Genomic DNA, 461373 nt, shown 5'->3' on the forward strand with positions numbered 1-461373 from the left:
GAAGGTGGCACCTCCATCGGGCGAGGTGACGACGCCTGCGAGGCCAATCCCCACGCGAGCCCTGCGAAGCCAGGTGGGCCATCCTCCCGTGGAGCAGACAGCACCTGCGTTGTCGCTACCCATCGCAGTGAGGGTTGTGGATGCGGAGTCCGTCGCGCCGCGGCCCGGTACGGAGCGTGTCGCCACGCCCGCGGCCCCGGCCCTGCTGGACGGACCTCGTCTTGCTCTCCACGGTGTTTCGCCTGAAGCAAAGGAAGTGCATTCCGCAGCGCGCCCGGTTTCTCTGCCGGGGACTGGTCTGCGCGTCGCGGTGAGGCGCTCTACGACGGAAGGGCGTGGAACGGACAAGGACGCGGAGATTGCGGCGCTCGCGGCGCTCCTTCCAAAAGGCGTGGGCACCTCGGCACCTGTCCCCATCGTGGATGAGGATGTGGAAGATGCCATCCATACGCGAAGTGCGGAGTACCTCGCGCCGGGGCGAGCGAAGAAGTGGGCTGTCCCGGTTGTAGGCGTGGGGGGAATGCTCCTGGCGCTGGGTGTAGGCCTCGTCCTGGTTGGTGGTGAGGAGAAGAAAGCCGAACTCGTGGATACGCCGCAGGTTTCCGAGGCCCCTGTGGAGTCCGTGCCTCAGGAAGAAGCCAAGGTTGCTGAGCGGGTTGAGCGCGAGGTGGTGCCTGAGCCATCGCCAGTCGACGCGCCGGAAGACGCTGGGGTCGAAATGAAGCAGGAGGGCATTGCCGATGCGGCTGGCCCTTCAAAGGACGCTGCAGTCCCCGAGGAAATGCGGGCCGAGCCAGTTGTTCTGAGAGCGCCGCCATTGGCGACTCCCAAACCCAAAGAGCGGAACGCTCCTCGAAAGGTCGCGGTCGTCGCGAAGGGCCGGCTGGAGTTACGTGTACGGCCCTATGCGGTTGTCTATCTCAATGGGGGAATGCTGGGTGAAACGCCCCTCAACTCCGTTGAGGTGCCGGCGGGCCGACATACCCTCCGGCTTGTCAATCAAGAGCTGGGGAAAGACGTCACTCGGGCCGTTGACGTGAAGGCAGGCCAGTCCACGGTGTTCAAGTTGAATCTCGATGCGGAGTGACGGAGGCCGAGCGGGTCGAGTGGGCGTGGGGCAGGGCCTCGTCCATCTGCTTTGAAGGGATTGACGTCACTCGTCAGTGTCTAGGATGTGGGTGATGGCTGCGCCTGTGAGAGCCGCGAGCGCCGCAGTGTACATGACGATGGCTCCTTTGTTCTGCGCCCGAGCTGTTTCTTGCAAGGTCATTCTCTGGCTCTGTCCAGTGGCGTCGTGGGCCTTGTCGAAGTTGTTCTGTGAACGCGAGGTCAAATAGGCGCCAACGCTGCCGGTCAGTATGCCCGCTCCTACCAGTGCAAGAGGGACTTGTTTGAGGCCAGAACGTTTTTGTTGGGGCGTTGGCTTTTCGACGAGAGGGATTGTTGGTGACTCTGGGGCCGACAAGGCTGTTGCGGTCGTTAGAGAAGGCGTCGGGCTGTCAGTCGGGGGAAGCGTGGGAGTGTCTGTGATGACTGGACTTGGCTGGGGGCTCGCGCTCGCCTGGGCAGGTGCTTGCTCCGCAAGGGCTTGTCCTTGGATGGTCTCAAAGTCTTTCACGACCTTGGGGGAGACACGGACAGGAAGCTTGGCATCTGGATTCAGTCGGAGCGCTTCCGCGAAGGCCTTGATTGCCTCATGTCGACGCCCTAAATCCGCGAGGACGATGGCTTCATAGATCGCCGTCTCAGCCAGTTCGCCTTCAGAAGCAGCCTGTGTCCTCGCCACGGTCAGTACATTCAATGCCGCTTCGTATTCGAGTTCCTCGTACAGTTGTGCGGCTGCTCTGATGTATGCCCGGAATGTGGCGCTGGACGTCGAGGTCTCTTTGGGCGGCGCTGCTGATGGCTGACTAAGCGCCAAGTCAGGCGCGAGGAGCGTCAGTCCTAGAAACCAAGCCCACGGTTGGTGCTTCCTGATAGATCTGCTTTTCATGGGCTGGCGTTGTTAGCATACGTGGCGCGGGGAGGACGTGGGCGAAGTTGCCCTTCTCGAGCGTTGAAGTGATGTGGTTTGGGACCGTTCATTTCGAGGTTGCGGTCAGGAAGCGGTTTCAGGCTCAGTCAAAGGAACAAGAAGCGAAGCGCTGGGTTTGTGGCGAAGTCTGTTGTGACACCCCGTGCTGTCATGAATGACTGAATTGCCTGTAGCTGGACGCGGCGTGCCCATGCACGCACGCCTCGTCCAGCGTTTCAGTTTCCTTTCAGGTCCATTTCATGGTTGGTGCTCGCGGAGATGCCGCTGGGCCCCTATGCAACCGTGATGGGCGAGGGCTCAATCTCTCTCCCAGGGCCTCGAAAGCGGTGCCGGTCCAGTGGGCCGATGCGGCGCGCCGGGATCTCGCCCGCGCGGGTGAAGTCCGCCGCGACGACGCAGGCGAGGCGGCCTGGGTCGTCGTTCTCGGGACGCAGCGCCAATGCGAGCACGTGCCCGTCGATGCCGTCCGCGACCAACTCCGCACGAGGCCGGTGAAACGGCCAATGACTTGAATGCCGTTGGACGACGAAGTTCAGACCTCGCTGCTGCGCTCGCCGGACACGTCGTTGGTCGCTAGCGCCAGCATGGTGTCGTTCTTCACTGCGACGGCGGAGAAACCTGCTCCGCCAGGAGTCTCCTGTGCCCAGGTCCTGGGTTCAGGTTTCCACTGTCCGATCTGGCGACGGATGAGCGGCGTCGACGCCTGCGTGCCGAACCAGCGGATGTACCCCGTGGCCAGCAGGCCGCCCGACGGCGTCTTGTCGAGGTCGTAGATGTGCGGGACGTGGCCATCCATGCTGGATACGCCCGCGATGGAGAAGTGCGGGTCCCACTCGCCGTTGTCGAGAAGTTCTGTCGCCGACGGTTCACAGGAAGTGCCCGCGTCCGATTCCGGTTCCCCTGCGCCCGGCTCGCCGCCGTCTTCAGGGCCCGCGTCGGGCTCGTTGCCGCCTGCGGCGGGCACACCCGCGTCATCCGAGCCCGCATCCTTTTCAGTGCCCGTATCTGGCACGGGCCCTTGGCTCCGGCCCGTCATCACCACAAACGGTGAAGACGAGTCCTACGACCAGGAACGCTGCGATGTGACAAGTCCAGGAGTCTCTGAGGGGTGTGTGCATAGGGGCGGCACACGACTGCAATCGATGAACCTGTTGAGAGACGAAGCGATGTCGAATGCTTGGAGTGTCATCGATGCGCAGGTGGGGCCTCGACGTCCTTTGAACCCGATGATGCTCTCAGGGGTCTGATGGGCGCTGTTCGCGTGCGCGGGTGTGCCGCCCGGACTCACTCCTCGGTGCGACGCCTTCATGTGAAGCGAGGATTCTCGTCGCCAGCTTCAAAAGCTTCGTTCGTAGTGCTTCCGGAGCGAGCACCTCGAAACCCGTGCCGACGTCGCAGAGCTGTCCGAACGCAATCGACTCCCGCTCGAAGTCCACGACCACAATCTTCCGTCCATCGGCTGCGAGCGGCGCGGCATCCAGCCGTGCACCCTCCGCTCGCGGCCGAATTTTCCGCAGCGCCTCCAGCGCCTCCGACGTCAATCGCAGCGTGACTTCGTACTGCGCGCGCTTCTCCGCGAAGCGTGAGCACCACGCCTTCCAGAACGCGGGCAGGTCGAAGCGCGCCGGCCGGATGAAGGTCTCCGGGCGTATCCGTGCGCCGTCGACGCGCGAGCCTCGATACACACGCGGTTCATCCTCGCCCGTGCTCGCGACGAGGTACCAACGGTCCGCCTTGATGACGAGCGCATACGGGTCCACCACCTTGCGGCTCGGCTTGCCTTCGAAGTCCCGGTACGTCAGCGACACACGCCGGTCCTGCCAGACAGCGTCGCGCAGCGTCGCCAGATGAGGCACGACTTCGCGTTCTGGAAACCACGAGGACGCATCCACGTGAAGTCGCTGGCGTGCGTACTCCAGCGCGGGTTGCTGGAGTGCGGGCAGGGAGGCCGCCATCTTCACCAGGCCCGAACGCAGCGCCGACGTCAGGCCCAAGTCATCCAGGGCCCCCGGTGCTGCCACGGCCGCCAGTGCATGCAGCTCCGCCCGGGTGAAGCCCGTGAGTTGGGTACGCCAGCCTTCCATCAACGCCACGCCTCCCGCGGCGCCTCGGGTGGCATACACGGGCACGCCCGCGCCGGAGAGCGCGTCGAGGTCCCGGTGGATGGTTCGTTCGGAGACATCGAGCTCCCTTGCCAGCTCGCCCGCCGTCATCTTCGGGCGTGTCTGGAGGAGCAGCGTCAAACTGACGAGTCGGTCGGCGCGCATGGGCAGGTTCCAAAACGAAGTCTAGGCGAGGAATCATGACAGTGGATGTCAGGATTCCCTGCCTAGGGTGCGAACACGAACCCACTGCGGCCCACGGTCGCCCGTGGGCTTGGAGGAGTGCCCACCATGAAGCCACTCGAAGGGCGAGTCGCCCTGGTCGCTGGAGCCACCCGAGGCGCGGGGCGCGGCATCGCCACCATGCTGGGGGAGGCCGGCGCCACCGTGTACTGCACCGGGCGCAGCGTGCGAGGACGGCCCGCGACGGGCTCGCGTCCGGAGACCATCGAGGAGACCGCCGAAATCGTCGACGCCAAGGGTGGCCGGGGCATCGCCGTCCGCGTGGACCATTCCGTCGAATCGGAGGTCGAGGCCCTTTGCGCGCGCATCCAGCGGGAGCAGGGGCGGCTCGACATCCTGGTGAACGACATCTGGGGTGGCGACGGACTCACCGAGTTCGGCCCGGCGTTCTGGAAACAGTCCGCCGCGAAGGGGCAGCAGATGTTCGAGCGCGCCGTCTTCACGCACCTGCTCACCAGCCGCCACGCCGTGCCGCTCCTACTGGGCGGTGAGCGGGGGCTCATCGTCGAAATCACGGATGGGGACACGTTCGGCTACCGCGGCAACCTCTGGTACGACCTGGTGAAGATGTCCGTCATCCGGCTCGCCTTCGGGATGTCCCGGGAGCTGCGCCGCACGAAGGTCACCGCGCTCGCGCTGACGCCCGGCTTCCTCCGCTCCGAGGAGATGCTGGAGAACTTCGGCGTCACGGAAGCGAACTGGCGCGAGGGCGCGGCGAAGGATCCGCACTTCATCGCCTCGGAGAGCCCTGCCTACGTGGGCCGGGCAGTGGCGGCGCTCGCGGCGGATCCGAACGTGGGCGCCAAGGCCGGTCGCGTCTTCAGCTCCTGGGCCCTGGCCCGCGAGTACGGCTTCACGGACGCCGACGGCTCCCAGCCGCATTGGGGCGACTACTTCGCGCGCGCCTTCGGCAGGCCGTACCGGGTCGCGGACGAGGACGCCTACATGTCCTGGCGTGACGGCCCCATGGAGTTGGCGAGCCCGGATTGGCCGCTGGGCTGAAAGGCCACCGAGCGAACGGTTGCCTACTTTTGTCTACATGATGCATGCCCTCTGTCGGGGCGCGCCACCCACCGCCACCGGGCGACCGTTCAAGGGCCGACCGTGACGGTTGGGGCACGCGCCCGTGGACGGCGCGCGGCGGCATCGCTAGGGTGCGCGGCTTCATGGACCGCCCCTTAGTGATTTCCACCCTGGAACAAGCCGTCAAGGCCCGGCCGATGCCGCGCCACGTGGGCATCATCATGGACGGCAACGGGCGATGGGCGGAGTCCCGAGGGCTGCCCCGGCTGGAAGGGCACCGGGAGGCGACGTCGAGTGTGCGTGAAGTGACGCGCACCGCGCGCCGTCTGGGCATCCAGGCGCTGACGCTCTACGCGTTCTCGTCGCAGAACTGGGCACGTCCGGCGGAAGAGGTCGCCGGATTGATGGACCTGCTCCGGGAGTATCTGGAGCGCGAGCGCTCCGAAATCATGGACAACGGCATCCGCCTCAACGCCATTGGAGACGTGGACCGGCTGCCGCGCTACGTGCGTGATCCGCTGGACCGGCTCCGGGCTGACTCCGCGCACAACACCGGCATGGTGCTGTCGCTGGCGTTGTCCTACGGCGGGCGGGAGGAAATTCTCCACGCGGCGCGGCGGCTGGCCGAGGCCGTGGAGCGTGGGGAACTGGCGGCGGGACGGTTGGAGGAGAGCGACTTCGAGCAGTTCCTCTGGACGCAGGGACTGCCCCCGTTGGACCTGATGGTGAGGACCAGTGGGGAGCTGCGCGTGTCCAACTTCCTGCTCTGGCAGATGGCGTACGCGGAGATGTGCTTCACCGACGCCTTGTGGCCGGACTTCCGTACTGACGAGTTCCTCCGCTGCGTGTCGCAGTACCAGCAGCGTGAGCGCCGCTTCGGCCTCACGTCCGCACAGGTGCAGCGGGAGGACGCTCCTCAGCAGGCCAAGGCGTGAACGACAAGAACCGAAACCTCGTCATCCGCGTCGTTTCCGCGGTGACACTGCTGCCGCTGGTCCTCCTGCTGCTGATCCTCGGTGGTTACTGGAGCGCGGCCCTGCTGGGCGCCGCCGCCGCCGCGTGCGTGGGTGAGTACTACCTCATCGTCCAGAAGCGCCTGACGGTGGCCTCCTGGGTCGGAATGGCCTTCGCCGCGGTGTTGCCCTTCCTGCCGTTGCGGGACGCGGAGCGCACGGGCGAGACGGCCTTCTGGCTCACCATCGTCTTCGCGTTCTTCGCGTGGATCTACCACCTCTTCAAGGGGCCACTGGCGGAGGCGCCCACCCGCACGGCGCACCTGGTCAACGGCTTCCTCTACGGCGCGGTGGGCCTCACGGCCGTGTCCGCGCTGCGCCTGTTGCCCGACCACGGCATGGCCTGGGTCATCTGCGCGCTGGTCATCACCTGGGCCAATGACACCGCCGCCTACTTCTTCGGGCGGTTCCTGGGGAAGCACAAGCTCTACCCGGAGGTGAGCCCCAACAAGACGTGGGAGGGCTTCTTCGGGGGCATGCTGGGCTCGGTGGGCGGTATGTTCATTGCCCGGCAGTTCTTCTTCCCCGTGTTCACGGTGTGGGACTGCGTGCTGCTGGGCATCGCCGGCGGCATCCTGGGGCCGGTGGGCGACCTGTGTGAGTCCATGCTGAAGCGGGCTTACGGGGTGAAGGACTCGGGCTTCCTCATCCCCGGGCACGGTGGCGTGTTGGATCGCATCGACGCGCTCCTGTTCAACGCGCCCCTGGTGTTCGTCTACGTGCAGTTCGTCCGGGGCCTGCTGCCCTAGGGACCGCCCCTTCCGGCTGCCCGTCTGCTCGGCGGGCCCGGTTGCGCGTTGTCCGCCTGGGCGCCCACGATTACTGTTGCGCCCATGCTCCAAAACATCGGGTTCTTCGTCATTCTGCTCGGCGTGCTCGTCACGGTGCACGAGCTTGGCCACTTCCTGGTGGCGAAGGCCTGTGGTGTGAAGGTCCTGAAGTTCTCCATCGGCTTCGGACCCAAGTTGATCGGCTTCACCAAGGGCGAGACGGAGTACCAGATTGCCCTGCTGCCGCTGGGCGGCTACGTGAAGATGGCGGGGGACATGCCCCACGAGGAGCTCAGCCCGGAGGAGGCCAGCCGGGGCTTCCTGGCGCAGCCCCCATGGAAGCGCGGCCTCATCGTGCTGGCGGGGCCGGCCTTCAACCTCATCTTCCCCATCCTCGTCTATTTCTTCGTCTTCCTGGGCCCGCACCAGGCCACCTCCACCTACGTGGGAACGGTGAGCGATGGCATGCCCGCGCAGGCCGCCGGCATCCGCCCTGGAGACCGCATCCTGTCCGTGGATGGCGAGCCGGTGCGCACGTTCAACGACATGCGGGAGGCGTTCGTCGGCCGCTTCGAGCGGCCCGTCTCCATCGTCCTGGAGCGCAACGGTCAGAAGCTGACGCTGGACGTGACGCCCACGAAGAACGTGGAGACGTCCCCCATCGACACGGTGGAGCGCGGCTCCATTGGCGTGGAGGCCGTGTCGAAGCCGCCCATCGTCGGCGTGCCGCCGGGCTCGGTGGCAGAGCAGGCCGGGCTGCGGACCTTCGACCGCATCCTGGCCGTCAACGGCGTGAGCGTGGAGACGGAAGCGCGCTTCCAGCAGGAGATGGACAAGCACGCGGAGGGCACGCCCCTGGAGCTCACCCTCCGGCGCATGGACTCCGTGGCGGCGGGCGTCGTGACGGGGCGGGTGCCCTCCGTGCTGAAGCTCACCGTGCCGAAGCAGCCGGGCGTGGGGCTGGCGACAGTGGGCGCGGAGACGTCCGACCTGTACCTGGCCACCGTGGCGCCGGGGAGCGCGGCCGAGAAGGGCGGCCTGCGGCCCGGAGACCGCATCATCGCCCTGGATGGCGAGAAGCCGGAGTCCTTCGTCAAGTTCTCCTCGAAGCTGAACGCCCTGAAGGAACGTTCCTTCCAGCTGACGTGGCGGGGCGCGGACGGCGAGCGCACGGAGACGCTGGCGCAAGCGCCGCTGAAGACGGAGGACGAGATGGGCACGGCGAGCTCGCCCATCGTCCTGGGCGTGCGCAACTGGGTGCTCTCCGCGGCGGACATGCCGGTGCTGGACGAGGTGACGGTGCACCTGGGGCCGGGCGCCGCGCTGAAGCAGGCCGCGCTCATCGTCCCGAAGATTGTCGGGCAGATGGTGCGAGTCCTCGGCGGGCTGCTGGTGGGCTCGGTGCCGATGAACACCGTGGGCGGCCCCATCATGATGTACCAGCTGGCGTCGAAGAGCGCCGAGCAGGGCCTGGACAGCTTCCTCCACTTGATGGCGCTCATCTCCATCAACCTGGGGGTGATGAACCTGTTGCCCATCCCCGTGCTGGACGGCTTCCACCTGCTTTCCGCCGCCTGGGAGGGAATTCGCCGCCGCCCCATCCCTGTTCGCGTCCGCGAGGTGGCCAACATGGTGGGGCTCGCGCTGCTCGTCCTGCTGATGCTGTTGGCAGTGACCAACGACATCACCCGCTAGAGGACGCATGCGAGGAATCGCCGTTTCCGGACTGCTCTGCTTGGGTTTCACCTCCGCGTGCGCCTCGCGCGCGGCCAGGCCCGACCCGGTGGAGGAACCCGTCCGCCCGTCGAAGTCGCCGAAGTCCCGCGGTGGCTCGCCCGGCGTGGCGCGGCGCGAACAGATGCCGCGCTCGTACCTGGGCGAAGGGTTGGCCTCGTTCTATGGCCCCGGCCTGCACGGGCGGCCCACCGCGAGCGGGGAGCGTTTCGACCAGGAGGCGATGACGGCCGCGCACCGCAAGCTGCGCTTCGGCTCGTGCCTGCGCGTGGTGAACATGGAGAACGGCCGCGCGGTGAAGGTGCGCGTGAATGACCGGGGGCCCTTCATCGACGGGCGCATCGTGGACCTGTCCAAGGGCGCCGCCCGGAAGCTGGACATGCTGGACAAGGGCGTGGTGCGCGTCCGGCTGTACCGCTGCGAGGACCGGGTGTCGGAGATTCCGCAGGCAATGTGGGCCGCGCCGGTGTAGTGAGCCGTCCCATGTTTCTCTCGCTGGACACCTCGACGTTGACGTTGTCGCTGGCCCTGGTGGAGCGAGCGCCGGATGGCGCGCTGCGCACGCTGGAGCACGTGGTGGTGGGGCCGCCGCGGAAGCAGAGCGAGCTGCTGCCCGGCATCGTCGGGGAACTGCTTGAACGCCATGGCGCCACGCTGCCCGCCCTGGAGGGGTTGGTGGTGGGCCTGGGGCCGGGCTCCTTCACGGGGCTGCGCATCGGCCTGGCGACGGCGAAGTCGCTGGCCTATGCGACGAAGCTGAAGGTTGCCGGGGCCTCGTCGCTGGCGGCGGTGGCGCTGGAGGGGCCCGAGGGCGTGCCGCTGTACTGCCTGGCGGTGGCGCGCAAGGACGACCTGTACCTGGGGGCCTACGTGCGTCAGGGCGGGACGGTGGAGCCGCTGGAGCCGGAGACGGCCATGTCACCCGCGGAGGTGGCCGCGCGCATGGCCGCCGAGCCCCGGGCCGTGGCGCTGGGGCCCGCGCTGGTGGACTACCGTGCCGCCCTGGAGTCGCAGGGCGTGGCGCCGCACCGGCTGCTGGCGGCGCCGACCTTCCCGTCGGCGGTGGCGCTGGCGCAACTGGCGCGCTTCCCCGAAGAGCAGTCGCTGGAGGCGCTCTTCGCCATGGAGCCGCACTACGTGCGGGCCTCGGAGCCGGAGCGCAACCCGAAGTTCCCGCCGCTGCCCGGGCCGGCCCCCACCGCACGGTTGAAGGAAGACTGAGCCGCCTCGTGGTGCTCGCGCTCCCGGCCTCCAGTGGCGTAAAGGACGCGCCATGAGAGACGACTTGACGATTGGCGTGGTGGGCGCGACGGGCGTGGTGGGCCGCGAGGTGCTCGCCGCGCTGTACGCGCAGGACGTGCCCGCCGAACAGGTGCGCGTCTTCGGCTCCGAGCGCTCCAAGGGCATGGAGGTGGAGTACGGCGAGGACTCGCTCGAGGTGGAGCAGGCGACGCCGGACGCCTTCCGGGGCGTGAAGCTGGTGCTGCTGGCCACGCCCGCCGAGGCCTCTCGCAAGCTGGCTCCGGCGGCGCAGGCTGCGGGCGCGTGGGTGGTGGACGCCAGCAATGCCTTCCGGGGGGACGGCAATGTCCCCATGGTGCTGCCGGGCTTCAACACGGACGTGCTGGGCGCGGGCTTCACCATCAAGGGCCGCATCGTGTGTCTGCCGGGCGCCGTGACGACCGCCGCGGTGCACGTGGTGGAGCCACTGCGGAAGGCCTTCGGCGTAACGCGCGCGCAGGTGACGGCGCTGATGGCGGCGTCCAGCGCGGGTGTGCGCGGTGTGGCGGAGCTGGAGAAGCAGACCGCGGACCTGTTGTCGGGCCGCGAGCCGGAGCCGCACGCCTTTCCCCACCGCGTGGGGTTCAACCTGGTGCCCCAGGTGGGCGGCTTCATGGTGAATTCACCCTGGACGGAGGAGGAGGGCGGCTGGACGCTGGAGGCGGCCCGGCTCTTCTCGTCCAAGGGGGATGTGCCCGTCATCGCCGGGACGGCGGTGCAGGTGCCGACCTTCTACGGCCATGGCCTCACCCTCAACGTGCAGCTCAAGAAGGCGGGCCCGGTGGAGCAGGTGCGCGCGGCCCTCAAGACGTCCGGGGCCTTGAAGGTGTTGGATGTGCCCGGTGAGCGTGTGTACCCCATGCCCATGCTCGTCACGTCCGACCCGGCGGTCCATGTGGGCCGGGTGCGCGCATTCCCCCAGGCGCCGGAGTGGGTGACGCTCTTCGCCTCGGTGGACAACGCCAGCCGGGGCGCCGCCCTCAACCTGGTGGAGGCCGGACTCCGCCTGGCCGAGCGCCCCGCCTGACAATTTGGCAAAGCCTCCGTGGCCGTCCTGCCTGTTTGGCGCGGCGAGACGGCCCTCCCGGAGTGACGCCCAGCGGACGGGAATACGTTTCATGTGGCCTCCCGCTTGCTAGCCTGGGCGTACCCATGCGCCTCACTCTCGTTGGCCTCTTGCTCTTCGCGTCGACTGCCCTGGGGCAGACCGTGACGTTTTCAGCCACGGGCGACATCATCCAGAACGACCAGATTGTCGTCTCCCAGGCGAACTGCGGCTTGGACCGCACGGTCAACTGGACGCGTGTCGCCGGCAATTGCGACGTGCTCCACCTCTGGCTCTCGAACGAATCGAGTTGCACGGGGGCGCCAGGGGCGGGCGACCTGTCGCTCGAAGAGATCGCGGTAACGGATACTCGGCTGACGGGGACGGTGACCTTCAACGCATCCGAGGCATTGGCGGCGGACGGCGCTACTTGCGACTCGCAGACGGCAACCAAGACGTTCCGCCTCTGTGCCACCACCAAGCGACTGGGAAACCTCGGCGGTTGCGACGAATCGTTCGTTTCGATTGGGACGCCCTCCATCAGCTTCATCTATGACCCGGAGCCTCCCGCGGTGCCGGAGGCTCCGAGCGTCACGGGGCTGGATGCCGCGCTGAGTGTCTCCGTCAAGGTGCCGAGCGATGCGGTGTTCATGGAGGTGCAGGTTCTTCAGTTAGTCCCGGGCGGGGACGGTGGTGTGGGCGCGGGTGAAGTGATTACGACGAAGCGTCAGGTTTCGTCGAACACGGTCTTCCGCATGGCTGACGGGATCGAGAACGGCATCGAGTATGCCGTCCAGGCGATTGCCATCGACAGGGCGGGTAACCAAAGCGAACCTTCGCCCACGGCGACAGGGACGCCCGTTGCGAGCAGCGGATTCTATCAGGGGTACCTTGATGCTGGCGGCGCCGAGACGGGTGGCTGCGCTGCGGCGGGTGGTGGCATCACGGGATGCGCGGTGCTGGCGTCCCTCGGAATCTGGCTGTCGTCGAGGAGGAAGCGGTCATGAGTCGGGCATCGGCCCTGGGAGTCGTGGCGCTGCTCGCCACACTGCCCGCCTGGGGACAGGAAGCGGTAGTGATGGAGGAGGAAGTCTCGCTGCGTTCGCCGCGCACGGGCGGCATCCAGTTTCGCATGGGGGGCTACAAGCCCCTCATTGACGAAGAGCCTGGGCTCACTGGCACGCCATACGAGGACTACTTTGGTGGCGAGTCGCTGCTGACGTTCGAGGTGGAACTCCAGCGGTACTTCTACCAAGGCGTGGGTACGGCGGGAGTGGGCTTCTCCGCAGGCTACGGCGAGAAGTACGGCTCGGCAAAGCTGGCCTCGGGAGTAGCCGCGGCGGAGCGCACGGCGCTGCGCCTGATTCCCCTGAGCTTCAACGCCTTCTACAAGTTCGACTACGCCGCATTCGAATGGGGCATCCCGCTGGTGCCCTACGGCAAGCTGGGGCTTATCTACACGCCCTGGTGGATTACCAAGGGCACGGGGACCGAAACCGCGGGCGGGAATCGGGGCTCGGGCGGACGCTGGGGCTGGGGCGCGACGGGTGGCGTGGCCTTCATGCTGGACGTGCTGGAGCCGCGCTTCGCGCGCGACTTCGACTCCGACCTGGGCGTCAACCACAGCTACATCTTCGCCGAGTACACCTATGCGGATGTGGACAACTTCGGCGGTCCGGGGCTGAACCTGTCGAACCGGCGCTGGATGTTCGGACTGGCGCTGGACTACTAAGCGGCTCATGCCGCTCATTCCGCGCCGCCCTGGGTCCATTGTCGCGCTTCTCCTGATGATGGTCGCCGTGGGCCCCTGGGCCTCCGGCTGCCGTCGCGCGGTGCGGCCGGACCTGGGGCAGGACCGGACGGTGGAAGCGGGTGTGCCGGTCGACCTCGGCTCGCAGCGCGAGGACGCCACCGCCGTCACCTGGGACTTCGGTGATGGCAGCGACGCCCAGACGGCGCCGTGGGTGTCCCACGCCTTCTCCCGAGCAGGCGCGTATACCGTGCGCGCCCTGCACGAAGGAGGAGAGGTCGGCCGCGTCCAGTTGACGGTGGTGCCTCGGCCAGTGCTTCGCGCGGTGCCCTCCAGCGCACGCACCGTCATGTGGCTGCCCGAGCTGCGGGGCCATGTGGACCCGTTGATGGACTTCTACGCGCGGCTCGTGGGGCCGGAGAACGCGCGGCGGGCCGTGGAGTCATCCCCGCTGCTGCCGCTGCTCTTCGCGGACCTGGAGAACGGCACCGGGTCGGTGGTGGACCCCGACGAGGGCTTCGGCTTCTTCCTGCTCCCGGAGTTCGACGGCGTCGTGACGCTGCTGGGCATCACGGAGCCGGAGGCGGCACTGAACGCTGTCGCCGGCGAACTGGAGCGGGCGGGGCACGGCGTGATGCCGCAGCCGGACGGCTCCGTCACCGTGGAGCCCGCGTCGGGTGGGCCTCCGATGTTGCTCTTCGAGGACCGGGGCTACCTCTATCTCGCCGTGCCGGAGGGGCTGGAAGAACCCGACGAAAGCGAGCCTCAGCAGGCGCAGGTGTTGGCCATCCCCGACGCGGAGGTGGCGCGCCAGGCGGTGCGAAGCCTCACGGGGCCAGGCATCTCCGAGGATGTGCTGCTGACCGAGTTGCGAGGGAAGGTGGCGAACGGCAGCGTGTACCTCTTCTCCGGGCAGCATCCCGGCGTGGCGCCTGATGAAGACGACGCTCACCCGATTCGGGGCTTTGCCGCGTCGCTCGCGGTGAAGCCGGAGCAGTTGGACCTGGATGGCTTCCTGTCCTCCTCGACACCGCTGTTCCAGGGTGCCCTCGCGCCCGCGTCGGCGTTGCTGAAGGACGCGGAGCTGGGGCCCATCGCCGCGGCGCAGATCTCCGTGCCGCCCGAGGAGCTGGCTCGGCTGGCGTTCGGTGCGCCGGGCTCCGAACGTCGTGAGCGCATGGTGGCGTCCTGGCGTCGTGAAGGACTGGACGTGGAGGCGTTGCTCAAGGCGCTGCGCGGCGACGTGGTGCTGCGCGCGTACTTCGACATCCCGGCCTTCTTCCGCAACTTCATCCGGAACAAGCGGCCCGACATCAAGGGCTCCATCGTGGTCGAAGCGGGGCTGACGGCGTCGGAGCCAGTGCGGGCGCTCGTGCAGAAGCAGCTGGAGGACTCCGTGCTGCGCTACACGACGCAGCAGGAGGCGAATGGCACGCTCTTCCGGACGCGGATTCGGGAGCAGCCGGTAGAGCTGCGAATCATGCCCGAGCGCGCCAGCCTGCAGGCGGGGGAGCTGCTGCAGGGCCGCCCTCGCGGGGACGTGGGCGCCGAGCTGCGGGAGCGCTTTGGTGGCGAGGCCTTCAGCTCGGGCCACGTGTCGGTGATGGTGGACCTGGGCCGGCTGCGCGCGGACCTGCGCGCTGCGGAGAAGGTGCCCGGCGTGCCCAGCATGTTGCTCGGGGCGACGAAGGCGCTCTCGGGAGCGCTGCTGGACCGGATTACGCCGCTGGACTCGGGCTTCCTCGACTTCAGCCCGGTGGAGGGCGGTGGTCGGCTCAAGGGGCGCCTGTCCTTGCGCGCGGCGCAGGAGGCCTCGCGTTGAGCGGCGGCACGGCGGACACCGGGTGCCTGCGCATCACCGTCCTCTACTTCGCAGCGGCGCGCGAGCGCACCGGACAGGTGCGTGAGTCCCTGGACGTGCCCGAGGGCTCGCACGTGCGGGACGTGTTGCGACTGTTGACCGCGAGGTACGCGGCGCTGGCGCCACTCCTGCCGCACCTTCGCGTGGCCGTGGACCAGGAGTTCGTCGGTCCGGATGCCCCGGTGCGTGATGGGGCGGAGGTGGCGCTGATTCCACCCGTGGCGGGAGGCGCACCGGAGAAGTTCCTGGTGGTGGACCGTCCCCTGCGGCTGGAAGAGGTGGTGGAGGCCGTCACCGGGGAGTCGTACGGCGGGCTGGTGACGTTCAGCGGCTCCGTGCGCAACCAGACGAAGGGCCGCCGCGTGTTGCGCTTGGAGTACGAGGCCTACGCGCCCATGGCGGAGAAGAAGCTGGCGGAGATTGGCGCGGAGGCCGCGGAGCGGTTTCCCGGCGTGCGCCTGTCCATCATCCACCGCGTGGGAACGCTGGTGCCCGGTGAGCTGGCCGTCGTCATCGCCGCGGCGTCGCCGCACCGGAAGGAGGCGTTCGGTGGCTGCGAGTACGCCATCGAGCGGCTCAAGCAGGACGTCCCCATCTGGAAGAAGGAGTTCTTCGAGGATGGGGAGGTCTGGGTCGGCCTGGGGCCCTGAAGCGCCGCCTCAGCGGACGCGCAGGAAGGCGGGGACCGTGACGTCGTCACCGCCGTCGGGCTGCGTGCCGAGCTCTTCATCCGTGAGCGGACGCAGTGGCGTGTCCAGGCCCATGGCCTTGCGGCGCTCGGCTTCCTTGTCGGCGGCCATCTTCATGGCGCGGACCTTGGATTCCTCCATGCGCTGGGGCGTGGGGCCCGCGATGAGGAAGCCCACCGGCAGGCTGAGGAAGAGCATGCTCACGATGATGAGCCAGCCGAAGTCCTTCCACTGGAGCCGGTTGACCTGCTCCTTCACGACGGAGCCCTGGATGCGCAGCGAGAGCTGGCCTTCCGAGATGCGAAGCGTCATGCCCTCCGCGAGCTCCACCGTGGTGCGTCCGTCGTGCTGGCGCAGGTCCGTCGGTGGCACGGCGGCGTAAGAGTCGCCTTTGATGGCGCGCTCGGCACGCGCCGCGGGCGGCAGGTGGATGCGCCAGCCCTGAGCGGTGCGCTCGGCGAGCAGGAACGGCTCTTCGGGCAGGGTGAAGCCGTAGAGCGGCAGCGGCGCCGTCTCGTCTGGGGCGGCGTGGACGTTCGAATGCTCCGGCCCATAGCTCCACGCCTCGGACAGATTGTTGCCCCAGTACAGCTCACAGAAGAGTCCACCGCCCGCCTTGGTGTTCATCGCGGGGGGAAGCATAGGGCCTTGCATGGCTCGCGGCTCCTTCATCGAGCAGGAGACGTCTTCCGAAAGACGGCCGACGCCCGGTTGGTCCCTGGACAGCCGGGAGGCGGGCGGGGTTCCGTCCCAGGCGCGAAAGACGGAAACCACCGCCGCGCCGCGGGAGCAGGCCCCCGCGGTGCGGTCTTGGGATGCTTGCTAGGGGGCGTCGGAGCTTTCCGCCAGCGCGGGTTCCGTCAGGACGCTTTGACGGCTCCGGAGGCGCTGAAGCGCCGTCAACGTCACCCCTGCCATCAGGGACGCGTATCCCACCAGGGGCCACGCTGTGTCGCCGTCCAGCAGGACAACCATCAGGGTTCCGAGGATGCCGACGATGAGGCTCTGGATGCAGAAGTAGAGCGCGACCGCCGTTCCCGCCACATCGCCAAAGGCCTGGAGTGCGCCATTCGCGGTGACGGAGACGGAGAACACGATGCCGGCCGCGATGAGCCACATCGGCGCGACGAACGTCCAGAACGACGGCGTTGCCAGGAGCTGTCCGGCCGTCAGGAGCCCCGCACCGAGCAGCAACATGCCCATGCCCCGCGTGAGGCTACCCGCCAGCCCCCAACTCCCCACGAAGCGCTTCGCGAAGCGGGTCGTCAGAATCATCGCGAGCGCGGCGGTGGCGAAAGCCAGGCTGAACCCGAGCGCGGAGAAGCCGGCCTGACCGATGAGCACCCGGGGCGCCGTGGAGAAGAACACGAAGAAGGAGCCCATGGCCGCGCTGAAGCCCAGGGTGTACGTCCAGAACGTGGCGCTGCGCAGGATGTGCCGGAACGCAGGACGCGGCTGGAGGCCCTGTGTCGGGCGCGTCTCGTGCCACCGTGGCAAGGCTTGCAGCAGCGCCGCCGTGGCCAGGACTCCGAGCGTGATGAAGATGGCTCGCCATCCCCAGTGCTGCATGAGCAGCGCCCCCACGATGGGCCCGAGCGCGGGGACGAAGGCCAGCATGGCGCTGAACAGGCTGTAGAGGGTCGCGCTCTCGGGGCGCTCCGCATAGACATCTCGGACCGTCGCGAACGTGGCGACGAGGGCCGCGGATGCCCCCATGGCTTGGAGGAGCCGGAGGCCGACGAACATCGCGGCATCCGAGGTTCCCGCGAGCAGGAAGGACGTGAGCGCGAACAGGAGGGCGCCCGTTAGCAGGACTCGGCGCCGGCCGATGCGGTCGGAGACCGGGCCGAACACAATTTGCCCGAGCCCGAGCACCGCCATGTACAGGCTCAAGGTGAGCTGGACGATGGCGGGGGAGGTGTTGAGGATTCCGGGCATCGCCGGAACGACAGGCAGGTAGATGTCCATGGCCAGTGAGGCCAGGAGGTCGAAGGGAGCCATCAGCAACAGCGCTGCTGGCACGGAGTGATTCCACGACGGGGATTTGAAGTCAGGCACGATTGCATCCGCACAAATGAGGAACATCTGGCGGCGCTCTGCCTCTCCACGGGTACCGGGATGAGCTTGGGCAGATGGCCGCGGCAACGGTTGACGTGTCGCCGCGGCTCACTCATCTGCGGATACGGTGCTTCCCATCTCGCTGGCTCCCATGCGGCGCGTCTGCGCTCGAAGGTCGGGGCTGGGTGTCGCAATCACGACGGAGCTGAACAACCGTCCGCCGTGACGGGACGGGACGTCAACGCAGAGCCTTCCTGACACGAGGTGCAGCGCGCGGTGGCGGATGGCGTGGCCGCCGGGGACTGGCGCCATGGATGGGGCAGGGGCTCGGCTTGTGGTGACTTCTTCCTCGAGACGGGAGGCGTGCCAGATGCTTCGTCAGGGCGGAGGTGTCACGGCAGGGGACGCCGTCGCGGCGCTGGATGGAGCTGTGGGCGAATCCACAGTCGTGGGTGCTCCGCTCGAGGTCTGGCCTGTCGAAGGCGCCGCGCCTGGAGTCGCTCCAGGGAGAGCCGAGCTCCCTCCCGCTTCGGCCTCAGGGGGTGTTGCGCTCACAGCGCCCGGCGTCGCTTCCCGCCCAGCGCTGGCGCCGGGTGCGGCTGCGCCCGATGCATTGGTTCCAGCAGCTGCCGCGCCAGGGGCAGCACCAGTTGCTGCCTGAGTCCCCGCGTCGACGCCGCCAGCGGTTGAGCTTGTTCCTGCGGGGATGGTGCCAGAGGGAGTGTTCGTGCCCGTCGTTGCGCTGGCTCCAGTGCCGGGGACGGTTTTCCCAGCCGGGCCGGCATCCGGGCCGCCGTTCGTAGCGGCCGTTCCACCAGGGCCGGTACCCGTCGCGGACATTCCAGCAGGACCGGACCCAGTCGAAGTACCGGCAGCGGCTGTCCCGGCAGGATTGGCCCCTGTCGTGCCGCCCCCTTTCGCCGGCGCGATAGAGGCAGGCGAGGGGACCGCACCCTTCGCGGAATCCGACGCCGCGGGCGGAGGCTGTGCTGCTTCTGCCGTCCCCGCATCCTGAGCCGGCGATTCCTCCATGCCGAACCGCGCCGGCAACGCGCGCCGAATCTCCGCGGTCGCCATCAAGACCACGGCCACGGCGATTCCCAGGAACCCCACCGTCTGCGCCACCGTCTCCACGCGAGGGGGGATCCGCCGGCCGCTCGCCGCCTCGACCAGGAGCAGCACCACGCGGCCACCATCCAGCCCAGGCACGGGCAGCAACGTCAACAACGCCAGCACCACCGACGCGGCCACCAAGGTCCGCAGCAGGGCATCCGTCCCGGACGACATCGCATCCGCGGACTCCTGCCGCACCAGCGCTCCGGGGCTCGCCGCGTCCGCGCTCTCCAAGCCGTGCTGCATCATCCGCTTCAACATCGCCACGCCTTCCGCGGCCACCTTGACGGTGTGCGTGAACGAATGACTCAGCGCCTCACCCGCGCCGTGCGCCTTGTAGACGTACTGCTGGCTCACCCCGATGCGGCCCGTGCCTCGCTCATCCGGCCGGGGCCGCACCATCACCGAGCGCGCATCACCGCCGCGCTCCACGCCCAGCTCCAGCGGGACACCCGGCGCCGCGCCTACCTTCTCCACGAACTCCGACCAGCTCCGCAGCGGCTGTCCCGCGACCATGACGATGCGGTCCCCCGGCAGCAGCTGTGCGCGCGCCGCCTCCGAGCCTGGCTGCACCGTCCCCACCGTCAGCGGCACCACCACGTGCGTGCCCGACGTGTACAGCGCGAACAGGACACCCAGCGCGAGCGCATAGTTGGCCAGCGGCCCCGCCAGGATGATGAGGATGCGCAGCAGCGGCCCGCGCGCGGCGAAGCCCGCGGCCTCGTCCGCGTCCGCACGGTGCGGGTTCATCCCCTGCAGGTGCGCCGTGGCGCCCAGGGGCACCGCCGCCACCACGTACTGGGTCCCCCATAGACGGAAGGACACCAGCGGTGGACCAAAACCGAACACGAAGCGGGGCACCCGCACACCGAGCAACCGCGCGGCGACGAGGTGCCCCAACTCGTGGAGGGTCAGCAGGCCTCCCAGGGCGAGCAGGACGAGCGCGTAATGCATCCTCCCGCGCCGCTCCTAGAGCTTCCGCCGCTGTCCGGTCCGCTTGTACGTGACGTAGTCGGACAGGATGGTGTCGTGGTCGAAGCACAGGTCCTTCGGCAGTTCATCTACGCGGAAGGCGCGGGCCTCGGCCGCGTCGTCGGCGCCCTGCGGTTCACCCTCGGCCGAGCCGATGTAGACAGTAGAGATGTTGTGCTGCCGAGGATCCCGCCGGGGGTCCGAGTACGTGAAGAACTGCTCCGACAGCTTCACGTGAAGTCCCGTCTCTTCCAGGACCTCGCGCACGGCGGCGACGTCGAGCGGCTCGCCCTCATCCACGAAGCCACCGGGCAGCGCCCAGCCAACAGGCGGATTCGCACGCCGGATGAGGATGATGCGTTCACCAGGCAGCTCGATGATGCAGTCCACGGTGGGCTTGGGGTTGCGGTATTCGGGCATGACCCCCAGTCTACCCGCTGCCGTCACGCCCGCACTTCCTAGATGCGTGCCGTGGGGTATGGTGCGCGCCGTGTCTACTCCGAGACGCCATCGCCTTGTCCTCTCCGGCCTGCTCCTGGCGTGCCTGGCGGGCTGCCTGCCCCGCGTCCAGGAGCCGGGCGATTACGTCTTCGAGCCCGTCGAGGTGCTTCGCGACGACTGCGGTCTGCTGGAGACCAACCGCAACCAGCTCTACGGCACCCTGCAAATCAGCGGGCGCGTCGTCCGCCTGGACTTCGGTTTCCTGGACAGCCACCTCGTGGGCTATTTCCTGGAGGACGGAGACCACTTCTCCATCGACGGGAGCGTGGTCAAGGCCGCCGCCGAGGTGAACGGCCAGGAGTGCCTGTTGGACCAGGTCAACATCCACATTGACGGTACGACGCAGTGCGAAACGCAGTTCAACGGCGTGCTGCGGGTCCGTTACGACACGCGCCGCCCCGACGAATGCGTCTGCGAGATGTGGCTGCGCTACGAGGCCGTCAAGGAATCGAAGCGCTGCGACACGGAGGGTTGAGACGCGCGCCCCGGGTTCCTAGAACAGGGTGGCATTGTCCACGCTGGAGGAACGCATGGCGGCTTCGAAGCATGAGATTCACTCGGTCCTGACGGAAGCACGCGTCTTTCCGCCGCCAGAGGCGTTCGCCCGGCGCGCGCACATCCGGAGCATGGAGCAGTACCAGCAGCTCTGGGACGAAGCCGCGAAGGACCCTGACAAGTACTGGGGCGACCGCGCCCGCGAGGAGCTGTACTGGAAGGAGCCCTTCCAGACGGTGCTCGACTGGAAGCCGCCGCACGCGCGGTGGTTCGTCGAGGGCAAGACGAACCTGGCCTACAACTGTCTGGACCGGCACCTGGCCACCCGCAAGGACAAGCCCGCCATCCTCTTCGAGGGGGAGCCGGGCGACCGCCGCAGCCTCACGTACGGCGAGCTGTCCACCGAGGTGAACAAGCTGGCCAACGCGCTCAAGTCGCTGGGCGTTCGGAAGGGTGACCGGGTGGGCATCTACCTGCCCATGGTGCCCGAGGCCGCGGTGGCCATGCTGGCGTGCGCTCGCATTGGCGCGGTGCACTCGGTGGTGTTCGGCGGCTTCTCCGCGGAGGCGCTCCACGAGCGCATGAACGACGCGGGCGCGAAGGTGCTGCTCACCGCGGACGGCGGCTGGCGCAAGGGCGCGGTGGTACCGCTCCTGAAGAACGTGGAGGCGGCGCTGCCGAACATGCCCACCATGGAGAAGGTGGTGGTGCTCCGCCGCACGGGCAGCACGCTGGCGCTGTCCGGGCCCAAGCTGGTGGCGTGGGACACGCTGGTGAGCGGGCAGTCCGCGGAATGTGAACCGGAGTGGGTGGAGAGCGAGCACCCGCTGTTCATCCTCTACACGTCGGGCTCCACTGGAAAGCCCAAGGGCGTGCTGCACACCACGGGCGGCTACGCGGTGAATACGTCGCTCACCACGCGCTGGGTGTTCGACCTGCGCGAAGACGACGTCTACTGGTGCACCGCCGACGTGGGCTGGGTGACGGGCCACTCCTACGTCGTCTACGGCCCGCTGATGAACGGCGTCACCACCGTTCTCTACGAAGGCGCGCCCACCCAGCCGGGGCCGGACCGCTTCTGGGACATCATCGAGCGGTACAAGGCCACCATCCTCTACACCGCGCCCACCGCCATCCGCGCCTTCATGCGCCTGGGCGAGGAGCCCGTGCGCAAGCACGACTTGTCCTCGCTGCGTCTGCTGGGCAGCGTGGGCGAGCCCATCAATCCCGAGGCGTGGATGTGGTACCGCGATGTCATCGGCGGGGGCCGCTGCCCCGTGGTGGACACGTGGTGGCAGACGGAGACGGGCTGCATCATGGTGTCGCCGCTCCCGGGCGCCACGCCGACGAAGCCCGGCTCGGCCACGCTGCCGCTGCCCGGCATCCACGCGGAGATTCTGGACCGCGAGGGCAACAAGGTGCCGCGAGGGCAGGGCGGACTGCTCTTCGTCACGCGCCCCTGGCCCTCCATGTTGCGCACTGTGTACGGCGACCCGGACCGCTACGTGCGCACGTACTTCAACGAGCTGCCCGGCATGTACTTCACCGGCGACGGCGCTCGCACGGATGCGGATGGGTACATCTGGCTGATGGGCCGCGTGGATGACGTGGTCAATGTCGCCGGCCACCGTCTGGGCACCGCGGAGGTGGAGAGCGCGCTGGTGGCGCATGCAACCGTCGCGGAGGCCGCCGTGGTGGGCCGTCCGGACGACTTGAAGGGCACCGTGCTGGTGGCCTTCGTCACCCTGAAGCAGGGCAACACGCCGTCCGACGCGCTGAAGAAGACGCTGGCCGCCCACGTGGGCCGCGAGATTGGCGCCATCGCCCGCCCGGATGAAATCCGCTTCGCGGAGGCGCTGCCGAAGACGCGCTCGGGGAAGATCATGCGCCGGCTGCTGCGCGACGTGGCCGCGGGCAACCAGGCCTCCGGGGACACCACCACCCTGGAGGACCTCAACGTCCTGGCCGCGCTGAGGCAGAACGACGACTGACGGACACTTGCTCGCACTTCAGGGCAGGGGGCGTCAAAATCAACCTCTGCCCTGGGGTGAAAAAGCAGGATTCGTCGTTTTTGGCCCTGGAAATGCGTGTCTGTCTGGGTGTCTTGCGCCTGTTTCAGCCTACGCAGCACATCCGGTCGAATCGGAACAAACGAATACAGCGGAGTCGTCAGGGTAGGCAGGTTGACACTGGAAAGATGCAGAGGCATTAAATGTGCCGCTCGCCCCCCTCCCCGCGCGCCGCGCCTCTCGTTGACAGCGCGACCTTTCCCCCTGGACGTGCTTCATGGATTTCCGAGCTCAACTCGACTCGCCGCTCTTCACCCACTTCATCTCCCATTACTCGCAGCCGACGGGGCCTGACCTGCTGGGTCGGACGGAACCCTTCTTCGAGTGGCAGGAGTCGCGGCGGCAGGCGGGCCTGTGGCCGTACTCGCGAAGCCTGAAGGCGGCACCGAAGGCGGAGTGTGGTGTCCGCAGCGAGACGGGGGCGGCGCGCCAGGGGCTGAACTTCGGTTCGCAGGATTACCTGTCGCTGTCCACGCACCCGGCGGTGGTGGAGGCGGCCCAGCGGGCCATCCAGGATTACGGGTTGCACAGCGCGGGCTCGGCGATGCTGGGGGGCAATACGACGCCGTCGCTGATGCTGGAGAAGGCGCTCGCGGAGCACCTGCAGACGCCGCACGTGGCGCTGTTCTCCACCGGCTGGGGGGCGGGCTTCGGCGTCATCGCCGGGCTGGTGCGTCCAGATGACCACGTGGTGCTCGACGCGCTGTCGCACGCGTGCCTCCAGCAGGGCGCCGCCGCCGCGACGACGAACGTGAGCCGCGTGCCGCACCTCAACAACCGCGCCATGCGGCGCAAGCTTCAGGAGATTCGCGCCCGCGACACGCAGAACGCGGTGCTCGTCGTCACCGAGGGCCTGTTCTCCATGGACTCGGACGTGCCGCGGATTGAAGAGCTCCAGTCCATCTGCCGTGAGTACGGCGCGGCGCTGCTGGTGGACGTGGCCCATGACTTGGGCGCGATGGGTCCCCGGGGTACGGGCAGCCTGGGCGTGCAGGGCCTGCTGGGGAAGGTGGACCTGGTGGTGGGCGCCTTCTCCAAGACGTTCGCGAGCAATGGCGGCTTCGTGGCCACGCGCTCGCCGGCGGTGCGCCAGTTCATCCGCATCATGGGCGGACCCCACATCTTCTCCAACGCGCTGCTGCCCATGCAGGCGGCGGTGGTGCTGGAGTCGCTGCGCATCGTCCGCTCGGAAGAGGGCGACGCGCTGCGCGCGAAGGCGCGGGAGAACATCCTGGCGCTGCGCGGAGCTTTCGAGGCGCGGGGCGTGACGTGTCTGGGCGAGCCGTCCAACGTCGTCCCCGTGCAGGTGGGCGACGCGAAGGTGGCGCGGCTGGCCTCGAAGAAGGTGTTCGACCGCGACATCTTCGCCAACCTGGTGGAGTACCCGGCCGTTCGCTTGCGCGAGACGCGCTTCCGCATGCAGGTGATGGCGTCCCACACGCTGGAGCAGGTCCAGCGGGCCGCCGACGGGGTGTGCGACTCCATCGACGAGGCCCGCGCCGAACTGGAGGTTCGTCCGGCCGCGACGCGCGCGTCCCGCCGCGACGAGCAGCGCCCGCAGGTGGAGCTGTAGCCTCCACGAGCGACCGCGTGGGCGCTCAGGTGTCGTCGAGGCTGGTGGCACGCAGGTGGGTGACGTCACCCCACGTCACCAGCCGCCACGCACCTTCGTGGTAGTCGAATTGGTTCCACCCGGCGTTGAGCACGGAGAAGGTGCGTGGCGCCGCGTGTGGAATCCCCAGGCTGTGACGGAACAGGAGGCTGAGCACGCCTCCGTGGGTCACCACCACCAGCCGTTCGCCCCGGTGGCGCGCGCCCAGCTCCTCCAGGCACTCCACCGCGTGGCGCAGCCGTTGGGACGTGCTCTCCCCGCCGGGGACGATGTAGTCCGGCGCGCCACCGGAGTACGCGGCGAAGACGTCCGGGTGCTTCTGGCGTGCCTCGTCCCGGGTGAGGCCTTCCAGGATGCCCAGGCCCCGTTCGCGCAGGCGGGTGTCGGACTGGATGGTGTGGCCTGTGCGGGTGGCGATGCGCCGCGCCGTCTCTTGCGCCCGCCCCAGGTCGCTGCAATAGAGCGCCGAGAATCGGACGGGCTCCAGGCGCGCGGCCAGGGCGTCTGCCTGGCGCAGGCCCACCTGGCTCAAGGTGCTGTCCTGATGTCCCTGGAGGCGCCCCAGGGAGTTCCACTCCGTCTCTCCGTGGCGGAGCAGGATGAACTCGGTCGTCATGGACTCAAGCGTCGCTTTGGCGCGTCGCCTGAGTCCAGCACTCAGCGCGTCCGCTCCAGGTGGGTGATGCCTTCTTCCAACAGCGCGGCCACGCCCCGCTTCACGACGTGCACCACCTTGTGGCTGTAGGCCGGCCCACCGTGCGTGTAGTGGCCGCTGACCTTGTGGTGCAGCTCCGTGGCGCCCCACACCAGCACCAGGTCCGCCCAGTCCAGGTCGCTGCGGGCGCGGTCCGCCGTGCGGCGTTCCGTGCCGTCCACCATCCGCAAGTCAATCTGGTGGCCCAGCTTCGCCTCCAGTTCCTCGCGCACCGCTGGCGAGCCGCCCACCACCACCACGCGGCGCACGCCGTAGCGCTGGCAGGTCTCCACGAAGGCGACCTCCGCGCGGCGGTTGGCCGAGCCGCCACAGCGCTCACAGTGCATCCGTGGCTCGACACGAATCGGCTCACGCCCGCTGGCCTGCGCGACCTTGAGGCACGCGCCGTCCGCGCACACGGAGAAGAAGCGCCCCGTCAGCAGCTCCGCCGCCTTGACCAGCTTGGGCTCGCTCATGCGCTGGCGGCCGGGGCGGGTGAGGCCCACTTCCTCCAGCACCGCGCGGGTGCGCGCGCGGGCCTCGGGCAGGGTGATGCCTCGCGCGGCCATCCACTCGTCGATGTCCCGGTCGGCGCTCATGACTTCACCCCTGTTCGGGAAGGGGCCTCGGGGAACAGCTCCGCCTGGAGGGCGGAAGGCGGTGAGCTGGTCGGCAGGCCCAGGGCCTCGCGCACCGGCGCGAAGCTGCGTCGGTGGATGGGCAGCACGCCCTTTTCACGCAGCACCTGCAGGTGCTGCGGCGTGGGGTAGCCCTTGTGCGCGGCGAGCCCATAACCCGGGTACTGGGCATCCAGCTCCGTCATCCAGCGGTCGCGCGTCGTCTTCGCCAGGATGGAGGCCGCTGCGATGCTGAGAGACAGTGCGTCCCCCTTGATGATGCCCTTCTGCGGCACCGAGCACTCCGGCACCGTGCGAGCATCCACCAGCAGGTGGTCCGGCTTCACCGACAGCCCCTCCACCGCGCGGCGCATGGCCAGCAGGCCCGCGTGGTAGATGTTGATGCGGTCGATCTCCTCCACCTCCGCGCGGCCCACGGCCCAGGCCACCGCGTCGCGCTTGATGGCCTCGGCCAGCGACTCGCGCTTCTCGGCGTCGAGAATCTTCTTCGAGTCATCCAGCCCCTTGAGCCGGAAGCCCTTGGGCAGCACGGCCGCGGCGGCCACGACGGGCCCCGCCAGCGGTGCCATGCCCGCCTCGTCCACACCCGCGATGTGCGTGTGGCCCTGCTCCCACAGCTCCGTCTCGAAACGGAGCAGCTTGCGCAGACGCTGGCCCTCCGCGCGGTGCTTCTCCTGGCGCGAACGGATGCGCCGGGCGAGCGCATGCGCTCCCGCGCGCGGGTCAGCGTCCAACGCCTCCAGCAAGCCGGCGGGGACGGAGTTGGCCTGGGTGACGAAGCGCGCGGTCAACTCAGACAGCGCACACTGAAGCAGCTGTTCCACGGTGTCTGCGGACATGATGAGGGCCCGGACCTACCTGGAACGTGTGCTGACAGGACCCCATGCGCAGGGACCTCGCGCACAGCGGCAACACATCCCCGCGGCCCCGTGCTCGGAGGAAGCCGACTGGAGGGCCCCCCTGGAAGCAGGGTGGGCCAGACGCGGGGAAGGCTGACGGGCGTCACGCATGTCACCAGCCGTACTCCATGGGGCGGGTGGAGCACAACCTCCCTCGCGTTCATTCAGATGAATCCATGAAACCGAGGTTGTCTCAGTGTCGCGCGGCGCGGGTCCTACGGATTGAGCTGGAGTTGGAGGGTGGCCGGCTCTGGCTGGCAGTTGCAGGCGTCACACACCCATTCCACCTGCTGGGCCGCGGACACCTTGGCGCCCGCGGTGGCCATCACTCGCACCACGCTGGGCGCGAGCGATTCGTTGATGGCGGTGCTGACGCCCTGGTCGTCTGTCACGCCGGTGATGCTCACGTTGGAGGTCACGTTGGTGCCGGTGACTGTCGCCCCGCGCACGCGCGCGCCCTCCGCCGAAAGCACCTCCACCTTCAGCGACACCAACTCCGCCTGGCAGTCGTCCACCGCGCGCTCCATGCGAGGCGCCTGGTCACATGCCGCGAAGAGACCGAAACCGATGAGCCACGAAAACCAGCGTGCGCGAACCATGCCGTGAAGGGTGATGCTGGCGTGCGGGCGCGGCAACGTCTGTATCAGTCGGAAGTCGGAGCCACGCGTTCACTCGCGAAGCGTGCCGCTGCCGTGTCTGGGTAACGGTGTAGCACGTAGCGGTAGACTTCTTCCGCGCGCGGCGCGTCGTGCATCCGTTCGCCCAACACACGCGCCAGAAGTACCAACGCACGGGGCGCGGTGGGCTCATCGGGCGCCGTGTCTGCCGCGGATTCCAACGCCGCTACCGCCAGTGGGAAATTTCCTTCCACGGCCGCGGCCTGTCCGACGAACAGGTGATGCTCGGGGGGCACACGCAGCCGCGATTGCTGCCGCACGGTGGCATACAGCGACATCGCGAGTGGAACATCGCGGGCGTTCACCGCGGCCGCCAGTGCCTCCAGGGTGTCGTCGTTGGAGGTTCCCGTCTCGGCGGCGGTGGCCGCTGCTCCGGTGAAGGGAATGGGACCGGCTTCGCGCAGGGGCGGCGCCATGCGGCTCGGTTGTGCGTCGCCCAGCACGGGGCCCAGGTAGTCTTGCTCGAGGCCATACCCCAGCGCATCGCCCCGCGTGTACAGCAGCAGCCCCACCACGTGCGCGGCGGTGAAGGGGATGATCAACGTGACGGCTTCGGCCAGCACGCGTGAGATGACGAAGAGGTTCAGCACGCGCAGCAGCAACGCCACCCCGTGCGTCATGAGGTGGAGGACGCCCAGGCCCATCAGCGTTCCCGCGACCAGCGTGTAGTCCCGGCCCAGGCGGCGGACGATGCGAAGGGTTCCGGGCACGTCGAACAGGGTCAGCAGGGGCTGGCGCGCGGCGGTGATGAGGAGCGCCGCGGGCAGCCAGAGGACGCCGAGCAGCAGCAGGCCGATCAGCACTGGGTCCACTGTCAGCAGCCCGGGGGTGTCCAGGCCCCGAATCCACGCGCCGAGCGCCGAGCGCCCCTCTTGGAGGAGCGGGCGCAGCACGGTGACGTAGAGGAACGCGGGCATCCAGACGATGGCGAAGGTCACCACGCCGCGGAGGCCGGGGAGAACCGCGTCATGGAAGTAGTCGCGGTAGTCGGGCGAGCGCAGCGCCGTCTCGCCGCGGGCCGAGTCCCGCGCGAGCGTGAAGAAGGTGCCCCAGAAGACACCTCCGTAAATTGTCAGCGGGATGAGGGCCGAGAAGGAGATGGCCAGCTCCACCAGCCACCGGAGCGCCGCCAGGAAGACGCTGACCGCCACCATGACCTGCAGGCCGGACGGGGTGAAGACGTAGCGCCACGCGCCCTTGAGCCGCTGCGCCACGGACACCCGGCTGCGCGAGGTGAGCAGGGTCTGCGCCACGTCGCCGCAGCGCTCGCACGCCACCAGCTCCACCGTCTGGGCCCGTCGACCCACCACGCAGTCGGGGCAGAGCGTTTCGTTGCACCTCTCGCAACGCCACCCGGCCACGGCGGTCCGATGCCGCTGGCAGCGGGGAAGGGGCGCATCCGGTGGAATGATGTTGGGCGATGAGGGGCTCATGGCCCCCAAGCCTACGACTGCCCCGGGGACTCTTCCCAGGGGGCTCCGAGCCACGCCTGATAGGCGGCCTTCTGGGCGTCGGTGGGTCGCTCCACGCGGGACAGCCACGCCGCCTCCGCGGGCTTCGTCCCCAGCACCACCGGGATTTCCAGCAGCCGGTCACGGCGGAACACCGTGAGCCGCACCGTCTCGCCGGGCCTCCGCTCCTCGCAGCGGGACAGCAGGCTGGCGCCGTCCACCTTCCAGCCATCCAGCGCGACCAGGTCGTCCTCCACGTAGAGCCCCGCGTCCTGTGCGGGCGAGCCATCCATCACCACCGCCACGGTGCCACTGCCCCGCGTGGTGACGCCCAGCCAGCCCTTGGGCTTGCCTTCCCCCGCCCGGCCTCGCGGCGGCGGCGTGCCTCCCTTGTCGCTGGCGGCCTCGCGCGGACGGAAGTTCAGCTCCAGACCGACGTGGGCGAAGACGGAGTAGTCCAGCGGCTGCGTGGTGCGCAGCGCCCGGTCGAAGAAGGGCGTCAGGTCCACGCCGGCCACCTCGCTGGCCACGGCTTCGACGCCGTCCTCGGGAACGCCGGCGCCGTCGCCGTAGCGCTGCCACAAGACGCGCGCGACGTCATCCAGGCAACGGGCGTCACCGGTGGCGCGGCGGATCTCCAGGTCGAGCAGCGCGGAGACGACCTCGCCCTTGAGGTAGTAGGAGATGGCGCTGTTGGGCGAGTTCTCGTCCGGGCGGTAGTGCTTCACCCAGCTCACCAGCGACGCCTCCGTCAGCGTCTGCACGTGGCGCCCCGGCGTGGCGTGCAGCGCGGTGAGCGTTTCGCCCAGGCGCGTGAGGTAGCGCTGCGCGGACATCAGCCCGGCGCGCCGCACGAAGAGGTTGTCGTAGTACGCCGTGGAGCCCTCGAAGGCCCACAGCAGCGAGGTGTAGTTCTCCTTCGCGTAGTCGAAGGGCACCAGCGCACGCGGCTTCACCCGCTTGATGAACCACAGGTGGAAGTACTCATGCGCCACCAGGGTGAGCAGGTCCTCCCAGCCGCGGTTGGTGGAAAGTCCGACGCGGGGGAACAGCAGCGCGGTGCTGGCCTTGTGCTCCAGGCCGCCTCGGCCCCGGTCCGTCAGGTACAGCAGGATGAGGTAGCGCGGCATGGGCAGGCCGCCGAACACGCGGGCCTGGCATTCGCAGATGCGCTTCAGGTCCGCGCACAGCCGCTCCGGGTCCTGCACCGTGTCGCCCCACACCACGACTTCGTGCGGCACGCCCTCCACGCTGAAGGTGAGCGGCGTGTGGGGACCGACCTCGAAGGGGCTGTCCACCAGCTCGTCGTAGTCCTGGGCGACGAAGGTGTTAGCGCGCTGGCCCAGCGCGCAGAAGGTCCGCCAGCCGGGGGGCGCGTCCACCGTGACGTGGTGCTCCAGCCCGCGCGTGTCCTCCGTGTAGAGGAACGTGGCGGCGCCGTTGAAGTAGGCGTGTGAGCCGTCCAGGTGGTTGGTGCGCACCGTCAGCTCGTTGGCGTAGACGCGGTAGCGCAGCGTGACGGCCACGCCCTTCGCGTCCACCCGCCAGGTGCGCTTGTCCGCGCGCCGCACCGGAAGGAGCGTTCCGTCCGGCGCATGGGCCGTCATGTCCTGCACCTGCCGCGCGAACTCCCGCACCATATAGCTGCCGGGCGTCCACACCGGCAGCACTGCGTCCAGCACGCTGGCGCCTCCTGGGAAGGAGGCTTCCACCTCCAGCAGGTGCGTATGCGGCCGGGGCATGGAGACGCGGTAGCGGACGGCACGGTGCATGAGCAGTGTCTCTCTCCCCCCGGCCGCAGGTTACTTCGCGCGGACGAGGACGGCGCCGAAGAATCCGTCGGTCCCGTGGGTGTGAGGCGCCAGCCGGAGGAAGGGGCCGGGGCCGATCTTCTCGGCCAGCTCCACCCCCAGCAGCTCCGCCACCGGCTTCACTGTGAAATCGGGGTGCTTCGCGAGGAAGTCCTCCACCACGTTCTCGTTCTCCTCGCGCAGCACGCTGCACGTGCCGTAGATGAGCCGGCCGCCGGGCTTCACCAGCGTGGCGAAGCGCGCCAGCAGGGCCTTTTGCCGGCCTACGTGCATCTCCAAATCCTCCGGCGTGAGGCGGTAGCGCGCGTCAGGCTTGCGGCGGAAGGTGCCGGTGCCGCTGCACGGCGCGTCCACCAGCACCCGGTCCGCCTTGCCCTTGAGGGGCGTCAGCGCGGCGTCGGCCTCCGGGCCCTCGTGGGGGATGAGCTGGGCGCGCACGTTGTGCACACCCGCGCGGCGCGCGCGCTTCTTCAGGTCCTCCATGCGGCGCTCATCGATGTCCAGGGCGTGCAAGTCACCCCGGTTCTTCATCTGCGCGGCGAGCTGCAGCGTCTTGCCGCCGGCACCCGCGCACGCATCCACCACGCGCGTGGGCGGCGCGTCCACCAGCATGCCGAGCAGCTGGCTGCCCTCGTCCTGGAGCTCCAGCATGCCTTCGCGGAAGCTCTCAAGGGAGAAGGCGTTGATTCGCGTCTCCAGCACCAGGCCCATGGGCGACAGCGGCGTGGGCTTGACGTCCACCGTCTCCGCCTTCAGCCGCTGCGCCAGCGCGTCGCGGTCCCCCTTGAGGAGGTTGGCTCGGGCGACCAGCGGGGCGCGCTCGTTCATCGCCTCCGCGGCGCGAGCGGCATCCCGGCCGAACGTCTGGAGGAAGCGGTCGGCGAGGAAGTCCGGCAGCGACGCGGCGATGGGGAAGCGCTCGCGGGCGGGCAGGGCCTCCAGGGCGGCGGCGGCTTCGGGAAGGGCACCCAGGGCTTGCGCATCCGGGGGCGCCAGCGCGGACTGGCGGGCCACCAGGCCCTGGGGCTCGCCGTAGAGGACGCGCGAGGCGGCCAGGCGGAGCACGTCCTGGCGCGACGTCTCCAGGCTGTCGAAGCGTGGGTGGGCGCGGGACAGCAGGAAGTCCACCGTCCGCTGGCGGCGCAGCAGGCCGTAGACGCGCTCGGCCACGGCGCGGCGCTCGTTGGAGTAGAGGTTGGCCTTGCGGCGCAGGGTGAAGTCCAGCGCGCGGTCGGCCATGCGGCCCTCGTGCCGGACCGAGCCGTACGCCTCCAGGCAGGCCTGGAGGACCAGGTCTTCTCGCAGGGGCCGTTCGGGCCGCTCGGAGGGGGAGAGCTTCTTCCCGGACGGAGCGCCGGACTTCTTCGGGGCCGACCGCGAGTGCGGGCGGGACTTGCGTTGGGTGGCCATGACGGAATGCGGCTTTGCATTCCTCGGGCCGGGTTGACAAGCGCGGAAAGCAAATCCGCCCCGGCGGACGCCCGCCCCTCCGCCGTGTGACGTCAGGCGGAGGGCGCGGGAGACCTTGGGCGGGTAGGCCCTACTTGCGGCGCCGGTGGAGCAGACCCGCGGCCAGCAGGGCCAGGGCCGCCGGGAGGAGGGTGGCGGTGGGGCCCGCGGCGCAGCCACCGCTCGAACTGCTCATGCCGTCATCCGGGGGGCCGGGAGTATCCGGAAGCCCCGGGCGGGGAGCCGGTGAGCCCGGGTCCGTCGTGCCGGAATCCGGCGTCTGGGGCTCCTCACCGGGAGTCTCCGCCACCTGGACCAGGGCGGTGGCCGTCTGCTTCACCGTGCCCTGGGTGGCGGTGGCCGTCACCGTGTACTGCCCGGGAATGGCGAAGACGTACTCGGCGACCTCGCCCTCGGCCGTGCCGCCGTCGCCGAAATCCCAGGTCACCGTGGCGGCCTCGAAGGACGGCGTGGCCCGGAAGAAGGCGCGGTGGGGGGCCACGCCCCGCTCGCCCTCCACGACGAGCGTCAGCGCACCCTCGGGAAGCTGCTCCTGCGGAGGCAGCTCCTTCTGCAGCGTGAAGCGGTCCACGGTGTCTCCGTTCACCCCGAGCAACTGCGCGGTGAGCGTGCCGTCGACCACCGTCACGTCGAGGAAGCCATAGGCCTGGTTGTCTCGGATGACGCTCCAGTCCGGCTTGTTGCCGGGGAGCTTCCTCAGCGTCGCGCCGCCGCCGCCCACCACGAGGTAGGGGATGCCCTTCTCGCCGGACCCGGCGACGGCGTCACCCTTCATGGGCTTGCTGCGCTCGTAGTTGTGGTCGTGCCCGGTGAGCACCAGGTCCACGCCGTACTTCTCCATGATGGGGCCGAAGTGGCGGCGCATGGAGAGCTGCGAGCCGTGCTCGCCACTGGACCAGGGCGGGTGGTGGAAGAAGACAATCTTCCACGGCTGCGTCGACCCCGCGAGGTCCCGCTCCAGCCACGTCTTCTGCGCATCCCGCGTGCAACGGTCCGCCGACGCCAGTCCCACGGCGCAGTTGGAGTCGAGCGCCACGAAGTGCACGTGGCCCCAGTCGAACGAGTAGTAGCGCTCCGTGCCCTCGGGGTTGTTGGTGGGCAGGTAGAGGTTGTCCAGGTAGGGCTGCCCCTGGTTCGTCACGTACTCATGGTTGCCGAGCGCCGCGAAGAACGGCACCTGGGCCAGCAGGGCCTCCATGGGCACGAAGAGGTTGTTCTGGATCTCCGCCTCGGTGCCAGCGGCGTAGGCGTTGTCCCCCAGTGCGACGAACAGCTCTGCCTGCCGCTTGACCATGGCCGCGGCGACCTTCTTCTGGTTCGAGCCGCCCGTGCCAAAGTCGCCCACCGCCACGAAGTGCACGCTGCGGGTCCCCGGCACCGGCGCGGTGCGGAATCGATTGAGCTGCGTGCGCAGGCCACAGGCCGACACTTCGTACGCGTACTCGGTGCCCGGCTTCAGCCCGGTCAGCACCACCGAGTGCAGCTTCCCGCCGTCCTGGGAGACAGCGGACTGGTTGGCTGCGCCCTCGCCGTAGCGCACCTCCGCCTGGCAGTTGGCCGCGAGCCGGAAGGCGATCGTCGCCGTGTCTGGCCCCACCTTCTGCAGATAAGGGTCTCGATACAGCGTCCCTGCACTCGCGGTGCTGGCCAGCAGCATCAGCGCGGCCGTCCAGGGGGCAAGGTGAAAGGGGGTCTTCCGGTGCATGAGGCCTCCTCCCGAACAAGCTCGGGATGGAGGCGCAACCGTTCAACCGCTGACCTTCATCCTGCCCCCACTCGGAGTAGGAGACGGTGGGGCAGGGCCCCGTGTGTCCGCCTACTCCCCAGCCAGGCGTCAAGGCTTGATGTCGTAGGCCGCCAGGTCCTCGGTGCGTTCGCCTTCCTCACGCACCTTTCCGATGCCCGGGACGAGCCAGTAGAAGCGCGTCTTGTCCGGCTTCACCTCGCCGTTGTTGTTGACCTTGTCGCGCTGAATCTTGACCGCGTTGGTGAAGGTTCCAGCCCGCGTCGTCACCGTCACGCCGGATTCGAGCACCTTCCAGATGTACGTCGGGTCCTTCTGGTCCTTCGAGCCGTCGCCCAGGGTGATGTGCTCGAGCACGTCGCTCTTGTACGTCCAGGGCAGGGAGTCTGGGACGCTCGCCACGGACTTCACCGTGGCCGGAGACCAGGTGGTGGAGCGGACCTGCTGGCCATTGCGGTAGTCGTCCTCGCGCAGGCGCACGACGAGCCCGTTGGTGAGCTCCACCTGCCACGAATACTCCTCATAGAGGGTGCCGTTGCGCACGCGGTCCTGGCGGCTGTGCACCTGGACGGCGTTGATGCCCGGCTGGCCAGGGACTTCGCCGGGGCCCACCACCGTCACCTGCTTTTGGAAGTTGCCTTCGACGGGGTCCTGGATGTCGTAGGTCCAGGTGCTGCCCGCGGTCAGCGGCCATAGCGACTGCGACCCGGTGGGCTCCTCTCCGTTGCCCTGTCCATCCGGTCCTCCCGGCACCACCGGCTCTCCCGGCAGTCCGCCGCCGGGTGTCGGGTCCTGCGAATCTCCCGCGGGCAGGCTGTTGCCGCCACACGCCACCAACCACCCCGCCGCGAACACGGCCACCCAGCTGCGCCTCATACCCGCTCCTCCCGTGTGCTCCTCGGATTCACCGCCGTCCACCGCAAGCCTCGCAGGGCCGCCCCCTCCGTGCGGCCCAGCGCCGCGGCGAGGGAGCCCGGCTCTGGCTCCTCTACTTCCAACTCCAGCCGCCGCCCGTCGAAGTCGAGCGCGCAGCTCTTCACCATGACATTCCGCTCACCCAGGACCCGGCGCAGCGTGGCCTCCGCGCCCACCAGGTCATCCGACTGCGCCGACAGCACCAGCCGCTGCTTCGCCGTGGCGGGCGCCTCCTCGCGGTTGAAGCAATCCAGCACGAAGAGCAGGGCCATCACGAACACCGTCCCGACGGAGGCAAGTCCCAGGCTGCCGTGGCCGCACGCCATGCCCAGGCCAATCATCAGGAAGAGGATGGCCGCGTCACGCGGGTCCTTGAGTCCCGAGCGGAACCGAACGAAGCCGCCCAGGCCCACCAGCCCGAAGGCCTTCGCCAGGCTGTCGCCGATGACGGCGGTGATGACCGCCGCCGCCGCACACAGCAGCACCTGCGCCTGAATCATGTCCGCCTTGGGCAGCGCCCGCTTCATGAGCAGGCGCCAAGGCCGCAGTGACAGCAGGGTGCCAATGAGCGCCGCGGCCAGCATCCGCGGCAGAATCGCGGTGACGGACAGCGCGCTGAGCTCCGCTTTCGCACCCTCGAACAGGGCTGAGAATGATGCATCCATGGCGGTGACCTAGGCTTCCATTCGGGTAGAGGTGTCCACGCGGACCGTGCGCGCGGGCTGCTGCGCGAGCGCCCGTGCGGTTGCGGCCACTGCGTAGGCGTTGCGCAGCACCGGCAGCCGGTCTGGCTGTTCCGCCAGCACACGCTCGATGAGCGCCTCCGCGTGCGGCCCCATGGGCAGTCCCTTCAAGGAGGACAGCGCGGTGGTGGGCCACCGGCCCAGATGGTCCACACGCAGCTTCCAGGCCCGCGAGGCATCCATGCCGTCCACCGAATCCAGCGCCTCCTTCGTCTGCGGCGCGCCGCGCTCGCGCAGCGCCCAGGCTTCCTCGGTGTCCAGGCCCGTCAGCGAGCGGAGCACCAGCTTCAGCGCCTTGCCCGCCAGGGCCTCTCGCAGGCCTCGGGCCACCGGTGTGTCCAGGCCCTGGGTGCTGCGCAGCACCGCCAGCCGGTCATGCGGCAGCAGGACTTCGCGCAGCGCATCCGCCCGCGCCCCCGGGACACCGGTGAGGCTGCTCGCGACCTCCGTGAACAGCTTGCGCTGCATGCCCGCCTCGCGCACCAACCAGGACTCCTCGCAGTCCTGGCCGGCGAGCCCCGCGAGCACGTCCGCCAGCCGCCCGTCCCGCATGGCGCGCTCGCGCATGGCCCACGCCGGGGCCGAGCCATCGTTCTTGAGGCTCGCCAGCACCTCCGTGGGGGCCCGCGCGTACAGCCGCTGCCGCAACATGGCCGCGCGCGAGTCCATGCGGCCCGTGAGGCTGAAGGCCACCTCCGCGGGCGCCAGGTCCGCCAGCAGCTCGCGCAGTTCCATGGCCGGTACGTCATCCAGGCCCGCCATGCCGCGCGCGGTGAGGCCCGGGAAGCGCTCCGCGAAGGCCAGGCGCTGTTGGTGCGCGGCCAGGCCTGGGATTCCGCTCAACATCCACACCGCGAGCGCCGGCTCGCGCTGCTCCACGGTGTCTAACGTCTGGAAGAAGCGCTCTTCCAGGTTCTCGAGCGTGGTGGGGCTGGCATGCCGCGGCCGGGCCGGCGCCGGGACGATGCGCTGCACCTGCTGCTCGCGCCCCTCCAGCCGGGCGACGACGGCGTCCACCAGCCGCTGCTCCAGCACGCGCAGGGGGACGTCGTTGTTCTCCAGGATGATCCACCGCTGCGGATCCTTCCGCGCCATCTCCAGGAAGGACTCGCGCACGCGTACCGCCAGGCCCGCGCCCACCATTCCCTTCCGGCTGTCCCCATCATTGACGCGCTTGCTCTGGAGCTTGCCCAGGCGCTTGCGCAGCCGGGCGAGGTCCGGATCCACGTCCACCAGGATGACCAGGTCCGGCCACAGGCCCTGCGAGGCCAGCTCGCACGCGGGTCGCAGCTCGTCCATGGGCAACCCGCGGCCTCCACCGCTGAGCGCCAGCTGTGAGTACAGGTAGCGGTCGGTGATGCACACCTCGCCCCGGGACAGCGCGGGCGCCACCACTTCATCCAGTTGTTGGGCGTCCCGCGCCAGGTTGAGGAAGAACTCCGTGCGTGGAGACATCTCCAGCAGCCGGGAGTCTCGCGTCAGCTCCCGGATGCGCCGCGCCGCGGGCGCCTGCAGCTCGCCGCCCTCCCGCGCATGCGCCACCCGGTAGCCCAGCCGCTTCAGCTTCGCGGCCAGCAGGTTGGAGAGCGTCGTCTTGCCGCTTCCGTCAATTCCCTCGAAGTCGATGAACACTGTGCCCTATCCCCCTGCGACGCCATCCGCGGCGAAAGCGTGGACCTTCGCCATTCCCTCTGCGAACTTGCTGTAGGCCGGCGCTCCGCCCGGATTGAGCGACGCCAGCCACTCGGGCAGCTCGTGCCCGAGATGCTTCACCTCCACCACCACGCGCGGCTCCACCCACTGCGCGGGCTCCAGCCGCTCCACCGACAACGCAAGCTGGGACAGCGCCTGCTCCGGTGCAATCCGGTGGTAGCGAATGTTCCGATCCACCGTCACCCGCCACGCCTGCGACGACTGGTACACATGGCGCGTGTACGTCACCGCCAGCACCGGGCTGAGGCTGCCTCCGGCGATGAGCGGCAGCAGGCTGGCCCCGCCGCGCAGCACGCGGCCCAGCTCCGAGCGCGGCACCCAGACGCGGCGCTTCTGCGTGAGGCCGAGACGCTCGCGCTTCACCTCCAGCACCACCCGCGCCTCGCCGTCCGCGCCCAGGTCCGGTGAGTACTCCTTCGTCCGAACCTTGAGACAGTCATCCGGCGTGAGCAGGGCCCGCGCCGCCAGCGGGCCACCGGGCCGGTCGAAGTAAACGGACACGATGCGCGTAGGCGGCGGCAGGTGCCCCTCCAGCTCCAGCGACAGGCGCGTGCCCAGGGCCGCGGCCGTCTTCTCCTCCAGCACCAGCTTGAATTCCCGCCGGAGCTTGGTGACTTCACCTTCCGCGAACGACAGCATCGTTTGGGTCTCCGTGCTCAGAAGCGTGCGCCGACTTCGATGGAATGCTGCAGCCCAGGGAATTCATCGCCGGGGCGCAGCGCGCGCTCCGTCTGGAATTGGGCCCGGAAGCGTGTGCCGAGCAGCACGTTGAAGCCGCCCACCAGTGAATGTCCGTCCCCCCGCACCGTGTCGCCGCGAAGTTGCAAGGCCTCCACGCCCGCGACGGGCTGGATGGCCCATTCGTTGCCCACGTGGATGAGGTACTGGGCCAGCAGCATCTGCGCCGTGAAGGGCCCCATGGGCAGCCGTCCGGAAATGGCCTCGCCGGTGAAGACGAAGCCCGCCCACTTCAACTCCGCGTCCGCGGCCACCGCGTGCTTGCGCGCCAGGTCCATTGCTTCGGAGACGTAGGTGCTGACGCCCACGGTGAGCGGCTTGAAGTTGAAGGGCCGCAGGCTCACGCGCGCGGCGGCATCCTCCTTCAACCGCACGCCCGCCTCGTCGACGGCCCCCTGGAAGACGCCTGCGGAGATCTTGAGCCCCCAGACCTGCTTCAGCCGGACTTCGCCCATCAGCCCCATGCGGCGGCCACCCATCTGATGGGTCTCCGTGATGTACTCCTCCACCAGTCCGCGGGTCTGGATGGGCAGGTCCCACGACGACTCCAGCGAGCGCTGAAGGAAGGGCGTCTTGAACTGGCCGCCGTAGAGGCGGAAGCGCTTGCGGTCATCCGCCAGACGCACGAAGGCGTCCTTGAGCATCTGCGAGTCCGCCAGGTCCGCCGTCACTTCGGCTTCCAGGTTGGGCAGCGACGTGCTCACACCCACGCGTGCGTCCGCGATGGAGAGGCGGCGCTGGTACTGATTGCGCTCGTCGGCGCGGGCCCGTGCGGACACGCGTCCGATGACGCGGATGGTCTGCACCTCGCCCTTGGGCTTGTCGTCAATCGCGTCCGGATTCTCGCCCAGCGAGTCGTCCTGTGCCTGACCGGGCCGCTGCTTCTGCTTGCGCTTGTTCGCGTCCTGCTCGGCCGTCGCCCCCTCATCCGCTCCGGGGAGGGGATTCACGGACGGCGGCTGCGCGCCGGGCGCAGGCCGCGACGGAGGCGGCAGGGCCTGGGCCATGGCGCCCTCGAGTTGCGTCTGCGTGGCGTCGTCCTCCTCCGGCAACAAGGGCTCAGGAGGCTCAACGCCGTCCACCACGCCACCTGACAGAGGGTCATCCTCCACGGGCGTGGCAACTGCCTCCGTCCGTGGGCCGGGTGTCTTGGCGACAGCCCATGCCGGCATGCCCATCAAGATTGCGACGAGCAGGTTCCGCCTCGCCCGCTCATTCACCCGCCACCCGCCCATGTCCACGCCTCCCCGACCGCCACCGGAGCGCGTCCACTGCAACACGGGTGCCCGTTCGATGAGCGGACGCGGAGGGCTGGGGGAGGTTCGGTTCCGGACGAAAAGCAGGCCCGACGGCGCAGAAAACCCGTGACCAGGTCGTCACGTTGCCGCGACAGGGAACGGAAGTTCCCAATGCCGCGGCAGGCGACCCTGTACGAATGCCCGTCGGTTGGAAGGAGTTACTGCCCGGACGGAGGATCGGCCGGCGGGGTGGGGACGCTGCCCGCTTCCGGCGTGGAGGGCGCCGCCGGTGCGGGCGGAGTCTCCGTTGTCCCAGGGGTGGCTCCGGACGACTTCACGCGCCGCAGGACGTTGCGCAGGCCCAGGGCCAGCGCCGTGCCGGCACCCACCAGAATCAACCCCCAGCCCATGCCGCGGGGCAGGGGCGATCTGGCCACGGAGAATCGCGCGGTGATCACCTTCAGGTGGTTACCGCGGTATCTCACCTCCAGGTCCCATGGTCCGGGCTCGTCCGGAGTGAACTGGGTGTGCCAGTTGACCCCGTCCCGCGTCAGCGTCTTCGTCTGCTGGGAAGGCGACCCGGTGGGGTGGAAGGTGACGGTGAGGGGGCCGTCGAATTCGGGACCCTCGAAGTTGCCTACATGCAACGACACGGAGATGGGCTCTCCCTCCGTTGGCATGGCGGGGTGGATGGTCCCCTGGAGGCGCTCCTCCGCGTCGGACCAGCGGAGCTCCAGGACGTCTCCACGGCGTTCGACACGAATCTGATCGTTCGCGGGAGCCGCAACCGTGGTAGTTGCAATGAGGAGGCTGGCGATCAGTGCCCATCCGGATTTGAATCCGGGGTGCCTTTGCCTCCGAAGTGGCTGTCCTCTAAGATGCTCTGCCCTGCTGCATTCCACCTGAGCCTGCTCCCCGCCGGCAATGTCCCGGGATGAACCCTCAATCATTCGGGAAATATCAGCTTCTTAAGAAGCTCGCCACGGGCGGCATGGCCGAGGTCTGGCTGGCGCGCCAGACGGGCATCGAGGGGTTCCACAAGAACCTCGTGGTGAAGCGCATCCTCCCGCACCTCGCGGAGGACCGTGAGTTCGTGGAGATGTTCCGGAACGAGGCGCTGATTGCCGCGCGCTTCAATCATCCGAACATCGCCCAGGTCTACGAGTTCGGCGAGGCCAACGGCACCTATTACATCGCCATGGAGTTCATCCACGGCGAGGACCTGGGCCGGGTGATGCGCAAGGCCGCCGGCACGGGGCAGTGGGTGGCGCGGCCGCTGGCCATTCGCATCGTCGCCGCCGCTTGCGAGGGCCTGCACTATGCCCACAGCCGCACGGATGACGCCGGCCGGCCCCTGCGCGTGGTGCACCGCGACATCTCGCCGCAGAACATCCTGATCAGCTTCGACGGCTCGGTGAAGCTGGTGGACTTCGGCATCGCCAAGGCCGCGGATCAGGCGTCGCTCACGAAGTCGGGCGCCATCAAGGGCAAGTTCGCGTACATGGCGCCGGAGCAGGCCGCCGGCAAGCCGCTGGACGGGCGCGCGGACATCTTCGCCATCGGCCTGGTGCTCTACGAGCTGCTCACGGGCGTGCGTCCGTTGAAGCGCGACTCGGAGCTGGCCACGCTGCAGGCCGCCATGGAGTGCGCCATCGCCGCGCCTTCACAGGTGGCGGACGTTCCGGAGGAGATGGACCCTGTGGTGATGCGGGCCATCGCGAAGAACGCGGACGACCGCTACCGAGAGGCGCGCCAGTTCCAGATGGCGCTGGAAGAGATTCTGGTCGGGCAGCGCTGGGTGGCCGGCTCGGTGCAGATCTCCGAGCTGATGGAGACGCTCTTCGCCGACCGTCTGGCCGAGGAGAAGGCCCAGGGGCAGGTCGTCCCCGTGGGCGAGGACTCCGCGAACTCCGGCACGCCCATGCCGCCCACGCCGCCGCCGCAGGAGCGTGGCCGCAGCCGCACCTCCGCCGCCGCGGAGATGAACTGGGAAGCACCTCCGGGCGAGGCCTCCGTCCGTGAGCGGCAGCGCGGCTCGTCCTCCCGGACGTCCATGGGGCCCCGGCGCACCTCGGCCGCGGTGCCCGTGGTGGACCCCGACGATGAGCAGGGTGAGTGGGAGGCGCCGTCCGGAGTCGAGGAGGAGCTGCCGCCGCCGCCGCGCCGCAGCAGGACCTCCGCGGAGCTGCGCCGTCCGTCCAACCCCAACTCCACGCAGATTGCGCGGACGAGCTCCCGTTCGGACCTGAGCCGCACGGGCGTGGGCGATCCGCCCCCGCCTCGCCGCTCCGCCACGCGCGCCGCTCCCATCGTGGAGGACCCGGGGCCGCCTCCGTCCCGCTCGCGCGCGAGCATGGCTGCGGTCGATGAGCGCACCCGGATGGAGGACGAGGAGTTGGACGACGAGCGGACCATGCTTCCGCCGCCGGAGCCCGCGCCGCCTCCTCGCCGCCGGACCGGGATGCAGTCCGGCATCCACCCCTCCGAGGCCCCGCCGCGCCGCCGCACGTCGAGCCGCGCGGAGATGTCGTCTGCCCCTCCGCGTTCGAGGACGTCGAGCGTCGCCCTGTCGCGTTCGCGCGCCGAGGAAGCCGAGGTGGACCGGGCGCTGGAGAAGTCCGCACGGAGTGCTCGCGCGGGTGTGGCCAAGCGCAACATCGCCACGGCCGGGTTCATCGTGGGGCTGGTGGCCGTGGGGGTGGTGTTCCACAAGCCCATCCTCTCGGTGCTCAACAGCCGCGCCTCCGACGGGCAGTCGGTGACGCTGTCGGTCAACACCAACGAGAAGGTGAAGGTCTCGGTACGCCACACCGAACGCTGCGGCAGTCCGCAGCCGGTGACGGAGCTGGGGGAGACCCCCCTCGTCAATGCGACGGGCGTCCATCTCCAGGACACGCTCATCCTGGTGAATGAGCAGCAGGGCATCTACAAGGAGGAGGTCGACACGCTCGCCTTCGGTGAGCCCGGTCAGGCCAAGTCCTTCACCTACGAGTTCCGCCGGGGCCAGCTCCAGCTGACGCTGAAGCCGGACGGTCTGCGCGGCATCTCCGTGAAGCGCAATGGCCAGGACCAGGGCACCTACCTGGGCAACAAGGGCATGAAGCTCGACCTCATGGAGGGCCGCCACAAGCTGGAGCTGCAGGGCGGGCCCCTGAAGGAGCCCTTCATGTTCGAGGTCGAAATCAAGCCCGGCCTCATCAACAAGCAGACCGAGGACTTGTCCGCCTTCGTGGGCTAGCGGCGTGCCGCCCCGTCAGTAGCGGGGCAGGCTGGGGTCCACCTGCTGGGAGTACAGGTCGATGCCTCCTCGCAGCGACACCGCGTCGATGCCCAGCGACATCAGGTAGGCCGCGCCGTCCAGGCTGCGCACGCCATGGTGGCAGTAGACCACCACGGGCCGACCGCGCAGGGCTTCCAGTTCATCCGCGCGCTCTTCCAATTCAGGCAGGGGAATCAGCAGCGAGTCCGGCAGGGCCACCCACGCATTCTCCGTGGGAAAACGCACATCGAGCAGGGCGGGGCGGGACTCCGCGGGGCCGGCGAGCAGCTCTGCGAGGCGGGCGGGGGCAATCTCGGGAATGGGCATGGCGTGACGTCCTCAGGCGGGCGTGGGGGCGGCGCAGAAGCGCTCGTAGTCGATGAGCTCCACCGTCGCGCCCGGCGCGCACACGGGGCACTGCGTGTCCCGACGCAGCTTGAGCTCCTGGAAGCGGGTGCCCAGCGCGTCGAAGGTGAGCAGCCGCCCCACCAGGGGTTCACCCTGGCCGAGGATGAGCTTGAGCGCCTCGGTGGCCTGGAGCAGACCGATGAGTCCGGGCAGCACGCCCAGGACGCCTGCCTCCGCACACGAGGGCGCCAGCTCGGGCGGGGGCGGGGCGGGGTAGAGGCAGCGGTAGCAGGGGCCCTGGCCGGGGACGAAGGACGTCACCTGTCCCTCGAAGCGGAAGATGGAGCCGTGGACGTTGGGCTTGCCGAGCATGACGCACGCGTCATTGAGCAGGTACCGCGTGGGGAAGTTGTCCCCGCCGTCGAGCACCATGTCGAAGCCCTCTAGAATCTTCAGCACGTTGTGCGAGGTGAGGCGCTCCTCGAAGCCCACCACCTCCACGTCCGGATTGAGGGCCTCGATGGCGGCCCGGGCGCTGGCCACCTTGGGCTGGCCCTGACGCTCGCGGGTGTGGATGACCTGCCGCTGGAGGTTGCTCAGGTCGACCACATCCGAGTCGACGATGCCCAGCGTTCCGACGCCCGCGGCCGCGAGGTACAGCGCCGCCGGCGAGCCGAGCCCGCCGGCCCCCAGCAGCAGGACGCGGGCTTGAAGCAGCTTCGCCTGGCCCGCCTCACCTACCTCGGGGAGGCTCAGGTGGCGGCGGTACCGCTCCTTCTGCTCGGCGGTGAGGACGAAGGGCTTCTCCACCGGCAGGGCGGCGTCACACCACCGGTTGTAGCCGCCGGCCAGGGACGCCACCCGCTCGTACCCCAGCTCCTTCAGCGTCTTGGCGGCCAGGGCGGAGCGGGTACCACCGGCGCAGTAGACGACCAGCTCCTCGTCACGCTGGACCTGGCTTTCGACGCGTAACTCCAGGTAACCTCTGGGAATGTGGAGGGCGCCGGGCAGCCGGCCGCCGGCGTATTCGTCCGCCTCCCGGACGTCCAGCAGCCGCACGGAGGCCCGGGCGTCCAGCAGCCGCTTCACATCGTCCACGGAGACCTCTCGAATCTCCTGTTTCACTCCGGCCAGCAGCGTCTGGAAGGTCCGAGCCATGTCGGATGCATATAACCCAGGGGCTGGGCCCATGGATTTTCCGGGCCCGGGCGTTATAAGTCCTCCAGAGGAGACATGGATATGGACAGCACCCCCACGACTTCCGCCGCCCCCGCCGCCTCGCCGGCTTCCCAGGCCACTCCGGTGGCCGTGCGCCTGACGGACGCCGCCATCCAGCAGGTGAAGAGCGTCATCAAGGCCCAAGGCTTCGAGGGCTACTTCTTCTCCATCCGCGTGGTGCCCGCTGGCTGCAGCGGCCTGGGCTATGACTTGAACCTGGTCAAGGAGTCCAAGGCCGGTGACACCGTCTGGGAGCAGGACGGCGTGAAGATCGCCTCCGACGCGATGAGCAGCCAGTACCTCGGGGGCACGGAGATTGACTACGTCTCCGCCATCACCGGTTCGGGCTTCAAGTTCAACAACCCGAACGCGAAGTCCTCCTGCGGCTGCGGCACGTCGTTCACGACCTGAGCCGCGCCGCCGCGGTACCTCCCGTGACGCGGGCGGGAAGGCCGGGCCGGGGCGGATGCCTCGCCCGGCCTTCGTGCGTCAGGCACCCGCGATGGGCGTCATCACCTTCAACCAGGACTGGTTCTCCTTCTGCCGGGCCAGGCGCAGCGTCCGGCGCGCCTGGGCCTCCTGGAAGGCCATGCGGTCCGCGTCCGTCTCCATCAGCAGGGGCGGCACCGGCACGCGCTGGCCGTCCTTGTCGATGGCCACGAAGGTCAGCAGCGCGCTGGTGGTGAGGTGACGCTCGCCGGTGAGCGGGTTCTCCGCGTGCACCGTGACGCCCACCTCCATGGAGGTGCGGAAGGCGGCCAGCACCCGGCCGTGCAGCAGCGCGACCCAGCCCACCTTGATGGGGGCGTGGAAGTGCAAATCATCCATGGAGGCCGTCACCACGACCTGCCGGCAGTGGCGCTGCGCGGCCACGGCCCCGCAGATGTCAATCCACTGCATCACCTTGCCGCCGAAGGCAGCATCCAGGTTGTTGGCGTCCGGAGGCAGGATGAGCTGGGTCATCACCACCTCCGTGTCCTTCGGATTCTTCGCGCTCAGGTCGGTCATCTCGCACCTTGGGTTGTCGGACGGAGCCTGCGGCCGGGCCGCGCCGGTTCATCCGGTGGATATCCCAAGCTCTAACGCGATGGGCCAGACAATGTCCGCGCAGGTGACAGGCGCGGGCGCGGCGCTCAGGACAGGAAGGTGGAGACGCGGTCGAGGAACTCCTCACGTCCCCGGCCTCGCCGGATGTCCTGCTTCGACACGTCCATGGTGAGGCAGTCCACGCCGTACTTCTCCTGCAGCACCAGGGGGAAGCTGGCGTAGTAGCCGTTGAGGCCCCGAAGGAACTGGTGGCGGATGCCCTTCTCCTCCTCGCGTCCCCGGGTGCGGATGCGCTGGAGGAGCACCTCCACGCTGCCGACCTCGAAGCAGATGACCTTGTCGGGCCGGATGATGTGGCGCGACAGCCGCTGGAAGTACTCGTAGTACAGGTCCAGCTCCGCGTTCGTCAGGTGCCCCAGGCCGTGGAGGTACTTGGCGAAGATTTCCGGGTCCTCGTACAGGGTGCGGTCCTGCACGCAGCTGCGGCGGTACGAATGGATGAGCTCGTGGTGTTCGACGCGCCGGATGAGGAACTCGAGCTGGAGCGTGAAGGACCACCGCGTCATGTCCGCGTAGTAGTCACGCAGGAATCGGTTGTCGATGACGGGCTCGTCGAACAGCTCGTAGCCGAAGGCCTGGCTGATCATCTTCGCCGCCGTCGTCTTGCCCGCGCCGATGTTGCCCGCCAGCGCCACGAAGCGCCGAGCCTTGGGCACCTTGACGCGCATCGTGTTGCGGGAACGCGGGGTGGCCGCGGGGGCCTCTTCCTGGGCGGGGGCGGCCTGGGCGGGCTTCGAGCGCGTGCGAGCGGTGGTGCGAGGCATGAATCCGGGGCTTATCCCGGCTTCGAGGGGGCGTCCATGATCTGCCTCAGGACGTCCGGCCGGTCGGTCATGATGCCGCCGACGCCTTCCGCCAGGAGCTGTTTCATCTCCTCCGGGTCATCCACCGTCCAGACGTTGACCCACTTACCCCGGGCCGCGCACTGCTGGAGGAAGTCCGTGTCCACCAGCCGGACCTCACCGAAGTAGAGCGGCATGTCGAGCACGGTGTAGCGAGGGTCCTCCGGCGGCGTGTCCCCGCCACGCAGGGCGATGACGAAGGCCGCGAGTGCATCGCGGGGATAGAAGTGGCAGGCGGAAGGGAGACGCTCCGCCAGCCGCTCGGCCACGGTGTCCAGCTCGCTGCCCATGCACACCCGCTCCAGGGCGCCTTCCTCCTGAAGCACCTGGGCGAAGGTGTCCTCGATGCCGGGGACATCCGGCTTGAGCTCCACGTTGAGGCGCAGGTTGGGGAAGGCGCGCAGCAGTTCGCGGAAGCTGGGGATGCGCACGCCCTGGCCCCGGAACGGGAAGGTGCGGCCTTCATCGGGCGTGAAGTGGAAGCCCGCGTCCAGCCGCTGGAGTTCGGCCAGCGTGAGCGCGGCCAGAGGGCCCGTGCCGTCCGTGCAGCGCTCCAGCGTGGCGTCATGGGCAACGACGAGCTCCCCGTCCCGGGTGAGGTGGAGGTCGAGCTCCACCATGTCCGTGCGATAGCGCTCCACGGCCTGCCGGAAGGCCGCCAGCGTGTTCTCCGGCGCCACGGCCGCGCCTCCACGGTGGGCGATGTGCAGCGTGGGCCGCAGGCCGCGGAGGAAGGGGAGGGGAGAGGATGCCATGCCGCCAGTGTAGCGACTGGCGGCGTGGGGCTGGCTAGCGGTTGAATCGGTAGACGAAGATTCGTACAGGGCCGCCACCAGGGCTGGCGTCCCATGCCACCCAGGGGGTGCCGTCTGTATCCAACTGGAGCGACACCGTGGCGGCGCCGTTGGATTTCGGAATCGCACTGGGTGCAGTGTTGAGCGGCAGCCAGTCATCGCCGGTCCACGTCCTGACGTGCACGTGTCTGGCGGTGCCCTCTTCTTCAATCCAGGCGATGACCGGGGTGCCCTCGCTGTCCAATGCGAGCGCGGGGCTGTCCGCGGGGGTGTTGCCGGGAGCTGCGCTGAGAGGGCCGCCCAGTGCCTTCCACTGGCGGTCTTCCCACTGACGCACGTAAATGTCCGTCGCCGTTGTGCCAGAGCCGCTGGGATTGGATTCCTTCCAGGCGAGGACTGGCACGTCCGCGGCCGATACCTTCAAGACGGGCTGAGACGCGAAGGTGCCACCAGCGTGGTGCCTGATGGCTCCGCCCAACGCGTTCCAGCCCACGGCCGTGCGTTGCTTGACGAAGATGCGCGCGTCCTGGGTCGGCGTACCACCCTCGTGCATGACTTCAGTCCAGGCGACGACGGGGAGCCGCGAGCTGTTCAACGACAGGGAGGGGGTGGAGACGATTCCGCACTGTTCTGGAGCGCCGCGAGACGGGCTGTCGACTTGAAGCCAGTTTCCGTCGCTCTGGGTCTGGACGGTGAGATGGACGTCACCCTGGCAGCCGAATCCCGAGTAGGCGCCAGTTCCGTGCGCGAGAAAGGGTGTCCCCGCGGTGTCGAACGCGAAGGAGGGGGCTTCGCGCTGCTCGGGCCAGTTCGTAGGCCACGCCGTGTCCCAGTCACTGGCGGTCAGTGCAAAACGTTCCCATTCGGCGCCCGCCCAGCGATGGATGGCCGTTTCGGCCACGTCGACAAGTCCGAGTTCCTCGTCCTCTCGCTTGAAAAAGTGGGAGAAGGCAACGACCGGTTCGCCGTCGTTGCTGAAGTGGAGGTCGGCGGTGGTGCTGGCGGGCTTCAGGACGGAGCCCAGTCGCTCCCAGGTCTGCCCCGTCCAGCGACGTACCCCCACGCCGTTGTCGACCCGGAATGCAACGATCGCGGCTTGCGGAGCGTGCTCCCTCAGCGCCAGCCGTGACAGGGTCGCAGCACCTTCTTCGATGACGAGCCCATCGCGGGGACCGACAGGGAGCCACGCAGGGACACTCCAGGACCAACTCGCCGAAGGCGCTGCTACTGGGTTCCCCGCGAGGTCCCGGACACCGGTGAGCTTCACCTCCACATCTCGGGGCAGCGGAAGCTCGACGCCGGCTTGAATCTCCAGGGCCCGCTGGGATTCGGAGAGGCTCAGTGTCCTGGCGACGCTTTCGCCGTTGACGAGGAGTTCGACGCACGAGGCGGCGAGACTGTCTGGATGGAGCGCTTCGGAGAACTCGACCCGGATGGGGTGGGATGCGCTGACGTCCTCTTCCCCGTCGGCCGGCGCTCTCAGGGCGATGGTAGGCGGTGTCCGGTCGATGGTGACGACGAGTGGCTCGCTCTGCCACGTCGCGTTCTGGAGCCTGACACGGGCGGTCAGTGAGTGTTGACCTTCCGAATGCGCCGAGGTGTCCCATGCGAATTCGGTCGGAGCCGTGACGTGCCCAAGGGGCGCGCCATCGAGCAGGAGTTCGACGTCGTCGGGCGACTCGCCGTTGGTTTCGATGTGGACGGTGACCGTGTCGCGAACGTGGGTCGCGCCCCCGGCGAGTTGGAGCCTGACATAGGGCGTCCCGCTGTCCGGGAGTTCAGGAGGCTCGACGACGTCGGGGACATTGATGCAGGCCGTCAGGACGCCGAAGCCAAGCAGGGCGGTGAGGCACGTTTTGGAGGTCATGAAGTGAACGAGTGCAGGACGCATTCCATGGTGGCATGCCGCGTGCGGCGCAAGCCAGGTCACGGGACGAGGGGGGCGGTGTTCCCATCGCCGGACGGGAATCCGGCTGAATGGACCCTCAGCTCGCGATGATCGCTGACGTGAGCGCCACGCGCTGGCCCGCGAACACGCACGGTGCGTCACGGCAGTCTGGATTTCACGACAGACAAGCGGTCGCAGGAATCGTTCACTCAACGCAACAGGGAGGGTCGCGATTTCACCAGACCGACACCTTCTACAAGGAGGCTTCCTTGCCGCCCCCCTTGAGGCACCGGTATAAGGCGCTAACCCCCTGGCCGACAGGCGTCGGTTTTCACGAACCGCGGCGCCGGAACGAATGGAGATTCTCGAAATGCAACTGCGCAAGACGCTAGGCGCGGCGGCGCTGGTGACCGCGGCGACGATGGCATCCATGGCTGGCTGTTCTGGCCGTGACGACGATACGGATCCGCTGCCGGACGCTGGCTGCCTCGGCACCTGTAGCCCGGACTCCGGGACCGGCGACGCGGGCACGGGGGACGCGGGTACGGGTGACGCGGGCACGGGTGACGCGGGCATTCAGACGGTGACCATCCGCGAGGCGCGCCTTCTGGGCGACCGTCCTCAGATCATCCTGGAGGGCGTCGTCGTCACGACGGTGGTCTACGTCTCTTCGAAGGACACGGGCGTTTCGGCGGACTTCTGGGTGGCTGATCCGAACAACGCTCAGGACGGCATCTTCGTCCAGAAGTACCGGACGGATCCGCCGACCACGTACGTGCCTGCGAAGGGCGACATCGTGACCATCCAGGGCTACGTCCAGAACAACAGCCGCTTCCGGGACCGCGAGGGCTACCGCAAGGTCCTGAAGAATAACTTCGACTTCCGCGGCGCAAGCGAAGCCACCCCGATGGTCATCACCAAGACGGGCACGATGACACCGCCCAACGACATCGCGGTCAGCATCGACAACGGCTTCGGTAACGCGGATGGTGGCGTCGGCCGGCCCAACCTGGAGCACCTGGGCGCTCGTGTCCACATCCAGGGGCCGCTGACTCTGACTGACGCCAATCCCATGGCCATGAAGCGGCTCGCCACTCCCGATGGTGGCGAAGACACCATGCACTTCGGCTTCGAGGTCTCCGGCGGCGTGCTCGTGAACAACCTCACCACCTTCGGTACGACGACCGATGATGGCACGCCGCGCTGCGACTACCGCGTCATGGTGAACGACGGTGGCTCCGTGACCTTCCCGGATGGCATCCGCGGCGTGTGGGACACCTTCACCCACGCGCCCTGCATGGACGGTGGCACCAGCACGTTCAGCTGCTTCAATGACGCGGGCGTGATCCCCGGCACGACGAACACGTGGACGACGGTGCTCTACCCCGAGGGGTGTGACGACCTGCAGGGTGTGGTCACGCAGCCCGAGACGCTTCGTCCGGCCGCCCCCGGCGCCCAGACGGAGTAAGGGCCCGCGACGAGGGTGTGTCCCTCGTCGGTTGATTCGGCCGCCCCTCGCCCATCCGGGGAGGGGCGGCTTCTTTTTGGGCCCGGAAGGCGGGGTGGGTGTCCGGAACCCACCGAAGCGGGTCCCTGGCTCCCAGGAGCCGGTGATTGTGGGTAAGCTCCGGAAAAGTCCAGCCCATTCACCTTTAGACAGACGGCCTTTCTTCGTGAGCTCGCCCCAGACGGCCATTCCGTTCGGTAAATACCTGCTGATCAAGCGGCTCGCCGTGGGAGGCATGGCAGAGCTGTTCCTGTCCCAGCGGCCGCCGGACCCCGAGCTGGTCGTGCTCAAGCGCATCCTCCCGTACCTCTCGGAGGAGCCCGAGTTCGTCCAGATGTTCCTGGACGAGGCGCGCATCGCCGCGCAGCTCCACCACCCCAACATCGTGCAGGTGCACGAGTTGGGGAAGGAGGGCGACAACATCTTCATCGCCATGGAGTACGTGGAGGGCGTGGACCTGCGGCGCGTCATGGCCGAGGAGTCCAAGTTCGGCGCCACGGTGCCCTATGGCGTGGCCGCGCGCATCTGCGCGCAGGTGGCCGCCGGCCTGGATTACGCGCACCACAGCCGCGGCGTGGACGGGCGCCCGCTGGAGTTGATCCACCGCGACGTCAGCCCGCAGAACGTGATGATCGGCTACGACGGACGCGTCAAGCTGGTCGACTTCGGCATCGCCAAGGCGGGCGCGTTCATGGAACGCAGCAAGCCGGGCGTCATCAAGGGCAAGTTCCTCTACCTGGCGCCGGAGCAGGTGTCGCAGGAGCGGCTGGACCACCGCGCGGACATCTTCGCGCTGGGCACCATGCTGTACGAAATCACCACTGGCCGGCAGCCCTTCGCCAAGCCGACGACGGAAGGCATCCTCTACGCCATCCGCTACGAGGACCCGTCGCCGCCGCACCTGCTTCGCGACGATTACCCGCAGGGGCTCTCGCGCATCGTCATGCGCTGCCTCACCAAGGACCGCGCCCAGCGCTACCAGCGCGCTTCGGAGGTGCGCGACGCGCTGGAGTCCTTCCTCGCCTCCGGTACCCTCCGGCAGAGCCTGGATGTGTCGGAGTACATCTGCCGGCTGCTGGGCGAGGAGGAGGAGCGCACCATCCTCCACATCCCCGAGGCCAAGGGCCCCGGCCGGCGTGAAGCCACCGTGCCGCTGCAGGGGGCCCGGCTCTCCCAGGACGCAGCACCGCCGCGGCGCCCGTCCGTACTGGAGTCCACCGCACCCACGCTGTCCTCCGCCACCACGCCCGAGTCCGACCTGGCCTCGGTGCCCAGCGCGCAGCTTACGCCCGGCCTCACCGCCCGGCCCACGCCTCGCCGCGCCTCCGGGGACTCGGTGCCGGTGGCCTTCTCCGGCGACGAGCCCGAGCCCGCCACGCTGATGGCGCGCCCGCGCGACCTGCCTGCCCTCCAGGCGGGTGACGACGACGATGATTCGGAGATGTCCACCGCCGTCGCCACCACGCCCGTGGGTTACCGGGCCGCCGCGCTGGTGGTGGAGGACCTGGACATCGGCGACGGTGAGTCCACCGTGCCGCAGCGGAGTCGACCCAAGGACATTCCATCCCGTCCTGCCGCGACACCTCCGGCTCCGGCTCCGGTTCGCCGCTCCGCGCCGCACATGGCGTCTCCTCCGGCGCGTGTGGCGGAGCCGTCCCGTACGCGTCGCCCCGGCCCGTCGTCTCCCTCGCACGTGGCGGCCTCGCGCCGGCCCCCTCCGCCGGAGGAGGACGCAGCTCCGTCCGTGTCCATCACGCCGGTGCCTCCGCGTCGCGCATCCTCGCTGGACCTGGAGCTCTCCCAGTCCGTCTCCCTGACTCCCGCCACGGTGAATCAGCGGCCGCCACCACCGCGGAGCCCGCCGCCGTCCCGAGGCGCCCGGCACAAGGACGAGGACGATGAAGACTTCCTCCATACCGACCTGAGTCAGTCCTCGCTGGAGTACACGGACCCTCGGCCCACGCTCCGGGATGATCCGGACGATGACGAGTCCACCATGGGCTATCGCGGGGACTCGGGCGAGTTCACCGCCGACACGCGGGCCATGCCGCCCAAGCGCAAGCGTCCGGTGGCGCTGGTGGTGGCGTGCGTCGTGGGGCTGCTCGCCCTGGGCATTGGCCTGACGTGGTGGTTCTTGGTCGGCGCGCGCGGAGCATCGGCGTGGCCGCCTCAGGACTTGTCGGTCGGCGCGTTGGAGCAGCAGGGAACGGCGTCACCTGTCGTCCGGCCCGCCATGGGACAGGCGCTGCCTGCCGCCAGACTCACGAACGCGCCCCCCGTGGCGCAAGACGACGGGCGTCCGGAAGCGACGGCGCCGACTGAACCGGCGAAGCCTCCGGAGCCGGGAGCACCAGCGTCCCCTGATGCCAACGCGGACGCACCGCCCGCGGCCACCGCCGAAGTCTCTCGGGTGAGCGTCCGCTTCGATGCTCCCGTCCGTACGGTGCTGCGGCGTGAGGGCGGCGAGCGCCTCCCCATCAACACCCTCGTCTCGCTGCCCGCGGGCCCCATCCGGGTGAGCTACCAGTGCCCGGGACGTCGGAAGCCGAAGGGTACAAAACCCTACCTCATAGAGCCAGCGAGCGAGGGGCCGCTCGTCCTGCAGATTCCGTGCAAGAAGCGACGCTAGTGACATCGGGCGTTTGAGGGGTATGCGGCATCCTGCCCCAGCGGCGGACAAGTGGGCCCTGGTGGGCTTGAGTGGCCTTAAGTCGTTGGAATTCCAGGGCTTTCACCTTCCTGAGCGCGTTTACACATGTCAGACGGGTCCGTAGAATCCGGAACCCTTATGGCGCGCCCGAAGAGTCAGAAAAACGTAATCAGGAAGCGGAGTTACACGGCCGGCCGGGTGGCCCGGCAGGTTCCCCTCGTCCCCGAGCCCAACAGGCTCCTGAAGGTCTGGCGTCGCGTGCTCGAACGCCGGCTGCGCACGCGCCTGCGCGCGAAGGTGGCGTTGGAGATTCACGACAACACGCACACCATGCTGACGTTCCAACGCCAGCGGGCCATGTGGCGGCTTCGGCTGCACCACATGTTCCTGGTCGCTCCGGACGACGTGGTGCAGGCGCTCGCAAGCTTCGTGCGCAAGGGTGACCCGGACGCCAGCGTGCTGCTGGACAAGTTCATCGAGCGCAACCGCGTCTACATCCGGCGCCTGTCTCCGGCGCAGATGCGCAAGCGCATCCGGCTGGAGCCCGTGGGGCAGCACCACGATTTGGAGCGCATCTACGTCCGGCTGAACGAGCGCTACTTCGACGGCCGCATCGACGCGGCCATCACCTACGGCCCGGCGCCGCGGGTGAAGGGGCCTCGCAAGAGCATCAAGATGGGCTCCTACTCCGCGGACTCGAAGGTCATCCGCATCCACCCGGCGTTGGACCAGCCGGTGGTGCCCCGCTACTTCGTGGAGTGGATTGTCTTCCACGAGATGCTCCACCACGTATACCGGACGCGGAAGGGCGACGACGGGAGGCGCTGCATCCACCCGCCCGAGCTGATGGAGCACGAGAAGCAGTTCCACGACTACGCCCGCGCCCTCGCGTGGGAGCGGGAGAACCTGGACCTGCTCCTGCGTGCCCGCGTGACGCCGGCCTGAGTGGCCGTGCGTGGGTCCCCTGTGCTCAGGGGATGATGAGCCCGCCGGGGCTGCGCCGCTCCAGCGTAGGGGCAGGCGCGGCCTCCGCGGGGCCGGTGTCCGCGCCGGGCTGTGCACCGGCCCGCGCCGCGGCGGCGGCCACCAGGGCCAGCACCTTCTCGAAGAGCCGCTCGGCGAAGCGGGAGAAGGGCTCCTGGGCCCCATGGAAGAGCCGGCGGGCCTCGGCCCGGGCGATGTCCGCCTCGCGTGGGCGGCTGCTCCGCTCGAAGTAGTCCGCCATCCGCCACAACCGCAGCGCGTAGCGCTGGCGCACCTCGGGGGTGAAGAAATCCCGGGCCACGCCAAGCACCGCCGCCTGGAGCTGCTCCTGGCGCTGCATGTCGCTCAGCGACAGGGGGCTGTGCACCACTTCGTCCATCTTCTGCACCAGGACCCGCATGTCGGACTCCGGAGGCAGCCACGAAGCCAGCTCCACGGTGTCGTGGAGGACGTCGGCTTCCTGTGCGCGGCGGATGTCCTCGGGCTCGGGCGGAGGCAGCTCGGTGGGCGACTGCTGCGGCTGGACATCAAAGTGGCGCAGCACCACGTCCAGTCCTTCGGGGAAGGGCGTGTGGGTGCGCAGGTTGGTGCCGGCGGCCTCGGCCAGCAGGGCCGCGGCTTCCTCGGGCGGCAGTTCCACGATGCCGCCGTGGGCCAGCCCGTCCTTCACCAGCTTCCGCCAGGTGGCGCGGTTCCTGTCGCCCAACTGGAGCGCCACCACGCCGCGCTCGTCGGACAGCTGCATCTGCACCACCTCCACGCCCGCGCCGCGCAGCACCCGTGCCAGCACGAGCGCTCGCTCGCCGCCACCAGTGACGGCGCTGGCGAGCGCGTTGAGGGCTCGGGGGCGGCGGCGCGGGGTGGCTCGGCCGGGGCGGCACGCGCGGGCCCGGCCACGGCGACGCCACGCGAGCGAAGCTGGTACAGCGCCTTCTTCGCGGCCTTGGCCAGGGGCTTCACGGCCGAGGACGACAGGGCCTCCGGCAGGGCGGTGTGCCCGTCTGACACGGCGGCCTCGAGCACGGCCAGGGCCAGGGGCTCCGGAAGGGCCTCCACGCGGGCGAGGGTGGCCTGGGGCACGTCGTGCGCCAGGGCGCGGGCGGACTCCACCGCTTCGGCGGGAAAGGCAGGCAGCGGCGCGCTGGAGCGCAGGGCGTCCAGTAGGGAGCGAGGGTCCGAAGAGGAGGAACTCATACGGGACGTTCTACTGCACGGTGCCCGTCCCGGGGCATGCCCCGCGCGGGCATTGCGCCCACCAGGTCACAGTGCGGCGAGCGGCGGAGGACTCAGCGCCGGCGCACCAGCGCGCTCTTGCCTGGCTCCGCTACCACGGCCAGCTCGGACTGGAGCCGTGGACCGAACACGCGCGACGGCGGCGCGCCGCGTACGAGGAAGTGGTCGTACCAGACGCCCTGCCGCTCGTAGTCCATCTGCTGCGGCCGCCACTCGGAGGGGAAGGTGGGGGGCTCCTCGCCGGTGTAGCGCAGCGGGGAGTGCGGCGTGGACGCGAAGGTGAAGTTGGGCACGCCGCCGCGCGCCCGGGCCAGCACCGCCGCGCTGTGGATGAAGACGGGCTGTCGCACCACCCGGGAGCCGGGGTCGAACATCAACCCCATGACACGTGGGCGGGGGGCGGTGGCGGCCACCAGCGGCCCCCATTCGGCCTGCGCCTCCCGAGAGAAGGCGCGGTAGCCGCGCGCCATGACGAAGGCCAGCACCACCGCGCAGGCCAGGGCGGCGCCGCGCAGGGGCCTCCGCCACGCGGGAATGGCCGCCGGGACGGTGGCCACCAGGAGCGCGGCGGCCAGGTGCGCGTAGCGCGTGTTGAGGTAGTAGACGTAGCCGCGGATGTCGAAGGGCAGCAGAAAGTAGAGCGCCAGGGCCAGCAGCCCCAGCCCCATCAGCCGCGAGCGCGCCACCAGGCCCTGGGTGGCGGAGCGCTCTGGCCGCAGCAGCCCCGCGACCCAGCCCGCCACCGCCACCGCGCCCACGGCATACAGGGCCCACCGGTCCGAGCCATCCCGGAAGGTGTTGGCGAGCACCTGGAAGAACTCGGCGCGGTTCTGCTCGAAGCCCTTCCACGCCAGGTTCTGCGGAGAGAAGGTGGGACCCCACGCCTTCCAGGGCACTCCGGGCTGGATGTCCGCGGGCTCGCCGAAGCGAAGCACCACCCAGCCGAGGAACAGCGCGACGCCGGGCACCACCCCCAGCAGCGCGGGCACGCGAGGCCGCAGCCGCGCGGCGAGCCCACGGGCTTGTGCGTCCTCGGGCACGCGCGTGGTGAGCAGCAGCAAGGGCAGCCCGAAGGCGAGGAACCCGAAGGCCTGCACGTGGAAGAGGAGCACCGCCACCAGGCACACCGCCAACCCGATGCCCCACGTCCGGCGGCGAGGCGCGTCCTCCAGCGTCCGGACGAAGAGGCCGCAGCACAGCAGCGTCAGCGGCAGCGCGGCGCAGTAGTTGATGAAGCCCCAGTTGAAGCTGTCGCCGTAGGCGAAGGGCAGCGCCAGCAGGGCGGGCCAGGTGGGCCGGCCCAGGCTGCGCAGCAGGAAGCCGAGGCTGAGCGGCAGTCCCACCACGTAGGCGGAGAGGAAGACGCGGTTGGCCATCTCCAGCGGCAGCAGCCAGTTGAGGCCGCTGACCAGGTAGTAGTAGCCCAGGTACGGCGTCAGCGCGTGACGCGCGGCGAACAGCTGCGGGTACAGCGTGGTGGGGTCATCCAGCCGGTGCAGGACGGAGATGAGGTACAGGTGCTGGGGCAGGTCCACCAGGGGCAGGTGGCGCGACACCCACAGGGGGAGCACCCCCAGGACGAGCGCGGCGGCATGGACGAGGCGGGAGTGTCGGGGCGTCACGGAAGGCGCGGACTGTACGCGGCGCCTCCCTGCACGGCGAGCCGTCCTTGCAACCCGGCCAGCGCCTGTTTTCCAGGTAGACAAAGGTATGGCTGTCGGCCTTGGCAGTCGGGAAGGGCTGCGGTATAGGCGCCGTTTGAGCAGGGGCGCCTGGAGTGCCCCGAGGAGAGCAACATGACGCGCATCGGAATGTGGGTGGCCGGAGGGCTGATGGCGAGCGGCCTGCTCCTGGCACCGGGCGCGGCGGAGGCCTGCGAGGCCCACCGGCGCCCGGCCCCGGAAGCGAAGGCCACGGAGGCCACGCCGAAGGCTGTCGAGCCCTCCACCAGCGGCGTGGAGCGCCCGTTGGATGTGCTGGACTCGCTCATGGCCGCCAAGTGCCAGTGCGGCAGCAAGGCGGACTGCACGTGCAAGAAGGGCTCGTGTGACTGCAGCAAGTGCAAGAAGCCCAAGCGCCAGGTGATGGACGCGCTGCGCGGCCAGCCCGCGAACCTGCAGCTCGACGAGGCGCGCTACGACGCGTCCGCGGGCATCTTCATCTAGGCGTCTGGGCGGAGCCCTTCTCCGCCTTCACCACCAGCAGCGACGGCAGGGACACGCGCTCGAAGCGCACGAAGCCCGCTGCCGCGGCCTCCCGGCGCAATTCGGCCTCCCCTCGTGGATGCAGGCCCACGCCGCGGTGGAGCAGTGCCCGAGGCGCTCCCGGCGGCGCGTAGGTGCTGGCCACCCAGCGGCCTCCGGGCCGCAGCACGCGGTGGACCTCCATCATCATCCTGGGCAGGTCCGCGACGAAGGGCAGCGCGTCACTCATCAACACTGCGCCCAGCACACCGTCCTGGAAGGGGAGGTAGGGGGCTTCGGCGCGCAGGAAGTCCACGGCGACGCCGGCCTCGCGCACCTGGGCCACGCCTTCTTCCAGCATGGCGCGGGACACGTCGAGCGCGGCCACGGGCGGCGCGTCGGGCTCATGCGCCAGCCGCCGTGCGAGCAGCCCCGTTCCGCAGCCCACGTCCAACACGGTGCCTTCGGGTTTGCCCAGGAGGCTGCGGTAGAGGACGAACTCGCTGTCGCCATCCAGCGGCTGGCGGGTGAGGGCGCGCTGGAGCACGGGGCGCATGTAGCGCTCATAGGAGCGCGCCACCCAGCGCTGCTCCATGCCGCGCTGCAGCGGGCCGGACGCGGCGGGGTCCACCACCAGGTCGGCGACGCCCTCGGCCACCGGGTGGCTGGCGCCGCACGCCTGGCAGCGCAGGGGGCCGAAGAAGAGCACCGGGGCATCTACCTCCGGCTGGAGGGCGCCACGCCGGCACCGGGGACATCGCAGGAGGGGAACGAGCGCGCGCCGCATGGGGCCGGCAAGGCTACCGTCCCCCGTGCGGCGCGAGAACCCGTTTTCCGCCGGACGCCGTCAGGCCGAGGGCTGCGTGCGTGGCACGCGCTTGTCCTCGGCCACCAGCACCGGCCAGCCGCGGGCCATGGCCTCGCGGAAGAAGGCGGCCAGCTCCCGGCGGCTGTGATTCACCGCGCCCAGGAACGGGTCGATGAGGGACTCCTCACCCAGGCTGCGCGTGGCCGCCAGCTCCACCGGCGTGCCGCAGCGCTCGCAGCGGATGGACACCTGGCGCACCAGGGCCACCGGCACCGCGTAGCGGGCGCCGCAGTCTCCGCACTTCCATACCAGCGCGCGCTCGCCGGCCTCGCGGCGCGCCAGGTTCTCCAATTCGTCCGCCAGCCGCAGCAGCGCCGGGAGGTCCTGGGGAGGTTGCGCGAAGACGGCGGACGGGCCGAAGCCCGTCTCGGGCGCGCCCAGCGACGGGGGACGGTCCCCCTGTAGCAGGGTGCGCAGCCTGTCCTTGGCTCGCATGTCTCGGAATTCAGCGCCGGTGAGCGCGCGCTCCACCGCCTCATGGACCGGAGGCAGCTCCGGCTCGAGGCGCTCATCGTCCGGCAACGTCTGGGGGAAGTTCACCAGTCGGTGCGCGGGGACTGCGAGGAATCGGAAGGCCACGGTGGCTCCATCGCATTGTGCTTCGCGGGGTGCAAGACGCGAGTTGGCAAATGTCCGCTGCTGCCGGTTATCCGCAGACTACACAGACCAGTCCAGCATGCGTTGCAGCGGCGCGCGAGCACCCTCGCGCAGGTCCTCGGGCATGGTCAGCTCGGGCGTGCGCTCCTTCATGCACCGCCAGAGTTTCTCCAGCGTGTTCAGCCGCATGTACGGGCACTCGTTGCATGCGCAGCCGTTGTCCGGCGGAGCGGGGATGAACGTCTTGTCCGGCGCGGCCCGCTTCATCTGGTGGATGATGCCCGCCTCCGTCACCACGATGAACTGCTGCTTCGGGCTACGCACCGCGTAATCCAGAATCGCCTTGGTGGAGCCGATGAAGTCCGCGTGGCGCAGCACCGCCTGCTCACACTCGGGGTGGGCCACCACTTCCGCCTCCGGGTACTCCACCTTCAGCTGCACCAGTTTCTTCTCGCTGAAGATTTCGTGGACGATGCAGCTGCCCGGCCACAGCACCATGTCGCGGCCCGTCTGTTTCATCACGTAGCGGCCCAGGTGCTGGTCCGGCGCGAAGAGAATCTGCCGGTCCTTCGGCACCTGGTTCACGATTTTCACCGCGTTGGACGACGTGCAGATGACGTCGCTCATGGCCTTCACCGCGGCGGAGCTGTTGACGTAGCTCACCACGAAGGCGTTCGGGTGTTTGTCCTTGAACGCCTTGAAGGCCCCTGGCGGGCACCGGTCCGACAGCGAACAGCCGGCCTTGAGGTCCGGCAACAGCACCTGCCGGGACGGATTGAGAATCTTCGCCGTCTCCGCCATGAAATGAACGCCACAGAAGACGATGACGTCTGCCTTCGTGCGCGCCGCGGCTTGCGCCAGCGCCAGGCTGTCGCCCACGAAGTCCGCGAGGTCCTGAACTTCGCTCTCCTGGTAATAGTGCGCCAGGATGACTGCGTTCATGGAACGCTTGAACTCCTGGATTTCCTTCGCGTAGTCGACTTCGGCGCTCATGGCACCTCCCGAGTCCCACATTTAACCGGGACTGGAAGTGCCGGCCAGGGTGCGGTTTGCCCCACTTTGCTGATGCCCGGGCGGCCACGAATCAAGCGGGCGGCCCTTTTCCAACATCCGCCCTGTCCTCATGCTGGGGCACTCCCTTCCCCATGAGGTCCGGTAAGATGGCGAGCCGGGCCGGACGCCGCGCATGCGGTTCGGCCATTGCATCTGGGAACTTCGAACCACGGGGGAATGTGAGGGGTCGCCGTCGGAAGGTCCGGCGGGGCGGTGGAGGCTGGCGGTCACATTCCGACCCGTGAAGTGGTTCATCCGGGGGCAGGCGGCTCTGACCCGGTGGAGGAGGACATATGACCGTGACGACGCGCGCAGTGCTGGTCGTGCATCCGGAGGCGGAGCGTCGCGGACGGCTCCGCGCCTTGCTGGATGGCTACGAAGTGCTCGAGGCCTCCAACCGGCAGGAGGCGGTCGAATTCCTCTCGAAATCCGCTCCCGCGCTGGTGTTGACGCATCCGGACATATTTCCCCGGTTGTTGAAGGACTTGGAGCGCTACACCCCGCGCTCCATCCGCGCGGTACTCTGCCCCAGGGACAATGCGCAGGCCCACCACAGCCTGGTGGACGTGGCCGCCGCGGGGCACATGTTCTTCACGCTGGAGGATGACCCCAGCCCGGCGCTGCGCCGCGCCGTCCAGGAATTGCTGGAGCTGCGCGAGTCCGAGCGCCGCGAGCCGCACGGCGTCCTGGAGGCCTGCTTCACGGCGGATGGCACGGCGTTCCGCGCGCGGCTTCTCGATGTGGCCACGGGAGGACTGGGCCTGCGCCTGGAGTCCAGCGTGCGCATCGAGCGGCTCACGCCGGGCACGGAGCTGGAAGGGCTCCAGGTGCTGCGCGGCGACACGCTGGTGCTGCGCGCCGGCCACGCCACGGTGCGCATGGTGCGCCCGCTGCGCGCGCACGAAGGCCAGGGCTTCCACCTGGGCGTGTCGCTGGAGCGTCCCGTGGAGCACGCGCGCTCTTCCGCCGCGCCGCTGCTCAACGACTCGGTGCGCATCCGCGGCCTGCTGCGCCGCGCCGTGCGCGCGGGGGTGGGCTTCGGGCTGCGCACGCACGAAGGCAACCGGTTGGTGGACTTCTCCCGCGCGGAGGTGCTGCCGGAGGAGTCCCGCCTGGTGCTGCGCGAGCAGTCGCAGCCGGGCACGCTCTTCCATCCAGGAGACGTGGTGCGGCTGTGCCTGGACTTCGGCGGCGTGTGCCATGTGGGCACCACGGCGGTGCTGGCCTCGGAGCCCAACCAGGTGGAGGTGGCCCTGCCGCGCACGCTGAGCCTGCACCACCGCCGCAACAGCCTGCGCTTCCGCTCCTCCGTAGAGCGGCCCTTCGCGGTGTCCTTCAATTCGCCCCTGACGGGGGAGGCCATCGTCCGCCCGCTGTTGGACCTGCACACCGGCGGCTTCGCCTTTCCCTTCGACGCGGGCCGGGAGGCCTTCCCGCCGGGGTTGGTGCTGGACGACGTGATGTTGCAGCTGCCGGACGGCACGCGCTCGCGCTGCCGCGCCCAGGTGCAGGACACCGGGCAGCTCACGGTGACGGAGGAGGGCGCCAGCATGAGCCGCCCGCGCCGCTGCGGCCTGCGCATCCTGGAGCTGGCGCCGGAGGCCCGCGCCGCCATCCTGGATGCCTTCATCAAGGCGCGGTGTCCCGATGCGCGTGATGCGTCCGAGCTGCCCTTCTCCGACGTGTGGGACTTGTTCCGCTCCGCGGACGTCCGCTTTCCCGACTACCCCTTCCACGAGACGGCGACGCCCGAGCCGCTGGTGGACGCGCACCAGCGGCTGGGCAACGGCATCCACGGCCTGTCCAAGGCCATCGTCTATCAGCGCGAGGGCCGGCTCTACGGCCACATCTCCGGGCTGCGCATCTACTCGCGCACCTGGCTGTCGCAGCACCTGGTGGTGCGGCCGGGGTACCACCGGCACGAATCCATCTCCCAGGAGCTGGTGGCGCTCGCGGCCGACTACGCGGAGAGCCTGGACGACGTGGAATACCTGCGCGCGCTGTGGCGCTGCCGCAACCGGTGGACGTCGCGAATCTACGGCGCCATCGCCAGCCGGTTGGAGCGCCCGGGACTGAGCTGCCTGCATGCCTTCACGCCGTGCCGGCTCCCCGTGGACGCCGCGTTGCCGCCGCCTCGGAGCGATTTACGCGTGCGCCCCGCGGAGACGGCCGATTTGCGCTGGCTGGAGCAGCACCTGCGGGAGACGCAGGACGTGGTGCGGCTGCGCAGCTCGGACCTGGTGGAGGGCGAGATGACCATGGGGACGCTGGGCGGGCGCTACTCGGACGCGCGGCTGCGGCGCTCGCGCAGCATCGCCCTGGTGGAGGGCAAGGACGGGCCCCAGGGGTTCGTCCTCATGGAGGACTCGTCGCCCGGTCTCTTCTGGGCGGAGTGGTACAACGCCTTCTCGCTCGTCATGGTGGAGCCGGATGCGCGGGAAGCGGATGCCGTGCGTCAGGCGCTGGTGACACACGCGGTGGCGGACTCGGCCCGGCGCGGCCGCTCCACCGCGGAGTGCCTGGCCTCGGACGCGGACCTGCCCGCCCTGGAGACACTGGGTTTCCACAACCTGGGCAAGGTGATGGAGTTCACGGCCCACCGCCGGCTCGTGCGTGACTGGAATGCCTACCTGCTCGCCGTCTTCGAGCGGCTGGCGGCCCATGGCCGGGGTGGTAGCCGGGTGGATGACAAGGACATCGCGGCATGACCTACCTGATGGAGTCGGCCCAGGAGGTGCACCGCCTGCAAGCGCAGGCGAGCGCCACCTCCTACGCGGACCGGCTGAGGCTCACCGGGCTGAGGCCCGGGGACGCCGCACTGGATGTGGGTTGTGGTCCCGGCGTCATCACCTCGGAGATGCTGGACGTGGTGGGGCCGCACGGCTGCGTGGTGGGCATCGAGCCGCAGGCCGAACACCTGGCGGCGGCCCGGGGGCTGCTGGCGGGCAGGCCCAATGTGGAGCTGCGTCAGGGCGCGCTGCCGGAGACACATCTGCCCGCCGACCACTTCGACTACGTCTGGTGCCAGTACGTCTTCGAGTACCTGGGAGAGCCGGGCCCCGCGCTGGCGGAGCTGGTGCGCGTGGTCCGTCCCGGTGGGCGCGTGGTGGTGGCGGACATCGACGGGGTGGGGCTGTGGAACTGGCCCTTTCCGGAGGATCTCCAGGAGGAGAGCCAGAAGCTGCTCGCCGCCCTGCGCGCGGCGCGCTTCGACCTGCACGCGGGCCGCAAGCTGTTCCACCTGTTCCGCAAGGCGGGGTTGGTGGACGTGCGCGTGCACATCTCCCCGTTCTACGTGGCGGCGGGCGCGGTGGACGCGCGGCTCCGCGAGGACTGGGTCATCCGCTTCCGGACGCTGCGCCCGCTCGCCGAGCCCTTCTTCGGGGGCTCCGGCCCCTATGACGCTTTCTGTGAACGCTTCCTCGCACTCCTGGACGACGCCGACACCCTCAAATATGCGATGGTGTTGACGACCGAAGGAGTGAAGCGTTGACCGTCCCCGCGGAACTGGCCTCCGCACCGTCAGCCCCCGACACACCCGAGCTGAGTGTCCGGATGCTGCGCAGCGTGATGTTGTACTACGAGCGGACCTACGGCCGGGACCGGCTGGTGCGGGTGTGGCAGCGCGAGGCGCTGCCGCTGACGTTGGCGTACGTGGAGACGCTCACCAACTTCGTCTCCGTGGGGTTCACCGAGCGGCTCTTCGACGTGCTCGACAAGGACTCCGGTGATCCGGACTTCATGACGAAGGCGGGGCGCAGCATCGCCAGTCCGGAGGCGGTGGGCTTCCTCTATTACATGATGAAGGCGCTGGCCACGCCGCGCAGCGTCTACGAGCGAGCGCTGGAGCTGGACCACACGTACAACCGCGTGGGCGGCTTCCACATCGACACGCTCACCGACTCGCGGGTGCAGGTGCGCTACGTCAGCCGCATCCGCGAAAGAGATCGCAACTTCTGCCGCGCGCGCCAGGGCAACCTGTCCGCGTTCCCCGCCATCTGGAACCTGCCCCTGGCGGAGGTGAAGGAGCTGCGCTGCCAGGTGGATGGGGCGGACTGCTGCGAGTACGACATCCGCTGGCAGAGCCTGCCGCCCCTGGCGTGGCGCTACATCGTGGGCGGCATGGCGGGCATGGTGGCCGGCCTGCTGTCGGGCACGTTGAACCTGGCGCCCCCCATCTTCGCGGTCAGCTCCCTGGGCATGGTGGGCGTGGCGGCGGGGGCATGGCTGGACACGCGCGCGGCCCTGTTGCGCAAGGACGAGAAGCTGTCGGAGCAGCACCAGGGCCTGCAGACGTCCCTGGAGGACCTGCAGCGGCGCAACGAGGAGATTTTCGCCGCCAACAAGGCGCTCGAGGACCGCGTGGCCGAGCGGACGCAGGAGCTGTCCGAGGCCAATACGAAGTTGGAGGCGTCGCTCACGCGGCAGCAGGAGCTGGACCGGCTCAAGAGCGAGTTCTTCGACAACGTCAGCCACGAGCTGCGCACGCCGCTCACGCTCATCCTGCTGACGCTGGAGGCGCTGGCGAAGCAGGCGGAGTCGCTGCCAGCGGAAGTACCTCCGCTGGTGACGAACATGGAGCGCAGCGCGCAGCGCCTGCTGCGGCTCATCAACAACCTGCTGGACCTGGCGCAACTGGAGTCGGGCAAGGCGCGCCTGCGCTACCAGCCGCTGGAGCTGTTCGGCTTCCTGAGCACGGTGGTGCCGCCGTTCCACACCATGGCGGAGCGGCAGGGCGTGACGCTGCGGCTGGAGGGCGGCACGGTGACGCCCGTCCACGTGGACCACGAGCGCATCGACATCGTCTTCCAGAACCTGCTCGGCAACGCGCTGAAGTTCACCCAGAAGGGTGGGGTGACGGTGCGCGTGCGCGAGGACGACTTGGAGGTGCACGTCGAGGTGGAGGACTCCGGCCAGGGCATCGCCCCGCAGGACATCCCCGTCATCTTCGACCGCTTCTCCCAGGCGGATAACAGCGGCACCCGGCGCTTTGGTGGCTCGGGCATCGGTCTGGCGCTGGTGAAGGAGACGCTGGAACTGCACGCCGGCGGCATCTCCGTGACGAGCGAGCTGGGGCAGGGCTCCGTCTTCCACGTGCGGCTGCCCAAGGGCTCCGCGCACATCCGCGAGGACTTGCGCGAGCGGCGTCAGGCCGTCATGCCCGTGCGCCGCGAGCGCCGAATCTCCGGGGCCTTCCCCTCGCTGGAGCCGACGGGGGCGGATGTCCTGGGCGCGGCGCCTCCTCCGGCCAGGGACCACGCGGGGCCTGGGCCCGAGGCGCCCCGCATCATGGTGGTGGAGGACGACCCGGAGATTCGGAGCTTCCTCGCCCGGCTGCTGGCCCAGCACTACCGGGTGCTGGAGGCCATCAACGGCGACGACGGGCGGCAGCGCGCGCTGCGCGAGCGGCCGGACCTCATCCTGTCGGACGTGATGATGCCCGTCATGTCCGGCCTGCAGATGCTGACCGCCCTGCGCAATGACCCGCAGACGGTGGACATCCCCGTCATCCTCCTCACCGCGCGCCAGGAGGTGGCGGCCAAGGTGGAGGGCCTGGGCACAGGGGCCAATGACTACCTGGGCAAGCCCTTCAGCCCGAACGAGCTGCTGGCGCGCATCGAAACCCAGCTGCGCCTGCGCGAGGCGGCCGTGCGCGCCGCGGAGAACGAGCGGCTGGCGGCCATCGGCCTGCTCACGTCCGGCTTCGCGCATGAGGTGCGCAACCCGCTCAACGGGCTGATGAACGCGCTGCTGCCGCTCAAGGACATGCTGACGGGTGGCACCGCCGACGTGGAGCTGAGCAAGGCCATGCTGGAGGTGGTGGAGGAGTGTGGCCAGCGCATCCGCCACCTGGCCGAATCCCTGCTCTCCTTCACGCGCACCAGCGAGTCCCCGGTGGTGCTGTCCCTGGACTCGTCGCTGGACTCCACCCTGAGCGTGCTGGCGTGGAAGGTGCCGCCGGGCGTCAAGGTGGAGCGCGCGTACCACTGCGGCGAGCCCATCCGGGGCAACCCAGGCGCCCTGAACCAGGTGTGGCTCAACCTCCTGGACAACGCCCTGCGCGCGGTGGGCGACAAGGGGCGCGTGCGCATCTCCACGGCCAACACGGCGGAGGAGGCCATCGTCACCATCGGTGATGACGGGGTGGGCATCCGCCCGGAGGACATGGAGCGGCTCTTCCAGCCCTTCTTCTCCACCCGCGCGGCGGGCGAGGGGACGGGGTTGGGGTTGGCGCTCAGCCGCCGCATCATCATCCAGCACGGAGGGAGCATCGCCCTGAGCAGTGTTCCGGGAGAGGGCACGCAGGTGGAGGTCCGCCTGCCGCTGCGCCCCGTGGCGCCTCGTGTCACGGGAGGCATGCCCGACCTCGCGTCCGAGCCGCGCGTCGGCCGCCTGGGCTGACGCAGGACGCAAAGGCCCCGCCCGAGCCCACGGCGCCCGGGCGGCGGAGAAGGGGAATTCCCTATCCGCTCAGGTGTCCTCCTGGGCACGGCCCGCGTGTCTGCTACAGTCACGCCACTTTTTCGTCGCACCTCTCCTTTTTCAAGGAAACGACCTGCATGCAAGGCACCGTAGCCGCGGGTGATGCCCGCAAGGGGCACCCGCGAGGGCTGTATCTCCTGTTCTTCACTGAGATGTGGGAGCGCATGTCGTATTACGGCATGCGTGGCCTGCTCGTGCTCTTCCTCACGAGCAAGGTCAACGGAGGATTTGGCTGGTCCACCGCGGACGCACTCAGCCTCTACGGCACCTATACGGGCCTGGTGTACCTGACGCCCATCGCCGGCGGCTTCATCGCGGACCGCTACATGGGGCAGCGCCGGGCGGTGGTGCTCGGCGGCGTGTTGATGATGATAGGCCACCTCATCCTGGCCTTGCCCAGCGTGACGATGTTCTACGCGGGCCTGGGATTCCTCATCATCGGCAACGGCTTCTTCAAGCCGAACATCTCCACCATGGTGGGCGGGCTGTACGCGCCCGGTGACGGCCGCCGTGACAGCGCCTTCACCATCTTCTACATGGGCATCAACCTGGGCGCGGTGCTCGGCAACTTCATCTGCGGCACGCTGGGTGAGCGCGTGGGCTGGCACTGGGGCTTCGGCGCCGCCGGCGTGGGCATGCTCCTGGGCCTGATCGCCTTCGTGTCGCTGCAGAGCAAGCTGCTGGGGAAGGTGGGCCTGGTGCCGGAGCGGATGGTGGCCGCCGCCGAGGCGAAGCCGGGCACCCCGGAGAAGTCGGGCTTCAGCCGCGATGAGTTCGACCGCATCCTCGTCATCTTCATCATGGCGCTGTTCGTCGTCGCCTTCTGGACGGGGTTCGAGCAGGCCGGCGGTTTGATGAACCTCTACACGAACGCGAAGGTGGACCGCGGCATCCTGGGTTGGGAAGTGCCGACGACCTGGTTCCAGAACTTCAACTCCATCTTCATCGTCACGCTGGCGCCGATTTTCGCCGGCCTGTGGAGCTGGCTGGCCGCGCGCGGCAAGGACCCGAGCATCCCGGTGAAGATGAGCATGGGCCTGCTGTTCCTCTCCGCCGGCTTCCTCTTCATGCTGGGCGCCTCCAGCGAGAGCGCCTCGACGGGCAAGGCGGCGGCGTGGTGGGTGGTGATGGCCTACCTGCTGCACACCATGGGTGAGCTGTGCCTGTCGCCCGTGGGCCTGTCCATGGTGACCAAGGTGGCGCCGGCGCGCATCGTCTCCGCGATGATGGGCGTGTGGTTCCTCGCGAACGCGGCGGCCAACAAGCTGGCCGGTGTCTTCGGTGGCTACTCGGAGAAGCTGGGCGAGTTCAGCGTATTCCTCTACATCTCCGTGGGAACGGGCATCGCTGGCGTGCTGCTGCTCGTCGTGTCGCCCATCCTCAAGCGGATGATGCACGGCACGGACGAGGTGAAGCCCTCCGCGCCCACCTCCGAGCAGCAGGGCGGCTCGGTGGCGGCGGCCTGAGCGGTCGCGGACTCCTCCTGATTGAAGTCCAGACGCCGGCGTCCCGATGGGGCGCCGGCGTTTCTGTTCGCGGAGCTGGCGGCCTCGCGCCGGTCCGATGCCGAAACGCGCCCGGGGGGCTGCTCCGGCGTTTCCGTTCGCGCCGCTGTCCGCGCCACGCCTGAAACACAAACGCCGGCGCACCTCAGGGGTGCACCGGCGTCCACTGCTGCGGGCTGACCGCCTGGCTACGCGGACTTCGCCGAGCCGGGCGTCACACCGGCGGCGGTGCGCTCCTCGGTGGGGACGGGCGCGGACGTCTGGTAGTAGTCGCGCACCACGTAGCGGCGGGCCACCAGGGCCATACCCACTGCGGCCACCAGGGCGAAGCCGGCGTAGAAGAAGAACTGCCCGGAGCCCGTGAAGACGTTGAGCTTCGCGGTGATGGCCACCGCCACGTTGGCCAGCGTGTTCGTCACCAGCCACACGCTCTGGATGGTGCCCTTCATCTCACGCGGGGCCTGCGTGTACGCGAACTCCAGGCCCGTGGTGGACATCAGGATTTCGCCCAGCGTCAGCACGATGTACGGGAGAATCTGCCACGCGATGTTCAGCGTCGTGCCGCCCTCCATCGTCACCTGGAAGATGCCGGCGATGATGAACGACAGCGCGCCAATCACCAGGCCCAGCGGCATGCGCCGCAGCGGCGTCAGCTCCCAGCCGAAGCGCTGGAAGGCCGGGTAGACGACGGCCGTCAGGAAGGGGATGAGCAGCATCACCAGCAGCGGATTGACGAACTGCATCTGGCTGGCTTGGAAGGTGAACGGCCCCACCTGCGGGTCCATGGACCGGGCCTGCACCACCCACGTCGAAGCCTTCTGGTCGAAGAGCATCCAGAAGAAGGGCACGAAGGGGAGCAGCAGCGCGCTCACCTTGAACACCGCCTTCACGCCGTCCACGGCCTCCTCGGGGTGCTTCCGCTTCGCGCCGTCCAGCCAGCCGCCGCCCTGGCCGCGGTTGCGCAGCGCGCTGGCCACCACCTTGAAGAAGCTGTGCGGATTGGCGCCCGTCGCCGGCACCCGGACGTACTTGTGACGGCCCGCCCAGAAGATGAACGTCGCGATGAACATCAGCACCCCGGGGATGCCGAAGGCCACCGACGGCCCGAAGTGCTTGAGCAGCAGGGGGATGAACAGCGACGCGAAGAACGAGCCGAAGTTGATGGTCCAGTAGAAGATGGCGAAGACCTTCTTCACCAGGTGGCTGTTGGACTCGTTGAACTGGTCCCCCACCATTGCCGCCACGCAGGGCTTGATGCCGCCACTGCCAATGGCGATGAGCGCCAGGCCCGTGAAGAACCCCGTGACGCTGTTCTCGAAGACGGCGAGGCACGCGTGGCCCAGGCAGTACACCAGGCTCAGCCCCAGGATGATGCGGTACTTCCCGAAGAACCGGTCCGCCAGGTAGCCGCCGATGAGCGGGAAGAAGTACACGCCCGCCATGAACGTGTGCATCAGGCTCTTGGCTTCGGCCTCGCGCAGCGCGTTGTCCGGTATCTGCGTGCGCAGCAGGTAGTCGATGAGGAACACCGTGAGGATGTTCCGCATCCCGTAGAAGCTGAAGCGCTCACACGCCTCGTTGCCGATGATGAAGGGGATTTGCGGCGGGAACTTGCTGCTCTGCGCGGCGGTTGCCTGGGCCATACGACGGGGTGCTCCCTCGTGACGAAAGGTGGGGGCTCCTAGATTCTGAGAAGCCGCACCCTACCCAACGCGCCGCCGGGACTCCACCGAACGGAAGGGCCCCGCCGCGCCACCCGGCGCTTCCCTGGCCGCACCCATGCCGGAAATCTCCGGTAAGACTACCTGCGTCATTCCGGTGGGCGTGCGTGTTTGTTAATACAACTCAAGTTGCCTGGCTGGGTTTGACAGGCATTGGAATATCCCTATCATTTCCCATGATGTCTTTCCTCCAAGGTGGTGCGAGGGGGTGGGGGTGAATGAAGGCACCCCCGTCCCCCCGCTCCATTTTCCCAGGAGGCATTGCGCGGTGCGCCGTCAGCCCCGCGCGCCCTTCTTCACGGGCACCGGGTCGTCCACACGCACGCCCACGCGGGCCCGGCGGGCCTTGGTGAGCACGTGGCCCAGGTAGCGGCCGGTGTGGCTGCCTTCGACCTCGGCGACCTGCTCGGGCGTGCCAGCGGCCAGAATCCTGCCGCCGCCCGCGCCGCCCTCGGGGCCCAGGTCGATGAGCCAGTCCGCGCTCTTGATGACGTCCAGGTTGTGCTCGATGACGAGCACGCTGTTGCCCGCCTCCACCAGCCGGTTGAGCACGGACAGCAGCTTGCGGATGTCCTCGAAGTGCAGGCCGGTGGTGGGCTCGTCGAGGATGTAGAGGGTGCGCCCGGTGGCCACGCGCGCCAGCTCGCGGGCCAGCTTGATGCGCTGGGCCTCGCCGCCGGACAGGGTGGGGGAGGGCTGCCCCAGGCGGATGTAGCCCAGACCGACGTCATGGAGCGTCTGCAGCACGCGCATGATGTCGCGGTGAGCGCCGAAGTGCTCCATCGCCTCGCGCACGCTCATATCGAGCACCTCGGCGATGTTCTTCCCCTTGTAGCGCACGCGCAGGGTGGCCTCGTTGAAGCGCTTGCCGGCGCACACCTCGCAGGGCACGTAGACGTCCGCCAGGAAGTGCATCTCCACCAGCTTCACGCCGTCGCCTTCGCACGCCTCGCAGCGGCCGCCCTTGATGTTGAAGCTGAATCGGCCCGGCCCGTAGCCGAACGCGCGCGCCTCCGGCGTCATCGCGAACACCTCGCGGATGTTGTCGAAGAGCTTGGTGTACGTGGCCGGGTTGCTGCGCGGCGTGCGGCCGATGGGGCGCTGGTCGATGTCGATGACCTTGTCCAGGTGCTCCATGCCCAGCACGGCCTTGTGCTTGCCCGGGGATTCACGGCTCTCGTAGAGGTGCCGCGCCAGGGCCGGGAAGAGAATCTCGTTGATGAGCGTGGACTTGCCCGCGCCGGACACGCCGGTAATCGCGCTGAAGACGCCCAGCGGAATCTCCGCGTCCACGTTCTTCAGGTTGTTCTCCTGTGCCCCCTGGATGACCAGCTTGCGCTTCGGGTCCGGCTTGCGGCGCTCCTGCGGAATCTCGATTTCCTGCCGCCCGGAGAGGTACGCGCCGGTGGAGCTGGCCTCGTTCGCCATGACCTGCTCCGGCGTGCCCTGGGCCACCACCTGGCCGCCCAGCTCGCCCGCGCCCGGACCGAAGTCCACCAGCCAGTCCGCCTCCTCCATCGTCTCCTCGTCGTGCTCCACGACGATGACGGAGTTGCCCAAGTCCCGCAGGCGCTTGAGCGTCAGCAGCAGCTTGCCGTTGTCGCGCTGGTGCAGGCCGATGGAGGGCTCATCCAGGATGTAGATGACGCCCGTCAGCTCACTGCCCATCTGCGACGCCAGCCGGATGCGCTGGCTCTCACCGCCTGACAGCGTGGACGCGGTGCGGTCCAGCATCAGGTAGCCCAGGCCCACGTCCACCAGGAAGGACAGGCGGCTGCGAATCTCCTTCAGCAGCTCGGTGGCGATCTTCCGCTCGTGCGCGGACAGGGCCATGTCGCCCAGGAAGCCCAGCGAGTCGGAGATGGTCAGCCGGCTCAGCTCGACGATGCTGCGCCCGTGCACCTTCACCGCGCGGCTCTCCGGCTTCAGGCGCTCGCCCTTGCAGGACGGGCAGGGCTTGTCGCTGAAGTATTTCTGGAGCTCGGTGCGGCGCGCCTCGGAGGTGGTCGTCTTGAAGTTGCGCATCATGCGCTCGACCAGGCCCTCCCATTCCATCTTGTACTTGCCGCCCTCGCCCCACGCGACGGTGAAGGACTTGCCATTGGCGCCGTACATCAGCGTGTCCTTCTCGCGCTTGGTCAGCTTCGCGTAGGGCACGTCCAGATCAATCTTGAAGGCCTTGGCCAGGCTCTCCACGAAGTCGGCTGTCCAGCCCTCGCCGCGGTTCATGCTGCCGGCCCACGGTTCGATGGCGCCATCGCGGATGCTGCGTGACGTGTCCGGGACGATGAGGTCCGGGTCCATCTCCGGCTTGGTGCCCAGACCGTTGCAGTCCGTGCACATCCCCAGGGGGTTGTTGAAGGAGAAGGACGCGGGCGTCAAATCACCAAAGGACAGGCCACACTTGGAGCAGGCATTGAGCTCGGACATCACCCGGTCGGAGGCGAGCGTGCCCTTCTCGTCGGTGATGATGAGCGTGCCCTTGCCTTCTCGCAGCGCCGTCTCCACGGAGTCGGTGAGGCGCGTCTTCACGTCCGGCTTGAGCACCACGCGGTCGATGACGAGCGCGATGTCGTGCTTGGACTTCTTGTCCAACTCGATGCGCTCCTCCAGGCTCTTGAGCGCGCCGTCGATGCGGGCACGGGAGAAGCCGCGCTTCTGGGCCTCGGCGAGCAGGTCCTTGTGCTCGCCCTTGCGGTTCGTCACCAGCGGCGCCAGCACCTGGAGCTTGGTGCCCGCGGGGGCCTTGAGGATTTCATCGACAATCTGCTGCGCGCTCTGCTTGCCCACCTTCACGCCACAGTTGGGGCAGTGCTGCACCCCGATGGAGGCATAAAGTACGCGCAGATAGTCGTGCACTTCCGTGACGGTGCCCACCGTGGAGCGGGGGTTGTTGCTGGCCGCCTTCTGCTCGATGGAGATGGTGGGCGACAGGCCGCGAATGGTGTCGTACTTCGGCTTCTCCATCTGCCCCAGGAACTGCCGGGCATAGGCGGAGAGGCTCTCCACGTAGCGGCGCTGGCCTTCCGCGTAGAGGGTGTCGAAGGCGAGCGAGCTCTTGCCCGAACCAGACACGCCGGTGAAGACGACGAGCTTTTTCTTGGGAATGTCCAAGGAGACGTTCTTGAGGTTGTGCTCCTTGGCGCCTCTGAGGGAAATGACGTCGGGCTCGGACATGGGCGGGCGATCTACCACTGAATATGTGTTCCGGTAGGGGGAAACACGTTGGAACCGCTCTGGATGCTGGGGAACGTCCTGGGTTGCGCCCCGCATCCCACATCTGGCGACCCTTCAGGCGGGGAGGCGTCCCTGAAATCTTCGAGCCCCTTCCAGGCCACTCAGAGGGGGCGAAGTCGCGACGCCTGGCCGCCTGCCCCACCCGGACGGAGGATTCGTCTGTGTGACACCTGGGGTTCCTGAAGGAATTTCAGAAGTGTCCTGCGAAAGGACACCCGCATTTCCCGGGCGGGCTCTGGCGTTTCCCTGCGAGGCCAGGGGGTTGCCGCGTGGGAGCGCCCCTCGCCTCTCTGTGGGTGGACCGGGCACCGGGGTTGCAAAGGGCCCCCCGCTGAGCCGTGAGGTGAACCAGGGTGTGTTCCTGGCGTCTCCCGGTGGGGCGGGGAGGACGTTATGCGCAGGGCGTTTGGGCTGGTGGCGTTGGTGGTGGTGATGGTGGCGGGAGGGGCGTGTGAACGGCCCGCCTCTCAAAAGGCAAAGAGCGCCTTCGTCGTCCGGCCAGAGACTGTGGACTTCGGTCCCGCGGCGCTGGGGCATACCAAGACGTTCAAGCTGCGAATCGCCAACGCGGGCCGGGCTTCCTATCGTGTGGAAGGCGCCGTCTCCAGCGTGCCCAACGTCGACATTCCCCCCTTCGAGCCCTTCATCCTGTCCGCGGGTGGCGAGCAGGACATCGAAATCCACTTCCTGCCGCGGGTAGAGGGCGAGATTCAGGGCGTGGTGGAAATCATCACCGACGCGGAGGTCGGCGGACGCGTGCCGGTGTCCGGCCGCGGCGTGAAGGCCTTCATCGAGGTGTCCTCGGAGGCGCTCGACTTCGGCAACGTGGCCATGGGCCTGGTGGAGATGCGCGAGGTGACGGTGCGCAACCCATCGGACGTGGACAGTCCGCTGACGCTGTCGGTGCAGGGCGCGGACGCCGACCAGTTCACCGCCGGGCAGGGCCTGCCCTCCTCGCTGGCTCCGGGCGAGCAGTTGGTGGTGCCTGTCGCCTACGCCCCGCACCGGCTGGGCGCGGCCGAGGCGGCGCTGCACGTGGCGGTGTGCGACGGGTGTGAGCCGGCGGTGGTGCCGCTGACGGGAACGGGCGTGGCGTCCAAGCTGGAGGTGACGCCGCTGCGCGTGGACTTCGGGCGCGTGGCGCTGGGGGCCACGGCGGAGCAGGTCATCACCGTGCGCAACCAGGGCACGCAGCCGTTGAGCTTCTCGGGCTCGCAGCTCGTGGACAGCTCGGAGGGCGTCTTCCGCATCACCAGTGAGCCGGTGGTGGCCAACGGGCAGTTGGCACCGGGCGCGGCGGTGGAGCTGCGCGTGGCCTTCACGCCTGCGGCGGTGGGCAAGGTGCGTGACGGGCGGGTGGAGATTGGCGTGCGCGAGCAGGGCTCCAGCGCGCCGGGCCCCAAGGTGTCGCTGGTGGGAGAGGGCGGCGGCTCGTGCGTGACGGTGCTGCCCCGGCGGCTGGCTTTCGGCACGGTGGCGGAGGGCATGACGGCGACGCGCGACGTCACCGTCTACAACCGTTGCCGTGCGGACGTGAGCGTCACCGACCTCCAACTCGACACGCAGCAGGGCGGCTACTTCACCCTGGCCCAGGCGCCCGCCAGCGTGATGGTGCCCGCGGGGCAGAATGCCCGGGTGAGCGTCACCTTCCGGCCCAAGGCGGGGAACACGGACGCCAGCCAGGGACAGCTCTCCGTCACGGTGCGTGACAGCGGCTCCGCGACCACGGAGGCGGTGGCGCTGGAGGGGCGGAGTCGGGTGTTCGCGCCGTGCCAGTACGTGCTGCCCCAGCAGCTGGACTTCGGCAAGGTGCCGGTGGGCGCGGAGGTGGCGCTGGGGGTGACGCTGCGGAACACGGGCACGGAGGCCTGCTACCTGGCGTCGATGCAGCTCGCCCAGGGTTCGGACGGGGTGTTCTCCGCGTCTCCCATGCGCAACGGCGTGCTGGAGCCGGGCGCGAAGGCGACGCTGGTGGTCCGCTTCAAACCGTCCGAGGAAGGTGGCTTCTCGGGGCTGGCCGAGGCCTGGGTGAACAGCCCCACGCAGGGACACCCGCTGGTGGAGCTGCAGGGCGAGGGCGTCGTGGGATGCTTCGCGGTGCAGCCCACCACGGTGGACTTCGGCGTCACCAAGCTGACGTGCGGCCCGCGCACGCGGGAGCTGGTGGCCGTGAACTCGTGCGTCGGGCCCATCCAGGTGAGCCAGGTGGCGTTCGACGCGGACGCGGGCGAGTTCGCCGTGGATGGTGGCGGCAACGCCCCGTGGACGCTGGCGAGCCAGAGCACGCGCGCGCTGACGGCGACGTATGCCCCGGTGGATGATGGCGCTGACACCGCGGCGTTGCGTTTCACCCTGGCGGATGGCTCCGTCTACACGGTGGGCATGGTGGGACAGGGCGTGACGAAGGCGGAGCAGACGGACCGCTTCTTCCAGGAGTCACAGGCGAAGGTGGACGTGCTCTTCGTGGTCGACAACTCGGGGTCGATGATGGAGGAGCAGCAGAGCCTGGGGCAGAACTTCGCGGCCTTCCTGAGCGCGGCGGACGGCGCCTCGGTGGACTACCGCATCGGCGTCACCACCACGGGCCTGGACCCGTCTCCAGGTGGCTGGTCTGAGTGCCCGGGCGGCTCGCAGGGCGGAGAGAATGGCCGCCTGTTCCCCGTGGACGGCACCCGGCCGCGAATCATCACTCCGGCGACGCCGGACGCCGCGGGCGTCTTCGCCAACAACACCCGCGTGGGTGTCTGCCATTGGAACGAGCAGGGACTGGAGGCCGCCTACCGCGCGCTGGCGGACCCGCTGCTCTACAACGAGGATGACCCGCGCACCGCGCAGCCCAACGACGGCAACGGAGGCTTCCTGCGCGAGGACGCCCGTCTGGCCATCATCTTCGTGTCGGACGAGGAGGACTTCAGCGTGCAGCCGGTGTCCTTCTACGAGACGTACCTGCTGGCGCTGAAGGGCAATGACCGCTCGAAGCTGAGCGTCAATGCCATCGTCGGGCCGTCGGACCTGGCCAGGTGCCCCACGTCCAGCAGCTCGGGCAGCCGCTACATCCAACTGGCGGAGGCCACGGGCGGCGTGGTGGACAGCATCTGCACGCCGAACTGGGCCAGCTCGTTGGAGAAGCTGTCCGACAGCACGTTTGGCGCGAACCGCAAGTTCCCCCTGTCCGAGACGCCGGAAGATCCGGGCAGCATCGTCGTCGATGTGGACGGCGTCCGCGTGACGTCCGGCTGGGTGTACGACGCCCGCGAGAATGCCATCCTCTTCGACCGCCCCACGGCGCCCGAGGCGGGTTCGCTGGTAGAGGTGACGTACCCGCTGGGCTGCGGCTGAACGGGTGTGCGGAGCGTGATGCCGCCGGGCGTCTGTCCTCAGGACGAGGCGTCCGACGGCATCAGCGCGTTGATGGCCGCGTAGTCCATCCGTTTCTGACACAGGGGCTCGGAGCGCCCGTCCGCGAGGAAGGCCGTGGCCAGGGCCGCGGCTTCGCCCAGCAACGTCTGGGGAATGGAGGCGCCGCTGGAGAGTCTGCGGACCCCCACGCGCCGCAGTTCCTGGGCGTTGGGGAGACCGGGGCGGACCATGGCGTTGACGGGAAGGAGCGTGCCCGCAGTGATGGCTTGGAGGCCAGCCGCATCCACCAGTCCGGGCACGAAGAGTCCGTCCGCGCCGGCAGCGCGGTACTGCTCCGCTCGGGCCAGCGTCTCCTGCTGCCGCAGCGGCTCGGGGACCAGCCCTCGCAGATACACATCCGTCCGCACGTTGATGAAGAGCCGGACACCCAGGCGGGTGCTGACCTGCCTCACGCGGGCAATCTTCTCGCACAGCGCCGCGGGCGGGCTGCTTGCGTCCTCGATGTTGATGCCCACGGCACCCGCATCGATGAGGCGGCCAGCGGCGTCCCCCACCTGAGCCGCGTCGTTGGAGTAGCCGCCCTCGAAGTCGACCGTGAGGGGGACGCGGATGACACGGGTGATGGCGCTGACCGTGGCGAGCAGTCGGTCGAGAGGGAGTGCGTCCCCGTCCGGATACCCATGCGCCCAGGCGACGCCCGCGCTCGTGGTGGCAATGGCCTTCGCGCCCAGGCTTTCGATGAGCCGTGCGCTGCCCGCGTCCCAGGCATTGGCCAGGATGAGGAGGTCGGGGCCCTGGTGCAGGGCGTGGAACGTCTCTGCGCGGCGGGTGCTGTCGGTGGTCATGAATGGACTCCTGTGAAGGTGTGCCGGTCGGGAATCACATGAAGTGAAGGTCAGGCCACGGAGCACGATGCATGGCGGCGCTCGTGGTCGAGCAGCCACTGCTTGCGCTCCAGTCCACCGCCGTAGCCCGTCAGTGACGCGTTGGACCCCACCACCCGGTGGCAGGGGACCACCACGCCAATCGGGTTGGCGCCGTTGGCCATGCCCACGGCGCGCACGGCCTTGGGGCGGCCGATTCGCTGGGCCAGTTGGCCGTAGCTCGTGGTGGCGCCCGCGGGGATGTCACGCAGCGCGCGCCAGACTTCTCGCTGGAAGGGCGTACCCGCGGTGGCCACGGGCAGCGAGTCGATGACGCTGACGTCTCCGCGCAGATAGGTCTGCATCGTGGTCGTCCTGCCGAAGGGGTCGCTCGCGGGCTCGAGCACGTAGCCGTTCACGCCGTAATGGAGCCGCAGCAGCCGGAGCATCCGGGGCTCGTACTCCTCCCAGTCGACCGCGCGAAGGCTGCCCGCTTCGTCACAGACGACCAGCATCAAGCCGATGGGCGTGGGGGCGCGGTCCATGAGCAAACGCAGCGGCGGGGGCATCGTCATCTCTCTGTCGCGAGGGGGAGCGGGGAAGGTGGGGTGTGGGCCCGGGCCGGGCGGCATCCGCGGCCCAGAGGTGCTGCGCGGCATAGGCGCGCCAGGGGCTCCAGGCTTCGGAGCGACGAAGCGCTTCATCTGGAGGAGGCCGCACGCCATCCTCGCCCGTGAGTGCACGCAGCAGTGCGACATCCGCCGAAGGGAAGGCATCCGGTTCGCGCACGGCGCGCAGCGCGATGTACTGCGCCGTCCAATCTCCGATGCCGGGGATGCGCTTGAAGCGTTCGACGGTCTCCTCCAGCGTGGCGCGTGGCTGGAACAGCCTCGGGTCCGCTGCGGCCGCCGCGGCCAGGCTCGACAGGGTCCGGGCCCTGGCGGCCGGCATGCCGAGCGAGCTCAAGTCCTCCTGCGCCAGTCTTTCCGGCCGGGGAAAGGTGCGCATCAACCGGGCGTCTCCCGTCGATTCGACACGGGTGGGCTCGCCATACGCCGCGACCAGCCGCGCCCCGAGTCCGCGCGCCGCGGAGACCGTGACTTGCTGTCCCAACACGGCGCGGACCGCGAGCTCGAAGCCGTCCCAGCCTCCCGGTGCTCGCAGTCCTGGCCGCAGGGACACCAGCGGAGCGAGGTGCGGGTCGCGGCACAAGTGTTCCCGGATGACGTCCATGTCCGCGCCCACGTCGAAGACGCGCCGGACCTGTGCCACCACCGAGGGCAGGGCCTGAACCTGGGGGAGGCGGAGCGTCGCGAGCAACCCGTCGCGTCCAGGGGCTCGGAAGACTTCGACGGCGCCTTGACCGCCTGCGGTCGCCACGGTCCGCCGGTAGCGCCCGGCCTCGATGTGCTCCAATCCCGGTAGGGCCCGTGCCTCCAGATGCGCCAGCATCGCTTCCCAGTCATAGGGGGGCTGGTAGGGGATGAAGAGCGTGACACCCGCGGCGGCATCGCCCACCGGGGCTCGGCTCCGGCGGAGCGCGCTGGGAGGCCGTCCATACAGGGCGCGGAACACGTCGTTGAAGCGGCGGACGCTGCGGAACCCCGAGGCCAGTGCCACCTCGGCCATGGGCAGGGTCGTCTCATGCAGGAGCTGCCGGGCGAACAGCACGCGCCGCGTCTGGGCGACGGCCACGGGCGAGGCTCCCAGGTGCTGCTGGAACAACCGCCGCAGCTGCCGGTCGCCCACGCCCAGCCGGCCCGCGAGCTCCTCCACCCCGGCGCCGTCGTCATCCAGGCCGCCCTCGGCGATGAGCGCCAGGGCCCGAGCGACGGTGTTGGAGGTGCCCCGCCAGAAGGCGAGGTCCGGTGATGTCTCCGGGCGGCAGCGCAGGCAGGGTCGGTAGCCCGCCTCCTGGGCCCCGGCGGCGCTCGGATAGAAGGTGCAGTTCTCGAACCGGGGCGTCCGGGCCGGGCAGATGGGCCGGCAATAGATGCGCGTCGTCCGGACGGCGGTGAAGAACCGGCCGTCGAAGCGGGCATCTCGGGTCTGCATCGCGCGGTAGCACGCGCTGGCGTCCAGGCCGTTCATGGGGGGGCAAACTCCCATACCCGATTGCCGCTGTCTGGCCGCTTTCGGACCTCAATGGGCACGGATTGGACGGGGTGCGTCATCCGTCCCGCCCGGGGTTTGGCCGCCCGGAGAGGTTGCGTTCTGTCAGCCATTGGCGACATGAGATGATCTCGACTCGACAGGGCGGTACGGCGCGTGCAGCCTTTCAAGCAAGATGCCGGAACCCCTACTCGTCGCGGCCGTGGGCGACATCCATGGTCGCTTCCACCGTGTGGAGACGTGGCTGGACGCGCTGGAGCAGGCTCGAGGCCGCCGGGTGGACCTGGTGCTGGCGGTGGGCGACGTCGAAGCCTTCCGCCGCGCGGATGACCACCGGCGCAAGGCCGCCAAGCGAGCCATGCCCGCCGAGTTCGCGGAATACGCGGATGGGCTCCGGCAAGTGAAGCGGCCCCTGTACTTCATCGGGGGCAACAACGAGGACTTCGAGGCGCTGCACGACCTCCAGCAGGGCGGCAAGCTGGCGCCGAACGTGACGTACCTGGGCCGAGCCGGGGTTCGCGAACTGTGTGGACTGCGGGTGGCGTACCTGTCGGGCATCCACGCGCCGCGCTTCGTCGACCAGCCGCTGAAGCCACCCTCCACGCCGGACATGGTGAAGCAGGCCGGCTACTTCCGCACGCCAGAGGTCGAACAGGTGGCGGAGCTGCGCGACGTGGACCTGATGCTGGTCCACGAATGGCCGCGAGGCATCGTCCAGCGCGCGCGGGAGGAGAACCCGTCACCGCCAAGGCCGTTGCCCTCCTATTGGATTGGCAATCCCGTGACGCGGCGGCTCGTGGACACGGTGTTGCCGAAGTGGATGCTGTGCGGCCACTCGCACAAGGGCTTCGCGGTGACGCTGGAGGCCCCGGGACGTCCGGCCACCCGCATCGCCTGCCTGGACCAGGCGGCCAGGGCCCAGGAGTCCATCTTCTGGTTGGAGTACGAGGACCGTCAGGCCCTGCGCGCGGGCTGGGGCCTGTCGGGCGCCGTGTCGTGGACCGCCGGCCAGCGCTGGGACATGAACTCGCTGCCTCCGCTGGCCGCGGAGGGAGAGGGCGCCCCCGCGGAGTTCGGCCTGGGAGAAGCGATGCCGGCGCGGAACTAGAAGGTGCCGGAGATGCCCACCATCCGCGCGCTGGCCACGGGCGACATCTGGACCTGCCCTGACTGGATGTTCGGCGTAGCCTCGCCCTTCCGTCCATGAAGCAGCAGGGGCACGGCGACGCCGACCGCCGAGCCGAGCAATGCGCCGGTGGCCACGTCCGTGAGGTAGTGCTTGTCTGCGCCCATGCGCAGCAGGCCCACGGAGGTTGCCACGGGCAGGCCCACCGCCCAGATCCACGCCTGGTGCCTGTAGCCGCGCAGCGCGGCGACGGTGCCCGCGGACACCACCAGCGAGAAGGCGAGGTTGGTGTGCCCGCTGTAGAAGGACAGGTTGTTGTCGCTGGGGTGGTCGGTGAGGCCCTTCTGGTCCTCGGGCAGCACGTGGACGAAGGGGCGCTCGCGGCCGGCGATGAACTTCACCGTCTGGTTCGCCAGGGAGGCGAACACCGCGCTCTGGACGATGATGGTGGCGTCCTGGGCGAAGTAGCGAGTCGGAGCGCCCGAGCCATGGCCCATGGCGTACTGGATGCCGAGCACTCCCGCCGGTAGCGCGCCGAAGCCGATGATGTTGCTCCAGTTGTGGGCCCGTTTGCGGGCGGACGGCGTCGACCCGACGATGCCCCGTCCCCAGCGGTCCAGCCGGTTGAGGCGGTCCGTCCCATCTGGCGCGCGGTCGCACCAGCGGCACTGCGCCGGGGCCAGGTTGTCCTTGAAGAGCGTCTCACTGGAAATCCACAGCACGCCCGCCGCGCCGGTGATGACCCCATCCCGGGTCCAGTCGAAGCGGAGCTCATGGAGCCGCGGCTCGTCCGAGCCGCCTTGCGCGGCGGCGGGGGAGAAGGGGACGACAGCCAGCAGGACGGCAATGGCAAACGCTCGATAAGGGAGGCGCACGGCTGGCAGCATAGGGGCGCAATCCCTTCGGGTTCCAGCGAAGTCCCATGACTTCGTGCGTAGACTCGGCCCGCATGTCTTTGGAGGCGTGCCCCCTCATGCAATTGACTCCCGCGTCGGACCTGCCGCTGCGCGCCCTCTCCACGCTGTTTGCCCGCGCCTTCGAGGGGTATTTCGTCACCGTGCCGGATGCCCCCGGCCCGTTCGACGCACGCGTGCGCAGTGAGCACATCTCGCTGGAGGAAAGCCGCGTCGCGCGCGTGGACGGGGAGCCCGTGGGGCTCGTGTTGATGGCCCGCCGGGGACGGGAGAGCCGCGTGGCGGGAATGGGGGTGGTGCCCGCCTGGCGGAATCGCAAACTGGGCGGTGCCATGCTGCGTCCACTGTTGGAGGACGCGCGAGCGCGGGGCGACACCCGGATGCTGCTGGAGGTCATCGAGCAGAACGCGCCCGCGGTGACGCTCTACGAGCGGCTGGGCTTCCAGCGCGTTCGCCGGCTGGTGGGCTTCATGGGGACGCCCGAGCCCTTGGCGGGTGCCTCCGCGCTGGAGGAAGTGGACCCGTGGGAGTGCGCGCGGCTGCTGCCCGAGGGATTGCCCTGGCAACTGGCTCCCGCGACGGTCATGGGGTTGGCGCTGCCCGCGCGTGCGTTCCGGCTGGGCCCCGCGGTGGCGGTGGTGGCGGATGTGGCGGCGCCCACGCTGGTCGTCCGCTCCGTGGGGGTGGAGCCCTCGGCCCGGGGGCAGGGCGCTGGCCGCGGGCTCCTGGGTGCCCTGGCCGCGCGGTGGCCCGGGAAGGCGCTGGCCGTGAGCGCCGTCGTGCCGGAAGGCCCCCTGGCGCGCTTCTTCCTGGGCGCGGGATTGGGGCCGACTCCGCTCACACAACTCGAGTTGGAGCTGCCACTGGAGGCGCGCTCATGAGCCCCCGAGACTCGTTGTAAAACCGGGAGGCCCGGCGCGGATATCGATGGACTGGCCGGGAATACGCGGACAGCGGCCGGGCAGGCGCGGAAATGACCTGGGCGGCGGGCCTTGAATGGAGCATGAAAGTCACCCGCCCGGTCGTTCTAGAATCCGCCCCGCATGCCCTTCCGCTCTGGCCGCACCCTCCACGTGTTCCCCGACGCCGGCCGGCGTCAGGCCGCGTTGCGGGCCATGGGCGACGCCAGTGGGCTGAGCGTGGGCGCGCACCTGCTGACCTGGGACGAAATGCTGCAAGCGATGGGCGGCGCGCGGGAGCTCAACCGGCGTCCATGCCCGGCGGTGGCGGCGCGAGCGGTGGTGGCCTCCCTGGGATTGGAGCTGGGGCCTACGCCTTTCGGCGACTATGTGCGAGAGCCCGCCTTCGCGCGCGCCGCGCTGGACGTGGTGCTGGACCTGAAGGCCGGGCGCCTGTCCGCTCGTGAGCTTCAGGACGCGGTGGAAATCCTGCCGCAGGAGCGCAGGACCCGGATCCGCGTGATTGCGCGCCTGTACCACCTGTACGAACAGCGGATGGCGGAGCTCTGTCTCGCCGACCGCGAGGATGTGCTGCGCGGTGCACGCGAGGCACTGGGCCGAGGCGCGTGGCCCGTGGGGTTTGAGGGGCTGAGCACGCTCGTGCTGCACGGTGTGTACGACGTGCGGCCCTCGGGGTTGGAGCTGTTGCTCGCGTTGGCGGCGGCGTGTGAGTCCCGTCGGGTGACGTTGCGCGTGGAGACGCCGGTGGGTGGCTCGCCCGCGGCGGACGCGGCGCTGACGGCGCTGTTCCGCGCCTTCGAGAACCGCGGCGATTCCATGACGCACGTGGACCTCTTCAAGGCGGACGTCTCCTTCGAGGGCCGGCCTTTCATCGACCTGGGACGCCACCTCTTCTCGCCTCGGGCGCCGCGCGACGTGTTGAAGGACACGGTGCCGTCCCTGCGCGTGTGGAACGCGGCCACGGCCCGTGACGAGGCGCGTCTGTTGGCTCGGGACGTGCGGCGCCTGCTGGCCGAAGGCGTGGCGCCCGGTGACATCGCGGTGGCGTACCGCGAGCTGGGGCCCGAGGCCGGCTGGCTCGCGGAGTCGCTGGGGGAGCTGGGCGTGCCGGTGCGCCTGCCCTGGGGCGAGCCGCTGGGACTCGCCGGGCCCGTGCGTCTGGCGCTGGACCTGCCGCTGCTGGTGGAGGATGGCTTTCCGGTCGAGCGCATGGCGGACCTGATGGGCAGCCGCTATGCGCCAAAGCTGTCACGCGGTGGACCGGATGCGCCCGCGACGCTCTTTGCCCAGGCCGCCGTGCGCGATGACCGGCTGGGCGCGGTGCGAGGCCGGGGCGCCTACGACGTGCGATTGGACGGGCTGGCCCGGCGGCTGCTCGCGCTCAGCGGTACGCGCAAGGCGCAGGACAGCACCCGAGTCGACGCCGTGAAGCTGCTGCGTGAGCGCTGTCTGCTGTTGGTGGAAGCCTGCCGCCGCATTCCCGAAGAAGGCACCGCCGCGGAGTTGCTCGCGGCGTGGTGGCAGGTGGTGGAGCGGCTGGGCCTCGTGGATTCGGAGGGCGCGTTGGCGCCACGCGAGGAGGGTGGGTTGGGCGCGCGCGCGGCGGATGCGCGGGCTCGGGATGATGCCGCGCGCGAAGCGCTCCGCCTGCGGGTGCAGGGGCTGACGCGGATGATGAAGGCGGTGGGCGGCGGACCGAAGATGCGCCGCCGGACTTTTGGCCGTTGGCTGCGTGACGCGATGGCGGATGCGCACCTTCCTCCGCGCGGGCCCCGTGGTGCCGCCGTCGAGGTGCTCGACGTGGCCGAGTTGCCGGGCCGTTCCTTCCAGCACCTCTTCCTCGCGGGACTGACGGAAGGCCGCTTCCCCGGGCGTGACGCACCGTCTCCGCTATTGGCGGACGCGGAGCGCGCCGCGCTCAACAAACATCTGGGCCGCGACGTCTTCCGGCTCACGGGCGGCGAGTTCGACGAGCGCGCGGCGTGGCGCCTCACCGAGGACCGCCTGCTGTTCGCCAGCGCACTTGCTGCCGCCGAGGCGAGCGTCAGCCTGTCCTTCGCGGTGGAGTCCGCGGGCGGTCAGGAGCAGGTGCCATCGGCGTTCCTGGAAGAGGTGCGCCGGCTCACCGCGCTGAAGTGGGAGCCGCGCTCGCTGTCACCCATTCCGCCGCTGGACGAAGTACTCACCGAGTCCGAGCTGCGGCGCTGCGTGGCGCTGGAAGCCCTGTCCCAGCCCAAGCTGCGCGTCACCGAACCCGATGCGGCGGCCGCGGTGCTTCGGCGCCGCTTCGCACCCGAAGCCTGGTACGCGGGCGCGCGCGAGCTGTCGGAAGTGGAGATGGAGCGCCTGTTTTTCTTCGGCGATCCGCAAGTGCAGCCTGGCCCGTACTCCGGCTCGGTGGACCTCGACACGCAGCGCGAGTCCCTGCGCGAGACGTTCCGTTTCGACATCACCCGGCCGCTCTCCGCGTCGGCGCTGGCGCGCTTCGGCAACTGCGGCTTCCAGGGCTTCCTTTCATATGGCCTGAAGGTGGCCGAGCCGGACGTGCCGGGCGAGGAGTTCGACGCCCGGGGCCGCGGCACCTTCTGGCACAAGGTGGTGGAGGAGGTCTTCGCGGCCCTGAAGGAGAAGCAGCTGTTGGGCAAGGCGCCGGAGGAGGTTCCGGACGAGGTGCTGGACGCCGCGCTCAAGGCCGCCATCAAGGACTTCGAGCGCGTGCACCACGTGGGGCATCCGGAGCTGTGGAAGCTGGCGCATGAGCGGGCCCGAGCGATGGCTCGCCGCATCCTCGTGGACGAGCGGCGCGGTCTGCCCTTCGACGCGATGACGCCGGAGAACTTCGAGTTCCGCTTCGGTCCCGCCGCCCGTGACGACAAGTGGAGCAACGTCGTGCTGCACGCAGGCGAGGAGCCCGTGTACTTCGAGGGAACCATCGACCGGCTCGACAAGTCGGGCGGCGAGGTGGGTGTCATCGACTACAAGTCGGGCCGGCTGGACAAGCGCTCGCTGAAGGAGCGGCTGCTGACGTCGGACTTCCAGCTCCCGCTGTACCTCTACGCGGCGCGCGAGAGCGGCCACACGGAAGCGCGGCAGGCCGCGTGGTTCTCTCTGCGCACGGGCATGGCCATCCGCCTGTCCGAGGTCATCTCCGACGTGGAGCTGGACGAGCTGCTGTCGAAGGACCCCGAGGTCCGCGCGAAGGTGGCGGAGAAGGAAGGCCTCAACCTGCCCAACGCCGTGGAGGCACTGGTGGGCACACTGCGGCAGGGCCAGTTCGCCGCGCGGCCCCAGGACTGCGGGACGTGTGGCTATCGCGCGGTGTGCCGGATTACGGACAGGCGCATCACGGAGGACGGGGGATGAGCGGCGAGCCGTCCCTCTTCGCGTTGGAGCGCAACCTCGCCCTGATGGCGGGCGCCGGCGCGGGCAAGACATACAGCCTGGTCACCATGACGTTGCACCTGCTGGCCGGCGCGCGCGAGGCCGGCGGTGCGGTGCGCCCGTCGCGGCTGTGCATGCTCACGTTCACGGACAAGGCCGCCGCGGAGATGCGCGCCCGCGTTCGCCATCGTCTGGACGGGCTGGCCCAGGGCGACACGCGCCTGGACCAGGAAGTGGAGCTGCGAGCGTCGCTGGCGCGGTTGGACAAGCCGTTCCCGCTGCCGGACGCCTGGCGGCAACTGCGTGAGGAACTGGGCGCGGCCACGGTGGGTACCTTCCACTCGCTGTGCGGCCAGTTGCTGCGGCGCGCGCCGCCCGCGGTGGGAATCGACCCGAACTTCGAGGTGCTGGACTCGCTCGAGGCGACGGGGCTGGTGCAGGACGTCTGCGAGCGCGTGGTGCTGGACGCACTGGAAGCCGGTGACGCGCAGGTCCGGGAGCTGTGTCAGGAGCTGGGCTTCTCCGGCTCGGGTTTCTCTGATGGGCTGGTGGCCGCGTTGGTGGCCGTCTACGGCAAGCTGCGCGAGGAAGGGCTGCGCGCGGAGAAGGCCGCCGTGAGTGACGCCGCCGAAGCGCGCGCGGAGCTGGAGTCGTCGGTCACCCGGTGCCTGGAGCTGTGCGCCGAGGCGCGGGGCCTGGACGCGAAGGGCGAGTGGAGCCGGTTGCTGGGCGGGCTGGAGCGCGCGCTCAACGGCATGACGCCCGAGAACTTCGGGCAGGGCGAGCGCTTCCCGTGGCTGCGCGCGTGCTTCAAGGCGGATGGTCGCAACTTCGCGCGGCTCAGCAAGGGGGCCGCGGGGCCCGTGCGAGAGTTCTACTGGCGCGTCTTCGGCAAGAGCGATGGCTCCGTGCCCCGGTTGGATGATGCCTGGGCCGCGTGGCGCACCGCGCCCTTCGAGGTGACGTTCCGCGAACTGCTGACGCGTGTGGAGACGCGGCACGACACGGAGTTGTCCCGCCGCAACGTGCTGGACTTCACGTCCCTGCTGGTGAAGTCGCGCGACCTGCTCCGCGCGCATCCCGAGTTCCGCCGCCAGGTGCAGGAGCGCATCGGCGCGCTGCTGGTGGACGAGTTCCAGGACACCAACCGCCTCCAGTTGGAGCTGGTGCTGCTGCTGGCGGAGAAGCGCGAGGACGGCCCGCGCGAGCTGCCGCCGGACGCGGACCTGGCGACGGCGCTGCCGCTGGAGCCCGCCTTCCTCTGCGCGGTGGGTGACCGCAAGCAGTCCATTTATGAGTTCCGCGGCGCGGACGTGTCCGTCTTCTCCGTCCTGGCGAGGAAGCTGGTGGACGAGGGCGGCACGCGCGGCTTTCTCCAGCACAACCGCCGCTCCGTGCCCGGGCTGCTGTCGTTCTTCAACCGCACCTTCGCGGGGGTGCTCGTCGCCGCCGATGCCCGGGCGCCTCGGCCCTTCGAGGTCATCTACGTCCCGGAGCAGGACGACCTCGCCGCGGTGAGGCCGTCGCTGTCGGACGCGCCGGTGGTGGAGCGGCTGCAACTGGAGGAAGCGGACACGGCGGCGGACCTGCGCTGGCTGGACGCGGATGCGATTGCCCGGCGGCTGCGGTGCCTACTGGCGCCGGGGGCACCTGCGTCCGTGGCGCGCGAGGATGGCGAAGGTTTGCGTCCCGCACGGGGCGGAGACGTGGCCATGCTCTTCCGGACCTTCACGCACCTGGAGGTGTACCGGCAGGCGCTCATCCGCCACGGTGTCCCGCACCGCGTGCTGCGCGGTCGTGGCTTCTACGGCGCGCAGGAGGTGCTGGACCTGGCCTCGCTGCTCGCGCTGCTGGCGGATGCCGAGGATGCCTTGGCCTTCGCGGCGGTGCTGCGCTCACCCTTGGTGGGGTTGAAGGACGCGTCACTGTTCCTCCTGGCGGGAGACGCGCCCCTGTCCTTGTCGTCGCCCCGGCTGACGAACCCGGAGGTGTTGGCGTCGTTGTCCGAGCGTGAGCGGCAGCGGCTGGAGCGTTTCCTCGCCGCGCTTCCCGGCCTGAGGCGCGAGCGCGACCGGATGGGCGTGCGGGAGCTGTTGGTATCCGCGCTGGACGTGACCGGCTACCGCGAAGCGCTGGCGGGCTCGCCGTATGCGGAGCAAGCCAGCGCCAACGTCGAGAAGCTGCTGGCGCTGGCGTCGCGGCGGGACGAGCGCGGCACGGGCGGCTGCGTGGCCTTCGCGCGCGAGCTGCGGATGCTGGCGGAGAACAACCCCACGGAGGCCCAGGCGGACCTGCTGGACGCGAGCGACCCTCGCGCGGTGCAACTCCTCACCATCCACAGCGCCAAGGGACTGGAGTGGCCGGTGGTGGTGGTGCCCTCGACGGGCGGCCGGAGGCGCAGCACCTCGGGCCGTGCCCACTTCGAGCGCACGCATGGCATCTCCCTGCGGCCGTGGGTTCCGGATTCGCTGGACGACTACACCTCCAGCCGCTTCGACGCGGTGCGCGCGGAGCTGAAGGCGCGCGAGGACGCCGAGTACCGCCGCCTGCTCTACGTCGCGCTCACGCGTGCCAAGGACATGTTGGTGCTGGCGGGCGGCGCGGAGCCACGCGGTGGCAAGGACTCCTGGTGGCATCTCATTGACGGGCGCCTGGAGGTGGACGCGGACCTGCGTGGCCTGGTCGATGATCTGGACGTCGACACGCTCCCGCCACCGGCGGACCCGGAGCCGCCCGGTCCGGATGCCCTGTTGCTCGCCGAGGCGCGCGTCGAAGCCGCGCTGCTGCGGGTGCGAGGCCAGCGTGTCGCGCAAGCGGAGTCACTGGGCGCCGCGGTGGCTTCCGCGGAGGCGTTGCAGGACTTCATCGCCTGTCCGCGCCGCTTCCACTACGTGCACCGGTTGGGGCTGCGCGGTGCGCCGTGGCCCTGGGAAGTGCTGCCTCGTGGCGCGCCGCCCCTGGTGGAGCCTGACGGCTGGCTTCCCGCTGAGCGTCCCGAGGACCTGGTGCAGCGGCTGCTTCGCGGCGTCGACCTCCGATTGGCGGCGCCGGATGTGGACGCTTCCGAGCGGCGGGCCCACCTGGAGACGCTGCTGCGTGACGCGGGCGCGCTTCCGGACGAAGAGGGCATGCATGCAGTGCTGAACACCGTGGAGCGCTTCCTGACGTCGGCGTTCGCACGTGAACTGGCGCGGGCGCCGTCACAGACAATTCACCGGGGCCTGCCCTTCATGCTTGCCCTGGAGGGTGAGGTGGGGGTCGAGGGGGCGGTGGACCTGTTGTGGGAGTCGCCCCACGGGGAGGCCGTGGTGGTGGCCTTCAAACACGGTGGGCGTCATCCACTGGGAGCGGCCGCGTACACCTACGAGCTGGCGGCACTGGGACTGGTGGCCCGGCGGATGGTGCGAGAAGGGGTGCCGGTGCGGGTGGGAGTCGTCTTCCTGCGAGAGCCCCAGCCGGAGCCCGAGTGGCTGTCCGGGACGAGGGGCCTGGAGGAGGCCGCCGGGCGGCTCGCGGGGGCTGCACGGGCAGTGGCACGCGGTGAAGCCAGGGGTGAATGGGATGGGAGGGAGAAGGCAGCCTGCCAAGCCCTGCATTGTGGCTTCGCGGAACACTGTCACCCGGCCCCCCGCGCGTGCTAAGCGGCGAGCACCATGCCGAACGTCGTCGTCATCGGAGCGCAGTGGGGAGATGAGGGGAAGGGCAAGGTCGTTGACCTTCTCACCGAGCACGCCCAGGTCGTCGTCCGCTTCCAGGGCGGCAACAACGCGGGCCACACGCTGGTGGTGGGCGGGCAGAAGACCATTCTCCACCTGATTCCCTCGGGTATCCTCCACCCTGGGAAGACGTGTGTGATTGGCAACGGAGTGGTGGTGGATCCTGCCGTCCTCGTCGGGGAGATTGACGCGCTGAAGGTGCGCGGCTTCCTCAAGGACGACGCGCAGCTCCTCATCTCCGACAATGCCCACGTCATCTTCCCGTGGCACAAGCTGCTGGACAGCTTCCGCGAGAAGGCTCGCGGCGGCAGCGCCATTGGCACCACGGGCCGGGGCATTGGCCCCGCGTACGAGGACAAGGTGGCCCGTCGCGGCATCCGCGTGCGGGACCTGCTCAACGCGGACCGGCTGCGCACGCGCATCGAGGCCCGGCTGCCGGCGGCGCTGGACGAACTGAAGGACCTGTGCGCGCAGGCGGGCGACCCGGTGCCGCAGCTCGAGGCGCCGCAGGTGTTGGCGGAGTTCACCGCCCTGGGCGAGCGGCTCAAGCCCTTCGTCCACGACGCCTCGCTCTACCTGTCCGGTCAGGTGCGCCGCGGCGCCCGCATCCTCTTCGAGGGCGCGCAGGGCACGCTGCTGGACGTGGACCACGGCACCTATCCCTTCGTGACGTCCTCCAACTGCGTGGCGGGCAACGCGGCGGTGGGCTCGGGCCTGGGCCCCACGGCCATCGACAAGGTGATGGGCATCAGCAAGGCCTACACCACGCGCGTGGGCGGCGGTCCGTTCCCCACGGAGCTGAACGACGCCATCGGCGACCAGCTGCGCAAGGTGGGTGACGAGTTCGGCGCCACCACTGGCCGGCCCCGTCGGTGCGGCTGGCTGGATGGCGTGGTGCTGCGCTACGCCTCGCGCGTCAATGGCCTGTGGGGCATGGCGCTCACCAAGCTGGACGTGCTCAGCGGCCTCAAGACGCTGCAGATCTGCACCGCGTACGAACTGGACGGCCAGAAGGTGACGGAGCTGCCCGGCGACTACGAGGACCTGGCGCGCGTCAAGCCCATCTACGAGACGCTCCAGGGCTGGGACGAGCAGATCGCCGGTGTGCGGACCTTCGACGAGCTGCCGGAGAACGCCAAGCGCTACGTGCGCCGCGTGGAAGAGGTCAGCGGCGTCCCCGTGGTGTGCGTCTCCGTGGGCGCCGACCGCGGTGAGACGGTGCTGCTCCAGAACCCGTTCCGGAGCTGAGCGGAGGCGAAGGGCTGGCGTCGCTCGCGGGCGTGCTGACGCGGCCCTGGTTTTTCTGCTACGGCTTCCGGATCGATACCCCGGGAGCCGTCATGGTCGTCTTGCGCAGGTTCGTCATCGCGCTGTCCGCGGCAATGCTGCTGGGAGCCGCGGAGCCATCCGCCGCGGCCCGGGCCGCCTTCCTGCGCGGGGAGTCGGCGCTGGCGCGTGGCCGCTGGGATGACGCGGCCACCGCCTACCGCGAGGCCCTGGCCGACACGCCCGGCTATCCCTCCGCCCTCAATGGCCTGGGCAGCGTGCTCTTCCGCAAGGGGCAGGTGCAGGAGGCGCTCACGCTCTTTCGCGACGCCGCGAAGGCCGACCCCGGCTTCAAGATGGCCTGGTTCAACCTGGGCTATGCCGCGCGGAAGACGGGGGATGCGGCCACCGCGGCACAGGCCTACGAGCGCTACACCGAGCTCGAGCCCGGCGACGCGGACGGCTACTACGGGCTGGGGGAGAGCTACCGGCAGCTCGGCCAGAAGGACAAGGCGATTCCCGCGTACCAGGCGTACATCGCCCGTGAGCAGCGCAAGGGGGAGCAGGTCTGGGTCCGCAAGGCGACCGAGCACCTGAAGGCCATGGGCGCCGAGCCGCTCGCGGTTGCCACCGCGCCGGCCGCTGCGACGCCCTCGGCGGCGCCTGCCGTGGAGTCCGTGACGTCCAACCCGGCGCTGGCTGCGTCGCGCATCCGCGACGGCGACGCCTTGATGAAGGAGCGCCGCTACCGCGAGGCGGCCTTCGCATTCCTGGATGCGTCCCACGCGGATGCGGGCCATGTGGAGGCCTTGTTCAAGCTGGGCAACGCCCTGGCGGTGCTGGGCTACTACGGACAGGCGGTGGCGCAGTGGGAGCGGGCCACCGCGCTCACGAAGGACGCGGCCATCCAGCAGAGCGCGAAGGAGAACATCGACCGCGCGCGGGCGAAGATGGCGCAGGCGGGCGCTTCTCCCCAGGCCGCGGGGCAGGCACCGGGCTCCGGCCCCGTGGCTGACACGACGCGCGTGCTGGCGCGCCGGGCGTATGAGCAGGGCGTACAGCGCATCGCCAGCAAGGACTTCAGTGGCGCGCTGACCAGCCTCACCCAGGCCATCCAACATGAGCCCATGCTGGCCGTGGCCTTCGTCGCGCGAGGCAGCGCCAACATCGGCCTGCGTCGCTACGCGGAAGCTGCGGCGGACTATCAGTACGCCTTGGAGCTGGAGCCCGGCTCGGCGTCTCCGCTTTACGGACTGGCCGAATCTTTCCGCGCCATGGGCCGCACGCTGGAGGCACGCGACCTCTACGAGCGCTATGCCGCCTCCTCCTCCGCGGACGTCCGCCCCCAGCTCCAGGAGGAATCCCGACAGAAGGCGGCGCGCCTGCGTTGACCGGCAGGCAGGAAGCCTGAGGGTAGGTGGACCGTGTCAGCCCCAAGCATTAGCTTCCATGAATGACCGGGCGCGACGCGGAACCGAACGGACGGCAGGTCTTCAGGCCCCGACGGGTCTTCGCAGCGGCCATGGCCGCCGCGGGTCTCCTCTGGGTTGCCGTGCTGGTGTACCTCCTCCGATTCTTCGATGAGGTCCCGCTCAAGACCTTCCTCTCAGCGGGCTTTTTCGTCCTCTTCTTCGCCGTGTCGCTCATGTACTACGGGCGCACGCACATCGTCGTGGATGCCCGGGGCTTGACCTACCAAGGCATGGTGCGGACGCGGCGCTTCACCTTCGCGGACATCCGCAAGCTCGATGTCCTGCCCGGGCCCGTGACGGTCTACGCCATCCGGGGCAAGGCGGGCCTCGTCCACTTCACCAGCTTCTTTCGGCACCATCAGCAGCTCGCGCGGCTCCTCGTGGAGCGCGCGGGGCTGGGGCCATTCCAGGCTGAGCCTCGCGTCAGCTTCCCGTCGCGAGCAGCCACGTGACGGCCACGCCCGCTAATGCCGCCACCGCGCCCAGGCCAATCAGCCACCATTCGCCGTGAGGCTTGGGCCCGCTGGGAGGTGCCTCGGGCGTGGGCTCCACCGTGACTTCGGTGGAAGCAGGGCTGACCGCGCCGGAGGGCGATTCCTGTTCGCCAGCTGGCACGGGGGGCGGGGGCTCTTCCACGGTGGCCTGGAAGCGGAGCAGTGAGCGGCCCATTTCAATGACGTCGCCATCCGCCAGAGGAACCCGGGATTCGACGCGCTGTCCGTTGAGGAAGACGCCGTTGGGGCTGCCCAGGTCCTCCAGGGAAAATCCTCCCTCGCCGTGGTGGACGCGCGCATGCGTCCTGGACACGGCCCGGTCTCTCAGCCGCATCGCCACGTCGCTGCCCCGTCCGATGTCCGTCTGCGCCTCGGCGAGCGCATGGACGCGCCCGACATCCAGTCCCGTGAGGCAGGTGAGGGTGGCCGCGCGCGATGGGGCCGGTTCATCCGTTCCCGTCAGCAGTCCCTTGAGGAGCGCCACGGTGCCCAGCCCGCGCTCACTGACGGCCTCTTGAAGCACGCGCAGTCCCATGTCGTCGGGCAGGCCGAGCGCCTCTCCGGGAATCACCAGCCTCGGGACACCCGGGGGGACCAGCACGCCGTTGACGGAGAAGGTGCGCGCGGCCTCGACCATGAGTCGCTGCGCCTCGATGCGCAGGCTGAGAAGGCTTGGGGGCAGGCCCTCCAGTCGGATGTGGTCATCCGGGCCGCCTCCCAGGAGGTGGATGCCATCGGCGAGCTCGAAGGGGGTGGTGGAGCCCAGGTGTTCAAATTCGAAGCGCATGAGACAGCCCGGGAGCAACGGGCCGGCCGTCCCAGGAGGCCAGGGTTCCGCGGACTTGCCGTCCACGTGCGTCCCGGTGGCGATGGGCCCGTCCGAAGCGCGAGACACCCGCGGAGGAAACGCGGACCTTGCTCAGGCGGCGCGCGGCGTCTCGGAGGCCCGCGACTGGCCGGCACCGGGGCCCGTCCGCGTGCCGGGGTACACAGCCACGGCCGAACCATCCGCGACGAAGGCGGAGTTGGGCTTGCCGCGCAGGAAGGGGACGAACCTCGCGCCGTACATGCCTTCCACGTCGATATCGAGCGCCGTGTTCTCCACCCGCCACACGGACCAGCGGGGATGCTCCACGCGGTACTCCGCGCAGCCGCCGTCCCGTTGCGCGGTATAGCCCCAGTAGTGCTCGGTGATGAACTCCGCCTCCGAGCCAGGTTCGCTGGCCTGCGGCGGCCCGAGCGTCGTCGCCGCCAGGTGCTGCCACTTTCCCCCCGCCTTCCACGCATATTCGACGCGGCCAGGGGCGCCGGTGTGCGCGCCTTCCATCTCCACGACGTGCCGCATGGGCAGCGCGACATACGGCTCGTTGTAGAGCACGCGCGCCACGGTGGCGATGGCCAGTCGCGGGACGATTTCCTTCACGAACACCACGCCTCGCCGCCAGCCTTCAGGGCCGAGATGCCGCACGTAGAAGCGCAGGTTCACCTCATCGAAGTTCCGGTGGAAGGGCACGGGCAGTCCCCGCACGCGCGTGTCGAGGAACCGGAAGCCCACCATGCTGGCGAAGGTCCGGCCCTGCCAGGTGTCCAACTCCGTGTCACGGGGGACGAGGGGCCGGAGCACCTCGGGGTCCACCTCGTAGTTGAGCATGACGAGATACCGCCACTCCGCCGTGAGGAAAGGGCTCATGCCTCCGTCCTAATGCGGGGCCTTCTCCCGACGCCACCCCGTCTGACGGCGGGCGTGCCTCGCGCTCACCCCTCGCAGAAGCCGGCATTCTGCGACGAGGGAGCGCTCGGCGGAGGCCAGGTGTCCGGGCTCGCTCCATGCCCAAGCATCGGTGGCCGCGTCGCTACCAGGTCGCGCCGATGTTGACGGTGCCCGCGTAGCTGCCGCCGCTGCTGAAGTTCCGGTCGCCAATCGTGACGTCGCCGGGCGGGACGTTCGCCGCGAACTGCTGGTCCAGGAGGAAGCTGTACTGGAGCCGGGCATCGGCGGTGAAGTTGCCCATGTGGACGCGCAGGCCGCCGCCCAACGGGATGTTGCCCACCGTGTCATCCGCGAAGGCGACCGTGGGTGCCCGCACGTTGTACCGGCTGAGGCCCACGCCGCCCAGGACGTAGGGCTGCACGGGCGCGGCACCCAGGCCCAGCGTGGCCACCACGTGCGCGCCGTTTCGCACCAGGTCCGGGCCGCTCCGGGCGCCCGTCACCACGCGCTGGTCGAACTCGTTGAGGGCGCCCGAGTAGCCCAGCTCGATGCCCAGCACCTTCGTGGGCTTGATGGCCACCGTCACGCCGTAGCCAAGGCCCGGGTTGATGTCGGAGCCCAGTGCGCTCGTGTAGCCCTCGACACCGCCGCCCACCAGGAACGTCAGTCCGCGCATGTCCGCGGAGGACTCCAGCCGCTCCTGTGCCATGGCGCTCCTGCTCCCAGCACACCCACCACCGCACCCACCTTGAGTAGAGTTTTCATTCGCGCCTCCCTTGGGCCTGAACCGCCGGTTGAGGCGAGAAGATGGGAGCCACCGCTCGGCATGACAATTGCCGGGACTTCAAGGCGAGAGGGGCTCGATGGTTGCCTGCTCGCTCACCTCGTGGTGAACCCATTGGACGCGAAGCCCGCTAGGATGCGCGGCCCCGATGCGTCTCCCGTCCTCCGTCCTTGCTCCGCTGCTGGCCGTCACCTGTCTTGCCACCGCCTGTCGTGATGAGCAGGCCGGGCCGCGTCAGCAGACGCCCCGCATTCCCGCGCCCACGCAGCTCCGCACCCTGGACGCGGCGCCCGCGGACCTCACGTTCCGCAGCGGCGCGACGTTCGCCGGTGGCGCGGTGGTGTACCTGGGCTCCAAGGTGTCACCGGAGAAGGCCGCGCCCGGCACGCAGGTGAGGCTGGCCCATTACTTCCAAGCGGTTCGTCCGCCGCCGCAGGGTTTCGCCTTCTTCGCCCACGTCGTGGACCCGGCCAGTGGCGGCATGCTCACGAACGCGGACCATGAGGTACAGGGGGGCGCCGCGCCGCTGGCGTCATGGCCGGTGGGCAAGGTCATCGAGGACATCCACTCGGTGCCCATGCCGGGCACGCCCGCGCGCGTGATGCTCGGCTTCTGGCGGGGAGACTCCCGGCTGCCCGTGGACGACGCCAATGCGCATGACGGCTCGCAGCGGATGCTGGGGCCTCAGCTGGGCGGGGCCGCGCAGGAGCTGCCCGAGTACTCCGTCCCGCGCGTGAGCCAGCCGCCCACCATCGACGGCGTGCTCGACGACGCGGCGTGGAAGCAGTCCAGACCGGTGGTGCTGCGCCGGAGCTTCGATGGGAGCGCCGCGCGCCAGCGCACCGAGGCGCGGCTCGTCCATGACGGCAAGTTCCTCTACGTGGCCTTCGACCTGGATGACCCGGACGTGTGGGGCACACTGCGCAAGCGCGATGACCCCATCTACGAGGAGGAGGTGGTGGAAATCTTCCTCGACGCGAACGCGGATGGCCGCACGTACAACGAACTCCAGGTGTCACCGCACAACGTCATCTTCGACGCGTACTTCCCCGCCCGTCGGCAGGGCATGGACCGCTCCTGGGATTCAGGGATGACGTCCGCCGTGAAGGTGCGGGGCACGTTGGATGATGCCTCGGACCGCGACGAGGGCTGGTCGGTGGAGATGCAGATTCCCTTCGACCGGCTGGCCGAAGTCCCGCACATCCCGCCCCAGCCGGGTGACCGCTGGCGCTTCAACCTCTACCGGCTGGAGCACCATGACCGCCGCACGGTGGAGGGGCAGTCCTTCTCGCCCCTCTTCGTCGGCGACTTCCATGCGCTGCCGCGCTTCGGTTGGCTCGTGTTCGAATAGGGGCGCCCGCGCTCACGCGTGGGGACTGATGTCCCAGTGCGCGTCCGCGACGGACCGCTCGGTGGGGTCCCCCAGGAAGCGGAGGAAGCCGCGAAGCTCCATCGTGTCGATGAGCTCCTCCGCCTCCAACTCCGAGAAGCCGCGCATGTCCACGAGCAGGTTGCGCATCACGGACTTGCCACGGAGGTACCCGATGGGTTCTCCCGGGCCGAGCGCGTTCTTCAGGTCGGCGGTGAGCTGCTGGAGGTCGATATCCTCTGGAATCATCGGCCTCAATCTGGTGATGGGCCCCCAGCCCGCGCAACCGGCATGACCCGGGGAGAGGGCTCGTGGGGCAGGAAGGTGAGCAGGCGGACGTCCTGGCCGTCGCTTTCCACGGTGATGGCGCCATGCTGGTCCGTTCGCCAGCACTCGCTTCCCAGCGCTCGGTATCGCGCCTCCACGTCGTCGTGGGGGAAGCCGTAGCGGTTGCGCCGGCCCACGCAGAAGACGACGTGCCGTGGGCGTGTGCGTGCCAGCAGGGCTTCCGTGGAGGACGTCCGTGAGCCGTGGTGAGGGGCCTTCATCACCGTCACCGGACCCAGTTGTTCCGCCAGGGCCTCCTCGCCATCCGCCTCCACGTCGCCCGTGAGCAGCACGGTGACGTCGCCGTGGCGCACCAGGAGCACCACGCTTCGGTCGTTCGCGCCTTCCAGCAGGTCGCGTGCCTCCAACGCTGGTGGCCCGAGCACTTCGATGGTCGCCTCGCCCAGGCGCAGGGGGGGATGGCCCACCTCGACTTCCTCTACGAGCGCCGTCCCCGCCGCGGCCACCACCTGCCGCGAGAGCGGACCGTCTCCGTCGCCCGCGGGCATCCACAGTCGCTGGGTGGGAATCTGCTTCAGCGCGGATGCCAGCCCGAGCGCATGGTCCGGATGCGGATGTGACAGCACGGCGAGGTCCAGCCGGGAGATGCCGGCGTGCTTCAGGTACGGGAGGATGAAGCGCTCCGCGGTGTCCATGCCGCCTGGAACGCCGCCGCCATCCACGAGCATGTGCTCACCACCGGAGCTGACGACCACGCCGTCTCCCTGACCCACGTAGAGAAAGGTGACGCGCAGCCCGGGCTGCGGCGTGAGCACCGGTGCCAGGATGGCGGCGATGACGGCCGCGGGAGCCAACAAGCCGCCCAGCCGCCAGCGTCCCGTGCCGAGCGCCCACGTCAGCAGCCCCGCCGCGTAGAGCGCCGACAGGAAGCCCAGTGACGGCACCTCGACCGAGGCCAGCGGCGCCGCCGCGAAGAGCCGGGTGATGACCAGCAGCAGCTCGGACGCCCAGGCGCCGGCCCACAGCACCGGCGTCGCCAGCACGGGGGCAACGACGAAGAGCGCGGCGCCACCCGCGGCCAGGCCCGTGAGCAGCCCGCATAAGGGCAGGGCGACCACGTTCGAGATGAGCCCCGCGATACTCACCCGTCCGAAGGTCGCCGCGACGATGGGGAGTCCCGACAGCGTCGCGGCCGCGCTCGCGCACAGTGTCTGCGCCACCGTCTCCTGGGCCTGTCCCCACCAGCGCCGGACGCGGTGGGGCTCGGACGGGTCGGGCTCGGCCAGGGGCAGCGCCTGCCGCAGCGGCGGTGACAGCAGCACCAGTCCCAGCACGGCGAGGAACGACAGCCGCAGCGACAGGTCGGCCACGCTGGAGGGCGCCCAGGCCACCAGCACCACGGCCGCAGCGGCCAGTCCGTTGAGCCCGTCCGCGCGCCGCCAGAGCGCCAGCCCCAGCAGCACCACCGTGGCCATCACCGCGGAGCGCACCGCGGGCGGCTGATTGTCGGTGAACACAACGTAGGCCCAGACGAAGGGCACCGCCGCGGGGGCCGCCACCTGCCGAGCATCCAGCATCCGCCACCGCTCACCGGTGCGCACCACCAGCCGCCGCAGCACCGCGAGGGTCATCAGCGCCAACGCCGCCACGTGCAGCCCGCTGACACTCAACACGTGGGCCAGTCCTGCGCGAGAGAAGGCCTCTTCCCATGAATCATCCAGCGCCGCGCGTTGCCCCGCCGCCAGGGTGAGGAAGAGCGCCGCTGCATCCGTCGATGGCGACACTGCATGGACCGCCGCCGCCAGCCGCGTGCGCGTGTCCTCCAATGACACCCGCCACGCCGGGGCAGGGGAGAGCACCACCAGGCGCCGCGCGTCCATGCCACCGGTGAAGGCCACGCCCTGTCGCCGTCGCGCCGCTCCGAAATCCTTCTCACCGGGGTTCGACGGGGGCGCGTCTGGCTGCAGCTTCGTCTCTGCCCGGATACGTTGCCCGGGTAGGAGCGGCGGTGGCTCGCCGCGCAGCGACAGGTTCATCCGAAACCGTACGGGGGCCAGCGGTCCAGGAGGGACGCCAGCCCGTGCGACGGCCAACCGGACACGCGTCGTCCCGTCAAAGCGGTCCACCCGCTCCGTTTCTCCCTCGATGACGATGGCGTTGCCTTGGGTCAGCTCCGCCGGCACATCCACCTGGGATTCCCAGCGCGCCAGCCCCGCGCCCGCCGCCCAGAGTGACGCCAGCACGGCGAGATGCGCACCAGGCAGCCGGGCGAGCGCCAGTCCGAGCGCTCCCAGTAAAAGCCCACAAACGAGAAATGGTTCTGCGTACGCGCTTGTTACCGGGGCGCAGAGGGCTCCGAGTGACAGGCTCAGGGCGGGAAAGAAGAGAGGACGCGCGCCCAGGTCGCGCCAAGCATGACGTTCCACCTTCCGACCCCCACCCGCCGCCCGTCACACTGGTGCACACATCTGCCGACACCGCGTGTAGAAACCGACAACGTAGTCGGGCGCGTCCTGGGTGGTCAAGGCGTTATCGTTGCCCGTGGATGTGGTTTGTGGTAGTAGTGCCCGGCTGAAAGGCCGGGAACGAGTCTTTCAAGGAGGCAGTGAGTGCAGACCAGCTTCAAGACTGGTGACAAGGCGGTCTACCCGGGCCAGGGCGTCGGTGAAGTGATGGGTATCGAACACACCGAGGTGGCCGGGCAGCGCCAGTCCTTCTACGTGCTGCGCATCCTGGAGAACGGAATGCGGATCATGATCCCGATCAACAAGGTCGGGTCGGTCGGTCTCCGGGAGATCATCAGCGAGGAGGACGTCAAGCAGGTCTACTCCATCCTCAAGGAGAAGGACATCTCCGTTGACTCCACGACGTGGAACCGTCGTTACCGGGAGTACATGGAGAAGATCAAGACGGGCTCGGTGTTCGAAATCGCCGAAGTGCTCCGCGACCTCTACCTCCTGAAGGGCGACAAGGACCTCTCCTTCGGCGAGCGGAAGATGCTGGATACCGCGCGCTCGCTGCTCATCAAGGAGCTGTCGCTGGCCAAGGACTGCTCCGAGGAAGAAATCGAGTCGGACCTGAAGAAGATCTTCAACCTGGCCTGAGCCACAGGACTGCCGTCCAAGACTCGTCGCCCCGGGTTCCCAAGCAGGGAGCTCGGGGTTTCGTCTTTCCACGCCACATCATGTCCGCCCATGAGTGAGCCGCTGCCGCAGTCCCCCACGGAAGAGGCGCGAGCGCGCCGCATCGCGGAGCTCGAGGCCCGGTTGTCACGCCGCCGCGTGGGCGTGCGTCCCGTGGCCGCGGTCATGGCCATCGCCGTGGGACTGGTGCTGCTCGGCATGCAGTGGAAGGACTTGTCGTATTTCCTGTCTCCAAGCGTTCCGCTGACGTTGGGCGCGGAAGGGGCGTATCGCTTCGAGGCGCTCACTTCCAACCGTTACGCCCAGGTGCATGGCGTGCCCACGGTCCGGGGCGCCTATGAGCGCGCGGACGGCGCGCTGTATGTCCTCGTGGGGCTGCGCGACTCGCCCTTCGTGGTGCGCCGGCCAGCGCTCCCGGGGGAGCAGTGGACCGAAGGCCGTCCGCCGCCGCAGCCCGACCAACGTCCCTTCGCCGTGCGAGGACGGCTGCTGGCGCAAGAGGATGCCTCTCGCTACCGCGATGCCCTGGCCCTGATGGTGCGCATGGGTGAGCTCCAACCGCGGGACGGCCGGTTGTGGCTGCTCATCGAAGGCGAGCGTCCCGGCGCGGACAGGGGATTGCTGCTCGTGTGCCTGTCGCTGGTCACCTTCGTGGTGCTCAACGCGATGCTGCTCGTCAGGGGGCTGAAGCGCGGGTGAGCCGGCCGAGCTGCTCGCGGGCCTCGCGGTTGCCGGTGTCGTGCTTCAGGGCCTGCTCGAAGGCGGCGCGCGCCTCGTCCACCCGGCCCGCGGCGGCATGCTCCGTGCCGACCTGGACATGGAGCCGCGACAATTGCTTGCGCAGGGGCGGTCCGTGTTTGCTCCAGCCATGCGCCAGGGCATCGTCCACCGAAATGGCGAGCGTCAGCTGCGCAATGGCCTCTGGGAAGTCCCGCTTCGCCAGGGCCTTCTTCGCCTGCGCCTCGGCGGTCTCGAACCTCATGAGCTGCCCGTGCAGCGCGGTGAGCTTCTCCGCCTGGGCCATGTCCCGGGCCGCCGCCACATCTCCCGCTTCGTAGCGGCGCAGGACCTCGGCCTCCTTCGCGGAGGTTGCGTCGGATGGCGCCGCCGCCGAATCGAGCGCCCCAGCCGCCCGCTTGTTCGAGGACGCTGAATCCGCGCTGCGCACCCGGCGCTGGGCGTTCGCCGCGGAGTCCGCGCCCCTCATCGCGAGCGCGCTGGAGGAAGCCGCGTCAGCGCCTTGTGTCTGCCGCTGGGCGTTCGCCGCCGAATCGGTGCTTCCCGCCGTGCGCTCGTTCGAGGGGGCAACGGCCATGGGACGCACCTGCTTCGTGGTGCCCCGAGCCACGTTCAGGGCGCTGATGCCCGTGGCCTTGGGCGTCAGGGGCGCGTCCTCCTCTTCGGGAGGCGGATTCTCCGGGGTGCCCGTCGCGGCTACAACCACCGTGTCGCCTGTTTTCTCGGCGCTGCTGGCTGCGGGCACTTCCATATCGACCCGCGTGGGCGCACCCGACACGACCACGGTCGGCGAAGCGGCGGCCGCATTCCGGGGGGCCGCCGGTGGCGGGGCGGGAGAGATGTGCTCCGTGCCGCCGGCCATCCGCATGGAAAGCAGTGCGATGAGCGCGGCCACACCTGAACCCAGCGCCGCGGCGCCCAGGGCCACACCCACCGTGCTCAAGGCCCTGCGCGAAGGCGGCTTGTCGTCGTGGGAGACGGCGGGCACACCCAGGGCGGGGGTTCCACCGGGGCCGCGCAGGCGCAACAGGGCATTGCCGAGGGACACCTCGTCCCCCGGCATCAGCTCGACCTCCGAGGTAATGCGATGGCGGTTGAGGAAGGTGCCGTTCTGGCTGCTGAGGTCTTTCAGGAAGAAGCGCTCGCCGCGGCGGGTCAGGTGCGCATGCCGGCGGCTGATGGACGGGTGCTGCAGGCGGAGGTCGGACGAGGAGGACCGCCCGATGACCAGCGCCCCCTGTTTGACGGGCACCAGCTGTCCGGCGCCGGGGCCTCGCTCGACGTACAGGAAGGCAGCCGCGTACCCGGGGTCCGAGTACTCATTCGAGGTGTCGAAGCGGGAGGCGAGCTCGCGGTCGCTGTTGGCGCGCCCTCCCGGGCCCTGGCGCCGGCTGCGGCGGGAGCCCGCGGGAAACTGGGGAACCCGCTGGGGACGCGGGTCGTCAGCCTGGAGCGGATCCACCTCGTCGTCGTCGAAGGGCAGCTCCACGTCTGAATCCTGGGGCGCCTGCGTACCGGGCGGGCGGGGCGGCCGAGGGGGCCGCTTTGGGTTCGGTGGAGCCATGATGCCCATTCTCCCAGATTGGGGGCGGCGACGAACCCCTCGCGAATACTGGCCTGTCCACGACCCGAGACTCTAGAGTGAGGGACACACCCACGCCTATGGACCCGAGAGGATTGCCGCACGTGACCCCGCCCGCCATCCGGCTCTTCAACACGATGACCATGCAGAAGGAGCTGCTGCAGCCCGCCATTCCTGGCGAGGTGGGGGTCTACGTCTGTGGTCCTACCGTCTACAGCTACATTCATATCGGGAATGCCCGCACCTTCACCTCCTTCGACGTGGTGGTCCGCTATCTCCGTCACCGGGGCCTGAAGGTCCGGTACGTCCGCAACTACACGGACGTGGACGACAAAATCATCAAGGCGGCTGCGGAGACGGGGGAGACCCCGGTGGCGCTGGCGGCGCGCTACGTGGAGATCTTCCGCGAGGACACCCGGGCGCTCCACCTGCTGGAGCCGGACTTCTCGCCGCGGGTGAGCGACCACCTCCCCGAAATCATCGCCATCATCCAGAAGCTCGTGGACAAGGGCCACGCGTACGCCTCCCAGGGCGACGTGTACTTCTCCGTGAGCAGCGACGCGGACTACGCGAAGCTGTCCAAGCGCAACCTGGACGAGCTGTGCGTGGGCGAGCGCGTGCAGCCGGGTGATCAGAAGCGCGAGCCGCTCGACTTCGCCCTGTGGAAGGCAGCCAAGCCGGGAGAGCCCGCGTGGGAGAGCCCCTGGGGCCCCGGCCGTCCGGGCTGGCACATCGAGTGCTCCGCCATGAGCGCGAAGTACCTGGGTGAGACGTTCGACATCCACGGCGGCGCGCTGGACCTCATCTTCCCCCACCACGAGAACGAAATCGCCCAGAGCGAGTCCGCCAACGGCGTGACCTTCGCCCGGTATTGGATGCACTGCGGCTTCCTGGACCTGGAAGGCGCGAAGATGTCCAAGTCGCTGGGCAACGTGGTGCGCCTGCGCGACGCGCTGACCAAGGTGGACCCGGAGGCGTTGCGCTTCTTCTTCCTCGCCACGCACTACCGCCACCCGCTGTCGTTCTCCGACAAGGCGCTGGCGGATGCGGAGACGCGCATGGAGTACTTCTACGAGACGCTCCGCAAGGTGGACGAGCGAATCTCTGGGAAGGACTTCGGCAAGGGGGCCCTGCACGGCGACCCGCAGCGTTTCTTCAGTGAGTTCGAGTCCGCCATGGACGACGACTTCAACACCGCGGGCGGCCTGGGCGCGCTGTCGGGGCTCTTCGGGATGATGAACGAGCTGACCGACAAGCCGCCCGTGAAGGACAAGGCCCTGGTGGGCCGCACACTGCAGGCGCTGCGTGAGGACGTGCGCAGGGTGTCCGGCGTCCTGGGCCTCTTCGAGGACGCGCCCGATGCGTGGCTGCTGCGCCGCCGGGAGCGCGCCGTGCGCGAGCGCGGCATCGACGTGGCGGAGGTGGAGCGCCTGCTGGGCGAGCGCACCGCTGCCCGCGCGGCGAAGGACTTCGCCGCCGCGGACCGGGTGCGAAGCGAGCTGAAGCAGAAGGGCGTGGAAATCATGGACACGCCCGCTGGCACGACGTGGAAGGTGGCGCCGCTCCAGGGCTGATGCAGTGCTTCGGGTGTCCCGGGCTTCGTGTTAGGGCTCGGGACACCATGATGCGCTCGCTGCTCCTGCTTCTCGCTCTCTGCTCTGCTCCGGCGCTCGCGCAGCGCGTGCAGTTGACGACGCCCGCGGAGAAGTCCGCGTCCGGTGTCATCGCTCCGGAGGTGCTGCGTGCGCACGTGCGCTTCCTCGCGAATGACCTGCTGGAGGGCCGTGGTCCCGGCACGCGGGGGGACGCGCTCGCGCAGGCGTACATCGCATCGCAGTTCGAGGCGCTCGGGTTGCAGCCGCTGGGCACGGATGGCTCGTACCTGCAGCCCTTCGACCTGGTGGGCGTCACCAGCAGCCCCAAGGATTTGTCGTTCCAGGCGCCCCAGGGCGCGGTGCACCTGAACTTCCACCACGACTTCATCGCCGTGTCCGGCGTGCAGGCCCCCGAGTCGAAGCTGGATGCGTCCGAGCTCGTCTTCGTGGGCTACGGCATCCAGGCGCCCGAGTACCAGTGGGACGATTTCAAGGGGATGGACCTGCGCGGCAAGACGCTGCTCATCCTCAACAGCGACCCGGAGGATGACCCGCAGCTCTTCGCGGGCAAGACCCGGCTCTGGTACGGCCGCTGGGATTACAAGTACGAGCAGGCCGCGAAGATGGGCGCGGCGGGCGCCATCATCATCCACACCACGCCGAGCGCGGGCTACCCGTGGCAGGTGGTGCAGACGTCGTGGACGGGAGAGCAGTTCGAACTGCCCGCCGCGGAGGGGCCGCGCCTCCAGGTGAAGGCCTGGACGACCGAGCAGGCCACGCGCCGGGTGTTGCAACTGGCGGGCAAGGACCTGGGCGCGCTGTGGGCCGCCGCGCAGAAGCGCGACTTCCAGCCGGTGCCGCTCGGGATGACGGTGTCGTCGCGCCTCACCAACACGGTGCGCCGCAGCCCCACCGCCAACGTGCTGGCGCTGCTGCCTGGGAGCGACCCGAAGCTGTCCCAGGAGGTGGTGCTCTACACCGCGCACCATGACCACCTGGGCCGCAAGGAAGGCGGCAAGCCGGGCGAGGACACCATCTACAACGGCGCGCTCGACAACGCGTCCGGTGTGTCGGCGATGCTCAACATCGCCAAGGCGTTCAAGGCCCTGCCCAAGGCTCCGCGCCGCTCCATCCTCTTCGCCGCCGTGGCCGCAGAGGAGCAGGGGCTGCTGGGCTCGCAGTATCTGGCCGAGCACCCGCCCGTGGCCCACGGCCGGGTCGCCGCCAACATCAACATCGACGGCGCCAACATCCATGGCCGCACCCGCGACCTCACCGTCATCGGCCTGGGCAAGTCCAACCTGGACGCCACGCTGGTGGCCCTGGCGAAGACGCAGGGCCGGGTGGTGAAGGCGGACCAGCTGTCGGACCGGGGCTTCTTCTACCGGTCGGACCAGTTCAACTTCGCCAAGCGAGGCATTCCCGCCGCGTACTTCGGCAGTGGGATGGACTTCATCGGCAAGCCGGAGGGCTGGGGCAAGCAGCAGCGGGAGGTCTGGGAGTCGAAGCACTATCACCAGCCGTCGGACGAGCTGCGTCCGGATTGGGACTTTTCCGGCGCGGTGGAAGACGTCCGCCTGTTCTTCCTGTTGGGCGCCCATGTCGCCCGGCAACCGGAGCTGCCGCGCTGGAACAAGGGGGATGAGTTCGAGGCTGCCCGGCTGCAATCCCTGGAAGCGCTGAAGCGACAGGACACTTCGAAGTAGCGCGGTCACGAACATCCGGCCTTCCCACCCGCGCGGTGTTAAGTCTCGCGGGTATGTCGGACTTTCAGCTCGTCAGCGAACACAAGCCCGAAGGCGACCAGCCAAGGGCCATTGGCGAACTCACGCAGGGCATCCTGCGGGGTGACCGCTACCAAACCCTGCTGGGCGTCACCGGGTCAGGCAAGACGTTCACGATGGCGAACGTCATCGCCAACGTGCAGCGGCCCACGCTGGTGATGGCCCATAACAAGACGCTGGCCGCGCAGCTCTACGGCGAATTCAAGGCGCTCTTCCCGAACAACGCCGTCGAGTACTTCGTCTCGTACTACGACTACTACCAGCCCGAGGCCTACGTTCCGTCGACGGACACCTTCATCGAGAAGGACTCGTCCATCAACGACAACATCGAACGGATGCGCCACTCGGCCACCCATTCGCTGCGCACGCGGGACGACGTCATCATCGTCGCCAGCGTGTCCTGCATCTACGGCCTGGGCGCGGCCCGCAGCTACGTGGACCTGGCGGTGCGCGCGGCGGTGGGCGAGGAGATGGGCCGCGACACCTTCATGCGCAAGCTGGTGGAGGCCCAGTACAAGCGCAACGACCTGGACTTCCATCGCGGCACCTTCCGCGCGCGCGGCGACACCGTCGAGGTGTTCCCCGCCTACGAGGAGGAGCGGGCCGTGCGCGTCAGCTTCTTCGGCGACGAGGTGGAGCGCGTCACCGAGTTCGACCCGCTGCGCGGCGTGACGCTGGGCGCGCTGGAGAAGATCGTCATCTTCCCCGCCAGCCACTACGTGGCCGAGGAGGACGTGCGCCGGCGCGCGATTCAGACCATTCGCGACGAGCTGTCCGAACAACTGCAGACGTTCAAGCGCGAGGGCAAGCTGTTGGAGGCGCAGCGGCTGGAGCAGCGCGCCATGTTCGACCTGGAGATGATTGAGCAGGTCGGCTACTGCAGCGGCATCGAGAACTACTCCCGGCACTTCTCCGGCCGCGCGGCGGGAGAGCCGCCTCCGTGCCTCATCGACTACTTCCCGCGCAACCTGCTGGTGATGCTCGATGAGAGCCACCAGACGGTGCCGCAGATTGGCGCCATGTATCGCGGCGACCGGGCGCGGAAGGAGACGCTGGTGGGCTTCGGCTTCCGCCTGCCCAGCGCGCTGGACAACCGCCCGCTCAAGTTCGGTGAGTTCGAGGAGTTGGTGCCCCAGGCCATCTTCGTCTCCGCGACGCCGGCCGAGTACGAACTGCAGAAGTCGCAGGGCGTGGTGGTGGAGCAGATCATCCGCCCCACCGGCCTGACGGACCCGGAGGTGGAGATTCGCCCCGTGGGCAATCAGGTGGACGACCTGCTGGAGGAGGTGCGTCAGCGCGTATCCCGCAGCGAGCGCGTCCTGGTGACGACGCTCACCAAGCGCATGGCGGAAGACCTCACGGAGTACTTCTCCGACGTGGGTGTGCGCGTGCGCTACCTGCACTCGGACATCGACGCGATTGAGCGCATGGCCATCATCCGTGACTTGCGCAAGGGCGAGTTCGACGTCCTGGTGGGCATCAACCTGCTGCGCGAGGGCCTGGACATCCCCGAGGTGTCCCTGGTGGCCATCCTGGACGCGGACAAGGAAGGCTTCCTGCGCAGCCACGTCTCCCTCATCCAGACGATTGGCCGCGCGGCCCGTAACGTGAGTGGCCGCGTCATCATGTACGCGGACAACGTCACCGACTCCATGAAGAAGGCCCTGGAGGAGACGACGCGCCGCCGCGACATCCAGCGCGCGCACAACCAGGCGCACGGCATCACCCCGCGTTCGGTGAAGAGCAACATCACCGACCTGTCCGAGCACGCGGCCTACGAGGCGGGTGACGTGGGCGCCCTGCCGATGGCGGCCGAAGGCGAGGACGACGTCCTCCAGCCGAAGGAAATCAAGCGGCTCATCGAGGAATTCACCAAGGAGATGCTCGCCGCCGCGGACGAGATGCAGTTCGAGAAGGCGGCCGAGTATCGCGACCGCGTGCAGCTCTTGAAGGACATGGACCTGGGGCTGAAGCCGGCATCGCGCTCGCTGCTGCGGGCCCCGGCGAAGGCGGCGGAAGCGGAAGCCCCGAAGAAGGGCCGGGGGCGCGGGGGCGGCGGACGCTCCGCGCGGGCCCGGAGCCGCAAGTAGGCGGGGGCTGGCATGGACGCGAAGCTCCTGGAGAAGCTGGACGCACTGCCCACCGAGCCCGGCGTGTACCTGATGAAGGACCGCCGGGGTCAGGTCATCTACGTCGGCAAGGCCATCAACCTGCGCAGCCGGGTGCGCTCGTACTTCAACCGTACCGGCGACACGCGCGTCTTCGTGTCCTTGTTGGACCAGTTGCTGGGTGACCTGGAGACGGTGCTCGTCAGCAACGAGAAGGAGGCGCTGCTTCTCGAAAACGAGCTCATCAAGAAGCACCGGCCGCGCTTCAACGTCCTGCTCAAGGACGACAAGCAGTTCATCTCCCTGCGCCTGGACCGCACCCAGCCCTATCCGCGCCTGGAAGTGGTGCGCAAATACGAGCGCGACGGCGCGCGCTACTTCGGGCCCTATTCCAGCGCGGGAGCCATTCGCGAGACACTGCGGGTGGTCAACCGCTTCTTCCGCCTGCGTACGTGCACCGACCATGTGCTGGCCAACCGCAAGCGGCCCTGTCTGCTGCACCAGATTGGCCGCTGTCCCGCCCCGTGCGTGTACCCGGTTCCCCAGGAGGACTACCACCGCAGTGTGGACGAGGTGGTGATGTTCCTGGAGGGCAAGGCCGGGGAGCTGGTGGAGGGCCTGCGCCTGCGCATGAAGCGCGCCGCGCAGGAGCTGAAGTTCGAGGAGGCCGCGCGGATACGGGACCAGCTCAGCGCCATCGAGCGGAGCCTGGAGCGCCAGAAGGTCGCCACCACCGACTTCAAGGACCAGGACGTCTTCGCCTTCCACCGGGAAGGGGACCGCATCCTGTTCTACGTCCTGTGGGTCCGGCAGGGCCGGCTCAACGGCGGGCAGGCCTTCCCTTTCGGCAGCCAGGAGTTCCCCGACGAGGAGCTGATCGCCTCGTTCGTCAACCTCTACTACGACCAGGGCAGCTTCGTGCCGGAGGAGGTGCTGCTGCCGCTGGAGCTGGAGGACGGCACCGGAGGGCTCGAGGCACTCCTCACGGAGCGCAAGGGCGAGCGCGTGCGCGTCCTGGTGCCCAAGCGCGGGGAGAAGCTGGACCTGGTGAAGATGGCCGCGAAGAACGCCGAACAGGCCTTCGTGGAGCGCCGCCGCACGAAGGACGAAACGGACAACGTGCTGTCCCGGCTCCAGCAGCGGCTGGGGCTGCGCAACTTCCCGCGCCGCATGGAGTGCTTCGACATCTCGCACTTCCAGGGTTCAGCCATCGTCGCGTCGCAGGTGGCGGTGACGGACGGGGACGCGGACAAGTCGCGCTACCGGAAGTACAAGATCAAGACGCTGGAGAAGCAGGACGACTTCGCCAGCATGTACGAGGTCATCTCCCGCCGGCTGAAGCGGGGCCTGGAGGATAACGACCTGCCGGACCTGCTCGTCATCGACGGTGGCAAGGGGCAGTTGGCCAGCGCGCACGCGGCGATGAAGGACGTGGGCGTGGATTCGGTGGACGTGGTGGGTCTGGCCAAGAGCCGCGACCTGGAGGTGTTCGACCGCGACGCGGAGAGCGCCCGGAGCCCCGAGCGCGTCTTCGTGGTGGGGCGCAAGGACCCCATCGTCCTGTCCCAGAACTCGGCGGAGATGTTCATGCTCACGCGAATGCGGGATGAAGCCCACCGCTTCGCCATCACCTTCCAGAAGCAGGTGCTGCGCAAAAGCCGGGTGCGTTCGGCGCTGGAGGACATCCCCGGCGTGGGCGAGACGCGGCGCAAGCAACTGCTGCGGCACTTCGGTTCGCTCAAGCGGGTGGGGGACGCCTCCATCGAGGAGCTCGCGGAAGTCGTCGGACCGGCCATGGCGGAACGCGTCCATGCGGGCCTCCACGGGCATCCAGAAGAGGATGCGGAAGATCCCGTACGGGAGGCTTCCCTTGACGACGCGCACGAACCCGTCGACGAAAAAACGCAGGGAGGGTCGCCACCCGGGGCAGCGTGATTAATTTCCGCTGCAGACCTGATGGGAAGTGCGCTGGAAGCGCGACGTTCCTGGGGTTTTTCATTGCGACTGGGCTCGGCGCTGAACTATAGCGGTTGACGATTCCGAGCACGTTTCACAGAGGGCGAGGGACCGACATGAGGCTGTATCCGAAGGTGATCCCGATCATCTCGCGCGAGGCCATTCAGCAGCTCATGCAGGACGCGGACATCGAGGTGGAGCCGATGCGCGTGGCCGACGCCGAGATGGACCTGTCAGCCATCATGCGTGAGTACCTTGCGAACGAGGAGCGTGTGAACCAGGCGACGCGTGAAGCGCTGGAGCGTCGCGGCTACGACTATTCCAAGTTCAACCAGGTGAAGCGCGAGATGGCGGACGTCCGCGGCTTCAAGATGGGCGACGAGGGCATCGAGTACGTCATCAACCAGATGATTGAATTCCTGCTCATCAGCCGGAACGTCGAAGAGGTGTTCTCGGCGGATAACGGGCTGCGTCAGAAGATCTTCGCCGTCATGAAGCGTCACCTCGACGTGGACGACGAAATCGACAAGGAAGCCCGCTCCCGCCTGAAGCACCTGCAGGAGGGCACCAGCGCCTTCGACATCGAGTACAACAAGACGGTCGAGCAGATCCGCAGGGCGCGCGGCCTCATCTAGTTCGCAGGAGTGGGGCATGCCGTTCCCCGCTCCGCTGCCTACCTTGTAAACCAAGGAGGTAGCGTCGATGGCGGGACCCTTCACCACGTTCGTTCTGTCCGGTTTGCTGGCCACGGCGCCAGGCGGGTTCACGTTCGAGGGCCGCGAGGCCAGCGCGAGGACCGAGCAGCCAGACGGCTTCTTCATCCAGGGCTCACTTCCCTTCACGGACCTTGCTGAAAGCGGCACGGGGAGCGCGTCGCTGACGGTGGAGGACCGCGTGTCCCTTCCGGGCGCCACCTTTGGGGATAAAGGGACGCTGGAAGCGTCCTTTCGCCTGGGGGCCACGGAGTACCGGGTAGAGCTGACGCGGCCCGGTTTCCCGCCGGAGCAGGGGCAGGGGGGCTCGGGCCCGCTTCCTCGCCCGCCTCGACATGCCATTGGCGGCGGCGTGTTGCTGGACGTCCCGCTCTATGGGGACAGTGGCCTGGGCTGGACGGCGATGACGCGCACCCACGCCGCGGTGGCGGTCTGGGGTGTGGGCAGCGTCTGGCGCAACGGGCAGCTTCTGACGGACACGGCCTTCGTGCACGCGGCGGCGCTGGCCGCTGGCGCGTACGCGGATGACGACACCCACCGGCTGCTGCGGCAGGCTCGCTACGACGACACGGAGCTCGTGGTGCTGGTGTGGAACCTCCCGCCGCAGCTCGAGCCGCGCGGCTTCATCCAGTTCGTGTTCGAGGACGTGGCCATCGACGTGGGCGGCACCGCGGTGAGTTCGCGGCCCTTCGTGGAGAACACGGGCAATCCGCCGCTGAGCTGGCGCTCGCTGACGCCAGTACCGCTCTCCGCCACGGTAGGGGCGCCTGTCACCGCGTCGCCTCCGCCCGCGCCGTCGGCCATCGGGGGCGGTGGGACGGCCGGGTTGGCCGGCACGGCGACGCTTCAGGGTACGGGGCCCGTCACGCGGGTGGCGGTGCCGGCGACGGCTCCAGGGCGCCTGGCGACTACGCCCGTGCCGACCACGACGGTGCCAGGGGCGCCGGTGACGCCTGAGGTCATCAGTGGGGGCCTGCCCGTACCGACGGTGACGAACACGCCCGCGACTTACTCGGGACAGCTTCCGGTGACGCCGTTGGATGGGACCACCGTGGTGGTGGGGACGCCTGGGAGTGGCACGACGACGGGGGCGTTCGCGACGCCGCCCACCACGTCCACCTTTGGTTCGTTCACGGTGCAGCCGCTGGCGCCGGGCTCGTTCGATGCGTTTGTCGGTACGGGGCAGTCCAGCGCGGGAATCATCGCCACCGAGCCTCCGCTCAACTCGAATCCGGCCGTGCCGCCGCCGGGGCTGCTGAGCACGCCGGCGCCGCTGAATGCCGGGACTCCGGCGCCGTTGCTGGGGACGCCCGCGCCGCTCAACGCCGCGCCAGCGCTCCCGCTGCCCGCTACGCCTTCTCTCGTGCTGGGGCCCGCGACGACCGCTCCCGCGCCCGCCGCGCCTGCTGCGGCGGGTCCTTGAGTGGATGTTCCTAACGACAAGGCTGCCTGGGCGATTGGCAGAGGTCGCGTACTGGCGCTTGTGTGAGTCGGCTCATGCTCGCGACGTGGAGCCGGTCCTACGACGAGGCTTCGCTAGTGGGCATGAGCGACGACGCGCTGGCGCGGGCCGTATCCTGCTCTCGGCCTGCAGCGGGCACTGCATCGACGTTCGCGGCCGTGCGCTGGCACTGCCTGCGGCTGGGACAGGCGAAACAACGTGGCTTCTCAGCTGAGTGTCAGCGGCTGCGCACCGGCGCATGTGCCAGCCGACTCATGCTCGCGGCCTGGGACAGGCGCTTGCGCAGCCGCACGACGGCGTCATGGAGTGAATCCAGCTGCTGAAGGACGCGCAGGTCATCACCCGAGTCCACCAGCGCGGCCGGTGTCACCGCTTCCGTGCGAAGCGTGTCGAGCAGGTCCGTGAAATGGGCCTCCACCTCGCCAAGCGCGTCCAGTCCCTCACGGAGGTCATCCTCCAGCAGGTCCACGAGCACAGCCGCGTCAGTGCGCGCAGGCAGTGAGCGGGCGAGCTGTTCCACCGCCACCCGGACCGGGTCTGCACGGCGCGACGGCGTAGGGGCGACGAGGGTCAGGGCCGGAGGGGGCATGGCCTCGACGCTACAGGCAGGTAGCACTCCGTCAATTTTCCAGTCAGGGCCGAAGCCCGGCGCGCCGACGCGCACCGACCCTCAGAGCGAACCCAGGAACTTCACCAGCGCGGCACGGTCCGAGGCCCCCAGCCCGCGGAAGCCCTCGCGCGCGGGCTCGGCTTCGCCGCCGTGCCAGAGGATGGCTTCCTCCAAGGTCCGGGCGCGCCCGTCATGCAGATAGCTCGCATACGGCAACACCGTCTGCGTCAGCCCCAGGCCCCACAGCGGTGGGGTGCGCCACTCGGTGCCCGTCGCTGCTCCGTCCGGACGCCCATCCGCCAGCCCCACGCCCATGTCGTGCAGCAGCAGGTCCGAATACGGATGGATGCGCTGATGCGCCACCTCGGCCACCGGGTGCGCGCCCGTCTCCAGCGTCTCGCGGTGGCACCGCTCACAGCTGAGCGAACGGAACCGCGCCTCGCCTCGCAGGACCTCCGTGTCCTCCAGCGACGCCCGCGCCGGCACGCCCAGCGACTGTGAATAGAAGATGGCCGCGTCGAGCTCGTCCCGGGGCAGCTCGTACGAGCCATCCGGCTCCGGGAAGAGGTGCGTCGTAATCCCCATGTCGTTGAAGTACGCCTCGGCGGACTGCTGGAAGAGGTCCGGACTGTTCGCCTTCCATCCGAAGCGACCCGGCACCAGCGCACGGCTCGCCACGTCCCAGACCTCGTTCACCCGTCCGGAGACGCCATCCCCGTCACGGTCATCAGGGTCCGCCAGTGCGCGCAGCGTGGCCAGCGGCACGGCTTCCAGCAATCCCAGCCCGAACACGGGAGGCGGCAGCCTCAGGGACACCTGCATGTCCGGTGGAAGCGCGGAGCCATCCGTCGGCTGGATGTTCACGCGCGGCGCGCGCAGCGAGTACGGCGTGCCATCCGCGTACTGCCCTGGCGTCTCCACCCACGACAGCGTGACGGACGCGGCCGGACGGACGCCGTAGTTCGACTGGTCCCGAATCTGGAGGCCCAGGCCCGGAACGGGCACCGCGCCGTGCGGATGCGCTGGTGTGCCCTCGGGGAGGCTGACGCGCACGAGCAACTGCGTGCGCTGCGGCCCAGGCCCCATGACGGGCATGCCTCGCCCGTTGCGCAGGTGGCACCCGTTGCACGAGGTGTTGTTGAACACCGGCCCCAGCCCCGGGTTGACGCGCGCGGGGGCGGGGATGAACACGGCCGCGAAGGCCGCGTCACCCGCCCGGTGCAAGGCGTCGTTCTCCGAGGACAGGTTCGGCGCGGGTTGGGCGAAGGCGAGCGACGTCCGGTTGTCGATGGTCGTCTCACCCCCGGCCCTCGGCGGGGCCGGGGGCCGTCCGGGTGCGTTCTCGCCACAGCCAGTGGCCAGCAGCGCCAGCCCGGCCATCATCCACCTTCGTCTCATCGCGCTTCGCCTCACTCGCGCTTGTCGCCGTGCCCGTGTCAGCGGTTGACCAGGGGCAGCACCTGCGACTCGAACGTGCGCTTGAGCGTGTTGATGGCAGCCTGGGCCGCCTCGATGCGCTGGGCGGCGGCCGGGGCGCGGATGGACTCACGGAAGGGCTCCGGAATCGCCGCGAGCGCCTGGATGGAGGCGGCCAGCTCGGCGCGAACCTTCACGTCGAGCTCCGAGTCCACGCCCACCACGTCCCGCAACGTCTGCCCCTGGGCCTGCGTGTCGGACAGGTGGCCCAGGTAGACGTTCTCCACGCTGCGCATGTTGTTGGTGAAGTCGCTCAGCGAGTTGTAGGCGAACTGGCTCTCCACCAGGTCCGGGTCCTTCGCGTCGTACGGGGCGGCAATCTTCCCGTTCGCCACCTCGTCGAGGATGTTGATGATGCCGCCCACCATCTCCTGCGCCGCCGACTGCAGCGACGGATAGGCGGCGTTGCCGGCCTGGCCCGCGGTAGTCAGCGTCTCGCGGTACGGAGGCTTGCCGTCCTTGGTCTGCGTCCAGGCGCCGGCGAGAGCGTCACCCACCGCCTTCAGCTCGGCGGTGATGGCGGTGAGGTACTCGAACTGCCGCGGCGCGAAGTCCGCGGGCACCTTCGTGCCGCCGTCGCCGAACAGCAGGTACTCCGCCGTGTGGAATCCCTTCTGCGTCTCCTGGAGGTTGCGCACGTACGAGGGCGTGAGGACATCGCCGCTGGCGAGCACGGCGTCCAGGTCGGTGCGGTTCACCGGCCAGCTGTCCAGCGCCGGGTCATACCTTTCGCTGTCCACGGGACCGAAGAGGAAGCCTTCGCTCTGCTCCCACGGAACGCGCGCGGCGAACCACGCGGCGCGCGCCGCGTCCAGCTTCGCCTGGGTGGGCTCGTTGCGCAGCGCCTGGACCGACGCGTCCAACTCCGTCAGCCGCGTGGCGAGCCGCTGATAGGTGGGCAGCACCACGGTGTCCGTGAAGTTGGTGACCAGGGACTGCTCGAGCCGCGAGTCGGGGCCCAGGTCGCCATCGGAGCTGCCACAGGCGCTGCCCAGCAGGGCGCCAGCCAGGACGACGGGCGTGAGGAGACGGCGGAAGGGGACGGGGATGCGGGACATGATGAAACAGCCTTTCTGGCAGGGGACGTCAGTAGGAGAAGCCAGTGGAGAGGCGCACCGTGTTCTCGGGACGGAAGGCGTCGGAACCGAGGCGGCGGTGGCTGAAGTCGAGCTTGGCGACCGCGATGTTGCGCAGCGTGTACGCGGCGCCCACCGTGTAGACGGTGCGGCGGAAGCGCGGGTTGTTGAACAGCGCCTCACGCGGCTTGAACTGCGTGTCCGCGTAGTCCAGGCGCACGTAGGGGACGACCTGGTGGGCGTCGCTCAGGCCCACGGACGGAGCCACGTTGAAGCCCAGCTCACCCCACATGGCCAGCGCGTTGTCGGAGACGGGCGAGCGCAGCACGTCCAGCAGGTTGGAAAGGCGCGTGTTGCGCTGGGACACCAGCTCCGCGTTCTCCAGGTGGCCGAACAGCACCAGCGCCTTCGCGCGCCAAGGGCCCCGGTTCACCGACAGGTGCGCGTCGAGGATCAGCAGCGGCGCGGACACGTAGCCACAGGGCGCCACCACGTTGGGGTTGGCGTCTTCGCACTGCCGCACCAGGTCCGGCTTGGGCCGGTTGCGCGTGGTGTCGCCGTAATACGCCGAGGCGCCGAAGCTGATGCCGTTGAAGCGGGTGACGTCCGCGCGCACCACGAGCGCCAGGTCCGTGGCGCGCGTCAGTTCGAACCGGCGCTGGTGGCCCGCGCCCACCCAGCGTTGCGAGCTGAAACCCGTGGAGTCCAGGCCGTTGACGACCTGCCCCGTGAGGCGCAGTCCCCAGGGGATGCGCCACTTCACCTGCAGGCCCATCTCGTCCCACGTGTTGGGGATGACGAGCGTCTCCGCCTCGTCCCGGATGGTCCCCAGGTAGTCGGTGGGGCGATAGAACTCGCTCAGCGTGCCCACCGCGACGTAGAAGCGGCCCACCGAGAGGGTGACGTTCGGGCCCAGCGTCTTGGCCAGGTAGAGCTCCTCGACGAGCACCTCGCCGCCCCGGTCCACCTCCATCTCGTATTCGCCGAACTCCTCGTACTCGAGCTCCAGCGAGGCGCCGGTGCCGCCGTGCTCGAACTCCACCTCCATCTCCGCCTTCAACCCGTACTCGGGGAGGCCGGCCTCCAACTCCATCACCAGTCGCGTGGTGTCGAACGCCATGCGCGAGTCGCGCTGCGAGCCTCCCGCGCGGTTCTGGTTCTCACCGTGATTGAAGTAGGCGAACTGCAGGTCCGCGTAGCCGCCGATGTCCAGCGTCAAGGGCGGCCGGGGTGGCGGCGCGTCTTGCGCATCGGAGGGGACAGCGGTGAGCAGTGAGACAGCACACAACGACATCAAGAACGAGCGGGACGCGAAGAAGGTCATCGGAGCGGCGCGCACCGTACATCTTTGAATTTGATTCTGCAAACCAATTTCAATTTGTGGGCAAATGAGAAGGCCCGCGGCGCAGGGCCACGGGCCTTAGGTGCGGCAACGAAGGGGCGTCAGCCGCTCACCACTTCATCGTTTCCTGACCTTCGCTCTTTTGCGGTTTCTCACCCGGACGCGACACGGAGGTGAGGGTGGCGCGCACGGCGCCCAGGTCGATGGTGCCCACGGCGGCCAGCGGCAGGCGGCGCGCGTCGTCTGAAATCCAGACGTGGACTTCACGCTTCTGCTTGGGCCGGTCCAGGCGCACGGCGGTGCCCGTCATGTGCCAGGCATTGAATTGGCCCAGCGGCGTCGTCACCTGTTCGCGCTTCACCACCGAGCCTTGCATGCGCCACATGCGACGCACGCCGTAGACGTCGAAGCACACCTGGAGGTCGTCCTTGAGCGGCAGCTGGCGCAGCAGGTAGATGGCCCCGGCCACATCCAGGCCGTCCTTGTCGAAGGTGTAGTTGAACTGCCCCTTGGGACGCTGGCCGAACTGGTAGTCCACCTTGACGGTGCGCTCCTTCTGGCCGAACGCGACGTCCACCTTGCGGCGCTGTTCGTTCTCCAGGGTGTCCTCGACGTAGCGCTTGGGGCGCAGCGTGCGAGGGTGGAGGTACGCGGTGGCGCTGCCGTGCACGCGCCGCACCTTGGAGAAGAAGGTGTTGGTCTGCGCCTCCACCTGGATGGGGAGGTGCCCATCCTTCTGCTTGTGGACGCGCATCGTCATGGTGCCCGCCTGCGCGCCCATGGCGTCGAGGTCGAACTCGAGCACCTCACCCGGCATGAACGCCATGGGCGTGCGCAGCGCCGGCAGCGCGGAGTCGCACGGCGCCACGGTGAGGGGCCCCTCGGGTTCCTCGGCCTTGGCGCTTTCGGCCTCCGGTGCGTCCGCCTCCGCGTCCGGCAACTGGGCCCAGGCGCTGACGCTGGACAGTGACAACAGGGCCGCGAAGAGGGTGCGCAGGGGGCTCATCCTTTTCCTTCCAGGGACTACGGGGTGCTCTGCGGCGTCTGACGGTCCGGGCGCTTCGCATATTCGGATTCCGCCCAGCGCTTCCGGAGCCGGGTGGTGACTTCCTCGCGGACCGCCTCCCATTCTCCCGCATCCGCGTTGATGTCCCAACCGGTGCGCGCCAGCTTGCGCGCGGCCGTCCGGGCGAAGGTGGCGTCACCCAGCTCGGCGAGCAGCCGGAGGTACTCGTAGTCCTCCAGTCCGTCCCGGATGTGCTTCAGCCGCAGCGTGAGGATGGGTTGGTGGCCGGAAGGACCCACCCTGGCGGGTGTCCCCGGGTAGAAGAGGGTGCCGTCGCCGTTGCCGCCGAACTCGAAGACGTCCTTCCAGGGGTCCTTCTTCGTGTTGTAGGCGAAGACGGTGTCGAAATAGAGCTCGCCGTCCACGCCGGAGGAGAAGGCGAGCACGCCCATGGCCCGGTTGAGCGGGGCGGGGTGGTCCACCATGTACGAAGCCCAGCCGCTGTAGGCCGCGTCCACCGCCTTGTCCGCAGGGGGGCCGCCGTTGCAGCCGTGCGAATTGCAGCTCTGGTACCACCACACGCGGGTGTCACCTGCCAGCCGTTTGCGCAGCGCGCGCGTCTCCACCACGCTGCGGCACGTCTGCGGCCCGGGGCGCGGATAGAAGCAGTTGAGCGTGGGCGTGAGGATGTCCGCCGAGCTGTTCAGCGCGTCATCCAGCGGGCTGGTGACGAGCACGGGAATCGCGCCCGCCGCGCGCACCCGCGTGGACTGGGCCTTCACCAGCGGCACGTCCTCGGGCTTGGGTTCGTCCTTGGCGTAGAAGAAGAGCTGCGCGGGCCAGCCCTTCTGGCGGAAGTGCTCGGCGAAGGCGCGGTAGTACGCCGTCTTCTCCGCGTCCGTCTTCGCCTGCTTGCTGTCACGCACGTCGGTGCTGGTGAAGCGGGCGCCGGAGGGCAGCAGGCTGCCGTCCAGGAAGGGCGCCATCTCCGCGTCGTACTCGCGCCAGTCCAGCACCGCGCGGCCCTTCTCGAAGCGCACGGGAGGCGGCGTCATGCTCATGCCATGGGCACTCACCCGGTGCTCCAGGAGCGCGCGTCCGTAGTCACGCAACAGCTTGCGCGCCTCCGCCGACTCCGGCGCCACGCCGTGGCCCCGGGCGATGCTGTACATCGACACCCCGAAGCTGTTGGGCAGCGAGGACGTGGCGGGCAGGGCGAAGGGCTGCACCTCGGCGGTGAATGGCACCGGCCGGACCTTCGCGTCACCCGCCTTCACCAGCAGCTGTCCCCGGTACGTCCCCGGCTCCTGCTTCTCCGGGGCGCACACCTCCACGTAGAAGACGGTGGGCAACTTCGAGTCATGTCCCGGCGCATCCACCGGAACCAGCGCGTCCGGCCACGGGCCCTTGCGGCCCTGGCCGTTGGACGGCGTCTTCACGTCGATGAAGGCCTCGCGCCAGACGCTGGCCTTCAGCACCGCGCCTGGGCCCTTCAACGTCAGCGACTCCACGGCGGGGCGCTCCACCCGGCCGGGAAGCGCCACCTGCACGGCCTCACACTCACCGCGCGCGAGGCTGAGGCGCGCCTCCTTGCGTCCCTTCACTGCTTCGCCCGGCCGGACCTTGACCAGGGGCGACACCACCTGAGGCTCCTGCGTGGCGGACATCGACGCCGCCACCACCGCCCACGCCCATCCTGCGCCCATCCGCCCCCTTCACTCTCCGGCGGGTGCTACCCGCCATTCTCGGCGCGGGCCACCGTCATGCTCCGGCCCGGCTTGTAGTCGGTTATCTCCGCGACGATGGTGCCCAGCGCGAACTCCGCCTCCACCCGCACCGGCACGTGGCTGGGGTCCGTGGTGAAGTAGACGAACATGTCCCGCTTCGAGGCGAGGTTGCCGCCGAACTCCGTCTTCACGCTGAGCTTGAAGACCTCTTTGTCGCCCAGCGCCGTGCCCAGGACTTCACGCCCTTCCACCTTCGCGCGGAGGGTGAACTGCTTGCTTCCGGTGAAGACGGGATAGGCATACTCCTGCCCCACGACCAGCTCCCGGTTGCGCAACGCGAACGTCGCACCGGTTACATCCAGCGTGCCCTCCGTCACCTCGCGGGTGGACTCGCGCGGGGACTCGCCTTCCTTCTGCTTCACCACGAAGGCCGTCTTGCCGTCCGGCTCCATCTTGATGCGCTGCCGGCGGCGTGAGCCGTTCTCATCCGCGTGCAAGTCACTGCCCACCACGCGCTGGCTCTCCGGCTGCCAGTAGGACACGAACTTGTCCTTGATGGGCCACACGCCCAGCATGTCGTTGGAGCGTGCCACCGCGACGATGGGCCACACGTCCTGGCCCCACTGCTTCATGTGGGCGCCCACCGTCACCTGCGCGGTTCCCGCGGTGATGCCCAGGTACCTGACGCGGTAGGAGCTCTGCTCCCCAGGGCCGAACGCCGGGTTCACGGATTCCTGGGCCATGGCCGTCGCCGACCAGACCAGACCCGCGAGCGCCGCCGCGAACCCCCACTTGGACTGCGTTTGCATCGGGTGAGCTCCCTCGCTTGGAAATTAGGTAGCCTGGCCGCACCGCGCTAGACCCGGCTTGGAACCATTCCCGCCACCGCCCATTTCCACTGACGCGGTTGTTGACCAGCCATTCAATTGATGGCCGCTCACTTCACGGGGAGGCACACTTTCCCACGTCACGCTCCCGCGCGCCTCCTCCCGGCCGGGGCCTGTTCGCCCGGCAGGCGGGAGTGCCGCGCAGCGGCGTGTCCACTCGACGACACCGCTGGTAGCCTTCGCGCGAGGCATCCCGCGGTGTCGGGCGCCATCCCGCAGGAGGGGCACATGTCTGGTGGTGGCGGTTCGTTCGACTTCGACGATGACGAGAAGGAGTCCGCGCGCGGAGGTGGCAAGGCGCACAAGGACTTCGACTGTCCTTCGTGCAACGCCAACAACCCCGTGGATGAAGCGCTCGCCCACGGGGACGAGGTGCGCTGCAACTACTGCGGCTCCGAGTTCAGGGTCAGCGTGAACTCGGAGGGGCGGGTGAAGTTCAAGGAGATTTGAGCGCGCGCTCGCCGAAGATGGCGGTGCCCACGCGGACGACGGTGGCCCCTTCTTCAATGGCCCACTCGAAGTCATGGGTGGTGCCCATGGACAGGCCCGGCAACCCGTGGACACGAGCCAGCTCGCGCAGGGCCTGGAAGTCCGCGCGGGCCCGGACCTCGTCCTCCGTGGGGGGCGGCAGCGCCATCAGCCCCACCGCCTGGAGGCCAGGCAGGGCGCGGACCTCATCCAGGAAGGCGCCGAGCGCGTCGGGTGCCAGGCCGCTCTTGGTGGCCTCGCCGCCCACGTTGACCTCGACGTAGACGGGCAGGGGCGGGGCGCCGTCGCGGCGCTTCGACAGCTCGCGGGCGACCTCCAGCCGGTCCAGGGCGTGGAAGGCCCCAGCCACCCGCGCCACGTACTTCACCTTGTTCGTCTGGAGCGCTCCAATGGCATGCCAGCGCAGGCCGTCCAGGTCCGCCAGCTCCGCGGCCTTGTCCCGCAGCTCCTGCGCGTAGTTCTCCCCGAAGTCGCGCTGGCCGGCGGCGTAGGCCTCGCGGATGAGGTCTGCGGGCTTCAGCTTGGACACCGCCACCAGTGTCACAGACTCCACGGGCCGCCCCGCCCGGGCACAGGCCGCCGCCACCCGCTCCCGCACCGACGCCAGCTGCTCCGCCACGCTCCCGCTCATGAGGCCCTCCAGGGAAGGGGCACGCCGGCCCGCTCCAGCAGGGCCACCGTCTCGCCCAGCGGCAGGCCCACGACGTTGGACGTGCTGCCTTCCACGCCCGCCACCAGGAAACCGCCCTTGCCCTGGATGGCGTAGGCACCCGCCTTGTCCAGGGGCTCGCCGCTGTTCGCGTACCAGGACATCTCCCCGGGGCTCAGGGCGCGGAAGGTGACGCGGGTGTGGACCACCAGCGTCTCCTCATGCCGGCCTGCCAGGGCCACGCCCGTGTAGACGTCATGCGTCCGCCCGGACAGGCGCGTGAGCATGGCCTGGGCCTCCTCGGCGTCCCGGGGCTTGCCCAGCAACTCGGCGCCCAGGGCGACGGTGGTGTCGGCGGCCAGCACCCAGGCGCCCGGGTGGCGGGAAGCCACCACGCGGGCCTTCTCCCGGGCGAGCCGCCCGACATAGGCCTCCGCCGCCTCACCGGCGTGGGGCGTTTCGTCGATGTCCGCCGCGGAAACGGTGAAACGGAGGTCCAGCTGTGACAGAAGTTCCCTGCGTCGCGGCGACGCCGAGGCCAGGACGAGCAACGTTTGATCTGCGTTCATGTGCATGTTACGGCTCGGTCCGGCCTTACCAGACTTGTGCCCCGGAGTGGACTCTACGGATGAATCCCGCGGACCTCCTGTCGGCCATGAAGCGGACAGTGGAGCAGTTGGCCGCCTTCAATGAGATGGCGAAGGCCCTGACGTCCACGCTCGAGCTCCGCGAGGTGCTGGCGCTGGTGATGCAGAAGGTCAGCAGCCTGCTGCTGCCTCGCAACTGGTCGCTCATCCTCCAGGACGAGCGCACCGGAAAGCTCTACTTCGAAATCGCGGTGGGTGACGGCGCGGACGTGCTCAAGGGCCTCCAGCTCAACCCGGGCGAGGGCATTGCCGGCGCCGTATTCACGTCCGGCGCGGCCCGGCTCGTCCATGACGTGGGCGGGGACCCCAGCTTCTCGCCGCGCTTCGATGAAGCCTCCGCCTTCCACACCCGCTCCATCCTCGCGGTGCCGCTGCTGGCCCGGGGCCGGGTGCTGGGCATCATCGAACTGGTGAACGGGCCCATGGACCCACCCTTCACCAACGAGGACCTCACCATCCTCACCGCCATCGCGGACTACGCGGCCATCGCGATTGAGAACGCGCGCAACTTCCGGCGGGTGCAGGAGCTGACGATTACGGACGAGCACACCGGTTGCTACAACGCCCGGCACCTGCGCGCCTTGCTGGACCAGGAGGTGAAGCGCTCGGAGCGCTTCCGCCACCCGCTGTCGCTCGTCTTCCTGGACCTGGACCACTTCAAGAGCGTCAACGACACCCACGGGCACCTGGTGGGCAGCGCCACCTTGAAGGAAGTGGGGGACCTGCTGATTACCCTGGGCCGGCAGAACCTGGACGCCGTCTTCCGCTACGGCGGCGACGAGTTCGCCATGTTGCTGGTGGAGACGGACCAGGAGGGCGCGGCCGTCATCGGCCAGCGCGTCTGCGAGGCCTTCCGGGGGCGGGGCTTCCTCGTGGAGCAGGGCCTGGACGTGCGCCTCACCGCCAGCGTGGGCGTGGCCACCTATCCGGACCATGCCTCGTCCGCGCTGGACCTCATCCGCGCGGCGGACTTCGCCATGTACGCGGCCAAGGCCCGGGGGCGGGACGCGCTCTGCATCGCCGAGCCCATTGCGCCCAACGGCGGCACGGGCTCCCACGAGTTCCCGGAGCGGTAGCTGGCGCTCCGGCCCTGTTGGCCGCGAAGCCCGCAATGAGAGAGGGCCGGGGAGGGGAGTACCCTCGGCCCGGCCCTCGGGGGCGTCACGGTTGGACGCCGGGACTCACCCGGTGCCCACCACGGAGTCGATGGCGGCGGTGTTCGTCACCACCGAGCCCTGCTCACGCAGCGCCTTGAGGAAGGACTCCGTCAGTTCAATCTGCTTGGCCTGACGGGCCTGGGTGCGCAGCTCCTCCTTGCGCTTCTCGAAGCCCTCGGCGTCCGGCTTCTGGCGCTCCACCACCTGCGCCACCACGAAGCCCTCACCCATGGGGAACACGCTGTCGAGCGGCTGCGGGGCGCTGACGGCGAAGGCCGCCTTCACCAGTTCGGGCGCGGGGCCCAGGTGCGGCACCGCCTCACCCTCGGCGGTGAAGCTGTCCGTCTCCACGGCCTCCGGGCGCGTCTCCGTCTCGAAGCGCAGCAGCGCGGGCTGCTCCTTCTCCGGCGGGAAGAGCGTCTTCAGGCCCTGGCCCGACTTGACGGAGGCCAGCGCCTTCTCCGCCTCGGCGCGGGCCTGCTGCTTGGCGCGGTCCTGCTTGTAGAGCGTGGTGGCAATCTCGTCCTGGACGTCCTCGAGCTTCTTGTCCTGGGCGGCTTGCTTCTCATCCACCTTCACCAGGTGCACGCCGAACTTCGTCTCCACCGGCTGCGTCACCTCGCCCTGCTTCAGCGCGAAGGCCGCGTCCGCCAGCGCCGGCTCCCAGCTGCCGCGCTCCACCCAGCCCAGGTCGCCACCGCGCGTCTTGCTGCCCGGGTCCTCGCTGCTGTCACGCGCCACCTGGGCGAAGTCCTTGCCGCCCTCGATTTCCTTGCGCAGCGCCTGCGCCTTCTCCAGGGCCGCCTTCTTCTGGTCGGCGGTGGCCTCCGGAGGCAGCTTCACCAGCACCTGCCGCGCACGGATGCGCTCCGGCTGCTGGTACACGAAGCGGTTGGCCTCGAAGTACTCCTTGATCTCCTTCTCGTGCGCCTTCTTCCACTCGGCCAGCTGCGCCGCCGTGGGGTTGGGGACCTTGTCGGCGTACATGGCCGGCAGGAAGCGCGCGAAGACGACCTTCGCCTGGTTGCCTTCCTTCTCGAAGCGGGCGCGGACCTCGTCGTCCGACACCACCGCGTTGGCGCGCACCACGCCCATCATCTTCTGGGCCGCCAGCTGCCGGCGCAGCTCCAACTCGAAGTCCTGCGGGGTCTTCCGGTAGAAGTCGCGCAGCACCTGCTGGTAGCGCTCGAAGTCGAACTGGCCATCCTTCTGGAAGTCCGCGTTCTGGTGGATGAGCTTGCGCAGCTCTTCGTCGGACGGGTTGATGCCGTGGCGCTCGGCCGCCTGGGCCAGCAGCTCCGTGTTCACCAACCGGTCGAGCACCTGGTTGTGCATGCCGAACTGGCGGGCGAGCGACTCGGGCACCGGGCTGCCCTGGGAGCGCAGGAAGCTCATCTGCTGGGCCCAGGCCGCCGCGAAGTCACGCAGCGGGATTTCCTTGCCGTTCACCGAGGCCACCGAACCGGGCGCCGTCGCCCCACCCGTGGCGCCGAAGCCAGTACTGCCCGGGCCGAACTGGAGCGTGAACACCACCGCGATGCCGATGATGAACAGGAGCGAGGCAACCTTCCGGGGATTCAGACCGTCCATTGTCGTCACTTCTGGGGCAAACGCGCCGAGAAAAGCCGTGCGGAAGGACTCGCGACGCGGTGTTGTTGGTAGCCCGGCCGGTGGGTGGTGGACCAGGAACCGCCCCCCATGCAGGCCTTGACTGCCTAGGACAACGCACCGGAAAATGCAAGCGATTTAGAGCCCTTAGCCAGCCCCTGCTCCCCCATTACACCCCCGGAAACTCCTGCCTGTGTGGTCGCTCCTGAAGCGGTACTACCGCCCCCTCATCGTGGGCTTTCTGCTCCTTTCGCCGCTCGTGGCCTTCCTGCTCGGTGGCCGGAAGGGCAGGGAACCCAACTTCGTCGACCGGGCGATCATCGCCGTGGCGTCCCCCGTGCAACAGGGGCTGACGTCCGTCATTGAGGGCGGGGTGGCTGGGGTCCAGAACTACCTGGACCTCCGGGGCGTGCGGCAGGAGAATGACGCGTTGCGGCTGGAGAACCTCCAACTGCGCGCGGCGGTGCAGTCCCTGGGTGAGTCGCGGATGGAGAACGAGCGGCTGCGCAAGCTGCTCAACTACGCGGAGGCCGAGCCCGGGCCGGAAATCCCCGCGCGGGTGGTGGGCGTCAATCCGGTGGCGAAGCTGCTGTCGGTCCGCATCAGCAGTGGCGAGCAGCAGGGCGTGTTTCGCGGCATGTCCGTGGTGACGCCGGACGGAATCGTGGGACAGGTCATCCGGGCGACGGGCGGGTATGCGGATGTGGCGCTGGTGACGGACCCGCAGAGCCGGGTGGCGGTGCGTGTGCAGCGCTCGCGGGCCCGGGGTACGGCGGCGGGAACGGGAGGCGGGCCCCTGAAGTTGGAGAACATGCTGCGCACCGAGGATGTCGAGGACGGTGACCTCATCATCACCGCGGGCACGGACGGCATCTATCCTCCCGGCGTGGTAGTGGGACGCGTGACGAACCTGGAGAAGAAGGAGCACGGCATGTTCCAGGGCGCGGACATCGTTCCGGCGGTGGATACGAGCAAGCTGGAAGAGGTGTTGGTGGTGGGCAGCCCCTACAGCGCCATGGCGCCGGGCAGCACCGCGGAGGGCGCGTCGAAATGAAGTTCCTGGTGTCTGTCGCACTGGCGCTGGCGTTGCTCACGCTGGAATCGGTCCTGGTGAAGCAGGCGGGCCTGGAGCTCGGCCGGATTGACGTCACCGTGGTGCTGGTGGCGTTCCTGGCCTTGCGGGCCTCGCTGCTCGAAGGGACCTTCTCCGCCTTCTCGGTGGGATATCTGCTCGACCTGATGAGCGGGCAGCCCACCTGGCTCTACACCTTCCTGGCTGTGTTCATCTTCCTGGTGGGAAGGCTGGTGCCGACCTTCGTGGAAGTCCGGGGCCCGCTGGCCTTCGCCCTGTTCGCCATGGGCGCGGACGTGGGCCATTCGCTGCTGGCCACCTTCTTCACCTGGCTGACGGTGAAGGACGACGGTCCGGGCTCGCAGCTGGCGGAGATGCCGCTGCAGGTGGCGCTCACGGGCATCGCGGCGCTGGCGCTCTACCCGTTGCTGCGGCGCTTCGAGGCGTCTCAGGAGCGGCCCGCGGGGTTGCTGCGGTGACGCCACCCACCTTGGGCAACACGACGCCGGGGCGCGAGCTCAAGCGGCGCTTCCTGTGGCTGGGCCTGGCCATGGTGGCGGGCCTGGGGCTGATTTCCATCCAGCTCTACCGGCTGCAAATCACCCGGGGCGAGGAGTACGCCGCCAAGAGCGTGGCCAACTTCGTCAAGGAGGTGCGGCTGCGCGCCGACCGCGGCGTCATCAAGGACGCGCGAGGCACCATCCTGGTGGACAGCCGTCCGTCCTTCGACGCCTTCATCACCCCGGCCTTCTGCACCGACTGCTACGAGCAGGTCATCCCCCGCCTGGCGGAGCTGCTCCAGTGGGACCCGGACCAGCGCAAGAAGGTGGAGGACATGGTGCGCATGGGGCGGCGCAACGCCCCCTTCCAGCCGGTGCCGGTGCGCGTGGACCTGTCGCGCGACGAGTACGACCGGCTGGCCGCGCGCCGCGACATCCTGGACGGCGTGGAGGTGGCGCCCGTGCCGCACCGGCACTACCGCACCAACTCCGTGCTGTCGCACGTGCTGGGCTACATGAATGAAATCACCCAGGAGGAGCTGGAGCGCCTCAATGGCGACGGCGCCCGCTATGCCCTGGGGGACTACATTGGCCGGCGCGGGCTGGAGCGCTACTTCGAGCAGCGGCTGCGTGGCACCGACGGTGTGCGCAAGGAAGTGGTGAACGCGCGCGGGCAGACCATTGAAGAGCTGAACGACAAGCTGGGCGACAACGCCGTGGTGTCGCCGCGTCCGGGCAGCAACCTGGTGCTGTCCCTCGACATGCGGCTGCAGGAGGAGGCGGAGCGGGCCTTCCCCGGCGTGACGGGCGCGGTGGTCGCCATTGACGTCAACACGGGCTTCATCCGCGCGCTGGTGTCGCGCCCGGGCTTCGACCCCAACCTGCTCACCGGCCGCGTGACGCCCGCCCAGATGGCGCTCCTGTCGAGAGATCCGCTGGACCCGATGATCAACCGCGTGGCCGCCGAGCACTACAGCCCGGGCTCCACCTTCAAGGTCGTCACCGCGCTGGCCGCGTTCAAGTCCGGCGCCTTCCGCCCGGAGACGGTGGTGAACTGCCCCGGTGGTTACCGCCTGGGCGCGCGCACCTGGCGTTGCCACAGGGACGCCGGACACGGGCTCGTGGATGGCTTCACGGCGATGAAGTCGTCGTGCGACACCTGGTACTACAAGGTGGCGGACACCATCGGCCTGGACCCCATTGGAGAGATGGGCAAGGCCCTGGGCCTGGGCAGCCCCACGGGCGTCAACGTGGTGGCCGAGGTCCCGGGCATCATGCCGACCAGCGCCTACCACGACAAGGCGTCGCCCGGCGGCTACACCAAGGGCATGGCGCTCAACAGCTCCATTGGCCAGGGCGACAACAACGTCACGCCGCTCCAACTGGCGCTGGTGTACGCGGCCATCGCCAACGGCGGCACGCTCTACAAGCCGCAGATGGTGAACCGTCTGGAGGACCTGGACGGGCAGACCATCGAGTCGTTCCAGCCGGAGGTGGTGCGCAAGGTGGACCTGCCGCCCGCGCACCTCAAGGCAGTGGTGGAGAGCCTGGTGATGGTGGCGCACGAGCCGGGCGGTACCGCCTATCGCGCGCGCATGAATCACATGCGGGACAAGGACATCCTGGTGGCGTCCAAGACGGGCACCGCGCAGGTGGCCCGCCTGGGGGCAATCCGCCTGCGGACGCACCAGATGAGCTACTTCGAGCGCGACCACGCCTGGTACGCGGGCTTCGCGCCGGCGGACAAGCCGGAGCTGGTCATCGTCGTGCTCAACGAGCACGGCGGCCACGGCGGTTCGGACGCGGCGCCCACCGCGATGGCGGTGTTCCAGAAGTACTTCGATTTGAAGAAGCTGGACGCCACGGCGCCGCCGCCGCGTCCCAATCAGCCCTACACGCCGTCCTCCGTGACGCGCGCGCCCTCAGCCGACGAGGCGGCGCTGACGCGAAGGGTACGGCCACCGGCCCGGCTTCCGGGCGATGAAGAGGATCGCACGCGTGCAACTGCGGATTGAGCGCCGGATGGTGCCCCACATCCCCTGGGGCCTCATCTTCTCCGTGCTGGCGGTGTGCGGGCTGGGCATCTGGAACCTCGCCTCGGCGTCACGGCCGCCGCACTCGCCCGTCTGGGGCTCGCAGATGGGCTACCTGGGCATCAGCATGGTCGCCGTGCTGGTGGTGTGCCTGGTGGACTACCGGTGGATTCAGCGCATGGCGCTGCCCATCTACGTGGGCAACATCCTGCTGCTCATCGCGCTGCGCTTCTTCGGCCACACGGCCAAGGGCGCGGAGAGCTGGTTCGTCATCGGCCCGTTCCGCATGCAGCCCGCGGAGTTCATGAAGATTGGCGTCGTGCTGATGCTGGCCAAGGTCTACCACGACGACTTCCAGCCCAATGCGCCCTCCTACAGCCTGACGCGGCTGTGGAAGCCGGTGCTCGTCGTCTTCGTGCCCTTCGCGCTGGTGCTGGTGCAGCCGGACCTGGGCACCGCGCTGATGATTGGCCTGTCGTCGCTCACCATCATCCTCTTCGGGAAGGTGCGCTGGTATCTGGTGGCCACGCTGGTGGCGGGCGTGTTCGCCGCCGGCATCGTCATCTGGAACGACTACATCCGCGACGTGCCGGAGCCTCGGCCCACCATCGTCCGGCACCACCTGAAGAAGCACCAGAGCCAGCGCATCTCCGGCTGGCTGGACCCCGAGGCGGACCTGCGCGGCAGCGGCTATCACGCGGCGCAGTCGAAAATCGCGGTGGGCAGCGGCGGCGTGTCCGGCAAGGGCTGGCGCGAGGGCACCCAGACGGGCCTGCGCTTCCTGCCCGAGCAGCACACCGACTTCATCTTCTCCGTGTGGGCGGAGGAGCATGGCTTCGTCATGTGCATCGTCCTGCTCGTGCTCTATGGCGCCATCTTCATCTTCGGCCTGGGCGTGGGGTTCAACGCGCGCGACAGGTTCGGCGCCTTCGTCGCGGTGGGCGTCGTGGCGATGCTCTTCTGGCAGGTGTTCGAGAACATCGGCATGGTGATTGGCCTGCTGCCGGTGACGGGAATCACCCTGCCGTTGATGAGTTATGGCGGCTCATCCCTGCTTTCCGTGATGCTCAGCATCGGCTTGCTGGTGAACATCAGCATGCGCCGTCACATGTTCTGAGAATTTCCGGATTTATCCTCGCGAGACGGGCGCAAGCGTTTCTCGGCGCGCGGCATGGGGTGGTGTATGAATCACCCCACCAACGCACGTGGGGCGAGTCCTCCCGGGCAGATGAGGACGCGTCATGCAGAGGAAGGGTGGCCAGAAGGCAGTCGGGAGCACGCGGGTGGAGGCGCCGGTGCGCGCGCCCGCGCGAGCGCCAGCGCAGGCCGCGGCGCCGGTGAAGGAGGTCCGCCCCGCGGTGGTTCCGGCGCGTCCTGGTGGCAACGTGGCGGCGGTGAGCCCCGAGCCGAGGCCGACCTTCTCGCCGTTGATTGAGATGAATCAGGGCGAGGCGGAGCACCGTCACTTTCCCCGCGCCCAGCTCGCCACGCGCTTCGAGGTGTGGGTGGATGACGAGGCGGGCGAGCGTCGCTTCGAGGCGAGCCTCGTGTCCGTCAACGTCAGCGTCAGCGGGGCGTTCCTGGAGAGCACCTTCTATCTGCCGCTGGGCACCGTGCTGGGCGTGAGCTTCGCGCTGGAGCCGGGCGCCGCGCCCGTGCAGGCGCGCGCGGAAATCGTGCGGGAGGAGCGGGGGAACGGGCCGGAGGGCCGCAGCGGCTTTGGCGTGCGCTTCCTCGACTTCAGCGGTCAGACGGAGGTGGCACTGGCGCGGCTCTTCGTGGGGATGCGGCTGCGGGCCTTCGCGGAGGATTATCTCAAGTCCCAGCGGGCTCGCTCCCTGCCCAACGAGGTGGAGCGCGTGGTGGACGTGCTGGCGGCCTGGGAGCTGCTCAAGGCGACGTCGTCCGTTTCCGACCCTTGGCAGGGCTGATGCGTTGGACCGGTCATCGCCCAGGGCCGTGGGCGGGTGTCCGGTGTGCAGGCACTCAGGCCGACTTGCTGCCCGAAATCTGGCGGCGGCGTTCGGCCTGGTAGTGCGCGGAGCACAGACCCTTCGAGCGCTGCTCGCGAGTACAGCCCTCCATGGTGCAGCGGCGATCCAGTGAAACCAGGCTGGCGCCCGCCATCACCTTCGGCGGACGGCCGCGGCGCCGGCCCGCGGTGAGCGCGGTGGAGCTGGGCGAGGTGCTCCCCAGCCTGGGCATCCCGTCGTTGAGCGCGCGCAGCATGCCGCGTCCAATGGCGTCTCCCAATGCTTCGGCCCAGTTCACCATGGCCGGCGTCAGCGGGACGGTGGACAATTCTTTGCGTGGACGTGCCATGAATACTCCAAGTGAAAACAGTCAGCCAACACAGACACTGCTATGTGCCTATTTGGCGGTTGAAGTCATCGCTGTCAATACAACCTTGGAGGGTCTGTCTTGACTCGTAAACGATCTCAGAAAATTGATGACAAGACTGCAAATGGATACGTATTTCCCGTATGTCCTCACGGCACTGTGACACTCGCAGCGGTCGACCCGTCTGTCTCGGCGGGTGAACACGCGAAATATGAGAAGACGCTCAAAACGCTCCAGGAGCGCGTCTTCGAGCTGCAGATCCAGAACTACCTGGCGGGGCGGAAGGCCGTCATCGTCTTCGAGGGCTGGGACGCCTCCGGCAAGGGCGGCGCCATTCGCAGGCTCACCACGCTGATGGACCCGCGCGGTTACAAGGTCTGGCCCATCTCCTCGCCGTCAGAGGACGAGCGCAGACACCATTACCTGTGGCGCTTCTGGCGCAAGACGCCGGGCGCGGGCGAGGTCTGCATGTTCGACCGGAGCTGGTACGGCCGGGTGCTGGTGGAGCGGGTAGAGGGCTTCGCGAAGCCGGCGGAATGGCGGCGCGCCTACGATGAAATCAATGCTTTTGAACACATGCTCACCGCGGACGGTGTGCGGATGGTGAAGTTCTTCATCCACATCGACAAGAAGACGCAGCTGCAGCGGTTTCGCGAGCGCGAGGCGGACCCGGCCAGGCGCTACAAGCTGGGGCCCGAGGACTGGCGGAACCGGGCGAAGTGGAAGAAGTACGAGGCGGCCATCCAGGAGATGCTGGACCGCACGCACCGCCCCGACGCGCCGTGGCACGTGGTGCCAGGGAACGACAAGCGCTACTCGCGGCTGGAGGTGCTCCGCCGCTGCGTGGAGTTGCTGGGCTGAGACAGGAGGAGGCGCACGGGTGGTGCGCGGAAGAGCAGCAGGGCTCTCTCGCGCGTCCGACCCCGCAGCGCGGCGAGTCTACGTCAGGGCCTTCTTCACCGCCTCTTCGATGCGGGCCTTGGGCACCGCGCCGACAATCTGCTCCACCACGCGGCCGCCCTTGAACAGGAGCAGGGTGGGGATGGAGCGGATGCCGTACTCCTGCGGCGTGTCCTGGTTCTCATCGATGTTGAGCTTGGCGAACTTCACCTGCCCCTTGTACTGCGAGGCCAGCGCTTCGATGGAGGGCGCGATGGCGCGGCACGGCGCGCACCACGTCGCCCAGAAATCCACCAGCACGGGCTCCTGGGAGTCCAGGACCTGCTGCTTGAAGTCGCCATCCCCGATGTTCGTCACGTCCGCGCCTGCCATGGTGTCTCCTCGTGCCCTGTCCGGGCACCGCCGTCGCGTGTAGTACGCGTCCGGTGGGCCTGCAAGGATCGGCCGGCCATCAGCCAATCTGGCGGCTCAGATGCGGATGGATGGCGCCTGTTTCAACCATTTCCCCCAAGCGTTCCCCCAGGGGAGGGGTGGCTGGTGTAAGCTGGAAGGCGTGACGAAGCTCTTCCTGCCCCAGACCCAGCTCGAGGAGTGGGCGCTGGCGGACAAAGCAGACCTGCGCGAAGGCCGGCTGGTGGTGATGGCGGAAGGCGGCGTGGCCTTCCCCCTCACGCCCGCGGTCCACTTCGTCCAGCTCGTGTCGGGCGAGGACACCCAGGGGTTGGTGGCCCGGGTGAAGACCGAGGAGCAACTTGCCCGACTGGGTGCCGAGCAGATGGCCGACTCGGTGCTGGTGGGGGACAACGCCTATGAGGTCGTTCCAGGGTATGTAGCGGAGGTCGCCGCCGGCGCGCCCAGGCCAGAGGGCGCGGACAAGAAGCCGGACTCTGAAGCAGACCTTCTGGCTGCCTTCATCCTCAACAAGATGGGCTGATTCGTCCGTCTCCCGTGGTTATGAGCCTGCCCCTATGAGCCACACGCTCGTCTCGCTCGCCTGCCACGCGTATGGCATCGCCGCTATCGTCTACCTGGCCTACCTGGTCCGCCAGTCCGAGGCCCTGGCGACGGCCGGGCGGGTGCTGGTGGGCGGTGGATTGGCGCTGCATGGCGTGGCGCTCTTCGAGCTGCTCGGGGTGCAGAGCGGGCGGCCGGTGGGCCTGGCGCAAGGCTTCTCCGCGCTGGCCTTCCTGCTGCTGGCCATCTTCCTGCTCCTGGACGTGCGCTACCGCCGGCCCGTCATCGGCGCCTTTCTCACGCCGCTGGCGCTGGCCGCGTTGCTGCCCGGCTTGCTGATGCAGGGCGGGCAGGCGCCGCTGCCTCCCGGGGTGCGTCAGCCGCTGTTGCCGCTGCACATCACCCTGGCGCTGCTGGGGCTGGCCGCGTTCGCGGTGGCCGCGGGCGTGGGCGTCATGTACGTGCTCATGGAGCGGCAGGTGAAGGCCAAGCGCTTCGGGTTGCTGTTCTCCCGTCTGCCCTCCCTGGAGTTCCTGGACACGCTGAACCGGCGCCTGGTGGTGTGGGGCTTCCTGGCGCTGTCCATCACGCTCGCCACGGGGGCCTTCTTCGTGGGCACCACGCCGGGCCCCTGGACCGTGGATGGGAAGACGCTGGCCACCCTCGTCGCGTGGGCCGTCTTCGCCGCGCTGCTGGTGGCGCGTTCCGTCGCGGGCTGGCGGGGGCGGCGGGTGGCCTTCCTCACCATGGCGGGGTTCTGCCTGGTCATGGTGTCCTTCCTGTCCTCGTATGACGTGTCGTCGCCCTCGGAGGCGGCCATGAGGATGCCCTGAGTATGGAGCTCATCTGCATTGGCCTGTCCCACCGGACGGCGCCCCTTACCGTCCGCGAGCGACTGGCCTTGCCGGAGTCGCGTCAGGTGGACGTGCTCCAGCGGCTGGCCCAGTCGCCCGTGGAGGCCCTCTGGGTGTCCACCTGCAACCGCGTGGAGGTGTACCTGTTGGCGCCGGACACGGCGATGGCGCGGCAGCGCGCGTTGGCGGAGCTGCAGGTGCTGGGCGGCGTGGAAGCCCTGGAGCACCTCTACGAGCACCAGGGCGAGGCGGCGCTGGTGCACCTGTTCCGCGTGGCGTGCAGCCTGGACTCCATGGTGCTGGGCGAGGCCCAGATTCTGGGCCAGGTGAAGGACGCTTTCGAGCGGGGCCAGGGCGCGGGCGCGGTGCGCGGTGAGTTGATGCGCGCCTGCGCGGCCGCGTTCAGCTGCGCCAAACGCGTGCGCACGGAGACGGCCATTGGCCGCGCGGCCACGTCCATGGCGGCGGCGGCGGTGCAACTGGCCAGCAAGGTGTTCGACGGGCTCGCGGGCAAGACGGTGCTGGTGGTGGGCGCGGGGGAGATGGGCGAGCTGGCGGCGCGCCACCTGAAGCAGGCCGGCGCGTCGAAGCTCTATGTCACCAACCGCACCCTGTCGCGCGCGGAGGCGCTGGCGGCGGAGGTGGGCGGACAGGCGCGGCCCTTCGAGGAGCTGCTCGCTCTGGTGGCCGCGGCGGACGTGGTGGTGTGCAGCACGGCGTCGCCGGTGCCGCTCTTCACGCGGGACAACGTGGGCGCCTTGGGGCGCGGGCGCCGGGGGAGGCCGCTGTTCATGGTGGACCTGGCGGTGCCGCGCGACATCGACCCGGCCGTGGGCACGCTGGACTGGGTGCACGCGTACGACGTGGACGACATCCAGAAGTTCGTCGCGGACAACGCCGCGGCGCGCGCGGAAGAGGCGCAGAAGGCGGGCGTGCTCGTCGCGCAGGAAGTGGCGCGTTTCGTCAAGGAGCGCGCGCTGCGTGAGGGCACGCCGGTGCTGGCGCGACTGCGTCAGCGCGCGGAAGCCATTGCCCGCTCCGAGGTGGAGCGCACGCTGGGCGCCCTGGGCGACGGACTCAACGACAAGCAACGCAAGAGCATCGAGGCCATGGGTCGAGCCATCGTCAACAAGCTGCTGCATGAGCCCACCGCGCGGCTGCGCGCCGTGGGGCCGGAAGGGGAGGGCAACCGCCTGGCGGGGGCCGCCGCCGAGTTGTTCGGGCTGCTGGAGGAGGAGGTTGGCACCGCCGCCGCCGCGCCCTCCGTCATGGCCGCGCCGGTCCAGGTCGCCACGGGGGGCAAGTGATGGCGCCCGTGCGCATCGCCACCCGGCAGAGTCCCCTGGCGCTCTGGCAGGCGCGTCACGTGGGCGCGCTGCTGACCTCGCATCATCCCGGTTTGGAAGTGTCCCTGGTGGAGATGACCACCGAGGGAGACCGCTTCTGTCCGCTCCGTTGTCCGCGGTGGGCGGCAAGGGCCTGTTCGTGAAGGAAATCGAGCAGGCGCTGCTCGATGGCCGCGCGGACGTCGCCGTGCACAGCCTCAAGGACATGACGTCCGTGTTCCCGGAAGGGCTGATGCTCGCCGCGGTACCGGAGCGGGAGGACCCGCGCGACGTCTTCTGTGGCCTGGGCGGGCTGACGCTGGACACGCTTCCCCAGGGCGCGCGCGTGGGCACGTCGTCGCTGCGCCGAAGCTGCATCCTGCGCTCGCGCCGGCCGGACGTGGACATCGTCAGCGTGCGCGGCAACGTGCAGACGCGCCTGGCGAGGACGCGGGAGCAGGGGCTCGCGGGGGCGCTGCTGGCCTACGCCGGACTCAAGCGCCTGGGCCTGGAGGACGTCATCACCCAGGTGCTGCCGCCCGAGGTGAGCCTGCCCGCGGTGGGGCAGGGCGTGCTGGCCATCCAGTGCCGCACGGACGATGCGCGCGTGCGCGAGCTGCTGGCGCCGCTGGAGCACGCCACCACGCGCATCGCCGTCACCGCCGAGCGCGCGCTGCTGGCGAAGCTGGAGGGGGGCTGCACCGTGCCCCTGGCCGGGCATGCCACCGTGTCGGGCGACACCGTCTTCCTGCGCGGACTCGTGGGACGTCCGGATGGCACACACGTGGTGCGGGGCGAGGTGCGCGGCCCCGTGTCGCGGGCCCATGCGCTGGGTGAATCCCTGGCGGATGACCTGCTGTCGCGTGGGGCGGCGGACATCTTGCGTGATTTCGCGCGCCGCTCCGAGGCGCGGGAGTCCTAGACTGGCGCTCGCGTGGAACGGCGACTGGAAGGCAAGAGAGTCTTGGTGACGCGCCCGCGTGAGCGGGCCGAGGAGTTGTGCTTCCTCCTGGAGGATGAGGGCGCTGAAGTGCTGAGCGTGCCCCTTCTGGAACTGCATCCTCCGGAGGACCCACGTCCGCTGGCGTCAGCGGCCGAGCACATCCAGCGCTACGCCTGGGTGGTGTTCGCGAGCCCGACCGGCGTGGATGCGCTGATGGAGGCCCTGCGCGAGGCGGGCACCCAGGACCGGATACAGCGGGTGAAGGTGGCCACCGTGGGGCCGCGCACGACGCGCGCCGCGGAGGGCTACGGCCTGGACGTGGTCGCCGAACCTTCCGAGGGCACGGGCGCGGCCCTGCTCAACCTCATCAAGGATGCGCTGCAACCGGGTGACGAAGTCCTGCTTCCCGCCGCCGAGGAAGGCCGGCGTGAGCTGGAAGACGGGCTGCGAGAGCACGGCCTCCTGGTGACGCGGGTGACGGCGTATCGCGCCACGCCCGCGCCCCTGCCACCGGAGTCGTTGGCCTTGCTGGATGCCTCACCGCCGGACGTCGTGCTCTTCGCTTCGCCGCGCACGGCCGAGGCCTTCGTGGAAGAGGCCGGACGCGAGCGCCTGGCCACCGCACGGGTGGTGGCGATTGGTCCAACGACGGCGTCCGCCCTGGAGCGGCTGGGCGTGCCCGCGGCGGCCGTCGCGGAGCGGCCGACGCCAGAGTCCCTGGTGGATGCCGCCGTGCTCGCGGTGACGAGCACCGTGCACTGACGGTGGCGCGGCGCCGTGCCCGCACGGCCGCATGACGGGCCTGACAGCGGCTCCATGCCTGGCTGGTGGCGCGGAGGGCACCATGGGTGTTTTCCGCTCGGTGCACCGCTGTGTGCCGGAATCCGTCTGGTACGCTTCGGGGTCGCACTCCGGCGGGCGGCCGGGGTGTAAGGAGACGCGCTTGGTACAGCCAGTGAGCGGCGTGGGTGGCACTGCTCCGAAGAGCCGGGATGACTTCACCACGCTGTTCGTGCTGGAGGCGCTCGTTGCCCAGGGGCTGCTGCAACCCCAGCAGGCCCAGGAGGTGCTGGCCCGCGAGGGCGCCGCGCGCGCCCGGGTGCTCAAGGCCCATCAGGGGACCACGGGCGGCGGCAAGGAGGCCGCGCGGTACGACGTGTCTCCGGTGGAAATCGTGGCGGCGTTCCAGGTGCCGCTGTCCAACGGCCGAGGCGTGCTGGACGAGGACCGCGTCACGGAGGCCGCCGCGCGCGCCGCCGGCATGACCTACCGGAAGATTGACCCGCTCAAGCTCGACATGGCGCTGGCCACGCGCACCGTGTCCAGGCCCTACGCGCAGAAGCACGTGCTGCTTCCCCTGGAGCGCACCCCGCAGGGCCGGCTGCTGGTGGCGGTGGCCAACCCATTCGACCGGGAGCTCTTCGAGAGCTTCCACCGCCTGACGGGGCTGCTTGTGGAGCCCGTCCTCAGCGCGAAGGCGGACATCCTCAAGTCCATCAGCGACATCTACGGCTTCAAGAAGACGCTGGCGCGCGCCGCCGACGACTTCAGCGCCGCCGCTGGAGCCCAGGTCGCCAACTTCGAGCAGCTCGTCTCGCTCAGTGGCACCCAGGAGCTGGAGGCGTCGGACCGGCCCGTGGTGCAGGCGGTGGACTACCTGCTGCGCTACGCGTTCGACAATCGCGCTTCGGACATCCACATCGAACCCAAGCGCACCACCAGCGTGGTGCGTCTGCGCATCGACGGCGTGCTGCATCCGGTGCACACGCTGCCGGCGCCGGTGCATCCACCCATCGTCTCGCGCGTGAAGATGCTGGCGCGCATCGACATCTCCGAGCGCCGCAAGCCGCAGGACGGCCGCATCAAGACGGAGCGCGACGGCCGAGAGGTCGAACTCCGCGTGTCCACGCTGCCCACCGCGTTCGGTGAGAAGGTGGTCATCCGTATCTTCGACCCGGAGACGCTGGTGCAGGACATCGCCCAGCTCGGCTTCGACCCGGAGGAGAAGAGCGCCTTCGAGTCCTGGATTGACCAGCCACACGGGCTCATCCTCGTCACCGGCCCCACCGGTAGTGGCAAGACGACGACGCTCTACTCCGCGCTCAAGGCGCTGGCGGGTCCGGACGTCAACGTCACCACCATCGAAGACCCCATCGAAATGGTGTGGGACGCCTTCAACCAGGTGCAGGTGCAGCCCAAGGTGGGGCTCGACTTCGCCGGAGCGCTGCGCCACATCCTCCGCCAGGACCCGGACGTCATCATGGTGGGCGAGATTCGCGACCCGGAGACGGCGGAGAACGCGATTCAATCCGCGCTCACCGGCCACCTGGTGCTGTCCACGCTGCACACCAACGACGCGCTGGGCGCGGTGGCGCGCATGCGGGATTTGGGCGTGCCGTCCTTCCTCCTGGCGCAGAGCCTTCTGGGCGTCATGGCGCAGCGCCTGCTGCGACGGGTGTGCAGTCATTGCGCGCAGGAGACGACGCTGACGCCGGACGAACTGCTCGCGCTCCAGGCCCCCCTGCCGCTGCTGCCCGGTGGCGTGCGTCTGCTCAAGGGGGCAGGGTGCGTGCGTTGCCGTGGCACCGGCTTCGTGGGCCGCACGGGCGTCTTCGAAATCGTCACCAGCGCGGGCGAGCTGAGAGACCTCATCGCCCGCGAGGCCCCCTATTCGCAGATGGTGGATGCGGCCCGGCGCTCCGGCATGCGGACACTGCGCGAGGCCGCCGTGCGCAAGCTGGCCCAGGGCTTCACCGCCTTCGACGAGGTGGTGCGGATGACGACCGTCTGACGCGCGACGGCCCGGCCTCCCACGAGGAGAGACCGGGCCGCGGAGTCCTTCCGGCTGCCCAGGTGGGGCAGGGTGGTGGACTAGAAGCGCGCCTGGAGCATCGTGTTGAAGCCCAGCGCGTGCGGGCGCTCGAAGCTCGGCTGCGCCACACCCGTCACGTCGTCCCGGAACGTGGTCCGGTTGGTGTCGTACGTGTAGTAGACCTCGCCGACGGCGGCGACGGAGTCGGACAGGTCCCAGCGGAACGTGGCCTTCGCGGAGTAGATGGGCTCCGCCTTGCACGCCGCGCTGCCGCGGCCGCACGTCTCCGGAAGGATGCTGAGCTGATTCACGTCACGCACCACGACGGTGCGCGTGCCGATGAGGTTCGGCGGTGGGTTGTTGCCGCCCAGCACCGGCGTGGGGCTGCGGAACGAGGCCGGTTGCTGCACACCGAGGATGAAACCCGGCGTGAAGTGCAGCTTCGGCAGGTGGTAGTCCGCGCCCACCGCGATGAACATCTCCGGCTTCAGCTCCGTGCCCTCCGGGAAGTCCTGGAACGGCGGGAAGCCCGGCACCTCGAACTGGATGAAGGAAAGGCTGCGGTACAGGCCGAGGAGGCTGACGCGGAGCAGGTCGTACTTCGCGCGCGCCTGGAGGGCCACGGCGGTGGCGCCCTGCGGCTTGGTGGCGCCGAAGTCGTTGGGCTTCTCCAGCGTCTGCGACAGGTAGCTGCCTTCCAGCGACACGGTGTACGACAGGCCGCCCGGGTACTGCTCCGGCGCGAAGAAGCGCTGATAGATGTCCGGGTCGTTCTTGTAGAGCCGGAAGTCCACGCTGGTGCCGACGGGCACACCCACGTGGTAGACGACTTGTCCGGACACACCCGCGGCGTTCACCGGCGCTTCCACGCCGAGCGTCGCCAGGCCGGGCACCAGGCCCTTCTGGAAGTAGCCGCCGCCCGCCTCGACGCGCAGCGTCTCCAGGATGTCCCAACCCGCGCCGGCCATGAGGCCGTACTTGGTCTCTTCCTCGCGGATGAGCTCGTTCTGCATGAGCGCCGTCTTGCCGCCGACGTACGCGTACCAATTGTCGCGGGTGATCTGCAGCTTGCCGCCGGGCACGCCGTTGGTGGCGGCGCGGGTGGTGAACACGCCGCTGCCACCCCAGGAGATGCGGTACGCATAGCCCAGACGGAAACGGTCCGCGGACACCGGGAAGCCGACGAGCGAGATGCCTTCCTTCTCGCTCCAGCCCGGCGGCTGATAGTTGAGGCGGATGTAGCTGGAGTTGTCGCGGATGTCGACGCCACCCGACGGCCGCTCGAGCACCAGCAGCGTCAGCGCCGCTTCGGTCGTCAAACCCTCGAAGAAGGCCGGTGCTCGCTTGTAGAGCACCACGTTCGACAGGGACTCGAAGCCGGAGAACCGGGTGTTGAAGTTGTCGTAGAACTGCGTGTTCTGGTTGCCGGCGCCGAACCGCGCATTGGGGCTGTTCGGCGTCGTTTCACCAGAGCCCGCGAGCACGTTGTCGTCCGCGAAGACGAACGACAGACGGGTGTCCACGAAGTCACTGGCCCACGCGGGCGCACTCAGGGAAATCAGGCCGGTCAGGGCCAGCTTCTGCAGCGTTTTCAATGTCCCTCTCCACGGAGCGGTCCAGTGGACCGCTCCTCCCTGCTTCCCGTCACCGGGTCGCGAGAATCATCAGAAGACTACGGATTGACGCAAGGCCGGATCGGCTTCGGGCACTCCATGCCCGGGCCGGGGTAGCAGCAGATGTCGTCCAGGTCGCGAGGCAACACGTTCCACCGCGGGCGGGCGGCGCTCACCTGCCGCAGGTGGCCCACGACGTCGAAGGTGGCCGCATGCAGATTGCGGCACTGCTGGGCCGCCTCGGCGTTCGGGTCATCCTCGCTGCAGTCGGGCGCCAGGTCCGGCACCGCGTCCTTCGTGACCAGGTTGATGCGCGTGCGCGCGTCCGCCGCCACCTTGCAGGTGAGGGTGCCGTCCTCGCGGTTCTGGACGGAGGCGTACACGACGCCCTCGCCCGAGGCCATGGTGTGCTGCAGCGGAGTCTGGGCCGCCAGCGTCACCGGCGTGCCGTTGGCGCCGAAGCGCACGTTGGCCGGCTTGTCGCACGACACGTTGACGCGCTGATCCCTGCTGAACGTGTCCGACTGGGCCCAGTTGACGACGGTGGGGTCCGCGTTGACGGAGGCGGTGAAGGTCTGGATGCGCCCGGGGACGGACTCGTCCAGGCCCGCCGCGGCGGCGCCGGTGGGGTTCATCTCCACGACGAACTGGCCGAAGCCGTTGTACGTGTTGCGCTCGGCGCAGTGGACGCCGGCGAACTGGCCAATGCCCATGGTGCAGTCGATGTTGCACTGCCGCTCGGCGATGTCCGGATCATTCGGGTTGTCCGTGCCGCAGCTTCCCCACGTCCCCGCGCGGGTATTGGGACAGAAGAAGGGGACGCTGCCGTTGCCGTTGGCGTCACAGTTGTGGAAGACGCGCGGGAACTTCACCCGGCTGAGCTTCACCAGTGACGACTCCAGGCTCTCCATCTTGTAGTTGCCGTAGCTGTAACCACACAGCGGGTCCGTCATGTAGAGCGAGCCGCTGTAGCCGCACAGTCGGCCGTTGATCTCCACCGGCGGCGACAACTTCAGATACTTGTCCCACTCCGTCTGGGGCAGCAGCCGGACGCGCTCGCGCACCGTCCAGGCGGGGAAGGTGAGCTGCGTGGTGGCGGTGAACTCCTGCACGGAGCCGGACACCGACCACAGCAGGTCGCCCGGGTCGAGCCCTTCGGGGAAGGAGTAGTTGTAGACGTAGAGCGAGTTGAAGCGGCCGGGGTAGTTGCCGTCCGGTTCACCCGTCTGGATGTTGGCGCCCGGGACGCTGTTCTCGCCCACGCGGCAGGCCGTCATGTCCGTGACGAAGAAGCCGCCCGGGTCCGTGCCCGTCACCAGCAGCGTCACCGGCTGCTTGTCGTTCGGGTCACCCTCGGGGCAGTTCTGCAGCAGCGGTGAGCCGGCCTCCGGGTTGCGCCCGATGCGCATGTACGTCCCGGCGTATGCGGTGAGCTGATCGCTGTTCTGCGGAACCTGGACCGTGGCGATGGTCGGCTCCTCGAACTTCATCATCCGCGACAGGCCGGTGGAGTTGGTGCGGGTCGCCGGCTCCTGAGGCAGCTCGCCGGGAACGACCTGTCCGTCGGCGTAGTCCACCTGCGGCGGTTCATCCTGCACCCAGACGTGGGCGTCGCCGTAGAGCTGGCCGGCGCGCACCGTGCCGGTGCCCCGGCCGTTGGTGAGCTGGGTCCAGCGGTAGCGGTACTCGCCCATCAGGTTGCCCGGCACCGTGCGGAAGGACACCGGCCCGTTGAACGACTCCATGGGCTGGCCCTTCGCGTCCAGGGCGAGGATTTCCACGTCGAAGTCCACCGGCGTTCGGGGCAGGGCCAGCCGGCAGTCCGCCGTGCCGCGAACCTCCAGCGGCACCTGGTTCTGGCCGCCGTGCGCGGTGGCGCACTCATTCACCACCGGCAGCGGGGTACGCGTGCCGCCGGTGTAGATGCCCGTGAGGTTGACCCGGAACGAGGCGACGCCATCAGGCTGAGGCGTTTCCTGGGTGTAACAGCCGGCCGCCGCCAGGGCCGACAGGAAGAGCAGGCGCTTCATTTACTTCACCCTCCGGCCGATACGGGAATCCTCAACCGCGTCCGCGATGGACACGGAGGTGGGGTTCTCACAGAAGTTCCGCAGCTGGTTCGTCACCGTGCCGCAGATGGGGTTGTTGCCCGCCAGCACATCCCGGCAGCTGCAGCGGCCTGTGTACGGACCCTCCGGCACGTCGCACTGGCTCTGGATGTCCTCGGCCGTCAGGCCCGGCACGCCGCAGCGCTCCGCGGCGTCCGAGGGGAGCGCCAGCAGATCCTTGCAGTCGCAGCTGCCCACCTGCTTGTCCAGCGCGGCCTTGAAGTCGGCGGCGGCGCGGCAGGAGCCCACCACCTGTTCGTTCACCGTCCAGCGGCCGTTGATGAGGTTGCCGCAGTAGTGGCCCGACTTGGACGTTTGGCGGCCCGCGAGGATGTCCTCGCAGGTGCAGAAGCCCTGCATGTAGCCGATGAGCGAGTCGCGCAGCGAGATGCCCGTCTCGATGCGGGTGGTGTTGCGCTTGAGGACGTTGAAGCCCGAGCCACCCTTGGCGATGTAGTCGTTGACGGCGATCTTGTACGTGCCGGTGATGTCCAGCGGCTTGCCGTTGATCTGGATGTCGGTGCCCGGGTGCGCGTAGCAGCGGCCCACGCTGGAGTCGTTGCTCTGGTCCACCAGGCACTGCCACGGCGCATGACCCTGGCGGTCCTGGTTGGGGCAGTCCGTGCCGTTGAGCGCCGGGTTGCAGGCGGTCTGCAGGTCGTTCACCTGCACCTGGGCGCAGTCCATGGTGAAGCGGGCGCCGGAGATCTGCGCCTGGCTGACGCAGCCGCGCTCCGCGGAGCGCTCGGTGACGAAGTCGAACATCTCCTGCATCTCCTTGCCGGAGAGGTACATGATGTTGATGGTGTTCTCGAACGGGAACACGTTGAACATCGACTCCTGGCTCACCACGCCCGCGTAGAGGTTGTCGCGGATGCCCAGTGAGTTGGTGAGCGCCATCTCCGCCTCGACGCGGCGGCGCTTGCGCATGGAGTCCGCGGCGATGTTGCCCAGCGGCGAGTCACCACCCGTGGAGTTGTTGCGGCGCTGCACGTCGCGCGGCGCGTAGGAGAAGATGGACGTCAGCTGGAAGTTGAAGTCCATGCCCAGGATGTACGGCTGGAGCAGATGCGTGGTCATCCGGTCCTCCTGGTTCGTGCACGCCTGGATGGCCTGACGGACGCGCTCGTCGCGGAGGAACTGGCCCTCCGCCCAGAACACGTTGTTGTCGTGGCGGAAGCGGCGCATGGCGTCGTCGCACCACAGGGCGTCCATGGGGAACACGCGGAAGTCCTGGCTGATGATTTCGCCGCCCTCACCGGTGCCGAGCACCTCGGGCATCTTCACCACCAGCTCCAGCCGGCCCACGTACTTGGCGAACGCGCCAGAGTGCGCGAGCACCACCTTGCGGCCCGCGGGGTCGGTGAGCAGCTGCGGCGGGTTGAGCACGACGTGCAGGTGGCCACCCATCACCGCGTCCACGCCCACCACGCCGGGGATGCGCACGCGCACCACGGACTTGTCGTCCCCTTCGGGGCCGAACCACTCCAGCACCTGCCAGGGCTCCTTCTGGCGCTGCACGTAGGCCTTGGCGCGGGAGTACTCGTAATAGGCGTCGTAGCCCTGGATGACGTCCTGGTCCTCATGGAGGCCCAGGTGGCTGACCAGCACGATGAGGTCGGTGACGGGGCGCAGCAGGTCCACGTAGGCGCGCGCCACCTCGTTCTGCTCCAGCGGCGTCACCTGGAGGCTGTTGCCACCTTCGACGATGGAGTTGAGCGAGGAGATGTTGGCCATGCCGATGATGGCCACCCGGAGGCCCTTCACGTTGCGGATGGTGTACGGCTCCACTTCCAGGGCCGTCTGGTGGTTGCCGTTCGCCCGCCAGTCGTCCCAGAAGTAGTTGGCCGCCAGCAGCGGGAACATCGCGTGCTGCTGCGCCATCTGGGTGAAATTGAGGAGGCCCGCGTCGAACTCGTGATTGCCCACGACGGCCGCGTCGAGCCGCGCCTCGGAGAGGAACTTGAACTCCACCTCACCGGTGTTGAGGTTGAAGATGGGCGCGCCCTGGAAGCAGTCGCCCGAGTCCACGTGCAGCACACGCTCGCCCTGGGAGCGCTCGCGCTTGAGCAGCGCCCCCATGCGCGTGGCGCCGCCGAAGGGGCCCGCTTCCGGGATGGTCCCCAGGTCCACGTCCGTCTTCAACGGCGTGAAGTCATAGGGGATGAGGCGCGAATGAATGTCCGAGGTATGAAGGAGCGTCAGACGCACCTCCTGCCCCTCGAGGTTGTAGTCCTGGCCTTCCAACACCGGCATGCACGAAGCAGATGCCAGGGCGCAGCAGAGGCCGAGCAGGAGGCGACGCATCAAGAGAATTCCGTGTTTCAGAGGGGAGACAGCGGTAAAGCGGGCGCAAGGTACGGGATCAAGCTTTGTCGGGCAAGCAACGCCACCATGGCGGGCCAGGTTCCTGCCATCGGCGTTCCTACTCCACAGGAGAGCAGGCGGACATGCGGCAGCGTCATTCCAGTGTGACTGACATCGAGATCATCGAGGATTTCTCGTCTACCGCGAGGTGCGACGAGGGCTTCCTCAGGGTTCGGCGGCTGCGCTGCCGCAACCGGCGCGCGGACGGTTCTTCCTCTCCCGTATACCGAGTGGACGTGGTGGACCGGCCCCGGTTGGACGCGGTGGCGGTGCTCGTCTATCGCCGCGGTGCGTCAGGCCTGGAGGTCCTGACGCGGATGAACCTCCGGCCCGCGGCGTATTTCCGGAAGGACAACCGGGGCGCGATGACCGTTCCAGACCCTGCGTCTGGCTACTTGCGCGTGGAAGAAATTGTCGCGGGACTGCTGGAGCCGGAGGACAAGGGCGAGGAAGGCCTGCGTCGCCGCGCCGCGGCAGAGGTGCATGAGGAGGCCGGGTTCAACGTGAATCCGGAGGACATCCGGCTGTTGGGCGGCGCCTTCTTCCTGGCGCCGGGCATCCTGTCCGAAAAGGTGTTTCCCGCCGCGGTGGACGTCACCGAGCTGTCACCCGAGGAGCCCGAAGGGGATGGTTCGCCCCTAGAGGAGGGCACGCAGCTGCACTGGCGTCCCATCCAGGACGTGTTGGACGCGTGCCGGCGCGGTGACATCCCGGATGCGAAGACGGAAGTCGCCTTGACGCGGCTGCTCGCCCTTCAGCCCTGAAGGGCGTGCATTGGTTTCGCGCGGCCGCGTGCCGGGGTAGGGTGCGCGGCGTTCCGCAATCCACCGCAGAGGTCGCTGCATGTCGTCGCTGCCCCCCTGGCTGGCCCAGTTCCTGCCCATCCTCATCCTCCTGGGGGCCATCGGCCTCGTCCTCGCGCGCCTGCCCAAGGTGGAGCTGGGGCACACGGAGGCATTCAAGCGCCGCCGGTTCTTCAACTGGTTCCCGTTGGGCATGACGTACGCGTTCCTCTACATGGGGCGCTACAACCTCAACGTGGCCACCAGCGCCATGGGGGACCGCACCTCCAACGCGGACTTCGGCACCATCTTCGCGTGGGGCACCGCCGTCTACGGCGTGGCCTTCCTCCTCAACGGCCCGCTGACGGACAAGTTGGGTGGCCGGAAGACCATCCTGATGTCGGCCGCGGGTTCGGCGGTGGCGAACGTGGCCATGGGCGGCGTGGTGTACGCGGTGCTGACGCACAACTGGGCGCCGCCGGGCGGCCTGGTGGCGACGCTGTCGTTCCTCTACGCCGTCAACATGTACTTCCAGAGCTTCGGCGCGGTCTCCATCGTCAAGGTGAACGCGGCCTGGTTCCACGTGCGCGAGCGCGGCCTGCTGGGCGGCGTGTTCGGCATCCTCATCTCGCTGGGCATCTACTTCGCCTACGACTGGAGCCGGCTCATCGTGAAGGCCGCGCCCACCTACTGGGCGTTCTTCGTGCCCGCGGCCATCCTCGCCGTGTTCCTGGTGGTGGACTACTTCGTCATCCGCGACACGCCCAGCCATGCGGGCCATCCGGACTTCGACACCGCGGACGCGTCCTCCGGAGAGACCGGGCCTCAGTTGGGGGTGGCGGGCGTGCTGAAGCGCATGCTGACCAACCGCGCCATCATCATCATCCTCTTCATCGAGTTCTGCAGCGGCTTCATGCGCAACGCCATCATGCAGTGGTACCCCAAGTTCGCGAAGGCGACGGGACTCGGCGAGTCCTTCGTCGCGGCCAACTGGGGCATGCTGCTGTGCGTGGCGGGCATCACCGGCGGCATGTTCGCCGGCGTCATCAGCGACCGCGTCTTCGACTCACGCCGCGGCCCCGTGTCCGCCGTGCTCTACGCCGGCATGTCGGTGGGCGCCGTCATCTCCGTGTTCGTCCTGGAGAGCGTGGCCCTGGGCTGGACGGTCATCTTCATGTCCCTGTGTGTCATTGGCGTGCATGGCATGCTGTCCGGCACGGCCAGCATGGACTTCGGTGGGAAGAAGAACGCCGGCCTCGCGGTTGGCATCATCGACGGCGCCGTGTACGCGGGCACCGCGCTGCAGTCCATCCTGCTGGGTTCCATCCTGCCGATGGGTGACGAGGCGAAGACCGCCGCCAACTGGGGCAACTGGCCCTACGCCATGCTGCCGCTGTCCTTCCTCGGGCTGCTGCTGGCCACCCAGGTGTGGAACGCCCGGCCCCAGCCGAAGTCCACGCCCGTGCCGGCCACCCTGCCGGTGCCCCCGGCGGCGCCAGCGAATCGGACCGGTACTGGCGGGTGATATCCGTGTGGCCCCAACGATGTGTGACGTTGGGGTCACTCCCGCGTGACAGGGATGTAGCGTAGACTCCCGGTGTGTCCCAGTCACCCGCACCCCTGCAGAGCCGCTTCGAGGTCCACGACCGGAAGCAGTTTGAAATCAAGCTCGAGTATCAGCCCTCCGGGGCGGATGAGACGCGCTACCTCGTGGAGGCGTATCTCTTCCTGCCGGGGAGCCTGAACATCGACGCGGAGACGTACCCGCGGGCGGACTTCTACGCGGACATCCACAACTACGTGCGCTTCAAGACGCCGGTGATGGCGGTGAACGAACTGCTGGGCTCGGACACCTCGCCGCTGGTGCGCCTGGAGGCGTGGCTGCGCACGGGGATGGGGTCCGAGAAGGACGTCGTGTACCAGGCCAAGCTCCTGTCCTGCGTGCTTCGCGGTGCGCTGCGCCGCTTCGCCACCGGGGTGGAGTCGCGGTGCGAGGGCCCCGCGGCGCTGCCGACGGACGCGTGCGCGGTGCTGGAGTCCGAGGTCCTGGCCATGCAGGCCGGTGTGACGCAGGTGCTGGCGCGCTTCCGCGTGTGGCTGCGCGCGGTGGGGGAGCTGCACCTGCAGGAGCGCTCGCGGGCGTCGCTGCGGCTGGTGGACGAATACGTCAGCCTGCTGGTGGAGGGCGGCTTCCGGCGCGCGGTGGCGGACATGAAGTCGCTGCCTCGCGGCGAGCCGTGGCATGGGCTGCGCAAGGGGCTGATGGAGGCGGTGCTGCGGGAGGAGGCGTACCGCAAGGAGCACCGGCTGCGCAGCGTGCTCAGCCCCACGGGGGACAACGAGGAGTACATCCTTCGGCTGGGCTTCCTGAAGAAGTTCTGCATGAACGTGCTGTTCCTGTCGTCGAAGCGGCGGCAGAAGCGGCAGGGCTGGGAGGAGATGCTCTTCGCGCTGGCCGCGGGCGTGGCGATGACGGTCGCCACCGCGGTGGCCTTCTGGGCGCAGGAGCGCTACGCGCAGGCCAGCCTCAACTTCTTCCTCATCCTCGTGGTGGGGTACATGGTGAAGGACCGCATCAAGGAAGGCCTGCGCCGGATGCTCAGCCGGGCGGCGGCCATGCACCTGGCGGACCGGACCACGAACCTGGTGGACCCCGTCACCGGGCGCGTCATTGGCGCGTGCGAGGAGCGGGTGGACTACGGGCCCTCATTGAAGGTGCCGGACACGGTGTCGGCGCTGCGTCAGCGCGACGACTTCCTCACCGCGACGCAGGGTGAGCTGTCGGAGACGGTCATCCGCTACCAGAAGCAGATTGTCCTGGATGCTCGGCACCTGCCGCGCACGCAGCGGGGGCTGACGGGCGTGACGGACATCCTCCGCCTCAACGTGGAGCGCTTCCTTCGCGACATGGACGAGCCGGAGCTGGCGCTGGAGTACGTGGACCTGGCGGACCTGTCCGTGGGCCACATCCGCGGGACCAAGCGCTACCCGGTGGACATGGTGTTCCGCTTCACGGTGGTGGAGGAGGAGACGGACCGCCGTCAGGACTCCGTCCAGTTCGTGCGGCTGGTGCTGGACCGCAACGGCATCCAGCGCATGCAGCGCTTCACGGACCCTGGTCCCGGAACGCCCCCCAACCGTTCCGGGTGGAAGTCCGCGGCCTGAGGCGGGGCCGACGCTCCAGGCAGGGAGGGGGGCGCATGACGCCCGCGGAGGAGGATTCGGCGGCACCCTGGCGCGCGCGCGGGTAATCTCCCCGGCGCACATGGCTTACGACGACTTCAAGAAGCGTATCCGCGACGACTGGCGTGACACCCTGCGTTCCATCCTGGAGCGCGCCCGCTCCCTGGGCTCCTCCGCCGTGCTGGCGTTCGACCTGGACTCCACCCTCTTCGACAACCGGCCCCGGCAGGCCCGCATCCTCCGGGAATATGGCGTCGCCAGCTCGCTGGCCGTGCTGGCCGCCTGCGAGCCGCGCCACTGGGTGACGGGTTGGGACATGAAGGAGGCCATGCGTGCCTGCGGCCTGGAGGACGCCCTGGTGGAGTCCCACTTCGCCGAAGCCCGCCGCTTCTGGGCCGAGCGCTTCTTCACCAGCGACTACTGCGTGGACGACGAGGCCATCGACGGCGCGGCCAGCTTCACCCACGAGGTGGTGGCCACCGGGGCGCGGCTCGTCTACGTCACCGGCCGCCACGAGGCCATGCGGGAAGGCTCCGTCTCCTGCATGCGCCGTCACGGCCTGGTGCTGCCAGATGACGACCGGGTGCTCCTCGTGATGAAGCCCACGCTGGCCGAGGACGACGACGCCTTCAAGCGGGAGGCGCACGCACGGCTGGGCCGCCTGGGGAGCGTGGTGGCTGCTTTCGACAATGAGCCCACGCACGCGAACGACTACCGGCGGAAGTTTCCAGAGGCCACCGTCATCCATCTGGCCACGGACCATTCGGGCCGGCCGGTGGAGTTGCTGGATGGCGTCATTTCCGTCCCGCACTTCGCGCTGGGTTCCTGACGCACCGCGCCTGAAACAGACCTGGCGTGGACGGGGTTTGAAAGGCTTTGAAGTCCCCCTGCCGCGCGGCTATTGAGTCGCTCGGCGTTTGCCGCCCCGGGAGTTCCGTGGGCGGCCAGCATGGAGGCATTCCGCAGTGGCCAGCCCGTACTCGAAAGAACTGCTGTTGGACATGTACCGGAAGATGTACCTCATCCGTCGCTTCGAGGAGCGCGCGGGTCAGCAGTACACGCTGGGGAAGATTGCCGGTTTCTGCCACCTCTACATCGGCCAGGAGGCCGTGGCGGTGGGACCGGTGGAAGCCCTGCGTCCGGATGACTACATGCTCAGTGCGTACCGTGACCACGGCCAGCCGCTGGCCCGTGGCAGCGACGCGGGCATGGTCATGGCCGAGCTGATGGGCCGGGGCACCGGCTACAGCAAGGGCAAGGGCGGCTCGATGCACATCTTCGACATCGAGCATCACTTCTAGGCGGCTACGGCATCGTCGGCGGCCAGATTCCCCTGGCGGCGGGCATGGCCTTCGCCAGCCGTTATCGCAACGAGGACCGCGTCACCGTCTGCTACTTCGGCGACGCGGCGGCCAGCCAGGGCGCCCTCCACGAGACGTTCAACATGGCGTCCAAGTGGAAGCTCCCGGTCATCTACATCTGCGAGAACAACCGTTACGGGATGGGCACGGCCATCTCCCGCATAGCGGCGGTGCCGGAGATCTACAAGCGCGCCAGCGCCTACGACATGCGCGGCGAGCCGGTGGATGGCATGGACGTGCTGGCCATGTATGAGGCCGTCAAGGACGCCGCCGAGTACTGCCGCGCCGGCAAGGGCCCCGTGCTGCTGGAGGCCAACACGTACCGCTTCCGCGGTCACTCCATGGCCGACCCCGCCACCTACCGCACCAAGCATGAGGTGGAGGAGGAGCGCAAGGGCGACCCGATTCCGAAGCTGCGCGCCTACATCAAGAAGCAGGGGCTGGCCCAGGACGACGTCTTCGAGACCATCGAAGAGGAGGTCAATGCGCTGGTGGACCAGGCGGTGAAGTTCGCCGACGAGTCGCCCGAGCCCAGCCTGGACGAGCTGTGGCGCGACACCATCGTGGAGGAGGGCGAGGAGGACGTGCGCCCCCGCGAGCGCGTGTTGGGTCAGAAGGTGACCTGGCCCAAGTATCCCAGTGGGCAGGAGCTGAAGGTGACGTGGGACCTGGAGCCGCGCGAGCAGGCCGAGGCGGCCGACAAGAAGGCGGGCCTCATCCGCTAGGCGCGCGCTGACCTGTCTACCAACCCTTTTTCGAATTCGTGTCGGAGCCGACGATGCCCGAGTTGATGTACCGCGAGGCGCTGAACCAGGCGCTCGCCGAGGAAATGGAGCGCGACGCCAACGTCTATTTGATTGGCGAGGAAGTGGGCCGTTACAACGGCGCCTTCAAGGTGTCGCAGGGACTGCTGGACAAGTTCGGGAGCGCGCGCATCATCGACGCGCCCATCGCCGAGCTGGGCTTCACCGGCCTGAGCGTGGGCGCGGCCATGGTGGGCTTGCGCCCCGTGGTGGAGATGATGACCTGGAACTTCGCGATTCTCGCGATGGACCAGATCGTCAACAACGCCGCCAAGCTGCGGCACATGTCCGGTGGCCAGCTGCGCTGCCCCATCGTGTTCCGCGGTCCAGGGGGCGCCGGCGGCCGGCTGTCCAGCCAGCACAGCCAGGCGTTGGAGGCCAACTACGCGCACTTCCCGGGCCTGAAGGTGATTGCGCCCGCCACTCCCGCGGACGCCAAGGGCATGCTCAAGGCGGCCATCCGGGACGAGAACCCGGTGCTCATGTTCGAGGGCGAGCGGCTCTACGCCATCAAGGGGCACGTGCCGGAAGGCGAGCACGTCGTGCCGCTCGGCAAGGCGGACGTGAAGCGCGAGGGCACGGACGTCACCATCATCACCTGGAGCCGCATGTATTACTTCTGCATGCAGGCGGCCGAGGAGTTGGCGAAGGAGGGCATCAGCGTGGAGGTCCTGGACCTGCGCACGCTGCGGCCCCTGGATGAGGAGGCCATCCTGGCGAGCGTGCGCAAGACGAACCGCGCCGTCATCGTGGAGGAGGGCTGGGGGCTCGCCGGCGTGGGCGCGTCCGTGGTGGACATCATCCAGTCCAAGGCGTTCGACGACCTGGACGCGCCGGTGGAGCGCGTCACGGGCCTGGACGTCAACATGTCCTATGCAGCGAACCTGGAGAACGCGACCCAGCCGGACGCACCGAAGATCATCGCCGCGGTGAAGAAGGTGCTGTACCGCGAGGGAGCCTGAACGCGCATGGCCATTCCCATCCAGATGCCGAGCCTGTCCCCGACAATGACGGAGGGGAAGATCGTCAAGTGGCTCAAGAAGCAAGGGGACAAGGTGTCCTCCGGCGATGCCGTGGCCGAGGTGGAGACGGACAAGTCCAACCTCGAAATCGAGGCCTACGACGACGGGTACCTGCTGCAGGTGCTCGTCGGCGAGGGCGAGATGGCCAAGGTGGGCGCGCCCATCGCCTATATCGGTGCGAAGGGTGAAAAGGTGGACGCCGGCAAGCAGGCCGCGCCCGCCGCGACGCCTCCCGAGCAGAAGCCCCAGCCGGCGCCCGAGGCCCCCGCGCCGCGGGCCGCCGAGAAGCCCGCGTCGTCGGGCGGCGGCGACAACCGCATCGCCATCCAGATGCCGAGCCTGTCCCCGACAATGACGGAGGGGAAGATCGTCAAGTGGCTCAAGAAGCAGGGGGACAAGGTGTCCTCCGGCGACGCCGTGGCCGAGGTGGAGACAGACAAGTCCAACCTCGAAATCGAGGCCTACGACGACGGCACCCTGGCGGAGATCGTCGTCGGTGAGAACCAGATGGCGAAGGTGGGGGCGCCCATCGCGTACCTCACCGCAAAGGGCGCCAAGGCGGCTCCGGCGGCGAAGCCCGCGGCGCCTGCCCCGGCTCCCGAGAAGCCGGCGGCTCAGAAGTCCGCGCCTGCTCCGGCGGCGAAGCCCGCGGCGGCTCCGGCCCAGGCGGGTGGCCGGCGTGTCCGCGCCAGTCCCGTGGCGAAGAAGATCGCGCGCGAGAAGGGGCTGGACCTCACCCAGGTGAGTGGCTCCGGTCCGTCTGGCCGCGTGGTGAAGCGCGACATCGAGGAGGCGCTCGCGCGAGGACCTGCGGCGGCTCCTGCCGCGAAGAAGGCCCCGGCCGCGCAGCCCGCTCCGGGCGTGCGTCCCGAGCCGACCGTGGTCCCCCTCTCGTCCATGCGCAAGGTCATCGCGCAGCGGATGACGGAGGTGAAGCCCGGCGTTCCTCACTTCTACCTCACCATCGAGGTGGACATGGAGGCGGCGTCGAAGGTGCGCGAAGAGGCGAAGGCGATGGACCTCAAGGTCTCCGTCAACGACCTCATCGTGAAGGCCGTGGCCATGGCGGTGCGCCGCTACCCGAAGATCAACGTCTCGCTGCAAGGCGACAAGGTCGTCCAGTTCCACAGTGTGGACGTGGGCATCGCGGTGGCGCTGGAGGAAGGCCTCATCACGCCCATCCTCCGGGATGCGGACCAGAAGGGCCTGCAGGCCATCGCGACAGGCGTGCGTGAGCTGGCGGAGCGCGCTCGCAAGCGTGCCCTCAAGCCGGAGGAGTACACCGGCGGCTCCATCACCGTCAGCAACCTGGGCATGTACGGCATCGACCAGTTCGTCGCCGTCATCAACCCGCCGCAGGCCTCCATCCTCGCGGTGGGTGCCGTCTCCGAGAAGGCGGTGGTGCGCGATGGTCAGCTGGCGGTCCGGAAGATGATGACGGCGACGCTGTCGTGCGACCACCGCGTCATCGACGGTGCCATTGGCGCCGAGTTCCTGCGCGAGCTGCGCGGGCTGCTCGAGCACCCCACGCGGCTGCTGTTCTAGGCCGTCCGGTTGCCCCGCTCCGCGTGCCCGTCCTGGGGCGCGCGAGGGCGGGGCAGGGCCCGGATGGACCCTTGTTACTTGCGCGTCGGCTCCTTGCGGCCGTGCGCCTCCTGCTCCAGCTTGCGCTGAGTCTCCGTCACGCTTGCCTGGCGCTCGCGTGACGTTCCGGTCGGCAGTTCGTTCTCCTCATCGTCAGAGCGACCGCGGATGCCGGGCCAGGGCTCTGGGCGCGTGCCCTCCACATGCTCGATGCGCTCCGCATAACCGTTATCTCCGGCTGCGTTGTGCTTCGTCTCCTCGGATTTACCCTTGCTGTCCGCCATGGTGTGTCCTCCCAAGCAGGTGCCATCCGGCACACTTCGTGGCGGTAACGGTGGGACGTGTGCCGCGTGCTGACCACCCACAAGCGGGTTGCATGGCTTGTCCCCCTGCCTGCCCTACGAGCGCGAAAAAAGGTCGGCGGCCGTGGGCGTTCGCTGCTTAACTTGCTTCCAATGAACGACGACATGACACGCGAACGGCTTGCCCAGGGTGTGTCGGAGTTGGAGTCGCGCGTAGGCCCGCCGCTGCCGCTGGCGGAATCGCTGCACAAGGCGCTCGACGGCGCCGTCTTCCCGCTGTCCGCGCGGCAGTTGACCTGGGTGGCCCGTGAGAACGAGGCCCCGTCCCTGGTGCTCTCGCTCCTGGGGTCACTTCCCCGGGTCAGCTTCGGCTCCGTGGACGCGGTGGCCCGGGCGCTGGAAGGCGACCTGGAGGCCACGGGTCCGCAACAGTTGGCTTCTTCGCGCTGACACGACCCAGGACGGACAGGGCCTCGCTGGGCGGTGCGACGCGTCAGGCGCTCTCCCTATCCTGGTGGTGCGCGCGGTACCCAGCAGATCGCGAAGGGGTTGAGGCGCTATCCTAGGCCTTACCAGCCTGGCCCCCTTCATGGGACGCTGGCCTGGAGGAGCGCCATGAACCCGTCTGAACTCCCCGCGGTCCTCTACGTCGACGATGACGCGCTGAACCTCCGGGTCTTCGACGCGAACTTCGGGCAGCGCTTCCGCATCTTTCGCAGCTCCTCGCCCAGCGAGGCGTTGGCGCTCCTGGAGCAGCGCAGGGGCGAGATTGGCGTCATCCTCTCCGACCAGCGGATGCCCGGCATGACGGGCGTGGAGCTGCTGGAGCGGGCGCGCACGATTGCGCCGGACGCCAAGCGCATGCTCGTCACGGCCTACGCGGACATGCAGGCCGTCATCGACGCCGTCAACCGCGGCCAGGTGACGCGCTACTTCGTCAAGCCGTGGGACCGGACGGAGCTCCAGGCCGCGCTCGATGACGCGCTCAAGATTGCCCGACTGGAGCTGCGCATCCGCGAGGTGGAAGGGCGCATGATGAAGTCTGAGCGTCTGGCCACCCTGGGACAGGTGACGGCGGGTATCGCGCACGAGCTGATGGGGCCGGTGGGCTACCTGTCGCAGAACGTGGCGTCGCTGCAGCGCGACCTGGGCAGCGTCATCCAGTACGTGTCGCGGCACCTGCAGACGGACCCCGACCCCTCCGTGGCGGAGACGGTGGAGGACCTGCCCGCCCTCATCAAGGACCTCGCGGACGGCGCCGAGCACCTGCGGCAGGTGGCACTGGGGCTGCGAGCCCAGGCCCGCGGTGAGGACCTGGAGGCCACGGCGGACGTCGCGGAAGTGGTGTCCTTCGCAGTGAAGCTGGCGCGCGCCGAGGTGCGGGAGCGGGCGCGGCTGACGAGCAACGGCGAGCCCGTGCGCGTCACCTTCGGCCCGGTGAAGCTGTGCCAGGTGCTGCTCAACCTCATCGTCAACGCGGCGCAGGCCATGGGCACCACGGGACGTCCCGGGCGCATCGAGGTCCGGTGGACACTGCGTCCCGACGACGTGGTGCTCACGGTGGCGGACAACGGCTGCGGCATTCCCATGGAGCTGCAGGAGCGCGTCTTCCAGCCCATGTTCACCACCAAGCCCGTGGGCGTGGGAACCGGACTGGGCCTGTCCATCTGCCGGGAGCTCGTCACGCAGTTCGGCGGCAGCCTCCGGTTGTCCTCCACGCAAGGGGAGGGCACCGAAATCGAAATCACCCTCCGGCGAGCCCCGCTCCCCTGATTCCGAAAGCGTTGCTGAGCATGCGCCATACGCGGTGAAGCGTCTGCGTCTCGGAGGCGCGGATGTCCTCCACCAGCACCGCGCGGCGCAGCGGGCCCTCCGCGTCGGTTGGCGCGTACTCCACCACCAGTGCGTAACGGGGACCGGGGCGCTCCACCATGTGGACGGCCCGCACCGCGTCGAAGGGCACCACCGCCGCGCGGGTGGCGCCCGGTGACCAGGCCAGTTGCTCCAATCGGAGGGATTCGGAGCGGAAGTGCAGGACGAAGCGCCGGCGGCCCAGCCGGGACTCCCATTTGAGGGCCAGACCCACCAGGGCCGCCGCGAGCAATCCCAGGGCGAAGGCCGCCGTCGCGCCTTCCCGGACGCCCACCAGGATGGCGGCGCCCACCGCACACCCCAGTCCTACGCCGACGAACAGCCCGGGCAGGACACGCCGCTCCCAGGGCGGCGGCAGGGATTCGCCCACCAGCCGGCCGCCGTCATAACGCAGCCGCACGTCGCCCAGCCGCCCGGGTACCCGGTTGTCCTGCAATGCGTCCTGAAAGCTCGCCACAACTCCAGCATAGCGGGCCTCAAATGCGGGCTTCGTAGTTGGAAGTGAGCTGTGCGAATCTGCGCGGCCATGGAGTTCCCGTTCGAAACCGGTGAGGGTGAAGGAGGGGAAGGGGGGACGCTCGCCTCGACGGTGCTGGTGGTGGATGACGAGCCCGTCGTGCTGGACATCTGTGCCCGCCTTCTGGAGCGAGATGCCGACCTGGTTGTGACGCTGGCCGCGAGCGCGGAGGAAGCCCTCCCGCTGCTGGCCGAGCAGCGCTTCGACGTCCTGGTGACGGACAAGAACCTGCCTGGCATGGGCGGCGTGGAGCTCATCGCCGAGGCGCGCCGTCTCCAGCCGTCCATGGAAGCGGTGATGATTACCGGCTACGCCAGCTCCGAAAGCGTCGTCGCCGCCTTCGCCGCGGGCGCCAGTGACTACATCCTCAAGCCTTTTGACGACTTGCGGGTGCTGCGCGCCAAGGTGCGCGCCGCCCTGGAGCGCCGGACTGCGGGCCTGCTCGTGCGGGAGCAGGCCCGGGAGGTGGCCCGCGAGGCCGCGGCCCTCCTGGCCTCCGGACAGGACGCGCCGGAGCTCGCCTACGAAGTCCTGGAGGCGGAGCTGCGGGCCTACGAGGAAGCGGTGCGCCTGGGCCTCAATGGCCGGATAGCCGTCGTGGGCAGCGCGAATACCGTCACCGTTCTTCAGGACGCTGGGTTCGAGGCGGTAGAGCTGCCGCCCTACGCCCCCGAACTGGAGCGCGTGGACGTCGTCATCGTGGAGACGGGCGACCCCCAGTGGCGCACGCTGGCCGAGCGCCTTCAGCGCAGACCGCCCGACGTGCTGCTGCTCGCCAGTCCCCAGTCGGACCTGGGTGATTTGTTGGAGGCGATTACGCTGCGCATGGACCTGGTGGGCTTCGGCACCAGCCAGGGTGCCGTCGCGCTGCCGGAGAAGGTGCGCATGTTGCTGCTGCGCCGGGGCGTGCAGCGGGCGCAAGATCGGCTCGCCGCAGCGCTCGCCGCCTTCCGGCAGAGCATCGCCGCGCCGCTTCCCTGAAGAACCCCATTGAGACGTGAGGAGGCGCGCGCGGGCCGGGCCTCGAAAGAGGCGCCGAGCCCCGTGGGGGCCGTCGCATACTGCCGACGTCTGGCCCGCAAAAGCGAAACGCCCACCTTCTTTTCAGAAGGTGGGCGCCTCAGTGTGACCCTGCCGGGATTCGAACCCGAGTTTGAGCCGTGAGAGGGCTCCGTCCTAACCGCTAGACGACAGGGCCGATACTTGTTTCAACCGCCGCTAACTGCCCGCGATTTCTACCTTTTTTCGTCTGCCCTCGTCAACCTTTTTTGTTTCGTCCTGCTCAGGTTGCTTCGGACCGACGAGCACTGCAACTACGGGACTACAAGCTGGGGAACTAGGATTCGAACCTAGATAAGCAGAGTCAGAGTCTGCTGTCCTGCCGTTAGACGATTCCCCAAGGACCTGCTCGACTGCGGCGCTTCTCTACCAATACCACTTCGGGACTGCAACAACTTCGGTGCGGCGTTTACTTCTTCCTGCTCTTCGTCGTCTCCGGCTTCTTGGCGGGCTTGGCTGCCTGCTGGGTCGGGACGATGTAGATGCGAACTTCGTCGTTCGCCTCGTAAATGTTCAGCCCCGCGAAGTTCTTCCCCGAGGGGTTGCTGATGTGAACCGCCTTGACGCCCGGCTGGTTCACGATCTGCCGGCGGGGGTAACCGCTCGTCGAGTAGACCGCGCGGTAGTACTCCAGCGTGCCATCGAAATCCCTGGGCGACCGGTAGCGATTCTCACCGACCCGCTTGGACCCATCCGGCAACTGCGCGCCATTGATGACTTCGGCGCCCGCTGAAACCGCCCAGAGCGCCACCAGCGCCGCTCCGAGCGGGCGCGCCTTATAGAAACCGCGTTTCAGGCTGTCAAGGGCACGCATCATGGGTCCGAAAGATAGGGGCCTGGGCTGCCGACGTCCACCGCTACCTGCGCCTGACAGCTCAACCGCGCGTCAGCGCCGCGTCGATGCGCAGCAGGGATTCGTCGCGGCCCACCAGCACCAGCGTCTCGCCGATGCCCGGGCTGGTGGTGTTGCCGGTGAGTGCCACGCGGATGGGCTGCGCCACCTTGCCCATGCCGACGCTGGAGGCCTCGCTCACCTGCTTCACCACGCCGTCCAGCGCCTCCACCGACCACTCCGGCAGCGCGGCGAGCGTCTCGCGCACCTTTCGCAGCAGGTTGAGGGACTCTCCGGAGAGGTGCTTGGTGGCGGCCTTCTCGTCCAGGGTGATGCCGGAGCGGAAGTAGACGTTGGCCGCGGTGGTGGCGATGTCTTCCAGGGTGTTGGAGCGCTCGCGCAGCGTGCGCACCAGCGTCTCCAGCCGCGGGTCGCCCTGCGCCTGGATGCCCTTCGCCTCCATGAAGGGGAGCAGCCGCTCCACCACGGTCTCCACCGGCAGCTGCTTCATCCACTGCTGGTTGAGCCACAGCAGCTTCTCCGGGTTCCACACGCCGGAGGTGGTGCCCACGTCGCTGAAGTCGAACCACTCGAGCATCTGCTCGCGGCTGATGACCTCGTCGTTGCCGTGGCTCCAGCCCAGGCGGATGACGAAGTTGAGCAGCGCCTCCGGCATGACGCCGTTGCGCTTGTGCACCATCACGTCCGCTTCCGGGTGCTTGCGCTTGGACAGCTTCTCGCGGTCCGGGCCCAGGATGAGCGGCAGGTGGGCGAAGTCGGGAGGCGTCCACCCCAGCGCCTGGTACAGCATCAGCTGCGGGAAGGTGGAGTTGACGTGCTCCTGGCCGCGCGCGACCAGGGTGATGTCCATCAGGTGGTCATCAATGACACACCCGAAGTTGTACACGGGGATGCCGTCCGCCCGCATCATGACCCAGTCATCCAGGTCGCTGTGCGTCTTGGTGATGGTGCCCAGCGCCTTGTCGGTGAAGGACACGGAACCGTCACCCGCGGGCATCTTGAAGCGGATGACCGCGTCCGCGGCGTTGCGGCCGGCGGGGGGCTCGGTCCGCTCACGGCAGGTGCCCGGGTACTTGAACGCGCCGCCCGCCTTCTCCGCCACCTGCCGCTGCGCGTCGAGGTCCTCCTTCGTGCAGTAGCACCGGTAGGCCTTGCCCTCGGCGATGAGCTGGTCGGCGTGCTTGCGGTAGGTGTCCAGCCGCTGCATCTGGAAGTAGGGGGCGTAGGGGCCTTCCTTACCGGGGCCCTCATCCCAGTCGATGCCCAGCCAGTTCAGTCCGTCCAGGATGGCCTGCACCGACTCCGGGGTGGAGCGGCCCTGGTCCGTGTCCTCCATGCGAAGGACGAAGGTGCCGCCCTGGCGCCGCGCCTGCAGGAAATTCATCAGCGCCGTACGGGCACCGCCAATGTGAAGGTAACCGGTAGGCGAGGGAGCGAAGCGGACGCGAAGGGCAGGAGGCATACGGGCGCGCGGATTAGCAGGGCGTGGATGGAGGGTCAACGCGGAGGGACTTTCCTGGAGTAAGTTGGATGGCCAGGGAGAACTCGTATGTCGATTCGTCAGGTAGTTCGCACGTTGCTCCTGGCTGTCCTCCTGGTGGGCGTGCCCGCGACCGCCACCACCCAGCTCCGCGTGGACCTGTCCGGGCTCGCGGTAGGCGCGGACACCGTGGTCCACGGTGTCGTCCGGCGCGTGGAGAGCCGCTGGAGCGGCGACAAGATGCGCATCCTCACCGACGTCGAAATCCAGGTGACGGAATCGCTCAAGGGCCAGCCTGGAAGCACGGTGCTCGTCACCCAGCCCGGGGGCCGCATGGGGGACATTGGCCAGGTGGTGCACGGCCTGGCGTCCTTCACGCCGGGCGAGGAGGTGGTGGTCTTCCTGCAGAAGCGCGGACCCCGTGCCTTCCGCGTGTCCGACATGGCGCAGGGCAAGTTCCAGGTGAAGCGCGAGGGAAAGACGGCGCTGGCCGTCCCGGAGCCCACCGAGTCGCAGCTGCTGGACCCCGTCACCCGCAAGCCGGCCGCGTCCGCGCTCCAGTCCATGACGCTGGTGGAGCTGAAGGCCGCCATCCGTGAAGCCCTTGGGGAGCAGACGCCGTGATGCTGCTCGCGCCCCTGATGCTGGCCCTGACCCTGGGCCAGGTGGACCCCTACGTCCGCAGCCGTGTCGATGCGGGTGACACGCGCACGCAGTGCCTCTTCTGGACGTCCAATCGCGTCGTCTGGAACCAGAGCACCTACGGCAACCCGGACACGGCGGGTGACTCCGAGTTCGACGCGATTCGCGCCTCCTTCCAGAGCTGGCAGACCATCTTCGCCGAGTGCGGCAACCTCACGTTGGTGGAAGGCCCGCGCGTGGACGAACGCCAGGTGGGCTACCGGCGCCAGGGAAACAACACCAACCTGGTGCTGTTCCGCACCCGGGACTGCAACACCGTGGCGCCCGCGAGCGATGCGTGCTGGGACGACGACACGTGTGCCAACACGTATGACTGCTGGGATGACGACGACAACACCATCGCCATCACGCTCACCACGTACGACGAGCGCTCCGGCATCATCTACGACTCGGACATCTCCTTCAACGCGGCGCGCTTCTCCTTCACGACGGCGAACGGCGGCACGTGCTTCCCTCCGGTGACAACCCACTGCGTGGCCACCGACGTGCAGAACACCGCCACGCACGAGGTCGGCCACCTCATCGGTCTGGACCACACGCGCGCCACCGGCTCCACCATGAACCCCAGCGCGCCGCCGGGAGAGGTGTCCAAGCGCGTGGTGGACTCGGGCTCGCGCGGCTTCGTCTGTGACGCCTACCCCCAGGGGCAGGCCAGCCAGTCGTGCCTCCACCCGGTGACGTCCATCGACCTGGGACCCAAGGCTGGAGGCTGCTCCGCGGCGGGGCCGGGTGGGGCGCTGTCCCTGGTGGCCGTCTGGTCACTGTGGCTGGCGCTCCGCCGCCGTCGCGAGGAGGCGGTCCGGTGAGGAAGGCGCTGGCGCTCGCGGCCGCGTGCCTGGCCACCTCCGCTCAAGCGCAGATGGACGAGGAGCCGTCCTACCGCCGCACCGTGGTGCCCAGGCACCCGCTGTGCCTGGTGTGGCCGGTGCGTGAGTATGTCTACCACCTGGATGCGGCGGGCAGCGCGCGCACGCCTGGAGACTCCGAGGTAGCGGCCATCGAGGCGTCCTTCGACTCGTGGCGGAACATCTCCGACGGGTGCAGCGACTACCGGTTCACCCGGGGCGAGGACTGGCGAGCGCCGATCGCCGTGGGCTACGACGAGACGCGTCCCCGGGACAACTACAACATCATCACGTTCCGGGAGACGTCGTGCCGCGACGTTGCCCCGGCGGATGATGCGTGCTGGACCGAAGAGACGTGCGGCAACGTCTACCAGTGCTGGGAGCATCCGTCTGGGACCATCGGCCTCACCACGTCCACGTTCTCCTATCGGGACGGGCGGGTGTTGGACTCGGACATCGAGCTGAACGCGTCCCAGCCGGCACGGGGCTATGGCTTCCTCTTCACCACGGTGGACTCACCGGTGTGTGAAGGCGAGCCCTCGGTGGACTGCGTGGCCACGGACATCCAGAACACCATGACGCACGAGATTGGCCACGTGGTGGGGCTGGACCATGTCTTCGTCCCGGGCGCCACCATGGAGGCCACCGCGCCTCCGGGAGAGACGCGCAAGCGCGTCATCGACTCGGGGTCAGCCGCCGGGTTCTGTGACATCTACCCGCGTCACCTGCCGCCCACCCAGTGCTTCGTGCGGGAGGGGGCGGGTTTTGCGTTGAAGGCGGACGGCCGGGGCAGCGGCTGCGCGGCGGCACCGGGTCCGGTGGCGCTGGGGCTGGTCGCGCTCGTCCTGATGCGTGTGCGGCGGCGTGCAGTCCACGCTGCGGCGTCCTTCCGGCGGGATTAGAGGTCCAGGCGTGGCCGTCGCATTCTTCGACTTGGACAAGACGCTCATCGCCGCCAACTCGGGCTCGCTGTGGATTCGCCGCGAGCTCGAGCTGGGGCACATCTCCCGCTTCCAGGCGCTGCGCGCCAGCCTCTGGATCGCGCGCTACCACCTGGGCTTCGTGTCCATGCAGGACGCCGTGGCGCGCGCGATTGCCCAGCTCGCCGGTACTCCCGCGAAGCCGCTCCAGGAGCGCACCGTCGTGTTCTACGAGGAGCACGTGCGGCCGCTCTACCGGCCCGGAGCCTGGGCCGTGCTGGACGCGCACCGGCGCGCCGGAGAGCGGCTCGTCCTGTTGACGTCGTCCACGGGCTACCTGTCGGAGCTGGTGGCGCGGGAGCTGGGACTGGACGCGGTGCTGTGCAACCGCTTCGAGGTCGATGGCGAGGGCCTCCACACCGGACGCGCCCTGGGGACCATCTGCTTCGGCGAGGGCAAGCGCGTCTGTGCCGAGGCCTACGTGCGCGAGGTGGGCGTGGCTCTGTCGGCGTGCGCCTTCTACACCGATTCGTATTCGGACCTGTCGGTAATGGAGGTGGTGGGGCGGCCCGTGGCCGTCCACCCAGACCACCGGCTGCGGCGCCACGCCCGGAAGCGGGGCTGGCCGGTGGTGGACTGGGGTGTGCCGCCCGGCGGCGATGTGCCGGCCGTTCCGCCGGCGCCACCCGTGGTGCCCTCCACCGGACCCTGATGCGCGCCGGGTCCGGCGGGGACGGTCAGCGATGCATCCTCAGCGGCGCGGTGCCACCAGGCGCATGCTGAAGGTGTAGTCCACGTTCACCGGGTAGCCCTTGTAGACGATGGGCTTGTAGGTGCGGGACGTGAGGGCATCGAGCACCGCGCGCTCCATGTGGGCCACGGACTTGATGGTCCGGCACTTCTCCACGCGGCCCTGCTGGGTGATGGTGCAGCGGACAATCATCACGCCGCTCGACTTCGCGGCCATCGCTTCGCGCGTGTAGATGATGTCCTTGCCCTGGTCGACCATCTCCGGGCGAGGCATGTCCTCGTTGTAGGGGAGCACGTCGCCACGCGCGGAGGCCACCGCTGCGGTGGGGAGGACCGGCAGCGCGAGCCCGGTCGCTGAGCCCTTGGCCGGAGCCGCGTCGGTTGCCGAGGCCGTGGCGCCTCCGACGGCCGCCGCGACAGGGAGCTCCGTGGCGGGCGAGGCCGTGGGGGCGAGCATCACCGGCGCGGACATGCCGCCCGGCGTGGCCACCGGCTCGACTTCCTCCGCCGTCTCATCCGCGCTCACGGAGGCCACCTCGACTTGCCGGCCGCCGCCCGCGCCGCCCCGGCGCTTCTGGAGCTTCTGCGACAGCACCACCTCGCCGGTACCGCCCGTGACGACGGTCTCCATCTGGTAGCCCTCCATCGCGAAGGTCAGCTCCACCGTGACGGAGCCATCCTGTCCCGACGGAATCTCCAGGGTGAAGGGCGTGACGCCTCGCTCCTTGCCCCGGTAGAAGACGCGGGCGCCGGAGGGCTGGCTCATCAGCTTGAAGCGAACCTTGCCCGCGTTGGCGGTGGCAGCGGGCTCGGCGGCAGGCTCCGCGGCGGGTGCGGCGGCGACGGGCGCCGGGGCCTCCGTTTGGGGCGCGGGGGCAGGCGGCGCCGCTTCCTTGTTCGCCATGAAGAACACCGCGCCGCCCGCGATGAGGCCCGCCACCACGAGGCCGCCCAGGCCACCCGTGAGCAGCGTGCGCTGCCGGGCGCGCTCGACGTCCTTGGGCACCTCCACGCTGATGTCCACTGCCAGCGTGTCACCGGATTCGGTGTTGTTTCCCACGTTGGAGAACAGCGCGGGGGACGGGTAGGGGCCCGTCGTCGTCGCGCCGCCGGGCCGCTTGAAGATGCCGCTGTTGCCGCCCGCGGCCATGCTCGCTTCACGCAGGCCCTCCAGCAACTCGTCCATCGTCTGGTAGCGCCGCGCCGGGTCCTTCTCCAGGCAGCGCCGCACCACCGCCTCGATTTCCGGCGGGATATGGAGGTCCGGACGCACCTGCTGGAAGGTGGGCGGAGCTTCCTTGTAATGGGCGAAGATGAGCTCGATGTGGTCGCGCGCGATGAACGGCGGACGCCCCATCAGCATCTGGAAGAGCACGATGCCCAGCGAGTACACGTCGCTGCGCGCGTCGGTGGCGTTGCGCGCCTGCTCGGGCGCCATGTACTGCGGCGAGCCCAGGAACGTGCCGTTCTGGGTGATTTCGGGGGAGAGTTGCCCCTCCTGGGGCGCCGCCACCGACTTCACCAGGCCGAAGTCCAGCACCTTGACCAGGTCCTGATCCTGCTCGTTGAGGAGCATGATGTTGGCCGGCTTCAGGTCGCGGTGGATGATGCCCAGGCTGTGCGCCTCGCGCAGTGAGCGGCAGATCTGCTGGGTGACGGAGATGGCGCGGGACCACGCCAGCGGGCCGACCTGCCCCAGCACCTGGGCCAGCGTCCGGCCGTCCAGGTACTCCATGGCGATGTAGAAGATGCCGTCGTCCGTCTGCCCGTAGTCGATGACGGTGACGGTGTTGGGATGGCGCAGCTTGGACGTCAGCGACGCCTCGCGCAGGAAGCGCTTCTGGAAGCCAGGGTCCCTGCTGCTGGGGAAGCTGGGGTTGAGCACCTTGAGCGCCACCACACGCTCGAGCGGTGCCTGCAGGGCCCGGTAGACCTTGCCCATGCCCCCGATGCCCAACGGTTCCAGGACGCTGAAGCGGCCGTTCAGGGTCCGCCCGATGAGAGGATCCGCGCCCGTTCCAGCGGGTGCCTCGGGATTCGGCGAGTCGCCCTTGATCATTCGTAGCCCCATACAGCAAGCAACATCGGTTCTCCTGAAGTGTCGCCGCACTTCATCAAACCATACCTGCCGCGCGCTTCGCACCAGGGGGCTGTCCGATCCAGCACGTCTGATGCCTTCCGTTGCCGCCATCACTCGCCCATCCGTGTGAGAGTGGATGCCGGTTAGCCCGCATTGACGCTTCTTTGTCTGACAGACTAGCGTGCTCCAATCCCGCGCTTCAGTGACAGGCGGGAGTTCCCCCGATGGCAGACACCCCAGACAATTCCATGGTCGCGCAGTCGCGCCGTCTCTCTGTCGAGGAGCGGCTGAGCCAGCTCGAGGAGGAGCAGGTCCAGCTGCGCCAGGAGCTGGCGTCGCTGGCGGGTGAGCTGCGACTGCCGGGCATGTACCTGGCGGTGGACGCGGCGGGTACCAGCGCGCTGATGGACGCCGAGACGGTGCAGGAGGTGGTGCGGCTGGTGGAGCTGGAGCCGTTGCCCGGGGCGCCCGCGCACGTGGCGGGGACCTTCGTCTACCGGGGCAGCCCGGCCGTCGTCGTGGACCTTGCGGCGCTCCTGGGGGTGAAGCGAGAGGCCTCCCTGGATGCGCACCTGGTCGTCTGCGGCGGCGGCGCGCGGACGGTGGCGGTGCTGGTGGACCGCGTGCGTGACCTGGTGGAGTCCCCGGTGCTGGTGGACGGGACGCCGGATGGGACGTCGCCGCTGCCGTGGGATGCCAGCGGTCTGATGGCGGGCCTGTGCCGGACGCCCGAAGGCGTGCGCCCGTTGCTTCGGACGTCCGCGGTGCTCGTGGGGCCGGAGGCGCCGTGAGCGAGGGCGTGCTCGACGACGCGACGCTGTCCCGGGTCGAGGACGTCCTCCAGTCGGCCTGCGGGGTGACGTTGGCGCGCAGCCTGCGCCGCTCGCTGGAGACGGCGCTGGGCCGGGCCGCGCGTTCGCGAGGCCTGGAGCCCGACGCCTTCCTGCGCAAGCTGCTGGTGCGCGAGGCCGCGGCGGTGGAGTGCTTCATCGAGCACGCCGTCATTGGCGAAACGTACTTCTTCCGTCACCCGGAGCACCTGCGCGCCCTGGCGCGCCTGGCGCAGACGCACCCAGCCCCGTGCTTCCAGGTGTGGAGCGCGGGCTGCGCCAGCGGCGAGGAGCCCTACAGCATCGCCATGGCCTTGATGGCGGAGGGTTTGCCCGAAGGCCGCTTCCGCGTACTGGCGACGGACGTGTCGGGCCGGGCGCTCCAGCGCGCGCGGGATGGCGTGTACGGTCCGTGGTCCCTGCGCCGCATCGAGCCGGAGCAGGAGAAGCGCTTCCTGGTCGCCAACGGCGACGACTACTCCGTCATCCCCCAGGTCCGGCGCGCCGTGGAGTTCCGGCGCCACAACCTGGCCGTGGACCCGCCGCCCTTCATGGGCCTGGGCGCCATCTTCTGCCGCAACGTGCTCATCTACTTCCCGACGGAACTCGCGCGGGAGGTGCTGAAGCGCTTCATCTCCGCGCTGGCTCCCGGTGGGCTGCTCTTCGTCTCTCCGGCGGAGGTGCCGCTCACCAATGGCCTGGGTCTGGAGACAGTGGACGCCGAGGGCAGCGTGGCGCTTCGGGTCCCCGTGCCTGGGGCTCCTCGCGCCGTGACGCCAGAGGCGCGGCTTCCTCGCCTGGGGGCGGGCCGGAATCAGGTGTCCTCGGCGGTGCCGCCTGCCGGGTGGCCTCAGGCGCTGGACGATTCAAGGGCGCGCCGCGCGCGCGTGCCGGCTTGGGGTGCGAAGCCATCGACAGGCGAAGGGCCTCTGACGTCCGGCACGTCCCTGGGGGACTCCCGTGTCGGCTCGGTGTCCGGCCGCACGGCGTCGGGTCTGGCGGGAGCGTCTGTCCGTTCTGCTTCGTCAGCCGCGGGGGATTTCTCCGCGACGGGGGCTTCGCCCGGCGCTATCGACTCGCGCGGGGCGGAGGGGCGTCCATCTCCAAGCGAGCCTGGGACGTCGCGTCCTGCGTGGGCCTCGTCAACGCCAGCCGCCGCCACTCACGCCGTGCCGCGGTCCGTGGACGCACTCGCCGCCGAGGAGGTTCCTCCCCTGGAGCGCGCCATCATCGCGGCGCGCGCGGGACACTTCGAGGAGGCGGAGGCGCTGGCGCGCGAGGCCGCGAAGGCGCTCGTTCCCGAGGCGTACCTGCTGCTCTCCATGGTGGCCGAGGTTCGTGGCGACCTGAACGGGGCGGTGGAGGCGGTTCGCAAGGCGCTGTACCTGGAGCCCCGGTTGGCGCTGGGGCACGCCACGCTGGTGGCCCTCTATGGGCGCATGGAGCGGCCCGAGGACGCGGAGCGTGCGCGGCAGAACGCCCTGCGCGCGCTGGACGGACTGGATGATGAACACCCGCTGCGTGGGGTGGAGACGATGACGGCCGGCGGCCTGAGGCAGGCCCTGGCGCCAGTCGAGCAGGCTGGCTGGCATGGAGTGCGCTGAGAGGCGCGCGCTCCGCACGAGGTGGGAGGCAACGTGGACGTCAAAGGGACACACCTGACACCGCCGGGCCGCGCGCCGGGGAGCAGGCTCAGTCTGCGGATGAAAATCCTCGCGCTCACCGGGGCGACGGGGGGGCTGGTGGCCGTCATCCTCATCACCACGACGTGGATGCAGATGGGCGACGCGCTTCGCAATGACCTGTCCCGCCGCGCCAACTCGGTGAGCGTGGAGCTGGCGAAGACGCTGACGCCCGTGCTGGGCGCGAAGCGCGACCCGGAGCGGCTCCAGGAGCTGGTTCAGGGCGCGCTGAGCCTGGGGCCCGAGGTCGCCTATGTCCGCATCCATGACGCGGACGGCATCCTCCTGGGCGAGGCCGCCGCGGAGCGCTACGACGGCGAGGCGCAGGCTCCGGCCTCCGTCGAAGGCGATGCCTCGGTGCTCCGCCGCAGGTCGGTGAAGGGCACGGGCCTGGTGGAGACGACGACGCCGGTGCTCGCGGCCGGCTCCACCGCGCATCTGGGCACCCTCCAGCTGGCGCTCCACGAGGAGGGGCTGAGCCAGACGCTGCGGGAGGCCACGCGCTTCACGGCCATCATCAGCCTGCTCGTGCTGGTGGCCTGCCTGGTGGCGGCATGGCTGGTGTCCGGGATGCTCGTGGTGCCGCTGGAGCGGCTGGCGCGCGCGGCGGCGGGCATCGCGGCGGGGGATTTGCGCCAGCAGGTGGACCTCCAGGGCTCGGATGAGATTGGCGACGTGGCGCGCAGCTTCGCGGTGATGACGGACGCGCTCTCCCACCTGCTGCAGGACCTGCGCAGCGCGGCGGCGGAGATGGAGCGCGAGGCGGCGGGCGTGCTGGCCACCTCCACGCAGCAGTCGGCCATGGCCCACCAGCAGGCCTCCGCCATCAACGAGACGAGCACCACGGTGGCGGAGATTGCCCAGACGTCCAAGCAGGCCACGGCCTACGCGGACTCGGTCATCTCCCAGACGCAGAAGTCCGAAGCCCTCAGCGCGGAGGGGCAGAAGGTCGTCAGCGAGAGCGTCTCCGGCATGGAGAACCTGGGCGAGCAGGTGAAGGCCATTGCCCTGTCCATCACCGACCTCAGTGAGCGCACGATGCAGATTGGCGACATCATCGGCACGGTGAAGGACGTGGCCGAGCAGTCCAACCTGCTGGCGCTCAATGCCTCCATTGAAGCGGCCAAGGCCGGGGAGCATGGCCGGGGTTTCGCGGTGGTGGCCACGGAGATGCGCACGCTGGCGGAGCAGTCCCGCATCGCCGCGGAGCAGGTGCGCGGCCTGCTCAACGAGGTGCAGAAGGGGACGAGGCAGGCCGTCAGCGCCACGGAGGAAGGCAGCCGCCGGGCGCAGGCGGCCATGGAGCTGGCTCGCGAGGCGGGGACGACCATCCTGGGCTTGTCGGAGGTCATCCGCGAGTCGTCGGGCGCGGCGCGGCAGATTGCCGGAAACACGCGTCAGCAGACCATTGGCGTGGAGCAGATTTCCACGGCCATGAGCGAGCTGACATCCGCCATGGGAGACTCGGTGGAGAGCACCCGGCGCATCGAACAGGTGTCAGGCAATCTGACCAATCTCTCGAAACGGTTCTCGGACCTGGTGGGTAGGTACCAGTTATGAACGCAAAGGTGCTCATCGTCGAAGACACGAAGACCATCACCAACCTTCTTCAGGTGTACCTGATGGGGTGGGGGTTGGAGTTCTTCGACGCTCCGAATGGCGCGATTGGACTGACCAAGGCGCGGGAGCTCAAGCCGGACCTCATCATCTCCGATGTGCAGATGCCGGAGATGGACGGCTTCGCGCTGTGCGCGGCGATCCGCGCGGACCGGCAACTTCACGACACCCCTTTCATGATGCTCACCTCGCTGAAGGACGATGCGAGCCGGCAGAAGGGCAAGCTGGTGGGTGCCAGCGCCTTCCTCAACAAACCGGTGTCCGTGGACGACCTTCGTTCGAAGGTGCGCGACATCCTGAAGCTGCCCGCGACCCGGTACTGAGCGCATGTCGAAGGACGACGCCAAGATTGATTACGCCGGGCTGCGACGCCAGCTCACCGAGGCGCACTCGCTGCTGGACGGCAAGCAGGGAGTGAGCCCCGAGAAGCGTCGCGAGGTGCTGAGCGCCCGTGCCCGGGCCCTGGCCGAATCCCGCCACGAGGAGCGCCAGGAGGTGCTCTCCGTGCTGGCCTTCACGGTGGGCGGCGAGCGCTATGCGGTGCGAATCGAGCACGTGGACCACGTGATCGAAGCGCGCGGCATCGCCTCGCTGCCCGGTGCTCCCCGGCACGTGCTGGGGGCGCTGGTGAGCCGCTCGCGCGTGGTGCCGGTGTTGGACCTGCGCCAGCTCCTGGGACTGGAGGGTGGCGGCATGTCGGACCTCAGCAAGGTGGTGGTGGTCGAGGCGGATGACAGTGAAGAGGGGTTCGGGCTGGCGGCGGAGTCCGTCGAAGGACGCAAGGAATTGCCGAAGGTGGAGCTGTCTCAGCCTCCGCCTGGGCCGTTCTTGTTTCTCACGCCGGACCGGCTGACCGTGTTGGACCTGGAGCAGCTCGGGGGCCCGTCCGCCACGCGGCCCGAAGGGGAGTAGGCACGCGCCATGGATCCTCAGCTCTTGCGCAGCATCTGGCCGGTGTTCTCCGCGGAGACGCGCGAGCAGATTCAAGCCATCGGGTCGAAGGTGTTGGGGCTGGAGGGCCCGGCGCAGGGGCGTGAGCCGGACCTGCTCCCTTCGCTCAAGCGGCTGGTCCACAGCCTCAAGGGCTCCGCGGCCAGCCTGGGCCTGGACGACATCGAGCAGGTGGTGCACGCCATCGAGGACGGGCTGGCCACCTTCAATCAGGAGGAGCGGCTGCCCCGCGACACGGTGGAGGCCATGCTGCGCGGCCTCTCCGCCATCGAAGGCGCCATGGCCCGTGGCGACGCCGGACAGTCGCCCGTGGTGGAGGGGCTGTCCTCGCTGCTGGCCGCCCTGGGCCACGAGTCCGCGGAGGCCATCCCCCAGACGGCGGCCTCGGGCGCGGCCGCGCAGGGGCTGGAGGTGCTGGACCTCCTCGAAGCGGGGTTGGGCGCGCTGTGCTCGCCGGATGTGCCGGATCGGGCCGCGGTGGTGCGCACGGCGGTGGAGCGGGCCCGCACGCTGAAGGCGTCCGCCGAGTCCGCCGGGGCGCAGAAGGTGGCCACGCTGGCGGAAGCCGCGGCGCTGGGCTTCACGCGCATGGAGCCGGGCGGTGACTCCGCGGGGCTGGCGGCCTCGGACGTGGCTGGCACGCTGGTGGATCTACGGACCGCCTTGGAGGCGGCGGGTGGAGCAGGGGCGGTGGCCCGCGCCGTCCAGTCGCTGCGCGCGTCGCCGTCTCCCGCGCCCGTGGAAGGCGCGGCGGCCCAGGGGCCCACGGGGGCCGTGGCTACGACGGAGTCCCGCGGACCGGCAGACCAGACGGTGCGCGTGTCGGTGAAGACGCTGGAGTCCATCGCGCTCCAGGTGGAGCTGCTCCTGGCCGGACGCGCGCAGCAGACGCGGCGTGGTGCGGCGCACCGCGTGTTGATGGACGGCATGCGCGAGGTGCTGATGCACCTGGAGCGAGCATCGTCGCAGCTCGCGATGGCGGGCGGCGGTCCCGCGCTGGAGCCGCTCCGCGCGGGCGTGACGCAGATGCGCGGGCTCCAGAAGCAGCTCCTGGAGCTGACGAAGGAATCGCACCGCGACGGTGAGCAGCTCACGCTGGTGGCCCAGGTGGCGCGGGATGACTTGCGCGACCTGCGCATGGTGCCGGCCTCGCAGGTGCTGGAGCCGCTGCGCCGCACCGTGCGCGAGACGTCCGCGCGGCTGGACAAGCAGGTGACGCTGGAGCTGTCGGGCGGCGAGGTGCGGTTGGACCGGCGCATCCTCGACGCGCTGAAGGACCCGCTGCTGCACCTGGTGCGCAACGCCATCGACCACGGCCTGGAGTCCACCGAGGAGCGGCGGGCCGCGGGCAAGCCCGAGGCGGGGCGCCTGACGGTGCGGGTGGAGCCCCGGGGCTCGCGCATCGCGGTGGTGGTGGAGGATGACGGCTCCGGCCTGTCGCCCAGCCGGGTGCGCGCCACGGCGGTGCGGCGGGGGCTGCTGCCGGCCGACGAGGCGGAGAAGCTGTCGGACGCGCAGGCGGCGCGGCTCATCTTCCAGCCGGGCTTCTCCACGCGGGAGCAGGTGACGGCGACGTCCGGTCGGGGCGTGGGCCTGGACGTGGTGCAGGCGACGGCGCAGCGGCTCCAGGGCTCGGTGGACGTGGCCTTCACGGCGGGCCGGGGCACGCGCTTCACCGTGGACCTGCCGCTGACGCTGGCCGCGGCGTTGGGGTTGCTCGTGCGCACGGGCACCACGGTGTCCGCGATTCCCTCCGACAGCGTGAATCGCATCCTCCGGCTGAACCCGGACGACGTGGGCACCGTCGCGGGCCGCGTGGTGGCGCGGCTGGATGGGGAGCAGCTCACGTTCCTGTCGCTGGCGGAGGCCATTGGCCTGCCCCGGCTGCCGCTGGCGCTGGACTCCGGGAAGGTGCAGGCCGCCGCGCTGCTGACGGTGGGCGAGGACAAGGTGCTGTACGCCATCGACGAGGTGGTGGGGCAGCAGGAGATTGTCGTCCGCTCCCTGGGGCGCCACCTCAAGGGCGTGCGGCACCTGGCGGGCGCGGCGGTGCTGGACGATGGCCGCGTGGTGCCAGTGCTCAACGCGGCGGAGCTGGTGCGCGCGGCGCGGCCGGAGACGCGCTCGGTGGCCCGCGAGACGGCGCGGCCTCGCATCCTCGTGTGTGACGACGCGCTCACCACGCGCTTCGCCATGAAGTCGCTGCTGGAGATTGCCGGCTACCCGGTGGTGACCGCGGCGGACGGTGAAGAGGCGTGGGGCATCCTGGAGCGCACGCCCTGCCAACTGGTGGTCAGCGACTGGCAGATGCCCCGGCTGGACGGCGTGGGGCTGGCGCGGCGAATCAAGTCGCACCCGCAGCTGCACCGCACGCCCATCATCCTGGTGACGTCGCTCGACAGTCCCGAGGACCGCGCCGCCGGTCTGGAGGCGGGCGCGGACGGGTACCTCGTCAAGCGCGAGGTGGAGCGAGGCCGCCTGCTGGAGCTGGTGCGCCAGCTGCTGCCCGCATCCTGACGGCGCCGCGCCTCACGCGTCGCGAGGCGCCACGGGCACGGTGTCATCCACCGGCAGGTGGACCACCCAGCCGTTGCTGGTCTCCTCCGGCAACGAGAGGCCACCCCGCAGCCGCTGCGTCAGGTGCCGCAGCAGCGTGACAGTCTTCTCCGGCAGCGCCTTGCCGCCGCGGATGTTGACGCGCAGCTGCCACACGCCCGCGTCCCCGGCGGCTTCCACGCGCACCGCCGTGGGCGCGCCCGACGCCGCCACCGCGCGGGCCAGCGTGCGCACCAGCAGCTCCACGTCATCGCGGGGGCCCGGAATGGCCACGGGCCGGTCCGGGAGCGTCATCGTCGTGTCCACGACGCGGTGGCCGCGCGCGGCGGGGATGAAGGCCGTGCGCAGCATGGGGCGCAGGTCCTCCACGCCCTCGTCCTGCATCTTCGCCAGCCGGCGCTCGATGATGGCGCTCTGGTCGTCCGCCGAGCGGCGCAGCCGCTCCAGGTAGCGCTGGATGGGGGCCGTCAGCCCGCCCGCCGTTCCCTTCAGCATCATGTCCACGTATCCCTTGATGACCATCAATGGTGTCCTGAGGTCGTGTGACGCCCGGGAGCGCCGGTGCTCCTGGTTCTCCACCCGCCGTTCCAATCGCCGCTGCGTCTTCAGCAGATGCACGTGCCGCGCCGCCGCGTCCGACTCCCGGGTATGCGCCGCGAGCAGCACGGCGCCGAACGCCGACATCCGCGCGAGCACCCGCGCATCCCTGCCTGTGAGCCGTTCGGGCCACACGACCAGGGCTGGCCGACGACGCATCCTTCCCCGGGCGCGCGTGGCCGTGACGACCCCTGTCGCCGCTACACAGACGCGTCCGTCATAGAAGGCCGCTCCGGAAGCGCCCGTCATCCGCTGGGCCTCGCGTACCAGGGACTCCAATCCCGCACGAGCACCACAGCGGAAGGCACGTTCGGCAACCTCCGCGAGCGCCTGTTCCACCCCTGCATCGGACTCGTTGCCGATGCGCCACCCCGTCCAAGCACCTGCCAGCACGCGGGAAGGTATGGGCACTCCACGCACGCGCCGCAACACTGCCCAGGGAGGGCGCCGGACGCCCACGAATCGGAAATCCTTTTCCCTTCAGGGCGTGTGAGCCCCCCACTTTTTACCGTCAGGGGGTACGGAGGCGCCGCGCAACCCCGCTCAACTCCTAAGAAACAGCTCCTGGCCAGGCACTTGCTACCGGCATCCGGCACGGGTGGCGGAAGGGGCGAATGGGGACTCTCGATTACTACGCGGCGATCGCTCGACTTGCACCAGGTGGACTGGCGCGCAGCGCTGTGCGGCGTGTCCAAGGTGTGGCGCGGCAGGCGCTCTATCGTCGGCGCGAGCGCGCGGACGAGGTGCAGCTCCTCGAGTGCTACGGCGCGACGGATGGCGTGGAGCTGGTGGAGCTGGCGCTGGGCCAGCGCAGCTCACGCATCTGGTGTGAAGTCTCGCAGCGCGCGTCGGTGCTGGAGGCGCTCGCCGCGGTGCCCGGCGGCCTGGAGCGCGCGCGGGCTCGTGCCCAGGCCGCGCTTCGCCAGGAGTGGGACGTCTTCGGCACTCCGGTGGTTTTCGGCGAGGGCCGTCCCGTGGACTGGTCCCTGGATCCGGTGAGTGGTCACCGCTATCCGGTGGAGCCCGTGGAGCGCCTGTCGCTCGCCGTGACGGGGAGCGACCCGAAGTACCCGTGGGTGCTGGGCCGGCTCGACAGCGTGGTGGCGCTGGGCCAGGGCTATTGGGTGGAGACGGCCGGTGACGTGCGCGCGCGGCTGGCGGATGCCTTCGTGGCGCAGGTGTTGGACTTCCTCCAGGCGAACCCCGTGGGGCAGGGCGTGCACTGGACGTGCGCCATGGAGGTAGCGCTGCGCGCCGCGAACCTGGCGCAAGCGCTGGCCATGTTCTCCGCCGCGCCCGCGGTGGCCCGGCCGGACTTCCTGGTGCCGGTGCTGAGCGCGCTGGCCGAGCACACCGCCTGGGTGGAGGCCCACCTGGAGGACCGCGGCGCGGTGCCCAACAACCACCTGGTCTCCAACTACGTGGGCCTGTTGGTGGTGGGCCTGCTCTTCCCGGAGCTGCCGGGCGCGCCGCAGCAGGTGTCGCTGGCGGTGGGGGGGCTGCGCGAACAGATGGAGAAGCAGGTGCACCTCGAGGGCACCTCCTTCGAGGGCTCCATTCCCTATCATCGCCTGTCGGTGGAGCTGTTCACCCTGGCGTACCTCGCCGCGCGGGGCGCGGGTGTGCCATTGGGGCCCAAGTACGAGTCCCGGCTGCGCCGCATGTTCCACGCCGTGCGCGCGTGGTGTTCCGAGCAGGGATTGGCGCCACAGATTGGCGACAACGATTCCGGCCGCGTCTTCCCGCTGCGCGATCGCGAGGACAACGCGCACGGCTATCTGGTGGGCCTGGGCGCGGCGCTCTTCGGCGATGCGAGCCTGGGTGGTGGCGAGTTCGTGGACGAGGCCGCGTGGCTGCTGGGCCGCGCCGGGCAGGCGCGTTTCGCCGCGCTCGCGCCCGCGCCGGAGCCCGTGTCGGTGAGCTTTCCGGAGGGTGGTTTTCACATCTTGCGCGGCGCGGGTGTCGTTATCACTGTCAGCGCCGGCAAGCAGGGACAAGGCGGAGTCGGGGGACACAGCCACAACGACAAACTCTCTTTCGAACTCCACGTCGACGGGCGTCCCGTCATCGTGGATCCGGGCACCGGCACCTATACGCGAGAGCCCGCGCTGCGGAACTGGTTCCGCGGAACGGCCGCGCACAACACGGTGCAGGTGGACGGCGCGGAGCAGGCGCCCCTGGATTCGGCGCGGTTGTTCGCGCTGCCGGAGGAGGCTCGGGCGCGGGTGGTGGCCTTCCTGCCGGGGAAGTCGGTGGACAGGCTGTTGGTGCGGCATGACGGCTACCGCCGGCTGCCCGCGCCCGTGGGAATCGAGCGCACGTTCCGGCTGGACCGGGGCGAGCGCGCTCTGGCCGGACGTGACCGCTTCGTGGGCATGGGCCGGCATGACGTGGTGGGCAGATTCCATCTGCCAGATGAACAGGCGCGAGTGGTGTCGCCTCAAGTGCAGGTCCTGTCACGCGCGGGTCGTGTGATGGAGGAGCCGGTGTCGTTCGAGCCGCTCGTGGTGGAGCTGGGGCCGGAAGGGGCCCCGCTCGCCTGGGTGGTGCTGGAGAAGGGACTGACGGCGCGGTTGGTGCCGTCGAAGTATTCGCCAGGGTACGGGCGGGTCGTGCCGTCGCTGGCGGTGGAGTTCCGGGGGCAGGTGACGCCTCCGGCGTGGCTGAGGTGGGTGGTCGTTTTCCGCTGAGTGTCGGGTCGGGACGTGACCGTCTTAACGGCACGTCGCATCAGGAGAGGTGAGGACGATGAGGGTGATGGTGAGCAGCCCGCTTCTGGATCGCATCAAGAAGCGGGACGCGAGGGTGGGTGTTGTCGGGCTTGGTTACGTCGGTCTTCCGCTGGGCATGGCTTTCGCGGAGGCGGGCTTCCCCGTCATGGGGCTCGACATCGACAAGCGGAAGATCGACAAGATTGAGAAGGGGGAGAGCTACATCAAGCACATTCCCAGCGCTCCGCTGGCGGAGCTGAGCAAGTCGGGCAAGCTGAAGGCCACCACGGACTTCGCCAAGGCGAAGGACATGGACTGCGTCATCATCTGCGTGCCCACGCCGCTCACCGCGTCGCGTGAGCCGGACATGAGCTACATCATCCAGACGGGGGAGGCGCTCGCGCCGCACGTGCGGCGTGGACAGCTGTTCATCCTGGAGTCCACCACGTATCCGGGGACGACGGAGGAGGTACTCAAGCCGCTGCTGGAGAAGAACGGCCTCAAGGCGGGCGAGGACTTCTACCTGGCCTTCAGCCCCGAGCGTGAAGACCCGGGCAACAAGAGCTTCAACACCAAGACGATTCCGAAAATCGTCGGTGGCTACTCTCCCGCGTGTTCCGAGGTGGCCGCTGCCCTCTACGGCAGCGCGTTGAAGGAAGTGGTGCCGGTGTCCTCCACCCGCGTGGCGGAGCTGACCAAGCTGCTGGAGAACATCTTCCGCTGCGTCAACATCGCCATGGTCAATGAGATGAAGATGCTCTGCGACCGAATGAACGTGGACGTGTGGGAGGCCATCCAGGCGGCGAGCACGAAGCCCTTCGGCTTCATGCCCTTCTTCCCGGGCCCGGGCCTCGGTGGGCACTGCATCCCCATTGACCCGTTCTACCTGACGTGGAAGGCGCGCGAGTACGAGTTCCACACCAAGTTCATCGAGCTGGCCGGCGAGGTGAACTGGCAGATGCCGTACTACGTGGTGCAGCGCACGATGGAGGCGCTGAACAAGAACAAGCAGACGCTCAACGGCGCGAAGGTCCTCTGCCTGGGCGCGGCGTACAAGAAGGACATCGACGACATGCGTGAGAGTCCGTCGTTGCGCGTCATGACGCTGCTGGCGGAGAAGGGCGCGGAGCTGTCGTACCACGACCCGTACGTCCCCGAACTGCACAAGGGCCACGGCTTCAACATGGAGATGAAGTCCGTGCCGCTGAAGCCGGAGACGCTGGGCCAGTACGACGCGGTCCTCATCCTCACGGACCACTCCGACATCGACTACGCCATGTTGGTGGACCGCGCGAAGGTCGTCGTCGACACGCGCAACGCCACCAAGGGTGTCAGCAAGGGTCGTGAGAAAGTGACGAAGGCCTGACAGTCATACGCCGCCCGCCCGGAAACCGACCCTCCGGGCGGGGGGCCCCTCGCTCACGGATTCCGCCTTCGCGGCATCCGTGAGCGTGGAGCTGCTCGTATCGTGGAAGGGATGGGCTAGTGTCGGGGCCGTGCACTCCCTCCTTCGAACCGTGTTTCCCCTGCTGGCACTCTCGGCGCTGCTGACGGCGGCGGCGCCCGTGCCGGATGCGCGCGTGAAGCTGCTCGAGGCGATGTCCGCAGAGCTGGCGCGCAACCACCAGCAGCTGAAGATGCAGAACCACGAACCCCCGTATTTCATGAGCTACCAGCTCAAGGACTACGAACAGCACGCGATTTCCGCGCGCTATGGGGCGCTGTTCATGGACGACGGCTACCGCGAGCGGAAGCTGTACGTCGACGTGCGCGTCGGTGACTACGACTTCGACAGCTCGGTGGCGGAGGGGCTGGAGTTCAGCTTTTCGACCAAGGGCACCAGCTATGTGTCGCGCAAGGAAGGCCCGCTGGACGACTCGCCGCTGGCGCTGCGCACCTCGCTGTGGCTCATCACCGATGAGAAGTACAAGTCCGCGCTGTTCCAGTACCTGAAGAAGAAGGGCGAGGACGTCTACGCGGTGGAGGACCCGAAGCGTCCGCCGTCCTTCACGCGTGAGAAGCCGGTGAAGCACGTGGAGCCGCCGGTGGAGGCTCCGTTCGACCGCGAGCGCTGGGTGAAGGTGGCCCGCGACGTGTCGGCGCGCTTCAACGCGCACCCGGAGCTTTTCGACTCGGAGGTGCGCGTCACCAAGGACAAGGTGACGCGGCTGTTCGTGTCCTCGGAAGGCAGCCGCATCATCACCGAGGAGACGCTGTACGGCCTGCATGTCTCCGCCGTCACCCGGGCGCCGGACGGGCAGCTGCTGGACAACTCGCGCAACTTCTATGTGCCCGCCGAAGCGGGGCTGCCGGACGTGGCGCGCCTGAACAAGGCGGCGGATGACGTCATCCAAGAGCTGCTGGCCCTGCGCGCGGCGCCCGCCATCGACCCGTACACGGGGCCCGCCATCCTCGCGCCGGAAGCGGCCGGGGTGCTCTTCCACGAAGCGGTGGGGCACCGGCTGGAGGGAGACCGGCAGGAAGGTGACAACGAGGGCAAGACGTTCAAGGGCCAGGTGGGCAAGCAGGTGCTGCCGTCGTTCATCTCCATCCACGACGACCCGACGCGGCGCGTGCTCCAGAGCGAGCCGCTCAACGGCTACTACCTCTTCGACGAGGAGGGCGTACGCGGGCAGCGGGTGACGCTGGTGGAGAAGGGCGTGCTGCGCAACTACCTCCAGGGGCGCCGGCCGGTGGAAGGCTTCCTCCAGTCGAACGGCCATGGCCGCAGCCAGGGCAACCTGAAGCCGGTGGCGCGCATGGCGAACCTGATGGTGGAGAGCACGAACGGCGTGAGCGACGCGGAGCTGAAGAAGCGCCTGATTGCCGAGGCGAAGCGTCAAGGCAAGCCGTTTGGCCTCATCATCCGCGACATCACCGGGGGCAACACCAACACGTCTGGCTACGGCTACCAGGCCTTCAAGGGCGTGCCGCGCATGGTGTACCGGGTGGACGTGAAGACGGGGAAGGAGACGCTGGTGCGCGGCGTGGAAATCGTGGGCACGCCGCTGTCGGCGGTGAACCGCATCCTCGCCTCGGGGCAGAAGCCCGGCATCTTCAACGGCTTCTGCGGCGCGGAGAGTGGCAATGTCCCGGTGTCCACCGTGGCGCCGGCCATGCTGCTGCAGGAGCTGGAGCTCCAGCGCACCATGGAGGGGAAGGACCGCCCGCCGATTCTCACCAGCCCGGCGGCGCTGGAGTCCCCGGCGGCGAAGCCGTAGCCGCGCGCCTCAGTGCCCCAGCCGCTCGTGGGCGGTTTCCAGCACGCCGTGGAACCGCTGGGAGAGTCCGATATGCACTTTTGAAAGATGCAGGGGCGCAGCAGCGCCTTACTGAGGGGGAGGCGAGGGGGCGATAGGCATGGGGCTCGCGGGCCGGGGGCGCGCCGGGTGGAGCTGTCTGGCGCCCTTGAATCCGCGCAGGCGCACGTACCGGCGGAAGTCCTGGAGGAAGCTTTCCTGGGTGACGCCCACGGCACGCTGGAAGGCGCTGTCGAAGTCCGGGCCCTGGCTCATTCCGCGCAGCACCTTCCGGATGGTGTCCTCGCCATAGCGGCGCGCCAGGAAGGTGAAGGCGTGGTGGGCGGCGCCATACACGACGCCGCTCTCGGACTGGTAGAGCGCGTCGGCTTGCGACAAGGGGTCGGCGTTGGGGTGCTGGCGCCAGTAGTGCTCCAGGTCGTCCAGGCTGGAGACGCGGTAGCCCTGTTCGGCGGTGTAGGAGGCCATGCCTTCGCGGAACCAGAGGGGAATCCGCTTGCGCGTCCAGCCGAGCCGGTCCGAGGCCACCTGGTACATGAGGCTGTGCGTGAGCTCGTGCAGCAGCAGCTCGTCCACCTGGCCCTGGCTGGCGCCTCGGGACGTCCAGGTACGAGGGCTCTGCAGCTCGATTTGCTCGTAGCGCGCCCAGGCGCGGAGGAAGTCATGCCCCGGGCGGTTGGCAGCGCGCTCCAGTGCCGCGTGGTTGGGGTGGACGACGATGGTGACGGTGTCGTCGAAGGTGCCCCAGCGCTGGAGACGGGGGATGGCGCGTTCGACAGCGAGCTTCACCTGCACGGCCGCTTCAGTGTCGCGAGGCTGGTATTCGACGTCGATGCCGGCGCCGGTGCCCTTGCCGACGAGCACGCGGGCGCTCTGGGAGGCGTAGCAGCCGGAGAGCAGACCCAGGACGAGCAGCACCGCTGCCCAGCCGGGGCTGTCGCGACGGCACTTTGTTGCTGGTGACTCCTGACTCACTCCGCACCCAACCAGCGAACCACCGCGCGTCCGACATCGGCCACGGTGGAGAAGGACTCCACCTCGGGCGCGGGCGGGCCGAAGTAGAGCACGGGCACGGGGTGAAGCGTGTGTCCCCGAGTGGAGAGGTCTTCCACGTTTCCGTGGTCGCTGCAGACCAGCACCCGGGCCTGGGCGGGGCGCGTGGCCACCAACGCGCGGGTGAAGGCGTCGAACGCGTCCAGCGCGGCCAGGGCGGCCGTCCAGTCCTGGGCGTGGCCGGCCTCGTCCGCCAGGTAGTGCTCGAAGAAGGTGAAGTCCGCGCCTGAAGCAATGTCCCAGAAGACGGCGGCGGCTTCCTCGGGCGAGCGCTCCGGCGCGGGCAGTCCGTAGGCACGGGCGCTGGCGCCGGTGATGTCGTGGGTGAGGCCGTCCCCGGCGCGGGCGTCATCGAGCGTCCGCAGGGGGATGCCCCCCGCGGCGAAGGCCAACTTGGAGGCGGAGGGCTTCACCTTGCGGCGCGACTCCGGGGACAGGACGAACTCCGGCGGGGAGGTGCTGGGCCGGCGGGGTACCCCCAGCGCGTCCAGATAGGGGGCGGGATAGGCGTTGGCGAAGGTGGCGGTGCGGCCCGCCGCGCCCAGCCGCCGGATGATGGAGCGGTCCGCCATCAACCCCCGCAGCGGCGCGTTGGGGTAGCCGAGGACGTGGCGGCCCAGCAGCACGGGGGCCGGGTCCCCCGTCAGGATGGCCGTCTGGTTGGACGCGGACTGGGGCCGGCCGGGGACGCCGAAGGTGGTGTCCGTGGGGATGCAGCGGCCGCCGTAGGGGAGGGGCGGGCTGGGGGTGTCCTCGAAGTGGGATAGCAGGTGTTCCCGGTGGGCGAGCGGATTCACGGCCGGGTCCTTCCGGCCAATGCCCACACCATCGATGAACAGGAGCGCGACGCGCACGGCTGGGGACTGTATCCTCGAATCCGACACGCATGGCCCTCCACGGCGACCTCTTCAGTTATCCGCTCCCCGAGTTCCTTCAATGGCTGGACAGCTCCCGCAAGACGGGAACGCTCCAGCTCTCCTGGGAGGCCGGCGAGCGCAAACTCTTCCTGCTCTCCGGCCAGGTGGGTGCCACCGCGGCCGAAGGACTGCGCGGACGCGTCGCGCGGCTGCTCACCCTGTCCAAGTTGGCATCGGGGACGAAGGTGCTGGCTGGCTTCGACGAGCTGGCGCGCACGCCGGACGTGGACGCCGCGTTTGACATCCACGGCATCCAGGCGCGGTGGATTCGGGACCTGGGCCGTGAGGAGCTGTTCGCCGCGATGACGGACCTGACCATCGCCGGCCGCGGCACCTTCCACTGGACGGAGGACGCGGACCGCTCCGGTGAGGACTGGGTGCCGTCCGACATGGGCATCCGCGAGCTGCTCTTCGAATCGCTCCGGTGGGTGGATGAGCAGCCCGACGTGGACAAGGCGCTGCCCATCGACGCGCTCAGCGTGCGCGCGCTGGCGCCGCCGAGCCCGAGTCAGCCCCTGATGCACCGGATCATCCTGGGACTGTGCACGTCGCCGCAGAACCTGGGACGGCTGCGCCTGTCCATGGGCGTGTCCCGCTCCTCGGTGACGCGGCGGGTGCACGAGCTGTTGCGGTCGAAGCTGGTGGAGGTGGATGGGGCGCCGCAGGTGGAAGCGGATCCGGTGGCGGAGATGCTGGAGAAGGGCGCGGTGTTGATGCGCGAGGGCCAGTACGACGCCGCGGGCATCGTCTGCGCGTCCCTGTTGGCCAGCGACCCGGCGGACCGGCGCGTGCGCGAATTTGCCCGGCTGGTGCAGCGCGAGCACGTGGCGGCGCTCTACTCGGACATGCCGCCCCTGATGGTGCCCCTCATGATTCACGACCCGCAGGGGCAGGCGCTGCTCAAGCCCGAGGAGCGGCAGATTGCCGGGCTGGTGAATGGCACCTGGGACGTGTCCACGCTGGTGCTGGCCAGTCCAGCGCGAGAGCTGGAGACGCTGAAGACGCTGGCGAAGCTGCAGCGCATGGGGCTGCTGCAGCTCGTCTTCCCTCGCTGAGCGGGGCGGAGGCTACTCCCCGTTGGGCAGGCCCACCGCGTTGAGGCGGATGAAGACCTGCATCATCACGTACAGGGAGAAGGCGGCGTCATCCACGCGCAGGTGCTGCTGCGTGGCCAGTCCCTGGAGCCGGAGCAGATCGGCGCCGTCCACGCGGAGCAGGAAGGCCTGCTGCCCCAGGGAACCCTCGCCCGCGAAGGCCAGCGCGCGCCGGATGGCGTCGGTGCAGGCGGTGACGCAGGTGGTGTAGTCCCCCGTCATGAACGCAGCCTCGGCGGCGCGGGCGTGGTCGAACATGTCGCCCGGTGCCAGGGCGCTGGCGGCACCCAGCAGCTTGGGTCCGGGCTGGGGCGCGGGGATGGGAGCCGGCTCCACGCGCGGCGGCGGTACCACTGCCACCGGGGCCACTCGAGGCACCGGGCCGCCTCCCTGCATCGGCTGGGGCGCGGGCGCGATGGTGCCGGGCTGCTGCCGGTGCTGCAGATGCTGGGTGAGCTGGGCCTCCAGGCCCGCGGGCTGTGCGCCGGCGGTAGGGCGGGGCGGCGGGACGATGCGCTTGGCGCGCAGGTCCTTGATGACCAGCCGGGTGATGGCCTTGAGCGTGTCGAGCACCCCGCGGCCATTGGCGGCGGACGTCTCCAGCTCCGGGACGCCTCGGGGATTGAGCTCCTTGCGGAGCACCTCCACCGGCAGCACGCCGTCCAGGTCCCGCTTGTTCCACTGCATCACCAGGGGGAAGCGGTCCAGGCGGATGCCGTGCTCGAAGAGGTTCTCCTCCAGGTTGGCCAGGGACTCGCGGTTGGCGTCCATGGCCTCCGGCTGCGAGTCCGCCACGAACACCACGCCGTCGGCGCCCTGGAGCACCAGCTTGCGGGTGGCGTTGTAGAAGACCTGGCCCGGCACGGTGTAGAGCGCCAGTCGCACGGAGCAGTCGCCCACGCGCTCCACCTTCACGGGGAGGAAGTCGAAGAAGAGCGTCCGGTCTCCCTCCGTGGCGATGGACATCATCTCGCCGCGGTGTGCGGGGCGGACCGTCTCGTAGATCTTCCTCAGCGAGGTCGTCTTCCCGGACAAACCCGGTCCGTAGAAGACGATTTTCGCGGCCACTTCACGGGCCATCAGATTGACGCTGCTCACGGTGTCAGCTTACCTAGTCCGACTTGACACCTCGCGCCAGTTGACGGCGAGACATTCGCCCCGGGTCCGCGAGGCTCAGCGCTGGAGGTGAGGCCACGGGCTCAAGGCAGGCTTGCCAGGATGCGCGCCCGCAAAGCATCCGCGACGGCTCACACCGCTTCCCTGAAGAGGAATACGGCACGAACCGCACGAATGGCGGCCAATACGTCATGCCACCGGCGAACCACCGCGCTGCTCGACAATCAAGCAGGGATGCGGCGTCCGCACGGAATGAAACCGCTCGTGGGGGGCAGTCGCGGTGGTGAGACGCGCGTCATGCCCTCCCTCGAGCGAGAGGACCTCAAGCGGCCTTCGTCACCTTGCCCGCCTTGATGCAGCGGGTGCACGCGAGAACGCGCTGGGTGCTGCCCTGAACGCTGGCCCGGATCTTCTGGAGATTCGGCAGGGTCCGCTTCTTGGTCTTGTTGTTCGCGTGGCTGACGTTGTTACCCACCAGCGGACGCTTGCCACACAAGTCACACTTCCACGCCATGACCTCTAACTCCTTGAAAACTGGGGCGTTGGACGCCTGCCGATTAAAAGAGCGGCGGAACCTGCCAGATAACGGCCCGGAAATCCAGCCTTAGATCCAGGATCAGCCCTTGAGGGGATCCTTCTTCTTCAACATGTCCTGCACCAGCCGCGCGGCCCGGATGCCCGCGAGCAGCTCGCCTTCCAGCCCCAGACCGGGGAGGACCTCGCGGTTGGCGAGCAGGATGTTCTTGGCCGGCGTGCGCTGGGTCAAACCCGTGACGCCCAGGACAGCTTCCGACTCGAAGCTGAACAATGGGTGCGGCATCAGCCGGCTGCCACGGACTCCGTCGGCGTCCAGGTAGGGGGCCGAGCGCAGCACGCGGTGCTGGGCGGTGAAGGGCATCAGCGCGTCCAGGTGCTCGTCGATGCGCGTCGCCAGGCCCTGGAGGTGTTCCTCGCCCAGATCCCGCGCCGAGGCCGGGACGAAGGCGCCCGCGCACACCACGCGCAGCCCTTCCGTCGCTTTGGCCTCCTTGCCGCCGTGCGCCGGCGCCGCGCGCGCGGGGTGGACCTGGATCAGCACGGGCCCCAGCTCCGCGTCGCCCGTGTCCAGCAGGGCCAGCTCACCCAGGCCGCGGGGCAGCGCCGACTCCGGCACCACCCAGTTCACGGTGAAGAGCAGGGCCTTGGTGTTGGACTGGTCCAGGTGCTCCAGCAGACCGCGGTGGTGCTTCTTGTCCGTCACCAGCCGTCGCAGCGCGCCCGCGTCCGTGGCCGCCACCAGGCAGGACGCGCGGTACATGGTGTCCGAGCGCATCAGCTTCATGCCCGCGAACTTGCTGCCGTCGAAGGCCAGCTCCTCCACGATGAAGCCCGCCGGGTTGTCGCGCCCGAGCACATCTCCGCCCAGCTCCGCCACGCGGCGGGCGAGCAGCTCGCGCAGGCCCTCATTCCCCCCGGGGAAGAAGGAGGGCGTTGACAGCACCTGTGACATGGCCCGAGTCAGCGCCAGGTGCGCCTCCGGACGGTCCAGGTGGGTGACGAAAGGCAGTAGCCCCCGCACCAGGGACACCGAAGCGCTGTCTCCCGTGAGCCGGGGCGGCGCCTCCAGGCCGGGATGGGCCCGGATGAGCTTCTTCAGGCCCCAGCCCTCGAAGAATCCGTCCGGTGGCAGGGCGGGGCCGGCCTTGAAGAAGGCATCACTGGCTTCGTGCTGCGCGGCGGCGCCGGCCAGGGCGCCCAGCAGGGATTCGCCTTCCTCGCCCAGCTCCCGCGTCACCTCGGCCTTGCGCGGGCGGCGTCGCCGTGAAGGTCCAGGCGGTTGCGGGGCATGAGGAGCTGCAGCTCCGGCGCGTGGGGCCGCAGCGTGCGCTGGACGTTGGCGTTGAGGCCCAGCTCCGTGAGGGCCTCCTCCACCGCGGGCATGGCCTTGAGCGGCGGAGCGACGAAGGGGGCATAGGGGAGCACGTAGCCGCCGTGCTCGTAACCGGGCCCCATGCCGTCGTGCTCCACCAGCAGGACGCGGTGGTTGCGCTTCGCCAGGAGTGCCGCCGCGAGCGCACCGCCCAGCTGACTGCCGAGCACGATGACGTCGTAGACATGCCGGGACGGCCCGGCGGGAAGCTTGAGCTTGGCAGAGGACGTCGCCATGAGGCGGGCAACACTACACAACGTGCCCGCCGCTGGCGCCCTTTTCACCACGGCGCGCCCGCGGAGGGCGGATCAGCGAGCCTGGGCGCTGAAGAGGCGCTGCTCCAACTCGGGGGGCAGCTGGATGAAGTCCTGGACCACCCAGTGCGCGCCGGCCTTGCGGAGGTCGGCTTCCGGCGCGGCGGTGGTCAATCCCACCACCGTCATGCCGGCTTCGCGGGCGGACATGATGCCCAGGACGGCGTCCTCGAAGGCGAGGCACTCGGTAGGGGCCACGCCCAGCGCCTTGGCGGCGGCCAGGAAGATGTCCGGGGCGGGCTTGCCGCGCGTCACCTGTTCGGCGCCGACGATGCTCGCGAAGAGGGGTCGGATGCCGAGCCCGTCCAGCACCAGCTCGCGGTTGCCCTGGGGCGCGGCGGTGGCGATGGCCGCCGGGACGTGGGCCTCCCTCAGGCGCTGGATGAAGGCCCCCGCGCCCCGGTGCAGCTTCATGTGCGGCCGGTACAGGGTGCGGTAGTGATTCTCCTTCTCCTCGGCGATGCGCTCCACTTCGTCCGGGGCCACCGGGCGGCCGAGCAGCTCGGGGATGATCTCCTCGTTCTTCCTGCCGGCGAAGTGGCTCTGGAAGTCGTCGGCGGTCAGCGTCAAGCCCAGCTTCCGGGCGAACGAGACCCAGGCCTCGTTGTGGAACTGCATGTTGTCGACGAGGGTGCCGTCCATGTCGAAGACGACGGCACGCAGGGGGGCCAGTGCGGAGGTCATGCGTTCCCCATAGCGCGTCTGCCCCCGCGGTGGGCCAATGAATCCACCCAAGGGACTGCTCGCCTGATATCCCCGGCGCCATGACGGACGACCTTCTGCTCGAGACGCGTGGCGCGGTAGGCGTGATTACCCTGAACCGGCCCAAGGCCCTGAACGCGCTGAACCTCGGCATGTGCCGCAAGCTGCACCCGGCGCTCGACGCCTGGGCGGCGGACCCGGCCATCCAGGCCGTGGTCATCCGGGGAGCTGGTGGCCGAGCCTTCTGCGCGGGCGGAGATGTGCGCGCGGTGGCGCTGTCGGTGGGGGGCGCGTCCGTCAACGAGAAGGAGCGGGTGTCTCGCGAGTTCTTCCGCGCGGAGTACGGGCTGAACCACCGCATCCACTATTTCGGCAAGCCGTTCATCGCGCTGGTGGACGGCGTCTGCATGGGCGGTGGGCTGGGCCTGTCGATTCACGGCACCCACCGGGTCGTCACCGAGAAGCTGGTGCTGGCCATGCCGGAGACGGCCATCGGGCTCTTCCCGGATGTGGGCGGCGGCTGGTTCCTGCCGCGCTTCCCGGGTGAGTCGGGCACGTACCTGGGCCTCACGGGGGCCCGATGCAGCGCGGCGGACGCGATGTGGCTGGGCTACGCCACGCACCACGTGGAGTCCGCGCGGCTGGAGGCGGTGCTGGACGCGTTGGTAGGCGCGCCCTGGGGCACCGGCGCGGCGAGCACGGTGGTGGACACGGTGCTGGCAGGCTTCCACGCGGACGCGGGCACGTCGCCGCTGGGCGTGCAGCACGCCGCCATCGACCGGTGCTTCGCGGCCGAGCGCGTGGACGACATCCAGCAGGCGCTGGAGGTGGAGGGCACGCCGTGGGCCCAGGAGACGTGGGCCACGTTGCTTCACATGTGTCCGGCCAGCTTGAAGGTGACGCTGCGCCAGCTCCGGATGGGGCGCACCCGCGACTACGACGAGATGGCCAACGTGGAGTACCGGCTCAGCCAGTCGATGACGGTGCGGCCGGACTTCCGTGAGGGCATTCGCGCGGTGCTCGTCGATAAGGACAACAAGCCGCGCTGGCAGCCCACGACGCTGGCGGAGGTCACCGAAGACATGGTGGAGGCGCTCTTCGCGCCGCTGTCTCACGACACGTGGACGGTGCCAGCGCGCGGGTAGGGGCCGTGGCTAGAGGTCCTCGTCACTGAGGACGGTGATGCCCTTGGCGCGAAGCAGCGCCGTGGTGATGCCTTCGCCCGTGCGGAGCTGGCCGGACTCGTAGACCCGCTGGCTGCCGCACGACGGGCTCTTCTCCTTCAGCAGCGCCACCGTCGCGCCGAAGCGTTGAGCCGCTTCGAGCGCGAGCCGGGCGCCCTGTTGGAAGGCCTCCGTCCGGTCGATGCCCGCGTCGCGCTCCACTGCGACGGCCCGCCCGGCCCAGACGTCCACCCCCGTGCCTCCGCGCAGGTCGACGGGAGGACGCGGTACGGGCAGGCCCGAGGCCACTTCCGGGCATACGGGGATGACGTCCTTGTCCGCCAGCGCCGCGAGGACGCGCTCGGAGCGCTGGGAGCGGCCGTCGTACCGGCAGGCCTCGCCCAGTAGACAGGCGCTGACCAGCACCACGCGGGCTTCCTGGACCGCGGTGACTCGTTCGGCCTGCGAGGGCAGGGCGGTTGAGCCTTGCCCGTCTCGTGGGTGCGCAGGGCCGCTCATGGGCCCGGTGGACTGGCGCTCGTCGGTCAGCCCTTCGTTGGCCATCCCCAAGGCGGCCTCCGTTGGATGGACAGCGCCAGCATCTCCCGAGGAGACGCCGGGGCGCGCCGGCTCTTGGTCAAGCGCCTTCGGTCCGCTCACGCCGATTCGACCGTCGCGCCGGGATTCCGAAGCGCCAGCTCATCCGCTGTGGCCCGCGCCTCCACGCGCGTCCGCGCCGCGTCCAGGGTGACTTTGCCCGTCACGGCGAGCCGCACGGCCAGCGGATAGAGCCGGTGCTCCTCCGCGAGGATTCGCGAGCTCAGCGCCTTCTCGTCGTCGTCCGGCAGCACCGGCACGGCCGCCTGCGCGATGATGGGCCCCGTGTCGGTGCCCGCGTCCACGAAGTGCACCGTGCACCCGGCCACCTTCACGCCGCGCTCCAGCGCCTGTCGCTGCGCATGCAGGCCCGGGAAGGCGGGCAGCAGCGACGGGTGGATGTTCAGCACCCGCCCCGCGTAGTGGCCCAGGAAGTCCGCGCTCAGCAGGCGCATGAACCCCGCCAGGCACACCCACTCCACGTTCGCCGCGCGCAGCGTGTCCAGCAGGGCCTTCTCGAAGTCCGCCTTCGCGGCGTGGGCCTTGTGGTCCACCACCTTGGCCGTCACGCCCGCCTTGCGCGCCCGCTCCAGCGCGAACGCGGTGGGGACGTTGGACACCACGCAGGCCACCTCGGCGGGGAAGTCCTCCCGCGCGCAGGCGTCCAGCAGCGCCTGGAGGTTGCTCCCGCTGCCGGACACGAGCACGCCCAGGCGGACCCGCTGGCTGCTCATGGGTCGATGACCGCCGTGGCCTCGCCCTGGCCTGCTTCCACGCGGCCGACCTCGAAGGCCTGCACGCCCCGGCCGCTCAGCACGCTCAGCGCCTGGGCGACGTCTTCCTGCGCCACGACGAGGATGAGCCCCAGGCCCATGTTGAACGTGCTGAACATCTCGTCGCGGGCCACGCTCCCCAGCTTCGCGATGAGGTCGAAGATGGGCGGCTTGGGCCACGTCTTCTCGCTCAGCACCGCGCGCGTGCCGTCCGGCAGGCAGCGGGGCAGGTTGCCCGGAATGCCGCTGCCGGTGATGTGCGCCAGGCCCTTCACCTTCACCGCCTGGAGCAGCGCCAGCACGTCCTTCACGTAGATGCGCGTGGGCTCCAGCAGCGCGTCCACGAGCGGCCGGTCCAGGCCCTCGGGCGTCGCGTCCAGGGCCAGCTTCCCGTCGTCCAGCAGCACCTTGCGCGCAAGCGAGTAGCCGTTGCTGTGCAGGCCGGAGGAGGGGAGCCCGATGAGCGCGTCACCCGGCTTCACGCTCTTGCCGTCGATGATGGCCGCGCGCTCCACCACGCCCACGCAGAAGCCCGCGAGGTCGTATTCGCCGCGCGCGTAGAAGCCCGGCATCTCCGCTGTCTCGCCGCCCAGCAGGGCGCACCCGGCCTGCTCGCAGCCCAGGGCGATGCCCTTCACCACCTCGGCGGCGTCGTCGACCTCCAGGCGCCCGGTGGCGAAGTAGTCGAGGAAGAAGAGGGGCTCGGCGCCGCAGGTGAGGATGTCGTTCACCGACATGGCCACCAGGTCGATGCCCACCGTCCCATGGCGTCCAGCGGCAAAGGCCACCTTCAGCTTGGTGCCCACGCCGTCCGTGCCGGCCACCAGCACCGGCTGCTGGTACTTGCCTGGCGGCAGGGCGAACAGGCCGCCGAATCCACCCACTCCGCCCATGACTTCAGGGCGCATGGTGCGCGCGGCATGGGGCTTGATGCGCTCGACGAACGCGTCGCCGGCCTCGATGTCTACTCCGGACTGCTTGTAGGTCGTTCCCACGGGCGGCCTTCTACCCGGCCCCCGCGCCGGTGTCTCGCGTGGCGTGGAGGCTGTCCCACCGTCGCGCACAGAAAAGGGAATTTGACCGGGCGAGTGTGGGCTGATTGACTCCTTTGCAGGATGGGCGCCGAGGAAACCCTCTTTCAACGTTTCGGCAAGGAGTTCCCCCAGGGCACCGAGCTCTTCCGCGAGGGAGAAGCCGGCAAGGAGATGTTCGTCATCCAGGCAGGACGGGTGGCCATCTCCAAGCGGGTCCGTGACGTCGAGAAGGTTCTCGCCGTCCTGGGCCCCGGTGAGTTCTTCGGGGAGATGGCCATTATTTCCAACAAGCCGCGCAATGCGTCGGCCACGGTCAACGAGGACGCGAGGCTGCTGGTCATCGACCCCAAGACGTTCGAGGGGATGATCCGCGGCAATGCGGAGATCGCCGTCCGGATGATCAAGAAGCTGGCCGAACGCCTCTCCGAGGCGGACGCTCAGATCGAGAACCTGCTGCACAACGACCCGGCCAGCCGGGTGGTGCACCAGATCATCCAGGCCTGCCAGCACCGGGGCCGTCCCCTGGACGAGGGCGTGGAGATCGACTTCGCGGTGCGGGAACTGCCGCGCCAGATTGGTGTGGGCGAGCCCGCGGTCCGCGCAGTGGTGGACCGGCTGGAGCGTTCCGGTCTGGTCGAGCGGAACGGGGACCGGATGACCGTGCCGGACACGGCCAGGCTGCACGACTTCCTCCAATACCTGGAGATGAAGTGGAAGTTCGGAGACCTCTAGCGTGAAGCTGCGAGTCCTCGGCTGCCACGGCGGCGAGCTACCCAACTGCAAGAGCACCTGCTTCCTCGTCGATGACGTGCTGGCGCTCGATGCGGGGGCGCTCACGGGGACGTTGTCGCTGGATGAGCTGTGCCGCGTGGACCATGTCCTGGTGGGGCACAGCCACTTCGACCATGTGAAGGACCTGCCGCTGATGGCGGACCTGGTCATCGGCCGGCGCGACACCCCGGTCACCATCCACGCCTCGCGCGAGTGCGCCCGGGCCCTGCGCGACAACATGTTCAACAACGCGCTCTGGCCGGACTTCACCCGCATCCCGACGAAGCGGCAGCCCGTGCTGCAGATCAAGACGTTCCGGGCCGGGAGCACCTTCCAGGTGGGCCCCTACACCGTACGAAGCGTGCCGGTGAGCCACCCCGTGGAGTCGTGCGGCTTCATCATCTCCAACGGCAAGAGCGCCCTGGCGATGAGCGGCGACACCGGCCCCACGGACAAGCTGTGGAAGGCGCTGAACGAGACGAAGAACCTCAAGGCGCTGCTGCTGGAGACGTCCTTCCCCAACAAGCTCCAGTCGCTGGCCGACATCTCCGGCCACCTCACGCCGCACACGCTGAGCCTGGAACTCCAGAAGTTCGAGCGCAACGGCGCCTCGGTGCTGCTGTATCACCTCAAGCCCGCCTTCGTGTCGCAGCTCAAGAAGGAGCTGGCCGAGCTGCCGGTGGAAGTGCTGGAGCTGGGCGATACCTTCGAGCTGTAGACGCGTCGCGCCATACGGAGGGGTTGACGGCCGAAAGCGGCCGGATTAACCCCGCCCACCCCATGGCCTGGTTTTCGAAGAAGCCGCGCATCGCTGTCGACACCGAACCGCAAGCCGAGCCCCGCCCGTCCCGCATGGAGGGCCTGTGGGCGAAGTGCGAGACGTGCGACGAAATCATCTACCGCCAGGAGCTGGAGAAGAACTGGATGGTGTGCCCGCACTGCGAGCACCATCACTACTGGACGGCTCGCGCTCGGCTGGCGGCGCTGCTGGACCCCGACAGCTTCGAGGAGTTCGACAAGGAACTGGAGCCGCAGGATCCGCTCGGGTTCAGTGACTCGAAGAAGTACAAGGACCGGCTGAAGTCCTCCCGGAAGAGCCTGGGCGAGCCGGACGCCTTCATCTCCGGCGTGGGCCGCATCCAGGGCCACCAGGTGTCAGTGGGCTGCTTCGTCTTCGAGTTCATGGGCGGCTCCATGGGCTCGGTGGTGGGCGAGAAGGTGGCCCGCGTCTTCGAGCGCGCGCACGAGCTGAAGTGCTCCGCCATCGTCTTCTCCGCGTCGGGCGGCGCGCGCATGCAGGAGGGCATCTTCTCCCTCATGCAGATGGCCAAGACCTCGGCGGCCATCGCCCGCTTCCGCACCGGCACGCGGCCGTACATCTCCGTGCTGCTCAACCCCACCACCGGCGGCGTCGCGGCGTCCTTCTCGTGGCTGGGTGACGTCATCCTCGCCGAGCCCAAGGCCCTCATCGGGTTCGCCGGTCCGCGCGTCATCGAGCAGACCATCCGCCAGAAGCTGCCGGAAGGCTTCCAGCGCTCCGAGTTCCTGCTGGACCATGGGATGATTGACGCCATCGTTCACCGCAAGGACCTGCGCGCGAAGCTGGGCCAGATTCTAGGGCTGCTGGGCTGAGCCCGCCCCGGACAGCTGAGGAGGCGCTGGCCTTCTTCACGAAGCTCAACCCCTCCGGCATCAAGCTGGGGTTGGAGCGCGTGCAGGAGGCCCTGGCCGCGCTGGGACATCCGGAGCGGCGGTACCCGGCGCTCCACGTCGCCGGGACGAACGGGAAGGGCAGCACCTGTGCCATGACGGCGGCGTCGCTTCATGCCGCCGGGCACCGCGTGGGCCTCTACACGTCTCCGCACCTGGTGCGCGTCAACGAGCGCATCCGTGTGGACAGCGAGGACATCTCCGACGCGGACTTCGGTTTGCGCATCCTGGAGGTGTTGGAGCGCTACCCCAGCGCCGTGTCCTCACCCATGACGTACTTCGAGTTCGGCACTGTCGTGGCCTTGTGGCACTTCGCCCAGGTCCGCGTGGACGTGGCCGTGCTGGAGACGGGCCTGGGCGGCCGGCTGGACGCGACCACCGCCGCCAGCCCGGTGGTGACGGCGATTACCCCCGTGTCCTTCGACCACATGGAGTACCTGGGCGACACGCTGGCGGCCATCGCCGGCGAGAAGGCGGGCATCCTCAAGCCCGGCGTGCCGTGTGTCGTCGCGCGGCAGGCTCCGGAGGCCCTGGAGGCCATCCTCCGCAAGGCCGAGGAAGTCGGGGCCCCGGTGCGGTTGGAGGGGCGTGACTTCGTGGGCGAGCGTCAGCCAGATGGCGCGCTGTCGTACCGCGGGGCGACCTGGTCCCTGGATGGGCTGTCCGTCGCGCTGCGGGGGTCCCATCAGCGGCAGAACGCGGCGGTGGCGCTCGCCTGCCTGGAGGCCTTGCAGGAGCGCCGCGTCACCGTGCCCCCCGAGGCCGCGCGTGCGGGCCTGGCGTCGGCGTGCTGGCCAGGGCGTCTGGAGGAGGTGGGGCAGCAGCCCATCCTCCTGCTGGATGGCGCACACAACCCGGCGGGCGTGGAGGTGCTGCTCGCGTCGCTGAAGGACCTCTACCCGGAGCGTCGCATCCACCTCGTCTTCGGGGTGGTGGGGGACAAGGACCGGGAACCGATGATGCGAGCGCTGTTTCCCGCGTGCGCCTCGGTGCAGCTCTCGCCTTTGGAGACGCCTCGCTCGCTGTCTCCCGAGGCCTACCTGGCGGAGGCGCGCGCGCTGTGCGCGGACGTGACTGCCTGGCCGGATGCGGACGCGGCCCTTGCCGCGGCGCGCAAGCGGGCAGCCGCGAACGACCTCGTCCTTTGTACAGGTTCACTGTTCCTTGTCGGGATGATGAAGGCTCGCATGTATCGAAACCTTGGCGCGATGCATCAGCCGCCGTAGATTCAAGACATGCGCCTGCCGGACTGGAGAGCCGCCGCGACATCGGGGCCGCCCATCCCCTCCATCGACGAAGTCGATTTCAGGGCGCTTTATTCGAAGACGAAGTACGTCGTGGAGACGGCGGACGGCTGGTCGCTGGTCATCACCCGCTACCGTCCGGTGAAGCAGCCTTTTCCGCAACCGTTGTTTGGTGAGCCCCTGCTGCTGGTGCACGGTTTCTCACAGAACCGGCACACCTGGACCAGCGGGCAGTTCGTCAAGAACCTGCTCTTCTTCGGGGTGGACATCCACATCCTGGAGCTGCGTGGCCACGGCAAGAGCTCCATCGCGTTCCAGAAGGAGCGCACCGAGCGCTTCAAGCGCCCCCTGCCGCCGGACATCGACTACGGCTGGGATATCGACAGCTACTTCCTCTACGACCTGCCAGCGGCTGTCTCCGGCGTGAAGCGCATCACCCGGCGCGAGCGCATCTTCTATTGCGGCCACTCCATGGGCGGGATGCTGGGCTACGGCTACGCCGGCATCCACAATGACTTCGAAGGCCTCATCACCATCGGTTCCCCGGCGGACCTGGGACGCGGCTTCATGCTGCTGCGCCTGCTGGCGCACGGCGCGCCCATGCTGGCCGGGATGATCGACCTGACGCTCGCCAGCCTCAACGTGGGCGGCAAGGTGGAGGGGGCGGGGCGCTCGCTGCTCGCGCGGGGCGTGGGCGTGTTGAACAAGGGCCTGGGACGCCGGCTGTCACCCCAAGCGCGGCGGACGCTGCGCTTCGACGCTGTTCCAGTGGACATCATCCTCAAGACGCTGGAGCGACAGCTCGCGAAGGCCGAGGACTCACCGCTGTATCAACAGCTCACCACGCGGTTGAACCGTCTCATCAATCCGGAGCGGGTGAGCGCGGATGACATCCGCTGGTTGCTCCGCGAAGGCGGGGAGCGGGAGCCGCGCCGGGTGCTGGAGCAGTTCGCGCGGTGGATTCGCCGGGGAGAGATGGTCTGCTACCGCACCGGCTTCGACTTCAAGCGGGGCTTTGGTCGCATCGAGGTTCCCATGGCCATCATCTTCGGAGACCTGGACCCGCTGGCCTCGCTGGAGTCGACGCGCAGCGTGTATCGCGCCGCCAAGAGTGAGTATCTGCTCTGGCGTCCGGTGAAGGGGAACAGCCACATCGAGCTGACGATGGGGCATGACATCCGGCAGATCTGCTACGACATCAAGAACCTCATCGAGTACGCGCGGACCCACCGGTATCGCTCGCCGAGCCTTCCGCGGCTCCGCTAGACGCGTCTGGACGGAAAGTTGGAGGCACGTTGGTGCGTGATAGCCTCCACGCTCTTTTGTCAACGTGAAGGGGTGTGGTCGATGAAGCCGTTTGCCGCGTGGCTGCTCGGTGTGGTGCTCGTGCCCTTCGTGGCGCTCGCGCAGGCGCCGGCCACGAACCTGAACACCATCACCGCGGTGCAGGTGAACGGTGGGACGGTGACCATCTCCGGCTCGCAGAAGGCCAACTTCACCACGTTCACCATGACGGACCCGCCGCGGCTCGTCATCGACATCTCCGAGGCGGTCTTCTCCGACGTGCCCGAGGAGATCCAGGTGGGCAATGGCACGGTGACGGCCATCCGCACCGCCAGCTATGGCTCCGAGGCGTCCTCCATCGCTCGCGTGCTCATCGGTTACGAGCGCGAGGCGGAGGCGGACATCCAGGCCAATGGCAACCAGCTCGTCGTCCGCGTCGCGGGCGGCGGAGGCCCGGCCGTGGCGCAGGCGCCGGGCACCGAGCAGCCCCAGGCGGGAAGCAGCGCCGCGGATGCCGCCGCTGCCGCCGCGGCGGAGCGTCAGGCCCAGGAGAAGGCCGCCGCGGATGCCGCCGCCGCGGCTCGCGCCGAGCGTGAGGCCCAGGAGAAGGCCGCCGCGGATGCCGCCGCCGCCGCGAAGCGTGACGCGGAGGCCGATGCGAAGCGTCAGGAGGAGGCTCGGGCAGCCGTTCAGCGCCAGCAGGAGGAGCAGGCTCGGGCCGAGGCGGACCGCAAGCGCCAGGAGGAGGCTTCGCGTGCCTCGGCGCAGGCCGCCGCCGACGAGAAGCGGCGCCAGGAAGAGTCGGCGAAGGCGTCCGCTCAGGCCGCTGCGGAGGAGAAGCGTCGCCAGGAGGAGGTCGCGCAGTCCGCCGCCGACGAGCGCCGGGCCCAGCAGCAGGCCGCCGCCGAGGAGCAGGATCGGCGCAAGGCCGCGGCCCGGGCCGAGGCCGAGCAGCGGAAGGCCGCCCAGCAGTCCGCCGCCGAGGAGCGTCGTGCCGCCGCGCAGGCCGCGGCGGAGGAGCGCCGGGCCCAGCAGGAGGCCGCCGCCGAGGAGCGCCGTCAGCGTCAGGCCGAGGCTCGTGCGTCTCGGGAGAGCCGCCAGAAGCAGGCGGTGGAGCCCTCCCGGCCGAGCAGCTCCGGCTCGGAGGCCTCGGTGTCCTCGCGTCGCAAGACGCTGACGCTGGTGGGTTTCCAGCAGCAGTCGGGGGCCTCGCGTGTGTTCATCCGCACCAACGAGCCGGTCAGCTACTCCGTGTCGGAGCGGGGCCGCTCCGTGGTGCTGGAGCTGGAGAACACCCGCGTGGACGCCAGCAACAACACGCTGCCGCTGGACACGTCCTACTTCGCGACGCCGGTGCTCCGGGTGGACCCGAGCGCGTCCGGGCGGGATGTGCGCATCACCATCCAGCTCCGGCAGTCCGCGCCGTTCCAGGCCCGCCAGGAGGGCAACGTCATTTCATTGGACTTCCAGCGTACAGGCCGGTGAAAAGGGCGGGCCGCTCGGCCTGGGCGCGGCATACCCTGCACCCCTGAATGAGCTTCCTGGTTCCGCTCGCCGCCGCGCTGCTGGTCTCCACGTCGCAGGTGCCACTCGCCACCCCGCTGGCTCTGCCCAACGGTGAGACGGCGCAGCTGGCTGCGGACCTGGTCGTCTACGAAGCGGACACGAAGGTCGTCACCGCGCGCGGCAACGCCGTGCTGCGCACGGAGACGATGCAGCTTCGCGCTGACGAGGTGACGTACGACGAGGTGAACCAGCTCGTCACCGCCTCGGGCGGTGTCATGTTCGTGGGCCCCAGCGGCCTGGCCGCGGTCGCCGACACCGTGAAGATGGATGTGCGCACCTACGAGGCGAACCTCGAGGGCGGCCTCTTCATGCAGAAGCAGGGCGTTACGCAGGAGGCCCTGTTCACGGCGAAGACGCCCCAGGAGCTGCGGGCCATGGGGGAGACGCCCCTCCTCATGAGCGGCTCGCGCATCCGCCGGACGGGGGAGAACACCTTCCTCGTGGAGGACCTGGCCTTCACACCGTGCAACTGCAGCCCGGGTGAGCCCGGCTGGCGCATGGAGGCCTCGTCGGCCACCGTCGTCCTGGGCGAGCGCGCCACGATGACGCTGCCCGTGGTGTACGTGAAGTCCGTGCCCGTGTTCGCGCTGCCGTGGCTCTACATGCCGCTGTCACAGCGGCGCACCGGCCTGCTGATTCCCAAGCCCACCATCTCCGCGCTCAACGGCTTCTCCCTGGAGCAGCCCCTCTTCATCACGCTGGGGCCGAGCTACGACGTGACGCTCACGCCGGGGTACTTCAGCGGCGGCACGGACGAAGTTCACCGGGTGCACAATGGCGTTACCAGTCTGGACGAGGACGTTCGTGAGCCTCGCTACCTGGGCGTGAAAGGACCCCGGCTGCTCACTGAGTTCCGCTATGCGCCCAGCGAGCGGACCCGGGGACGGGCCACGCTGGGGTTCCTCTACGACTTCCGGCCCATCCGAGACCCTCGCTCCGGCGCGTTCTTTCGGCGGACGGTGGACGGTATTGCCACGACTGAGTTCGTCGACGAGCGGCGAGGACTCCGGGGCGAGGCGTCGTGGCAGCACACCCAGGACATGGGGGGAGGGTGGCACAACCGGGTCGACGCGTCGTTCGTCTCCGATGGCTTCTACACCCGCGACCTCACGGCGGACCTGGTCACTCGCGAGTTCACCTACCTGCGCAGCACGGGCACGGTGTTCCAGCGCCAGGACGACCTCTATGCGGGGCTCGACGTTGCGCTGCGCCAGGACATCCGGTGGGGGTACCGCTTCTTCCAGGACAACCGCGTCCCCGCGGCCACGGACCCAGCGCGCCCGGACCTGAAGGGCCCCACCACGTTCCAGCGCTTGCCGGCCATCACCCTGGCCCTGCCGGAGCGGCCCGTGCTGGGCGGAATCATGGGGGGCCTGTCGGTGCAGTACCTGCGGCTCGCGCCCCTGCGAGGCGGGTACGGCGACGAGGGCATCGACGGCATCTTCCGGCCTGGGGGGGACTACCTCCCGTTCGGCTCCTCCGAGTGGCCGAAGCCCGTGGACACCACGCAGTCCGACGGCATCTTCAATTCGAACGACCGTGAAGCCCGCGACCGGGTGGACTTCTTCCCCCGCCTGTCGACGTCCTTCGGCCTGGGCAGCCTGATGCGCGTGTCGCCCTCGCTGGGCCTGCGCCAGGACGTGTGGCTGGGCGAGGTGTCGGGCCGGACGTGGCAGCGGGGCTATCCCATCGCCGGGCTGCTGCTTGAAAGCCAGGTGGCGCGCGTCTTCGAGGGCCGTGAGACGAGCTTCCGCCATGCCATCACCCCTTCGCTGGAGCTGCGCTACGTGCCGGGCGGGTGGGGCCGGCTTCCCTCGGCCGGGGGCTCCGGGGAGGACCTGGCCCGCCCCTATGACGAAGTGGACGCCGCGGTGCCGTTCCAGGCCGACGGCCGCACCCGGGGCTTCCTCCACGCGGTGCTCGCCGTGGACCAGACGCTGCGCTTCAAGCTCGGCAACGACATCCGCGAGCCGCTGCGCCTGCGCATCGGACAGGGCTTCGACCTCACCCGGCACGTGCCCGCGGCGGGGAAGGTGGACGACCCGGGGCCCGTGCTGCGCGACACCTTCGCCCGCCTCAGCGCCACCGCTGGAATCTTCACGGCCGCGGGCACCGTTCGCTACGACCCCAACGCGGGCCGCATCTCCGGGCTCTCCGCGGAGGTGAACGTCGACAACGGCAAGGGGCACGCCGTGTACGCGCGCTTCGACGACCTGCTGTGGGCCGGGGGAGATGCGCTCAACCGCGGCGCGGATCCCCGTTCCGTGGGCCCAGATGTGCTCCGCCGCTCGCTGGATACCTTGGTAGGCGGACTATCCCGAGTAGAGCCCGGCTTCCCTCCGGCCGAACGGGCTCAAGCCCTCATCGCGGGTACGCGTTTGAAGCTCGGATTTGGGCTGGGAGTGCGGTACGAAGCAATTGTGCAACCGCTTTACCAGGATCTAGTAACTCAAGAAAATCGCCCTCTTGCGCAGCAGACATTCGGCCTCTCGTATGGGCCTGCATGCGACTGCTGGCGGGTAGAGGGGGTGGTGACGTTGCGGCGAGAGTTGGGGCTGGAATTCTCCGGCATCAACCTCATCGTGGCGGATTTCGGATCCTTTGGTTCCGGAGGCTAGGAATCACCAGCGGTGGGTGGTGGTTCCTCCAACCCCGAAACAGCCAGGAGAAGTACTTCGTGTCGGACCTCGGAAAACGAATTGGGCAGCGCATCCGCGAGCTTCGGACACAGCGGCCGGAGCGCTGGACGCAGGAAGAGCTCGCGGAGCGGGCGCAGATCAGCGTGTCGTTCCTTTCCATGATCGAGCGTGGCGAGCGCGTCCCCCATGTGGAGACGCTGGCGGCCCTCGCCAACGCCCTGGGCGTGAGTCTGGGCGAGCTCTTCACGGGAACGGAGCAGACCCTTGCTCAGACGGAGGACCTCCTGCGGCCCCTGTCTGACTTCGCGCGCGCCCGTGGCCTCACCGCCCGGGACGTGGACCGTCTACTGGGTGTGGCCCGGGTGATGTTCAGCGGCACCGCCGCCTGACGTGACCCCCTGGGATTCCAGGCCCTGGACGCAAGAGGGCTCCGGTCCACCTGTCCTGTCCTTGACTGGACGGTAGGTGGCCCGGGAAGATGCGGAAGATGCGCTGTGCGCTGCTCGCGTACAGCCCGCTTCCTTCATCGCCTTCAAGGAGTTTCCACTGATGCGTCCGGGTCTGGCCCCGTGGGTGGCCTTCGCGAGCTTGCTGTTCGTTGCATGCTCGCCGTCGGCCCCCGCCACACTTGAATTCGTGGACCAGTCACCGGCTCAGCCGCGACTGGGAGAAATCACCACGCTGCGCTTCCGCGCGGTGGACTCCCGTGGCCAGCCGCAGGCCGGTACCCCGGTGTCCTTCACGCTGGAGTCCCCGGTTCCGGGCGTCGAGCTGTCGCCCACCGAGGGTGTCACCAACACGGGTGACGGCATCGTGTCCGTGCAGATGACCGCGCGCGGCGGCCGGGTGGCCTCCGCCGTCGTCATCGCCACCGCCGGCACGGGTGCCGAGATGAAGCGGGCCGTCTCGCCGGTGGTCAGCTTCGCGGGCACCAACTCGAACTCCCGTCAGTTCACCTTCCAGTGCGGTTCGTTCTCCGGTAACGGCTCCGGTCTGCACCACGCCGTTGGCGCCTGGGACGAGACGCGCGCCCTCATCGCGGGCGTGAAGGTCCGGTGCATCGCCCACGTGGGTGATCGTAACGGTGACGGCGTGGTGGGCGCCCAGGTGTCCTTCCTCACCGAGGCGGGCACCATCGGTCCCAGCGCCGTGTCCGTCACCGACGTGGTGGGCAACGCGGAGGTCCTCTACAAGACGTCCCTGCCGCTGCCGCAGGACGTGGAGCCGGGCATCTTCAGCTGGAATCCGCAGAAGGACGCGACCCACACGGGCGAGTACCTGGCGCCGCTGTGGATGCACCCCTTCCTCTGGGACGAGAACCCCATTGCCGCCTACGGCAACGCCGCGCAGCCCCAGCAGGACCGTCCGGAGCCGCGCCGTCCGGACCCCATCCGCCCCGGCATCGTCCTCAACCCGCGTGACAACCTGGTCTCGCTGATCGCCATCACCAGCGGTGAGGAGGCCTTCGACGACCTCAACAACAACGGCGTCTGGGACACGGGCGAGCCGTTCGAGGACCTGACCGAGCCCTTCGTCGACAACAACGACAACGGCACGTGGGATCCGGGCGAGCGCTACGTGGACACCAACGGCGACGGCCGCTGGACGGGCAAGAATGGCCAGCACGACGCCAGCACGCTCATCTGGGTGCAGGAGCGCATCCTCTGGACGGGCATGCCCCACGGGCTGGACAAGGACCAGACGCAGCGGCAGCTCGACCCGCCGCCCAACGCGCCGCCGCCGCTCATCAGCCACTTCGGCGGCATCTCGATTTCGTTCATCGTCTCCGACCCCTGGTACAACCGCATGGCGCAGAACAGCGGCAATGACGGTTGCAGTGGCGGCGCGTCCGGCCCCGTCACGGTGTCCCCGGCCAACACGGGCATCGCGTTGACCTACCCGTCCTTCAACTTCGAGACGTACCTGGTCCGCGATGCGCACGAGCCGCCCACCGAAGGCCCCCCGCCGCCGGTCTTCAACCCTCCGGTTGATTGGCGGGTGACGCCCATCTGCAAGTACACGGCGGCACAGCTTGAGGGCCACGAGGCCATCGTCCAGGGGCCCGTCGTCCGGGGCACCGTGGAGTAAGTCGTCGTCGTTTCGCCGGGCGGGCCCACGAAGGCATTGACCCCAGGGCCCGCCCTCCGTAGGTTCTCCACTGGTTGACTGGCGAATCACCCGCCGGTGGAGGACAACCGTGGGTCAGCAGAGCAAGCCGGCGGCGGAGAGTGGCACGCGCGAAAGCGAGCGCCGCCGCACCATCCTCCGCGCGGCCATCGACGTGTTCGCGCGCAAGGGCTACCACGGCTGCCGCATCGCGGACGTGGCGAAAGAGGCCGGCGTCGCATACGGGCTCGTCTACCACTACTTCAAGAACAAGGATGAGCTGCTCGAGACGGTGTTCGACACCGGCTGGAGCGGCTTCGTCACGCGCGTGCGCGCGGTGGTGGAGGGCGAAGGCTCGCTGGCGGAGAAGGTCCGCGGCATCGTCGAGGTGGCCTTCGAGGCCTACCGGGTGGACCCGCGCGCGGTGAAGGTGCTCATCCTGGAGATTGCGCGCAGTCCGGCGGGCTCGCGCATCAACCGGCAGACGGCCTTCGTGGATGCCATCCGGCTCAGCTCGGCGCTCTTCAACGCCGCGCAGGAGCGGGGCGAGCTGCGGCCGGGGTTGGACCCGCACCTGGCCTCCGCGCTCCTCTTCGGCAACATCGAAATGGCGCTCACCGCCTTCGTCGTGGGGCTGGCCGACGCGCACGACCCCGACGCCCTGGAGCGGGCGAAGTCGCAGATTGCCGACTCCTTCCTTTACGGCGTCCTCACGGGTGCCCAGGCAGCGGAGGTGTCCGAATGGAAGCCGGAGAAGTCCGCTACGAAGTCCAAGGCCCCCAAGCGCTCCTGACCATTGACCGGCCCAAGGCCCGCAACGCCTTGTCCCCGGGCGTGGTGCGCGAGCTGATGGCCGCGCTGGAGCGGGCCGAATCCGACGCCGCGGTGCGCGTGGTGGTGCTGACGGGCGCCGGTGAGAAGGTCTTCTGCGCGGGCGGGGACCTGGGAACCATGGCTGGTGACGAGGGCTTCCTGTCCACGCACGAGGGCCGCCGTTCCTACGGGAAGCTGCTGGCGCGCTTCCAGGAGCTGCGCAAGCCCACCGTGGCGCGCGTCAACGGGCACGCGCTGGCGGGAGGCCTGGGGCTGGTGCTCGCGTGTGATTTGGCCGTCGCCGTGGAGGGCGCGGACCTGGGCACGCCCGAAATCGACGTGGGCCTCTTCCCGATGATGATGATGGCGCTGCTCCAGCGTCACCTGGGCCGCAAGCGCGCGCTGGAGCTGGTGCTCACCGGAGACCGGCTGCCCGCGCGCGAGGCGCTGACGTTGGGGCTGCTCAACCGCGTGGTGCCGGCCGCGGAGCTGGACGCCGCGGTGGGCGCGCTCGCGGGAAAGCTGGCGGGGAAGAGCCAGGCGGTGCTGGCGCTGGGGCGCCGTGCCTTCTTCACCGCCGAGGACCTGCCGCTGCCCGCCGCGCTGGAGTACCTGGCCTCGCAGCTGTCGCTGAACGTGCTGGCGGACGACGCGGGGGAGGGCATCTCCGCGTTCCTGGAGAAGCGTCCCCCGAAGTGGAACGACCGCTGACGCCGGCTACTGCGTGCCCAGCTCGGCGTTGCCGCCCTGGGCGACGCTGGGCGGCAGGTGCGGGAAGAAGTCCAGCTTCAGCAGGCGCTCTCCGTCCACCCACAGCCCGTCCACCTTCACGCCCCAGTGCAGGTGCGGGCCGGTGACGCGGCCGGTGCTGCCCACCTTGCCCAGCAGCTGGCCCTGCTTCACCTGTGTGCCCGTCTTCACGTCGATGCGCGACAGGTGGAAGTACGCCGTGTAGAGCCCCGCGCCGTGGTGCACCAGCACGGTGTTGCCCGCCGCGTAGTTGTCGCGCGCCATCACCACCGTGCCGTCGTTGGCGGCCTGCACTGGCGTGCCCGGGTCCCCGTCGATGTCCACGCCGAAGTGCTGACTGGATAGCTTTCCGTTGAAGGTGCGGCGGTCGCCGAAGGGCGCGGTGATGCGGTCCGCCCTGGGCCACGCGAAGTTCTGGGAGAAGTGCGGCGCGCTGAAGTCCTGTGCGAAGGCTTCAGCGAAGGCGCGGCGGTCCGCGGCCATGCGCTTGCGCACCGACGCGGGCGGCTTCACGTACTTGCCGGCCACGCGCAGCTCGCGCGACGGGTAGCCGGACTCCACGACGTCCAGCGTGCCCGTCAGCTCCACCTGCGGCGCGCCCGGCGTGACGGGGCCCATGGCCGTCACCTGCGCGGTGCCCGGCGTCATCTCCACCGGCAGGCCGGAAACGGCCAGATAGCCATCGCCCCAAGGGAAGAAGCGCAGCGCGCGTCCGGCGAGCGTGCCGGTGGGAGGCGCCGTCATGCCGCTCACCGTCACCAGCACCGGGTCTCCCGGCTTGGCTGCGCCGGGCTGCAGCGTCAGCTGGGGAGGGGCCTCCAGGGAAGCGTCCTCGCTGGACGCGCGCACGGGCACCGAGGCGGTTTCGGCCGCACCGGCCTTCGCTCCAAGTGCGAGCAGGGCGAGTAGCAGGAAAGGGGACTTGGAATACTTCCGGCCGGGTGCGTGCGAAGGCATGGGCCGTTTTTACACCACGTCGCGCGCAACTCTTCCCGGAGTGTGGTGTCGGTCCGCCGCATGCTTGCTCCGCCCCTCGAAAGCGCTTGGCTCGTCGCCTGGGTGGGAGAATGGCCGCACGCCTCCTCTGCGCGAAGCCGACCCCAGAGGTTGTCGGTACTTGGACGACGCATCTTGTCCGCATGCCGCCTGCCTGTCCGCAGGGCAGGCGGGCCACCAGGGCACATTCCGTCAAGGCGTACCCGGGGGACTGGGGGCTTCCTAGCTTCTGAACGGACTCGTTGATTGGGAGATTCGCGGATGCCTCGTCCCTATAGCTTTGACCACTACCAGGTTCCGAAGACGCTGCCGGCGCCGAAGCGAAGCCTGCGTCGGCAGGACAAGGCGCGGCTGGCCCATTCCAAGGCGCATCCCGAGGCCATGGAGAGCCACGAGGGCGTTCACTACGGCAAGCGCTTCGCGGAGACGGAAGAACTCTACATCGCGCATCAGATGGAGGCGCAGCTGGAGGAACTGGCGCGGCCCGAGCCCGACGCCAAGTTCTCCCACGGCCCGGAATTCAAGGCGGCACGTGGCACGTCGAAGGGCAAGGCGCGCCCGACCTCCGCGCCCGTCGTGGGAGGAACGGCGCCGATTGGCGCGCTGCCACCCACGCGCGAGCAGCCGCCGCGCGGGCGGCTGCCGGAGATTCGCGACGAGGTGGAGCACCAGCTCCAGGCCCTGCGGGGTGGACTGGGCGACGCCGTCAAGGCCGTGTCCCGGCTCATCCTGCTGCCCGTCACGGTCGTCCGCATGGCCGCGGGCCGCATCCTTCCTCTGTCCTGATTGGGTGAGCGACGCGCGTGGAGCTGAGGCTCGTTTCGTACAACATCCATAGTGGTATCGGAACGGACGGCCGCTTCGACCTGGGCCGCGTGGGCGCGGTGCTCCGTGAAGTGGGCGCGGACATCGTCGCTCTCCAGGAGGTAGGCGACTTTCGCGCGGTGACGCCTCGGGAGGACCAGCCCGAACACCTGGCGGACATGCTCGGGCTGCACATGGCCTTTGGTCCTAATGTCGTGCGCAACGGCCGGCGCTACGGCAACGCCATCCTGTCGCGGCTGCCCATCCTCAAGTCGAAGAACTACGACTTGAGCGTGGGCCGCCGCGAGCCTCGCGGCGCGCTGCGCTGCGACCTGGACATCGGGGGAGGGCAGCAGCTCCACGTCTTCTCCCTCCACCTGGGCCTGCGCCTGGGGGAGCGGCGCAGGCAGGAGGCGTTGCTGTTGTCCTCGGACATCCTCCGCGATGCCGCGCGGAAGGCCCCGTTGGTGGTGTGTGGAGATTTCAACTACTGGGGCAATGGCCCGGTGCCCTCGCTGGTGCGCCAGGCCATCCACGACGCGGCGCTGGAGCTCGGCGCGCCCGCTCGCACGTATCCCACGCGCCTGCCTCTGCTGCGGCTGGACCGCATCTTCGTGGACGCGGGCGTGCGCCCGCTGTCCATCCACCCTCACCGCACGGAGTTGAGCCGGGTGGCGTCTGACCACCTGCCCCTCGTGCTGCGCTTCGAGGCCCCCATCGCCGTGGAGCCTTCCGTCTCTCCTCCGGTGCAGCTCATCGGGTAGACTGGGCGGATGGGCCGACGCGCGCGTTCACTGGCCGACGCTTGCGTGCGCCGGACAAAAACTCCGTGACGTGGTTGTCGCGGAACAGGTGCATGCCTAGGTTGGCCCGCACCTGAGAGGCCGTATGCGTCGGCCGGAGAGCGCATGCACGTGGGAAGTGAACAGGCAGAGCGCGGGATTTCCGCGCTCGTCGGGCGCATGGCCGACGGCTTCAGCCGGCTGGTGACGCAGCACCTGCAGCTGGCGCGCATGGAGCTGGCCGAGGATGTCAAGGCCACGGGCCTGGACGTGGCGATGATCGTGGCCTTCGTGCCCTTCATCCTCGTGGGTTATGGCTTCGTGTGCGCGGCGCTGGCGGCGTGGCTTTCCACGTGGTTGGGATGGTCCGGAGCGCTGGCTGGAATCGGCCTGCTGAATCTGGTGGGAGGCGCGGGCGGCGCGATGTGGGCGGTGAACCGGCTGAAGGCGCGCCGGATGATGGACGATACGTCGCAGGAACTCTCGCTCAGCGTGGCCGCGCTCACCAACGCCGTCCCCAACGCGTCCGTGAATGCGCTCCAGGGGACGAACCGTGAAATCTTCAAGGAGCCCCCGCATGGCCGGTAGCAATGGACAGCCCAAGGCCTACAGCCCCCGCAGCAGCGCGGACCTGCGTGCCGAAATCGAGCGCACGCGCGCCGAGCTGGCCACGTCGGTAAGCGCCCTTCGCGAAGAAGTGGCCGTGGCCGCCGACTGGCGCCAGTGGGTGAGCCGCAATCCCTACGCGTGTGTAGGCGCGGCGTTCGTGGTGGGCCTGTGGTTGGGCTCGCGCGACTGACGACTGCCGTAGTACCCCCAATTGAGGAGATGGCTTCGATGGAGATGAATCCGCAGCAGATGGCCGACAAGGCGCGTGAGTTCCAGGACCGCGTGGTGCCGCAGATCGACGAGGCCCGTCAGAACATCGTGGACCTGAACAACCGCGTGGTGAGCTTCATCCGCGCCAATCCGGGCACGTGCCTGCTGGGCGCCGTGGCCGTGGGTTTCCTCGTCGGACGCATTGCCTCGCGCCGCTGAAGACGCGCGCTGGAACCACACGAGAGGATGAACGCATGACGACGTTTCCAGGTGCATCGGGCAATGGCACGCCGCAGGACCCGCAGGGCGGCGGCTTCGGGCAGCGAGTGGACCACATTGGCAGCGACGCGCAGCAGCTCTGGTCCGACGCGCGCGGCGCGGTGACGGACTTGGGGCAGACGCTGGACCTGCGGGGGCGCGTGGAGCGCAACCCGTACGGGATGATGGCGGCCGCCGTGGGCGTCGGCTATCTGCTGGGCGGCGGGCTCTTCACGCCGCTGACGGCGCGCATCCTCCGGCTCGGCGTGCGCCTCGCGGCGCTGCCACTGGTCAAGGATGAACTGTTGGGCATGGCGGAAGCGGCCTTCCAGGGCTATCAAACTGGACGTGGTATGGCTGGTCCGGGCCCGCAGGGCTCCGCCTCGGCGAACGCCACTTCCGCAGGCACTCCTCGCCCGCCGACGTACTGATGCCGGGCTTTCCTCCACCCCACAACCCCCGGAGTCTCAAATGGTGAACTTCAACAACCTCAAGAAGCTGGACAAGGACGACCTGCTGCACCTGGTGGGCCTGGAGACGCGTCGGGACACGGTGGACACGCTCCTGCCCGTCGTGGGCGCCTTCGCCGCGGGCATCCTCGTGGGCGCGGGCCTGGGCCTGCTGCTGGCGCCCAAGCCGGGCAACCAGCTGCGCGATGACCTCCGTCAGCGCCTGCACAGCGGCCAGGAGTACCTGTCCAACGCGGTGGGCCGCTCCTCTGAGGGCGCGGCGCAGACGGGCCCGCAGGGCACCGTGTCCCGCACCGCCTGATTCGCGGCATCCGCCGCACACGGCCCCGGACGGGGCCAGGGGCCTCCATTCGCGCCGGCAACGGCCGCGGGTGGGGGCCTTCCCGTTTGGAGCCGGTTAGAGTCCACGGCCGTGAGTGAGACGACGCAGGGTGGGATGGTGAAGCACGCCGGGGCCAGCGAGGGCGTGAGCCCGGACGCGGCGCTGGCGCGGCTGCGCGCGCTGGAGACGCTGGAGTCCGGGTATGAGGCGTGGCTGGAGCTCCAGGTGGAGCACGCGGCGTCGCGCCTCCGCTTCTGGGAGGAGCGCGAGCGGCTGGAGCAGCAGGGCTCGTTCCTGTTGGGCGCGGTGCGCGCCGCGGGGCTGACACCCCCGTCGGGCGCCGAGCCCGCGCTGGTGACTCCGCCCGCCGCTCCAGGGGACTTCCTGCGGGACGCGGAGGACAAGCTGACGCAGGCCCGCGACGCGCTTGCCCGGCGAGAGGCGGAGAGCGAGGCGAAGCATGCCGAGGCCTTCGCGGAGATTCGTGCCACGCTCAAGGACCGCGTCCAGCGCTACCTGAGCGCGAGCCGCCCATCCCTGACGTTGCTGCTGCGCCGCGTGGGGACGGAGCGCGCGATTCTCCATCTGGAGCGCGTGTCCGGAGACACGCCCGTGCTGCTGTGCTTCCTGTTCGCGGCCAGGATTCCGTCCCGGTACGGCTTCCTGCTGGATGACGCGACCGAGGACGTGTCGCTGCCGCCCGCGCCGCTCTATGCCGACGAGGGCGTGGCCGCGGACGAAGTGCGTCCGGACGCGGTGGGGTTGGAGTCGCGCGTGCGGGGGGCAGGGGAGGTGGTGCCGCTGAAGGGCTTCCTCCCCGTGTTCGTTCCACGCCCTTCGGGAGGCGAGGACTTCTTCCGGCTGCTTCAGCGGGGCGTGGTGCTGGAGGTGGAGGTCGCGGACGGGACGGCCTTCCGCAACGTCCTCTCCCGCGAGGAGTCCGAGCGCTTCGCGGGGCACCTGCTGCGCCTCAAGCTGGAAGGGCGCATCGGGCTGGACATCGAAGTGGGCTGACTCGCCTCGCGCCGGCAGGTCCGTCCTAGCGCGTGCGCACGACGCCCACCTCGGCGGTGCCCGCCAGCAGCGCGCTGCCAACGAACAGGTTGCCGGATTCGGCGCCGCCCATTCGCACGGCGTGGAAGATGACCAGGTAGGTCTGCTCGCGCTGGGGGAAGGCGGTGCCCGGAATCGTCACGCGGGCCTCGCGGTACGGGCCCGGCAAGCCCACCAGTTGGAGGAACTGGACCGGCGTGGAGGGCAGGTTGGTGTACGTCGGCTCGCCCTGCGCGCCCTCGGAACTCAGGGGCACCACGGTGACGAAGCCGAGCGTGCGGTCCGTATTCGCCAGGGGCGCCGGCCGGTCGAAGGCCAGGGGCGTGCTCGCGTCGATGCGCAGGAAGCCTTCGGGCGGGTGCAGCGCGGCGATGGTCTCCTTCATCGGCGCGTTGTCCACCTGGCCCACGTAGCGCGTGCCACCTCGGTTCGCGATGAACTGGTAGGTGGCACCGGGCTGGTAGGTGAAATCGGAGGCGCCCACGCTGGTGCGGCTGTAGTTGCCGGAGCCCTCGTCCGCGAGCGCCGTGGCCTGGCCACCCACTGGCTGCACCGTGATTTCGGCCCCAGCCAGGCCGGAGGGCTGCGAGTTCTCACCCGTCCGGCTGCCAAGGAAGACAATGGCGGCCGTCTGCGCGGGCAGGGCGAGCACGTCGCCTCCGTCCGGGCTGAAGGTGCCCGCGTCATAGCCGGCCAACGCGGAAGCGGAGACCTCCACCTCTGGGGTGGAGAGCAGCGTGCCCACCATGACGTGGTCGGCGGTGAGCTGGTCCAGGTCGCAAGCCAGGAAGGCGAGGGAGGAGGCGGCGAGCGCCGCGGACACCAGGGTGCGTTTCATGGGAACACGAGCATAGCAGGCACCCCCGCAACGACGACCGCGCTCGGGCCCATCTCGGGGTATCCTCCGGGCCACCCGTGCAAGGTCACCGTGTTCACTCCGCAGGCCGGCGCTTCCTGAAGCGGCTTGGCGTCTCCCTGTTGATGGCCCTCCTCTTCGGAGGCGTGCTGGGGCTGCTCGTGTACCTGCGCCCCACCAGCATCGTGCCGCCCAAGGACCCGCCGTCTGCCTGGGTCCCCTCCGCGGCGGTGGATGCCGCACAGGCCTGGCTGGAAGGCTGGGAGCGTGTCACCTACGACTGGCGCGTGCGGGAACTGGGGGAGCGCTCCGAGCGCCCCGACGAGGCCGTCGTCATCGCCATCGACGACGAGACGCTGGCCGAGGCCCGCCAGGACGTGCGCCCCGGCGTCGCCACGCAGCCCTGGCCGCGCCAACTCGTGGGCCGCATGGTGCACCGGCTGGTCCAGGAGGGGGCGCTGCTGGTGCTCGTGGACTTGCCCTTCACGGACCTGAGCCCCAACGCCTGTGCCGAAGCCTCGTCCGCGTCGGCCTCGTCGCTCTCCTGCGACGACGCGGCCTTCGCCGCGCAGCTGGCGAAAGAGCCGGGCCGGGCGCTGCTGTCGTTCACCTGGGAAGCGCAGGGGCCCCGGGTGCTGCCCCCCGCCAGCCGCCTGTGGCCGTACCGCGTGAAGCTGGGCGTCTATGACGCGTCCGAGGCGGCCTCCCTGCGCGCGCAGGCCGTGCTCGCGGCGCAGCGCCCGGCCTTCATCATCCCCGCGGGCAGCCAGGTAGAGGTCTGGGGCGGCGCCATGGACGAAGCGGACGGCAAGGCGCTGGGCTCGCGCCTGGGAGCCACCGCGCATGTCCTCGAGGAGCGCCGCGCAGCGGACGACAGCTACCGCGTGGGCCCCACGGAGCTCTTCATCTCGCTGGCGGAGGTCCAGGTGGAGGGACTGGACGCGGCGAACCTCATCGAGCTGCGCCAGGTTCAGCACCCCGTGGTGCCGCTGTTGAGCGGAAGCGCGGGCTTCGGTGCGTCCACGCTCGTGGCGGGCCAGGACGGACGCGTGCGCGCCGTGGCGCACCTCATGAGCTACACCGTGCGCGGCAAGCGCCACATCCTGCCGTCGCTGCCCCTGGCCGCGGCCATGCGGTTGGCCGGTACGCGCTCGCTCCGCTACGAGGGCGGCAAGCTGCACGTGGGGGACCAGTACGCGTTCCCGATGAGCGCCTCGGGACTGAGCCTGCTGCGCTGGGATGCGCCCAACGCGGGCCGGGGCTCACGCGGCTCGCTGGCGCGCTCCATCCGCGCGTGGAACGTGCTCCTCAACGTCTTCGACGTGGCGGACGAGCGCCCCGCGCGCTTCGAGAATGACCTGGAAGGCCGCACCGTCGTCCTCACGCGGACCGCCGGCGAGTCCGCGCACCTGCGTTCCACGCCCCTGGGGCCGGAGACGCCGGGGGGCGCGATTCTGGGGCAGGCGCTGGCCAACATCCTCCGTTCGGAGGGCATCACCCGCGCGGCGCCCGATTTGGACCTGCTCCTCACGCTGGGGCTGGCCTTCCTCGGCGCCTTCCTGGCGCTGTCGCTCAGCTTCCTGCTGCGCTCGGTGCGCGGCGCCGTGCTCTACGTGGGCTTCCTGGTGGCGGCGGGCGCGGGCTACGCCTTCGGAGCCGCATACGTCTTCGTCGAACAGCGGCTGTGGGTGGCCATGGCCGGGCCGCTGCTGGCCATGGTGGGCGCCTTCGTCGCCACCATTCGCTACGCCTACGGCACGGAGCGGCAGATTCGCGACTTCGTGCACAACGCGCTCGGCCGCTACGTCAGCCCGGACGTGGCCCGGCTGGTGGCGCGGGACTTGAGCCTGATGCGCCCCGAGCGCCGGCAGATGTCCGTGTACGTCTGCGACATCGAAGGCTTCACGCGGCTGTCGGAGGGCCTGCCGCCCGAGCAGCTGGTGGGCCTCTTCAACGCGTACCTCACGGAGATTTCCGCGGTGGTGCGGTCCACGGCGGGGCAGGTGGACAAGTACATCGGCGACTCGGTGATGGCCTTCTGGGGGGCGCCGGTGCGCACGGACCGCCACGCGCACCTGGCCTGCGAGGCGGCACTGAAGATGCGGGAGGTGCTGACCGAGCGTCAGTCCGCCTGGGAGAAGAAGTACGGCCACCGCCTCAGCTTCCGCGCGGCCGTGGACACCGGGGAACTGGTGGTGGGCGACCTGGGCAGCGAGATGAAGTCCAACTACACCGTGCTCGGAGACGCGGTGGGGTTGGCCTCGCGGCTGGAGGCCATCAACAAGGTGTACGGCACCTACGTGCTGGCCGGGGACACCACCGCGCAGCTCGCCAGCGGCAGCTACGTCTTCCGTGTGGTGGACCTGGTGCGCTTCAAGGGCCGCCCGCAGCCGGTGCGCGTGCATGAGCTGGTGGCGCGCCGCGGAGAACTCACGCCCCGCATGCAGGAGCAGCTCGCGCTCCACGAGCAGGCCCTCACCGCCTACCACCAGCGCCGCTTCGCGGAGGCGCATGCCCTCTTCGAGCGCGCTTCACACGAGTACCAGGACACCGTCGCCGCGCTCTACGCCGGCCGCTGCGCCCGCTTCCTCGTCACGCCGCCGCCCGCGGACTGGGACGGCGTGCACGGCATGGAGGAGGGCGAGCCCACCGCCGCGGCGGCGTGAGTCACTCCTCGCCGTCGTCCGAGTCCGGCTGGCCGAAGAGCTCCTTCACGGGGGCGTCCTTCGCGATGTGCTCCGCCACCACGCGGCGCATCTTCTCCGCCGTCATCGCCGAGTAGTACACCTCTCCTGGCCAGCCCATGAGCTGGTAGTCCTCGGGAGAGAGCGGATCTCTCTTGCGGCCGGTGTCCTCGCGGACGACGACGTTCGGCCCCATGTGGCAGAAGCCGTAGCAGCCGCCGCGGTACAGCTCGCAGCGCGGCACCAGCCCCTGGCCGGAGAGAGTGTCCCGGGCCTCGGCGTAGACGGCGTCCGCGCCGCCCGCCTTGCAGCTGGAGCCCTTGCACACCGACAAGCGGTAGCGCTTCACGGTGGCGTCTCCTGGAGCCCGCCATCAAGCGTATTGAAGAGGTTCAGCTTCACCACCAGCCCCCTGAAAAAGCGCCGGCCCGCCTTCCGCTTCAACGCGGGAGGGCGGGCCGGGAATCCGGGTGAGGCCGATACGGCCTCACTGGGAATCTGGATTCACTTGATGAACTTCGTCACCTGGATGGGGCCCTGCTGCGTGACGACCGTCTGGTGGCCCGCATGGGCCCCCGCGGGCAGCGCCTTGCCGTGGCCGCCGTGCTCTCCGTGCGGCAGCTTGAGCTCCACCAGGCCTTCGCCGATGCGCGTGTGCGCTTCCTTGTGGACGTGGTGCGGCTCCTCGGAGCCCTCGCGCTTGTTCCACGGGTCCGACGGGTGGGACACCGGCGCGCCCTTGAGCAGCTTCGGGATGTCGTAGACGAAGTTCTGCCGCGTGTACTCGGGCGGGGTGTGCGTGTAGGTGTCCATGCGGATGGCGTCCTTGGGGCACGCATCCACGCAGAGGCCGCACACGATGCACCGCAGCTCGTCGATGACGAACTGGGTGGGGTACTTCTCGATGACGCGGTCCTCGGAGTCCGAGGCTTCGTCCTCGTACTCACCCGCCTCGATGTAGATGCACTGCGCCGGGCAGATGGTGGCGCACATGTAGCAAGCCACGCAGCGCGGCTTGCCGTCCTCGCGCGGAACCAGCCGGTGCAGGCCGCGGTAGCCCTCGGGGTAGATGGGCTTCTCCTCGGGGTACGCCACCGTCGTCATCAGGCTGGCGCCGGTGCGGTCCACCACCTGCGTGTTGGTGTCACGCGTCCCGAAGAGGTTGCGGAAGAAGTGCTTCGCGGTGATGCCCAGGCCGCGGAGCAGGTTGGGCACATAGGTTCGCTCGCGGATGTCCGTGCGAGGGTCCTTGCTTACCTTGTAGGCCATGATGGTTCTCGATTCCCGGATGCTGGGGCCGAAAGGTGCGGCCTAGTGGGTGGACGCCGGGGCCGCGCCGTGGGCGTGCGCCGGCAGGTCATGGGCACCGTGCCCACCGTGGGCGTGGCCATGTCCGTGACCATGGCCGGCGTGCGCCCCGTGCGCACCGCCTACGGGGACCTTCGTCGTCGTGGTCAACACCACCAGGATGCCAATCTCCGCGATGCCGAGGACCGCCAGCGCCCGCAGGGACGGATCCCAGAGGACCAGCGCACCGGTCACGAAGATGTTCACCAGGCCGAGGGGGAGGAGGATCTTCCAGCCCAGCGACTGAATCTGGTCGTAGCGGAAGCGGGGGAACGTCCAGCGGATGAGCAGTTGCACCCAGATGAGGAACAGCACCTTCAGCCAGAACACCGTGCCCAGGATGGTGCCCAGCAGCCAGCCGTGCTCCTGCATGATGGGCAGGTTGGCCAGCCACTCGTTGCCGAAGGGCAGGTGGTAGCCGCCGAAGAAGAACGCCGTCGTCACGCCGGCCAGCACCACGACCTCCACGAACTCGGAGATCATGAAGAGGCCGAACTTCATGCCGGAGTACTCAACGAAGTAGCCGATGATCTCCGACTCGCCTTCCGGCAGGTCGAACGGGGCACGCTTGGTCTCCGCGAAGGACGCGGCGAAGAAGAGCAGGAAGCCCAGCGGCTGGATGAAGATGCCCCACGCGGGCAGCCCCAGGTCGAAGGCGCCGTCCGTGCGCCACAGGTAGCGGCCCTGGCCGGTGCCACCGGTGAGCGCGTTGCCGATGTCACCAATGATGGCCGGGAACTGCACCGAGGAGAACGTGAGGAAGATGCCGACCAGGGACAGGCCGAGCGCGACCTCGTAGGCGATCATCTGCGAGGTGGCGCGCACGCTGCCCAGCAGCCCGAACTTGTTGTTGGAGGCCCAGCCGGCCAGCGCGGTGCCGTAGACGGCCAGCGAGGCGATGGCGAGCACGTAGAGGGCGCCGAAGTCCGGCGTGGCCACCACCATGTCCACGTTGCGGCCAAACACCTGCACCGACGGACCGGCGGGCACCACGGCGAACAGGGCGAAGGTGGGCGCGAAGGCCAGGATGGGGCCCAGGTTGAACATGAACCGGTTCGCGGTGGCCGGAATCAGGTCTTCCTTGGTCAACATCTTCAGCACGTCCGTGAGGATGTGCGGAAGGCCGCCCAGCGAGCGGTTCTTCAGGCCGGGCAGGGCGATGCGGGCGCGGTTGGGACCCATGCGGTCCTGGATGAACGCGCTCCACTTGCGCTCCGCCATGGTCAGCAGCGTGGCGATGACCATCACGAAGATGAGGACGAGGAACAGCACGTTGGTCAGCCGGCTCGCGCCAGTGAACCAGTGCTCCTCCACCAGGCCACCCACGAGGTAGGCCGACGCCATGCCACCCGCCATCAGGAAGACGATGGTGAACATGGCGACGAGAATCGTCAGTACGCGGCTCATGACTAGATACCCCTCACCCGAGGCGTGCCGAACTCACGGTACCCCGCGGGGCGACCGTCGGCACCTGCCGGCAGCGGATTGATGCCCGGCTTCTCCCGGTCCGCCGGAGACGCCTTCTCCCAGTTGAACTCCGCGAACTCGGCCACCTTGCCAGCCAGCTCGCGCCACACGTCGACGGCCCGCTTCCAGGTGGACTCGCCACCCAGCTCGCGCGTCAGCTCCCTGACCCACTCCCAGCCCGGGACGACGTCGCCCTTGGGCGGATACGCCTTGCGGAAGCGCTGGATGATGCCGTCCTGCTGCACGAACGAGCCCTCGTCCTCGACGGGGACGGAGGCCGGCAGCAGCACCGTGGCCTGCGCGGTGATGGCGGACTCGGTGAAGGCCTGCGCCACGAACACGTCCAGCTGACCGGCGGCCTCCGCGAAGGCGTCCACGTCGCCCGGCACCTCGGTGCCGATGGCGTAGAGCGCCTTCACCGTTCCCGCCTTCATCACGGTGGTGAGCGCGTCGAAGGTCTCCAGCTTGAGGCCCAGCGCCTTCGCGATGAACTCCAGACCCTTGCGGTTGGGGTTCTTGTCCGCCGTCATCAGGAAGTGGTCGGCGGGGCCCGAAGCGCGGCCGCCCACGTACACGGTGGACACGCCCAGCGTGCTCTTGGCGAAGTTCAGCCCGGCCAGCAGGTCCTCGTTGGAGGCCAGAGGCGAGGCCAGCACCGCCAGCTGCTTGCTGCCCTGCACCGAGCGCAGCGCCTTGGCCGCGGCCTGGACCGCTTCCTTGCGCGTGGTGACGGGCACCGCCTCACCGGCGCGGTTCGCGCGGCGGCCCACCTGCGCCTGCAGCACGCGGCCCAGGTTCAGGTACTTGTAGGTGAGCCGGCCCTCGTCGCACATCCAACTCTTGTTGATGGCCTCGTTCTCCCGCGGGCGGTAGCGGTACGAGTCCTGCGACATCCAGTCCACGTAGGTGGAGCAGCCGCGCGAGCAGCCGGTGCACACCGACGGGGTGGCGGACAGGAACCACGCGCGCGCCTTGAAGCGGAAGTCACGGCTGAGCAGCGCGCCCACCGGGCACACGTCCACGGTGTTGAGCGAGTAGTTGCTGTTCAGCTCGCTGCCCGGGAACACGTCGATGCGCTCGTGGCTGCCGCGGCCGAACACGCCCAGCTGCGGCTCCTTGGCCACCTCGTTCATCACGCGCACGCAGCGGGTGCACATGATGCAGCGCTCCTGGTCAATGACGACGCGGGGCCCCAGCACCTTGCGCTTGTTCTTGAGGGCCTTGGTGCCCTCCAGGCGCGAGGGCCGGTAATCGTACTTCATGTAGTAGTCCTGCAGCTTGCACTCACCGGCCTGGTCGCAGATGGAGCAGTCGACCGGGTGGTTCAGCAGCAGGAACTCCATCACCGCGCGCTGCTGCTCCTTCACCTTGGGCGTGGTGGTCTTGATGGCCTGGCCTTCGGCCATGGGCGTCTGGCACGCGGGCACCATCTTGGGCGCGTTGGACGCCTCGATGAGGCAGATGCGGCAGTTGGCCGCGATGGAGAGGCGCGGGTGGTAGCAGTAGTAGGGGATGTCCGAGCCGACCGCCTTGGCCGCCTCGATCATGTTCGTCCCCGGCTTCACCACGACTTCCTTGCCGTCGATGGTGGCGGTGATGAACCCCGGGTTCTTCGGCGCCGGCTTGGGCGGCGGGCCGGAGGGCGGCTTGGGCGGCGGCGTCCCCGTAGGGCCGCTGGCGGCGGCGGGCGGGTTGTCCAGCTTCGCGCCGGCGGGCGGGTTGGACGGCTCCGGGCCAATCTTGGCCGCGGGCGTGTCCGTGGGCGCCCCCTTCGGAGGCGGCTGCGCATCACCGGTGGGCTTCTTCGTGTCGTTGTCGCTCACTGCTCGACCTCGCCGCCGATCATGTTGATGGTGTCAAACGTAGGGATGAGGTCCGCCAACATCTTGCCTTCGATGATGTGGGGGACGGCCGCGAGCACGGGGAAGCCCGGCGCGCGAACGTGGACCTTGTACGGACGGCCGCGGCCGTCGCTCACCAGGTACCAGCCCAGCTCGCCGTTGGAGGCCTCGGTGGCGTCGTACACCTCGCCGGCGGGCACCTGGATGCCCTCCATCACCAGCTTGAAGTGCGACATCACGCCTTCGATGGTGCCGTAGACCTCAGGCTTGGGCGGCAGCGCGATGCGCCAGTCATCCACAATGATGGGGCCCGCGGGGATGGTGTCCATGGCCTGGCGCAGGATGCGGATGGACTGACGCATCTCCTCGAGCCGGACCAGGTAGCGGTCGTAGTTGTCGCCGTGCTCGCCCAGCGGGATGTCGAAGTCGAACCGGTCGTAGACCCAGTACGGCTTCGTCTTGCGGATGTCGTAGTCCACGCCGCACGCACGCAGGGCGGGGCCGGTGTAGCCGTACTCGATGGCGTCCTCGGCGCTGATGACTCCCGTGCCCTTCGTGCGGTCCACGAAGATGCGGTTGTTCGTCAGCAGGCCTTCCATCTCGTCGAGCAGCGCCAGGCCCTGGTCCAGCGTCTTGTGGACGCGGGCAACCCAGCCCTCGGGCAGGTCGCGGTTGCTGCCGCCCACGCGCCCGAAGCTGGTCGTGAGGCGCGCGCCCGTCAGCTCGGCGGTGCGGTCATGGAGCAGCTCGCGGAACTCCATGGCGAGGAGGAACGGCGCGAAGCCGCCCATCTCCAGGCCGGTGGCGCCCACGCACGTCAGGTGGTCCGTCAGCCGGTGCAGCTCGGAGCCGATGACGCGGATGTACTGGGCGCGCTCGGGAATCTCCAGGCCGATGAGCTTCTCCACGGCGTTGAGGAACCCGAAGTTGTTCATCATCGCGGACAGGTAGTTGAGCCGGTCCGTGTAGGGCAGGCACTGCGTCCACGTGACGTTCTCGCAGCTCTTCTGGAAGCCGCGGTGCAGGAAGCCGATCTCAGGGTCGATCTTGACGATCGTCTCACCCTCGAGCTCCACCTTCAGCCGCACGGTGCCGTGCGTGGCCGGGTGGGAGGGGCCCATGTTGATGACCATCCGCTTGGTCTGCAGATGGGCTTCCAGCTCCGACTCGTGGGCGTACGCGTCGGTATCGGGGTTCGGCGCTTCGGGCTTGAGGGTGTCAGCCATGGATGTCCTCGCTCAGGAGAGCCCGCTAGTGCCGGGGCCGCGGAAGATGTCCTTGATGGGGCGCTCGGGGATGAGCGGCTGCCGGTCGCGCAGCGCGTAGTCCTTGCGCAGCGGATGCCCCTCGAACTCGTCGTAGAGGAGGATGCGGCGCAGGTCCGGGTGCCCGTCGAAGCGGATGCCGTAGAAGTCGAAGGTCAGCCGCTCCCACCAGTTGGCGCCGCGGAAGAGCGGCACCAGGGTGGGGACCACCGGGTTGGCTTCGCTCACCCGCACCTTGAGCCGCACGTGCTCGTGCCGCTTGAGGGAGTAGAGGAAGTAGACGACCTCGAAGCGAGGGTCGTTCTCCGCCAGGTGCAGCCGATCCACGGCGTCGATGGAGCCGAACAGCTTGAACTCCAGCTCCGGGTCGTTCTTCAGGAACGCGGCGACCTTCGGGAGCGAGTCTGCATGGATGACGGCCCAGGCGCCTCCGGTCCGATCCACGTAGCGATCCGCCACCGCCTCTGGGAGCTGGGCGGAGACCCTGTCCAACGCGAAAGTGCTCAAGGGGGCCCCAATGACTAAGGGAGAAGAATCCGCGGCTTTATAAGGAGCCCTCGGCGGGTGCGTCAACGTAAACCCTCAACCATGTAGCCCACTTAGGAGGCCCAGAAGCGGGCGTTGCGCGAAACCGGGTGGGAGGGTGGGCAGCGGCCCGGACAGGGGGTGGATCAGCCGGCTGCGAGCGCGACCCCGGGTTGTCCTACACTCGGTGCAAAGGTAGCCACGGGCAGTCGCTTGCCGGGCACCAAGGTGGGGTTCACCGGCACCCAGGCGAAGGCCTCGGCGCAGTGCTCGCGGGTGGCCTGGGAGGCGAGGACGGCGACGCCGGCCACCTTGGTGAGCTGCTCGATGCGGGCCGCCACGTTCACCGTATCTCCAATGGCGGTGTACTCCAGACGGCGGGTGGTGGAGCCGATGTTCCCCAGAACGACGGGACCGGTGTGGACGCCCACCCCCATGCGCAGGACGGGGGCACCCCGGGCGGCCCGGTCGGCGTTGACGGCTTCCAGCTCCACCACCATGTCCAGCGCGCAGCGCACCGCGCGGAGGGGGTGCTCCGCGTCTTCCAGCGGCGCGCCGAAGTACACCATGAGTGCGTCCCCGATGAACTTGTCGAGCGTTCCACCGTGGCGGAACACCACCTCCACCATGCGGCCGTAATACTCGTTGAGGACCTCCACCACCTGGCCCGGCGGCATGCGCTCGCTCAGCGCGGTGAAGTCCCGGAGGTCGGCGAACAGCACCGTGACTTCCCGCAGCTCCGGCGCCATCGAGGTCTGTCGTTGTAGTCGTTCTGCTACTGAGGGCGAGAAGTAGCGGCCCAGGCGGGCGCGCTTGAGCTCCTCCCGGGAGACGGCGACGGTGAGGGCGCGGATGCGACCGAGCAGGTGGTGGGCGCCGGCCGCCATGATGCCCAGGAGGACGACCGCGGCCACCTGGGCGCCCATGCCGATGCCCGCCTCGTGCTGCAGCCGGACCAAGCCGATGGCGGCGACCGTCATGACCACCGCGGTGACGGAGCGGCGCAGCGACAGGGCCGCCAGCAGCACCAGCACGGTGTAGATGCCCAGCGTGAAGCCGGCCACGCCGCCCGGGGAGGGCGACACCGGAATGGCCAGGTGCTGCATCCAGTAGACGGCGGGTGCGTCCACGAAGGCCAGCGTCAGTCCGGCCCATAAGGCACTTTGCCGCCAGCGTGACACCGCGACCCGTCCGGCCACGGTGCACAGCCAGTAGATGCCCAGGGGCGCGAGGTAGACCTTCCAGTCCGCCATGTCCCGCGCGACGCCTTGATACAGCGCGACGCCCAGCAGCAGGGTGACAGCCACCAGCCGCAACCGCGCCATCTGCCGTGCGTTGTGATGGCGTTCGACATCCAGCGCCCGGTTCACCAGGTCCTGGCTGTCATCGGGATGGGCGCCGTGCGGTGATGCAGGGCCCTCGCTGGCTGCCAGTCGAGGCGGAGTCAAGGCCATCGATTCTGCAATGCCCTCGCGCGGAGCGCACGTTGGCGGGGGTCGGTCGTCCGGCCGGCACACGCCTGTTTCAATCGGGTATAGAAGAGGAGGTCATGCCCGAATCCCCCCCTTCCGGCATTCTCCGTTCCTGGTGGCCGCGCCTGCTCGCGGGGGCCGTGCTGGGTGTGTTGCTGTTCGCCGCCGAGTCGTGGCTGCTGCTGCGCTCGGGTGTCGTGGGCATGGACATCCCGGTGGATGGCCCCTACGCCGCGTTGATGGCGGCCGTGCGGCCTGTCATCCCAGGCCTGCTGTTGAGAGTGGCGGCCGTGTACGCCGTGGCCGGCATGGTGCTGGCCGTGGCGGGGACATTGCTGGCGCGTGCCTGGGGAGGGGGCGGCGCCTGGGCGACGTTGGGGCAGGGGCTGCTGCTGTTCGTGCTGCTGGCGTGGGACCGGGCCATCGCGCGTCCGGCCCTCTTCGATGACCTGCCCGCGCTCCGGTCGCTGCTGGCTTGGCTGGTGGAACATGGCGAGCCCTGGCATCCACGCGCGGTGCTGGTGGCCTGGCTGGTGGCGCACGCCGCGGTGTGGGTGGTGCGCTCGCGGCAGTGGCGGCGCGCGCTGTGGGGCAGCGCGGCCCTGGCGGGCGTGGCGGGGCTGTTGGTGGTGGGAAAGGGGATGGCTGGACGCGGCGCGCCTGGGCATCCGCTGGTGGTGGTCATCGGCATCGATGCCTTCCGGCCGGACCGGCTGAAGTCGCAGGGAGGCTCGGGCGAGGTGGCGCCCCACGTGGAGCGCCTTTTGGAGGACGCCACGCTCTTCACCCGCGCGTACACGCCCATCGCCCAGACGGAGCCCGCGTGGCGTTCGCTGCTCACCGCGCGGTGGCCGCACGAGACGGGTGTGCGCTACTCGCTGACGTCCGACTCGCGGATGCAACTCCAGCGCACCTTCGCGGAGTCCTTCGCGCAGGCGGGGTGGCGCACGGTGTTCTCCACCGACTGCTCACGCTTCCACGCGGAAGGGCCCGCATCCGGCTTCCAGACGCGCCTGCAGCCGCCGCGCGGGGCGGTGAACTTCCTCCTGGAGAAGCTGCGCTACCGCGCGCTGGGCCTGTTCGCCGACCACGCGCTGGGCGCCGCCTGGTTGCCCGAGTTCATCGACAACCGAGCGCTGGCCGGCATCCATGACCCCATGGGCTACGCGGAGCGGCTGGCTTCGCGGCTGGTGGACGAGGCGAGCCAGGGCCCCACGCTGTTCGCCTTCCATGCGACGGCGGCGCACTTCCCGGGTGACCCGGTGCATCCCTTCTACCGTCGCTTCGTGCCGGCCTCGGAGCCGCTGGAGCGCCGACTGCGCATGCACTTCGCCCCGGTGTCTCCAGGCGCGAAGGGCGGCTGGAACCGGGCGGGCGCAGAGGCGCTCTACGACGAGCTGATTGCACAGGCGGACGCGCAGGTGGGGATGCTGCTGGACGCGCTGCGCCGCTCGGGGCGCTATGACGACGCGCTCATCCTCCTGCTGTCGGACCATGGCGAGAGCTTCCACGCGGACCGCGCGGACCTCGCGGGCGCCACGCCGGTGCATGGCGCGCGGCTGTCGGAGGAGGAGAACCGCATCCTCCTGGCGGTGAAGCCGCCCAAGGGGCGGGGGACGGCGCCAGCCCTGGTGGATTCGCTGGTGCGGTTGGTGGACGCGGGGCCCACGCTGCTGGAGTTGTCCGGGCTGCCGCGGCTGTCGGATGTGGACGGCGTGTCGCTGGCGCCGCTGCTGCGCGGCGAGGACCTGGGGCCGCTGTCGCTGTACGCGGAGACGGGCTTCACCCATGTGCTGCCGGAGGTGTTCGACCCGGGGCACTGGCCGGGGGCGCCTCGCTCGTTCGACGCGTACCGCATCCGTCCGGATGGCGTGGTGGAGATGGGGCCCGCGGCCCACACCCGCATCCTCCAGGAGAAGGACGTGGGCGCCTTCGACGGCCAGCGCTGGTGGGTGGACCGGCCCCAGGCCAACGGCACGGTGCTGCGCGCCTGCCAGGGCGACTGTGAAGGGCCGGACGCCCTCGCGCTGGAGGCGTGGTTCGACGGCGTGCAGGGCCGGACGGCGGCGGGAGGCTGGCGTAAGGTGGCCGGCCATGTCGACGACTCCGGACACCCCGAGCCTTCAGGAACGCTACGCTCCCCAAAACAGCTGCTTCGGCTGCGGCCCGGCCAACGCTCAGGGCCTGCGCATCCGCAGCCGCGTGGAGGGTGATGCCGTCGTCGCGGAGTGGACGCCGCAAGAACACCACCACGCCTTCGAAGGCGTGCTCAGCGGCGGCATCGTCGGCACGCTGCTGGACTGTCACTGCAACTGGACGGCGGCGTACCACCTGATGCGCGCGCAGGGCGGGGACGCGCCGCCGTGCACCGTCACCGCCGAGTACGCCATCACCCTCAAGCGTCCCACGCCCATGGCCGGGCCGCTGCGCCTGGAGGCGAAGCCGGTGGAAATCCAGGGGGACCGCGCCGTCATCGAAGGCACGCTGACCGCGGGCGGGAAGGTGACGGCCACCTGCCGGGGCACCTTCGTCGCCGTGAAGCCGGGCCACCCCGCGTACCACCGCTGGTAGCAGCGCCAGAAATACCAAGGCCCCGGCGCTTCCGCCGACTGAGGCGGGAAGCGGGCGGGGCCCTGGCGGTACCGCGCGTGGGGCGCGTTACTTGTTCATGGACAGCAGCAGGTTGTGCCGCGCGGCCGTGGGGTTGGCCTCCTCGCGGTCCGCGATGCGGTGGACCTGGTTGCCAATCTTGTCCTGCAACAGCATCAGGCCATCCAGCACCTGCTCCGGGCGCGGCGGGCAGCCGGGGATGTAGACGTCCACCGGGATGATGCGGTCGATGCCCTGGAGCACCGCGTAGTTGTCGTAGAAGCCGCCCGAGGACGCGCACACGCCGAAGGCCACGACCCACTTGGGCTCGGCCATCTGCTCATAGACGCGCTTGAGGATGGGGGCCTGCTTCAGGTTGATGGTGCCCACCACCATCAGCAGGTCCGCCTGGCGCGGCGAGAAGCGGGGGAACTCCGCGCCGAAGCGGGAGATATCGTGCCGGCTGGCGGCCACGGACATGTACTCCATGCCGCAGCAGGCCGTGGCGTACGGATAGGTGAAGAGCGAGTACTTGCGCGCCCAACCCAGGCCCTTGGAGACGATGGACTGGAGCCAGCCCATGGAGTCGTCACGGCGGGTCGTCACGATGTTTGCGAGGTCTGCGTCAGCCATGATGTCTCAGCTCTCCCAGTCCAGGGCGCCCTTCTTCCAGATGTAGATAAGGCCGACCACCAGCGTCACCGCAAAAACCAGCATCTCCACGTACCCGAACCAGCCGAGCGCCTGGAAGTTCACCGCCCAGGGGTACAGGAACACCGCTTCCACGTCGAACACGATGAACAACAGGGCCACGACGTAGAACTTCACCGCGAAGCGCTGCCGTGCCGGGCCGCTCGACTCGGAGCCGGCTTCGAAGCTGGTCGCCTTGATGGCGCTCGGGCGGCGAGGACCCAGCCGCGTGGTGATCTGGGGAATGAGCATCGCCATGCCACCCGCCAGCAGCAGGACGACGGCCAGCGGCAGGTATGGCGTGAGGGGAGTCGGAGTCATCGCGCGCGGAACCTAATGACACCGCGCTCGCCATGTCAAAGGGAAAGTCCAGGGGGCGGCGCGCCAACCCCTTGAGATGACGGCGAAAAGCGGTGTTCATGGTACCCCAGGGCGCGTCTGGCGTGGATCAGCCGCCCGCACGGCCCCAGTCCCACCTGCCGGTTTGACGCTCCGCGAAGGGACGCCTACCGTCGGAGAACCGCCGGCATCCATCCGGCGTGAAACTTTCTCACCGGGGAGATGGCAAGCATGTGGGGCCGGCTCGGCTTGCGGACGCAGGTGGCCATCGCGGTGCTCGTGCCCTGCCTGGCGGTGGTGAGCTTCTGCGTCGTGTACTTCCCCATGCACCAGCGGGAAGTCACCCTGGAGTTGCTCCAGAAGCGGGTGCGGGTGGTGGCGCGGCTGATATCGCAGCACCCCGCGCTCCTGTCCGCGGACAGCACGCCGGAATCCACGGCCCGGGTGCGGGATGTGTTGTCGATGCTGGAGTCCCCGGAGGCGCTCAACGAGCGCAGCGGCTTCACCCTGCGCTACCAGGGGTTGGTGTCGGCGGAAGGCACCGTGCTGCATGGGCGCGGCCCCATTCCCACGGCCATCCGCTCGCTCGGCGTGGAGGGGCTGGAGGGCTGCATCACGTCCACCCACCACGACGAGGTGTCGGTCCGCTGCGCCAGTGGTGACCGCATCTACGTGGCGGGCTTCGGCGTCCAGGAAGCGCTCAGCTCGGTGGATGACATGCGGGGCGCGGTGCTCGCCGGACTGGCGGGCGCGCTGGTGTTGGGGCTGGCCCTGTCGTTGTTCATCAGCCGCGCCATCGCCGAACCGGTGGCCCGGGTGACGGAGGTGGTGCGGGACGTGGCCCGGGGCGACATGTCGCGCGGGGAGCTGGACGTGCCGGCCACGGGCGAGGTGCGCCTCATGGCGCAGTCCTTCAACAAGATGCTGGGCACGCTGCGCACCTCGGTGATGGAGATGGTTTCGCGCACGGAGCAGCTGTCCGGCGCGTCGCGGGGCCTGTTGGGGGCGTCCGCGGACCAGGAGCACGTCATCAGCCAGCAGGCGGCGTACGCGCAGCAGATTGCCGCCACGTTCGAGGAGCTGAGCCGCACGGCCGAGCAGATCTCCAGCTCCACGGAGGTGGTGGAGTCGAGCGCGCGGCGCACCCACGAGGCCGTGGCGGAGGCCATGGCGGTGGTCGCGCAGGTGGTGGCGGGCATCAACGACATCCGCACCGAGTCCAAGGGCGTGGCGGACGCGATTGTCGGCCTCAACCAGGACCTGCAGCAGGTGTCGAAGATTGCCCAGGTCATCAACCAGGTGGCGGAGCGCTCCGACTTGCTGGCGCTGAACGCTGCGCTGGAGGGCACCAAGGCGGGCGAGGTGGGGCGGGGCTTCTCGTTGGTAGCCGCGGAGATGCGCAAGCTGGCGGAGAACGTGTCCGCCTCCGCGCGTGACATCGCCCGCATCGTGGAGAAAGTTCAGGACTCCGGCGAGGAAGCGGCGGCCAAGGCCCGCGTGGGCATGGCCACCAGCGACCGGGGCGTGGAGGTGGCCGAGCAGGCCTCCTCCGTGTTCCAGCGAATCGTCGAGCTGGCGCGCGGCACCAGCGAGGCGGCGCGGCAGATCACCATCGCCACCCGTCAGCAGCGCCAGTCCAGCGAGCAGGCCGTGCAGGGCGCCCGCAACGTCGCGGAGCTGGTGAAGCAGGGCGTGGACGCGACGGGACGCACCACGCGCATCGCCCAGGACCTGCAGGCGGTGGCCGAGGGGCTCACCGCCGTCACCAGCCGCTTCAAGACGACGCGGAACTGAGGCTCACTCCCGCTGCCAGCGCAGCTGGAACTCGACCTCGTCCACGCCGTCCTCGCGCTCGTGCTCGATGTTGAAGAGCGCGTCGGCGGGGATGCGCAGGCGCTCGCCTGCGACCTGGATGCTGAAGGCCTTGCCCTCCTCGATGGCGTCCGCCAACCGCCGCAGCTTCGCGACGAAGTCCTTGCGCGGGTACGTCTTCTCCAGGTCTCGGTTCGCTCGCTTCGCCTTCTTTTGCGCCATCGTTGAGGGCTCTTTCGGCCAGGGTTTCCCCGGATGATGACATCGCCCGCGATGGACGCGCAGCCTGAATCAGCGCGGGGCTCATGCGTGGGATTGCTGGGTCCGGTCGATGAGCCGCTCCACTTCGTTGGCGAATCGGAGGACCTCGTCGCCCACGGAGGGCTTGTCGTCCTTCATCGTCTTGCGCATCGCGTCCTTCACGCGCTCCTTGAGGGGGCCGATGCTGAGACTCCCCGGTGCCTGGCTGGGCGGGTACTCGATGAGGCTCTCCGCGAACTTCTTCACCAGGCCTTGCGCGGGGACGAAGAGGAACATCCGCTGGCCATACCAACGCGTATAGAGGCCCGAATGGAGCCCCTCCTCGAACGGGTCCGAGCGCAGGTTGATGAGGTAGGGCCAGGACGGATTGAAGCGCTTGCCGCTGAACCAGAGGTCAGGGCCGTCGCCTTCCTGGTAGGCGAAGATGACCTTCCAGTCGTCGTACCGGACCGCGGCGAGCTGGCCGCTGTCGAGCACGTAGATGAACTCGTGGCGCCGGCTGGGCTCCTTTCCGACGAGCAGCCCGCGCTGGTCATACCCATCCAGGCACACGCGGAACGTCTTGTCTCCCGCGCGGTAGCCCTGCCGGCACTGCTCGGCGAGGTCATCGGGGCCACCCGCCGCGGCCACCATCGTCGGCATCCAGTCCTCGTGGGCGAAGATGTCGTTGATGACGCGGCCCGGCTCGATGACGCCCGGCCAGCGCGCGACGCAGGGCACGCGGACACCGCCTTCCCAGGTGGAGCCCTTCTCCCCGCGGAACGGTGAGTTGCCTCCGTCCGGCCAGCCCATCTTCTCCACGCCGTTGTCGGTGCTGAAGATGACCAACGTATCGTCCGCGATGCCCAGCGCGTCGAGCTTGTCCAACAGAATGCCGACGTAGTCGTCCAGCTCCGCCATGGCGTCCGCGTACAAGCCCTTGCCCGTCTTGTTGCGGTACTTCTCCTGGAGGAATGTCCACACGTGCGTACGCGTGGTGTTGTGCCAGATGAAGAAGGGCTCACGCGCCTTCACCGAGCGCTCCATGAAGGACAGCGTCGAGGCCAGGAACTCCTCGTCCACCGTCTCCATGCGCTGCGTCGTGAGCGGTCCGGTGTCCTCGATGCGCTGTCTGCCCACGCGGCCCCAGCGCGGTTCATCCGTGGGGTCGTCCCGGTCCGTGGCCCACGCGTGGAGCACGCCTCGCGGCCCGAAGCGGGCCTTGAACGAAGGGTCCTTCGGGTAGTCCGGGCACTCGGGCTCGTTCTCCGCGTTCAGGTGGTACAGGTTTCCGTGGAACTCGTCGAAGCCGTGCACGGTGGGCAGGTAGCGGTTGGAGTCGCCCAGGTGGTTCTTCCCGAAATGCCCGCAGCGGTAGCCCAGGGGCTTGAGCAGCTCCGCGATGGTCGGGTCCGACGCCTGAAGTCCGTAGTCAGCGCCCGGCATGCCGATGGTGGTGAGGCCCGTGCGCAGGGGATTCATGCCGGTGATGAAGGCCGCGCGGCCTGCGGTGCAGCTCTGCTGGCCGTAGCAGTCCGTCATCAACGCGCCCTCGCGGGCGATGCGGTCGATGTTCGGCGTCCGGTAGCCCATCATCCCCTGGTTATAGGCGCTGATGTTCCACAGTCCGATGTCGTCACCCCAGATGACGAGGATGTTCGGCCGCTGTCCCGCGCCCCTGCCGTCCTGCCCGTTGCCCTTGCGTTTCAGTCTGTCGATGAACGACATGCGCCGTTGCCTCCTCCACGTGGCCCGGGCGAGGTGCCCTGGGCGACACCGCGAAGGTGCTCAGCGGGGAATGGACGCGGACCTGCCCTGGAGTCGCAGCCCGGGGAGGCAGCCCAGGCGGACAGGTGGCGCTCGCGTCAGCTCATCAGCCGGTGGAGGCTGAGGTCCAGGCGGCTCTGGACCAGGCCCAGGAGGCTCTCCACCTCGCGCCCGTCCAGCTTCAGCCGGGCGGCCAGCTCGCGGTGGGTTTGCTTCAGGAGCCGCTCACGGGCCTGGGCCACGTGGCGTGCCACACTGGAGCGGGGCTCCGCGTACAGCGTGGCGATGCGGTCCATGGTGAGGCCATGGAGATGGTGCAGGCGCAAGAGCGCGCGCTCCCGTTCGGACAACATCGCCAGCGCGGCCTGGAGGGATTCGGACAGGGCTTGCCGCGAGTGGGCCTGGAGCACGTTTCGCTCGGGGTCGTCCCGGGACAACAGCTGCTCCAAGGCCTCCGGGGGTGTGGAGGACTGCTCGTGGCGGCCGGTCTGCTCCAGCAACTCGCCGCCGATGCGCGAGGCGACGATTCGCACCCAGCGGCCCAGCGAGCCCCGGCCCGAGTACTCCGCGATTTTCGGCGCGCCGCCGTGAACGCCCAGCAGGAGCCGCTGGCGCGTCACCTGGAGCACCTCGTCCACCATCGCCGTGAGGTGCCGGGACAGCCGTGCGGCGGCTTTCTGGAGGACGTGCTTCTCGAAGAGCTGCAACGCCTGGGGCTCTCCCTGGGCACAGGCACACGCCAGGTAGACGTCCGCGGCGTGGAGCTGCTTGAGCGCATCCAGGGGTGTGCCTTCCGCGCGCAGGTGCCGGCCCACGTGGTGCAACAGGGCCGCGGGCGCCAGCGTCACGGTGGGCCACGCCGCGCGGCCTTGGTCGAGCAGCTCCGTGAGCAGGGCCTCCAGCGCGGGCGCGGAGCGCAGCGTGTCGTGCAGCGACTCGGGTGCCCCCGCGAGCAGCAGCGGCGTCAGCGTTTCCGGAGCCTGGCTCATCGGGTGACCTCGCTCACACGGGGCAGGTGCCGCGCCTGCCATGCCACGAGCTCGTCGTGCTCGCGCCGGGCGCGCAGACCCTGGGCTTCCAGCCACGCTTTCGCCTCGCGGATGAGGGCCGTGGCCTGCTCGCGTCCATCCGGGGCGGGCCGTTCCCACAGGGCCCGTGCGAGGAGGAAGGACACCCGCGCGGCTTCCTTCCGGTCCAGCCACACGCGCGCATGGATGCGCCGTGCGCGCTCGAGCAACGGGACGGCTTGCTCCGGCGCGCGCAGGCTCAGGTGGGCCTCTCCGAGGCAGGCGAGGTCGAGCGCGACGTCCGGGCTGTCGTCACCCTGCGCGGCTTCATCCAGGGCCAGGGCGCGCTGGCAGCGGGTAAGTGCCGCCCGGAATGCGCCCGTCTCCAGGTCCACCCGGGCCAGGTCCCGCTCCACGCCACACGCCACCACGCTGTCGGTGCCGTTCGCCTTCTGAAGGAGTCCCAGCGCCTTCGTCAGGTTGCGCCGCGCCACCGCCGGTCGGCCCGCGCGCAGGTGAATGAGGCCCAGGTTGCGCAGCGACATCTCCAGGCGCGGCGAGTCCTGGCCCACGCTGCGTTGGATGCGCTCCAGCGCCTGCTGGTTGTGGGCGAGCGCCTCGTCGAGCCGGTCGGAGTCATAGGCCACCATGCCCAGCCCGCCGAGCGCGGTGACGGTGCTGGGGTGGTCCGTCCCCTTGCTGCGCTCGAAGATGGCCAGGGCTCGCTCATAGTGGCTCCGGGCTTCCCCCAGGCGCCCCTCGCGGCGCAGCAGGCCGGCCAGGTTGTTGAGAGGGGCGGCCAGGCTCGCGTGGTCCTTGGAGCGCGCGGCCTCCAGCAGCGCCAGCGAGCGTTGGAACGTTTCGAGCGCTTCTTGCGTGCGGCCCAGGGCGAGCAGTTCGGTGGCGATGTTGTTGAGGTTGAGCGCGAGCACCGGGTGCTCGGGGCTCCACTGTCGCTCCTGGAACGCGTAGGCCTGCGCCTCCCGGTAGAGCGCCAGGGCCTCCTCCGCGCGAAGCTGCCGCGCGCGGACGCGCCCCAGGCCGGTGAGGAAGTACGTCACGCGAGGCCGTGAGGGGCCCGCGGTCCGCCGCGCCAGCTCCAGGCCCTGGGTGAACTCCGCGTCCGCTTCGTCCAGCTTGCCCTGCACCAGGAGCAAGCCGCCCATTCGCAGGTGCAGGTCGGTGGCGATGTGCGGGAAGCGCTCGCGGCCCAGTCGCTCCACCGCGGCGCGGGCATGGTGCACCAGCCGGTTCGCCTCTTCCATGCGCGCCATCTGGTCGCCCACCACCCACAGGAGGAGGTTCCAGACACGGGCCACGGTTTCGTCGTCGCGGCCCGCCTCGGCGGCCCAGAGCGCCTTGTAGAGGTGCTCCTCGGCTTCCTTGGGCTTGCCGGCGAGCCCATGGGCATAGCCGTGCAGGGTGAGGACCTCTGCCTCCAGCGGGCGGTAGTCCAGCCCCTGGATGTCCTGGAGCAAGGCCGTCGTCTCCTTCAACGCGCCGGGGTGGTTGCCCGCGTCCATGTGGGCCCGCGCCTCGGCCAGCTTGCGCCGCGCCGCGTCCACGCGAGGCCGCAGGGCATCCGGAGGCTGAGGCCGGTTCACCAGCTCCGGCGCGTCCCGGCAGCCGGAGACTCCCTCCAGGGACGCCACCATCTGCGGCGCGTTCTGCACCGTGCGCGCGTCCGCCTCCTCCAGCACGTCGACGACGGCGGCCAGGTGCCACAGCCGTGTGTCCAGGCACGCGGCCGTCTGCCATGAGTCCTTGGTGTCATCGCGCGAGGCCGTGCACGCGTCGGTGCGCAGCTCGCGCCACGTGTCCGCGTGTCCGTCCAACGTGCTGGCGACGGCTTCCCACGCGGCGGCGGCGAAGGGCTTGCCCGTGGCCAGGAAGGCCGCATGGATTCGAGCGCGGCGCTCCGGTCCCCAGATGGTGGTGAGCCGCTCCGCCTCCAACTCGCAACGGGCCTGCCTCCGATGCGCCGCCACGTAGCCCACGGTGAGCCCTAGAAGACACGCCACGGCGGCGGAGGCGCCCACCCAGGCAAGGCGCCTTCCTGCGCGGGGGGCTAGCTCGGTCAGCAGCGCCTCCATCGATGGGAAGCGCTCTTCCGGCTGGGCTCGCAAACCCCGCAGCACCGCGCGCCGCACACGGGCCGGGATTTTCGATTCGCGCTCTGGCGCGCGGATGCGTCCTTCCCGCGCGGCCTGACCCAACGCTTCCAGCGTCCGGCCCTCGAAGGGGCGCACGCCGTGGAGCGCTTCGTACAGTGCCACGCAGAAGCTGAACTGGTCCGAGCGCGCGTCCACGCCGTGTCCCTGAAGCTGCTCGGGCGCCATGTACGCCGGCGTGCCCAGCAGCGCGCCCGAATGGGTCAGCGGCGAGTCCACCAGCGAGGCCGGCGCCGTCACCGTGTCCAAGCGCGCTGGCGTGGCGTGGCCCAAGACTCGCCGGTGGGAGGGCCGGGCCAGACCGAAGTCCGTCACCCGCACGCGCCCATCCTTCCCGACCAGCACGTTGCCCGGCTTGAAGTCGCGGTGGACCAGCCCGGCGGCGTGGGCGGCCGCCAGTCCCCGGCCCGCGTCCACGAACACGCGCACCACGTCCTGCCATGGATGCGGCGTCTCCAGCCACTCCGCCAGCGACGCGCCCTCCACCAGCTCCAGCGCCAGGAAGACGCAGTCATCGCAGACGCCCACGTCGTGGACGGTGACGACGTGCGGATGGGCCAGCCGGGCCAGGGCCTGAGCCTCGCGCAGCAGCCGCAGGCGCAGCTCCTCCAGGTGCCGGCCCTCGGGGCGCAGCAGCTTCAGCGCGACCCTTCGGTCCAGCTCCGGGTCATGGGCCGCGTACACCTCGCCCATGGCGCCCCGGCCAATGCGCTCCTGCACCACGTAGCGTGAGAGCTGGGTGCCCGGGGTCACCAGCGGGCCATCGACGGGCAGGGACGCGGCCTCCGGCGCACTGGCGCCCAGGGCCAGGTGCTCCTGGCAGCGCTCACATCCCTCCACGTGGGCCAGTACGCGCGTGCGGTGCGCGTCCGGGAGCGCCCCTTCGAGGAAGTCGCTCAGTGTCGTCTCGCTCGGGCACCCCATGGCGGCCCGGAGACTAACAAAATCCCGGAATTTTCACTTTTGCCCGCCTGTGACGGCTCAGGCCTGGGCGCGTGACTTGAGGCGGGCGAAGAGCTCGGGAGGCATGGAGGCGGTGCCCAGCCGGTGGTCGGCGGAGATGGCCTCGCCGTGGAAGTCGCTGCCAGCGGTGGGGACCAGGTCCAGCTCCTTGGCCAGGCTGAGATACTTCTGGCGCACGCTGGGGTTGTGGTCCTCGTGCAGCACCTCGAGGCCCGCCAGTCCCGCCAGGGCGAGCGCGCGGATCTCCAGCCGCTCCATGCGCGATGAACCCGGGTGGGCGAGGGTGGCCGTGCCGCCCGCGTTGCGGATGAGGCGGATGGCGTCCTCGCCGGCCAGCTTGAAGCGCTCCACCCAGGCCGCGCCGCGCATGCCCAGGAAGCGGTCGAAGGCCTCCTTCACGTCCACCACCCAGCCGCGGTCCACCAGCACGCGGGCCAGATGGGGACGTCCCAGCTGCGCGTCGCCGGCCACCGCCCGGACGTGCTCCATGCGCACGGGGTAGCCCAGCTGCCGCATGCGCTCCAGCAGGGCTTCCATGCGCTGCTCGCGCTCCAGCCGGAGCCGGTCGGCGAAGCGAGCGATGTCCTCGTCGTCCGGCCTCAGGAAGTGCCCCAGGATGTGGCACTCGCGTCCATGAATGAACGCGGAGATTTCGATGCCTGGCACCAGCTCCACGCCGTGGGCGCGCGCCGCCACCTCGGCCTCGGCCAACCCCGCGACGGTGTCGTGGTCGGTAATCGCCAACACCGTCACCCCGGCGGCGGCCGCCCGCGCCAGCAGCTCCGTGGGCGCATATTGACCGTCGCTGGCGGTGGTGTGCGAGTGCAGGTCAATCACGGCGGGCTCCAGGGTGTGGGGGGAATGTTTCCCATACGCGACCTATGCCGGGTTTCACACCAACTTGCGGCATGGGGGGTGCCGCCGCCACCCAGGGTGTGGCTACTGTCCGAGCCCTATGGGCAAGAAGTCCGATACGACCATCGAGAACCGGGTCTACCTCTTCGAGTCATTGGCGAGCAGCTACGTCGCGTCCGCCACCGAGGTCTTGTCCTCGGAGGACCCCGCGGTGCGGCAGCGCGCGCGCCGGGCCCTGGCGGAGCTGGCCTTCGTGTCCTGTGTCATGGCGGACACTTCGCATCTGCCGGCCGAGCAGGTTCGGGCCCAGGTGCTCGGCGCGCCCGAGCGCGTCCCGGAGGCTCCTTCGAAGGTGTCCGGCGGCGCGGCCCGGAAGCGCAACAAGTAGCGGCCCCTAGCGTGGTTCGGGGTGGTATGTCGGCGGAGCCCTTTTGCTTCGAGGAGCGCCGACATGAGCCCGCCGCAGACGCCCGCCACGGGCGTGGTGATGACGCTGGTCAGCCAGCCCCAGTTCAAGACGCAGCTCACCCATGGCCCGTCGGGCACGGTGAATCAGACGGAGGCGCCGCGCGACAACGGCGGCACCGGTGGCAGCTTCTCTCCCACGGACCTGGTGGGCGCGGCGCTGATGTCATGCGCGGTGACGACGATGCACCTGTTCGCCTCGCGTGAAGGCATTGCCCTGGGCGAGGTGAGCGCTCGGGTGGAGAAGCGGATGTCACCGCCGCCGCGCCGCATCGCCGAGCTGGTGCTGGACATCCAGATGCCGGCCGGCCTGTCTGCCGAGCACCGGGCCACACTGGAGAAGGTGGGCCGCGAGTGCCCGGTGGCCCGCAGCCTCCACCCGGACGTGAAGCTGCCGCTGACGTTCAGCTATCCGGACTGAGGACGCCAGGCCGCTTGCCCTCCAGGGGGCCTGCCCGCGAATGCTGCGGGTGGGCCCCTTCGTGTTCATCCTCCCCGGCTGCGGGGCTCGTCCTGGAGGACATGGCATGCATGCGAAGCGGCTGGGCATCTACCTCAATGACCACCTGGCGGGCTCGGTGGGCGGGCTGGAGCTGGCAATCCGCACGGAGGCGGAGAACCACGGCAACCTGCTGGGCCGCTACCTGGCGACGCTCATCCCCGAGCTGAAGGAAGACCAGTCCACGCTGCTGTCGGTGATGGACGCCCTGGCGCTGAAGCGGGATGGGCTGAAGACGCGCGCCGCGTGGGCCGTGGAGAAGGTGAGCCGGCTGAAGCTGAACGGAACGCTGGTGCGCTATTCGCCCCTGAGCCGGCTGCTGGAATTGGAAGGCTTGTGCTCGGCCACGGAGGGCCGCTTGTCTCTCTGGCGCACGCTGGCGCGCGTGTCGGTGAAGGACGCCCGGCTCGCGGTGTTTCCCTTCGAGTCGCTCGTGCAGCGCGGCGAGGCGCAGCGCTCCGTGCTCCAGCGCTTGCGGGCCCAGGCGGCTGACGTGGCCTTCGCGGAGGAGCCGCAACCCTTCGGCTCGGGGGAGCCCCTCGTCGCGGACCACTGATGGACACCCGGGCATGAAGAAGCCCCCTGCCGCGGTGAGCGACAGGGGGCGGGACTTCATTCTGGCGCGGGGCTCAGGTGCCCGACGTTCCCGACGCGCCAGGAGCCGGCGTCGTGGGCCGGGCGGCCGAGGCGTCCGGCGTGGGCACCAGGCGCAGCTGGCTGGCGCTGCCGCCGAAGCTCGCGTCCACCTCGCGCTCCAGGTACGTGTAGCCGGACAGGCCGTCCTCGTACATGCGCAGCAGGTTGCGCGACTCGTCCAGGGTGATGCGGCCCTGGCGCAGCGCCGCCTCGGTGAACTTGCGCAGCTTCGCCACCAGGTCGTCCTTGGTGTAGCTGACGTAGTTGAGCACCTCCGTCACCGTGTCGCCGGCCACCACGTTGTCGATGAGGTAGCCCCCGTTGGGCCCCAGCGACACCTGCACGGCGTGCGTGTCGCCGAACAGGTTGTGGAGGTCGCCGAGAATCTCCTGGTAGGCGCCCACCATGAAGATGCCCAGGTAGTAGTCGTCATCGTTGAGCGCGTGCAGCTCGAGGGCGTCCTTCACCTCGCGCTTGTCGATGAAGTGCTCAATCTTGCCGTCCGAGTCGCAGGTGATGTCCGCCAGCGTCGCGCGGCGCGTCGGCTTCTCCGCCAGCCGGTGGATGGGCATCATCGGGAAGAGCTGGTCGATGGCCCACGAGTCCGGCAGCGACTGGAACACGGAGAAGTTGCAGAAGTACGTGTCGCTGAGCGCCTTCTCCAGGGAGTCCAGCTCCTCGGGAATCTCCCCCTGCTCACGCGCGATGCGCATGATCTTGTGGCAGGCGGCCCAGTAGATGTTCTCCGCCGCCACGCGCTGCTCCAGCGACAGGTGGCCCAGCGAGAAGAGGGTGAGGCTCTCCTCCTTGGCGTCCTGCGCGTCGTGCCACGCCTCCAGCAGGTTCTTGTTGGTGACCTCCCGGTAGGTGGACCAGAGGTTGCGCACCACGGAGGGCGCCTTCTCGTCCACCTTCTCGGGGACCTGGGCCGGGTCGAACTCGCTGGTGCCCAGCACGTCCACCACCAGCACCGCGTGGTGCGCCACCACGGCGCGGCCGGACTCCGACACCAGCGTGGGGTGCGGCACGCCGGCCCGGTCACAGGCCTCCATGACGCCGAACACCACGTCGTTGGCGTACTCCTCCGTGGTGTAGTTCATGGAGGAGGCGAAGTTCGTCTGGGAGCCGTCGTAGTCCACGCCCAGGCCGCCGCCCACGTCCAGGTACTTCAGCGGCGCGCCCTGACGGGCCACTTCCACGTAGAAGCAGCCCACCTCGCGCAGCGCGTTCTTCACGTTGCGGATGTTGGAGATCTGGCTGCCCAGGTGGAAGTGCAGCAGCTCGAAGGAGCTGAGCAGACCGGCGTCCTTCATGAAGCTGATGCAGTTCATCAGCTCGGAGGAGGACAGGCCGAACTTGGAGCGGTCACCGCCGCTGGCCTCCCACTTGCCGGCGCCGCGCGTGGACAGCTTCACGCGCATGCCCAGCCGCGGGACGATGCCCGTCCGACGGGCGACCTCCGCGATGAGCGGCAGCTCGCTGGGCTTCTCCACCACCAGGATGACGTTGCGGCCCAGGCGCGAGTAGAAGAGCGCCGTCTCGATGTACTCCTCGTCCTTGTAGCCGTTGCAGATGACGAGCGCGTTCTCGTTCTCCAGCAGCGCCATCACCGCGAGCAGCTCCGGCTTGCTGCCGGCCTCCAGCCCGTAGTTGTAGCCCTTGCCCGCCTCGATGAGCGTTTCCACCACGAAGCGGTGCTGGTTCACCTTGATGGGGTACACGCCGCGGTAGCCGCCCTTGAACCCGTGCTCGTTCATGGCCTTGCGGAAGGCCTCGTTCAGGTGGACCACGCGGTGGCGCAGTACGTCCGTGAAGCGGATGAGCAGCGGCAGGCCAATGCCCCGGCGGCGCACTTCGTCGACCAGCTCCTTCAGGTCCATGTTCGGGGCCTGAGGACCGTCCGGGTGGACGATGACATGGCCCTTCTCGTTGATGCCGAAGTAGGGGTTGCCCCAGTTCCGGATTCCGTACAGCTCGTGCGCGTCGGCGAGGGTCCAGCGGTGGGGAGGGGCGTTTGCGGGCATCGGCGTCTCGAGGCTCCCAGGGTGGGGGGTGGACTCCCATGAACAACGGAAACGGTCACGGGAATCGCGCGGGAACTATCGGAAAGCCCCTCGGTATTCAACAGCCGCCTGTGCGGAGGGCAAGCGGGCTGGCGGGGCGGCCGCCCGGTGCTCCTCCTCCCTCGGGCCGACCCTCCATTCAATTCCTACCCTTTTCCCGTGAGTCCTGAGGGACGCGTGGAAACAAGGGGAGGGTACATGGAGTCGTCCGCACGCAGGGAAGAAGCGGTGCTGACCCCGCGGGAAATCTACGAGCGGCTGGATCGCTTCGTCATTGGCCAGGACGCCGCCAAGCGCGCCGTGGCCATTGCGGCCCACAATCACCTCAAGCGTCTTCTGGCGCGAAGGCTGCGCCGGACGTCGCTCATCAAGAAATCCAACATCTTGCTGATGGGGCCCACTGGGAGCGGCAAGACGCACATCGCCCGCAACCTGGCGGACATCCTCCACGTGCCGTTCACCACCGTGGACGCCACCGAGTACACGGAGGCCGGCTACTACGGGAAGGATGTGGAGGTGATGATCTCCGACCTCCTCTTCAAGGCGAACCACTCCGTGGAGGACACCCAGCGGGGCATCATCTTCATCGACGAGGTGGACAAGATTGCCCGCCGCTCCCAGGGCGCCCGCAACGGCGCGGGCAGCCGCGACATCGGCGGCGAGGGTGTCCAGCAGTCACTGCTGAAGCTGCTGGAGGGCCGCGAGGTGTACGTGCCCCTCAACGTCACCCAGGCCTGGAACAAGAGCGACTTCGTGCAGGTGGACACGCGCGACATCCTCTTCATCTGCGCGGGCACGTTCAGTGACTTGCACGACGACGGGGATGAGGGGCGCCGCGCCATGGGCTTTGGCGCGGAGGACACGGCGAAGCGCAGGCAGAAGCGCATCAGCACCCGCCAGTTGACGGACTTCGGCATGCTGGCGGAATTCCTCGGCCGCCTTCCGGTGATGGTGCAGCTGGAGCGGCTGGGCGAGGAGGACCTGATTCGCGTGCTCACCGAGCCGCCGGACTCCATCGTGCGCGAGTTCCGCGAGCTGCTGTCCATGGATGACCTGGAGGTGGACTTCGCCGACCCGGGCCTGCGCGAGGTGGTGCGCTATTCCGTGGAGCGCGGGCTGGGCGCGCGAGGATTACGGTCCATCCTGGAGCACGTCATGGCGGACGTCATGTTCGAGGCGCCCGAGCGGCGGCGGCGCCAGGTGACGGTGGACGCGGGCTTCGTGCGAGAGCGGCTGCGAGGGCTGGATTCGACGCAGCTGAACGTGTGAGTCAGGGCTCGCGCTCGGAGGCACGGGCCGCGGCGCCCAACCGGGCCGCCACGTCCGGGTCCTGGATGAGCTGGAGCACACCGTCGTGGCGCAGCAGCGCGGCGGTGTCTCCTCGCGCCAGGGCCTGCTTCAGCTTCGGGTCCTGCAGCAGGCGCTGGAAGCGAGGGTCCTTGCGCAGGGCCTTGTAGGCCGGGTCGTCCTGGAGCTTCCCCGCGCGCTTCGGATCGCTGGCGGCCTTGGCGACCTCCACCAGGTTCTTCACCGGGGCGAACTGCGTCATCTCGAAGAGGTTGTAGCGGCGGGCGACCTCGATGGAGAGCGACTCCTTCGGGGACAGGCCCACGCGGCGGCCCGCGATGACGACGTGCTGTTCGAAGAAGGCGATGGCGCTGAGGACGACCCAGGCGATGATGCCCATCTTCGCGCCGCCCAGCACGAAGCCGAGGAAGCGGTCCACGCCCCGGTACTCATTGTGCTGACCGGTGGAGAGGATGCGCAGCAGCAGCGCGCCCAGGGCGTAGCGCACCGCGAGCCACGTGCAGATGAACAGGAGCACCGTGCCCACGATGGCGCCCAGGAACAGTGGGCTGCCCAGGGCTTCGGCCAGGTGTGGGGCCGACACGGGTCCCAGGCGGCGGGAGGCGAAGTAGCCCACCGCCAGGCCCACCACGTTGGCGACCTGTCGCGACGCCCCGGTGATGGCGCCGATCATGGCGAAGAACAGCACCAGTCCGAGGATGATGAGGTCGATGACCATGGGGGCCGCCGCCGTCAGCGGATCTTGAACGAGCCGCCCTTGTCACGGGACTCGTCCTGGGACTGCTTCTGGACCTCCGCCAGCCGCTCCTTGTAGCGGGCGTTGGAGGGCTCATAGGTGAGCGCCATCTTCAGGTTCCGCTCGGCGGCGGACCAGTTGCCGGCGTCCGCGTCCTTCTGCGCCTGCTGGAAGAACTGGCGTCCCTTGGGGTGGGTGCCGATCTGCTCTTCCTGCTCCTTCTTGGCGGCGGCCTTGGTCTCCGCTTCGGAGGCCTCGGTGAAGCGCAGCTTCTGGGCGCGCTCGGGGCCCGTCACGTCGACGACGTACTTCTTGCGCTTCGTGTCGTCGCGCAGGACGTAGTAGGCCTCGGTGACGCGCTTGTAGAGCTCGTTGATGCGCTCCTTCAGCTCCTTGGAGTCCATGTGGAAGAAGCGGTCCGGGTGGTAGGTGCGGCTCTCCCGGTAGAAGGCGCGCTTGATGTCCGCGGGCGTGGCGGTCCGCTCCAGCATGAGCACTTCGAAGTAGTCGATCTGGTCCAGCTTCGCGCAGCGCGATTCCAGGTCGGCGAGCTGCTGGATGTCCAGGCCCGGGCTCGTTGACGCAGCAGGCGCCGGCGGTGGCGTGACCGCCGTGGCCGCGGCAGGGGCGACGGGCGCCACGGAAGGAATCGAGGGCACCGCGCCGGATGGAGCGCGTGGGGCCGGCGTCAGCGGTGCGATGCCTGGGACGGCGGGCGCGACGGACGGGGGAGGGCGCGGCGGCGTGGCGCCGGCGGGCACCAGCGCTGGAAGGGACATGGTGGGCCGTGCCCCGGGCTTCTGCTGTGGGGCCGTGGAGGGCGCCACGGGAGGAGCGACCTGTCCCAACGCGAGTACGGGAGGCGGCCTCGACGCCGGTGCTGTTCCTTGGGGGCGCGCCGGTGCGGAAGGTACGGCGCCTGCCTGCGGCGCGGCTGCGGGGATTGCCGGGGCGACCGTCGGGACCGTCCTCGTCTGGACCGGTGCGCGGGGCGCTACCGGGGCAACGGAGGGGACGACGCCTGTCGATGAGGGCGACGCCGGAGCGCCCACGGGCGCGATGGAGGGCACTGCTCCCGCGACTGGGGACGCAGCGGCTCCAACGGGAGCGACGGGGGGAATGACTCCGGCCGAGGATGGCGATGCTGTCGAGCCCACGGGCGCGATGGAGGGCACTGCGCCCGCGAGTGGAAAGGCGGCCCCCACGGGAGCAATGGGGGGAGCGACACCAGCCGAGGATGGCGACGCTGTTGCACCCACGGGCGCGATGGCAGGGGCAACGGCGGGGATGGCGCCCATGGTGGGCCGCTGCGCCGGAGGAACAGCACCGGCCGGACGCGGAGGAGGCGTGTTTCCTCCTGCTGCTGCCGGGCGAGGCGCGGGCGTTGGTGCTCCCGCGGCATTTGGATTCGAGCCCTGGCGCGGGGCGGACGTGTGGGCTCCAGTGGCAGTGGCGCCAGCCGTCGCGACGCGTGGCACAGGCGTACTCGCGCCAGCGGCGGGGGAGGCCGGTGCCGGTCGCGAAGCGGGCGTGGTGGTGCCTGCGGGGGCCACGCGGGGTACAGGTGTGTTGGCGCCTGCGCCCGTCACCTGTCTCGGTACGGGCGTGGCGGCGCCCGCCGCTCCAGCGACCGGACGCGGTACGGGCGTGGCAGCCCCAGCTGCGCCGGCAGGTGGGCGCGGCACGGGTGTCCGAGCGTCAGCACCAGTTGCACTTGCACGAACCGCCGCCGTACCCGGCGCGGACGCCGAGGTCCCTGTGCCAGCTCCCGCCGGGCGCGGCACCGGCGTCGTGGCGACCGCGGCGGATGGCGCATCTCCAGCAGCACTATGTTGCCCCGGCACTGCGCCAGTTGCCGGCTGCCTCGCGGCAGGGCTCGTCGCGGCACCCACTGCTGGAATCGCCGGCAGCGCCGCGGGCGTGCCTCGCGGCGCAATCCCCGACCCCGGCACCGACGGCACCGCACCCGATGCCGGACGTGCCGGCGTCGCCGCGGGACTCGCACCCGGCGCCGTCGCACGTCCAGGAGTGGAAGGCGCACCCTCTCCTGTGCCCGTCCGCACCGTGGGAATCCCTGTCGTCGTGGCCCGGGGTGGCACCGGGGGCGTCACGCCGGTGGGACGTGCGACAGGTGTTCCCTGGGGCCGAGGCGGCGGAGTCGGCGCGCTGGCGGCGGGCGACGACGGAATCGTCCCGGGCGTGACGGGGCCGGGCACGGCGGCCGTCACGCGCGGGACGGCGGGCCGGGCGGGCGTGGCCGGTGTCTCGGGCGTGGCTCCCGGCGGTTTGCCGGCGCTGGGGTCTGAAGGCTCGGACATCGGCGTGGTCGAGTCGCGGCCTTACTGCGCCGCAGCGGGCAGGTCGTTGCTGTTGTGGCCGGCAAGCCGGGTGTTCCGGTTGGCCTGAATGGACTGCTGGATATCGGCCTCGCTCATGCCGGAGGACAGGGTGATGGAGGTCGACGTCTTCTGACCCGTCTCCGTGTCGCACGCGGACACGTGCACCAGTCCATCCGTGTTGATCTCGAAGGTGACCTCGATCTTCACCTCGCCGCGGTAGCCGATGCGGAAGCCCGCGAACTCGAACTCGCCGAGCATCTCGCACTCGTCGGCGCGGTTGGACTCGCCCTGGTACACGCGAATCTTCACCTTCTCCTGGCCGTCGCGGCTGGTGGTGAACGTCTTCGAGCGGTCGATGGGGACCGGCGTGTTCTTGTCGATGATCTTCTCGGTGTACCCACCCACCGTGCCGATGCGCAGCGACAGCGGCGTGACGTCCACCAGGAACGTCTGCGCCGTGCTGTCCAGCAGCGCGTGCGACTGGAGCGCCGCGCCCATGGCCACGACCTGGTCCGGGTTGATGCCTTCCATCGGCTCCTTCTGGAAGTAGTGCTTCACCGAGTTGCGGATGATGGGCAGCCGCGTCGGCCCGCCCACGAGGATGACCGCGTCGATGTCGGCGGCCGTCAGGCGCGCGCTCTGGAGCGCCTCGTCGCACACCTTGAAGGTGCGCTGCACCAGGTCCATCACCATGCGGTTGAACTGGTCCTGGTTGAGCTGCCCACGCAGGTCCATGATGTTGCCGTCCGCGTCCTGGCAGATGCCCTGGCAGAGAATCTCCGCGGAGCCCGTCTGGCCCACGTCGATCTTCGCCTTCTCCGCGGCCTCCTTGAGCATCTGCAGGCAGAACTTGTTCTGCCGCACGTCCAGGCGCGTCCGGGCCAGGAAGTCATCCGCCAGCCACGTCATGATGCGGTCGTCGAAGTCGTCGCCGCCCAGGTACGTGTCGCCCGCGGTGGCCAGCACCTCGAAGACGTCCTTGCCAATCTCCAGGATGGAGACGTCGAAGGTGCCACCGCCCAGGTCGTAGACCACCACGCGCTGGTTGACGTCACGCCCGAAGCCGTACGCGAGCGCCGCGGCGGTGGGCTCGTTGAGGATGCGCAGCACCTCCATGCCGGCGATGCGGCCCGCGTCCTTGGTGGCCTGGCGCTGGTTGTCGTTGAAGTACGCGGGCACGGTGACCACGGCCTTGGTCACCTCCTGGCCCAGGTACGTCTCCGCCACCGCCTTCATCTCCTTGAGCACCAGCGCGCTGATCTCCGGGAGCGAATAGGAGTGGTCGTTCATCGCGATGCGCACCGAGTTGTTGTCGCCCTCGACGATGCGGTACGGCATCACCGCCTGCGCCTTCTTCACCTCGTCGGAGAAGTAGTAGCGGCCGATGAGGCGCTTGGCGGAATAGACGGTCTGCTCCGGGTTGGTGATGATGTTCTTCTTGGCCGCGTTGCCGACCAGGACCGAGCCATCCTCGAGGAACGAGACGCAGGAGGCGTGAGTCGTCTCTCCCCACTCGTTGGGGATGACGATGGGCTGGCCGTCCTGGACCACCGCCACGCACGAGTACGACGTGCCCAGGTCGATGCCGATTGCGATGTCGTCCGCCATTCCGTCTCCGGTGAAGACCTTCAGCAGAGGTCCGTCGGTGAAGCGCACGGAGGTTAGGCACCCCCAGAAGCGGGTGTCAACGTTCCCGTGTCAATAAAGCCTAGCCATTTCAAGGGCTTAGCGAGGGTGCAAGGGAGCATGCCCGCTGGCTTGAGGGGGCGCTCCGAGGCCATTATCTCTCATGGCGAAGGGGGTTTATTCATCCATGTCCGTCATCCTCGCCGCTCTGACGTCCGACCCGAACCTGCTGCGCTGTGAGCTGCACCGCCTCAAAGGCCAGGTCCTGCTCCAGGGAGAGCCGAGGGCGAACGCCTTGGGGGTGGGAGCCTACGCCCAGGAGGAGGTCCTGTTGCGGCGCTTCTCCAGCGGGGAGGAACTGACCCTGGACTCGCTCGCGCCTCCGCATGAATCGGAGGCGCTGCTGTTCCACGCGGGCCGGCTGCCCGTGGGCTTGTCGCTGGAGGAGAACACCCAGCCCTTCCGCTCCCGGCGCTGGTTGTTCGCCCTTCATGGCGGCGTACAGGGTTTCGAGCTGCTTCGTGCCCCGTTGCTGGCGTCTCTGCCGGACCACCTGCGGCGTCAGGTGCGCGGCGGAACCGAGGGGGAGCTGCTGTTCGCCGTCTTCCTCAGGCGCCTGCGCGACCTGGGCCGCACGGAGGATCCACGGCTGGAGGCCGAGGTCGCTGGACGCGTGCTGGCGGACACGGCGCGCGAGGTGGCTCGGGCCGCGGCCCAGGCCGGCGTGACACGCACGCCCACGCTCAACCTGGTGGCCACCAACGGCACCATCCTGGCGGCGACCCGGTACGGCGAACATCCCTTGTACTGCACGCGGCTGGAGGGGGCGGCCGAATGCGACTTGTGCGAGGTGACGCCTGCGACGCCAGATACGCAGCCCGCGGTGGGAGCGCACCGGCGCCGTCGCACCGTGGTGGTGGCCAGCGCGCTCAAGCGCACCACGGGATGGGTGGAGCTGGCGCATGGCCACACGCTCACGGTGGGGCCGGATCTGCAGATGCACGAGCTGTCCGGCACGTGAGCGACGTGCGCGAGGAAGGCGCCTGGAGGCCGCTCCCGAAGGGGATGCGGGCCTCGGCGCCACCTCGTGGAAGTCCCGGCGGTCCAACCGTGAAGCGCTGAACTCCTGACCGCGCTTCACGAATACCCCTCATTCACATCCAGGCTTTCCCGAGATGGGCGCTCGGGGTCCGGGATGACCGCGGACCGCTTTACATCCCCAGAGGGGAAGTGCTTCCATTGGAGGGGTTTCATCGAAATATTGAAGACTTGCTGGATTTCAGTGCTCGTGTCTCCCATGTTCTCAGAAGTTGAGCCGATGTTCAGCATCGAGGTCCGCTTGAGGTCGGATGCGGCGGTCGCCGCCGCGTTGAGCCGCCGCTACGCCCGCGACCATGGCCTGACGGCGCAAGCCAGCGCCGAGGTGGCGGTGGTGGTGGGCGAGCTGGCCACCAACCTGGTGCGCCACGCGGGTGGCCGGGGTTGGGTGGAGCTGTGGCGCGAGGCGGAGTGGCTCTTCATCCGCTCGCGCGACCGCGGCCCCGGCATGGCGGACCCATCGAGGTTCTTCGCTGGCAGGGAAGGGCGTCCGGGCCCGCTGCCTGGAGAGAGCCTGGGCGAAGGCGGGGCCGCGGTGCGACGGCTCACCGACGACGTCCAGGTGGCCAACCGCGAAGGCGGTGGGTTCGAGGTGCTGGCGCGCAAGCGGGTGGTGGTCCAGGCGAAAAGGAGGCACGGTTGAGCGGTGGTTTGGTGTGGGCGCTGTTGCGCGTCTTGCAGCAGTTCATGTCGGAGACGGCGGCGCGGTTGGTGCTGCGAGGCACCGTGGAGTCCCTCCGGCTGTCCCTGGACACGGCGACCTCGGCGGACCTGCCGCGCATCATCGAGGCGCTGGAACCCGCCACCCGCCACTTCGTGGACCCTTCTCGCCGGCCGCAGATGATGGCGCAGCTTCGCGCGCAGCTCGCGCCCTCGGCGGGGCCGGAGAGCGCGGCCACTTCCGCCGCGGCGGAGGGGCGGGCCACCGCCTATCTGGTGCGCACGGAAGCGGACGCCAGTCACGCGCGGCTCGCCGCCTGGATGCTGTGCGAGTCCCTGGGCGGGCGCGGCTACGAATGCCAGAAGGTGGCCACGGCGGTGAGTGAGCTGGCGCGCAACCAGATTTCGTACGCCGGGGGCGGCACCATCCAGCTCGCGCCGCAGCTAGCGCCCAAGCGGCTGCTGCGTGTCAGCGCCGAGGACTCCGGACAAGGCATCCCGGACCTGGAGCGCGTGCTGTCGGGGACGTACAAGAGCAAGACGGGCATGGGCCTGGGTTTGTTGGGCGTGAAGCGGTTGGCGGACCGCTTCGACGTGCGCACCGGCCCGAAGGGCACGCAGGTGGACTTCGAGGTGTGGCTGTGAGGCTCGCGGTCGCTCACCGCTCCCGTCCCAAGGTGGGGGAGCTGTGGCATGGGCATCCAGCTTGAAGGCGTGGAGACGGCGTTGGGGCTGGAGGAAGGCCTGGCGTTGCTCGGCATCGAGGTCACGGGCGCGCGCAGCGCCGCCGCGGAGCGCGAGGCCGCGCAGTTGCTGGCGGAGGAGATGCTCGGCCTGGTGGTGCCCGCGCCCACGAAGTCCTCTGTTCGATTGCCCACGGAGCTGACAGGGAAGCCGGATGTGCCAGAGCGTGCCGCGAGGTGTGAGGGCACTGCTCTCGCTCCCACGCGTGGCGCGTCGACGGCTGTGTGTTCATGCCGCACAGTCGGGGCATTGTACGAAGGTGGGGCATGGGAACTACGCTAGGGCTCCGTCCCACGTGGGGGCTGTGTCCACCTCCGCGCAGATGCTCGCCGTTGACGAATCGCCGTGGTGGCATTCCATTGGGTGAGGTCTGATGGTGCGGCTTAATCGGGACCGGATGGAATCAAGGAGCGGGTCGATGGCCGGCAACTCAGGGGAAGACAACGCCAACCCGGGACACGCCCGGGAGGTCGCCCCAGAGCGCCCTGACGAGGGCGATTCGCCCGTGCTGGATGGCGTGTCGGATGCGGAGCTGGACGCCATCGTGGGCCAGCTGCGCACGGACAAGAGCCTTCGTGTCCGGCCCAGCGCGCAGCCGCGCTATCGCGAGGCCACGCAGTCGGAGCGACTGCATCGGGGCGCGGGCCGTTCACGGGCGTCCACCTTGGGCGAGGAGGAGGCGCCGCCGAAGGAAGCCGCGCCCGTCGTGAAGCATGCCTGGTACTTCGTCACGGGCGGCGCGGCCTACGGTCCTCACGACCTCGCGGACCTGAAGGCCCACGTGGAGCGGGGTTTTCTGGGCTTTGATTCCCTGTGCTGGCGCGAGGGGTTCAGTGAGTGGCTGCCCCTGGGACACATCCCGGAACTCGCGTCCGCGCTGTTGCCGCCGTCCGTGCCCGCGGGACCTCCGCCCGTGCCACCGGAAGCATCCAGGGCCTTCATGCCCCAGGCCGCGCGCGCGGTGGACGTGTCCGAGGCCACCACGGAGCGGGTAATCCTGAACGCGCCGGGCACGGTGGTGCCCCCCTTCGCGGCCATTGCACCGGCCGCCGTCGTGGCGGCTCCCGCGGTGAGCGCGGCCGCCATTCCGCAGGCGACTGGCGCACTGCTTCCCGTGGAGGGCCCAGGGGCTCCGGCCGCGAGCGGCTTCGTTGGGACGGAACCGGAAGCGGTTGTCGCGACGCTCGCACCGGAACCTGTCACCGCGCCGGCCGCGAGTGACTTCGCCGCATACGGAGCCCCGGCGTCGGACCCGATGCCCGTGGCGGAGCCCGTGGGGACCCACGCGGTGCTTGCGTCGCCGTCGTCCGAGGAACGCGCGCGTCGCAAGCGCAGGCTGGGTTTCATCCTGGCGGGTGGTGCCATCGGCGGCATGTCGGTGGCCCTGGCGCTGGGCGTCTTTGGTGGTGGTGGCGGCCGTGGTGCCGCGAGCCCCGGTGATGCCGTGGACACGACGCGTGGCACCGGTGCGCCGCCGCCCGCGGAACAGCCGGTGGCCGCCGCGCCCACGCCGGAAGCGGTCGCGGCCGCGAGCCAGGGCGGCGCGGCGTCTGGCACCTCCACGTCAGCGGGCGGCACTGGCAGCGCGAGTCCGGGCCTCAGCGGCGCGGGCGTCGCGACGTCGGCCGCCGAGAGCGCGCGCGACCCGAGCCCGGTGCGGGAGCCCACACGCCCGTCGACGCCCTCGCTCTCGGCCGCCTCGGTCGATCGCGGAGGCCGCGTGCCGGAGCTGACCGGCACGGAGAGCACGGCGCGCGCCGCGACCGGCGGCGGACGGCCGTCGCCGGAGGAGCGCGTCTTCGAGCGGCCCACGGGCAGTCTCTCCTCGCGAGACGTCGCCGTGGCCTTCGTCATCGGGAAGCACTCCGTGGCGCCTGCTCCGGAGCCGGAGCCCGCCAAGCGGCCCGCGACGACTGTGGCGGAAGCCGCGACGGCTGGCAGCTCGGAGGACGACCTGGGGCCCGACGCGGACTTCGACCGCATGCTCTCCGGCCCAGGGCCCAACGCCACCAAGCACCACAAGCCGACCGTCTATGTTCCGCCCGACCCGACGGCGCCGCGCGAGTCGCTCGACCTGGCCACCGTCTTCGCGGTGGTGCATGCCCGGCGTTCGGAGCTCTCGGCGTGTGCCCGGGAGCAGTCCGCGCCGCCGCAGGAGGGGGACCGGGCAGTGCTGCGCCTGAGCGTCCTGCCGAGTGGGAAGGTGGAGTCCATCACCACCGAGACGCCGTGGCTGCGAGGCACGTCGCTCGTGCGTTGCATGCAGCAGAAGATAGGCGCCTGGACGTTTCCCAGGCATCGAACGCAGGGAGCGCCCGTCGTCTTCCGATACGAGTTCTGAGCCGCCGCAAGGAGCGCCCATGCCTGCGTACGTCCTGGTCGAGGTCTCGGTGCACGACGCGCAGACCTACGAGCGGTACAAGCAGCTCGCGCCTCCGTCGCTCAAGCCCTACGGGGGCCGCTACCTTGTCCGGGGCGGTCCCACCCAGGCCCTGGAAGGCACCTGGCAGCCCCCGCGCTTCGTCCTGCTGGAGTTCCCCAGCGTGGAGCTCGCCAGGGCCTGGTGGGCATCCCCGGAATACGCCGCCGCCAAGGCGCTCCGCCACGAAAGCGCGCACTCCATCATGTTGCTGGTGGAGGGCGTGCCGGCCACGACGCCCGTCACTGAAATAGGGGAGTCGCCGGCCTGAGAAGCCGCTGGAAAGCCGAAGCCCGGCGCCAGTCCGCGGTGTGTCGCGGGCCGGGCCGGGCTCGGGTGTCTTCAGTGAAGCGGGAGGACTAGTTCACGCCGACGGCGGTCCAGCTCTCCTTGACCTTCGCCACTTCGGCGGAGTCCGCGCCGTAGAGGTCCGTGGCCGCGTTGATGGTCGCGGTGCGGGCCTGGGCGAACGTGGTGCTCGGCGTCATGTAGTGGGCCAGGGCGCGGTAGTAGATCTTCAGGCCCTTCTCCATGCCGATGGCGTCCTTCACCTCGACGCCGGACGTGCGGTTGGTGCCGCCGTTGGTCAGCAGGTAGAAGGCGTTGTTCGCGATGCCGCTGGAGCCGTGCACCTCGGTCTGCTTCGGGTAGTTCTTGTAGTTGTCGATCGAGTACTTGTCCTTCGTCGGATCGTCCATGTAGCGCAGACCGTCGGTGGGGTCGCCGTCCGTCGGCGTCCAGGCCGTCTCGCCCACCGTCCAGTTGAACTTCACGTCGGGGTTCTTCTGGGACGCGTACCACTCGAGGCCAGCGCCCATGATGTCGCTCATCGCCTCGTTCAGACCACCGGACTCGCCGCGGTAGATGAGGCCGGCGGTGCGCTCGGTGAGGCCGTGGGCAATCTCGTGGCCCGCGATGTCCAGCGCGGTGAGCGGACCGGAGTTGCGGCCGTCGCCGTCGCCGTAGCTCATCTTCTCGCCGTCCCAGTACGCGTTCACGTAGTTGTTGCTGACGTGGACGTAGGACACCAGCTTCTCACCCGCGCCGTCGATGGAGTCACGGCCGAGGATGTCCTTCATGTAGTCGTACATCATCTGGCCGCCGTAGTGCGCGTCCACCGCAGCCTTGTTGCGCTCCGGATCCGTGGCCTCGCCCCAGACGTCGTTGTTGTCCTTGATGGGCGTCTGGCCGCTGGCGCGCTCGCGGTTCATCGCGTCGTAGGTCGCCACGCCCTTGCCGCGCGTGCCGTCCTCGAGCGTGTACGTGCCGTCCGCCTGCTTCTTCGTTTCCAGCGCGACCTTGCCGCTGTACATGGACGTGTCGTCCGCGATCTTCTCGCCGGGACCGGGCTCGTTGGGCTCAACGGCCTTCGGGGTGATGGTCAGGCCCCAGCTGTTCAGCGTGCCCGTGTCGCGGCGCGCGTTGTCCTTCACCGACAGCGTCCACTCGCCCTTCGCGGACTCGCCCGCGAAGCCGCTCAGGTCGAAGCTGCCCTTGATGTGGTCCGCGCTGCCACCCTTGCGGTTGTGCACCGTCTCCGACTTGCCGGAGGGGCTGGTGAGCGTGACCGACAGGTCGCCCTTGAACGTGTGGTCGATGTCCAGGTCCAGCTTCAGCTGGTCCACAGTGCCGTCCTGGGTCACGTTGATCTTCGACGTGACGGTGGTCAGGTCGGCGATCTCCGCCTTCGGCGTGGCCGAGGCCTTGATCTCGGAAGGCGTCGCGGCAGCGCTGTGGGCGTGGTCGGCGTGGTCCGCGCCTTCGGCGTGGCTGTGGCCGTGCGCGGCGCCGCGCTGGCGGGCGAAGCCGTCAATGGCGTTGAACTGCTCGAAGAGCTTCCCGGTGTTGGCGTCCACCAGGTAGTTCATCTTGCGCGGATTGTCGGTGCCATCCACGTTGGTGACTTCCACCCGGTAGGCGGAGTGGTACTCACCGGAGATGTCCTTGTAGATGACGCGCTCGGAGTTCGGCTGGCGGTCCGGCTTGCCGTCGAACGCCTTCATCGCGATGTCCAGCGCCTGGCTGTGCGTCACCTTGGGCTTCTGCGTGCCCAGGCCGGCCGGGATCTCAGACTGGTCGCCGGTGGTGTTCTTGACCTTGCCCTCGGAGTCGAGGTGCGTGACGACCTGCTCGCCGAAGACCTTCACGCCCTCGTGCTGGCGGTCCAGACGCACGTGCGTCATGCCCAGCGAGTCACGCTCCACGCTCTTCGGCGTGTACGCCGGGAACTGCACGCCGCCGATGATGCCGGGGTTGCGGATGGAGGTCTGGGTGGTGGGGGCCAGGTGCGCCAGCGACGCCTGGATGGCGGTCTGCGCCTCGCGGCTGTCCAGGGAGAGCCGGCCCACGGGAGGCGGCAGCGGCTTCAGCGTCTTCTCCGCGCGCGCCAGGTCCGACGTCTTGGCCGCGGGGCCGAACCCATCCTTGATGACGTTCGGGGTGATGGTCGCGGGCTTCGCAGCCGTCTTCGACTGAGCCTCGGAAGCAGCAGTGGGGCGAATCGTGGGCTTCGGACCTTCGGTGCGGCGAATCGTCATTGGGGGGCTCGAACTCAGTGCAAGGGGGTTGAAGAGTTATCGCCGCAGTGTGGCTCGGAGTTTCTTGTGATATTTTCGACGCAATAAGCCATTCCCGGAAGGCAAGTAAAACCTTGTCGAAGTTCCGTTGAAATCAGGTTGCGGGCGCGTAAACACGCCCGTGTTTCACGGACGGTGGGCGCGGCGCTGCTGCACGGAGTGGGGGCGCGGCGAAACTCGGCGGAAATCAGCCGAAAAAAGAAACCTCGAGAAACCGCACATAGAGGTTGCAAGCTGCGTGAAACAAGGCGGCGCCGATGACGGTGCCGGTGCGCTCCCGCATCCACCCGAAGATCAGCGCCGGGAAGAACACGGACAGCCGCCACGCCTGGAAGATGGCCAGGTGGCCCAGGGCGAACAGCAGCGCCGTCAGCCAGAAGGCGGGGCCCAGCCGGCCCCCCAGGAACTTGCGGCCCTGGGGCCAGGCGTCGCGCAGCCGCGTCTGGAGGTAGCCCCGGTAGAAGAACTCCTCCGGCAGCGCGACGACGAAGAGCTGGTCGATGAACCACTCTCCGAAGCGCGGGGGCAGGCGGGGCTGGAAGCGGGCCTCGCCCATCAGCGGCGTGAGGTGCTTGGCCAGCGCCGGGGGCAGGTGGGGCAGCACCTCCACGAACGCGGCGAAACCCAGGAAGAAGAGGGGGCCCACCACCGCGGACAGCAGCAGGAACAGGCGCAGGTCCTCGCGCCACGCGCGCAGCGACAGGCCGTAGTCCCCGTAGTCCTCGTCCCGCCAGCGCATGGGGATGAGCGGCAGGTAGAGGAATCCCACCGTCGCGACCAGCTTGGGGATGCTGGTGCCGCCCAACAGGAGGAAGGCGGCGACGATGGACAGGAAGCCCACCGCCCACAATCCCACCGCTTCCTGCACGGCGTTCGGTCGCCAGGGAGTCGTCACGGCCTGGGTCATGGCATGTCCACCGACGCCAGCTCCACCTTCACCGCGTTCAGCGGCAGCACCCGGCAGCCGCGACGGTGCTTCTTCACCACTACCGCCACCAGCCGCCCCTCCGCGTCGAAGACGGGGCTGCCCGCGGGCAGGGCCAGGGGGATGTCATAGAAGGGGGCCTGGGTCGCCCGGGCTCGCGCCGGCACGGGGCGCGCGGGCTGTCCCTTCTTGGCGGGGAGGACGCCCACCAGCCAGCGGCCGTCGAGGCTGTCGCCTTCCCGAAGCACCTTCACGGGCGCCGCCGGGTACGCGCCATCCGGAGCGGCGAGCACCGCCACCTGGAGGTCCTGGCTGGCCATCACCACCCGGGCGGGCAGCGTCTTTCCGTCGTGCTCCACCGTGGCGGCATTCAGGCCGGTGAAGCTGGCCCCCACGGGAGTGACGGAGGTGAGGACCTGCCCCGCGGACCCCACGAAGACGCCGGGCCCCTCGTTCCGAGGACCCTTGACGTGCACCACCGAGCGTCCGTGTCGCTCCAGCACCCGTTGGAGGTCGGCGCGCGAGGGCTTTTCGGCCTCCGCTGCGGCGGAGGCGAAGGGGAGGAGGCAGAGGAGGAGCAGCGGCGGCAGGCGGGACATCGGCGGGTGCCGCAGCCTATCACCGGCGCTCGCGCAGCGCGGTGACGAAGCGGTCCGCCGGGAGCGTGTTGAGCACGTCCCCCTTCCGGGCCCAGCCCCGGCGCGCGGTGGCCACCGCGAAGGCCAGGTTCCTCAGGTCCTCCTTCTGGTGCGCGTCGCAGCTCACCACCAGTCGGACGCCCCGCTTCACGGCCTGCCGGACATATTCGGCCTTGATGTCCAGCCGCGCGGGCTTGCCGTTGACCTCCACCGCCACGCCACGCTCGGCGGCCCGCTCCAGGACCTCGTCCATGCGGACGGGGTAGGGCTCCCGGCTGTTGATGAGCCGGCCGGTGGGGTGCCCCAGAATCTGGAGGCAGGGGTTGTCCAGCGCGGCCAGCAGCCGGCGCGTCATCTGGTCCTCGTCCATGCCGTGCCGGACGTGGATGGAGCCGATGACGACCTCGAGCTGCTCCAGGACGCTGTCGGCGTAGTCGAGCGCGCCGGACTCCAGGATGTCGACCTCAATGCCCTTGAGCAGCCGCACGCCGGAGACGGCCGCGTTGATGCGGTCGATCTCCTCCCACTGGCGCTTGAGGTCATCCACCTTCAATCCGCCTGCGTAGATGGCTGCCTCGCTGTGCTCGGTGACGGTCAGGTACTTCAGGCCCAGCGCCCGCGCCGCGAGCGCCATCTCCTCCAGGCTGTTGCGCCCGTCGGACCAGGTGCTGTGCGCGTGGACCGCGCCCTGGACGTCCTCCAGCGTGAGCAGGTCCTTGGGGAGCTGTCCCTCGCGTGCGGCCTCCACCTCGCCGTTGTCCTCCCGCAGCTCGGGGGGCACGTACTGCATGTCCAGCAGGGCGTAGAGCCCGGACTCCTCCGTCACGGGCACCTTGGTGCCGTCGTCCCGGTGGACGCCCCATTCGGAAATCTTGAGGCCGCGCTCCTGCCCCAGGTTGCGCAGGCGGATGTGGTGCGCCTTGGAGCCGGTGAAGTGGTGCAGGGCGGTGGCGAAGTCCTCGTCGGGCAGCACGCGCAGGTCCACCTGGAGGTCACCGGCCTCCAACCGCACGGAGCATTTGCTTTCGCCCTTGCCCAGCACCGCGGCCACGCCGGGTGCGTTCGCCAGGGCATCCAGCACCGGTCCGGCCTCCGGCGCGGAGGCGATGATGTCCACGTCCGCCACGGTCTCCGCCTGCCGGCGCACGCTGCCACCCAGGCTGGCGCGCACCACGCCCGGCGCGGCCTTCACCCGCTCCAGCAGCGCCGTGGCCACCGGCAGCACCTCGCCCAGCAGCTTGCGCTCGCCGCGCGCGCGCCGGTACAGGGCGATGCCTTCCAGCATCTTCGCTTCGCTCTTCGCGCCGAAGCCTCGGAGCTGCCGCACGCGGCCCTCACGGCAGGCCCGCTCCAACTCCTCGATGTTGCTCACCTGGAGCTCACGCCAGAGCGTGGCCACCTTCTTCGGCCCCACGTCGGGCAGCTGCGTCAGCTCCAGCAGCCCGGGAGGAAACTGCGCCCGCAGCTCCTCCAGGTAGCCGAGCCGGCCGGTGGACACCAGCTCGGAGATCTTCTCGGCGAGCGCGCGGCCGATGCCTGGGAGGCTCTCCAGCCGGCCTTCCGCGACCAGGGGGCCCAGCTCCTGGGGAAGCCCGGCGATGCGGTCCGCCGCCATGTCATAGGCGCGGACGCGGAACCCGCTTTCTCCCTGGAGCTGGAGCAGGAGGGAAATGTCACGGAGGACCTGGGCGACGGTGGCCTTGTCGACAGCAGTGGGGATGGTCACGTCGGGAGTCACGGGGAGAAGGTAATGCCCGGGCATCGGGAGTGCAGCCAGTCCCGCGTTGTGGGAAAAGGGGCCGCGATGACGAAGATCAAGCTGGGACCGGCGGACTTCGCCGAGAGGGAAATGCGGGGCTACGAGGTCGGCAAGCGCAACGTGTGTATCGCGAAGATCCACGGGCGCTACAAGGGCTTGGATGACTGGTGCAACCACGCCGGGTGTCTGCTGTCCGGAGGTCGCATCGAGGACAACATGGTCGTCTGCCCGTGTCATGAGGTCGGTTTCGACATGGACACCGGGCACAACGCGACCTCGCCGGGGGTCTGTGACGACCAGCCGACGGTGCAGGTCGCGGTCGAAGACGGCGCGCTCGTCATCGATTGGCCCGACACGCCCTGAAGTCCCTCTCGCACTCGGGAGTACCTGCCATGGCACACGACGGACACGACCACGACCACGACCATGGGCCTCACGGGCACCATCATCACGACCACGGGCCCCACGGGCATCATGGTCACGAGCACGACCACGGGCCTCATGGGCACCACGGTCATGACCACGACCACGCGCATCATCACCACCACCACCCGCACGGCCAAGACCACGGCCCGGCGGAGGAGCACAAGGCGCGAGCGCCGGTGCATGTCAGCACCTTCATCGTGACGTGCTCGGACAGCCGGGACGCGGCGCGCGATGACAGTGGCCGGGTCCTGCGCGAGGGCCTGGAGGCGGCGGGGCATGGCATTGCTGGCACCCTCGTGGTGAAGGATGACCCGGAAGCCATTCGCGGCGCACTGGAATCCGCGCGCGAGGCGGGAGCCCGGGCCGTGCTGTTCACCGGAGGCACCGGCATTGGCCGGCGCGACTGCACGGTGGAGACGCTGCGCCCGCTGTTCGAGAAGGAACTGCCAGGGTTTGGTGAACTCTTCCGGATGCTGTCCTATCGACAGGTGGGAAGCGCGGCGATGATGTCCCGCGCCACGGCGGGCACCTATCAGGGGATGATTCTCTTCGCGCTGCCGGGCTCGCCCAAGGCCGTGCGGCTCGCGTTGGAGGCGCTCATCCTCCCCGAGCTGGGCCACGCCGTCCGTGAGCTGTCGCGTTAGCGTCCGCTCCGCGCTTGTCTCAAGCCACGAGAATGGCTGAGGCCGGCGTGTTTCGTCGCGAGCAGTGTCCCCTGTTTTCGCGGGAAGTGTAAGTTGACGGTGAAGGCAGGGACTTCTCTCCCTGCCATCTCAACCGCACGTCCCCGCCTGGCAGTGGAGAAACGTATGTACATGAAGCGCCTCGCTTCAGTCCTCCTGGTGCTCTGTAGTGTCTCGGCGTTCGCGAAGGCGCCCCCGGCGAAGGCTCCCGACCACGAGGTGTGGATCACCCTCGGCTCGGATGCCCTCGAACACGTCAACGCCGCTTTCGCCAGCGCCGGGCATGCGGCGCCCTCGCTGCGCGGGCAGAAGGCGGACGTCACCGCGCTGCGCGTGCGGGAGTCCCAGCTCAACCTCATCTCGCGGATGATGCACGAGAAGCTCAACCGCTGTGGTGGCTTCATCTACCATGACACTGAAGCGGCCGCGCTCGCCGCCCTGGACCCGTCGGTCGCGGCGAAGGCCGCCAAGGCCACGGCCGTCACGTACAGCCTCGACAACGCGTCGACGGTCAACGCGTTGCAAGCGGGGGTTCAGGAACTCGCCATCCGAGGAGTCATCGACCACCTGTCCAGCTACGCGACGCGTTACTACACGTCGACGACGGGCGTGACGTCCGCCAACTGGCTGAAGGGCTACTGGGAGTCGCTGGTTCCGGCGACGCGCTCCGACGTCACCGTCGAATTCTTCAACCACGCCTCGTGGGCGCAGCCCTCCGTCATCCTGACGATTACCGGCGCCACCATGTCGGAAGAGGTCGTCGTGCTCGGTGGCCACCTGGACTCCACCAGCAACGGCAGCACGGCTCCCGGCGCGGACGACGATGCCTCGGGAATCGCCACGCTCACCGAGGTGATTCGCGTGGCCATGCTCCAGAACTACCGCCCGGAGCGCACCGTGAAGTTCATGGCCTACGCGGCCGAGGAAGTGGGCCTGCGCGGCTCTTCGGCAATCGCCACCAAGTACGCGGCGGATGGAGTCGACGTGGTGGGCGTGCTCCAGCTCGACATGACGAACTACAACCTGCGGTCGAACATCGACGTGGCCTTGGTGAGCGACCGGACGAACGCGGCGCAGAACACGTTCGTCACCAACCTCATCGACACGTATCAGCCTGAACTCGAATGGAGCACGACGGTGTGTGGCTACGCGTGCTCGGACCATGCGTCTTGGACGAGCGCGGGCTTCGCGGCCTCGATGCCCTTCGAGGCGCCGCTGAGCGCGTCCAACCCGTATATCCACACCGTCAATGACACGCTCCACAACAGCGGGGGCGATGCCCGTCACGCGCTCAAGTTCGCGAAGCTGGCCGCCGCGTACGTGGCGGAGCTGGCGAAGGGTGGGGTGGTGATTGACCAGACGCCGCCGGAGGTCGCCATCACCGGCCCTTCGGCTGGCAGCACGGTGTCTGGAGTCACGACCGTCACGGCCTCGGCCACGGATGCTTCCGGTGTGAACCGCGTGGAGTTCTTCGTGGACGGCGAATTGAAGGCGACGGACACCACGGCGCCGTACGCGTTCAACTGGGACACAGCCGCGGTGCCGAATGGCAGCCACACCGTGACGGCGCGGGCGGTGGACCTCGTGGGTGTCGCGGCGACCAGCGGCGGGGTGTCCGTGACGGTGAGCAATGCCACCAGCACGGCGGGCTTCGATTCGGTCCTGAGGGCGCCGCGGTGTGTCTCGGCCTCCAACGCGTGTGATTCCGGGACGCTGCTCAACGGCCGCGCCGGAATCGGGCCCGAGTCGAACGCGCCCAACACCATCAAGAATTCCTGCCGGGATGGCGTGTCGGGTGCGTACCTGTTGGACCAGTCGAACGAGCGCATCGTGGTGTCCACGCTGGATGGGACGAACTTCGCGCCGGGCAAGTTGGTGCGCATCGATGCCACGGTCTTCGCCTTCAACAAGCTCAACGACAAGCTGGACCTGTTCTACGCGGCCGACGCCAACAACCCCGTCTGGCAGGTCATCACCACGCTGCCCGTTCCGTCCAAGGGCCTCCACACGCTGACCGTCACCTACACGCTGCCGGAGGGCAGCAGCGCCCAGGCCGTGCGCGCGGTCTTCCGGAACCGCGGAAGCCAGACGCCTTGCATGGAAGGCAACTACAACGACCACGACGACCTCATCTTCGCCGTGCAGCCGTCCGCGTTGCTGCGTTAACGCTCCCGGTGCGTCGGGTCTCCAGGCCGCATCGCTGCCTGGGCCTGGAGACCTCCGACGGAGCGCGCACCTTGAGTCGCCCCACGCGCGTCGATAGGGTGCGCACATGCGAACCGTGGATGAGTGGAAGGCGGCACTGCGCGCTGCATTGAAGGAGGCCATGCTCACACGGAGCACGCAGGCTTCAGCGGTGCTTCGTGAGGCGCTCGCGGCCATCGACAACGCGGAAGCACCGGACATGCGCGTGGCGCCCACCGCCGTCGGTGGCGAGTTCGCCGGAAGCGCGGGTGGGCTGGGACGTGGAGAAGTGCTCCGGCTGGCGTTGACGCCGGAGGCCGTGAAGGCCGTCATCGACCGCGAGCTCCAAGAGCGGCGGGATGCGGTGGCCCTCTACGAGAAGCTGGGGAAGCACGACGAGGCGAGCGCCGTGAAGGCACAGCTGGACGTGCTGCTGGCGCTTTGAGGGAAGACGGGACGGCGGCCCGCCGTTCTCGCACCATGTGGGAGTCCCTGTCGTGACAGCGCGCTCGAGGAGCCGCACCGCCCCGGCCACTGGCCTTTCCCCGCGAGCCGCCGAGCACCTCCGGCCACGGCTGGAAGCCGTGCTGACGTCCACTGACGCGCGCGCACGCATCGCCTTCGATCCGGTGGAGTTCCCGCACCGCTACGAAGACCCGCGCGACATCGAGGTCAGCGCGTTGCTGGCGGCCGGGTTGGCGTACGGCCGCGCGGACTTGTTCCGTCCCAAGGTGGACGCACTGCTGCGCCGCATGGGCGCGTCTCCCGCCGCCTTCGTCAAGGCACTGGACGTGGTGGGCGCGCGGGCGCTGCTCGAAGGCTTCGTGTACCGCTTCAACGTGGGCACGGACGTAGCGGTGCTCCTGCTGGGCATGGGCCGCGTGCTGCGGGAGCTGGGCAGCCTGGAGGCGTTGTTCCTCCAGGGGCTCCAGGCGCGTGACACCCTGCACGGCGCGTTGGACCACTTCACGACGGGCCTGCGCGCCATCCCCATGGAGGCCTTGCGCAAGGCGCTGGGGCCAGAGCGCGGCCTGCACCACCTGCTGCCCTCTCCGCTGGGTGGGGGAGCGGCCAAGCGTCTCAACCTCTACCTCCGGTGGATGGTGCGGGGGCCGGACACCGTGGACTTCGGCATCTGGAGGCGCGTGCCACCTTCCGCGCTCCTGATTCCTTTGGACACCCACATTGGCCGCATCTCGCGGCACCTGGGACTGACTCACCGCAATGATTTGACGTGGCGCACGGCGGAGGAGGTGACAGCCGCGTTGCGCGTGTTGGACCCGGCCGACCCCGTCCGTTACGACTTCGCACTGTGTCACTACGGCATGAGTGGGGCCTGCCCTGCCCAACCCATCGCGGAGAATTGCGGTCGCTGCCCGCTGCTGCCGGCGTGCGCCGTGGGGCCACAGGTGGTGGCGGCGGCGACCCGCCGGGTCCAAGGAACCACCGCTCGGAAGGGCAGAGAACTGTCGGCGACGCGACGACGTTGACCGTGGAGCGCCCGGGCGCTGCAATGGGTACGTGGCTCCGGCTCCCGCGCGCGGAACCCGGGGCTCATGGGGCCGGAGGATTGACGCCGTGTTTGTGACGCTGGTGGCATTACCTCCCGAGGTGTCGGAGGAGGTCGAGCGAGGGATTCTCGAGTCCGACGCGGGACGGAACTGCCAGATCTTGCGTGTGCCCCTGGCGGGTACCTTGCCCGAGGCCATCTCCGAAGGACTCATCGTCCTGTGGGACGACGGCGGCCCGCTGTCGGAGCTGTGCACGAGTTGTCAGCGGTTGAATGCCCTGCGCGGCGTACCCCGCACGCACCTGGTCGTGCTCACGGGGCGCGCGCCCGAGGAAGCCGACGCCCTGGCCGCAGCCGGCGCGGATGAGTGCCTGCCCGCGCCCGGGACGCACTGGGGCGTGCGGCTCTCGAGCCTTCGCCGGCGCCAGTCGGCGTTGTCGGATGGAGACGCCACTCCCACGCCGGGCCTCCACGCGGCCTCGGACCGCGCGCAGTTGGAGTCGCAGTGGGTGCTGGCGGATCGGATGGCGTCGATTGGCACGCTCGCCGCGGGCGTCGCGCACGAAATCAACAACCCCCTGTCCTACGTCAGCTCCAATCTCTCATACCTGCGCGAGCTGCTCGCCCAGCCGGAGCTGTCCCACGAACAGCTCATGGAGCTGCGTGAGGTGGTGGCCGAAGCGCAGGAGGGCGCAGGCCGCGTCAGCGCGATTGTCCGCGACCTGCGCACCTTCTCCCGCGCGGATGAAGAGCTGCATGGTCCGGTGGACATGGTGCACGTGGTGGACGGCGCGCTGCGGCTGCTCCGCAACCAGATTGGGTTGGTCGCCCGGCTGACGTGCACGTTGGAGCCGGTGCTGCCCGTTCATGGCAACGAAGCGCGCCTCACCCAGATTGTCGTGAACCTGCTGTTGAACGCGCTCCAGGCGCTGCCGGACCGTGCGCCCGAGGAGAACCGGGTGCGGGTGTCCCTGCGCGCCAGCAGCAGCCGGCACGTGGAGCTGGAGGTCTCCGACAACGGACACGGCATGGCGCCGGACGTGCAACGCCGCATCTTCGACCCGTTCTTCTCCACCCGTCCCGTCGGAGAGGGCACGGGGCTGGGGCTGTCCATCAGCCTTACGCTGGTGCAGGCCATGGGCGGACGCATCGAGGTCTCCAGCGCGCCCGGCTGGGGCAGCACCTTCCGCATCGTCCTGCCCACGCAGGCCGCGGGCTGGACGGATGGCGTGGAGCCGGCGCAGGCCCTGGAGCCGGCGCCCGCTCGCCTTCGCCGGCGTCTGCTGCTCATCGATGACGAGCCCTCCGTGGGCAACTCGGTGAGCCGGCTGGTGCGTGACGTGTATGAGATTCACGTCGTCCAGGACGCGCGCGAAGCCCTGCGCTTGCTCTCCATGGGGGAGCGGTTCGATGCCATCCTGTGCGACGTGATGATGCCGGGCATGAGCGGGCTGGACTTCGTGGTGGAGCTGGAGCGGCTGGCGCCGGACCTCGCGCTGCGCACCGGGCTCATGACGGGGGGCGCCTTCACCGCGCAGGCGCGTGAGTTCGTGGGCCGCCGCACGCGCGGGCTGCTGGAGAAGCCCTTCGAGCGCGAGCGTCTGTGCACCTTCGTGGAGCACCTCTTCCAATGAGCCGGGCGGTGCGGCGGAGTCTGGCGGCGTCGCTGGTGGCGCTGCTGGCCGTGGGCTTGTGGGTGGTGCCGGGGTGGCTGCAGGGCCTGTCGCTGGTGGTGCGCGCGGCGGGCATGCAGGGCCGCATGGAGACGGCGCTCGCGGACTGGCGCACGGTGCCCTTCGACGTGAGCGACTTGCGCGTGCCCACGCGGCACGGGCTGGTGCGCGCCCGGTTGTACCGGCCGGTGACGCAGCGCGGGCGCACGGTGGTGCTGACCTCGGGTGTCCACGCGGATGGCATCGACGAGCCCCGGCTGGTGAAGCTGGCGGAGGACCTGGCCATGGGCGGCCAGCCGGTGCTCACCCCGGAGCCGCCGGACCTGCTGCGCTACGAAATCACGCCGCGCCTGCCGGACATCATCGAAGACGCCGCCGTGTGGGCCGCGTCGCAAGCGGACCTGGCGCCCGACGGCAAGGTGAACCTGTTCGGCATCAGCTTCTCTGGCGGTCTGTCGGTGGTGGCGGCGGGACGGCCTGCCTTGAAGGACCGGGTGGCGGCCACGCTCTCCTTCGGCGGGCATGGGGATTTGCCGCGCGTGCTCACCTTCTTGTGCTCGGGCGAGCTGCCGGATGGAAGTCACCTGGCCCCGCATGACTATGGCGTGGTCATCATCCTGCTCAACGTGGCGGAGAAGCTGGTTCCTCCCGAACAGGTGGAGCCCCTGCGCGCGGGCATCCGGACCTTCCTGCGCGCATCGCATCAAGCCATGGTGGATGGCCGCCTCGCGGCGGAGACGTTCGCCAAGGCGCGTGCCCTCCAGGCGGAGCTGCCGGAGCCAGCGGCCACGTTGATGGGCTACGTGAACACGCGCAACGTGGCGGCGCTGGGCCCACGCTTGCTTCCCTTCGTGAAGACGTTCGCCGCGGACCCGGCGCTGTCACCGGAGCGCTCGCCGCCGCCCTCCGCGCCCGTCTTCCTGCTGCACGGCGCGGGGGACACGGTGATTCCCGCCATGGAGTCCAGCCGGCTGGCCGCGGCCCTGCGCCCCCACACCGAGGTCCACGCGCTGGCCACGCCGCTCATCACCCACGCGGAGATGGATGGGCCGCAGGCGTTGATGGACGTGTGGCGGCTGGTGCGCTTCTGGGCGGACCTGCTCGACGCATGAGGGGCGCCGGCCTCAGCTTCGCGAGGTGATGCTCGCGGCGGTGCGCACGCCGCCCACCGAGGTGGCCAGGGTGCTCTGTCCGGGGAACACCGAGTCCCCCACCAGCCACAGTCCCTCCCGGACGTGGAAGGGGCCCAGGTGTCGGTAGTTCTCCAGTCCCGCGCGCCGGGGCACGCCGCCCACCGCGCCCGCGTCGCGCTGCGTGAAGCGCTGGTACGTGCGTGGGGAGGCTGTCATCGCGTGTGTCTGACCCTCCAGCCACTCCGGCGCGAGCTGTCGCAGCCCCTGGTCCATCCGCGCCTGGATGTGCTCCATGTAGCCGCGCTGTGCCTCCACGGGGAGCGCGGAGAGCGTCGTCAGTGGCACATGGGTGGACACCGTCACGGTGCGATGTCCCGGTGGCGCCCGGCCCGTGTCGGCCTCACCGCTGATGGACATGAACAGGTGATTGCCTTCGATGAACGGCGCGGACGGGTCCTCCACCAGCTCCAGGTGATGCGCCTGTCCATCCGCCCCGTCGGGCGTGCGCACCACCAGGTATCGCATCGCCGCGCCCCAGCCGGACTCGACGCGCCGGGACAGCCTGTCCAAGCGGGGCATCGTCTCCAGGGGAACGTCCAGCAGCCGGCTCAAGCTTCGCGGCAGCACGTTGGCCACCACGTGGCGTGTCCGCAGCTCGCCTCGACGCGCGCTCACGCTCCATCCTCCGGCGACCGGCGTCACGGCCTTCACCCGGTTGGCCAGCAGGACGGTGCCTCCCTGGGCCTCCACCGCGCCCGCCAGGGCCCGCGCGAGCTGACCGATGCCGCCCCGGACATGGCCCGTGCCGCGCCAGTAGTAGTCCATGGCGGCCAGGGCGAAGGGGGCCTCCGCTTCGGCCGCGCTGCACTGGACGGTAATCTGGCAGAGCGCGTCCAGGTACGTGCGCAGCGGTGCGAACGTCGTCAGCCCCAGGTGCTCCAGCACCGCGCCCAGGGGGCGTCCCAGCCATCGCAGCAGTGGGGGATATTGGAGCGCCCGGCCCGCGTGGCGCAGCAGGGCACGCAGGTCCAGCGGGGGCAGCAGCGTCGGGTCGTCGAAGAGGGGCCACAGGGCGCCGGCCACCTGGGCCTGGAGCGCGAAGAGACGCCGCACCGCGGGCGCGGGGGCATCGGGCAGGGCGCACAGGGTTTCGATGAAGCGCTCGCGGTTCCGATACACGGGAAGTCGCGCGGTGGAGGTCCGCAGCTCCACCACGGGGTCCAACCCGTCCACCGTGATGGGCAGGGCGAGCTCCCGAATCCACCGGCCGAAGAGCTGGTGTGGCTCGAAGCCCGAGAAGAGCGTGGCGCCTGATTCGAAGGCATGGCCGCCTCGCTGGAAGGTGCTGGCGCAGCCGCCGGGGTAGTTCAGTGACTCGCAGAGCGCCACGCGCGCGCCTCGCCGCGTCAACTCCAGCGCGGTGGCCAGTCCGCCAAAGCCCGCGCCCACCACCACCGCGTCGTACCAGGTGCTTGGCATCGTCCCTGCCCCGAAACCCGGGGCGGCTTGGAGGACGGCCGGGAAGACCGTGCCCTCGCCGCCTGGCGCCGCGGTCCGGGCGGGGCGCGGCGCTTGGGTCCTAACGAAGGCGCACCAGCCCCGCGAGCCCTTTCAAGCCACTTCCGGAGTGCTTGCCTGGCGGTGGACATCTCCCAGCCGAAGGGGCTCGGGACATGTCGATGTGTTTCGAGGCTCCGGATGGAGGAGCTCCCGGGCATAGACTGGTGGCCGTTGTCCTCGCATCCTTCGAAGGGGCCCTCGCGCGTGCGCCAATTCTTCATTGTCCTCGGCTGTTCCTTCGTCCTCGGGTGCGCGTCCACGCCGAAGCCCGTCCCAGCAGCGCCTCCCGATGCCGCCGAGACGTCCCAGGCGGAGCACGAGACACCGGGGTACCTCTCGCCCTCCGAAATCGTGAAGGTGCTGGAGGATTCCAAGGTCGCCTATCGGGTCGAAGGCAAGGACTCACCCCCGGGCGGGTGGGGCGACCAGCTGTGGCCTCAGCGCGTGGCCCTGATTGACGTCCCCCAGGTGGAGGTGGAGGACGGCCGCCGTACCATCCGCGAGTGGCCCACGCCTGCCGGGCTGAAAGCCCTGCTCGATGAGGCCGAACCCCACTTCCAGGCGAAGCGCTACGACGAGGCCGCGAAGCTGTACGCCCAGGCCACGGACCTGTGTCCCGAGTGCTACGTGGCGTGGGTCTTCCGGGGCGACGCGGACTACTTCGCCGGAGACGCGGCCACCGCGCTGGAGCACTACGGCCGCGCCACCACCCTCAACCCCTATGACCACCGTGCCTGGTTCTTCCAGGGCAATGCCCTGGCGAAGCTGGGGCGCTTCGAGGAGGCGCTGGATGCCTGGGCGCAGTGCCTGGCGCTGAGCCCGCGCTACCCCGTCATCCGCCAGTTCTTCCGCACCAACGCGCACCTGGGGTTGGTCATCCGCGGTGACACCATTGTTCCGCGCGGGTACGCCGAGCGCGCCGCGGAGGGCGTCTCCATCCAGTTCGACCCCAACCACGACCCGGCCTGGCTGGCGTTCGCCAACTGCAAGGCCCTGTGGCTGGGCGAGCCGTCACACCGGGCGAAGATGACGGGCTCCACCGAGGAGCAGTTCACCTCCGTGGAGGAGATGGAGTGCCTGGCCTCGGCGCTGGCGGTCCATGAGAGCCAGAAGGCGGAGGGCAAGACGGATGCCTCGGACCCCACGCTGGACCGGCTCTTCGCCATCGCCCAGGAGGGGCTGCTGCTGGAAGCGGTGTTGTTCGAGGTGGGCGCGCGCGTCCACCCTCAAATCGCGCTCACCCTGGATGATGAGCTCCGCCGGCGCCTCAAGAAGTACGTCCTGACGCACGTCCTGGTGCCGGCGGGAGGCCACGGGGGCTGAGTCGCCCTAGCGGGGCAGCTTGAGCCGCAGCGTGAACACGTAGGACACGCTCACCGTCCGGCCCTGGTACTGCACTGGGGTGTAGCGGCGGGCGTGGAGCGCATCGAGCACGGACTCGTTCATGTGCGGCAGGCCCTTGATGATGCGGCAGTCCGTCACGTCGCCGCGCACCGTGATGACACACTTGGCAATCATGGTGCCCTCCACTCGGGCGGCGAGCGCCTGGTGCGTGTATTCGATGCCAGGGCTTCCCATCAGCCTGGGCGGCGTCATGCCCGAGCCGAACGGCATGATGTCGGTGCCCGTTCCCTCCTGCCCAGGGCCCAGGCCGGGCACGTACTGCACGCCAACCACGTTGCTGTCCTCGTAGCCCTCCGGATGCCCACCCGGCACGCCATCCCCCGGGTCCGCCAGCTCGTCCGTCGAGGTGCTGGTGTCGATGCTCGCCACCGCTTCCACCGGCTTGGGCGGCGCATCCACCACCGGCGGCGGCACGCGCGCGGGCACTCGGTCCCGGTTGCGCGGGCGAGGGCGTGGCGCGGTGGCTGCCTTCGGCTGCGCGGGGGCGGGGGAGCCCTTCGCCACGCGCGGGGGCTGCGCCACGCGGAGCACCAGCTCCTTCGGCTCCGGCGGCTCGCTCGGACTCGGCGGCCTCGCGGAGATGAAGAGCACCGCCCCGAACAGGGCCGCATGCAGGGCGATGGACATCCACACGCCCGTGCCAAGACGTCCAGCCCGCTGCCGCTCGATGACCGAATTGAACATTCCGGATGGCCTCCCTCAGCGTCAGGCGCTCCCGGTGACGGCCGTGCAAGACGGACGGCACCGACGGGGACGGGTGGCTGCGGAGCGCCCTGTCCACGCAAGAGTCAACCTACGGAGTCGGCGTCTTCGAATGGCGGTGGGTCGGCCATCGCTTCGTCACGGTTGTGTCATGACGAAGCGACCTCCATGCGGTAGCCCACGCCCCGGATGGTGTGGATGGAGAATCCAGAGGTGCTCGTCCACCCCAGCTTCTTCTTCAGGCTGGAGACGAAGTTGTCCACCGTACGCGGGTCCACCACCACGTCGCGGCCCCAGACGGCGTCCAGGATTTCGCCTCGGGGCAGGGCCCGGTCCTGGTGCCGCAGCAGGAAGGCCAGCAGGTCGAACTCCGTGCGCGTCAGCTCCACCACCGAACCGTCCGCGCGCGACACCTGCCGCCGGCCCAAGTCCAGGGTGAAGCCGCTGAAGCCCATCTGCTCCGGCGGCGCCGTGCCGGAGCGGCGCACCAGGGCGCGTACCCGGGCCAGCAGCTCCCGCAGCCGGTAGGGCTTGGTGAGGTAGTCCTGCGCGCCCACCTCGAAGCCCCGGAGGATGTCGTCCTCCAGTGAGCGCGCGGTGAGCATCAGCACCATGCTCTTGTTGCCCTGTGTCCGCAGCCGGCGGCAGAAGCTGTAGCCGTCCTCGCCGGGCAGCATGACGTCCAGGATGAGCAGGTCGAACGCACGCTCTTGCAGCAGCCGCTCCGCGTCGCGGGTGCTGGGGGCCTCGGCGACGAGGTAGCCCTCGTCCAGCAGGTTGTCCCGGAGGCCGACGCGCAGGTGGGCGTCGTCCTCGACGATGAGGATGGCGGGACGGAGGGGAGGGGTGGATGTGGCGGTGTTCATCGAGCCGGCTCGTTGAATATCAGCGCGAAGGTGGTGCCGTCGGGTCCCGAGGAGGCCACCTGGATATCGCCCCGGTGCAGCTTCATGATTTTGCGACACAGGGCAAGGCCCAGCCCGCTGCCATGGACCTCCGGTCCGGGCACCGTCAGCCGGTAGAAGTCCAGGAAGGCGTTCTCCCATTCGGACTCGGGGATGCCGATGCCGTTGTCCTGGAAGAGCACCGTGCAGCCGTAGCCGGGAATCATCTGCGCGCGGATGGAGATTTCGACGGGGCTTCTCCGGTTGTAGGCGCACGCGTTGCGGCCCAGGTTGGAGAACAACATCCGCAGCAGGCCCGGGTCCGCTTCCAGCTCCACGCCTTCCAGGTCCGAGGTGATGTGGACGGGGACGTTGGTCGCGTTGGTCAGGTCGTCTCGCAACGGGTGGATGAGCTCCTCCAACCGCACGCGCGAGGTCCGCAGCGTCCAGCGGCCCTTGTCGATGCGGTTGAACGACAGGATGTTCTCCACCAGGAAGTGCAGCCCGTCCGCGGCCTGGACGATGCGCGCCGGGTAGTCGCGCACCTCCGGCGCCTGCGCCAGCTTGCGCTCCAGCGTCTCGCCCAGCAGGCGGATGGAGGCCAGGGGCGTGCGCAGCTCGTGGGAGACGGTGGCCACGAAGTCGCTCTTGAGCTCCAGGAAGCGGTACTTGCGCTGCTGGGCCACCACCGCGAGCGCGACGATGGCCACCGCGAGCCCGCCGCACACTGCCACCAGCAGCGTCTTCAGACCGTAGCGCGCGTCGATGTCCGCCTCCTGCCGCGCCCACTGAGGCATGTCCACCGCCAGCTTCAGCGTGCTCAGGGGGAGGACGGCGCCGCCCACGCGTAACCGCAGGCGCCCCGTCGCGTCGAAGAGTCCGCGCGCCTGCATGTCCTGGGTGATGGGCTGGAGCATCGCCGCCACGTCCACCGCGATGCCGTACACCGCCTCGCCGCGCAGCGCCACGTACCAGGACTCGCCCAGGAGGGTGGGCTCGTAGAGCTCCTCGGGAATCACCAGCATGCCCGCGCCCGCCTCACCCGCCCGGGCCAGGAAGTCGCCCGTGGGCTCGTCCAGCGCGGCGCTCACCCGGACGATGCGCGCATGGAGGAAGTCGAAGTCCGCCTGTGTGAAGCGTGAACGCTCGCGCAGCACGTCCCGTTGCAGCCCTGACGCCCGGGCGAAGCCGCCCAGGTCCTCCGGGAGGCCCTCTCGCAGCAGGGCCCGCACCAGCGGCGTGGTGGTGGGGCCTCGCTGGAGCCGCTCCACCACCAGCAGCAGGAAGGGCAGCTCCTGCTCGGGTGTCAGCCGGTTCGCCGCGTGGTAGCGCAGCAGCTCCTCCACGCGGGTGGCCGCGCCCCGCGCGTCCTGGGCCGCCAGCGCGGCCTCCACCGCGCGCAGCCGCGTGAGGCGGGGTTCCCATTCCCCCGCGGGGGCGCCGTCCTTCAGCCTCGCGCCCAACCGGGCATGCACGTCCCGCGCGGGCGTTCCGGTGCCCGGCATGGGGATGGTGAGGCGCGGCAGGAACTGGTAGCCGCGGAAGTTGATGTAGTAGCCCTCGCCAGGCTCGAGTGGGTCTCCCACGGCGGCGTGGAGGGTGGGGATGCTCTCATCGAGCTTCTTCGCCAGGTTCTGCCGCAGGGCCTCTTCGGCCGCGTGGGCCAGCGCGTCCCGGCGCGAGCGCAGCTGCGCGTGGGCGTCATCACGCTCCTGGCTGAAGATGCGCTGGAGGCTGACCAGCCCCCAGCCAAGGGCCAGGAGGCCACAACCCAGGGCGACGAGCGTAGGAAGGAGCCGGCGCAGCATGTGGAGCCGCCGCTGACTATCGCACAGCCGCCTTCCCCCAGAGGCTTTTCACTTCAGCCTCCTGGCCGGGGCGAGTGTCCTGGGCCGGTGAGCGGGCGGACTTCGGGTCCACGTCCGGACAGCCCCCGTGCCGCGCGGCTGGCGTGGGACGTCCCCACCGGGGAGGTTGGGGATGGAGGTTCACGCATGCGCGTCGTGTTTCCCTTGTCACGGCCCTGGCCGGGGGGGCCGGTGGTGCTCTGGGGTGGAGCGCTTCCGGCGGGCAGTCTGAAGTACCTGACGTTCTCCCATCACCTCCAGTCCGCGCCCGCGGAGACGAAGGGCCTGGTGGAGCTATCCGGCGCGTCGTCGGCGCTGGCGCTGGATGCGCTGGGCCGCGAGCGCGGGCTGCCGGTGGTGGCCCTCACGGACACGATGGGCACCGCGTACCTGCGCGCCAACGGCTTCGGTGGGGAGGTGCGCACCGTGCACGGCTTCACGCAGGCCTGGGAGCTGGCGCTGGACTACGAGCGCCAGGGCTGGTTCTGGCCCCGGCAACTCGCCAATGGGGCGCTGGTGGAGAGCGTGGAGTCGTGGACCACGCGGCTGCTCGACATCGTCCGGGACGTGTATCCCGCCGTGCGCTGCGTGGTGTGTGGCTTCGGCACGGGGGCCACCGTCGCGGGGCTGTACCGGCCCTTCTCCGCCGCGGGCTATGAGGTGGTGGGCTTGCAACCTGCGTCCGGCAGGACGATGCCCGGATGGCGGCGCTGGGCGGAGCAGAGCCTGGGCTCCAAGGACCTCTTCTACCCGTACCGCGAGGATGTGCCCCTGGAGACGGCGGATGCGAAGGCGGTGGACGCGCTCGCCGCGCTGCTGGCCTGGGCACGCTCGGAGCGTCGTCCGGAGGAGGTGCTCGTCATCTCCCACAACGCGAGGCCCCCGTTCGAATGACGGGGGCCTCCGTCACGGCACTTCAGCGGCCGCGGCCCTGGCCACCGCGCTGACCGCCCGGGGGGCCACCCACGGTCCGGTCCTCGCGGCGCAGCGACTGGTACTGGGAGCGCTGGCCCTCGTCGAGGATGGCGTTCATCTCCTGGTCGGTCTGCTGGCTCTCCGTGCGCAGCGCCTGGCGCATGTCTCGCATGGTCTTCGTTCCGGCGCGGACCTCTTCCATGAGCGCCTGGCGCTTGGTGGACTCCGCCTCCATCCGGCGCGTCAGCGTCTGCTCCTGGGTGTAGTTCAGCCGAGCGTCGGTGATGAACTTGCGCACGCGCTCCTTCTGCTGCGCCTGCTGCTGAACCTGTGCCTGCTGCCACTGCTGCTGCCGCTCGGCGCGCTGCTCATTGCGCATCTCGTCCTGGACGTTGCGCACCGCGTCCTTGAGGTAGTCGCGGCCGCCCTCGGAGTTCAGCGCTTCGCCGGCGACCATGCCGCGCACCTCGGCGCGCAGTTGCTCCACCTCCGCTGCGAGCGCCGCGGGCGGCGGAGAGGCCACCACCTTCCCATCCGCCGTCAACGTGGGGCGCCGCTCCACCTCCATCAGCCGCCGGGACAGGCTGATGGACGTGTCCTCCAGGGCTTTTACCCGGCGCTCCAGGTTGATGACGTCCGCGGCGACGCTGGTGGGCTGCTCGGGCGGAGGGGACGGGGGCGGAGCCTGCACCGTCTCACGTGGACTCCAGAGGGCCACCACGAGCGCCGTGGCGGCAAGGAAGAGGGCGGCGATGCTGGCGAGCTTGTTCACGTCTACTCCGACGGAAGCTGGAACGACTTATTCCATATCAGGTGCTGTCCAGCCCCGTCCGCCCACCTGCCGGGAGGGAAATCGCCCCGGAGAGGCCTCGATGGGCCGCCCGGATGCCCGCTCCCCGTCCGCCCCCGGCGCGAGGCCTACTCCGCGCGCAGGGACACCGACGGCGGGACACGGCTGGCCCGCAGCGCAGGCAGCCAGCAGGCGACCAGGGAGATGACCGACAGCGCCACGGCCACGCCCAGGAAGATGTCCGGAGCGAAGGGCTCCACGCCATAGAGGGTCGCCGCCATGAGGCGGGTGCAGCCGAAGGCCGCGATGAGCCCCACGCCCACGCCCGCCGCGGTCAGCCGCAGGCCCTGGCCGAGCACCAGCCCCAGCACCTGCTGGGGATGGGCCCCCAGCGCCATCCGGATGCCCAACTCCCGCGTCCGTTGGCTCACCGAATACGCCAGCACGCCGTAGACGCCGACACCGGCTAGGAGGACGGCGAGCACGGCGAAGGCCGCCAGCAGCCGTGTCGTGGCCCTGGGGCGGAGCAGGATTTTCTCCACGCGCTCGGTGAAGGGCAGCAAGTCGTAGATGGGCTGTTCGGCGTCCACCGCCTTGACTTCCTCGCGCAGCGCGGCCAGCGCCGATGCAGACGGGCCTTGGGTGCGCACCAGCATCGTCATGGCCCGCAGGGGAAATTGCGCGAAGGGCACGTAGCTCTCCGGTTCCGCGGGCTCCGTGAGCGTCTGGTGACGGACGTCCTCCACCACGCCGACGATTTCCCGGAAGGGCTGCTCTTCAGACCAGCTCAGCTGCACCCGCCGGCCAAGGGCCTCCCCGCCACCGAGGAACTTCCGGACGAAGGCCTCGTTGACGATGATGATGGGCGCGCTCTTCTCCGTGTCCTGGGGCCCGAAGTCGCGGCCCTGTCGCACGCCAATGCGCATCGCGGAGAAGTAGCCGGGCGAGGCCACCCGGTACTCGGTGTAGTACCGCTCGCTGGGCGAGGCCGAGCCACCTTCCAGGAAGAAGTCCCCGCCGGAGCCCGAGCCCCCCAGCGGCGCGTCGTTGATGAAGCCCACCGCCTCCACCCCGGGTCGTGCCATCAGCCGCTCCGCGACGCCTTCGAAGAAGGCCCGCTTGCGCGCGTCCTCCTGGTACGCGTCGGGGGCGAGCGTCAGCTGCGCGGCGACGACCCCCTCCGCGTCGAAGCCAGGGTCCACCGCCTGGATGTTCTGCAGCGAGCGCACGATGAGACCCGTGCCCACCATCAGCACCAGCGCGAGCGCGAGCTGCACCATGACGAGCGCGCTGCGCAGCGGATGCCCGGAGCGCGCGCCCACGGCGCTGCCGGATTGCCGCAGCAGGGGCAGCACGTTCATCCCCGACGCATGCATCGCGGGCGCCAGGCCGAAGAGCAGGCCGGTGCCCACCGACAGCAGCACGCTGAAGCCCAGGACGGTGCCGTTGAGCTCCAGCGGCGCCACGCGCAGCATGCTGGCGGGCAGCAGGGTGCGCACCAGCTCCATGCCCCACAGCATCAGCAAGAGCCCCAGCACGCCGCCGAAGAGGGACAGCAGCACGCTCTCCACCAGGGACTGCTGGAGCCGCCGTCCCTGGCTGGCGCCCAGCGCCGCCCGGATGGCGCCATCCCGCTGCCGGGACAACGTGCGCACCAGCATGAGGTTGGCCACGTTGGCGCACGCGATGAGCAGCACGAAGCCCACCGCCACCCACAGCATCCACAGCACATCCCGCGTGTTCGTCGTGAGGTGGTCCTGCCAGCCCGTCACCCGCACGGTGTGGCGCTTCTGCCCTGGCTCGGGGTGGCCAATGCCCTGCGCCGCGCGCTCCAGGTCCGCTCGGGCCGCCTCCAGTGAGACGCCCGGTGCCAGCCGCCCCAGCACCGACTGGTAGTGGTTGCCATGCCGCTGCGGGTCCTGCCACTCGGGGACCCACACATCCGTGTCCTCGGCGAACTCGGGGAACGAGAAGTCCTCCGGCAGCACGCCCACCACCGCGTGGCTCCGGCCGTTGAGCACCAGCGTCTGGCCCACCACGTCGGGGACGCCGCCGAGCGCCCGCTGCCAGTAGCCATGGCTCACCAACACCACGGAGGTGTCACCTCCGGGCGGCGCGTCCTCTTCACGGAGGTCGCGCCCCTGCGCGGGTTGCACCCCCAGCACGGAGAAGAAGTTGGGGGTGATGCGCGCCGCCCGCACCCGCTCGGGCTCGTCCGTTCCCGTCCGGTTGAGGCTGGTGCGTCCGAATCCCGCGAGCTGGCTGAAGCCCTTCGAATGCTCCCGCCAGCCGAGCAGCTCCGGTGCCGCCACCGAGGCGTGGCTCACCGACTCCTGCACGCACCAGATACGGACCAGGGATTCGGGGAGGGGAAAGGGCAGGGGCCGCAGCAGCATCGCGTGGATGGCGCTGAACAGGACGGCGTTCGCCCCGATGACCAGCGCCAGCGTGAGGCCCGCGGCCAGCGTGAAGCCGGGGGTTCGTGTCAGGGTGCGTATCGCGTAGCGGAGGTCTTGGAGGAGCGAATCCATGGCTGCGGCCATGAGCGAAGGACATGCCAACCGCCTCGCGGGCGCAACCACTGGGCATGTGGAGGGTGGCCTCCCCGGAGCACGCCCTGGGAGTGCGCGGATGCGGGAAGGCCTGTCCCGGAAACGGACAGGCCCGCGACGGGACGCCCGCTCACCGGCGCGTCAGTGGACGTCCCACCGGGCGGCGATTTCCTCGCACGCCAGCCGGACGTCGTTCATCCGGCGCTGCTGGGCCTTGGGCGCCTGGAAGAGCCGGCCCGCGAAGACGTCGAACACGCCCACCAGCCGCGGGTCCACCGGGCCGCGCTGCTCCAGCCGCTCCTCGGCGTAACGCTGGAGCACCGTGGCGATGTATTGCCCGGAGCGCTCGTCCAGCGGCGTGTGCTTGGAGAAGTAGAGCTTCAGCAGTCCGGAGCGCATCAGCCCCTGGGCATCCACACTGCGCAGCAGCACGTCCGGGCGCACGCTGATGTCCACGCCCGCTAGCGCCAGCGGCGGCAGGTCCGCGTCCACGGGGCTGGCAATCGCGCGGGTGGCCAGACCCCCCGCGGACACCAGGCAACGCTGGAGCGCCTCCGCGCACAGGGCCAGCCGGTGCGCGTCGTAGTCGGATTCCGGCTGGGCGTTGAGGAGCCGCCGCTGGTGGTAGCGGAGGATGACCTCGTCCCGGCCTTCGCACAGGAACTCGATGATGGCCTGGGCGGCGGCGGGGTAGCGCAGGTACTGCGGGTCCACCGGGTGCTTCTGGCCCTGGATGATGCGCTTTCGCAGTGACGGCGTCGCGGTGAGGTACTGGCCCAGCTTGTTGACGGAAACGCGCGGACTCTCACGGGTGACGGTCATGGTTCGGCCTTCCTTTCCGGCTTCGGGAATGAAGGCAGACTACCGGAAGGGTCTGACATTCCCGGGGCGGCCAGACGGGCCGGCCGCCCCATTGAAATCAAACCCGTGGGGTAGGCCATGTCAGGCCCGTCGTGGTGGGCCCCGGTTGGACATGGAGGCGATGACGGCCATCAGCTCCACCGGTTCAATGGGCTTGGGCACGTGGGTGGTGAAGCCCGCGAGCAGCGCGCGCGTCCGGTCCTCCATGCGGGTGTAGGCCGTGAGGGCCACCGCGGGGATGCCGCCGCCCTGTTCCTCGGGCAGGGCCCGGACGCGGGCAATGAAGCGGTACCCGTCCTCCTCGGGCATGCCGACGTCGGAGACGAGCACATCGAACGATGCCTTGCGGAGCTCGGCCAGCGCGTCCTCCGAAGAACTGGCCGTGGTGACGATGCCGCCACACGTCTCGATGATGCTGCGAAGCAGCTCGCGCGTGTCCTCCTCGTCGTCCACCACGAGCACCTGAAGGCTCGCGAGCTGGGGCGGGCAGGGGATGTCCTGCTCCTGCAACGGGCCGCGGAGGGTGGGAGGCACCAGCATCTCCCGCCTCAGCGCCACGGCCTGCGGCAGGCTGACGATGAAGGTGGCCCCCCGGCCCTCGCCCTCGCTGGTGGCCATCACGGTGCCGCCGTGCAGCTCCACCAGGTGCCGGACGATGGCCAGTCCCAGCCCGAGCCCCCCGGCCTTGCGCGTGGTGCTGCCGTCGGCCTGTCGGAAGCGCTCGAACACGTGCGGCAGGAACTGCGGGGAGATGCCCTGGCCCGTGTCGGCCACCGTGATTTCCACCGAGGAGTTGCGCCGCTCCACCAGTACCTGGACGCGGCCTCCCTTGGGGGTGAATTTCACGGCGTTGGACAGCAGGTTCCACACCACCTGCTGCAGGCGGCTCGTGTCGCCCATGATGGTGCCGCCCGAGTCGAGCGCGGCCTGGATGCGGATGCCCTTCGCCTCGGCGGCGGGCCGCAGTGACTCGAGCGCGGCCTCCACGACGTGGCTCACGTCGACGGACGACACCTCCAGCTTCAGCTTGCCCGTCATGATGCGGCTCACGTCGAGCAGGTCCTCGACGAGCTGCCCCTGGGCGCGGGCATTGCGCTCCACGGTGGCCAGCGCCCGCTCCCGCTTCTCCGGCGGCAGCGTGCCGGTCCGCAGCATCTGCACCCAGCCGAGCACCGCCGTGAGCGGCGTGCGCAGCTCGTGGGAGACGGTGGCGAGGAACTCGTCCTTGAGCCGGTTGGCCTCCTCCGCCTCCTCGCGCGCCACGCGCTCCCGGGCGAGCAACCGCTCCCGCTCCGCTTCCAGTCGCTTCTGTGCGCGGATGTCGCGGCTGACGGTGGCGATGCCCATCTGCCGCTGGGTGTCGTGCTCCACCAGGGCGAAGGTGTGGTACTGCGCCGCGATGGGCTCGCCCGTCGGGAAGTGCCGGAAGCGGAACTCTCCCTCCCACCGGCCGCCCTGGAGGATGGCGGGCGCGATGTGTTCGTCGACGTAGGTCTGGTCTTCGGCCAGGAAGAAGTCCCGCAGGTGGTACCGGGTGATGTCTTCATCGCGCCCCAGGCCCAGCAGGCGCCGCCCCGCATCGTTCACCCACACCGCCCGGCCGGATGGGTCTCCCACGCCGATGAAGTCGGGGGATTGCTCGACGATGGTGGCCAGCCGCTCGCGTTCCCGTTCAGCGCTCCGTCGCTCCGTCACGTCCTGCAGCGCACCGACGACGCGCTCAGGCTTCCCCCGGGCGTCGAAGTGCGTCTTCACCATGGCCAGCAGGAAGCGCTGCACGCCATCCCAGCCCTGCACGCGGCACTCCAGGCGAATCGCCCCCGCACCCGGGCGCAGCGCCTGTTCGATGGTGCGCCGGGCGCGGTCCAGGTCGTCGGGATGGAGCCGGGCCGCGGCTTCCGCCAGCGTCGGAGACTTGCCGGGGGGAAGGCCCAGGTGCTGCAGGGCCCGCTCGTCCCACGACAGCACGCCGCGCTCATACTGCAATTCCACGACGCCCAGCTGACCGGCGGCCAGGGCCATCCGCAGGCGTTCCTCGCTGGCCCGGAGCGCCGCCTCCGCCTGGGCCCGCCGGGCCACCTCTGCCTCCGCATGGGCTCGGGCCTGCTGGGCGTGTGCGTAAGCCTCGCGCTCGGCGCGCTTCTCCTGCTCCACGGCCAGGTGGGTGGCCAGCTCGCGCGCCAGGTCCTCGAAGAACTGGCGATAGGTGTCGTCGAAGCGCAGCCGGGGGCTGATGCCCAGGACGACCACACCCCGGAGGCTGTCCGTGCTGGTGCGGCGCAGGGGCAGCACCAGCGCCTTCTCCGTCGGCTCGGGCCAGGGGCCGAACTGGCGGGCTCCCAGGATGGACGGCACCGACTCCAGGAGGACCGGGACGTTCGCCGCCACGGCCTGCTTCGTGGCCTCCGTGATGCGTCCCAGGTCCATGACGGCGTGCTGCGCCAGCCCGTCGAGCCCCGTGGACTCCGTCAGCTCCAGCCGCTGTTCGCCCTCGTCCCAGTGGTAGATGAGCGCGAAGGGGATGTCCTGGGGGTTGTCCGCCAGGGCCCGGATGGCATCCGTGGTGGCGCGCTCGGAAGGCCCGTTCACCCGGGGCGCCAGCGCGCGAATCGTGGCCAGCCGGCGTTCGCTGAGCACGACGTCGGTGACCTCGAAGACGACCTGGAGGATGCCCGCGATGGTGCCCGCGTCGTCCCGCAGCGGACTGAAGTCGAAGGTGAAGTAGGCCTCTTCATTGAACCCGTAACGGGTGAGCATGAAGAAGGTCTTCGCCACCTGCGTCACTTCGCCCGTCGCCAGGAGCTTGCGCATCCAGGGCGAGATGACGGGATAGGTGTCGGGCCAGCACTCGCGGTAGGTGGCGCCCAGGTAACGGGGATGGCGCGGGCCCATGATGACCGCGTAGCCGTCGTTGTAGACCTGGATGAGCTCGTGCCCCCAGAAGATGATGGCCGGTGCCGGCATCTCCAGAATCATGGCGACGAAGGCCTTCAGCGGGCGGGACCACGATTCGTAGGGGCCCAGTTGGGTGCGGCTCCAATCGTGCGAGCGCAGCAGTTCGCCCAGTTCGCCACCAGGGACAGGGAGTTCAGTCTGGGAAGTGAGTTGTTTCACGCGGTCGGTGAGATGCAGGGCGGGTGCGTTATCTAGCTATGCAGCCTGCCGCGTCCTGGCCGTATGCGTCCGGCCGAATCGCGACGAAGCGGGGAGGCAGGCGCTTGAACCACGCCCAGCGTCGTGCCGTGAACAGCCCTCCGCCGCCCGGGCGCCATCCGTCCCCAGGGCAAGTTGATGGTGGATTCACGACGCAAGGCACTGTGCAATGCCCTGACAGTCTCTGGCTGGACTTTGTACTTTTTATGCAGGGGAGCCATTCCTACGTTCGCGGGTGGAGGCGCTCTCGACAACGGGGCGCTTCGGCGACTCGCGCGGGCCGTGAAGGTCCGCGCCACAGCAACGCACGGAGGCGGCGTCATGGCGGATACGGCAGAGAACCCTCTTGGGCTGAATGGCTTCGAGTTCGTGGAGTTCACCAGCCCCCAGCCAGAGGTGATGGAGCGCCTCTTCGAGCGGCTGGGGTTCACCGCGTACTCCAAGCACCCGTCCAAGGAACTGGTCCGCTACAAGCAGGGCGGCATCAACCTGCTCATCAACCGCGAGTCCGCAGGACAGGCCGCTGAGTTCCGCGCGGAGCACGGTCCGTCCGCCAGCGGCATGGCCTTCCGCGTGGCGAACGCGCGCAGCGCCTACGAGATGGCCCTGGAGCGTGGCGCCAAGGCGGCGGACCCGGAGCGGGGCTCGCTGGGCGAGGGCTCCTATGTCCTGGAGGGCATCGGTGGCAGCCTGCTGTATCTGGTGGACCGCCACGGGGCGATGGGGTCGCTCTATGACACCTGGCAGGAGATTCCGGGCGCCGAGGAGGCCGAGGCGAAGAACAGCGTGGGCCTGGAGACGCTGGACCACCTGACCCACAACGTGCGCCGCGGGCAGATGCGCACCTGGTCGTCCTTCTACAACCGCATCTTCGGCTTCACCGAGCAGAAGTACTTCGACATCAAGGGCCAGGCCACGGGCCTGTTCAGCCAGGCGATGATCGCTCCGGACAAGGCCATCCGGATTCCGCTCAACGAGAGCCAGGACGACAAGTCGCAGATTGAAGAGTTCATCCGCCAGTACAAGGGCGAGGGCATCCAGCACCTGGCGCTCACCACGCCGGACATCTACGACACCGTGGAGCGGCTGCGCGCGCGCGGCGTGGCGCTGCAGGACACGCTGGAAACCTACTACGACCTGGTCGACAAGCGCGTCCCCAACCACGGCGAGGACCTGACGCGGATGCGCAAGAACCGCATCCTCATCGACGGCAGCGAGGACGAGGGCCTGCTGCTGCAGATCTTCACCGAGAACCTCTTCGGGCCCATCTTCTTCGAAATCATCCAGCGCAAGGGCAACGAGGGCTTCGGGAACGGCAACTTCCAGGCGCTCTTCGAGTCCATTGAGCTGGACCAGATTCGCCGCGGCGTCATCAAGGTCGACTAGTCCGCGCGCCGCGCTTGCGAGGAGAATCCGGTGACTACCCAGCCTTCCTCCGTGGTGTCGCCGGGGAGCGTCCTCAAGACGGCTCCCGGCGCCTATCTGTCTGGCTTCGGCAACGAGTTCGCCACCGAGGCGGTGCCCGGCGCACTGCCCGAGGGACAGAACTCACCCCAGCGGGCGCCCTTCGGCCTCTATGCCGAGCAGCTGTCGGGCTCGGCCTTCACGGCCCCGCGCCGGGAGAACCGGCGCTCCTGGCTGTACCGCCTCCGGCCCAGCGCCAACCACCCTGCGTTCCAGCCGCTGGCGCAGGGGCTCTTGCGCAGCGGGCCCTTCGACGAGGTGCCCGCCTCGCCCAACCGCCTGCGTTGGAGTCCCCAGCCCCCGCCGGCCCAGCCCACTGATTTCGTGGACGGGCTCGTCACCTACGCGGGCAACGGGGACGCGGCGTCGGGCGCGGGCATCAGCATCCACCTGTACGCGGCCAACCGCTCCATGGTGGACCGGGTGTTCTTCGACGCGGACGGCGAGTTGCTCATCGTCCCGCAGGCGGGGCGGCTGCGGCTGGTGACTGAGCTGGGCGTGCTGGACGTGGCGCCGGGCGAAATCGCGCTGGTGCCGCGCGGGGTTCGCTTCCGCGCGGAGCTGCCGGAGGGCCAGGCCGCCGGCTACGTCTGTGAGAACCACGGTGCGTTCTTCCGCCTGCCGGACCTGGGGCCCATTGGGGCCAATGGACTGGCCAACCCGCGCGACTTCCTGACGCCGGTGGCGGCCTTCGAGGACGTGGACCGGCCCACGGAGGTGGTGCAGAAGTTCCAGGGGCGGCTGTGGTCGGCCCGGTATGCGTACTCTCCGCTGGACGTGGTGGCGTGGCACGGGAACCTGGCGCCGTACAAGTACGACCTGGCCCGCTTCAACACCATCAACACGGTGAGCTTCGACCATCCGGATCCGTCCATCTTCACGGTCCTCACGTCGCCCAGCGAGGTGCCGGGCACGGCCAACTGCGACTTCGTCATCTTCCCGCCTCGGTGGATGGTGGCCGAGCACACCTTCCGGCCGCCCTGGTTCCACCGCAACGTGATGAGCGAGTTCATGGGGCTGGTGCACGGCGTCTACGACGCGAAGGCGGGCGGCTTCGCGCCGGGCGGCGGCTCTTTGCACAACTGCATGAGCGGCCATGGCCCGGACCGGACCAGCTACGAGCAGGCCGTCCAGGCGGACCTGCAGCCTCACAAAATCAAGGACACGCTGGCCTTCATGTTCGAGTCGCGCTGGGTCATCCGTCCCACGCGCTTCGCCATGGAGTCACCGGCGCTTCAGCAGGACTACGACGCGTGCTGGGCGGGCTTCCAGAAGGCGAAGTTGCCTTGAGGGCCGCGTGAGCACGGGAGGGGAGACGGCGGGGCGCAAGCGCGTCTGGTCGACGCCGGCCAACGTGAAGCTGCTCCCGGTGAGCGCCCTGGAGGACCCCGGGGCGCGCAACCTCGTCCTCCAGATTGGGGACGCCTTCTTCCACGGCTTCCTGGTGCGCAAGGGTGACGCGGTCCACGGCTACGTGGACCGGTGTCCCCACGCGGGCCTGCCGCTCGCGCGCGAGCTGGACCGCTACCTGACGCCCGACAAGGGGCTCATCGTCTGTGCGTGGCACGGGGCCCTGTTCCAGGTGGAGGACGGGCTGTGCGTGGGCGGGCCGTGTTCGGGTGGCCGGCTCACGCCGTGGCCGGTGACGGTGCGCGACGGCATGGTCGTCACCGGCTGAGCACGCGGCTCAGGCGGGCGCGGCGACGGGCGTGGCTTCCGCCTCCGCGACGGGGGAGACCAGGGCCTGCTTCTCCCAGGCGCGGCTCTTCCAGCGCAGCCACATGGTGATGCCGCGCACCCATTCGTCCGCGGCCACCGCCATCCACACGCCGGCCAGTCCCAGGCCCATGTGGAAGACGAGGTAGTAGCCCAGCGGCAGGCTCATGCAGACCATGGACGCGATGCCCATGTAGACGGTGAACGTCGCGTCACCCGCGGCGCGCAGGGCGTTGATGAGCACCAGGTTGAAGCAGCGCCCCGTCTCCAGGGCCAGCCCGATGACGATGACCTGCGCTGTCATCCGGACGATGTCGGTGTTTTCGGTGAAGAGCGAGACGATGGGGACGCGGAGGAGGACGACGGCCACGTCCACCACCAGGGTGATGGCCAGGCCCCACTTCAGGCTGCGCAGGGCCTGCTGGAACGCGTCGTCGGCGCGGTTGGCGCCCACCAGCCTGCCCACGATGATGGACGTCCCCATGCCGATGGCCAGGCTGCACAGGAAGACATACTGGGAGATGGCGTGTGCGTACTGCCGGGACGCCAGCGCCACCGCGCCCAGGAACGTCACGTAGTACAGGAACACCGTCTGGCAGCCCTGGTAGGTGGCCTGTTCGAAGGCGGAGGGCAGGCCGACCTTGAGAATCTTGCGGACGTAGTCTTTGGAGAACGTCACGTAGTCGCGCGGCGCCATCTTCACCGGCATCACCCGGTACAGGACGTAGACGAAGACGCCCAGCGCGATGGCCCGGCTCACCACGGTGGAGATGGCCGCGCCCGCCACGCCCATCGCGGGGAAGCCGAAGTGGCCGGCGATGAGCACGTAGTTGCCACCCACGTGCAGCACGTTCATCCCCAGCGAGACGAACATGGACGCGCGCGTGAAGCCGTAGGTGCGCAGCAGCCCGGCGAAGACGTTGATGAGGGCCTGGAGGAACAGGAAGCCGCCGACGATGTGCAGGTACGTCTTGGCGTACGCCAGCATGTGGCCCTGCAGGTTCATCCCGCCCAGGATGGCATCCCCGCTGAGCAGCAGCCCCGCGCTGACGGTGATGCCGAGCGCGAGGTTCAGGGTGACGGCGATGGCGGAGATGCGCGCGGCCTCTGTCTGCCTGCGCGCGCCCAGGTACTGGGCCACGACGATGGCCGCGCCGTGACCCACGACCTCCATGATGAGGATGCAGATGAAGACGTACTGATTGACGACGCCCACCGAGGCGACGGCGTCATCCGACACGCCGCTGAGCATCAGCGTGTCCGCCGTGCCCATCATCATGAAGAGCAGCAGCTCCAGGAAGATGGGCCACGTGAGCCGGAACAGCCCCAGCGACGGTGAGGCGTGTGGATCCGCATTCGGGGATGCTGCGACTTCCATGGGGCGTCGACTCCGAGAGGCGGGCGCGGCAATGCCTCGCCTCTCGCCAGCGTCTCGCATGTCGCGCAGAGCGCGTCGAGTGACATCGAGATGTGGGCGCCGCTGCTTGATTTGTGTTCAAACAGCAGGGGCCTCTTGCTCGTCTGCCCGACGGCCGTTGGCGCGGTGAGGCGTGCGGATGATGGCCACGGTTTTCCGTGGCAACGCGGCCTCATCTTGGTTGCCAGGCGCCGAGAGCAAGCGGCTGACCGCTCGTTCGCCTCATGGAGTCCGCATCGTGTGCGGGGTGACACAAGGTGGGCGACAGCGGCCCTGACGACATCGGCGCACCCGGGGCTCCAAGGCCTGCCGCTGACCGGTGACAAATCGCACCGTCCGGTGAAGATGACCCTCACCGTTCTGGTGCAGTCGTGGGCCCGGAACTCAGGGCCCAAGTCGCGCGTGTGGAGCGTCCGCCCCTTCCGTGCGCGTCGCCGTGGATGGCTCGGTGATGTCGTCGTTTTGCAGATACGCGGAGGCTTCGACGATGGCTTCCGCGGTCACACCCCGGTTGGAGCCCCGGCCGTTGACTTCACAGTCTCCGTCGGTGTGGACGCCCAGCAGGTGCCCTTGCCGGTTGAGTACGCCAGCGCCCGAGCTGCCGACCAGCGTGTCCAGGTCTCTGTAGAAGATGAGCTGGTTGCACGAGTCCAGGTACCGGCCCTCGGCAATGACCTTGGGCCGTCCGCGGGGGTGCTGGATGATGACCAGTTGCTCGGTGGCCTGGGCCGTCAGCGGGATGGGGGTGACATCCGGGATGACGTCGAGCTGGATGAGCGCATAGTCCGGCTCTATCGACTGCTCGATGACGGTGCCCTCCGTAATCAAAGGGTCGCCGTCCGCGTTGTCCTCGAAGTTGAAGACAATCAGCGGGATGTCCCCGGCGTTGACACAGTGGCCCGCGGTGAGCACCACGGGGCCCGCGCTTGCTTTAATCAGCGTGCCGGTGCAGCGCCCGTCAATGAACACGACGGCGTCTTCCCTGTCCTGGATGACGTCCGAGAACTCGCCCACGTAGCTGTTGATGGGGGTGAAGTCGAGCTTCGGACCGCACTGCGTGAAGGCACGAACCTCCGGTCTGGCGGGTGGCTCACAGACCGCAGGCTCGGTCGGCTCGGACCGTCCTCCGCAGGCGGTGAAGCCCAGGAAGACGGTCCCAGCGAGGAGCGAACCCCACAGCGTCACGCGGAAGTCTGAGGGGTGTCGCGCCATGACTCAGTACAGGTACTGGAGCGCCGTGACGTCGGAGCTCATGAAGTTACCCGTCTCGGACGAGCTGAAGCAGGAGTTCATGAGCGAGCCGCCGCGGGTGGCCGTGGACGGCGTGCCGGGGATGTGGATGGCGCCCACGCCCGCGGCGCCCTCGTTCTGGGCCGCGCCGCCGCAGCTGATGCTGCGGTTGTAGTAGTCAGAGTGGCGCAGGCCCACGGCGTGGCCCAGCTCGTGGGTCACGACGTGCTCGACCACGGCCACGCCGTAGGTGGCGGTGCCGGTGCCGATGTTGATGATGCCGTAGGGACGGCCGCCGGAGGGGAAGCCCGCCGAGCCGCCAGCGCCGGACGTCGTGCGCGCGGAGATGGTCGCGCTGCAGCCGGTGCCGCCGCGCTGCATGGTGAACGACAGGCCCAGCGCGTTGTAGTTGGCGATCGCCCGGTCAAGGGCGGACATCAGCGTGGTGTTGCCGGCGTACGCGGAGTTCGGGACGATGCAGATGCGGGTGATGGAGGCGGCGACGAGGTTCGTCGTGCGGAACTGCTCCTGCGTCTTCAGGTCCGTCTGGAGCATCTCGCGGGAGGCCTCGAGCGTCACGTGCGCGTCGCGGCCCACGTACACCTGGCCGTCGGAGACCAGGATGTCGTCCGCCGGGAAGCCGGCCTCGACCAGGTTGGAGATGATCTCATCGTGCTCGTGCTGCGAATCGGCCTGCATGTCGGTGCCGCAGCCCGTCAGCATCATGCTGCCGGTCACCGCGAGGACTGCAGCTCCCTTGAACATCTTCTGGAACATGGGCATCGGAGATTCCTCGTCCGTTTTGACTGCGGGGGGACGCGCCGTCCGCCTGGTATCCACCAGCCGCGGCGAGACGCGTCCCGGCCCTTGAGCAAATGGTAGGCCAATGAGTCCCGCAGAATGAGAAACCCGAAATCGTTGACTAGCGTGGAGTACCTGCGCTCCAGGCCCGCGTCACGGGCACGTAAACAGAGTTGACGCCAGCCGCCGCAAACCCGCGTGCCCACTTCGGATTCTCTGGAAACGGCCGGGCGTTTCGAAACCACACAGTGATGTCTGGTTATCGGTCACTTGCCCCATGGGGCAAAGACACCCCAGGCATGATCTGACACAAGTGAAAACAAACTACAGCCCTGTAATGGGGTGAGAATGGACACACTCGTCTGACGAGAGGTGCGCGTGAATACACTGTCGGTGTATCCAGTCGAATATGCAAATGCGCCACGTCACCTGTCCTGTCGCCGCGCTGCTGGGCGCGGCCCTGTCGTTCCTTCCTGGCTGTGGGAGCACGATGTCAAGCAATCCCTCGCCCATTGACGCTCAGAGCCAGACCTCCACTTCTCAGCAGTCCGCGGAGGCCTGGAAGCGTGCCCGCGTGGGCGATCGCGTCACCTATGCCTTCTCCGCGACCCAGGGCCCTACACCCGGTGAGGCTGACGCCGCGCGCACGCTCGATGGCCAGTTGACGCTGGACGTCGTGTCCGTCCAGCAGCCCTGGGTCTACGTGCGGGTCGCCTTCACGGACGCGGCGGGCAATCCGTTGACGCAGACGCGGCTGGCGCAGGACCTGGTGGTTCCCGTGCGCTCGGACATGACGCGCTCGCTGGACGTGCCGCGTCCAGGGCAGGTGACGGCGGAGCGTCCTTCCTTCTCCGGGCGCAACTGGGAGGCCACTCGCTATGTCAGCGATCAACGGCCCGTGGATGGTCCACTGCGCACGCGCGTGTATGCCAATGATTCGGCATTGCTCTACCTGACGCGCGGCCTGCTGGAGGCCAGCACCGAGTCAGCTGGGTTTCGGACGCCGGGCGGCGTCAGGCTGTCGCTGCGTGAGTTCCAGGAGGGCTCCACCGAGGCCAGTGCCCCCACGCCCGCGCTGGAGCGGCCCCTGGGGCCCGGCGCGTACTACGACAGGAAGGTGGACATGGCGCCCACGCACGAGGTGCTGCGCGTGTGTTTCACCGCGGAGCGCGGCTACATCCTGCGCGCGGAGGGCCCCTTGGGCACTGGGAGCGAACCGTGCGCCGACTTCTCCCAGGCGGAGCCTGAGGCCCTGGAGGAGGTGGTGATGGGCCTTCCTTGGGAGGCGCTGGTTTCGGGCGAGTGGCCTCCCTCCAAGGACGGCGCCCGTGGCACCTTCACCGTGGGAGACCGGAACGTGCCCTCCATCACGGAGCAGCGCACGGAGGACCTGGAGGGCACGCGGCACGTCTTCATGGACACCTACGCGGCGGAGACCTGGGCGCCGGGGCTCGCGGGCCTGCCGTATGAAGCGCGCTTCCAGTCGCTCTCCAGCGGCTCCGAGCGCGTGGGCCCGGGTGGGCAGCGTGAGTCCGCGGGCGGCAGTCGGATCGTCCAGTGGGGCCCGTGGCTCGGCGGGCAGCCGTGACGGCTCGGTAGTCTCCAGACAGATGCCCCATTTCGAGCGCGCCGGGGCAGGCGGCCGGAATGGGGCGCTGCTGGAGGTACCAGGCCTATCGTTGGAGACATTGGCCTGGGCCATGGGGGACAGCGACATCACGGCGGCGACAGCAGCAGCTCCAGGGCGCAGACGGCGCATGGTGACATCCCTTCTGGGAGTGGCGCGCGCAGCCTGATGATTGAATGAATGGCTGACAATTGTGTGTATCGCGTATGTGAGAGGGTATTCGGTGACCTGTTGAGGTTTCCCGAGGGGCCATTGCGCAGAGCGGAGCTACACTGGGTGCGGACTGGAGGCTTCATGCACCTTGAGAGATTTCGTCGGCTGCCCGCGCTCGTGCTTCTCGGACTTTCCTTCGCCGGTGGGATGGGGTGCTCGGAGGACGACGGGGGCGTGGATATGCCCAACCCCCTGACGAATCCCAAGGACGGGCCTCCCGCCGGGAATCAGAACCCGGAGGCCACGTGCGCCATCCCGGCCGAGGCCGGCCTCGCGGACGTCTCCCGGCCCACCACAGTCGTCGGCACGGGAAGCTCGGAGAGCTGTACCAGTGACGCGTTCATCCAGGCCGTGGCGAAAGGCGGGGTCATCACCTTCGACTGTGGTCCCGAGCCCGTCACCATCACCCTGAAACGGACGGCGAAGATCTTCAACGACACGGGGCCGGAGATCGTCATCGACGGCAAGGGGCTGGTGACGCTGAGCGGGGCAGGGCGGCACCGCATCCTGTACATGAACACCTGCGACCGGGACCAGGTGTGGACGACCGCGCACTGCCAGGACCAGGACCACCCCCGGTTGACACTGCAGAACCTGACGTTCGTGGACGCCAGCTCCAAGACAGAGACCGAGTTCGACGGCGGAGGCGCGGTCTGGGTTCGCGGCGGGCGCGTGAAGGTCATCAACTCCCGGTTCTTCAACAACGTTTGCGCGGACGTGGGGCCGGACGTGGGAGGCGCCGCGCTCCGTGTGTTCAGCCAGCACCGGAACCAGCCCGTGTACGTGGTGAACACGACCTTCGGTGGAAAGGCTGGTTACGGCGGTGCCTGCTCCAACGGCGGTGGCATCAGCAGCATCGGCGTGTCGTGGACCCTCATCAACAGCCTGTTCTCCCACAACCGGGCCGTCGGCAATGGCGCGAATCCCGCGCGTCCGGGGACGCCGGGTGGGGGCAGTGGCGGGGCCATCTACAACGATGGCAACACGATGACGCTGTCACTCTGTGGTACGCGGATTGAGCACAACGAGGTCAATGCACACGGCAGCGCCATCTTCTTCGTGAGCAACGACCACTCAGGGGACATCCGCATCGACCGCTCTGTGATTCGGAACAACGTCGGCGGATCGTGGTACCCGACGCATCCACAGATTTCGAATCACGATGACACGCCTATTGTTGTGACGAACTCCACGATTGAGTGACGAATCGCCCGTCTGCCTCACAGTCACTCCGCCTCGCGTCTGAAGAGCGCAGGGCGGAGAAGGGAGATGGTCCCTCCCGTCGTAGGCCATCCAGCCACAACAACCTTGACGCTCACTGCCTGGGGACTCAGCGCCGCTTCTTTCCCGTTGCCTTGCCGTCGATGAACACCGCCAGTCCATCGAGCACGCGCTTGAGACCGAAGGCAAACGCCCCCCTGGGGTCGTGCGCCCCGTAGGTCTCTCCCGCGGTCTTCCCGACGCGGGACAGGACGGGGTAGGGCGTGAAGTCGACGGTTTCGAGGAAGGGGGCGACGCGGTACCACCACTCCTCGTCCGTCATGCCGGTCAGGTCCTTGACCATCTTCTCCCGGGCCGCGTTGCGGACCGCGCCGTGGACGTAGTCGAGGACCAGGGTGATGATCCGGTCCATCTCAAGGTCCGTGAGCCCCAGGCCTTCCATGGCACTCAACGCGATGTCGGCGGAACGGAAGGTGTTCGGGCCCAGCACGGTGCGGTGCGTCGCGAGTGGAATCACCCACGGGTGGGCCAGGTAGAAGTCGCGATAGTCCGTCGCCACCCGCGTCAGGTTGGCGCGCCAGTCTGCGGGCTTGAAGACGGGCCGGTCCTTCAGGATTTCGCCGGACACGACATCCATCATCAAGTCCAACAGCTCGGCCTTGCCGGGGATGTGCGTGTAGAACGACATGGGGGAGATGCCCACCGCCTCCGCGACGCGGCGCGTGCTGACCGCTTCGAGTCCCTCGGCATCCGCGATGGTGACGGCGGCTGACACCAGCTCCGCGACGCTGGCCTTCGCCTTCGGGCCGCGCTTCGGCGCCTCGGTCCGTCCCCATAGCAACTGCATTGATTTCAACGGGTCGCCCCGGCCGGAAATCTCGTCGCTCATCCGTACCTCAGGATAACTATTTACAGTGTACGGGGTTGTTGTGCTAAACCTCGTGCGCCGTACGAAGTTACGGCGTGACTGAAAAGATGTCGAGCGATTTGCGGGAAGCCCGTTCGTGGGCGTGCCGCGTCCGCGGGCAGGGCGTCACACTAAGGAGAAGCCAACCATGTACGGCTCCATCAAGATTCGCGGGGCACGCGAGAACAACCTGAAGAATGTCTCGCTCGACATCCCCAAGCGGAAGATCACCGTCTTCACGGGCGTCTCGGGTTCGGGCAAGTCGTCCCTGGTTTTCGGCACCATCGCGGCCGAGAGCCAGCGGCTCATCAACGAGACCTATCCGGCCTTCGTGCAGCAGTTCATGCCGCACTACGGCCAGCCGGACGCGGAGAGCCTGGAGAACATCTCCGCCGCCATCATCGTGGACCAGCAGCGGCTGGGCGGGAACTCACGCTCCACGGTCGCCACCGTCACGGACGCCGCGCAGATGCTCCGCGTGGTGTTCTCACGCCTCGCCGAGCCGCACCTGGGCAGCCCGGGCCTCTATTCCTACAACGACCCTCGGGGGCTCTGTTCCGAGTGCGAGGGCATTGGCCAGGTCGCGTCCATGGACATGGACGCCGTCATCGACAAGTCCAAGTCCCTCAACGAGGGCGCCATCCTTCCCAGGGACTACGCGGTCGACAGTTGGTATTGGGCCATCTACGCGCGCTCGGGCTACTTCGACGTCGACAAGAAGCTGTCCAAGTACACGAAGGAGGAGCTGGAGAAGCTCCTCCACCTGGACGACGGCCGGAAGATCAAGATCGACAAGATGAACCTCACCTACGAGGGCCTTGTCCCCAAGCTGCGCCGGACGCTGGGCTCGAAAGATCCTGAGACGGTCCAGCCGCACGTCCGCGCCGAATACGAGCGCATCTTCACCCGCGCCATCTGTCCTTCCTGCAAGGGTGGGCGGCTCAACCAGGCCGCGCTCGGCAGCCGCATCCAGGGCAAGAACATCGCGGAGTGTTCCGCGATGCAGGTGTCGGACCTTGCCGCGTTCGTCCGGAAGATTGCCGCTCCCTCCGTGGGGCCCATGTTGGAGGCACTGGCCCACCGGCTCGACAACCTGGTGACCATTGGCCTGGGGTACCTCAGCCTCGACCGCGAGAGTTCGACGCTGTCGGGTGGAGAGAGCCAGCGGGTGAAGATGGTGCGGCACCTGGGCTCCAGTCTCACCGATGTGACGTACATCTTCGATGAGCCCAGCGTGGGGCTTCACCCGCACGACGTAGGCCGGCTCGCGGGCCTGATGCAGCAGCTGCGCGACAAGGGCAACACCGTGCTCATCGTGGAGCACAAGCCGGACATGATTGCCATTGCGGACCATGTGGTCGACATGGGGCCCAAGGCCGGCAACAAGGGTGGACAGGTCGTCTTCGAGGGCACCTACGAGGGGCTGCTGACCTCGGGCACCCTCACGGGCAACCACATGAAGAAGCACCAGCCGCTGAAGACCACGCCTCGAAAGCCCACGGGGCAGCTTCAAATCAAGGGCGCCCGGCTCAACAACCTCCAGGACCTGTCCGTTTCGATTCCGCGAGGTGTGCTCACGGTGGTGACGGGCGTGGCGGGCTCGGGGAAGTCGTCGCTGATTCAGGGCTGCCTGCCCAAGGCGTACCCGGAGACCATCATCATCGACCAGAACCTGGCTCGGGGCTCGCGCCGCTCCAACACCGCCACGTACACTGGCATCCTCGACAATGTCCGCAAGGCGTTCGCCAAGGCGAGCAAGGTGGATGCCGCGCTGTTCTCCGCCAACTCGAAGGGGGCCTGCCCGGACTGCAGTGGCCTGGGCGTCATCTACACGGACCTGGCGCACCTGGACCCGATGGTGACCCTCTGCGAGACGTGCGAGGGCAAGCGGTTCACCGAGGAGGTGTTGGCGCACCGGCTGCGCGGCAAGTCCATCAGCGACGTCTACGAGATGGCCGTCAGTGACGCGGTGGCCTTCTTCACCGAACCGGCGATCGCCAAGATCCTCCAGGGGCTGGATGACGTCGGGCTCGGCTACCTCACGCTGGGGCAGCCGCTGTCGACACTGTCGGGCGGTGAGCGCCAGCGGTTGAAGCTCGCCGCCGAGCTGGGCCGGTCCGGGAACATCTACGTGCTGGATGAGCCCACCACGGGCCTGCACATGAACGACGTGGACACGTTGATTGGCCTGTTCGACCGGTTGGTGGACGCCGGGTCGACTGTCATCGTCATCGAGCACAACCTCGACGTGGTGTCCCGCGCGGACTGGGTCATCGACCTGGGGCCGGGGGCCGGGCATGAGGGCGGCCAGGTCGTCTTCGAGGGGCTTCCGGCCCAGCTCGCGGCGCACAAGCGTTCACTGACCGGGCAGCACATGGCCCGCCGAGGCAAGGCGTAGCGGCGGACCCGCCGGAGCGGCGCGAGACGCCTCGCACCGCTCCGGTCGAGTCGTGCGGCTCAGTCCTTCGCAGGCTCCAGCTTCCAGGGGACGAGGCGATACCCAGCAAGGCTTTGAAACGCATGAGGCACTCCAGGAATCGTGGAAGCGGCCTGTCTTTAATTACAGGCCGTTCCTGGAGTGCGAGTCTTGCGGCAATGAACGTCTACCGGCGGCGGCGCTGCTGCATCGACCGGCGAGCCGCGGCCCGGGCCTCACCGCGCGCCGCGACTTCCTTGAGCGCTTCTTCCTCGCCGCTGTCACCCGACAGGAACCCGGAGAGGGCGCGGATGGTGGGGTAGCGGAACAGGTCCACCAGCGTGAGGGGCTTCTCCACCTGGGCCTTGAGCTTCTCCAGCACCTGCACCATCAGCAGCGAGTGGCCGCCCAGGTCGACGAACTTGTCCTCCACGCCGACCTTGTCGAGCTTGAGCACGTCCTGCCAGATGCCGGCAATCAGCGCCTCCGTCTCGCCTTCCGGCCGGACCAGCTCCCCGCGCGCCTGCGCCTGCTCCGGAGGTGGCAGGGCCTTGCGGTCCACCTTCTTGTTCGGCGTCTGGGGGAAGGTGCTCAGCGTCACGAAGGCTTGCGGCACCATGTACTCGGGCAGCCTCGTGCGCAGGAACTCGCGCAGCGCGTCCGCCGCGGGCGGCTCGCCCGGCTTCGCGATGAGGTAGGCCACCAGCCGCTTGTCGCCCGGGATGTCCTCGCGGACGATGACAACCGTCTCCCGCACCGCGGGGTGTTCGCCCAGCCGGGATTCGATTTCGCCCAGCTCGATGCGGAAGCCGCGCACCTTCACCTGGTGGTCCAGCCGGCCGATGTACTCCACCAGACCGTCGTGCCTCCACCGCGCGGCATCACCGGTGCGGTACATCCGCGCGCCCGGCTGGGAGGAGAACGGGTCCGGCACGAAGCGCTCGCGGTCCAGCTCCGGACGGTGGTGGTAGCCCCGCACCACGCCCTCGCCGCCGATGTACAGCTCACCCGCCGCGCCAATGGGCAGCGGACGCTGCTGCGCATCCAGGATGTAGAGCTGCGTGTTCGCGATGGGCGTACCGATAGGGACGCCTTCGCCCACGTTCTTCACCGGGTGCGTGGAGGACCAGATGGTCGTCTCGGTGGGCCCGTACATGTTGATGACGTCGCCGGACACCGTCTCGGAGAGCTGTCGCGCCAGCGGGACGGGGAAGGCCTCGCCGCCCACCATCATCTTCTTCAGCCGCTTGAGGCCCTCACGCGAGCGCTCTTCGGCCAGCAGCATGCTCGCCTGGGACGGCGTGCACTGGAGGTGCGTCACCGCGTGACGCTCCATCAGCGCGGGGATGGAGCCGTCGAGTTCGGGCTCGGCGCCCGGCTGGCCCACGCCCGAGTTGGCGCGCTGGCGCACCTCGGCCAGCAGTGGCAGGTGCTTCATCACCAGTTCCGTGGGCACACCGAAGTCCACGAGGCAGGCAATCTCGTCCACGTCCAGGCCCTTGAGCCGGTCCACGAGCGCGACGCACGCATCCACGCTGCCGAACAGGCCGGAGGACTGGAAGTAGCGCTCGAAGGAGAAGTCGAGCAGCGCGTCCATCTCCTCGGCGGACAGGTGGTCGGTGCCGAAGTTGCCGTTGGCCAGCGTCGTCTGCGCCTTGAAGGCCGGGAAGCTCCAGGCCGCCTCCTTGATGAGGCCCACTGACGACTTGAGGTACGACTTCATCGGCTCGCGGACGACCTCCTTCACGGAAGCCTCGGAGTCACCGACGAAGGTGTGCAGCATCAGCGACACGATGCCCTTGCCGGGGTGGCCGGCCTTGGCCCACGTCTCCCGGTAGAGGGCAATCTTCTGCGCCACCTCTTCCACCGACTGGCCCAGCAGGTGGGTGAGGACGTGGCAGCCCGCGCGCGCCGCCTCCTCGAAGGTCTCCGGGTTGCCCGCGGTGGTGACCCAGATGGGCAGTTCCTTCTGCACCGGGCGGGGCAGGGTGCGCAGCTTCACGGTGTGGCCCGTGCCGCTCTTCGTCTCCAGCGCCTCGCCGCGCCACAGCCGGCGCACGTCTTCAATCTGCTGGAACATGATGCGCTTGCGGTCCGGGAAGCTCTCCGGACGCAGCGCGAAGTCGTTGGGCTGCCAGCCCGCGGCGAACGAGATGCCGACGCGGCCGTGGGAGATGTTGTCCACCACGGACCAGTCCTCGGCGATGCGCAGCGTGGGGTGCAGCGGCGACACGAGGCTGCCGGCGCGAAGCTGCACGTTGCGCGTCACCGCCGCCAGCGCGGCCGACGTCACGGCCGGGTTGGGGAAGAGTCCGCCGAACGCGTGGAAGTGGCGCTCCGGCGTCCACACGGCGCAGAAGCCGTTCGTGTCCGCGAAGCGCGCGCTCTCCATGAGCAGGTCATAGCGGCCCTCGGGACGCTCGCCTTCATCACTGGAGAAGTAGAAGAGACTGAACTCCATGGCGCGCGAGGCGTGCTTGCCGGCCTGCGCCGCGTCGTGCCGCTCCGCGTGCAGCACCACCGTGAAGCCGCGCGTGAGCGTCCAGAGCAGCTCCAGCACGGAGATGTCGAAGTTGAGGCTCGTCACCCCCAGCCAGGTGCCGCGCTCCGTGCCCAGGCGCTCGTCCATGCCAACGCCGAAGTTCACGACGTTGCGGTGTTCAATCATCACCCCCTTGGGCTTGCCCGTGCTGCCCGAGGTGTAGATGACGTAGGCCAGGCTGTCCGGCGTGGCCGGCGGCGTCTGGGCCTCCGGCGCGGCGGCGATGCGCTCCCACTGCTGGTCCACCGCGAGCACGGCCTTCGCCGTGGACGGCACGCGCGACAGCAGCCGCTCCTGAGTGAGCACCACGTGGCAGCCCGCGTCCTCCTCCATGAACGCGATGCGCTCGGCGGGATAGGCCGGGTCCAACGGCACGTAGCAGCCGCCTGCCTTGTGCGTGGCCAGCACGCCCACCATCATCTCCAGCGAGCGCTCCATGAAGATGCCCACGCGCACGTCGCGGCCCACGCCCGCGCCGCGCAGGTGCCGTGCGAGCACCTCGGCGCGCGCGTCCAGCTCGCGGTAGGTCAGCGAGGTGCCCCGGCAGATGAGCGCGGTGTCGTCCGGCGTGCGCCGCGCCTGGGCCTGGAAGAGCGAGGCCAGGGTGGCGTCGCGGGGGAAGTCCCGCCGCGTGTCGTTCCACCGGGCCAGAAGCTGGCGCTCCTCCGCGCCCAGCAGGTCATGCTCGCCCACCGCCTTGCCCGGCGCGTCCCGGAGCGAGGCGAGGAACGCGTTGAGCTGCCGCGCCACGTCGTCCACGCGGGCCTTGTCCACGCGCGTGGCATCGAAGTGCAGGTGGGCATGGCGGCCCTGGGCGTCCACGTCAACGACGAGCGCCGCGCCGCCCACGGCGGGGTTCGCCGCGCCGATGCGCAGCGCGACGGGATACGCCACCTCGCCGCCGTGGCGCTGGAGGTTGGAGAGCTGGGCGGAGCGGCCCAGGACGTCGCGCGCGAGCACGCCCTTGTCGCGCAGCTGCGTCAGCGCCTTGCGGAAGGCACCCGCGGCCTGCTCCGGCGCATCCTTCATCGGCAGCTCGATGCGCAGCGGGAGCTGCGAGGCGAAGAAGCCCTCCACACCTTCGATGCGGGCGCGCGTGGACGCATCCGCGTAGCCGACGTCGAAGCGGGGCTCGGGGGACAGGCGCGCCAGGAACGCCACGGCGGTGAAGAGCAGCCGCTCCTCGGGCGGCAGGTCCGTGACCCAGCCTGGGGCAAGGTCGCTGGCCTCGAACTTCAGCGTGTGCGTCCCCACGTCCTTGGAGCTGCCGCCCAGGAAGGACAGGTCCGGTGGCGCGAGCGTCTCCATGCGACGGAGGAAGAACGACTCCGCCTTGCCTGCCTGCGTGCCCACCTCGGTCAGCCGGGCGCGCAGCTCCGGAGCGGCGGCGGGCAGGACGTCACCCCGGGCCAGCATTCGCGCGCCGAGCACGTCGGCCCACGACAGCGGCGCGCCGCACAGACCCTTGGGGCCCTTCAGCGTGAGGTCTCCGCCCTGGAGCGCCACCGTCAACGCGTCACCCTCGATGTCGAGCACGGTGCCCGGGGCGGACTCGGATGCCGGCTCGGAGCGTCGGGCCTCGGAGATGGCGATGGGCCCGTTGCCCAGCCACACCTTCGCGAAGGACAGCGGGTTGGGGTAGCCGCCGTAGTCGAGCGCCGACACCAGCGCGTGCGCCACGTCCACGTCCCCGTGGAGGTCGAGGACGCCCGCGGCCTCCGGACGCTGCGCGAGGCCGAAGTAGCTGCGCTGCGCGAAGTCCTGTTCCTTCGTCTCGGACGTGCCCGCGACCAGCTCTTCCGCGAGCTCCGCGAAGGTCTCCATGCCCAGCGTGTAGCAGCGGGCATTGAGGCTGAAGGCCGTCTCACCGGGGGCGATGTCGAAGAGGCGCTGCTTGAGGATGCGGCCCTCGTCCGCGCCCTTCGTCATCTCGTGCCACGTGACGCCGTGCTGAGGCTCCCGGTTCAGCAGCGCCCACGACGTGACATTGAGTCCGGCGTAGCGGGGCAGCGGGCCGTCATGGAAGTTGATGGCCATGCGCCGGGGCAGGCGCAAGATTTCGTCCTTCACCATGCTCAGGTTGACGATGCTGAAGAGCCAGTCGAAGGGCGCCTGGGACAGGAAGGGCAGCACCTGCTCGCCGGGCGGCACGTGCGGCACGCCCTGCTCCTCCGCCCACTTCTGGAGCGCGGGCTCGCGCGTGACGAGCCCGAGAATCCGGACGCCGCGCTCGGTGAGGGCTTGTGCACAGGGAACGACGAGGGTGCCCTCGCCAATGATGAAACAGCTGGGCGACTCCGGAGCCGCGCTCATTCAGTGCCTCCTGCGTTGCTGCGATTCGGGTGTTCCCCGCTCACAAGCCCAGGCCCTGCCGGGCGTCGGCGAGCGCGGGGGGATGCTTCAAAAGCTCGGCGTGCCCGATACCGGGGTACGTCTTGAGGGGGACGCGAAGCCCACGGCTGACGCGCTCGCCCTGGGCGGGAGGCAGCGCGCTGTCGGCGCCTCCATGCAGCACGAGCGCGGGCGGGAGTCGCTTGGGTAGCAGCAGCGGCTGGTTGTCATACCGGTGCCGCCCGACGAGGCTGCCGATGAGCCCCGTGCGCCCCACCTTCATCGCCTGGAACGGCGCGAACAGCACCAGTCTCCGGGCGGGCGTGTCCTGCGCACGAAGCGCGTGGGCCGCCGCGAGCGCCGACATGGTTCCCATGGAGAAGCCCACGAGGTGGATGTCCTGCGCCGCGGCAGGATGCGTCTCCGTCAGCCAGCGCATGGCGCTCGCGGCGCTGTCACGGAGTGCTTCGGGGGACGGCTTGCCTGGCGAGCCGTCGAAGCCAGGGGGCGCGATGGCGGCCAGCCCGAGCCCACGGCCTTCGTCCAGCGACAGCAGGACGGACTTCGCCTCCGCGAGGTACCCCGGGGTGTTGCCGCCGAAGTACACCAGCCACCGTGTCTCACCGGCGGAGGGAGGCCGCGTCAACGCGACGAGCCTGGGCGGTGCGTCGGGTCCCGTCACCGTCCATCCATCGGAGGTCAATCTCGCCCGCTCCTCCGCCGACAGCGGCGCGCCGGTGTAGGGGAACGGGCCCGGGAGATCCGCGTCTTCTCGAGACAATCCCAGCATGAGGATTCCCATCGCCAGCACGCCAATGGTGATCAGCGGGAAGCGCTGGTTGACTCTGAATCGCGCCCCCCTCACTTCGTTCCCACCCGGCGCGCCTCGTCACGCGTGCCGCGCTGTGCGTCGTCCAAGGCCTCGCGGAGCAGCCGCCCCAGGACGTGGACGTTGGGTTCGCGCACCAGGCTGTCGTGGTCGCCCGGCACCTCGCGGATGTTCAGCGCCGGCACCAGCGGCTCCCAACCGAGGCTGGTGCCCATGTGCGCGTAGATGGCGTGAATCTCCTGCGCGCGGAACAGCGTCACGGGACCGGCGTAGGGGCTCGGGACGTAACGGCTGGCCAGGAGCTGGAAGCGCTCGGTGAGCTGGAGGTTGCGCAGCTCGATGGGCAGCGCTTCTCCCCGCTGCTCGTACCAGCGCAGCTTGAGCTGGCTCAACAGCCGGGTGCCGTCGCGCTCTACCTTGGTGCGCAGCTTCCGGCTGACGTAGGTGGCCGCGCCTTCCCGGCGCAGCTCCCGCAGGCGCTCATTGAGGGACTGGCGCCGCTCCTGGGTGGACGGATGGAAGGTGTCCAGGAACGCGACCAGCGCCACCGGCTCGCCCAGCGCGTGCAGCCGCTGCGCCATTTCGTAGGCGACCACGCCGCCGCCGGAGTAGCCGCCGAGCAGGTAGGGCCCGTGGGGCTGCACCTGACGAATGCCCTCCAGGTAGATGGACGCCATCTCCTCGATGCTGTCGGCCGGAGGCAGCTTGCCGTCCACGCCGCGCGCCTGGAGCCCGTAGAAGGGCTGCTCCTTGCCGAGCGTCTGCGCCAGTTCGCGGAAGTTGAGGACGTTGCCGCCCGCGCCGTGCACGCAGAAGAAGGGTAGGGCATTGCCGCCCTTCTGGATGGTGACCAGCGGAGACCATGCCTTCGGCGTCGCCTTGACGCCTGGGGCCTGCGCGGCCGGCGTCGCGTCACCCGGAGCGGCGTCCGGCGTGAAGGGAATCCCGGCGGCCTCCCGCACCAGCGCGGCGCACTGCTCCAGCGTGGGGGCCTCGAACAGCGTGGCGAGCGTCAGGTCCGCGCCCAGCGTCTTCTTGATGCGCGCGAACAGGCGCACCGCGATGAGCGAGTGTCCGCCCAGCTCGAAGAAGTTGTCCTTGAGCCCCACCTTCGGCGCACCGAGCAGCTGCTGCCACAGCTCCGCCAGCTTGCGCTCCACGTCGTCGCGTGGGGCATCCGCGGCCGCCACACCGGACGGCGCGCCTGCCTGGGCCGTGGCCGCGGCCGCCGCGGGCTTCGCCTCCTGCTTCGGGCGCATGCGGGCCGCGAGGGTGTGCAGGTCCATGGAGCTGACGAAGAGCGCGGGCGTGTCCTTGAGGGCCAGCGCGCGCAGGAAGGCGTCCTGACCTTCCGCCGGCTTGATGCCCAAAGGTAGCCAGCTCTCCAGCAGTGAGCCCTTCTTCTGAGGCGAGCGGCCGAAACGCCGCGCCTCGACGGACGCGACGAGGTAGCCCTCGATGGCGCAGAAGACATTCCCGTCCGTGTCGGTGAGCGTGACGTCGAGCAGCGCGCCGCGGCCTTCCTCCTGGCGCACGCGGACGTGGCTCAGCGCAACTTGGGGCCAGGGGCCCCAGACCTGGAGCTGCCGGTAGGAGACGGGCACGTGCAGCTTCCCCGGCTGCCCCGCGTCGGGGAGCAGGGAGAAGGCAAAGCCGGAGGCGATGTCCAGCAGCCCGGGCGGAATCCCGTACGTCGACAGGTCCTCTCGGTAGGCGGCGGGCAGCTCCAGACGGCCCAGGGCCTCGGACGTGCCGAAGCCCGCGCTGCGCAGCACCTTCCAGCGCGGACCGAACGCGATGAGCGCGTCCTGCGGCAGGGACTGTTCGCCCTCGCCGAAGGTCAGCGGCCGCTCACCGCAGCGGGCTTTCGCCGCGGACACGTTCAGCGCCGCGGGACGCTGGCCCGTGGCCTGGTGGAGCCGCGCGGTGGCGTGCTCCGTCCACGCGTTGCCGGCCGCGCGGCTGCGCACGCGGAAGGTGATGCCGTCGCCCTCCGGCGCCAGCCCGATCTCCACCTCCCGTACCTCGCCGTCCGGGACGTCCAGCGGCGACACCAGCGAGAGCTGCGACAGCTCCAGCGGCTCGCCAGGACGCGCCAGCGCCCAGGCGGCGCGGGCCAGCTCGACGTAGGCCGTGCCGGGGAGGACGGGGCCTCCGCCGCGCATGCGGTGCTCATCCAGCACCCAGTGGGCCTTCGCGTCGTAGATGGCGCGGAAGACGTGGTGCCCTTCGGGGGCCTCCACGCGCCGCTGGAGCAGCGGGTGGCTGACGGACTCACCGGGCGGCAGCTGCGGCGCGAGCTGCGCCGCGGCCATGCCGACCTCCTGCCAGACGCCCCAGCCCAACGCGAGCGCGCGCTTTGCGATGCCCGTGGCCTCCAGCCGCGTCGCCTGCGCCAGCAGGTACGCGTTGGCGGCGACGTAGTCCACCTGCCCCGGGGGCCCGAGCCACGCGCTCGTCGACGCGAAGCTGACGAAGAAGTCCAGGGCCGCGCCTTGCAGCGCCTCTTCCAGCGCGAGCGCCCCCATCGCCTTGGGCGCGAGCACCCGCAGGGCAGAGTCGCGTGTCTTCGCCTCCAGCGGCCCGTCCTCGAGCGTGCCCGCCGCGTGCACCACGCCATGCAAGGCGCCGAAGCGCTCCCGCACCTGGGCGATGGCCGCGCGCAGTTGGCCAGCGTCCGTGGTGTCCGCCTTGAGCAGCAGCACCTGCGCGCCAAGGCCTTCCAACGTGCGCTGAAGCTCCGCGTGTGACGCGCTGGCCGCCGACCGCGACACCAGCGCGAGCCGGGCCTTCACCTTGCGAGCGAAGAGCTCGGCGAGCGTGCGGCCGATGCCGCCCAGGCCGCCCGTGATGAGGTAGACGCCCTGCTCACGCAGCGGCGTCGGGCCCTCGTCCAGCGCCGTCCGCTCCACCACCTGCACCAGCCGGCGTCCACCGCGCAGCGCCACCGGCGCCTCGACGTCTGGACGCAGCAGCTCGTCCGCGAGCTCCCGTGCCTGGCCCATCACGTTGACCACCAGCTGCAGGTCCACCACGCGGGCCTTGAGCTCGGGAAGCTCCTTCGGACCCACGAGCAGCGGACCGAAGCTGAGCGCCTGCTCGGGGCTCGTGGCGTGTCCTTCGGCGGGCAGGGCCTCCTGGGTCACCCGCATGTAGCGCAGGCCCGGAGGCAGCGACTCGGAGGTCAGGGACTGCATCAGCGCCAGCGGCGTGAGGAAGTACCGCGACACCGAGCGTTCCCAACCCAGCGGGGCCATGTCCCGGGCGGTGACGTCCACGATGCGAGGAGGCACGCGCCCCTCGGCGCCCAGCGCATCCCAGAGCGCTTCCCAGTCCTCGCGCGCGTCGAACCGCAGGGTGAAGTGACCCTCGTCCGCGCGGCCAAAGGCATCGCCCGGCAGCACGCGCATCGCCTGGGCGCCGCGCGCCGACAGCTCGCGCGCCAGCTCGCTGATCAGCAGGTGCTGCTCGCCCACGAGGAGCCAGCGCTCGTTCTCCGCCGGTGCCTCGGGCGCCGCGCCGGCCTGCTCGCGGAAGCGCGGCACGTAGCCCCATCGCGACACGTTCTCTTCACGCACCAGCGGGCGCTCACCCTCGCGCCGCGCCATGAAGGTGCCGCTGCCCGGCTCCACCCAGTGGCGCTCACGCTCGAATGCATATGTGGGCAGCGCCACGCGGCGCCGCTTCTGGCCATCGAAGAGCGCCGCGGCGTCCAGGTCCACGCCCGCGGCCCAGAGGCGGCCGAGCGCGAGCTGGAAGAACGCCAGGTCCGCCACGGTGTCGTTGGGGTGCCGCAGTGACGGCACCAACTGCTCGGCCTGCGGCTTCTCCACCTGGGCGCGCAGCAGCTGCGTCAGCGTCTGGCCGGGACCGACCTCCAGGTAGACGCGCGCCTTGTCCGCCAGGAGCACGCCCGCGCCCTCGGCGAAGCGCACCGGCTGACGCAGGTGCCGCACCCAGTAGTCAGGCGACGTGGCCTCCTCGGGCGTCACCCATGCCCCGGTGACGTTGGAGATCCACGGTCCGGTGGGCTTGGAGAAGCGCACCGTGCCGAGGAACTCTCGGAAGGGCGCGAGGATGGGCTCCAGCATGCGCGAGTGCGCGGCCACGCGGATGTGCAGTCGCCGCGCCTCCACCTCGCGGGCCTTGAGCTGGGCCTCCAGCGCTTCGATGGCGGCCACTTCACCGGAGACGAGGCACAGCCCCGGTGCGTTGTGCGCGCCCAGGTCCAGGCCCTCGCCCAGCAGCGGCTTCAACTCCGCCTCGGGCAGCTCCACGCTGAGCATCGCGCCCGCGGGGAGCTGGTCGAAGAGGCGGCCACGGCAGGCGACGATGCCCAGCGCGTCCTTCACCGAGAACACGCCGTTGAGCTGGGCGCAGGCGTACTCGCCCATGCTGTGGCCCATGCAGGCCTGCGGCGTCAGCCCCCGCGCCTTCCACAGCGCGGCCAGCGACAGCTCCACGGACAGCAGCGCCGGCAGCGCGTAGGTGGCCTGCTCCAACTGGGCGCGGGCCTCCTTCTCGGCGCCGGCCTCCGGAAAGAGCAGGGGACGCAGCTTCAGCGACTGGTGCTGTTCGAGCAGCGACAGGCACTCATCCAGCGCGCGGCGGAACACGGGCTCCTGCTCGTAGAGGCCCTTCGCCATGCCCGGGTACTGCGCGCCGCCGCCCGGGAAGAGGAAGACGACGGAGCGGCCTTCCGCCTCCGTCTGTGCCTGGGCCGTCCGTGCGGCCTCCGGCTGCGACAGCAGGCGCACGGCCTCCTCGCGCGACGAGGCCACCACGGCGCGGCGATGCGCGAAGCGGCGGCGGCCCGCGAGCAGCGTGTACGAGGCGTCACCCAGGTTCGGCGCGTCCGCTTCACCCAGCCGCGTGGCCAGCCGCTGGGCGGCGCGCTCCAGGGCGGCGGGGGTGCGCGCGGACAGCCACAGCGTTTCGAAGGGACGCGCGGAGGACGTCTGCGGCTGCGCGGGCGCCTCCTCCAGGATGACGTGTGCGTTGGTGCCGCCCACGCCCAGCGAGTTCACCGCCGCCCGGCGCGGACGGCCCTTGGTCGCGGCCCAGTCGCGGAGCGTCGCGTTCACGCTGAAGGGCGAGCGCGCGAAGTCGATTTGAGGGTTGGGCTTCTCGAAGTGCAGCGTGGGCGCCATCTGCTTGTGGCGCAGCATCTGGACGACCTTGACGAAGCTCGCCACGCCCGCGGCCGTGTCCAGGTGGCCGATGTTCGTCTTCACCGAGCCGATGCGGCAGAACCCGCTCTTCTGCGTCTGCGTGCGGAAGGCCTGGGTGAGGGCGGTGATTTCAATCGGGTCGCCCACCGGCGTGCCGGTGCCGTGGCATTCGATGTAGTCGATGGAGTCGGCGCTGATGCCGGAGACGTTGAGCGCCTCCACGACGGCGTCCGCCTGGCCGTCCACGGACGGCGCCAGGTAGCCCACCTTGCGCGCGCCGTCGTTGTTCACCGCGCTGCCCTTCACCACCGCGTAGATGGTGTCGCCATCCGCCAGCGCATCCTCCAGGCGGCGCAGCACGACGACGCCCGCGCCGCTGCCGAAGAGCGTGCCCTGCGAACGATGGTCGAACGCGCGGCAGTGCCCGTCCGGTGAGAGGATTTCCCCCTCCTGGTACAGGTATCCCCGGTAGTGCGGCAGCTCCAGCGTGACGCCGCCCGCCAGCGCCAGGTCGCACTCGCGCGCCAGCAAGCTCTGGCAGGCGGAGTGGATGGCGACGAGCGACGTGGAGCACGCTGTCTGCACGTTGAGGCTGGGCCCGCGCAGGTCCAGGCAGTACGACACGCGCGTGGTGAGAAAGTCCTTGTCGTTGCCCGTGTGCCGCACCAGGAACAGGCCCACCTGTTCCATCAGCTGCGGGTTGGTGAAGAGGTTGTAGGGCATGTACGCGTTCATGCCCGAGCCGCCGAACACGCCGACGGGCCCCTTGAAGCGCTCCGGCGGATGGCCGCTGTGCTCCAGCGCTTCCCAGCACACCTCCAGGAAGTGGCGGTGCTGCGGGTCCATGAGGGACGCCTCGCGCGCGCTGAAGCCGAAGAAGCCCGCGTCGAAGTCCTCCAGGCCCTCGTACACCATGCCCGACTTCACGTAGTTCGGGTCCTGGAGCAGCGCCGGGTCCACGCCCGCGCTCAAGAGCTGCGCGTCACTGAAGTGCGTGACGGACTCGACGCCGTCGCGCACGCGGCGCCAGAACGTGTCCACATCGCGCGCTCCAGGCAGTCGCGCGGCCATACCTACCACCGCGATGTCTGGAGAATCCGAAAGCCCTTCAGCGTCTTCCGTCATGACAGTAGTCCTGGAAAGTACCGCTTCCAGCAGTTCAAATCAGCACAGTATGAGGCGGGTCGAACCTGCCCCAGCTTTGGAACCGGAGTACCGAGGTCTGTCACGGCATCCCCCCCGCTGCGTTCAGCCTACTCGTGTGTGGCGTTGAGCCCGAATATCTGGCGCAGCCGTCCGAGTATACGGCCGACCTCGGCGGGAATGGCGTCGCTGCTCGTGCCGCTCGCTTCCGCCACCGCGCGCAGCTGGGTCCGCCGCTGGGCAAGCATGGAGGAGAGCTGCCGGGCCAGGCCGGGGTACTCCGCGAAGAGGCGGGCGAAGGTGGGCCGGTCTACTTCGAGGAGCAACGAGTCCTCCACCGCCACCACCGTGGCCGAACGGCGCTCTCCCGTCAGCAGGCACATCTCTCCGAAGTAGCTGCCCCGGCCCAGGCGGGTGACTTCCGACTGGGACTTCCCCGTGCGCACGCTCACCTCGCCGGAGGCGAGCACGTAGAAGGTCCGCCCCTCCTCGCCCTCCTGGATGATGCGCTCGCCGGCGCCGAAGCGGCGCACCAGTGACTCCTGCCGCAGCCGGTCCAGCTCCTCCGTGTCCAGCGTCTGGAAGAGGTCCACGGCGCCCAGGAGGTTGCGGATGGTGTCCTCGGACAGCTCCGTGCGCGCCGTCTCCTGTCGCACGTGCACCGTGCGCTGGGCGTAGGGAATCTCGATGTTCTCCCGGCGCAGCCGGTACCACAGGCGAGAGTGGAGGTCCTCCTTCACCGCGTCGGACTGGCCGTACTCGGCGATGAAGAAGCGCACCATGTAGCGGATGGCGGAATCCTCGTAGGTCAGCGTGCGCGCGATGGGCGACGGCTCCGGGAGGATGAGCGGGGTTTCCCGCATCGTCTCCAGCAGCGCGTGTTTGACCTGGTTGGGCGCGGCGTCCCGAGACAGGCGGAACTCCACGTCGATGCCGACGGGGTTCAGGTCCTGGGTGAAGTTGAGGACCAGCTCCTTGGCCACCATGCTGTTGGGCAGCGTGATGACCTCGCGGCGGAAGTTCGCCAGGCGGATGGAGCGCCAGCCGATGAAGACCACGCGTCCGGTGTGTGTGCCGATGCGGATGAAGTGGCCGACCTCGAAGGGGCGGTCCAACTGGAGGGACAGGCCCGCGAAGAGGTTGCCCAGCGTCTCCTGGAGCGCCAGACCGATGACCACCGACAGCACCGCGGACGTGGCCACCAGGCCCGCCAGGTCCACGTTGAACTGGGTGCGCAGGAGCGGCAGCACCGCCAGTGGGTACAGCGTGAAGTCGATGACGTTGCGCAGGATTTTCGGTGTGCCCACCGCCGGCGCGCGCAGCCGGATCAACTTCAGCGCCAGGGCCACGCTGGCGCGGATGCCACCGAAGGTGAACATCAGCATCCAGCTGACCTGGAGCGCCTTCTGCAGGCCCTCTGGCGCCGTCGCGGGCAGGGCCCATGTGGCCAGCCGGAGGACGATGAACGCGATGAGGAGCCGGATGGCGCTCTTCAAATCCTGTCGCAGGTCGGCGTCATGGGAGGTGGCGCGCACCCCCATCAGCACGACGATGAGCAGCGCACCCACGGCCAGGGACAGATTGCTCTGAAGGAAGGGCAGCAAGGCGGGGGGAATGTCTCCCGCCATCTCCACGGGGGTCAAGGCGGCCGTTGACGCGTGCCGCGTGAGCGGGGATACACGCGCCATGACGCTCGCAATGGTACTCGGACAGCCCCGCGCGGTGGACGCCCTCCAGGCGGCCTTGCGCAGCGGCGCGGTCCACCACGCGTACCTCTTCGCCGGGCCGGAAGGGGTGGGCAAGGAGCTGGCGGCGGTCGGGCTGGCCCAGGCCCTCACGTGCCCCGAGCAGCCAGACGTGGGCTGCGGCGCCTGCGCGAGCTGCCAGCGGGTGGAAAGGGGCCTCCACCCGGACGTCACCTGGGTGATGCCAGACGATGAACGGGTGTCCCGCGGACTGGCGGGCCGGTCCGACTTCACTGGGACACCTAGCCGGGAGCTGCGCGTGGAGCAGGTGCGCCAGCTTCAGGAGCGCATCGCCCTGCGCGGCCTGGAGTCGCGCCGCAAGGTGGCGCTCATCGTCTCCGCCCAGACGATGAACGTGCAGGCGCAAAACGCGTTCCTCAAGACGCTGGAGGAGCCGCCCTCGGACACCACCCTCATCCTGGTGGCCAGCGCCATTGACCGGCTGCTGCCCACCATCCGCAGCCGGTGCGGCAAGGTGCACTTCGGCCCGCTCCCGGTGGACATGGTGGCCCAGCGCGTGGCCGAGGCGCGCAAGCTGGACGCGGAGACGGCCAAACTCGCGGCGGTCATGGCGGGTGGCAGCCTGGGCCGGGCCATGGCGCTGGATGTGGACGCGCTGTCGCGGCGCAAGGACATCGTCACCGCCTTCGAGGCCCTGCGCGGCGAGGACGCCGTCGGCCTGCTGCGCTTCGCGGAGGCCCATGGTGGCTCGCGCGATGAGGCGGAGAGCACACTGGAGCTGCTGGCGCTGTGGACGCGTGACGTGGCGCTGGTGAAGGCAGGCCTGGAGTCGGGGCTGGCTAACCGCGACCTGGTGGAGCTGGCTCGGCAGGTCGCGGGCCGCACGTCCGACATCCTCCTGCACCGCCGGCATTCGCTGCTGGATGCGGCGCGGGCCTCCATTGCCCGGAACGGTGCGCCCCGGCTCCAACTGGAGCGGATGCTCATCGACCTGTTCACGGAGACGTCGCGATGAGCGCCAGTGACATGGATGACGTGCTGGCCAGCGTGAAGGGGGGCAAGGTCGCCCCGGTGTACCTGTTGGTGGGCGAGGAGTTCCTGGTCCGCAAGGGCGCTGACGAACTGGTGAAGCTGCTCGTCCCCGACGCGGCCATGGGCCTCAACCTGGCCGTGTTGGACGCGGGCAGCCCGCGCGAGGTGGCGCAGGAGCTGGCCACGCTGCCGCTGTTCCCCGGCCGCAAGGTGGTGCTGGTCCGCGACCCGGAGTTCCTGGCGCCCAAGAAGGGGCGAGGGGACGCGCTGGGCAAGGCACGCGAGGCGTGGAAGGCGGGCAAGCGGAAGGAGGGCGCGCGGCGACTGTTGGCGCTGGCGGCCCGTGCTGGCTGGGGAGTGGAGCAGTTGGACCCGGGCACTCCCGGGGCGCCGTCCGTGGAGAAGTGGAAGGACGAGCTCAACGTCGAGCTGGCCGACGTGGACATCGCCTTCCTCAAGGAGGCGGCCGCCTTCTGCCGCGAGGAGCGTATCTCCGCGCCGGAGGGGGATGCCTCGGCGCTGCTGGACCTCATCCAGAAGGGCGTGCCGGCGGGCCATGCGCTGGTGCTGGCCGCGTCCGACATGGACGCCAAGAATCCGCTGGTGAAGCTGGCCCACGACAAGGGCTACGTCGTCGAGCGGAAGGTGGCGGCGCGTCACAAGGACCTGGACTTGACGGACATCGCCAAGGAGTTCCTGGCGCCCTTCAAGAAGAAGCTGGGCCCCGGTGCGCTGGACGAACTCAAGGAGCGCATTGGCGGGAACATCCGCCTGCTCCAGTCCGAGCTGGAGAAGCTGGCCACGTATTCGGAAGGGCCCGCCATTGAGCGGGCGGACGTGGCCGCGCTGGTCCACCACGCGCGCGAGGAGGAGTTCTTCGAGCTGTCCGAGGCGCTCCAGAAGCGCGACTTCGGCGGGGCGCTGTCCTACGCGAATGACGCCATGGGGCAGGGGACGCACGCGTTGCAGTTGCTGGGCGCGGTCGCCTCCATCGTCCGGGGCCTGCTGGAGAGCCATGAGTGGCTGTGGCGCTATTCGGGAGGCAATCCGCCTCGCACCGCGAAGGACGTGGAGGCGCGCGTCTTCCCCCGGCTGGAAGCGGAGCTGAAGGGCAGCAAGCGGAAGATGCCCAACGCGTGGGCGCTCACGTTCAGCATGAAGGCCGCGGCGGGCTATGAGCGGCGGGAGTTGCTGGGCGCGCTGGTGGCCTGCGCCGAGGCGGACCTGGCGCTGAAGTCGTCGGCGAACGGCCGGCTGGTCATCGAGCGGCTGCTGGCCACGGTGTGTGTGCGCCAGCACGGCGCGGGTTATTAGAGGAGGCGCGTATGGCGGACAAGCGTCGTTTCGACCTCTTCGCGGACTTCCTGGTGGAGCGCTTCAACGCGCCGCGCGTCTTCGACGTGGCGGGCGGGCAGGGAAAGCTCAACGAGGCACTGACGAAGCGAGGCCGCGCCGTCACCACCTTCGACCTGCGGCACAAGCATCTGCCCGTCACCTACGCCCAGCGCATCTTCACCCTGGAGGAGCCGTGTGAGGCGGAGCTGGTGGTGGGCATGCACCCGGATGGCGCCACCCGCATCATCATCCAGTACGCGGCGGCGCACCGGCTGCCCTTCGCCGTGGTGCCGTGCTGCTCGGACAACGGCATGCCCTACAACCCGTGGATGCGGCACCTGGCCGAGCTGGCTCGCGAGTCGGGCTTCACCACCGTGGAGGAGGTGAAGCTCTCCATGGACGGGCGGGCCCGCGTCATCGTGGGCGAGCATGGCGCCGCTGCGTCTTGAGGGCGCTGGAGTCCCCGCCGCCTGTCACTCGGTGGGCCCGGTCAGCAGGCCCGTGACGTCCTTCCACGGCCCCTGACACGGTGCTGTGTCCGAGGCGAGGTAGTGCCCGACACGCCCCGGCGCCAGCGCCACCACGGCGGACGAGCGTGTCCCGTAGAGCGGCGTATGGATGCAGAGCGCCTGGAGCCGTTGCAGGAAGTCGCGGGGCAGGTCCTCGCCGGTCCCAGGGGGCGGAATCAGCTCCTCGGCGGGAAGGGTCGGGTCGGACAGCACTGCCTTCAAGCCCGCCTCCAGCTCCGGCCAGGGCTTCTTCGCCACCTCGGTCGTCAGCAGCCGGGCCCGTTCCACCTTGGGCAACTCGGGGGCGTTCAGCACGTCATTGGGCAGGACATGCACCCCCGGGGGGACGTCCTCCCGCCGCAGCTGCCGGTCCGTCCTCCGAGCGTAGGCCACGCGCAGCTGCTGGGCGTCCCCATAGAGGAGGTTGAAGGGCATGAACTCATCCCCTGGCAGGGTATCCAGGTATCGGTCCACGGCCTCCACGCTGCCGGCCTGGAGGGCCTTGAGCACCACCTCGCCCCTTGAGCGGGGAGCCGGGCCCTGGCCTCGCTCGCCCCGCTGGTTCGTCAGGCCGACGAACAATCCGCCGTGGGTTACACCCATCCACGTCCCACCGCGCTCCTCATCCCGGCCGCCCACGGCGAGCGGGGACTCCAGAAGAACTTGGGGGCCAGTAGCAGGGCGGGCGTAGAACTCGTCCCGGTTGGCCGCGAGCACCAGCGGCCATTTGGGGTGGACGTGGCGCAGGATGATGATGGTGCACATGCGTATCCGGTCGATAACATCTCCGGCTCCGTGGCGCATTCGTGCCCGCGGTCCTCACGCCGTCGATGACCTCGGCCATCCGAGCGGCTAAGGTCCGCCGCCCTCAGGAGAGTCCATGGCTGAGAGAATTCTCGTCACCAGCGCGCTGCCCTACGCGAACGGCCCGGTCCACATCGGCCACGCCGTCGAGTACGTGCAGACCGACATCTACGTTCGTTTCCTCCGCTCGTGCGGCAGGGACGTCGTCTACTTCTGTGCCGATGACACCCACGGCACGCCCATCGAGCTGAACGCGGCGAAGCAGGGCATCAAGCCCGAGGAGTTCATCGCCCGCTTCCATGAGGAGCACCAGCGGGACTTCCGCGACCTCGATGTCCGCTTCGACTACTTCCACTCCACCAACTCGCCGGAGAACCGCCAGTACGCGGAGCTCATCTACGGGCGGCTGAAGGAGAAGGGCGACATCGAGCGCCGGAACATCGAGCAGACCTACTGCGAGAAGGACCGCCGCTTCCTGCCAGACCGCTTCATCAAGGGGACCTGCCCCAACTGCAAGGCGGCCGACCAGTACGGCGACGCCTGCGAGAAGTGCGGCAAGGCCTACGCCCCCACGGACCTCATCGACGCGCGCTGTGCCCTGTGTGGCACGCCCCCGGTCCGCAAGCACTCCGAACACCTGTTCTTCAAGCTGTCGCGGCACGCGGACTTCCTCCAGGACGTGCTGCGCAAGCCGGGCTTCCTCCATCCGGGCCTGGCGACCCAGCTCCAGGGCTTCTTCGAGAAGGGCCTGGCGGACTGGGACATCAGCCGTGACGGGCCGTACTTCGGCTTCGCCATTCCGGGTGAGACGGACAAGTACTTCTACGTCTGGCTGGATGCGCCCATCGGGTACATCGCCACCACGGAGAAGTGGGCGAAGGAGACGGGCAAGGCGAAGAGCGCGCTGGACTACTGGAGCGCGGACGCCGACACCCGCATCATCCACTTCATCGGCAAGGACATCGTCTACTTCCACGCGCTGTTCTGGCCGGCCGTGCTCAACGTCGCGGGCTTCCACGGCCCCAGCGAAATCAAGGTCCACGGCCACCTCACGGTGAACGGCGAGAAGATGTCGAAGAGCCGCGGCACCATGGTGCCGGTGCGCGACTACCTGGACCAGTTGGACCCCAGCTACTTGCGCTACTTCTACGCGGCCAACCTGGGCCCGGGCGTGGAAGACCTGGACCTCAACCTCAAGGACTTCCGCCAGCGCGTGAATGGCGAGCTGGTCAACAACGTGGGCAACCTGGCCAACCGCGCCCTGTCGCTGCTGGCCGGTCCGCTGGAGAAGCGTCTCGCGCCCGGCCGTACCGAGGGCCCGGGCCGCGCCCTGGTGGAGGCCGCGCTCGCCCGCGTGCCGGAGGTGCGCGACGCGTTCGACAAGCTGGAGTACCGGTCCGCCATCCGCGTCATCACCGAGATTGCGTCGGCCGCGAACGGCTTCCTCCAGACGGCCGCGCCGTGGGCCGAGGTGAAGAAGGACGCGGAGGTCGCTCGCGCGGACCTGTCCGACGCCGCGGACGTGGCCTACCTCCTGGGCGCGCTGCTTGCCCCGGTGACGCCGCGCCTGTCGGAGAAGCTCTTCGCCCAGCTCGGCGCCGAGCCGCTGACGTTCCAGGCCCTGGAGGGCGCGAAGTACCCGCTGTTGGATCGCAGCCGTCCCATCGGCACGCCCGAGCCGCTGCTGCCGCGGCTGGAGGAGGAGCGCGTCAACGCCATCATCAAGCTGCCGGAAGGCGCCGCGGCGCCGCAGGCCGCGGAGGCCGGGCCGGCCAAGGGCGCCAAGGCGGAGAAGAAGCCCGCCGAGGCTCCCGCCGCGACGCAGGCGGCTCCGAGCGCTGTCGCGGCCGAGTCGTCGGGTGAAATCGAGTACGACGACTTCGCCAAGGTGGTGCTGAAGGCCGGCAAGGTGCTGGCCGCGGAGAAGGTGCAGAAGGCGGACAAGCTGCTCAAGCTCACGGTGGACGTGGGCGAGGGGAGCCCGCGCACCATCGTCTCCGGCATCGCGGAGGCCTTCGCTCCCGAGGCGCTCACCGGGCGCAACGTGGTGGTGGTGGCCAACCTCAAGCCGCGCAAGCTCAAGGGCATCGAGTCGCGCGGCATGCTCCTGACGGCGGGGCCGGGCGGCAAGGAGCTGTCGCTGCTCGACCCGGGCGATGTGGCCCCTGGCAGCGAGGTGAAGTGAGGTGACGGACTGGCGTGCCGACCGGGACCGGGCCCTCCTGACGCTGGAGCGCGAGAAGCGCCCGGCGTTCAGGACGGAGGCCGCGCTCCAGCTCTATCACCTCGCGTCGGAGGTCCCCGAGCACGCCGCCGAGTTCCTCGAGGCGCTCCCCCGGCTGCTGGCGGATAAGCAGGTGGAGGTGCGCCGCGCGGGCGTGAGCCTGGCCTCCGTGGTGGTGCCTCCGGCGGAGCTGCCGGACCTGCTCATCACCCGGCTTCGGGACGAGGAGTGGCAGATCCGCCTGGAGGCCACCGGCCGGTTGGCGGACCTGGCCCGGCCGGAGCTGCGCGGGGCGCTGGCCTCCATGCTGGAGGACGGTACCTTCGAGGTCCGCTTCGAGGCGGCACGCGGCATCGCCAGCCTCCAGCACGCCGCGGGGCTGGAGGTGTTGCTGGAGGCGCTGGACGCGGACCTGCTGCGCTTCCGGGCCCTGGGCGCGCTGGCGGAGCTGGGGGACGCGCGCGCGCTGCCCCAGGTGAAGAAGCTGTTCGGCCGGTGGCTCCTGCCCGCCTTCGACAAGACGCAGGCCGCCGGGGTGCTGGCGAAGCTCGGCGATTCGGACGGCTCGGCGTACCTCATCCAGCGGATGGCGAAGAAGCGGTGGAGCCCGGACCGGGCCCTGGCCGTGGAGCTTTGCGGCGAGGTGAAGGTGCCCGGCGCGCTGGAGCGGTTGAAGGAAGTCCTGGACGACGTGAAGGACCCCTGCCGGGGCGCGGCCGCGAGAGGCCTGGGCCGGCTGGGCGATGCGCGGGCGCTGCCCTGGCTGGTCGGGCTGCTCCAGGACGCGCAGGCCTCCGAGGACAGCCGATTGGACGCCGCTGACGGGCTGTGGCGCCTGGGCGGGCCGGAGGCGCGTGAGGCTGTTCGCAACGCGGTGAGTACCTTTCCCTCACCAGAGGCCCGCGCCGAGCTGGAAGAGCTGTTGCAGGAGGAGCCATGAAATTCGTCGACGCCCACTGTCACCTCGAGGTGAAGGACTACCCGGACGTCATGGCCGTGCTCGACGCGGCTCGCGCGGCGGGGCTGGTCCACGCCGTCGTGGTGGGGCAGTTCCACGGCCCGGGCAACTGGGGCAACGCGCTGGAGGTGGCGGCGGCGCACCCGGAGTTCCTGTCGCCCACGTTGGGCATCCACCCGCACGAGGCCGCTCGGGCCACCGAGGAGGACCTGGCCACGCTGGAGCGCACCTGCGCGCGTCCCGAGGTCCGGGCGGTGGGGGAGGCGGGCCTGGACTACTACTACGACCACTCACCGCGCGAGGCGCAGGCGGAGGTCTTCCGGCGGCAGTGCGCGCTGGCGCTCCGGCTGGGCAAGCCGCTGGTGGTGCACGTGCGCGACGCGCATGACGACTGCGACGCCATCCTCGGCGAGACGGGCGTGTCGAAGGGCGTCATCCACTGCTTCACCGGCGACACGGACGCGGCGCGGCGCTACCTGGACCGCGGCTTCCTGCTGTCTCTGTCGGGCGTCATCACCTACAAGAAGACGGAGGCGCTCCAGGACGCGGTGCGCTTCGCGCCGTTGGACAGGCTGATGGTGGAGACGGACAGCCCGTACCTGGCGCCGGTGCCGCACCGAGGGCGGAAGAACCAGCCCTCGCACGTAGTGGAGACGGCGAGGAAGGTCGCCGAGCTCAAGGGCGTGACGCTGGAGGAGGTGGCCGCGGTCACCACCGCCAACGCCGCCGCCCTCTTCAACCTCAACCTGCGTTGAGGCCGCCGGCCAGGGCCGCGAGGTCCTGGTCCATCTGCGGCACGTCCAGCAGCAACGCGTCCGGGTCGTACTGGAAGTCCGCCTGCTTCAGCTTCAGCAGCGCCTGCAGGGCGGGCTCCCCCGAGTGGCCACCAAAGGACGCGAAGACGACGCGGCCCCGCTCCAGGTGCAGGTAGCCCTCCAGCGTGTGCTGGCGCAGGTTGAGCCGGCCACTCTTGTGGCCACCACCCAGCGTGCGCAGCAGCTCACGCGGAGGGAGCTCGTCGAAGCTGCCGCGCACCACGCGCCCCGGGCCGTTGTGCTGTACCCGGTCGTCGTAGAGGGCCTGCACCGTCTTCGCGATGGCGGGCTTGTCCGCCGGCGACAGCACGTCCGTGGCGCCGGCCATGAGCAGGCGCTCCCGCGTGCCGTTGTCGGGCTCGCCCACCACCGCGATGGGCAGTCCCGCCGTCTCCGGCGCCGAGCGGGCCTGCGCCAGCAGGTCCATCACGTCCTGCAGGCCCAGCCGCAGGCTCACCACCAGCACGTCGCAGTCCTGCCGCGCCAGTCCGTCCTGTGCGCCCTCGACGGTGGACAGCGCGTGCGCCACCAGGCCCTGCTTCAGCACCGCCTCCAGCAGCTCGCCGCGCGCCGTCTCGTCCGGCTCCACCACGAGCACCTGGCGGCCTTCGCTCTCCAGCCTGTGGCGCAGCAGCTCACCGCTCTGAAGCTGGATGACGATGTCCGCCACCACCGGGTCATAGAGCACGCCCGCGTACTTGCGCAGGTGCTCCAGGGCCTGCTCCTTGGGCAGCACTCGGCCCAGGGCGTTGCCCGGGTTCTTCGTCAGCTCCAGGAAGCTGTCCACCGCGGCGAGGATGCGCGCGCCCAGGGTGATGTCCTCGCCCTTGGCGCCCTGGGGCGTGCCGGAGCCGTCCCAGGCTTCGTACATCTGCGCGAGGATGGTGTTTGTCTGCGCGGGCAGATGCACCGTCTCGAACATGCGGGTGGGGATACGGCAGGCCAGCTTCGCTTGGGCCTTCCACTCCGGGTTGACGGCGTTGCTCGCCAGCGAGAAGTGCCGCTCCGCCGGCTTGCCCAGGTCGTGCAGGTAGGCGGCGATGGACAGCGCGGCCAGCTCCTTGTGGGGCATGCCCATGCGCTGGCCCACGATGCCGGCCTGCCGCGCCAGCTGCGCGGAGTGCCCGCGGTGGCGCTGCCGGTCCTGCTCCAGCAGGCCGACCATGATGCCCAGCGTCTCCACGAAGTCGCTGTCACTGACCAGCCCGCGCGGGCCGCCGGGCTCGCGCCGCTGGGTGGACGGGCGGACCGCGGGGGTGCCGGTGCTGCTGCCGCGTTGCAGCCGCATCCGCGCGTCCGTCTCCACGCGGAAGCTGAGGCTGAGCCCGCCCCGGTTGCCCGTGCCCGTCCCGGTGCCGCCGCCCGCGTAGGTGCGCCCGTGCTCCGGTGCGCCCGTGCGGGACGGCGCGGCCGGGGCCTGGCCCTGGGCGTTGGCGCCTTCCAGCAGCGCGGCGAAGGCGGTGGGGTCGCCGTAGTAGTGCTTGCGGATGGCGGCGGAGATGGCGCTGCGCAGGCCCACGTACGCGTAGACCTCCGACATGCCCGTGACGAGGGCAATCTCGTCCATCAGCGACTTGTTCTGCGGCTCGGCGGCGACCACGGAGAGCAGCTTGCGCTCCGGGTCCACCGCCAGCGGCAGCACGTTCTGCGCCTCGGCCAGGCGCACCGGAAGCCGGTCCAGCACCTCGGTGGCGATGCGCGCCTTCGCCAGCTTGTCCGCGCTGACGAAGCGCGTCTGGAACTCCGCCGCCAGGAAGCGCAGCAGCGCCGCTTCCTGGAGCAGTCCCAGCTCCACCAGACAATCACCGACCTTGTGGCCGGTGATTTTCTGGTGCTCCAGGGCCTGTTCCACGGCCCCGGCGTTGACGAGTCCCGCCTCGATGAGGCGCTCTCCCAACCTCTTCGCCATGTGCTGCCTCAGCTCTCCGAAGAACCCTCGCCGCCCTTGTTGCCGGAATCGGGCGATACCGACGTCAGCGCGCTGAACGGCTTGAAGGTCAGCTCCTTGGGCAGCGAACTCGCGTCACGCGGCGGACGCTCCTCGCGGGGCGGACGGGGCGGGCGCTCCTCACGCGGACGCTCCTCGCGGGGCGGACGCTCCTCGCGGGGCGGACGCTCCTTGCGCGGCGGCCGTTGGGCCTGCTCCTGCTGCGGGGCGGCTTCGGCCGGGGTGCCCGGCTGCTGCGGCTTCTCCGCGCGGGCCTTGCGCTTCTCCTCGCGGCCCTTGCGGCGGCCACCGCCCTCCACCGGGGCGCGGCCCCGCGAGGTGGGCGAAGGGCCCTTCCACAGCTGGCGCTCGTAGGGGCGCACCACGTCCGTCCACTTGTCGTGCGAGTCGCGCTGCATGGCCTCCAGCCACGAGGCGATGCGCGCGTCCAGCGACTCCAGCGAGTGGATGATCTGCGCTTCCAGCGTCACCGGCGACTTCGGGCTGCCGTGCTGCGTGTCGCCGTGCTGGGAGATGACCAGGTGCGTGAGGTGCTGCTCCAGGAGCGGCGGGAAGCCGGGGATGGCCAGCGCCTTCTCGCGCAGCTTCTGCGCCGTCAGGACGAGGTTGCCCACCAGCCGGCCCTCGTCGGAGGACTCGGAGGCGTCCGCCGCCTTCATCACCTGCTGCAGCAGCGCGCCGGCCAGCAGCAGGTCTCGGTCCGCCATGGGGTACTGGTCCGCCACGCGGAGCGTCAGCCGCATCACCGACAGGAGGTGCTCCGCCAGTCCGCCACGCCACGCGTGGTGCGTGCCCCGGGCGCCCTGGGCCACCGGCAGGCCGGCCGCGATCTTCGGGTCGTCCAGGAAGGACAGCAGCAGCTGCTTCACGAAGGTGTCGCCGATGCGCTCGGTGACCATCTCCCGGATGAGGCCGGCGGCGCGCGCGCCACCCGGGCCCTCGTTGCCACGGGCCTCGCCCTTGTCGGCCTTCTCGGGCTTCTCAGCCTTGGCTTCCGGGGCGGCCTTGGTCTCCGGAGCGGGCTTCGCCTCGGCGGCGGGCGGGGCCGGGGGCGGCTCGAACTCCTTGGGGTCCAGGGGCTCGGGGTCCAGGCGCTCCACGGCCTCGACGACAATCTGGGAGCGGCCGTGGAACTGGATGACGTTGCCCTGGACGAGCACGAAGTCGCCCGGCTGGAAGACGGGCTCGAGCGCGTCGACCTTGTCGAAGATGCGCGCGTCCACCTCGCCACTCTTGTCGACGAGCGTGGCGGCGACGAACACCTTGCCACTGCGGGCGGTCACCTTCTCCTTCTTGGTGACGCGGAAGACGGTATGGACGCGGTCCTTCTCCCGCAGGTCGGCCGCATACACCTTGCGGACGGTCTCCACGGAACCTTCCTGGGCGGGGGGCGCGGACTCGGGCACGTTTTCGTTGGTCATTGCGGCGGCGGACACTAGCACTCCATCGGCCGCGCGGGTGGACGGCTTCAGCTGACTTCCAACGCCATCGCGTGGAGGTGCTCGGCCCCATGGGAGCCGGCCAGGGTCGGGTGGTCCGGCGGCAGGCCAGGGCGGGCCAGCCGGGTGGCGATACGGGCCTCGCCCTCGCAGGCGGTGGCCACCAGGTCGTCAAAGCCGTCCTGGGGGAGGGGTGGATGGTACCCGGTGACCATCAACCATCCACCGTGGCGCGTCCTGCGAAGCGCGTGACGCAGCAACTCCACGAATTCCTCGTCGGTCGCCACGGCCAGTGTGTCCAGCAGGACCAGGTCGAAGGTGTCTCGCACCGCACGGAGGACCTGGAGGGGCTTTCCCGTCTCCACCGTCACCCGGCCCAGCAGGCCGTTGGCCTCCGCGTTCTCCCGCGCCAGGTCCGCGGCGTCCGCGTTGGCGTCGAAGGCGAGGATGTGACGGGCGCCATGCACGCCCGCGTGGACGAAGAGCCCACCCACGTTGCAACTGGCGTCCAGCACGCGTGAGCCCTGGGCCATGCGCGCCACGAAGCGGCGGACCTCGCGCTGGTCATACGCGTAGCCCGTGCCCTGGCCGTACGTGAGGTCCACGGTGAAGCGGGCCCCCATCTCCAGCAGCCGGCACCAGCGGGGTGGGGTGCCGTACAGGACGTGGGGGCGCTGTGTGGGCAGGCCCAGCGCTTTCCGGTGAAGGGTGTCGTTGCGCAGCAGCACCGCGCCCGCGCCCGCCACCTCCACCAGCGCGCGCGTCAGCTCCTCATGGCGCGCGTCCATGGCACGGGTGAGCGTCTGCACCACGAAGTGCGTGTCGTAGCGGTCCACGATGAGGCCGGGCAGGCCGTCCCCGTCATCGTTGACGACGCGGCAGAAGCGCGGGTCGTCCACCAGCCGGGCCCGCCGCTCGAAGGCGTGGCGGAGATGGCGCGGGATGAGGCCCTCCACCGCCTCGTCCGGCTGGCCGAGCCGCCGCACCGCGTAGGACGCCTCTAAATCCACGTCACCCAGGCCCAGCACCGAGCCGTCCTCGTCCCGAAGCTGTACGGGCTCTCCGGGTTGCGGCGTGCCTTCCATGGAGACGATGTCTTCCCGGCGCAGCCATGGCGCGCCATGGCGCAGTCGGCGGGCGGCGTCGCGGGACAGATAGGTGCTGAGCACGATGGGTTCTCCTCTCGCGGCGGCCCGAGGGCACCGGCGCCCGGGGCGTGCTGCCAGGGGAGAACATGGGGTGCTGGCCTGCGGATGGCTGCCCGTCCCGGAGCGCCACGTCGGGGGGCAGCCGGGCGGGCGGGCCCGTGCGCCGTCGCCCCGTTGGTTCAGCCTCCGGTGGGCGCGCGCTTGAAGGCCTTGGTGGTGACCTGGAAGAGCAGGGTGCTGGCCACCAGCGCCAGGACGATGCCGATGCCGCGCAGCCGCAATTCGTCGCGGAACACCAGGGACAGGGCCAGCGCGCTCAGCAGCACCACGGCCGCCACGCGAAGCACCTGTCCCCGCTGCAATGCCCCCGAGCGCGCGGGTTTCGCCTGGGCAAGTACCGGGATGCTCGCCGCCTTGCGCCAGGTGGTTGCGGTCTCCTCCCGGACTTCGTCCTCCGCGTCCACCAGCCCCTGGACGTAGGCCCGCTCCACATCCAGCAGGCTGGGGTAGACCAGCTCGCCCTCCGGCGTACGCACGACGTATCCCATGAGCCCTCCTCCCGGCCGTCCGTCAGGACAGTTCGGTGGCAATCTGCTCAGCGACGCGCAGTCCATCAATGGCGGACGATACGATGCCGCCCGCGTAGCCGCAGCCCTCGCCCGCCGGGTAGAGGCCCTTCATCGTCACCGACTGGAGGTCCTCGCCGCGGGTGATGCGCACCGGTGACGACGTGCGGCTCTCGATGCCGATGAGCTTGCCCTCCTCGCTGATGAAGCCGCGCATCTTCCGCTCGAAGGTGCGCAGGGCCTGCTTCAGCGACTCCGTGAGCCGCTCCGGGAAGAGCCGGTTGAGGTCCACGTGCGCCAGGCCGGGGCGGTAGCTGGTGCCGCCCGGGTCCTTCTTCACGCGCCCGGCCAGGTAGTCCGGAATCGTCTGGGCCGGCGCGTAGAAGCGGCCTCCGCCCAGCTCATACGCCTTGCTCTCCCAGTGGCGCTGGAACTCCAGGCCCGCCAGTGGCCCGCGGAAGCCCTCGCGCTCGAAGTCCGCCACGGACACGGACACGACGATGCCCGCGTTGGCGTAGCGCGCGTTGCGCCGCGAGTTGCTCATGCCGTTGGTGCACTGGAGCCCGTCCTGCGTGGGCGTGGGCACCACGATGCCGCCGGGGCACATGCAGAACGAGTAGACGCCACGCACCTCGCCGTCCACCTCCAGGTTCTCCGCCAGCTTGTAGTCGGCCGGAGGCAGGCGCGGATTCTTCGCGGCGCTGCCGTACTGGATGCCGTTGATGAGCGCCTGCGGGTGCTCGGCGCGGAAGCCCAGGGCGAAGGGCTTGGCCTCCACGAGCACCCGGCCGTCGGCGGCGAAGCGCTCGTACAGCTCGCGCGCGGAGTTGCCGGGGGCCAGGATGACGCGGTTGCTCTCCAGCGTGCGGCCGTCGGACAGCTTCACGCCCGCGATGTGGCCGTCCTTGTAGAGCAGGTCGTCCACGCGCGTGCTGAAGTGGACCTCGCAGCCACCAGCGATGAGCTCCTCGCGCAGCTTCGCCACCGCGCCGGGCAGCAGGTCCGAGCCGATGTGCGGCTTGCCCTCGACGAGGATGTTGTCCGGCGCGCCATAGCGGGCGAAGGCCTCGATGACCTTGCGCACCATGGGGTGGTTGATGCGCGTGGACAGCTTGCCGTCCGTGTACGCGCCCGCGCCGCCCTCGCCGAAGTTCATGTTGCTTTCGGGGTCCAGCGTCCCGTCGCGCATGAGCTTGGCCACATCCTTGCGGCGCGACACCACCTCGCGGCCCCGCTCCAACAGGATGCTGCGCACGCCGCGCTCCAGCAGGCCCAGCGCGGCGAAGAGCCCCGCGGGGCCCGTGCCGATGATGATGGGCCACTGCTCCGGCGCCTTCACCGGGGCCAGGGGCTCGGGCGGCGGGGGCGCCTCACCCACGTCGGGGGGCAGCTTCGCGGGCTTCTTGCCCCGGGCCAGCTCCACCTCCAGCGTGTAGATGTAGCGCGGGCTGCCCTTCTTCCGCGCGTCCAGCACGGAGCGCACCACCCGCACGGACGCGAGGTCGGAGCGGGTGACGCCCAGCTTCTCCGCGGCGCGTTGACCGAGCAGCTCCTCCGGCTCGTCCAGCCACAGCCCGATGTTGTTCACCCGATACGCCATTGCATCCGCTCCTGGTGGGGCGCGTATCTCGCCGCCCCGTTGAAAGATTGCAAGCCCTTGAAATCCGGGTGCGAACCCGCTGATGCACCCCCCCACGCCAATCCCCCGTACCGCCGAGGACTGCGCAACCGCGTTCGCACTGCCCTCCAGGGCCGTTCGGGGCCCTGGTCTACTTCAACCCTTGGGAAATGTTGAGGAATCCGTTTGGAAGAGAACGGCTGGCACGGGGGTTGAAGCAGGGCCGTACCGTGATTAGGCGGCGTCGCTCCTTCCCGGCCGCTTTCTTGATGGAGGCACTGACCTTGAGCACCGATCAAAAGGGCACCCGGATCCTGGCGCGCACGTTCTTCAACCAGCTGCGCTCGAGCGGCTACACCCCGCACCAGGTGATTGGCATCGCGACGGAGCTGCTTGAGCTGGTGACGACGGACATCAAGGAGGGCGACAAGGCGACGGCCGTCCAGGCGGCGCAGGAGCAGGCCCCGGAGCTTCGCCCGCACGCATGAGGTGCTCAGCGGGTTCTCCCCGCGGGCGCGCGGGCTCCGGACGGGTTTCCGGGGCGCCCGCCCGCGAGTGGAGGCAGCGAGGTGGTGAAAGGACCGGCCCTGGCCGGTCTTTTCGTTTCGACTGATTGAGGAGTCAGGCGCGGGGGGCCCGCTGCTCCCGCCTCCGCTGGTACGCAGCCGCGCCGGCAATAAAGAGCAGACCCGCGGTGAGAGCGCTGAAGACGCTGCTGGCCGTCTGCGTGGCCTGGAGCGCCATCAGCACGCCGCCCGCGGTGAAGGCGGCCACATCCACCCACGCGGGACGGCGCTGCGGCAGCACCAGCACCAGGATGCAGGCCGTCAGCGGCAGACCCAGCACAACCTGGCGGACGATGGCGTCGGTGCTCGTGCGCACCGTGTCCCAGTTGTGCACCAGGATGGCGGCGAAGATGACCACCGTGCCCAGCGCGAGCACCAGCACGCCCGCGGCGGCCGCGTCCTTGGCCAGCCGGGCCTTCTCGTCGAACTGCTGGACGGCCAGGTCCACCAGGTGCTCCAGCGCGCTGTTGAGGATTTCGGCGAAGAAGATGAGGAGGACGCAGAAGATGAGCGTCACCTTCTCCGCGAGCCCCAGCGCAATGCCGCTGCCCACCAGCCCCACCAGCACGGCGGCGATGAGGTGGACGCGCATGTTGCGCTGGTAGATGACGGTGTGGATGAGCCCTGCCCACGCGTGACCGAAGGAGGCGAGCAGCCCCGAACCGTGACGGGGAGGGAAGGACGCGGGTGGCCGAGGAGGTGCGTTCATCGATGGCGAAAGCGCGGGGGGAGGCTAACACCCGCGGGACGGATTGCCCCTTCGTCGTGAAGGGGTATGGTCCGACCCTGTGAATGCCCCTTCCTACCCTCTTCGTGTCCGTCTGGGTGGCGCACTTCTCGCGCTGTTGTTGACTTCCCCCCTGGCCCGCGCCGAATCCCACGCCGCGCACGACCATGCACTGGATGAAGGGGCGTGTGGCCTGGAGCCGCCGGGCGTGCAGTACACGCCGATGCCCGGGCCCCGTCCGCATGAGACGCGCCGCCTGTCCGCCGCGGAGCCGCCGGTCGTCCGGCGCGAGCTCCGGACGGGCGCTTCGGGGACGAAGTCGGGCGTGCCGCAGACGCGTCAGCGCACGGGCGCGCTCTCCGGCAAGGTGGTGTACCTGAGCCCGGGCCACGGCTTCACGCGCAGCGCGCCGCTGAACCGCTGGGCCACGCAGCGGCCGAACACCTGGGCCGTGGTGGAGGACCTTATCTCCGCCGAGGTCCTCAACCAGTACCTGCTGCCCATGCTGACGGGCGCCGGCGCCACCGTGGTGCCCCTGCGGGAGCCGGACCTCAACGGGCACATGGCCATCGTCGACGACGGGCAGGCCGGCTATTCGGAGGACGGCGACGTCTTCGAGTCCTCCGCTCAGCCCGGCTGGGGCACGCCGCCGACACCCATGGGCAACGGGGTGGAGCCCTTCTCGCTGGGCACGACGCGGGTGATGGCCTCCGCGCGCAGCGCCACCGCGAGCGCGACGTGGACGCCGGAGATTCCCGCGGAGGGCAGCTACCACGTCTACGTCTCCTACGCGGCCGACCCCACGCGCGCGCCTGACGCGCACTATGTGGTGAAGCACGCGGGCGGTGAGAGCCACTTCCGCGTCAACCAGCGCCGTCACGGCGGGACGTGGGTGCTGCTGGGGCGCTTCTACTTCAAGGCGGGGCAGCACCCGGATTCCGGCGCGGTGGTGGCGCTGAACGACACGGCGGAGGGCGGCACGCTGTCGCTGGACGCGGTGCGCTTCGGTGGTGGCAGCGGCGTCATCGGTGACGAGGCGATGGCGCCCCTGGCGCGGCCCCGCTACGAGGAGTCTGCGCGCTACCACGTGCAGTTTAGCGGCGCGCCCTTCACGGTGTACGCACCCACGGGGGCCAACGCGCTGACCAATGAGCGCAACGCGGACGTCACCGCCCGTCCGCGCTTCGCCGCGTGGCTGCACGAGGAGGGCGAGGACGCGGTGTACGTGGCCTGGCACACCAACGCGTCCACCACGGGCAACGTGTCGGGGACGGAGGCCTACGTGTACGGGCCCAACCCGGTGGACGGCACGCTCAACTTTACCGGCTTTCCGGGCAGTGACGTGCTGGCGCGGGCGCTGCTGGACGAACTGGCGCGGGACATGCGCCGCGAGGTGGACCCGAGCTGGCGGGTGCGCAACCTGCGCTCGGCGAACCTGGGCGAGGTGAACCCCACGCACAACAACGAGATGCCGTCCGTGCTGCTGGAGGTCGCCTACCACGACAACGTGACGGATTCGAACCGGCTGAAGGAGCCCGTGTTCCGCCGGGTGGCCGCGCGCGCCATCCTTCAGGGACTCATCAAGTACTACGCGGCCCGGGACAGCGTGCCCGTCGTCCTGCCGCCCGAGGCGCCCGAGGCGGTGGCCGCGCTCAACGGCAGCGGCGGCACGGTGGAGTTGCGCTGGACGGCGCCGCCGGCCAACCCGGACGAGGAGGGCCGCGACGCGCCCTCGGGGTACCGCGTCTACCAGAGCGCGGACGGGCTGGGCTGGGACGACGGCTCGGAGGCAGTGGGTACGTCCTTCCGCATCACGCTGGCGCCGGGCACCGTGCGCTACTTCCGCGTGGCCGCGCACAACGCGGGCGGCGAAGGCTTCCCGTCCGTCACCGTGGGCGTTCGGACGCCAGACGGCGCGGAGTCCCCGGTGCTGGTGGTCAACGGCTTCGAGCGGCTGGATGCCTCCCAGGCGTGCGCCGAGCCACTGGACGCCTATGACCTCCATGCGCCTGTCCGCCTGCTGGTGGAGACGATGAACGACGGCACCTACGTGCGCCGCCACGGCGCCGCGCTGGCGCACGCGGGCACCGCCTTCGACAGCGCGACGCGCGCGGCGGTGGCGGCGAACCTGGTGACGGTGGGCGCGCCGTACCGGCTGGTGGACTGGTTCTCCGGCCGGGGCGGGGCGGGAGGGGCCCGTCCAACCCGTGAGGAGCAGGACGCCCTGCGCGGGTTCGTGATGCAGGGTGGGCACCTCCTCCTGTCGGGCAGCCACGTGACGTCGGCGCTGGCCGTGGGCTCGGCGGAGGACCAGGCCTTCCTGGCGGACATTCTTCGCGCGGCGCCGGGCAGCGGAACGCCCCCGTTCTCCGTGGAGGGCATGCCGGGCGACTGGCTGGCCCAGCTCACCGGGGTGGCGCTGGATGACGGCACGCGGGGCGGCTACGCGGTGGGCGTGACGGACGTGCTGACGCCCGCGTCGGGTGGCACGTCCGTGCTTCGCTATCTGGGAACTGACCTGGCGGCGGGCGTGACGTCGGCGCCCAACGGGCGGGTGCTGTTGCTGGGCATGCCTTTCGAGGGCATCGTCAGTCCGGTGCAGCGCGCCGGGCTCATGTCCTCGTTCCTGGTGCAGGCGGGCCTGCTCACGGAGCTGCCTCTGCCGCCGGCCGAGGAATCCAGCGCCGCGAGCCTGCTCACCGCCTGTGTGGCGGCGCGGGGCGTGGACCCGCACCCTCCACCGGAGCCCGAGCCGGAACCCGAGCCGGAGCCCCATGTGGTGGGGGTTCTGCCGCAGTTCTATCCGCTGGGAGATTCCGGCTGTGGCTGTGGGGCGGGTGGGGGAACGGGCACCGCCGTCTGGCTGTTGCTCGGGGTGATTGTTCAGCTTCGGCGTGCGCGTCGTCGCGGGGATGTCGCCGGGCGTTGACTCGGCGGGTCGCGATGCCTACGGTCGCCCGCCTTCGATTTTGACGTGACGACCCGTGGGTGCCTGGCACCCACTGCTCAAGGAGACGACGAACATGGCTACCCGGATTGCCATCAATGGCTTTGGCCGCATCGGTCGCTGCATCCTCCGCGCGGTGCTCAGCCGCAAGGAAGACCTCGAGATTGTCGCCATCAACGACCTCGACAAGCCCGCGGCGCTGGCGCACCTGTTCAAGTACGACTCCGTGCACCGCACCTGGCCGGGCGAGGTGAAGGCGACGGAGAAGGGCATCGTGGTGGACGGCAAGGAGATCACCGTCACCGCGGAGAAGGACCCGACGGCGCTGCCCTGGAAGAGCCTGAACGTGGACGTGGTGCTGGAGTGCACCGGTCGCTTCACCGCGCGCGACGCGGCGGAGAAGCACCTGAAGGCGGGCGCGAAGAAGGTCATCATCTCCGCCCCGGCCAAGGGCCCGGACATCACCATCGCTTACGGCATCAACCACAACGAGTATGACCCGGCGAAGCACCACGTCATCTCGAACGCCTCGTGCACCACCAACTGCCTGGCGCCCATCGCCAAGGTGCTGGTGGACAACTTCGGCATCGAGAAGGGCCTGATGACCACGGTCCACAGCTACACCAACGACCAGCGCATCCTGGACCTCACCCACGAGGACATGCGCCGCGCCCGCGCCGCCGCGCTCTCCATGATTCCCACCAGCACCGGCGCCGCGAAGGCCATCGGTGAGGTGATTCCGCAGCTCAAGGGCAAGATGCACGGCCTGGCCGTCCGCGTGCCCACCCCGAACGTGTCCCTGGTGGACCTGACGGTGAACACCGAGAAGAAGGTCACCGCCGAGGCCGTCATCGAGGCCTTCCGCAAGGCCGCCGAAGGCCCGCTCAAGGGCGTGCTGGAGTTCAGCGACGCGCAGACGGTGTCGGTGGACTACAACGGCAACCCGCACTCGGCCATCTTCGACTCCACCAACTGCTTCGTGATGGGCGACAACCTGCTCAAGGTCATGGCCTGGTACGACAACGAGTGGGGCTTCTCCAACCGCATGGTGGACACGGCGAAGTTCCTCGTCTCCAAGGGCGTCTAGTCCCAAGGGCGTTCAGGGCACCGAGAGGGAAGGACCGAGATGATCCGTTACATCGATGATCTGCAGCTGACCGGGAAGCGCGTCTTCATCCGCGTGGACTTCAACGTCCCGATGGAAGGACGGCGCGTGACCGACGACACCCGCATCCGCGAGGCGATGCCCACCATCCGGCGCGCGCTCGACATGGGCGGGAAGGTCATCCTGGCCTCCCACCTCGGCCGCCCCAAGGGGCCGGACCCGAAGCTGTCGCTGGAGCCTGTCGCCGTGCGGCTCGCCGAGCTGCTTGGCGGCAAGCACGAAGTCATCCTCACCGACGACTGCATCGGTGACGGCGTGAAGAAGCAGGTGAAGGAACTCAAGGAGGGCCAGGTGGTCGTCCTGGAGAACCTCCGCTTCCACAAGGAAGAGGAGGCCAACGACGAGACGTTCGCCCGCGAGCTGGCGGCGCTGGCGGACGTCTACGTCAACGACGCCTTCGGCACCGCCCACCGCGCCCACGCGTCCACCGCGGGCATGGTGCCCTTCGTGAAGGAGAAGGCGGCCGGCTTCCTGATGCGGAAGGAAATCGAGTACCTGGGCAAGGTGCTCAGGAACCCGGACAAGCCCTTCGTGGCCATCCTGGGTGGCTCGAAGGTGAGCGATAAAATCAAGGTCATCGAGAGCCTGCTGCCCAAGGTGGACGCGCTGCTCATCGGTGGCGCCATGGCGTACACCTTCTTGAAGGCGCAGGGCGTCGAGGTGGGCAAGTCCCGCGTCGAGGGTGACAAGCTGTCGCTGGCCACGCGCCTGCTGGAGGCGGCGCACCGGTTCAAGACGCAGCTGGTCCTGCCGGTGGACCACATCGTGGGCACCGAGCCCACGGAGAACAGCCCCGCCAAGGAGACGCCGGACAACGCGATTCCGCCGGACATGATGGGCCTGGACATCGGTCCCAAGACGCGCGCCATCTTCGCGCAGCACATCCGCGATGCGAGGACGGTGGTGTGGAACGGGCCCATGGGCCTGTTCGAGGTGCCCAAGTTCGCCGAAGGCACCCGCTCCGTCGCCGCGGCCATGTCCATCAACACGCAGGCCACCACCGTCATCGGCGGCGGGGACAGCGCGGCGGCCGTGGAGCAGATGGGCTTCGCGGACAAGATGAGCCATGTGTCCACTGGTGGAGGTGCGTCCTTGGAATTCCTGGAAGGACGCGACTTGCCGGGCATCAAGGCGCTGGAGACGCGGTAGGCTCCGCGTCCGACACACCACACACCCCTGGGGGACACCATGGCCACCGCGCGTCGCCGGAAGATCGTTGCTGGCAACTGGAAGATGAACAAGTCGGTACCGGAGGCGCTGGCCCTGGTGCGCGACCTGCGAGGGCAGGTGGCCTCCCTGGGGGACACCGTGGAGGTGGTGGTGGCGCCGCCGTTCGTGGCGTTGCAGCCGCTGCATGTCGCGCTGGAAGGCGCGCCGCTGGCGCTGGCGGCGCAGAACTGCCACTGGGAGTCCTCGGGCGCCTTCACGGGTGAGATTTCCGCGCCGATGCTGGCCGAGCTGGGGTGCGCCTACGTCATCGTGGGGCACTCCGAGCGCCGGCAGCTCTTCGGGGACACGGACGAGCAGGTGAACAAGCGGACGAAGGCGGTCCGCGCGGCGGGGATGACGCCCATCATCTGCGTGGGGGAGACGCTGGCCGAGCGCGAGGAGAACCAGACGCTGGCGGTGGTGGAGCGTCAAGTGCGTGGGGCGCTGGAGGGCTTCGAGGCCAAGGACGTGGCGGGCTTCGTGCTGGCCTACGAGCCGGTGTGGGCCATTGGCACGGGGCGCAACGCCACGGCGGCGCAGGCGCAGGAGGTCCACGCGGCGATCCGGGGCCTGGTCGAGCGGCTGTACGACGGGGAGACGGCCGGGCGGGTGCGCATCCAGTACGGCGGCAGCGTGAAGCCGGACAACGCCGCGGAATTGCTGGGCCAGCCGGACGTTGACGGGGCGCTTGTCGGGGGCGCGAGCCTGAAGGCGGGCGACTTCGCGGCCATCGTCAAGGCGGCCACTTAGAGTTGATCCTGGGGGCGGGTGGAAGATGTTGTCACCCGTTCACCACTTTGGTGTAGGGTGCGCCTCCTTTTCACGGAACGTCTGAAAGAGTCCACATGCTGACCTTCGTCACGATCGTGCACGTCCTGGTGTGCGTGTTCATGATCTTCGTCATTCTGCTCCAGCCGGGTAAGGACGCCGGTATGGGCTCCGCGCTGGGCGGTGGTGCCGCCACGAGCGCCTTCGGCGGCCGGGGTGCGGTGACGTTCCTCAGCAAGCTGACCGGCGTCTTCGCCGCGCTCTTCTTCTTCAGCTCGCTCGGCCTGTCCTTCGTGGGGCTGCGCTCCTCGGTGGCGGCGGGTGGCTCGGTGGCTTCGCCTCCGGCGCAGTCGGCCCCGGCGACCTCGGGTGATGCGGCTCCGGGCAGCATGGAGCAGCCGCGCGGCGAGCAGTCGACTCCGCCCGCCGAGGGTGGTGGCAACCCGGCGACGGGTGAGCCGGCTCCGGCGCAGTAGTCGTTCGCGGTACGTGGTTCGTAGGAAGAATCTGATTCACGCAGCGGTTGAGATTGTCGTTGCGTGAATCAGCAAGCTCCGGTAGATGGACGCCGCAGCAAACGCCCAGGTGGTGGAACTGGTAGACACACCATCTTGAGGGGGTGGCGCCGAAAGGTGTGCGGGTTCGAATCCCGCCCTGGGCACTCCGAATCAGGCCTCCGAGTCGAAAGACTCGGGGGCCTTTTTCGTTTCCGAGGCTGCGGCTTGTTCCTCCGGGGCTGTCGGAGGCAGGTGCTAACGAACCAGGTTGGAGCAACCGATGAGCGCGACTCGGCCCGGACGGGGGACTCTCCGGTGCAACTGTCGTTTCACGCCGATGGGGAGGTCGAGGTCCAACACATAGTGGCCATTGCCGCGTTGGGGATGTGCCGGGCGTTGGCGGTGGGCCCCATGGCTCTCTCATACGCGTGTGGGCGACTGTTCGGCCCGGCATTGCTCTCGCGCCTTGAGGCGCTGAATGCGCATCCCGAGCCAGTTCTTTTCACGCCGCTTCACCGCCGCTTGGAAGCGCCAGCACGCCGGCTTCGAATCCTCACTCGCGAAAACGCATCAGGCCTGGGCAGGAAGCCCCACTCGAAATGGTCGGCCTGACACTGACGGTTGTCCGGAGGCAGGCGTGCCCGTCCGCAAATTCCTGACCTGGAAGCACGTCCTTCTATGGGCGAGCTGTGTCCTGCTCCTGGCCTGTGCGGGCAGCCCACGGACCGCGCGCAAGGACTTGCGCCTCGACACGGAGTCCGCCGCGCGCATCCGCCATGCCGCAACACTGGGGCAGGGCACGAGAGCGCTGGCTTCCACTTCTCACGCGGCTTCCGCCGTGCTTGCTGGCGCCGTCCCAGTTCTGGTCACGCTGCTTGAGAGCGACAATGCAGTGGCAGATCTCGAGGACAGGCTTTGGGAGTGCGCCCAGCGCGCCGAGCATCAGGTGAATGCGGCGCTCTTCGGGGGCCGTGCACCGACAAGGCAGGAGTGTGGACAGGAGGTGGAGGTGGACGGCTGTGGCGAGGTCGTCACCCGTGCCATGCTCTTGGGGCAGCGCAAGCACATGCTCGCCCTTCAATGCGCGCGCGAGGTGCTGGAGCACCTGTGGCCCGCGCCATTCAGCATCGAGCAGCGATATCGATTCTATCCGCATGCCCGGTTGCTGGAGACCGTCAGCAGGGAAGAGGAGGCGCGCCTGGTTGCACAGGGCTGCACCCGTGAGCTGTGGCGCACCATCAAGCCGGACATCGTCCTTCATGGTGATTCCAACCTGTTGATGTCCGTGCTCACGTTGGACTTCAAGTTTCCCTGCCCTGACACCAATGCCCCTCGCTGGACGCGCTACGGGGAGAAGAGCGCCTATGCGGGCTCCAATCAGGGCAGGGTCTACAAGGAAGCACTGCGGGGTGATGCGTTCATGGTCTCCCCGCGTCTGGGCATGGTTCCATGAAGGATGCGATTCCGACGATTCGTTTGAGGAACGGCGCCGGGGACCTCGTGGTCCGCGATGGCATCGTCCTGTGCTTCTTCATGCGACGCTCGCATCCGGACGTGGCTCCGGCGGTGTGGCGTGCACTGGAGACCTACCGGCGCGACATTCCTGCCGGAGCGCTGGGCTGGTATGGGGCGGATGACGGGGACACGCTCCCCCTGGACGCGCGGGGATGGGAGCACATCCGCGCGCAGATGGTCGAGCGCTCCTGGGGCATCGAATGGCTCGTCGAGCTGATGCAGGCTCCGGGGGAAGCAAGCGGCTATCGATTCGAGTACGACGGGAGACTGCTCGACGCACCCTTCTTCGCTCAAGACGACGGGGCCACGAGTGCTGCCTGCTTTTCGTTCCCCACCGAGTACCTCGCGGCGCATGGCCCCGGGCATCTGCGCGCCCTGGCCTTGGAGATCGCGCGCGAGCTGCCATTCAGCTTCGGCTACGCCAGCCTCGCCCTCCTCTCCCAGGCGGGGGGCGGGTTCTCCGTCCGGACGCAACTCCTTGACCTGCTCAGTCGCTTTCCGGGCTTGGACCTCCCGCGCTTCGGAGACACCAGCCGGACCATCGGCTCCCGGGCGCAGGGCGCTTATTGGCTCACGTTCCTGGGGCAACCGCTGCTGGAGCAGCTCGGGGGCGGTGAGGCCTTGCTCAGCTCGCTCGACTTCCCATCCGTGACCTTCCATCCGCTGGACGCCGATCGCCTGCTGCTCTCACTGGGTGACGGGCCCGAGGCCATGGACGTGGAGAGACAGGGCGTGCCTCCCCAGTACCGGGTCCTGGCGCGGCGGCTCGAACCCTTCTTCCATGAAGAGCGCTCCACCTGGCCTCCGCTGGACACCGCCGCGCTGACGCGCTGGCTCCGTCGGCACTGCCTGTGAACGCTTCACTCCGGGAGTTTCGTACTGCTAACTCTCACCCCTGAGCTGTCCGATTTGACAGGGCAACTCCATTTGGCGTGCTTCACTGCGTCGCGCAGGTCCCGGGTCACCGGCCGGGGGATATTCGAGAGGGCTGCGCGGCTCTTGGCTGACACGGCTCCGCGCCGCTTCAATCGCGTGAGCCGGTGAACTCCGGCAGCAGGAACTCGTCCGCGGCGGGCGCCTTCTCGATGAGGTTCAGCTCCACGAGCTGCTGGGCCAGCTGCTCCCACCGCTGGCGGTTCATCGTGCCAAGTCCTCGGGCCCGCGTCTCCTCCGTCTCGATGAGCGGCTTCTGCGCCTCGGCCCCCGCCGCGAACGTCTCCGCGTCCATCGTCGTGTTCAGCTTGCCCATCACCGCGTTGGTGGGCCCCGCGTTGTCCAGGTAGGCCCGCCACCCCTCTCGCACCGCCGCCACGAAGGACTGCACCCGCTCGGGCTGTTCCTTCCAGTACTGGCGCCGGGTAATGACCACGGCGAGGTACGGGTTGAATCCCTCCTCGGCCACCAGGAACACCGTTGGCGTGGCGCCCTGCCGCTTCGCGGCGATGGGCTCGGCGGTGATGAAGCACTGCTGGGCGAAGTCCTTGTCCGCCAGGAAGCGCGCGACGCCCCCGTCGTAGGGCACCACCTTCACCTTGTCGAAGCTGTACTTCTTCTTGAGGAAGGCCACGTAGGAGAGGCCCGGCTCCAGCGCCACCGTGCCCGAGGACAGCACGTCCGCGATGTTCTTCGCCCCGCGAGAGGCGTGGGCCATGATGGCGTGCGGAGACGTCTGGTACACCGCGAACAGCGGAATCACGTCCAGGCCTCGGGCTCGCGCGACGAGGAGCTCGTCGGCGCCGCTGATGCCGAACTCCGCCTTGCCGGTGGCCACCATCTGCGGCACGGGGGCGCCGGCTCCTCCGCCGAGGATTTCCACCTCGAGCCCATGGCGGGAGAAGGCCCCCGACTCCCGCGCCGCATAGAAGCCGCCGAATTCAGGCTCCGGCACCCAGTTGAGCGCGAGCTGCACCTTGGCCGGGGCGGCCGCCTTCGGCGGGGTGGTGCTGGCTCCCGTAGCGGCCTGGGAGCCCTGCTTGGGCTCCTCCTTCTGGCGCGAGCAGGCGCTCGCGGCCACGAGAAGCACCGCGCAGCCCAACAGGTTCACGAAGCGTCCGCTCACGTTCAGCTCCTTTCCAGGCGATTCAAGTTCCCTGCGCCGACGGGTGCCAGCGCCGCAGCAGCCGGGCGCCGGTGAGGCTCACCACACCGAACAACACCAGGCCCAGCCCCGAGGCCGCCAGCACCGCGGCGAACAGCAGATCCGTGCGCAGCTGACGGTACGCGGCCAGGACGAGGATTCCCAGCCCCGCGGAGCCCTCGGAGAAGCCGGCGACGAACTCGCCGACGATGGCGCCGATGACGGCCAGCCCCGAGGCGATGCGCAGCCCCGTGAACAGGTGTGGCATCGCCGCGGGCAGCTCCAGCTTCCACAGCGTGGCGAGCCGCCGCGCGCCATAGAGGCGGAACATGTCCCGGAGCGAGGGCTCCACCGAGCGCAGCCCGGTGAGCGTGTTGGCGATGACCGGGAAGAGCGAGACGATGAAGGACGACACCGCGACGGCGCGGGGGCCCGGGCCGAACCACAGCACCAGCAGGGGGGCGATGGCCACGATGGGCACTGTCTGCAGGAAGAGGGTGTAGGGGTAGAGGGCGCGCTCCACCATCCGCGAGGAGGCCAGGAGGACGGCCACGAGCACCCCCATGACCGCGCTCAACCCGAAGCCGACCAGGGCGGAGCGGCCCGTGGTGACCGCCGCGCCGAGGAGCGAGGACGCCTCCTGGGCTCCCGCGGCACCAATGGCCGAGGGCGGGGGCACCAGCCAGCGTGGAACCTCCAGCAGGCGCACCGTGCCTTCCCAGAGGGTCAGCAGGACGACGAGCGCCACCAGCGGAGGGACCGCCGCGCGAAGGGCTGAGCGGTTCACCAGCGCTCTCCTTGTTCCAGGGCCTCGTTGAGCAGGCGGGCCTCCCGGGCGAAGGAGGCCTCGGTGCGCAGGGATGCGCTGCGCTCACCTGGCAGCTCCAGCGTCCGGTCCAGCACCACGCGCGCGGGCCGTCGCGACAGGACCACGGCCCGCTCGGCCAGGTAGGCGGCTTCGGAGATGGAGTGGGTGACGAAGAGCACGGTCATCCCCAGCTCGCGCCACAGCGCGCGGAGTTGATCATCCAGCCGGCCGCGCGTCAGCTCGTCCAGGGCGGCGAAGGGCTCGTCGAGCAGCAGCAGCCGGGGGTGGGTGACGAGCGCGCGTGCCAGGGACACGCGCATGCGCATGCCGCCGGACAGCTCCGCCGGATAGCGGTCGGTGGCATCACCGAGCCCCACCTGCTCGAGCACGGCGCGCGCGGCAGCCTGCCGCTCCGGTTTCGACACGCCGGTCAGCTCCAGCGGCAGCGCCGCGTTGTCCAGCACCGAGCGCCAGGGCAGCAGGTGCGCGTCCTGGAAGACGTAGGCGATGGGGGCGCGCTCGCCCTGGGGTCGCTCCAGCGTCGGGGTGAAGGAGATGTGCCCGGCCTCGGCGCGGTCCAGCCCGGCCACCAGCCGCAGCAGCGTGGACTTGCCGCACCCGGAGGGACCGAGCAGCGCCACGAACGAACCGGGCGCCACGTCCAGGTCCAGCCCCGACAGCACGGCGACGTTGCCAGGGAAGGTGCGGCGCAGGCCCTCGACCTTCACACGAACGCCCCCACTTCCGGAGATGGGGGCCAGGGGAGCGGGGGACGGAAGGCCAGGAGGCGCCATGGAAGGAGTGTTTCTAACCGTCCAGCCCTCGGGAGGCGAGCGCGGAGTCAGGAGCCATCCTCAACGGTCAGTCCGTCGCATGCGCATACTCGGCCTCTGGAAGCTCGCCGCCCGTCCGACGCAGGTGCACCCGGTCGAGCGTGACGCCCTCAGGCAGGCCCGACTCCACCTGCTTGAAGACGTACTCCGTGACGCGCTCGGCCGTGCAGTTCACCGTCTTGAAGTAGGGGTGCTCGTTGATGTTCGTGTCATGCAGCTCCCGGCACACCCGATCGATGATGTCCTGGAGATCCTTGAAGTCGATGATGACGTCCCAATGGTTCAGCGCTCGCGCCTTCACCCAGACGCGGACCCACCAGTCGTGCGTGTGAAGGGGCTCGCGCTGGCCGTCCGGGAAGGTGACTGCGTGGGATGCTTTGAATTCACCCGTGAGGCTCAAGTAGTGCATCGCGGTCCACTCCGAAGTCGTGGTGGAAGATTCTGGGGAGCCGCCCTCAGCGGGCACGCGCCATGATACCGCCTCCGGAGCCGACTTCGACGGCCCGCTGAGTGGGGGCGCAGGCAGCCCGAACCGGGGCTGCCGCCACGGAGTTCTTTCGAGCTGGGCCCTGCCAGAGGGCTCCAGGTGCCGACACGACGGCGCCTCGTCTGGCCTGTGCGCTTGCGGTGGGCGCCGGCCTTGACGGATATATGCACAGATGTGTATATGCACATCCGTGCAACTTGACATCTTCCAGGTGCTCGCCGACCCGACGCGCCGCCGCATCGTCGAGGCCCTTCGGTACGGTGAGCAGCAGGTCAGTGACGTCGTCGAGAAGGCCGGAATCCACCAGTCAGGTGTCTCGCGGCATCTGCGCATCCTGTCGGAATCGGGCTTCGTCTCGATGCGGCCGGATGGGCAGCGGCGCCTCTACGCCTTGAAGCCGGAGCCGTTTCAGGAACTCGATGGGTGGCTCACCGGGTACCGGCAGATGTGGGAGGCGCGACTCGATCGCTTCGGAGCCGCACTGGAGAAGAAGAAGCAACAACAGACTCGCCGAGTCGAAGAGAAGGGGCCGCGGAAATGAGCAACGAGAAGGCGAAGGTCGTCATCGAGCGCACCTACCGGGCGGGAATCGAGGACATCTGGGCGCTCTGGACCACGAAAGAGGGCTTCGAGTCGTGGTGGGGACCACAGGGCTTCCGTGCCGCGGTGCACGAAATCGACGCACGCGTAGGCGGCGCCCTTCGGTACGACATGATTGCCGACTCACCGGAGATGATTGCCGCGATGAAGCAGATGGGCCAGCCGACCTCCCATGCGACCCGTTCCCGCTTCACCGAGGTGGCGCCACATTCGCGGCTCGTCCTCACGAACGTCATCGACTTTCTCCCCGGTGTCGCTCCCTACGAAAGCAAGATCGCCGTGGACTTCCTCCCGAGCGGCGACCGCGTTCGCATGGTGGTGATGCTGGACGCGATGCACAGCGAGGAGTTCACGAAGATGCAGCAGGAAGGCTTCACGAGCCAGCTCACGAAGCTGGACTCGCGCTTCGCGTGATGGGACGGCGAGAAGTCCCGAATCGAATCCATCACGGAGAGTAGTTCCACGTGCTTGAGGGGCTCGGCGGGAGTCCTCGGTTTGCTTCACGCCTGCTGCGCCCCGGACGGGCCGTTCAGCCCCGTCCGGATCGCCTGTGAATCACTCTGCGTAGTAGCTGTCCGTGTACACGCTGAATCCGGACTCGGTGTCGACGAAGAACGTCGCGCTGTGGTCGCTCCAGGGGTCACGCGCATAGCCGTAGGAGCAGCCGAAGAACGAGCGGCCATCGATCAGCGTGTTCAGGTTGGCCAGACCGGCGGCCTTCACTTCCGGATCCAACGTGCCGAAGCTCGCGGCAGCGTTGACGAACGCCTCGACATGGGCGCGAACCTCGGCGGCGTCAGCATCCGTCCCGCGGTGGTTATCCGGTTCGGACACCCGCTCCGTCCTTTCGCCGAAGCACTCCTGGATCTGGAAGTTGTGGAACTGGCCGTTCATGTTCGCCCACCAGTCGAAGTGGCGCGCCATGAACACACCACCGTGCGGCCGCGGCAGGTTGTTCACCGCGTTGATGAGCGCCTCGAACGGGCGGCTCAGCGTGGCCGCGTTGCGGAGGTTGCGGAAGCTCACGTCGGCGATGCCCGTCGTGTTCGCGATGGCGTCCGCGTTCGTGAACGGGCGCTGGTTGCGCAGGTTCAGCGCTCCGTTCCAGGCGTAGGGGAGGATGTCGTGCAGCTCGGTGGAGCTGATGCTGTTGACCAGCGACACGATGGCAGCCGCGTCATCCTGCGACAGGGCCAGCCCATCCGCGATGCCGTAGCAGTCCGCGTCGATGTAGTCCTGGCTCCGGGCGCCCTGCTCGATCTGCTGCAGACGCGCCGGACCGACCAGCGCCACGGAGGAGATATCCGCCAGGGAGGCGAACTGCGAAACCGCGCGCCGGTTGACCAGGTTGTGGACGACGTTGCTGGGCAGATAGGCGTCCAGCGTGTTGAACGTCGCTTCATTGACGAACTGGAGAATGCCCTGGCACTCGGTGGCAACGTCCACGTCAGCCTCCGTCAGCAGCCCCTGCTGCTGCTCCTGGGGCTGCTGCGTGGACGTTTCGGTTTCGCTCGGACCACAGCCAACGAGCAGACCGGCGGCGAGGAAGGCAGATCCAACATAACGACGCATCGGGGGAACTCCTGCTAGGGGGGACAACGAAGTGAGACGGCTTTAATACATCAAACTCGAATGTTCCTGGCAATCCGGATTCATGTTTGTGCCGTGTCACAAATTTGTTCCCAGGACTGTGCACTCCAGGTGTGGAAGGGGCCCTCTTTCCGTCGCGATAGGGTGCCTGTCTCCCTCTGAAGCGACCCTGGGCGTCCCTTGCCCGATGCCGCGGATTTCGCGGCTCCCAGGGCGTGGATGGATGATGAGGGATTGGACGTGTCTGGCGTCTGTTTTCAACGTGACACGTCGCTTCTTGCTACAGCGGATGAGTCATTGCGTGCGCTGCCGAGGCCGTTGGTCCGGGTTGCCTGGAGCGTTGAGGGGCGAACGGATGGGACGGTCAGGATATCAGTTTATCTAGAATAGCCTGTGATATGCTCTCCGGCATGGGGAACACCAGTCCGATTCGTCCTGGAGTCGCGCCTCGCCCCGCTGTGGCGCCATCCGCGTCCCATGTTCGGGATTCCGTGGCCACGCCGCCATCGGCGCCTGGGAGTGCTGCTCGGCAGCCGCCGCCTTCCAGGGACCGCTTCGAGCCACCGCGTTCAGCCCCTCTGGTGAATCTCTCCGGTCAAGGTGCCGCTCCATCCGGCGGACAGCGCCAGCGGGCTCTGGAGGTCACGCGGCAGAGTCCCCCGGGTTCGGTCGGGGCGGCCATCCGGCCCTTGCTGTCGGGGGCTGTGGGGATGCTGGGCACGGCCGGGCATGCCGTGGGGGCCTTGCCGGGCGCCGTGGTTCACGCCGTGCCCCTCGTGGGCCCCGCGCTTCAAGCCTCTGGCGTGACGAGGCCGCTGACGCGACTGGGGCCCGCCGTGGAGGCCTACGCTCGTGAGTTCGGCGCAGGCCAGGTGGGGGACTTCTACGCGCAGCAGCGAGAGTTGCTCAGCCAGCCCGCGACCGAGGCCAACATCGCGGAGTTCGCTCGGCGCGAGACGGAGTTCTTCCAGCGCGATCCTTCCGCCGAGGCTCGGGCCTTTGGGGCCATCATGAGCGCGGAGGACCGTGCGGCCCTCATCGGGCTCAGCGCGCGTGTGCAACGCCAGTTCCCTTGATGAGGGACTGGCTCAACGCTTAGCGCGTGTTCCCCTCGGGGGTGACATCCGGGGGACGTGGCGGCGCCCAGTCCCAGGCGACCACGGCCCATTCGTCCGTCGCGTCCCGGTAGGTGTGGAGCGTCTCGAAGCCGACCCGCTCGTGCGCGCGCAGGGAGCGGAGGTTCCGCACGGAAATCTCGGTGACGATGAGGTCGAACTGATCTCTGAAGTGGTCCCGGTGCTGGTGGTAGAGCCGGTCGAACAAGCCCTGTCCCCGGTGCGCCTTGTCGATGCAGATCTGCCCCATCACGTAGAAGCGGTAGTCGCGCAGCGACTTGCTTCGGAACTCGAGCGAATCGAGCAGCGTGAACATGGGCTCCAGGATGGGGGCCAGCGCGCGGGCCTCGCGCGGCATCGACAGAGCGTAGGCCACCAGCACTCCATCGTGGCGGGCGACGATGCTAGGCGCCATGGCGTGCATCTGTTCCAGTGCCGGCAGGTCGTGCTGAACCGTGACGAACCCCTGTGAGCGCATCTCGTCCGCGGACAGCGCCTGCTTCAGGTTCTTCTGTTGCAGCGCCAGGATGTGCTCCAACTCGTCCCGGTTCCGCACGGCGGTGACTGTGTAGGTGGGCTTCATCGACAGCAGGATATGCCGCAGCGGTGCGCCTTGCCGAAGCGACACGGGGTGCGGGCAGGCGGGCGACACGGTCTGCGCTTCAGTGGCGCGTAGGGCAGTGGGCGGGGCTCGAAGTGGCGGGCCGCGTGGGGGGAAATGCGGGGCCATAGCAGGCGCCCTTGTGGACATACCCGTCCTCGTCACAGTCCTTCAGGTTATCGACGGCCAGCTTCACCCAGCAGCCACCGTTGATGGGGACTTGGAGCTTGCGTGGGCACCGTCCTGATGCGTCTGGCCGGGTCTGCCCGGGAAAGGGTCGGGGTGGCATCTCCAGGGCGATGGTCGACCATGCAACGGGGGCCTGGATGGGAGATGCCGGCGCCGCGAACACACTGTCTCCGACAGCGACCGTGCCTCCATCCGTTGTGTCGATGGACATCACAGCCGGCTCGGGCACCATGGTGACTGAGGCTCCCGCTCGGGGCCGCCAGCCGAGGCTCAGCACGAGGGGGCCTCCAAGTCCGATGATGGCGACCCATGGCCACCGGGTTCGTCGGGCTCGATGGCGGAGGGAACGTTCATTCCACTGCGCCGACGCAAGGGAGTGAAGGGCACCTCCCACCATGAGTGGCACATCCGACTCCGAGCCCGCCCGTGCCACCGCGGAATCCAGAGACTCCGCCAGCTCGCGTGCGCTGCCTCGCACATGGAGGCTTGGGGCGAGCATCCGCGACACCAACGCGCTCAACTCCAGGCTGCAGTGCCCATTCGCGTCACGCGGCGACGGGGCCTGGGCTCGCTCGGTGTGCCAGAACCTCGACTCCGCCACGTCAGGATGCGTCGACGGCGGATATCGCCCCGTGATCATCCGGAACGCGGTGACCCCTAGCGCGAAGACGTCATCCGCCTGTCCCGGCGCATACGGCGGCGCGGAGTCACCTGCAGCGAAGCGCCACGCTTCAGGGGACCGATAGGCCGGCGTCCCTGGTGGAAACGGCGAGCTCGTCTGCGTCGCGGCACCCACGTAGTGACTGGAACCGAAGTCCATGAGGAACGCCTGCCCGTCGGCCTCGCGGACCAGCACGTTGTGCCCTTTGACGTCCCGGTGCAGCCCCCCGGCCGCGTGGGTGGCTTCGAGCGCCCGCGCCAGCCTCGCGAGCAGGGCCATCACCTGCCGCGACGTGGGACGGTGCTCGCTGGCCCAATCGTAGAGCGGCGTGCCCTCTACCCAGTCCATCGCGAGGTAGGGGTGGGGCGGTCCCTTGGCGGGTTGCCAATTCCCGCTCGCTCGCAACCGGGGAACGGCGGGGTGATGGATGCGGGACAGCAGCTCGGCCTCGCGCGCGAAGCGTTCGTCCCGGGCATGCAGGGCCAGCTTGAGGGCCACGGTGTGTGTGCCCGTGATGTGCCGGGCCCGGTAGACGGCGCCGTAGGTACCTCGGCCTCGCAGGTCCATGAGGCGCCACGGGCCCACCCGGGTTCCGGGTGGAAGTCGGGCCGGATTCAGGAAAGGGAGCCCCATGCTGGCGGAGGCTACTTCCTGAGTAGTCAGTTTGCACCGGAATCTGTCAGGTCAAAACGGAACGCTGGGAAGAAATCTGGAAGGAGCAGCGCGCGAAAAGCGACGCAACCCGTGGCCGCGGGGCGGCGGTTGCCGCGCGCCTCACTTGCCATCACCTTGACGCAATGTGCCGATGCCGGGTGGAGTGTCGGCCTGGTCTCCTTCCGGGGGAGGGCGTGTTCATGGCAAGTGTGGTGCCTGCTTACGCGGAGTGGTCCAATCTGGAGCGCCGAATCCGGGCGCTCATTCCCGAGGCGTTCGACCCGTCTGGCCGAGTGCTCAACCTCATCGCGGGGGAATGGGGGCATCCCGGAAAGGGGAAGCCCTACCTGTCCCCGGTGGACGGCACCGTCCTGGGCCGCCTGCCCATGATTGATGCGAACACCGCGCGCGTCGCCGCGAGCGCCGCCGCCGCGGAGGCACGGACCTGGGCCCACCAGGACCTCGATGCGCGCAAGGAGCGCGTCACCCAGTGCCTGTCCCTGCTGCGTGAGCAGCGCGAACTGCTGGCCCTCATCCTGGCCTGGGAGATTGGCAAGCCGGTGCCACAGGCCCGCGTCAGCGTGGACCGCTGTATCACTGGCGTGGAGTGGTACGTCTCCCAAATCGAGCCCATGGTGGAGGGCCGCCGTCCGCTGGGGCTCATCTCCAACATCGCTTCATGGAACTACCCGCTGTCGGTGCTGGTCCACGCGGTGCTGGTCCAGGTGCTCGCGGGCAACAGCGCCATCGCCAAGACGCCCACGGATGGTGGGCTCTTCTCGCTGACGCTCTGCATGGCGCTCGCGCGCCGCTGCGGGCTGCCTGTGTCGCTCATCAGTGGCTCGGGCGGACAGCTCAGCGACGCGCTGGTGCGCAATCCGGAGATCGCCTGCCTGTCCTTCGTGGGCGGCAAGGCGAACGGGCGGGACATCGCCGCCAGCCTCTATGACCGCAACAAGCGCTACATGCTGGAGATGGAAGGGGTGAACGCCTACGGCATCTGGCACTTCAGCGACTGGGACGGGCTGGCGAAGCAGCTCAAGAAGGGCTTCGAGTACGGCAAGCAGCGCTGCACCGCGTACCCGCGCTTCGTCGTGGAGCGGAGCCTGATGCCGCGCTTCCTGGAGACGTACCTGCCCGTCGTCTCCGCCCTGAAGGTGGGGCACCCGCTGCTGGCGGAGACTCCGGATGGCGAGCCACCCGCGCTCGACTTCGGCCCGCTCATCAACAGTCAGAAGGTCGAGGAGCTTCACGGCCATATGAGTGAGGCGGAGGGCCGCGGCGCCGTGCCCCTCTTCGCCGGGCGGCTGGACGCGGATCGCTTCCTGCCGGACCAGGACGTCTCCGCGTACCTGGCCCCGCACGCGCTGCTCCACGTGCCGCGCAACTGCAAGCTCTACCACGGCGAGCCCTTCGGCCCCGTGGACACGCTGGTCGTCGTGGACAGCGAGGAAGAGCTCATCGCGGAGATGAACGTGTCCAACGGCTCTCTGGTGGCCTCCATCGCCTGCGACGAGCCCGACACGTGCAAGCGCGTCTCCAGCGAGCTGCGCGCCTTCAAGGTGGGCCACAACGCCCCGCGCTCGCGTGGAGACCGGGAAGAGGTCTTCGGCGGCATCGGGGGTTCGTGGAAGGGGTGCTTCGTGGGCGGCAAGTACCTGGTCCAGGCCGTCACCGAGGGCGAACCGGGCGAGCGGCTGCACGGCAACTTCCACGAGTACACGCAGCTCCCCGACACGCGTTGAAGCGGGCTCATCGTCTGCTCGGGCGTCTGGCGCCGCGCACCTCGGCCGCGAACAGTTCCGCGGCGGGCGTGCGCGGCGCGCCTTTTCGCCACAGGAGCGCCGCGAGTTCGGCCCGGGGGGCAGGGGAGAGCCGCTTCACCACCAGCCCCGCGGCATCCGCGAGTTGAGGCTCCGGGAGCACCGTCACCGCGAGCCCCGCGCGAACGGTGGCCAGCACCGTGGCCACGGCGTTCGACTCCAACGCGACATGTGGCGCAATCCGGATGGCGGCGAACCAGGCATCCACGCGGGCTCGCACGCGCAACCCTCGGGAGAGCAGCGCGAAGGGCTCCTGGGCCAGGGGCTTCGCGCCCACGGTCTCCAGCTTCGCCAGGGGATGTCCCTTGGCGACCACCAGCGCCAGCTTGCTGTCGAAGACGGGCTCCGCCTCCAGGTCCGGTGAGCGCGCGGGGGCGTAGCCCAACCCCACGTCGAGACGGCCATCCGCCAGCCGCCGCTCCACCCGCCGCACCACGGCTTCGTCCGCGCTCAGCACCAATCCCGGGTGCTTTCGCAGCACGGCGGAGAGCGCGGGCAGCACGACACCTCGCATGCTGGGCGGGTAGCCCACGCGCAGGGCGCCGGTGGTGAGGCCTCGCAGCGCGCCCACGGCGACTCTGCCCGCGTCCACGTCCTCCAGCGCTCGCGAGGCGTAGGTACGGAACAGCTCGCCCGCCTGGGTCAGGCGCACGCCGCTCCGGGCGCGCTCGAACAGGGGCGCGCCGAGCTCCTCCTCGAGCTGGCGAATCTGCTGCGACAGCGTGGGCTGCGAGACGTGGACGCGCCTGGCGGCCCGCCCGAAGTGCAGGGTGTCCGCGACGGCCGAGAAGTAGCGGAGGTGGCGCAGTTCCATGTCTCCATCATAGGCATTGCCTATCGGAGCCATGGGAACAAACGAATGTACCAATCATGGCCCGCGCGTAAGTGTTCTCCCATCGCGAGGTCGCGAAGGAGGCACCCGATGAAGGCGGCAGACCTGTTCGTCAAAGCGTTGGAAGCGGAGGGCGTGCGCAGCGTCTTCGGGCTTCCGGGAGAGGAGAACCTGGACGTCATCGAGGCCATGCGGGCCGCGGGCATGCGGCTGGTGCTCACCCGTCATGAGCAGGCCGCGGGCTTCATGGCGGCCACGTATGGGCGGCTCACCGGCCGCGCGGGCGTCGTCCTGTCGACGCTGGGGCCCGGGGCGACCAACCTCGTCACTGCCGCCGCCTACGCGCAGCTCGGCGCCATGCCCATGGTGATGGTCACCGGACAGAAGCCCATCCGGGCCGGCAAGCAGGGCCACTTCCAGATTGTCGACGTGGTGGGGATGATGCGCCCGCTGACGAAGCTGACGCGCACGCTCGTTTCGGCGGAGCATGTCCCTTCGGCCGTGCGTGAGGCGTTCCGCCGCGCCGAGGAGGAGCGTCCCGGCGCGACGCACCTGGAGCTGCCGGAGGACGTGGCCCGGGAGTCGACCGACGCCGTGCTGCTGGCGCCCAGTGCCCAGCGCCGGCCCGTGGCGGACGAGGCGTCCATCGCGCTGGCGGTCGAGGCGATTGCTTCCGCTCGCCGGCCCTTGCTCATGATTGGCGCAGGCGCCAACCGCAAACTCACCTCGGAGATGCTCCGCGTCTTCGTGGACAAGACGGGCATTCCCTTCTTCAGCACGCAGATGGGCAAGGGTGTCGTGGACGAGGCGCATCCCCTGTGGCTGGGCACGGCGGCGCTGTCGGAAGGGGACTTCGTCCACCGCGCCATCGAGGCCTCGGACTGCATCATCAACGTGGGCCACGACGTCATCGAGAAGCCGCCGTTCTTCATGCGCGACAGCCGCCGCACGGTGGTGCACCTCAACTTCTCGTCGGCGGCGGTGGACCCCGTGTACTTCCCGCAGTTGGAGGTGACGGGCGACATCGCGAACGCGGTGTGGCGCATCGGTGAAGGACTGGGGCCTCGCGCGCACTGGGACTTCGCACCCTTCGAGAAGTTCCGCGCGGGACTCGCGGCGCAGCTCGCGCACGGTGGGGATGACGACCGCTTCCCCATCTACCCCGCGCGGCTCGTCGCCGAGCTGCGGCGCGCGCTACCGGACGACGGCATCGTGTGCCTGGACAACGGCATGTACAAGCTGTGGTTCGCTCGCTACTACCGTACGCGCCGGCCCAACACGCTGCTGCTCGACAACGCACTGGCGACGATGGGCGCGGGGCTGCCTTCGGCCATCGCGGCGAAGCTGGTGCATCCCCGCCGCAAGGTGGTGGCGGTCTGCGGAGACGGCGGGTTCATGATGAACTCGCAGGAACTGGAGACGGCCGTTCGGCTGGGCCTGGACCTGACGGTGGTCGTCGTACGCGACGACGGCTACGGGATGATTCGCTGGAAGCAGGGGGAGATGGGTCTGCCGGACTTCGGCATGGCGCTGGGGAACCCGGACTTCGTTCGCTACGCGGAGGCGTATGGGGCCCATGGCCACCGGCCGACCAGCGCGACGGAGTTCGGCGCCACGCTGGCTCGCTGCCTGTTGTCGAGCGGCGTCCACGTCATCGACGTGCCCATCGACTATTCGGACAACGCACGGGCGCTCGGCGCGGGCGCGGAGGAGCTCGCCGCGCTCTGAGGGGAACGGCGGTTCGCGAACACTGGAGGAACACCATGCTGGCTGAACGTTATTCGTACTACCTGGCCAACCGTCCCCGGCAGCCCAACGCGGAGCTGGCCGTCACCCATAAGTACTCGGGCGAGGTCGTGACGCACGTCGCGGTCGCGGATGTCGCGGCCGTCGAGGAGGCCATCGCCGCCGCCGTGCGCGCGGCCGAGCCCATGCGGAAGATGGCCCCGTACGCGCGGCAGGCCGTGCTCGAACACTGCGTGCGCCGCTTCCGCGAGCGCGCGGAGGAACTGGCACTGGCGCTCTGCATCGAAGCGGGCAAGCCGCTGCGCGACGCGCGGGGTGAGGTGGAGCGGCTCATCGACACCTTCAAGGCCGCCGCCGAGGAGGCCGTGCGCGGCGGGGGCGAGGTGCTGAACCTGGAGGTGTCGAAGCGCGCCGCGGGCTACCGGGGCTTCACCCAGCGCGTGCCGGTGGGGCCGTGCTCGTTCATCACCCCGTTCAACTTCCCGCTCAACCTGGTGGCGCACAAGGTGGCGCCTGCCATCGCCGCGGGCTGCCCGTTCATCCTCAAGCCTTCGGACCGCACGCCGGTGAGCGCGCTCATCATGGCGGAGGTCCTGGCGGAGACGGAGCTGCCCGAGGGGGCATTCTCCGTGCTGCCCGTGCGGCTGGAGGACATCGGGCCGCTCATCGAGGACGACCGGCTGAAGCTGCTCTCGTTCACGGGCTCGGAGAAGGTGGGGTGGGAGCTGAAGGCGCGGGCGGGCCGGAAGAAGGTGGTGCTGGAGCTGGGCGGCAACGCGGCCTGCGTGGTGGACGAGGCGCCGGGCGCGCCGCTGGACTTCATCGCGGACCGGGTGGCGCAGGGGGCCTTCTTCCAGGCCGGGCAGAGCTGCATCTCGGTGCAGCGCGTGCTGGTCCATGCGTCGCTCTACGATGCGCTTCGCGAGAAGCTCGTTGAACGAGCGAAGGCTCTGCGGCCGGGTAATCCGTCGGACGAGGCCACGACGCTGGGGCCCATGATTGACGAGCCCGCGGCGCGGCGCCTGGAGGACTGGATTCAGCAGGCCGTACAGCGTGGAGCGCGGGTACTCACGGGTGGCGGACGGCGGGGTTCGGTGCTCGATGCCACGGTGCTGGAGGCGGTGCCCGACGACGCCGCACTGAGTACCGAGGAGGCCTTCGGCCCGGTCGTCCTGCTCCAGCCCTTTGGCAGCTTCGACGAGGCCCTGGCCCAGGTGAACAGCGGGCGCTTCGGACTCCAGGCGGGCATCTTCACGCAGGACCTGTCGCGGGCGATGAAGGCCTGGGACGAACTGGAGGTGGGCGGAGTCGTCGTGGGCGACGTGCCGAGCTTCCGCGTCGACACCATGCCCTACGGGGGCGTGAAGGGCTCGGGCATCGGCCGCGAGGGCGTGAAGTACGCCATCGAGGACATGACAGAGCTTCGGTTGCTGGTGCTGCGTCAGGCGTGAGCGCCCGGAGACGCTCCCTTCGAAAGGGTACGAAGCAGTCGCGTGCGAAGGGGCATGCACCCACTTCAGTGAGGTGAGTCGACGGGCCAAGGACCCCACGGAGGCCGCGGGGCCAGGGGCGCCACGTCGAGTTTCAGTCTCGGTGACGACCTTTTACGTGCTGCCTTCTTCGGAGCGCTGCTTCGTGAAGTAGAAACCACCCACGTGGGGAACGTCTTCCCCGCGCGCGCTCAGCTTGAGACACTGCGCCAGCCACCGCACCCATGGACGAGAAGCGCTACCCCATCCCGGCCGGGCTCCACCGGGTGGAGCAGGACATCCAGAAGAGCCGCTTCATCACCACGGCCGCCCATACGCCTACCGTGGAAGAGGCGAAGGCCTTCATCGCCCGCGTCCGCGAGGAGTTCGCCGACGCCACCCACAACTGCTGGGCCTTCGTCGTCGGGCCTCCGGGCTCCACCGCCCAGGTGGGCATGAGCGACGACGGCGAGCCCCATGGGACGGCCGGCCGCCCCATGCTCACCGCCCTGCTCCACGGGGGCGTGGGCGACGTGGCCATGGTTGTCACCCGGTACTTCGGTGGGACGCTGCTCGGGAAGGGCGGGCTGGTGCGCGCCTATACGGCTGGCGTCCAGCAGGCGCTCGAAAGCCTCCCCACCACGGAGCGTGTGCGCAAGACCCGACTGGCCGTCGAGGTGGAGTACACCCACGTCGATGGGTTGCGCCGCCTGCTGCCGTCCTACGAGGTGCAGGTGCTGGCGGAGGAGTATTCGGCCACCGTGGGGTACCGGCTGGAGCTGCCCGTCACCCAGGTGGAGCCCCTGCGGACCGCGTTGAACGACCTGACATTGGGACAGGTGCTCGTCGAGCCGCTCGATTCGGACGATTGACCCTGGGCCACGGAGGGGAGAGCCTGCGGCCCGATGAGCGCTGGCCCCGACCTCTTCTCCGCCTCCGTCGACGTGAATCGCTTCGCGCCCCTGGCGGAGCGGATGCGGCCTCGCACGCCTGACGAGTTCATCGGCCAGTCCCACCTGCTGGGCCCGGGCCGTCCGCTGCGCCAGCTCATCGAGCGCAAGGCCATCGTGTCCTCCCTCTTCTGGGGGCCCCCGGGCGTGGGCAAGACGACGCTCGCGCGGATGATGGCCACCGGCGTGGACGCGGAGTTCGTCATCCTCTCCGCCGTGTCGGACGGCATCCCCCGCATCCGCGAGGTGGTGGCCGAAGCCGAGCGCCTGCGCAACCAGTACAGCCGCCGCACCGTCCTCTTCGTCGACGAGATTCACCGCTGGGCGAAGAACGTGCAGGAGCAGGCGCTGCCCCACGTGGAGAGCGGCCTCTTCGTCCTCCTGGGCGCCACCACGGAGAACGTCAGCTTCGAGGTCCGCCCCGCGCTCGTCAGCCGGTGCCGCGTGTTCCAGCTCAAGGAACTCACCGTCGCGGACATCCAGTCGGCGCTGACGCGGGCGCTCGGTGACTCGAAGCGGGGCTTGGGCGCGCGCAACCTGACGGTGGGGGAGGAGGCGCTGACGCTGCTGGCGAAGGGCGGCGTGGGTGACGTGCGCAAGGCGCTGGGCGCGCTGGAGCTGGCGGCCAGCCTCACCGCGGACGGCGCGGAGATTACGCCCGAGACGGCGCGCGAGGCAGTGGGCACCAGTCTGTCCCGTCACGACAAGGACGGCGACCAGCACTACGACTTGCTGAGCGCGCTGCAGAAGTCGTGCAGGGGCTCCAACGTCCAGGGCGCCGTCTTCTGGGCGGCGAAGCTGCTCCAGACGGGCGACGTGGCGTCACTGTGGCGACGGCTCAAGGTGATTGCCGTGGAGGACGTGGGCATGGCGATGCCAGAGGCCATCAGCATCGTGCGTGACTGCGAGGAGGCCTTCCACGCCATGGGCATGCCGGAGGGGCGCATCTGCGTGGCGCACGCCGTCGTCCTGCTGGCCACGGCGAAGAAGAGCAACCGTGCCTATGCGGCGCTGGACGCGGCGATGGCGGCGCTCCAGGAGCATCCCAACGCGGAGCCTCCACTCCACATCCGCAACGCCCCCACCGAGCTGATGAAGGAGCTGGGGCACGGCAAGGGCTACCAGACACCCTGGAACTTCAAGGACCACTACGTGCCCGGGCAGACGTACCTGCCCGCCCCGCTGGAGCGTTCCGTCTTCTACCGCCCGAGCAAGGAAGGCTACGAGGCGGAGATTCACGAGCGCATGAGCCACTGGTGGCGCGAGGACAAGGCGTCCCGAGGCGAGTAGCGCAGGCAGCCCCCGAGGGCCGGACTTTGCCGTCCGGTGCGCAATGCTCCTGGGCAGCAGTGCCGGTTGTTCATCCGAAGACGCCCTCCCAACTTGTTGCTCAATGAGCACGCGGCGGTTCGCCGTCTCAGAGGGGGACATCATGATGAACACTCGCAGGTCCATGTTGACGCAAGGTGTGTTGTCCGCGGCGGTCGCGGTCCTCGCGGTCCCGGTCGCCAGGGCGGCAATGCCACCCGCGCCGCCGGCTGACTGCTCGGTGGCGGGCGGCTACACACAACGCAACCTCGTGGCCAACAGTCCGGCGCTTGGCGCCGAGCATGTCGATCCGCACCTCGTCAACGCCTGGGGGCTTGCCTTCAACCCGATGGGCGTCTCGTGGGTGGCGAACGCCGGCACGGGCACCTCAACGCTCTATGACGGCAACGGGGTTCAGCAGCCCCTCATCGTGGGCATCCCCGCGCCGCCAGGCGTGGCCGAGATGGGAGAGCCCACCGGCGTGGTGTTCAATGGCTCGGAAGCATTCGTCGTGACGGGGACAGGCGTCTCGGGGCCCGCTCGCTTCATCTTCGTCACGGAGCAGGGCGTCCTGGCCGCCTGGGCACCCGCGGTGGACGAGGCCTGGGCCAAGATCGTGGCAGACAACTCCGGGATGGGCTCTGTGTACAAGGGGCTGGCGATGGCCGGCACCGGAGCGGACGCCATGTTGTACGCGGCGGACTTCCGGAACGGTCGAATCGACGTCTTCAACTCCAGCTTCACGCCCATGCCGATGCCGGGCGGCTTCGCGGACCCGTCACTGCCCGCCGGCTACGCGCCCTTCAACATCCAGAACATTGAGGGCACCCTCTATGTCTCGTATGCGCAGCAGGACGAGGAGCGTTCGGATGATGTCCCCGGCGTGGGCGCGGGCTACATCAACGCCTTCGACATGAACGGGCAGCTGCTGCGGCGGTTCGCTTCTCAGGGCGCGCTCAATGCGCCGTGGGGAATGGCCCTGGCGCCGGCGGGCTTCGGGCAGTTCAGCAACCACCTGCTGGTGGGCAACTTCGGGGATGGCGCCATCAACGCGTATGACCCTGCCTCAGGCGCCTGGGCAGGCGCGCTCACTCGGCCGGACGGGCAGCCTGTCAAGGTCGACGGACTCTGGTCCTTGCACTTCGGCACTGGCGTGCAGGGCCTACCCGCCGAGGCGCTCTTCTTCACGGCGGGGCCCGCGGACGAGGAGCAGGGACTCTATGGCCGGCTCGACATGGCGCCCACGTGTCCGCAGGGACTGCCCCCGTGGAAGGCGCCTCGCGGGCCTGAGGCGCAGTGAGCGGGATGCGGGCATGGCGGCGCGGGCCGGAGCACGGTGCTCCGGCCCGCGCTGTCACGTGGGGCGCTGCGAGGTGAAGGCGCGTCTCAGGGCTGCTGTGAGCCGCTGCCTCCGTAGCCCTGGTCCTGCAACTGCTGCCAGCGCGCCTTGGCCTGATCTTCGCGCTGGAGGTTGGCGTCCACCTGGCGCTGCTGATCCGCCGCCTTTCGTCGGGCGTCGGCGACGGCGCTGGAGAAGTCCCCTGGGGACAACTCTTTCGCCCGGACGTCCGCGTTGGCGTTGACGGCTTCGTACTTCGCCTGTTCGAGCTGGGCGTCGGCCACGTCCAGCTCCCGCTGGCGCATGACCTCCAGCGACTTCAACGTCGTCACCGCGTCGTCGCGCCAGGCCGTCTCCGCCTCGGCCAGGGTGAGGGCGTGCTGGGCCGTGCAGGCGGCGTTCTGGGCCCGCTCGAGGGCCGCGACGTCACCCGTTGCCTGCGCGGCCTCGAGCGCTGCCTCACTTGCTTCGTGGCGGGACTTCGCGGCGTCCTCGTTGCGTTGGGCGACTTCTCGCTCCGTCTCGGCGTCCTGTCTGGCCACCTGGGTGCGGGTGATCTGCTCCCGGGCATGGTCCTCCGTGAGCTGCGCCTCGCGCACGTTTCCCAGCTCGCCGGGTGGGACGCGCGCCACCCATTGCTTGTCCACCTTCGCGCTGGAGCGATGGGAGGCACAGCCTCCCAACAGCATCACGGCCGTGCCGGCCATCCCCAGGTACATGCGACGCCTGCCTGGCTGCGCCATGCCTTCCTCCCGGTCATAGGGTCCTGTCCGAAACTGTGCGCATCCGGGGGGAGGGTGAAAGCAGCGGCGCACCGCTCGGCGCGTCACACGCCCCTGCCCACGGGGCAGGGTCCGCGCGAGCACGCCGAACGCCGCGCTAGCGAGGGTCGAGCAGGGCCTCGAAGAGCGTGCGTGGGTCCAGCCCGGGTGGCAGTCCGGAGACGCCGCCGTCGTTCACCTCGACCACCGCCCAGCCCCCGTCCTGGAGCATGGCCACGTCCAGGGTGAGGAAGGGCGAGTCGATGCGCCGGGCCAGGGGCTCGAAGCCGGTGAAGTCCGGCACGTCGACGTCGAGCTCGTGGTACGGCTCGGCGGCGAGGAGCCGGCCGCTTCCGAAGAAGAGCCGGAACTCGAGGTGGGCCGGGCCCGCGGGTGTCCGTCCGTACGTCTTGAAGGGGAGGAACTTCCGGACGACGAGGCCCCGCTCGAAGCGGTCTCCGCGCTCATCGACGAGGTTGGCGCAAATCTGTTCGAAGCGCGCCTGCGTCGTGCCCTCGGGGATGAAGCAGGCTTCATCCCAACGCTCCTTGGCCGACTTCACGTGGTCCTTCACCAGCCAGGGTTGCGAGCCGAGCGCCTGGGCCGCGTGCCAGGCTTCCGCCGCGTCCATGCCCTCCGTCCAGACGCTGCGCGCCGTGTAGCGGGAGAGCTGGGGGTACCAGTTGGGCAGGTAGAGCGCCGCCGCGTACTGCTCGGGCGTGGTCGTCAGCCGGTGCCCCAGGGCGGACACGGCTTCGTCCAGCGCCATGTACTCCTCCTCCGTCAACATCCAGCCGCGGTAGAGGAGCCGGAGCCTGCCGCGCTCCGGGAGGGTGGACAGCGCCTGCTCGGCATTGCCGGAGAGCAGGGCGCCCAGGTCTGCCTGGTAGGTGTCGACCCCCAGCGCTTCGGCCGCGTCGGCCTCCACGTCGAAGGGGTCGTCCTGGGTGGGATTCCGGCCGAAGAGGATGGCGCGCGCGTGAGACGGACGTCGGGAGCCTGGCATCCAGAAGCCTCGCATCAAGGGTGGCGGTGTGTGGGGGGCACCTCCGACGCGTGCGCGCGCGAACCCTGACACGGCCAGATGACGCCCTGGCCGGAGCGCTCTGTCCCGGTCCCCGCGCGGATTTCGCGGGGACCGGAAGCGGGACGCTCAGTCCCCCAGCGCGTCGTACCGGACCAGCCGGAAGCGGGCGCCCTGCGCCTCGCGGATGCGCGCCGCCAGCTTCTCGTGCAGCTCCGGCGTCCAGGCGCTCCACCGCTGGAAGAAGGCCGCGGTGGCCGCCTTGTCACCGCCGTGCTGGAGCGCGAGCACCTTCTCCAGCAGCGACGTCACGACGGCTGGGTACTTGTCGTACTGGATGCTCAGGCGCGCCGTCTGCGGGTCCGCCTGGAGGAGGCCGTGCTCCAGGAACCAGTTGAACTGCACCAACTGCATGCGCTGGTAGGGCTGGTCCTCGCGCGGGCGCACATTCTGGAGCGTGCGGCGGATGCCGGAGGCCTGCACCGCGCGCAGCCCGGCGGCGTCGAGCGTGCCCTTCTTGTGGAAGTCATGCAGCGAGAAGAGGCTCACCAGGTCCGCCTTCATCTCCTCCACGGCGCCCGCGTAGTCCTCCAGCGCGTCGTCCAGCGTGCGCCCCTTCTGGTCTCGGTCCGGCCCCAGGTAGTGGCCCACTTCGTGCCACAGGGTGCGCTGGAAGTTGCCTTCGGAGACCAGCTCCCGGACGTGGGCGTCCGCCACCGCGGCGCGCCAGATGCGCTCGTCGGACGCGAACAGGTCCGGGTTCCGCATGATGTTCTCCCGCAGGAGGATGGTGCGGCCGTAGCGACGCGCGGCGAGCGCGTCGTTGGGGAGGATGCTCGCGGTGTTGGTGCCGCGCGACTGGCCGAAGTCGGCGATGACGTCGTAGACGCCCACGGGGATGTCCTCGCGCACGCGCTTCTTCGCGGCGTAGGGCAGCGCGTCCTCCACCGCTTGGAGCCCGCCCAGGCGCTTGCGCAGCTCCTGCGTGGCCGACTCATTGCTCAGCAGCACCGACAGGCTGTGGAACGCCTTCACACCGAAGAGCGCGTCGTCATACGTCTCATACGCGCCCAACTGTACGTTGAGCTTCTGGAAGCGGCCCGTCACCCAGGCCGCGTCGCCGCTCTCGTAGTCGTTGGTGAGCAAGTCCCGCGCGCGGTTGCGCAGGTAGCGCGCCAGCTCCACGTCGCTGGCCTCCAGCCGCTGCGCCGCGCGCATCACCAGCCCGTAGGCCTTCACCAACTCCGGCCCATAGGCCACGGCATAGGGCACCGCGTAGAGCGCCTTGGCGTCGGGCCGCTTCGCCTTCGCTTGCAGGGCCTGGCGAAGGCCCGGATGCAGCGTGTCCAGCACCGGGTGCGTCTGGAGGACCTTCACGTCCTGGCGCAGGTTGGCCGCCGTGGCGCGGCGGACCACCGTCTTCTCGCTCAGAAGGGACTGGCGCTCGCCGGGGTTCGCGGCCAGGAATGCGTCCACCTCCGCCCGCGTGACGTCCACCGGGTACACGTTGCGCGCGGCCACCTGCGCGTCCACTGGGAGGAACGCCTCTCGCGCGTTGCTCAGGGTGCTGGCGATGGGGCCCTGGTACAGGCGGTACAGCGCGAGCAGGTCCTGCGTGCGCTTGGGGCCGCCCAGCTTCTTGTCCAACGCTTCCAACTTCGCGAGTGCCGGGAGCGCCTGGTGGTGGCGCGAGGACTCGTAGAGGCCCTGGAAGATGGCGCCCACCTCCAGCAGGTCCTTCACCGCTGCCTGCTCGTCGGGCGTGAGGCGGGAGAGGTCCGGCGACAGGCGGACCTCCTGCGTCTTGGCGAGGACTTCGGCCACTTTCTCCTCTGGCCAGTAGCCCGGAGGCAGGGCGGGGGAGGGACGGCTGGGGGCGGCGGCCTGTGCCGACAGCGCCAGGAGGGCGGCGGCGCCCAGGGACAGCGCGTGGGGGATTCGCATGGCGCGCAAGACTGCCACGGAGGTGGGCGTATTCCCCACGGCTTCGGTTGGATTGCGTCACGCACGAGTGACGTCCTGTGCGCCGGGCAAGTCTTGCGCTACATGGTGCGCATGAAACTCAAACTTCACTTGTTTCTTTCGCTATCCACGTTTCTCCCGGCGCTGATCAGCTGTGGTGCCCCGACGTCCATGGACGCCGAGCACGAGGCCGTTGAGCTCGGGACGCAGACGCAGGCGCTGGCCACGGGGACGCCCGCTGGCGAGGGCGTGCTGTCCTTCCTCAACGAATACTCCATCTCCCTCTCCGTGCTCGACCAGGAGGTGCCGCTGAACGCCCTGGCGGCGCAGGCGCTGATTGACTTCCGCGAGGGGCCGGACGGCGTGCTCCGCACGGGTGATGACCGCCGCTTCGTGAGCATCGAGCAGGTGGACGCGGTGCCATACGTGGGCCCCGCGGCGCTCGCGGCGCTGGAGGCGTACGCCAAGGGCACGGGCCGCGTGGAGCTGCCGGTCGATGGGCACGTGGGGACCTTCCACGGCGTGGCCTTCAACATGGCCGAGGCCCGCCGCGCCATCCACGCGGCGAACACGGAGAGCGCGTCGAATCTGCAGACGCTCTTCGGCATCCCCGCGGCGGCGGTGCAGAGCCTGGTCGCGGCGCGTCCCATCCTCCACATGGTGCAGTTGTCGCGGCTGACGAACGTGAATGCCGTCACGATGGGACAGCTCAAGGCTCACACGCAGCAGGCGGCCGAAGGTGACCCGTGCACGGGCCCTGGCATCTGTCAGCCCGGGCTCATCTGCGAGGGCCGGCCCGGTGACGGCTCCAGCCCCTACGGCCGCTGTGTCGACGCTTCGTACCTCTCCGGCAACGGGGACGTGTGCTCCCGCTTCGTGGCGTGCCCGTCGGAGAAGCTCATCTGCATCGGCCTGGCGTCGGGCTGGGTGGAGGGCTACTGCGCCCCGGCGTGGATGGGCGCATCCTTCATCGAGTACTCGGACCTGCGGCTCCAGTCGACGAACCCGCTGGTGACGGCGCCGCTCACCGTGGTGGGGCTGGCCACCGTGCCCATGGACATCAACGTGGAACTGGACGTCGTCCACACCGCGCCGCACCGGCTGGTGCTGACGCTGGAGGACCCGGGTGGTGAGACGGCCCTGCTGTGGGATGGCCCGAACGAGGGCACGCCGCCCTCGCGCATCGTCGTGACGCGGGGCATCCCGCGCGACGGCGTCATCAACGGACGTTGGAAGCTGCACGTCGCCAACCCGTCCGGCGTGGGCAGCGGCACGCTGCGCTCGTGGACGCTGAAGCTCACCAGCCGCTACGACTGAGCCAGTGTATTCGCGGTGGGCCCCCGCGGTTCTTCAGGGGCCCACCGCGCGTTTCACGGTGGCTACGCGGGCCGGGTGACGTGCACTGGAGGCCGCCGCTGGGCCCAGGGCCGCGCCTGCTCGAGCTGTCCCGCCAGTTGGAATAGCGTGGCCTCGTCGGCATACCGGCCGGCGAACTGGACGCCGATGGGCAGGCCCTCCGCGCTCCAGTGCAGCGGCACGGACATGGCGGGCTGCCCGGTGACGTTGAACAGCGCGGTGAAGGGGCAGTGGCCGAACGCGTGGTCGTACCACTCGCGGGCCGTTCGGGGCGCGTTGGCGTCCAGCAGGCCCAGTGGGAAGGGCGGCGCCGCCACCGTGGGCGACAGCAGCACGTCGTACTTCTCGAAGAAGAGCCCCACCTTCCTCGACACGAAGTTGAATACGCCGAGCGCCCGTTGAAGGTCCGTGGCCGTCAACGCCTGGCCGTGGCGTACTACCGCCCACGTGGTGGCTTCGAGCGAGTCCGGTTCGGCCTCGCGCCCGGAATAGTGGCTGGCCATCGCCACGAGGGACGCAATGGTCGCGGACCAGACGGTGGTGACGGCCTCGTGCAGCAGGAGGCCGTCATGGGCGGGCGCGTCTTCGGTGACGTCGTGGCCCAGTTCCTCGCACAGGCGCGCCGCCAGTCGCGCGGCTTCGATGCACTGAGGGCTCACCGGGCCCCCCATGGGCGAAGCCGTCATCAGCGCGATGCGCAGCCGGCCAGGCGTGCGGCCCACTTCCTCCAGGTACGGGCGCCGTGGGGGCGGCGCGAAGTAGGGGTCCCCGGCCTCTGGCCCTTGGGTGGCGTCCAGTACCGCCGCGCTATCGCGCACGGTGCGCGACAGCACGTGCTCGATGCCCATGCCGCAGATGAAGTCGCCGGAGTTCGGTCCCAGCGAGTTGCGGCCCCGTGTGGGCTTCAGCCCGAAGACGCCGCAGAGGGAAGCGGGGATGCGCAGGGAGCCGCCGCCGTCGTTGCCATGCGCCACCGGCACGATGCCTGCCGCTACCGCCGCCGCCGAGCCACCGCTGGAGCCGCCCGGGCTGCGTCCCACGTCCCACGGGTTGCGAGTGGGGCCGTGGAGGAGGGGCTCCGTGGTGGCGTTGTTTCCGAACTCGGGGGCATTCGTCCGGCCCAGCAGGACCAGTCCCGCGCGCCGGTAGCGCGCCATCAATGCACTGTCGTAGGGGAACACCGTTCCCTGGGTCAGCCGGCTCCCGAGGTCGGTGGGGACGCCCGCCGCATGCACGCCGATGTCCTTGATGAGGAAGGGCACGCCCCGGAAGGGGCCGTCGGGGAGGCCTTGCTTCAGCGCTTCGTGTGCCTGGGTGTCGCGCGTGTCGATGACGGCGTTGATCGCCGGGTTGACTCGGTGGATGGCCTCCACCGCCACCCGGAGCAGCTCCTCGGGCGTGACTTCCTTCCGACGTACCAGCTCCGCCAATCCCACTGCGTCAAAGCGGCTGTAGTCATCCAGGTTCATGAATCCCTCACAGGCGCCGGTGGACATGCGGCGGACCGGGCACGGGAAGCAGGATACCCATGAGTCCCGGGTAGTGCTCCAGGCGCCTCAGCCCACCGCCTGGGTGCGCTCCTCCCGTTGCGCATTCACCAGGGACGCGTAGGCGCCCTGGCGTTCCAGCAGCTCCTGGTGCCGACCCACCTCCACCACCCGGCCTGCCTCCATGACGAGGATGGTATCGGCGTTGCGCACCGTGCTGAGCCGGTGGGCGATGACGACGCGCGTGCACTTCAAGGACGCCAGCGCCTGCTGCACGTGCGCCTCGGTGGTGGCGTCCAGGGCGCTGGTGGCTTCATCCAACAAGAGGATGGCGGGCCTGCGCACCAGGGCGCGGGCCAGGGCCAGTCGCTGCCGCTGGCCGCCGGACATGGAGAGGCCCCGGTCCGTCAGCGGCGTGTCGTACTGCATGGGCATGGCCATGATGTCGTCGTGGATGTGGGCCAGCTTCGCGGCCTCCACGACACGGTCCATGTCCAGGTCCGGGTCGCTCAGGGTGATGTTCTCCCTCAGCGACGCGTTGAAGAACGAGGCATCCTGCAACACCACGCCCAACTGGTTGCGCACCGCGCGCAGGTCCAGCTCGCCCAGCTCCGCGCCGTCGTACCGGACGTGTCCGGAGGTGGGCAGGTAGAGCCCCAGCAGCAGGTGCGCCAGGGTGCTCTTGCCCGCGCCCGAGCGGCCGACGAGCGCCACCATCTGCCCCGGCTCCACGCTGACCGACACGCCCTGCACCACCCAGGCGGAGTGGGGGTTGTAGCGGAAGCGCACGTCCTCAAGGTTAACGGCGCCGCGCAACGTGGGCGCGCGCCCCTGGTGCGCCGCGTCGCGCTCGGGGGGCGTGTCCAGCACGTCGTTGATGCGCTCCAGGTAGGTGCTCAGGAACTGGAGCTGCCCGCCGGTGCCCAGCAGGTTGGACAGGGGCACCAGCAGCGCGGTGGCCAGCGCGTTGATGCTCAGCATCTGTCCCAGGGACACCGCGCCGTCCAGCACGCGCCACGCGCCCACGCACAGCAATACCAGCGGGGACACGCGGCGCAGCGTGCCCGTCAGCGCGTCCAGCCACGCGGAGAGGCGGCCTCGCTCCAGCTCCACGTTGAGCAGGTCCACGTAGAGGTTGGAGTAGCTGCCCACCATGCGGCCCTCCACGCCGAAGGCCTTGAGCGTCTGCATGCCGGACAGCATGGCCATCAGGTAGCTCTGGCTGCGCACGCCCATGTCCAGGCTGCGCGACAGCTGGCTGCGTTGTTTGGCCCGGGGCAGTGCGAACACCAGCACCTGCAACAGGCCCAGTCCCACCACCAGCAGCCCGAGCGACGCATCCGCCACCAGCAGCAGGCCCAGGTATAGGAGCACCAGCGCCCCGTCGAGCGCGCTGGACAGCAGGCCGGTGGAGAGCAGATCGCGGATGGCCTGCTGCGAGCCCAGCCGCGTGAGCAGGTCGCCCGCGGGCCGGAGCTGGAAGAACGGGTAGGCCAGGCTCACCAGGTGGTCCAGCAGCCCTTGCGTCATCTGCGAGTCCAGCCGGGTGCGCAGCTCCACCAGGAGCTGTCCGCGCACCACCGACGAGAGCAGCTCGAAGAGCAACACGCCCGCGAGCGCCGCGGACAACACGCCCATCAGGGAGTAGTCCTGCCGGGGCACCACGCGGTCCACCACCATGCCGGTGAGCATCGGCACCGCCAGCGTCAGCACCTGGAGCACGGCGGACAGCGCGAGCACCTTTGCCAGTGTGCCGGCCTGTCGCTTCACCAGCGGCACCAGGTAGCGGTACGGCCCGCGCCGCGATTGGCCCGGCTGGAAGTCCTCGGACGGCTCCATCAGCAGGGCCACGCCGGTGAAGCACTGGCTGAACTGCTCCATGGACACGCGGCGGCGGCCCTGGTCGGGGTCCACCACCTCGACCCAGCCGCGGCCCAGGCGTTCGAAGACGACGTAGTGCGTGAAGCGCCAGTGGAGGATGGTGGCCGGAGGCAGGAAGGGCAGCCGGTCCAGGTCCACGGAGATGGCGCGCACGCGCAGGCCCAGCTTCTGGGCCGCGGCCTTCAGCGACTTCGCGCTGGCGCCGTCGCGTCCGGGGCCCGTCAGCTCGCGCACCGCCTCCAGGCTCATTTCGCGGCCGTGGTAGGCCAGCACCATGGCCAGACAGGCGGCGCCGCAGTCCGTCATCGTCATCTGCCGCACTTCGGGCACGCGCTTGCGCAGGCCGAGTCGCCACCGGCGCTGGGGCTGCTGCGGAGCCTCGGCCGTCATGGCGACACGTTTCCTTCCGGGGCAATGAGCGCCGGCCACGCCAGGACACCGAGCGCCAGCGCGAGGCCAAAGACGAACAGGAGCGCGAACGTCCACCGCGTCCACCGGCCACCGATGCGCAGCAGGTCACCCTCGTCCTGCACGACGCGCTGGTAGTGCGCCAGGGCTTCCTTGCGGAAGATGGAGGGTCGGCCGTCGGTGGGTGGCTGCATCGCAGGGGACGTTAGCGCATGGGGGAGGGGACTGGCCTGGGACTGAGCCAGTCCCCCCAGGCTCGGTTCAGGACCGAGCCCTAACGCATTGTCATTAGAGGCAGTGATACGGCGGGCACGGCGTGCAGTAGTAGCTGCCGAACTGCTCGCAGGTGTCCGCGCCCGAGATGTTCTCCAGGACCTCGTCGCTCAACTCCAGCTCGGCGGCGGGGTTGGCGGGCAGGGACGCGCGCTCCTCCGACGACAGGCTGTTGAAGTACTCGGGGTCACGCCACGCACGGAGGATGTGTTCCTTCTTCTGGCTCATGACTTCTCCTGGGCAGGAAAGGGGTTTGAATCAGAGACAGTGGTACGGCGGGCACGGCGTGCAGATGGCGCTGGACTGACCGGGCTTGCAGCCACAGCCGCCGGTGATGCTCTCCAGGACGTCGTCGCCCAGGTCCAGCTCGGCGGCGGGATTCGCGGGGAGCGCGGCGCGCTCCTCGGCGGTCAGGCTGTTGAAGTACTCGGGGTCACGCCACGCACGGAGGATGTGGTCCTTCTTCTGGCTCATGACTGCTCCTGGAAAGGGCTGGGGAAACAACCTCCGCGGTGGCCAGCCCACCACCGTGGAAGAGGGGGATGATTCGAAGACGGCCTCGAATCAGAAGCAGTGCCGCGGCGGGCACGGCGTGCACTGGGGGCTGGACTGGCCGGGCAGGCAGAAGTCGCCGCCGGTGATGACCTCCAGGAGGTCGTCCCCCAGCTCCAACTCGGCGGCGGGGTTGGCGGGCAGGGATGCGCGCTCCTCCGACGACAGGCTGTTGAAGTACTCGGGGTCACGCCACGCGCGGAGGATGTGGTCCTTCTTCTGGCTCATGACTGCTCCTGGAAAGGGCTGGGGAAACAACCTCCGCGGTGGCCAGCCCACCACCGTGGAAGAGGGGGATGATTCGAAGACGGCCTCGAATCAGAAGCAGTGCCGCGGCGGGCACGGCGTGCACTGGGGGCTGGACTGGCCGGGCAGGCAGAAGTCGCCGCCGGTGATGACCTCCAGGAGGTCGTCCCCCAGCTCCAACTCGGCGGCGGGGTTGGCGGGCAGGGATGCGCGCTCCTCCGACGACAGGCTGTTGAAGTACTCGGGGTCACGCCACGCGCGGAGGATGTGGTCCTTCTTCTGGCTCATGACTGCTCCTGGTCACGGCTGGAGGGACGGCCATCCGGGGTGCCCAGCCCTTCACCTCGGACGATTCGTGGAGGCGCGACCGTCAGCAGCGAGGGCAACCGCTCCGGCATGGCCAGCCGCGCCAGTCCGTAGGCGATGCCCGCCAGGCCCACCATCATGCCCGGCGTCTCCGTGCTGCCTTGCAGGCCGAAGAGGTAGCCGTGCTCGGAGATGCCGCGCAGGATGCCGCCCGCCACCGCGTTCGTGCGCTCCTGGAGCTTTGAGTCCCCCAGCGTGGCCGCCGCTTCCAACAGGAAGTCCGCGTTGCCCAGGTCGCCGTGACACAGACCGTGGTTGCGTCCGAAGCCCCGAGCCAGCGTGGAGTCCAGCGCGATGGCAATCTCCTCGCGCACCGCGGCGTCGTCCACGAAGGGGAGCCCGGACAGTCGTGCCAGGCCGATGCCGGGGGCGCCGGTACACCAGGCCCAGAGGAAGTGCTCCGCGCCTTCCGCCGCCGCCAGTTCCTTCGCGCCCACGCGCAGGTCGGGCCAGTTGCGCTCCTCGGGCGTGTAGAGCCCGCGCTCGAACTCCATGCCCGCCACCGCGGCGTCACGCAGGCGCGTATCGCCCGTCCGCGCGAACAGCCGCAGCAGCGCCAGGCTGATGCCGGCGGCTCCGTGCGCCATGCCTGCGAGGTAACGGTTTCCGGCGGCTTCGCAAATCCAGGCCGCGCCTCGGGCCTGGGGCGTGGACGTCTCCAGCAGCCGCTGGCCGCAGGCGTCCACCGTGGCCCACAACGTGTCCGACGGGCGGTGCTCACCGAGCACCAGCAGCGCCAGCAGGCAGCCCGCGGCGCCCGCGCCCACGTCCAACACCGTGTCCTTCTCCACCAGGGGCCGCAGCCGCCGTACGTATCCGGCGGCTTCGTCCAAAAGGGCGTCGTCCTTCCAAAGCACGCCCAGGTGCGTCAGCGCGTAGAGGATGCCGCCCCAGCCGTTGAGGATGCCCAACCCCACCACGCCGGCGGGCTCCTCCGCGAGGAGGCGCGCCTGGGTGCGCAGCGTGGCCCGCGCCAGCCGCGTGAAGCGCGCGTCTTGCGTGACGTCCCCCAGGTAGCCCAGCGCGAGCGCGATGCCAGCACGGCCCTGGAACACGTCCGGCCCTGGCGAACCGAGCCTCCATCCGCCGTCTCCCGCATCCAGGCCGAGCCAGTGCGCTTCGTCACGGCGCTCGAAGGCCAAGGGCAGCAGCCGTTCGCCCGCGCGTCGTGCTTCCGCGAGCAACGCGTCGCGGAGGCCCGGCTGGGTGTGCTCCCTGAAGGGATACGTCGGACGCGCCACCGTCTGCGAGCTCAGCAGCAGGACATCCAGCGAGCGCTCCAGTACCCAGCGCTGCCGCGTCTGGTCCTCCGGCGACAGGCCCTTCAGCCGGCGGCGCACGCGCGCCATGCCCGTCTCCTGGAAGAAGTCCGGCAGGCGCTGGCCCGAGCCCGCCTCCAGGTCCTTCGAGTCGGCGCGCGCGGTGAAGTACGGCAGGTCTCCCCGCTCCAACTGCTCCGTCTCCAGGGGCACGAGCGCCGCGAAGTCCGGGACAGGCACCACGGCGCGCCACAGGTGGTCGAAGAAGCGTTGGCGCTCGAGCCCATCCGTCAGCACGTGCGGGTGGTAGCTCTCGAAGAGGAGCGCGCCATACACCGCCGTGTTGCGGAAGAGGATGCGCATGGGCACGGGCGCGAAGGCGGCCAGCGGCCCGTCCTCGGCGAGCAGCGCCTCGCGGTGCTCCAGCAGCAGGCTGTACATGCGGGTGAAGCCGTCGGCCAGCGCGTCGCGGTAGGCCAGGACGGGCGCGGTCTCGCCCTCCAGGCGCGGCAGGTTGTTGGACCCGGGTAGCTCCACCGGACGCCGCTCGAAGCGCATCCGGTCCGTTCCTCGCTCCGCCGTCATCAAGTAGGCCTGCGGCGTGAGCTGACCTGCACGAGCGCCCAGTCCGCTCAGGTCCACCCCGGCCTTCTTGCGCGTGCCCCAGAACTGCTGCGGCAGCAGTCCGCTGCGTAGCACCGACACCGGCGGCGCCTCTACCGCGTGCTCGGAGTCTCGAAGCGTGCGCGTGCCTGACAGCGGGTGGAAGAGCGTCTCCACGTCCACCAGCACCGGGTGCTCACCGGCGGCGATGAGGTTCTCGAAGTGCAGGTCCGTGCCGTCCAGCGCGTGCATCAGCGCGACGTAGGCACCCTGGCGTTCGTAGAAGCGCCGGACCTCCTCCGTCGACGCGCACGGCGCGGGGGCCACGTACTCCATCCACCCGTACTCGCCCCGGTCCAGCGCCTCCGCGCCCTTCATGACGGGCGTGGCGCCGCGCGCGTTGAGCCACGTGAGGAGTTGCTGGAGCCCGGCCTCTGCTCCCAGCGAGCGCGGCTTGTAGACGATCCGCAGCCCGGACTCGAAGCGGAGGATGAAGACGCCCTGACCGCCCCGGTGCGGATCGGAGAAGCCGCCACGTGCCTCCACCAGCGCGCCGGGAGACTGGCCCGCGTTGAACCGCTGCCAGAGCAGGGGCGCGTCGCGTGTCAGCCGCTTCATCAGTCCCAGGCAGTTGGACTCCCACTCCGCGATGCGCAGGACGACGCAGCGGGCCAGCACGGGGTAGCGCTCCAGGATGTCCAGGGCGAACCGCGGCTGGCGCAGCCGCTTCGTGAAGTCCTGGAAGCGCGCCTCCGGTGTGTCTCCCGCGAGCAGTCCCTCCAACTGGGCGGCATGGAGCTCCACCACCATGGCGCGGCCCAACGCTGGTGCCAGCACTTGGGGCAGGTGGCCCAGCATCGTGGAGACGACGACGCTCGGCTCCAGGTCGAGCCCAGGCGCGGCGTGCTTCAGGGGCTTCAGCGCGGCGGTGAGCTGCGTCACGGCGCGCGACACCAGCGGCTCCACCAGGGGCAGGAAGGCCGAGCGGTCCGGGCCCTCCGTGCGCTCGGGCCAGATGACGGGCGCGTGCGAGGGCTCCGCGTAGGCTCGCTCCAGCACCTGCACCCAGCCGGGGACTTCAGCAGGCGTGGTCCAGGGTGCCTCGGCGGGCACCTCCAGCAGCATGAGCAGCTCCGTCTCTGTCAGCCCAGAGGATTGCAATCTGCGCTGCCACCAGTCCGCCTGTCCGAAGGGCTCCTGCTGACGCCACGCATCCAATCGCTTGCGCGCCGCGGCGGATGCATCGGGTTGCGTCGTACTGGTTTTGAGAGTGAATACGGCTCGCTCGGCGAGTGTGGTGGCCCGTGCCCAGCGTGCGAACCGCGACGGAGCGTTGGCTCCCGGCGTCGCCTCGTCCTGCCTCTGCGTGATTTCCACGCGTCCTCTCGTTTCCTGGGCAAAGCCCGGTGAGCTGGCTTCGTTGGAGTATCAGGGAGACGACTGTGATACAGGTAAGGCATTTCGTCTTTGCATGTCAATGCTGAGCGCCCGTGTCCGCATGGCATGCAATACATGCGGGAAGGTGGGAGTGATTTGTACGACGCACTCATCATCGGCAGTGGCGCGGGCGGCGGGCCGCTGGCGTTGAAGTTTTCCCAGGCAGGGCTTCGCGTGCTGGTGTTGGAGCGAGGCCCGCGGCACTCGCCGCGGGAATACGCGCACGATGCGACGGGGTTGGGGCCGCAGGACCTCATCCCCCGCGTCGAAGACGACCCACATACCGTGGTGACACGGAAGACGTCCGTGCCGCTGCGCACCGCGCTGGGCTGGACGGCCAGCTGCGTGGGCGGCGGCACCGTGCACATGGGTGGATATTTCTATCGCTTCCATCCGGATGACCTGCGCATGCGCAGCCGTTTCGGTGACTACGAGGAGCTGGCGGACTGGCCTTATGACTACGCCGCGCTGGAGCCCTGGTATGCCGTGGCGGAGCAAGAGGTGGGCGTCTCCGGGCTCGCGGGTGTGAATCCTTTCGAGGGACCTCGCTCGACACCGTTTCCGCTGCCTCCGCTGGATGCGCATCCCCTGGCCGCCGCGTTGGAGGAGGCCTGCGCGCGGCGGGGGCTGCATGCCTTTTCAACGCCGCGCTCCATCAACTCGCGGCCCTATCAGGGGCGCCCCGCGTGCGCTTACTGCCTGGAGTGTTCCGGCCTGGGATGTCCGGTGGGCGCGCGAGGAAGCTCGCAGGCCGCGCTGCTGCCTCGCGCCGAGGCCACGGGCCACTGTGAGGTCCGCGCGCGGTGTCATGTCCGCGAAGTCACGGTGGGGCCGGATGGCCGCGCCACCGGGTGCGTGTACCTGGACGCGGAGGGGCAGGAGCACCGCGTGACGGCCCGCGTGGTGTGCGTGTGCTGTTCGTCCGTGGAGTCCGCGCGGCTCTTGTTGCTGTCGCGCTCGCCGCGCTTTCCCAACGGGTTGGCGAATGGCAGCGGGCGGGTGGGGCGGCACCTCCAGTTCCACGCCGTCACCATGGCGCAGGCGCGCCTGCCGCGCGACCGCCTCCCCGGTGCGCTGCTGGAGAATCCGCACCCGTTCATCGGCCGCTCGGTGATGGACCACTACTTCCTGCCCGATGGCGTGTCGGACCTGCCCAAGGGCGGCATCCTCCGCTTCGGACGCGGGCCGCCCGTGCCCGAGTCCCGGGACGGGGCGAAGGCGTCGGACGTGCTCTTCTGCGAGGTGTTCCACGACTTCCTCCCGAACGCCGGAACCTTCGTGGAGCTGGACCCGGAGGTGAAGGACCGGTGGGGGCTGCCGGTGGCGCGCATCCACCTGGACCGGCCACGGCACCACGTCCGCGCGGGGCAATGGCTGCTGGCGCGCACCTTCGAGTTGTTCCGCGACTTGGGCGCCGAGGAGTGTGTCCCCCTCATCGTGGGCGGCACCTCGTCGTACCTGGTCCAGGGGACGTGCCGCGCCGGAGACGACCCGGAGACGTCGGTGCTGGACGGCCACTGCCAGACGCACGAGGTGGACAACCTGTTCGTGGTGGACGGCAGTTTCATGCCCACCTCCGGCGGGGCGGCCCCCACGTTGACCATCCTGGCCAACAGCTTCCGGAGCGCGGACCACATCGTCCGCCGCTTCCAGGCGGGGGACTTCGCCTGAGCCGGGGCAGGGGGAGGCCGCCTGCCACGCGACGGTACGCGCTCATGGCCGTTGCGCGACGCATCCTCGGGGCGTAGGGAAACAACGCCCCATGTCCGCCACCGCCCAACTGCTCGAAACCGTCCGGAAGGAAGCCAAGCCGGGAATCTGGTCCAACGGCGTGAACCTCGCCCGCTCCGGAGCCGTGGTGCTCCAGTCCCAGAAAGGGGGCGAGCTGGAGCTGAGGGTGCGCGCCAAGGGGCGCCCGGTCGCTCTCACGGTCGTCCTGTACCCGAACGACGACGCCTGGGAGTGTGACTGCCCCAGTCAGGTGGACCCCTGCGAGCACGTGGTGGCGGCGGCCATCTCCATCCAGCAGGCGGAGAAGCAGGACACGCCCATGGAGACGGCGGCCACCCGCTGGGCCCGCGTCGTCTACCACTTCACCCGCATGGACGGCGGCCTGGAGCTTCGCCGCTCCATTGTCCAGGTGGACAGCACGGAGACGCCGCTGGAGGGCAGCCTGACGTCGCTGATGGCCCGGCCCGCGGAGGCCGCGAAGCTCCAGGTGGAGAACGCGGACCTGCTGGCCGACCGCATCCTGGAGCAGCGGCGCACGCGCGGCACCCTGGCACCGGAGACGCTGGAGGCGGTGCTCAAGGTGCTGGAGTCGGCGCGCAACGTGCTGCTCGACGGGCGCCCGGTGGCGGTGTCCGACGAGCAGGTGCTGCCGCGCGCGGTGGTGGAGGACCGCAGCGGCCAGATTGTGGTGACGGTGACCAAGGACCCGCGCATCCAGGAGGTGGTCAGCCCCGGGGTGGCGCTCGCGAGTGACACGCTGGTCCGCCTGGGCGAGACGTCCATGTCCGGCCCGTGGCTGCAGAACCTGCCCATCGTCCGCACGTACTCGGCGGACCACCTGGGGGACCTGACCTCGAAGATCATGCCCGAGCTGGGGCGCCGCCTGCCGGTGGAGGTCCGCAGCAAGCGGCTGCCGCGCCTGGACCGCGAGCTGAAGCCGCGCATCCTGCTGGAGCTGAACCAGCTCGACGCTGGCTTGTCCGTACTGCCCACGCTCGTCTACGGCGCGCCGCCGGTGGTGCGCATCGACAACGGGCGCATGGTGTACCTGCGCGGCGCGGTGCCGCTGCGCGACGAGTCCGCCGAGCAGCGCCTCATCCACCAGCTGCGCGACGAGCTGAACCTGGTGCCTGGCCGCCGGCTGACGGTGCAGGGCTCGGAGATGGTGCGCTGGGCGGACAAGCTGCGGCGTTGGCGAGGCGACCTCGCCGGTGACGCGGCGGGTCTGGTGAGTCCCGACGTCAAGCTGCGCCCGTCGCTCCATCTGGAGTCCAGCGTCACGGGGCAGGGCGTCCCCGACGTGCGCTTCCAGCTCTCCTTCCAGGTGGAGGGGGCCAAGGGCGAGGTCAAGGCCGTGGACGCCGCCGCCGTCATCCGGGCTTGGACGGAGGGGCTGGGGCTGGTGCCGCTGGACGGTGGTGGCTGGGCGCCGCTGCCCCGGGCCTGGCTGGACAAGCACGGTCAGCGCGTGGCGGACCTGCTCAACGCGAGGCAGGAGGATGGGAAGGTCTCCAACCACGCGTTGCCGGAGCTCACCGCGCTGTGCGAGACGCTGGAGCAGCCTCCTCCGCCGGGCCTGGACCGGCTGGCGCCGCTCATCTCCGGCTTCGAGAAGCTGCCCCCGCCCGAGCTGCCCGCGGAGCTCAACGCCACGCTGCGCCAGTACCAGCTCCAAGGCGTCAGTTGGCTGGGCTTCCTGCGCGGCGCGGGGCTGGGCGGCATCCTGGCGGATGACATGGGTCTGGGTAAGACGCTCCAGACGATTTGCGCCCTGGGGCCCGGGTCGCTCGTGGTGTGCCCCACCAGCGTGCTGCCCAACTGGGCCGCGGAGCTGAAGCGCTTCCGCCCGTCGCTCAAGGTGTGCGTGTACCACGGGCCCGGCCGCGCGCTGGAGCCGTCCGCCGACGTGACGCTCACCACCTACGCCATCATGCGCCTGGACGCGGCGGTGCTCGGCGCGAAGACGTGGGACTCGCTGGTGCTGGACGAGGCGCAGGCCATCAAGAATCCGGACAGCCAGGTGGCGCGCGCGGCCTTCGGGCTCAAGGCGAACTTCCGGCTCGCGCTCAGCGGCACGCCGCTGGAGAACCGGCTGGAGGAGCTGTGGAGCCTCATGCACTTCACCAACCCGGGCCTGCTCGGGGGGCGCAAGCACTTCGAGGACAAGATTGCCCGGCCCATCTCCGAGGGCCGGCAGGACGCGGCCGAGGGGCTGCGGCGCCGCATCCGTCCCTTCGTGCTCCGGCGCCTGAAGCGGGATGTCGCGCCCGAGCTGCCGCCGCGCATCGAGTCCGTCATGCACGTGCAGATGGATGAGCGTGAGCGCTCCGTCTACGACGCGGTGATGGCGGCCACGCGCAAGGAAGTGGTGGCCCTGCTGAACGAGGGCGGCAGCGTGCTGAAGGCGTTGGAGGCCCTGCTGCGGCTGCGTCAGGCCGCGTGTCACACCGCGCTCGTTCCGGGCCAGCGGGCCAACACGTCGTCCAAGGTGGAGACGCTGGTGGACGCGCTGGAGACGGCCGTCTCCGAAGGCCACAAGGCGCTCGTCTTCTCGCAGTGGACGTCGCTGCTGGACCTCATCGAGCCGCGCCTGAAGGCGGCGGGCATCGGCTTCGGCCGGCTGGACGGCACCACGGCCAACCGCGGCGAAGTCACCGAGCGCTTCCAGTCCACGGAAGGTGAGCCGGTGCTGCTCATGTCCCTCAAGGCGGGCGGCACGGGCCTCAACCTCACGGCGGCGGACCACGTCTTCCTGGTGGACCCGTGGTGGAACCCGGCGGCGGAGGCGCAGGCCGCGGACCGCGCCCACCGCATTGGCCAGGAACGCACGGTGATGGTGTACCGGCTGGTGTCCCAGGGCACCGTGGAGGAGCGCATCCTGGGGCTCCAGGAGAAGAAGCGGGCCATCTTCGAGGCGGCCCTGAGCGAGGCCGCCGCCGCGACGGCCATCACCCGTGAGGATTTGCTCGAACTCTTCTCATGACGCGCGCAGTCCTTCTCTTCGCAGTGGGGTTCCTCACGATGCTTCCCGAATCCGCCGACGCCCGGCCCCAGGCCGCCGCCACGCTGCACGCGCTCATCCAGCAGGAGTGGCAGTACCAGCTGGAGCACAGCCCGACGTACGCGTCCGTGCAGGGTGACCGGCGCTGGAACGACCGCTGGGATGACCTGAGCCTCAAGTCCATCGAGGCGGACCACCAGCACAACCTCCAGGTGCTCGCGAAGCTGAAGAAGGTGGACCGAAAGGCGCTCTCCGCCGCGGACCAGCTCAACTACGACCTGTTCCGCCGCGACTACGAGACGTGGGTGGAGGAGCACCGCTTCAAGACGTATCTGATGCCGGTGAACCACATGGGCGGCATCCCGGAGGGCATCAAACAGCCGCCGGGCGTGCAGACGGCCTACCAGCTCGCGGACAACCTGCGCTTCGAGACGGTGAAGGACTACGAGGACTGGGTGGCCCGGCTCCAGGGCTTCGGCACCTACGTGGACCAGGTGCTGGCGCTGCTGCGCGAGGGACTGCGCGAGAAGCGCATCCATCCCCAGGTCGTCCTCCAGCGGATTCCGCCGCAGGTGGCGAAGCAGCTCGTGGCGGACCCGGCGGACAGCGGCTTCTTCGCGCCGTTCCGCCGCTTCCCCAAGGGCATTGCCTCCGCGGAGCAGCAACGCCTGTCCGCGGCGGGCCGCGCGGCGATTGCGCAGGGCGTGCTCCCCGCGCTGAAGCGCTTCCACCAGTTCCTCACCGAGGAGTACGTCCCGAAGGGCACGGAGGTGGTGGGCATCTGGCAGCTCCCCGACGGCGCGGAGCTGTATGACTTCCTCGCGCGCAAGTTCACCACCACGGGTCTGGGCGCGGAGGAGATTCACGCGCTCGGCCTGGCCGAGGTCCAGCGCCTGCGCGCGGAGATGGAGGCGGTGAAGGTCCAGACGGGCTTCAAGGGCACGCTGGCGGAGTTCTTCCGCTTCCTGCGGACGGATGCGCGCTTCTATGCGCGGGACGGGGACGAGCTGCTGATGCGCTACCGGGCCTTGTCCAAGCGCATCGACCCGCTGCTGGTGCGGCTGTTCAAGACGCTGCCCCGGCAGCCCTATGGCGTGGAGCCGACGCCGGAGGCCATGGCTCCGGACGCGACCACCGGCTTCTATTACCCAGGGGCGTCGGATGGCTCGCGGCCGGGCACGTACCTGGTGAACCTGTACCGGCCGGAGACGCGTCCCCTGTGGGAGATGGTGCCGCTCACGCTGCACGAAGCCGTGCCCGGTCACCACCTTCAGACGGCCCTGGCCGCCGAGCAACCCGGCCTGCCCGAGTTCCGCCGCTACGGCTACTACGTGGCCTATGGCGAAGGCTGGGCGCTCTACTGCGAGACGCTGGGCGACGAGCTGGGCCTGTACTCCAGCCCCTACGACAAGTTCGGCCAGCTGGCCTACGACATGTGGCGCGCGGTGCGGCTCGTCGTCGACACCGGCATGCACGTGAAGAAGTGGACGCGGCAGCAGGCGCTCGACTTCTTCATGGAGAACTCACCGCGCCAGGAGCTGGACACCACCAACGAGATTGACCGCTACATCGCCTGGCCGGGGCAGGCGCTGGCGTACAAGGTGGGGCAACTCAAGATTCGCGAGCTGCGCACGCGCGCGGAGCAGGCTTTGGGCCCGAGCTTCGACGTGCGCGAGTTCCACGACGTCGTGCTGCTCGACGGCGCCCTGCCGTTGGACATCCTGGAGGCGCGGGTGCAGGCGTGGGTGGCGGCGCGGCAGCATGAGGCCGCCGCGCCGAAGCCTCCGCGCGCGCCCTGAGGCGCGCGCGGCGTCACGGCGCGGGCGCGGGAGGCGCCAGCCGGCCGTACTTCTTCATCACCTGGATGAGCCGTTCCTGGGGCAGGCCGTAGACGCGGCTGCTCTCCGCGCCCGTCATCGTGTCGGACGCCAGCATCGAGTTGAGGATGGCCTCCTGCGTGGCCTGGATGGTGGCCTCGAAGAGCGGCGTCATCCGCTCGTTGTCGAGCGACGAGACGCTGGCCACGTCCGTGCCCGTGGGGGGCTTCAGCCGCTGCGTGGAGAAGGCCAGGAAGATGTCGCCAGAGGAGTTCCCCCCCAGGCCGCCCATCTTCCCGATGCCCAGCGGCACGCGCTTCGCCAGACGCTCCAGTTGATGCGGCAGCAGCGGCGCGTCCGTCGCCACCACCACGATGATGGAGCCGGCGCCCTCGGGCGTGCGGGGCTGGGTGTCGCCGCGCGACGTCGCGCAGGCCGGCATCTTCTCGAACATGCTGTGGCTCGGCTTCTTGGGCCCGGTGTAGCAGGGGCGCAGGTCGTTGAGCTCCTCGCCCACGGGCACGCCTTCCACGGTGAAGAGGTGGCGCGCGCCGTAGTTGCACTGCAACAGCACTCCCACGGTGTAGCCGCCCTCCGACGCGGGCAGCTTGCGTGACGCCGTGCCGATGCCGGCCTTGAAGCTGTGGCACACCATCCCCGTGCCGCCGCCCACCGAGCCCTCCGCGACAGGGCCACCCTTGGCGCCGTCGAGCGCGCGGTGGGCGTGCGTGGCCTTCACGTGGAAGCCATAGATGTCATTCAGCAGGCCATCCCACGTCTCGGCGACGACAGGCAGCCCCAGCTCCCACTCCAATCCGCGCTTCATCGCCCACGAGATGACGGAGTCGCGGACGGTGCCCACGTCGTTGGTGTTGGTGAGCATGACGGGGCCGGCGAGCTGGCCGGACTCGGTGAGCCAGTGGGAGCCCGTCATCTCACCGTTGCCGTTGAGGGCGTAGATGGCTGCGAAGACGTCCTCGGACACGCCGTCCTTGCCGCGAGGCAACACGGCGGTGACGCCGGTGCGCACCGCGCCCTTTCCCCGCGGGCCGCGGGTGTCGCCCGAAATCAACGTCGTATGGCCCACCTCCACGCCGGACACGTCGGTGATGGCGTTGTTCGGGCCCGACTGTCCGCCAAAGGTGATGCCCAGGTCGCGGGCGCGGGGCCTCGCCTGGGTGGACTGCGCTTCCGCTGGAAGGGACCACAGCAACAGACAGGACACGATTCCCAGTCGCAAAGGGAGACGAACGGGTTCATGGCGTGGCGTCATATCGCGACCGCGTCAGGCCCCCAACTGGAGGTCCCGTCTGGCCATGTCCGTTGTCTCCCTGCCAGTATCTCTCTGAGTCCCCTCGCCGTCGGGAGGCCGCCGGGCCGCACATGGCTGAACACGAAGACCTCGATGCGCTGTGGCGCAAGGCGCGGCCGGATGACCTCGCCTCGCTGCGGCGGCTGGATGCCGCACTGGTTCGTTCCGGCTACCAGGTGGAAGGAAAGACGGTGCGCGAGTGGATTGCCGCGCTCGCCGGAGACCGCATCCGCTGGTTCGACGGCAGGGATGCACATGACCGCGTGTGCCAGGCGGGGCTCGCGGCGGTGCCCGCGCTCATAGAGGCCCTGGCGCGAGCGGACCAGGAGGCTTCCTGGCAAGCCACGCGCAACATGCTCGGGCAGTGCGTCGCGGCGCTGGGCACCATCGACCCGCTTCCCACCTGTGCGATTCCGGCGCTCCTCGACGTGCTCCGTCAGCCTGTGGCGCGGGTCCGGCGAATGGTGTTGGCGGTGCTGACGCGCATGCGCCCACGCGCCACCCCCATGGCCCTGCGCGCCGTCCTGTCGTGTCTCAAGGAGCGGGGCGACACACCGACGCGGTTGCACGCGGCGCAGGTGCTGGCGGCGATGCAGGACCCGTTGCCGGAGAAGGTCCGCGTCGTCGCGCTATCGCTGCTCGGAGATGCCCACCGCGCGGTGCGCCGGGAGGGGCTCCATGTCCTCGCTCGCTTTCCGCGCGACGAAGAGGTCCTCACCGCGCTGGAGGAGCAGGCCATTCTGGACGATGAGAATCGGAACGAGGCCCTGCGCGTGCTGTCGCTGCTGGCGCCGGCCCGAGCGATTCCAAGGCTGCTCGAAGTGGCGAGCAGCGCGAGGTCGCGCCGGCAAGAAGACGGGCCGCCTCCGCCTTCCTGGCGGGGCCCGCTCGGTGAGACCCGACGGCTCGAAGATGGGAAGCGAGCCCTCTTGTTCATCGCCCGGCTGGGCGTCCGGGGCGCGGAGGCGCTGGCGTCGCTCGACGCGCTCCGGGCCGTCGAGGTCCTGGCACCCTATGTGGACGCCATCATGGACGACATCACGCGCGCGGTGCTGCGAAATCGAGCTCCGCCCTTGAGGACGGAGCGTTTCCAGGAGCCGCTCTGCGCCGCGCTCTTGACGGACGTGGCGTGGCCCGTCGAGCGCACCGAGGAGCCGTCCCTGGCGCTGCGCCCGTGGCTCGAGTCCCTGGCCGCCTTCGGCACGGAGGTGGAGGTGCGCGTGGCGCTCGCCGCCGCGAGGCATGTGCTGTGGCTGTGGGAGTCCCAGGACCCGAACAACGACTGGTCGCGCCGCGCCGTCATGGCCATGGACCGCTGGCTCTGTGAGCCCTCGGAGGCGCACGCGGCGCAGGTGGCCGCGGTGGGAAACTTCACCCCCAGCCAGTTCTGCGCGCCGGATGCCTTCTCCGCCGCCTGGTCGGTGAACTACGCCTGCGGGTGTGTCCCCCGGCCGTCCGCGCCCGACGCCCCGCGCCGGCCTGAAGAGGACCCCCTGGGCGCGTGCGTCCATGCCGCGTGCCGGGCGCTGAGCCGCCGGTCAGTCATCACCTTCGCGCTGGGCGCCAGCGAGGAGTCTCCAGAGCCACTCAGCCCGCGTGAGTCGGCACGACAGGTCCATCGTGCCATCGTGGACGAGGTGCTGCCCTGGGCCTGTGGTGCCTGGGACCCCGTGAAGGACACGCCACGGCTGCGCGATGCGCTGCGCGCGGACGGCTGGCGCATCCCCGGCGCGCCCTGACTTCGCGCGTCCGGCTGTCCGCGGGTGTGCAGTGGCCGTGAGACCGCCGGGCCAGGAAGTGTGCACGCGTCAGACGCTGACGTACGTGAATGCCCCCCGAGCGCGCGTGCGGTCCGCGGGGGCAGGTGACAACCCGCTGGCCACAGGCCTGAGGTCCGGCCCCGTGACTCATGGGGGCGTCCATGGCGTGGAGGGCAGGGGGCGGAGTCCAGCGGTGGTGGGCCGCCCTGCTGTGGGGGACGTGTGTCCTGCTGGCGGGCGTCGTCCGCGCGGACGGGTGGCACGTGGAATACGACGCGCCGGTCCCGCTCTTCCTGGACCGCAGCTACATCCTCGACTCCCCCAACCGCATCCGCCGTCAGGGGGCGCCGAACTCCCCGGAGAAGCTCATCTTCGAGGCGCAGGTGGCGCCCAACCTCTTTCTGCCACAGCTCCAATACGGAGACTTCACGCGGCCCGGCGGTGAGTATTTCCTGTCGCTCATCATCACCCCGGCGGTGCAGCTGCGCATCGTGGACACGGCGAGCGACCCCGCCATCCCGCCGTCCTTCATCGCGAAGGCGACGTTCCAGGTGGCGCACCTGCGACCGCTGGCGAAGCCTCGGGCGGAGGGCGCGGCGGTGCGGGGATTGGCGCTCGCGCTCAACGTCGTCGTGGCGCACTACTCGAATGGGGAGTCCGGGTGCTTCTACAGCAACCAGACGCGCGGCGAATCCGGGTGCACGCCGTCGGAAGGGCAGCTGCCGCTGAACGAGGTTTCCGGCAGCTTCACGACGAACTTCTTCCGCATGGAGTTCCACAGCCGGTTGGCTTTCGACGTGGAGCCGGACCTGCGCAACGCGTGGTTGGTGGGCGGGTTCGCCGCCTTCGAGCTGAACACCTCCATTGGTCCTGGCCGCATCACCCGCTCCCAGCGTGCCGTCTACGGTGACGGACACTGGGCGGCCGGCGTCATGGGCCAGCGCACGTGGAGCAACCACCGCTTCCCGCTGGAAGTGTCCGTGTCGCAGCCCTTCGGGGAGACGCCCTCGCAGCGGGCCACGTGGAGGGCTGAGTTCGGCGTCTACCCCCGGTGGGGCGCGGGCTTCGGCGTCTTCGCGCGGTACGTGAAGGGACAGGACTACTACAACATCCTGTTCCTGGAGCCCGTGGCGCTGTGGCAGTTCGGGCTCGCCTTTGAGCTCAACCCCGGCGCGCGACTGCGGGCGGCCGAGGAAGGTCGGCCGCCCGGGTTTCCTTGAGCCGCTTCAGGGCAGGCGCGCGTCGAGCCACGTCAGGTGCGCGTCGACCGTCTCCGCCACCGCCTGCGCCTGGTCCGACGCGCTGGGGTCCGTGTAGGGATTGCCAATCTCCTTGTGCTGCCACTTCACCCAGGTCTGCTTGTACCAACCCCAGTCGAGGTTCGTGCCCGTCGCGGGCGGGGTGCTGCCCGCGTAGCCGGAGAAGGCGCGGATGCCCGTGGCGGGAGCGACCTCCTGGCCGCCCACCACGTGGAAGATGTGGAGCCTGTCGCGGCGGGGGAACTGGGCCGTCAGGTTCGTGGCCCACGCGCCATAGAAGGTGCCCCAGGGCCGCACGGGGTTGTTGATCTTGCTGTCGAAGGTCCCCAGCTCTCCCTGGCTGTTGCGGCACACGCCGTCGAACGACGACACGTAGATGTCGATGCCGTCGAGCGCCGTGTTCGCGCGGAGCGCTTGCGCCATGCGCATCATCAAGCATCCACCGCGCGAGCTGCCCGCCAGGTAGATGGCGCGCGTCTCCGGCCGGACCTGCGCCTGGAGCCAGTTCGAGAAGCCATTCACGATGCGCTGCTTCGTGTCGCTGTCGAACAGGTGGTCGAAGTTGGCGTCGTTGACGACGGACAGGTACGTCTTCCCGCTGGGAAACCACCCCAGGGCGCGCAGCTTCATGGCCAACGAACGGCCGTCCAGGCTCACGTTGGGACAGGAGACGCTGTCACAGGACGCATCCCAGTTGGAGGACTGCCCGGTGACGCCGCTGGAGTGGCCGCTGCTCGAAATCTTCTGGCCCGCGGACATGATGACCAGTGCTTCTCGCATGGCAGGCGCGTCCACCTCCGCGATGCGGATGTTGTGGAGCGCGACGTCCAAAGCGCCCGCCGCGCGGAAGTGCTCGAACCCCGCCGCTGCTTGATAGGCTCCCGAGCCGTTCCTGTAGACGACACGGCGGGACACCACCGTCTGGCTGCTGCCGCTGGGATACGTCAGTGCCTGGGCCTGGGTGTCCAGCGCGCCGTCGGACTCGGACGCGGACGGGGCCGGCTCCATGGGGCCCCCGCAGCCCGCGAGGGCGCCTGTGAGCAGCAGGGCCAGGTTCAACCTGGAGAAGACACGACGAGCGACGCGTTCGGTGCGGACCATGGTGTGCTCCGAGGGCGGAGGGAGGTGCATCGGCACGCCCTGGGCACGCCCCCCTGGGCCCAGGTCGAAGTCGAAGTGCTCAGGGCACGCTCACGGTGGCTCGGGCCAGGGCAAGCCAGGAGTTGCGCCGGCCCGGATCCTCCAGCGGCGCGGTGTCGTACCGCTGGGCGTACCCGGCGGCACCGAGGCCGAAGAAGGAGGTCACCCACCAGCGGACCGCGAGGGCGCCGCCCGTCGTACCGCCGGGCTGGATGTCGGAGGCGCCCCGGCCCAGCCACAGCCGCTCCACGCGCGCGGCGAGCTCGACGGCGCCCGTGGGCACCTGCCCGGCGTTGACGGCGTCCATGCCGGTGGGGTCGTTCGGCGCCACGGGCCAGCGAGCGCCGTCGCCCCGGGGGCGTCCCACCACCACCCAGGACACCTCCAGCGAGGCACCCTGGCTCTCCATCCGCGGCAGTCCTTCGCGCGGGGTGTTGGGATTGCCATCGGTATCGCGAGAGCGCCGCTCCCAGGCCGCGGCGCCTTCCGCCAGCACCCGCACGGGCCCAACGTCCAGCCGCGCGTGCGCCTCCACCACCGAGCGAGGCCCCGACACCGGCGGGGGCCGGTAGAAGACGAAGTTCTGGGGGCCGATGCCACCGATGCCGGCCCGGTCGTAGGCGTTCTCCACATGGACACCCGCGCCAGCGCGGAAGCCCCAGAAGGCATCCACGTTGCCCCGGGCGCGGCCCCAGCGTCCGTCCACGCGGGCGTCCAGGGCGGGCAGGCTGTTGTCATTGCCCAGCGGACTGCGCGAGCCATTGCCCACGCGCACCCAGGCCTCCACGGGCAGCGCCTTGGGCGCCCACCAGGCCTCGATGCCCAGGTCGCGGCGCGGCCAGAACGTCTGCGCCAGCAGGGACAGCTCGGGAATGGCCCGAGTCTCCAGGTTCTCGTCGCGCGCGCTGATGAACAACGGCGTCTTCGACATGCCCATGGACAGGCGCAGCGACTCGCCCAGGGTGGCGGCCACGAAGGCGTCGACGAGCGAGGGCTTCTCCTGCGCCCACTCCGCCACGCCGGAGGCCATCAGCCAGGGCACGGGGTAGGCCCGGGCGCCCACGCGGAGGCGGGCCAGCGTGACGCCGTCGAAGCCCTCCACCTCGGAGACGTGCTGACGCCAGTCGATTTCACCCACCAGGACGGGCTGGAGCCAGTCCGGGGCCGCCAGCGCGGGCGTGCTCGCCAGCGTGGCCACTGCGATGAGGACATGGCGCATTCAGTCCACCGGGACAATCTGGAGGAAGTGCGTGGTGCCGTTGGACTCGTCCCCGTCGTGGTCGGCGAGGAAGAGGCGGCGGTTGGCGGCGTCGTAGGCGATGCCGCGCACGTTCTGGAAGCCACTGGCGATGACCCGCTGCGCGCCGGTGCTGGGATTGATGCTGACCACGGTGCCCTGACGGGTGCCCGTGAGCAGCGCGCCGCCCGGCCCGAGCGACAGCAGGTCCGGCTCGGTGAGGGTGGCGATGGTGGTCAGCTCCGAGGGACGCGCCAGCGGCGAGCGGTACACCTTCCCGGCAATCTGGTCCGCGATGTAGAGCGAGTCACCCACGGCCAGCACGCCCACGGGTTTCTCCAGCGCGCCCACCACCTCCTGCTCGGTGCCGTCCAGGTTGAGCAGGGCGATGGCGCCCACATTCACGTTGCTGTTGCGGACGAAGTAGGAGTTGAAGAGCCGCCCGTCCTCCGTCACCGTCAGGCCGATGCGGCGGCGGTTGGTGGGCAGTCCCGGCACCGTGCCGGTGGTTCCATCCGGCCGCGCGAAGAGCACCGCGCCCGCCGTCCCGAAGCCGAAGCGCACCGTCACCAGCGTGCCGTCCGGCATCCGCACCACCTCACCCAGGTTGGTGCTGTTGGGCGGCGCGTCCGGCAGCGCGACGGCCAGGGACACGCCTTCACCGTCCCGGTATTTGAGGATGCGGTGGTTCTGGTCGTCGGCGATGTAGAGCGTTTCGTTCTCGGCGTCCCAGAACATCCCGTTGGGGTCGCCGTCCAGTGGGATGGCCTTGGGGCCCCGGTCCACGGGCGCATCATCCCCCGGACGGTCGGAGGGGGAGTCAGAGCAGCCCACGAGGGTGAGCAGGGCAAGAAGGGGCAACAGGGGAGCGCGCATGTCCGGGCTTCTAACTCACGGGACGGTGAATGTTGGCTGATTTCCCAGTCTAGAAAGCCTCGCCCACGTTCAAGTAGAAGCTCGGTTCGCTTCCGTAGGCGATATCGAGCCGGATATTGACGGGAACGTTTGACATGGGTGCGAAGCGCAGCCCTCCGCCAGCCGCGGGTTTGATGTCACGCAGGTCGAAGTCGCGCGGGCTGCGTGCCACCGTCGCCGCGGAGACGAAGGCCACGCCGCCCAGTCGCCAGAAGAGGGGCGCGCGGTACTCGACCTGCGCGCCCAGGTGCTGGCGCTCGCGGAAGCGCCCCTCCAGGTAGCCTCGGCTCAACTCCATCCCACCCAACCTTCCCGTGTCATAGAAGGGCGGTTCACCGTCGCGCAGGTCGACGAGTCCCTGCATCGCGAGAACGTGCCGCTGTCCCCATGGAAGTGTGAGGTAGCGCCGGACATCCAGCCGCAGCACATCGAAGACGTAGTCGGAGCTCCACGCGTCCCGCGCCCGGCGCAGGTTGAGCCGCGCCACCAGACCTGTCAGCGGATTGAGCGTGTTGTCCCGTGAGTCATAAAGGGCGGTGAGTCCGAATTGAACCGTCGAACCGCCCTCGGCGCCCGTCATTCGCCGCACCGCCCCGTCCTCCGCGAAATAGGTGAAGCGCGCGTGCTGATAGCGCACGGTGGGGCCGACATAGAGGCGGGGGGCGATGCGCCACTTCGGACTCAGTTCAAGCTCGAAGAAGATGGGGGTGAAGTCCTCCTCGTCCTCCGCCCGCGTGCGTGCGCCCATGCCGAAGAAGCGGTCCGGGAAGCGCGCCGCGCTGGCGGTGGCCGTCAGGTTCAGCCGGTCGTCGAGCAGATTCACGTCCGGCTGGAGGAGGAGGGTGAACTGGCCACGGGTGCTCGCGGCGGCGGCCAGCATCACCTGGGACTCCCTGGCGCCTCGCGACGCCGGGGGCTGATAGATGAGCGATGCCGCGCCGCCCAGGAGGAAGCTCGTCTCCGGCTGGTAGGCGGGCAGCACGAAGGGGACGACGCTGAAGCGCCCCTCCGGTGCTTCCTCGGGAGTGGCCACGAGCAGGACGCCGAGGACGGCCGTGAGGAGCGGTGTCATGGCGGGGCCTCAGACGTTTTCGTCGAGCCAGTCGAACAGGCGCGCTTCGGCCAGCGCCGTGGACGCCGCCTGGCAGTGCAGGGGCGCGGCCTCTTCGTGGGTGAACATCATCAGGTGCTTGGGTCCCCGGAGCGCGTCGTAGAGCTTCTGGGATTGGCCCGGAGAGGCATCCTCCGCCTCGCCCTCCATGATGAGCACCGGGCAGCGGATGCGGTCGACGATGGCCTCGTTGGTGAACTCCTCCAGCTTGCGGAAGAGCTCCGACGGCGACCGGGCGCCATGCTTCCAATACACGTCACGCAGCCAGTACTGGGCGGTGGGCCAGCGGTCCGCGAGCGCGGTAATCGCCTGGTCGAACTTCTCCGGGTGTGACTTCAGCAGCGCCAGCGAGCCCGGGAGGAAGCGGTTGAAGTGCGAGCTGGTGGACTCCCACCAGCTGAGGACGCCGGGGTTGGCGATGCACAGGGTGATGCGAGGCTCGAACGCCGCCGCCCGAGGCGCCAGGGCGCCGCCGAACGACAGGCCCATGAGGAGGATGCGGCGAGGGTCCACCCCGCTGATGCGCTCGGCCGCGTCCACCACGGGGCTGACGGCCTTCTCCCAATCCGGCCGGAAGCTCAGCCGGTGTTCCCGCAGCGAGCGGCCCTGGCCCGGGCCGTGGAACATGAGCACGTGGTAGCCGCGCCGGGCCGCGCCTTCCCAGACCCACTTCGTCTCCTCCGGCCAGGCATGCAGCCCCTGGTGGAGGAGGATGACGGGCGCGCTGGGCTTCGCGTGCGGCGAGCGCACGAAGTACGCCGCCAGCGAGGTGCCCTCGTAGGGGATGGCCAGCGGCTGCACGTCGTAGCCGAGCAGCCCGTTCGACTTCTCGAAGGTGGTGGCCGCCTGGCGCGTCACCTCGAGCGTCCGCGGGTCCTCCAGGTCCGTGTAGTGCATCGTCGCCGCGCGGTAGTAGTTCGCCGCGCGCGCGTAGGCCTGGCCGGCGCTCAGCAGGTGGCCCTTGGACTCGGCGTCCTGGGCGTGGCCGTGGACCCGCCGCGCCGTCTGGGTCCACGCCTCGAACCAGCTGCGCTCGTCCCCGGGCTGGATGCGGCTGGCCGTCTCCAGCACTTCTCCCACGTCGCTTTGGCCATGGGTGGCATGGCTGAGGAACCAGAGCACCTGGTTGTCCATCAGCCCGTCCCCCGTGAGGCGGATGTCGTACCAGGCGTCGCTTCGGGGGTTGAGGCCCTGCACGTCCTTGGACACTGGTGCCAGCGCGCTCCGCAGCCCCAACGCCGCCGCCGCGCCGCCAGCAAACAGCCCCGCTCCCATCAGCACGCCTCGTCGAGAGGGTCTTCCTGCGGTAGGTTCGCCTTCGGGCTTGACCATGGGATTCAATCTCCTGGGTTAATCTGTTGATTGAATCAATAGATTTAAAGTTGCCCGCGCCTGTCAAGCGCCGGCGCGGACTCACGTCGTTTCAGGGGTTTGCAGGGATGGGGACCAAGGAGCAGGAGGCCCGGGAGCGCATTCTCCGGGCGACCATCGTGTGCATCGGCCGGGATGGACTGGATGCGACGGGCATCCGGGAGATTGCCCGCGAGGCGCAGGTGAACAGCGCGGCCATCAGCTACTACTTCCGGAGCAAGGAGAAGCTGGTTGCCCTGGCGCTGGAGCAGACGCTGGACCAGGCCTTCGGGAACGTCCTGGAGGACTTCGATCGGCTCCGGTTGGAGGGCCTGGGCATTCGCGAGGCGTTCGAGACGCTGCTCGAGGATTTGATGAGCAACTCGCTGCGCTACCCGTACATCGCGCACGCGCACTTCCACGACGCGCTGGCCCATCAGCGCTACGACAGCTCCGCCATCCAGCGCTTCAATGCGTTCCTGGCCGAGCTGGCCGGGCGGCTGGCACCGGGGACGCCGCATCTGCCGGAGAACCGGCTGCGGATGGCGCTGACCCAGGTCTGGGCCTCCCTGAGCCTGCTGTCGATGATGCCCCGCCTGTTCGACCAGTTCATCCTGCTCGACTTCGGCACGCTCGACACGCGGCGCGCCTGGGTGCAGCAGTCGTCACGGCTCCTCTTCGTTCCCTGAAGGCGGCTTGCGCGCGTTACTGCGATGGTGATTCACGCATGGCCGCGGTTGCCGACGTCGACGCCGCGGCTCGGCCACGCCGCGAGCCCCAGGGGAACTCGCGACGGGCCGTGTCACACGTGTCTCGTCAGAACGCCGCGCCGTTCGCGCGCAGCCCTGGAGAGCTGGCGACCCCCGGCGTCAGCGTGTCATGCGCGACGAAGTTCGCATTCGGCGAGGCGTCCGTCGAGCGGTTGGCGGAAACCCCGGGCACGGTGGACGTGTAGTCGTAATAGTCCACCAGGGTGGAGTCCTGCCGCCGGACGCGCACGACGTCACTGCCGTTCCCCAGGCCCAGCAGGCCACTGGACGCGGCCAGCGCATTCGCCTGTCCCGCAGGCACCGCCGCGGCGCCACCGAAGACGACCACCGCCTTACCACCACCCAGCTGCGTCCCCTGCGCGAAGACATGCCGCGCGGAACCGCTGGTGGCGTCCCACAGCGTCCAGCCGGAGATGTCCACGGGGAAGCGACTGGCGTTGACCAGCTCCACGAACTCGTGCGCGGAGGTCTGGGCGCCTTCATTGGCCAACACCTCGTTGATGAACACGCGCGCGGCGCCATTGGCGATGGTCAGCGCCTCCTCATTCATGTCCGTGTGCGCCGGTTCGTAGACATCCACCACGCGTACCCACACGCTGGAGGCCGCCTCGTCCGGAAGGCTCCAGACGACGCGCCCCAGGGCCGCCGGGACGGACTCGGCCAGGAAGCTCCAGTCCGTGCCGCCATTGGTGGAGACCTCGACGCGGACCCTGCCCACGCCCCAGGACGTCCAGGTGATGGGCAGCGTGCTCCCGCCCTGGTACGTCCCGTCGTGGGGAGACTTCAGGCGGAGGAAGGGGCCGGTCGCCGCGCTGAAGGAGTAGCTGCTGACGACGGGGCGGTGGTCGCTGACCACGTTGAGGAAGTCGGGGAACCACTCGTCCACGTAGAGCACGCGGGCCGATTCCGCGACATAGCGGTCCGCCACCTCGTTGGTGGCCAGGGTGTGGTCGACGACGTTCTCGAAGCCAATGGAGGTGTCATCCCCCGCAAGCGACAGCTCCCGGGTGATGAAGGTGTAGCGAGCCGAGTCGGAGACGAGGTTCTGGTAGGGCGTGGCCAGCGGCGCGCCGGAGGTGGGGTCGAGCGAGATGGACTCGTCCACGTCGTCATTCCAGTCGCCAATCACGAAGACGTGCTGCGTGGGCAGCTGCTCGTCGAGGTACGTCTTGAGCGCCGCGGACGCGCGCTCCCGGGCTTCGCGCGGCCCCGTCGGGTCGGCGCTGTTGGCGCGCATGTGGACGACGATGACGGTGAGCGGCGTCTCCGCCCCGTTGATTTCGGTGGTGAAGTCCACGCGGAGCGGCGGGCGGTCCGCGAAGTCGGAGATGTTGCCAATCCGGACCAGGGTCGCGCTCTGGAAGGTGAGGGAGCTGTCGTAGAGGACGCCCAGCTTCTGGCTGCTCGTGCCGTAGGGAGACGTTCCGCCAGAGACGAAGACCGCGTTGTTGGAGAGGAAGCCGTCGAAGCCGGGGAGCTGGGCTTTGAGCAGGTCGAAGTCGGCGGTATCCACCATCTCCACCATGGCCCACAGGTTGGCGCCCGCGGCGAGCATGATGTCGCGCGCGCCGGCAATCTGCAGGTCATCGGACGTGCCGCCATCCGACGAGGAGTTCGACGGGCCGCGCGAATCCGAGCCGAAGTAGGTGAGGTTCCACTGGCCCACCGTGAACACGGGGGCGCCCGGCGCGCTCACGGAGAGCGTCAGCTCCCGGGTGCCCGTCTGGCCATTCGCATCCCCCACCGTGACAGTGAAGGTCCTGTCGGCCACCTGGGCGGGCGTGCCGCTGAGCGTGCCCGTGGCGGACAGCGTGAGGCCCGTCGGCGCCGTCCCCGCCGTGATGCTCCAGGTCAGGGGCGCGGTGCCACCCGCGGCGGCCAGCGTCGTCGTGTACGCCCGGCCCACGGTGCCTTTCGGCAGCGCCTCGGTGGTGATGCCAGGCGGCGCATCCTGTCCGGCGTCCGTCCCCGCATCGGAATCGGTGCCCGCATCGGAATCGGCTCCCGCATCGGAGTCCGTCCCAGAGTCGCGATTGTTTCCGGCGTCGACGACGCCACTGTCCGCGGGCGTGGGCGTGGGGTCGTCCCCGCAGGCGGACAATAGGAGCAGGACGAGAAGCGGCGCGAGTGCGCGGGGTGGCGACATGAACGACTCCAGGGCAGGGAACGAAGCTCGAAGGACAGCGACGGTAGCCGATGGGGAGGACATGCGCCCCCTACCACGACAGGGTCGCCGCGTCCTCAGGTCGCGCCTTCGTCAATGACTGACTGGATTGAGGCAGCCAGCCAGCGCTGGGTGGAGGTGTCGAGCCCTTCGGAAAGCCGTTGAATGGGCAGCAGCCTCCCGCTGACGAGCAAGCCATTCCAGAGGATGTTGAGCCGGGCCGCGCGCCCCTCTCCATCCGGAGCGCCCAGCCAGCGGGCCAGGGGCGTGATGACCTGCTCCTGGAGCAGCTCGACGCTGGTCGCGTGGGCTTCGGGGTCGGACGCCGAAAGGATGAGCATCGCCAACGGACCCGAGGCGTCGTGTGCGCCAAGGAAGAGGGACACCACCGTCTCTCCAAACTGGCGCCTGTCTATCTGGAGCAACGGGCCGATATCGAGCACCTGCGCCAGCGTCTCCCGGTACAGCCCCTGCTTGGAGCCGAAGTAGCGGCCCACGAGCGAGGAGTTGACTCCGGCCAGCGCCGCGATGTCCCGCACCCCCGTGTTGGCGAAGCCCTGTGTGGAGAAGAGGGTCCGCGCGGCGGTCATCAGGGAGGTGCGTGTGCGTTCGGAGTCTCTTTGCCGAGCGGCTGGCTTTGCAGTGGGCAGTTGGGGCGGGGGCATCCGGGTTTACTTACAATTCTGATTGCGTTATGTCTATGTAAGTAAACGGTCGTGTACATCGTGCGTGGCTCCCAACTCGAAAGGATGTGTGCGGATGACTGCGACAAAGCAGGATGGGCACGCTTTTTCTCCGGAAGCCTTGAAGGAGAGGTACCGCCTCGAGCGTGAGAAGCGGCTGCGTCCCGACGGCAATACGCAGTACATCCCCGTGAAGGGCGTCTTCGCGGACTTCGACAAGGACCCTTACGTTGAGCCTGGCTTCACACGTCCGGCGCTGGCGGAAAAGTTAGACGTCTTGATTGTCGGAGGTGGGTTTGGCGGCATGTTGTCGGCCGCGCGGCTGCGTCAGGCGGGTGTGGACTCCATCCGCATCGTCGAGAAGGGCGGCGACTTCGGTGGCACCTGGTACTGGAACCGCTATCCAGGCGCCGCTTGTGATGTGGAGTCCTACATCTACCTGCCGTTGCTCGAAGAGACTGGCTACATGCCCACGGAGAAGTATGCGCGGGCGCCCGAAATCTTCGCCCATTGCCAGCGCATCGGCAGGCACTTCCAGCTCTACGAGAAGGCGCTGTTCCAGACCCTGGTCCAGTCCATGGACTGGGATGAGGACGCCCGGCGCTGGAATGTCACGACGGACCGAGGGGACCGGCTGGCGGCGCGGTTTGTCATCATCGCGGGAGGCATCCTCCACAAGGCCAAGCTGCCCGGCATCCCAGGCATCGAGACGTTCAAGGGGCATTGCTTCCATACCAGCCGTTGGGACTATGCCTATACCGGTGGCAGCCCCACCAGCCGCATGACCCGGCTGGGCGACAAGCGCGTGGGTATCATCGGCACGGGGGCCACGGCGGTTCAGGCCATTCCCCAGCTGGGCGCAGTGGCCCGGAAGCTGTATGTCTTTCAGCGCACCCCCTCGAGCGTTGGCGTGCGCGGCAACCGGCCCACGGATGACGCCTGGGTGAAGTCGCTCCAGGCCGGCTGGCAGCAGGACCGCATCCGCAACTTCTCCGCGATTGTCTCCGGCCGCCCGCTGCCGGTCGACATGGTCCAGGATGGCTGGACGTACATCTTCCAGGACGGCGCGACCCAACAGGCTCGGACGCCCGAGGAGGCAGTCGAACTCCGCCAGTTGGCTGACTACCAGAAGATGGAGGAGATCCGCGCGCGGGTGGATGCCATTGTCTCGGATGCGGCGACGGCCGAGGCGCTCAAGCCCTATTACAACCCGATGTGCAAGCGGCCCTGCTTCCACGACGAGTACCTGGAGACGTTCAACCGGCCCAACGTCCAGCTCGTCGACACCGAAGGCAAGGGCGTGGAGCGGATTACGCCGACGGGCGTGGTGGTGAAGGGGAAGGAGTACCCGGTCGACTGTCTCGTCTACGCCTCGGGCTTCGAAGTCTCGGGTGACTACACCCGGATGCTGGGCTTCGACATCCGCGGCCGCGACGGCACCTCGCTCCGGGAAAGCTGGGCCGACGGTCCGGCGACGCTGCATGGCATGCACAGCCGCGGCTTCCCGAACCTGATGATGTTCACCACGACCCAGAGCGGCTGGGCCATCAACTTCGTGCACATCCTCGACGAGCAGTCCCAGCACGCCGCCTACATCGTCGGGCGGTGCCTGAAGCAGGGCGTGGAGGTCATCGAGCCGTCGGCGCAGGCACAGCAACAGTGGTGGGACGTGATTCTCTCCCGCCTCAGGACGGGGATTTCCTTCGGCGGGGCGGATTGCACGCCCGGCTACTACAACAACGAGGGCGTCAGCCCGGGGCCGAACGCCATCCGCTACGCCACCTTCGGGGGCGACACGCTCGCGTTCATCGACGTCCTGCGTGCCTGGCGTCAGGGTGATGGGCTCGTGGGCCTGGAGCTCACGCAGGGCAAGGTGGCTTCGAATCCATGAGTGCTTCCCTGTTCCGATGTGTCTCCAAGTCCCTGGCCGCCGGTCTGCTGTTGATGGCGGGCCCGGCCCTGGCCACCCCGCCCAAGTCCTACCGTCAGGAGGTGGTGGTGGCCGGCTCCCACTTCCAGGGCGTCCACGGGCTCGCCGTGGATGGAAAGGGAAACCTGCTGGCCAGCAACCTGCTGGGCCAGTCGGTCCACGCCGTCAACCTGAGCACGGGCGTGGTGAGCACGCTCGTGGGGCCTCCGCTGGGCGGCGCGGATGACGTGGCGCTGGGGCCTGACGGTTCCATCTACTGGACGGGTTACTTCTCCGGCCAGCTGATGCGGCGCACCCCGGATGGGAAGACGCGCGTCATCGCCAGGAACCTGCCGGGCCTCAACTCGCTGGCCTTCCGCGGCGATGGCCGGCTCTACGTGACGCAGCTCGGACGGGGTGATGCGCTGTGGGAGGTGGACCCGACCGGGCGCAAGCCGCCCCGGAAGGTCATCGATGCGCCCGGTTATCTCAATGGCTTCGAGTTCGGCCCGGATGGCCGGCTGTATGGCCCGCTCATCCTCAAGGGGCAGATTGCCCGCGTGGACGTGGACACGGGCCTCATCGAGAAGGTGGCGGAAGGCTTCACGGTGCCCGTCGCCGTCAACTTCGACGCGCGCCGGGAGAACCTCTACGTCGTCGACGCGGCGACGGGTGAGCTGGTGCGGGTCCGTCTGCCGTCGGGTGCCAAGGAGGTCGTCGCGAAGCTGCCCACCGGGATCGACAATCTGGCAGTGGGCCCGGATGACCAGGTGTACGTGTCCAACATGGTCGACAACGACATCCGCGTGGTGAATCCCGCCGATGGGGCCGTCCGCCTCCTGGTCGAATCTCGCTTGTCCGTGCCCTCGGGTATCGCCGTCGTGCCGGATGACCCCGAGGAAACGCTGTACGTGGCGGATGTGTATGCCCTGCGCCAGGTGGGCGGGCGTGATGGCCGGGTGACCCAGACGACGCGGGTCCTCTCGTCGCAGCTGAACTTCCCCATGAACGTGAGCGTGACTGCCCGGCATGTCGTGCTGAGCACGGCCTATCTGGGCAGGCACAGCACCCTCCAGGTGTTGGACCGCGGCACGGGAGCGCTCCTGCGGACCATTCCCACTCCGAATGGCGCGCAGGGCGTGGTGGAGCTGGAGGACGGCACGTTGCTCGTCGCCGAGGCCGCCACGGGCCGGCTCGCTCGTGTGGATACCTCCGAGCCCGCCGTCACCACGGTGCTGGCGGAGAGGCTGGGTGGGCCCGTGGGACTCGCGGCCGACACCAAGGCGAACGAGCCTGCGGTGTATGTAACGGAGGTGCGTTCGGGGAAGGTGACCCGCGTGCGTCTGTCGGATGGGGCGCGGCGCACGGTGGCCACGGGCCTCAAGGCGCCCGAAGGCATCGCGCTGCATCCCGACGGTGGATTGATTGTCGCGGAGGTGGGCCGCAAGCGGCTGGTGCGCATCGACGCGGCCACGGGCCGGGTGACGGTGCTCGCCAGTGTCCTGCGCATCGGTCTGCCTGAGAGCGAGGGACTGCCACCTGGCTACATCCCCACGGGCGTGGCGGTGGGCGCGTCGGGCACCCTCTACGTGACGTCCGACATCGAGAGCGCGCTCTACCGCTTCGTCCCCGTGCCTTGAGCCTGTGCGGCCACCGTCACACGGGGACTTCGAGGTTCATGGACAGACCCGCTTCGAACTCGGGCGCTTGCCGGAGCCGCTCCAGGACGATGCGGGTGCAGTGAAGCGTGACGAGGGGAATCGTCCCCGGTTCGCTGATCCACCGGACCGCGTCCATCAGGTGGTGGGCTTTCAGGAACGCGAGCACGGCGTCCCAGAAGCGGCGTCCCTCGTCGAGCGCGGCGTGGTAGGCGGACCGGCGGTCCGGGGCCGATGCCGAGATGGCATCGGCTCCACGCTTCTTGCGCGGCAAGGGCCGGTACGGCGCGGCGCTCTGCCGGGGCATGACGATGGCTTCAATCCACATCGCGTCACCCTCCACACTCCCGGTCCTCGGGTGGGTCTGGGGATTATCGGACATGGCGCGTGCAGGTTGCGCCCCCTTCAGCTCGCCCTCAAGGGTGGGGCCCACTTGCCCCCATGGCATGCGTTGCCTGCTTCGGGGCTCAAGGCTCGCTCGCACTTCAGGCGTGACAGTGCGCGCACGCCTGCTTGCTTGCTGGGGTGCGCTACGCCAACTGCTTGAAGTTGCAGGAGCGCCTGTCAGGTGACGCGGTGGTGTGCTCCGGGCCGCCTACCGTCCGTGCAACCACATCCTACCTTGTGAGGCATGAAGGCATCTCGTCGGCAGCTCCCCGTCTATGTGCCGCCGCGGACGGTCTGGGTCGTCGGAACGCAGGTCCTGCTGCTTATCCTGTGCTGGGCCGCGCTCCGGGCGCTGTACCCGGTGCTCACGCTGCTGGCTGTCGTGCTGCTGCTCTCCATCGCGCTGAGTCCGCTGGTGCGCAGGCTGACGCAGTGGGGGCTTCCTCGCGGCGCGGCTGTGGCCATCGTGGCGCTGGCGCTGCTGGGGATGATGGGTGTCCTGGTGGGCTCGTTGGTGCCCATGCTCATCCACCAGCTCCAGGGCCTGGTCCAGTCGATGCCCGCCATGCTTGAACGGCTCGCGCAGTCCCACTGGGTGGAGGAGCTGAGCGCGCGTTATGGCGTGCAGGTCCAGGCGGAGGACCTCATCCGCTTCGAGCCCTCGGACGTCGCGGGCCGCCTCATCAATGTCCTGTCGTCGACGCTGGGCCTGGTGGCGGGGGGCATCACCGTGGTGGTCCTCACGGTGTTCAGCCTGTTGTTCGGTGAAGACCTCTACGAGAGCGGCATCCAGTGGGTATCGCCGCGCCGCCAGCCTCGCGTGCGGTTGCTCATGTCCCGGATGCGCAAGGCCGTGGCCAACTACCTGGCGGGGACCCTGCTGGTGATGACCATTGGCGGAACGGTCGCCGCCACCATGGCGATCATCCAGGGCGTGCCGTACTTCCTGCCGCTGGGATTGATGGTGATGATGATGGGCGTCATTCCCTACCTGGGCAGCATCGTCAGCGCGGTGCTGGTGGGCGTCATCACCCTGGCGGCGGTGGGCCTCAAGGATGCGCTCATCGCGGTGGCCGTGTTCATCGTGTACCAGCAGATTGAGTCCAACGTGCTGGGCCCGATGATTCAGCGGCGGGCCATCAAGATGAACCCGCTGCTCATCTCCATCGTGGTGCTCTGCGGCGGCGCGGTGGCGGGGCTGCCCGGCGTCGTCCTGGCCGTGCCGCTGGCCGCGGCGGCGCAGGTGCTGGTGCAGGAGGTGCTGGGGCTTCGCCAGGAAGCGTGGCAGCGCAGCCATCGGTTGGAGGACTCGAAGCGGGAGCCGGGCCGAGGCGCGGTGGAGGAAGGGTTGCTCTTCGCGGGCCCCATGGCGGGGCCACGTCCGTCAGCGCCGCCGAGCAGAGAGCCACCACCGCCGCCGGACACTCCCTCGGCGCACTGAGCGCGAAAGCAGAAGGGCCTCCGGACATCGACCCGGAGGCCCTTCGCGTTCATTCCGCCGTCACGCCGGGTGACGGGGTTCGTTCATCAACGGGCCGCCTGCGTCGAGCGGCCCTGCACGCTGCGCGTCTTCTCCGGCGCCGAGGAGGCCACCGCGGCCGACACGCCGAAGACGAGGTCGTCGCGGTCGTTGTAGCTACCGGCGGTGCACGAGCTCGCGGTGCCGCCGTATCGGAATTGCGCGCGGATGGCGTGGTTGCCCGCGGTGGCGCCCAGGTTGAAGGTGTGCGTGAAGGTCCGCGCACCGCTGCCCGTGCAGGCCACGTCCGTGGTCAGCGCCGTCCACGACGGCGCGGAGGTGTTGGTCGTGTAGTACAGGTCGAAGCGGTCCGTGGTGCCCCAGCACCACACCGTCACCTCGGCCGTCACCTGCTTGCCGACGGAGAAGGCGCTGTGGTCCACCGTGCGGAGGACGACACGGTCGACGCTCTCATCGCTGTGGTAGGTTCCGGAGTTTCCGTCCGCGCAGGAGGCGTTGATGGTGTTGGGCTGGTTGGGCTCGGCGCCGCCAGACAGGGTGCCGCGGCCGTTGACGAGCACCGTCCCGGTGTCACACCCGCACACGTTGCCGCAGGACGGGGCCCGCAGCGTGGCGTTGTAGGTGGCGGCCACCGGCGTGCAGATGTTGGTGGTGGTGAAGCTTCTCGCCGTGCTGTAGGCGCTGGTGCCGCAGGAGTCGGCTGCCCGTGCGCGCCAGTAGTACGGGGTGCTGCTGCTCAGCGCTGGCGTCACCGTCCACGCGCTGGCCGTCAGGGCGGTGGCCGAGCGGACCACATTGGTGAAGGCCGAGTCCGTGGCCACCTGGACCTCGTAGGTGGCGGCGCTGGGCACGTCGCTCCAGTCGAGCGCCGCGGACGTGCCGACACCGGTGGCGCCGTCGGCGGGGCTGCTCAGCGTGGGCGCCGCCAGGGCGACGCAGCCGCGCGTGGTGAAGGTGGACGCCGCGGACCAGGCGCCCACGCCGCCGCACGAGTTGCTCGCGCGCACGCGCCAGTAGAACGGGGTGCTGGTGGCCAGGGCTGGCGACACCGTCCAGGTGCTGGCCGTCAGCGCGGTGGTGCTGGCCACCACGTTGGCGAAGGCCGCGTCGGTGGCGACCTGCACCTCGTATGTGGAGGCGCCGGAGACGTCGTTCCAATCCAGCACCGCGGACAGCTCCACGCCGGTGGCGCCGCCGGAGGGCGCGGCGAGCACGGCCGTGCCGGGCGCGGCGCAGACGGGCGTGGCGCACGTGCACGCGCTGGCGGCGCCGTAGCACGCGTTGGAGGACGCCGGGACGATGGAGTAGCAGTACTGCCGGCCGTTGGCGACCTCGCCGTCCGTGTAGGTGGTGCCGGTGACGGTGGCGACCTTCGCCTTGCCGAAGTCGCAGCCCGCGAAGCCCTCCGTCTTCATCACCCAGTACTGGGTGGCGCCCGCGGACGCGTTCCAGCTCAGGCTGACCTGCCCGTCACCCGGGGTGGCGGTGGTGTTGGCGGGCGCCGCGGTGGGACCGGCGGCACAGCCGCTGTTCGTCACCGTCGGGGTGGAGCACGCGATGCGGTGCCGGTTGTACGCCGCGTAGATGGCGGACATGTGCGGCGTGCCGTTGGCCAGGTTGCCGTCGTCGTCGTCCGCCGCCAGCCACTGCATGTAGCCGTTGGTGGCGCCACAGCCGTCGGACGTGCCCGCCGTGCAGTTACAGGCGTGCCACGTGCCCACGTTGCCGCTGCCCTGGTAGAACGTCTTGTTGCCCACGATGAAGGCGGTGTTGGAGTCGTAGTTGAACGGCGGCGCCGTCAAGTCGCGCGTGACGAAGTCCCAGGCCGCCTGACGCACGGGCGAGGCCGCGCAGTGGACCTGGCGGCTGCACGGGCCGGAGCCGGAGCTGCACATGGGGCACACGAAGTTCTGCGGCGTGGCGGGGATGTTGGGCACGCTGGCGGCCCAGTCCGCGTCACGCACGCCGGAGCACTTGGTGTTGCACCACGACTGGCCGGAGACCTGCGCCTCCTGCTGGTTGTAGCCCGTGCCGTCCGGCGTCAGGCCGCAGCCGGTGTTGACCGTCTGGAAGAAGCCATAGCCCACGCAGGACGTCTGCAGGCGGTAGATGGCCGCGATGTCCGCGTAGCCCTCCGACGAGTTGCTGAGCGAGCCGTTGGCGTCGAAGTCGTCGATGCCGTGGCCCCACTCGTGGTCGAACACGGCGCCAATCTCACCGGTGTTCCGGCAGCCGCCGCCGCTCCGGTAGAAGTTCACCGAGCTGCCGTTCCAGAAGGCGTTGCAGGTGCTGTTGATGTTGACGTTGGAGAGCAGCTGGCCCTGGAGCCAGGTGTTGGTGGGCAGCCACCCGCGGGCCTGCTCGGCCAGCTTGTTCAGCTCGTAGAAGCTGGAGCGGGACGCGGAGGTGTTGCCCGGCGAAGTGCCCGGAGGCACGTTGCAGTCGTGGCCGTTCCCCATCAGGTCGATGTTGCCCGAGGAGCTGACGTTGATGGCGCCGCACGAGTCGCTGATGCGCACGTACTTGCCCGCAAGCGTGGTGGTGACGGTGCCGGAGCTGTAGTTGAAGACGCCCGCGCCGTCCGTGAAGTTGTTCGGCGCCGGCAGGCCCGTATTGGCCCAGGGCATGGGCGAGTTGGGCTGTATGGTGCCGCACGTCTCGTTGGAGGTGCAGATGTCGATGTTGGTGGTCGGGTAGATGCCGCCCTTGATCTGCGCGTCGAAGTAGTGGTTGTCGTCCTCCACGGCGAGCACCTCGCCCGTTTGGGCGTCCACCGTCGTCTTCCAGCGCTCGTTGCCGCCGGCCTCGGAGAAGCCGTAGGTGTACACGAGCCGGTGCTCGTAGCCGGTGCCGACGGCGCCGTTGAAGGACTCGCCGTTGAGCGCCACGGGGGCAATCTCCAGCGTGGGCTGCTGCCACAGCGTCTGGGGACTGGTGCTCAGCCCCACGAAGCCGTTGCCGGACACCAGCGCGTCCTGCGGGGCCAGCCGGGGGCGGGTGTCGATGCGCACGTTGGCCCAGGCCTCGGTGCCGATGAGGATGAGGTTGCCGTGGCTGATGGTGGCCGCGATGCGCCCGTGGCGCACGGGGACGCCGTTGACCTGCTGGGAGATGTGGACCTGGATGAGGTCGTCGTTGACGTACGTCACCCGGGGGTTGCCCATCTGCATCAGGTCGACGTTGAACGCGGACTGGTTGTCCGCGATGAACTTGAAGATGATGTCACCGACGGCGGCCTCGTCCACGTTCGCGATGGAGCGGCCAATGGACTCACGGACCTGGTCCATGGTGACTTTGTTGTTGAAGCCGTCACCCGGGATGAGGGGAATGGTGCCTTGCACCGCGGTGGGCGTTCCCGTACGCGGGTCGACGTAGACGTTGAACTCGCGCCCATTGCGCTTGAAGAAGTCGTCCCACGCGTCGGCGCCGAGCGAGTTCATCTGCTGGCGGGCTTGCTGCAACGGCATGTTCTGGATGGGCAGGTACAGCTCTGGTTTGAAGAAAGCCTTGTCGGCGACGGCGCTCTGTCCCTTGTCAGGTGGCTTGAAGGCCCAGGCGGAGGTGGATAGGAGCAGGACGAGACATGCTGCTGACACCCGTGTGTGGCGCATGCGTTTCTCCTCTGCGGACCCGCGGAGGCACATGCCCTCGCGGTGGCTCCTGCACGGAGCACGTCAACGCCCATACCGGGTGTGAAATTAAATCTGAATACGTGGGATTCCGTTCGCTATTCCCGAAGAAAGTTTTGCAAGAATAACGGGACTTAGAAGTGTTCACTGGTGGCGTGCCTGGCGTTCGAACCGCCGTGCACGAACCGGGCTGTCATCCCGCGGGATTGAAGTTTTCCCATGAGGGCGCGAATCGCCTTCAGTCTGGCCAGATGCGCACCCAGTCATCCTGGATGAGCTTGCCGCTGGAGCGGTCGGTGCTCCCGCTGGCCATGAAGCGCCGGGGCGCGGTCAGCGCGAGCACGCTGGCCTCCACCCAGAAGAAGAGCAACGCGGCGGCGGCGACGGCGGGCAGCCGCGTGGCCCACCGCTGAGCGGAGGCGCGTGTGGCGAGCACCACGAGCGGAAGCAACAGCAACGGGATGAGCGCGGGAAAGACGGCGAGCAGGCCGCGCGTGTAGCCGAAGAAGGCGACGGTGATGAGGGCCCGGTGCAGCAGCACCGCGGTGAACAGCGCGAAGCCGCGCCACGCGGGCCGCAAGGACAGCGCGGCGCCCGCGAGCAGCAGCAGGGTGAGCGGCCACTTCAGCCACGCGCTCTCCGGCACGAAGACGTCCACGGGGGCCCGGGCGCCGTTCAGTCCCGCGGGCAGGTTGGAGGCCCCCAGACCCAGCCGGAAGCCGTCCAGCCAGCGGTCCAGCTTGGCCAACCACAGACGCGCCGCGTCCGCCGGGTAATCCCGCATCCACGCGAGCCCCTCCGCGTACCCGTGCAGCAGCAGGTGTCGCTGGGCGGAGTTGGCCACGTCCAGAAAGCCCTCCTGGCCCATCTGGTTGACGCTGTCGGGCGTGAAGCCCCCGGTGGCCGCGGCGTGGTTCGCCATGGCGAAGTTGATGGGGCCGTACACGGTGACGGGGGCCAGCACGGGCAGCGGCTCCAGGTGCGGCGTCCGGGCGTTGAGCTCCCGTAGCACGCGCGCGTTGTGGATTGCCCAGGGGGCCAGCACGACGGCGGTGACGAGCAGGGCCGCGCCCCAGCGCAGCGCCAGTGTCCGCGCGGGCATGGCGCCTCGGTAGAGCCAGGCCCAGGCGAGGAGGAAGGGCCAGAGGTACAGGTGCTCGGCGCGGGTGAGCGAGCCCAGGCCCATGACGGCGCCCAGCAGCACGGCGCCCGTCCACGTGGGGCCCGCGCGGTGCTGGAGCATCAGCGCGCAGGTGGCCGAGAGGAAGAAGACGTAGAGCACTTCGTTGCTGTACGTGGTGGACAGCACCAGCCAGCCGAAGCTGCACGCGAAGAGGGCGGCGCCCAGCAGGCTCCATCCGGTGCCCAGCACCTTGCGCCACCACCACCCCGTGAAGGCGACCGTGCCCGCGTTCAGCAGCGCCAGCGCGAGCTTGTACGGGTAGGCGCTGCCCTGCGGCGGGCCCAGCACGCGGTAGAGCAGCCCCAGGAGCCAGGGGAACAGGGGCGGGTGGTAGGGCAGGGTGGCGGGCCCGGTGTGCCCCCGCGCGAGGTCGGCGGCGTAGGCATGGAAGAAGCGCGCGTCGCCGTAGAAGAAGATGGAGAAGGGCCAGGTCCGGTCGGGCGACGCCTGCAGGTAGAGCCAGCGCAGCAGCAGGCTGAGGCTGAAAGTCACGGCGGCGCCCAGGGCCACCGGGTGCCGCCGACACAGCTCGCTCACAGCGGTGAAGCGCCTGCGCATGCCACCCCCCGGACGCGTTGCCCGCCACCTTAGCCAGGCGCGAGCGCGGCGGCCAGGCGGCGCTCAGCTCCGCAGGGGCGGCTTGCCCTGGTGCGCCACCAGCAGGTCATGCATGTCGTTGGCGTGCTCCTCCTCCTTGGCGAGGATGTCCTCCATCATCCGGCGCGTCGTCGGGTCATGGTTGGCGAAGTAGCGCACCATCTCCTGGTACGTCTGGATGGCAATGCGCTCGGCGATGAGGTTCTCCTTGATCATGTCCACCAGGTTCTGCCCTTCGGCGTACTGGCTGGCGCTGCGGGTCAGCAGACCTTCGGGATTGAAGTCCGCCTTGCCTCCGAGCTGGTTGATGCGCTCGGCGATGCGAAGCGCATGCTGCTGCTCCTCGCGGGCGTGCTCTCCAAACTCGTCCTTCACGGACTCGCTCTGGATGCCCACCGCGGCGACGTAGTGGTAGGTGTAGCGCAGCACGCAGACGATTTCCGTCGCCAGCGCGTCGTTGAGCAGTTTGATGGTGGCGTTGACGTCGCCCTCGTAGTCCTCGGTGATGGCGCCTTCCTCCAGGTGCTCCCGGGCGCGGCGGCGAATCTCGGTGATGTCCGTGAGGAAGGGCTGCTGGGCTTCGGCCATGGTGGTCCCCCTGTTCTGGGCCTCGCGCAAAGGTAGGAAGGGCGGGGCGAGTCGCAGCCACCCACGGGAGGAACGGTCCGCCACCACGCCCCGGGGGCGGACGAGGGCTCGGGGACTTCTTCCGGGCTTTCAGAAAAACGACGAACTTCCACGCGTCGGTGGCAGGCTGCACGCGTTCGTTTCCTAGACTCGGCCGCCGCGGCAGTCGCCCGCCCGGTCTGTCTTGACGCCCGGCATGGAGGGAAGTGTGTCCCACGCAAGTGAACAGTCCATCCTGGCCATCGACCTCGGGACGTCCGCCGTCAAGGTGGCGGCCGTCACGCTGAGGGGACGGATTCTGGGCGGTGACGTGGAGCCGCTGGAGCTGTCCCTGCTCCCGGATGGGGGCGCCGAGCAGCAGCCGGAGGCGTGGTGGCGCGCCATCGTCCTGGCGACGCGGCGCCTGCTGGCCTCCGGGGCCGTGCGCGCAGAGGACGTCATCGGCGTCAACTGCAGCTCGCAGTGGTCCGGCACCGTCGCGGTGGATGAGTCCGGCACGCCCGTGTGCCCCGCGCTCATCTGGATGGACTCGCGCGGAGCGCCGGATGTGAAGCGCGCGGTGGGCGGCTTCCTCTCCGTAGAGGGTTACGACGTCCGCCGCCTGATGACGTGGATTCGCCTGTCGGGCGGAGTGCCCAGCCTGTCGGGCAAGGACCCGGTGGGCCACATCCTCTACCTGCGGCGCGCGCGCCCGGACGTGTACCGCCGGACGTACAAGTTCCTGGAGCCGAAGGACTGGCTCAACTTGAAGCTGAGTGGCCGCTGCGCCGCCTCGTATGACTCCATCACCCTGCACTGGGTGACGGACAACCGCGCGCTGGGCCGCATCGCCTATGACGACCGGCTGCTGAAGCTGGCGGGGCTCGAGCGGGAGAAGCTCCCGGACCTGGTCCCTGCCTCCTCGGTATTGGGGCCGCTCCAGGCGCAGGCCGCGAGCGAGCTGGGTCTGCGTGAGGACGTGCAGGTGGTGACGGGCGCGCCGGACATCCTCGCCGCCGCCGTGGGCTCTGGGGCAGTGGGGGACTTCGAGCCCCACCTGTGCGTGGGCACCTCGTCGTGGCTGTGCTGTCACGTGCCCTACAAGAAGACGGACCTCTTCCACCAGATGGCGTCCCTGCCGTCCGCCCTGCCCGGGCGCTACCTGCTGGCCAACGAGCAGGAGTCCGCCGGCATCTGCCTCACCTTCCTCAAGGACAACATCCTCTATGGCCGGGACGCGGAGGCGGGCACGAGCGGTGACGCGCCGGACCTCTACCGGGTGATGGAGGCGCAGGCGGGCAACGTCCCCGCGGGCAGCGACCAGCTCATCTTCCTGCCCTGGCTCAACGGCGAGCGCAGTCCGGTGGACGACAAGTCGCTGCGTGGCGGCTTCTTCAACCAGTCCCTGAAGACGACGCGGGCGCACATGGTCCGGGCGGTGATGGAGGGCGTGGCCTACAACTCGCGCTGGCTCTTCACCTATGTGGAGCAGTTCGTGGGCCGGCGGTTGGACTCGCTGCGCATCATCGGCGGCGGGGCCCGCTCCGCGCTGTGGTGCCAGATTCACGCGGACGTGCTGGGCCGCGTGGTGCAGCAGGTGGATGAGCCGGTGCTCGCCAATGCACGAGGCGCCGCGTTCCAGGCCGCGGTGGCGCTGGGGCGGCTGACGGTGGAGGAGATTCCCTCGCTCGTGCCGGTCGCCCGCACCTTTCATCCGGATTCGAAGAACGCGGCGCTCTACGACGAGCTGTTTCGCGAGTTCGTCAACATCTACAAACACAACAAGGCCATCTTCGCGCGGCTCAATCGCGCGCGAAGCGCCTGAACCCCCAGGAGTTCGCCATGGCACTTCCAGACCTGAAGGCGCTGAGCCTGCTCAACCACGTCCCGCCGCGGCTGCTGTCCGCGGCGGAGCGCTATCTCAAGGCGGTTCCGGGCGTGAAGGGCCTGCTCAACCGGGAGACGGGCTCGCTGCTGTCCGAGTTGGAGAGCGGCCTCAAGCCCTACCGCGGGAAGATGCAGTCGTTCGACCACCTTCCGCCGACGGGGCGCCCGCGCGAGGACGTGCTGCGCGAGCTCCAGGCCCTGGAGTCGCAGGAGGAGTACCGTTGGCGCGAGGGCCGCGTGTCCGGCGGCGTGTACAACGGTGACGCGGAGCACATCGCGTTCCTCAACCGCGTCTATGCGCTGCATTCGCAGAGCAACCCGCTGCACGCCGACCTGTGGCCCAGCGCCACCAAGTTCGAGGCGGAGGTGGTGGCGATGACGGCCAGCATGCTCGGCGCGGACGTGGCGAACGCGGGGCAGCCGGAGGAGGCGCGCATCTGCGGGGCCATGTCGTCCGGTGGCACCGAGAGCATCATGCTGGCGATGAAGACGTACCGGGACTGGGCCCGGGACACCAAGGGCATCACCAGGCCGGAGATGGTGGCGCCCGCCAGCGCGCACCCGGCCTTCGACAAGGCGGCGCACTACTTCGGCATCAAGATGGTGCGGGTGCCGGTGGGCCCGGACTACCGCGCGGACGTGGCCGCCATGCGCAAGGCCATCAACCGCAACACCATTGTCCTCATCGGCTCGGCGCCCGGCTTTCCGCACGGTGTCATCGACCCCATCGAGGCGCTGTCCGAGATTGCGCGCAAGAAGCGCATCGGCTTCCACACCGACGCGTGCCTGGGCGGCTTCGTGCTGCCCTTCGCCATGAAGCTGGGCTACGACGTTCCGCCCTTCGACTTCCGCCTGCCGGGCGTGACGTCCATGTCCGTGGACACACACAAGTTCGGCTATGCGGCCAAGGGGTCCTCGGTGGTGTTGTACCGGGGCACGGAGCTGCGCTCGCACCAGTACTTCACGGCGACGGACTGGCCCGGTGGCATCTACTTCTCGCCCACCTTCTCCGGCAGCCGGCCGGGCGCGCTCATCGCCTCGGCGTGGGCCGCGTTGGTGAGCATGGGGGAGCAGGGTTACCTGGACGCCACCCGGCACATCCTGGAGACGGCGGCGGCCATCAAGAAGGGCATCCGCGACATCCCGGAGCTGCACGTGCTGGGTGACCCGCTGTTCGTCATCGCCTTCGGTTCGGAGTCCCTGGACATCTTCCAGGTGATGGAGCGGATCAGCGAGCACGGGTGGAACCTCAACGGCCTGCACAAGCCGTCCGCCGTCCACCTGTGCGTCACGCTGCGCCACACGCAGCCCGGCGTCGCGGAGCAGTTCCTGGTCGACCTGCGCGACGCCGTGGACTACGTGAAGTCCCACCCCAGCGCGAAGGGGACGATGGCGCCCGTGTACGGCATGGCGGCCTCCGTGCCCTTCCGCGGTCTGGTGAGCGACCTGCTCAAGAAGTACATGGACCTGCTCTACAAGGTCTGAACGAAGTCCGAATAGGGCTGGGCGGGATGGGAGATGGATGCTGGGCGCAGCCGCGAGAGCTGCGCCCATTGCTCCTGGGCGAAGCCATCGGGATTCAGTCGGACGGCTCCCTTGCTGCGAATGGTGACATTCAGAGCAAGGGCAGGCCGCCGTAACATGGGTGCCTGTTGCAGTGCCTCCAGTATCAGTGCGGCGGTCATCGGTTGTCCGTGTAGATAGCGCGTGCCCGGCATGAAGCGCTTTCGCTGCTCCCTCCACCAGGCCTCAATGGCCTCGTGGTCGGGGAATGGCAGTTCGTCCTCGGGCGCCGGGACGAGCGGGGCATCGTCCTCATCCCCCTCATTGTCTGGTGCCTCCCGACGGAAGGGTCCTTCCACGACCAGGCCCGTGATGGTGGAGATGGCTTCGGCCGCGAGGTGGGCCACCTTTGGATTTCGCAAGAAGGGGAGGCAGGCCTCGACGGCCGCCGGACTCCCGCTGGTTCCCAGTGCCCGGAGCACGTCCCCCTGGAGTTCGGGCGCACCCAGCGCCTTCGTCAGCATCTCGATGTCCTTGGGTTGGCCTCCCATCGCCACGAGGAGTGCAGTTCGCGCCATGGCCGGTGCGCGGGCATCGACGAAGTGCCTGCAGGCGCTCCATGCCGCCCGTCGGCCCAGCAACAGCCCCGCGACGAGCGCGGCGTCGCGGACGGACGCGTCGGGAGAGTCCAGGGGGCGCGCCATCGCCGCAGTGTCGAGTGGCGACAGCCAGCGGCCCACCGCGCGCAGAGCGGCGGCCTGGAGCCGGGGGACCTCGCTGGACAAGAACGGTTTCAGTTCGACACGGGGATGCGGCTGCCGGAGGCTCACGGCATCGAGCGCGGTGGCAAGTACGGACGCGGGGGCCGTGCCTTCCGTCAATATCTTCTCCAGCCGTGCCGTGAGGGCCTCGCCCCCTCCCAGTTCCAGCACGCGGCGGATGCAGGACTGTCGCTGCTCCGAAGCCTCGTCAAAGCCATCCAGCAGCGTGTCGAGATGCGCCGCCATCGAATCCGACAGCAACGTGAAGGCAGCGGTACAAAAGAGGCCGGCCTCCTCTTCTTCGAGCGCGGGTCGCAGCAGCCGCTCGATGGCGAGCGCTCCGCCCTCGCGCAGGCCTTCCACGTGCGCCAGCAATCGCTCCTCAGGCCCGTCGATGACCTCTCGCAGCACGTACCGATGCGAGCGTAGCGAACGTTCCCACTGTCCCCAGAGAAAGGCTGCTTCGTTGAGATGCTCTTCGAGGATGTCCCAGAGAATCATGGACACCTAGTTGACCTTCACCGAGGCGCCCTTGATGCGATTGGTGCCTGTGGCGTGGGTTTCGACCTGGACGCCCCGGATGACGACCTTCCCATTGCGCCGCAGCGTGATGGTGGCTTCGCCACACCGGAGCACGACCTCCTCTTTCCCCTCCAGGACGACTCGCCGGCCATCCACATGGGCATCCAAGGCGGATTCGGAGTCGGCTGCTCCCGAAAGCAATGCCTCGACCAAGGGCGCGGTGGACGCCGGTTGAAGCAACCCGATGAGCACCGGCCGCGACAGGTCATCCTGCTCGAAGAGCAGGACCGCCCCTGGCCTTCGCGCGGTGGCGTCCGCCAGGACCTTGGGGCTCATTGGGATGATGGTGCGCGCGCAAAGGGGACCCGCCGTATTTCCCTCGAAGTCCACCTGTGGATTGCCCGCTCCATCCACTCCCACGAGCCAGCCGACCCGTGGCCCCCGGGAGTCGACACGCGGTTCTTCCGCATCTCCTACGAACGGAACCGTTTCTCCATCCTTTGCGCGCATCGGCTTTTCTCCTGCCTTGGGGACTTGCCTCGCGACCGCTTGTCAGACGCCCGCGTAGCCTTCGGCGGGTTTGAACTGAAACCCTCGCATGCCTGACTTCTGGAGCACTTCCTTCACTGACTCGTGGACGATGAGGACGGACGGCTTCCCGAAAAGCCTGAACAGCTTCGCCCCCTGGATTTTCTGGGGGGCCAAATGCAGTTCCTTCAATTCGAAGATGGTGTTCTTGCCCAGGGGCTCCGCTGGGAATCCGGCCATGGGCGTGAAGACCGACGTCTGCCGGTCCATGCAGTCAATCAGGCCGACGATGTTGGCCGCCTGATGGCCGGACGTCTTCTTGCCTGACGACTCGTCGATGAACGTCAGCGGGTAGTAATCGACGTTGTCGATTCCGGCTGATGCCAGGGCCTCGCGGAAGCGAGGGGAAAAGACCAGGGTGGCGGGAGACGCGCTCATGTAGTCCACCATGTCCCCTTCGGCGCCCACGCGTTTTCGCGCGGTCAGAGGAGGCAGGGGCCCCAGCCTGGCGCCGCTCATGAACGACACCTTCTTCTTTTCGAATCCCGGAATGGGATCCAGGTACAGGCTCGCTGCGTTGTCTTCGGCGGGCCCATAGCGAATGACGTGGTACATCAGACTCCCTTCGAGGCTTTGCGTTGCGTGTTCTTGAGGATCTGCTGTCGCTGCTGCTCCATATAACGTTGCCGCCGATCCTCCAGGGTGCGAACCGCGCTGGTATAGACCGACAGCGAGTTCAAGTGCAGCCCCCAGAACTCCACGCCACTGGCTTGTTGCCGGATGCCCAGGATTTGAGTCTGGACGAACACCGAAGCTTGCTTCAACTGCTCTGCAAGGGCGAGCTGTAATGCGACATCTTCCTTGCCCTGGCAGACCTCCGCGTACGCGTTCTCGATGTCATCCAAGAGATCTGCGATGGGGGAGGTGTATGCGCCAGGATGGCTGCCGTTGTGCTGCTGCAGGAGGTGGAGCGCGACGTCCGCCTCGTCTTTGGGCAGGAGCATCCCGTTGGAAATACCGTTGATGTCCCATCCTGCGAGGACGGCGTTGTCCTTCAAGGTCGAGGTGCTGTCCAACTGCTCAACGGGTGTGGATCTGGCACTGAGCAGCGAGCGAGCTGACAGGCAAGGGGACCACCGGAGGCCTGATGGTCGGCAGCATGCGAGGCCACTGGTGAGTTGTGCCACTGGAGGACATCCAACGATGCCAAAGGTGACCATCGAAGTGCCGGAAGGATTCGAGGACAGCGTCAAGGCGCTGGAGGAGACGCTGAGGCGCGCCCACCGAGGGGTGGAGGGAGCGAGCAGAGGGGACCTGGCCGCGTTCGACGCCGCATGGCAGGAGTTGAATGCCGGAGCGGAACAAACGGAGCGGTTGATTCGACTGGGGAGCCTATGGTTCAGTTACCGCAGAAGCTGTGCTGGAAGATGGCACGGTTCTGACGGCTCGATTCAGAGACACTGGCGACAATCCAATGCGTATTCCCAAACGGGAAAGCACGTCATATATCGCGGACTCTTGGAAACTGGCGGCAGGGGTGGCGGACCTTCCTGACTCTTCAGATGAAGAGACCTTGAGCGGGGGCGCTGGTGATGGACATTCCGGCGATGGATTGACTCTCTATGAGGAGTATCGTGGCTTTGTTGCGAACGGGCAATGGGGGACCACGGATCCAGCCAAGGTTGAATTCCATGTTTACAATGGACTTCACCCCTACCCATCAATACTCACTCAAGTGACCGCAGGAATCCAGACATTCAAGAACGCGACTGGGCTCAATGTCCATTCCAACTACAGAGAGGCTGATTTTGAACAGGCATCAGACCCCTCTGATATCGACCCTTCCAAGCGCGTCATCAACTTCAATGCATTACACGAAGGTGGACGGCATCGCGTTGATCAGCACATCATCATGCTCATTCCGTCAATCAACCCATTGTCCGTCGTATCACAGGCACACCGTGGCCCCAGTAGCCCCGTCAACATTCCCATGATTGAGATCGGGCAGATGACCGACCCTGGGGACATCGCAGGCACCGTTGCGCATGAACTCGCACATAGCGCCAACGTCCCTCATCACGGGGGAAATGGCCACGATTTCGTCACCTGGATACCTCAACTCACTGACTATCTTGAAATCTCCACCGCAACTCCTGCGCCAGGAGTTCCTATTACTCTGCGAATGGAGGCGGACGGGAGTCTAGCTCCAATCCTGGCAAATCCATTGCAAATGCTACTACTCTCGATCGAAGTCACAGATCCAACGAAGGGTAGTCGATTCGGAGGAGACGAGAATTGCCTAATACGATATTACGGAGCAAACGCAGTGAAATGGAACAGCAAGCCGTCTGCGGAGCGATTTCTCATTCTTCCAAGAGAAACGCCGGGAACGCAGTTGTGTTCAGATGGCCTCGGCAAGACTTTCAATGCAACCGTGAGACCTGACTACTCCCCTCCAGAGAGCCGACCTTCGCGCCACGGACATGCTGCGCCCAATCGCGGCAACTGCATACACCGGGTCTGCATCAATGATGCTCACGCACACATTCCCCAGAACGCCCCATGATCCAAAACATCACAAAAACTGCCTTGTTTCTCATGTTGCTTGGACTTCATGGCGGACGTGCTCAGGCATCCATGCCAGGAGAACCGCAAGGAACACGCTCGCCTGAGACCAATCCAGAGCTTATTATCGAATTCAACACTGCACACCTTCGAAAGGGATGGCCGCTCGTCTTGTCGATCGGCTTGTTTCAGCCGCGAGCAGTCACGACAGAAGAACAAGTGCGTTCCGCAGGAGCTTTCGTCATTAATCCCCCTCGCGAGGGATGGGAAGAGCACCTGTCCATTGAAATTCTCTTTCGACAGAACCGGAAAAACGAACAGACGCACCTCCCACTTCAGAAAATAAGTATCCGCCCGCGCCAATTGACTTTGTCTTCCGACAAATCCAGCTTGCTCTTGCGCTACGTCTTGCCGCCAGAGGAAACGGCAAAACTGGCCACCGGCAAGTACTTTGTCAATGCCAAGCTGGACACAGCGCGCGTCGCGACTGGTGGATGGACAGGGACTCTTAACACATCCCAGGTGCTTTCCGTGGAAGAGCCGTCTTTAGACCAACCTGCAAACGAAGGCTGTCCTCGTGCACTGGCGAACTCCGACTACTTCGACGCGATAGGGAATCCTGAAAAGGCCCTCACGGTCCTGAATGAGTATTTACCAGCGGCTCAACCAGGAACGGCAGCAACGTGCTTGAATCGGCGGGCCATGCTTGCCGAAGCGTCAGGGGATCTGAAGTTGGCACGGGAGTACTATTGCAAGGCTTCTGCAGATTCTTGGGTGAACCTTCTCGCGATGGAGAAGTCGAGAAAGAAGGGGGAGCAGGCGCCGTTCTATGCTCGTTCCATTTTCAGTACAAATTGTGAGCGTCTGACCGATGTGACTGGCAAGACGCAGTAGACTTCAGTCGATGTAGAGAAGCGCGAAGTGGCGTGCCCGCGCCCTGCGCGGGCACGTCGTGCGCAGATTTGGTGGGATCGAGCAGTTGCTGACGCGGAGCCGGTGCGACTTCGTGCGGTTGTATACACGGATGGAGACTGGCCGCTTCCGGTGGATGACGGCGCTCAAAAGACACCCCGGATGCCACGCAGTTGGCGATGCCGCTGGACGGTATTGCTGGAGCCCAGGAGAGGGGCTAGGAGCGTGTCGGGGTAACGGGCAAGGAGCCGGATAATGGGCTCCTTGCAGCAGAGGTGGCGCTCCGCCCGTTTGGAACTGGCGGCACCGCCACTACGCGGCGAGCTGCGCCCGATGGAGTTTCAGGGTGTGGATCTGGCACTGAGCAGCGAGCGAGCTGACAGGCAAGGGGACCACCGGAGGCCTGATGGTCGGCAGCATGCGAGGCCACTGGTGGGTTGTGCCACTGGAGGACATCCAACGATGCCAAAGGTGACCATCGAAGTGCCGGAAGGATTCGAGGACAGCGTCAAGGCGCTGGAGGAGACGCTGAAGCGCGCCCACCGAGGGGTGGAGGGCGCGAGCAGAGGGGACCTGGCCGCGTTCGACGCCGCATGGCAGGAGGTGAATGCCGGAGCGGAACAAACGGAGCGGTTGATGAAGCGGAGGTTGCTTCGAGGGCTCGACCTCGACGCGGCGCGAGTCCTCATCGAAGGCCAGTCCTACGTGCGAGTCGGACGGTACCCGGCAACGTACAAGACGCGGCAAGGGCCCGTCGAAATAGAGAGAAGCCTCTACCGGCGGGTGGGCGAGCGCAATGGCCCCACGGTGGACACCGTCAGCGCCCAAGCCGGGTGCGTGGCTGACGGCTGGTTACCGGAGGCGGCGGTGCCCATGGCGTACCTGCTGGCGCGAGGCACTTCGCGGGAGGCAGAAGCGACGGCGCGTCAGGTGGGTGTGCTGCCGTATTGCCGAGCCTCCTTCGAGCGGGTGGGGCATGCGGTGGGAGCGCTGTATGGCGGCCAGCGGCCTCGGGTGGAGGCTGCGCTGGCCCGGGAGCTGAGAGTGCCCCGAGGCACTCGCGGCGTGAGCGTCAGCATGGACAGGGTGGCCGTGCCGATGGAGGAGCCGAAGCGGCGGCCAGTGGGCCACCCTCGCAAGGGCGCCCCCACGCGCCCGGTGGACGTCGTCTGGCGCATGGCCTACGCGGCCTGCCTCACCTTCCACGACGCCCACGGCGAAGCGCTGGGCACCCTGCGCTACGGGCGGATGCCGCGGGGCGAGGCCCGCGAGGTGGCCGAGCGCCTGGCCCGCGACGTCCAGGCCCTGGTTTCCAGACGGCGCGGCCTGTCCGTCGTCGTCCTCACCGATGGCGCTCCTGAGTTGCACGCCCTGCTGGACGAGGCGCTGGCCACCCACGCCCCCGCGGCCAAGAAGCCGGCGCGCTTGGTGGACTTCTGGCACCTGATGGAGAAGCTTGGGAGTGCGGCGCGCGTGGTGGCTGGGGAGGAGAAGGCCTCCGCGCTGCGTGAGAAGTGGAAGCTGTCCCTGCTCAACACGCCCGGAGCGTCGTGGACCATTGCCATGACGTTGCACGCCAGCGGCAAGCGGCATGTCGTCCTCGGTGACTGCCAGCCGGTGCACGAGGCCCTCACCTACCTGGAGAACCACGGCGAGCGAATGCACTATGCCGAGGCACGCGCACGGGGACTTCCCATTGGCAGCGGCAACGTGGAGGCCACCTGCAAGTCTCTCGTCTCCCTGCGCATGAAGCGCCCCGGCGCCCGCTGGAAGGAGGCGTCCGGCCAGCACATCCTGGACTTGCGCGCCCTGGTGCTCTCCGAACGGTGGGACGCAGCCATGCACCTCACGCTTGCACCGCAGAGGGCCGAGGTGCGGCGCGCAGCTTGATCAGGATGGGAGCTACACCCTGCTCAACAGGCAAGATGTGATGGGCCTCGACCCGATAGGGATGGGTCTCCGCCTTGAGCGTGATGGTGCCATCCTTGCGCTGGTCTAGGTACATCTTGCGAACGTTGGTCTCGCCATGACCTCCCTTGGCCCATGGCTCCAGGTTCTTCCCGTGCAGGGTATCCCGTAGCTTTTGGCCCTGGCGCGACACGTTCCCCGTTCCCTTTGGATTGTACTCCGAGTCGAGGTCCTTCTCGTGTCCCTCGCAGTTGGACCACTTGCACTTCTTCTTGTCCGGGGCCTTTTCCTCGTCGGCCTGCTTCGCGGCAATCCCGGTGGCACCATCGAACTGATTGGGCATGGTGAGCCTCAACCCATGATGTTCTTCTTGTTGTGGAAGAGGGGGGCACCCATGCGACACACGTTCTTGCCTTCGAACTTCACGTCGAAGGAATAGAGCATGAATTCCGCCTCGCCCTTGGTCGAGCCACTCACGACGCCCCCTGCGGAACCGGCTTCGTCGCCCGCGGTGAGGCTGTACTTCGCGCCCTTGACCATTGGCATTTTCCCCTCGACCACGACGGATTTGGGGCCCTTCGCCGTATCGCTGGACTTGCCAATTTTCGGGTAGGGAATGGGGACGGGCCCTGAGCCATCCCCTCATATGAAGCCGAGAGTTTCCTGGAAGACGGGGTGGCGGTGAAGGAGTTCGGCGAAGCGCTCGACGAGCGGAAGCAGTCGCTCCTCCCTCATCATGGGGATGGCCTGGTAATACATGCAGCCCTGACGGAAGAGTGAGTAGGTGCGCGTCTTGGCCGTGTTGGCCTTCAATCCCTTCTCCATGCCAAGGCTCTCTCCTGCGGCGCCCAGCAGTGTCAGCAGGACCTGAGCCAGTGCGCTCACCAGCAGCAGCCTGTCGCGCCGCTCGGGACTCTTCACGCGCACCGCGGACAGCCCCATGCCGAATCTCAAATCCTTGACGTCCCTGAACGTCTCCTCACACGAGAAGCGTCGGGAGTAGAGGTCCACCACCTGGCGCGCGCTGGCACTGCCCAGGCTGGTGGCCAGACACCACGGCTCCTTCATGCCCTTCTGGTGCACCAGCACCACCGCCGGCACCGGCATCCGCTCCGCCGTGACGTGCACATTCGTCAGCTTCTTCGCGTGCCCGCTGGTGGGCATCCACTCGACCGCCGGACACCGCGAGCCGCCGGCTACCTCCACCTGCACGTTCTTGCGAAAACGCACCACGTACTCGAAGCCCGCTTGCGCCAAGAGGGCGTACAGCCGCTGGTCCGCGAAGCCCCGGTCCGCCAGCACCGTCACCTTCACCCCGTCGGGCACGCACTCCTTGAGCCGCAGCAGCAGCTCATCCTCCGCCTGGGCCCGGTTGCCCGCCAGGGCGCTCTTCTGAAGCGTCAGCCACAACAAGGGCGTGGCGCGCCCATGCGAGGTGACGAGGCTGGCCACCAGGCTGGTGTGGTCATCGGCGTCGAAGTCCGTCCAGTCCAGCGCCACCAGCGCCTCGTCGCGCTCGGCCAGCACGTACGGCACCCATGCGGCCGCCAACTTCCACACGTCCACGGCTTCGTTGGACAGCAGCCGGTCCACCTGCTTGATGCCGTGCTTCTGCACGCCGCCCCGTGCCCATGCCAGCGCTTGGCCAATGGCGTGCACCGACAAGGAGGCCGCGTGCACCACGCCCAACGTCGCGTGCGACAGCGACAACACCCGCTTGGCGTGCAGGTCCTCCTCAAACAAGTTCGACAGGAACGTCCGCACCTGCTCTTCGTTGATGGCCACCTTGCGTACCAGCATGGCCTCTCCTTCTGCCTCCCACCACCCCACCTCGCACGGAGCCGGCTGGCAGGCGGCTGGTGAGCAGCTCGCTGAAATGAGGGGATCGCTCAGGGACGGGCCCGGAGGGCGTTGGCGTCTTGCATACGTCGGGGAAGACCGTGTTCATGCCTCCGCTTCCCTGATGCACCACGCCTCGGAAATTGACGAAGACCGAACTTGCCATTGGCGCTGCCCCTATGACGGCATGGGTTCACTGCTCACGAGGGTGGCGGCGCGCGGAGCAGTTTCTGAAGAACACCAAGCAAGGCATGGTCCGGGCAAGTGGCCTCTCTTCAGTCCGAGCGCCGCGAGTCCAACGAGGACCGGGCCAGTCGCCGCCCCGAGGTCTCCGAAGCAATCCGCGGGGTGCTCCATGCGCAGTTCCGGGTGCAGGACCTCTCGGTTGCGGATGAAGGCCACGCCCCATTCTTTTGCCCCGAAGCTCTCGCCGTTCAGGCTCGCGAACACGGTTCGAACCGGAAGGCCAGAGGCCCCCTCGACCGCAGCGCGGACTGCATCTGCCAGTCCATCGCCCAGGTATGGCTTTTCGCTATACCGATGTCCCTGTTCCTCTCCCAGGCCCGGAGATGACACATAGGCAATGGCCGTGGAGTTCGGGAGGGTTCTCTGCGAGGACAGCAAGAGAAACCCAGCGCCTTCGCCTGGCACGAAGCCATCCAAAACCTCCTCCGCATGAACCCGTCCCTCCTGGTCCAGCATACCGAGCACTCCGGCGTCCACATGGCTGTCGATGCCTCCAACCAGGACCGCGCGCGCCGTACGGGTCTGCAGCAAGGTGAGGGCGGGTGTCTGTGTGTGCAGGGTGTATGTTTTGTATTGGATGCTAATGTTTTGCTCTGCGGGACGGCGCCATCGGGCGCATGATGGTCATTCCTCCTGCGAGTCGGCAGAAAAGGTGAGCGTCTCGTGGACGGCCCGTGGTCTTACGGTGCCACGGGCCCCCGTCGTGCGTGGCACGACATGAGGCCTCATGAGGATGTTCGCACGGAGGTGCCGGATGGTGCCGAGCGAGCTGCACGGCACCATCGGCCGAAGTGTCTTCCGTCTGCTTAGCGCGACCGGCTGGCGATTTCCGCCAGCTCCGCGTCGGTCAGCACCAGGGGGTTGGCCTTCATGCTGCTGGCCCCCTTGGCCTTCGTCACCAGCGCGGGCACCTGGGCCTCCGTCAGCCCGTAGCGGCCCAGTCCCGGCACGCCCAGCGCCGCGCGCAGTTCGTCTACCCACGCGACGGCGTCCTCGGCCCGGGCATCGGCCCTTCCCGTCAGCAGCACCGCCAGCTCCTGCACCCGGGGCAGTGACGGATGCGTTGGCGCACGGGCCCGCAGCGCGCGCAGGTTGACGTCCAGCACCGCGGGCAGCAGTGCCGCGCACACCGCGCCGTGGGGCGCGTCGAACATGCCACCCACGGGCGCGGCGAAGCCGTGCACCGCGCCCAGGCCGGCATTGGCCAGACACAGGCCGCCGAAGAGACTGGCCAGGGCCAGGTCCTCGCGCGCGGGCGCATCCGCGCCGTCCAGCACCGCGCGCCGCAGCGAGCGGGCCGACCTTCGCAGTCCCTCGCGCGCCAGCGCGTCCGTCAGTGGGTTGGCGCGCGCGGAGAGGAAGGGCTCGATGAGCTGCGACAGCGCATCCATGCCACTGGACGCCAGCACCGCGGCGGGAGCCCCGGAGAGCAGGTCCGGGTCCACCAGCGCCACGCGCGGCAACATGTGCGGACTGCGCAGGCTGGCCTTCACCTTCGCGTCCTTCGAGCCAAGCACCGCGTTGCGCGTCACCTCGGAGCCGGTGCCGGCCGTGGTGGGGATGGCCATGAAGGGCAGGGACGGGCGGGTGAGCGGCTGGCCCCGGCCAATGACTTCCAGGTAGTCCAGCGGGTCGCCCCCATTGGCGGCGAGCGCGGCAATGGCCTTGCCCGCGTCCAGCGCGCTGCCTCCGCCCAGGGCCACCACCGCGTCACAGCCCGCTTCCGCGATGCGCGCGGTGCCTTCGCGGGCTCGCTCCACCGTGGGCTCGCCGTCCACGGAAAAGACAGTCACCCCCAGTCCCAGACGCTCCAACGCGTCCTGGAGGGGCCGTGCGCGTGTGGGATTGGCGCCGGTGACGAGCAGCACCCGGGAGCCCCCGAGGCCGCGAATGGCCTCTGGCGCTTCGGCCAGGCGGCCCGGGCCGAAGAGGACGCGGGTGGCGGTGGCGAACTCGAACGAGGAAGAGGCGCTCACGTCCGTCACCACCCGGCGTCGTCGGGGAAGCGGTTGGCGAACTTCCGACTGGTGCGGGGCTCCGCCATCATCGGCGCCACGGTGTCGCGCCAGGTGAGGTAGTGCGCCGTCTCCTTGTGCGCGGCGGGGGCCTGGGGCGTCCGGTACGCCTCCACCAGCACGAAGCGCGTGGGGTCCTCGGCGTCCTGCATGACGTCGAAGCGGGCAATGCCAGGCTCCTTCACGCTTTCGCGCGCATTGGCGAGCGTGGCCTGGTGGAAGGCGTCCACGTGCTCCGGCTTGACGTGGACCTGGACGTGAACGACGAGGAGGCTGTGGGACATGCCCCGGAAACTACTCCGGGCCGGGGCCGCGTGGGGATGCGGCCTCCGGCCCGGGAGGGGGCAGGGGTGTTGGCTGCCCGTCAGTGGCTACGGGGCCTTGAGGACCGTCGTCGGGCTGATGACGTCTTCCAGCTTGCGGGCCATGGTCCACCCGTCGTGGTAGACGATGCCCACGGGGCTGACGGTGTCATTCCGGTACAGGCCGACCTTCAGGTAGTTGAGCTGGCCCTTGTACTGGGTGGCGATGAAGCGCTTGGGCATCACGACCTTGCCGTCGAGGTACAGCTCCACGAAGCCCACCTTCGAGTCCGGCGACCACTTCACGTGGAAGATGAAGTCCAGCCAACGGCCGCGAACCAGCGGCGTGCGCCAGACGATGGTGCCCGGGTTGCCGCCGATGTTGAGGCGAATCTCCTCGCCGTAGACGTAGAACTCCACCGGCGGCGAACCCGAGTTGCCCTCGTGGTGCCACTGGGTGAAGAGCTGCCACGTCTTCGCGCTGGGGAAGCTCGAGTCGAACATGGTGCTGAAGCGGTAGTAGTACTCGGAGCCCGTGGCCTCGCGCGTCATGCGCACCAGCTCGTTGCGGTTGCCGCTCGCGTTGATGGGGTCGTCGCCCTTGCGAACCGTGGCCTTGAGGGCGTAGCGGCCCTGCCGCGCGGGCGAGCTCACCAGCGCCAATCGGTCCGCGCTCACCATCTGCGTGCTGCTCCACTGCGAGCGGCTGTTGGTCTCGAAGTCACCGACCCACACCACGCTGGCGCCGTTGCCCGGCTGGGGCTGCTCCGGGTCGGGGTTCGGCTCCGGGGTGGGGTCGGTGGGCGGCACCGTCGACGACGTGGACGAGCAGGCACGCGCCTCGGCGATGCTGGCCCACTCATTCAGGTTGTTGCCCTGGAACGTGACGCGGACGCGCCGCGTATTGATGGTGGAGAAGCTGTACGTCTCCGCGGCGGTCGTCTTGCCGCTGCTCTTGCCCGAATAGACCTGTGTATAGGTATAGCCATCCGGTGAGACTGAGACGGAGAAATCATTCGCGCGGGTGTTGCCCTCATGCCACGCGACGGAGACGCCGGAAACCTTTTGGATGGAGCCCAAATCGTAGTCAATCCAGGAGCCCTTGCCGAGGCGGCTCCACCGGGTGCCCAGATTGGAATCCATGGTATTGGCCGGAACGTTTCCGTCATGGCCGTTGGAAATCACCGACCGGGCCGTCAGCTGGGTGCAGCCCGTCGTGGTCAGCGCCGCGGCACTGACCGCCTGGCTGTCGAGGGCATCGAATTCAATGGGGGACGCGTCGGATTCAGGGGAGACATCTTCCGGGGCGCCACAGCCCGTGCCGCTCATACCGAGCAGCGTTCCAACCAGCAGGAGGGTCTTCTTCATGGGGGCTCTCTGGGAACTAAAGACAGACGAAGGGTGAGTCCGCGCCGTGGGGGACGGGCGGGGTGCTTGGCTTTGCTAGGTGGGCTTCTCCAAGGTCACGGCGAGTGATTGCCGTGTCGAACGCTCAACGAGCATCCGCCAAAAGTATTTCGTATTCAACACGCGATTTCGTGCCTGCTTGCTCTCCAGGCGCCGGCCGGGGCGTACCTTGTTGCTGTTTCATCTGGCGTGATTGGAATTGTTTGTCATTGCGCGATGCGGGCACTGGAAACGCGCTGGGCGTGAGGCTTTCGATGCACTGCGGGCCTGGGTGGGCGCCGGAGTGCACTGCGACGCGAGTCGGGGGTGTGCGGTGGGGAGCGAACAGTCCCACCCCCCTGGCGGCCGGAGGCGCGAGGTGCGTGCCGGCGCTACAACACCCCGGGTCGTACTGGCGACGCGAAGGACCGGCGCTCGACTCACACAGCGTCATCCTTCAGGGAGGTGGCCATGAACCCGGCTTCGGGCTCGTGCGTTGCGTGTGGGGCGCGTTTCCTGGGAGGCGTACTGGCGTGTCCGCGGAGCGCGGCGGGGGTGCCCCGGGACGCGCCGGTCCGCCGATGGGCGCCAGGGTTGTGCCACCCGCCGCTGGTGGGCCGCGTCGCCGTGCTGAAGCGGCTGATGGGGCTGGCGGAGGACGTGCGGCGCGGGTTGGGACGGGCGGTGTGGTTGATGGGTGAAGCGGGGATGGGCAAGACGCGCGTCAAGGACGCCTTCGTGGAGCGCCTGGCCTCGGATGGCTTCGAAATCTGGGAAGGCAGTGGCCTGGAGTTGCCGGGCGCACCCGCGGGCATCTTCCGGGAGCTGCTGGACGCCACGCGGGCGCTCAGCCCTCCCGCCGGGACGGGCCGCGTGTCCAGCGCGGACGCGGAGCGAATCCAGCGCTTCCTGGAAGGCCGCGAGCGCCAGGGCATTCCGGCGAGCCTCGCCTCCGAGCGCACCGCCCTCTTCGACTCCCTGTGCCACGCGCTGATGCCCCACCGCCGTCCGCGCCTGCTGGTGCTGGAGGACTGGCAGCATGGGGACGCGCTCAGCCATGCGCTGGTGGAGGAGCTGGTGTCGCGGCTGTCGCACACGCCGTTGCTGTTGCTGGCGCTCCAACGCCCCAGCGGCACGGCGCCAGCGCCTCTCTCGGCGGAAGTCCTGACGGTGGGGCGGCTGGGGCCCGCCGAGTCCGCGGCGCTGCTGGAGGGCCGGTTGCGGAACCGGGGGACACTGACGCCCGCGGCCCGGGAGGCGCTGCTGCGCGGCAGTGCCGGACACCCGCTGCACCTGCTGCACGCGGTGACCCTGCACGAGGAGCAGCCGGAGCGGGAGGTGCCACTCACGGGCGAGGCGGCACATGCGGCGCGGCAGGCCTTGCTGCCCCCGGCACAGCGGGACGTGCTGCGGGCGGCGTCGGTGCTGGGCCCGTCGTTTCCCCGGGCGGTGTTGGTGGCGTTGGCGGGTGGGGTGGGGCCGCTGGCGCTGCTGGAGACGGGGGGCTGGCTGTGCTCCGTCGCGGGAGGCCGGTACACGTGGGCGGTGGAGCCCGCCCCGGGCGTCGACGAGCTGCCGGAGGCGGAGTTGCCCGCGGCACACCGGCGGGCCGCGGAAGCCTATGAGGCCCTTCCGGAGCCGCTGCGTCAACGCGCCTGTATGGAGTTGACGCGGCAGTGGCTGTCAGCGGAGGAGTCCTCCCGGGCACTGCCTTATCTGGTATCACTGGCGGGCTGGAACCTGGCGGCATTGGAGCCGGGGCCCGCCATGGCTGTGTATCGCTTCGCGTTGGGACTGGCGAACGCGCTCAAACCAGACGCGGCGCTGGAGTGGCGGCGGAGGCTCTGGGAATACATGGGCGACGCGCACCGGCTGGCGGGCGAGCCCGCGGAAGCGGACGCCGCGTGGCACACGGCGCGGACGCTGGATGATGAGGGATTGGCGTCTCCCTCGGGGGACCGGGCCCGGCGTCTGTTCAAGCGGGCGTCGGTGGTGCTCGCGCTCGGCAGGTACGAGGAGGTGCTGGGGCTCGACAGGGAGGGGCGCCGGGACTGTCTGTCCGCGGCGCCGCTGATGTCCGTGTCGCTGGATGCGCTGTCCGCGCTGGCGCTGTCCGCGCTGGGCCGGTTCGAGGAGGCGCGCGCGAGGATTGTCCTGGCCCGTGAGCAGTTGCAGGAGGCAGCCCAGGAAGACGGCCCCGCGCGGGCGGGTGTGGAGGCGCTGCTCCACCGGGCCCTGGGCGGCGTGCAGCTCGGGCTGGGATTCCCGGAGGCCGCGGCGTCCGAGTACGCCCAGGTCCTGCGCTGGAGCGAGCGCGCGGGGGACACGTGGGAGCACTCCACCGCGTTGCTGAACCTGGGCGACGCGTATTCGCGGGCGGGAGACAGGGAGCGCGCGGCGCACTTCTTCCAGCTCGCGCTGGAGCTGGATTCACGCACGGGAGACCGCCGGGGCATGGCCTACACGCACCATGGACTGGCACTGCTGCACACGCGCGCGGGCGCGCCTGAGCTGGCGAAGGAAGACGCACTGAGAGGGCTTCAGCTGGCATCCATGCTGGAGGACCGGCGCCTCCAGTCGTTGCTCCGGTGCGTGCTGGGGCGGGCCCAGTTGCAACTGGGCGAGCTGGAGGAGGCCGGACGTCAGCTCCAGCTCGCGGCGAGAGATGCCTCCGCCGCGGGAGCCCGCTTGGAGCTGCTTCAGGCGGAGGCGTGCCTGCGGGTGCTGGAGGCGCGGCGCTGAGTGTCCGGGGCCGGTGGGCCCGCGTGGAAGCGCTTGGGGCACGAGATGCACTCCTCGCTACCCACAGGGCCGCGAGGCATGAAATTGTTCATGCGTGATTGAAATCGAGACCATCGATGCATTCGAGCGGCACCTCGCGGCGGGCGTCGGGTTCGCCAACGTCATCATCCAAGGGCTGGACCTGCGGCGGTACACCCAGGAGCTGGCCTCCGCCGAACTCGCGGGCGCCGTCTTCCTGGGCTGTGAGCTGGAGAAGGATGCGCTGAAGGCCACCGTGGAGCACGGGGCCATGGTGTTCCCGCCCATCTCCGGCGTGCCCTATCAGCCCTACCGTGGCGCGCTGTACACGCCGGAGGAGCTGTACGCGGGCTTCGACCCGGCTCAGCCGGAGTCCTACGCGGACACACCGGATGCGCGCATCTATGCGCACTGGGCGGCGAACGGGCGCGGCAGTCCTCCCACGCTGCTGGAGACGCTGGCGCAGCGGCTCCACGACCACTCGGTCACGGAGGCCATGCAAGGATTGCTGTACCGGTCCGGGAGCGTGCGCAAGGTGGTGGCCATCATGGGCGGCCACTCCATGAAGCGCGGCCAGCCGGACTATCGCGCGGTGGCTTCCCTGGCGCGCGAGCTGGCGCGCCGTGGCTTCTTCATGGTCAGCGGCGGTGGTCCAGGCGCAATGGAGGCCACACACGTGGGCGCGTGGTTCGCGCGGCGTACGGAGGCGGAGCTGGACGCGGGACTGGCCATGCTCGCGCAGGCGCCCAGCTACACCGACCGCGAGTGGCTCTCGCGCGCCTTCGACGTGCGCCGGGCCTTTCCCCTGGGCGAGGACGACCAGCCGTACTGCGCCAGCCTGGGCATCCCCACGTGGCACTACGGGCACGAACCGCCCAACCCCTTCGCCACGCACATCGCGAAGTACTTCGCCAACAGCGTGCGGGAAGACGGTCTGCTGACCATCGCCAAGGGCGGCATCGTCTACTCACCCGGCAGCGCGGGCACCATCCAGGAGGTGTTCCAGGACGCGTGCCAGAACCACTACAACTCGCTGGGCGTCATCAGCCCCATGATCTTCCTGGGCACCGAGTTCTGGACGCGCACCCGGCCCGTGTACCCGCTGCTGCACCAACTGGCGCAGGGCTACGACTATGCGCGCTACCTCATGCTCACGGATTCGCAGGAGGAGGTCGTCCGGGCGCTGGAGGCGTATGACCGCGAGGCGCACCCGTCTCCCTGAACGCCCGCTGTTTCGCCGGGAATCTCCGAGTCTCCCGCCTTCCAACGGGCAGGCATGAGGGTAGGGGCCCGGCGAATCCGACAGGATGCGCTCGCCCCACTGCGTTGTCGCTGTTCGACGCAGCCGGGGCGGCGTATCCTCGTAGCCTCGGGAAGGAGTGCTCGGATGCGGCCCCGGGCCGTCTTCTTCGACTTGGATGACACGTTGATTGACCGCGCGGGCGCCTTCACGCGCTACGTGGACACGCTCGTTTCCCGTTACTTGTCGTTGCTCCCCGAGGCTCGGCGTGCCGAAGCCGTGGTCTGGATGCACGAGGTGGATGGGCGTGGCGGCGCGTCCCGGAGCGCGTTCTGTCAGCAGGTGACGAAGGCGTACCCATGCCTGGGCCTCACGCCAGACGCGCTCTGGGAGGACATGGCGTCGCGCCTGCCTCTGCTCGTCCAGGAGGACGCGGGCGTCTGTGATTGGGTGGCCTCCGTGGCCCGTTGCCGGCCGGTGGCGGTGGTGTCCAATGGCTCGGCGCGGGTGCAGCGCACGAAGCTGGCCCGCGCGGGGCTCGCGGAGGTGCTGCCGGATGTCTTCCTCTCCGGTGAGGTAGGCGCTTCGAAGCCGGATGCCCGCATCTTCGAGGCCGCGCTGGCCCACGTCGGACGTTCGCCGGAAGAGGTGCTGCACGTGGGAGACGACCCGGAGCGGGACGTCGTGGGCGCCGCGCGGCTGGGAATGGCCACTTGCTGGGTGTCTCACGGCCGGCCGTGGCCCTCCGCGCTGCCGCCGCCCATGTTCACGGTGGAGTGCATCCCTTCGCGCCTCGACGACATCGCCGGAGTGCTCAAGCGATGGACATGAACGCGGTGGTCGGCACGCACGACCTGCTCTTCATCACCCTGGACACCCTGCGCTTCGACGTCGCCGAGGCGCTCGCGGCCCAGGGGCGCACGCCGAACCTCTCCGCGCTGCTGCCTGGAGGCCAGTGGGAGCAGCGGCACTCTCCCGCGAGCTTCACGTACGCTGCGCACCACGCCTTCTTCGCGGGCTTCCTGCCCACGCCCGCGACGCCGGGTCTACATCCCCGGTTGTTCTCGATGCGCTTCGAGGGCAGCGAGACGACGGCCTCGGACACCTGCGTGCTGGACGCGCCGGACCTCGTCACGGGGCTGGCGGGCCGCGGGTACCACACCGTCTGCATTGGCGGCGTGGGCTTCTTCAACAAGCGCAATCCGCTGGGCAACGTGCTCCCCGGGCTCTTCGCGGAGAGCCACTGGAGCTCCGAGTTGGGCGTGACGGACGCTCGGTCCACCGAGCACCAGGTGGCGCTGGCCGTCCAGCGGCTGGAGGCGCTGCCGCGTGAGCAGCGCGTCTTCCTCTTCATCAACGTGTCGGCGCTGCATCAGCCGAACCGGCATTATGTGCCCGGCGCCACCCAGGACTCGCGCGAGTCGCACGCCGCGGCATTGGCGTACGTGGACTCGCAGCTCCCGCCGTTGTTCGCCGCCCTGCGGCGCCGGGGGCCCGCCTTCTGCATCGTCTGCTCGGACCATGGCACCACCTACGGCGAGGACGGCTTCACCGGCCATCGCCTGGCCCACCCCGTGGTGTGGACGGTGCCCTACGCTGAATTCCTGCTACCTTGAGAAACCGCACCATGACGCGTCTGGAGCAGATGCTCGAAGGGTCGCCCTACGTGGCGTACCTCTACGGCTACCCGCACAAGACGGCCTACCGGCCCTTCACGCCCGCGCTCCCGCTGGAGTCCGTCTGGGCGGAGGAGCGGCGGGACGCGCTGTTCCTCTACATCCACGTGCCCTTCTGCGAGATGCGCTGCGGCTTCTGCAACCTCTTCACCGCCGCCGGGCCGAAGCAGGACGTGGTGGACGGGTACCTGGGCGCGCTGGTGCGCGAGACGAAGCGGGTGAAGGAGGCGCTGGGGACGGCGAGCTTCGCCCGGGCCGCCATTGGCGGCGGCACGCCGACGCTGCTGGACGTGGCGGGGTTGAACACCGTGTTCGACATGGCCGAAGGCGTCATGGGCGCGGACATGAAGAACATCCCCGTGTCCGTGGAGGTGTCGCCGGAGACGGTGGACGCGCAGAAGCTCCAGGTGTTGCGCTCGCGCGGCACGGACCGGGTGAGCATGGGCATCCAGAGTTTCATCGAGGCGGAAGTGGCCGCGGTGAAGCGGCCCCAGAAGACGGCGCAGGTGGAGGCCGCGCTGGACCTCATCCGCTCCACGGGCTTCCCCACGCTGAACCTGGACCTCATCTACGGCATGGAGGGGCAGACGGCGGAGAGCTTCCTCTACTCGCTGCGCACGGCGCTCCGTTACTCGCCGAGGAGATTTATCTCTACCCGCTCTACGTCCGGCCGCTGACCTTCCTGGGCAAGAAGGCGCGGGCCTGGGACGACCTGCGCCTTTCGCTCTATCGCGTGGGCCGCGACTTCCTCCTGTCGGAGGGCTACACGCAGGTCTCCATGCGGATGTTCCGCGCGAGCCATGCGCCGGACGCGGGTGGTCCGGTGTATCGCTGCCAGGAGGACGGCATGGTGGGGCTGGGCTGCGGGGCGCGCTCGTACACGGGCCGGGTGCATTACTCGTCCGAGTACGCGGTGGGCTCTCGCGAGGTGCGCTCCATCATCTCATCGTACATCGCGCGGACCGAGGCGTCGTTCGGTGAGGTGGGCTACGGCTTCCGTCTGGACTCCGAGGAGCGGCGCCGCCGTTACATGCTGTTGTCTCTGCTGGCGGACGGCGTGGACCTCGCCGTGTACCGGCAGCGCTTCTGCACCGATGCGCTGGAGGACTTCCCGGAGCTGGAGGAGCTGGAGGCGCACGGACTGGCGCGGAAGAACAGTGGGGTGGTGCAGCTCACCGCGGCGGGCGTGGAGCGCTCCGACCTGATTGGCCCCTGGCTGCACTCCGACCAGGTGCAGGCGATGATGAAGGAGTACGCCTGGCGATGAAGCTCACCGTGCTCTATCGGGGCCCGCTGTCCAGCTGCAACTATGGTTGCGAGTACTGCCCCTTCGGCAAGTGGAAGCACACCGACGAGGAGCTGGCCAAGGACCGCGCGGACCTGGAGCGATTCGTCGCGTGGGTGGAGGCGCGTACGCAGGACACGGTGTCGGTGTTCTTCACGCCGTGGGGCGAGGCGCTCATCTGGCCCTGGTATCAAGAGGCGCTGGCGCGCCTGTCCCACCTGCCGCACGTGGAGCGGTTGGCCATCCAGACGAACCTGTCCTGCAAGCTGGACTGGGTGGCCCAGGCGCGCGCGGACAAGCTGGGCATCTGGGCCACGTACCATCCGGAGTGGACCAAGCGGCACCGCTTCGTGGCCCAGTGCGCGAAGCTGACCGAGCTGGGCGTGCGGCACAGCGTGGGCGTCGTGGGCTTCCTGCGCTTCACGGAGGAGGCCGAGACGCTCCGTGCCGAGCTGCCCGCGGACACCTACCTGTGGATCAACGCGGTGAAGGACGGGCAGGAGGAGCCGTATACGGCGGAGGATGTGGCGCGCTTCACGCGCTTGGACCCGCTCTTCCCGGTGAACAACACGCGCCACCCGAGCCTGGGCCGCGCATGCCGGGGCGGGGAGTCCGTCATCTCCGTGGACGGCGAGGGCACTGCGCGGCGGTGTCACTTCATCGAGGAGGCGATTGGCAACATCTACGCGCCGGACTTCGACTCCGCGCTGAGACCCCGGCCCTGCGCGAAGCAGACCTGTGGTTGTCATATCGGGTACGTGCACCTGGAGTACCTGGAGCTGGACCGGGTCTTCGGCTCCGGCATCCTGGAGCGCGTCCCGGCCACGCCCCTGTGGAAGTCGCTGGAGCGATTCCCGGCAGCGTGAGGTGCGAACGTCACGGAAGCTGACGCACGGCTTCTTGAATCTCCCACTCGTAGACGGTGAGCCCGTCGCGGCGGAGGTTGGGGAGCAGGTCCCCGAAGGCATTGGCTTCCAGCACGCGGTGCCCGGTGAAGTGCTCCTCGTACATGAGGTCGATGCCCACGTGTAGGCAGTCATGGGCCCGCGCCACTGTGCGGCAGCTCTCCATGGCATCCGCGAGCTCGTTCCGTGGCACCGCCGCGTGGAAGTCGTCCAAGTCGCCCCGCCATCCGCCCAGGTGCAGGTTGGTGATGGGCCGCATGCTCTGCCGCACCACCGTGAAGGCCGGTTCGCCTCGGACCATCAGCACCCGGCAGTCGAAGTAATCGCCGCCCAGCCGCGCCTTGGGAATCGAGCGCTCCACCTGTGAGCCCTCACCCAGCAGATACGTGAGGATTTCATCCACCTGCTCGGGGTTCTCGACGCGGCGAACCTTCAGCGAGTTGTACCAACCCGTCTTCGCCACCTCGATGGTGGTGGTCAGCGTGTCCACCGAGCGCCCTCGCCGGTAGATGGCGAGACACGACGCGGAGGAGCCACACGACACCTTCACGAACACCTCGCGGCAGTCCTCCGCCTCCATCCGTTCGCGGAGTGATTCCACGTCCGTGACACCGTCCAGCGGCTCGGGAACCGGCACGCCCAGGGCGGCGTAGCGGCGGGAGGTGATGCGCTTGTCGAAGAGGTCCGCGATGGCGGAGGGCTTCTGGAGGATGCGCCAGCGGGGATGCGCCGCGAAGCTGGACTCCAGCTCCGCCAGGACTCGCAGGAAGCCCAGGTGGTGTTGCCGGGGGCTGAGAATCCGGCCGTGGTCCACGGGCAGGCGGTCCACCTGCTCTGGCGTCAGGACGGAACAGCCATGGCCCACTGCGTCCGCGTAGCCCCGCTTGAGCAGGGCTTTCTCCACGTCCCAGTTTTCGCCCGTGGAATCGATGCGGACGAACGCCTCCGAGTCCGGCAGGTCCGCCAGGAGCCCCGGCGACGCCAGCAGCTCACGCCAGGGGACGACGTGCGCCGGGGGAAGCCTCTGTCTGGCGAGGGCCTCCTGGAACAACGTGACGCGCCGGTTCTCCGGGTTGCCGATGAGGATGAACGGAGGCGCGCCCATGATGCCGGACTACTCGCTTACCGCGACGTAGCGGCCGCCTTCGTCATCGTCGTAGATGTCGCGTTGGTTCCCCGTCGCCACGTCCGGGCACAAGGAGGCCAGCAGCTTCACTCCTTTGCGCGTGAGCTGGTTCTGCGACACGTCCAGCTTCTTGAGGTGCTTGAACGCCGCCGCGTTCGCCACCAGGACCGCCGCGTCGGAGTCCATCAGCGTGCCCTTCGACAAGTCCAGTGACTCCAACTGCTTCAGCACCTTGGCCTTCGGCAGCACGGTCGCGAGCTCGTCGGAGAAAGCCGCGTTGCACAGTCCCAGATGCTTCAGGTTCGGCAGCCCCGTGGCATCGAGGATGGACTGGATGTCGCTCGGGCGGCACCGTCCGCCGTACTCCTCGCTGCCGAACCAGACTTCCAACTGCTCCAGCTTCGGCCACTTCGCACTGGCGATGGACTGCACCGCGGGCCGAGGAAGGCCGCCCGACTCCATCGTGAAGCGACGCAGCTCCGGCAGCTCCACCGGCCCCAGACGCACGTCTCCGCCACGCAGCCTCAAGGTGGTGAGGTGGGGCAGGGCCTTGAGCAGGGGCGCGAGGTTCCCCAGCTTGACCCAGGAGATCTCCGACTCGTCCGGGAAGACGAAGTCACCGATGAACAGCCGCTGAAGCGTCTTTGGCGCCAGCTTGGTGATGACCTTGATGAGGTCGCCGTACTCGTTGTCACCGTCGTTGTCCGGCAGGCCGAGCGTCAGCTCCTGGAGGAACCGCGCGGAGGGGCTGCGCAGCAGCATCGTCAGTGTCTCGACGACGTCGAAGTCGGCGTCCGAATCGTACCCCGGCGCCGCGACGCGCGCGCCACGGATGAAGCCCAGGTGCCACTCCAGTGTCAGGGCCTTCTCGCCGAGCATCGACGTGAGGCCCACGCCCAGCAGTGCTCCCTGGTGCTTCTTGTACAGGGCCGCGACCTTCCGCTTGAGGCTGGTGGCCTCCGCGCCCTGGGCCTGTCGCTGCGCGTGCTGGAGGGCAATCAGCTCGCCGCGCGGGTCGCCCTGGCCCTGGAGCCAGTCGGCGTAGACGAGGTAGCCGTCGTCAGAATCCGGAGCCTGGAGGATGGCGGCCTCCAGCTCCGGGTTCGACTTGGCCGCGGGCGCCGTGTCCTTCGGCTTGATGCGCGTGTACCCCTTCTTCGTCTTCTCCAGGACCTGCTTCTGGTACGCCTGCAGCGCTTCATACGCCTGCTTGAACTTCTGGGTCTTCTCCTGGCCCTCCGTGCCGATGCGGCCCCAGCGGGTGGTGACGACGGTGTCCTTCCGTTCGATTTCCCAGAACTTGCTCGAAGTGCCTTCCGTGTACTCGAAGCGCGGCATGGTTTGACCCCCTGGAGTGCGCTGCGACGCTACTCGCCCACCGCGGAGTAGCGGTACTCCTCTTCGTAGTCGCGCTGGTTGCCCACGTTGGCGTGGGGAATCGCCTTGGGCAGCAGCGACTGGCCTTCGTCCGTCAGCGTGTTCTCCGTGACGTCGAGCTGCTTGAGGTGGGCGAAGGCCGCCGCCTTGTCCGCCAAGGCGCGCGCGCCCTCGTCGGACAGGGTGCCCATGGAGATGTCCAGCGTCTCCAACTGCGGGAGCACCTTCGCGGTGGGCAGCGCCTGGGCGAGCGCGTCCGTGAACTCGGAGTTGCGCAGGCCCAACTGCTTGAGGTTCGGCAGGCCCTTGCCGTCGAGGATGGGCTGGATGTCCTCCACGCCGCCCTCCGCGCCGTAGTTGTCGCTGCCGAACCACACCTCCAGGCGCTCCAGCTTCGGCCACTTCGCGTTGGCGATGGACTTGACGGCCGCCAGCGGCAGGCCGCCCGTCTCCACCGTGAACTCGCGCAGCTCGGGCAGGTCGATGGCGCCCAGCTCCAACTCACCGCCGCGCAGCCGCAGCTTGCGCAGGTCGGGCAGCACCTTGAGCAGGGCGGAGATGTCGGTCAGGTGCGTCCAGGAAATCTCGGTGTCGTCCGGGTACTCGAAGTCACCGATGAAGAGCTCCTGAATCGTCTTCGAGCCCCCGGCCTCGACGAGCGCCTGGACGGTCTCACCGTATTCGTTCTCACCGTCGAAGCTCGCCATGCCGATGGTGAGGCCGCGGATGAAGCGCGCCGAGGGGTGCTTGAGCAGCGTCCCGGCCGTCTCCGGGACGTTGAAGTCAGAGTCGTATTCCTTCTGGCCCACGCGCGCGGAGCGGATGAATCCCAGGTGCCACTCCAGGGACAGCTCCTCCGACTTCACCCCTGCGGCCAGTTCGCCGAGCAGCAGCGTCTGGTACTTCTTGATGTGCGCGGTGGCTTTGCGCTTCAGGTCGCTGGCCTCCGTGCCGCTGGCCTGGGAGGCCGCGTGCTGGATGGCGATGAGCTCGCCGCGCGGGTCGCCTTGGCCCTGGAGCCAGTCGCTGTAGACGAGGTACGCGTCCACGTTGTCCGGGTCCTTGAGGATGGCGGCCTCCAGCTCCGGGTTGGAGGCGGGCTCTTCACCGCCACCGCCTTCGGAGTCGTCGTCATCTCCCTTGCCGGCCAGGACGTAGCCCTTCTTCTCCTTCTCGCGGACGAGCTTGTCGTGCTCCTTCTGGGCCTCGTCGGGAGAGCCGAAGGTCTGGGTCTTCTCCTGGCCGTCGGTGCCGATGCGGCCCCATCGCGCGGTGAAGCTGTTGCCGGAGAGGTTGATTTCCCAGAACTTGCTGGAGCTGCCTTCCTTGAACTCGTACCGCGGCATGGCCCGTCCTTCGTCCGTTGCGCCGGGTGGGGCGCGTTGTGAGCCGGACGCTAGAGAAGCCCTTGCGCAAGCTCAAGCGTTACGCCCACCCACGCCTCCCAATGCGCGCTGGTGAGGGCGGCGCTCATCGGTGACTCCGGATTTCGAGAATCCAGGTCTTCTCGCTTGTCACGGATGGTTCGCACGCGAGGGGAGGGGCCGCTGAGGTCGAGCACGTGCCGTTCGACGCGGGAGGCGCCGGGATGGAACATCTTCTCGACTTGACTGCTTGTGTCGAGGAGCACCAGGTCCACCCGCGCGCGCTTCGCACGCTCTTCCGCATCCGTCAGGACCTCGTCGAGCGTGGCGGCGGTGAGGACCTCCGCCGTGCCACGGGCGCGCCACTCGCGCAGCAGCAGCTCGCAGAGGCCTCGTTCAGCCTCCAGGGGCGCCGAGCCGTCATGGGCGTGCAGGAAGACGGCGCGGAAGTGGAGTTCCTCGCTGCCCAGCCAGAGGGAAAGCCGCCGCACGAGGCAGAGCAGCAGGCCCATCGAGACCACGACACGCTGCCAGCGGACCCCCGCGTCCTTCACGCGCGCATCCACGAGGTCCGGCGGCAGGACGAAGGTGATGACGCGCCGGCGGCGGACGGAGATGCTCTCGTCGCGCGTGTAGTAGAGGAGTTCGCCCTCCACATAGCGCACGTCGAAGAGGTCGAGGTTGGGCTCGTCCTCCATGTAGACCAGCTCGGAGGTGACGAGGTTCTCCAGGCTGCCGACGTTGGACACGGAGGAGAAGCCACCTTGTGGGAAGGCGGCCTCGTCCTCCAACACCATGGGGAGCGGCGCGGTGCTCACCGGGCGGGCGCGGAGCTTGGGCGGCAGGGTTCGCGATAGGGCCTCCGCCGCCTCCACGGCCTGCTCCAGTGCCATCCGCTGGGCCTTGCCCTGGAGGTGTTCCAGGTTCTCCAGGGTGAAGGACTCCGCGTCGCCGAGCAGGGCATGGGCGCGCCGGGCCGCGCTCGCCAGGGCTTCGTAGCCTTCCGTGAGCCGGTCCAGCGCGGTGCTGGTTCCTGACTCGCGCAGGGCCGTGTAGCCCGCCTGGAGCAACTCCGTGGTCGGGCGCTCCAGGACGCGCCGGGCCAGGGCGGGGCTCACCGGGCTTCCCGCGGTGAAGCCCATGCGGGTCAGGATGCGCGAGACGAGGAAGGCGACACCTCGCGGCCGGAGCGTCTCGGGCAGCCGTGCGAGGGCGGCGGAGACCGCCTCCAGGTGGGGCTCCGCGGCCAGGCGCGCCAGCACGTGGTCGTCATACGCGCGCACCGCCGCGCGCAGCCGAGGCTGTGTGTCGGGAACGGGCGCGGAGGGCGCGAGTGGAACTCCCGCGACGAGTCGGCCGAGGTCCGCGATCAGCGCGGGTGGGGGCAGGGCGGGTGATTCCGCGAGCGTGGCGAGGAGCCACGGCACGGCCGAGGTCAACGCGTCGGCCGTGAGGTCCTCGTGCCGTATCAGGCACAGCCCCGCGCACAGCCAGCGCTCCGTATCCTGGGGGCTTCTCAGCTCCGTGCTCATCCGCGACTCACGAGAGGCCCAGCAGCCGGGGCACCTTCTCCTCCAGCAGGTCGATTTCTTCCCGCGTCTCGCCCAGATACGAGAGGAGCTGGAGGTCCTGCCGCTCCACCGCGCCGCCGTGGAAGATCCACGCCCGCGTCCGCAGCAAGCGGTAGAGCTTCACCAGCTTGCGGTCGCTGATGAACACGCCGTCCTCGCGTGTCAGCGTCTGCACCACGCGGCGGAACTCGCGCAGCAAGTCATCGCGGAAGAACAGGTCGCGGTCGCGCAGCTCGCGGCCGTCCGGGCCGGTCTCGCGCTTTCCCATCATCAGCGTCAGGTAGCGGTGGGCCTTGAGCACGTCGTCCAGCGTGGCGTGTCCTTCCGCCCAGGGCTTCTGGTTCATCTCCCGGTGCGTCTGCGAATCCAGGCCGGAGTCCAGCAGCTCCAGGAAGTAGCGGTCCTGCACCGGACGGCACGCGGCCTTGAGGCAGAAGCGGTCCTTCAGCGCGCCCAACTCGGCGTGCTCGGGCAGCTCGTTGGTGGCGGCGAAGAGCACCTTCAGCTTCACCGGTTGCGGCGCGCCGTCCTGGTAGAACTTGCGCTCGTTGATGACGGTGAGCAGCGCGTTGAGGATGGCGGAGCTGGCCTTGAAGACCTCGTCGAGGAACACCAGCCGCGCCGTGGGCAGCTTGCCGCCCTCTCGCCGGATGTAGCGACCCTGGCGCAGCAGGTTGATGTCGATGGGGCCCAGCACCTCCGACGGCTCGGTGAAGCGCGTCAGGAGGTACTCGAAGTAATCCTCGTTGGGGATGCGCAGCGCGTCCCGGAACTTGAGGACGAGGTCCGACTTGGCCGTGCCCGGTGGGCCCACCAGCAGCAGCGGCTCCTGTGCTACCGCCGCCACTGTCATCAGGTCCACCAGCGTCTGCTTGCCCACGAAGTGACGGCCCAGCGCCAGGCGGAAGCGGTTGAGGCGCTCACGCAGGCCGTGGGCTTCCTGGGAGAGCGTGTCGAACGTCAGCTCGGAGATGGCGGGAAGACTGCTCATGTGCGCTCCTCCAGCTCCCGATGGATGCGCCGTCGCACCAGGAATTCGTCTTCATCCAGCCAGCTTCGCGCGCGTTCTCCGGTGCCTTGCGCCACCTCCACGTGGCCCTGCACCAGCGCGTCCGCCAGCTCCACCACGGAGAGGCAGAAGTGGCTGTTGGTGTTGTAGCTGTCCGTGATGATCGGCAGCCCTTCCGAGATGCGCGCCAGCCCTGGAAGCGCCAGCTCCACGGGGGCATGCGCCAGCGCGCTCGCGAGGCTGCGCATCAGCGCCAGCCTCTCCGGGAGTCCGCCCTTCGCCGCGCCCAGTGACTCGAAGGCGGCGTCGAACACGTCGACGGCCTCGGCCGTGCGCCCCTGCATGGACAGGCCCGCCGCCACGCCGAGCCGCGCCGTCAGCGGTGTCTTGGGTCCCGTCAGGCGTTCTTGCGCCGCGTCCACCAACTCGGCGGCTTCGCGAGACAGTCCCACCCGGCGCAGGCCACGCAGGCTCACACCCAGGATGCCCTGACCCCAGGCGGGCGACGTGGGAGCCAGCGCCGTGAGCACCTTGCGCAGCCGTGCCGCCAGCGTCATCGCGTGGTCCGCGCGGCCGAAGAGGGCCGCCAGCGTCAGGGCATCCCCCAGCATCACGGCCTGGGCTTCACCGGGAAGCGCCTCCATCGATGAGACGAGCCGGTTCAGGAGTGGAAGGGCTCGCGCCGGAGCGACGCGGGGAAGCGTGTCCAGCAGTCCTCCGATGAGCCGCTGCCGTTCCTCGGCGGGCAGCGTCGCATCGGTGGCCCGGCCCGTCAGGGCCTCCACCTGCGCGGCCACCTGCGCCGGGTCCTTCAAGTCGCGGAGGGTGGCGAACTCCTCGCCGCGCAAGTCTCGCGCGCCGCGCCCGAAGGCCCTCGCGGGGTCGAGCCGCTCGCTGGGCTCCAACAGCGCAGAGGCCTGCCGCAGCCGGTCCACCTTGTACCGCTGGAAGGTCCCCAGGGCATTCAGTTCGGCGGCGATGTCGGAGGGCAGCGGTGTCTCGGGTGGCTGGCCTTCCAGGGCCTGTGCCACGCGCGCACCGTACGCTCGGGAGAGGAAGCCGTGGATGGCTTCCTTCGCATCGACCGCCTCCGCCGCCGCGGACGCCAACGTGCGGGCACGGTCCGCCTGCCCGAGTCGCGCGAGTCCCACGGCGAAGACGTATCGGACATAGGCCAGCGTGAGAGCAGGCGCCGCTTCGATGGACGAGCGGCGGCGGGGCGTGTTCTCGAAACGCTCCAGCATCGCTTCAAGCTGCGCCACCACCCGAGGCACATGCGCCGAATCGGTGCCACCTCGCAGGAAGCGCGGCACGTCTCTCGCGAGGGACAGGCCCCGCTGGAGCATCTCCAGCACCCGGTCACCCGCGCGTGCCAGTCCGAGCGCATCTCCGCCTGCCAGTGTGTCGAGCGCCGTCCGGGCGAGCCAGAGCGCTCGGACGTCGAGCTCCGCGTCATGCCGGTCCAGCCACCGCTGAAGTGCCGCCACGTCGACAGGCACGGGCGCCCCCTGGACCCGCACCGCGCGCACCAGGCTGCTGGCGATGCCGCGCACATCATCGCCCGTGGGCGCGGGTGCCGCCATCCGTTCGGGGGGGGAGCCGCCTCCGTCGTTCTCTGAGTCGGACCAGCGCCGTGCAAGCTCGGTGGCCTCGGTGTCGGACGCGGACCACAGCGCGCGCGTCCAGCACAGGCTCGCGTCGCGCTTGCGGCCCAGCCGTCCGTTCAGCTCCGCCATGCGAGTCCAGAGCTCCTGCCGCTGGGGCGAATCGGCGGGCACCTCCAGGGCCAGGAACGACTTCTCCAGCGAACTCAGCTCTTCTTCCACCGCGCTGGATTGCGCGGGCGTGAGCGGCGCCAGGCGGACTCCGGTGGGCACGGGTTGGGCGACGCGGACCGCGACAATGGGGGGCGGGCTCGCGGGCGTCACGGGTGGCGCCGGCACTTCACGGCGGCTACGGCGCGTGCCTCGCGGGCTCCGGTCCTCCTCTTCGTCCGATTGCATCGCGCGGGCTGCGCTCTGCCACTCACCCTCCGCGGCCTCGAAGGCGGCGAAGTCGAAGCTGGCGCTCCGGACCCACGGCATGAGTGCGTCGGCGTTGGTATCCACGACGTAGTCCACCCACGTGTCGAGCGGCTGGAACGCGGACTCCGGCAGCCGCTCCGCGCGGAAGCCTCCGCCCCCGGTAGGGTGGAGCCACGTCACGGTATCGGCCTGGGGCACGAGCAGCGCGCGCAGGCGGTCCCTTCTCACGGGGGGCTCGAGCAGTCCGTCACACGGGAGGAAGAGGTCCGCGAGCTGAGGCAGCGGCGCGTACGCCATTCCCGACAGGCCCAGCTCCGGGGGCCGTTCCCGGCCCGCTCGGGCACGGAGCACGATGCACGGCGCCTCCGGTGGTCCGGTGACAGCGAAGCGAAGCTGCGCGAGCAGCGGCTCCGGCACGGTGTGGACCAGGGACTCCACTTGGGCGAGCGCATTCTCGCGCAGCACCCAGAGGCTCGCGGGTTCCGTACGTGCGGCTCGCGTGAGGCGCAGCGGCACCGTCAGCCGGCCCGGGGTGGGCGCAGGCGTCCAGTCCTCGCCCGGGGCTGGGAGCCGCAGGTCGGTGTGTTGGTACAGGTCCGTCCACGGGCCGTCCGGCGCGGTCAGCCAGTGGCCTTCGCCGCGGACGAGCAGCAACGTCCCCGCGGGCGCTTGCAGCGTGCGCGCGAGTGGATGCGTGTAGCCCACCTCGACCCAGACGGAGTGTTGCCCTGGGACAGCGGGAACGAAGGCACGCAGCGGGCCCGCGGCGTCCAGCGCGCTGGTGAGGGTGAAGTAGGGTGGTGCCATCGCGCGCAGCAAGGCGCGCTGTCCGCTTTCCCCCGAGGATTGGGCGAAGCACACCTCCTGCCGGTCGCACCCCAGGCGCAGCATCTCGCCCGCCAAGGGGAGGAGTGCATCGGCGCTCGGAGGCAGGAACAGCACCGGGCCGGTCGGTGCGCTCTCCAGTGGCACGCGCCGCGCCGTCACCAGCTCCGCCCAGCAGAGGACCGGCGTGGCCTCCTTCGCGCGGCTCCGCGTCACCTGCACGCCCAGGGACGCGAGGTGCGCGAGCACCTCCTTCGCGGGCATCACCTCCGGCAGGACGTGAAACGCGCCGTCGGGCGTCCGGTGGTAGTGGGCGGGAGCGGCCTGGACTTCGGCGGGGATGAGTCCGGAGGTCAGCGCCAGATGGAGCGCTTCCTCACTGGTGAAGACGAGCATGGACATCAAGCCTTCTGGCTGGCCTTTTCAGAGGCGTCCTCGGCGGTGGAGGTGGGCTCGGCCGTCTTGCCCGACGGCGTGTCGCGCTGGACGATGACGCGGCCCAGTTCGGAGGCTTTCAGCGTGCCGCCCTGGATGAGCGAGTCCACGAGCCGCCGGTGCTCGTCCTCGTGCTCCATGGGCAGGGCGTCCGCGTCGCTCTCGTACTGGATGATGACGTCCTTGCGGCCCGTCGCCGGGTCCACCTGGAGGCGGAGGATGAGGCTAGCCAAGCGCGGGCTCCTTCTTCGGCGCCACGGGCGCGGGCACCAGATGGGTGAAGGCCTCGCGGTCCAACACCTTGCGTTCGATGAGCAAATCTCTCAGGGCCACGACCCGCTCCTTCTCGCGCTGGAGGATATCGCGGGCCCGGGCCCGTTGGACGGCCAGGACTTCCTGTATCGCGGCCTCCAGCGTGCTTCGCGTCGCGTCGGACAGGGCATGCCTGTCCGCCTGCCGTCCCGGGGCATCGAAGCGCCGCACGGGCACTCCGTCTCCACCCATGCCCAGGTCCTCCACCAGCTCGCGCGCAATCTCCGTGGCGCGCTCCAGGTCGTGTGCGCTGCCCAGGGAGAGGTCATCCAGGAGCAGCGCCTCCGCCTCCCTGCCGCCGAAGAGCATGCAGATGCTGTCCAGCAGCTGGCCTCGCGTGACGACGTACCGGTGCGCCGGGTCCGCGTACTGCACGTGCCCCAGCGAGCCCGCCAGGTCACCCCGGATGCTGATGCGGTCGATGGCCGGCGCGTGCTCACAGAAGAGCGCGCACACCGCGTGCCCCGCCTCGTGTGTGGCCACCACGCGCTCCTCCGTGGGCGTGAGCTCCGGCCGGTCCAGGAACTCCGTGAGGGCGCGTTCCACGTCCACCGCCTCGGTGGGGCCCTGGGCACCCTCACGCAGTCGCCGCCGCGCGAGTGCCCGGCACAGCGCCTGGATGTGGTCGCCGGAAAAGCGTGTCCCGGTGCCTTCCACCCGGTCTCCCGTGCGCTTCACCGCGTAGTCCAGCGCGCGCTCCGTCATCTCCAGGCCCAGCTTCTGGTTGTAGATGGACAGGATGGCGCGCCGGTCCGCGCTGTTGGGGTAGGGGATGCAGAGCTGAAACTCGAAGCGGCCGGGGCGCAGCAGTGCGGGGTCCAGGGACTCCACGAAGTTGGTGGTGCCCACCACGAACACCAGCTCCTCCTTGCGGAAGCCGTCCATCTCCGTGAGGAGCTGGTTCACCATGGAGTGCTCCACGCCCGAGCCCGTGTACGTGCCACGCGCCGACGCGAAGGAGTCCAATTCGTCGAAGACGATGATGCTGGGCGCCGCCTGCCGGGCGCGGACGAAGATCTGCCGGAGGTTCTCCTCGCTCTCGCCCACCCAGCGGCTCTTGAGCTCGGGGCCGCTCACCACCTGGACGGCCGCGCCCAGCGACGAGGCCATGGCCTTGGCGAAGAGCGTCTTGCCGGTGCCGGGAGGGCCCCAGAAAATCATTCCGCGCGGCAACAGCGCCTCCACGCGCTTCACCGCCTCCGGGTCGCTCAACGTGTCCTTGTGCGCCAGGACGTCCAGAATCTCCTGTTGGAGCCGCTGCTTCACCTTGGCGTAGCCGCCGATGTCCGCGTGCAGCTCCAGCTCCGGCACGCTGAGCGAACCGGTGAGCGTGGCTGAGCGCAGCTGCGCATACGCGGGCTTCGGGTTTGCGGGGTAGTCCTCGCCGGTGATGGCGCCCAGCAGGCGACGCAGCCGCACGGCGTTGACGCCGGAGACGTGCTTGTAGAGCGCGTAGGGCTGAAGGCCCCTTCCGAACTTGCGGCACTCGCGCTGGGTGATGAGGTAGCGCAGCCGGTCGCGCCCCACGCCGAGGATGCTCTCCTTGTGGGGAAAGAGGTTCTCGATGACGCGCGGCACGGCGAAGGACGGGTCCTTGAAGCCGACCCAGACCATCTCCGGGTTTTCGTACAGCAGGGGGATGACCTCGCGTGCCTCGCTGGTGAGCCCGCCGCTGCTGGTGGTGAGCAGGTCCAGGTGGGGCAGCACGACGATGCGCTCGCGCACCGCGCCACGCACCGCGTCCCGGAGCTGCGCGATGAGCGTGGCCATCATGCTGGGCGCGGGCATGCCCGGTGGAGGCTCCTGCGCGGTGCGGCCGTCCAGGTAGAGGAACTGCTTGCCGTCCTTCTTCAGCCTGTCTCGCAGGCACTTGTAGAAGTAGGGCGTCAGCTCCTTGTCCGCCTCCACCATGACGGGCAGCCCGCGCAGCAGCGCCTCACAGACACGGTTCAGCTCGGCGGGGTAGGCGGCCTCGACGGCGGCGAAGGGCGACAGCTCCGTGGGCAGTGACTCCTCGGGGATGCGCTGACTCATACGCGCACCTTGATGGTGAGTGAGCCCGTCGCAGCGTCCTCGTGGACCTCCTCGATGGTGCCGAGCTGCCCGGCGCGCACCTTGAGCGCCTCCGCCGTCACCTTGTTGGAGATGGAATCCAGCTCCGACTTGAGGTCTTTCAGCCGGCCTTCGAGCTTTTGGGTGACCTGCTGTCGCAGCTTGTCCGTGGCGACGTCCGCCGCGTCCTCCAGCCGCGCGCGCGCCAGGTCCTGGGCCCGCAGCTTCGCCTGCTCCACCTCGTGAGGACTCTCCACGGCCAGCTCGCCCCGCGCCTTCAGCTCCACCTCCTGCTCGCCGCTGAGGGTGACGCTGACGTCACCGGTGGTGACGTCGATGGCGATGCGGACGCCATCCGCCTCGGTGCGCAGGGCCACGTCGCCCTCTTGCGTGAAGCCCCGGTTCGCCAGCTCGGCCGCGAGCAACCCGGCCAGCTCCTCACGCGACAGGAGCGGGAGTAGCTCCAGCTTGGAGCAGAGGCCGTCCTCGGCCTGGACCACGCGGTTGAGGGATTCGGAGACAGAGACTCGGTAGGCGCGGCTCATGAAGCGCTCCCAGCGGAGGAAGGTGGAGGAGGGGCGGAGGCGCCGCTGGCGCTGGTGAGGGCGGTGGCCAGCTGCCGGGCGTGGTCCTCGGCGCGGCGGAAGCCTGCTTCACCGAAGGCGTTCCATTCGGACAGCAGGTGCTGGGCGGCGTCGTAGTCATCGTCGAAGAAGCGCACTGCGCGGTGCTCCGCGTCCCAGCGCGACAGCCGCCCCAGCGCGCGCAGGAAGGCGGCGGCGGCACGCGCCGCCTCTGCCCGCGAGGACAAAGTCGCCGAGGACGACAGCCCCTCCACCCAGCGCGTGGCGGGCTGCTCCAGCAACGGGCGCGCCGCTTCGAGGAGGAAGCCCGCGAGGTCCCTTCGGCCCGCGCCATCCACCGCGTCGAGGAACGCGGCCAGCACGGCCTCCTGCGCGGTGCCCAGGGCCAGGGCCTCCTCGGGAGACGCGATGTGACGCTTGGACTCCTCCAACCCACGCCAACGCCGCACGAGCTCCAGCCGCAGCGCCTCCAGCAGCCACGCGCCGTCCGCCAGCAGTGGCGCGAAGGCGGCGGCATCGAACTCCGGACGCTGCGTCCCGAACTGCTCCGGGAAGCCCATCCAGCAGAGGGCGGAGCGGCGGAAGAGGTGCTGTGCGCCCAGGGCCGGCGCACAGGGGGTGCCCGCCACCAGACGACAGCAGAGATAGAGGATGAGTTCGTCGGCGAGCGTGGGTGTTCCGTCCACCTCCAGCGGCATGGCCCCGTGTTTCGTCAGGGGCTGTTCCAGCAGCCACTTCAGGACGTGGAAGGTGAGGGGGGAGAAGCGCAGGGTGGGCGGAGCATGCCGCTCCCAGAGCCGGCCGGCGCGTGCCTGCCCGTCGCGCACCGTGAGCTGCTGGCTCCAGCCGCCGCATCGGGCGAGCGCCATCACACTGCCCTTGGCGAGCGTGTCCCGCAGGACGTGCATCGCGCCGGGACTGAACTTCGCTGGGACGGTGTGCCGGTTGCGGAGCAGGTCCTCCACGGGGGCGTACTGCCCCAGGCCGACGATGGCGCGGGCGAGCGTGAGCAGCTCGAGCTCGGACGGAGCGACGCGAATCATGGACGGAGCCGGTCGGCGAGCGCGGGCCAGCCGTTGATGACGAGCTTGCCGCCGACGAAGTGCACCTCCGCCGTGTTCGGGGCGGTGAAGCACGCGTCGTACTGAGAGTAGCGGCCGGTGAGGAAGTGCATCACCTGGTTGCGCGAGCCAATCCACCGCCGCGCCGTCTCCGGCTGGTCCTTCTCGAAGCGGCCGTCCACCAGCAGGTCCGCCGTCGCGAGGAGCCGGTCCACGTCGTCCCGCGCCTGGGCCCGCAGCTCCGCGAGCGTGTGGCCTGTGAAGACCATGATGCTCAGCCCGGCGGCGCGGACGCGCTCGCACAGCGCCGCGGCGGGACCGGGCTGGGAGAAGGGCTCGCCGCCCAGCAGGGTGAGTCCCTCGATACCGGGCGTGGCCAGGATGTCCTGGGCCAGTGCCTCCACCGTCTCCACGGTGCCGCGCTCGGTCGCGAACATCTCCGGGTTGCAGCACCCCGGGCAGCGCAGGGGGCAGCCCTGGACCCAGAGGGCGTAGCGCACACCAGGGCCCTCCGCTTCCGTGCGGGGGACTCGCTGGGCAATCCGGAGCGTCGGGCCGGAGCTGGATGTGCCTGCTGCGATGGCCATGAAGACGGCTCCAGCATGCCAGCAGCGGCGGGGCATGGGGAGCGCGAGGACGTGTCTCATGCCGCGAGACGGGCTCGTTTGCTTGTTGATACCTTCCGCCGCCCGGCCGTTCATGACCTGTACCTACATCCAGGTCGAGTGATGGCTGGCGAATCTTCTCGCGTCGCAAATTGTCAACGTCGCTTCATCCCTCAAGTAGACTGTGGTGGTCATGACGCGGCCTGTGTCCGCCTACGCCCCTCGAAGCGAACGCAAGCCGTTGTACGTGAAGGTGGTGACGCAGCCCGCGCTCCATGGGTGCTGGGCCGTCAACATCAGTGAGACGGGCATCGGGCTCATCGCCACGCCGCACACGCCGTCCGAAGGGCCGCGTGAGGGTGAGGACGTGGAGCTGTCGTTCTCCCTTCCGGACTCCGGTGAGCACATCCGCGTGCGCGGCGTGGTGCGCTGGCGTCACGACGCGTCCGGCGCGGTGGCGGCCATGGGCGTGAGCTTCCGCGCCTTCGAGGAAGCGGACGGCGTGAAGCTGGCGCGCTACCTCGCCTCGTCGCACCTCCAGGTGGTGGTGGCCTTCGCCACCGAGCAGGAGGCGCGCGCGGTGACGACCGCGCTGGAAGGGGTGGCCAAGCTCCACTTCGCCGCCAGCCCGTCGGACGCCCACGCGCTGGTGACGCGCGGGGACGCGGCGTGCCTGGTGGTGTGCGGTCAGGACGAAGAGCAGGCCCTGGCCCTGGTGGAGTCCCTGGCCGCCCGCCGCGCGGACGCGGACCCTTCCGGCGCGGGACCGCCTAGTGACCTGGCGTCGCGAATCGTCTACTGCGCGCCGGCAGCGCCGGAGCGGCTGGTGGCCCTCTTCAACGCCGGGCGCATCTTCCGCGCGCTCGGGCCTTCACCCACGCGGGAGGCCCTGCACCAGGCGGTGCTTCAAGCGGGGCGCGAGCACGGCGTGCGCACCGAGCAGTGGCGCATGGCGCTGGAGCTGGAGCGCAGCCTGCTCCGGGAGCGCGCGTTGTCGCAGGATCTGCCGCCCGCCCCCGGTGGACGCGGCGGGGACGAGGTGGGCTTCCGCAGCGCCGCCATGCAGCGGGTGATGGAGCTGGTGCGGCTGGTGGCGCCCCACCGTGTGGCCGTGCTGCTCCAGGGCGAGACGGGCACGGGCAAGGAGGTGCTGGCGCGCATCCTCCACCGGCTCAGTGGCCGGGGGGACGTGCCGCTCGTGGTGCAGGACTGCGGCGCGCTGTCGGAGACGCTGCTGGAGAGCGAGCTCTTCGGCCACGTGAAGGGCTCCTTCACGGGCGCGGTGGCGGACCACCCCGGGCTCTTCGTGCTCGCCAACGGCGGCACCATCTTCCTGGACGAAATCGAGAACACCACCGCCAACCTCCAGGCCAAGCTCCTCCGCGTGCTGGAGACGGGGGACGTGCGTCCGGTGGGCGGCACCCAGGTGCGCCACGTGGACGTGCGCGTGGTGGCCGCCAGCAACAAGGACCTGGGCGAGGAAGTGCGCGCCGGCCGCTTCCGCGCGGACCTCTTCTACCGGCTCAACAGCTTCACCGTGGACATCCCCCCGCTGCGGGACAGGCCGGAGGACGTTCCGGAGCTGGCGCTCTACTTCCTGGAGCTGTTCAACCGCACCTTGCGCCGCTCGGCCAGTGGCATCGCGCCGGACGCGGTGGACGCGCTGCGGGCCTACGCCTGGCCGGGCAACGTGCGCGAGCTGCGCAACGTCATGGAGCGCTCGGTGCTGCTCTCCCGCCCGGGTGAGGTGGTGTCGCGGCGGCTGCTGCCGCCGGTGCTGGGCTCCACCCTGGCCCTGCGCAACGAGCCGGGTGGGGATGGCTCGCTGCGCGCGCGGCTGGAGCGGGTGGAGCGGGAGTTCATCCGCGAGGCCCTGGAGCGCCATGGCGGGGTGCTGCGGCGCGCGGCCGTGGCGCTGGGGATGGACCCGGTGACGCTGGGCCGGCGGGTCCGGCGCCACGGCTTGTGGAAGGAAGACAGCTAGGCCTTGCGCCTCAGTGGGTGCGAATCCACTGGAGCATGGGCTTCCAGACGCGCACGCGCGCGTCGTCCGCCAGGAACAGGTCCGCGTGCCCGTAGTCCAGGGCGCGCGCGGTCTCCGGCAGCGTGCTGATGTTGAGCAAGGTGACGTCCCGGCTGCCCAGCAGCGTGACGCTGTGCTCGCCGTAGCGGCCCACACCGCCCGCGGCGCCCACGTACAGAACCGGCACCTTCACGTCACGCAGGCGGTCGTCGTAGGGCACGTTCTTCCCGCAGGCCCACGCCTCCGTCTCCACCACCTCGTTGATGCTCTGGTACGGGGCGGCGCGCTGGCCGAACTCGAAGAGGTAGCCCTCGCGGGTGAAGGACAGCTGCCCCGGCAGGCCCATGGTGTCCGGCGTGCTGCCCATCAGGTGGTAGGCCGGGACAATCGGCTGCAGCGGCGCGAAGAGCACGCTCGTCGCGCCCGCCGCGACCAGGGCCAGCTTGCGGTTCGAGGGCCGGCCCGTGCCCGGCCCGAAGATGTCGTCCTGCACCAGCGGCGACGGCGCGGCCGGCTGCACCGCGGCGAACTGGCCAATGGCCTGCAGCATGATGCCCGGCGCCGGCCCGAGCAGGCCACCCTCCAGCTGGCCCTCCTGGCGGGCATTGCTCAGCGCCTCATGGCGCTCACACGCCCACGCCTGCTGCTGCGCGTCCCGCGGAGAAAAGCGCACGGCCATGTCCATGGGGATGAAGCCGTCCACCTGGCGCAGCGCGCGCGGTCGCTGGGCCTCGCGGTTGAGGTACGCGTAGCCCACCACCGCGCCCCGGCTCCAGCCCAGCAGGTGCATGGTGCCCAGGAAGTTGCCGCCCGCCAGCCGCAGCAGTTTCGCCACACCCAGCGCCACGCCCACGTCGGCCGCGTGCGTTTCCAGCGTCCAGTTCTTCATGAAGCGAAAATCCTGCGTGTTCTGCGGCACGCCCGCCCACCGCAGGTCGATGCCCCACACGTCCACGCCCTCCTTCGCCAGGTACGCGGCGATGGACTGCTCCGGCGGCACGAACGCGGAGCCGACGCTGGAGAGGAACGCGGCCTCGAAACCCCACCCGTCGCCGTGCACCATGAACACCGCGCGCGTCGCACGCGCCGGCCGCACGCCCAGTCCTCCCGCACCACCCGGTGCAGGGTGACGACGTCCTGCTGCGACGGCCCCACCTGCAGGCGGTAGCGGTAGTGGGCCACGTCGCCGAACAGCGCCACCCGCTCACTGCCTCCCAGGTTGCTGGAACCCAGGAGCGCGGCGCTGAGCGGCGCGCCACCCGCCAGCGCCACGCCCTGGAGCGCCGCGGCCTGTGAGACAGCGTGTCGCATGTCATCAGAAGGGGCCGCTTCGGCGGTTCGAGCCAACGACAGACATGCCAACGAGACGCAGAGGAAGAACACGGAACGCATACAGACCTCGGATCGGCTGAAGAGGTTCGGGGGAGTCGAGTCACCGCCGGCCCATGACGCCCCTGACGTGTCGCCCCCCGAGCAGAATTCACGCCAATCATTAAACCCCTGTAACTCCTGGAGTGTTCTCCAGGCAGGGGCTTCATGGGTGAATGCCACTGTGGATCGAACCTCTGACATCCCCTGCCAGGTGGGGTACTTCGGCGCGTGCTTCACCGCTGAAGCCCGCGCATCACCGGTGCGGCTTCCCGGGCGTCACGAGGAACCCGGCAGGGATTGAGAGGCGTGGGTGACGAGCGCGCGCAAATGACCACAGGCGACCAGAACGGGCAAGATCCGATTAGCTCTCCAGTACGGGCGGACTGACGGGGTCCGAACGGCACCAGGTGACGTGGGAGGGGTGCTGAACACACGCGCCCGTGGGGCTCTCGCCACCCTCCTGGGTGGGGGGCACATGAAAGCCAGACTTCAACGTGAGGCGGCCCATGTTCGAGCAGCGGTTCCAGCGCAATCTGGGCGTGGTGGATGCGGAGACGCTGTACAAACTGTCACGCACGCATGTGTTGGTGGCGGGCGTGGGCGGCGCGGGAGGCCAGTGCGCGGTGGACCTGGCGCGGCTGGGGTTCGGCGGCGTGACGCTGGCGGACTTCGACGTCTACGAGCGCCACAACATGAACCGGCAGGTGGGCTGCTTCGAAAGCACGTTGGGCCGCTCCAAGGTGGAGGTGGTGGGGCGGATGTGCCGGGACATCCACCCGGCCTTGCGGCTGCGGGAAGTGCCGGAGGGCATCACCGCGGCCAACGTGGAGGACGTGCTTGGCGGGGGCGGTGTGCTGGGCCCGGTGGATTACGTGGTGGAGGTCATCGACATCGCGGGGGCGCATGAGAAGCAGGTGCTCCACCGCGCCTGCCGCCAGCGTGGCGTGCCGGTGATGACGGGGCTGATGTTGGGCTTCGGCGCGGCGCTGCACGTCTTCCAGCCGGACGCGCCGCTGTACGAAACGCTCTACATCCTGCCGGATGGGCGCATCGACCTGCCGGCCATCATCCCCCACCTGGGAAGCTACATGCTCCGCGAGTACATGGACGCGTGCTACCAGGGCCGGGGCCACGCACCCACCTGCGTGGTGGGCGCGACGAGCGCGGCGGGGATGATGGTGACGGAGTTGACGCGCGCGGTGATGCGGGGCCCCCGGTCCATGGTGTCGTGGCCGGAGTACCTCTATGTGGACTTCTTCGACCACAGCTTCGTCCGGGGGACCGCCGCGCCGGCCCTGTCGCGGCGGGTGGACCCGGCGTCGCGGGCCGAAGGTGCCCCGGCCGCGAGCTGACGTCGCTGTACGGAAGGACGGGCCGCGCTCACACCACGCCGCGCGCCCGGGCCTCCTCGATGACCTTCACGCCGTCCACGCCCAGGCTCTTGCCCAGGTAGGGGGCGACGAGGTCGGCGTGCTTGTGCACGCGGTGGAAGGCCTCGTCGAAGGTGCGCGTCACCAGGTTGATGCCGGAGATGATGACCCGCTGCAGGTTGTATTGCAGGTCATTGCCTTCGACGATGGCGTGAATCTCCGTGAAGAGCGGGCGCGCGTCCGAATGGAAGGTGGACAGGTTGCGCCGCTGCTCCGAATTGGGCACGGAGGACTTCGGTGAAAGGCTGGCGACGAGGACGAGCGGGTGTTGAAGTTGCTCGTGCGCGCCCTTCATCTGCTGGAAGACGGTGTGGATTTCTTCCTGACTGGGTGGTGCCTCCCAGCGGAGGAAGAACACTCTGCCGATGATGGCGGTCTTGTAGACGGATGTGGCCATGATGTCCCCCTGCTGCTGCCGCGGTGATTCCACCGGGAAATCCCGGTGCCCCTTCGCCAGGAACGAACGGCGGCGCCTGGCGGTCTGCGCACCCATTGGCGCGCGTCCCTGGAGCAGACGGAATCAGACTGGAGGGCGGACATCCGCGGCCCGACGTTGCCCCGCCGGGCCGCGAGGTGTCCGGCCCCCGACGAATCGGGGGCCGGCGGGGACGTCAGTTGCCGGTGAGGGTGATCTGCTCGGCCGGCGCGGCGGCGATTTCCTCGGCGGTGAAGAGGATGGGCCGCCACTGCTTCTGGGAGAACAGCCGCGTCTGGTCCGCGTAGTACGGCGAGGCCGGGTTGCTGGACTCGCTGTAGGTCAGCAGGGCGCTGGCCTGCACGCCGGTGGGCGTGAACTCCATGGCCATGATGAAGCTGCTGCCGTTGTTGATGACGTAGCCTCCGTTGGCCAGGCCCGTGCGCCCGTTGACCACGGTCCGCGTGGCGGTGCCCACCTCGGCGTTGGGCGTGGTGGACTTCAGCGTTCCGAAGCTGACGATGTTCGCCGCGCCGTCGTAGTTGCCGCCGCCGTGGATGGGGATGCGCTCGCCGCTCACGCGGGGGGTGAACTGCGCCTCGCCCAGCGGGAGGTCCAGCGCCAGGCCCGCGCGCGTCAGCGTGGTCACGGCCTGGGCCAGCTTCGTCAGGACGGGGTCGGTGCCCTGGGCGGGCGCGGGCGCCAGCGTGTGGGGCGTGGCGATGGGGTTGGCCGGGTCGAAGGGCGTGGCGTACAGCGCCGGGCTCGCCTGCAGCTCGCTCATGGTGAACGTGCCCGCGAACTCGCGCCACACGATGGCGCCCACGCTGTCCACGTCATAGCGACGGTCCCACTGGGCAATCAGCGAGCACGCCTGGCTGATGTCCACGGTGCCCGTGCCGTAGGGCACCATCGTGTGGCCGGTGCAGCGGGCCACCACGTCGTCGATGAGCAGCTCGGCGATCATGCCGCGGTTGTTGAGGATGGCGTCCTGCAGCTCGGTGCGGGTGAAGAGGCCGTCCGCGCCGGACGCGCCACCTTCGACCTGCTCGGTGAGCATGACGGCGTTGAGGCGCGTGCGCGGCGACTGGGGCACGTTCTCCAGGCCGTGCAGGGGCGAGAAGCCCTTGAGCGGCTCGTCGGGGTTGGTCAGCCAGTAGCTGTCATTGGCGTTGAAGACGAAGTCGGTGCGGTCCAGCTTGGGCACCTTGCTGAAGGGGACCAGGCCCGGGCTGCGGGCGCCGGCCTCGTCCTGCCACTCGTTCTGGCTGTTGCTGCCGTCGAGCAGCACCAGGCCCATCTGCTGCCAGATGGCGGTGGTGGCCAGGTCCGCGCCCTGGCGGGCGGCGTTCCAGGTGGCCAGGGCCACGGGCGACAGGTTCGGCGTGGGCGTGGCATCCGTGTACCAGGTGTTGCCCGCGCGGTCGGCCGCCATGGTGTTGACCCAGGGGATGCCCTGCTCGCGCGCGTAGACGGCCTTGAACTCATCCAGGCTGCGGGCCTGGTTCATGCCCAGGAACTGCGCCAGCAGGGTGTCGTTCTCCAGGTTGGCGTCGCGGTAGGTGAGCACGGACTGCTCGGTCCACTCCGCGGTGCCGGGGATGGAGATGATGGGGCCGTAGTGGCTGCTGTACATGCGGCGGGTGACGTTGACGAGCGTGCCGTTGTCGAGCAGGACCAGGATGGTGATGTCCTTCCAGGTCATCTCCCGCTCTTCGTTGTCGTAGTAGTACGAGGTCGGCTTGCCCGGCACCAGGCGCAGCCCGTACAGCGTCATGCGCTGGCCGGAGGAGAAGGTGTGCGTCCAGGCCACGTCGTTGTTGAAGCCGATGAGGACCGCGGGCACGCCCAGCAGGCCCACGCCGTAGATGTCCAGCTCACCGGGGACGGTGAGGTGGCTCTCCCACAGCTTGAGCTCGCCTTCCCAGGGGAAGTGCGGGTTGGCCACCACCATGCCGTGGCCGGTGGCGGAGCGGTCGCGGCCAATGGCCCAGCCGTTGCTGCCCACCTGGTGCAGTTCGGGCCGCTGGACCTTGACGTGGTCGCGGTCCGGCGTGCCGAGGGTGGTCGCCGTCACGTCGGGCGGCGTGGCCGCGGCGAGGGCGAGGGCGACCTGGTAGCTGCTGCCCGTCAGCGCCACGCTGTAGGCGTAGGCCAGCAGGTCCACCTCGGAGATGGGTCGCACCCACTTGGCGCCGGTGCAGGGCGCGGGGAGCTGATCCTTGGGCGTCTCCTCGATGTAGCGGTTGAAGCCGGCCGCGTAGCCCTTGAGCATGGCCTGGAGGGTGGCGGGCTGTGTGCTGATGCGCTCCGTGGCGCGCGCGTGGAGGCCTAGCGAGCGGTAGGCGAAGTCGCTGCCCGCGTAGGTGCTGCCGGGGCCCATGCCCAGGAAGCGGGCGCGCTCACCGCGCACCTTGAGGATCTGATCCGCGAGGATACAGACGTGGTCCTGGGCGAAGGCATAGCCATTGCCGTACGCCACGCTGCCCATGTCCTTTCCGGTGATGTGGGGGACGCCGTGGGCGGTGCGGCGGATGGTGGCTTCGTAGGTGGGCGTCGGGGCCGGAGGCGTGCCGTCGTCGTCGTCGTCACCACAGGCGGAACTGAACAGCAGGCCCATGCCTGCGAGAAGGGAGAACTGCCAGCGGGTGCTCAGCGTACGCCGGAGCACACCGCGCCGGAGGGGCGAGGGAAGTTTGGGGTGCATGACAGTCGTCGAGCGTAAGGAGTGGCTGATCACACCGTCAAAATGTTTCTGAAACTGGAATGATTTCTCACACCGCCGGGCACAACGCAGTGTGGCAAGAACGAGCTACCGGCCGAGCGGGAGGGGTGTGGTAGGAAATCGCGCATATGTCGACCGAGCCGTCCCGTGCCCGCCGCCCGCGCCGTCACTTCTCGATGATTCGCACGTTCGTGCTCGCTGACTTCGTGACGCTGGGCAACGGCTTCGCGGGTGCGGGCGCCATCCTCTCCTCCATGCAGTACCTGGCTTCCGGGGACGTGGGCTGGCTGTGGGTGGCCTTCGGCCTGATGCCGGTGGCGCTGGTGATGGACGTCATGGACGGGCGCATCGCGCGCTGGCGCTTCAAGAAGTCGCCTCTGGGCGCGGACCTGGACTCACTGGCGGACGTCATCTCCTTCGGCATGGCGCCGGCGGCGCTGGCCTTCGCGGTGGGGATGCGCGGCTCCCTGGACGTGGCGGCGCTCCTCTACTTCGTGGCGTGTGGCATCAGCCGGCTGGCGCGCTTCAACGTCACGTCGGCGGACCTGTCGGACGAGACGGGGAAGGTGAAGTACTTCGAGGGCACCCCCATCCCCACCAGCCTGGCGCTGGTGATGGTGATGGCCGCGGCGACGTGGGCGGGGCGCATCGGTCCGGACCTGTGGGGCGGTGAGTGGCGCCTGGGACCGTTGGTGCTGCACCCGTTGGCGCTGATGTACGTGGCCAGCGGAAGCGCGATGATCAGCAAGACATTGCGCATTCCGAAGATTTGATACCGGACACCCACCCACCCCTGGGCTCGGGGTTACCCACGCATGGCCGGTTGCCCACCCTGAAGTAGGTGCCTAGCTTCGCCACCGTTCCTTCCGCCGTCCTCCATGCATGTGGGGCGCGCGGCGGCCAGGGTTGACGGTAGTGGGGAAGGGGTGGGCCATGACAGGGCGCTTGGGCTGGGTCGCCCTCGCGGTGGTGGGGTTGCTGGTCGGTTGTGCGGATCGCGAGCGCTCGGCGCTGGCGGACGGGCGGCTGACGGCGACGCCGGGTGGCGTCGACTTCGAGCGGGTGGCCATCTTCGATGCGCGCGAAGCGGAGGTTTCGCTGCGCAACGTGGGCCGCGCACCCGTCGATGTGAACGAGGTCTGGGTGGAGGGCCCCGAGGGGGCCTACCGCGCCGAGTTCACCCATGAGGGGCCGCACAGCTTGCAACCCGGGAGCGCGTGCTCGCTGCGCGTGCGTTTCGCGCCGCCCTCCGAAGGTTCGCAGCCGGCGGTGCTGGTGGTTCGCTCGGACACGCGCATCGAGCCGCTGCTGCGCATCCCCCTGACGGGCAGCGGCGTGGACGCCTGGGCCCGCGTGTCGCCGCGTCGGCTGGACTTCGGCCGCATCGAAGCGGACGCCACGAAGACGCTGCCGCTGCGGCTGGAGAACCCCACGGAATTGTCCGTGGAGGTGACGCCGCGGCTGGTGGGCGCGGACCGCGACGAATTCAGCGTGGAGCCGGTGACGCTGGCGCCCGGTGAGAGCCGCGAGCTCATGGTGACGTTCCACCCGGTGCGGGTGGGCCGCAAGCAGGTGGCGCTGGCGGTGTCGCCCTGCCGCGGCTGCGCGGACGTGACGGTGCAGGTGGCCGCCGAGGCGCTGGAGCGCGCGGTGGTGGCCGAACCGGAGGTCCTGGACTTCGGCGCGGTGCCCGTGGACCGGGACGCGTTGCGCGAGTCGAGCATCCGCAACATCAGCACCGAGCCGGTGACGGTGACGCAGCTGACGCTGGAGGGCCGTGACGCGTCCTTCACCCAGAACAACGCTGGCTTCCCCTTCGTGCTCCAGCCGGGCGAGGTGCGGACCTTCACGTTCCGCTACAGCCCGGACCACCAGGGCGCGGCGCAGGACACCGCGCTGTACCACGTGGAGAGCCGCCGCCATCCGACGACGCCCGTGCAGCTGCGCGGCTACGGCGGCGCGCCGGAGCTGTGTGTGTCCCCGTCGGTCTACGACTTCGGCACGCAGCCGCTCGGCGCGAAGGTGCGCGTCATCATCAACGTGAAGAACTGCGGCGCGTCCAATGAGGGCGGGCTCACCATCAACACGCTGGACTGGCTGCCGCAGCAGGGTGGGGCGCCCCAGTTCAACCACACGCCGCTGGCGCTGCCGGTGACGCTGCCGCCCGGCGGCGAGGTGAACCTGGAGGTCTTCTACGAGCCCACCGAGCTGCGCGCGGCGGAGGGCTCGCTGGTGATGACGACCAACGCCTTCTCCGCGACCATGGTGCAGATGGACTTCCGCGGCAACCCGGAGGCGCACGCGCCCTGCGAGCTCACGCTCACGCCGCAGGCCCTGGACTTCGGCACCATTCCGCCCGGCCAGGGCGCGGTGCTGGGACTCAAGCTGGAGAACCGCGGCACCGACTTGTGCCCGGTGAAGAACATCCGCCTGCGGGATGACGGCGGCGGTGTCTTCACGTTGCCGGGCGGCGACCTCTACGGCGGCATCATGTACCCCGGCGACTGGTTCAGCTTCCAGGTGGCCTTCATTGCACCCGTGGCGGGCGGCCACTTCACCGGCACCGTGCAGATTGAACAGATGCAGCCGGCCAACCCGGTGCTGCTGGTGCCGCTGGTGGCCAACACGCAGGCGGTGTGCCTGGTGGCCTCGCGCCGCTACATGGACTGGGGCGTGGCCCGGCCGGACTGCCCCGCCGAGCCCATGGAGGTGAACTTCCTCAATGCCTGCGCCGCGCCGGTGACGGTGAGCGACGTGTGGATTGGGCCGGGCACCACGGATTCGGAGTTCGGGTTTTCGGCGTTGCCAGACCCCATCCCCTTCGTGCTGCCGCCCAACGAGGCCTTCACGGTGGGCGTGGAGTACTTCGGCCTGGTGTCGGGCATGAACCTGTCGCCGCTGTACGTGGGCTCCAGTGACTTGCCGGCGCCGCTGATGGTTCCGCTGGTGGGCGAGTCGTCGATGCGCGTGGAGAAGACGGACAACTTCATCCAGCAGGACGTCAGCAAGGTGGACGTGCTGCTGGTGGTGGACAACACCGCCTCCATGGCGGTGGAGCATCCGCGGCTGGTGGAGGCCATCCCGACCTTCGTGCAGACGGCGCTGGACCGGGGGGTGAGTCTCAACGTGGCGGTGACGACGACGGGCATCCATCCGGTGACGCCGACGGACCCGGCCAACGCGTGCCCGGGCGGCGCGGAGGGGGGCGAGGCGGGCCGCTTCTTCCCGGTGGACAGCTCGCTGCCGCGCATCCTCACGAGCGCGACGCCGAACCTGGCCCAGCAGCTCCAGCAGAACGTCCAGGTGGGCCGGTGCGCGGAGGTGGAGCAGGGCTTCGAGGCGATGCGCCGCGCGCTGTCCCGACCGCTGGTGAACAGCGCGGATGACCCGCGCACGCCGCTGCCCAACGACGGCAACGTGGGCTTCCTGCGCGAGGAGGCCGCGCTGGTGGTGCTGTTCGTCAGCGACGAGGACGACCACTCGCCCGACGCGGTGGACACCTACGTGGACTGGGCCCAGCAGCTCAAGGGGCAGAACCAGCCGCAGCGCGCGACGTTCTACGCCATCGCTCCGCCGGCTGAAGGCTGCGCGACGGCGGGCGGCGCCGGTACCCGCTACGCGCAGGCAACCTCACGCACAGGAGGCGAGGTGGTGAGCGTCTGCGCGGAAGACTACCGGCCGCTGCTGCAGGCGGTGGGTGACAAGGCCTTCTCTGCGCAGGAGCGCTTCCCGCTGAGCGACATGCCGGAGCCCGGCACTGTGACGGTGACGGTGAATGGCGCGCCGTCCACATCTGGCTGGACCTACGACGCGGCCACCAACAGCGTTGTGTTCGACGTCGTGCCGCCGGCGGGCACCCGCATCTCCATCAACTACCGCCGTTCGTGCGACGCGATGTAACGCACCCGGAGGGCCGGACATCCGGCCCTCCACAGTGGTGTCAGTCCCCGGTGCTACAGGTCTGCTTCCGCCTGTGCGGATGACCAGAAAATTGGAGGTCACCTCGCGGTGTGTACCCTGAGGTCGTACCTGCAGCTGCCGAGGAGGCACCCGGTGAACTCCCAGGATTTTGAAGGAACGATGACGAGCGCGGCCCGCCCCTCTGGACGGGCCCCCGGACTGCGCGTCATCAAGGGAGAAGGGCAGCGGAGGGAGGAGCCGCTCGCCTCCAGGGACGCCGTGGCCCGGGTGCTGATGGAGGCCGGGGCGGACCTGCTGCTGCGGCGAATCAGCCCGGCGCGGGCGGGGGAGATTGAGCGGAAGGTGGACCGGGTCCTGGACCTGTTCGACCGGGTGGACGTGGCGCCGGTGCTGATGCCGGTGCTGAAGCGGCACCTGGACGAGTTGGAGGTCCTGATGCGGGAGACCCGCGAGGTGCGGGCCGCCCGGAGATAGGCACAAAGGCCGTTTCCGGAGCAGTTGGGGGTTTGACCCTCCTTCCCGGTGCGCTTACGCTCGGGTCCATCCCGCGCCCGGAACTCGGGGCCACTCCAAGGGTGGTTGTCCAGGGGCCGGTCAGGTCGCCGTGTCCATCGAAACCTATGGCAGGTATCAGCTCCTGAATCGTCTCGCCACGGGCGGGATGGCGCAGATCTACCTTGCGCGGCCTCAGGGCGCGGAGCCTGACAAGCGGGTGGTGGTCAAGCGGATCCTTCCGCACCTCGCGGAGAACGACGACTTCGTCAAGATGTTCCTGGACGAGGCTCGCATCGCCGCCCGGCTGAACCACCCCAACGTGGTGCAGATTTTCGACCTGGGAGCCCAGGACGACTCCTTCTTCATCGCCATGGAGTACATCCACGGCGACGACCTGCGCCGGCTGTGGAGGCAGTCGGAGCTGATGGGCCAGCCGCTGCCGGTGCCGCTGGTGTGCCGCATCCTCATCGAGGCCTGCGCCGGCCTGGACTACGCGCACAAGCGCACGGACCCGACGACGGGCCGGCCGCTGGGCATCGTCCACCGCGACGTGTCCCCCCAGAACATCCTGGTGACGTTCGAGGGCGGGGTGAAGGTGGTGGACTTCGGTATCGCCAAGGCGGCGGACCAGGCCACGGTGACCCGCTCCGGCGTGCTGAAGGGGAAGTATTCGTACATGTCCCCGGAGCAGGCGGCGGGCATGCGGGTGGACTGCCGCGCGGACATCTTCGCGCTGGGCATCGTCTTGTACGAACTGCTCACCGGCACGCGCTTGTTCAAGCGCCCCAACGACATCCAGACGCTGACGGCGGTGTCGGAGTGCCGGGTGGTGCCGCCCTCGCACGTGACGTCGCGCGTGCCGGCGGACCTGGACGCCATCGTCCTCAAGGCGCTCGCGAAGGAGCTGCCGGACCGGTACCAGGAAGCGGCGCACCTCCAGCACGCGCTGGAGGAGTGGCTGCGCGCGCACCAGGCGCCCGCCACGTCCGCGCACCTGTCCGCCTTCATGAAGGAGGTCTTCGCGGAGCGGCTGGCCGAGGAGGCCCGGGCGGGCGACGTGCTGGGCGAGGATTCGGATTCGGGGGCGGCGAGGCAGGAGTCTCCGCCGCGACGGACCGGCCTGCGGCCCGCGTTGCCGCCGCGTCCACCGCCGATGTCTCCGGAGGATGACGCGACGGCGGCGCTGCGCCCGCGACCGGCGTCCCGGACGGGCCGCTTTGAACTGGAGCCGGAGAAGCCCGCGCCGCGGCTGACGGGACAGCGCCGGGCGGTGGAGCCCGAGCGGCCCTCGCGCTCCGGCATGAACGTGGCGCCTCCGCTGCCTCCGCCTCCGCGCGTGGAAGAGGATGCGCCCACGGTGGATGCGCGTGTATCCGCGTCGGTGACCCGGACGGACGTGAAGCTGGGCGGGGCCGCCGCCGCGCCGACGGACCCTCGCGGCGCTCCGCGGCATTTCGGAGGCACCGGCCGCTTCGACCTGGGTGCGCCGGTCCTCCCCATGGATGACGAGGACGCCCCCACGGTGGATGCCCGCGCTGGCGCGCGCTCGCAGGCGCGAGGGGGGTTCGTCGTGGAGGAGGACGCGCCCACCATCGCCATGATGGATACGGGCCGGCCCGCGCGGGTGGTGATTCCGCTGCGGGACGGGGAGCCGCTCGAGGAGGACGCCCCCACGCTGTCGCTGGGCATGGCGCGCGCGGCGAAGCGCCCCGTGGCTGCCGCGGGCAGCAAGACGTGGCTGTACGTGGGGCTGGTATTGCTGGTCGTCGTGGCGGTGGGCGTGGTGCTCTGGTCGATGCGGTCGCCGGAGCCCGTGCCGGTGTTGTTGGACCCGGAGGCCGCGGTGCCCGCGCCCGTGCCCATGCAGGCCGAGGCGCCGATCCAGGCTCCGACAGAGCTGCGGCCCCCGCCCGTCGTGCCCCAGCCTCCCGTGGAGGCCGCGCCCGCGCCGGTGCGGCTGCGCATCGAGACGCAGCCCGCGGACGCGGTGGTGCTGGTGGATGGCCAACGCCACGACGAGCGGCCGGTGATGCTCGAAACGGCGGTGGGCCAGCAGGTCGCCGTGCGAGTGGAGGCCGACCGGCACCAGGCGCAGACGCGCACGGTGACGGTGGGTGAGGACGCGGAGCAGGTGGCGCGCTTCACGCTGGAGCCCGAGCCCCGCGCGGTGGCCGCTGCTCCCGTGGCGGCAGTGGCCCGCGAGCGCCCGGCCCGGCCCGAGCCCCGGCAGGAGGGGCGACTGGCCCGGGTGCGCTTCGTCGTGCACCCTTGGGCGGAGGTGACGTGCGGTGGCAAGCGGCTGGGCGAAACGCCCTTCGAGGCCGTGGAGCTGCGCGTGGGCAGCTATGACTGCCGCTTCGTCAACCCCGACCTCAAGAAGACGCTCAGTCGACGTATCGAGGTGAAGCCCATCGACCTCAACGTCGTGAGCGTGAAGTTCGAATAGCACATGCCTTGGATGCTCCCGTGACGCTCGAAGCCGGCACTCACATCGGCAAGTACGTCGTCCGCCGCAAGCTCGCCGAGGGCGGCATGGCGGAAATCTACCTGTGCACGGCGCGCGGCGCGGAGGGCTTCGAGAAGGAAGTCGTCATCAAACGGGTGCGCGCCTTCCTCGCCAGCGACCCGGAGTTCGTGGGGATGTTCATCGCCGAGGCCCGGCTGGCCTCGCGGCTGAACCACGCGAACGTGGTGCAGATCTTCGACTTCGACAAGCACGAGGACACGTACTACCTGGCCATGGAGTACGTGCGCGGCTGCTCGTTGTGGGAGCTGCGCAAGCGCGGCAAGGAGCTGATGGAGCCGGTGCCGCCCATGCTGGTGGCGCACATCGGCGCGGAGGTCGCCCGGGGTCTGCACTACGCGCACCGCGTCCGCGTGAATGGCCAGCCGCTGGACCTGGTGCACCGGGACGTCACGCCGCACAACGTGCTGCTGTCCTTCGATGGCGCGGTGAAGCTGACGGACTTCGGCATCGCCAAGGCGGGCAACAAGCTGACGCAGCCGGGCGTGCTGAAGGGCAAGTTCGCGTACATGTCGCCCGAGCAGGCCCGGGGCGAGGCCGTGGATGCACGCACGGACATCTTCGCGCTGGGCGTGGTGCTGTGGGAGATGCTCACCGGCGGCCGCCTGTTCGACGGGGACTCCGAGGTGGCGGTGCTGCGCGCGGTGCAGCAGAGCACCATTCCGCCTCCGGCCCGGCTGAACCCGGACGTGCCCGCGGACCTGGATGCCGCCGTGGTGCGCGCTCTGGACAGAGACCCCGCGCTCCGCTTCCAGACGGCCGCCGAGTTCGAGCGTGCCCTGGCCCAGTGCGTGCTGACGCATGCGAGGTCCGTGGACGACACGGACCTGAGCGCCTTCATGCGCCGCTTGTTCCCCACCAGCCTCACCCAGGCGATTCCCACCGTGCAGGAGCGCACGCACGTCGTGGAAGGGGCGCCGGCACCTGGGGCAGGGGCGTCGCCCGTGCCGCGCGAGCCCACCGCGGTGATGGTGCCCGCTGGCCGCAGCGGCCTGGCGTTGCCGACGTCTCCGGATGAAGACGTCAATGCGCCGACCTTCGTGTTGCCGCGTAGGGGCGAGGAGGCCGCGCTGGATGCGGCGCCACTGCCGCCCATGGCCACGCCGATGATGCCGCTGCCAGCGGTGGCGTCGTCGCCGGTGCCTCGCGGCGTTTCTTTCGAAGGCGCGCCTTCCACTCCGGGCCGGCAGAGCCGTCCGGAGGGCGTGGTCGCGGTGTCAGGGCCGCGCTCCGGTGGGGCCGAGGATGCTCGCGGTGCCGCCTCCAGCGAGGATGCACGGGCCGAGAAGACGCCGAGCAGGGGCGCAGGTGTCCCGGTGGTGTCCGGGAGCGCGCGGACGCCGAGTCGTCCGGAAGGGCTCGCCGCCGTCGCGTCACCGTCAGGACCATCCGGGAGCCTGAGGCTGGCCAGCGCCTGGGGCGATGAGGACGACGACGAGGAAGGCACCCCGTCGAATACGGAGCCTGAGGCGCATCCCGGGATGTGGGCCGCCGTGCCTGGAGCTTCCGAGGTGCCTGCGGCGGGTGCTCATGCGTCCGGCCCCGAGGGCCCTGCGGCGAGTGCCCGTGCGTCCGGCCCCGAGGCTCGCGCGGCGAGTGTCCGTGTGCCTAGCCCCGAGGTTTCCGGGGCGAGCGCCCGGGGCTCCGGAGCCGAGGTTCTTGGGACGAGTGCCCGTGGCTCCGGATCCGAGGTGCCTGCGGTGGGCGCTCATGCGCCTGGCCCCGAGGCTCTCGAGGCGGGTGGCCGTGCGTCCGGCCCCGTGGCCTCGGTGGCCGTGCCGGCGGCGCGCCGTCATTGGGCGCTGGGACTCGCCGTGGCGTTGGGGCTCGCTGTCGTCGGAGGCGGCGTCGCTGTGATGCGGGGGACCGAAGCGGCTCCTCCGGTGGTGCCAGCAGAGCCCATGGTGGCCGCACCCGCTGTTGATGAACCCGTGCCGACCGCGCAGCCCGTGCCTTCAGCGGTCCCTGAGAACGCCGAGGGCGGGGAGAAGGGGCCCGCCGAAACCGCCGACACCGAATCCGAGGTGGACGGGCTGATGCGCGAGGAGGTGCTCGCCGCTGCCGCCACCAACCCGGCCTCCGCCCCCGCGCCGAGTGCGGCCGACACCCGCCAGGAGCCGGAGCGCGTGCGCGCGGCGCCGGCCAGCGGAACGCTCCAGGTCCAGGCCGCGCCCTATGCCACCGTGTTCATCAACGGCAAGCGCATGGGCGAAGTAACGGGGCGGGCGTCGTACCGGTTGCCCGTCGGCAACCACAAGCTCGTCTTCCAGCACCCGTCCGGCGAGCGCCGCTACGACGTCGCCGTCACCGCTGGCGGCACCGTCAGCCGCGACTTCCGCGCTCCCAGGGCTCGCTGAACCCGGCCGGCTCCCGGCACGGCGGCCTCACCGGCAGTCGTGCCGCAACTTGACCCCAGGTCCGAAGTCACCCGCCGTACCGGTGCTCGCTTCCGCTTGAGCACCCCCAACGTCCACTCCTGAACGCTGCTGCCTCGCACCCAGCGGGCCGCCTTCGGGTTGTCACGCCTACCTCGTCCCACCTGCCGTTCCGCCTGTTCAAAGGCGCGCGATTCGTCCGTCGCCGCCTGCCTGCCTGGTGGTCTGCCTTGACACCCAACCGCTCGTTCTGGCACTCAGTGGCCCCCACTCAGTGGATTATATTCAATGGAATCCATGGACCTGCTGGCTCCTGAGGAGATTGCTCGGATCGAGCGCGAGAACGCGGGCGGTCTGCCCGCGAGCGCCATCCTGAAAATCTTCCGGCCACGGGGCGTGCGCCTCTCGGAGGCGACGTTCCGGAAGTACGTGCAGGCGGGCTTGCTACCCAGGAGTCGCCGGGTGGGCCGGAAGGGGAAGCACCAGGGGAGCGTCGGGCTCTACCCGGTGGAGGCGGTGCGCCGCATCAATGTCATCAAGAAGATGATGGCGGAGGGGCACACCCTGGAGGACATCAAGCGGTCCTATGTCTTCCACAGCAACTACATCGACCAGTTGGAACGGGACCTTGCGGGCCTCCTGAATGGGTTTCAGGAGGAGCTGGGGGACCGCGCCTTTGGGGGGGAGCATCGGCGTACGCTTGAGGCACAGCTAGCAACCTTGCGGCAAAGAGCGCAGGATCTGGTCCGGGATGTCGCCCGGCTGGGTAGCGCCGTGACCGCACGCGCAGACGAAACCATCCGTTCGCAATAGAATACCCGGGAACCGGGTAGACTGGCCTCACGTGGAGGGGACATGTCGGAAGTGAAGCAGCTACAGGAGGAGGGGGGGGACCAGGAATCGGACCAGGCGCAGGAGCGCCGCCGTTCCAAGACGATGTCGCGCAAGGAGATGGCGCGCGACCTGCGGAGGCGCCGCCTCACGGGGCAGGTGGACCCCGAAGAGGCCGACCTGCTGAAGCAGATGGACGACACGCGGCCGCGTACGCGCGCGGACTGCATCAACGGTCCCCGGCCGTGCAACTTCGTCTCCTGCAAGCACAACCTCTACCTGGACGTGAATCCGGAGACGGGGTCCATCAAGCTCAACTTCCCGGACAAGGAGATCTGGGAGCTGGAGCACACCTGCGCCCTGGATGTGGCGGAGAAGGGCGGCATCACGCTCGAGGAAGTGGGGGAGATCATGAACCTCACCCGTGAGCGCATCCGCCAGGTGGAGACGCGCGGGCTGATGAAGCTGCGCGAAGCCACCGAAGCCGAGCCTCCGGTTTCGGCTCGCAAGCCCTGATGTCCGCGGGTGGTTTCCACCCGCGAACGGAGGGCCGACGTGTTGCGTTGACACCCCAGGGGGTGGTTGCTACTACCGCCGCTTCCCGCACACCGAGGCCCACACGTGCTGGCTCTCCTGAGCGTTTCTGATAAGCGAGGTCTGGTTCCCTTCGCCCAGGGGCTCGTCCGCCTGGGCTTCCGGTTGTTGTCCACCGGGGGCACGCTGGAGGCGCTCAAGGGCGCGGGGGTACCCGTCACCAAGGTGTCCGAGCACACGCAGAGCCCCGAGATTCTGGGTGGCCGCGTGAAGACGCTCCACCCCCGCATCCACGGCGGCATCCTGGGACGGCTGGAGCTGGAGGCCGACCGGGAGGAGATGAAGGCGCACGGCATCGAGCCCATCTCCCTGGTCGCGGTGAACCTGTATCCGTTCCGGCAGACGGTGGCCTCGGGCGCCGCGGAGCCGGAGGTCATCGAGCAGATTGATATCGGCGGGCCCGCGATGGTGCGCGCCTCCGCGAAGAACTTCCGGCATGTCTCGGTGGTGGTGGACCCGGACGACTATCCGGCGGTGCTGGCGGAGTTGGAGCAGCAGAAGGCGGTGAGCGAGGACACGCGGCGCCGGCTGATGCGCAAGGCCTTCGCGCACACGGCGGCCTACGACGCCTCCATCTCCGCGTGGCTGTCCGCGCAGGCGGGCGAGCCGTTTCCGGGGGAGCTGTCGCTGGCGTTCCGGAAGTCGCAGGAGCTGCGCTACGGGGAGAATCCGCATCAGCGCGGCGCCTTCTACCGCGAGCACGCCGCGCCCCAGGAGCCGACGGTCGCCTTCGCCAAGGTGCTGCAGGGCAAGGAGCTTTCGTACAACAACATCCTGGACCTGGACGCGGCGCTGGGCCTGCTGCTGGAGTTCCCGGAGGCCCCTGCGGCCGTCATCATCAAGCACAACACGCCGTGCGGCGTGGCGGTGGATGACGCCCTGGTGAAGGCCTACCGCACGGCTCGCGCGGTGGACGAGGTCTCCGCCTTCGGGGGCATCGTCGCGCTCAACCGCGAGGTGGACGCGGCCACGGCCCAGGCCATGGCGGAGACGTTCCTGGAGGCGGTCATCGCGCCGTCGTACTCCCCGGAGGCGCTGCAGGTGCTGGCGGCGAAGAAGAACCTGCGGCTCCTGGAGGCGGGCCCCGCGCTGGCCAGTCCCCAGGCCCGGCCGCGTGCCCAGCTGGACGCTCGCAGCGTGTCCGGCGGAATGCTACTGATGGATCGGGACTCGGTGGAGCCGCCGCTGTCGTGGAAGGTGGTCTCCAAGCGGGCCCCCACGCCGGAGGAGGAGCGGGCCATGCGCTTCGCCTGGAAGGTGTGCAAACACGTCAAGAGCAACGCCATCGTCTTCGCCTCCGGTGACCAGCTCCTGGCGCAGGGCGGGGGGCAGACGAACCGGGTGGACTCGGTCCGCATCGCGATGCAGCGCGGCGGAGCGGCCCTCCGGGGCAGCGCGGTGGCTTCGGACGCCTTCTTCCCGTTCCGGGATGGGCTGGACGAGGCCGCCCGGGCGGGGGCCACCTGTGTCGTACAACCCGGCGGTTCGGTCCGTGACGCGGAGTTGATTGCCGCCGCGGATGAACATGGGATGGCCATGGTGCTGACGGGAGTGCGACACTTCCGGCACTGAGCCATGCGCATCGTCTGTCAGAAATGCGCGGCCGCCTACGCGATTGATGACAAGCTCATCACCGCCAAGGGCGTTCGCGCGCAGTGTCCTCGCTGCCGGAACCTGCAGTTGGTCCGGCGCGATCCCTCGGCCGTGCCCGCTGCTGGCGCGCCGGCTCCGGCGTCGCAGCCCGCGGCGCCCGTCACGCTGACGCCTGTCTCCGGCGCCGCGCCCGCGGACGACCTCTTCGGCGACTTCGGTGCGCCGCCGCCCGCCGCGCCCGCACCTGGCGCTGCTCCGGCTCCCAAGCCCGCCCGGGGCGAGCGCGCGCCAGGGTCGGAGCTGTTTGGCGACTTCGGGGCGATGCCTTCGCCGGCTCCCGCGTCCGCGCCGCCCGTGGACCCCTTCGCGGGCCTGGGGACGCCGGCTTCGGGAGGTGGTGGGGCCGGTGCGGAGGACCCGCTGCTCGACTTCCTGGGACCGCCGCCCTCCGCGCCGCAGGGGATGGAGTCCCAGCCTTCGCGTCCGGCGAAGCCCGCCGCCGCGAAGCCCGCGACCTCCGGCTGCCGCGTCTGCCAGAAGCCGCTGACGGATTCCTTCGACCAGGCGCTCGGCATCTGTGATGACTGCCGCCAGCCTGGTTCCGCTCAGGCGCCGGCCGCCGCGAGCCGTCCGGCCGCTCCGGCCGGGAACTCGGACTTCCTGCCGGCCATGGCGGACCTGGGTGGGGGCTCCGCATCGGTGGCGCAAGCCTCGGAGCCAGAGCCGGGTGCCGAGTCCCGTAGTGGAGCTCGCGTGCCCATCAGCACCGACATCATTCCGGACATGGGGCCGGAGCCTCGCAGTGGCATCCGGGCCTCCTCGCCGCAGCTGGGCGCGGAGCCTCGCAGCGGCTCGCGCTCCGCGCCGGTGCGCGTCACTGATGGGCGCTCCCGTGGGGGCAAGGGCGGACTGGTGGCGGGCCTCGTGGGGCTCGTCGTCGTGGGCGGAGGCGTGGGCGGTTACTTCCTGTACCAACAGCAGCAGGAGGCGTCGCGCCGCCAGGCCGGTCCTCCGCCCGCGGCCGCCATCCCGGACGCGGTGCAGGCGGTGCTGCCTCGCTGGAAGCTGAAGTACCTGGAGATTCCGGGCACCAGCGCGGAGCGGCTCGCGCAGGGGCAGCAGCAGCTCGCCCGTGACGAGCGCTTCGCATACGCGGAGGCGGAGGAGTCCTTCCAGCAGGCGCTGGTGTTGGACCCGACCAGCGATGCCGCCATCGCGGGCTACGTCCAGGCGCTGGCCCTGGGGCGCGGCGCGCGCATGGACGACGTGACGTTCCAGGAGGCCCGCGCGCTGCTGTCGGCGGCGGAGTCGCGGTCCGGCCGCACGGCGCCGTTGCTGCTGGCGCACGCGAACCTCCTGCTGGCCCGCTCCGGTCAGCCCGAGCAGGCGCGTCCGCTCGCGGAGGAGTTGCTCGCCCGCGCGGAACTGCCTGACGCGCAGAAGGCCGAAGCGCACCTGGTGCTGGGCCGCACGTGGCTGTCGTCGTCCCGCGAGCTGGCTCGCAGCCACTTCGACTCCGCGCAGAAGCTGTCGCCGGACATCAAGCGGCTGCACTACTACCGCGCGCTCGCGCATGTGTCGGGCGGTGAGTACTCCGCCGCGCTGGACACGCTGCGCAAGCGGCTGGAGACGAGCCCGAAGGACTGGGAGAGCCTGGCGCTCACCGCCCGCATCTACCAGGAGGTGGGTGAGCCCGCGGAGGCGCGCAAGTTGTACGAGGCCCGGGTGAAGGCGGAGCCCGGCGAGCTGCGCGCGTTGTTGCCGCTGGCGATGCTGCGCTACCAGGCGGAAGGCAACGCCGCGGGCGCGGTGCGGGACTTGCGCGCGCTGATGAAGAACCGGGCGCGCTACGACGAGCCCGAGGTGGCCGAGGTGCTGGTGCACCTGGCTGCGGCGGAGCGCACCGCGGGCAGTCAGGACGCGGCGGTGAAGTCGGCGGAAGAGGCCCTGCAGCTCGTGAAGGAATTGCCGGAGGCTCACCTCCAGCTCTTCCTGGTCGGCCTGAGCCGCCGCGATGCGGACAAGGCACGGACCCACCTGGCGGGCTTCCGTGGGCAGTTGGAGGACGGAGCGCTGGAGAAGGTGCTCGAAGGCCGGTTGCTGCTCCTGGAGAAGAAGCCGCTGGAGGCGCTGGAGGCATTCCAGGAAGCGGTGAAGCTGGACGCGCGGCGGCTGGACGCGCAGCTGTTGGCGGGCGTCGCCGCGGCGAGCGCGAAGCGCCGGGACGACGCCTTCCGCGCGCTGCACCAGGCGCTGCAGTCGGACCCGCTCCGACTGGAGCCGCGGCCCGCGACGTCCGCCTACTGGCTGCGCCCGCGTGAGACGGTGGAGGGCGTGGAGGGTGCCATCCTCGCGCTGTCCGAGGGACCGGAGGACCCGTCCCCACTGTTGTACGAGGGCCTGCTGCGCTTCCACCAGCACCAGTTCGACGCGGCCGAGCGTCACCTGCGCAGTGTCTTGGAGGTGGACGCGAACAACGCGGGGGCCCTGGCCTACCGCGCGCTCATCGCGCTGCAGCGAGGTGCCACCGCGGACGCCCGGCGCCTGGGCGAACGCTCCGCGGCGGCGGGGCGGCAGATGCCGGTGTCGCATCTGGCGCACGGCCTGGCGCTGGCGGAGGCCCGGCAGGTGGAGCCGGCCAAGCGCGCGCTGCGGGATGCGTTGGCCCTGGCGCCCACGCTGCTTTCGGCGCAGGCGCGGCTGGCGCAACTGGAGTCGGCCCGGGGCAAGGACGTGGCGCGAGACACCCTGGTGAAGGTGGTGGGGTTGGATCCGGCATACCTCCCCGCGAAGCGGATGCTCTACCTGTTGGAACGGTGAGGTGGATGTGAAGGTCCTGCTGCTCGGTTCCGGTGGCCGTGAGCACGCGCTCGCGTGGAAGCTGTCGCAGAGCCCCTTGTTGACCCAGCTCTTGTGTGGTCCGGGCAACCCGGGCACGGCGAAGCTGGGCACCAATGTGGCCCTGCGCGCGGACGTGCCCGAGGAAGTCGCCGCGTTCGCGAAGCGCGAGGCGGTGGACTTGGTGGTGGTGGGCCCGGAAGCGCCGCTGGTCGCGGGCGTCGCTGACGCGCTGGCCGACGCGGGCATCGCCTGCTTCGGGCCCGTGGCGGAGGGCGCGCGCATCGAAGGGTCCAAGGCCTTCGCGAAGGAAATCATGGCCGAGGCCGGCGTGCCCACCGCCGCCTTCCAGACCTTCACCGACGTGGCGGCGGCGGAAGCCTACGCGGTGGAGCAGGGCCGCATCGTCGTCAAGGCGGATGGCCTAGCGGCGGGCAAGGGCGTCATTGTCGCCCACGACGTGGAGGCCGCCCGCGCGGCGGTGCGCGCCGTGGGGGCCATGGGCGCGGCGGGCCAGACGATGGTCCTGGAGGAGCTGCTGGAGGGCGAAGAGGTGTCCGCGATGGCGCTGTGTGATGGCGAGCGCTACGCCATGCTGCCCTTGTCCCAGGACCACAAGCGCGTGGGCGAAGGCGACACGGGGCCCAACACCGGCGGCATGGGCGCGTACAGTCCGGCGCCTTTCCTGTCCGCCGCGCAGCTCGCTGAGGTGGGCGAGCGCGTGGTTGCCCCGACGCTGGCCGTGCTGCGCCGGCGCGGAATTCCCTTCCGGGGTGTGCTGTATGCGGGGCTGATGCTCACGCGCGGCGGCCCGAAGGTGCTGGAGTTCAACGCGCGCTTCGGCGACCCGGAGACGCAGGTGTTGATGATGCAGCTGGGGGAGGACCTGCTGCCGTTGCTGGACGCGTGTGCCCGGGGCACGCTCACGCCGCGGACGTTGGTGTCCTCGCCCGGTGCCTCGGTGGGCGTGGTGCTGGCGGCGCGGGGCTATCCGGACGCGCCGGAGAAGGGCCAGCGGATTGAAGGGCTGGACGCGGTGCCGCCCGACGCCACGGTGTTCCTGGCGGGCGTGGAGGCGCGCGACGGCGGCGTCGTGACGGCCGGAGGCCGGGTGCTGACGGTGTGCGCGCGGGGCGAGGACCTGGCGCAGGCACGTGAGCGGGCCTACGCGGCGGCGGCGGCCGTGCGCTTCGAGGGCATGCACTTCCGCCGGGACATCGGCGCGCGAGGGATGAAGGCCGCCCCGTGAACCGCCTTTCGCGCTACCTGCTCGGGGAGCTGCTGGTCCCGCTCGGCGTGTGGGTGGCGTTCATGTTCCTGCTGCTCTTCGTCATGCAGTTCCTGCGGGGCACCGACGTGCTGCTGGGCTCGTCGGTGACGCTGGTGGACATGGCGCGGCTGCTGGCGTACCTGGCGCCGCACTTCCTGATGATGGCGCTGCCCATCGCCTTCCTGCTGGCCATCCTCCTGGGGCTGGGGCGGCTGGGCGAGGACCGGGAACTGGTCGCGCTCCAGGCGCTGGGCATCGGGCCGGTGCGCCTGCTGGCCGCGCCGATGGGCATCGCGGTGGCGCTCAGCGTGCTGATGCTGGTCATCACCTCCACGGCGCAGCCCTGGGGCCTGGCGGGCTTGAAGGTGTTGGTGAGCGAGGTCATCCGGAAGAACGCCGTGGGCGACGTGAAGTCCGGCGTCTTCTACGAGGACCTCAGCAACTTGACGCTGTACGCGGAGCAGGTGTCCGCGGACGGGAAGTGGACCAACGTGCTTCTGCATGACGACCGGGAGGCGAATTCGCCGCTGCTGGTGCTGGCGCAGCGGGGGCAGGTGGGCACGTCCACCAGCGGCGAGGTGCTGCGCTTCGCGCTGGAGGCGGGGGAGGTGCACCGCTCCGAGGGCCGCGAGACGGAGGAGTACAGCATCATCCGGTTCGACCAGGCCGAAATCAGCGTGGGCGTGGGCGCCTCCATGGGCAAGCGCAGCCGCTTCTCTTTCTCCCGCGAGGAGCTGACGCCCGGCGAACTGCTGGAGGCGGCGCGCGAGGCGGAAGCGCAGGGCGAGGATGCGCGCATGTACCGGATGGCGTTGCACAGCCGGTTAGGGAACGCGCTGGCGCCCATCGCCTTCGCGCTGCTGGGCACGCCGCTGGCCATGGGCCGGCGCCAGTCGGGCCGGGCGTGGGGCTACCTGCTGACGCTGGGTGGCTACGTCCTCTACTACCTGCTGAGCCGCGTCTTCGAGCAGATGGGGCAGAAGGGCCAACTGCCCGTGGGCCTGGCGGGGCAGATGGCCAACCTGGTGTTCGTCGCGGTGGGGCTGGTGGCCCTGTACCGGGTGAGCCGCTCGGGGACGGTCAAGTGAGGGGAACGCTCTTCATCTACGTGCTGCGCACGTACCTGCGCTTCGCCCTGGGCATCCTCGGAGGCCTGGTGCTGGTGTTCGTGGTGGTGGACTTCGTGGACCGCGCGAAGCTGTACACGGGCCCGGGCTGGGTGTGGGACGTGGCGGAGCTCTACTTCTACAAGGCGATGATGTCGGTGCAGCAGCTGGGGCCGGCGGCGCTGCTGCTGGCCGCGGGCACCACGGTGTCCGCGCTGCGCAAGCAGGGCGAGGTGACAGCCATCCGGGCGCTGACCTTCGGCCCGTCCGCGCTGTACCTGCCCATCCTCGTGGCGTCCTTTGTTGCCTGCGTGGGCCTGGTGGCCTTCGACGAGCGGGTGGCGACGTACTCCGGCCGGCGCGTGGACGAAATCACCACCCAGCGCTTCAACAAGTGGGGCGACTGGCGCTTCTACTACACGCCGAAGCAGTGGTTCCGGCGTGGGGACAACATCTTCTTCCTCCGGGGCGGCAGCGCGCAGGAGGGCTTCCAGGACGTGTCCGTCTTCACGGTGACGGAGTCCTTCGACCTCCAGCGGCGCCTGGACGCCTCCGGCATGTTCCCGGTGGAGGGCATGCGCTGGCGCCTGACGGACGTGGTGGAGCGCACCTTCGACGGCGAGGGGAAGACGTCCGTACGGCAGCTCCCGGAGGCGGAGTACGAGCTGGGCGTGGCCGTCACCGCGTTCCGCATCCGGCCGGGGCGTCCGGAGCAGATGCGGGCGTCCGAGCTGCGCGAGCAGATTGTCGCGCGCCGCGACGTGGGCCTGGCGACGAAGCAGTTCGAGCTGGCCCTGCACAACCGCTTCGCCTACCCGATGGCGGCGTTCCCCGCGGCGCTGCTGGGGGTGGGGCTGGCCCTGCGCACCAACCGGCGGGGGCACCTCACGGCCGCCATCATCGAGGGCCTGCTGACGGCGGTGGCGATGTGGGGCCTGATGATGGTGTGCCGGACGCTGGTGCTCACGGAGCGGTTGTCTCCTGGCGTCGCCGCGTGGACGCCCACCGTGCTGCTGGGCCTCATCGCGGGCGCCGTGTGGTTGCAGCGTGAGGGCCGCTTGCACCTGCCGCGGCGCTCGCTGCTGGTGAGATAGCGTGTCCGCGCACATGGGAACCGCGTCCGAGCTTCCGCTGGACCTGCGCTGGCGCCGCGCCATCAACGCCGTGCTCGTGCTGTGGACCGTGGGCCTGGTGCTGGCGGAGGTCGTCCTCCAGGTGGCGACGGGCGCGGCGGTGCTGCTGGCGGCGATTCTGCTGGTGCGAGGGCGGCTCCGTCTGGCGCCGGACGTGCGCGCCTATGTCGGGGCCAGTGGGGTGCTGTGCCTGTGGCAGGCGGCGTCGCCCGCGGTGGCGCTGCTGACGGGCGCGGCGGAGTCGTGGCCGCGCGGCTCGCGGTATGGCCAGGTGCTGGACTCGGTGGCGGGCGCCGCGGCCGCGTGCATTGGCGCCGTGGGCGTGCCGTGGCTGCTGCTGGCGGGCGTCCTCGCGGGAGGGTGGCTGCTGGCCGCGCTGCTGGGCGTGTTCCAGAACCGGGTGCGCTGGTCCATGGAGCTGCCCTCCTTCCTCAAGCTCAACCTGGGGCGACTGCACGAGAACTTCGGCACCGAGGAGTCTCCGCGCTACGCGGCGGGCGGCTTCTTCTCCCACCGGCTTCGCTTCGCGCACGGCGCCATCGCGGCGCTCGGGCCCGCGCTGTCGGTGCTGGGCATCGCGGACCAGGCGCGGCGGCGCGTCCTGGCGGGCGCGGTGGTGATGGGGATGCTCATCTCCATCTACAACGCCTTCGCGCGAGCGGCGCTGGGCGCGGCGTTGCTCGTCAGCGTGGTGGCGTTGCTGCTGCTGGTCCAGGGCTCCGCGCGGAAGATGGGGTTGGCGCTCCTGTTCGCGCTGGTGGCCGTCGTCTCCATGAGCCCGGCCTGGCGCACGCGATTGGAGAAGGCGGTGGGCAACATCTACGGCGGAGAGCGCGAGCACGCCATGGCCGTGGGCTGGAGCCTGGTGCGTGAATACCCGCTGACGGGCGTGGGCTTCGGCAACCACAAGCCGGCGGCCCTGGCCACGCAGGACGAGACGGGCATCACCGACCTGCTGGCCACCGATTCGCACAACCTCTGGCTGACGGTGTGGGCGGAGACGGGCCTGGTGGGGCTGCTGCTGACGCTGGCGATGCACGCCTTGCTGGGGCGCGCGCTCATCCGGCGCTACCGCGAGGGCTCCATCGCGGCCACGGGCGCGCTGCTGTCCTGGGTGGGCTTCCACATCCTCGCGCTGGTGCACTACCTGCCGTTCCACTCCAGCGTGTACCTGTCCTTCTCGCTCATCTGGGGACTGGGGCTGTGCGAGGGCAGTGAGCGGCTGCGCGGCCGGGAGGCCCGTCAGGGGCTCCTGGAGGTGGAAGGCGCGCCCAGGCCCTCGCCCTAGCGGGGAGGCGTCCCGCGCGAGCCTCCGGGCGCCGGGGCCTCCAGCACGCGGCGGTAGACGGCCAGGGTGCGCCGGGCACAGTCGTCCCAGGTGAAGCGCGCCACGCGCTCCCGGCCCAGCTCCACCAGCTCCCGGCGCAGCACGTCGTCGCGGAGCACGCGCAGCGTCGCTTCACGCCACGCCGCCGCGTCGTCCGGGGAGAGTCTCAACGCCGCGTTGCCCACGACCTCCGGCAGGGCGGTCGCATCCGACGCCAGCACCGGGCAGCCAGCGCCCATGGCCTCCAGGGCCGGCAGCCCGAAGCCTTCGTAGCGCGAGGGCAGCAGCAGCGCCGACGCCGCGCCGTAGAACAGCGGCATCTGGTCCTCGGGCAGCTCCTCCAAATCGAACACGTTTTCGTGAAGCCCCAGCTCGTGCGCCACCGCGCCCTTGCCCGCCAGCAGGACCACGGGCACCGGCAACTCCCCGGCGAAATCCTTCAGCAGGGCAAGGTTCTTGAAGCGCTTGGCGTTGCCCACGGCCGCCACGTAGCGCGCTGGCAGTTCGTACCGTTCGCGGAACGCGGCGGCCTCGGCCTGGGTCGGCGGCTGGAAGCGGGCATCCACCCCGTTGTGAATCACCTGGAGGCGGTAGGGCGACAGCTTGAGGTGCTTCGCGAGCTCGTCGCGCGAGAACTCGGACACCGTCACCAGCGCGGTGGCCCGCTTCGCGCGAGGGCCCACCACCACGCGGTAGTAGATGGACTGGGCCGGCGTGTACTGGTCCGCCAGCGCCAGGTGGTTGGCGTCATGGAGCGTGGCCACCAGCCGCCCATTCCAGAAGAGGGGCAGCGAGAAGGACGTGGCGTGGAACGCATCCGGCGCCAGCTTCACCAGGTCCGCCGCCAGCGCCGGCTGCTCGAGGGGCGAAAGAAACCCGGCCAGCGCGCGGTGCAGCGGCATGCGCGGCGTCAGCTCACCCAGGTCGGGCGCGAGCCCTTCGGGGGGCACCAACGCGGAGAAGCGCAGGTCGGGCGCGAGCACGGGCATCCGCCGCGCCAGCTCCAGGGCGTAACGGGCAATCCCATGCAGCCGGCCGCGCACCATGCGCAGGTCGAGGAGGACGTGAGCCACGGCCTCCGCGTACCACACGCGCGGCCTCCATGGGGGGCGGGCGGGCACGCGGGGCCCCATCGACGCTTGCCGCGCCGCGCGCGCCCGGTGCTAGAAGCCGTGCCGTGAAGGTTGCCCTGGTCCACGATTGGCTCGTCACCCACCGAGGTGGTGAGCGCGTCCTTGATGCCCTCTGCGAAGTCCTGCCAGACGCGGACATCTACACGCTCATCCACAAGCCGGGCTCCCAGTCGCCGGCCATCGAATCCCGCCGCATCTTCACGTCCTTCCTTCAGCACATCCCCGGCATCCACGCGCGCTACCGGCACTTCCTGCCGTTGATGCCGAAGGCCATCGAGTCCCTCCAGCTCCAGGGGAAGTACGACCTGGTCCTCTCCTCCAGTCACTGCGTGGCCAAGGGCCTGCGCACGCCGCGGGGCACGCCGCACCTGAGCTACGTGCACGCGCCCATGCGGTACATGTGGGACTTGTTCGACGACTACTTCGGCCCCGGACGCACGGGCCTCCCGGTGCGCGCGGCGGCCCATGCCATCCGGCCCTGGCTGCGCCGGTGGGATCGCCGGACGGCGGCGGGGGTCGATCGTTTCATCGCCAACAGTCGACACATCGCCACCAAGGTGCAGCGCTTCTGGGGCCGCGAGGCGTCGGTCATCCACCCGCCAGTCTCCCTGGAGCGCTTCGCCCAGGTCCCTCTAGAGGGCGGAGGCCAGGGCGGCTACTTCCTCTGGCTGGGGGCCTTCGCGCCGTACAAGCGATTGGACGTGGCGTTGGAGGCGTTCCGAAACCTGGATGCACAGCTCTGGGTGGTGGGAACGGGCCAGGAGGCCGCTCGCCTGGGCGCCGGAAGCCTGCCTGAAAATATCCGCTTCCTTGGCAATGTCTTGGATGCGTCACTTCCGGCGCTGTACCGAGACGCTCGCGCGCTCATCTTCACGCCCGAGGAGGACTTCGGCATCACCCCGCTGGAATCCCAGGCGGCGGGCCGGCCCGTCATCGCCTACGGGAAGGGCGGCGCGCTCGAGACGGTGACGGCGCAGACAGGAATGTTCTTCTCAGAACAGACGCCGGAATCGCTCGCCGCCGCCGTGCGCCGGTTCGACGAATGGGAAGCGGGCTTTCGGCCTGAAGCCGCTCGCGCGCAGGCCGAGCGCTTTGGTCGCGCACATTTCCAGAGTGCCATTCTTCGAGAGATTCACTCGGTGCTGGGGGATGTGTTGCCAGATTCCCCAGGCCCCGCAGCGGGACTGTGACTTCGCTGTCGCTCCTGTCTTGGTCTTTTGTGGGCAACAGGTGGACACCGCCCCTGGCTGTGGGGGCGGGGCCGCCGCAACCCATTGTTTTCACGAATTTTTTCGTGCTAGCAAGCGCGGCTATCAAACGGTGATGGGCAAAACGCGCGTCCGGATGAAGAGGGCGCGAGTCTTGCACCGGGGTGGCCACCCGTTGATTACGCCACAGGAGTACTGCGGTGTTCAGTCGTCTCCAGCGTTTCTACACGTCGATCAAAGTCGTCGCCGACATGGTGATGCTCGCGCTGGCATTCGTCCTCGCGTACGCCACGCGCTTCTCCGGCATCGTGCCCGTCACGGAGGGGATACCTCCCTGGACGGACTCGTTCTTTTCGCTGCTGATGGTGCTCGTCATCTTCCCGGTGACGTTCCACCAATCACGCCTGTACGGCACCAACCGTTCCCGGACGAATACGGGCGAGGTGTTCGAGGTATTCAAGTCCACCATCACCGCGGCGCTCATCCTGGTGGCGGTGACGTACTTCGTGCGCGAGCGCTACTCGCGCCTCACGCTGGTCATCTTCATCGTCTATGCGTTCGCGCTGGTGACCTGCAGCCGGCTGGTGACTCGCTATCTGGTGAGTGAAATCCGGCGCCGGGGTCATAACCTCAAGTCCATCCTCGTCATCGGCGCGGGGGACCTGGGGCAGCGGGTCATCGAGACGGTGGAGCACCACCGCGAGCTGGGCTTCCGGGTGATGGGCGTGCTGACGCTGCACCCGGAGAAGGTGGGCCAGTACGTGAATGACGTGCGCGTCATCGGGCTCGTGGACCAGGTGAACGAGGTGCTGGATTCGCACCCGGTGGACCAGGTCATCCTCGCGCTGCCGCTGGAGGGCCACGCCCACGTCAAGGCGCTGATGGACAAGCTGGCCCTGCGCACCGTGGACGTGCGCGTGGTGCCGGACCTGTACCAGTACATCACCCTCTATGGTGGCCTGGAGGAGTTCGGCGGGTTGCCCATCATCCGTCTCCAGGGCGACCCGATGGAGGGCTGGAGCCGGGTGGCCAAGCGGGCCTTCGACATCCTCTTCTCGTTGCTGGCCATCCTCATCACCGCGCCGCTCATGGCGGCCACCGCGCTGGCGGTGCGGCTCACCAGCCGAGGGCCCATGCTGTACCGCCAGGAGCGCATGGGCATGGATGGGCGCACCTTCCCCATCCTCAAGTTCCGCACCATGCGCATCGACGCCGAGCACAGCGGCGCGATGATGGCCTGCCCGGACGACCCGCGGCGCACGGTGATTGGCACGTTCCTGCGGAAGTACTCGCTGGACGAACTCCCTCAGTTTTTCAACGTCCTGCGCGGCGACATGAGCCTGGTGGGTCCGCGCCCGGAGCGCCCCGTCTTCATCGAGGAGTTCAAGCGGCAGATTCCGCGCTACCACCTGCGGCACAAGGTGAAGGCGGGCATCACCGGCTGGGCGCAAATCAACGGCCTGCGCGGCCAGACGTGCATCGAGAAGCGCATCGAGTACGACCTGTACTACATCGAGAACTGGTCGCTGCTGATGGACCTGAAGATTCTCGTGCGCACGGCGCTGGGCGGCTTCCTGTCGAAGAACGCCTACTGACGCCGCGAGCCCGGGCGGTGGCGCTTGCCACGGCCCGGGCCGGGGGTTCAACGCCGCTGCGGGGTGACTACTGGATGTTCCACACCACGGTGCCGGTGCAGTTCCCGCTGGAGTAGCAGCCCGCGCGAATCTGCAGGGTGGTGGCCGTGGGCGAGGTGTACGTCAGGCTGGAGCCGGTGCCGCCGCACGAGTCGTCGTTGACCGCCGCCTGCGTGGTTCCGTTGAAGAGGCGCAGGTAGGTGTCACCCGTGAAGGTCGCGCCCGTCACGCCGCAGGTGGCCACGGTGATGCTCTTGCCCGCGGCGATGGCGACGTCGCGGTTGGTGGTGTTCTGCTGCGCGCTGTTGGTATTGCTGCCGCTGAAGTTGAAGCTCCCGCTGGTGGGGCTGCCGGAGCCGCCGGTGATTTCCCAGACGACGCGGCCGGTGCAGCTCCCGCTGGAGTAGCAGCCGGCGAGGACCTCGTGGTTGCCGGCGGTGGCGGCGGTGAAGGTGATGCTGGAGCCACGGCCGCCGCAGGAGTCGTCGTTGGTGGCCACCTCGGTGCCCGCGGGGTTGCGCAGGCGCAGCCACGTGTCACCGGTGAACTGCGTCCCCGTGAGGCCACACGTCGCGACGGTGAGCGTCTGGCCCGCCGTCAGCGCGATGGTGTGATTGGTGGTGTTCTGCTGCGCGCTATTGGTGTTGCTGGCGCTGTAGTCGAACGAGTTCTCCGGCGGGGGCGGCGGCGGCGGAGGAGGCGGCGGCGGCTCACCGTTGCCACCGGGGTTGGGGCAGTCGGCGGCGGGCAGCGCGCACTGGGGCAGGCTGGTTCCCAGGTGACTGATGACCGCTTCGATGGGCACGCCGCGGTTGGGGCAGTTGGCGCAGTGGTGCAGGGCCACCACCAGGTTGTCCGAATGGCCGATGACGGGCGAGCCGGAGGAGCCGCCCTGCGTGTCCGCGTAGTAGCCGATGTCGTTGGGGCCACCGGACTGGCAGGAGGCCTCGTTGCGGCTGTAGATCTCCGCGAAGCCGGACTCGTCCCGGGCATCCGTGGAGCGCACGGCGATCTTCTTGCCGTGGCCAGCCGGGTGCTGTGGCAGGTAGATGCGCTCGTTCACCACGGCGCCGGAAGAGCGCAGCTGGAGGTAGCCGTAGGTGTTCACCGGGTTCTGGGACAACTGGATGAGCGCGTAGTCACGCGGCGCGTCCACCTTCACCAGCGTGCCGCCCGGGATGACGTTGCCCGGGCAACCGAACCAGCTCGCGCAACTCGTCGAACAGCTCGCGCCTTCCGCCATGAACTCGTATTGGGTGTTCTGCGCTTCGCTCGCCGTACCGACGCAGTGCTGGTTGGTCATCAGGTGGCCCTGGCTGCCCACGAGCCAGCCCGTGCACGCACCGGAGCCGTTGATGAGCAGGCGCGCCACTGGACGAGCGCGGCCGTAGAGGGTGGGGTCGCTGGAGGCGTAGCAGGGCGCCCACTGCGTGTCGTCCGGGCCGCACAGCGCCTTGTCATTCGACAGGCCCATCTCCTCGTTGGTGTAGCCCCGGGCGTACCGGTCGATGGAGTAGCCGTGCTTGTTGAGGATGCCGCGGCGGTTGACGCTGTCGCGGCTGTGCAGCTCGATGATGGCCGTCTCACCGGCGATGTGGATGGCCCAGAAGCCACTGCGCGCACCCGGGTGCGAGTTGTCGTAGCGCCACGACCGGGAGTTGTCCGGCGAGCGCACCACGACGAAGTCGCCATCCTCCAGGTCGAGCCGCTCGAAGTGGGGCGCGATGTACGCCGCGCCAGCGTGGGTGATGACGTCCGTGTGGATGGGGCCGTCGGAGGCGCGAATCTGCGTGGTGGCGTAGGGGTGGGTCGTCTCGAAGCGACGGAAGACGTCCTCGCCCACCTTCGTGAGCCGCTGCGACGAAGAGGAAACTTCTTCCTGCTGGCAGACCTCATCGGAGGCCAGCGCCGCCGGCGCCCCCGTGGCCAGCGCGGTGACAAGACATGCGAGTGGGATGCG

364 protein-coding genes, 3 tRNA genes and 5 pseudogenes (1 of these 372 running past the window's edge) are annotated in these 461373 nt (G+C 69.3%); 192 read left to right on the top strand and 180 right to left on the bottom strand.

The features are described 5' to 3' along the window. Positions 1–847 precede the first annotated feature (847 nt). Positions 848–1087: pseudogene (locus OZ403_RS39700) on the top strand (PEGA domain-containing protein); the annotation flags it as partial. Positions 1088–1153: 66 nt separating this feature from the next. On the opposite strand, the gene OZ403_RS13045 reads toward OZ403_RS39700, so the two are convergent. From OZ403_RS13045 to OZ403_RS13055, 3 genes are all read right to left on the bottom strand, one after another. Then, positions 1154–1993, bottom strand: a complete 840-nt coding sequence (locus tag OZ403_RS13045; protein ID WP_268784338.1) for a tetratricopeptide repeat protein — start codon at positions 1991–1993, stop codon at positions 1154–1156. 574 nt (positions 1994–2567) lie between these two features. Further along, entirely contained in the window at positions 2568–3047 is a 480-nt protein-coding gene (locus OZ403_RS13050; RefSeq protein ID WP_201800935.1) for a hypothetical protein, read from the bottom strand. A gap of 223 nt (positions 3048–3270) precedes the next feature. Further along, complete coding sequence (locus OZ403_RS13055; protein WP_268784339.1) at positions 3271–4302, bottom strand: helix-turn-helix transcriptional regulator; 1032 nt, start codon at positions 4300–4302, stop codon at positions 3271–3273. Positions 4303–4428: 126 nt separating this feature from the next. Between OZ403_RS13055 and OZ403_RS13060 the strand changes: the two genes are divergently transcribed. The 11 genes from OZ403_RS13060 (at position 4429) to moaD (ending at position 15507) form a co-directional block, all read left to right on the top strand. Next, the gene (locus OZ403_RS13060; protein WP_268784340.1) at positions 4429–5382 is read left to right on the top strand and encodes an SDR family oxidoreductase; all 954 of its coding nucleotides are present in this window, start codon (positions 4429–4431) and stop codon (positions 5380–5382) included. A gap of 164 nt (positions 5383–5546) precedes the next feature. Further along, the gene (locus tag OZ403_RS13065) at positions 5547–6338 is read left to right on the top strand and encodes an isoprenyl transferase (RefSeq protein ID WP_140789957.1); all 792 of its coding nucleotides are present in this window, start codon (positions 5547–5549) and stop codon (positions 6336–6338) included. Then, a complete protein-coding gene (locus tag OZ403_RS13070; RefSeq protein WP_140789959.1) occupies positions 6335–7165 on the top strand; it encodes a phosphatidate cytidylyltransferase in 831 nt (276 codons plus the stop codon). The genes OZ403_RS13065 and OZ403_RS13070 overlap by 4 nt, the downstream gene beginning before the upstream one ends. An 84-nt stretch (positions 7166–7249) precedes the next feature. Further along, positions 7250–8881: an RIP metalloprotease RseP gene (rseP, locus tag OZ403_RS13075; protein WP_268784341.1), complete on the top strand. Its 1632-nt coding sequence runs from the start codon at positions 7250–7252 to the stop codon at positions 8879–8881. A gap of 7 nt (positions 8882–8888) precedes the next feature. Then, on the top strand, positions 8889–9392 hold the full coding sequence (locus OZ403_RS13080; protein WP_140789963.1) for a septal ring lytic transglycosylase RlpA family protein: 504 nt from the start codon (positions 8889–8891) through the stop codon (positions 9390–9392). Between the two features lie 11 nt (positions 9393–9403). Further along, entirely contained in the window at positions 9404–10141 is a 738-nt protein-coding gene (gene tsaB, locus OZ403_RS13085; protein ID WP_268784342.1) for a tRNA (adenosine(37)-N6)-threonylcarbamoyltransferase complex dimerization subunit type 1 TsaB, read from the top strand. Between the two features lie 52 nt (positions 10142–10193). After that, entirely contained in the window at positions 10194–11228 is a 1035-nt protein-coding gene (locus OZ403_RS13090) for an aspartate-semialdehyde dehydrogenase (RefSeq protein WP_140797974.1), read from the top strand. 125 nt (positions 11229–11353) lie between these two features. Beyond that, positions 11354–12253 carry an MXAN_2561 family MXYO-CTERM-anchored protein gene (locus OZ403_RS13095; protein ID WP_140797975.1) on the top strand — a complete coding sequence of 300 codons (900 nt, stop codon included), beginning with the start codon at positions 11354–11356 and terminating at the stop codon, positions 12251–12253. Then, positions 12250–12978 carry an MXAN_2562 family outer membrane beta-barrel protein gene (locus tag OZ403_RS13100; RefSeq protein WP_140797976.1) on the top strand — a complete coding sequence of 243 codons (729 nt, stop codon included), beginning with the start codon at positions 12250–12252 and terminating at the stop codon, positions 12976–12978. Before OZ403_RS13095 ends, OZ403_RS13100 begins: the two co-directional genes overlap by 4 nt. 7 nt (positions 12979–12985) lie before the next feature. Then, positions 12986–14818: a PKD domain-containing protein gene (locus tag OZ403_RS13105; protein ID WP_268784343.1), complete on the top strand. Its 1833-nt coding sequence runs from the start codon at positions 12986–12988 to the stop codon at positions 14816–14818. A 26-nt stretch (positions 14819–14844) separates the two neighbouring features. Beyond that, positions 14845–15507: a molybdopterin converting factor subunit 1 gene (gene moaD / locus OZ403_RS13115; protein WP_140800666.1), complete on the top strand. Its 663-nt coding sequence runs from the start codon at positions 14845–14847 to the stop codon at positions 15505–15507. A gap of 9 nt (positions 15508–15516) precedes the next feature. Here the strand turns inward: moaD and OZ403_RS13120 are convergent, their stop codons facing one another. From OZ403_RS13120 to OZ403_RS13135, 4 genes are all read right to left on the bottom strand, one after another. Beyond that, entirely contained in the window at positions 15517–16320 is an 804-nt protein-coding gene (locus OZ403_RS13120) for a hypothetical protein (RefSeq protein WP_268784344.1), read from the bottom strand. 48 nt (positions 16321–16368) lie between these two features. After that, positions 16369–17631 carry a CmlA/FloR family chloramphenicol efflux MFS transporter gene (gene cml / locus OZ403_RS13125; protein WP_442929773.1) on the bottom strand — a complete coding sequence of 421 codons (1263 nt, stop codon included), beginning with the start codon at positions 17629–17631 and terminating at the stop codon, positions 16369–16371. Between the two features lie 351 nt (positions 17632–17982). Further along, the gene (locus OZ403_RS13130) at positions 17983–19671 is read right to left on the bottom strand and encodes a site-2 protease family protein (RefSeq protein ID WP_268784345.1); all 1689 of its coding nucleotides are present in this window, start codon (positions 19669–19671) and stop codon (positions 17983–17985) included. Between the two features lie 15 nt (positions 19672–19686). Next, positions 19687–20109 (bottom strand): NUDIX hydrolase, encoded by a 423-nt coding sequence (locus tag OZ403_RS13135; protein WP_268784346.1) that lies wholly within the window; start codon positions 20107–20109, stop codon positions 19687–19689. 61 nt (positions 20110–20170) lie between these two features. Here OZ403_RS13135 and OZ403_RS13140 point away from each other — a divergent pair, with 61 nt between their 5' ends. The 3 genes from OZ403_RS13140 (at position 20171) to OZ403_RS13150 (ending at position 24327) form a co-directional block, all read left to right on the top strand. Continuing rightward, the gene (locus OZ403_RS13140) at positions 20171–20665 is read left to right on the top strand and encodes a hypothetical protein (protein ID WP_140796433.1); all 495 of its coding nucleotides are present in this window, start codon (positions 20171–20173) and stop codon (positions 20663–20665) included. 55 nt (positions 20666–20720) lie between these two features. Then, entirely contained in the window at positions 20721–22676 is a 1956-nt protein-coding gene (gene acs / locus OZ403_RS13145) for an acetate--CoA ligase (RefSeq protein WP_268784347.1), read from the top strand. Positions 22677–22971: 295 nt separating this feature from the next. Then, a complete protein-coding gene (locus OZ403_RS13150) occupies positions 22972–24327 on the top strand; it encodes an aminotransferase class I/II-fold pyridoxal phosphate-dependent enzyme (RefSeq protein WP_140853915.1) in 1356 nt (451 codons plus the stop codon). A gap of 25 nt (positions 24328–24352) precedes the next feature. Here OZ403_RS13150 and OZ403_RS13155 read toward each other — a convergent pair whose 3' ends face one another. The 14 genes from OZ403_RS13155 to OZ403_RS13220 all read right to left on the bottom strand — a co-directional run bounded on the left by OZ403_RS13155 (position 24353) and on the right by OZ403_RS13220 (position 39777). After that, positions 24353–24982 (bottom strand): histidine phosphatase family protein, encoded by a 630-nt coding sequence (locus OZ403_RS13155; RefSeq protein ID WP_140789982.1) that lies wholly within the window; start codon positions 24980–24982, stop codon positions 24353–24355. Between the two features lie 41 nt (positions 24983–25023). Then, positions 25024–25659, bottom strand: a complete 636-nt coding sequence (locus OZ403_RS13160; RefSeq protein ID WP_268784348.1) for a hypothetical protein — start codon at positions 25657–25659, stop codon at positions 25024–25026. Continuing rightward, positions 25656–26537, bottom strand: a complete 882-nt coding sequence (locus tag OZ403_RS13165; RefSeq protein ID WP_268784349.1) for a ribonuclease HII — start codon at positions 26535–26537, stop codon at positions 25656–25658. The genes OZ403_RS13160 and OZ403_RS13165 overlap by 4 nt, the downstream gene beginning before the upstream one ends. Before the next feature lie 275 nt (positions 26538–26812). Next, a complete protein-coding gene (locus OZ403_RS13170) occupies positions 26813–27232 on the bottom strand; it encodes a carboxypeptidase regulatory-like domain-containing protein (protein WP_140789988.1) in 420 nt (139 codons plus the stop codon). A gap of 8 nt (positions 27233–27240) precedes the next feature. Next, the gene (locus tag OZ403_RS13175; protein WP_140789990.1) at positions 27241–28707 is read right to left on the bottom strand and encodes a tetratricopeptide repeat protein; all 1467 of its coding nucleotides are present in this window, start codon (positions 28705–28707) and stop codon (positions 27241–27243) included. An 11-nt stretch (positions 28708–28718) separates the two neighbouring features. Then, positions 28719–30497, bottom strand: a complete 1779-nt coding sequence (locus OZ403_RS13180) for a M61 family metallopeptidase (RefSeq protein ID WP_140797985.1) — start codon at positions 30495–30497, stop codon at positions 28719–28721. Between the two features lie 30 nt (positions 30498–30527). After that, a complete protein-coding gene (locus tag OZ403_RS13185) occupies positions 30528–31946 on the bottom strand; it encodes an RsmB/NOP family class I SAM-dependent RNA methyltransferase (RefSeq protein WP_140797986.1) in 1419 nt (472 codons plus the stop codon). A 130-nt stretch (positions 31947–32076) separates the two neighbouring features. Next, entirely contained in the window at positions 32077–33711 is a 1635-nt protein-coding gene (locus tag OZ403_RS13190; RefSeq protein WP_268784350.1) for a metallophosphoesterase, read from the bottom strand. A 129-nt stretch (positions 33712–33840) separates the two neighbouring features. After that, on the bottom strand, positions 33841–34626 hold the full coding sequence (locus tag OZ403_RS13195; RefSeq protein WP_268784351.1) for a hypothetical protein: 786 nt from the start codon (positions 34624–34626) through the stop codon (positions 33841–33843). Then, on the bottom strand, positions 34623–35330 hold the full coding sequence (locus OZ403_RS13200; RefSeq protein WP_140789996.1) for a DUF4956 domain-containing protein: 708 nt from the start codon (positions 35328–35330) through the stop codon (positions 34623–34625). Before OZ403_RS13200 ends, OZ403_RS13195 begins: the two co-directional genes overlap by 4 nt. Positions 35331–35339: 9 nt before the next feature. Further along, positions 35340–37040: a dTMP kinase gene (tmk, locus tag OZ403_RS13205; RefSeq protein WP_268784352.1), complete on the bottom strand. Its 1701-nt coding sequence runs from the start codon at positions 37038–37040 to the stop codon at positions 35340–35342. A gap of 6 nt (positions 37041–37046) precedes the next feature. Continuing rightward, entirely contained in the window at positions 37047–37760 is a 714-nt protein-coding gene (locus OZ403_RS13210) for a VTC domain-containing protein (protein WP_140789999.1), read from the bottom strand. A gap of 17 nt (positions 37761–37777) precedes the next feature. Next, positions 37778–39094 (bottom strand): hypothetical protein, encoded by a 1317-nt coding sequence (locus OZ403_RS13215; RefSeq protein WP_442929774.1) that lies wholly within the window; start codon positions 39092–39094, stop codon positions 37778–37780. Between the two features lie 221 nt (positions 39095–39315). Continuing rightward, positions 39316–39777, bottom strand: coding sequence for a hypothetical protein (locus tag OZ403_RS13220; protein ID WP_140853933.1), 462 nt, complete (start codon positions 39775–39777; stop codon positions 39316–39318). A gap of 254 nt (positions 39778–40031) precedes the next feature. On the opposite strand from OZ403_RS13220, the gene OZ403_RS13225 reads away from it, so the two are divergent. Next, positions 40032–42335 carry a serine/threonine protein kinase gene (locus OZ403_RS13225; RefSeq protein ID WP_268784354.1) on the top strand — a complete coding sequence of 768 codons (2304 nt, stop codon included), beginning with the start codon at positions 40032–40034 and terminating at the stop codon, positions 42333–42335. 15 nt (positions 42336–42350) lie between these two features. Here OZ403_RS13225 and OZ403_RS13230 read toward each other — a convergent pair whose 3' ends face one another. Continuing rightward, positions 42351–42683: a rhodanese-like domain-containing protein gene (locus OZ403_RS13230; protein WP_268784355.1), complete on the bottom strand. Its 333-nt coding sequence runs from the start codon at positions 42681–42683 to the stop codon at positions 42351–42353. Between the two features lie 12 nt (positions 42684–42695). Then, positions 42696–43862 carry a molybdopterin-synthase adenylyltransferase MoeB gene (gene moeB, locus OZ403_RS13235; protein ID WP_268784356.1) on the bottom strand — a complete coding sequence of 389 codons (1167 nt, stop codon included), beginning with the start codon at positions 43860–43862 and terminating at the stop codon, positions 42696–42698. 81 nt (positions 43863–43943) lie between these two features. On the opposite strand from moeB, the gene OZ403_RS13240 reads away from it, so the two are divergent. Next, a complete protein-coding gene (locus OZ403_RS13240) occupies positions 43944–44333 on the top strand; it encodes a HesB/IscA family protein (protein WP_140790009.1) in 390 nt (129 codons plus the stop codon). Positions 44334–44411: 78 nt separating this feature from the next. On the opposite strand, the gene OZ403_RS13245 is transcribed toward OZ403_RS13240, so the two are convergent. The 4 genes from OZ403_RS13245 to OZ403_RS13260 form a co-directional block, all read right to left on the bottom strand. Further along, on the bottom strand, positions 44412–44930 hold the full coding sequence (locus OZ403_RS13245) for an acyl-CoA thioesterase (RefSeq protein ID WP_140790011.1): 519 nt from the start codon (positions 44928–44930) through the stop codon (positions 44412–44414). Positions 44931–45055: 125 nt separating this feature from the next. Continuing rightward, positions 45056–45793 carry a deoxynucleoside kinase gene (locus tag OZ403_RS13250; protein WP_140790013.1) on the bottom strand — a complete coding sequence of 246 codons (738 nt, stop codon included), beginning with the start codon at positions 45791–45793 and terminating at the stop codon, positions 45056–45058. 11 nt (positions 45794–45804) lie between these two features. Beyond that, positions 45805–46626 carry a glycerophosphodiester phosphodiesterase gene (locus tag OZ403_RS13255; RefSeq protein ID WP_140797995.1) on the bottom strand — a complete coding sequence of 274 codons (822 nt, stop codon included), beginning with the start codon at positions 46624–46626 and terminating at the stop codon, positions 45805–45807. Positions 46627–46660: 34 nt separating this feature from the next. Continuing rightward, complete coding sequence (locus tag OZ403_RS13260; RefSeq protein ID WP_268784357.1) at positions 46661–48715, bottom strand: Ig-like domain-containing protein; 2055 nt, start codon at positions 48713–48715, stop codon at positions 46661–46663. Positions 48716–48923: 208 nt separating this feature from the next. Between OZ403_RS13260 and OZ403_RS13265 the strand changes: the two genes are divergently transcribed. The 3 genes from OZ403_RS13265 to OZ403_RS13275 all read left to right on the top strand — a co-directional run bounded on the left by OZ403_RS13265 (position 48924) and on the right by OZ403_RS13275 (position 53655). Beyond that, entirely contained in the window at positions 48924–50021 is a 1098-nt protein-coding gene (locus tag OZ403_RS13265; protein ID WP_237078269.1) for a hypothetical protein, read from the top strand. Positions 50022–50226: 205 nt separating this feature from the next. Further along, complete coding sequence (locus OZ403_RS13270; protein WP_268784358.1) at positions 50227–52689, top strand: serine/threonine-protein kinase; 2463 nt, start codon at positions 50227–50229, stop codon at positions 52687–52689. 219 nt (positions 52690–52908) lie between these two features. Further along, positions 52909–53655, top strand: coding sequence for a hypothetical protein (locus tag OZ403_RS13275; protein WP_140790021.1), 747 nt, complete (start codon positions 52909–52911; stop codon positions 53653–53655). Positions 53656–53680: 25 nt separating this feature from the next. Here the strand turns inward: OZ403_RS13275 and OZ403_RS13280 are convergent, their stop codons facing one another. After that, positions 53681–54484, bottom strand: a complete 804-nt coding sequence (locus tag OZ403_RS13280; protein ID WP_268784359.1) for a hypothetical protein — start codon at positions 54482–54484, stop codon at positions 53681–53683. A gap of 496 nt (positions 54485–54980) precedes the next feature. Beyond that, positions 54981–56549 (bottom strand): hypothetical protein, encoded by a 1569-nt coding sequence (locus tag OZ403_RS13285; protein WP_174260028.1) that lies wholly within the window; start codon positions 56547–56549, stop codon positions 54981–54983. Between the two features lie 174 nt (positions 56550–56723). Between OZ403_RS13285 and OZ403_RS13290 the strand changes: the two genes are divergently transcribed. Next, entirely contained in the window at positions 56724–57092 is a 369-nt protein-coding gene (locus OZ403_RS13290; RefSeq protein ID WP_140853941.1) for a metallothionein, read from the top strand. Here the strand turns inward: OZ403_RS13290 and OZ403_RS13295 are convergent. The 3 genes from OZ403_RS13295 to nadA all read right to left on the bottom strand — a co-directional run bounded on the left by OZ403_RS13295 (position 57085) and on the right by nadA (position 59568). Continuing rightward, on the bottom strand, positions 57085–57819 hold the full coding sequence (locus tag OZ403_RS13295) for a class I SAM-dependent methyltransferase (RefSeq protein WP_140790027.1): 735 nt from the start codon (positions 57817–57819) through the stop codon (positions 57085–57087). The genes OZ403_RS13290 and OZ403_RS13295 overlap by 8 nt on opposite strands. Before the next feature lie 138 nt (positions 57820–57957). Further along, a complete protein-coding gene (locus tag OZ403_RS13300) occupies positions 57958–58557 on the bottom strand; it encodes a hypothetical protein (RefSeq protein ID WP_140790029.1) in 600 nt (199 codons plus the stop codon). Between the two features lie 78 nt (positions 58558–58635). After that, a complete protein-coding gene (gene nadA, locus OZ403_RS13305) occupies positions 58636–59568 on the bottom strand; it encodes a quinolinate synthase NadA (RefSeq protein ID WP_140790031.1) in 933 nt (310 codons plus the stop codon). A 353-nt stretch (positions 59569–59921) separates the two neighbouring features. On the opposite strand from nadA, the gene OZ403_RS13310 reads away from it, so the two are divergent. The 4 genes from OZ403_RS13310 to OZ403_RS13325 all read left to right on the top strand — a co-directional run bounded on the left by OZ403_RS13310 (position 59922) and on the right by OZ403_RS13325 (position 67577). Continuing rightward, on the top strand, positions 59922–62336 hold the full coding sequence (locus tag OZ403_RS13310) for a hypothetical protein (RefSeq protein WP_140853943.1): 2415 nt from the start codon (positions 59922–59924) through the stop codon (positions 62334–62336). Next, positions 62333–63121 carry a methyltransferase domain-containing protein gene (locus OZ403_RS13315; RefSeq protein ID WP_140790035.1) on the top strand — a complete coding sequence of 263 codons (789 nt, stop codon included), beginning with the start codon at positions 62333–62335 and terminating at the stop codon, positions 63119–63121. Before OZ403_RS13310 ends, OZ403_RS13315 begins: the two co-directional genes overlap by 4 nt. Next, positions 63118–66030, top strand: coding sequence for an ATP-binding protein (locus OZ403_RS13320; protein WP_140790037.1), 2913 nt, complete (start codon positions 63118–63120; stop codon positions 66028–66030). The genes OZ403_RS13315 and OZ403_RS13320 overlap by 4 nt, the downstream gene beginning before the upstream one ends. A gap of 158 nt (positions 66031–66188) precedes the next feature. After that, positions 66189–67577 carry a peptide MFS transporter gene (locus OZ403_RS13325; RefSeq protein WP_140790039.1) on the top strand — a complete coding sequence of 463 codons (1389 nt, stop codon included), beginning with the start codon at positions 66189–66191 and terminating at the stop codon, positions 67575–67577. 227 nt (positions 67578–67804) lie between these two features. On the opposite strand, the gene OZ403_RS13330 is transcribed toward OZ403_RS13325, so the two are convergent. Beyond that, positions 67805–69259 (bottom strand): POT family MFS transporter, encoded by a 1455-nt coding sequence (locus OZ403_RS13330; RefSeq protein WP_268784360.1) that lies wholly within the window; start codon positions 69257–69259, stop codon positions 67805–67807. Between the two features lie 354 nt (positions 69260–69613). Continuing rightward, the gene (uvrA, locus tag OZ403_RS13335) at positions 69614–72514 is read right to left on the bottom strand and encodes an excinuclease ABC subunit UvrA (RefSeq protein ID WP_140798001.1); all 2901 of its coding nucleotides are present in this window, start codon (positions 72512–72514) and stop codon (positions 69614–69616) included. A 453-nt stretch (positions 72515–72967) separates the two neighbouring features. On the opposite strand from uvrA, the gene OZ403_RS13340 reads away from it, so the two are divergent. After that, the gene (locus OZ403_RS13340) at positions 72968–75913 is read left to right on the top strand and encodes a choice-of-anchor D domain-containing protein (RefSeq protein WP_268784361.1); all 2946 of its coding nucleotides are present in this window, start codon (positions 72968–72970) and stop codon (positions 75911–75913) included. Between the two features lie 38 nt (positions 75914–75951). On the opposite strand, the gene OZ403_RS13345 is transcribed toward OZ403_RS13340, so the two are convergent. The 3 genes from OZ403_RS13345 to OZ403_RS13355 are packed head-to-tail and all read right to left on the bottom strand — an operon-like array spanning position 75952 to position 78888. Then, positions 75952–76779, bottom strand: a complete 828-nt coding sequence (locus OZ403_RS13345) for an isocitrate lyase/PEP mutase family protein (protein ID WP_268784362.1) — start codon at positions 76777–76779, stop codon at positions 75952–75954. A 50-nt stretch (positions 76780–76829) separates the two neighbouring features. Then, a complete protein-coding gene (gene ogt / locus OZ403_RS13350) occupies positions 76830–77342 on the bottom strand; it encodes a methylated-DNA--[protein]-cysteine S-methyltransferase (RefSeq protein WP_268784363.1) in 513 nt (170 codons plus the stop codon). Further along, entirely contained in the window at positions 77296–78888 is a 1593-nt protein-coding gene (locus OZ403_RS13355) for an AlkA N-terminal domain-containing protein (protein WP_140790050.1), read from the bottom strand. Before OZ403_RS13355 ends, ogt begins: the two co-directional genes overlap by 47 nt. Before the next feature lie 196 nt (positions 78889–79084). On the opposite strand from OZ403_RS13355, the gene OZ403_RS13360 reads away from it, so the two are divergent. Continuing rightward, complete coding sequence (locus tag OZ403_RS13360) at positions 79085–80017, top strand: metallophosphoesterase (RefSeq protein ID WP_140790052.1); 933 nt, start codon at positions 79085–79087, stop codon at positions 80015–80017. On the opposite strand, the gene OZ403_RS13365 is transcribed toward OZ403_RS13360, so the two are convergent. Beyond that, the gene (locus tag OZ403_RS13365) at positions 80014–80922 is read right to left on the bottom strand and encodes a phosphatase PAP2 family protein (protein WP_268784364.1); all 909 of its coding nucleotides are present in this window, start codon (positions 80920–80922) and stop codon (positions 80014–80016) included. The genes OZ403_RS13360 and OZ403_RS13365 overlap by 4 nt on opposite strands. Positions 80923–81008: 86 nt before the next feature. Between OZ403_RS13365 and OZ403_RS13370 the strand changes: the two genes are divergently transcribed. The 6 genes from OZ403_RS13370 to OZ403_RS13395 all read left to right on the top strand — a co-directional run bounded on the left by OZ403_RS13370 (position 81009) and on the right by OZ403_RS13395 (position 92156). Beyond that, complete coding sequence (locus tag OZ403_RS13370) at positions 81009–81830, top strand: GNAT family N-acetyltransferase (RefSeq protein WP_268784365.1); 822 nt, start codon at positions 81009–81011, stop codon at positions 81828–81830. A 162-nt stretch (positions 81831–81992) separates the two neighbouring features. Next, the gene (locus OZ403_RS13375; protein ID WP_140853960.1) at positions 81993–85232 is read left to right on the top strand and encodes a PD-(D/E)XK nuclease family protein; all 3240 of its coding nucleotides are present in this window, start codon (positions 81993–81995) and stop codon (positions 85230–85232) included. Continuing rightward, positions 85229–88891 (top strand): UvrD-helicase domain-containing protein, encoded by a 3663-nt coding sequence (locus OZ403_RS13380; RefSeq protein WP_140790060.1) that lies wholly within the window; start codon positions 85229–85231, stop codon positions 88889–88891. The genes OZ403_RS13375 and OZ403_RS13380 overlap by 4 nt, the downstream gene beginning before the upstream one ends. Before the next feature lie 12 nt (positions 88892–88903). Beyond that, the gene (locus OZ403_RS13385) at positions 88904–90214 is read left to right on the top strand and encodes an adenylosuccinate synthase (RefSeq protein ID WP_268784366.1); all 1311 of its coding nucleotides are present in this window, start codon (positions 88904–88906) and stop codon (positions 90212–90214) included. A gap of 92 nt (positions 90215–90306) precedes the next feature. Continuing rightward, positions 90307–91623: a tetratricopeptide repeat protein gene (locus OZ403_RS13390; RefSeq protein ID WP_174258752.1), complete on the top strand. Its 1317-nt coding sequence runs from the start codon at positions 90307–90309 to the stop codon at positions 91621–91623. A 62-nt stretch (positions 91624–91685) separates the two neighbouring features. Then, complete coding sequence (locus tag OZ403_RS13395; RefSeq protein WP_268784367.1) at positions 91686–92156, top strand: PH domain-containing protein; 471 nt, start codon at positions 91686–91688, stop codon at positions 92154–92156. Here OZ403_RS13395 and OZ403_RS13400 read toward each other — a convergent pair. The 3 genes from OZ403_RS13400 to OZ403_RS13410 all read right to left on the bottom strand — a co-directional run bounded on the left by OZ403_RS13400 (position 92128) and on the right by OZ403_RS13410 (position 94618). Continuing rightward, positions 92128–92985, bottom strand: a complete 858-nt coding sequence (locus tag OZ403_RS13400; RefSeq protein WP_140798010.1) for an FHA domain-containing protein — start codon at positions 92983–92985, stop codon at positions 92128–92130. The genes OZ403_RS13395 and OZ403_RS13400 overlap by 29 nt on opposite strands. 132 nt (positions 92986–93117) lie before the next feature. Next, on the bottom strand, positions 93118–93888 hold the full coding sequence (locus OZ403_RS13405) for a YqjF family protein (protein WP_140798011.1): 771 nt from the start codon (positions 93886–93888) through the stop codon (positions 93118–93120). A 163-nt stretch (positions 93889–94051) separates the two neighbouring features. Continuing rightward, entirely contained in the window at positions 94052–94618 is a 567-nt protein-coding gene (locus OZ403_RS13410) for a hypothetical protein (protein ID WP_268784368.1), read from the bottom strand. Positions 94619–94841: 223 nt separating this feature from the next. Between OZ403_RS13410 and OZ403_RS13415 the strand changes: the two genes are divergently transcribed. Beyond that, complete coding sequence (locus OZ403_RS13415) at positions 94842–96044, top strand: carbohydrate-binding family 9-like protein (protein WP_140790074.1); 1203 nt, start codon at positions 94842–94844, stop codon at positions 96042–96044. A 12-nt stretch (positions 96045–96056) separates the two neighbouring features. Here OZ403_RS13415 and OZ403_RS13420 read toward each other — a convergent pair whose 3' ends face one another. Then, positions 96057–96311 carry a hypothetical protein gene (locus OZ403_RS13420; protein WP_174258753.1) on the bottom strand — a complete coding sequence of 85 codons (255 nt, stop codon included), beginning with the start codon at positions 96309–96311 and terminating at the stop codon, positions 96057–96059. A gap of 5 nt (positions 96312–96316) precedes the next feature. Further along, entirely contained in the window at positions 96317–98776 is a 2460-nt protein-coding gene (locus tag OZ403_RS13425; RefSeq protein ID WP_268784369.1) for a DNA internalization-related competence protein ComEC/Rec2, read from the bottom strand. Positions 98777–98959: 183 nt separating this feature from the next. On the opposite strand from OZ403_RS13425, the gene OZ403_RS13430 reads away from it, so the two are divergent. Further along, on the top strand, positions 98960–99454 hold the full coding sequence (locus OZ403_RS13430; protein ID WP_013939202.1) for a CarD family transcriptional regulator: 495 nt from the start codon (positions 98960–98962) through the stop codon (positions 99452–99454). Positions 99455–99544: 90 nt separating this feature from the next. Then, complete coding sequence (locus tag OZ403_RS13435) at positions 99545–100192, top strand: hypothetical protein (RefSeq protein ID WP_140790080.1); 648 nt, start codon at positions 99545–99547, stop codon at positions 100190–100192. On the opposite strand, the gene OZ403_RS13440 is transcribed toward OZ403_RS13435, so the two are convergent. Next, entirely contained in the window at positions 100170–101720 is a 1551-nt protein-coding gene (locus tag OZ403_RS13440) for an FHA domain-containing protein (RefSeq protein WP_268784370.1), read from the bottom strand. The two genes, OZ403_RS13435 and OZ403_RS13440, sit on opposite strands and share 23 nt — an antisense overlap. A 173-nt stretch (positions 101721–101893) precedes the next feature. Between OZ403_RS13440 and cysS the strand changes: the two genes are divergently transcribed. The 6 genes from cysS to OZ403_RS13470 all read left to right on the top strand — a co-directional run bounded on the left by cysS (position 101894) and on the right by OZ403_RS13470 (position 111392). Next, positions 101894–103387, top strand: coding sequence for a cysteine--tRNA ligase (gene cysS, locus OZ403_RS13445; RefSeq protein ID WP_174258754.1), 1494 nt, complete (start codon positions 101894–101896; stop codon positions 103385–103387). A 47-nt stretch (positions 103388–103434) separates the two neighbouring features. After that, complete coding sequence (locus OZ403_RS13450; protein ID WP_442929775.1) at positions 103435–105114, top strand: M28 family metallopeptidase; 1680 nt, start codon at positions 103435–103437, stop codon at positions 105112–105114. Positions 105115–105167: 53 nt separating this feature from the next. Further along, positions 105168–107282 (top strand): excinuclease ABC subunit UvrB, encoded by a 2115-nt coding sequence (gene uvrB / locus OZ403_RS13455; protein ID WP_140790084.1) that lies wholly within the window; start codon positions 105168–105170, stop codon positions 107280–107282. A gap of 12 nt (positions 107283–107294) precedes the next feature. Beyond that, the gene (uvrC, locus tag OZ403_RS13460) at positions 107295–109235 is read left to right on the top strand and encodes an excinuclease ABC subunit UvrC (RefSeq protein WP_140798019.1); all 1941 of its coding nucleotides are present in this window, start codon (positions 107295–107297) and stop codon (positions 109233–109235) included. Between the two features lie 137 nt (positions 109236–109372). Continuing rightward, complete coding sequence (locus OZ403_RS13465; RefSeq protein ID WP_140790088.1) at positions 109373–109891, top strand: DUF507 family protein; 519 nt, start codon at positions 109373–109375, stop codon at positions 109889–109891. A 67-nt stretch (positions 109892–109958) separates the two neighbouring features. After that, entirely contained in the window at positions 109959–111392 is a 1434-nt protein-coding gene (locus OZ403_RS13470; protein WP_268784371.1) for a hypothetical protein, read from the top strand. Between the two features lie 256 nt (positions 111393–111648). Here the strand turns inward: OZ403_RS13470 and OZ403_RS13475 are convergent, their stop codons facing one another. From OZ403_RS13475 to OZ403_RS13505, 7 genes are all read right to left on the bottom strand, one after another. Beyond that, on the bottom strand, positions 111649–112020 hold the full coding sequence (locus tag OZ403_RS13475) for a hypothetical protein (RefSeq protein WP_171410244.1): 372 nt from the start codon (positions 112018–112020) through the stop codon (positions 111649–111651). An 81-nt stretch (positions 112021–112101) separates the two neighbouring features. Next, a complete protein-coding gene (locus tag OZ403_RS13480; RefSeq protein WP_268784372.1) occupies positions 112102–113439 on the bottom strand; it encodes a di-heme oxidoreductase family protein in 1338 nt (445 codons plus the stop codon). A 38-nt stretch (positions 113440–113477) separates the two neighbouring features. Next, positions 113478–114575, bottom strand: coding sequence for an imelysin family protein (locus tag OZ403_RS13485; protein WP_140790096.1), 1098 nt, complete (start codon positions 114573–114575; stop codon positions 113478–113480). A gap of 28 nt (positions 114576–114603) precedes the next feature. Beyond that, positions 114604–115932, bottom strand: coding sequence for a hypothetical protein (locus OZ403_RS13490; protein WP_268784373.1), 1329 nt, complete (start codon positions 115930–115932; stop codon positions 114604–114606). A 112-nt stretch (positions 115933–116044) separates the two neighbouring features. Further along, positions 116045–116941 carry a DUF3108 domain-containing protein gene (locus tag OZ403_RS13495; protein ID WP_268784374.1) on the bottom strand — a complete coding sequence of 299 codons (897 nt, stop codon included), beginning with the start codon at positions 116939–116941 and terminating at the stop codon, positions 116045–116047. 17 nt (positions 116942–116958) lie between these two features. Then, positions 116959–118647 carry a DUF4091 domain-containing protein gene (locus OZ403_RS13500; protein WP_268784375.1) on the bottom strand — a complete coding sequence of 563 codons (1689 nt, stop codon included), beginning with the start codon at positions 118645–118647 and terminating at the stop codon, positions 116959–116961. 26 nt (positions 118648–118673) lie between these two features. Next, positions 118674–119477, bottom strand: a complete 804-nt coding sequence (locus OZ403_RS13505) for a DUF3108 domain-containing protein (protein WP_140790102.1) — start codon at positions 119475–119477, stop codon at positions 118674–118676. Between the two features lie 306 nt (positions 119478–119783). On the opposite strand from OZ403_RS13505, the gene OZ403_RS13510 reads away from it, so the two are divergent. Further along, entirely contained in the window at positions 119784–120005 is a 222-nt protein-coding gene (locus OZ403_RS13510) for a hypothetical protein (protein ID WP_140790104.1), read from the top strand. Here the strand turns inward: OZ403_RS13510 and OZ403_RS13515 are convergent. Next, a complete protein-coding gene (locus OZ403_RS13515; RefSeq protein WP_140790106.1) occupies positions 119992–120675 on the bottom strand; it encodes a YggS family pyridoxal phosphate-dependent enzyme in 684 nt (227 codons plus the stop codon). The two genes, OZ403_RS13510 and OZ403_RS13515, sit on opposite strands and share 14 nt — an antisense overlap. Further along, complete coding sequence (locus tag OZ403_RS13520; RefSeq protein ID WP_140790108.1) at positions 120672–121268, bottom strand: Maf family protein; 597 nt, start codon at positions 121266–121268, stop codon at positions 120672–120674. The genes OZ403_RS13515 and OZ403_RS13520 overlap by 4 nt, the downstream gene beginning before the upstream one ends. A gap of 53 nt (positions 121269–121321) precedes the next feature. On the opposite strand from OZ403_RS13520, the gene OZ403_RS13525 reads away from it, so the two are divergent. Beyond that, positions 121322–122416 (top strand): GGDEF domain-containing protein, encoded by a 1095-nt coding sequence (locus tag OZ403_RS13525; protein WP_140790110.1) that lies wholly within the window; start codon positions 121322–121324, stop codon positions 122414–122416. 105 nt (positions 122417–122521) lie between these two features. Here the strand turns inward: OZ403_RS13525 and OZ403_RS13530 are convergent, their stop codons facing one another. Further along, complete coding sequence (locus OZ403_RS13530; protein WP_174260533.1) at positions 122522–124087, bottom strand: peptidylprolyl isomerase; 1566 nt, start codon at positions 124085–124087, stop codon at positions 122522–122524. 211 nt (positions 124088–124298) lie between these two features. Between OZ403_RS13530 and mreC the strand changes: the two genes are divergently transcribed. The 5 genes from mreC to OZ403_RS13555 all read left to right on the top strand — a co-directional run bounded on the left by mreC (position 124299) and on the right by OZ403_RS13555 (position 129641). Continuing rightward, positions 124299–125159: a rod shape-determining protein MreC gene (gene mreC, locus OZ403_RS13535; protein ID WP_140790114.1), complete on the top strand. Its 861-nt coding sequence runs from the start codon at positions 124299–124301 to the stop codon at positions 125157–125159. Further along, on the top strand, positions 125156–125656 hold the full coding sequence (locus tag OZ403_RS13540) for a hypothetical protein (protein WP_140790116.1): 501 nt from the start codon (positions 125156–125158) through the stop codon (positions 125654–125656). Before mreC ends, OZ403_RS13540 begins: the two co-directional genes overlap by 4 nt. Continuing rightward, positions 125653–127692 carry a penicillin-binding protein 2 gene (gene mrdA / locus OZ403_RS13545; protein ID WP_140790118.1) on the top strand — a complete coding sequence of 680 codons (2040 nt, stop codon included), beginning with the start codon at positions 125653–125655 and terminating at the stop codon, positions 127690–127692. The genes OZ403_RS13540 and mrdA overlap by 4 nt, the downstream gene beginning before the upstream one ends. A gap of 7 nt (positions 127693–127699) precedes the next feature. Beyond that, entirely contained in the window at positions 127700–128827 is a 1128-nt protein-coding gene (gene rodA / locus OZ403_RS13550; RefSeq protein ID WP_141253892.1) for a rod shape-determining protein RodA, read from the top strand. Between the two features lie 124 nt (positions 128828–128951). Next, the gene (locus tag OZ403_RS13555) at positions 128952–129641 is read left to right on the top strand and encodes a PilZ domain-containing protein (RefSeq protein WP_140798024.1); all 690 of its coding nucleotides are present in this window, start codon (positions 128952–128954) and stop codon (positions 129639–129641) included. 55 nt (positions 129642–129696) lie between these two features. Here OZ403_RS13555 and OZ403_RS13560 read toward each other — a convergent pair whose 3' ends face one another. Further along, on the bottom strand, positions 129697–130032 hold the full coding sequence (locus OZ403_RS13560) for a hypothetical protein (RefSeq protein WP_090489138.1): 336 nt from the start codon (positions 130030–130032) through the stop codon (positions 129697–129699). Positions 130033–130209: 177 nt separating this feature from the next. Here OZ403_RS13560 and OZ403_RS13565 point away from each other — a divergent pair, with 177 nt between their 5' ends. Next, the gene (locus OZ403_RS13565; protein WP_237078274.1) at positions 130210–130911 is read left to right on the top strand and encodes a polyphosphate kinase 2 family protein; all 702 of its coding nucleotides are present in this window, start codon (positions 130210–130212) and stop codon (positions 130909–130911) included. Between the two features lie 78 nt (positions 130912–130989). On the opposite strand, the gene trxA is transcribed toward OZ403_RS13565, so the two are convergent. Beyond that, a complete protein-coding gene (trxA, locus tag OZ403_RS13570) occupies positions 130990–131322 on the bottom strand; it encodes a thioredoxin (RefSeq protein ID WP_011552722.1) in 333 nt (110 codons plus the stop codon). 100 nt (positions 131323–131422) lie between these two features. Between trxA and OZ403_RS13575 the strand changes: the two genes are divergently transcribed. The 6 genes and pseudogenes from OZ403_RS13575 to OZ403_RS13600 all read left to right on the top strand — a co-directional run bounded on the left by OZ403_RS13575 (position 131423) and on the right by OZ403_RS13600 (position 137817). Then, entirely contained in the window at positions 131423–131884 is a 462-nt protein-coding gene (locus OZ403_RS13575; RefSeq protein ID WP_140790123.1) for a hypothetical protein, read from the top strand. 34 nt (positions 131885–131918) lie between these two features. Next, entirely contained in the window at positions 131919–132737 is an 819-nt protein-coding gene (locus OZ403_RS13580; protein WP_140790125.1) for a cytochrome C assembly family protein, read from the top strand. A gap of 2 nt (positions 132738–132739) precedes the next feature. Next, the gene (gene hemA / locus OZ403_RS13585) at positions 132740–134065 is read left to right on the top strand and encodes a glutamyl-tRNA reductase (RefSeq protein ID WP_140790126.1); all 1326 of its coding nucleotides are present in this window, start codon (positions 132740–132742) and stop codon (positions 134063–134065) included. Further along, positions 134062–135005: pseudogene (hemC, locus tag OZ403_RS13590) on the top strand (hydroxymethylbilane synthase). The gene hemA and the pseudogene hemC overlap by 4 nt, the downstream one beginning before the upstream one ends. A gap of 12 nt (positions 135006–135017) precedes the next feature. Continuing rightward, entirely contained in the window at positions 135018–135788 is a 771-nt protein-coding gene (locus OZ403_RS13595; RefSeq protein WP_140874431.1) for a uroporphyrinogen-III synthase, read from the top strand. Positions 135789–135969: 181 nt separating this feature from the next. Then, positions 135970–137817, top strand: coding sequence for a GspE/PulE family protein (locus OZ403_RS13600; protein WP_268784376.1), 1848 nt, complete (start codon positions 135970–135972; stop codon positions 137815–137817). An 80-nt stretch (positions 137818–137897) separates the two neighbouring features. On the opposite strand, the gene OZ403_RS13605 is transcribed toward OZ403_RS13600, so the two are convergent. The 3 genes from OZ403_RS13605 to OZ403_RS13615 form a co-directional block, all read right to left on the bottom strand. After that, entirely contained in the window at positions 137898–139433 is a 1536-nt protein-coding gene (locus OZ403_RS13605) for a hypothetical protein (RefSeq protein WP_140790134.1), read from the bottom strand. A 77-nt stretch (positions 139434–139510) separates the two neighbouring features. Beyond that, a complete protein-coding gene (locus OZ403_RS13610) occupies positions 139511–141481 on the bottom strand; it encodes a hypothetical protein (RefSeq protein ID WP_268784377.1) in 1971 nt (656 codons plus the stop codon). After that, positions 141482–143866, bottom strand: a complete 2385-nt coding sequence (locus OZ403_RS13615) for a bifunctional metallophosphatase/5'-nucleotidase (RefSeq protein WP_268784378.1) — start codon at positions 143864–143866, stop codon at positions 141482–141484. Between the two features lie 143 nt (positions 143867–144009). Here OZ403_RS13615 and OZ403_RS13620 point away from each other — a divergent pair, with 143 nt between their 5' ends. The 7 genes and pseudogenes from OZ403_RS13620 (at position 144010) to OZ403_RS13650 (ending at position 152622) form a co-directional block, all read left to right on the top strand. Next, a complete protein-coding gene (locus tag OZ403_RS13620; RefSeq protein WP_140790140.1) occupies positions 144010–144690 on the top strand; it encodes an NUDIX hydrolase in 681 nt (226 codons plus the stop codon). Between the two features lie 79 nt (positions 144691–144769). Further along, positions 144770–146233: an MFS transporter gene (locus OZ403_RS13625; protein ID WP_140790142.1), complete on the top strand. Its 1464-nt coding sequence runs from the start codon at positions 144770–144772 to the stop codon at positions 146231–146233. 74 nt (positions 146234–146307) lie between these two features. Next, positions 146308–147873 (top strand): hypothetical protein, encoded by a 1566-nt coding sequence (locus tag OZ403_RS13630; RefSeq protein WP_140790143.1) that lies wholly within the window; start codon positions 146308–146310, stop codon positions 147871–147873. Between the two features lie 100 nt (positions 147874–147973). Next, positions 147974–148720, top strand: a complete 747-nt coding sequence (locus tag OZ403_RS13635) for a hypothetical protein (protein WP_140853998.1) — start codon at positions 147974–147976, stop codon at positions 148718–148720. 184 nt (positions 148721–148904) lie between these two features. Then, a pseudogene (gene pdhA, locus OZ403_RS13640) lies at positions 148905–149977 on the top strand (pyruvate dehydrogenase (acetyl-transferring) E1 component subunit alpha). Positions 149978–150030: 53 nt separating this feature from the next. Then, complete coding sequence (locus tag OZ403_RS13645) at positions 150031–151017, top strand: pyruvate dehydrogenase complex E1 component subunit beta (protein WP_140790149.1); 987 nt, start codon at positions 150031–150033, stop codon at positions 151015–151017. A gap of 6 nt (positions 151018–151023) precedes the next feature. Continuing rightward, positions 151024–152622 (top strand): pyruvate dehydrogenase complex dihydrolipoamide acetyltransferase, encoded by a 1599-nt coding sequence (locus OZ403_RS13650; RefSeq protein ID WP_268784379.1) that lies wholly within the window; start codon positions 151024–151026, stop codon positions 152620–152622. Between the two features lie 74 nt (positions 152623–152696). Here OZ403_RS13650 and OZ403_RS13655 read toward each other — a convergent pair whose 3' ends face one another. Then, positions 152697–152945 (bottom strand): hypothetical protein, encoded by a 249-nt coding sequence (locus tag OZ403_RS13655; RefSeq protein WP_140790152.1) that lies wholly within the window; start codon positions 152943–152945, stop codon positions 152697–152699. 183 nt (positions 152946–153128) lie between these two features. On the opposite strand from OZ403_RS13655, the gene OZ403_RS13660 reads away from it, so the two are divergent. Together OZ403_RS13660 and OZ403_RS13665 are read left to right on the top strand one after the other, a co-directional pair. Further along, positions 153129–153413, top strand: coding sequence for a DUF2795 domain-containing protein (locus tag OZ403_RS13660; RefSeq protein WP_140790154.1), 285 nt, complete (start codon positions 153129–153131; stop codon positions 153411–153413). A 165-nt stretch (positions 153414–153578) separates the two neighbouring features. Continuing rightward, on the top strand, positions 153579–154736 hold the full coding sequence (locus OZ403_RS13665) for a sensor histidine kinase (RefSeq protein WP_140790155.1): 1158 nt from the start codon (positions 153579–153581) through the stop codon (positions 154734–154736). On the opposite strand, the gene OZ403_RS13670 is transcribed toward OZ403_RS13665, so the two are convergent. Further along, on the bottom strand, positions 154708–155292 hold the full coding sequence (locus tag OZ403_RS13670) for a hypothetical protein (protein WP_268784380.1): 585 nt from the start codon (positions 155290–155292) through the stop codon (positions 154708–154710). The genes OZ403_RS13665 and OZ403_RS13670 overlap by 29 nt on opposite strands. Before the next feature lie 51 nt (positions 155293–155343). Here OZ403_RS13670 and OZ403_RS13675 point away from each other — a divergent pair, with 51 nt between their 5' ends. After that, positions 155344–156333 carry a response regulator gene (locus OZ403_RS13675; RefSeq protein WP_140790157.1) on the top strand — a complete coding sequence of 330 codons (990 nt, stop codon included), beginning with the start codon at positions 155344–155346 and terminating at the stop codon, positions 156331–156333. 145 nt (positions 156334–156478) lie between these two features. Here OZ403_RS13675 and OZ403_RS13680 read toward each other — a convergent pair. From OZ403_RS13680 to gltX, 4 genes are all read right to left on the bottom strand, one after another. Beyond that, positions 156479–156550 (bottom strand) — tRNA-Glu (locus OZ403_RS13680). A gap of 130 nt (positions 156551–156680) precedes the next feature. After that, positions 156681–156751: transfer RNA gene (locus OZ403_RS13685), tRNA-Gln, on the bottom strand. Between the two features lie 69 nt (positions 156752–156820). Further along, positions 156821–157228, bottom strand: coding sequence for a hypothetical protein (locus tag OZ403_RS13690; RefSeq protein ID WP_011552742.1), 408 nt, complete (start codon positions 157226–157228; stop codon positions 156821–156823). Positions 157229–157286: 58 nt separating this feature from the next. Beyond that, positions 157287–158726: a glutamate--tRNA ligase gene (gltX, locus tag OZ403_RS13695; protein ID WP_268784381.1), complete on the bottom strand. Its 1440-nt coding sequence runs from the start codon at positions 158724–158726 to the stop codon at positions 157287–157289. 87 nt (positions 158727–158813) lie between these two features. Here gltX and OZ403_RS13700 point away from each other — a divergent pair, with 87 nt between their 5' ends. From OZ403_RS13700 to OZ403_RS13715, 4 genes are read left to right on the top strand one after another with little or no spacing between them, the layout of a single operon-like run. Continuing rightward, positions 158814–159368, top strand: coding sequence for a hypothetical protein (locus OZ403_RS13700; protein WP_011552744.1), 555 nt, complete (start codon positions 158814–158816; stop codon positions 159366–159368). Continuing rightward, the gene (locus OZ403_RS13705) at positions 159365–160252 is read left to right on the top strand and encodes a myxosortase-dependent metalloprotease, MXAN_2677/MXAN_2678 family (RefSeq protein ID WP_140790160.1); all 888 of its coding nucleotides are present in this window, start codon (positions 159365–159367) and stop codon (positions 160250–160252) included. The genes OZ403_RS13700 and OZ403_RS13705 overlap by 4 nt, the downstream gene beginning before the upstream one ends. Next, a complete protein-coding gene (locus tag OZ403_RS13710) occupies positions 160210–161193 on the top strand; it encodes a myxosortase-dependent metalloprotease, MXAN_2677/MXAN_2678 family (RefSeq protein ID WP_140790162.1) in 984 nt (327 codons plus the stop codon). The genes OZ403_RS13705 and OZ403_RS13710 overlap by 43 nt, the downstream gene beginning before the upstream one ends. 10 nt (positions 161194–161203) lie before the next feature. After that, positions 161204–161923 carry an HAD family hydrolase gene (locus OZ403_RS13715; protein WP_140790164.1) on the top strand — a complete coding sequence of 240 codons (720 nt, stop codon included), beginning with the start codon at positions 161204–161206 and terminating at the stop codon, positions 161921–161923. 39 nt (positions 161924–161962) lie between these two features. Here the strand turns inward: OZ403_RS13715 and OZ403_RS13720 are convergent, their stop codons facing one another. Further along, complete coding sequence (locus OZ403_RS13720; protein WP_140790165.1) at positions 161963–164020, bottom strand: TonB family protein; 2058 nt, start codon at positions 164018–164020, stop codon at positions 161963–161965. 245 nt (positions 164021–164265) lie between these two features. Here OZ403_RS13720 and OZ403_RS13725 point away from each other — a divergent pair, with 245 nt between their 5' ends. Genes OZ403_RS13725 through OZ403_RS13750 form a run of 6 tightly spaced genes read left to right on the top strand, consistent with a single transcriptional unit; the run spans position 164266 to position 171638 of the window. Next, complete coding sequence (locus OZ403_RS13725; protein ID WP_140790166.1) at positions 164266–164832, top strand: chemotaxis protein CheW; 567 nt, start codon at positions 164266–164268, stop codon at positions 164830–164832. Beyond that, positions 164829–166475 (top strand): CheR family methyltransferase, encoded by a 1647-nt coding sequence (locus OZ403_RS13730; protein WP_140790168.1) that lies wholly within the window; start codon positions 164829–164831, stop codon positions 166473–166475. The genes OZ403_RS13725 and OZ403_RS13730 overlap by 4 nt, the downstream gene beginning before the upstream one ends. A gap of 21 nt (positions 166476–166496) precedes the next feature. Beyond that, positions 166497–168113, top strand: a complete 1617-nt coding sequence (locus OZ403_RS13735; RefSeq protein ID WP_140790170.1) for a methyl-accepting chemotaxis protein — start codon at positions 166497–166499, stop codon at positions 168111–168113. Beyond that, positions 168110–168493 (top strand): response regulator, encoded by a 384-nt coding sequence (locus OZ403_RS13740; protein ID WP_011552752.1) that lies wholly within the window; start codon positions 168110–168112, stop codon positions 168491–168493. Before OZ403_RS13735 ends, OZ403_RS13740 begins: the two co-directional genes overlap by 4 nt. A 4-nt stretch (positions 168494–168497) precedes the next feature. Next, positions 168498–169082: a chemotaxis protein CheW gene (locus OZ403_RS13745; RefSeq protein ID WP_140790172.1), complete on the top strand. Its 585-nt coding sequence runs from the start codon at positions 168498–168500 to the stop codon at positions 169080–169082. A gap of 9 nt (positions 169083–169091) precedes the next feature. Continuing rightward, the gene (locus tag OZ403_RS13750; protein ID WP_268784382.1) at positions 169092–171638 is read left to right on the top strand and encodes a hybrid sensor histidine kinase/response regulator; all 2547 of its coding nucleotides are present in this window, start codon (positions 169092–169094) and stop codon (positions 171636–171638) included. A gap of 12 nt (positions 171639–171650) precedes the next feature. Here the strand turns inward: OZ403_RS13750 and OZ403_RS13755 are convergent, their stop codons facing one another. After that, positions 171651–172685: a sensor histidine kinase gene (locus tag OZ403_RS13755; protein WP_268784383.1), complete on the bottom strand. Its 1035-nt coding sequence runs from the start codon at positions 172683–172685 to the stop codon at positions 171651–171653. Positions 172686–172972: 287 nt separating this feature from the next. Between OZ403_RS13755 and OZ403_RS13760 the strand changes: the two genes are divergently transcribed. The 3 genes from OZ403_RS13760 (at position 172973) to OZ403_RS13770 (ending at position 178206) form a co-directional block, all read left to right on the top strand. Then, positions 172973–174964 carry an alginate lyase family protein gene (locus OZ403_RS13760; protein ID WP_268784869.1) on the top strand — a complete coding sequence of 664 codons (1992 nt, stop codon included), beginning with the start codon at positions 172973–172975 and terminating at the stop codon, positions 174962–174964. A gap of 67 nt (positions 174965–175031) precedes the next feature. After that, entirely contained in the window at positions 175032–176351 is a 1320-nt protein-coding gene (locus tag OZ403_RS13765; protein ID WP_140796441.1) for a nucleotide sugar dehydrogenase, read from the top strand. A gap of 130 nt (positions 176352–176481) precedes the next feature. Next, entirely contained in the window at positions 176482–178206 is a 1725-nt protein-coding gene (locus OZ403_RS13770; RefSeq protein WP_237081867.1) for a TldD/PmbA family protein, read from the top strand. Between the two features lie 108 nt (positions 178207–178314). Here the strand turns inward: OZ403_RS13770 and OZ403_RS13775 are convergent, their stop codons facing one another. Both OZ403_RS13775 and OZ403_RS13780 read right to left on the bottom strand, forming a co-directional pair. After that, positions 178315–179220 carry a DUF6055 domain-containing protein gene (locus OZ403_RS13775; RefSeq protein WP_140790178.1) on the bottom strand — a complete coding sequence of 302 codons (906 nt, stop codon included), beginning with the start codon at positions 179218–179220 and terminating at the stop codon, positions 178315–178317. After that, on the bottom strand, positions 179217–180152 hold the full coding sequence (locus tag OZ403_RS13780) for a metalloenzyme (RefSeq protein ID WP_140790180.1): 936 nt from the start codon (positions 180150–180152) through the stop codon (positions 179217–179219). The genes OZ403_RS13775 and OZ403_RS13780 overlap by 4 nt, the downstream gene beginning before the upstream one ends. 32 nt (positions 180153–180184) lie before the next feature. Here OZ403_RS13780 and OZ403_RS13785 point away from each other — a divergent pair, with 32 nt between their 5' ends. Further along, complete coding sequence (locus OZ403_RS13785; RefSeq protein ID WP_011552761.1) at positions 180185–181270, top strand: DUF4388 domain-containing protein; 1086 nt, start codon at positions 180185–180187, stop codon at positions 181268–181270. Positions 181271–181282: 12 nt separating this feature from the next. On the opposite strand, the gene OZ403_RS13790 is transcribed toward OZ403_RS13785, so the two are convergent. The 4 genes and pseudogenes from OZ403_RS13790 to OZ403_RS13810 form a co-directional block, all read right to left on the bottom strand. Further along, positions 181283–182407 (bottom strand): GTP-binding protein, encoded by a 1125-nt coding sequence (locus OZ403_RS13790; RefSeq protein ID WP_140790182.1) that lies wholly within the window; start codon positions 182405–182407, stop codon positions 181283–181285. A 340-nt stretch (positions 182408–182747) separates the two neighbouring features. Beyond that, the gene (rpmB, locus tag OZ403_RS13795; RefSeq protein WP_011552763.1) at positions 182748–182939 is read right to left on the bottom strand and encodes a 50S ribosomal protein L28; all 192 of its coding nucleotides are present in this window, start codon (positions 182937–182939) and stop codon (positions 182748–182750) included. Between the two features lie 102 nt (positions 182940–183041). Further along, positions 183042–184570 (bottom strand): annotated as a pseudogene (locus OZ403_RS13800) (NAD(P)-binding protein). A 72-nt stretch (positions 184571–184642) separates the two neighbouring features. Further along, positions 184643–185332 carry an HAD family hydrolase gene (locus OZ403_RS13810; RefSeq protein WP_268784386.1) on the bottom strand — a complete coding sequence of 230 codons (690 nt, stop codon included), beginning with the start codon at positions 185330–185332 and terminating at the stop codon, positions 184643–184645. Between the two features lie 80 nt (positions 185333–185412). Between OZ403_RS13810 and OZ403_RS13815 the strand changes: the two genes are divergently transcribed. After that, the gene (locus OZ403_RS13815) at positions 185413–186495 is read left to right on the top strand and encodes an enoyl-CoA hydratase/isomerase family protein (RefSeq protein ID WP_140854017.1); all 1083 of its coding nucleotides are present in this window, start codon (positions 185413–185415) and stop codon (positions 186493–186495) included. Positions 186496–186504: 9 nt separating this feature from the next. Here OZ403_RS13815 and OZ403_RS13820 read toward each other — a convergent pair whose 3' ends face one another. From OZ403_RS13820 to purM, 3 genes are all read right to left on the bottom strand, one after another. Beyond that, positions 186505–187077 carry a DUF523 domain-containing protein gene (locus tag OZ403_RS13820; RefSeq protein ID WP_237078277.1) on the bottom strand — a complete coding sequence of 191 codons (573 nt, stop codon included), beginning with the start codon at positions 187075–187077 and terminating at the stop codon, positions 186505–186507. A gap of 92 nt (positions 187078–187169) precedes the next feature. After that, positions 187170–187844 carry a phosphoribosylglycinamide formyltransferase gene (gene purN, locus OZ403_RS13825; RefSeq protein ID WP_268784387.1) on the bottom strand — a complete coding sequence of 225 codons (675 nt, stop codon included), beginning with the start codon at positions 187842–187844 and terminating at the stop codon, positions 187170–187172. Continuing rightward, on the bottom strand, positions 187841–188878 hold the full coding sequence (gene purM / locus OZ403_RS13830) for a phosphoribosylformylglycinamidine cyclo-ligase (protein WP_140790192.1): 1038 nt from the start codon (positions 188876–188878) through the stop codon (positions 187841–187843). Before purM ends, purN begins: the two co-directional genes overlap by 4 nt. 120 nt (positions 188879–188998) lie before the next feature. On the opposite strand from purM, the gene OZ403_RS13835 reads away from it, so the two are divergent. From OZ403_RS13835 to OZ403_RS13885, 11 genes are all read left to right on the top strand, one after another. Next, complete coding sequence (locus tag OZ403_RS13835) at positions 188999–189649, top strand: Crp/Fnr family transcriptional regulator (RefSeq protein WP_140790194.1); 651 nt, start codon at positions 188999–189001, stop codon at positions 189647–189649. 1 nt (position 189650) lies between these two features. Continuing rightward, positions 189651–190406, top strand: a complete 756-nt coding sequence (locus tag OZ403_RS13840) for an MBL fold metallo-hydrolase (protein ID WP_140790196.1) — start codon at positions 189651–189653, stop codon at positions 190404–190406. Between the two features lie 62 nt (positions 190407–190468). Beyond that, positions 190469–191320, top strand: a complete 852-nt coding sequence (accD, locus tag OZ403_RS13845) for an acetyl-CoA carboxylase, carboxyltransferase subunit beta (RefSeq protein WP_140790198.1) — start codon at positions 190469–190471, stop codon at positions 191318–191320. A gap of 71 nt (positions 191321–191391) precedes the next feature. Further along, positions 191392–192624: a bifunctional folylpolyglutamate synthase/dihydrofolate synthase gene (locus OZ403_RS13850; protein WP_268784388.1), complete on the top strand. Its 1233-nt coding sequence runs from the start codon at positions 191392–191394 to the stop codon at positions 192622–192624. A 9-nt stretch (positions 192625–192633) separates the two neighbouring features. Then, entirely contained in the window at positions 192634–193908 is a 1275-nt protein-coding gene (locus tag OZ403_RS13855; protein WP_140790202.1) for an alpha/beta hydrolase, read from the top strand. Between the two features lie 18 nt (positions 193909–193926). Next, entirely contained in the window at positions 193927–195411 is a 1485-nt protein-coding gene (locus OZ403_RS13860; protein ID WP_140798041.1) for an AMIN domain-containing protein, read from the top strand. Between the two features lie 47 nt (positions 195412–195458). Continuing rightward, positions 195459–198110: an LPS-assembly protein LptD gene (locus tag OZ403_RS13865; RefSeq protein ID WP_268784389.1), complete on the top strand. Its 2652-nt coding sequence runs from the start codon at positions 195459–195461 to the stop codon at positions 198108–198110. 59 nt (positions 198111–198169) lie between these two features. After that, positions 198170–198520: a helix-turn-helix domain-containing protein gene (locus OZ403_RS13870; RefSeq protein WP_002634858.1), complete on the top strand. Its 351-nt coding sequence runs from the start codon at positions 198170–198172 to the stop codon at positions 198518–198520. Positions 198521–198680: 160 nt separating this feature from the next. Next, a complete protein-coding gene (locus OZ403_RS13875) occupies positions 198681–200219 on the top strand; it encodes a hypothetical protein (protein WP_140790208.1) in 1539 nt (512 codons plus the stop codon). A gap of 109 nt (positions 200220–200328) precedes the next feature. Beyond that, complete coding sequence (locus OZ403_RS13880) at positions 200329–201030, top strand: TetR/AcrR family transcriptional regulator (RefSeq protein ID WP_268784390.1); 702 nt, start codon at positions 200329–200331, stop codon at positions 201028–201030. After that, positions 200979–201761 (top strand): enoyl-CoA hydratase/isomerase family protein, encoded by a 783-nt coding sequence (locus OZ403_RS13885; protein WP_140798043.1) that lies wholly within the window; start codon positions 200979–200981, stop codon positions 201759–201761. Before OZ403_RS13880 ends, OZ403_RS13885 begins: the two co-directional genes overlap by 52 nt. A 6-nt stretch (positions 201762–201767) precedes the next feature. Here the strand turns inward: OZ403_RS13885 and OZ403_RS13890 are convergent, their stop codons facing one another. Beyond that, positions 201768–202757: a M23 family metallopeptidase gene (locus OZ403_RS13890; protein ID WP_268784391.1), complete on the bottom strand. Its 990-nt coding sequence runs from the start codon at positions 202755–202757 to the stop codon at positions 201768–201770. Between the two features lie 300 nt (positions 202758–203057). Here OZ403_RS13890 and OZ403_RS13895 point away from each other — a divergent pair, with 300 nt between their 5' ends. The 8 genes from OZ403_RS13895 (at position 203058) to OZ403_RS13930 (ending at position 207265) form a co-directional block, all read left to right on the top strand. After that, the gene (locus tag OZ403_RS13895; RefSeq protein WP_174258758.1) at positions 203058–203582 is read left to right on the top strand and encodes a hypothetical protein; all 525 of its coding nucleotides are present in this window, start codon (positions 203058–203060) and stop codon (positions 203580–203582) included. A 17-nt stretch (positions 203583–203599) separates the two neighbouring features. Further along, a complete protein-coding gene (locus OZ403_RS13900) occupies positions 203600–204364 on the top strand; it encodes an endonuclease/exonuclease/phosphatase family protein (RefSeq protein ID WP_140790218.1) in 765 nt (254 codons plus the stop codon). A 144-nt stretch (positions 204365–204508) separates the two neighbouring features. Then, on the top strand, positions 204509–204970 hold the full coding sequence (locus OZ403_RS13905) for a phage holin family protein (RefSeq protein ID WP_140798045.1): 462 nt from the start codon (positions 204509–204511) through the stop codon (positions 204968–204970). After that, positions 204960–205181, top strand: coding sequence for a DUF3618 domain-containing protein (locus tag OZ403_RS13910; RefSeq protein WP_011552784.1), 222 nt, complete (start codon positions 204960–204962; stop codon positions 205179–205181). Before OZ403_RS13905 ends, OZ403_RS13910 begins: the two co-directional genes overlap by 11 nt. A gap of 38 nt (positions 205182–205219) precedes the next feature. Continuing rightward, positions 205220–205420, top strand: coding sequence for a hypothetical protein (locus tag OZ403_RS13915; RefSeq protein WP_140790222.1), 201 nt, complete (start codon positions 205220–205222; stop codon positions 205418–205420). A 35-nt stretch (positions 205421–205455) separates the two neighbouring features. Further along, positions 205456–205890 (top strand): hypothetical protein, encoded by a 435-nt coding sequence (locus OZ403_RS13920; RefSeq protein ID WP_140790224.1) that lies wholly within the window; start codon positions 205456–205458, stop codon positions 205888–205890. A gap of 40 nt (positions 205891–205930) precedes the next feature. Next, positions 205931–206230 (top strand): YtxH domain-containing protein, encoded by a 300-nt coding sequence (locus OZ403_RS13925; protein ID WP_090489000.1) that lies wholly within the window; start codon positions 205931–205933, stop codon positions 206228–206230. Between the two features lie 111 nt (positions 206231–206341). Next, the gene (locus OZ403_RS13930; RefSeq protein WP_268784392.1) at positions 206342–207265 is read left to right on the top strand and encodes a hypothetical protein; all 924 of its coding nucleotides are present in this window, start codon (positions 206342–206344) and stop codon (positions 207263–207265) included. Positions 207266–207290: 25 nt separating this feature from the next. Here the strand turns inward: OZ403_RS13930 and OZ403_RS13935 are convergent, their stop codons facing one another. Further along, complete coding sequence (locus OZ403_RS13935; RefSeq protein WP_268784393.1) at positions 207291–208142, bottom strand: hypothetical protein; 852 nt, start codon at positions 208140–208142, stop codon at positions 207291–207293. Positions 208143–208285: 143 nt separating this feature from the next. Between OZ403_RS13935 and OZ403_RS13940 the strand changes: the two genes are divergently transcribed. Further along, complete coding sequence (locus OZ403_RS13940) at positions 208286–210826, top strand: adenylate/guanylate cyclase domain-containing protein (RefSeq protein ID WP_268784394.1); 2541 nt, start codon at positions 208286–208288, stop codon at positions 210824–210826. A gap of 1 nt (position 210827) precedes the next feature. Here OZ403_RS13940 and OZ403_RS13945 read toward each other — a convergent pair whose 3' ends face one another. The 7 genes from OZ403_RS13945 to OZ403_RS13975 form a co-directional block, all read right to left on the bottom strand. After that, positions 210828–211193, bottom strand: coding sequence for a (2Fe-2S) ferredoxin domain-containing protein (locus OZ403_RS13945; protein ID WP_140798046.1), 366 nt, complete (start codon positions 211191–211193; stop codon positions 210828–210830). A 155-nt stretch (positions 211194–211348) separates the two neighbouring features. After that, on the bottom strand, positions 211349–212113 hold the full coding sequence (locus OZ403_RS13950; protein WP_140798047.1) for a NuoI/complex I 23 kDa subunit family protein: 765 nt from the start codon (positions 212111–212113) through the stop codon (positions 211349–211351). Between the two features lie 42 nt (positions 212114–212155). After that, a complete protein-coding gene (locus tag OZ403_RS13955; protein ID WP_268784395.1) occupies positions 212156–213598 on the bottom strand; it encodes a complex I subunit 1/NuoH family protein in 1443 nt (480 codons plus the stop codon). Between the two features lie 2 nt (positions 213599–213600). Further along, a complete protein-coding gene (locus OZ403_RS13960) occupies positions 213601–215481 on the bottom strand; it encodes a 2Fe-2S iron-sulfur cluster-binding protein (RefSeq protein ID WP_268784396.1) in 1881 nt (626 codons plus the stop codon). Beyond that, entirely contained in the window at positions 215478–216725 is a 1248-nt protein-coding gene (nuoD, locus tag OZ403_RS13965; protein WP_140790240.1) for an NADH dehydrogenase (quinone) subunit D, read from the bottom strand. Before nuoD ends, OZ403_RS13960 begins: the two co-directional genes overlap by 4 nt. Before the next feature lie 12 nt (positions 216726–216737). Further along, entirely contained in the window at positions 216738–217256 is a 519-nt protein-coding gene (locus OZ403_RS13970) for an NADH-quinone oxidoreductase subunit C (protein WP_020478794.1), read from the bottom strand. A gap of 179 nt (positions 217257–217435) precedes the next feature. Next, entirely contained in the window at positions 217436–218743 is a 1308-nt protein-coding gene (locus OZ403_RS13975) for an adenylate/guanylate cyclase domain-containing protein (protein ID WP_140790242.1), read from the bottom strand. A 95-nt stretch (positions 218744–218838) separates the two neighbouring features. Between OZ403_RS13975 and OZ403_RS13980 the strand changes: the two genes are divergently transcribed. Together OZ403_RS13980 and OZ403_RS13985 are read left to right on the top strand one after the other, a co-directional pair. Continuing rightward, the gene (locus OZ403_RS13980) at positions 218839–220974 is read left to right on the top strand and encodes a sulfatase-like hydrolase/transferase (protein WP_268784397.1); all 2136 of its coding nucleotides are present in this window, start codon (positions 218839–218841) and stop codon (positions 220972–220974) included. Continuing rightward, a complete protein-coding gene (locus tag OZ403_RS13985) occupies positions 220964–221332 on the top strand; it encodes a PaaI family thioesterase (protein WP_174258759.1) in 369 nt (122 codons plus the stop codon). The genes OZ403_RS13980 and OZ403_RS13985 overlap by 11 nt, the downstream gene beginning before the upstream one ends. Positions 221333–221419: 87 nt before the next feature. Here the strand turns inward: OZ403_RS13985 and OZ403_RS13990 are convergent, their stop codons facing one another. Together OZ403_RS13990 and OZ403_RS13995 are read right to left on the bottom strand one after the other, a co-directional pair. Then, on the bottom strand, positions 221420–221983 hold the full coding sequence (locus OZ403_RS13990) for an NADH-quinone oxidoreductase subunit B (RefSeq protein ID WP_140790248.1): 564 nt from the start codon (positions 221981–221983) through the stop codon (positions 221420–221422). A gap of 6 nt (positions 221984–221989) precedes the next feature. Further along, positions 221990–222361, bottom strand: coding sequence for an NADH-quinone oxidoreductase subunit A (locus OZ403_RS13995; protein ID WP_011552801.1), 372 nt, complete (start codon positions 222359–222361; stop codon positions 221990–221992). A 240-nt stretch (positions 222362–222601) separates the two neighbouring features. Between OZ403_RS13995 and OZ403_RS14000 the strand changes: the two genes are divergently transcribed. Further along, positions 222602–224173 carry a methyl-accepting chemotaxis protein gene (locus OZ403_RS14000; protein ID WP_140790250.1) on the top strand — a complete coding sequence of 524 codons (1572 nt, stop codon included), beginning with the start codon at positions 222602–222604 and terminating at the stop codon, positions 224171–224173. A 3-nt stretch (positions 224174–224176) separates the two neighbouring features. Here the strand turns inward: OZ403_RS14000 and OZ403_RS14005 are convergent, their stop codons facing one another. From OZ403_RS14005 to OZ403_RS14025, 5 genes are all read right to left on the bottom strand, one after another. Further along, positions 224177–224413, bottom strand: coding sequence for an amphi-Trp domain-containing protein (locus OZ403_RS14005; RefSeq protein WP_140790252.1), 237 nt, complete (start codon positions 224411–224413; stop codon positions 224177–224179). 81 nt (positions 224414–224494) lie between these two features. Further along, positions 224495–226159 carry an arylsulfatase gene (locus OZ403_RS14010; RefSeq protein WP_268784398.1) on the bottom strand — a complete coding sequence of 555 codons (1665 nt, stop codon included), beginning with the start codon at positions 226157–226159 and terminating at the stop codon, positions 224495–224497. Between the two features lie 137 nt (positions 226160–226296). After that, positions 226297–227187, bottom strand: coding sequence for a sigma-70 family RNA polymerase sigma factor (locus tag OZ403_RS14015; RefSeq protein ID WP_140790256.1), 891 nt, complete (start codon positions 227185–227187; stop codon positions 226297–226299). After that, positions 227184–230300 (bottom strand): tetratricopeptide repeat protein, encoded by a 3117-nt coding sequence (locus OZ403_RS14020; RefSeq protein ID WP_268784399.1) that lies wholly within the window; start codon positions 230298–230300, stop codon positions 227184–227186. Before OZ403_RS14020 ends, OZ403_RS14015 begins: the two co-directional genes overlap by 4 nt. Before the next feature lie 57 nt (positions 230301–230357). Then, positions 230358–231176, bottom strand: coding sequence for a PHP domain-containing protein (locus OZ403_RS14025; protein WP_140790260.1), 819 nt, complete (start codon positions 231174–231176; stop codon positions 230358–230360). A gap of 118 nt (positions 231177–231294) precedes the next feature. Here OZ403_RS14025 and OZ403_RS14030 point away from each other — a divergent pair, with 118 nt between their 5' ends. The 3 genes from OZ403_RS14030 to OZ403_RS14040 all read left to right on the top strand — a co-directional run bounded on the left by OZ403_RS14030 (position 231295) and on the right by OZ403_RS14040 (position 232714). Next, the gene (locus OZ403_RS14030; RefSeq protein WP_140790261.1) at positions 231295–231582 is read left to right on the top strand and encodes a hypothetical protein; all 288 of its coding nucleotides are present in this window, start codon (positions 231295–231297) and stop codon (positions 231580–231582) included. A 63-nt stretch (positions 231583–231645) separates the two neighbouring features. Further along, complete coding sequence (locus OZ403_RS14035; RefSeq protein ID WP_011552807.1) at positions 231646–232080, top strand: OsmC family protein; 435 nt, start codon at positions 231646–231648, stop codon at positions 232078–232080. 106 nt (positions 232081–232186) lie between these two features. Continuing rightward, positions 232187–232714 (top strand): hypothetical protein, encoded by a 528-nt coding sequence (locus OZ403_RS14040; RefSeq protein ID WP_237078279.1) that lies wholly within the window; start codon positions 232187–232189, stop codon positions 232712–232714. 73 nt (positions 232715–232787) lie between these two features. Here the strand turns inward: OZ403_RS14040 and speA are convergent, their stop codons facing one another. After that, a complete protein-coding gene (speA, locus tag OZ403_RS14045; protein ID WP_140790265.1) occupies positions 232788–234818 on the bottom strand; it encodes a biosynthetic arginine decarboxylase in 2031 nt (676 codons plus the stop codon). A 237-nt stretch (positions 234819–235055) separates the two neighbouring features. Here speA and clpX point away from each other — a divergent pair, with 237 nt between their 5' ends. Then, positions 235056–236126, top strand: a complete 1071-nt coding sequence (gene clpX, locus OZ403_RS14050; protein ID WP_140790267.1) for an ATP-dependent Clp protease ATP-binding subunit ClpX — start codon at positions 235056–235058, stop codon at positions 236124–236126. A 1-nt stretch (position 236127) separates the two neighbouring features. Here the strand turns inward: clpX and OZ403_RS14055 are convergent, their stop codons facing one another. Together OZ403_RS14055 and OZ403_RS14060 are read right to left on the bottom strand one after the other, a co-directional pair. Next, positions 236128–236883 (bottom strand): CvpA family protein, encoded by a 756-nt coding sequence (locus OZ403_RS14055; protein WP_268784400.1) that lies wholly within the window; start codon positions 236881–236883, stop codon positions 236128–236130. 14 nt (positions 236884–236897) lie between these two features. Beyond that, on the bottom strand, positions 236898–237680 hold the full coding sequence (locus tag OZ403_RS14060; protein ID WP_268784401.1) for a J domain-containing protein: 783 nt from the start codon (positions 237678–237680) through the stop codon (positions 236898–236900). Positions 237681–238950: 1270 nt separating this feature from the next. On the opposite strand from OZ403_RS14060, the gene OZ403_RS14065 reads away from it, so the two are divergent. Beyond that, positions 238951–239307 carry a hypothetical protein gene (locus OZ403_RS14065; protein ID WP_140798057.1) on the top strand — a complete coding sequence of 119 codons (357 nt, stop codon included), beginning with the start codon at positions 238951–238953 and terminating at the stop codon, positions 239305–239307. Here OZ403_RS14065 and dnaK read toward each other — a convergent pair. Beyond that, positions 239241–240848, bottom strand: a complete 1608-nt coding sequence (gene dnaK, locus OZ403_RS14070; RefSeq protein WP_140796443.1) for a molecular chaperone DnaK — start codon at positions 240846–240848, stop codon at positions 239241–239243. The genes OZ403_RS14065 and dnaK overlap by 67 nt on opposite strands. 205 nt (positions 240849–241053) lie before the next feature. On the opposite strand from dnaK, the gene OZ403_RS14075 reads away from it, so the two are divergent. From OZ403_RS14075 to OZ403_RS14100, 6 genes are all read left to right on the top strand, one after another. Next, positions 241054–241887 (top strand): class II glutamine amidotransferase, encoded by an 834-nt coding sequence (locus OZ403_RS14075; RefSeq protein ID WP_268784402.1) that lies wholly within the window; start codon positions 241054–241056, stop codon positions 241885–241887. A 276-nt stretch (positions 241888–242163) separates the two neighbouring features. Next, entirely contained in the window at positions 242164–242607 is a 444-nt protein-coding gene (locus tag OZ403_RS14080) for an ATP-binding protein (protein ID WP_140854048.1), read from the top strand. Continuing rightward, on the top strand, positions 242604–243269 hold the full coding sequence (locus OZ403_RS14085) for an ATP-binding protein (RefSeq protein WP_140798059.1): 666 nt from the start codon (positions 242604–242606) through the stop codon (positions 243267–243269). The genes OZ403_RS14080 and OZ403_RS14085 overlap by 4 nt, the downstream gene beginning before the upstream one ends. A gap of 48 nt (positions 243270–243317) precedes the next feature. Continuing rightward, on the top strand, positions 243318–243650 hold the full coding sequence (locus OZ403_RS14090) for a hypothetical protein (protein ID WP_268784403.1): 333 nt from the start codon (positions 243318–243320) through the stop codon (positions 243648–243650). 136 nt (positions 243651–243786) lie between these two features. Continuing rightward, a complete protein-coding gene (locus OZ403_RS14095; RefSeq protein ID WP_268784404.1) occupies positions 243787–245709 on the top strand; it encodes a GYF domain-containing protein in 1923 nt (640 codons plus the stop codon). A gap of 19 nt (positions 245710–245728) precedes the next feature. Further along, positions 245729–246058: a DUF1330 domain-containing protein gene (locus OZ403_RS14100; RefSeq protein ID WP_140790281.1), complete on the top strand. Its 330-nt coding sequence runs from the start codon at positions 245729–245731 to the stop codon at positions 246056–246058. A gap of 88 nt (positions 246059–246146) precedes the next feature. Here the strand turns inward: OZ403_RS14100 and OZ403_RS14105 are convergent, their stop codons facing one another. From OZ403_RS14105 to polX, 4 genes are all read right to left on the bottom strand, one after another. After that, on the bottom strand, positions 246147–248324 hold the full coding sequence (locus tag OZ403_RS14105; protein WP_140798062.1) for a M4 family metallopeptidase: 2178 nt from the start codon (positions 248322–248324) through the stop codon (positions 246147–246149). Between the two features lie 226 nt (positions 248325–248550). Continuing rightward, positions 248551–249270, bottom strand: coding sequence for a myxosortase MrtX (gene mrtX, locus OZ403_RS14110; RefSeq protein WP_011552822.1), 720 nt, complete (start codon positions 249268–249270; stop codon positions 248551–248553). Further along, entirely contained in the window at positions 249267–249887 is a 621-nt protein-coding gene (locus OZ403_RS14115) for an MXAN_2756 family trypsin-like serine endoprotease (RefSeq protein WP_268784405.1), read from the bottom strand. Before OZ403_RS14115 ends, mrtX begins: the two co-directional genes overlap by 4 nt. A 19-nt stretch (positions 249888–249906) precedes the next feature. After that, a complete protein-coding gene (gene polX, locus OZ403_RS14120; RefSeq protein WP_140796444.1) occupies positions 249907–251652 on the bottom strand; it encodes a DNA polymerase/3'-5' exonuclease PolX in 1746 nt (581 codons plus the stop codon). 78 nt (positions 251653–251730) lie between these two features. Here polX and OZ403_RS14125 point away from each other — a divergent pair, with 78 nt between their 5' ends. The 7 genes from OZ403_RS14125 to OZ403_RS14155 all read left to right on the top strand — a co-directional run bounded on the left by OZ403_RS14125 (position 251731) and on the right by OZ403_RS14155 (position 259273). Then, positions 251731–252048: a Rieske (2Fe-2S) protein gene (locus tag OZ403_RS14125; protein ID WP_140790287.1), complete on the top strand. Its 318-nt coding sequence runs from the start codon at positions 251731–251733 to the stop codon at positions 252046–252048. Positions 252049–252287: 239 nt separating this feature from the next. Then, entirely contained in the window at positions 252288–252755 is a 468-nt protein-coding gene (locus OZ403_RS14130) for a MogA/MoaB family molybdenum cofactor biosynthesis protein (protein WP_140878329.1), read from the top strand. A 165-nt stretch (positions 252756–252920) separates the two neighbouring features. Beyond that, positions 252921–254960 (top strand): M20/M25/M40 family metallo-hydrolase, encoded by a 2040-nt coding sequence (locus OZ403_RS14135; RefSeq protein ID WP_140854061.1) that lies wholly within the window; start codon positions 252921–252923, stop codon positions 254958–254960. A 106-nt stretch (positions 254961–255066) separates the two neighbouring features. Beyond that, positions 255067–255423, top strand: coding sequence for a GatB/YqeY domain-containing protein (locus OZ403_RS14140; protein WP_140790290.1), 357 nt, complete (start codon positions 255067–255069; stop codon positions 255421–255423). 139 nt (positions 255424–255562) lie between these two features. Continuing rightward, complete coding sequence (locus OZ403_RS14145) at positions 255563–256468, top strand: TIGR02757 family protein (protein WP_268784406.1); 906 nt, start codon at positions 255563–255565, stop codon at positions 256466–256468. Between the two features lie 88 nt (positions 256469–256556). After that, the gene (locus OZ403_RS14150) at positions 256557–258122 is read left to right on the top strand and encodes a hybrid sensor histidine kinase/response regulator (RefSeq protein ID WP_174258762.1); all 1566 of its coding nucleotides are present in this window, start codon (positions 256557–256559) and stop codon (positions 258120–258122) included. Further along, positions 258119–259273 carry a hypothetical protein gene (locus tag OZ403_RS14155; RefSeq protein ID WP_174258763.1) on the top strand — a complete coding sequence of 385 codons (1155 nt, stop codon included), beginning with the start codon at positions 258119–258121 and terminating at the stop codon, positions 259271–259273. Before OZ403_RS14150 ends, OZ403_RS14155 begins: the two co-directional genes overlap by 4 nt. 12 nt (positions 259274–259285) lie before the next feature. Here the strand turns inward: OZ403_RS14155 and OZ403_RS14160 are convergent, their stop codons facing one another. Further along, positions 259286–260773, bottom strand: coding sequence for a phytoene desaturase family protein (locus tag OZ403_RS14160; RefSeq protein WP_268784407.1), 1488 nt, complete (start codon positions 260771–260773; stop codon positions 259286–259288). 285 nt (positions 260774–261058) lie between these two features. Here OZ403_RS14160 and OZ403_RS14165 point away from each other — a divergent pair, with 285 nt between their 5' ends. Next, positions 261059–262177: a tetratricopeptide repeat protein gene (locus tag OZ403_RS14165; RefSeq protein ID WP_268784408.1), complete on the top strand. Its 1119-nt coding sequence runs from the start codon at positions 261059–261061 to the stop codon at positions 262175–262177. A gap of 6 nt (positions 262178–262183) precedes the next feature. On the opposite strand, the gene OZ403_RS14170 is transcribed toward OZ403_RS14165, so the two are convergent. The 3 genes from OZ403_RS14170 to OZ403_RS14180 all read right to left on the bottom strand — a co-directional run bounded on the left by OZ403_RS14170 (position 262184) and on the right by OZ403_RS14180 (position 265652). After that, on the bottom strand, positions 262184–262942 hold the full coding sequence (locus OZ403_RS14170) for an energy transducer TonB (protein WP_140798070.1): 759 nt from the start codon (positions 262940–262942) through the stop codon (positions 262184–262186). A gap of 167 nt (positions 262943–263109) precedes the next feature. After that, positions 263110–263826, bottom strand: a complete 717-nt coding sequence (locus OZ403_RS14175) for a response regulator transcription factor (RefSeq protein WP_090488889.1) — start codon at positions 263824–263826, stop codon at positions 263110–263112. Further along, entirely contained in the window at positions 263823–265652 is a 1830-nt protein-coding gene (locus OZ403_RS14180; protein WP_268784409.1) for a sensor histidine kinase, read from the bottom strand. Before OZ403_RS14180 ends, OZ403_RS14175 begins: the two co-directional genes overlap by 4 nt. Positions 265653–265838: 186 nt before the next feature. On the opposite strand from OZ403_RS14180, the gene OZ403_RS14185 reads away from it, so the two are divergent. Continuing rightward, on the top strand, positions 265839–266585 hold the full coding sequence (locus OZ403_RS14185) for a pyridoxal-phosphate dependent enzyme (protein WP_216620194.1): 747 nt from the start codon (positions 265839–265841) through the stop codon (positions 266583–266585). Positions 266586–266607: 22 nt separating this feature from the next. On the opposite strand, the gene OZ403_RS14190 is transcribed toward OZ403_RS14185, so the two are convergent. The 4 genes from OZ403_RS14190 to OZ403_RS14205 form a co-directional block, all read right to left on the bottom strand. Beyond that, entirely contained in the window at positions 266608–267378 is a 771-nt protein-coding gene (locus OZ403_RS14190) for a hypothetical protein (protein ID WP_140790304.1), read from the bottom strand. Between the two features lie 146 nt (positions 267379–267524). Continuing rightward, positions 267525–269927 (bottom strand): ABC transporter permease, encoded by a 2403-nt coding sequence (locus tag OZ403_RS14195; RefSeq protein ID WP_237078282.1) that lies wholly within the window; start codon positions 269925–269927, stop codon positions 267525–267527. A 162-nt stretch (positions 269928–270089) separates the two neighbouring features. After that, on the bottom strand, positions 270090–270770 hold the full coding sequence (locus OZ403_RS14200) for a hypothetical protein (RefSeq protein ID WP_140790306.1): 681 nt from the start codon (positions 270768–270770) through the stop codon (positions 270090–270092). A 120-nt stretch (positions 270771–270890) separates the two neighbouring features. Further along, complete coding sequence (locus tag OZ403_RS14205; protein ID WP_268784410.1) at positions 270891–273923, bottom strand: ATP-binding protein; 3033 nt, start codon at positions 273921–273923, stop codon at positions 270891–270893. A 360-nt stretch (positions 273924–274283) separates the two neighbouring features. Between OZ403_RS14205 and hppD the strand changes: the two genes are divergently transcribed. From hppD to OZ403_RS14220, 3 genes are read left to right on the top strand one after another with little or no spacing between them, the layout of a single operon-like run. Continuing rightward, positions 274284–275348 (top strand): 4-hydroxyphenylpyruvate dioxygenase, encoded by a 1065-nt coding sequence (gene hppD / locus OZ403_RS14210; protein ID WP_140798073.1) that lies wholly within the window; start codon positions 274284–274286, stop codon positions 275346–275348. 30 nt (positions 275349–275378) lie between these two features. Next, a complete protein-coding gene (hmgA, locus tag OZ403_RS14215; protein WP_140790308.1) occupies positions 275379–276716 on the top strand; it encodes a homogentisate 1,2-dioxygenase in 1338 nt (445 codons plus the stop codon). A gap of 7 nt (positions 276717–276723) precedes the next feature. Then, positions 276724–277104, top strand: a complete 381-nt coding sequence (locus OZ403_RS14220; protein ID WP_140798074.1) for a Rieske (2Fe-2S) protein — start codon at positions 276724–276726, stop codon at positions 277102–277104. A 9-nt stretch (positions 277105–277113) separates the two neighbouring features. Here the strand turns inward: OZ403_RS14220 and OZ403_RS14225 are convergent, their stop codons facing one another. From OZ403_RS14225 to prtB, 3 genes are all read right to left on the bottom strand, one after another. Then, entirely contained in the window at positions 277114–278520 is a 1407-nt protein-coding gene (locus OZ403_RS14225; RefSeq protein WP_268784411.1) for an MATE family efflux transporter, read from the bottom strand. Between the two features lie 423 nt (positions 278521–278943). After that, the gene (locus tag OZ403_RS14230) at positions 278944–279771 is read right to left on the bottom strand and encodes a trypsin-like serine peptidase (protein WP_268784412.1); all 828 of its coding nucleotides are present in this window, start codon (positions 279769–279771) and stop codon (positions 278944–278946) included. A 3-nt stretch (positions 279772–279774) separates the two neighbouring features. Further along, a complete protein-coding gene (prtB, locus tag OZ403_RS14235) occupies positions 279775–280572 on the bottom strand; it encodes a M57 family metalloprotease PrtB (protein WP_140790312.1) in 798 nt (265 codons plus the stop codon). Between the two features lie 433 nt (positions 280573–281005). On the opposite strand from prtB, the gene OZ403_RS14240 reads away from it, so the two are divergent. Continuing rightward, complete coding sequence (locus OZ403_RS14240; RefSeq protein ID WP_268784413.1) at positions 281006–282178, top strand: DUF6068 family protein; 1173 nt, start codon at positions 281006–281008, stop codon at positions 282176–282178. A gap of 333 nt (positions 282179–282511) precedes the next feature. Further along, positions 282512–283633: a hypothetical protein gene (locus OZ403_RS14245; protein WP_268784414.1), complete on the top strand. Its 1122-nt coding sequence runs from the start codon at positions 282512–282514 to the stop codon at positions 283631–283633. Positions 283634–283760: 127 nt separating this feature from the next. Here OZ403_RS14245 and OZ403_RS14250 read toward each other — a convergent pair whose 3' ends face one another. Continuing rightward, entirely contained in the window at positions 283761–284540 is a 780-nt protein-coding gene (locus OZ403_RS14250) for a TetR/AcrR family transcriptional regulator (RefSeq protein ID WP_268784415.1), read from the bottom strand. A 166-nt stretch (positions 284541–284706) separates the two neighbouring features. Between OZ403_RS14250 and OZ403_RS14255 the strand changes: the two genes are divergently transcribed. Next, positions 284707–286956 carry an ATP-binding cassette domain-containing protein gene (locus tag OZ403_RS14255; protein ID WP_140798080.1) on the top strand — a complete coding sequence of 750 codons (2250 nt, stop codon included), beginning with the start codon at positions 284707–284709 and terminating at the stop codon, positions 286954–286956. Between the two features lie 205 nt (positions 286957–287161). On the opposite strand, the gene OZ403_RS14260 is transcribed toward OZ403_RS14255, so the two are convergent. The 4 genes from OZ403_RS14260 to OZ403_RS14275 form a co-directional block, all read right to left on the bottom strand. Beyond that, on the bottom strand, positions 287162–291829 hold the full coding sequence (locus tag OZ403_RS14260; protein ID WP_268784416.1) for a MupA/Atu3671 family FMN-dependent luciferase-like monooxygenase: 4668 nt from the start codon (positions 291827–291829) through the stop codon (positions 287162–287164). A 40-nt stretch (positions 291830–291869) separates the two neighbouring features. Continuing rightward, a complete protein-coding gene (locus OZ403_RS14265; protein WP_237080346.1) occupies positions 291870–292649 on the bottom strand; it encodes an alpha/beta hydrolase family protein in 780 nt (259 codons plus the stop codon). A gap of 59 nt (positions 292650–292708) precedes the next feature. Then, positions 292709–298972 (bottom strand): type I polyketide synthase, encoded by a 6264-nt coding sequence (locus OZ403_RS14270; RefSeq protein WP_268784417.1) that lies wholly within the window; start codon positions 298970–298972, stop codon positions 292709–292711. A 128-nt stretch (positions 298973–299100) separates the two neighbouring features. Beyond that, positions 299101–300678, bottom strand: a complete 1578-nt coding sequence (locus tag OZ403_RS14275; protein ID WP_140790326.1) for a mechanosensitive ion channel family protein — start codon at positions 300676–300678, stop codon at positions 299101–299103. Between OZ403_RS14275 and holB the strand changes: the two genes are divergently transcribed. From holB to OZ403_RS14290, 3 genes are read left to right on the top strand one after another with little or no spacing between them, the layout of a single operon-like run. Further along, positions 300677–301711, top strand: coding sequence for a DNA polymerase III subunit delta' (gene holB / locus OZ403_RS14280; protein WP_140790327.1), 1035 nt, complete (start codon positions 300677–300679; stop codon positions 301709–301711). The two genes, OZ403_RS14275 and holB, sit on opposite strands and share 2 nt — an antisense overlap. Then, on the top strand, positions 301708–303042 hold the full coding sequence (gene holA / locus OZ403_RS14285; RefSeq protein WP_140854094.1) for a DNA polymerase III subunit delta: 1335 nt from the start codon (positions 301708–301710) through the stop codon (positions 303040–303042). Before holB ends, holA begins: the two co-directional genes overlap by 4 nt. 11 nt (positions 303043–303053) lie before the next feature. Next, positions 303054–303512: a hypothetical protein gene (locus OZ403_RS14290; RefSeq protein WP_140854096.1), complete on the top strand. Its 459-nt coding sequence runs from the start codon at positions 303054–303056 to the stop codon at positions 303510–303512. Positions 303513–303536: 24 nt separating this feature from the next. On the opposite strand, the gene OZ403_RS14295 is transcribed toward OZ403_RS14290, so the two are convergent. Continuing rightward, positions 303537–304337, bottom strand: a complete 801-nt coding sequence (locus OZ403_RS14295; protein ID WP_268784418.1) for an NRDE family protein — start codon at positions 304335–304337, stop codon at positions 303537–303539. A 115-nt stretch (positions 304338–304452) separates the two neighbouring features. On the opposite strand from OZ403_RS14295, the gene metG reads away from it, so the two are divergent. The 3 genes from metG to OZ403_RS14310 are packed head-to-tail and all read left to right on the top strand — an operon-like array spanning position 304453 to position 308313. After that, positions 304453–306561: a methionine--tRNA ligase gene (gene metG, locus OZ403_RS14300; RefSeq protein ID WP_268784419.1), complete on the top strand. Its 2109-nt coding sequence runs from the start codon at positions 304453–304455 to the stop codon at positions 306559–306561. Between the two features lies 1 nt (position 306562). Further along, a complete protein-coding gene (locus tag OZ403_RS14305; protein ID WP_140798087.1) occupies positions 306563–307540 on the top strand; it encodes a HEAT repeat domain-containing protein in 978 nt (325 codons plus the stop codon). Further along, the gene (locus OZ403_RS14310; RefSeq protein ID WP_268784420.1) at positions 307537–308313 is read left to right on the top strand and encodes a TatD family hydrolase; all 777 of its coding nucleotides are present in this window, start codon (positions 307537–307539) and stop codon (positions 308311–308313) included. Before OZ403_RS14305 ends, OZ403_RS14310 begins: the two co-directional genes overlap by 4 nt. Here the strand turns inward: OZ403_RS14310 and OZ403_RS14315 are convergent. The 5 genes from OZ403_RS14315 to OZ403_RS14335 all read right to left on the bottom strand — a co-directional run bounded on the left by OZ403_RS14315 (position 308300) and on the right by OZ403_RS14335 (position 315074). After that, a complete protein-coding gene (locus OZ403_RS14315) occupies positions 308300–310282 on the bottom strand; it encodes an HD domain-containing phosphohydrolase (protein ID WP_140854104.1) in 1983 nt (660 codons plus the stop codon). The genes OZ403_RS14310 and OZ403_RS14315 overlap by 14 nt on opposite strands. Before the next feature lie 8 nt (positions 310283–310290). Continuing rightward, positions 310291–311742 carry an OB-fold nucleic acid binding domain-containing protein gene (locus tag OZ403_RS14320; protein ID WP_140796447.1) on the bottom strand — a complete coding sequence of 484 codons (1452 nt, stop codon included), beginning with the start codon at positions 311740–311742 and terminating at the stop codon, positions 310291–310293. Between the two features lie 47 nt (positions 311743–311789). Next, the gene (locus tag OZ403_RS14325; protein WP_140790341.1) at positions 311790–312929 is read right to left on the bottom strand and encodes a class I SAM-dependent rRNA methyltransferase; all 1140 of its coding nucleotides are present in this window, start codon (positions 312927–312929) and stop codon (positions 311790–311792) included. 158 nt (positions 312930–313087) lie between these two features. After that, a complete protein-coding gene (locus OZ403_RS14330; protein ID WP_140790343.1) occupies positions 313088–313456 on the bottom strand; it encodes a hypothetical protein in 369 nt (122 codons plus the stop codon). 22 nt (positions 313457–313478) lie between these two features. Further along, positions 313479–315074 carry an NAD(P)/FAD-dependent oxidoreductase gene (locus OZ403_RS14335; RefSeq protein WP_140790345.1) on the bottom strand — a complete coding sequence of 532 codons (1596 nt, stop codon included), beginning with the start codon at positions 315072–315074 and terminating at the stop codon, positions 313479–313481. A gap of 302 nt (positions 315075–315376) precedes the next feature. Here OZ403_RS14335 and OZ403_RS14340 point away from each other — a divergent pair, with 302 nt between their 5' ends. Beyond that, positions 315377–315580 (top strand): hypothetical protein, encoded by a 204-nt coding sequence (locus tag OZ403_RS14340; protein ID WP_237078284.1) that lies wholly within the window; start codon positions 315377–315379, stop codon positions 315578–315580. Positions 315581–315713: 133 nt separating this feature from the next. On the opposite strand, the gene mprA is transcribed toward OZ403_RS14340, so the two are convergent. Then, positions 315714–316367 carry an MprA protease, GlyGly-CTERM protein-sorting domain-containing form gene (gene mprA / locus OZ403_RS14345; RefSeq protein WP_268784421.1) on the bottom strand — a complete coding sequence of 218 codons (654 nt, stop codon included), beginning with the start codon at positions 316365–316367 and terminating at the stop codon, positions 315714–315716. A gap of 136 nt (positions 316368–316503) precedes the next feature. On the opposite strand from mprA, the gene OZ403_RS14350 reads away from it, so the two are divergent. The 8 genes from OZ403_RS14350 (at position 316504) to OZ403_RS14390 (ending at position 325341) form a co-directional block, all read left to right on the top strand. After that, entirely contained in the window at positions 316504–319314 is a 2811-nt protein-coding gene (locus OZ403_RS14350; protein ID WP_442929776.1) for a golvesin C-terminal-like domain-containing protein, read from the top strand. Between the two features lie 94 nt (positions 319315–319408). Further along, positions 319409–320419 carry a type I glyceraldehyde-3-phosphate dehydrogenase gene (gap, locus tag OZ403_RS14355; protein ID WP_011552882.1) on the top strand — a complete coding sequence of 337 codons (1011 nt, stop codon included), beginning with the start codon at positions 319409–319411 and terminating at the stop codon, positions 320417–320419. 39 nt (positions 320420–320458) lie between these two features. Continuing rightward, positions 320459–321646, top strand: coding sequence for a phosphoglycerate kinase (locus OZ403_RS14360; protein ID WP_268784422.1), 1188 nt, complete (start codon positions 320459–320461; stop codon positions 321644–321646). A 39-nt stretch (positions 321647–321685) separates the two neighbouring features. Further along, positions 321686–322456: a triose-phosphate isomerase gene (gene tpiA / locus OZ403_RS14365; RefSeq protein ID WP_268784423.1), complete on the top strand. Its 771-nt coding sequence runs from the start codon at positions 321686–321688 to the stop codon at positions 322454–322456. Between the two features lie 95 nt (positions 322457–322551). Continuing rightward, positions 322552–322950, top strand: a complete 399-nt coding sequence (gene secG / locus OZ403_RS14370) for a preprotein translocase subunit SecG (protein WP_011552885.1) — start codon at positions 322552–322554, stop codon at positions 322948–322950. A 103-nt stretch (positions 322951–323053) separates the two neighbouring features. Further along, positions 323054–323135: transfer RNA gene (locus tag OZ403_RS14375), tRNA-Leu, on the top strand. 728 nt (positions 323136–323863) lie between these two features. After that, positions 323864–324424: a hypothetical protein gene (locus OZ403_RS14385; RefSeq protein ID WP_237078285.1), complete on the top strand. Its 561-nt coding sequence runs from the start codon at positions 323864–323866 to the stop codon at positions 324422–324424. Next, positions 324421–325341: a type VI immunity family protein gene (locus OZ403_RS14390; protein ID WP_268784424.1), complete on the top strand. Its 921-nt coding sequence runs from the start codon at positions 324421–324423 to the stop codon at positions 325339–325341. The genes OZ403_RS14385 and OZ403_RS14390 overlap by 4 nt, the downstream gene beginning before the upstream one ends. A 169-nt stretch (positions 325342–325510) precedes the next feature. On the opposite strand, the gene OZ403_RS14395 is transcribed toward OZ403_RS14390, so the two are convergent. The 4 genes from OZ403_RS14395 to OZ403_RS14410 form a co-directional block, all read right to left on the bottom strand. After that, a complete protein-coding gene (locus OZ403_RS14395) occupies positions 325511–326545 on the bottom strand; it encodes an ABC transporter substrate-binding protein (RefSeq protein ID WP_268784425.1) in 1035 nt (344 codons plus the stop codon). A gap of 22 nt (positions 326546–326567) precedes the next feature. Continuing rightward, complete coding sequence (locus OZ403_RS14400; protein WP_268784426.1) at positions 326568–327350, bottom strand: ABC transporter permease; 783 nt, start codon at positions 327348–327350, stop codon at positions 326568–326570. Continuing rightward, positions 327347–328099 carry an ABC transporter ATP-binding protein gene (locus OZ403_RS14405; RefSeq protein WP_268784427.1) on the bottom strand — a complete coding sequence of 251 codons (753 nt, stop codon included), beginning with the start codon at positions 328097–328099 and terminating at the stop codon, positions 327347–327349. Before OZ403_RS14405 ends, OZ403_RS14400 begins: the two co-directional genes overlap by 4 nt. Before the next feature lie 133 nt (positions 328100–328232). Continuing rightward, the gene (locus OZ403_RS14410) at positions 328233–328613 is read right to left on the bottom strand and encodes a 6-pyruvoyl trahydropterin synthase family protein (protein WP_140790365.1); all 381 of its coding nucleotides are present in this window, start codon (positions 328611–328613) and stop codon (positions 328233–328235) included. 250 nt (positions 328614–328863) lie between these two features. Between OZ403_RS14410 and OZ403_RS14415 the strand changes: the two genes are divergently transcribed. Then, a complete protein-coding gene (locus tag OZ403_RS14415; RefSeq protein WP_268784428.1) occupies positions 328864–329232 on the top strand; it encodes an ArsR/SmtB family transcription factor in 369 nt (122 codons plus the stop codon). Then, entirely contained in the window at positions 329229–329705 is a 477-nt protein-coding gene (locus OZ403_RS14420) for an SRPBCC family protein (RefSeq protein WP_140790369.1), read from the top strand. Before OZ403_RS14415 ends, OZ403_RS14420 begins: the two co-directional genes overlap by 4 nt. A gap of 141 nt (positions 329706–329846) precedes the next feature. Here OZ403_RS14420 and OZ403_RS14425 read toward each other — a convergent pair whose 3' ends face one another. Next, on the bottom strand, positions 329847–330863 hold the full coding sequence (locus OZ403_RS14425) for a hypothetical protein (protein WP_140874556.1): 1017 nt from the start codon (positions 330861–330863) through the stop codon (positions 329847–329849). 728 nt (positions 330864–331591) lie between these two features. Here OZ403_RS14425 and OZ403_RS14430 point away from each other — a divergent pair. Beyond that, positions 331592–331957 carry a hypothetical protein gene (locus tag OZ403_RS14430; RefSeq protein WP_268784429.1) on the top strand — a complete coding sequence of 122 codons (366 nt, stop codon included), beginning with the start codon at positions 331592–331594 and terminating at the stop codon, positions 331955–331957. Positions 331958–331976: 19 nt separating this feature from the next. Here OZ403_RS14430 and OZ403_RS14435 read toward each other — a convergent pair whose 3' ends face one another. Then, complete coding sequence (locus tag OZ403_RS14435) at positions 331977–332579, bottom strand: GNAT family N-acetyltransferase (RefSeq protein WP_268784871.1); 603 nt, start codon at positions 332577–332579, stop codon at positions 331977–331979. 79 nt (positions 332580–332658) lie between these two features. Then, positions 332659–334014: a serine/threonine-protein kinase gene (locus OZ403_RS14440; RefSeq protein ID WP_140796451.1), complete on the bottom strand. Its 1356-nt coding sequence runs from the start codon at positions 334012–334014 to the stop codon at positions 332659–332661. Positions 334015–334301: 287 nt separating this feature from the next. Between OZ403_RS14440 and OZ403_RS14445 the strand changes: the two genes are divergently transcribed. Continuing rightward, entirely contained in the window at positions 334302–335846 is a 1545-nt protein-coding gene (locus tag OZ403_RS14445) for an aldehyde dehydrogenase family protein (RefSeq protein WP_268784430.1), read from the top strand. A 7-nt stretch (positions 335847–335853) separates the two neighbouring features. Here the strand turns inward: OZ403_RS14445 and OZ403_RS14450 are convergent, their stop codons facing one another. Continuing rightward, positions 335854–336738 (bottom strand): LysR substrate-binding domain-containing protein, encoded by an 885-nt coding sequence (locus tag OZ403_RS14450; protein WP_140790377.1) that lies wholly within the window; start codon positions 336736–336738, stop codon positions 335854–335856. Positions 336739–336846: 108 nt separating this feature from the next. Here OZ403_RS14450 and OZ403_RS14455 point away from each other — a divergent pair, with 108 nt between their 5' ends. From OZ403_RS14455 to OZ403_RS14475, 5 genes are all read left to right on the top strand, one after another. Next, positions 336847–338484, top strand: coding sequence for an acetolactate synthase large subunit (locus tag OZ403_RS14455; RefSeq protein ID WP_268784431.1), 1638 nt, complete (start codon positions 336847–336849; stop codon positions 338482–338484). Between the two features lie 35 nt (positions 338485–338519). Next, positions 338520–339953, top strand: a complete 1434-nt coding sequence (locus OZ403_RS14460) for an aldehyde dehydrogenase family protein (protein ID WP_268784432.1) — start codon at positions 338520–338522, stop codon at positions 339951–339953. A 263-nt stretch (positions 339954–340216) separates the two neighbouring features. Further along, positions 340217–340843, top strand: coding sequence for a YigZ family protein (locus OZ403_RS14465; RefSeq protein WP_140790383.1), 627 nt, complete (start codon positions 340217–340219; stop codon positions 340841–340843). A 33-nt stretch (positions 340844–340876) separates the two neighbouring features. Continuing rightward, positions 340877–342211 (top strand): replication-associated recombination protein A, encoded by a 1335-nt coding sequence (locus tag OZ403_RS14470; RefSeq protein ID WP_090495587.1) that lies wholly within the window; start codon positions 340877–340879, stop codon positions 342209–342211. Between the two features lie 142 nt (positions 342212–342353). After that, the gene (locus tag OZ403_RS14475) at positions 342354–343529 is read left to right on the top strand and encodes a TIGR03118 family protein (protein ID WP_268784433.1); all 1176 of its coding nucleotides are present in this window, start codon (positions 342354–342356) and stop codon (positions 343527–343529) included. Positions 343530–343615: 86 nt separating this feature from the next. On the opposite strand, the gene OZ403_RS14480 is transcribed toward OZ403_RS14475, so the two are convergent. The 3 genes from OZ403_RS14480 to OZ403_RS14490 all read right to left on the bottom strand — a co-directional run bounded on the left by OZ403_RS14480 (position 343616) and on the right by OZ403_RS14490 (position 347297). Further along, positions 343616–344311, bottom strand: a complete 696-nt coding sequence (locus tag OZ403_RS14480) for a hypothetical protein (RefSeq protein ID WP_268784434.1) — start codon at positions 344309–344311, stop codon at positions 343616–343618. Positions 344312–344447: 136 nt separating this feature from the next. After that, a complete protein-coding gene (locus tag OZ403_RS14485) occupies positions 344448–345335 on the bottom strand; it encodes an ATP-grasp domain-containing protein (protein WP_268784435.1) in 888 nt (295 codons plus the stop codon). A gap of 147 nt (positions 345336–345482) precedes the next feature. Continuing rightward, positions 345483–347297, bottom strand: a complete 1815-nt coding sequence (locus OZ403_RS14490; RefSeq protein WP_237078289.1) for an NUDIX hydrolase — start codon at positions 347295–347297, stop codon at positions 345483–345485. 189 nt (positions 347298–347486) lie between these two features. On the opposite strand from OZ403_RS14490, the gene OZ403_RS14495 reads away from it, so the two are divergent. Then, the gene (locus OZ403_RS14495) at positions 347487–348632 is read left to right on the top strand and encodes a proprotein convertase P-domain-containing protein (RefSeq protein WP_237078290.1); all 1146 of its coding nucleotides are present in this window, start codon (positions 347487–347489) and stop codon (positions 348630–348632) included. Positions 348633–348694: 62 nt separating this feature from the next. On the opposite strand, the gene OZ403_RS14500 is transcribed toward OZ403_RS14495, so the two are convergent. The 8 genes from OZ403_RS14500 to OZ403_RS14535 form a co-directional block, all read right to left on the bottom strand. Beyond that, positions 348695–350140: an amidase gene (locus OZ403_RS14500; RefSeq protein ID WP_268784436.1), complete on the bottom strand. Its 1446-nt coding sequence runs from the start codon at positions 350138–350140 to the stop codon at positions 348695–348697. An 87-nt stretch (positions 350141–350227) separates the two neighbouring features. Beyond that, on the bottom strand, positions 350228–352429 hold the full coding sequence (locus OZ403_RS14505; protein WP_268784437.1) for a peptidase domain-containing ABC transporter: 2202 nt from the start codon (positions 352427–352429) through the stop codon (positions 350228–350230). Next, on the bottom strand, positions 352426–352641 hold the full coding sequence (locus OZ403_RS14510; protein ID WP_140790400.1) for a hypothetical protein: 216 nt from the start codon (positions 352639–352641) through the stop codon (positions 352426–352428). The genes OZ403_RS14505 and OZ403_RS14510 overlap by 4 nt, the downstream gene beginning before the upstream one ends. Positions 352642–352735: 94 nt before the next feature. Beyond that, entirely contained in the window at positions 352736–352948 is a 213-nt protein-coding gene (locus OZ403_RS14515) for a mersacidin/lichenicidin family type 2 lantibiotic (RefSeq protein ID WP_140790402.1), read from the bottom strand. 30 nt (positions 352949–352978) lie between these two features. Then, positions 352979–353194 carry a mersacidin/lichenicidin family type 2 lantibiotic gene (locus OZ403_RS14520; protein WP_140790404.1) on the bottom strand — a complete coding sequence of 72 codons (216 nt, stop codon included), beginning with the start codon at positions 353192–353194 and terminating at the stop codon, positions 352979–352981. 90 nt (positions 353195–353284) lie between these two features. After that, positions 353285–353500: a mersacidin/lichenicidin family type 2 lantibiotic gene (locus OZ403_RS14525; protein WP_140790406.1), complete on the bottom strand. Its 216-nt coding sequence runs from the start codon at positions 353498–353500 to the stop codon at positions 353285–353287. A gap of 90 nt (positions 353501–353590) precedes the next feature. Next, positions 353591–353806, bottom strand: coding sequence for a mersacidin/lichenicidin family type 2 lantibiotic (locus OZ403_RS14530; protein ID WP_140790406.1), 216 nt, complete (start codon positions 353804–353806; stop codon positions 353591–353593). Next, entirely contained in the window at positions 353803–357123 is a 3321-nt protein-coding gene (locus OZ403_RS14535) for a type 2 lanthipeptide synthetase LanM family protein (RefSeq protein WP_268784438.1), read from the bottom strand. The genes OZ403_RS14530 and OZ403_RS14535 overlap by 4 nt, the downstream gene beginning before the upstream one ends. A 135-nt stretch (positions 357124–357258) precedes the next feature. On the opposite strand from OZ403_RS14535, the gene OZ403_RS14540 reads away from it, so the two are divergent. The 3 genes from OZ403_RS14540 to OZ403_RS14550 all read left to right on the top strand — a co-directional run bounded on the left by OZ403_RS14540 (position 357259) and on the right by OZ403_RS14550 (position 363714). Beyond that, complete coding sequence (locus OZ403_RS14540) at positions 357259–358854, top strand: GMC family oxidoreductase (protein WP_268784439.1); 1596 nt, start codon at positions 357259–357261, stop codon at positions 358852–358854. Positions 358855–358945: 91 nt separating this feature from the next. Next, entirely contained in the window at positions 358946–361897 is a 2952-nt protein-coding gene (locus tag OZ403_RS14545; RefSeq protein WP_140790413.1) for a DEAD/DEAH box helicase, read from the top strand. Then, a complete protein-coding gene (locus OZ403_RS14550; protein WP_268784440.1) occupies positions 361894–363714 on the top strand; it encodes a DUF885 domain-containing protein in 1821 nt (606 codons plus the stop codon). The genes OZ403_RS14545 and OZ403_RS14550 overlap by 4 nt, the downstream gene beginning before the upstream one ends. A gap of 13 nt (positions 363715–363727) precedes the next feature. Here OZ403_RS14550 and OZ403_RS14555 read toward each other — a convergent pair whose 3' ends face one another. Further along, the gene (locus tag OZ403_RS14555; RefSeq protein WP_268784441.1) at positions 363728–365005 is read right to left on the bottom strand and encodes a DmpA family aminopeptidase; all 1278 of its coding nucleotides are present in this window, start codon (positions 365003–365005) and stop codon (positions 363728–363730) included. A 110-nt stretch (positions 365006–365115) separates the two neighbouring features. On the opposite strand from OZ403_RS14555, the gene OZ403_RS14560 reads away from it, so the two are divergent. Continuing rightward, a complete protein-coding gene (locus OZ403_RS14560) occupies positions 365116–366783 on the top strand; it encodes a HEAT repeat domain-containing protein (RefSeq protein ID WP_268784442.1) in 1668 nt (555 codons plus the stop codon). 182 nt (positions 366784–366965) lie between these two features. Next, positions 366966–368024, top strand: a complete 1059-nt coding sequence (locus OZ403_RS14565) for a hypothetical protein (protein ID WP_268784443.1) — start codon at positions 366966–366968, stop codon at positions 368022–368024. Between the two features lie 6 nt (positions 368025–368030). On the opposite strand, the gene OZ403_RS14570 is transcribed toward OZ403_RS14565, so the two are convergent. The 5 genes from OZ403_RS14570 to OZ403_RS14590 all read right to left on the bottom strand — a co-directional run bounded on the left by OZ403_RS14570 (position 368031) and on the right by OZ403_RS14590 (position 373741). After that, the gene (locus OZ403_RS14570) at positions 368031–369164 is read right to left on the bottom strand and encodes a hypothetical protein (protein ID WP_268784444.1); all 1134 of its coding nucleotides are present in this window, start codon (positions 369162–369164) and stop codon (positions 368031–368033) included. Between the two features lie 79 nt (positions 369165–369243). After that, positions 369244–370422: a hypothetical protein gene (locus OZ403_RS14575; RefSeq protein ID WP_268784445.1), complete on the bottom strand. Its 1179-nt coding sequence runs from the start codon at positions 370420–370422 to the stop codon at positions 369244–369246. After that, the gene (locus tag OZ403_RS14580; RefSeq protein WP_140854193.1) at positions 370423–371316 is read right to left on the bottom strand and encodes a hypothetical protein; all 894 of its coding nucleotides are present in this window, start codon (positions 371314–371316) and stop codon (positions 370423–370425) included. Positions 371317–371365: 49 nt separating this feature from the next. Beyond that, positions 371366–372427, bottom strand: coding sequence for a BamA/TamA family outer membrane protein (locus OZ403_RS14585; protein ID WP_268784446.1), 1062 nt, complete (start codon positions 372425–372427; stop codon positions 371366–371368). A gap of 9 nt (positions 372428–372436) precedes the next feature. After that, positions 372437–373741, bottom strand: a complete 1305-nt coding sequence (locus OZ403_RS14590; protein WP_174260035.1) for an alpha/beta hydrolase family protein — start codon at positions 373739–373741, stop codon at positions 372437–372439. Positions 373742–373905: 164 nt separating this feature from the next. Here OZ403_RS14590 and OZ403_RS14595 point away from each other — a divergent pair, with 164 nt between their 5' ends. Beyond that, positions 373906–374505, top strand: coding sequence for a TetR/AcrR family transcriptional regulator (locus tag OZ403_RS14595; RefSeq protein ID WP_140790433.1), 600 nt, complete (start codon positions 373906–373908; stop codon positions 374503–374505). A 127-nt stretch (positions 374506–374632) separates the two neighbouring features. Here OZ403_RS14595 and OZ403_RS14600 read toward each other — a convergent pair whose 3' ends face one another. Further along, on the bottom strand, positions 374633–376732 hold the full coding sequence (locus OZ403_RS14600; RefSeq protein WP_268784447.1) for a lamin tail domain-containing protein: 2100 nt from the start codon (positions 376730–376732) through the stop codon (positions 374633–374635). 95 nt (positions 376733–376827) lie between these two features. After that, entirely contained in the window at positions 376828–377340 is a 513-nt protein-coding gene (locus OZ403_RS14605; protein ID WP_268784448.1) for a TetR/AcrR family transcriptional regulator, read from the bottom strand. A gap of 169 nt (positions 377341–377509) precedes the next feature. Between OZ403_RS14605 and OZ403_RS14610 the strand changes: the two genes are divergently transcribed. Together OZ403_RS14610 and OZ403_RS14615 are read left to right on the top strand one after the other, a co-directional pair. After that, positions 377510–379324, top strand: a complete 1815-nt coding sequence (locus tag OZ403_RS14610; RefSeq protein WP_268784449.1) for a flavin-containing monooxygenase — start codon at positions 377510–377512, stop codon at positions 379322–379324. Further along, positions 379321–380982 (top strand): SMP-30/gluconolactonase/LRE family protein, encoded by a 1662-nt coding sequence (locus tag OZ403_RS14615; protein ID WP_268784450.1) that lies wholly within the window; start codon positions 379321–379323, stop codon positions 380980–380982. Before OZ403_RS14610 ends, OZ403_RS14615 begins: the two co-directional genes overlap by 4 nt. A 16-nt stretch (positions 380983–380998) precedes the next feature. Here OZ403_RS14615 and OZ403_RS14620 read toward each other — a convergent pair whose 3' ends face one another. Continuing rightward, a complete protein-coding gene (locus OZ403_RS14620) occupies positions 380999–381382 on the bottom strand; it encodes a hypothetical protein (protein ID WP_268784451.1) in 384 nt (127 codons plus the stop codon). A 249-nt stretch (positions 381383–381631) separates the two neighbouring features. On the opposite strand from OZ403_RS14620, the gene OZ403_RS14625 reads away from it, so the two are divergent. Continuing rightward, entirely contained in the window at positions 381632–382828 is a 1197-nt protein-coding gene (locus OZ403_RS14625) for an AI-2E family transporter (protein ID WP_140790441.1), read from the top strand. A gap of 86 nt (positions 382829–382914) precedes the next feature. On the opposite strand, the gene OZ403_RS14630 is transcribed toward OZ403_RS14625, so the two are convergent. From OZ403_RS14630 to OZ403_RS14640, 3 genes are all read right to left on the bottom strand, one after another. Then, entirely contained in the window at positions 382915–386478 is a 3564-nt protein-coding gene (locus tag OZ403_RS14630) for a PepSY domain-containing protein (RefSeq protein WP_268784452.1), read from the bottom strand. A 256-nt stretch (positions 386479–386734) separates the two neighbouring features. Continuing rightward, positions 386735–388237, bottom strand: coding sequence for an ArnT family glycosyltransferase (locus OZ403_RS14635; protein WP_140790445.1), 1503 nt, complete (start codon positions 388235–388237; stop codon positions 386735–386737). 63 nt (positions 388238–388300) lie between these two features. Continuing rightward, positions 388301–388864 carry a ferritin-like domain-containing protein gene (locus tag OZ403_RS14640; protein WP_140790447.1) on the bottom strand — a complete coding sequence of 188 codons (564 nt, stop codon included), beginning with the start codon at positions 388862–388864 and terminating at the stop codon, positions 388301–388303. A 235-nt stretch (positions 388865–389099) separates the two neighbouring features. Between OZ403_RS14640 and OZ403_RS14645 the strand changes: the two genes are divergently transcribed. Next, positions 389100–390707 carry a xylulokinase gene (locus OZ403_RS14645; RefSeq protein ID WP_268784453.1) on the top strand — a complete coding sequence of 536 codons (1608 nt, stop codon included), beginning with the start codon at positions 389100–389102 and terminating at the stop codon, positions 390705–390707. 17 nt (positions 390708–390724) lie between these two features. Further along, on the top strand, positions 390725–392254 hold the full coding sequence (locus tag OZ403_RS14650) for a pyridoxal phosphate-dependent decarboxylase family protein (RefSeq protein WP_268784454.1): 1530 nt from the start codon (positions 390725–390727) through the stop codon (positions 392252–392254). On the opposite strand, the gene OZ403_RS14655 is transcribed toward OZ403_RS14650, so the two are convergent. Genes OZ403_RS14655 through OZ403_RS14670 form a run of 4 tightly spaced genes read right to left on the bottom strand, consistent with a single transcriptional unit; the run spans position 392242 to position 395141 of the window. Next, a complete protein-coding gene (locus OZ403_RS14655) occupies positions 392242–393534 on the bottom strand; it encodes a TIGR02270 family protein (RefSeq protein WP_268784455.1) in 1293 nt (430 codons plus the stop codon). The two genes, OZ403_RS14650 and OZ403_RS14655, sit on opposite strands and share 13 nt — an antisense overlap. 6 nt (positions 393535–393540) lie before the next feature. Next, positions 393541–394065, bottom strand: a complete 525-nt coding sequence (locus OZ403_RS14660) for a DUF6484 domain-containing protein (protein ID WP_442929777.1) — start codon at positions 394063–394065, stop codon at positions 393541–393543. A gap of 42 nt (positions 394066–394107) precedes the next feature. Then, positions 394108–394698: an imm11 family protein gene (locus OZ403_RS14665; RefSeq protein WP_268784456.1), complete on the bottom strand. Its 591-nt coding sequence runs from the start codon at positions 394696–394698 to the stop codon at positions 394108–394110. After that, complete coding sequence (locus OZ403_RS14670; protein WP_161604881.1) at positions 394698–395141, bottom strand: AHH domain-containing protein; 444 nt, start codon at positions 395139–395141, stop codon at positions 394698–394700. The genes OZ403_RS14665 and OZ403_RS14670 overlap by 1 nt, the downstream gene beginning before the upstream one ends. Before the next feature lie 359 nt (positions 395142–395500). Between OZ403_RS14670 and OZ403_RS14675 the strand changes: the two genes are divergently transcribed. From OZ403_RS14675 to OZ403_RS14685, 3 genes are all read left to right on the top strand, one after another. Beyond that, on the top strand, positions 395501–396649 hold the full coding sequence (locus OZ403_RS14675) for a hypothetical protein (RefSeq protein WP_268784457.1): 1149 nt from the start codon (positions 395501–395503) through the stop codon (positions 396647–396649). Further along, positions 396646–397542, top strand: a complete 897-nt coding sequence (locus OZ403_RS14680) for a hypothetical protein (protein ID WP_268784458.1) — start codon at positions 396646–396648, stop codon at positions 397540–397542. The genes OZ403_RS14675 and OZ403_RS14680 overlap by 4 nt, the downstream gene beginning before the upstream one ends. Before the next feature lie 480 nt (positions 397543–398022). Next, positions 398023–399450: an ISKra4 family transposase gene (locus OZ403_RS14685; RefSeq protein WP_268784459.1), complete on the top strand. Its 1428-nt coding sequence runs from the start codon at positions 398023–398025 to the stop codon at positions 399448–399450. On the opposite strand, the gene OZ403_RS14690 is transcribed toward OZ403_RS14685, so the two are convergent. From OZ403_RS14690 to OZ403_RS14715, 6 genes are all read right to left on the bottom strand, one after another. Beyond that, positions 399407–399811, bottom strand: coding sequence for a hypothetical protein (locus OZ403_RS14690; protein WP_140874616.1), 405 nt, complete (start codon positions 399809–399811; stop codon positions 399407–399409). The genes OZ403_RS14685 and OZ403_RS14690 overlap by 44 nt on opposite strands. Before the next feature lie 8 nt (positions 399812–399819). Beyond that, positions 399820–400086: a DUF4150 domain-containing protein gene (locus OZ403_RS14695; protein ID WP_442929811.1), complete on the bottom strand. Its 267-nt coding sequence runs from the start codon at positions 400084–400086 to the stop codon at positions 399820–399822. Between the two features lie 24 nt (positions 400087–400110). Beyond that, a complete protein-coding gene (locus OZ403_RS14700; protein WP_268784460.1) occupies positions 400111–401268 on the bottom strand; it encodes an IS4 family transposase in 1158 nt (385 codons plus the stop codon). 1091 nt (positions 401269–402359) lie between these two features. After that, entirely contained in the window at positions 402360–403541 is a 1182-nt protein-coding gene (locus tag OZ403_RS14705) for an iron-containing alcohol dehydrogenase (RefSeq protein WP_268784461.1), read from the bottom strand. After that, complete coding sequence (locus OZ403_RS14710) at positions 403535–403852, bottom strand: antibiotic biosynthesis monooxygenase (protein ID WP_140790471.1); 318 nt, start codon at positions 403850–403852, stop codon at positions 403535–403537. The genes OZ403_RS14705 and OZ403_RS14710 overlap by 7 nt, the downstream gene beginning before the upstream one ends. 87 nt (positions 403853–403939) lie before the next feature. Further along, positions 403940–405238, bottom strand: coding sequence for a heparin lyase I family protein (locus tag OZ403_RS14715; protein WP_268784462.1), 1299 nt, complete (start codon positions 405236–405238; stop codon positions 403940–403942). A gap of 489 nt (positions 405239–405727) precedes the next feature. Between OZ403_RS14715 and OZ403_RS14720 the strand changes: the two genes are divergently transcribed. From OZ403_RS14720 to OZ403_RS14750, 6 genes and pseudogenes are all read left to right on the top strand, one after another. Further along, complete coding sequence (locus tag OZ403_RS14720) at positions 405728–407998, top strand: ATP-binding protein (protein WP_268784463.1); 2271 nt, start codon at positions 405728–405730, stop codon at positions 407996–407998. A 94-nt stretch (positions 407999–408092) separates the two neighbouring features. Continuing rightward, on the top strand, positions 408093–409238 hold the full coding sequence (locus OZ403_RS14725; RefSeq protein ID WP_268784464.1) for an LOG family protein: 1146 nt from the start codon (positions 408093–408095) through the stop codon (positions 409236–409238). Positions 409239–409403: 165 nt separating this feature from the next. Continuing rightward, complete coding sequence (locus OZ403_RS14730; protein ID WP_140790478.1) at positions 409404–410087, top strand: HAD family hydrolase; 684 nt, start codon at positions 409404–409406, stop codon at positions 410085–410087. Further along, complete coding sequence (locus OZ403_RS14735; protein WP_174258773.1) at positions 410078–410872, top strand: STM4013/SEN3800 family hydrolase; 795 nt, start codon at positions 410078–410080, stop codon at positions 410870–410872. The genes OZ403_RS14730 and OZ403_RS14735 overlap by 10 nt, the downstream gene beginning before the upstream one ends. A gap of 11 nt (positions 410873–410883) precedes the next feature. Beyond that, positions 410884–412199, top strand: a pseudogene (locus tag OZ403_RS39465) (STM4012 family radical SAM protein). Continuing rightward, the gene (locus tag OZ403_RS14750; protein ID WP_140854231.1) at positions 412196–413083 is read left to right on the top strand and encodes an STM4011 family radical SAM protein; all 888 of its coding nucleotides are present in this window, start codon (positions 412196–412198) and stop codon (positions 413081–413083) included. Before OZ403_RS39465 ends, OZ403_RS14750 begins: the two are co-directional and overlap by 4 nt. A gap of 10 nt (positions 413084–413093) precedes the next feature. Here the strand turns inward: OZ403_RS14750 and OZ403_RS14755 are convergent, their stop codons facing one another. Genes OZ403_RS14755 through OZ403_RS14805 form a run of 11 tightly spaced genes read right to left on the bottom strand, consistent with a single transcriptional unit; the run spans position 413094 to position 427449 of the window. Then, on the bottom strand, positions 413094–414227 hold the full coding sequence (locus OZ403_RS14755; protein WP_268784467.1) for an STM4014 family protein: 1134 nt from the start codon (positions 414225–414227) through the stop codon (positions 413094–413096). Between the two features lie 9 nt (positions 414228–414236). Further along, on the bottom strand, positions 414237–415586 hold the full coding sequence (locus OZ403_RS14760; RefSeq protein WP_268784468.1) for a WGR domain-containing protein: 1350 nt from the start codon (positions 415584–415586) through the stop codon (positions 414237–414239). Between the two features lie 29 nt (positions 415587–415615). Then, a complete protein-coding gene (locus OZ403_RS14765) occupies positions 415616–416971 on the bottom strand; it encodes a WGR domain-containing protein (RefSeq protein WP_140790490.1) in 1356 nt (451 codons plus the stop codon). 50 nt (positions 416972–417021) lie between these two features. Then, entirely contained in the window at positions 417022–418521 is a 1500-nt protein-coding gene (locus OZ403_RS14770) for a hypothetical protein (protein WP_268784469.1), read from the bottom strand. A 7-nt stretch (positions 418522–418528) separates the two neighbouring features. Further along, positions 418529–419551, bottom strand: a complete 1023-nt coding sequence (locus OZ403_RS14775) for an AAA family ATPase (protein WP_140790493.1) — start codon at positions 419549–419551, stop codon at positions 418529–418531. Continuing rightward, positions 419548–422820: a hypothetical protein gene (locus OZ403_RS14780; RefSeq protein WP_268784470.1), complete on the bottom strand. Its 3273-nt coding sequence runs from the start codon at positions 422818–422820 to the stop codon at positions 419548–419550. The genes OZ403_RS14775 and OZ403_RS14780 overlap by 4 nt, the downstream gene beginning before the upstream one ends. Beyond that, the gene (locus tag OZ403_RS14785; RefSeq protein ID WP_268784471.1) at positions 422820–423086 is read right to left on the bottom strand and encodes a hypothetical protein; all 267 of its coding nucleotides are present in this window, start codon (positions 423084–423086) and stop codon (positions 422820–422822) included. Before OZ403_RS14785 ends, OZ403_RS14780 begins: the two co-directional genes overlap by 1 nt. Next, positions 423079–425199 (bottom strand): AAA family ATPase, encoded by a 2121-nt coding sequence (locus OZ403_RS14790; protein WP_140798142.1) that lies wholly within the window; start codon positions 425197–425199, stop codon positions 423079–423081. Before OZ403_RS14790 ends, OZ403_RS14785 begins: the two co-directional genes overlap by 8 nt. Continuing rightward, positions 425196–425762, bottom strand: a complete 567-nt coding sequence (locus OZ403_RS14795; protein WP_011552960.1) for a hypothetical protein — start codon at positions 425760–425762, stop codon at positions 425196–425198. The genes OZ403_RS14790 and OZ403_RS14795 overlap by 4 nt, the downstream gene beginning before the upstream one ends. After that, on the bottom strand, positions 425759–426844 hold the full coding sequence (locus OZ403_RS14800) for a hypothetical protein (RefSeq protein WP_268784472.1): 1086 nt from the start codon (positions 426842–426844) through the stop codon (positions 425759–425761). The genes OZ403_RS14795 and OZ403_RS14800 overlap by 4 nt, the downstream gene beginning before the upstream one ends. Next, on the bottom strand, positions 426841–427449 hold the full coding sequence (locus tag OZ403_RS14805) for a 4Fe-4S single cluster domain-containing protein (RefSeq protein ID WP_237078296.1): 609 nt from the start codon (positions 427447–427449) through the stop codon (positions 426841–426843). Before OZ403_RS14805 ends, OZ403_RS14800 begins: the two co-directional genes overlap by 4 nt. Before the next feature lie 211 nt (positions 427450–427660). Between OZ403_RS14805 and OZ403_RS14810 the strand changes: the two genes are divergently transcribed. Next, positions 427661–429451: a sigma 54-interacting transcriptional regulator gene (locus tag OZ403_RS14810; protein WP_268784473.1), complete on the top strand. Its 1791-nt coding sequence runs from the start codon at positions 427661–427663 to the stop codon at positions 429449–429451. A gap of 10 nt (positions 429452–429461) precedes the next feature. On the opposite strand, the gene OZ403_RS14815 is transcribed toward OZ403_RS14810, so the two are convergent. Further along, the gene (locus OZ403_RS14815) at positions 429462–430586 is read right to left on the bottom strand and encodes a hypothetical protein (RefSeq protein ID WP_268784474.1); all 1125 of its coding nucleotides are present in this window, start codon (positions 430584–430586) and stop codon (positions 429462–429464) included. Between the two features lie 781 nt (positions 430587–431367). Between OZ403_RS14815 and OZ403_RS14820 the strand changes: the two genes are divergently transcribed. Beyond that, positions 431368–432213 carry a ThiF family adenylyltransferase gene (locus OZ403_RS14820; protein WP_140790504.1) on the top strand — a complete coding sequence of 282 codons (846 nt, stop codon included), beginning with the start codon at positions 431368–431370 and terminating at the stop codon, positions 432211–432213. 28 nt (positions 432214–432241) lie between these two features. Here OZ403_RS14820 and OZ403_RS14825 read toward each other — a convergent pair whose 3' ends face one another. After that, entirely contained in the window at positions 432242–432688 is a 447-nt protein-coding gene (locus tag OZ403_RS14825; protein ID WP_011552966.1) for a hypothetical protein, read from the bottom strand. Between the two features lie 214 nt (positions 432689–432902). Then, positions 432903–435413 carry a penicillin acylase family protein gene (locus tag OZ403_RS14830; RefSeq protein ID WP_268784475.1) on the bottom strand — a complete coding sequence of 837 codons (2511 nt, stop codon included), beginning with the start codon at positions 435411–435413 and terminating at the stop codon, positions 432903–432905. Positions 435414–435559: 146 nt separating this feature from the next. Between OZ403_RS14830 and OZ403_RS14835 the strand changes: the two genes are divergently transcribed. The 13 genes from OZ403_RS14835 (at position 435560) to waaL (ending at position 455399) form a co-directional block, all read left to right on the top strand. Next, positions 435560–436204 carry a CDP-alcohol phosphatidyltransferase family protein gene (locus OZ403_RS14835; protein ID WP_140790508.1) on the top strand — a complete coding sequence of 215 codons (645 nt, stop codon included), beginning with the start codon at positions 435560–435562 and terminating at the stop codon, positions 436202–436204. Positions 436205–436364: 160 nt separating this feature from the next. Beyond that, positions 436365–439331, top strand: coding sequence for a choice-of-anchor D domain-containing protein (locus tag OZ403_RS14840; protein ID WP_268784476.1), 2967 nt, complete (start codon positions 436365–436367; stop codon positions 439329–439331). Between the two features lie 108 nt (positions 439332–439439). Beyond that, complete coding sequence (locus OZ403_RS14845; protein WP_140790512.1) at positions 439440–439826, top strand: hypothetical protein; 387 nt, start codon at positions 439440–439442, stop codon at positions 439824–439826. 130 nt (positions 439827–439956) lie between these two features. Then, a complete protein-coding gene (locus OZ403_RS14850; protein ID WP_268784477.1) occupies positions 439957–442293 on the top strand; it encodes a serine/threonine protein kinase in 2337 nt (778 codons plus the stop codon). A gap of 20 nt (positions 442294–442313) precedes the next feature. Beyond that, on the top strand, positions 442314–444728 hold the full coding sequence (locus OZ403_RS14855) for a serine/threonine-protein kinase (RefSeq protein ID WP_268784478.1): 2415 nt from the start codon (positions 442314–442316) through the stop codon (positions 444726–444728). Positions 444729–445034: 306 nt separating this feature from the next. Beyond that, a complete protein-coding gene (locus OZ403_RS14860; protein WP_140790518.1) occupies positions 445035–445559 on the top strand; it encodes a MerR family transcriptional regulator in 525 nt (174 codons plus the stop codon). A gap of 42 nt (positions 445560–445601) precedes the next feature. Beyond that, entirely contained in the window at positions 445602–446093 is a 492-nt protein-coding gene (locus OZ403_RS14865; protein ID WP_002635080.1) for a sigma factor-like helix-turn-helix DNA-binding protein, read from the top strand. Between the two features lie 105 nt (positions 446094–446198). Further along, positions 446199–447743, top strand: coding sequence for a bifunctional phosphoribosylaminoimidazolecarboxamide formyltransferase/IMP cyclohydrolase (purH, locus tag OZ403_RS14870; RefSeq protein ID WP_268784479.1), 1545 nt, complete (start codon positions 446199–446201; stop codon positions 447741–447743). A gap of 3 nt (positions 447744–447746) precedes the next feature. Continuing rightward, complete coding sequence (locus OZ403_RS14875; RefSeq protein WP_268784480.1) at positions 447747–450584, top strand: tetratricopeptide repeat protein; 2838 nt, start codon at positions 447747–447749, stop codon at positions 450582–450584. A 1-nt stretch (position 450585) separates the two neighbouring features. Beyond that, positions 450586–451851, top strand: a complete 1266-nt coding sequence (purD, locus tag OZ403_RS14880; protein ID WP_140798151.1) for a phosphoribosylamine--glycine ligase — start codon at positions 450586–450588, stop codon at positions 451849–451851. After that, a complete protein-coding gene (locus OZ403_RS14885) occupies positions 451848–452960 on the top strand; it encodes an LptF/LptG family permease (RefSeq protein ID WP_268784481.1) in 1113 nt (370 codons plus the stop codon). The genes purD and OZ403_RS14885 overlap by 4 nt, the downstream gene beginning before the upstream one ends. After that, a complete protein-coding gene (locus tag OZ403_RS14890) occupies positions 452957–454072 on the top strand; it encodes an LptF/LptG family permease (protein ID WP_140798152.1) in 1116 nt (371 codons plus the stop codon). The genes OZ403_RS14885 and OZ403_RS14890 overlap by 4 nt, the downstream gene beginning before the upstream one ends. Position 454073: 1 nt before the next feature. After that, positions 454074–455399, top strand: coding sequence for an O-antigen ligase WaaL (gene waaL, locus OZ403_RS14895; RefSeq protein WP_140798153.1), 1326 nt, complete (start codon positions 454074–454076; stop codon positions 455397–455399). Here the strand turns inward: waaL and OZ403_RS14900 are convergent. Then, the gene (locus OZ403_RS14900) at positions 455396–456571 is read right to left on the bottom strand and encodes a glycosyltransferase family 4 protein (protein WP_237080358.1); all 1176 of its coding nucleotides are present in this window, start codon (positions 456569–456571) and stop codon (positions 455396–455398) included. The two genes, waaL and OZ403_RS14900, sit on opposite strands and share 4 nt — an antisense overlap. Positions 456572–456615: 44 nt before the next feature. Between OZ403_RS14900 and OZ403_RS14905 the strand changes: the two genes are divergently transcribed. Both OZ403_RS14905 and wbaP read left to right on the top strand, forming a co-directional pair. Next, positions 456616–457761 (top strand): glycosyltransferase, encoded by a 1146-nt coding sequence (locus tag OZ403_RS14905; RefSeq protein WP_140798155.1) that lies wholly within the window; start codon positions 456616–456618, stop codon positions 457759–457761. 218 nt (positions 457762–457979) lie between these two features. Continuing rightward, entirely contained in the window at positions 457980–459374 is a 1395-nt protein-coding gene (gene wbaP / locus OZ403_RS14910; RefSeq protein WP_140790535.1) for an undecaprenyl-phosphate galactose phosphotransferase WbaP, read from the top strand. Positions 459375–459441: 67 nt separating this feature from the next. Here wbaP and OZ403_RS14915 read toward each other — a convergent pair whose 3' ends face one another. Next, positions 459442–461373, bottom strand: the 3' portion of a protein-coding gene (locus tag OZ403_RS14915; protein ID WP_140790537.1) for a serine protease. The gene runs 6 nt beyond the window's last position; only the last 1932 of its 1938 coding nucleotides appear in the window; its start codon lies off the right edge, out of view; the stop codon is at positions 459442–459444.

The organism is Myxococcus sp. NMCA1 (genome assembly GCF_026810205.1).
GTDB lineage: Bacteria > Myxococcota > Myxococcia > Myxococcales > Myxococcaceae > Myxococcus > Myxococcus xanthus_A.

Coding starts and splice junctions, on each gene's coding strand:
- OZ403_RS13045 (WP_268784338.1), bottom strand. CDS start 1,993: ATGAAAAGCAGATCTATCAGGAAGCACCAACCGTGGGCTTGGTTTCTA.
- OZ403_RS13055 (WP_268784339.1), bottom strand. CDS start 4,302: ATGCGCGCCGACCGACTCGTCAGTTTGACGCTGCTCCTCCAGACACGC.
- OZ403_RS13060 (WP_268784340.1), top strand. CDS start 4,429: ATGAAGCCACTCGAAGGGCGAGTCGCCCTGGTCGCTGGAGCCACCCGA.
- OZ403_RS13065 (WP_140789957.1), top strand. CDS start 5,547: ATGGACCGCCCCTTAGTGATTTCCACCCTGGAACAAGCCGTCAAGGCC.
- rseP (WP_268784341.1), top strand. CDS start 7,250: ATGCTCCAAAACATCGGGTTCTTCGTCATTCTGCTCGGCGTGCTCGTC.
- OZ403_RS13080 (WP_140789963.1), top strand. CDS start 8,889: ATGCGAGGAATCGCCGTTTCCGGACTGCTCTGCTTGGGTTTCACCTCC.
- tsaB (WP_268784342.1), top strand. CDS start 9,404: ATGTTTCTCTCGCTGGACACCTCGACGTTGACGTTGTCGCTGGCCCTG.
- OZ403_RS13090 (WP_140797974.1), top strand. CDS start 10,194: ATGAGAGACGACTTGACGATTGGCGTGGTGGGCGCGACGGGCGTGGTG.
- OZ403_RS13095 (WP_140797975.1), top strand. CDS start 11,354: ATGCGCCTCACTCTCGTTGGCCTCTTGCTCTTCGCGTCGACTGCCCTG.
- OZ403_RS13100 (WP_140797976.1), top strand. CDS start 12,250: ATGAGTCGGGCATCGGCCCTGGGAGTCGTGGCGCTGCTCGCCACACTG.
- OZ403_RS13105 (WP_268784343.1), top strand. CDS start 12,986: ATGCCGCTCATTCCGCGCCGCCCTGGGTCCATTGTCGCGCTTCTCCTG.
- cml (WP_442929773.1), bottom strand. CDS start 17,631: ATGTTCCTCATTTGTGCGGATGCAATCGTGCCTGACTTCAAATCCCCG.
- OZ403_RS13130 (WP_268784345.1), bottom strand. CDS start 19,671: ATGCATTACGCGCTCGTCCTGCTCGCCCTGGGAGGCCTGCTGACCCTC.
- OZ403_RS13135 (WP_268784346.1), bottom strand. CDS start 20,109: ATGCCCGAATACCGCAACCCCAAGCCCACCGTGGACTGCATCATCGAG.
- acs (WP_268784347.1), top strand. CDS start 20,721: ATGGCGGCTTCGAAGCATGAGATTCACTCGGTCCTGACGGAAGCACGC.
- OZ403_RS13150 (WP_140853915.1), top strand. CDS start 22,972: ATGGATTTCCGAGCTCAACTCGACTCGCCGCTCTTCACCCACTTCATC.
- OZ403_RS13155 (WP_140789982.1), bottom strand. CDS start 24,982: ATGACGACCGAGTTCATCCTGCTCCGCCACGGAGAGACGGAGTGGAAC.
- OZ403_RS13160 (WP_268784348.1), bottom strand. CDS start 25,659: ATGAGCGCCGACCGGGACATCGACGAGTGGATGGCCGCGCGAGGCATC.
- OZ403_RS13165 (WP_268784349.1), bottom strand. CDS start 26,537: ATGTCCGCAGACACCGTGGAACAGCTGCTTCAGTGTGCGCTGTCTGAG.
- OZ403_RS13175 (WP_140789990.1), bottom strand. CDS start 28,707: ATGAGCCCCTCATCGCCCAACATCATTCCACCGGATGCGCCCCTTCCC.
- OZ403_RS13180 (WP_140797985.1), bottom strand. CDS start 30,497: ATGCACCGTGCCGTCCGCTACCGCGTCTCCATGCCCCGGCCGCATACG.
- OZ403_RS13185 (WP_140797986.1), bottom strand. CDS start 31,946: ATGGCCACCCAACGCAAGTCCCGCCCGCACTCGCGGTCGGCCCCGAAG.
- OZ403_RS13190 (WP_268784350.1), bottom strand. CDS start 33,711: ATGCACCGGAAGACCCCCTTTCACCTTGCCCCCTGGACGGCCGCGCTG.
- OZ403_RS13195 (WP_268784351.1), bottom strand. CDS start 34,626: ATGAGGCGCAGCTGGGTGGCCGTGTTCGCGGCGGGGTGGTTGGTGGCG.
- OZ403_RS13200 (WP_140789996.1), bottom strand. CDS start 35,330: ATGGATGCATCATTCTCAGCCCTGTTCGAGGGTGCGAAAGCGGAGCTC.
- OZ403_RS13210 (WP_140789999.1), bottom strand. CDS start 37,760: ATGCTGTCGTTCGCGGAAGGTGAAGTCACCAAGCTCCGGCGGGAATTC.
- OZ403_RS13215 (WP_442929774.1), bottom strand. CDS start 39,094: ATGGGCGGGTGGCGGGTGAATGAGCGGGCGAGGCGGAACCTGCTCGTC.
- OZ403_RS13220 (WP_140853933.1), bottom strand. CDS start 39,777: ATGCCAACGGAGGGAGAGCCCATCTCCGTGTCGTTGCATGTAGGCAAC.
- OZ403_RS13225 (WP_268784354.1), top strand. CDS start 40,032: ATGAACCCTCAATCATTCGGGAAATATCAGCTTCTTAAGAAGCTCGCC.
- OZ403_RS13230 (WP_268784355.1), bottom strand. CDS start 42,683: ATGCCCATTCCCGAGATTGCCCCCGCCCGCCTCGCAGAGCTGCTCGCC.
- moeB (WP_268784356.1), bottom strand. CDS start 43,862: ATGGCTCGGACCTTCCAGACGCTGCTGGCCGGAGTGAAACAGGAGATT.
- OZ403_RS13240 (WP_140790009.1), top strand. CDS start 43,944: ATGGACAGCACCCCCACGACTTCCGCCGCCCCCGCCGCCTCGCCGGCT.
- OZ403_RS13245 (WP_140790011.1), bottom strand. CDS start 44,930: ATGACCGACCTGAGCGCGAAGAATCCGAAGGACACGGAGGTGGTGATG.
- OZ403_RS13250 (WP_140790013.1), bottom strand. CDS start 45,793: ATGCCTCGCACCACCGCTCGCACGCGCTCGAAGCCCGCCCAGGCCGCC.
- OZ403_RS13255 (WP_140797995.1), bottom strand. CDS start 46,626: ATGGCATCCTCTCCCCTCCCCTTCCTCCGCGGCCTGCGGCCCACGCTG.
- OZ403_RS13265 (WP_237078269.1), top strand. CDS start 48,924: ATGCAACTGCGCAAGACGCTAGGCGCGGCGGCGCTGGTGACCGCGGCG.
- OZ403_RS13290 (WP_140853941.1), top strand. CDS start 56,724: ATGACGCGCATCGGAATGTGGGTGGCCGGAGGGCTGATGGCGAGCGGC.
- nadA (WP_140790031.1), bottom strand. CDS start 59,568: ATGAGCGCCGAAGTCGACTACGCGAAGGAAATCCAGGAGTTCAAGCGT.
- OZ403_RS13310 (WP_140853943.1), top strand. CDS start 59,922: ATGACCGTGACGACGCGCGCAGTGCTGGTCGTGCATCCGGAGGCGGAG.
- OZ403_RS13315 (WP_140790035.1), top strand. CDS start 62,333: ATGACCTACCTGATGGAGTCGGCCCAGGAGGTGCACCGCCTGCAAGCG.
- OZ403_RS13325 (WP_140790039.1), top strand. CDS start 66,189: ATGCAAGGCACCGTAGCCGCGGGTGATGCCCGCAAGGGGCACCCGCGA.
- OZ403_RS13330 (WP_268784360.1), bottom strand. CDS start 69,259: ATGGCCCAGGCAACCGCCGCGCAGAGCAGCAAGTTCCCGCCGCAAATC.
- uvrA (WP_140798001.1), bottom strand. CDS start 72,514: ATGTCCGAGCCCGACGTCATTTCCCTCAGAGGCGCCAAGGAGCACAAC.
- OZ403_RS13340 (WP_268784361.1), top strand. CDS start 72,968: ATGCGCAGGGCGTTTGGGCTGGTGGCGTTGGTGGTGGTGATGGTGGCG.
- OZ403_RS13345 (WP_268784362.1), bottom strand. CDS start 76,779: ATGACCACCGACAGCACCCGCCGCGCAGAGACGTTCCACGCCCTGCAC.
- ogt (WP_268784363.1), bottom strand. CDS start 77,342: ATGGACCGCGCCCCCACGCCCATCGGCTTGATGCTGGTCGTCTGTGAC.
- OZ403_RS13355 (WP_140790050.1), bottom strand. CDS start 78,888: ATGAACGGCCTGGACGCCAGCGCGTGCTACCGCGCGATGCAGACCCGA.
- OZ403_RS13360 (WP_140790052.1), top strand. CDS start 79,085: ATGCCGGAACCCCTACTCGTCGCGGCCGTGGGCGACATCCATGGTCGC.
- OZ403_RS13365 (WP_268784364.1), bottom strand. CDS start 80,922: ATGCTGCCAGCCGTGCGCCTCCCTTATCGAGCGTTTGCCATTGCCGTC.
- OZ403_RS13370 (WP_268784365.1), top strand. CDS start 81,009: ATGCAATTGACTCCCGCGTCGGACCTGCCGCTGCGCGCCCTCTCCACG.
- OZ403_RS13375 (WP_140853960.1), top strand. CDS start 81,993: ATGCCCTTCCGCTCTGGCCGCACCCTCCACGTGTTCCCCGACGCCGGC.
- OZ403_RS13380 (WP_140790060.1), top strand. CDS start 85,229: ATGAGCGGCGAGCCGTCCCTCTTCGCGTTGGAGCGCAACCTCGCCCTG.
- OZ403_RS13385 (WP_268784366.1), top strand. CDS start 88,904: ATGCCGAACGTCGTCGTCATCGGAGCGCAGTGGGGAGATGAGGGGAAG.
- OZ403_RS13390 (WP_174258752.1), top strand. CDS start 90,307: ATGGTCGTCTTGCGCAGGTTCGTCATCGCGCTGTCCGCGGCAATGCTG.
- OZ403_RS13395 (WP_268784367.1), top strand. CDS start 91,686: ATGACCGGGCGCGACGCGGAACCGAACGGACGGCAGGTCTTCAGGCCC.
- OZ403_RS13400 (WP_140798010.1), bottom strand. CDS start 92,985: ATGCGCTTCGAATTTGAACACCTGGGCTCCACCACCCCCTTCGAGCTC.
- OZ403_RS13405 (WP_140798011.1), bottom strand. CDS start 93,888: ATGAGCCCTTTCCTCACGGCGGAGTGGCGGTATCTCGTCATGCTCAAC.
- OZ403_RS13410 (WP_268784368.1), bottom strand. CDS start 94,618: ATGGCACAGGAGCGGCTGGAGTCCTCCGCGGACATGCGCGGACTGACG.
- OZ403_RS13415 (WP_140790074.1), top strand. CDS start 94,842: ATGCGTCTCCCGTCCTCCGTCCTTGCTCCGCTGCTGGCCGTCACCTGT.
- OZ403_RS13420 (WP_174258753.1), bottom strand. CDS start 96,311: ATGATTCCAGAGGATATCGACCTCCAGCAGCTCACCGCCGACCTGAAG.
- OZ403_RS13435 (WP_140790080.1), top strand. CDS start 99,545: ATGAGTGAGCCGCTGCCGCAGTCCCCCACGGAAGAGGCGCGAGCGCGC.
- cysS (WP_174258754.1), top strand. CDS start 101,894: ATGGACCCGAGAGGATTGCCGCACGTGACCCCGCCCGCCATCCGGCTC.
- OZ403_RS13450 (WP_442929775.1), top strand. CDS start 103,435: ATGATGCGCTCGCTGCTCCTGCTTCTCGCTCTCTGCTCTGCTCCGGCG.
- uvrB (WP_140790084.1), top strand. CDS start 105,168: ATGTCGGACTTTCAGCTCGTCAGCGAACACAAGCCCGAAGGCGACCAG.
- uvrC (WP_140798019.1), top strand. CDS start 107,295: ATGGACGCGAAGCTCCTGGAGAAGCTGGACGCACTGCCCACCGAGCCC.
- OZ403_RS13465 (WP_140790088.1), top strand. CDS start 109,373: ATGAGGCTGTATCCGAAGGTGATCCCGATCATCTCGCGCGAGGCCATT.
- OZ403_RS13470 (WP_268784371.1), top strand. CDS start 109,959: ATGGCGGGACCCTTCACCACGTTCGTTCTGTCCGGTTTGCTGGCCACG.
- OZ403_RS13475 (WP_171410244.1), bottom strand. CDS start 112,020: ATGCCCCCTCCGGCCCTGACCCTCGTCGCCCCTACGCCGTCGCGCCGT.
- OZ403_RS13480 (WP_268784372.1), bottom strand. CDS start 113,439: ATGAGACGAAGGTGGATGATGGCCGGGCTGGCGCTGCTGGCCACTGGC.
- OZ403_RS13485 (WP_140790096.1), bottom strand. CDS start 114,575: ATGTCCCGCATCCCCGTCCCCTTCCGCCGTCTCCTCACGCCCGTCGTC.
- OZ403_RS13495 (WP_268784374.1), bottom strand. CDS start 116,941: ATGAGCCCCCTGCGCACCCTCTTCGCGGCCCTGTTGTCACTGTCCAGC.
- OZ403_RS13500 (WP_268784375.1), bottom strand. CDS start 118,647: ATGGGCGCAGGATGGGCGTGGGCGGTGGTGGCGGCGTCGATGTCCGCC.
- OZ403_RS13505 (WP_140790102.1), bottom strand. CDS start 119,477: ATGCAAACGCAGTCCAAGTGGGGGTTCGCGGCGGCGCTCGCGGGTCTG.
- OZ403_RS13510 (WP_140790104.1), top strand. CDS start 119,784: ATGTCTGGTGGTGGCGGTTCGTTCGACTTCGACGATGACGAGAAGGAG.
- OZ403_RS13515 (WP_140790106.1), bottom strand. CDS start 120,675: ATGAGCGGGAGCGTGGCGGAGCAGCTGGCGTCGGTGCGGGAGCGGGTG.
- OZ403_RS13520 (WP_140790108.1), bottom strand. CDS start 121,268: ATGCACATGAACGCAGATCAAACGTTGCTCGTCCTGGCCTCGGCGTCG.
- OZ403_RS13525 (WP_140790110.1), top strand. CDS start 121,322: ATGAATCCCGCGGACCTCCTGTCGGCCATGAAGCGGACAGTGGAGCAG.
- OZ403_RS13530 (WP_174260533.1), bottom strand. CDS start 124,087: ATGGACGGTCTGAATCCCCGGAAGGTTGCCTCGCTCCTGTTCATCATC.
- OZ403_RS13540 (WP_140790116.1), top strand. CDS start 125,156: ATGAAGTTCCTGGTGTCTGTCGCACTGGCGCTGGCGTTGCTCACGCTG.
- rodA (WP_141253892.1), top strand. CDS start 127,700: ATGGTGCCCCACATCCCCTGGGGCCTCATCTTCTCCGTGCTGGCGGTG.
- OZ403_RS13555 (WP_140798024.1), top strand. CDS start 128,952: ATGCAGAGGAAGGGTGGCCAGAAGGCAGTCGGGAGCACGCGGGTGGAG.
- OZ403_RS13560 (WP_090489138.1), bottom strand. CDS start 130,032: ATGGCACGTCCACGCAAAGAATTGTCCACCGTCCCGCTGACGCCGGCC.
- trxA (WP_011552722.1), bottom strand. CDS start 131,322: ATGGCAGGCGCGGACGTGACGAACATCGGGGATGGCGACTTCAAGCAG.
- OZ403_RS13575 (WP_140790123.1), top strand. CDS start 131,423: ATGCGGATGGATGGCGCCTGTTTCAACCATTTCCCCCAAGCGTTCCCC.
- OZ403_RS13580 (WP_140790125.1), top strand. CDS start 131,919: ATGAGCCACACGCTCGTCTCGCTCGCCTGCCACGCGTATGGCATCGCC.
- hemA (WP_140790126.1), top strand. CDS start 132,740: ATGGAGCTCATCTGCATTGGCCTGTCCCACCGGACGGCGCCCCTTACC.
- OZ403_RS13610 (WP_268784377.1), bottom strand. CDS start 141,481: ATGAAGCGCCTGCTCTTCCTGTCGGCCCTGGCGGCGGCCGGCTGTTAC.
- OZ403_RS13615 (WP_268784378.1), bottom strand. CDS start 143,866: ATGCGTCGCCTCCTGCTCGGCCTCTGCTGCGCCCTGGCATCTGCTTCG.
- OZ403_RS13620 (WP_140790140.1), top strand. CDS start 144,010: ATGCGGCAGCGTCATTCCAGTGTGACTGACATCGAGATCATCGAGGAT.
- OZ403_RS13625 (WP_140790142.1), top strand. CDS start 144,770: ATGTCGTCGCTGCCCCCCTGGCTGGCCCAGTTCCTGCCCATCCTCATC.
- OZ403_RS13635 (WP_140853998.1), top strand. CDS start 147,974: ATGGCTTACGACGACTTCAAGAAGCGTATCCGCGACGACTGGCGTGAC.
- OZ403_RS13645 (WP_140790149.1), top strand. CDS start 150,031: ATGCCCGAGTTGATGTACCGCGAGGCGCTGAACCAGGCGCTCGCCGAG.
- OZ403_RS13650 (WP_268784379.1), top strand. CDS start 151,024: ATGGCCATTCCCATCCAGATGCCGAGCCTGTCCCCGACAATGACGGAG.
- OZ403_RS13655 (WP_140790152.1), bottom strand. CDS start 152,945: ATGGCGGACAGCAAGGGTAAATCCGAGGAGACGAAGCACAACGCAGCC.
- OZ403_RS13660 (WP_140790154.1), top strand. CDS start 153,129: ATGACACGCGAACGGCTTGCCCAGGGTGTGTCGGAGTTGGAGTCGCGC.
- OZ403_RS13665 (WP_140790155.1), top strand. CDS start 153,579: ATGAACCCGTCTGAACTCCCCGCGGTCCTCTACGTCGACGATGACGCG.
- OZ403_RS13690 (WP_011552742.1), bottom strand. CDS start 157,228: ATGATGCGTGCCCTTGACAGCCTGAAACGCGGTTTCTATAAGGCGCGC.
- gltX (WP_268784381.1), bottom strand. CDS start 158,726: ATGCCTCCTGCCCTTCGCGTCCGCTTCGCTCCCTCGCCTACCGGTTAC.
- OZ403_RS13700 (WP_011552744.1), top strand. CDS start 158,814: ATGTCGATTCGTCAGGTAGTTCGCACGTTGCTCCTGGCTGTCCTCCTG.
- OZ403_RS13720 (WP_140790165.1), bottom strand. CDS start 164,020: ATGATCAAGGGCGACTCGCCGAATCCCGAGGCACCCGCTGGAACGGGC.
- OZ403_RS13725 (WP_140790166.1), top strand. CDS start 164,266: ATGGCAGACACCCCAGACAATTCCATGGTCGCGCAGTCGCGCCGTCTC.
- OZ403_RS13740 (WP_011552752.1), top strand. CDS start 168,110: ATGAACGCAAAGGTGCTCATCGTCGAAGACACGAAGACCATCACCAAC.
- OZ403_RS13745 (WP_140790172.1), top strand. CDS start 168,498: ATGTCGAAGGACGACGCCAAGATTGATTACGCCGGGCTGCGACGCCAG.
- OZ403_RS13750 (WP_268784382.1), top strand. CDS start 169,092: ATGGATCCTCAGCTCTTGCGCAGCATCTGGCCGGTGTTCTCCGCGGAG.
- OZ403_RS13765 (WP_140796441.1), top strand. CDS start 175,032: ATGGTGAGCAGCCCGCTTCTGGATCGCATCAAGAAGCGGGACGCGAGG.
- OZ403_RS13785 (WP_011552761.1), top strand. CDS start 180,185: ATGGCCCTCCACGGCGACCTCTTCAGTTATCCGCTCCCCGAGTTCCTT.
- rpmB (WP_011552763.1), bottom strand. CDS start 182,939: ATGGCGTGGAAGTGTGACTTGTGTGGCAAGCGTCCGCTGGTGGGTAAC.
- OZ403_RS13810 (WP_268784386.1), bottom strand. CDS start 185,332: ATGACCTCCGCACTGGCCCCCCTGCGTGCCGTCGTCTTCGACATGGAC.
- OZ403_RS13815 (WP_140854017.1), top strand. CDS start 185,413: ATGACGGACGACCTTCTGCTCGAGACGCGTGGCGCGGTAGGCGTGATT.
- OZ403_RS13820 (WP_237078277.1), bottom strand. CDS start 187,077: ATGGCCAACGAAGGGCTGACCGACGAGCGCCAGTCCACCGGGCCCATG.
- purN (WP_268784387.1), bottom strand. CDS start 187,844: ATGAGCAGCCAGCGGGTCCGCCTGGGCGTGCTCGTGTCCGGCAGCGGG.
- OZ403_RS13835 (WP_140790194.1), top strand. CDS start 188,999: ATGGGCGCCGAGGAAACCCTCTTTCAACGTTTCGGCAAGGAGTTCCCC.
- accD (WP_140790198.1), top strand. CDS start 190,469: ATGGCCTGGTTTTCGAAGAAGCCGCGCATCGCTGTCGACACCGAACCG.
- OZ403_RS13855 (WP_140790202.1), top strand. CDS start 192,634: ATGCGCCTGCCGGACTGGAGAGCCGCCGCGACATCGGGGCCGCCCATC.
- OZ403_RS13865 (WP_268784389.1), top strand. CDS start 195,459: ATGAGCTTCCTGGTTCCGCTCGCCGCCGCGCTGCTGGTCTCCACGTCG.
- OZ403_RS13875 (WP_140790208.1), top strand. CDS start 198,681: ATGCGTCCGGGTCTGGCCCCGTGGGTGGCCTTCGCGAGCTTGCTGTTC.
- OZ403_RS13885 (WP_140798043.1), top strand. CDS start 200,979: ATGGAAGCCGGAGAAGTCCGCTACGAAGTCCAAGGCCCCCAAGCGCTC.
- OZ403_RS13890 (WP_268784391.1), bottom strand. CDS start 202,757: ATGCCTTCGCACGCACCCGGCCGGAAGTATTCCAAGTCCCCTTTCCTG.
- OZ403_RS13895 (WP_174258758.1), top strand. CDS start 203,058: ATGCCTCGTCCCTATAGCTTTGACCACTACCAGGTTCCGAAGACGCTG.
- OZ403_RS13905 (WP_140798045.1), top strand. CDS start 204,509: ATGCACGTGGGAAGTGAACAGGCAGAGCGCGGGATTTCCGCGCTCGTC.
- OZ403_RS13910 (WP_011552784.1), top strand. CDS start 204,960: ATGGCCGGTAGCAATGGACAGCCCAAGGCCTACAGCCCCCGCAGCAGC.
- OZ403_RS13915 (WP_140790222.1), top strand. CDS start 205,220: ATGGAGATGAATCCGCAGCAGATGGCCGACAAGGCGCGTGAGTTCCAG.
- OZ403_RS13920 (WP_140790224.1), top strand. CDS start 205,456: ATGACGACGTTTCCAGGTGCATCGGGCAATGGCACGCCGCAGGACCCG.
- OZ403_RS13925 (WP_090489000.1), top strand. CDS start 205,931: ATGGTGAACTTCAACAACCTCAAGAAGCTGGACAAGGACGACCTGCTG.
- OZ403_RS13935 (WP_268784393.1), bottom strand. CDS start 208,142: ATGAAACGCACCCTGGTGTCCGCGGCGCTCGCCGCCTCCTCCCTCGCC.
- OZ403_RS13940 (WP_268784394.1), top strand. CDS start 208,286: ATGGCCCTCCTCTTCGGAGGCGTGCTGGGGCTGCTCGTGTACCTGCGC.
- OZ403_RS13950 (WP_140798047.1), bottom strand. CDS start 212,113: ATGGCCTACAAGGTAAGCAAGGACCCTCGCACGGACATCCGCGAGCGA.
- OZ403_RS13955 (WP_268784395.1), bottom strand. CDS start 213,598: ATGAGCCGCGTACTGACGATTCTCGTCGCCATGTTCACCATCGTCTTC.
- nuoD (WP_140790240.1), bottom strand. CDS start 216,725: ATGGCTGACACCCTCAAGCCCGAAGCGCCGAACCCCGATACCGACGCG.
- OZ403_RS13975 (WP_140790242.1), bottom strand. CDS start 218,743: ATGGCCTTGACTCCGCCTCGACTGGCAGCCAGCGAGGGCCCTGCATCA.
- OZ403_RS13980 (WP_268784397.1), top strand. CDS start 218,839: ATGCCCGAATCCCCCCCTTCCGGCATTCTCCGTTCCTGGTGGCCGCGC.
- OZ403_RS13990 (WP_140790248.1), bottom strand. CDS start 221,983: ATGGCTGACGCAGACCTCGCAAACATCGTGACGACCCGCCGTGACGAC.
- OZ403_RS13995 (WP_011552801.1), bottom strand. CDS start 222,361: ATGACTCCGACTCCCCTCACGCCATACCTGCCGCTGGCCGTCGTCCTG.
- OZ403_RS14000 (WP_140790250.1), top strand. CDS start 222,602: ATGGCAAGCATGTGGGGCCGGCTCGGCTTGCGGACGCAGGTGGCCATC.
- OZ403_RS14005 (WP_140790252.1), bottom strand. CDS start 224,413: ATGGCGCAAAAGAAGGCGAAGCGAGCGAACCGAGACCTGGAGAAGACG.
- OZ403_RS14010 (WP_268784398.1), bottom strand. CDS start 226,159: ATGTCGTTCATCGACAGACTGAAACGCAAGGGCAACGGGCAGGACGGC.
- OZ403_RS14015 (WP_140790256.1), bottom strand. CDS start 227,187: ATGAGCCAGGCTCCGGAAACGCTGACGCCGCTGCTGCTCGCGGGGGCA.
- OZ403_RS14020 (WP_268784399.1), bottom strand. CDS start 230,300: ATGGGGTGCCCGAGCGAGACGACACTGAGCGACTTCCTCGAAGGGGCG.
- OZ403_RS14030 (WP_140790261.1), top strand. CDS start 231,295: ATGGGCAAGAAGTCCGATACGACCATCGAGAACCGGGTCTACCTCTTC.
- OZ403_RS14035 (WP_011552807.1), top strand. CDS start 231,646: ATGAGCCCGCCGCAGACGCCCGCCACGGGCGTGGTGATGACGCTGGTC.
- OZ403_RS14040 (WP_237078279.1), top strand. CDS start 232,187: ATGCATGCGAAGCGGCTGGGCATCTACCTCAATGACCACCTGGCGGGC.
- speA (WP_140790265.1), bottom strand. CDS start 234,818: ATGCCCGCAAACGCCCCTCCCCACCGCTGGACCCTCGCCGACGCGCAC.
- clpX (WP_140790267.1), top strand. CDS start 235,056: ATGGAGTCGTCCGCACGCAGGGAAGAAGCGGTGCTGACCCCGCGGGAA.
- OZ403_RS14055 (WP_268784400.1), bottom strand. CDS start 236,883: ATGGTCATCGACCTCATCATCCTCGGACTGGTGCTGTTCTTCGCCATG.
- OZ403_RS14060 (WP_268784401.1), bottom strand. CDS start 237,680: ATGTCCCTTCCAGCGCTGGTGCCCGCCGGCGCCACGCCGCCGCGCCCT.
- dnaK (WP_140796443.1), bottom strand. CDS start 240,848: ATGGCGGACGACATCGCAATCGGCATCGACCTGGGCACGTCGTACTCG.
- OZ403_RS14075 (WP_268784402.1), top strand. CDS start 241,054: ATGTCCGTCATCCTCGCCGCTCTGACGTCCGACCCGAACCTGCTGCGC.
- OZ403_RS14080 (WP_140854048.1), top strand. CDS start 242,164: ATGTTCTCAGAAGTTGAGCCGATGTTCAGCATCGAGGTCCGCTTGAGG.
- OZ403_RS14090 (WP_268784403.1), top strand. CDS start 243,318: ATGGGCATCCAGCTTGAAGGCGTGGAGACGGCGTTGGGGCTGGAGGAA.
- OZ403_RS14095 (WP_268784404.1), top strand. CDS start 243,787: ATGGCCGGCAACTCAGGGGAAGACAACGCCAACCCGGGACACGCCCGG.
- OZ403_RS14100 (WP_140790281.1), top strand. CDS start 245,729: ATGCCTGCGTACGTCCTGGTCGAGGTCTCGGTGCACGACGCGCAGACC.
- OZ403_RS14105 (WP_140798062.1), bottom strand. CDS start 248,324: ATGACGATTCGCCGCACCGAAGGTCCGAAGCCCACGATTCGCCCCACT.
- mrtX (WP_011552822.1), bottom strand. CDS start 249,270: ATGACCCAGGCCGTGACGACTCCCTGGCGACCGAACGCCGTGCAGGAA.
- OZ403_RS14115 (WP_268784405.1), bottom strand. CDS start 249,887: ATGTCCCGCCTGCCGCCGCTGCTCCTCCTCTGCCTCCTCCCCTTCGCC.
- OZ403_RS14125 (WP_140790287.1), top strand. CDS start 251,731: ATGACGAAGATCAAGCTGGGACCGGCGGACTTCGCCGAGAGGGAAATG.
- OZ403_RS14135 (WP_140854061.1), top strand. CDS start 252,921: ATGTACATGAAGCGCCTCGCTTCAGTCCTCCTGGTGCTCTGTAGTGTC.
- OZ403_RS14140 (WP_140790290.1), top strand. CDS start 255,067: ATGCGAACCGTGGATGAGTGGAAGGCGGCACTGCGCGCTGCATTGAAG.
- OZ403_RS14155 (WP_174258763.1), top strand. CDS start 258,119: ATGAGCCGGGCGGTGCGGCGGAGTCTGGCGGCGTCGCTGGTGGCGCTG.
- OZ403_RS14160 (WP_268784407.1), bottom strand. CDS start 260,773: ATGCCAAGCACCTGGTACGACGCGGTGGTGGTGGGCGCGGGCTTTGGC.
- OZ403_RS14170 (WP_140798070.1), bottom strand. CDS start 262,942: ATGTTCAATTCGGTCATCGAGCGGCAGCGGGCTGGACGTCTTGGCACG.
- OZ403_RS14175 (WP_090488889.1), bottom strand. CDS start 263,826: ATGAACACCGCCACATCCACCCCTCCCCTCCGTCCCGCCATCCTCATC.
- OZ403_RS14180 (WP_268784409.1), bottom strand. CDS start 265,652: ATGCTGCGCCGGCTCCTTCCTACGCTCGTCGCCCTGGGTTGTGGCCTC.
- OZ403_RS14185 (WP_216620194.1), top strand. CDS start 265,839: ATGCGCGTCGTGTTTCCCTTGTCACGGCCCTGGCCGGGGGGGCCGGTG.
- OZ403_RS14195 (WP_237078282.1), bottom strand. CDS start 269,927: ATGGATTCGCTCCTCCAAGACCTCCGCTACGCGATACGCACCCTGACA.
- OZ403_RS14200 (WP_140790306.1), bottom strand. CDS start 270,770: ATGACCGTCACCCGTGAGAGTCCGCGCGTTTCCGTCAACAAGCTGGGC.
- hppD (WP_140798073.1), top strand. CDS start 274,284: ATGGCGGATACGGCAGAGAACCCTCTTGGGCTGAATGGCTTCGAGTTC.
- OZ403_RS14225 (WP_268784411.1), bottom strand. CDS start 278,520: ATGGAAGTCGCAGCATCCCCGAATGCGGATCCACACGCCTCACCGTCG.
- OZ403_RS14230 (WP_268784412.1), bottom strand. CDS start 279,771: ATGGCGCGACACCCCTCAGACTTCCGCGTGACGCTGTGGGGTTCGCTC.
- prtB (WP_140790312.1), bottom strand. CDS start 280,572: ATGCCCATGTTCCAGAAGATGTTCAAGGGAGCTGCAGTCCTCGCGGTG.
- OZ403_RS14240 (WP_268784413.1), top strand. CDS start 281,006: ATGCGCCACGTCACCTGTCCTGTCGCCGCGCTGCTGGGCGCGGCCCTG.
- OZ403_RS14245 (WP_268784414.1), top strand. CDS start 282,512: ATGCACCTTGAGAGATTTCGTCGGCTGCCCGCGCTCGTGCTTCTCGGA.
- OZ403_RS14250 (WP_268784415.1), bottom strand. CDS start 284,540: ATGAGCGACGAGATTTCCGGCCGGGGCGACCCGTTGAAATCAATGCAG.
- OZ403_RS14255 (WP_140798080.1), top strand. CDS start 284,707: ATGTACGGCTCCATCAAGATTCGCGGGGCACGCGAGAACAACCTGAAG.
- OZ403_RS14260 (WP_268784416.1), bottom strand. CDS start 291,829: ATGAGCGCGGCTCCGGAGTCGCCCAGCTGTTTCATCATTGGCGAGGGC.
- OZ403_RS14265 (WP_237080346.1), bottom strand. CDS start 292,649: ATGGGAATCCTCATGCTGGGATTGTCTCGAGAAGACGCGGATCTCCCG.
- OZ403_RS14270 (WP_268784417.1), bottom strand. CDS start 298,972: ATGACGGAAGACGCTGAAGGGCTTTCGGATTCTCCAGACATCGCGGTG.
- holB (WP_140790327.1), top strand. CDS start 300,677: ATGACGCTCGCAATGGTACTCGGACAGCCCCGCGCGGTGGACGCCCTC.
- OZ403_RS14275 (WP_140790326.1), bottom strand. CDS start 300,678: ATGGCGCGTGTATCCCCGCTCACGCGGCACGCGTCAACGGCCGCCTTG.
- holA (WP_140854094.1), top strand. CDS start 301,708: ATGAGCGCCAGTGACATGGATGACGTGCTGGCCAGCGTGAAGGGGGGC.
- OZ403_RS14290 (WP_140854096.1), top strand. CDS start 303,054: ATGGCGGACAAGCGTCGTTTCGACCTCTTCGCGGACTTCCTGGTGGAG.
- OZ403_RS14295 (WP_268784418.1), bottom strand. CDS start 304,337: ATGTGCACCATCATCATCCTGCGCCACGTCCACCCCAAATGGCCGCTG.
- metG (WP_268784419.1), top strand. CDS start 304,453: ATGGCTGAGAGAATTCTCGTCACCAGCGCGCTGCCCTACGCGAACGGC.
- OZ403_RS14310 (WP_268784420.1), top strand. CDS start 307,537: ATGAAATTCGTCGACGCCCACTGTCACCTCGAGGTGAAGGACTACCCG.
- OZ403_RS14315 (WP_140854104.1), bottom strand. CDS start 310,282: ATGGCGAAGAGGTTGGGAGAGCGCCTCATCGAGGCGGGACTCGTCAAC.
- OZ403_RS14320 (WP_140796447.1), bottom strand. CDS start 311,742: ATGACCAACGAAAACGTGCCCGAGTCCGCGCCCCCCGCCCAGGAAGGT.
- OZ403_RS14330 (WP_140790343.1), bottom strand. CDS start 313,456: ATGGGATACGTCGTGCGTACGCCGGAGGGCGAGCTGGTCTACCCCAGC.
- OZ403_RS14335 (WP_140790345.1), bottom strand. CDS start 315,074: ATGGCGTATCGGGTGAACAACATCGGGCTGTGGCTGGACGAGCCGGAG.
- mprA (WP_268784421.1), bottom strand. CDS start 316,367: ATGAACGCACCTCCTCGGCCACCCGCGTCCTTCCCTCCCCGTCACGGT.
- gap (WP_011552882.1), top strand. CDS start 319,409: ATGGCTACCCGGATTGCCATCAATGGCTTTGGCCGCATCGGTCGCTGC.
- OZ403_RS14360 (WP_268784422.1), top strand. CDS start 320,459: ATGATCCGTTACATCGATGATCTGCAGCTGACCGGGAAGCGCGTCTTC.
- tpiA (WP_268784423.1), top strand. CDS start 321,686: ATGGCCACCGCGCGTCGCCGGAAGATCGTTGCTGGCAACTGGAAGATG.
- secG (WP_011552885.1), top strand. CDS start 322,552: ATGCTGACCTTCGTCACGATCGTGCACGTCCTGGTGTGCGTGTTCATG.
- OZ403_RS14390 (WP_268784424.1), top strand. CDS start 324,421: ATGAAGGATGCGATTCCGACGATTCGTTTGAGGAACGGCGCCGGGGAC.
- OZ403_RS14410 (WP_140790365.1), bottom strand. CDS start 328,613: ATGCACTACTTGAGCCTCACGGGTGAATTCAAAGCATCCCACGCAGTC.
- OZ403_RS14415 (WP_268784428.1), top strand. CDS start 328,864: ATGTGTATATGCACATCCGTGCAACTTGACATCTTCCAGGTGCTCGCC.
- OZ403_RS14420 (WP_140790369.1), top strand. CDS start 329,229: ATGAGCAACGAGAAGGCGAAGGTCGTCATCGAGCGCACCTACCGGGCG.
- OZ403_RS14425 (WP_140874556.1), bottom strand. CDS start 330,863: ATGCGTCGTTATGTTGGATCTGCCTTCCTCGCCGCCGGTCTGCTCGTT.
- OZ403_RS14430 (WP_268784429.1), top strand. CDS start 331,592: ATGCTGGGCACGGCCGGGCATGCCGTGGGGGCCTTGCCGGGCGCCGTG.
- OZ403_RS14435 (WP_268784871.1), bottom strand. CDS start 332,579: ATGAAGCCCACCTACACAGTCACCGCCGTGCGGAACCGGGACGAGTTG.
- OZ403_RS14440 (WP_140796451.1), bottom strand. CDS start 334,014: ATGGACCTGCGAGGCCGAGGTACCTACGGCGCCGTCTACCGGGCCCGG.
- OZ403_RS14445 (WP_268784430.1), top strand. CDS start 334,302: ATGGCAAGTGTGGTGCCTGCTTACGCGGAGTGGTCCAATCTGGAGCGC.
- OZ403_RS14450 (WP_140790377.1), bottom strand. CDS start 336,738: ATGGAACTGCGCCACCTCCGCTACTTCTCGGCCGTCGCGGACACCCTG.
- OZ403_RS14455 (WP_268784431.1), top strand. CDS start 336,847: ATGAAGGCGGCAGACCTGTTCGTCAAAGCGTTGGAAGCGGAGGGCGTG.
- OZ403_RS14460 (WP_268784432.1), top strand. CDS start 338,520: ATGCTGGCTGAACGTTATTCGTACTACCTGGCCAACCGTCCCCGGCAG.
- OZ403_RS14465 (WP_140790383.1), top strand. CDS start 340,217: ATGGACGAGAAGCGCTACCCCATCCCGGCCGGGCTCCACCGGGTGGAG.
- OZ403_RS14470 (WP_090495587.1), top strand. CDS start 340,877: ATGAGCGCTGGCCCCGACCTCTTCTCCGCCTCCGTCGACGTGAATCGC.
- OZ403_RS14475 (WP_268784433.1), top strand. CDS start 342,354: ATGATGAACACTCGCAGGTCCATGTTGACGCAAGGTGTGTTGTCCGCG.
- OZ403_RS14480 (WP_268784434.1), bottom strand. CDS start 344,311: ATGGCGCAGCCAGGCAGGCGTCGCATGTACCTGGGGATGGCCGGCACG.
- OZ403_RS14485 (WP_268784435.1), bottom strand. CDS start 345,335: ATGCCAGGCTCCCGACGTCCGTCTCACGCGCGCGCCATCCTCTTCGGC.
- OZ403_RS14490 (WP_237078289.1), bottom strand. CDS start 347,297: ATGCGAATCCCCCACGCGCTGTCCCTGGGCGCCGCCGCCCTCCTGGCG.
- OZ403_RS14495 (WP_237078290.1), top strand. CDS start 347,487: ATGGACGCCGAGCACGAGGCCGTTGAGCTCGGGACGCAGACGCAGGCG.
- OZ403_RS14500 (WP_268784436.1), bottom strand. CDS start 350,140: ATGAACCTGGATGACTACAGCCGCTTTGACGCAGTGGGATTGGCGGAG.
- OZ403_RS14505 (WP_268784437.1), bottom strand. CDS start 352,429: ATGACGGCCGAGGCTCCGCAGCAGCCCCAGCGCCGGTGGCGACTCGGC.
- OZ403_RS14510 (WP_140790400.1), bottom strand. CDS start 352,641: ATGCAGCCACCCACCGACGGCCGACCCTCCATCTTCCGCAAGGAAGCC.
- OZ403_RS14515 (WP_140790402.1), bottom strand. CDS start 352,948: ATGAGCCAGAAGAAGGAACACATCCTCCGTGCGTGGCGTGACCCCGAG.
- OZ403_RS14520 (WP_140790404.1), bottom strand. CDS start 353,194: ATGAGCCAGAAGAAGGACCACATCCTCCGTGCGTGGCGTGACCCCGAG.
- OZ403_RS14525 (WP_140790406.1), bottom strand. CDS start 353,500: ATGAGCCAGAAGAAGGACCACATCCTCCGCGCGTGGCGTGACCCCGAG.
- OZ403_RS14530 (WP_140790406.1), bottom strand. CDS start 353,806: ATGAGCCAGAAGAAGGACCACATCCTCCGCGCGTGGCGTGACCCCGAG.
- OZ403_RS14540 (WP_268784439.1), top strand. CDS start 357,259: ATGCGGGAAGGTGGGAGTGATTTGTACGACGCACTCATCATCGGCAGT.
- OZ403_RS14545 (WP_140790413.1), top strand. CDS start 358,946: ATGTCCGCCACCGCCCAACTGCTCGAAACCGTCCGGAAGGAAGCCAAG.
- OZ403_RS14550 (WP_268784440.1), top strand. CDS start 361,894: ATGACGCGCGCAGTCCTTCTCTTCGCAGTGGGGTTCCTCACGATGCTT.
- OZ403_RS14555 (WP_268784441.1), bottom strand. CDS start 365,005: ATGACGCCACGCCATGAACCCGTTCGTCTCCCTTTGCGACTGGGAATC.
- OZ403_RS14560 (WP_268784442.1), top strand. CDS start 365,116: ATGGCTGAACACGAAGACCTCGATGCGCTGTGGCGCAAGGCGCGGCCG.
- OZ403_RS14565 (WP_268784443.1), top strand. CDS start 366,966: ATGGCGTGGAGGGCAGGGGGCGGAGTCCAGCGGTGGTGGGCCGCCCTG.
- OZ403_RS14570 (WP_268784444.1), bottom strand. CDS start 369,164: ATGGTCCGCACCGAACGCGTCGCTCGTCGTGTCTTCTCCAGGTTGAAC.
- OZ403_RS14575 (WP_268784445.1), bottom strand. CDS start 370,422: ATGCGCCATGTCCTCATCGCAGTGGCCACGCTGGCGAGCACGCCCGCG.
- OZ403_RS14580 (WP_140854193.1), bottom strand. CDS start 371,316: ATGCGCGCTCCCCTGTTGCCCCTTCTTGCCCTGCTCACCCTCGTGGGC.
- OZ403_RS14585 (WP_268784446.1), bottom strand. CDS start 372,427: ATGACACCGCTCCTCACGGCCGTCCTCGGCGTCCTGCTCGTGGCCACT.
- OZ403_RS14590 (WP_174260035.1), bottom strand. CDS start 373,741: ATGGGAGCGGGGCTGTTTGCTGGCGGCGCGGCGGCGGCGTTGGGGCTG.
- OZ403_RS14595 (WP_140790433.1), top strand. CDS start 373,906: ATGGGGACCAAGGAGCAGGAGGCCCGGGAGCGCATTCTCCGGGCGACC.
- OZ403_RS14600 (WP_268784447.1), bottom strand. CDS start 376,732: ATGTCGCCACCCCGCGCACTCGCGCCGCTTCTCGTCCTGCTCCTATTG.
- OZ403_RS14605 (WP_268784448.1), bottom strand. CDS start 377,340: ATGACCGCCGCGCGGACCCTCTTCTCCACACAGGGCTTCGCCAACACG.
- OZ403_RS14610 (WP_268784449.1), top strand. CDS start 377,510: ATGACTGCGACAAAGCAGGATGGGCACGCTTTTTCTCCGGAAGCCTTG.
- OZ403_RS14615 (WP_268784450.1), top strand. CDS start 379,321: ATGAGTGCTTCCCTGTTCCGATGTGTCTCCAAGTCCCTGGCCGCCGGT.
- OZ403_RS14620 (WP_268784451.1), bottom strand. CDS start 381,382: ATGTCCGATAATCCCCAGACCCACCCGAGGACCGGGAGTGTGGAGGGT.
- OZ403_RS14625 (WP_140790441.1), top strand. CDS start 381,632: ATGAAGGCATCTCGTCGGCAGCTCCCCGTCTATGTGCCGCCGCGGACG.
- OZ403_RS14630 (WP_268784452.1), bottom strand. CDS start 386,478: ATGCGCCACACACGGGTGTCAGCAGCATGTCTCGTCCTGCTCCTATCC.
- OZ403_RS14635 (WP_140790445.1), bottom strand. CDS start 388,237: ATGCGCAGGCGCTTCACCGCTGTGAGCGAGCTGTGTCGGCGGCACCCG.
- OZ403_RS14640 (WP_140790447.1), bottom strand. CDS start 388,864: ATGGCCGAAGCCCAGCAGCCCTTCCTCACGGACATCACCGAGATTCGC.
- OZ403_RS14645 (WP_268784453.1), top strand. CDS start 389,100: ATGGAGGGAAGTGTGTCCCACGCAAGTGAACAGTCCATCCTGGCCATC.
- OZ403_RS14650 (WP_268784454.1), top strand. CDS start 390,725: ATGGCACTTCCAGACCTGAAGGCGCTGAGCCTGCTCAACCACGTCCCG.
- OZ403_RS14655 (WP_268784455.1), bottom strand. CDS start 393,534: ATGATTCTCTGGGACATCCTCGAAGAGCATCTCAACGAAGCAGCCTTT.
- OZ403_RS14660 (WP_442929777.1), bottom strand. CDS start 394,065: ATGCGCGCAAAGGATGGAGAAACGGTTCCGTTCGTAGGAGATGCGGAA.
- OZ403_RS14665 (WP_268784456.1), bottom strand. CDS start 394,698: ATGTACCACGTCATTCGCTATGGGCCCGCCGAAGACAACGCAGCGAGC.
- OZ403_RS14680 (WP_268784458.1), top strand. CDS start 396,646: ATGATCCAAAACATCACAAAAACTGCCTTGTTTCTCATGTTGCTTGGA.
- OZ403_RS14685 (WP_268784459.1), top strand. CDS start 398,023: ATGCCAAAGGTGACCATCGAAGTGCCGGAAGGATTCGAGGACAGCGTC.
- OZ403_RS14690 (WP_140874616.1), bottom strand. CDS start 399,811: ATGCCCAATCAGTTCGATGGTGCCACCGGGATTGCCGCGAAGCAGGCC.
- OZ403_RS14700 (WP_268784460.1), bottom strand. CDS start 401,268: ATGCTGGTACGCAAGGTGGCCATCAACGAAGAGCAGGTGCGGACGTTC.
- OZ403_RS14710 (WP_140790471.1), bottom strand. CDS start 403,852: ATGTCCCACAGCCTCCTCGTCGTTCACGTCCAGGTCCACGTCAAGCCG.
- OZ403_RS14715 (WP_268784462.1), bottom strand. CDS start 405,238: ATGAAGAAGACCCTCCTGCTGGTTGGAACGCTGCTCGGTATGAGCGGC.
- OZ403_RS14720 (WP_268784463.1), top strand. CDS start 405,728: ATGAACCCGGCTTCGGGCTCGTGCGTTGCGTGTGGGGCGCGTTTCCTG.
- OZ403_RS14730 (WP_140790478.1), top strand. CDS start 409,404: ATGCGGCCCCGGGCCGTCTTCTTCGACTTGGATGACACGTTGATTGAC.
- OZ403_RS14735 (WP_174258773.1), top strand. CDS start 410,078: ATGGACATGAACGCGGTGGTCGGCACGCACGACCTGCTCTTCATCACC.
- OZ403_RS14750 (WP_140854231.1), top strand. CDS start 412,196: ATGAAGCTCACCGTGCTCTATCGGGGCCCGCTGTCCAGCTGCAACTAT.
- OZ403_RS14755 (WP_268784467.1), bottom strand. CDS start 414,227: ATGGGCGCGCCTCCGTTCATCCTCATCGGCAACCCGGAGAACCGGCGC.
- OZ403_RS14760 (WP_268784468.1), bottom strand. CDS start 415,586: ATGCCGCGCTTCGAGTACACGGAAGGCACTTCGAGCAAGTTCTGGGAA.
- OZ403_RS14765 (WP_140790490.1), bottom strand. CDS start 416,971: ATGCCGCGGTACGAGTTCAAGGAAGGCAGCTCCAGCAAGTTCTGGGAA.
- OZ403_RS14770 (WP_268784469.1), bottom strand. CDS start 418,521: ATGAGCACGGAGCTGAGAAGCCCCCAGGATACGGAGCGCTGGCTGTGC.
- OZ403_RS14775 (WP_140790493.1), bottom strand. CDS start 419,551: ATGAGCAGTCTTCCCGCCATCTCCGAGCTGACGTTCGACACGCTCTCC.
- OZ403_RS14780 (WP_268784470.1), bottom strand. CDS start 422,820: ATGTCCATGCTCGTCTTCACCAGTGAGGAAGCGCTCCATCTGGCGCTG.
- OZ403_RS14790 (WP_140798142.1), bottom strand. CDS start 425,199: ATGAGTCAGCGCATCCCCGAGGAGTCACTGCCCACGGAGCTGTCGCCC.
- OZ403_RS14795 (WP_011552960.1), bottom strand. CDS start 425,762: ATGAGCCGCGCCTACCGAGTCTCTGTCTCCGAATCCCTCAACCGCGTG.
- OZ403_RS14800 (WP_268784472.1), bottom strand. CDS start 426,844: ATGATTCGCGTCGCTCCGTCCGAGCTCGAGCTGCTCACGCTCGCCCGC.
- OZ403_RS14805 (WP_237078296.1), bottom strand. CDS start 427,449: ATGGCCATCGCAGCAGGCACATCCAGCTCCGGCCCGACGCTCCGGATT.
- OZ403_RS14810 (WP_268784473.1), top strand. CDS start 427,661: ATGACGCGGCCTGTGTCCGCCTACGCCCCTCGAAGCGAACGCAAGCCG.
- OZ403_RS14820 (WP_140790504.1), top strand. CDS start 431,368: ATGTTCGAGCAGCGGTTCCAGCGCAATCTGGGCGTGGTGGATGCGGAG.
- OZ403_RS14825 (WP_011552966.1), bottom strand. CDS start 432,688: ATGGCCACATCCGTCTACAAGACCGCCATCATCGGCAGAGTGTTCTTC.
- OZ403_RS14830 (WP_268784475.1), bottom strand. CDS start 435,413: ATGCACCCCAAACTTCCCTCGCCCCTCCGGCGCGGTGTGCTCCGGCGT.
- OZ403_RS14835 (WP_140790508.1), top strand. CDS start 435,560: ATGTCGACCGAGCCGTCCCGTGCCCGCCGCCCGCGCCGTCACTTCTCG.
- OZ403_RS14840 (WP_268784476.1), top strand. CDS start 436,365: ATGACAGGGCGCTTGGGCTGGGTCGCCCTCGCGGTGGTGGGGTTGCTG.
- OZ403_RS14860 (WP_140790518.1), top strand. CDS start 445,035: ATGGAATCCATGGACCTGCTGGCTCCTGAGGAGATTGCTCGGATCGAG.
- OZ403_RS14865 (WP_002635080.1), top strand. CDS start 445,602: ATGTCGGAAGTGAAGCAGCTACAGGAGGAGGGGGGGGACCAGGAATCG.
- OZ403_RS14875 (WP_268784480.1), top strand. CDS start 447,747: ATGCGCATCGTCTGTCAGAAATGCGCGGCCGCCTACGCGATTGATGAC.
- OZ403_RS14900 (WP_237080358.1), bottom strand. CDS start 456,571: ATGGGGCCCCGCGTGCCCGCCCGCCCCCCATGGAGGCCGCGCGTGTGG.